This is a genomic window from Neorhizobium galegae, assembly GCF_017877135.1.
Classification (GTDB): domain Bacteria; phylum Pseudomonadota; class Alphaproteobacteria; order Rhizobiales; family Rhizobiaceae; genus Neorhizobium; species Neorhizobium galegae_A.
In genome coordinates, this window is sequence record NZ_JAGIPH010000001.1 from 788679 (window position 1) to 1247285 (window position 458607).

At 62.5% G+C, this 458607-nt stretch carries 426 protein-coding genes, 7 tRNA genes, 1 pseudogene and 1 riboswitch (1 of these 435 cut by a window edge); of the genes and pseudogenes, 195 read left to right on the forward strand and 239 right to left on the reverse strand.

What is annotated here, in order from left to right; translation table 11 throughout:
- Positions 1-70 precede the first annotated feature (70 nt).
- The 5 genes from J2858_RS03960 (at position 71) to J2858_RS03980 (ending at position 5584) form a co-directional block, all read left to right on the forward strand.
- Positions 71-538 carry an NUDIX hydrolase gene (locus J2858_RS03960; RefSeq protein WP_210104130.1) on the forward strand — a complete coding sequence of 156 codons (468 nt, stop codon included), beginning with the start codon at positions 71-73 and terminating at the stop codon, positions 536-538.
- A gap of 179 nt (positions 539-717) precedes the next feature.
- Positions 718-2268: an inorganic phosphate transporter gene (locus J2858_RS03965; protein WP_432443244.1), complete on the forward strand. Its 1551-nt coding sequence runs from the start codon at positions 718-720 to the stop codon at positions 2266-2268.
- Positions 2269-2312: 44 nt separating this feature from the next.
- Positions 2313-3050 (forward strand): 16S rRNA (uracil(1498)-N(3))-methyltransferase, encoded by a 738-nt coding sequence (locus tag J2858_RS03970; protein WP_210103421.1) that lies wholly within the window; start codon positions 2313-2315, stop codon positions 3048-3050.
- A 152-nt stretch (positions 3051-3202) separates the two neighbouring features.
- On the forward strand, positions 3203-4576 hold the full coding sequence (locus J2858_RS03975; RefSeq protein WP_210103422.1) for a glutamate--cysteine ligase: 1374 nt from the start codon (positions 3203-3205) through the stop codon (positions 4574-4576).
- Positions 4577-4690: 114 nt separating this feature from the next.
- Positions 4691-5584, forward strand: a complete 894-nt coding sequence (locus J2858_RS03980; protein WP_210103423.1) for a DUF937 domain-containing protein — start codon at positions 4691-4693, stop codon at positions 5582-5584.
- Positions 5585-5691: 107 nt separating this feature from the next.
- On the opposite strand, the gene J2858_RS03985 is transcribed toward J2858_RS03980, so the two are convergent.
- Positions 5692-6003 carry a DUF1127 domain-containing protein gene (locus J2858_RS03985; protein ID WP_210103424.1) on the reverse strand — a complete coding sequence of 104 codons (312 nt, stop codon included), beginning with the start codon at positions 6001-6003 and terminating at the stop codon, positions 5692-5694.
- 214 nt (positions 6004-6217) lie between these two features.
- On the opposite strand from J2858_RS03985, the gene J2858_RS03990 reads away from it, so the two are divergent.
- Positions 6218-7171 (forward strand): LysR substrate-binding domain-containing protein, encoded by a 954-nt coding sequence (locus J2858_RS03990; protein ID WP_210103425.1) that lies wholly within the window; start codon positions 6218-6220, stop codon positions 7169-7171.
- Between the two features lie 534 nt (positions 7172-7705).
- Entirely contained in the window at positions 7706-10348 is a 2643-nt protein-coding gene (locus J2858_RS03995; RefSeq protein WP_210103426.1) for an autotransporter outer membrane beta-barrel domain-containing protein, read from the forward strand.
- A 55-nt stretch (positions 10349-10403) separates the two neighbouring features.
- Here the strand turns inward: J2858_RS03995 and J2858_RS04000 are convergent, their stop codons facing one another.
- The 7 genes from J2858_RS04000 to J2858_RS04030 all read right to left on the reverse strand — a co-directional run bounded on the left by J2858_RS04000 (position 10404) and on the right by J2858_RS04030 (position 18126).
- Entirely contained in the window at positions 10404-11282 is an 879-nt protein-coding gene (locus J2858_RS04000; RefSeq protein WP_210103427.1) for a dienelactone hydrolase family protein, read from the reverse strand.
- 153 nt (positions 11283-11435) lie between these two features.
- Positions 11436-12218 (reverse strand): 3-hydroxybutyrate dehydrogenase, encoded by a 783-nt coding sequence (locus tag J2858_RS04005; protein ID WP_210103428.1) that lies wholly within the window; start codon positions 12216-12218, stop codon positions 11436-11438.
- 68 nt (positions 12219-12286) lie between these two features.
- Positions 12287-13399, reverse strand: coding sequence for a DUF3734 domain-containing protein (locus J2858_RS04010; protein ID WP_210103429.1), 1113 nt, complete (start codon positions 13397-13399; stop codon positions 12287-12289).
- 401 nt (positions 13400-13800) lie between these two features.
- A complete protein-coding gene (gene adhP / locus J2858_RS04015) occupies positions 13801-14829 on the reverse strand; it encodes an alcohol dehydrogenase AdhP (RefSeq protein WP_210103430.1) in 1029 nt (342 codons plus the stop codon).
- 134 nt (positions 14830-14963) lie between these two features.
- Positions 14964-15383 (reverse strand): MAPEG family protein, encoded by a 420-nt coding sequence (locus J2858_RS04020; RefSeq protein WP_245365535.1) that lies wholly within the window; start codon positions 15381-15383, stop codon positions 14964-14966.
- A gap of 174 nt (positions 15384-15557) precedes the next feature.
- Positions 15558-17048: an IMP dehydrogenase gene (guaB, locus tag J2858_RS04025; RefSeq protein WP_210103431.1), complete on the reverse strand. Its 1491-nt coding sequence runs from the start codon at positions 17046-17048 to the stop codon at positions 15558-15560.
- 226 nt (positions 17049-17274) lie between these two features.
- The gene (locus J2858_RS04030) at positions 17275-18126 is read right to left on the reverse strand and encodes a helix-turn-helix transcriptional regulator (protein WP_210103432.1); all 852 of its coding nucleotides are present in this window, start codon (positions 18124-18126) and stop codon (positions 17275-17277) included.
- A gap of 98 nt (positions 18127-18224) precedes the next feature.
- Here J2858_RS04030 and J2858_RS04035 point away from each other — a divergent pair, with 98 nt between their 5' ends.
- Positions 18225-19112 (forward strand): SDR family oxidoreductase, encoded by an 888-nt coding sequence (locus J2858_RS04035; protein ID WP_210103433.1) that lies wholly within the window; start codon positions 18225-18227, stop codon positions 19110-19112.
- A gap of 60 nt (positions 19113-19172) precedes the next feature.
- On the opposite strand, the gene J2858_RS04040 is transcribed toward J2858_RS04035, so the two are convergent.
- The gene (locus J2858_RS04040) at positions 19173-20177 is read right to left on the reverse strand and encodes an MBL fold metallo-hydrolase (protein WP_210103434.1); all 1005 of its coding nucleotides are present in this window, start codon (positions 20175-20177) and stop codon (positions 19173-19175) included.
- A gap of 197 nt (positions 20178-20374) precedes the next feature.
- Here J2858_RS04040 and J2858_RS04045 point away from each other — a divergent pair, with 197 nt between their 5' ends.
- The gene (locus tag J2858_RS04045) at positions 20375-21784 is read left to right on the forward strand and encodes a DHA2 family efflux MFS transporter permease subunit (protein WP_210103435.1); all 1410 of its coding nucleotides are present in this window, start codon (positions 20375-20377) and stop codon (positions 21782-21784) included.
- Between the two features lie 21 nt (positions 21785-21805).
- Here J2858_RS04045 and J2858_RS04050 read toward each other — a convergent pair whose 3' ends face one another.
- Entirely contained in the window at positions 21806-22594 is a 789-nt protein-coding gene (locus tag J2858_RS04050) for an RlmE family RNA methyltransferase (protein WP_245365536.1), read from the reverse strand.
- Positions 22591-24141, reverse strand: a complete 1551-nt coding sequence (locus tag J2858_RS04055) for a Ppx/GppA phosphatase family protein (protein WP_210104133.1) — start codon at positions 24139-24141, stop codon at positions 22591-22593. The genes J2858_RS04050 and J2858_RS04055 overlap by 4 nt, the downstream gene beginning before the upstream one ends.
- On the opposite strand from J2858_RS04055, the gene J2858_RS04060 reads away from it, so the two are divergent.
- The 4 genes from J2858_RS04060 (at position 24043) to J2858_RS04075 (ending at position 27497) form a co-directional block, all read left to right on the forward strand.
- On the forward strand, positions 24043-24363 hold the full coding sequence (locus J2858_RS04060; protein ID WP_210104178.1) for a hypothetical protein: 321 nt from the start codon (positions 24043-24045) through the stop codon (positions 24361-24363). The two genes, J2858_RS04055 and J2858_RS04060, sit on opposite strands and share 99 nt — an antisense overlap.
- Positions 24364-24456: 93 nt before the next feature.
- Positions 24457-24714, forward strand: coding sequence for a hypothetical protein (locus J2858_RS04065; protein WP_210104179.1), 258 nt, complete (start codon positions 24457-24459; stop codon positions 24712-24714).
- 461 nt (positions 24715-25175) lie between these two features.
- A tRNA-Gln gene (locus J2858_RS04070) sits at positions 25176-25249 on the forward strand.
- Positions 25250-25406: 157 nt separating this feature from the next.
- Entirely contained in the window at positions 25407-27497 is a 2091-nt protein-coding gene (locus tag J2858_RS04075) for a DUF6538 domain-containing protein (protein WP_210103436.1), read from the forward strand.
- 206 nt (positions 27498-27703) lie between these two features.
- Here J2858_RS04075 and J2858_RS04080 read toward each other — a convergent pair whose 3' ends face one another.
- From J2858_RS04080 to J2858_RS04130, 11 genes are all read right to left on the reverse strand, one after another.
- A complete protein-coding gene (locus J2858_RS04080; RefSeq protein WP_210103437.1) occupies positions 27704-28018 on the reverse strand; it encodes a hypothetical protein in 315 nt (104 codons plus the stop codon).
- Positions 28019-28382: 364 nt separating this feature from the next.
- The gene (locus tag J2858_RS04085; RefSeq protein WP_210103438.1) at positions 28383-29321 is read right to left on the reverse strand and encodes a DUF429 domain-containing protein; all 939 of its coding nucleotides are present in this window, start codon (positions 29319-29321) and stop codon (positions 28383-28385) included.
- 31 nt (positions 29322-29352) lie between these two features.
- Entirely contained in the window at positions 29353-30126 is a 774-nt protein-coding gene (locus tag J2858_RS04090) for an ATP-dependent Zn protease (protein ID WP_210103439.1), read from the reverse strand.
- Positions 30123-32018, reverse strand: a complete 1896-nt coding sequence (locus J2858_RS04095) for an ATP-binding protein (protein ID WP_210103440.1) — start codon at positions 32016-32018, stop codon at positions 30123-30125. The genes J2858_RS04090 and J2858_RS04095 overlap by 4 nt, the downstream gene beginning before the upstream one ends.
- On the reverse strand, positions 32011-32565 hold the full coding sequence (locus J2858_RS04100) for a hypothetical protein (RefSeq protein ID WP_210103441.1): 555 nt from the start codon (positions 32563-32565) through the stop codon (positions 32011-32013). Before J2858_RS04100 ends, J2858_RS04095 begins: the two co-directional genes overlap by 8 nt.
- A gap of 206 nt (positions 32566-32771) precedes the next feature.
- Positions 32772-33512, reverse strand: coding sequence for a hypothetical protein (locus J2858_RS04105; protein ID WP_245365537.1), 741 nt, complete (start codon positions 33510-33512; stop codon positions 32772-32774).
- Positions 33513-33851: 339 nt separating this feature from the next.
- Positions 33852-34655 carry an inositol monophosphatase family protein gene (locus J2858_RS04110; RefSeq protein WP_210103442.1) on the reverse strand — a complete coding sequence of 268 codons (804 nt, stop codon included), beginning with the start codon at positions 34653-34655 and terminating at the stop codon, positions 33852-33854.
- Between the two features lie 30 nt (positions 34656-34685).
- The gene (locus J2858_RS04115; protein ID WP_210103443.1) at positions 34686-35744 is read right to left on the reverse strand and encodes an ABC transporter ATP-binding protein; all 1059 of its coding nucleotides are present in this window, start codon (positions 35742-35744) and stop codon (positions 34686-34688) included.
- Complete coding sequence (locus J2858_RS04120; RefSeq protein ID WP_210103444.1) at positions 35741-37972, reverse strand: ABC transporter permease; 2232 nt, start codon at positions 37970-37972, stop codon at positions 35741-35743. Before J2858_RS04120 ends, J2858_RS04115 begins: the two co-directional genes overlap by 4 nt.
- 77 nt (positions 37973-38049) lie before the next feature.
- The gene (locus J2858_RS04125) at positions 38050-39075 is read right to left on the reverse strand and encodes an ABC transporter substrate-binding protein (RefSeq protein WP_210103445.1); all 1026 of its coding nucleotides are present in this window, start codon (positions 39073-39075) and stop codon (positions 38050-38052) included.
- Positions 39076-39182: 107 nt separating this feature from the next.
- Entirely contained in the window at positions 39183-40205 is a 1023-nt protein-coding gene (locus J2858_RS04130; RefSeq protein WP_432443246.1) for an ABC transporter substrate-binding protein, read from the reverse strand.
- 214 nt (positions 40206-40419) lie between these two features.
- Between J2858_RS04130 and J2858_RS04135 the strand changes: the two genes are divergently transcribed.
- Positions 40420-41160, forward strand: coding sequence for a response regulator transcription factor (locus J2858_RS04135; RefSeq protein WP_210103446.1), 741 nt, complete (start codon positions 40420-40422; stop codon positions 41158-41160).
- Positions 41157-43301, forward strand: a complete 2145-nt coding sequence (locus tag J2858_RS04140; protein WP_210103447.1) for a sensor histidine kinase — start codon at positions 41157-41159, stop codon at positions 43299-43301. The genes J2858_RS04135 and J2858_RS04140 overlap by 4 nt, the downstream gene beginning before the upstream one ends.
- A gap of 491 nt (positions 43302-43792) precedes the next feature.
- On the opposite strand, the gene J2858_RS04145 is transcribed toward J2858_RS04140, so the two are convergent.
- From J2858_RS04145 to J2858_RS04160, 4 genes are all read right to left on the reverse strand, one after another.
- Positions 43793-44506, reverse strand: coding sequence for an SDR family oxidoreductase (locus tag J2858_RS04145; protein WP_210103448.1), 714 nt, complete (start codon positions 44504-44506; stop codon positions 43793-43795).
- Between the two features lie 70 nt (positions 44507-44576).
- On the reverse strand, positions 44577-45254 hold the full coding sequence (locus tag J2858_RS04150; RefSeq protein ID WP_210103449.1) for a peroxiredoxin-like family protein: 678 nt from the start codon (positions 45252-45254) through the stop codon (positions 44577-44579).
- Between the two features lie 74 nt (positions 45255-45328).
- Complete coding sequence (locus J2858_RS04155; protein WP_210103450.1) at positions 45329-46099, reverse strand: enoyl-CoA hydratase/isomerase family protein; 771 nt, start codon at positions 46097-46099, stop codon at positions 45329-45331.
- A gap of 44 nt (positions 46100-46143) precedes the next feature.
- Positions 46144-46764: a glutathione S-transferase family protein gene (locus tag J2858_RS04160; protein ID WP_210103451.1), complete on the reverse strand. Its 621-nt coding sequence runs from the start codon at positions 46762-46764 to the stop codon at positions 46144-46146.
- A gap of 107 nt (positions 46765-46871) precedes the next feature.
- On the opposite strand from J2858_RS04160, the gene J2858_RS04165 reads away from it, so the two are divergent.
- Both J2858_RS04165 and J2858_RS04170 read left to right on the forward strand, forming a co-directional pair.
- Positions 46872-47747 carry a LysR family transcriptional regulator gene (locus tag J2858_RS04165; RefSeq protein WP_210103452.1) on the forward strand — a complete coding sequence of 292 codons (876 nt, stop codon included), beginning with the start codon at positions 46872-46874 and terminating at the stop codon, positions 47745-47747.
- 214 nt (positions 47748-47961) lie between these two features.
- Positions 47962-48753 carry an SDR family NAD(P)-dependent oxidoreductase gene (locus tag J2858_RS04170; protein ID WP_210103453.1) on the forward strand — a complete coding sequence of 264 codons (792 nt, stop codon included), beginning with the start codon at positions 47962-47964 and terminating at the stop codon, positions 48751-48753.
- On the opposite strand, the gene J2858_RS04175 is transcribed toward J2858_RS04170, so the two are convergent.
- Positions 48734-51400 carry a winged helix-turn-helix domain-containing protein gene (locus tag J2858_RS04175; protein WP_210103454.1) on the reverse strand — a complete coding sequence of 889 codons (2667 nt, stop codon included), beginning with the start codon at positions 51398-51400 and terminating at the stop codon, positions 48734-48736. The genes J2858_RS04170 and J2858_RS04175 overlap by 20 nt on opposite strands.
- Before the next feature lie 188 nt (positions 51401-51588).
- Between J2858_RS04175 and J2858_RS04180 the strand changes: the two genes are divergently transcribed.
- From J2858_RS04180 to J2858_RS04190, 3 genes are all read left to right on the forward strand, one after another.
- Positions 51589-52509, forward strand: a complete 921-nt coding sequence (locus J2858_RS04180; RefSeq protein WP_210103455.1) for an alpha/beta fold hydrolase — start codon at positions 51589-51591, stop codon at positions 52507-52509.
- A gap of 77 nt (positions 52510-52586) precedes the next feature.
- On the forward strand, positions 52587-53198 hold the full coding sequence (locus tag J2858_RS04185) for a hydrolase (RefSeq protein ID WP_210103456.1): 612 nt from the start codon (positions 52587-52589) through the stop codon (positions 53196-53198).
- A gap of 40 nt (positions 53199-53238) precedes the next feature.
- Positions 53239-53748, forward strand: a complete 510-nt coding sequence (locus tag J2858_RS04190) for a hypothetical protein (RefSeq protein ID WP_210103457.1) — start codon at positions 53239-53241, stop codon at positions 53746-53748.
- A gap of 65 nt (positions 53749-53813) precedes the next feature.
- On the opposite strand, the gene J2858_RS04195 is transcribed toward J2858_RS04190, so the two are convergent.
- Complete coding sequence (locus tag J2858_RS04195) at positions 53814-54578, reverse strand: SDR family oxidoreductase (protein ID WP_210103458.1); 765 nt, start codon at positions 54576-54578, stop codon at positions 53814-53816.
- A gap of 123 nt (positions 54579-54701) precedes the next feature.
- Between J2858_RS04195 and J2858_RS04200 the strand changes: the two genes are divergently transcribed.
- The 3 genes from J2858_RS04200 (at position 54702) to J2858_RS04210 (ending at position 57495) form a co-directional block, all read left to right on the forward strand.
- Positions 54702-55613 carry a LysR family transcriptional regulator gene (locus J2858_RS04200; RefSeq protein ID WP_210104135.1) on the forward strand — a complete coding sequence of 304 codons (912 nt, stop codon included), beginning with the start codon at positions 54702-54704 and terminating at the stop codon, positions 55611-55613.
- Between the two features lie 16 nt (positions 55614-55629).
- Positions 55630-56541 carry a LysR family transcriptional regulator gene (locus J2858_RS04205; RefSeq protein ID WP_210103459.1) on the forward strand — a complete coding sequence of 304 codons (912 nt, stop codon included), beginning with the start codon at positions 55630-55632 and terminating at the stop codon, positions 56539-56541.
- 198 nt (positions 56542-56739) lie between these two features.
- Positions 56740-57495 carry an SDR family NAD(P)-dependent oxidoreductase gene (locus J2858_RS04210; RefSeq protein WP_210103460.1) on the forward strand — a complete coding sequence of 252 codons (756 nt, stop codon included), beginning with the start codon at positions 56740-56742 and terminating at the stop codon, positions 57493-57495.
- Positions 57496-57591: 96 nt separating this feature from the next.
- Here J2858_RS04210 and J2858_RS04215 read toward each other — a convergent pair whose 3' ends face one another.
- Together J2858_RS04215 and J2858_RS04220 are read right to left on the reverse strand one after the other, a co-directional pair.
- Positions 57592-57735 (reverse strand): hypothetical protein, encoded by a 144-nt coding sequence (locus tag J2858_RS04215; RefSeq protein WP_210103461.1) that lies wholly within the window; start codon positions 57733-57735, stop codon positions 57592-57594.
- A 156-nt stretch (positions 57736-57891) separates the two neighbouring features.
- Positions 57892-58833: a GlxA family transcriptional regulator gene (locus tag J2858_RS04220; protein WP_210103462.1), complete on the reverse strand. Its 942-nt coding sequence runs from the start codon at positions 58831-58833 to the stop codon at positions 57892-57894.
- 122 nt (positions 58834-58955) lie between these two features.
- Between J2858_RS04220 and J2858_RS04225 the strand changes: the two genes are divergently transcribed.
- The 13 genes from J2858_RS04225 to J2858_RS04285 all read left to right on the forward strand — a co-directional run bounded on the left by J2858_RS04225 (position 58956) and on the right by J2858_RS04285 (position 72864).
- Positions 58956-59750 carry an SDR family NAD(P)-dependent oxidoreductase gene (locus J2858_RS04225; protein WP_210103463.1) on the forward strand — a complete coding sequence of 265 codons (795 nt, stop codon included), beginning with the start codon at positions 58956-58958 and terminating at the stop codon, positions 59748-59750.
- A 38-nt stretch (positions 59751-59788) separates the two neighbouring features.
- A complete protein-coding gene (locus J2858_RS04230) occupies positions 59789-60553 on the forward strand; it encodes an SDR family oxidoreductase (RefSeq protein ID WP_210103464.1) in 765 nt (254 codons plus the stop codon).
- A 90-nt stretch (positions 60554-60643) separates the two neighbouring features.
- Positions 60644-61171: a carboxymuconolactone decarboxylase family protein gene (locus J2858_RS04235; protein WP_210103465.1), complete on the forward strand. Its 528-nt coding sequence runs from the start codon at positions 60644-60646 to the stop codon at positions 61169-61171.
- 171 nt (positions 61172-61342) lie between these two features.
- Positions 61343-61711: a response regulator gene (locus J2858_RS04240; protein ID WP_210103466.1), complete on the forward strand. Its 369-nt coding sequence runs from the start codon at positions 61343-61345 to the stop codon at positions 61709-61711.
- Positions 61712-61836: 125 nt separating this feature from the next.
- Entirely contained in the window at positions 61837-63777 is a 1941-nt protein-coding gene (locus tag J2858_RS04245; RefSeq protein ID WP_210103467.1) for a methyl-accepting chemotaxis protein, read from the forward strand.
- Positions 63778-63781: 4 nt separating this feature from the next.
- Positions 63782-65203 carry a chemotaxis protein CheW gene (locus J2858_RS04250; RefSeq protein WP_210103468.1) on the forward strand — a complete coding sequence of 474 codons (1422 nt, stop codon included), beginning with the start codon at positions 63782-63784 and terminating at the stop codon, positions 65201-65203.
- Positions 65200-66285, forward strand: a complete 1086-nt coding sequence (gene cheB, locus J2858_RS04255; protein WP_210103469.1) for a chemotaxis-specific protein-glutamate methyltransferase CheB — start codon at positions 65200-65202, stop codon at positions 66283-66285. The genes J2858_RS04250 and cheB (J2858_RS04255) overlap by 4 nt, the downstream gene beginning before the upstream one ends.
- On the forward strand, positions 66285-67151 hold the full coding sequence (locus J2858_RS04260; RefSeq protein ID WP_210103470.1) for a CheR family methyltransferase: 867 nt from the start codon (positions 66285-66287) through the stop codon (positions 67149-67151). The genes cheB (J2858_RS04255) and J2858_RS04260 overlap by 1 nt, the downstream gene beginning before the upstream one ends.
- A complete protein-coding gene (locus tag J2858_RS04265) occupies positions 67152-69122 on the forward strand; it encodes a chemotaxis protein CheA (RefSeq protein WP_210103471.1) in 1971 nt (656 codons plus the stop codon).
- The gene (locus tag J2858_RS04270) at positions 69119-69373 is read left to right on the forward strand and encodes a hypothetical protein (RefSeq protein ID WP_210103472.1); all 255 of its coding nucleotides are present in this window, start codon (positions 69119-69121) and stop codon (positions 69371-69373) included. The genes J2858_RS04265 and J2858_RS04270 overlap by 4 nt, the downstream gene beginning before the upstream one ends.
- Positions 69374-69466: 93 nt before the next feature.
- Complete coding sequence (locus tag J2858_RS04275) at positions 69467-69850, forward strand: response regulator transcription factor (protein ID WP_210103473.1); 384 nt, start codon at positions 69467-69469, stop codon at positions 69848-69850.
- Positions 69847-70485, forward strand: coding sequence for a chemotaxis protein CheX (locus J2858_RS04280; RefSeq protein ID WP_210103474.1), 639 nt, complete (start codon positions 69847-69849; stop codon positions 70483-70485). The genes J2858_RS04275 and J2858_RS04280 overlap by 4 nt, the downstream gene beginning before the upstream one ends.
- Before the next feature lie 18 nt (positions 70486-70503).
- The gene (locus J2858_RS04285) at positions 70504-72864 is read left to right on the forward strand and encodes a PAS domain-containing protein (protein WP_210103475.1); all 2361 of its coding nucleotides are present in this window, start codon (positions 70504-70506) and stop codon (positions 72862-72864) included.
- 52 nt (positions 72865-72916) lie between these two features.
- Here the strand turns inward: J2858_RS04285 and J2858_RS04290 are convergent, their stop codons facing one another.
- The 9 genes from J2858_RS04290 to J2858_RS04330 form a co-directional block, all read right to left on the reverse strand.
- On the reverse strand, positions 72917-73150 hold the full coding sequence (locus J2858_RS04290; RefSeq protein ID WP_210103476.1) for a hypothetical protein: 234 nt from the start codon (positions 73148-73150) through the stop codon (positions 72917-72919).
- Positions 73151-73345: 195 nt separating this feature from the next.
- Complete coding sequence (ligM, locus tag J2858_RS04295; RefSeq protein WP_210103477.1) at positions 73346-74758, reverse strand: vanillate/3-O-methylgallate O-demethylase; 1413 nt, start codon at positions 74756-74758, stop codon at positions 73346-73348.
- A 215-nt stretch (positions 74759-74973) separates the two neighbouring features.
- Complete coding sequence (locus J2858_RS04300) at positions 74974-75714, reverse strand: GntR family transcriptional regulator (RefSeq protein WP_210103478.1); 741 nt, start codon at positions 75712-75714, stop codon at positions 74974-74976.
- A 176-nt stretch (positions 75715-75890) separates the two neighbouring features.
- A complete protein-coding gene (locus tag J2858_RS04305; protein WP_210103479.1) occupies positions 75891-76751 on the reverse strand; it encodes an NAD(P)-dependent oxidoreductase in 861 nt (286 codons plus the stop codon).
- A 10-nt stretch (positions 76752-76761) separates the two neighbouring features.
- A complete protein-coding gene (gene purU, locus J2858_RS04310; protein ID WP_210103480.1) occupies positions 76762-77610 on the reverse strand; it encodes a formyltetrahydrofolate deformylase in 849 nt (282 codons plus the stop codon).
- A 39-nt stretch (positions 77611-77649) separates the two neighbouring features.
- Positions 77650-78729 (reverse strand): 4-oxalomesaconate tautomerase, encoded by a 1080-nt coding sequence (locus J2858_RS04315; RefSeq protein ID WP_210104136.1) that lies wholly within the window; start codon positions 78727-78729, stop codon positions 77650-77652.
- Between the two features lie 10 nt (positions 78730-78739).
- The gene (locus tag J2858_RS04320) at positions 78740-79411 is read right to left on the reverse strand and encodes a 4-carboxy-4-hydroxy-2-oxoadipate aldolase/oxaloacetate decarboxylase (protein ID WP_210103481.1); all 672 of its coding nucleotides are present in this window, start codon (positions 79409-79411) and stop codon (positions 78740-78742) included.
- On the reverse strand, positions 79411-80139 hold the full coding sequence (locus J2858_RS04325) for a PIG-L deacetylase family protein (RefSeq protein WP_210103482.1): 729 nt from the start codon (positions 80137-80139) through the stop codon (positions 79411-79413). Before J2858_RS04325 ends, J2858_RS04320 begins: the two co-directional genes overlap by 1 nt.
- 4 nt (positions 80140-80143) lie before the next feature.
- Positions 80144-81115, reverse strand: a complete 972-nt coding sequence (locus J2858_RS04330) for a VOC family protein (RefSeq protein ID WP_210103483.1) — start codon at positions 81113-81115, stop codon at positions 80144-80146.
- A 358-nt stretch (positions 81116-81473) separates the two neighbouring features.
- On the opposite strand from J2858_RS04330, the gene J2858_RS04335 reads away from it, so the two are divergent.
- Positions 81474-82373, forward strand: a complete 900-nt coding sequence (locus J2858_RS04335; protein WP_245365538.1) for a methylenetetrahydrofolate reductase — start codon at positions 81474-81476, stop codon at positions 82371-82373.
- A gap of 126 nt (positions 82374-82499) precedes the next feature.
- Here the strand turns inward: J2858_RS04335 and J2858_RS04340 are convergent, their stop codons facing one another.
- Complete coding sequence (locus J2858_RS04340) at positions 82500-83030, reverse strand: DUF992 domain-containing protein (RefSeq protein WP_210103484.1); 531 nt, start codon at positions 83028-83030, stop codon at positions 82500-82502.
- Positions 83031-83426: 396 nt separating this feature from the next.
- On the opposite strand from J2858_RS04340, the gene J2858_RS04345 reads away from it, so the two are divergent.
- The 3 genes from J2858_RS04345 to J2858_RS04355 all read left to right on the forward strand — a co-directional run bounded on the left by J2858_RS04345 (position 83427) and on the right by J2858_RS04355 (position 87332).
- Positions 83427-84206, forward strand: a complete 780-nt coding sequence (locus tag J2858_RS04345; RefSeq protein WP_245365539.1) for a sugar transferase — start codon at positions 83427-83429, stop codon at positions 84204-84206.
- A gap of 267 nt (positions 84207-84473) precedes the next feature.
- The gene (locus J2858_RS04350) at positions 84474-85898 is read left to right on the forward strand and encodes a mannose-1-phosphate guanylyltransferase/mannose-6-phosphate isomerase (RefSeq protein ID WP_210103485.1); all 1425 of its coding nucleotides are present in this window, start codon (positions 84474-84476) and stop codon (positions 85896-85898) included.
- 129 nt (positions 85899-86027) lie between these two features.
- The gene (locus tag J2858_RS04355; protein WP_210103486.1) at positions 86028-87332 is read left to right on the forward strand and encodes a UDP-glucose dehydrogenase family protein; all 1305 of its coding nucleotides are present in this window, start codon (positions 86028-86030) and stop codon (positions 87330-87332) included.
- A gap of 90 nt (positions 87333-87422) precedes the next feature.
- Here J2858_RS04355 and J2858_RS04360 read toward each other — a convergent pair whose 3' ends face one another.
- The 3 genes from J2858_RS04360 to J2858_RS04370 all read right to left on the reverse strand — a co-directional run bounded on the left by J2858_RS04360 (position 87423) and on the right by J2858_RS04370 (position 90002).
- Positions 87423-88190 carry a metallophosphoesterase family protein gene (locus J2858_RS04360; protein WP_245365540.1) on the reverse strand — a complete coding sequence of 256 codons (768 nt, stop codon included), beginning with the start codon at positions 88188-88190 and terminating at the stop codon, positions 87423-87425.
- A 199-nt stretch (positions 88191-88389) separates the two neighbouring features.
- Complete coding sequence (locus J2858_RS04365; protein ID WP_210103487.1) at positions 88390-89205, reverse strand: DUF6030 family protein; 816 nt, start codon at positions 89203-89205, stop codon at positions 88390-88392.
- Positions 89206-89405: 200 nt separating this feature from the next.
- Positions 89406-90002 (reverse strand): transglutaminase-like cysteine peptidase, encoded by a 597-nt coding sequence (locus J2858_RS04370; RefSeq protein WP_210103488.1) that lies wholly within the window; start codon positions 90000-90002, stop codon positions 89406-89408.
- Between the two features lie 350 nt (positions 90003-90352).
- On the opposite strand from J2858_RS04370, the gene J2858_RS24290 reads away from it, so the two are divergent.
- From J2858_RS24290 to J2858_RS04390, 4 genes are all read left to right on the forward strand, one after another.
- Positions 90353-91753: an O-antigen ligase family protein gene (locus J2858_RS24290; RefSeq protein ID WP_210103489.1), complete on the forward strand. Its 1401-nt coding sequence runs from the start codon at positions 90353-90355 to the stop codon at positions 91751-91753.
- Between the two features lie 140 nt (positions 91754-91893).
- A complete protein-coding gene (locus tag J2858_RS04380) occupies positions 91894-93072 on the forward strand; it encodes a polysaccharide biosynthesis/export family protein (protein WP_210103490.1) in 1179 nt (392 codons plus the stop codon).
- Positions 93073-93996: 924 nt separating this feature from the next.
- A complete protein-coding gene (locus tag J2858_RS04385; protein WP_432443248.1) occupies positions 93997-96270 on the forward strand; it encodes a polysaccharide biosynthesis tyrosine autokinase in 2274 nt (757 codons plus the stop codon).
- Complete coding sequence (locus tag J2858_RS04390; protein ID WP_210103491.1) at positions 96251-96970, forward strand: hypothetical protein; 720 nt, start codon at positions 96251-96253, stop codon at positions 96968-96970. Before J2858_RS04385 ends, J2858_RS04390 begins: the two co-directional genes overlap by 20 nt.
- Positions 96971-97115: 145 nt before the next feature.
- Here J2858_RS04390 and J2858_RS04395 read toward each other — a convergent pair whose 3' ends face one another.
- Positions 97116-97937 (reverse strand): bifunctional allantoicase/(S)-ureidoglycine aminohydrolase, encoded by an 822-nt coding sequence (locus tag J2858_RS04395; protein WP_210103492.1) that lies wholly within the window; start codon positions 97935-97937, stop codon positions 97116-97118.
- A gap of 544 nt (positions 97938-98481) precedes the next feature.
- On the opposite strand from J2858_RS04395, the gene J2858_RS04400 reads away from it, so the two are divergent.
- Entirely contained in the window at positions 98482-100275 is a 1794-nt protein-coding gene (locus J2858_RS04400; protein WP_432443249.1) for an MFS transporter, read from the forward strand.
- Between the two features lie 291 nt (positions 100276-100566).
- Here J2858_RS04400 and J2858_RS04405 read toward each other — a convergent pair whose 3' ends face one another.
- Both J2858_RS04405 and J2858_RS04410 read right to left on the reverse strand, forming a co-directional pair.
- The gene (locus J2858_RS04405) at positions 100567-100845 is read right to left on the reverse strand and encodes a hypothetical protein (RefSeq protein ID WP_210103493.1); all 279 of its coding nucleotides are present in this window, start codon (positions 100843-100845) and stop codon (positions 100567-100569) included.
- 141 nt (positions 100846-100986) lie between these two features.
- Positions 100987-102420 carry an aldehyde dehydrogenase family protein gene (locus J2858_RS04410; RefSeq protein WP_210103494.1) on the reverse strand — a complete coding sequence of 478 codons (1434 nt, stop codon included), beginning with the start codon at positions 102418-102420 and terminating at the stop codon, positions 100987-100989.
- Positions 102421-103000: 580 nt separating this feature from the next.
- Between J2858_RS04410 and J2858_RS04415 the strand changes: the two genes are divergently transcribed.
- The 4 genes from J2858_RS04415 to J2858_RS04430 all read left to right on the forward strand — a co-directional run bounded on the left by J2858_RS04415 (position 103001) and on the right by J2858_RS04430 (position 104178).
- On the forward strand, positions 103001-103210 hold the full coding sequence (locus J2858_RS04415; RefSeq protein ID WP_210103495.1) for a cold-shock protein: 210 nt from the start codon (positions 103001-103003) through the stop codon (positions 103208-103210).
- A 119-nt stretch (positions 103211-103329) separates the two neighbouring features.
- A complete protein-coding gene (locus J2858_RS04420; RefSeq protein WP_210103496.1) occupies positions 103330-103614 on the forward strand; it encodes a cold-shock protein in 285 nt (94 codons plus the stop codon).
- A 51-nt stretch (positions 103615-103665) separates the two neighbouring features.
- Positions 103666-103908 carry a 30S ribosomal protein S21 gene (rpsU, locus tag J2858_RS04425; RefSeq protein WP_210103497.1) on the forward strand — a complete coding sequence of 81 codons (243 nt, stop codon included), beginning with the start codon at positions 103666-103668 and terminating at the stop codon, positions 103906-103908.
- A gap of 45 nt (positions 103909-103953) precedes the next feature.
- On the forward strand, positions 103954-104178 hold the full coding sequence (locus J2858_RS04430) for a hypothetical protein (RefSeq protein ID WP_210103498.1): 225 nt from the start codon (positions 103954-103956) through the stop codon (positions 104176-104178).
- A 195-nt stretch (positions 104179-104373) separates the two neighbouring features.
- On the opposite strand, the gene J2858_RS04435 is transcribed toward J2858_RS04430, so the two are convergent.
- Both J2858_RS04435 and J2858_RS04440 read right to left on the reverse strand, forming a co-directional pair.
- Complete coding sequence (locus J2858_RS04435) at positions 104374-104709, reverse strand: hypothetical protein (RefSeq protein ID WP_210103499.1); 336 nt, start codon at positions 104707-104709, stop codon at positions 104374-104376.
- Between the two features lie 130 nt (positions 104710-104839).
- Positions 104840-105841, reverse strand: coding sequence for a LacI family DNA-binding transcriptional regulator (locus J2858_RS04440; RefSeq protein ID WP_210103500.1), 1002 nt, complete (start codon positions 105839-105841; stop codon positions 104840-104842).
- Positions 105842-106127: 286 nt separating this feature from the next.
- On the opposite strand from J2858_RS04440, the gene J2858_RS04445 reads away from it, so the two are divergent.
- A complete protein-coding gene (locus J2858_RS04445; RefSeq protein ID WP_210103501.1) occupies positions 106128-106679 on the forward strand; it encodes a sigma-70 family RNA polymerase sigma factor in 552 nt (183 codons plus the stop codon).
- Between the two features lie 341 nt (positions 106680-107020).
- Here the strand turns inward: J2858_RS04445 and J2858_RS04450 are convergent.
- Together J2858_RS04450 and glf are read right to left on the reverse strand one after the other, a co-directional pair.
- Positions 107021-107329: pseudogene (locus tag J2858_RS04450) on the reverse strand (manganese catalase family protein); the annotation flags it as partial.
- A 110-nt stretch (positions 107330-107439) separates the two neighbouring features.
- Entirely contained in the window at positions 107440-108612 is a 1173-nt protein-coding gene (gene glf, locus J2858_RS04455; RefSeq protein ID WP_348635444.1) for a UDP-galactopyranose mutase, read from the reverse strand.
- 188 nt (positions 108613-108800) lie between these two features.
- Here glf and J2858_RS04460 point away from each other — a divergent pair, with 188 nt between their 5' ends.
- Both J2858_RS04460 and J2858_RS04465 read left to right on the forward strand, forming a co-directional pair.
- Positions 108801-110048: an NAD(P)/FAD-dependent oxidoreductase gene (locus J2858_RS04460; RefSeq protein WP_210103503.1), complete on the forward strand. Its 1248-nt coding sequence runs from the start codon at positions 108801-108803 to the stop codon at positions 110046-110048.
- 12 nt (positions 110049-110060) lie between these two features.
- Positions 110061-111368 carry an NAD(P)/FAD-dependent oxidoreductase gene (locus J2858_RS04465; protein WP_210103504.1) on the forward strand — a complete coding sequence of 436 codons (1308 nt, stop codon included), beginning with the start codon at positions 110061-110063 and terminating at the stop codon, positions 111366-111368.
- Positions 111369-111649: 281 nt separating this feature from the next.
- On the opposite strand, the gene J2858_RS04470 is transcribed toward J2858_RS04465, so the two are convergent.
- The 4 genes from J2858_RS04470 to J2858_RS04485 form a co-directional block, all read right to left on the reverse strand.
- Complete coding sequence (locus J2858_RS04470; protein ID WP_210103505.1) at positions 111650-112303, reverse strand: TetR family transcriptional regulator; 654 nt, start codon at positions 112301-112303, stop codon at positions 111650-111652.
- Between the two features lie 670 nt (positions 112304-112973).
- Positions 112974-114005, reverse strand: coding sequence for an AbrB family transcriptional regulator (locus J2858_RS04475; RefSeq protein ID WP_210103506.1), 1032 nt, complete (start codon positions 114003-114005; stop codon positions 112974-112976).
- A 136-nt stretch (positions 114006-114141) separates the two neighbouring features.
- Positions 114142-114615 (reverse strand): iron-responsive transcriptional regulator RirA, encoded by a 474-nt coding sequence (gene rirA, locus J2858_RS04480; protein WP_210103507.1) that lies wholly within the window; start codon positions 114613-114615, stop codon positions 114142-114144.
- 213 nt (positions 114616-114828) lie between these two features.
- Positions 114829-116325, reverse strand: a complete 1497-nt coding sequence (locus J2858_RS04485) for a CoA-acylating methylmalonate-semialdehyde dehydrogenase (protein ID WP_210103508.1) — start codon at positions 116323-116325, stop codon at positions 114829-114831.
- Between the two features lie 175 nt (positions 116326-116500).
- Between J2858_RS04485 and J2858_RS04490 the strand changes: the two genes are divergently transcribed.
- Complete coding sequence (locus J2858_RS04490) at positions 116501-117382, forward strand: LysR family transcriptional regulator (protein ID WP_210103509.1); 882 nt, start codon at positions 116501-116503, stop codon at positions 117380-117382.
- A gap of 67 nt (positions 117383-117449) precedes the next feature.
- Here the strand turns inward: J2858_RS04490 and J2858_RS04495 are convergent.
- Positions 117450-117526: transfer RNA gene (locus J2858_RS04495), tRNA-His, on the reverse strand.
- A gap of 140 nt (positions 117527-117666) precedes the next feature.
- A complete protein-coding gene (locus J2858_RS04500; protein ID WP_210103510.1) occupies positions 117667-118113 on the reverse strand; it encodes a phasin in 447 nt (148 codons plus the stop codon).
- 235 nt (positions 118114-118348) lie between these two features.
- Here J2858_RS04500 and J2858_RS04505 point away from each other — a divergent pair, with 235 nt between their 5' ends.
- Complete coding sequence (locus J2858_RS04505) at positions 118349-122338, forward strand: ATP-binding protein (RefSeq protein ID WP_210103511.1); 3990 nt, start codon at positions 118349-118351, stop codon at positions 122336-122338.
- Positions 122339-122564: 226 nt separating this feature from the next.
- On the opposite strand, the gene J2858_RS04510 is transcribed toward J2858_RS04505, so the two are convergent.
- The gene (locus tag J2858_RS04510; RefSeq protein ID WP_210103512.1) at positions 122565-124517 is read right to left on the reverse strand and encodes an acetoacetate--CoA ligase; all 1953 of its coding nucleotides are present in this window, start codon (positions 124515-124517) and stop codon (positions 122565-122567) included.
- A gap of 237 nt (positions 124518-124754) precedes the next feature.
- On the opposite strand from J2858_RS04510, the gene J2858_RS04515 reads away from it, so the two are divergent.
- Both J2858_RS04515 and J2858_RS04520 read left to right on the forward strand, forming a co-directional pair.
- Positions 124755-126593, forward strand: a complete 1839-nt coding sequence (locus J2858_RS04515) for an AsmA family protein (RefSeq protein WP_210103513.1) — start codon at positions 124755-124757, stop codon at positions 126591-126593.
- 101 nt (positions 126594-126694) lie between these two features.
- Complete coding sequence (locus tag J2858_RS04520) at positions 126695-126931, forward strand: DUF378 domain-containing protein (protein ID WP_210103514.1); 237 nt, start codon at positions 126695-126697, stop codon at positions 126929-126931.
- A 76-nt stretch (positions 126932-127007) separates the two neighbouring features.
- Here the strand turns inward: J2858_RS04520 and J2858_RS04525 are convergent, their stop codons facing one another.
- From J2858_RS04525 to J2858_RS04545, 5 genes are all read right to left on the reverse strand, one after another.
- Positions 127008-127826, reverse strand: coding sequence for an ABC transporter permease (locus J2858_RS04525; RefSeq protein ID WP_210103515.1), 819 nt, complete (start codon positions 127824-127826; stop codon positions 127008-127010).
- Positions 127827-127829: 3 nt separating this feature from the next.
- On the reverse strand, positions 127830-128738 hold the full coding sequence (locus J2858_RS04530) for an ABC transporter permease subunit (protein ID WP_210103516.1): 909 nt from the start codon (positions 128736-128738) through the stop codon (positions 127830-127832).
- A 15-nt stretch (positions 128739-128753) separates the two neighbouring features.
- Complete coding sequence (locus tag J2858_RS04535; protein ID WP_210103517.1) at positions 128754-129920, reverse strand: ABC transporter ATP-binding protein; 1167 nt, start codon at positions 129918-129920, stop codon at positions 128754-128756.
- A 92-nt stretch (positions 129921-130012) separates the two neighbouring features.
- Entirely contained in the window at positions 130013-131107 is a 1095-nt protein-coding gene (locus J2858_RS04540; protein WP_210103518.1) for a polyamine ABC transporter substrate-binding protein, read from the reverse strand.
- 155 nt (positions 131108-131262) lie between these two features.
- The gene (locus tag J2858_RS04545) at positions 131263-132681 is read right to left on the reverse strand and encodes a helix-turn-helix domain-containing protein (RefSeq protein WP_210103519.1); all 1419 of its coding nucleotides are present in this window, start codon (positions 132679-132681) and stop codon (positions 131263-131265) included.
- Positions 132682-132897: 216 nt separating this feature from the next.
- On the opposite strand from J2858_RS04545, the gene aceA reads away from it, so the two are divergent.
- Positions 132898-134187 (forward strand): isocitrate lyase, encoded by a 1290-nt coding sequence (gene aceA / locus J2858_RS04550; protein ID WP_210103520.1) that lies wholly within the window; start codon positions 132898-132900, stop codon positions 134185-134187.
- 231 nt (positions 134188-134418) lie between these two features.
- Entirely contained in the window at positions 134419-134655 is a 237-nt protein-coding gene (locus J2858_RS04555; RefSeq protein ID WP_210103521.1) for an SMc00767 family acetate metabolism repressor, read from the forward strand.
- Positions 134656-134703: 48 nt separating this feature from the next.
- On the opposite strand, the gene J2858_RS04560 is transcribed toward J2858_RS04555, so the two are convergent.
- From J2858_RS04560 to J2858_RS04575, 5 genes are all read right to left on the reverse strand, one after another.
- The gene (locus J2858_RS04560) at positions 134704-135573 is read right to left on the reverse strand and encodes a LysR family transcriptional regulator (protein ID WP_210103522.1); all 870 of its coding nucleotides are present in this window, start codon (positions 135571-135573) and stop codon (positions 134704-134706) included.
- A 243-nt stretch (positions 135574-135816) separates the two neighbouring features.
- Positions 135817-137646, reverse strand: coding sequence for a methyl-accepting chemotaxis protein (locus J2858_RS04565; protein ID WP_210103523.1), 1830 nt, complete (start codon positions 137644-137646; stop codon positions 135817-135819).
- A gap of 208 nt (positions 137647-137854) precedes the next feature.
- Positions 137855-137983: a hypothetical protein gene (locus J2858_RS24225; protein WP_281067713.1), complete on the reverse strand. Its 129-nt coding sequence runs from the start codon at positions 137981-137983 to the stop codon at positions 137855-137857.
- Between the two features lie 331 nt (positions 137984-138314).
- Positions 138315-140849, reverse strand: a complete 2535-nt coding sequence (locus J2858_RS04570; RefSeq protein ID WP_210103524.1) for a methyl-accepting chemotaxis protein — start codon at positions 140847-140849, stop codon at positions 138315-138317.
- A gap of 182 nt (positions 140850-141031) precedes the next feature.
- A complete protein-coding gene (locus tag J2858_RS04575; protein ID WP_210103525.1) occupies positions 141032-142264 on the reverse strand; it encodes an NAD(P)/FAD-dependent oxidoreductase in 1233 nt (410 codons plus the stop codon).
- 98 nt (positions 142265-142362) lie between these two features.
- On the opposite strand from J2858_RS04575, the gene J2858_RS04580 reads away from it, so the two are divergent.
- The 6 genes from J2858_RS04580 (at position 142363) to J2858_RS04605 (ending at position 149940) form a co-directional block, all read left to right on the forward strand.
- Complete coding sequence (locus J2858_RS04580; protein ID WP_210103526.1) at positions 142363-143802, forward strand: glutamine synthetase family protein; 1440 nt, start codon at positions 142363-142365, stop codon at positions 143800-143802.
- Positions 143803-143811: 9 nt separating this feature from the next.
- Positions 143812-145125: an NAD(P)/FAD-dependent oxidoreductase gene (locus J2858_RS04585; RefSeq protein ID WP_210103527.1), complete on the forward strand. Its 1314-nt coding sequence runs from the start codon at positions 143812-143814 to the stop codon at positions 145123-145125.
- 207 nt (positions 145126-145332) lie between these two features.
- A complete protein-coding gene (zwf, locus tag J2858_RS04590) occupies positions 145333-146805 on the forward strand; it encodes a glucose-6-phosphate dehydrogenase (RefSeq protein ID WP_210103528.1) in 1473 nt (490 codons plus the stop codon).
- Positions 146806-146810: 5 nt separating this feature from the next.
- Positions 146811-147509 carry a 6-phosphogluconolactonase gene (pgl, locus tag J2858_RS04595; protein ID WP_210103529.1) on the forward strand — a complete coding sequence of 233 codons (699 nt, stop codon included), beginning with the start codon at positions 146811-146813 and terminating at the stop codon, positions 147507-147509.
- A gap of 104 nt (positions 147510-147613) precedes the next feature.
- Positions 147614-149434 carry a phosphogluconate dehydratase gene (gene edd, locus J2858_RS04600; RefSeq protein WP_210103530.1) on the forward strand — a complete coding sequence of 607 codons (1821 nt, stop codon included), beginning with the start codon at positions 147614-147616 and terminating at the stop codon, positions 149432-149434.
- A 131-nt stretch (positions 149435-149565) separates the two neighbouring features.
- Entirely contained in the window at positions 149566-149940 is a 375-nt protein-coding gene (locus J2858_RS04605) for a VOC family protein (protein ID WP_210103531.1), read from the forward strand.
- A 168-nt stretch (positions 149941-150108) separates the two neighbouring features.
- Here J2858_RS04605 and J2858_RS04610 read toward each other — a convergent pair whose 3' ends face one another.
- From J2858_RS04610 to J2858_RS04635, 6 genes are all read right to left on the reverse strand, one after another.
- Positions 150109-150465, reverse strand: a complete 357-nt coding sequence (locus J2858_RS04610) for a hypothetical protein (protein WP_210104142.1) — start codon at positions 150463-150465, stop codon at positions 150109-150111.
- Positions 150466-150721: 256 nt separating this feature from the next.
- Positions 150722-151810 (reverse strand): ABC transporter ATP-binding protein, encoded by a 1089-nt coding sequence (locus J2858_RS04615; RefSeq protein WP_210103532.1) that lies wholly within the window; start codon positions 151808-151810, stop codon positions 150722-150724.
- Between the two features lie 24 nt (positions 151811-151834).
- Positions 151835-153490, reverse strand: a complete 1656-nt coding sequence (locus J2858_RS04620) for an alpha-glucosidase family protein (RefSeq protein ID WP_210103533.1) — start codon at positions 153488-153490, stop codon at positions 151835-151837.
- A gap of 27 nt (positions 153491-153517) precedes the next feature.
- Positions 153518-154681 (reverse strand): carbohydrate ABC transporter permease, encoded by a 1164-nt coding sequence (locus tag J2858_RS04625; RefSeq protein ID WP_210103534.1) that lies wholly within the window; start codon positions 154679-154681, stop codon positions 153518-153520.
- Position 154682: 1 nt separating this feature from the next.
- Positions 154683-155696, reverse strand: a complete 1014-nt coding sequence (locus tag J2858_RS04630) for a carbohydrate ABC transporter permease (protein ID WP_210103535.1) — start codon at positions 155694-155696, stop codon at positions 154683-154685.
- Positions 155697-155802: 106 nt separating this feature from the next.
- Complete coding sequence (locus tag J2858_RS04635; protein ID WP_210103536.1) at positions 155803-157164, reverse strand: ABC transporter substrate-binding protein; 1362 nt, start codon at positions 157162-157164, stop codon at positions 155803-155805.
- A gap of 275 nt (positions 157165-157439) precedes the next feature.
- Here J2858_RS04635 and J2858_RS04640 point away from each other — a divergent pair, with 275 nt between their 5' ends.
- Both J2858_RS04640 and J2858_RS04645 read left to right on the forward strand, forming a co-directional pair.
- Positions 157440-158465, forward strand: coding sequence for a LacI family DNA-binding transcriptional regulator (locus J2858_RS04640; RefSeq protein ID WP_210103537.1), 1026 nt, complete (start codon positions 157440-157442; stop codon positions 158463-158465).
- Between the two features lie 100 nt (positions 158466-158565).
- A complete protein-coding gene (locus J2858_RS04645) occupies positions 158566-159330 on the forward strand; it encodes a hypothetical protein (protein ID WP_210103538.1) in 765 nt (254 codons plus the stop codon).
- Between the two features lie 152 nt (positions 159331-159482).
- Here the strand turns inward: J2858_RS04645 and folD are convergent, their stop codons facing one another.
- The 24 genes from folD to J2858_RS04765 form a co-directional block, all read right to left on the reverse strand.
- Positions 159483-160382 (reverse strand): bifunctional methylenetetrahydrofolate dehydrogenase/methenyltetrahydrofolate cyclohydrolase FolD, encoded by a 900-nt coding sequence (gene folD, locus J2858_RS04650; protein ID WP_210103539.1) that lies wholly within the window; start codon positions 160380-160382, stop codon positions 159483-159485.
- A gap of 241 nt (positions 160383-160623) precedes the next feature.
- Complete coding sequence (locus J2858_RS04655; RefSeq protein ID WP_210103540.1) at positions 160624-161325, reverse strand: hypothetical protein; 702 nt, start codon at positions 161323-161325, stop codon at positions 160624-160626.
- A 151-nt stretch (positions 161326-161476) separates the two neighbouring features.
- Entirely contained in the window at positions 161477-162016 is a 540-nt protein-coding gene (locus tag J2858_RS04660) for a hypothetical protein (protein WP_210103541.1), read from the reverse strand.
- Positions 162016-162381, reverse strand: coding sequence for a hypothetical protein (locus J2858_RS04665; RefSeq protein ID WP_210104143.1), 366 nt, complete (start codon positions 162379-162381; stop codon positions 162016-162018). Before J2858_RS04665 ends, J2858_RS04660 begins: the two co-directional genes overlap by 1 nt.
- 26 nt (positions 162382-162407) lie before the next feature.
- The gene (locus J2858_RS04670) at positions 162408-162965 is read right to left on the reverse strand and encodes a rod-binding protein (protein ID WP_210103542.1); all 558 of its coding nucleotides are present in this window, start codon (positions 162963-162965) and stop codon (positions 162408-162410) included.
- 264 nt (positions 162966-163229) lie between these two features.
- Complete coding sequence (locus J2858_RS04675; RefSeq protein ID WP_210103543.1) at positions 163230-163640, reverse strand: hypothetical protein; 411 nt, start codon at positions 163638-163640, stop codon at positions 163230-163232.
- Between the two features lie 7 nt (positions 163641-163647).
- Positions 163648-164400 (reverse strand): flagellar biosynthetic protein FliR, encoded by a 753-nt coding sequence (gene fliR, locus J2858_RS04680; protein WP_210103544.1) that lies wholly within the window; start codon positions 164398-164400, stop codon positions 163648-163650.
- A complete protein-coding gene (flhA, locus tag J2858_RS04685) occupies positions 164397-166484 on the reverse strand; it encodes a flagellar biosynthesis protein FlhA (protein ID WP_210103545.1) in 2088 nt (695 codons plus the stop codon). Before flhA ends, fliR begins: the two co-directional genes overlap by 4 nt.
- Positions 166485-166619: 135 nt before the next feature.
- A complete protein-coding gene (gene fliQ / locus J2858_RS04690) occupies positions 166620-166886 on the reverse strand; it encodes a flagellar biosynthesis protein FliQ (protein WP_210103546.1) in 267 nt (88 codons plus the stop codon).
- 53 nt (positions 166887-166939) lie between these two features.
- Positions 166940-167431, reverse strand: coding sequence for a flagellar hook assembly protein FlgD (gene flgD, locus J2858_RS04695; protein ID WP_210103547.1), 492 nt, complete (start codon positions 167429-167431; stop codon positions 166940-166942).
- On the reverse strand, positions 167422-167871 hold the full coding sequence (flbT, locus tag J2858_RS04700; protein WP_210103548.1) for a flagellar biosynthesis repressor FlbT: 450 nt from the start codon (positions 167869-167871) through the stop codon (positions 167422-167424). Before flbT ends, flgD begins: the two co-directional genes overlap by 10 nt.
- Positions 167868-168215: a flagellar biosynthesis regulator FlaF gene (flaF, locus tag J2858_RS04705; RefSeq protein ID WP_210103549.1), complete on the reverse strand. Its 348-nt coding sequence runs from the start codon at positions 168213-168215 to the stop codon at positions 167868-167870. The genes flbT and flaF overlap by 4 nt, the downstream gene beginning before the upstream one ends.
- Positions 168216-168252: 37 nt before the next feature.
- Positions 168253-169338, reverse strand: coding sequence for a flagellar hook-associated family protein (locus tag J2858_RS04710; protein ID WP_210103550.1), 1086 nt, complete (start codon positions 169336-169338; stop codon positions 168253-168255).
- Between the two features lie 2 nt (positions 169339-169340).
- On the reverse strand, positions 169341-170789 hold the full coding sequence (flgK, locus tag J2858_RS04715; protein ID WP_210103551.1) for a flagellar hook-associated protein FlgK: 1449 nt from the start codon (positions 170787-170789) through the stop codon (positions 169341-169343).
- A gap of 31 nt (positions 170790-170820) precedes the next feature.
- The gene (locus J2858_RS04720; protein ID WP_348635446.1) at positions 170821-172365 is read right to left on the reverse strand and encodes a flagellar hook protein FlgE; all 1545 of its coding nucleotides are present in this window, start codon (positions 172363-172365) and stop codon (positions 170821-170823) included.
- Between the two features lie 225 nt (positions 172366-172590).
- Entirely contained in the window at positions 172591-173262 is a 672-nt protein-coding gene (rem, locus tag J2858_RS04725) for a transcriptional activator Rem (protein WP_210103553.1), read from the reverse strand.
- Positions 173263-173544: 282 nt separating this feature from the next.
- Positions 173545-174108, reverse strand: a complete 564-nt coding sequence (locus tag J2858_RS04730; protein WP_210103554.1) for a transglycosylase SLT domain-containing protein — start codon at positions 174106-174108, stop codon at positions 173545-173547.
- Entirely contained in the window at positions 174050-175495 is a 1446-nt protein-coding gene (locus J2858_RS04735; protein WP_210103555.1) for a flagellar hook-length control protein FliK, read from the reverse strand. The genes J2858_RS04730 and J2858_RS04735 overlap by 59 nt, the downstream gene beginning before the upstream one ends.
- Before the next feature lie 3 nt (positions 175496-175498).
- Positions 175499-176752: a chemotaxis protein MotC gene (gene motC / locus J2858_RS04740; protein ID WP_210103556.1), complete on the reverse strand. Its 1254-nt coding sequence runs from the start codon at positions 176750-176752 to the stop codon at positions 175499-175501.
- Between the two features lie 23 nt (positions 176753-176775).
- On the reverse strand, positions 176776-178125 hold the full coding sequence (locus tag J2858_RS04745; RefSeq protein WP_210103557.1) for a MotB family protein: 1350 nt from the start codon (positions 178123-178125) through the stop codon (positions 176776-176778).
- The gene (locus J2858_RS04750; protein WP_210103558.1) at positions 178122-178760 is read right to left on the reverse strand and encodes a hypothetical protein; all 639 of its coding nucleotides are present in this window, start codon (positions 178758-178760) and stop codon (positions 178122-178124) included. The genes J2858_RS04745 and J2858_RS04750 overlap by 4 nt, the downstream gene beginning before the upstream one ends.
- A 241-nt stretch (positions 178761-179001) precedes the next feature.
- On the reverse strand, positions 179002-179970 hold the full coding sequence (locus tag J2858_RS04755; RefSeq protein WP_210103559.1) for a flagellin: 969 nt from the start codon (positions 179968-179970) through the stop codon (positions 179002-179004).
- A gap of 290 nt (positions 179971-180260) precedes the next feature.
- Entirely contained in the window at positions 180261-181196 is a 936-nt protein-coding gene (locus J2858_RS04760; RefSeq protein ID WP_210103560.1) for a flagellin, read from the reverse strand.
- A 314-nt stretch (positions 181197-181510) separates the two neighbouring features.
- Positions 181511-182446 carry a flagellin gene (locus J2858_RS04765; protein WP_210103561.1) on the reverse strand — a complete coding sequence of 312 codons (936 nt, stop codon included), beginning with the start codon at positions 182444-182446 and terminating at the stop codon, positions 181511-181513.
- Positions 182447-182764: 318 nt separating this feature from the next.
- Here J2858_RS04765 and J2858_RS04770 point away from each other — a divergent pair, with 318 nt between their 5' ends.
- Positions 182765-184684, forward strand: coding sequence for a glycosyl transferase (locus J2858_RS04770; protein ID WP_210103562.1), 1920 nt, complete (start codon positions 182765-182767; stop codon positions 184682-184684).
- 205 nt (positions 184685-184889) lie between these two features.
- On the opposite strand, the gene J2858_RS04775 is transcribed toward J2858_RS04770, so the two are convergent.
- A complete protein-coding gene (locus tag J2858_RS04775; RefSeq protein WP_210103563.1) occupies positions 184890-186092 on the reverse strand; it encodes a glycosyltransferase family 2 protein in 1203 nt (400 codons plus the stop codon).
- A 331-nt stretch (positions 186093-186423) separates the two neighbouring features.
- On the opposite strand from J2858_RS04775, the gene J2858_RS04780 reads away from it, so the two are divergent.
- Complete coding sequence (locus J2858_RS04780; protein ID WP_210103564.1) at positions 186424-187539, forward strand: hypothetical protein; 1116 nt, start codon at positions 186424-186426, stop codon at positions 187537-187539.
- A gap of 152 nt (positions 187540-187691) precedes the next feature.
- On the opposite strand, the gene J2858_RS04785 is transcribed toward J2858_RS04780, so the two are convergent.
- Genes J2858_RS04785 through J2858_RS04795 form a run of 3 tightly spaced genes read right to left on the reverse strand, consistent with a single transcriptional unit; the run spans position 187692 to position 190763 of the window.
- A complete protein-coding gene (locus tag J2858_RS04785) occupies positions 187692-188438 on the reverse strand; it encodes a hypothetical protein (RefSeq protein ID WP_210103565.1) in 747 nt (248 codons plus the stop codon).
- Positions 188439-188456: 18 nt separating this feature from the next.
- Entirely contained in the window at positions 188457-189143 is a 687-nt protein-coding gene (locus J2858_RS04790; protein WP_210103566.1) for a hypothetical protein, read from the reverse strand.
- A gap of 33 nt (positions 189144-189176) precedes the next feature.
- Entirely contained in the window at positions 189177-190763 is a 1587-nt protein-coding gene (locus J2858_RS04795; RefSeq protein ID WP_210103567.1) for a hypothetical protein, read from the reverse strand.
- A gap of 286 nt (positions 190764-191049) precedes the next feature.
- Here J2858_RS04795 and J2858_RS04800 point away from each other — a divergent pair, with 286 nt between their 5' ends.
- Positions 191050-192834 (forward strand): glycosyltransferase, encoded by a 1785-nt coding sequence (locus J2858_RS04800; RefSeq protein ID WP_210103568.1) that lies wholly within the window; start codon positions 191050-191052, stop codon positions 192832-192834.
- A gap of 170 nt (positions 192835-193004) precedes the next feature.
- Here the strand turns inward: J2858_RS04800 and J2858_RS04805 are convergent, their stop codons facing one another.
- Positions 193005-194258: a hypothetical protein gene (locus J2858_RS04805; protein ID WP_210103569.1), complete on the reverse strand. Its 1254-nt coding sequence runs from the start codon at positions 194256-194258 to the stop codon at positions 193005-193007.
- A gap of 180 nt (positions 194259-194438) precedes the next feature.
- Here J2858_RS04805 and J2858_RS04810 point away from each other — a divergent pair, with 180 nt between their 5' ends.
- A complete protein-coding gene (locus J2858_RS04810) occupies positions 194439-195434 on the forward strand; it encodes a glycosyltransferase family 2 protein (protein WP_210103570.1) in 996 nt (331 codons plus the stop codon).
- 17 nt (positions 195435-195451) lie between these two features.
- Positions 195452-195634 (forward strand): hypothetical protein, encoded by a 183-nt coding sequence (locus J2858_RS04815; RefSeq protein ID WP_210103571.1) that lies wholly within the window; start codon positions 195452-195454, stop codon positions 195632-195634.
- Between the two features lie 11 nt (positions 195635-195645).
- Here J2858_RS04815 and fliP read toward each other — a convergent pair whose 3' ends face one another.
- The 13 genes from fliP to flgF all read right to left on the reverse strand — a co-directional run bounded on the left by fliP (position 195646) and on the right by flgF (position 204610).
- Positions 195646-196383, reverse strand: a complete 738-nt coding sequence (fliP, locus tag J2858_RS04820; RefSeq protein WP_210103572.1) for a flagellar type III secretion system pore protein FliP — start codon at positions 196381-196383, stop codon at positions 195646-195648.
- Positions 196380-196898 (reverse strand): flagellar basal body-associated FliL family protein, encoded by a 519-nt coding sequence (locus J2858_RS04825; RefSeq protein ID WP_210103573.1) that lies wholly within the window; start codon positions 196896-196898, stop codon positions 196380-196382. Before J2858_RS04825 ends, fliP begins: the two co-directional genes overlap by 4 nt.
- Positions 196899-196967: 69 nt before the next feature.
- A complete protein-coding gene (flgH, locus tag J2858_RS04830; RefSeq protein ID WP_210103574.1) occupies positions 196968-197678 on the reverse strand; it encodes a flagellar basal body L-ring protein FlgH in 711 nt (236 codons plus the stop codon).
- Positions 197675-198229 carry a MotE family protein gene (locus J2858_RS04835; protein WP_210104144.1) on the reverse strand — a complete coding sequence of 185 codons (555 nt, stop codon included), beginning with the start codon at positions 198227-198229 and terminating at the stop codon, positions 197675-197677. The genes flgH and J2858_RS04835 overlap by 4 nt, the downstream gene beginning before the upstream one ends.
- Before the next feature lie 14 nt (positions 198230-198243).
- Positions 198244-199359 carry a flagellar basal body P-ring protein FlgI gene (locus J2858_RS04840; protein ID WP_245365622.1) on the reverse strand — a complete coding sequence of 372 codons (1116 nt, stop codon included), beginning with the start codon at positions 199357-199359 and terminating at the stop codon, positions 198244-198246.
- A 2-nt stretch (positions 199360-199361) separates the two neighbouring features.
- Positions 199362-199844, reverse strand: a complete 483-nt coding sequence (gene flgA, locus J2858_RS04845; RefSeq protein ID WP_210103575.1) for a flagellar basal body P-ring formation chaperone FlgA — start codon at positions 199842-199844, stop codon at positions 199362-199364.
- A 24-nt stretch (positions 199845-199868) separates the two neighbouring features.
- Positions 199869-200657, reverse strand: coding sequence for a flagellar basal-body rod protein FlgG (gene flgG / locus J2858_RS04850; RefSeq protein WP_210103576.1), 789 nt, complete (start codon positions 200655-200657; stop codon positions 199869-199871).
- Between the two features lie 16 nt (positions 200658-200673).
- A complete protein-coding gene (locus tag J2858_RS04855) occupies positions 200674-201015 on the reverse strand; it encodes a flagellar hook-basal body complex protein FliE (protein ID WP_210103577.1) in 342 nt (113 codons plus the stop codon).
- Positions 201012-201431 (reverse strand): flagellar basal body rod protein FlgC, encoded by a 420-nt coding sequence (flgC, locus tag J2858_RS04860; protein WP_210103578.1) that lies wholly within the window; start codon positions 201429-201431, stop codon positions 201012-201014. The genes J2858_RS04855 and flgC overlap by 4 nt, the downstream gene beginning before the upstream one ends.
- 7 nt (positions 201432-201438) lie before the next feature.
- Positions 201439-201831 (reverse strand): flagellar basal body rod protein FlgB, encoded by a 393-nt coding sequence (flgB, locus tag J2858_RS04865; RefSeq protein ID WP_210103579.1) that lies wholly within the window; start codon positions 201829-201831, stop codon positions 201439-201441.
- Positions 201832-201884: 53 nt separating this feature from the next.
- Positions 201885-202463 (reverse strand): flagellar protein, encoded by a 579-nt coding sequence (locus J2858_RS04870; protein ID WP_210103580.1) that lies wholly within the window; start codon positions 202461-202463, stop codon positions 201885-201887.
- 6 nt (positions 202464-202469) lie between these two features.
- On the reverse strand, positions 202470-203846 hold the full coding sequence (fliI, locus tag J2858_RS04875) for a flagellar protein export ATPase FliI (protein ID WP_245365543.1): 1377 nt from the start codon (positions 203844-203846) through the stop codon (positions 202470-202472).
- Positions 203847-203875: 29 nt separating this feature from the next.
- Positions 203876-204610 (reverse strand): flagellar basal-body rod protein FlgF, encoded by a 735-nt coding sequence (gene flgF / locus J2858_RS04880; protein WP_210103582.1) that lies wholly within the window; start codon positions 204608-204610, stop codon positions 203876-203878.
- A gap of 227 nt (positions 204611-204837) precedes the next feature.
- Between flgF and motA the strand changes: the two genes are divergently transcribed.
- From motA to J2858_RS04910, 6 genes are all read left to right on the forward strand, one after another.
- The gene (gene motA, locus J2858_RS04885; protein WP_210103583.1) at positions 204838-205716 is read left to right on the forward strand and encodes a flagellar motor stator protein MotA; all 879 of its coding nucleotides are present in this window, start codon (positions 204838-204840) and stop codon (positions 205714-205716) included.
- Positions 205717-205721: 5 nt separating this feature from the next.
- Positions 205722-206669 (forward strand): FliM/FliN family flagellar motor switch protein, encoded by a 948-nt coding sequence (locus J2858_RS04890; protein WP_210103584.1) that lies wholly within the window; start codon positions 205722-205724, stop codon positions 206667-206669.
- 91 nt (positions 206670-206760) lie between these two features.
- A complete protein-coding gene (gene fliN, locus J2858_RS04895; protein WP_210103585.1) occupies positions 206761-207390 on the forward strand; it encodes a flagellar motor switch protein FliN in 630 nt (209 codons plus the stop codon).
- Positions 207391-207417: 27 nt separating this feature from the next.
- Entirely contained in the window at positions 207418-208467 is a 1050-nt protein-coding gene (gene fliG, locus J2858_RS04900) for a flagellar motor switch protein FliG (protein WP_210103586.1), read from the forward strand.
- A gap of 127 nt (positions 208468-208594) precedes the next feature.
- Entirely contained in the window at positions 208595-209683 is a 1089-nt protein-coding gene (gene flhB, locus J2858_RS04905) for a flagellar biosynthesis protein FlhB (protein ID WP_210103587.1), read from the forward strand.
- The gene (locus J2858_RS04910; protein WP_210103588.1) at positions 209680-210117 is read left to right on the forward strand and encodes a hypothetical protein; all 438 of its coding nucleotides are present in this window, start codon (positions 209680-209682) and stop codon (positions 210115-210117) included. The genes flhB and J2858_RS04910 overlap by 4 nt, the downstream gene beginning before the upstream one ends.
- A 55-nt stretch (positions 210118-210172) precedes the next feature.
- Here J2858_RS04910 and visR read toward each other — a convergent pair whose 3' ends face one another.
- From visR to J2858_RS04975, 13 genes are all read right to left on the reverse strand, one after another.
- The gene (gene visR, locus J2858_RS04915) at positions 210173-210925 is read right to left on the reverse strand and encodes a transcriptional regulator VisR (protein WP_210103589.1); all 753 of its coding nucleotides are present in this window, start codon (positions 210923-210925) and stop codon (positions 210173-210175) included.
- Positions 210926-210935: 10 nt separating this feature from the next.
- The gene (gene visN, locus J2858_RS04920; protein ID WP_210103590.1) at positions 210936-211673 is read right to left on the reverse strand and encodes a transcriptional regulator VisN; all 738 of its coding nucleotides are present in this window, start codon (positions 211671-211673) and stop codon (positions 210936-210938) included.
- A gap of 298 nt (positions 211674-211971) precedes the next feature.
- Positions 211972-213651, reverse strand: a complete 1680-nt coding sequence (fliF, locus tag J2858_RS04925; protein WP_210103591.1) for a flagellar basal-body MS-ring/collar protein FliF — start codon at positions 213649-213651, stop codon at positions 211972-211974.
- 135 nt (positions 213652-213786) lie between these two features.
- Complete coding sequence (gene cheT, locus J2858_RS04930) at positions 213787-214176, reverse strand: chemotaxis protein CheT (RefSeq protein ID WP_210103592.1); 390 nt, start codon at positions 214174-214176, stop codon at positions 213787-213789.
- 11 nt (positions 214177-214187) lie between these two features.
- Entirely contained in the window at positions 214188-214745 is a 558-nt protein-coding gene (gene cheD / locus J2858_RS04935) for a chemoreceptor glutamine deamidase CheD (RefSeq protein WP_210103593.1), read from the reverse strand.
- Positions 214742-215131, reverse strand: coding sequence for a response regulator (locus tag J2858_RS04940; RefSeq protein WP_210103594.1), 390 nt, complete (start codon positions 215129-215131; stop codon positions 214742-214744). The genes cheD and J2858_RS04940 overlap by 4 nt, the downstream gene beginning before the upstream one ends.
- Complete coding sequence (gene cheB, locus J2858_RS04945) at positions 215132-216172, reverse strand: protein-glutamate O-methylesterase CheB (protein ID WP_210103595.1); 1041 nt, start codon at positions 216170-216172, stop codon at positions 215132-215134.
- Positions 216169-217077, reverse strand: coding sequence for a protein-glutamate O-methyltransferase CheR (cheR, locus tag J2858_RS04950; protein WP_210103596.1), 909 nt, complete (start codon positions 217075-217077; stop codon positions 216169-216171). Before cheR ends, cheB (J2858_RS04945) begins: the two co-directional genes overlap by 4 nt.
- Positions 217074-217541 carry a chemotaxis protein CheW gene (locus tag J2858_RS04955; RefSeq protein ID WP_210103597.1) on the reverse strand — a complete coding sequence of 156 codons (468 nt, stop codon included), beginning with the start codon at positions 217539-217541 and terminating at the stop codon, positions 217074-217076. The genes cheR and J2858_RS04955 overlap by 4 nt, the downstream gene beginning before the upstream one ends.
- A 17-nt stretch (positions 217542-217558) precedes the next feature.
- A complete protein-coding gene (locus J2858_RS04960; RefSeq protein WP_210103598.1) occupies positions 217559-219853 on the reverse strand; it encodes a chemotaxis protein CheA in 2295 nt (764 codons plus the stop codon).
- 20 nt (positions 219854-219873) lie between these two features.
- Complete coding sequence (gene cheY1 / locus J2858_RS04965) at positions 219874-220239, reverse strand: chemotaxis response regulator CheY1 (RefSeq protein WP_210103599.1); 366 nt, start codon at positions 220237-220239, stop codon at positions 219874-219876.
- Positions 220236-220535, reverse strand: a complete 300-nt coding sequence (locus J2858_RS04970) for an STAS domain-containing protein (protein ID WP_210103600.1) — start codon at positions 220533-220535, stop codon at positions 220236-220238. The genes cheY1 and J2858_RS04970 overlap by 4 nt, the downstream gene beginning before the upstream one ends.
- A 95-nt stretch (positions 220536-220630) precedes the next feature.
- A complete protein-coding gene (locus J2858_RS04975; protein ID WP_210103601.1) occupies positions 220631-222262 on the reverse strand; it encodes a globin-coupled sensor protein in 1632 nt (543 codons plus the stop codon).
- Between the two features lie 1051 nt (positions 222263-223313).
- Here J2858_RS04975 and mprF point away from each other — a divergent pair.
- From mprF to J2858_RS04995, 4 genes are all read left to right on the forward strand, one after another.
- Positions 223314-225917 (forward strand): bifunctional lysylphosphatidylglycerol flippase/synthetase MprF, encoded by a 2604-nt coding sequence (gene mprF, locus J2858_RS04980; RefSeq protein ID WP_210103602.1) that lies wholly within the window; start codon positions 223314-223316, stop codon positions 225915-225917.
- Positions 225914-227284 (forward strand): virulence factor family protein, encoded by a 1371-nt coding sequence (locus tag J2858_RS04985; RefSeq protein ID WP_210103603.1) that lies wholly within the window; start codon positions 225914-225916, stop codon positions 227282-227284. Before mprF ends, J2858_RS04985 begins: the two co-directional genes overlap by 4 nt.
- Positions 227285-227520: 236 nt before the next feature.
- Positions 227521-228153, forward strand: a complete 633-nt coding sequence (locus tag J2858_RS04990; RefSeq protein WP_210103604.1) for a TerC family protein — start codon at positions 227521-227523, stop codon at positions 228151-228153.
- Between the two features lie 112 nt (positions 228154-228265).
- Positions 228266-229474 (forward strand): TIGR03862 family flavoprotein, encoded by a 1209-nt coding sequence (locus J2858_RS04995; RefSeq protein ID WP_210103605.1) that lies wholly within the window; start codon positions 228266-228268, stop codon positions 229472-229474.
- 58 nt (positions 229475-229532) lie between these two features.
- Here the strand turns inward: J2858_RS04995 and J2858_RS05000 are convergent.
- Positions 229533-229607 (reverse strand) — tRNA-Thr (locus J2858_RS05000).
- 188 nt (positions 229608-229795) lie between these two features.
- On the opposite strand from J2858_RS05000, the gene J2858_RS05005 reads away from it, so the two are divergent.
- From J2858_RS05005 to J2858_RS05060, 12 genes are all read left to right on the forward strand, one after another.
- Entirely contained in the window at positions 229796-229996 is a 201-nt protein-coding gene (locus J2858_RS05005) for a hypothetical protein (protein WP_210103606.1), read from the forward strand.
- A 165-nt stretch (positions 229997-230161) separates the two neighbouring features.
- Positions 230162-231454 carry a UDP-N-acetylglucosamine 1-carboxyvinyltransferase gene (gene murA / locus J2858_RS05010; RefSeq protein ID WP_210103607.1) on the forward strand — a complete coding sequence of 431 codons (1293 nt, stop codon included), beginning with the start codon at positions 230162-230164 and terminating at the stop codon, positions 231452-231454.
- Between the two features lie 112 nt (positions 231455-231566).
- Entirely contained in the window at positions 231567-231998 is a 432-nt protein-coding gene (locus J2858_RS05015) for a DUF2948 family protein (RefSeq protein WP_210103608.1), read from the forward strand.
- Between the two features lie 166 nt (positions 231999-232164).
- Positions 232165-233463 carry a histidinol dehydrogenase gene (hisD, locus tag J2858_RS05020; RefSeq protein WP_210103609.1) on the forward strand — a complete coding sequence of 433 codons (1299 nt, stop codon included), beginning with the start codon at positions 232165-232167 and terminating at the stop codon, positions 233461-233463.
- 3 nt (positions 233464-233466) lie between these two features.
- Positions 233467-233940, forward strand: coding sequence for a UPF0262 family protein (locus J2858_RS05025; RefSeq protein ID WP_210103610.1), 474 nt, complete (start codon positions 233467-233469; stop codon positions 233938-233940).
- A 2-nt stretch (positions 233941-233942) separates the two neighbouring features.
- Positions 233943-234443 carry a low molecular weight phosphatase family protein gene (locus tag J2858_RS05030; RefSeq protein ID WP_210103611.1) on the forward strand — a complete coding sequence of 167 codons (501 nt, stop codon included), beginning with the start codon at positions 233943-233945 and terminating at the stop codon, positions 234441-234443.
- Positions 234444-234661: 218 nt separating this feature from the next.
- On the forward strand, positions 234662-234880 hold the full coding sequence (gene infA / locus J2858_RS05035; RefSeq protein ID WP_007759621.1) for a translation initiation factor IF-1: 219 nt from the start codon (positions 234662-234664) through the stop codon (positions 234878-234880).
- A 41-nt stretch (positions 234881-234921) separates the two neighbouring features.
- Positions 234922-235542, forward strand: a complete 621-nt coding sequence (locus J2858_RS05040; RefSeq protein ID WP_210103612.1) for a Maf-like protein — start codon at positions 234922-234924, stop codon at positions 235540-235542.
- A gap of 9 nt (positions 235543-235551) precedes the next feature.
- The gene (gene yacG, locus J2858_RS05045) at positions 235552-235761 is read left to right on the forward strand and encodes a DNA gyrase inhibitor YacG (protein ID WP_210103613.1); all 210 of its coding nucleotides are present in this window, start codon (positions 235552-235554) and stop codon (positions 235759-235761) included.
- A 203-nt stretch (positions 235762-235964) separates the two neighbouring features.
- Positions 235965-236040, forward strand: a tRNA-Phe gene (locus J2858_RS05050).
- A gap of 234 nt (positions 236041-236274) precedes the next feature.
- The gene (locus tag J2858_RS05055; RefSeq protein WP_210103614.1) at positions 236275-236871 is read left to right on the forward strand and encodes an alpha-ketoglutarate-dependent dioxygenase AlkB; all 597 of its coding nucleotides are present in this window, start codon (positions 236275-236277) and stop codon (positions 236869-236871) included.
- Positions 236872-237055: 184 nt separating this feature from the next.
- Entirely contained in the window at positions 237056-237883 is an 828-nt protein-coding gene (locus J2858_RS05060) for an inositol monophosphatase family protein (protein WP_210103615.1), read from the forward strand.
- A 120-nt stretch (positions 237884-238003) separates the two neighbouring features.
- Here the strand turns inward: J2858_RS05060 and J2858_RS05065 are convergent, their stop codons facing one another.
- From J2858_RS05065 to J2858_RS05080, 4 genes are read right to left on the reverse strand one after another with little or no spacing between them, the layout of a single operon-like run.
- Complete coding sequence (locus J2858_RS05065) at positions 238004-239092, reverse strand: ABC transporter ATP-binding protein (protein ID WP_210103616.1); 1089 nt, start codon at positions 239090-239092, stop codon at positions 238004-238006.
- A gap of 29 nt (positions 239093-239121) precedes the next feature.
- The gene (locus J2858_RS05070) at positions 239122-239958 is read right to left on the reverse strand and encodes an ABC transporter permease (protein ID WP_210103617.1); all 837 of its coding nucleotides are present in this window, start codon (positions 239956-239958) and stop codon (positions 239122-239124) included.
- Positions 239955-240848, reverse strand: coding sequence for an ABC transporter permease (locus J2858_RS05075; protein WP_432443274.1), 894 nt, complete (start codon positions 240846-240848; stop codon positions 239955-239957). Before J2858_RS05075 ends, J2858_RS05070 begins: the two co-directional genes overlap by 4 nt.
- Positions 240848-241993: an extracellular solute-binding protein gene (locus tag J2858_RS05080; protein WP_210103619.1), complete on the reverse strand. Its 1146-nt coding sequence runs from the start codon at positions 241991-241993 to the stop codon at positions 240848-240850. The genes J2858_RS05075 and J2858_RS05080 overlap by 1 nt, the downstream gene beginning before the upstream one ends.
- 421 nt (positions 241994-242414) lie before the next feature.
- On the opposite strand from J2858_RS05080, the gene J2858_RS05085 reads away from it, so the two are divergent.
- Positions 242415-242888, forward strand: coding sequence for a chemotaxis protein CheW (locus J2858_RS05085; protein ID WP_210103620.1), 474 nt, complete (start codon positions 242415-242417; stop codon positions 242886-242888).
- A gap of 96 nt (positions 242889-242984) precedes the next feature.
- Here the strand turns inward: J2858_RS05085 and galE are convergent, their stop codons facing one another.
- The 3 genes from galE to mscL all read right to left on the reverse strand — a co-directional run bounded on the left by galE (position 242985) and on the right by mscL (position 245864).
- The gene (gene galE, locus J2858_RS05090) at positions 242985-244016 is read right to left on the reverse strand and encodes a UDP-glucose 4-epimerase GalE (RefSeq protein ID WP_210103621.1); all 1032 of its coding nucleotides are present in this window, start codon (positions 244014-244016) and stop codon (positions 242985-242987) included.
- 156 nt (positions 244017-244172) lie between these two features.
- Positions 244173-245339, reverse strand: a complete 1167-nt coding sequence (locus J2858_RS05095; RefSeq protein ID WP_210103622.1) for a pyridoxal phosphate-dependent aminotransferase — start codon at positions 245337-245339, stop codon at positions 244173-244175.
- Between the two features lie 102 nt (positions 245340-245441).
- Entirely contained in the window at positions 245442-245864 is a 423-nt protein-coding gene (gene mscL / locus J2858_RS05100; protein WP_210104146.1) for a large conductance mechanosensitive channel protein MscL, read from the reverse strand.
- A 218-nt stretch (positions 245865-246082) separates the two neighbouring features.
- On the opposite strand from mscL, the gene J2858_RS05105 reads away from it, so the two are divergent.
- Both J2858_RS05105 and J2858_RS05110 read left to right on the forward strand, forming a co-directional pair.
- Complete coding sequence (locus J2858_RS05105) at positions 246083-249586, forward strand: PAS domain-containing hybrid sensor histidine kinase/response regulator (protein WP_210103623.1); 3504 nt, start codon at positions 246083-246085, stop codon at positions 249584-249586.
- 205 nt (positions 249587-249791) lie between these two features.
- The gene (locus tag J2858_RS05110; RefSeq protein ID WP_210103624.1) at positions 249792-251069 is read left to right on the forward strand and encodes an OpgC family protein; all 1278 of its coding nucleotides are present in this window, start codon (positions 249792-249794) and stop codon (positions 251067-251069) included.
- 120 nt (positions 251070-251189) lie between these two features.
- Here J2858_RS05110 and J2858_RS05115 read toward each other — a convergent pair whose 3' ends face one another.
- The gene (locus tag J2858_RS05115) at positions 251190-252302 is read right to left on the reverse strand and encodes a sensor histidine kinase (protein WP_210103625.1); all 1113 of its coding nucleotides are present in this window, start codon (positions 252300-252302) and stop codon (positions 251190-251192) included.
- A 256-nt stretch (positions 252303-252558) separates the two neighbouring features.
- Here J2858_RS05115 and J2858_RS05120 point away from each other — a divergent pair, with 256 nt between their 5' ends.
- Positions 252559-252927, forward strand: coding sequence for a CidA/LrgA family protein (locus tag J2858_RS05120; RefSeq protein WP_210103626.1), 369 nt, complete (start codon positions 252559-252561; stop codon positions 252925-252927).
- Positions 252927-253649 carry an LrgB family protein gene (locus tag J2858_RS05125; RefSeq protein ID WP_210103627.1) on the forward strand — a complete coding sequence of 241 codons (723 nt, stop codon included), beginning with the start codon at positions 252927-252929 and terminating at the stop codon, positions 253647-253649. Before J2858_RS05120 ends, J2858_RS05125 begins: the two co-directional genes overlap by 1 nt.
- 55 nt (positions 253650-253704) lie before the next feature.
- On the opposite strand, the gene J2858_RS05130 is transcribed toward J2858_RS05125, so the two are convergent.
- The 6 genes from J2858_RS05130 to J2858_RS05155 form a co-directional block, all read right to left on the reverse strand.
- Positions 253705-254112, reverse strand: coding sequence for a hypothetical protein (locus tag J2858_RS05130; RefSeq protein ID WP_210103628.1), 408 nt, complete (start codon positions 254110-254112; stop codon positions 253705-253707).
- A gap of 808 nt (positions 254113-254920) precedes the next feature.
- The gene (locus tag J2858_RS05135; protein ID WP_210103629.1) at positions 254921-257134 is read right to left on the reverse strand and encodes a 3-hydroxyacyl-CoA dehydrogenase NAD-binding domain-containing protein; all 2214 of its coding nucleotides are present in this window, start codon (positions 257132-257134) and stop codon (positions 254921-254923) included.
- Positions 257135-257312: 178 nt separating this feature from the next.
- Positions 257313-258521 (reverse strand): acetyl-CoA C-acetyltransferase, encoded by a 1209-nt coding sequence (locus J2858_RS05140; RefSeq protein ID WP_210103630.1) that lies wholly within the window; start codon positions 258519-258521, stop codon positions 257313-257315.
- Positions 258522-258568: 47 nt separating this feature from the next.
- Complete coding sequence (locus tag J2858_RS05145) at positions 258569-258898, reverse strand: type II toxin-antitoxin system PemK/MazF family toxin (RefSeq protein ID WP_210103631.1); 330 nt, start codon at positions 258896-258898, stop codon at positions 258569-258571.
- On the reverse strand, positions 258898-259155 hold the full coding sequence (locus tag J2858_RS05150; protein ID WP_210103632.1) for an AbrB/MazE/SpoVT family DNA-binding domain-containing protein: 258 nt from the start codon (positions 259153-259155) through the stop codon (positions 258898-258900). The genes J2858_RS05145 and J2858_RS05150 overlap by 1 nt, the downstream gene beginning before the upstream one ends.
- A gap of 53 nt (positions 259156-259208) precedes the next feature.
- Positions 259209-261002: an acyl-CoA dehydrogenase C-terminal domain-containing protein gene (locus tag J2858_RS05155; RefSeq protein WP_210103633.1), complete on the reverse strand. Its 1794-nt coding sequence runs from the start codon at positions 261000-261002 to the stop codon at positions 259209-259211.
- 413 nt (positions 261003-261415) lie between these two features.
- Here J2858_RS05155 and J2858_RS05160 point away from each other — a divergent pair, with 413 nt between their 5' ends.
- From J2858_RS05160 to J2858_RS05170, 3 genes are all read left to right on the forward strand, one after another.
- Positions 261416-265204: a peptidoglycan-binding protein gene (locus J2858_RS05160; protein WP_210103634.1), complete on the forward strand. Its 3789-nt coding sequence runs from the start codon at positions 261416-261418 to the stop codon at positions 265202-265204.
- Between the two features lie 216 nt (positions 265205-265420).
- Entirely contained in the window at positions 265421-266350 is a 930-nt protein-coding gene (locus tag J2858_RS05165) for a sulfite exporter TauE/SafE family protein (protein WP_210103635.1), read from the forward strand.
- Entirely contained in the window at positions 266347-267147 is an 801-nt protein-coding gene (locus J2858_RS05170; RefSeq protein WP_210103636.1) for a TIGR02186 family protein, read from the forward strand. Before J2858_RS05165 ends, J2858_RS05170 begins: the two co-directional genes overlap by 4 nt.
- Positions 267148-267194: 47 nt before the next feature.
- Here J2858_RS05170 and J2858_RS05175 read toward each other — a convergent pair whose 3' ends face one another.
- The gene (locus J2858_RS05175; protein WP_210103637.1) at positions 267195-267983 is read right to left on the reverse strand and encodes a DUF4394 domain-containing protein; all 789 of its coding nucleotides are present in this window, start codon (positions 267981-267983) and stop codon (positions 267195-267197) included.
- Between the two features lie 215 nt (positions 267984-268198).
- Here J2858_RS05175 and J2858_RS05180 point away from each other — a divergent pair, with 215 nt between their 5' ends.
- Together J2858_RS05180 and J2858_RS05185 are read left to right on the forward strand one after the other, a co-directional pair.
- The gene (locus J2858_RS05180) at positions 268199-268744 is read left to right on the forward strand and encodes a sigma-70 family RNA polymerase sigma factor (protein ID WP_210104147.1); all 546 of its coding nucleotides are present in this window, start codon (positions 268199-268201) and stop codon (positions 268742-268744) included.
- Positions 268741-269475, forward strand: a complete 735-nt coding sequence (locus J2858_RS05185) for an anti-sigma factor (RefSeq protein ID WP_210103638.1) — start codon at positions 268741-268743, stop codon at positions 269473-269475. Before J2858_RS05180 ends, J2858_RS05185 begins: the two co-directional genes overlap by 4 nt.
- 160 nt (positions 269476-269635) lie before the next feature.
- Here J2858_RS05185 and pdeM read toward each other — a convergent pair whose 3' ends face one another.
- From pdeM to J2858_RS05215, 6 genes are all read right to left on the reverse strand, one after another.
- Positions 269636-270364, reverse strand: coding sequence for a ligase-associated DNA damage response endonuclease PdeM (gene pdeM / locus J2858_RS05190; protein WP_432443255.1), 729 nt, complete (start codon positions 270362-270364; stop codon positions 269636-269638).
- 55 nt (positions 270365-270419) lie between these two features.
- Complete coding sequence (locus J2858_RS05195) at positions 270420-273029, reverse strand: ligase-associated DNA damage response DEXH box helicase (protein ID WP_210103639.1); 2610 nt, start codon at positions 273027-273029, stop codon at positions 270420-270422.
- Positions 273030-273049: 20 nt separating this feature from the next.
- Positions 273050-273460 carry a hypothetical protein gene (locus J2858_RS05200; RefSeq protein ID WP_210103640.1) on the reverse strand — a complete coding sequence of 137 codons (411 nt, stop codon included), beginning with the start codon at positions 273458-273460 and terminating at the stop codon, positions 273050-273052.
- Between the two features lie 219 nt (positions 273461-273679).
- Positions 273680-274336: a YitT family protein gene (locus J2858_RS05205; RefSeq protein ID WP_210103641.1), complete on the reverse strand. Its 657-nt coding sequence runs from the start codon at positions 274334-274336 to the stop codon at positions 273680-273682.
- Entirely contained in the window at positions 274336-274992 is a 657-nt protein-coding gene (locus J2858_RS05210) for a YitT family protein (RefSeq protein WP_210103642.1), read from the reverse strand. Before J2858_RS05210 ends, J2858_RS05205 begins: the two co-directional genes overlap by 1 nt.
- 100 nt (positions 274993-275092) lie before the next feature.
- Positions 275093-276046, reverse strand: coding sequence for a class I SAM-dependent DNA methyltransferase (locus J2858_RS05215; RefSeq protein WP_210103643.1), 954 nt, complete (start codon positions 276044-276046; stop codon positions 275093-275095).
- A 176-nt stretch (positions 276047-276222) separates the two neighbouring features.
- Here J2858_RS05215 and J2858_RS05220 point away from each other — a divergent pair, with 176 nt between their 5' ends.
- Both J2858_RS05220 and J2858_RS05225 read left to right on the forward strand, forming a co-directional pair.
- Positions 276223-276492 carry a DUF6460 domain-containing protein gene (locus tag J2858_RS05220; RefSeq protein WP_210103644.1) on the forward strand — a complete coding sequence of 90 codons (270 nt, stop codon included), beginning with the start codon at positions 276223-276225 and terminating at the stop codon, positions 276490-276492.
- On the forward strand, positions 276489-276983 hold the full coding sequence (locus J2858_RS05225; protein ID WP_210103645.1) for a CAP domain-containing protein: 495 nt from the start codon (positions 276489-276491) through the stop codon (positions 276981-276983). Before J2858_RS05220 ends, J2858_RS05225 begins: the two co-directional genes overlap by 4 nt.
- 308 nt (positions 276984-277291) lie before the next feature.
- On the opposite strand, the gene J2858_RS05230 is transcribed toward J2858_RS05225, so the two are convergent.
- Positions 277292-278380, reverse strand: a complete 1089-nt coding sequence (locus J2858_RS05230) for a quinone-dependent dihydroorotate dehydrogenase (RefSeq protein WP_210103646.1) — start codon at positions 278378-278380, stop codon at positions 277292-277294.
- Positions 278367-278723, reverse strand: a complete 357-nt coding sequence (locus J2858_RS05235) for a DUF952 domain-containing protein (protein ID WP_210103647.1) — start codon at positions 278721-278723, stop codon at positions 278367-278369. The genes J2858_RS05230 and J2858_RS05235 overlap by 14 nt, the downstream gene beginning before the upstream one ends.
- A gap of 123 nt (positions 278724-278846) precedes the next feature.
- Between J2858_RS05235 and J2858_RS05240 the strand changes: the two genes are divergently transcribed.
- The 3 genes from J2858_RS05240 (at position 278847) to J2858_RS05250 (ending at position 281066) form a co-directional block, all read left to right on the forward strand.
- On the forward strand, positions 278847-279260 hold the full coding sequence (locus tag J2858_RS05240; protein WP_210103648.1) for a hypothetical protein: 414 nt from the start codon (positions 278847-278849) through the stop codon (positions 279258-279260).
- Between the two features lie 164 nt (positions 279261-279424).
- Positions 279425-280072, forward strand: a complete 648-nt coding sequence (locus J2858_RS05245) for a response regulator transcription factor (protein WP_210103649.1) — start codon at positions 279425-279427, stop codon at positions 280070-280072.
- 328 nt (positions 280073-280400) lie between these two features.
- Positions 280401-281066 carry a S24 family peptidase gene (locus J2858_RS05250; RefSeq protein WP_210103650.1) on the forward strand — a complete coding sequence of 222 codons (666 nt, stop codon included), beginning with the start codon at positions 280401-280403 and terminating at the stop codon, positions 281064-281066.
- 9 nt (positions 281067-281075) lie between these two features.
- On the opposite strand, the gene J2858_RS05255 is transcribed toward J2858_RS05250, so the two are convergent.
- Entirely contained in the window at positions 281076-281951 is an 876-nt protein-coding gene (locus J2858_RS05255) for a transporter substrate-binding domain-containing protein (protein ID WP_210103651.1), read from the reverse strand.
- Positions 281952-282046: 95 nt separating this feature from the next.
- On the opposite strand from J2858_RS05255, the gene J2858_RS05260 reads away from it, so the two are divergent.
- Complete coding sequence (locus J2858_RS05260) at positions 282047-283918, forward strand: glycosyltransferase family 2 protein (protein ID WP_210103652.1); 1872 nt, start codon at positions 282047-282049, stop codon at positions 283916-283918.
- A gap of 28 nt (positions 283919-283946) precedes the next feature.
- On the opposite strand, the gene J2858_RS05265 is transcribed toward J2858_RS05260, so the two are convergent.
- From J2858_RS05265 to J2858_RS05275, 3 genes are all read right to left on the reverse strand, one after another.
- Positions 283947-284924 carry a glycosyltransferase family 10 domain-containing protein gene (locus tag J2858_RS05265; RefSeq protein WP_210103653.1) on the reverse strand — a complete coding sequence of 326 codons (978 nt, stop codon included), beginning with the start codon at positions 284922-284924 and terminating at the stop codon, positions 283947-283949.
- Between the two features lie 134 nt (positions 284925-285058).
- A tRNA-Gly gene (locus tag J2858_RS05270) sits at positions 285059-285132 on the reverse strand.
- An 84-nt stretch (positions 285133-285216) separates the two neighbouring features.
- On the reverse strand, positions 285217-286311 hold the full coding sequence (locus tag J2858_RS05275; protein ID WP_210103654.1) for a 2'-deoxycytidine 5'-triphosphate deaminase: 1095 nt from the start codon (positions 286309-286311) through the stop codon (positions 285217-285219).
- A gap of 73 nt (positions 286312-286384) precedes the next feature.
- Positions 286385-286463: riboswitch (SAM riboswitch) on the forward strand.
- A gap of 42 nt (positions 286464-286505) precedes the next feature.
- On the opposite strand from J2858_RS05275, the gene J2858_RS05280 reads away from it, so the two are divergent.
- Positions 286506-287690 (forward strand): O-succinylhomoserine sulfhydrylase, encoded by a 1185-nt coding sequence (locus J2858_RS05280; protein ID WP_210103655.1) that lies wholly within the window; start codon positions 286506-286508, stop codon positions 287688-287690.
- Positions 287691-287826: 136 nt separating this feature from the next.
- The gene (gene apaG, locus J2858_RS05285; protein WP_210103656.1) at positions 287827-288219 is read left to right on the forward strand and encodes a Co2+/Mg2+ efflux protein ApaG; all 393 of its coding nucleotides are present in this window, start codon (positions 287827-287829) and stop codon (positions 288217-288219) included.
- A gap of 19 nt (positions 288220-288238) precedes the next feature.
- Here the strand turns inward: apaG and J2858_RS05290 are convergent, their stop codons facing one another.
- The 3 genes from J2858_RS05290 to J2858_RS05300 all read right to left on the reverse strand — a co-directional run bounded on the left by J2858_RS05290 (position 288239) and on the right by J2858_RS05300 (position 291578).
- Positions 288239-289228, reverse strand: coding sequence for an Hsp33 family molecular chaperone (locus J2858_RS05290; protein ID WP_210103657.1), 990 nt, complete (start codon positions 289226-289228; stop codon positions 288239-288241).
- 181 nt (positions 289229-289409) lie between these two features.
- Positions 289410-290327 (reverse strand): ornithine carbamoyltransferase, encoded by a 918-nt coding sequence (gene argF / locus J2858_RS05295; RefSeq protein ID WP_210103658.1) that lies wholly within the window; start codon positions 290325-290327, stop codon positions 289410-289412.
- Positions 290328-290381: 54 nt separating this feature from the next.
- Positions 290382-291578: an aspartate aminotransferase family protein gene (locus J2858_RS05300; RefSeq protein ID WP_210103659.1), complete on the reverse strand. Its 1197-nt coding sequence runs from the start codon at positions 291576-291578 to the stop codon at positions 290382-290384.
- Between the two features lie 429 nt (positions 291579-292007).
- Here J2858_RS05300 and J2858_RS05305 point away from each other — a divergent pair, with 429 nt between their 5' ends.
- Positions 292008-292571, forward strand: coding sequence for a GcrA family cell cycle regulator (locus J2858_RS05305; RefSeq protein WP_210103660.1), 564 nt, complete (start codon positions 292008-292010; stop codon positions 292569-292571).
- A gap of 166 nt (positions 292572-292737) precedes the next feature.
- On the opposite strand, the gene phoB is transcribed toward J2858_RS05305, so the two are convergent.
- The 7 genes from phoB to phoR form a co-directional block, all read right to left on the reverse strand.
- Complete coding sequence (phoB, locus tag J2858_RS05310) at positions 292738-293421, reverse strand: phosphate regulon transcriptional regulator PhoB (RefSeq protein ID WP_210103661.1); 684 nt, start codon at positions 293419-293421, stop codon at positions 292738-292740.
- A 26-nt stretch (positions 293422-293447) separates the two neighbouring features.
- Complete coding sequence (gene phoU / locus J2858_RS05315) at positions 293448-294158, reverse strand: phosphate signaling complex protein PhoU (protein ID WP_210103662.1); 711 nt, start codon at positions 294156-294158, stop codon at positions 293448-293450.
- Positions 294159-294209: 51 nt separating this feature from the next.
- A complete protein-coding gene (gene pstB / locus J2858_RS05320; RefSeq protein WP_210103663.1) occupies positions 294210-295025 on the reverse strand; it encodes a phosphate ABC transporter ATP-binding protein PstB in 816 nt (271 codons plus the stop codon).
- A 13-nt stretch (positions 295026-295038) separates the two neighbouring features.
- Positions 295039-296361, reverse strand: coding sequence for a phosphate ABC transporter permease PstA (pstA, locus tag J2858_RS05325; protein WP_210103664.1), 1323 nt, complete (start codon positions 296359-296361; stop codon positions 295039-295041).
- Entirely contained in the window at positions 296358-297842 is a 1485-nt protein-coding gene (pstC, locus tag J2858_RS05330; protein ID WP_210103665.1) for a phosphate ABC transporter permease subunit PstC, read from the reverse strand. Before pstC ends, pstA begins: the two co-directional genes overlap by 4 nt.
- 187 nt (positions 297843-298029) lie before the next feature.
- On the reverse strand, positions 298030-299064 hold the full coding sequence (locus J2858_RS05335; protein ID WP_210103666.1) for a substrate-binding domain-containing protein: 1035 nt from the start codon (positions 299062-299064) through the stop codon (positions 298030-298032).
- Positions 299065-299257: 193 nt separating this feature from the next.
- Positions 299258-300505 carry a phosphate regulon sensor histidine kinase PhoR gene (gene phoR, locus J2858_RS05340; RefSeq protein ID WP_210103667.1) on the reverse strand — a complete coding sequence of 416 codons (1248 nt, stop codon included), beginning with the start codon at positions 300503-300505 and terminating at the stop codon, positions 299258-299260.
- Between the two features lie 212 nt (positions 300506-300717).
- Between phoR and ppk2 the strand changes: the two genes are divergently transcribed.
- Positions 300718-301614: a polyphosphate kinase 2 gene (gene ppk2, locus J2858_RS05345; protein WP_210103668.1), complete on the forward strand. Its 897-nt coding sequence runs from the start codon at positions 300718-300720 to the stop codon at positions 301612-301614.
- Between the two features lie 36 nt (positions 301615-301650).
- Here the strand turns inward: ppk2 and J2858_RS05350 are convergent, their stop codons facing one another.
- Positions 301651-303120, reverse strand: coding sequence for a hypothetical protein (locus J2858_RS05350; protein ID WP_210103669.1), 1470 nt, complete (start codon positions 303118-303120; stop codon positions 301651-301653).
- Between the two features lie 294 nt (positions 303121-303414).
- Here J2858_RS05350 and J2858_RS05355 point away from each other — a divergent pair.
- Together J2858_RS05355 and J2858_RS05360 are read left to right on the forward strand one after the other, a co-directional pair.
- A tRNA-Thr gene (locus tag J2858_RS05355) sits at positions 303415-303490 on the forward strand.
- A 170-nt stretch (positions 303491-303660) separates the two neighbouring features.
- Complete coding sequence (locus J2858_RS05360) at positions 303661-304023, forward strand: hypothetical protein (RefSeq protein WP_210103670.1); 363 nt, start codon at positions 303661-303663, stop codon at positions 304021-304023.
- 176 nt (positions 304024-304199) lie between these two features.
- Here the strand turns inward: J2858_RS05360 and J2858_RS05365 are convergent, their stop codons facing one another.
- Complete coding sequence (locus J2858_RS05365; protein WP_210103671.1) at positions 304200-304592, reverse strand: PRC-barrel domain-containing protein; 393 nt, start codon at positions 304590-304592, stop codon at positions 304200-304202.
- Between the two features lie 257 nt (positions 304593-304849).
- Here J2858_RS05365 and J2858_RS05370 point away from each other — a divergent pair, with 257 nt between their 5' ends.
- The 6 genes from J2858_RS05370 to J2858_RS05395 all read left to right on the forward strand — a co-directional run bounded on the left by J2858_RS05370 (position 304850) and on the right by J2858_RS05395 (position 314256).
- Positions 304850-306553: a long-chain-fatty-acid--CoA ligase gene (locus J2858_RS05370; RefSeq protein ID WP_210103672.1), complete on the forward strand. Its 1704-nt coding sequence runs from the start codon at positions 304850-304852 to the stop codon at positions 306551-306553.
- 131 nt (positions 306554-306684) lie between these two features.
- A complete protein-coding gene (locus J2858_RS05375) occupies positions 306685-307950 on the forward strand; it encodes an alpha/beta hydrolase (RefSeq protein WP_210103673.1) in 1266 nt (421 codons plus the stop codon).
- 96 nt (positions 307951-308046) lie between these two features.
- Positions 308047-309663, forward strand: a complete 1617-nt coding sequence (gene pgi / locus J2858_RS05380) for a glucose-6-phosphate isomerase (RefSeq protein ID WP_210103674.1) — start codon at positions 308047-308049, stop codon at positions 309661-309663.
- Between the two features lie 10 nt (positions 309664-309673).
- Positions 309674-310522 carry a class I SAM-dependent methyltransferase gene (locus J2858_RS05385; protein ID WP_210103675.1) on the forward strand — a complete coding sequence of 283 codons (849 nt, stop codon included), beginning with the start codon at positions 309674-309676 and terminating at the stop codon, positions 310520-310522.
- A gap of 642 nt (positions 310523-311164) precedes the next feature.
- The gene (locus J2858_RS05390) at positions 311165-312898 is read left to right on the forward strand and encodes an ABC transporter permease (protein ID WP_210103676.1); all 1734 of its coding nucleotides are present in this window, start codon (positions 311165-311167) and stop codon (positions 312896-312898) included.
- Positions 312899-312954: 56 nt separating this feature from the next.
- The gene (locus tag J2858_RS05395) at positions 312955-314256 is read left to right on the forward strand and encodes an ABC transporter ATP-binding protein (RefSeq protein WP_210103677.1); all 1302 of its coding nucleotides are present in this window, start codon (positions 312955-312957) and stop codon (positions 314254-314256) included.
- A gap of 157 nt (positions 314257-314413) precedes the next feature.
- Here the strand turns inward: J2858_RS05395 and J2858_RS05400 are convergent, their stop codons facing one another.
- The 4 genes from J2858_RS05400 to pyrC all read right to left on the reverse strand — a co-directional run bounded on the left by J2858_RS05400 (position 314414) and on the right by pyrC (position 318732).
- Entirely contained in the window at positions 314414-315340 is a 927-nt protein-coding gene (locus J2858_RS05400) for a carbohydrate kinase family protein (RefSeq protein ID WP_210103678.1), read from the reverse strand.
- 67 nt (positions 315341-315407) lie between these two features.
- Entirely contained in the window at positions 315408-316106 is a 699-nt protein-coding gene (locus J2858_RS05405; RefSeq protein WP_210103679.1) for an orotate phosphoribosyltransferase, read from the reverse strand.
- Positions 316107-316244: 138 nt separating this feature from the next.
- Positions 316245-317411, reverse strand: a complete 1167-nt coding sequence (locus tag J2858_RS05410) for a GGDEF domain-containing protein (protein WP_210103680.1) — start codon at positions 317409-317411, stop codon at positions 316245-316247.
- Positions 317412-317694: 283 nt separating this feature from the next.
- The gene (gene pyrC / locus J2858_RS05415; RefSeq protein ID WP_210103681.1) at positions 317695-318732 is read right to left on the reverse strand and encodes a dihydroorotase; all 1038 of its coding nucleotides are present in this window, start codon (positions 318730-318732) and stop codon (positions 317695-317697) included.
- Between the two features lie 207 nt (positions 318733-318939).
- On the opposite strand from pyrC, the gene J2858_RS05420 reads away from it, so the two are divergent.
- Entirely contained in the window at positions 318940-319881 is a 942-nt protein-coding gene (locus J2858_RS05420) for a tetratricopeptide repeat protein (RefSeq protein ID WP_210103682.1), read from the forward strand.
- Between the two features lie 3 nt (positions 319882-319884).
- On the opposite strand, the gene J2858_RS05425 is transcribed toward J2858_RS05420, so the two are convergent.
- Positions 319885-320925, reverse strand: coding sequence for a proline racemase family protein (locus J2858_RS05425; RefSeq protein ID WP_210103683.1), 1041 nt, complete (start codon positions 320923-320925; stop codon positions 319885-319887).
- Between the two features lie 152 nt (positions 320926-321077).
- Between J2858_RS05425 and cysQ the strand changes: the two genes are divergently transcribed.
- Positions 321078-321854, forward strand: a complete 777-nt coding sequence (gene cysQ, locus J2858_RS05430; RefSeq protein ID WP_210103684.1) for a 3'(2'),5'-bisphosphate nucleotidase CysQ — start codon at positions 321078-321080, stop codon at positions 321852-321854.
- A gap of 16 nt (positions 321855-321870) precedes the next feature.
- Here the strand turns inward: cysQ and hemN are convergent, their stop codons facing one another.
- Positions 321871-323220: an oxygen-independent coproporphyrinogen III oxidase gene (gene hemN, locus J2858_RS05435; protein ID WP_210103685.1), complete on the reverse strand. Its 1350-nt coding sequence runs from the start codon at positions 323218-323220 to the stop codon at positions 321871-321873.
- Between the two features lie 113 nt (positions 323221-323333).
- Between hemN and J2858_RS05440 the strand changes: the two genes are divergently transcribed.
- The 6 genes from J2858_RS05440 (at position 323334) to J2858_RS05465 (ending at position 328176) form a co-directional block, all read left to right on the forward strand.
- Positions 323334-324050 (forward strand): Crp/Fnr family transcriptional regulator, encoded by a 717-nt coding sequence (locus J2858_RS05440; protein WP_281067714.1) that lies wholly within the window; start codon positions 323334-323336, stop codon positions 324048-324050.
- Positions 324051-324316: 266 nt separating this feature from the next.
- A complete protein-coding gene (gene rutA, locus J2858_RS05445; RefSeq protein WP_210103686.1) occupies positions 324317-325408 on the forward strand; it encodes a pyrimidine utilization protein A in 1092 nt (363 codons plus the stop codon).
- Positions 325405-326151, forward strand: coding sequence for a pyrimidine utilization protein B (gene rutB / locus J2858_RS05450; RefSeq protein ID WP_210103687.1), 747 nt, complete (start codon positions 325405-325407; stop codon positions 326149-326151). The genes rutA and rutB overlap by 4 nt, the downstream gene beginning before the upstream one ends.
- Positions 326152-326180: 29 nt before the next feature.
- Positions 326181-326570 carry a pyrimidine utilization protein C gene (gene rutC, locus J2858_RS05455; protein WP_210103688.1) on the forward strand — a complete coding sequence of 130 codons (390 nt, stop codon included), beginning with the start codon at positions 326181-326183 and terminating at the stop codon, positions 326568-326570.
- A gap of 183 nt (positions 326571-326753) precedes the next feature.
- Positions 326754-327527 (forward strand): pyrimidine utilization protein D, encoded by a 774-nt coding sequence (gene rutD, locus J2858_RS05460; protein ID WP_210103689.1) that lies wholly within the window; start codon positions 326754-326756, stop codon positions 327525-327527.
- A gap of 127 nt (positions 327528-327654) precedes the next feature.
- Complete coding sequence (locus J2858_RS05465; protein WP_210103690.1) at positions 327655-328176, forward strand: flavin reductase; 522 nt, start codon at positions 327655-327657, stop codon at positions 328174-328176.
- A gap of 168 nt (positions 328177-328344) precedes the next feature.
- On the opposite strand, the gene J2858_RS05470 is transcribed toward J2858_RS05465, so the two are convergent.
- The 3 genes from J2858_RS05470 to J2858_RS05480 all read right to left on the reverse strand — a co-directional run bounded on the left by J2858_RS05470 (position 328345) and on the right by J2858_RS05480 (position 332278).
- Positions 328345-328421 (reverse strand) — tRNA-Arg (locus J2858_RS05470).
- A gap of 132 nt (positions 328422-328553) precedes the next feature.
- A complete protein-coding gene (locus tag J2858_RS05475) occupies positions 328554-330059 on the reverse strand; it encodes an ATP-binding protein (protein ID WP_432443256.1) in 1506 nt (501 codons plus the stop codon).
- 152 nt (positions 330060-330211) lie between these two features.
- Positions 330212-332278 carry a methyl-accepting chemotaxis protein gene (locus J2858_RS05480; RefSeq protein ID WP_210103691.1) on the reverse strand — a complete coding sequence of 689 codons (2067 nt, stop codon included), beginning with the start codon at positions 332276-332278 and terminating at the stop codon, positions 330212-330214.
- A gap of 344 nt (positions 332279-332622) precedes the next feature.
- Here J2858_RS05480 and rpmH point away from each other — a divergent pair, with 344 nt between their 5' ends.
- The 4 genes from rpmH to yihA all read left to right on the forward strand — a co-directional run bounded on the left by rpmH (position 332623) and on the right by yihA (position 335783).
- Entirely contained in the window at positions 332623-332757 is a 135-nt protein-coding gene (gene rpmH / locus J2858_RS05485; RefSeq protein ID WP_137129837.1) for a 50S ribosomal protein L34, read from the forward strand.
- A gap of 29 nt (positions 332758-332786) precedes the next feature.
- Complete coding sequence (gene rnpA, locus J2858_RS05490) at positions 332787-333179, forward strand: ribonuclease P protein component (RefSeq protein WP_210103692.1); 393 nt, start codon at positions 332787-332789, stop codon at positions 333177-333179.
- Positions 333179-334981, forward strand: a complete 1803-nt coding sequence (gene yidC, locus J2858_RS05495) for a membrane protein insertase YidC (protein WP_210104151.1) — start codon at positions 333179-333181, stop codon at positions 334979-334981. Before rnpA ends, yidC begins: the two co-directional genes overlap by 1 nt.
- 142 nt (positions 334982-335123) lie before the next feature.
- Positions 335124-335783, forward strand: a complete 660-nt coding sequence (gene yihA, locus J2858_RS05500) for a ribosome biogenesis GTP-binding protein YihA/YsxC (RefSeq protein WP_210103693.1) — start codon at positions 335124-335126, stop codon at positions 335781-335783.
- A gap of 124 nt (positions 335784-335907) precedes the next feature.
- On the opposite strand, the gene J2858_RS05505 is transcribed toward yihA, so the two are convergent.
- From J2858_RS05505 to J2858_RS05515, 3 genes are all read right to left on the reverse strand, one after another.
- Complete coding sequence (locus tag J2858_RS05505) at positions 335908-336465, reverse strand: fasciclin domain-containing protein (protein WP_210103694.1); 558 nt, start codon at positions 336463-336465, stop codon at positions 335908-335910.
- Between the two features lie 248 nt (positions 336466-336713).
- Complete coding sequence (locus J2858_RS05510) at positions 336714-337478, reverse strand: anti-sigma factor (protein WP_210103695.1); 765 nt, start codon at positions 337476-337478, stop codon at positions 336714-336716.
- Positions 337475-338023: a sigma-70 family RNA polymerase sigma factor gene (locus J2858_RS05515; protein ID WP_210103696.1), complete on the reverse strand. Its 549-nt coding sequence runs from the start codon at positions 338021-338023 to the stop codon at positions 337475-337477. The genes J2858_RS05510 and J2858_RS05515 overlap by 4 nt, the downstream gene beginning before the upstream one ends.
- A 137-nt stretch (positions 338024-338160) precedes the next feature.
- Between J2858_RS05515 and argB the strand changes: the two genes are divergently transcribed.
- Positions 338161-339048, forward strand: coding sequence for an acetylglutamate kinase (argB, locus tag J2858_RS05520; protein WP_210103697.1), 888 nt, complete (start codon positions 338161-338163; stop codon positions 339046-339048).
- Between the two features lie 9 nt (positions 339049-339057).
- Here the strand turns inward: argB and J2858_RS05525 are convergent, their stop codons facing one another.
- Positions 339058-339960, reverse strand: coding sequence for a DMT family transporter (locus J2858_RS05525; RefSeq protein ID WP_210103698.1), 903 nt, complete (start codon positions 339958-339960; stop codon positions 339058-339060).
- A 113-nt stretch (positions 339961-340073) separates the two neighbouring features.
- Between J2858_RS05525 and J2858_RS05530 the strand changes: the two genes are divergently transcribed.
- Both J2858_RS05530 and J2858_RS05535 read left to right on the forward strand, forming a co-directional pair.
- Entirely contained in the window at positions 340074-340784 is a 711-nt protein-coding gene (locus J2858_RS05530) for a pyrimidine 5'-nucleotidase (RefSeq protein WP_210103699.1), read from the forward strand.
- A gap of 109 nt (positions 340785-340893) precedes the next feature.
- Positions 340894-341601 (forward strand): EF-hand domain-containing protein, encoded by a 708-nt coding sequence (locus tag J2858_RS05535; protein ID WP_210103700.1) that lies wholly within the window; start codon positions 340894-340896, stop codon positions 341599-341601.
- A gap of 41 nt (positions 341602-341642) precedes the next feature.
- Here the strand turns inward: J2858_RS05535 and J2858_RS05540 are convergent, their stop codons facing one another.
- Positions 341643-342524, reverse strand: a complete 882-nt coding sequence (locus J2858_RS05540; protein WP_210103701.1) for an LOG family protein — start codon at positions 342522-342524, stop codon at positions 341643-341645.
- A 240-nt stretch (positions 342525-342764) separates the two neighbouring features.
- Between J2858_RS05540 and dapD the strand changes: the two genes are divergently transcribed.
- Genes dapD through J2858_RS05560 form a run of 4 tightly spaced genes read left to right on the forward strand, consistent with a single transcriptional unit; the run spans position 342765 to position 346087 of the window.
- Positions 342765-343634 carry a 2,3,4,5-tetrahydropyridine-2,6-dicarboxylate N-succinyltransferase gene (gene dapD, locus J2858_RS05545; RefSeq protein ID WP_210103702.1) on the forward strand — a complete coding sequence of 290 codons (870 nt, stop codon included), beginning with the start codon at positions 342765-342767 and terminating at the stop codon, positions 343632-343634.
- A gap of 15 nt (positions 343635-343649) precedes the next feature.
- The gene (gene dapE, locus J2858_RS05550; protein ID WP_210103703.1) at positions 343650-344843 is read left to right on the forward strand and encodes a succinyl-diaminopimelate desuccinylase; all 1194 of its coding nucleotides are present in this window, start codon (positions 343650-343652) and stop codon (positions 344841-344843) included.
- Positions 344830-345450 carry a hypothetical protein gene (locus J2858_RS05555; protein ID WP_210103704.1) on the forward strand — a complete coding sequence of 207 codons (621 nt, stop codon included), beginning with the start codon at positions 344830-344832 and terminating at the stop codon, positions 345448-345450. The genes dapE and J2858_RS05555 overlap by 14 nt, the downstream gene beginning before the upstream one ends.
- Positions 345451-345490: 40 nt before the next feature.
- Positions 345491-346087: a hypothetical protein gene (locus J2858_RS05560; RefSeq protein WP_210103705.1), complete on the forward strand. Its 597-nt coding sequence runs from the start codon at positions 345491-345493 to the stop codon at positions 346085-346087.
- Here the strand turns inward: J2858_RS05560 and truA are convergent.
- The 5 genes from truA to def form a co-directional block, all read right to left on the reverse strand.
- Positions 346034-346843, reverse strand: coding sequence for a tRNA pseudouridine(38-40) synthase TruA (gene truA / locus J2858_RS05565; RefSeq protein ID WP_210103706.1), 810 nt, complete (start codon positions 346841-346843; stop codon positions 346034-346036). The genes J2858_RS05560 and truA overlap by 54 nt on opposite strands.
- Entirely contained in the window at positions 346843-347778 is a 936-nt protein-coding gene (gene fmt / locus J2858_RS05570; protein ID WP_210103707.1) for a methionyl-tRNA formyltransferase, read from the reverse strand. Before fmt ends, truA begins: the two co-directional genes overlap by 1 nt.
- A 17-nt stretch (positions 347779-347795) precedes the next feature.
- Complete coding sequence (locus tag J2858_RS05575; RefSeq protein WP_210103708.1) at positions 347796-348215, reverse strand: type II toxin-antitoxin system VapC family toxin; 420 nt, start codon at positions 348213-348215, stop codon at positions 347796-347798.
- Entirely contained in the window at positions 348212-348481 is a 270-nt protein-coding gene (locus tag J2858_RS05580) for a FitA-like ribbon-helix-helix domain-containing protein (protein ID WP_210103709.1), read from the reverse strand. Before J2858_RS05580 ends, J2858_RS05575 begins: the two co-directional genes overlap by 4 nt.
- A gap of 75 nt (positions 348482-348556) precedes the next feature.
- Entirely contained in the window at positions 348557-349072 is a 516-nt protein-coding gene (def, locus tag J2858_RS05585; RefSeq protein ID WP_245365547.1) for a peptide deformylase, read from the reverse strand.
- Between the two features lie 123 nt (positions 349073-349195).
- Between def and J2858_RS05590 the strand changes: the two genes are divergently transcribed.
- The 4 genes from J2858_RS05590 to J2858_RS05605 all read left to right on the forward strand — a co-directional run bounded on the left by J2858_RS05590 (position 349196) and on the right by J2858_RS05605 (position 352223).
- The gene (locus tag J2858_RS05590; RefSeq protein WP_210103711.1) at positions 349196-350389 is read left to right on the forward strand and encodes a DNA recombination protein RmuC; all 1194 of its coding nucleotides are present in this window, start codon (positions 349196-349198) and stop codon (positions 350387-350389) included.
- A gap of 75 nt (positions 350390-350464) precedes the next feature.
- A complete protein-coding gene (locus J2858_RS05595) occupies positions 350465-351364 on the forward strand; it encodes a ribokinase (RefSeq protein WP_210103712.1) in 900 nt (299 codons plus the stop codon).
- 130 nt (positions 351365-351494) lie between these two features.
- Positions 351495-351923 (forward strand): Hsp20 family protein, encoded by a 429-nt coding sequence (locus tag J2858_RS05600; protein ID WP_210103713.1) that lies wholly within the window; start codon positions 351495-351497, stop codon positions 351921-351923.
- Positions 351924-351965: 42 nt separating this feature from the next.
- Complete coding sequence (locus tag J2858_RS05605) at positions 351966-352223, forward strand: DUF1150 family protein (protein ID WP_210103714.1); 258 nt, start codon at positions 351966-351968, stop codon at positions 352221-352223.
- 75 nt (positions 352224-352298) lie between these two features.
- On the opposite strand, the gene trmB is transcribed toward J2858_RS05605, so the two are convergent.
- The 20 genes from trmB to J2858_RS05705 all read right to left on the reverse strand — a co-directional run bounded on the left by trmB (position 352299) and on the right by J2858_RS05705 (position 371874).
- Entirely contained in the window at positions 352299-352997 is a 699-nt protein-coding gene (trmB, locus tag J2858_RS05610; RefSeq protein WP_210103715.1) for a tRNA (guanosine(46)-N7)-methyltransferase TrmB, read from the reverse strand.
- 13 nt (positions 352998-353010) lie between these two features.
- The gene (gene metK, locus J2858_RS05615) at positions 353011-354249 is read right to left on the reverse strand and encodes a methionine adenosyltransferase (RefSeq protein WP_210103716.1); all 1239 of its coding nucleotides are present in this window, start codon (positions 354247-354249) and stop codon (positions 353011-353013) included.
- Positions 354250-354438: 189 nt separating this feature from the next.
- A complete protein-coding gene (locus J2858_RS05620; RefSeq protein WP_210103717.1) occupies positions 354439-354858 on the reverse strand; it encodes a helix-turn-helix domain-containing protein in 420 nt (139 codons plus the stop codon).
- A gap of 149 nt (positions 354859-355007) precedes the next feature.
- Positions 355008-356603, reverse strand: coding sequence for an apolipoprotein N-acyltransferase (lnt, locus tag J2858_RS05625; RefSeq protein WP_210103718.1), 1596 nt, complete (start codon positions 356601-356603; stop codon positions 355008-355010).
- A gap of 259 nt (positions 356604-356862) precedes the next feature.
- Positions 356863-358065: a hemolysin family protein gene (locus J2858_RS05630; protein WP_210103719.1), complete on the reverse strand. Its 1203-nt coding sequence runs from the start codon at positions 358063-358065 to the stop codon at positions 356863-356865.
- A gap of 10 nt (positions 358066-358075) precedes the next feature.
- Positions 358076-358585, reverse strand: a complete 510-nt coding sequence (ybeY, locus tag J2858_RS05635) for an rRNA maturation RNase YbeY (RefSeq protein ID WP_210103720.1) — start codon at positions 358583-358585, stop codon at positions 358076-358078.
- 17 nt (positions 358586-358602) lie between these two features.
- Entirely contained in the window at positions 358603-359658 is a 1056-nt protein-coding gene (locus J2858_RS05640) for a PhoH family protein (RefSeq protein WP_210103721.1), read from the reverse strand.
- A 33-nt stretch (positions 359659-359691) separates the two neighbouring features.
- Entirely contained in the window at positions 359692-361119 is a 1428-nt protein-coding gene (gene miaB / locus J2858_RS05645) for a tRNA (N6-isopentenyl adenosine(37)-C2)-methylthiotransferase MiaB (protein WP_210103722.1), read from the reverse strand.
- A gap of 47 nt (positions 361120-361166) precedes the next feature.
- The gene (locus tag J2858_RS05650) at positions 361167-361961 is read right to left on the reverse strand and encodes a lysophospholipid acyltransferase family protein (protein WP_210103723.1); all 795 of its coding nucleotides are present in this window, start codon (positions 361959-361961) and stop codon (positions 361167-361169) included.
- Entirely contained in the window at positions 361958-362386 is a 429-nt protein-coding gene (locus tag J2858_RS05655; RefSeq protein WP_210103724.1) for a Fur family transcriptional regulator, read from the reverse strand. Before J2858_RS05655 ends, J2858_RS05650 begins: the two co-directional genes overlap by 4 nt.
- 40 nt (positions 362387-362426) lie before the next feature.
- Complete coding sequence (locus J2858_RS05660) at positions 362427-362921, reverse strand: GNAT family N-acetyltransferase (protein ID WP_210103725.1); 495 nt, start codon at positions 362919-362921, stop codon at positions 362427-362429.
- 9 nt (positions 362922-362930) lie between these two features.
- A complete protein-coding gene (gene tsaB, locus J2858_RS05665; protein ID WP_210103726.1) occupies positions 362931-363590 on the reverse strand; it encodes a tRNA (adenosine(37)-N6)-threonylcarbamoyltransferase complex dimerization subunit type 1 TsaB in 660 nt (219 codons plus the stop codon).
- A gap of 6 nt (positions 363591-363596) precedes the next feature.
- The gene (locus tag J2858_RS05670; protein WP_210103727.1) at positions 363597-364163 is read right to left on the reverse strand and encodes a NifU family protein; all 567 of its coding nucleotides are present in this window, start codon (positions 364161-364163) and stop codon (positions 363597-363599) included.
- A 114-nt stretch (positions 364164-364277) separates the two neighbouring features.
- Positions 364278-364772, reverse strand: a complete 495-nt coding sequence (locus J2858_RS05675) for a universal stress protein (RefSeq protein ID WP_210103728.1) — start codon at positions 364770-364772, stop codon at positions 364278-364280.
- Between the two features lie 122 nt (positions 364773-364894).
- Positions 364895-365959, reverse strand: coding sequence for a tryptophan--tRNA ligase (gene trpS, locus J2858_RS05680; protein ID WP_210103729.1), 1065 nt, complete (start codon positions 365957-365959; stop codon positions 364895-364897).
- 137 nt (positions 365960-366096) lie between these two features.
- On the reverse strand, positions 366097-366501 hold the full coding sequence (locus J2858_RS05685) for a VOC family protein (protein ID WP_210103730.1): 405 nt from the start codon (positions 366499-366501) through the stop codon (positions 366097-366099).
- Between the two features lie 56 nt (positions 366502-366557).
- Entirely contained in the window at positions 366558-368165 is a 1608-nt protein-coding gene (locus J2858_RS05690) for an ABC transporter ATP-binding protein (RefSeq protein ID WP_210103731.1), read from the reverse strand.
- A gap of 2 nt (positions 368166-368167) precedes the next feature.
- A complete protein-coding gene (locus J2858_RS05695; RefSeq protein WP_210103732.1) occupies positions 368168-369298 on the reverse strand; it encodes an ABC transporter permease in 1131 nt (376 codons plus the stop codon).
- Complete coding sequence (oppB, locus tag J2858_RS05700) at positions 369291-370214, reverse strand: oligopeptide ABC transporter permease OppB (protein ID WP_210103733.1); 924 nt, start codon at positions 370212-370214, stop codon at positions 369291-369293. Before oppB ends, J2858_RS05695 begins: the two co-directional genes overlap by 8 nt.
- A 61-nt stretch (positions 370215-370275) precedes the next feature.
- A complete protein-coding gene (locus J2858_RS05705; RefSeq protein ID WP_210103734.1) occupies positions 370276-371874 on the reverse strand; it encodes a peptide ABC transporter substrate-binding protein in 1599 nt (532 codons plus the stop codon).
- 364 nt (positions 371875-372238) lie between these two features.
- Here J2858_RS05705 and J2858_RS05710 point away from each other — a divergent pair, with 364 nt between their 5' ends.
- On the forward strand, positions 372239-372670 hold the full coding sequence (locus J2858_RS05710; protein ID WP_210103735.1) for a YcbK family protein: 432 nt from the start codon (positions 372239-372241) through the stop codon (positions 372668-372670).
- Between the two features lie 34 nt (positions 372671-372704).
- Here the strand turns inward: J2858_RS05710 and murJ are convergent, their stop codons facing one another.
- The 3 genes from murJ to mutS all read right to left on the reverse strand — a co-directional run bounded on the left by murJ (position 372705) and on the right by mutS (position 379943).
- Positions 372705-374273 carry a murein biosynthesis integral membrane protein MurJ gene (gene murJ / locus J2858_RS05715; RefSeq protein ID WP_210103736.1) on the reverse strand — a complete coding sequence of 523 codons (1569 nt, stop codon included), beginning with the start codon at positions 374271-374273 and terminating at the stop codon, positions 372705-372707.
- Positions 374270-377107, reverse strand: coding sequence for a [protein-PII] uridylyltransferase (locus J2858_RS05720; protein WP_210103737.1), 2838 nt, complete (start codon positions 377105-377107; stop codon positions 374270-374272). Before J2858_RS05720 ends, murJ begins: the two co-directional genes overlap by 4 nt.
- Positions 377108-377294: 187 nt before the next feature.
- Positions 377295-379943 carry a DNA mismatch repair protein MutS gene (gene mutS / locus J2858_RS05725; RefSeq protein ID WP_210104152.1) on the reverse strand — a complete coding sequence of 883 codons (2649 nt, stop codon included), beginning with the start codon at positions 379941-379943 and terminating at the stop codon, positions 377295-377297.
- A 197-nt stretch (positions 379944-380140) separates the two neighbouring features.
- Here mutS and J2858_RS05730 point away from each other — a divergent pair, with 197 nt between their 5' ends.
- Positions 380141-382441 carry an NADP-dependent malic enzyme gene (locus tag J2858_RS05730; RefSeq protein WP_210103738.1) on the forward strand — a complete coding sequence of 767 codons (2301 nt, stop codon included), beginning with the start codon at positions 380141-380143 and terminating at the stop codon, positions 382439-382441.
- A 66-nt stretch (positions 382442-382507) separates the two neighbouring features.
- Entirely contained in the window at positions 382508-382747 is a 240-nt protein-coding gene (locus J2858_RS05735; protein ID WP_210103739.1) for a type II toxin-antitoxin system Phd/YefM family antitoxin, read from the forward strand.
- A gap of 429 nt (positions 382748-383176) precedes the next feature.
- On the opposite strand, the gene J2858_RS05740 is transcribed toward J2858_RS05735, so the two are convergent.
- The 5 genes from J2858_RS05740 to J2858_RS05760 form a co-directional block, all read right to left on the reverse strand.
- On the reverse strand, positions 383177-384049 hold the full coding sequence (locus tag J2858_RS05740; RefSeq protein ID WP_210103740.1) for a GNAT family N-acetyltransferase: 873 nt from the start codon (positions 384047-384049) through the stop codon (positions 383177-383179).
- 109 nt (positions 384050-384158) lie between these two features.
- Complete coding sequence (locus tag J2858_RS05745) at positions 384159-386111, reverse strand: hybrid sensor histidine kinase/response regulator (RefSeq protein ID WP_210103741.1); 1953 nt, start codon at positions 386109-386111, stop codon at positions 384159-384161.
- Positions 386112-386284: 173 nt separating this feature from the next.
- Positions 386285-386785, reverse strand: a complete 501-nt coding sequence (gene lspA, locus J2858_RS05750; protein ID WP_210103742.1) for a signal peptidase II — start codon at positions 386783-386785, stop codon at positions 386285-386287.
- The gene (locus tag J2858_RS05755) at positions 386782-387639 is read right to left on the reverse strand and encodes a TrmH family RNA methyltransferase (RefSeq protein WP_210103743.1); all 858 of its coding nucleotides are present in this window, start codon (positions 387637-387639) and stop codon (positions 386782-386784) included. The genes lspA and J2858_RS05755 overlap by 4 nt, the downstream gene beginning before the upstream one ends.
- Positions 387636-388784, reverse strand: coding sequence for a class I SAM-dependent methyltransferase (locus J2858_RS05760; RefSeq protein WP_432443258.1), 1149 nt, complete (start codon positions 388782-388784; stop codon positions 387636-387638). Before J2858_RS05760 ends, J2858_RS05755 begins: the two co-directional genes overlap by 4 nt.
- A 186-nt stretch (positions 388785-388970) precedes the next feature.
- Here J2858_RS05760 and J2858_RS05765 point away from each other — a divergent pair, with 186 nt between their 5' ends.
- A complete protein-coding gene (locus tag J2858_RS05765; RefSeq protein WP_210103744.1) occupies positions 388971-389426 on the forward strand; it encodes an SRPBCC family protein in 456 nt (151 codons plus the stop codon).
- Positions 389427-389448: 22 nt separating this feature from the next.
- Here J2858_RS05765 and J2858_RS05770 read toward each other — a convergent pair whose 3' ends face one another.
- The 3 genes from J2858_RS05770 to sppA form a co-directional block, all read right to left on the reverse strand.
- The gene (locus J2858_RS05770) at positions 389449-389805 is read right to left on the reverse strand and encodes a DUF1049 domain-containing protein (RefSeq protein WP_245365548.1); all 357 of its coding nucleotides are present in this window, start codon (positions 389803-389805) and stop codon (positions 389449-389451) included.
- Positions 389806-389933: 128 nt separating this feature from the next.
- Positions 389934-390245 carry an integration host factor subunit beta gene (locus J2858_RS05775; protein WP_210103745.1) on the reverse strand — a complete coding sequence of 104 codons (312 nt, stop codon included), beginning with the start codon at positions 390243-390245 and terminating at the stop codon, positions 389934-389936.
- Positions 390246-390271: 26 nt separating this feature from the next.
- Positions 390272-391222 (reverse strand): signal peptide peptidase SppA, encoded by a 951-nt coding sequence (gene sppA / locus J2858_RS05780; RefSeq protein WP_210103746.1) that lies wholly within the window; start codon positions 391220-391222, stop codon positions 390272-390274.
- Between the two features lie 309 nt (positions 391223-391531).
- Between sppA and lptC the strand changes: the two genes are divergently transcribed.
- From lptC to ptsN, 6 genes are all read left to right on the forward strand, one after another.
- Positions 391532-392212, forward strand: a complete 681-nt coding sequence (gene lptC, locus J2858_RS05785; protein WP_210103747.1) for an LPS export ABC transporter periplasmic protein LptC — start codon at positions 391532-391534, stop codon at positions 392210-392212.
- Entirely contained in the window at positions 392209-392778 is a 570-nt protein-coding gene (locus J2858_RS05790) for an LptA/OstA family protein (RefSeq protein WP_210103748.1), read from the forward strand. Before lptC ends, J2858_RS05790 begins: the two co-directional genes overlap by 4 nt.
- Positions 392779-392795: 17 nt before the next feature.
- Positions 392796-393590 (forward strand): LPS export ABC transporter ATP-binding protein, encoded by a 795-nt coding sequence (lptB, locus tag J2858_RS05795; protein ID WP_210103749.1) that lies wholly within the window; start codon positions 392796-392798, stop codon positions 393588-393590.
- A 153-nt stretch (positions 393591-393743) separates the two neighbouring features.
- Positions 393744-395306, forward strand: a complete 1563-nt coding sequence (gene rpoN, locus J2858_RS05800) for an RNA polymerase factor sigma-54 (protein ID WP_210103750.1) — start codon at positions 393744-393746, stop codon at positions 395304-395306.
- A 299-nt stretch (positions 395307-395605) separates the two neighbouring features.
- Positions 395606-396178: a ribosome hibernation-promoting factor, HPF/YfiA family gene (gene hpf / locus J2858_RS05805; RefSeq protein ID WP_210104154.1), complete on the forward strand. Its 573-nt coding sequence runs from the start codon at positions 395606-395608 to the stop codon at positions 396176-396178.
- A 59-nt stretch (positions 396179-396237) separates the two neighbouring features.
- Complete coding sequence (ptsN, locus tag J2858_RS05810) at positions 396238-396702, forward strand: PTS IIA-like nitrogen regulatory protein PtsN (protein WP_210103751.1); 465 nt, start codon at positions 396238-396240, stop codon at positions 396700-396702.
- A gap of 118 nt (positions 396703-396820) precedes the next feature.
- Here ptsN and grpE read toward each other — a convergent pair whose 3' ends face one another.
- Positions 396821-397459 (reverse strand): nucleotide exchange factor GrpE, encoded by a 639-nt coding sequence (grpE, locus tag J2858_RS05815; protein ID WP_210103752.1) that lies wholly within the window; start codon positions 397457-397459, stop codon positions 396821-396823.
- A gap of 116 nt (positions 397460-397575) precedes the next feature.
- Entirely contained in the window at positions 397576-398667 is a 1092-nt protein-coding gene (gene hrcA / locus J2858_RS05820) for a heat-inducible transcriptional repressor HrcA (protein WP_210103753.1), read from the reverse strand.
- Positions 398668-398844: 177 nt separating this feature from the next.
- On the opposite strand from hrcA, the gene rph reads away from it, so the two are divergent.
- From rph to hemW, 4 genes are read left to right on the forward strand one after another with little or no spacing between them, the layout of a single operon-like run.
- A complete protein-coding gene (gene rph / locus J2858_RS05825; protein WP_210103754.1) occupies positions 398845-399561 on the forward strand; it encodes a ribonuclease PH in 717 nt (238 codons plus the stop codon).
- A 16-nt stretch (positions 399562-399577) separates the two neighbouring features.
- Entirely contained in the window at positions 399578-399985 is a 408-nt protein-coding gene (locus tag J2858_RS05830; protein ID WP_210103755.1) for a VOC family protein, read from the forward strand.
- Between the two features lie 10 nt (positions 399986-399995).
- Complete coding sequence (rdgB, locus tag J2858_RS05835; RefSeq protein WP_210103756.1) at positions 399996-400640, forward strand: RdgB/HAM1 family non-canonical purine NTP pyrophosphatase; 645 nt, start codon at positions 399996-399998, stop codon at positions 400638-400640.
- Positions 400641-400647: 7 nt separating this feature from the next.
- Complete coding sequence (gene hemW, locus J2858_RS05840; RefSeq protein WP_348635447.1) at positions 400648-401826, forward strand: radical SAM family heme chaperone HemW; 1179 nt, start codon at positions 400648-400650, stop codon at positions 401824-401826.
- Between the two features lie 19 nt (positions 401827-401845).
- On the opposite strand, the gene J2858_RS05845 is transcribed toward hemW, so the two are convergent.
- Positions 401846-402766 (reverse strand): DMT family transporter, encoded by a 921-nt coding sequence (locus J2858_RS05845; RefSeq protein ID WP_245365549.1) that lies wholly within the window; start codon positions 402764-402766, stop codon positions 401846-401848.
- 168 nt (positions 402767-402934) lie between these two features.
- Between J2858_RS05845 and J2858_RS05850 the strand changes: the two genes are divergently transcribed.
- Positions 402935-403822 (forward strand): LysR substrate-binding domain-containing protein, encoded by an 888-nt coding sequence (locus J2858_RS05850; protein ID WP_210103758.1) that lies wholly within the window; start codon positions 402935-402937, stop codon positions 403820-403822.
- A 31-nt stretch (positions 403823-403853) separates the two neighbouring features.
- Here J2858_RS05850 and J2858_RS05855 read toward each other — a convergent pair whose 3' ends face one another.
- The 4 genes from J2858_RS05855 to mutM all read right to left on the reverse strand — a co-directional run bounded on the left by J2858_RS05855 (position 403854) and on the right by mutM (position 408244).
- A complete protein-coding gene (locus J2858_RS05855) occupies positions 403854-404453 on the reverse strand; it encodes a class I SAM-dependent methyltransferase (RefSeq protein WP_210103759.1) in 600 nt (199 codons plus the stop codon).
- Between the two features lie 17 nt (positions 404454-404470).
- Positions 404471-406048: a chromosomal replication initiator protein DnaA gene (dnaA, locus tag J2858_RS05860; RefSeq protein ID WP_210103760.1), complete on the reverse strand. Its 1578-nt coding sequence runs from the start codon at positions 406046-406048 to the stop codon at positions 404471-404473.
- A gap of 831 nt (positions 406049-406879) precedes the next feature.
- Entirely contained in the window at positions 406880-407146 is a 267-nt protein-coding gene (gene rpsT / locus J2858_RS05865; protein WP_210103761.1) for a 30S ribosomal protein S20, read from the reverse strand.
- A 207-nt stretch (positions 407147-407353) separates the two neighbouring features.
- Entirely contained in the window at positions 407354-408244 is an 891-nt protein-coding gene (gene mutM, locus J2858_RS05870; RefSeq protein WP_210103762.1) for a bifunctional DNA-formamidopyrimidine glycosylase/DNA-(apurinic or apyrimidinic site) lyase, read from the reverse strand.
- A 140-nt stretch (positions 408245-408384) separates the two neighbouring features.
- Between mutM and ubiE the strand changes: the two genes are divergently transcribed.
- The 8 genes from ubiE (at position 408385) to coaBC (ending at position 417443) form a co-directional block, all read left to right on the forward strand.
- Entirely contained in the window at positions 408385-409161 is a 777-nt protein-coding gene (gene ubiE, locus J2858_RS05875; protein ID WP_210103763.1) for a bifunctional demethylmenaquinone methyltransferase/2-methoxy-6-polyprenyl-1,4-benzoquinol methylase UbiE, read from the forward strand.
- 40 nt (positions 409162-409201) lie between these two features.
- Positions 409202-410776, forward strand: coding sequence for a 2-polyprenylphenol 6-hydroxylase (gene ubiB, locus J2858_RS05880; protein ID WP_210103764.1), 1575 nt, complete (start codon positions 409202-409204; stop codon positions 410774-410776).
- A 90-nt stretch (positions 410777-410866) separates the two neighbouring features.
- Positions 410867-412255 carry a hypothetical protein gene (locus tag J2858_RS05885; protein ID WP_210103765.1) on the forward strand — a complete coding sequence of 463 codons (1389 nt, stop codon included), beginning with the start codon at positions 410867-410869 and terminating at the stop codon, positions 412253-412255.
- Positions 412252-413067, forward strand: coding sequence for a hypothetical protein (locus J2858_RS05890; protein WP_210103766.1), 816 nt, complete (start codon positions 412252-412254; stop codon positions 413065-413067). Before J2858_RS05885 ends, J2858_RS05890 begins: the two co-directional genes overlap by 4 nt.
- A gap of 229 nt (positions 413068-413296) precedes the next feature.
- Positions 413297-414328, forward strand: coding sequence for a TRAP transporter substrate-binding protein (locus tag J2858_RS05895; protein WP_210103767.1), 1032 nt, complete (start codon positions 413297-413299; stop codon positions 414326-414328).
- The gene (locus J2858_RS05900; protein ID WP_210103768.1) at positions 414325-414816 is read left to right on the forward strand and encodes a TRAP transporter small permease; all 492 of its coding nucleotides are present in this window, start codon (positions 414325-414327) and stop codon (positions 414814-414816) included. The genes J2858_RS05895 and J2858_RS05900 overlap by 4 nt, the downstream gene beginning before the upstream one ends.
- Before the next feature lie 15 nt (positions 414817-414831).
- On the forward strand, positions 414832-416115 hold the full coding sequence (locus J2858_RS05905; protein WP_210103769.1) for a TRAP transporter large permease: 1284 nt from the start codon (positions 414832-414834) through the stop codon (positions 416113-416115).
- Positions 416116-416231: 116 nt separating this feature from the next.
- Positions 416232-417443: a bifunctional phosphopantothenoylcysteine decarboxylase/phosphopantothenate--cysteine ligase CoaBC gene (gene coaBC / locus J2858_RS05910; protein ID WP_210103770.1), complete on the forward strand. Its 1212-nt coding sequence runs from the start codon at positions 416232-416234 to the stop codon at positions 417441-417443.
- A 6-nt stretch (positions 417444-417449) separates the two neighbouring features.
- Here the strand turns inward: coaBC and J2858_RS05915 are convergent, their stop codons facing one another.
- Both J2858_RS05915 and J2858_RS05920 read right to left on the reverse strand, forming a co-directional pair.
- A complete protein-coding gene (locus J2858_RS05915) occupies positions 417450-417977 on the reverse strand; it encodes a chromate transporter (protein WP_210103771.1) in 528 nt (175 codons plus the stop codon).
- Positions 417974-418537 (reverse strand): chromate transporter, encoded by a 564-nt coding sequence (locus tag J2858_RS05920; RefSeq protein WP_210103772.1) that lies wholly within the window; start codon positions 418535-418537, stop codon positions 417974-417976. The genes J2858_RS05915 and J2858_RS05920 overlap by 4 nt, the downstream gene beginning before the upstream one ends.
- 98 nt (positions 418538-418635) lie before the next feature.
- On the opposite strand from J2858_RS05920, the gene J2858_RS05925 reads away from it, so the two are divergent.
- A complete protein-coding gene (locus tag J2858_RS05925) occupies positions 418636-419568 on the forward strand; it encodes a LysR family transcriptional regulator (protein WP_210103773.1) in 933 nt (310 codons plus the stop codon).
- Between the two features lie 2 nt (positions 419569-419570).
- Here the strand turns inward: J2858_RS05925 and J2858_RS05930 are convergent, their stop codons facing one another.
- Positions 419571-420365, reverse strand: coding sequence for a class II glutamine amidotransferase (locus J2858_RS05930; protein ID WP_210103774.1), 795 nt, complete (start codon positions 420363-420365; stop codon positions 419571-419573).
- A 270-nt stretch (positions 420366-420635) separates the two neighbouring features.
- Between J2858_RS05930 and otsB the strand changes: the two genes are divergently transcribed.
- Positions 420636-421388 (forward strand): trehalose-phosphatase, encoded by a 753-nt coding sequence (otsB, locus tag J2858_RS05935; protein ID WP_245365550.1) that lies wholly within the window; start codon positions 420636-420638, stop codon positions 421386-421388.
- 39 nt (positions 421389-421427) lie between these two features.
- Complete coding sequence (gene otsA / locus J2858_RS05940; RefSeq protein WP_210103776.1) at positions 421428-422879, forward strand: alpha,alpha-trehalose-phosphate synthase (UDP-forming); 1452 nt, start codon at positions 421428-421430, stop codon at positions 422877-422879.
- Here the strand turns inward: otsA and J2858_RS05945 are convergent.
- Positions 422801-423739, reverse strand: coding sequence for a choline sulfate utilization transcriptional regulator (locus tag J2858_RS05945; RefSeq protein ID WP_210103777.1), 939 nt, complete (start codon positions 423737-423739; stop codon positions 422801-422803). The genes otsA and J2858_RS05945 overlap by 79 nt on opposite strands.
- 94 nt (positions 423740-423833) lie before the next feature.
- Here J2858_RS05945 and J2858_RS05950 point away from each other — a divergent pair, with 94 nt between their 5' ends.
- Entirely contained in the window at positions 423834-424784 is a 951-nt protein-coding gene (locus J2858_RS05950; protein ID WP_210103778.1) for a choline ABC transporter substrate-binding protein, read from the forward strand.
- Positions 424785-424815: 31 nt separating this feature from the next.
- Positions 424816-426330: a choline-sulfatase gene (betC, locus tag J2858_RS05955; RefSeq protein WP_210103779.1), complete on the forward strand. Its 1515-nt coding sequence runs from the start codon at positions 424816-424818 to the stop codon at positions 426328-426330.
- Positions 426331-426495: 165 nt separating this feature from the next.
- Here betC and J2858_RS05960 read toward each other — a convergent pair whose 3' ends face one another.
- Positions 426496-428079, reverse strand: a complete 1584-nt coding sequence (locus tag J2858_RS05960) for a peptide chain release factor 3 (protein WP_210103780.1) — start codon at positions 428077-428079, stop codon at positions 426496-426498.
- A gap of 104 nt (positions 428080-428183) precedes the next feature.
- Between J2858_RS05960 and dut the strand changes: the two genes are divergently transcribed.
- From dut to J2858_RS05975, 3 genes are all read left to right on the forward strand, one after another.
- On the forward strand, positions 428184-428678 hold the full coding sequence (dut, locus tag J2858_RS05965; RefSeq protein ID WP_210103781.1) for a dUTP diphosphatase: 495 nt from the start codon (positions 428184-428186) through the stop codon (positions 428676-428678).
- 2 nt (positions 428679-428680) lie between these two features.
- A complete protein-coding gene (locus tag J2858_RS05970; RefSeq protein WP_210103782.1) occupies positions 428681-429607 on the forward strand; it encodes a GNAT family N-acetyltransferase in 927 nt (308 codons plus the stop codon).
- 114 nt (positions 429608-429721) lie between these two features.
- The gene (locus J2858_RS05975; protein ID WP_210103783.1) at positions 429722-430333 is read left to right on the forward strand and encodes a LysE family translocator; all 612 of its coding nucleotides are present in this window, start codon (positions 429722-429724) and stop codon (positions 430331-430333) included.
- 110 nt (positions 430334-430443) lie between these two features.
- On the opposite strand, the gene J2858_RS05980 is transcribed toward J2858_RS05975, so the two are convergent.
- From J2858_RS05980 to rsmI, 4 genes are all read right to left on the reverse strand, one after another.
- Complete coding sequence (locus J2858_RS05980) at positions 430444-431976, reverse strand: YifB family Mg chelatase-like AAA ATPase (RefSeq protein WP_210103784.1); 1533 nt, start codon at positions 431974-431976, stop codon at positions 430444-430446.
- 197 nt (positions 431977-432173) lie between these two features.
- Positions 432174-433124 (reverse strand): glutathione synthase, encoded by a 951-nt coding sequence (gshB, locus tag J2858_RS05985; protein WP_210103785.1) that lies wholly within the window; start codon positions 433122-433124, stop codon positions 432174-432176.
- A gap of 71 nt (positions 433125-433195) precedes the next feature.
- Positions 433196-433567, reverse strand: a complete 372-nt coding sequence (locus tag J2858_RS05990) for a YraN family protein (protein WP_210103786.1) — start codon at positions 433565-433567, stop codon at positions 433196-433198.
- On the reverse strand, positions 433557-434468 hold the full coding sequence (gene rsmI / locus J2858_RS05995; protein ID WP_210103787.1) for a 16S rRNA (cytidine(1402)-2'-O)-methyltransferase: 912 nt from the start codon (positions 434466-434468) through the stop codon (positions 433557-433559). The genes J2858_RS05990 and rsmI overlap by 11 nt, the downstream gene beginning before the upstream one ends.
- A gap of 258 nt (positions 434469-434726) precedes the next feature.
- On the opposite strand from rsmI, the gene dnaN reads away from it, so the two are divergent.
- From dnaN to J2858_RS06030, 7 genes are all read left to right on the forward strand, one after another.
- Positions 434727-435845: a DNA polymerase III subunit beta gene (gene dnaN / locus J2858_RS06000; RefSeq protein ID WP_210103788.1), complete on the forward strand. Its 1119-nt coding sequence runs from the start codon at positions 434727-434729 to the stop codon at positions 435843-435845.
- 120 nt (positions 435846-435965) lie between these two features.
- On the forward strand, positions 435966-436559 hold the full coding sequence (pmtA, locus tag J2858_RS06005) for a phospholipid N-methyltransferase PmtA (protein WP_210103789.1): 594 nt from the start codon (positions 435966-435968) through the stop codon (positions 436557-436559).
- Positions 436560-436584: 25 nt separating this feature from the next.
- The gene (locus tag J2858_RS06010; RefSeq protein ID WP_210103790.1) at positions 436585-437187 is read left to right on the forward strand and encodes a histidine phosphatase family protein; all 603 of its coding nucleotides are present in this window, start codon (positions 436585-436587) and stop codon (positions 437185-437187) included.
- On the forward strand, positions 437184-437876 hold the full coding sequence (gene pyrF / locus J2858_RS06015) for an orotidine-5'-phosphate decarboxylase (RefSeq protein WP_210103791.1): 693 nt from the start codon (positions 437184-437186) through the stop codon (positions 437874-437876). The genes J2858_RS06010 and pyrF overlap by 4 nt, the downstream gene beginning before the upstream one ends.
- Before the next feature lie 42 nt (positions 437877-437918).
- Positions 437919-438206, forward strand: coding sequence for a DUF1330 domain-containing protein (locus J2858_RS06020; protein ID WP_210103792.1), 288 nt, complete (start codon positions 437919-437921; stop codon positions 438204-438206).
- A gap of 157 nt (positions 438207-438363) precedes the next feature.
- On the forward strand, positions 438364-439344 hold the full coding sequence (locus J2858_RS06025) for a complex I NDUFA9 subunit family protein (RefSeq protein WP_210103793.1): 981 nt from the start codon (positions 438364-438366) through the stop codon (positions 439342-439344).
- A 237-nt stretch (positions 439345-439581) separates the two neighbouring features.
- Positions 439582-439737, forward strand: a complete 156-nt coding sequence (locus tag J2858_RS06030; protein WP_210103794.1) for a hypothetical protein — start codon at positions 439582-439584, stop codon at positions 439735-439737.
- 128 nt (positions 439738-439865) lie between these two features.
- Here J2858_RS06030 and J2858_RS06035 read toward each other — a convergent pair whose 3' ends face one another.
- On the reverse strand, positions 439866-440672 hold the full coding sequence (locus J2858_RS06035; protein ID WP_210103795.1) for an undecaprenyl-diphosphate phosphatase: 807 nt from the start codon (positions 440670-440672) through the stop codon (positions 439866-439868).
- A gap of 155 nt (positions 440673-440827) precedes the next feature.
- Here J2858_RS06035 and J2858_RS06040 point away from each other — a divergent pair, with 155 nt between their 5' ends.
- From J2858_RS06040 to guaA, 13 genes are all read left to right on the forward strand, one after another.
- Positions 440828-441520, forward strand: a complete 693-nt coding sequence (locus J2858_RS06040) for a glutathione S-transferase family protein (RefSeq protein WP_210103796.1) — start codon at positions 440828-440830, stop codon at positions 441518-441520.
- Positions 441501-442676, forward strand: a complete 1176-nt coding sequence (queG, locus tag J2858_RS06045; protein WP_210103797.1) for a tRNA epoxyqueuosine(34) reductase QueG — start codon at positions 441501-441503, stop codon at positions 442674-442676. The genes J2858_RS06040 and queG overlap by 20 nt, the downstream gene beginning before the upstream one ends.
- A gap of 3 nt (positions 442677-442679) precedes the next feature.
- Complete coding sequence (locus J2858_RS06050) at positions 442680-443552, forward strand: NAD-dependent epimerase/dehydratase family protein (protein WP_210103798.1); 873 nt, start codon at positions 442680-442682, stop codon at positions 443550-443552.
- A 434-nt stretch (positions 443553-443986) separates the two neighbouring features.
- Positions 443987-444310 carry a septal ring lytic transglycosylase RlpA family protein gene (locus J2858_RS06055; protein ID WP_348635457.1) on the forward strand — a complete coding sequence of 108 codons (324 nt, stop codon included), beginning with the start codon at positions 443987-443989 and terminating at the stop codon, positions 444308-444310.
- An 89-nt stretch (positions 444311-444399) separates the two neighbouring features.
- The gene (locus tag J2858_RS06060) at positions 444400-445683 is read left to right on the forward strand and encodes an RsmB/NOP family class I SAM-dependent RNA methyltransferase (protein WP_210103800.1); all 1284 of its coding nucleotides are present in this window, start codon (positions 444400-444402) and stop codon (positions 445681-445683) included.
- A 157-nt stretch (positions 445684-445840) separates the two neighbouring features.
- Positions 445841-447115, forward strand: coding sequence for an imelysin family protein (locus J2858_RS06065; protein WP_210103801.1), 1275 nt, complete (start codon positions 445841-445843; stop codon positions 447113-447115).
- A gap of 47 nt (positions 447116-447162) precedes the next feature.
- Complete coding sequence (locus J2858_RS06070; protein WP_210103802.1) at positions 447163-448698, forward strand: di-heme oxidoredictase family protein; 1536 nt, start codon at positions 447163-447165, stop codon at positions 448696-448698.
- Positions 448698-449807 carry an imelysin family protein gene (locus J2858_RS06075; RefSeq protein WP_210103803.1) on the forward strand — a complete coding sequence of 370 codons (1110 nt, stop codon included), beginning with the start codon at positions 448698-448700 and terminating at the stop codon, positions 449805-449807. Before J2858_RS06070 ends, J2858_RS06075 begins: the two co-directional genes overlap by 1 nt.
- A 1-nt stretch (position 449808) precedes the next feature.
- The gene (locus J2858_RS06080) at positions 449809-450891 is read left to right on the forward strand and encodes a DUF1513 domain-containing protein (RefSeq protein WP_210103804.1); all 1083 of its coding nucleotides are present in this window, start codon (positions 449809-449811) and stop codon (positions 450889-450891) included.
- 70 nt (positions 450892-450961) lie between these two features.
- Positions 450962-451414 carry a TspO/MBR family protein gene (locus J2858_RS06085; protein WP_210103805.1) on the forward strand — a complete coding sequence of 151 codons (453 nt, stop codon included), beginning with the start codon at positions 450962-450964 and terminating at the stop codon, positions 451412-451414.
- Positions 451415-451477: 63 nt separating this feature from the next.
- Positions 451478-451927: a PaaI family thioesterase gene (locus J2858_RS06090; RefSeq protein WP_210104156.1), complete on the forward strand. Its 450-nt coding sequence runs from the start codon at positions 451478-451480 to the stop codon at positions 451925-451927.
- Positions 451924-452562: a 5'-methylthioadenosine/S-adenosylhomocysteine nucleosidase gene (locus J2858_RS06095; protein WP_210103806.1), complete on the forward strand. Its 639-nt coding sequence runs from the start codon at positions 451924-451926 to the stop codon at positions 452560-452562. Before J2858_RS06090 ends, J2858_RS06095 begins: the two co-directional genes overlap by 4 nt.
- 40 nt (positions 452563-452602) lie before the next feature.
- Complete coding sequence (gene guaA / locus J2858_RS06100) at positions 452603-454180, forward strand: glutamine-hydrolyzing GMP synthase (protein ID WP_210103807.1); 1578 nt, start codon at positions 452603-452605, stop codon at positions 454178-454180.
- 129 nt (positions 454181-454309) lie between these two features.
- Here guaA and J2858_RS06105 read toward each other — a convergent pair whose 3' ends face one another.
- The 4 genes from J2858_RS06105 to J2858_RS06120 form a co-directional block, all read right to left on the reverse strand.
- Positions 454310-455236, reverse strand: coding sequence for a LysR family transcriptional regulator (locus tag J2858_RS06105; protein ID WP_210103808.1), 927 nt, complete (start codon positions 455234-455236; stop codon positions 454310-454312).
- 320 nt (positions 455237-455556) lie between these two features.
- A complete protein-coding gene (locus tag J2858_RS06110) occupies positions 455557-457164 on the reverse strand; it encodes a glycoside hydrolase family 43 protein (protein WP_210103809.1) in 1608 nt (535 codons plus the stop codon).
- An 80-nt stretch (positions 457165-457244) separates the two neighbouring features.
- Entirely contained in the window at positions 457245-458378 is a 1134-nt protein-coding gene (locus J2858_RS06115; protein ID WP_210103810.1) for a Gfo/Idh/MocA family protein, read from the reverse strand.
- A 128-nt stretch (positions 458379-458506) separates the two neighbouring features.
- Positions 458507-458607 carry the final stretch of a sugar phosphate isomerase/epimerase family protein gene (locus J2858_RS06120; RefSeq protein WP_210103811.1) on the reverse strand. It continues 661 nt past the right edge of the window, so only the last 101 of its 762 coding nucleotides appear in the window; its start codon lies beyond the right edge, outside the window — the gene reads right to left on this strand; its stop codon occupies positions 458507-458509.

The following is a 458607-nucleotide window of genomic DNA, read 5'->3' on the forward strand; positions in this document are numbered from 1 at the left end:
CAATTCAGCATATCCGGAGTGAACCAGGACCGTGAACCTTCTAAACCAACTCGTCTCGAACCTTTCCCTGATGCTGCGGCGTCCACCGCGCCAGCAGTATGCCGCGCTGTGCTATCGGTTCGATGCGGCGCTGGGGCTTCAGGTCCTGCTGCTGACCAGCCGTGAAACCCGCCGCTGGGTCATTCCGAAGGGTTGGCCGATGAAGGGCAAGAAGGCCCATGCGGTCGCCGAACGCGAAGCCTATGAAGAGGCCGGCGTGCGCGGCAAGGCGGAAAAGGAGCCCTTCGGCTATTTCGCCTATATGAAGAAGCGCAAGAGCGGCGTGGAAGTGCCGGTGCGGGTGCAGGTCCATGCGCTGCGCGTCGACGAGATGCTGACGGACTTCCCCGAAAAGGACAGCCGGACACTGGACTGGACATCCTGCGCCGAGGCGGCATTGCGGGTGAACGAGCCGGAACTGCGCGCCCTGTTCATGGCCTTTGATAAGCGGATGGCTTCGCCGGCACCGGTGAAACTGAGGGCGGCTGCCGGTCGCTGACGCAGGCCGCACGGCAAAATGACGTTGCGCCGCAGCCCTTGCGGCCAGGATATTCATAAACATCGACCGGCGCAGGCGAGATTGTCGCACAGTGCGTCCATATTGTCTGACATCCCGGCGCTGCCGCGCATCGGCGATGATTGACCTCAAGAAAATTTTGCGAAGGCGGCATTTAATCCGTGAATACAGGCTCCGACATCGGCAGTGACCGACCGCAGAAGGCGCGCACCCCAAAGGCCCGCACGGCGACGCTCGACAAGGATCTCGACAAGATCAGCTCGGTCGAGGATGCCTCCAAGCACCTCGGCCGGCGGCTTGCGGGATCGGGTGCCGGCTTTCTGTTTCTGCTGGCGGTGATGATCTTCACGCTCGCCTCCACCGCCGGCCATCCGGATACGCTGGTGGCGATTGCAGCGGCCGTTCTTGCCGGCTACATGGCCATGAACATCGGCGCCAATGACGTGGCCAACAATATTGGCGCTGCCGTCGGCTCCAAGGCCCTCAGCCTCGGGCTCGGCCTTGCCCTTGCTGCCGTCTGCGAAGTTGCCGGCGCGCTCATTGCCGGAAACAAGGTCGCGGGCACCATCGCCAACGGCATTCTCTATGCGGACCGCGTGGCAAACCCGGATCTCTTCGTCTGGGCGATGATGGCAGCACTGCTTGCCGCCGCGATCTGGATCAACATTGCCACCTGGATCAGCGCGCCGGTATCGACCACCCATGCCATTGTCGGCGGCGTCATGGGGGCCGGCATTGCCGCCGCCGGTGTCAGTGCCGTCAACTGGACGGTGCTGGCCGGCATCGCCACCAGCTGGGTCGTCTCCCCGCTTCTCGGGGCCGCGGTGGCGGTTGCCATGCTCGCCTTCATCAAGACCTTCATCATCTATACGCCCGACAAGATTGCCGCCGCCCGCCGCTGGGTGCCGGTGCTGATCGGCGTCATGGCCGGCTCCTTTGCCGCCTATCTGATGCTGATGCTGCCGATAGAAATCCTGAGCGTTGCCCTGCCGCAGGCGCTTTTGGTCGGCCTTGCCTTCGGCGCAACAGTGACCCTCATGTCCCGCCCGCTGGTCAGGCGCCAGTCGGAGGGTCTGGACAACCGCAACCAGTCGCTGCGCAAGCTCTTCCAGCTGCCGCTGATCTTTTCGGCCGCCCTTCTCTCCTTTGCCCATGGCGCCAATGACGTGGCCAACGCCATCGGACCGCTGGCCGCCATCATCGGCACGCTGAACGACGGCCCGCTGGTGGCCGATGCCCCGCTGCCGCTCTGGGAACTGCTGATCGGCGGCCTTGGCATTTCCATGGGCCTGCTGCTGTTCGGACCAAAGCTGATCCTGCTGGTCGGCAAGGAAATCACCAAACTCAACCCGATGCGGGCCTATTGCGTGGCGCTGTCTTCGGCCGTCACCGTCATCCTTGCCTCCTCCATCGGCGCCCCGGTCAGCTCCACCCATATCGCGGTGGGCGCCGTCTTCGGCGTCGGACTGTTTCGCGAATGGCACCACCGGCATTCGAACCAGCGCAAGGCCTATCTCGCCCAGATCGCGCCGGGCGGCGGTGAGGGTTTGGAAAAGCCGGTCGGCGAGGTCAACACGGCCGAATTGCGAAGGCGTTACCTGGTGCGCCGGTCGCATCTGCTCACCATTGTCGGCGCCTGGACGATTACCGTTCCCGTGTCCGGAGCCCTTGCGGCGCTCATTGCGATGCTTATGTTCCGCCTGTTCGTGTAACCGCACGGCTTTGAATAAAACGACACCTGAACGGGGCATTCCGGATGCGCGCCAATTTCCGCATGCAGCGGCTTTTCATCGACACGCCGCTCTCGGCCGGTCTGGCCCTGGAGGCAACGAGCGACCACTTCAACTATCTCGTCAACGTGCTGCGCATGGCCGAAGGCGACGAGGTTCTTGTGTTCAACGGCCATGACGGCGAATGGCGGGCACGACTTCTTCTTCCGACCCGCAAGAAGTTGCTGCTTCAGCCGTTCGAGCAGACGCGGCCGCAATCGCCCCTTTCCGACCTGCATTATCTGTTCGCGCCGCTGAAGGTCGGCCGGCTGGATTATCTCGTGCAGAAGGCGGTGGAGATGGGGACCGGCCTGTTGCAGCCGGTGATGACCCAGCATGTGCAGGGCAAGATCACCAGCCTGGAGCGGCTTCAGGCCAATGTGGTGGAGGCGGCCGAGCAATGCGGCGTGCTGGCCGTGCCGCAGGTGACGGCACCGGTGAAGCTCAAAGATCTCTTCGACACCTGGCCCGCCGACCGGCGCATCATCTTTTGCGACGAGGGCGAGGAAAGCCAGAACCCGCTGCCGATCCTCAACGAGATCAGGGAGCGCAAGCTGGCGCTGCTGATCGGCCCGGAAGGCGGGTTTTCTGAAGAAGAGCGGACACTGCTGCGCAGCCTGGCCTTCGTGACCGCCATTCCGCTCGGGCCGCGCATCCTCAGGGCCGATACCGCAGCGGTGGCAGCCCTTGCACTCGTGCAGGCCACAATCGGCGACTGGCGATGACGGGGCGAGAACGAAGACGCGTGCCGACACACTTCAGAGAAATTCACTTGCGCCGCCGCTAGATCCGGTACAAGCAGCATTCCCGAAGGCGATTGCCGCCTTCGGACCGTGCCCCACTTTCAAGAGCCCGTATCCCAGACAAGGTCGACTTCATGGCCCGCGACACCACCGATCACACCCCCCTTACCTCCGTCTCGGAGATGGCCGACTATCTGGCCGGGGGCTGCAAGCCGGAAAACAGCTTCCGCATCGGCACAGAGCACGAGAAATTCGCCTTTTTCCAGAAGGACCACACGCCGGTTCCCTATTTCGGCGAGGCCAGCATTTCAGCGCTCCTGAAGGGCATGCAGCAGAAGCTCGGCTGGGAGCCGATCATGGATGGCGACAACATCATCGGGCTCGGCGAGACCGGCGGCATGGGGGCAATCTCCATCGAGCCGGGTGGCCAGTTCGAGCTGTCGGGCGCCCCGCTTGAAACGCTGCATGAGACCTGTCGCGAATCCAACCAGCATCTGGCCGTGCTGCGCGAAGTGGCCGAGCCCATGGGCATCCGCTTCCTCGGCATCGGCGGCAGCCCGAAATGGACGCTTGCCGAAACGCCGGTCATGCCGAAATCCCGCTACAAGATCATGACCCGCTACATGCCGAAGGTCGGCCGCCACGGGCTGGACATGATGTACCGCACCTGCACCATCCAGGTGAACCTCGACTTTGCCTCCGAAGCCGACATGGCGCGCAAGATGCAGCTGTCGCTCAAGCTGCAGCCGCTGTCGACGGCACTGTTTGCCGCCTCGCCCTTTACCGAGGGAAAGCCGAACGGGCTTCTGTCCTGGCGCGGCGAGATCTGGCGCGATACGGACAATGCTCGCGGCGGGCTGATGCCGAAGGCGTTCGAGCCCGGCTTCGGTTTCGAGACCTATGTGGAATGGGCGCTCGACGTGCCGATGTATTTCATCGTGCGCGACGGCAAATATCATGACTGCACCCACATCACCTTCCGCCAGTTCATGGCCGGCGGGCTGAAGGGCGAGGTTGCCGACTGGCAGCCGACGCTCGGCGACTGGACGAACCATCTGGGCACGCTGTTTCCGGATGTGCGGCTGAAGCGCTACCTCGAAATGCGCGGCGCAGACGGTGGCCCGTGGCGGCGCATCTGCGCGCTTCCGGCCTTCTGGGTGGGTCTTCTGTACGACGATGCGGCGATGAGTGCCGCCGAAGAGGTCACCCGCGACTGGACCTATCAGGATGTGCTGGCGCTGCGCGATGCGGTGCCGGCCGGCGGCCTTGCCGCAACGATTGCCGGCCGCCCGCTGATGGAGGTCGCCCGCGACATCGTCGCCATCTCCCGGCAGGGCCTGAAGGCCCGCAACCGCCTGAACGGCGACGGCGCCGACGAAACGCTGTTCCTCCAGCCTCTGGAAGAAATCCTCGCCAAGAAGAAGGTGCTGGCGCAAGAACTTCTGTCGCTCTACGAGGGCCGCTGGAACGGCTCCGTCGAGCCGGTTTTCGAGGAATACCAGTATTGAGCGTCACGCCTTCCCGGCGCGGGACAGTTTAAAGCTGAACAAACCGGTTCCGTCCCGGATTTTTCCAGTTATAGTGGCTGGACAAAAGGGGATTCCAGAAAGGAGCCGGTGACGATGCTGCCGCTGTTCGACATGATGCTGAAGGCGCAGAACGGCGCCGCAATGGACACTCTGGCCAAGCAGTTCAATCTGGCACAGGAGCAGGCGGCACAGGCGATGGCGGCGCTCCTGCCGGCCTTCTCCTCCGGCCTTAAGCGCTCCAGCAGCAATCCGTATGATTTCAGCGCGCTGATGAGCGGCATGTTTTCCGGCGCCTATGGCAAATATTTCGAAGACATCAACAAGGCGTTCACGCCGCAGGGCATGGCCGACGGCAATGCGGTTCTGGAACGCCTGTTCGGCTCCAAGGACGTTTCGCGCGCGATTGCGGCGCAGGCCGCACAACTCACCGGCATCGGCCAGGACGTGCTGAAGCAGATGATGCCGGCCATGGCCGACACGATCATGGGCGGCCTCTTCAAGCAGATGACCGGACAGGTCGGCACGAACCCGTTTTCGCCGGAAGCCTTGGGCCAGGCAACGCAGCAATGGCTGCAGGCGATCGGTTTCCAGGCCAAGCCCAAGCCGCAGCCGGCGACCATCCCGTTCGACAACCCGATGTTCCAGGCCATGCGCAGCCTGTGGGGGCTGGAAAAGCCCGCAGACGCGCCAGCGCCGAGCAACCCTTTCACCGACAATCCGTTTGCCAAGGCCTTCCAGGACATGATGAGCGGCAGTTTCTCCACGCCCGAGGCGGCCCCTCAACCGGCCAAGGCCGCAGCGCCGAAGGCCGGGGCACCCTCAGCCCCCACCGGCAAGCCGGAGATCGAAAAGTTTCAAGCCGTTCTCTCCAGCATGTTCGACAGCGGCGTCGAGGTGCAGAAAGCCTACCAGAAGAACATGGAAGCGATCTTCGAGGGTTATGTGCGCGCGCAACAGGCCGGCGAGGCTCCCAAGGCCTCTGTCTGATCTCTTCAGTCGACGGTCGCAAATGTGGACATAAAAAAGCCCGGCGCGGATAAACCGGCCGGGCAAGTATGCAGGGCGATTGGCGTTTACCCTGCGGGGAAAACAGGTCAGGGGCGGCTTTGCCCCCAAGGCGCGCGCCGGCCGCGCAGGCGGGCATGCGGCGGCAGAAGCGCATGCGGATCCTGCAACAGGCCGGACTGGCTCATGGCGCGTTCGACCTCCAGCCGCGTCAGGCCGATGTCGAACAGCTGGTGATCTTCAAGCTCGCAGATATGCGTCAGCGCCCGGCGGTTGCGAAGCGCACGAAGAACGGTTTTGCTCCAGTCCGCGGCAGAGGCGATCACATCGGCAAAAAGGCGCACATTGCCTTTCCGGGTGACGGAAAGAGTGCGGGTCATGGTCCGTTCAGTCGTGCTCATGGGAACTTCCTTTCTTCAGGCACGAAAATTCATTCCTTAAACAGTGTCAGGCCGCCCGCATCGGGCTGCCGTATCCGAAAAGGAAGGCAGGGACGACGCTTTTCAAAAGCGCCCTCTGTTTGGCTTTGCCCTTGCGTTATGCGAATTCTCCATTGATCAGTCCAACGAATGTTTCTAATGATTAGCATCAACCTCACTGATGGATGTGTCGCCGATGTCTGCTCCCCTTGATACTGACCAGTTGCAAACCTTCGTCGCCATCGTGGACAGCGGCAGCTTCACCAAGGCCGCCGACCGCGTGTTCAAGACGCAAAGCGCCGTTTCCATGCAGATGCGAAGGCTTGAGGAACGGGTGGGCAAGCAGCTGTTTACCAAGGACGGGCGCGGCAACCGGCTGACGCTGGAGGGTGAAAAGCTCTTGAACTATGCCCGCCGCATTATCCGGCTGAACAACGAGGCCATTGCCGCCTTCGACGACAACCGGCTGGAGGGGACGCTGCGCATCGGCACGCCCGACGATTATGCCGACCGCTACATGCCTGAGATCATCGGGCGTTTTGCAAAAACCCATCCGAATGTCGAGCTGTTCATTGTCTGCGAACCCTCGGTGGATCTGGCGGAAAAGATGGCGCGGGGCGAGCTGGACATCGCGCTTGTGACGCATAATCCGCGCGCGCGCCAGTCGGACGTGGTGCGCACCGAGCCGCTCTGCTGGGTGGCCTCTGCCAATCACCCGCTGCGCGACGACGCACCGGTGCCGCTGGCCGTTGGCCGGCGCGATTGCAACTGGCGCCAGCTTGCCTGTTCGGCGCTCGATGCCGATGGACGCGAATACCAGATCCTGTTTACCAGCTGGTCGTCGATGGTGGTGGCCTCGGCGGTTCTGGCCGGCATGGCCGTCTCCATCCTGCCCGAATCGGCCCTTCGTCCCGGCATGAAGGTGCTGTCGCAGTCGGACGGTTTTCCGCCGCTTCCGCCGGTGCAGATCGGCCTGATGAAGCGGCCGGGCCTGTCGCCCTCGCTGATGACGGCGATCACCGACCATATCACCGCCTGCCTCGACAACATTTCGCCGGCCGTTGCCCCCGACGACCTCGACGGCGACATGAAGGCCTTTGGCCGGGCTGCCGCCCGCCTGCGCACCGCCCAGATGATGCCGGGCTGGTAATCGCCGACCCCCTGCCGTTCGGGACAAGCCGGCCTTCGCAAAAGCGTTTCCGGCTTAAGCGCCCTGTCGCCTTCCGGTGACCCACGAGCGGACATAAAACCGCACCCACGCATGTTCCGGGCCGATCCCAAGCGATGGACGGCACGCAAGCAGTGCTTGTAACGTCGTGTCTGAAGGCACCCTCGCCTGACGCGACCGCCGCTCCGCCGAGCTCGGCGCCCCATCACTGTGCCCCTTCCGCACACTCTGCAACGCCATACCGCAAATCGCACCCAGGCCATTTACAGCGGATTATTCAGCGTATTATCTAGAATAAAACTTCAACGATTCCCCCAATTTGCACGAATACTAAATATCAAACCCGGAAAATCTCCGAAATATATTTATATTCGAATAATTTGAGCTCATCGTTGATCAAAAACGAGGGAGGAAGCTATGCATTCATTTTTATATTCGCAGCGTCGCGGACACGATCCTTTATATACGGGATCATATAATTCCTGTGGTAGGCTCGCCCTGCGCCATGCGCTCCTGATGACGACGGTTTGCGTGCCGCTTTCGCTTCTCGCGCTGGCGGCAGCCGGCGTGCGGACCGCGTCTGCGCAGTCCATCACGGCAACCGGCGATATCAGCCCGACACTACCCGGCCCAACCGGCTCCTGGTCGCCGTCCGGCCGGCTCGAAGTGGGTGCAACGAGCACGGGGGCGCTCAGCGTCACGGATGGCGCGACCCTGAACTCGATCGATTCCGCACTTGGCCTGGCCGCCGGCAGCAACGGAAGCATCACCATCAGCGGACAGGGCTCCACCTGGATCAACCAGGGCGGCATCCTGATGAACGATGTCGGTACCAGTTCGCTCACCATCTCGGACGGCGCGCGGATGGAGACCGTCAACGGCAGCCTCGCTATGGGCCCGAATTCAAGCCTCACCATCACCGGCGCCGGCACATCGGTCGATCTTGGAACCCTGACCGCAACGGATCCGCCAGACTGGACGAGTGCGGCGGGTTATCTCAGTCTCAACGAGGGAACGGCGACGCTGTCCAATGGTGCAACCCTGCATGACGATGGTGGTTATGTCGGTGGCGCGGGAGCAAGCTGGGCCGAAATGACCGTGACAGGCCGGGGCACGCATTGGACGAACAGCCTCAACGTCTATGTCGGCGGCAACGGAAACGGCACTGTCGGTTATGGGCGCCTCACTGTCTCCGACGGCGCCGTGGTATCGGCCCATACCGGCGCGGTCGGCACCGATACCGGCTCCTTCGGCGAGATGACGCTGACGGGTGCAGGCACGCGGTTTGAAACCCTGGCGAATGCGCATTTTTCTGGAAACATGCGCGTCGGCTTCAACGGCAACGGCATCGTGACCGTGACGGATGGCGCAGAACTGCTGGTCAGCAACCAGCTCGATATCGCCACCTATGCCGGCAGCACCGGCACGCTGAACATCGGCGCGGCGCAAGGGTCGGCGGCGACCGCAGCCGGCACGATCTCGGTAACCAACGGCATCTATTTCGGCGACGGCACGGCCAAACTGGTGTTCAACCACACCAGCGACGCCTATGAATTTGACCAGAAACTGTTCGGAAATGGCGGCGATATCCTGCAGATCGCGGGTACAACCATCTACACCGGCGATGGATCGGGCTTTACTGGCACAACGCATGTGGAAGGCGGAACGTTCGTGCTGAATAGCACGCTCGGCGGGACGATCGAAATCGGAACAGGCGGCACGCTGAAAGGGTCAGGCTCCATCGGCGCGATCGAGATTGCCACCGGCTCCACCGTGGCACCGGGCAATTCCATCGGAACGCTCAACACCTCGGGCACCTATGTCCAGCAGGCGGGCGCACTTTATGAAGTGGAACTCGACCCCACCTCGACGGCCTCGGACCTGATCAATGCGGGCGGCACCGCCACGCTGCAGCCCGGAGCGCTGATCTCCTGGTCCCGCGGTGCCGCCGGCAGCTTCGTGCCCGGCGCGCAATACACCATCCTGACGGCAGCCGGCGGTCTCACCGGAACCTTCGACTGGTCCGGCTCTCCCGCCGTTTCAGCCTTCTACGATCTGGTCGATTCCTACGACGCCAACAATGCCTACCTGACTGTCACCCAGACGACGGCGTTTACCGATGCCGCCCAGACACCAAACCAGATTGCCACGGGCACGGTTCTGCAATCGCTTGCCAGCACCAACAGCCTGCGGGCAGCCGTCGGTATGACGGCCGATTTCGATGCGGCGCGGGCTGCTTTCGATCTGGTTTCGGGCGATGTCTTTGCCTCCCTGCGGTCGCAGATGCTGGATCACGCCCGCGTTTCCAGCCAGGCTGCCTTTGCGCGACTTGCCGATGACGAAGAGGGTTTTTGGGCCACCACCCATGGCGGGCGTCTTTCCCTGTCCAGCGACGGCAATGGCGGCGCAATGGCCGCCAACAGTTTTGACATGATCGCCGGCATGGATCGCAGCCTCGGCGACTGGCGCCTTGGCGTGTTGATCTTCGGCGCCACGCAGCATATTTCTGCCGGAGACCGGGACATGACCGGCACGCTGAACACCGGCGGACTCGGCGCCTATGCCGGCGCCGACTGGGGTGCAACGGCCTTCGATCTGGCGGCGAGCTTCGGCTACAGCGGCATCGACACCACCCGCAACGTGACCATCGGCAGCTTTTCCGATCACCTGACGGGCGATTATGGCGGGCTTTCCGGCCAGGTGTCTGCCCGCCTGTCGCAGCGCATCAGCACGCCGCAGTTTGACATCGTGCCTTTCGGCGAGGCCATCTACCTGACGGCCTCCACGCGCGACCTGCGTGAAAGCGGCGGCCTTGCCGCCCTGTCTGTCGATGGCGACACCGATCATGCGCTGATCGCAACGATCGGCACGACGGTTGAAAAGGGCCTGACGCTGGAGGACGGGCGAAAGGCGGATCTGAAGCTGGGGCTGGGCTGGCAGCATGCCGATGCCGACACGCCCCAATCGCGCAATGCCTTCTCCACCGGCAATGCCTTCACCGTGTCAGGGGTTGCCTTGCCGGAGAATGCGCTGGCGCTCAATGCAAGCTTCGGTGTTGCCGTCAGCGAGAAGGCAGCGCTCGGGGTGAGCTACAATGGGCTGCTGAGCGGCGACGGCGATGCCCATGCCGTGAAGATCAACTTTAACAGCCGCTTCTGACGATAAGGGCGGTGCGCGGCAATCCTGCGCGCACCGCCGGTATTTGCAGCGTGGGTCAGCCGAGATATTTCCGGAAGAACGCCACCGTTCGGCTCCAGGCGAGATCTGCTGCTGCCTTGTCGTAGCGGGCGGCCGAGGTATCGTTGTTGAAGGCGTGGTTGGCGCCGTCATAGATGAAGATCTCGAAGGTCTTGCCGCCCGCCTGGAGCGCCTTGCGATAGGCGTCGATGCCGGCATTGATGCGCTCGTCGAGCCCGGCATAGTGCAGCATCAGCGGCGCCTTGATCTTGGCAACGTCGGCGGCCGGCGGCTGGGCGCCGTAATAGGCGACGCCGGCATTGAGGTCCGGCGCGGCGACCGCCAGACGGTTCACCAAGCCGCCGCCCCAGCAGAAGCCGATGGCGCCGACCTTGCCGTTTGCCCCTTCGCGCTTCGACAGGAATGCCCGCGTCGCCTCGCCATTGGCAACGGTTGCGCCCATGTCGAGGGTGGAAAACATCTGGCGGGCCTGATCCTCGTCGGTCGGCGTGCCGCCATTGGGCGAGAGGAAATCCGGGGCGAGCGCCACAAAGCCCTCGAGCGCCACGCGGCGCGCCACATCGCGGATATGGTCGTTGAGGCCGCGATTCTCGTGGATGACGATGACCGAGCCGAGCGGACCGGCCGGATTTTTGGGCGCGACCAGATAGCCCTTCATCTCGCCGCCGGCGCCGGGATAGGTGATATCGGCACCGGTCAGGCGGGCATCATCTGCCGGCACGAGCGCTGCCTGCGCATGGCTTGCTGCCAGCATCGGGGCAATGGCGGCAGCCGCCGCACCGGAGCCCGCAAGCAGGGTCAACCGCTCCATGAACTTTCGCCGGTCAAGGCTCAGATGGGTATATTCATCATAGGCATCGATCATCGCCTGCGTGATCTTCGGCGTCTCGGTCATGGCATGTCCTCCCTGGAAAGACCCTCTGGCTCGCATTGTGGTGGGCACAGGACGACATGTCGGACGCAATCCGGCAACAGCACCCGTCACACATGTACGTGATGAGTGCGGCACCGGATCAAGCCCTGCGGGCGTATGGGCCCGGCAAAACGGTCAGCCCATGTGCCAGCCGTGGCTGACGGTGATCGACTGGCCCGACAGCGCATTGGTCTTGAATGCGGCGAGGAAGAGGGCGACGTCTGCCACATCCTCCACCGTGGTGAACTCACCATCGACGGTTTCGCCGAGCATCACCCGCTTCACCACCTCGTCCTCGGAAATGCCGAGCGTTTTTGCCTGTTCGGGGATCTGCTTGTCGACCAGCGGCGTTCGCACGAAACCGGGGCAGATGACATTGGTGCGGATGCCGAACTCGCCGCCTTCCTTGGCGAGCACCCGGGCCAGGCCGAGCAGCCCGTGCTTTGCCGTGACATAGGCGGATTTGAGTGGCGAGGCTTCATGCGAGTGGACGGAGCCCATGTAGATGACCGCGCCGCCGCCGTTTGCCTTCATGTGCGGCACGCAGGCCTTGGTGGTCAAAAAGGCGCCGTCGAGATGGATGGCGAGCATCTTTTTCCAGTCGGCAAAGGGGAAATCCTCGATGCGGTGGACGATCTGGATGCCGGCATTGGAGACGAGGATATCGACGCGGCCGAAGGTTTCGACGGTCTTTGCAACGCCGGCATTCACCGCCGCCTCGTCCGTTACGTCCATGGCAATGCCGATGGCCCGGCCGGGACCGATGGCGGTGAGTTCCTTGGCTTTTGCTTCCGCCGCATCGAGCCTCAGATCGGCGATGACGACATGGGCGCCCTGTTCGACATAGCGCCTGGCGATCTCGGCGCCGATGCCGCTTGCCGATCCGGTGACGATGGCGATTTTTCCGTTGAGTGTCATGGTGCGGTCTCCTTCAAATCATTCGGGCCGCCCCGTCGGCGTGTCTTTTACCGGCTGAGGGTCCGTCGTTATTCGTCTCGCTGCCTGTCCTGGGCGAGATCGAAGATCTGGATGCCGTCCTTCGGGCGGCCGCGTCTTGTCCATTTGGGGTGTTTGAGCGTGTGCATCACATCGTCATAGCCAGCCTTCCAGTTGGCCTCGACGCTGGCGCGGGAAAACTCGGCATCCATGGCGTGCGAATCGTAGGCGGCGCTGCGGTGAATGAGATGGACGAGCGTCACGTCATATTCGATGCCGACCGAGCGCAGCAGTTTTACATCTTCGTCGTCGTGAAGCTCCGGCGGCAGTTTTTCGAGAAGGCGGCGGGCGGCGCGGCGAAATATCTGCTTGCGGGCAAACTCGTCGGTATTCATGCGTGTGCGGCTGGAATAGCGGATTTCCTTGACGCGCGCGTCCACCTCCATGAGGTCGCGGGGCATCTCGCCGCGGGCGGGAAACAGGTCCACCTGGAAGATGCACAGATCCGCGTCGAACCCATCCTCCGCCAGCACATATTGCAGCGGCGTGTTGGAGACGAGGCCGCCATCCCAGTAGAACTCGCCCTCGATTTCCACCGGCGCAAAGCCCGGCGGAAGCGCCCCGGAGGCTGCCACATGGCGGGATGTCAGCCGAATGTCGCGATTGTCGAAATAGGCGAAATTGCCGCTTTTGACATTGACGGCGCCAAGGCTGAGGCGAATGTCGCCACGGTTGATGCGATCGAAATCGACGAGCCTGTCGAGCGTCTTCACCAGCGGTTCCGTATCGTAATGGCTGATCATCACGTCGCGGTTGAACAGAAGCTGGTAGGGGGTTTGCAGGCGCGGCGAGAAGAAGCCGGGAATGCCGGTCACGGCGCCGGCGAGCACCGACCAGTCCTTCAGAAACCGCCTGGCATCGTCCTGAACCACCGGTCCGAAGTCGAGGCCGGAAGACACCATCTCCCAGAACTGCCTCAGATTATCCACCCGCCGCTCTTCCGGGCTTCCGGCTATGATGGCGGAATTGATGGCGCCGATGGAAATGCCGGCCAGCCAATCCGGCTTGATGCCCTGATTGTGCAGCGCCTCGAACGTGCCCGCCTGATAGGCGCCGAGCGCACCGCCGCCCTGGAAGACAAGAATATTTTCGATAGACCGCATGCTAGATAACTCCCGATGCTTTCTGCTCTTCGCACATGCAGCATCTTCATCTTCACATGGGGCGGCACAAGGCGATTGTCATGGCCTTGAACATTAAACTTCGTTCATGGGGGGGAAGCTTAGCCGAACTTGCCGCCCCCGTGCGGAGGGCTATTGCATATGCAGAAAGTCCCCTCCCAAACCCTCCCCACAAGGGGGAGGGCTTAACCCGGCCGCACCTTCTGATGGGGGAACGGGACGCTTGCCGGATCGAATCTCCCCCCTTGTGGGGGGTCCGAAGGACGGGGCGAGACCCGTGGCTCGACCACGGTCGGCCCGGCAGGGCAGAGAGGGTCTTATTTCAAATGCGATAGCCGTACCCCCGTGCGGGGCGGCAATCGGGATAGAGGCTGAAAATCAGCTCAGCCGGCAAGATCCAGCACGATGCGGCCGTCGATCTTGCCTTCCTCCATGCGGTGGAAGATGGCGTTGATATTCTCGATCTTGTCCCAGGAGAAATGCGAGGCGACCTTGCCTTCGCCGGCAAATTGCAGGCTTTCCTCGAGATCCTGACGGGTGCCGACGATGGAGCCGCGCACGGTGATGCGCTTCAGCACCGTCTCGAACACCGGCAGCGAGATAAAACCCGGCGGCAGGCCGACCAGCGCCATCGTGCCCTTGGAGCGCAGGAAGCCATAGGCCTGTTCCATGGCCTTTGGCGAAACGGCCGTCACCAGCGCACCGTGGGCGCCACCGGTTGCCTTCTGCACCTGTGCGATGGCATCGGCGTAGCGACCATTGACCACCACGTCGGCGCCAAGTTTCTTGGCAAGCTCCAGCTTGTCGTCAAAAATGTCTGCGGCCACCACATGCATGCCCATGGCCTTGGCATATTGCACGGCCATATGGCCAAGCCCGCCAATGCCCGAAATGACCACCCATTCGCCGGGACGCACTTCGGTTTCCTTCAACCCCTTGTAGACGGTGACACCGGCGCAGAGGATGGGGGCGGCGGCGCCGAATTCGAGATTGTCCGGCAGGCGCCCGACGAAATCAGGATCGGCGAGGCCATATTGGGCAAAGGTGCCATTGACCGAATAGCCGGTGTTCTGCTGGCTGCCGCAGAGCGTTTCCCAGCCGGTGCGGCAGGGATTGCAGCAGCCGCAGGCCGTGTGCAGCCACGGCACGCCGACACGGTCGCCTTCCTTGATGCGGGTGACGCCTGCCCCGAGCTTGGTGACGTAGCCGACGCCCTCATGGCCCGGAATGAACGGCGGATTGGGCTTGACCGGCCAGTCGCCGTTTGCCGCATGCAGATCGGTATGGCAGACGCCGGTCGCCTCGTATTTGACGAGGATCTGGCCGGGGCCGGGTTCCGGGATCGGCATTTCCTCGATGGTGAGCGGCTTGCCGAACGTGCGCACCACTGCGGCCTTCATCATTGCTGCCATGGATCTTCTCCTCGAACCGATGGCGGCACCGCCCGGGTGCCGCGCGTTTATCCTGCAAGCGTTTTTCCGCCTGCAACGGTTCTAGAGGACCGGACCGTGTGACAGTTTGATCTGCCGCAAAACCCGTCAATCTCTCAGGTCAGCGCCAGCCAGACGATCAGCCAGCCCCAGATGCCAAGGAGGCTTGCCACGCCCAGCATGAAAAGATTGCGGCGCAGGAACACGCGGTTGCTCGTCACATGCACGTAGGAATGGGCATAGCGGGAGGCGACGAACAGCCAGGCCAGGATGACCGTGCCGAGATTGTCGCCATCCACGGCAAACAGCGTCAGGCAGCCGATGTGGAAGAACATCGGCAGTTCGAACTGGTTCTTGAGGTTGTTGTGGACGTAAAGACTGTCTGCCGGCTCCTGCAGATTGTCCCGAAACTGCTCCACGGTGGCACGCCCCGCCTTCACCGCCGCCACGCGCCGCCTGGACAAGAGGATATAGAGCACAAGGACGAGCGCCGCATGTGCGACCATTGGCCAGATCATGGCCTCATTGGAAATCATCAGTCATCCTCGCGGTTTGGCGTAATCGTCGGCGCGTCTTAGCCGAAGGATACCCGGAAGGGAAAGCCTCGCGGCGGTTTAATCACGCCAAGATCAGACGGCGCACCGCGAGGAAAGACTGGGCGGCCGGCAGACATTGCCAACCGCGTTGCTGTCGGACGGATGGTGGAACCCTCAGGCACCGCCCGGATAGTTGGGGCTTTCGCGCGTGATCGTCACGCCATGCGGATGGCTTTCGCGAAGGCCGGCGCCGGAAATGCGCACAAAGGTGGCCTTTTCCTGGAAATCGACGATGTCCTTGCCGCCGACATAGCCCATGGCGGCCTTGAGGCCACCGGCCAGCTGATGCAGCACGGCCGAGACCGGGCCCTTGTAGGGCACCTGGCCTTCAATACCTTCAGGCACCAGCTTCAGCGTGTCGCGCACTTCCGCCTGGAAGTAGCGGTCGGCCGAGCCCCGCGCCATGGCGCCGACAGAGCCCATGCCGCGATAGGCCTTGAACGAGCGGCCCTGGTAGAGATAGACCTCGCCCGGGCTTTCATCGGTGCCGGCGAGCAGCGAGCCGACCATGACGGCCGAGGCGCCGGCGGCAATCGCCTTGGCGACGTCGCCGGAAAACTTGATGCCGCCATCGGCGATGACGGGAATGTTATGCTTGCTGGCTTCGCCAACGGCGGCCATGACGGCGGCGAGCTGCGGCACGCCGACGCCGGCGACGATCCGCGTGGTGCAGATCGACCCCGGACCGATGCCGACCTTGATGCAGTCTGCGCCGGCATCGATGAGGGCGCGGGTGCCGTCACCGGTTGCCACGTTGCCGGCGATGATGCGAACGGCGTTCGTCATCTTCTTCACCTGCGCCACCGCATCGAGAACCTTCTGGGAATGGCCGTGGGCGGTATCGACCACGATCACATCGACGCCGGCCTCGATCAGGCGCTCGGCACGCTCGCGCCCGTCATCGCCGGTGGAGATGGCGGCGGCGACGCGCAGGCGGCCCTGCACATCCTTGGAGGCATGCGGGTTGAGCTGCGACTTCTCGATGTCCTTGACCGTGATGAGGCCGACGCAACGGCCTTCATTGTCGACCACCAGCAGCTTTTCGATGCGGTGGCTGTGCAGGAGCCGCTTGGCCTCCTGCTGTTCGACGCCGTCCTTGACGGTCACGAGGTTTTCGCGCGTCATCAGCTCGTAGATCTTCTGGGACGGATCGGAGGCAAAGCGCACGTCGCGGTTGGTGAGGATGCCGACGAGGCGGCCGGGGCGGCTGGCGCCCTCGACAACCGGGATGCCGGAAATGCCATGCGCGCTCATCAGCGCCTTGGCTTCGGCAAGGGTTGCTTCCGGGCCGATGGTGACGGGGTTCACCACCATGCCGCTTTCGAATTTCTTGACCTGGCGCACCTGCTCGGCCTGCTCGACGGGCGTCAGGTTGCGGTGGATGACGCCGATGCCGCCGGCCTGCGCCATGGCAATGGCAAGGCGCCCTTCCGTGACCGTATCCATGGCGGACGACAGGATCGGCAGGTTCAGCTCAATATCATGGGCAATGCGGGTAGCGATATTCGTCTGGCCCGGCATGACCTCCGAATGTCCCGGCTGCAACAGCACGTCGTCGAAGGTAAGCGCGTCCGCGCCGGTTGCTGATTCTACAATGCGAGCCATGGCCAATTTCCTTTAATGAATGGAAGTTCGGTCCGGCGGGAGGTTAACCGGAGGCGATCTTCAGGAATGGGAAGTTGGCGAGGGCAGGTAACACGGTTATGACGGGAAGGGAATAGGAAAAACCGTGGACCGGGATCTGGTTACGGCCTTCACTCCCCCCGCCCCTTCAAGGCAGCCGCGACAGGAGCGTCGCTCCCCAAGCATCCCGAGCGTCGCGGATCGCGCTTTAGCCGGCGACCTCCCCGGCCGCGGCGGCCTGCCGCTTCCGGACGAGCCCGCGAATACGCTCGGCATCCTGGCTGCGCACCGGATTGTAGACGACGAGGCCGAGATCGGGACGGCCATCCACGGCAAAACCAGAATATTCAAGCTCGATCGGCCCGAGGATCGCATGGTTGAGCCGCTTGGTGCCTTCCCCATGCAGGCCGACATCGTTGTCGTTCCACAGGCGCTCGAAATCCGGGCTACGGGCGCTGAGCTCGCTGACCAGATCGGTGATCTCGGCACTGGCACCGGCACGCGCCGCATCGGTCCGGAAGGCGGCCACCACAAAGCGGGCAATACCGTCGAAATCCTGTTGCGCGGCGCGGACACGGGGATTGCAGAACACCAGACGCAGGATATTGCGCTCCATCGGCGGCAGGGTCGCGTAATCGGTCATCACCACGCAGGCGGCCCCGTTCCAGGCCACGACATCCCAGGTGGCGGTGCGCACGATGGCAGGCGTCGTGTCCATGGCATCGAGCAGGCGTTGCAGGCGGGGTGAAATGCCCTCGACCGGCCGATAGCGGGCCTCGGGCGGATGGCCGAGCCCCAGCATGAACAGGTGCTGGCGCTCCGGTTCCGTCAGCATCAGGCCATTGGCGATGCGGTTCAGAACGTCTGCCGAAGGCGCGCCGCCGCGCCCCTGCTCCAGCCAGGTGTACCAGGTGGGGCTGATATTGGCGCGCTGCGCCACCTCCTCGCGGCGCAGGCCGGGCGTGCGTCTGCGGCTGCCGGAAAAACCGAAGCTTGCCGGATCGAGCCGCAGGCGGCGGTCGCGCAGATAGGTGCCGAGCGTATCGGGGGCTTTGGTCATCGCGAACCTGTTAGGTCTTATACCATGATAAAGTCACTACTTTAACAGGATGAAGTCTAGGTGCATCAGGCTCTCCAGACAAGACAGGAGACGAACCCATGCGGATCTTTCTAACCGGCGCAACCGGCTTCATCGGCTCGGAAGTGGCACGCAATCTCATTGAGGCAGGACATCAGGTGCTCGGGGTCACCCGCTCAAGGACCGGCGCAGAGGCACTCGCGGCGCTGGGTACGGAGGTTTTTCATGGCGACCTCAGCGACCCCGATGGTTTGGCCAAGGGTGCCGCCAGCTGCGACGCCGTCATCCACACAGCCTTCGATCATGATTTTTCGAACTTTGCCGCCAATTGCGAGAAGGATGCGCGGGTGATCGGAGCACTTGGCGCCGCCCTCAACGGCTCTGATCGCCCCTTCGTGATCACCTCGGTCACGGGCCTTGGCATGGTGGCGCCGGGACAGCCGGCCATCGAGGATCATTTTGACACCCACAATCGAAACCCGCGGATTGCCTCGGAACGGGCCGGCCGCACGCTTCTGGATCGCGGTCTCAACGTATCCTTCGTGCGTCTGTCGCAGATTCACGACACCCGCAAGCAGGGCCTTGTGACGGCCCTGATCGATCTTGCCCGGCGCACCGGGGTCTCTGCAATGCTGGGCGATGGGGCCGGCCGATGGTCAGCGGCTCCCCTTGAGAGCACGGCCCTGCTCTATCGTCTGGCGCTTGAAGAGAAAAAGCCCGGCGGGTGTTACCATGCGGTGGCCGAGGAGGGTGTTCCCCTTAACGCGATTGCCACAGCCATCGGCGAGCGCCTCAATCTTCCCGTCGTGTCTCTGGAGCATGAGGCGGCGGCCCATTTCGGCTGGCTGTCGCATTTCCTGGAAAGCGACTTCGTCGCATCGAGTGCGGCGACGCAAAAGCTGCTGGGCTGGCATCCGCAGGGGCCAAGCCTGCTGGACGACATCCGCAACCTGGATGATGGCGCCTGATCTGCCCAATCGTCTTCACCTGACCCCGCGGACAAGGACCGCAGGGTCAGGTGCAGGCCATCAGATGTCGAACTGGTAGGACTTGGGCACGAAACGGTATCCCGTCTCATGCTTTTCCGCATAGCCTACGGCCGGGAACGGCATGTGATAGCCGAGGAAGGCAATCCGATCGTTCGCGATCATGTCGAACACCGTCTTGCGGCTTGCGGCGGCCGCCTTCTTGTCCATGTCGAACTTTACTTCCCAGTCCGGCCGCTGCAGCGACAGCACGAAGTGGTTTGCCGTATCGGCCGTCAGAACCAGGCAACGCCCGCCCGATTCGATATTGTAGATCATGTGGCCGGGCGAATGGCCGAAGGCTTCCAGACTGGTAATGCCGCTGACCACGGTTGCGCTCTTGCCGATGAAAGTGGCCTTTTCGGCGAGCGGCTTGACATTGGCAAGCACCGCCTTGTGGCCGCCTTCCGCTGCCGTTCCCTGGCGCGCCGAGCTGCTCCAGAAATCATATTCCACCTGGCCGATGATGTAGCGCGCATTCGGAAAGGCCGGCTTGCCGCCTTCCATCAGGCCGCCGATGTGATCGCCGTGCAGATGCGTCAGCACCACCACGGTCACATCTTCCGGGCGATAGCCGGCAGCCTCAAGGCCCTCCAGCAGACGGCCATTGCCGGCGGCTCGGCCGTTTTCACCAAAGCCGGTATCAAACAGCACCCGGTCGCTTCCGGTATTGACCAGTGTCGGCGAGAAGGAATTGACGAAATTGTCCTTAGGCAGGAAATTCTGCTCCAGAAGCGCAGAAACCGTCTGCTCCTTCTGGTTGGTGCCGAAGGTTTCGCCGGGCTTTCCGGAGGCGCGCGCGCCGTCCTTCACCACGAGCACCTCAAATTCTCCAAGCTTGAAACTGTGCGTATCTGCCGGCAGGACTTTTGTCATGTGTCTATCCGTCGAGGTTTGTGTGCTGCTGGCTTGCGCCAGGGCGCGTCCGGACAGAACCGCCGGTGCAGCAAGAAAGCCCACCCCCGCCGTGCCCAGAAGCGCGCGCCGCCCCATTTGAAACTGCGTCATTGCCACCTCCCATGCGCAGACCGAATGCGCGTGTGCCGTCGTGACCGGTCGCAGCAACAGATATGGCAAAGACATGCAAAGGAGAACGCCTGTCACGTAGTCGTGATAGCCATGCCAGAGCCCCCGAAATCCAGTAGCCGGACGCCCAAACGAGGCGTAGGAAGACGCCAGCCGAAGTTTCGCAAAGCATGCCCGCCATGAACCGGATTGTCCCCCTCATTCTTGCCGTCGCTCTTTTCATGGAGCAGATGGATTCCACCGTCATCGCCACCGCCCTTCCCGCCATCGCGACCGACCTTGGCGTCGGGCCGATCACGCTGAAGCTGGCGCTTACCTCCTACATGGTGGCGCTTGCCGTGTTCATTCCCATCAGCGGCTGGATGGCCGACAAATTCGGCGCAAAAAGCATTTTCCGCGTGGCGATCCTCGTCTTCGTGGTGGGTTCCATCTGCTGTGCGGTTTCCTCGTCGGTCGTGGAATTCGTCCTGGCGCGCTTCCTGCAGGGCATGGGCGGGGCGATGATGACGCCTGTCGGGCGGCTTGTTCTGTTGCGGACGACGGAGAAGAAGGATCTGGTCTCGGCCATGGCGCTTCTGACCATTCCAGCCCTTGTCGGCCCGCTGACAGGGCCGCCGGTCGGCGGCTTCATCACCACCTATTTCACCTGGCACTGGATCTTTCTCATCAACGTGCCGGTGGGTCTTGCCGGCGTCTGGCTTTCCACCATCTACCTGCCCGACATCGAACGGCGCGCCGCGCCGCCGATCGACCTTTACGGTTTCCTGCTGATTTCGCTGACGGCCGCCGGCACCGTGTTCGGGCTTTCCGTCGTCAGCCTTCCGGCGCTGCCGCCGATCGTGGGGATCGTCACCACCATGATTGGCCTTGTCTGCGGTGGGCTTTACCTGCGCCACGCCCGCACGCACCCGGCCCCGATCCTCAAGCTGACGCTGTTTCGCAATCAGGCCTTTCGCGCCGCCATCACCGGCGGCACGCTGTTTCGCATCGCAACCGGCGCCGTGCCCTTCCTGATGCCGCTGATGCTGCAGCTATCCTTCGGCATGACGCCGTTCCAGTCGGGCCTCACCACCTTTGCCGGCGCACTTGGGGCGCTGACAGTGAAATTCGTTGCCAAGCGGCTGTTTGCCTCGACGGGCTTCAAGATGACGCTCATCGGCGCAAGCGTTGCCGGTGCGGCAACGACTGCGGTGAACGGCTTCTTTACAGCCCAGACGCCGCAGGGCGTGATCATTCTCTTCCTGTTTGCCTCCGGCCTTGCCCGCTCGATGTTCTTTACCGGCACCAATGCGCTCAGCTACTCCGAAATCGAGGATGACGAGGCAAGCCAGGCGACCTCGATCAGTTCGGTGCTGCAGCAGGTGAGCCTTGCGCTCGGCGTGGCCTTTGCCGCCTTCGTGCTGGAAGCCTCGTCCTATCTGTCGGGCTCGCACCTGCAGCTGGCGGATTTCCACCTTGCCTTCTTCCTGGTGTCGGTGGTGTCGCTCGCCTCGCTTCTACCGCTTCTGCCGCTCGATGCCGGCGCCGGTGCCGGCGTTTCCGGCCATCGCCGCTATGCGGCGCGGCCGGCCGAAGCGCCGGGCGAATAGACCTGAAACCCGCCCGAAAGCTCAGGCCTCGTCGTCCTCGTCCGGATAAGGCCGGCGAGGATCGCCGGCGTCTTCCAGAAGACCGTTTTCGCGGTGCATCTCGTCGCGGTAGCGGCCCATGACGCTGCCGTCCTTGCGGCCCTTGAACCCCTTGGCGAGCAGGAACATTTCCACCGATTCCTGGCGCGACGAAGCCGGCTTGATATGCAGCACCTGGCGGAAATTCTGCTTCAGCATATTGAGCAGGTCCTTTTCCGTGCCGCCCTGGAAGGTCTTTGCGAGGAAATGCCCGCCTTCGGCCAGCACTTCCACGGCAAAATAGGCTGCGACTTCGCACAGATGCATGGTGCGCAGATGGTCTGTCTTCTGGTGGCCGGTGGTGGGGGCCGCCATGTCGGAAATGACGAGATCCGGCGTGCCGCCGACGGCCTCCATCAGAAGCGCCGGGGCATTCTCATCCAGAAAGTCGAGCTGCAGGATTTTCACCCCCGGCAGCGGCGCCATTTCGAGAAAATCGATCGCGGCGACACGGATATCGCTATCGGTGGAGCCGGTGACCTTGGCGGCGATCTGCGACCAGCTGCCGGGGGCGGCCCCCAGATCGATGATGCGGCGCGCGCCCTTCAGCACCTGATTCTTCTCGTCGATTTCGAGAAGCTTGAAGGCGGCGCGGGCACGATAGCCCTCGATCTTGGCGCGCTGCACGTAAGGATCGTTGATATGCCGCTCGAGCCAGCGGCGCGAGGACGCCTTCAGCTTGCCCTTGTGGACCTTCTGGCCGAGCTTGCGGCCGATGGGAGCCTTGGTCATCGATGGTTCTCCGTGGCACCGCGTGCCGCATTATCGCCGGGGCGGCGGCCGCGAAAGCGCCGCCAGACGCCGTCATCCGCCATCATATCGGTCAGAAGGCCTTCGCGCAGGCCGCGATCGGCAACCCGCATGCGCTGGCTTGGCCAGCGTCGGCGGATCGCTTCCAGAATGGCGCAGCCGGCAAGCACCAGATCAGCGCGATCCGGCCCGATGCAGGGGTTGGCCGCGCGACCCTCGAAATCCCAGGACAGGAGCTTTTCCTGCATGGCGCTGACTTCCGCATCCGAAAGCCACAGGCCATCCACCTTGCGCCGGTCATAGCGTGGCAGATCGAGATGCACGCCGGCAAGCGTCGTGACCGTGCCAGATGTGCCGATCAGGTGGAAATCTTCCTCCGGACGCGCACTTTCCCCGCCAAGCGCCGGGCATTCGAAGCCGGCGAGCATGCCTTCGACCTCTTCGACCATGGCCGAAAACACTGCGGGCGTGACATTCTGCCCGCCATGGCGTTCCGACAATGTCACGACGCCGACCGGCAGCGAGGTCCAGTGGGTGATGTGGTTCGCAAGCCGCGAGGAGCGGTTGGCGCGGATGCGGATGACGGCGATTTCTGAGGATCCACCGCCGATATCGAAGAGCACGACGGAGCGCGCCTCGCGCCCGACCAGCGACGAGCAGCCGGACACGGCAAGCCGCGCCTCGGTTTCCCGGTCAATGATTTCCAGCTCCAGCCCGGTTTCGCGGGTGACGCGCGCCAAAAACTCCTCGCCATTGGCGGCAGCCCGGCAGGCCTCCGTCGCAATCAGCCGCATCTTGCGGATCGGCCGGTTGGCAAGTTTTAGCGCGCAGATGCGCAGCGCTTCCACGGCCCGGTCCATCGCCTCGGTGGAAAGGCGTCCCGTCGCGGCAAGCCCTTCCCCCAGCCGGACGATGCGCGAAAACGCATCGACGACGCGAAACTGCCCCGGCCGCGTCGGCTGGGCAATCAGAAGGCGGCAATTGTTCGTGCCAAGATCAAGCGCTGCATAAAGATCATCCGGAGCACCGCGATCGGCGGCGGTTCGGCCCGAAACGCCGTGCGGCACCGACAGCCCCGGATGCGCGCCTTGATGGCCTCCATGATGGCCCCCCTGATGCGCCCCGGCACCGCCATGTCCGTTGCGCCCGCGGGCGTCGTGCGGGCCCCCATGGGCGGGCTTTGACGGCAACCCCTTGCCCGAAGCCGCATGGGCATGCCCACCGTGGGCGCCATGAGACGGACCACCCGCCCGGCCGCCGTGGCTACCCTGCCCTGCTTTTCCGGAGGAACCTTGGCCGCCTGCAGCCTGCACTCCACCCCTATGAGCCGATCCATGCGGACCACCGCGCTCAAAGGCGCCACCCGGCTGAGAGCCGTGCCTGTTTCCACCGGAGGGTTGTGACTCTGCGTGAGAAAGGTGCGACGCGTCATGATGGTGTGCCGCAGACCCTGGCGCCTGCCCGTGAACCGCGGCATGCGTTCGGCCCTGGTCCGGCGCACCGCCGTGACCGCCCGCCGCAAGGTCCACGTCCTGCCCGCCACCCTGGCCAGCATTCCCCTGGCCGGCATGACCACCATGACTAGGACCGCCGTGACCGCCCAGCCCTTGTCCACCGTGCCCCTGTCCACCGTGCCCCTGTCCACCATGACCGTGCCCGGACCGCCCACCGCGCCCGGAGGCGGCAAGCGGACGTCCCTGCAGGCTGCGCGCTTCGCTTTTGCCCCGGCCACGCCGGCGCTTGCGCCCTGACGGTGCGCCCCGGTCGTCCGATGTCTGCGTGTCTACCTTTGATCCTGAGGCCACACCCGATGTCATGCCCGCGGCGAGGGCCGATACGGTCGAATGAAGACGGTGCGGTTGCGTCACCACCGGTTCACCGTCCGCCGCTACGGTTTGCGCCTTGCCGGCCATATCCTTCGGCGCGCGCGCGCGACGGCGCTTTCGCTTGCGCGGTGGTGCACTGTCCGTGCTTTGCGGGCGTCGGGCATCCGGGCGCTCGCCCTGGTCGATGCCATGCGCAACTGCTGCGGACGGCGGCTTGCCGCTCCGCTTGGCCTTTCGGCGACGTCCGGCCTTCTTGTCCGGTCGTCCTGCTGCTGACGCCCCGCCTTCGGGCGGCTTGCCGCCGCTGTCGGGGTTCATCACTGATCTATCCATCGTGCCGCGCAAGAGCCGTTCGGCCCGCTGCGGCGTTAATCGTTTCGTTGGCAAGAGGATAACAGCCGCAGACGATTTCGCCAATGGCTTTGTCAAAGCCGCTGCGCGCCGTCTCGCCCGCCCCCCGCGCCTGCGCCAATGGCCCGCTCCCCGCGCCAGCGCGAATGGCATGCAGGTGGGGACCTCAAAGCACCAGGGACACACGACCCGCCACCGTCCCCGGCCGTCAACCGACCCTCGACCTCGTCCTCACGACCTTTGCGCACACGAGCGAAAAAGTCGGAAATCGCCCCTTGATCGACCCGGAAAATCTGTTACAAGGCGCCCACCGACACGGTTCGGCCTTCGGCACCCACCCGAAAGCCATCAACCGCACAGTCCGAAACGCTCGCGTTTCGACGGACTGGGGAATAGTTCAATGGTAGAACGACGGACTCTGACTCCGTTAATCTTGGTTCGAATCCAGGTTCCCCAGCCAATTCTCCCAAATTCCTGTTATCCTTGATTTTTCCAGCCGCGCCGGATCCCGTTTTGGCATCATTGGCGACCTGATGCCCAGAACTGATGCCCAAAGGTGATGCCCAGCCGAATTCGGCGCGGTCGAACCTTCGGTCTCGATACAGGGTCTGTTCGTCATGGCTGTGCGCCACGAGGTCGAGAATCTCACCCGCCGCGGAAACATCTTCTACTGGCGCCCCCGGGTTCCGGCCGCTTTTACTCACTGCCAGCCCGGCAGCCGGCTTTCACTTAGCCTTCATTGTTCCGACCATAAAAAGGCTCAGATCATTGGCCGAAAGCTCAATACGCGGCTGGCCGAATTGAAGACGCATTCGAAGGAAGCGATGTCCAAGCAGCAGCTCCAGAAACCGTTCGAGCATGAGCGCGACAAGGAACTCGAACGGCTGGACGACATCAACATGATGGCCCGCCGCAACGGGCGCGGCGGCGACGTCGTCGAGATGGAACTCGATCTCGAGGCTGGCTGGGCCTGCCAGCTCGTCGCGAAGTTCGGAAGCCGGGTGGAGCTGACCCTGGAGGCGGGCTGCGCTGGTCTCACCTATCTGCTGAACAAGGACGTCCCGCAAACGCATGTCGATGCCATCAGGGCGAACTACAGGGCGGAACTCGCCATCGCCCGCAGCCCCGGCTTCGAAGACGGCATCCGACGGCTGATCTACAATTTTGAAATCGACGACACCGTCGCCAATCGTCAGCGCGCCATGCCGAAGGTCTTCGAAGGGCGCGCCGCGGCCCTTCTCGACATCACAGAGCGTCATGAACTGGTGGACAAAGGCCAGAGCGAATTCACGGGCAGCGGAAGAGCCCTGGCACCAACGACCGAAGTAAAGGCGGCCGACCCCCGACCCCAGGGATCTGATCCTGCGCCAACGCCTCGGGCGGCTGAACCACAAACTGCATCAGCTCTGACTGCCGCGCCAAAAGATCCGGTAACCGCCTGTCTCGATCTGGCCCCGCGCTCAGCCGCGCGCAAACAGGCGACCTCAAACGCTTCGGATGCCGAGCAACGCGTGGTCGCCGTTTCGGACTTCGAACAGGAGTGTGACAAGCTTATCGCCAACATGGGCAAGGAGTGGACGGCGGAGACTGCCCGTGATGCCAAGGCTCTTGTACGCATGTTCCAGTTCGTGCTTGCTGAACATGGCGTCAAGCATTCCGGGCAGATCGAGCAATATCACATCGGCCTGTTGCGCAAGCACTTCAACGACATTCCCATCGACTGGGGCCGCAGCAGCCGGATGCGGGTGATGTCGGCGCCGGAACTGCGCGCCAAGGGCCAGGAGATGCGCCGCGCGGCGGAGGCGTCCGGCACCAAACCCAAGGTCGGGCTGGCCGCCGCGACGATCCGCAAGCACCTTGGGAACCTCAGCCATTTCCTCAAACATCTGAAAGGCCACGGCTTCGAAATTGAGAGTTGGACCTTCGAAGGGATCCGGCCGAGAAAGCCCAAGGCTGGAGACATTCGTCAGCAGCAATACAAGCCGAAGCCGCAGGATATCGTTCCGATTTTCTCAAGCCCCATCTACTGCGGTTCGCGTGACCATCTACGCGGAAAACGGCGGCAACCCGGCAGGTATGTCTTTCATGATTCGCTCTACTTTCTGCCCATTCTCTTCACCTACCTGGGACCGAGACGCAGGGAGTTCGCCGGGCTTCATGTGAACGATATTGCCAAAGACGATGATGGCTATGTCATCCTTCTACGCACGAACAGCATCCGTCGATTGAAGACCACGCAGTCGCAACGCTTGCTGCCTCTGCCGGATGAACTGGTGCGACTTGGGTTCATCGACTACGTCCAGGCCATCAGGCGATTGGGATACGAGGCCCTCTTCCCGGACCTTTTCTCGGACAAGACGGACAACGATCCGGGCAATCGGTTCTACGACACCTTCGTTCCTGTCATGCAGGGAGCGCTTGGCGAGAAAATGTGGGGGCGCGCCATTCACGCGCTTCGGCATGGCATGGCCGATACGTTGAAGCAGGCGGGTGTTCCGACTGAGGTGATCGACGACATTTCCGGACGCCTGAGCGAAGGCAGCGAAACCAATACGCGGTACACCAATCCGGCCGGCCTTCCGCTGATGCGGGACGCCTTGAAGCACTATCCTGTCATCACGTCGGACATCGAACGGAAGCCTCTGCAACTCCTTCCCTGGATCGAAAACAAGCAACCACCTCCGTGGGCACGCGAAGGCAAGAAGTGAATGATCGAGGCGGAAATGATTTCCGGGCTCACGGCATCGAAGGCGTCGCGCAACAGCTAGCCAAACCGCGTGGCACTCTGGAATTCCGATTCAGAATCAAACGGCGTTTTACGAAGTAATGGGGGGAGAACGCATCCGAACAGCGTACGCCGTGACGCGGGGCACTTGGCAGAGGCCACGGCCCTGAGGGTTGCGGACACCGACGCTCAGGCGTCGTCTTCGACCGCGTCCGGAAACAGCAGATGGGTCTTCCTGCGGAACGGCAGGCCGCCGGAGCTGTATTTCGCGACGAGGTCATCGAACACGGCATCGCTCTCGCCTTCGTCGAAGCCTTGTTGGGCCAGCATGGCGACGATGACGTCCTGGAATTTTTCGAGCTCGGCCGTCTCGCCCTTCTCGACGGCCCTGCGGATCAGCCAGTACAACGCCACCCTTGCGACGTCGTCCCGATCCGGACGCCGGGCTTTCCGATTGGCATCGCGAAGGGCCTTCTGCCGCTGCCGTGCCGCCTTCATGCTCATGATCTCTTCCCTCACCGTGTCGGCCTCATCTGGTCGGCCTGCCGTTATGGGGCCTCCTGTTGTCTGGCCCCCTTCCATGGTCGAGGCGCCGGGCGAGCGGCGCAAGCGCCGATTGGCGGAATCGGATTTACAGGGTCTGGAATCGGTCGCCCGCAGGTCTGAATCAAAATTCCCCAATTTGTTTCACGTTGCCGCACGTCATCTCGCGTCGAGACGCGTTGCGCCGGGGCAAACGCCGTTGCGGAATCACGGACTTCGCGTTCTGAATCAAAAATCTGGACGTCGGAATCACATGAGCGCAATTTGTCTCAGGTCGACAAGACGTGAGATGCGTTGCAGGCAACCTCTCCAACGGCGTGACAGATCAGGGTAAGTTGTCCCTCTGGTGCCCCAGGATCCAGCCCTCCCAGCGCTGGACGGCGTCGGAGGCGGGCGTGCCTTCCTCGCGCCTGCCGTCGACGACGTCGAGCATGCCGAGAAGGCCGACGGCGGCATCGAAGCGATCCTCGCCGGCCGTGTCAGCACCGAAGCCGTCGTCGATGATCGGCAGCAGACTGGTGGCGTCGATGGTCTCGCGGTTGGCAAGCCAGGATCGCAAGGCCAGACCCTTGCTCTGGCGATCGGCTTGCCGCCGCTTGCTCCAGCCGCCCCGGGGCATGCCGAGCTGGCGGTAGACGTCGCCGGGATAGGTTTCCGTGATGACGCAAGGGGTTCGCGCGACGAGATCGGCAAGGCGGCCGTCGAAGGGCCACAGGCCGATGACGTCGAGGTTCGGCACGATGATCTCCCGCCACCCGGTGATGGCACCCTTGCCGACCTGGTTTCCGCCGAGCGTCCAGAATAGCATGCAGGCCGCCTGCCGATCGGTCGTGGCCCGCTCACACTGTCGCAGCAGTGATCTGGGATCGCCGACGTCGAGCGCCTCGAAGAGATGCGCCCGCTGTGTGCCGCCCGGCCTTGCCGGATAGAAGGGACGATGGAGCGAGATCCGGTTTCGATGATCCGCCACGCTGTACCAGTCCGACCAGACGCCCGATCCGAATAGGGACAGCGCCTCGCGGAACGACCCGATGCCGGCCGCACGGGCATAGGCCTCGGGCAGGCCGATGGGGAAGTCGAAGCCGAGCAGCAGGGCGCCGTCTCTGTTGGACCTTGCCCGCAGTCGTTCGATCAGCGTGGCGGTGTCGCCCACCAGCTCAGGTGCTGCGATCTGCCAGCGGGTACCGTCGCGAATGGCGACGGTCATCCAGCGCTTCTTTCGGTCCATGCTCCAGTCGCAATGCGCGACGACGGCGACAGTCATGCGTCAGGCTCCTCCCGGTTATGGCAGGAACCTAACCGCTTCCCGCCGTGAGATCACGCCGTTTGAGGAGCTGCTTCACGGCATCTTCGTCCAGAGCCTGCGCATCGAACAGCGCCTGCGTGAGCCTGTCGAGGGTGCCGCAATGGTCCTGGAGGATGTCGACCGCCCGCGCCTGCGCCCTTTCCAGCAGACCATGAACGCGTGTCTCTAGTCCGGGATGGGCGTCGAGAACGGCGGTGGGGTCCTTGTCGTCACGGTAGAGCAGCGGATGCACGCCGCCAAAGCCGAGGGTGCGCTCCATGGCAAGCGCCAGACGGGTGGCGCGGGCGAGATCGCTGTCATCCGTCCCGCCAGAGCCTGCCGAGACGGAGCCGACGACAATCTGCTCGGCAGCCCGTCCTGCCATCAGCATGGCCAGTACGTCCTCGCGGTAACCGAGCGTATCGCTCCCGGATGCGGTGAAGCCGAGCAGGCTGTGGCCACCGCCACCTAGCGTGTCGATGGTGAGACCATGGATGGGACCGAGGCGGAGAGCGTGGTGGACGACCGCATGGCCCGCTTCGTGGACGGCGAAGTGCCAGCGCAGGTCATGGGGCAAGTCAGGCCGATCCATGCGGATGCCCGCTTCGAGATCCTCGTAGCGGATCGAGCGCTTCTCTCGCCGCGCTTTCAGCCGCGCCTGACGGACGATGCGTTCGACGTCGGCTCCGGTCAGGCCCATCGCGCAGGTCGCCAGTCGCCTCAGGAGCGCGTGGGCCGCCTCTGGAACTGGCGTCTCGATCTTGGTGTCAGTAGGTGTCATCATGTCCTTGCTCCCTTCTCGGTGTCGTTTCCTTCGATGTACGCATCAGCCTGCCCCTCCGCACTCGCACCCGCCAGCAGCACGGCAATGTCATCACCGAGATGATGCGCAAAAATCTCCGCGAGTGCGGCGACATCCGGCTTCGGGATGTCGATATGGGTTTCGAGCCGCCCGGAGCGCTTGAGGGCCCCGTCGATATCGTCGGGCCTGTTGGTGGCGCCGACGATCACCAGACCTTCCGATCGCACGGCGCCGTCCAGGAGCTCGAGCGCCTTGTTGACGACGGCATTCCAGTAGTCCGCGTATTCCCGCTCGGCGGGCTGCCGTTTGCCGATGCCGTCGATCTCGTCGATGAACAGGATGGCGGGCGCAAGCGCCAGCGCCTCGGCAAAGGTCCGCGCCATCCGGGCGATGACGTCGCTCAGATGCCCACCCTGTAACCAGGTGGAAACGGAGGTGACGACCAGCGGGACCTGCAGGCTGTTGCAGAGCGCCCGGGCAAAGGTCGTCTTGCCGGTCCCCGGCTGGCCGGAGAGCAGGAGCTTGCTGCTCATCTGCGACCAGGCCAGTGTGCCTGCCCGGTGGTCGGCGAGATCAGCCTTCAGGTCGAGCGCCCAGGTCTTGGCTTTCCCATAGCCGGAGAGCGTCTCGACCGTAAGGATTGGGCGGCCTCTGGTGTCGGTGCGGTCGACTGCCTCCGGCTGGATGACCTCGGCGCCGGAGGGCTTGTCACGCCTCCCGCCACTGCTGTCCTTTGCCGCCGATGTCCCGGACGTCCGCCCTTCCGGCTTCGGCTTGACCGGCTTGCTGGTCCCTCGGCTCTCGGCTTCGTCTCCGTCCTCACCATCGTGTGCAGCAATGTGGTTGCGTTCGGTCAGCGAAGCCAGGACGTCGATTATATCAGGTGCACTGCGGCCGGGACGGAAGGCCAGGACGACATCGTCGAGCGTCAGGTAATGCGCGTCATAGGCATTGCTCCAACGGGTCAGCGCACCAAGGCCGGCGTCGCCATGGATGGCTTCCAGCATCATGCTGATGAAGGCATAGTCCAGCCAGCCGCCGACAAGGGAGACGTCAGCGGCAAGGCTGATCTCGGAGGGGATATGCCCGGCCGTCTCAGAGATGGCGACCACGGGGTAATCCCGTGTCAGGGCATTCACGAGCCTTCGCTGCAGCGACGCCCCCGTCAGACGATGGACGGACGCGCCGATGAACTGGATATAGGCGCGTCCTGTGCCATCTGCGACCACGAAGCTGTCGTCGTCATAGACATAGTCGCCGTCGATGCCGCTCGGGGTGGCGCCGGGCAGGAACCCCGGCAGTTCGATCAGCCGCCGCATGGCGCGTTCGAAACCGGACACGGGTGCATGCAGCGAGACCACGGGCGCCGCCATGGCGATGGCCCGGACGATCCTGTCGAATGGAACGCCCGTGCTCTCGATCGCGCGGGCCAGCACCAGGGCGGCGACGATGTTGCTGACCAGAGCGGGCCTGCCCGCCCGACCGACAAGACCGACAGCGTAGGCGCGCAGATCATGATGGTTGGCATGACCGGCGGCACTGTCCACTGACGTTTCAAGATCAGCCGACGTCCGTTGCCGATCCCGTGGCGGCGGCATCGCGGCAAGCGGCTTGTCGTCGGCCGCCGCGAAGTCCGACGGCTTGGATGGTGGCAGCAGATAGGCTGCGAAGGTGCGCCGCATCCATGCGCGGTCGCGATCCGGATTGCCACTCAGCTTGCCGAGATCAAAGGCTGGTGCGTAGCGGCGGATGAGATGACCATCGACGTCGACAATCTTCATGGTCAGCAGTCCGTTGGCATGCGAATAGCGCTGTGCCTGCCGACGCGCGACATGATCGAGGCGGCGGAGCAGAAGGCGGGCGAGCTTATTCATCGACCCAGCCCTCCATGGTTCTGGCAATCATTGCCAGGTTCCGATCGGCTTGCTCCGGCATCGATCTCACCGGGTTCGGCATGCGGCCAGGCTTTGTTCGCGGACGTGAGCGGACCAGGTGACGCTTGCCGATCGGCGTGCTACCGGACGTCAGAGCCACCGGACGCGCGAGACTGGAACGAGACGCGAGCGACGGCGCCGATGGCGGAGAGGATGACGACGTCTCCAGCAGATCGCTATTGCGACGACCGAGCCAGTCGAGCAACAGGCGGCAGGCTGGATTGCCATGATCGGCATGCGCTTGCAGCCGGGACGTGACGACGTCCGGAACCGTGCCGGTCAGACCCTTCCCCTGCCGGACATGCGCAATCGCAAGTCCGATCAGGATTGCCGGATCGTCAGCGAGCGGATCGGCGCGGCCGGATCCGGGATGATGCAGGATGGTGCCATGCGAACGATGGCAGGGTTCAGTCTGTGCGATCGAGGACGACGCGATCGCTTCGCAACGGATGTGCAGCGGCGCATCCGGGGTGATGTCGGAAGACATGGGGACTCCTTGGCCGAACCGTCATCGGTCCAGCGCGCATGAGAATGGGGGGAAGGAGAAGCCGCAGCCTGGGAACCGGATGCTGTGCGGCAATCGCGCCCGACGTCCGGCGGCTGACGTAAGGCGCAGGGCGGCAAACGTCAGGCCCGGGTTCAGGCGGCTAGGCAGCACGCATCAAAGGCAGTGGGCTGAAGCTCGTGGCTCGATCAATGCGGCCGACGTCGGGCAAAGCCGACGCGCACGAAGACGGGCGCAGGCTCGTCGTCGCCGCACGTCGCGTTAGACGCTTCGTCGGAACCCGCCGCGTCGTGATCGGCATCATCATCCCAGGCGCGGGCAGCCCGGTCTTCCTCGAAGGTCCGGCTCGGACCGTTGAGATTGATCCGCGAACGGATGGGCGCCGTCACGTCAGACGTCATGTCTACCATGCCTGCCATCGCCAGCCTGTCGAGGCCAAGCGCCTTCAGCGCCTCCGCTTCGAGAAGCTGCTGGACCCGCTGACCGAAGCGACGGCGCAGTTCCGCCATGCAGGCCGCCACGCCATCGATCTCCAGGAGGTCGTCGATTTCCGAGAGCGCCCAGACCCCGCTGGCATGATCGCTCGGACGGCTGGCGCCATCGACGATCGCCACTTCCACCGCATCGACCATCAGCCGCTTCTGCGTCTTGTAGAGCCAGTCCGGCAGAACCATGGCCGCGGCCATCATCTTCACCTTCAGTTCCTCGAGCCGGCTCGTGTCGCCATAAGACGCAAGCGAGCGCTTGAGGTCGAGGATGTAGGCGGTGTGCCGGGCCCTGTTCACCACGATCAGGTCCGGCGTGTAGCTCCCCTTTGCCGGTGCTTCGCAATCGAGCTTTACACCTTCGAGGCAGCCCCAGTCGTTCCCGGCGACGGCTTCCATGGCAGCCTTGACCAGCGGCAGCTTCAGCGACTGCGTCAGGACCATAGGCTTGACGGCCTATCTATCCCATTGCTGCCCGAAGTCGATGCTGTGTCTCCGCCGGCGCGTCTGCCTTTGCCAGCGGGGCGAGATGACCTCCATGACCGAAAAATTGGAAACGCAAATGCCGGATTCTCCCTAGCTCCGGCACCGCAACTGGAGGTTCGAAGCGGAAATAATTGCCGCTCCAACCGGCTAACACGACGACTTCGACTTGTGCTACAACGTCCGCGTTTATGCAGAAGAGCCCGCCATCATTTCGGATGGCTTTGGCCCCCAATTTACAACGCAACGGTCAATTGTCGGCATAGTTGGCCGGAAATCGTCATCGTGACATTGTTCGCGTTAAAGATTGTTCAGGTGAAGCTGAAGTAGCTCATCGTAGCAGGACTGGTTTGCGGCAAGAACCGGATGCCCATTCAGGAACTCGGGACCACTTCCGGGGAACTGAAGGGTCTTGCCGCCGGCTTCGCGGACGAGGCAGAAACCGGCCATGCAATCCCAGGCCCGCATGTGAGGTTCATAATAGCCGACGAGGCGACCCGCTGCGACATAGGCGAGCATCAGTGCACCTGACCCGTTGCGTATGAAATTTCCGCCCTGCGCCATAAGGCCGGCGATGATCGCACCGACGCGTTCGGGGGTGACGTAGTTGTTGCAGCCTATCCCCGTCATCGCATTCTGCAGATTGCGGGTAGGATCGAGGCGCAGGGGCTTGTCGTTCAGCGTCGCACCAAAACCGAGGGCCGAGGCGTACAGCTCATCTGAGCAGGGTACATGGATCACGCCCACGACCGGCTCACCATCCCGCACGATTGCAACTGCTACACACCAGGTCGGCATGCCGTTAACAAAAGGAGCCGTGCCATCGATCGGATCCACGACCCAGGTAAAGCCGGAGCTACCCTCGTCATGGCCGAACTCCTCTCCCAAGAAGCCGTCACTCGCATAGATTTCGGCTACGCGGTCCTTGAGGAAGGTTTCAACATTGCGGTCGGCGACCGACACCACGTCCTGGAGGTCGCGCTTCGTTTCGATCACCAGCGTATCGCGCCGATTGAAGTAGTCGAGCGCCATAGCCCCCGCTTCGGCTGCCAGCGCTTTGGCCAGGGCAAAACGCGCTGCGAGCGCCGCATCATTCACTGTCATTCTTTTATTCCTTGATCTCTGGAAAACTCATCAGCCGCTGATGACGGCAATGCCACGGTTCTTGAACGCCAATGTAACGTCGCTTGCGGCGGCATGGGCATGATCGGCATCGTGGTCGATGACGAAGAGCGTCCCGACATCGGTCTCGACTTCATATTCGACATGGCCGCCGAGATAGGCGGAATGAAGGACGCGCCCCTTCAACCCTTCAGCGCTAGCAGAACCTATGCGGATGGAACCGGGTCGGACCGCGAGTTTGGCTGGGCCCCGGCCGGCTCTGGACTGCAGGCGATGCTCGATATTGCTGACCCGTACGAGCACCTCCGTGCCATTGGAGTGGAGGATTTCACAGGGGAGCACATTCGCCTCACCCATAAAGTCGGCGATGAAGGGCGAGGCAGGGGCTTCGTAGAGTTCCCGCGGTGCGCCGGACTGGGCGATCTCGCCGTCTTTCATCACGATGATCCGGTCGGAGACCGCCAGCGCCTCGTCCTGATCATGGGTGACATAGACGGCGGTGAAACCAAGCCGCTGCTGGAGGTCGCGGATTTCCGTGCGGACCCGGCGGCGAAGCCTTGCATCGAGGTTGGAGAGCGGCTCGTCGAGCAGCAACACCTGCGGTTCCAGAACGAGCGCACGGGCGACGGCGACACGCTGCTGCTGGCCGCCCGAAAGTTCGGCCGGCAGGCGATGGCCCATGCCGGCGAGGCCGACGAGCTTCAGGCCTTCTTCGGCCTTCTCGCGCGCTTCCTTCTTGCCTATGCCCGACGATTGGAGGCCATAGGCGACGTTTTCCAGCGATGTCATATGCGGAAAGAGCGCATAGGACTGGAAGACCATGGAGACGTCGCGCTCATTGGCCGGCAGCATGGTGACATCCTTGCCGCCGATCAGGATCTTCCCGGAGGTCGGATGCTCCAGGCCCGCCAGCATGCGCAGCGTCGTGGTCTTGCCGCAGCCGGAGGGGCCGAGCAGTGTTACCAGCGTGCCCGGTTCGATGGTGAGCGATAGATCGTGGATGGCAGTGAAGGCACCAAAGGTCTTGCGGACGTTCTGGAAGGTGACGGATCCGGCTTTGACGGTGATCATGCGGTTTTCTCCTGACCAAGAGGAACGAGACTTTTGTTGGCGAGGCCGGCGACACGATTTTCACGGCGGAGCCTGCGTTCGCCGACGAGGAGTTGGAAGCCGGCAATAATGGCAATCATCACGACGATCAGCATTGAGGAGTAAGCGATTGCCACACCGTATTCGCCGTTTTCGACAAGGCCGACGATATAAGAGGTCGCCATGTTGTGTTCGGCGCTGACGAGGAAAATCACGGCGCTGATCGAGGTGATGGCGCGGACGAAGGAGTATACGAGCGCTGCCGTAATTGCCGGGCGGAGCAGCGGCAGGATGATCTTTCGCACCGTGCGGAAGCTGTTCGCCCGAAGCGTCAGCGAAGCCTCGTCCAGGCTCTTGTCGAGCTGGCTCATCGCCGCAATCCCGCCGCGCACGCCGACCGGCATGTTGCGGAAGACGAAGCAGGCGATCAGGATCAGCGCCGAGCCGGTCATTTCGAGCGGCGGCAGGTTGAAGGCCAGGATGTAGCTGACGCCGATGACCGTGCCGGGGATGGCGAAGCTCATCATCAGGGCGAATTCGAAGAGGTTCCGGCCGGCGAATTTCTGCCGGACGATGATGTAGGCAGTCAGCAGACCAACAGCTGCGGTCAGCGGCGCGGAGATGAGCGCAATCTCCATAGTTGTCCAGAAGGAATTCCAGGCAACGCCCGTCCAGGCGATCGAGCCGTTCTCGATGTTCACGGAGAAGGCGCGGGCGTAGTGGCTGATCGTCAGCGTGCTATCGAGGCCCCAGGTGGTGACGAAGCCGCCAACGAGGATCATGCCATAGACGACGACGGTGAAGATCATCCAGGGGATGACAATGGCATGGACGCCGATCGACAGCCCGCGTGGCAGCGCGATATGCGCCCCACTGTCACCCTTGCCCGTGACGGTTGCGAAGTTCTTGCCTGACAGCCAGAGGCGCTGGGCAAGGAAGGCCGAGAGCGTGAAAAAGAGCAGGACAAGGGCCAGGACGGCAGCCCGTGAGGGATCGTTTTGAGAGCCGACCACGGCAAAGAAGATTTCTGTCGAGAGCACGCCATTGCTGCCGCCGAGCACGAGCGGATTGCCGAAATCAGCCATGCTTTCGATGAAGCCGATCAGGAAGGCATTGGCGAGGCCCGGTTTCATGAGTGGCAGCGATACGCGCCAGAAGGTGCGCCAGCGGTTGGCGCGCAGCGTCTGCGACGCCTCTTCCATCGACGGGCTGACACCCTCGACGACACCGATCAGCACAAGGAAGGAGATCGGGGTGAAGGACAGGACCTGAGCAATCCAGATGCCGGTCAATCCATAAAGCCAACGACCGGGTTCGATGCCGAAGAGGCTGGACAGCGTCTGGGTGACCACGCCGGCACGACCAAAGAGCAGCACGAGCGCGAGACCGATGACGAAGGGCGGCGTGATGATCGGCAGTACGGTGAGCAGTCGCAGACCCTTCTTGAAGGGGAAGCGGGTGCGGGTGGCGACGAGCGCGAAGGCAAGCCCCAGCAGGGTGGAGGCGGACGCCGTCATGATGGCAAGCGTGAAGGTCCGCCAGGCGACGCCGCAACGTCCGTCGCCGATCGCGCAACTCAGGCTCCAGATGCCGGGATCCTGCAGATTTTTGATAAACCCGTCCGGCTTGAAGGAGCCATCGAAATCCTGAACGGCAGCCACCAGCATGCTGCCGATAGGATAAAAGACAAAGACGAAGACGAGGAAGACAAGCAGCGAGATCGATCCGACGACGAAGGCATCCCCCTTCATCACGCCGCGTTGGACCAGTCCGAAGGCGAACATGAGAACGAAGACAATTGCCATGGAGACGGCGCCGGCTCCCATGGAGGCTTGCCCGTCAGACAGGGGTCCGAAAAGGGCTTCGCTGATCGCCCAGGTCCAGCCGGAGAAGCCCACCGCCAACCCCTGCAGGCAGAGATAGACGAGCCCTGCGGCACCGGCAGCCGCGAAGAATGCGCCTCGCCGCATTGGATCGGCGATGAAACGGGCCGCGAGCCCGAGCCCGAAGAAGAGGACGACACCAAGAAGCCAGAGGCGGCCGTAACTGACAAGCTGCAAAATGCCTGGCGCGGCTTGCGCCGAAAACGGGAAGTCACGGAGCCAGTTCAGGCCGAAAAAGCCGGTCTCCTGCCTGTACCAGGGAAGCAGAAGGAAGGACGCGGCGCCAAGGGCCAGCAACAGGTCCAGTCTGCGGTTACCATGTCTCATGGTCGACCTCATTTGAAGGGATGCAAGAATAGGAGGTGGCCGGCAATTGTCAGACTGCCGGCCGGAACGAGGTCGCATCAGTTGGCGACGGCGCCGATTTCGCGATCCCAGCGCTCAAGCAGCGCCTTGCGCCTGTCGGAATCCCCGTAGGTCTTGAAGTCGTAATCGATCAGCTTGATGTCTTCGAAGCGCGGCGCTTCCTTGGGGATCTCCGCGCTCTTGTTCGACGGGAGCTGGAAAGACTTGGCATCCTTCATGCGCGACTGAACGTCAGGCTCCAGAGACCAGTCGTACCAGGTCTTGGCGTTTGCCATGTTGCGGGCACCCTTGACGATCGACATGGAGCCGATTTCGTAGCCCGTGCCTTCGCAGGGTGCGATGGTCTTGACGGGGAAGCCTTCGGCGGTCTGGGCGACGGCGTCATGCATGAAGACGATGCCGAGACCAGTCTCGCCGCGGGCGGCCGCCTTCACCGGCGCGGAGCCTGACTTTGTGTATTGCGAGATATTGGCATTCAGCGACTTCAAATATTCGAAGGCCTTGTCTTCCCCCATGATCTGCACGAGCGAGGCAAGCGCCGTATAGGCGGTCCCCGACGAGTTCGGGTTGGCGATCTGGATCTCGCCCTTCAGTTCGGGTGCCAGAAGATCCGCCCAGCAGGTGGGCTCCTTGTACCCCTTCCGCTTGAAGATCTCGGTGTTGTAGCCCCAGCCGAGCGCACCGGCATAGACGCCGACGGTCCTGAAGCCCGAGCTTTCGGCCTGCTTCCTGGCCCAATCCTGCAACTGGTCCAGCATCGGCGACTTGTATTCCGCGCTCAGCCCTTCGGACGCGGCCTGGAGGTGGGGATCGCCGGTACCCGCCCACCAGAGGTCGGTCTTCGGATTGCGCGCTTCGGCGCGGATCTTGGCGTAGGCCTCGCCCGAGGACATGCGGACCATGTTGACCTTGATGTCATGAGCCTTTTCGAAATCGCCCTTCATCTGTTCGCAGATGACGACATCGGCGGCACAAATGAGGTTGAGCTCGCCGGCAGCCATGGCCGAACCGGCAGCCAGGCTCGCGCCGGCAAAGAGAAGAGTTGAAAGAAGTTTCAGTCGCATGGGTATCCTCCTGTTGCTTGTGTCTGATGGAAGTCGCAGAAAAGGGACAAGCCTTCGGCGGCGGCGCCGAGAAAGCACCGTGTCCGGGATGGTCCGGTCGTAGGAAATCAGTTGGTTGGATTGATCTCGCGATCGAAGCGGCCCAAGAGCCGATCTCGCTGTTCGGGCGAACCGAAGGTGGCGAAATCATAGTCCACCATCTTGATCATCGAAATGTCCGGAGCGGCAGGCGGAAGCTTTGCCCTAGCATTGGATGGCACCTGGTTCTGTCCAGCGGCAGCACCGGTTGCCTGTCCTTCGGGGCTCAGCGCAAAATCGACGAAACGGCGTGCCTCTTCCAGATTTCGGCTGCCCTTGACGATGCTGACCGCTCCGATTTCGTAGCCGGTGCCTTCGCAGGGCGCGACGATCACAAGGGGAGCGCCTGCCTCCTTCTGGGTGACTGCATCGTGCATGAAGGCGATGCCGATCGCGATCTTTCCCCTGCCCGCCGCCTTGACTGGCTCTGAACCGGCCTTGGTGTATTCGGCGATATTGCGGCCAAGCTCGCGCATATAGGCGAAAGCCTCGTCCTCTCCGAGGAGCTGCACCAGCGTGACGAGGGTTGTAAAGGCCGTGCCCGACGAGTGCGGATTGCCGGACAGGATATGGCCGCGATAGATCGGCTTGGCGAGATCCTTCCAGCAGTTTGGCGCCGGCAATCCTTCAGCCGAGAGAAGATCCGCATTGTAGGCAAAGCCGAGCGCACCAGCATACAGGCCGACGGATGTGCCGCCCGACAAAGAGTAGAAGTTCCGTGCCCAGGGCAGAAGATCTGCTTCCTGTCGAGGCCGATGGCGTTCAAGGAGGCCTTCATAGGCGGCCTGCAGATGTGTGACCCCCGTGCCGCCCCACCAGACATCGACGGTCGGTGCATCCTTCTCGGCCCGGACACGATCAAGGATCTCGCCGGTGCTCATCCGCGCCATGGTGACATGAAGGCCAGTCTTCGCCTCATAGGTCTTTTCCATGACGGCGCACCACGCCTCATCGACACCGCAGAGGATGTTCAGCGTGCCGGCAGACCGGGAACCCGTAGCCGTGGCGAGTGTCAAAAGGACGCCGGCACCGATGGCGGTCAATAATCTCACGTCTTCCTCCCTTGGAACCTCCCCGTTCCAATGAATGAAGCATGATCATATCAGTCCCGGCTGGCAACCCGCAGAATGGTTACTGATCTTTCAAGCCGGGAGCGTCACGCATTGCAGAGATTGCAAATATTACAATTGTGACACTCGCCGATAACCAGCAAGTCTTTGGCGTTTTTCCACCGTGCGGTTATGATGACGGTGGGAGGACTGCAACGTGTTGAACCAGAAGGTAAAAATTCTGATCGTCGAGGACGATCCGGATATGGCGGAGCTTATTTGTGATCTTGTGGAGGCTGAAGGCTGGATACCATTGACGGCACCCTCCGCCGAGGCTGCGCAGGAGCGATTGCAGCATGAGGCGGTTCAACTGGTTCTCGTTGACCATAATCTGCCAGGTCTCTCGGGCCGTGCCTTCGCGCAGCGTTTGAGGGCGCAGACCGACGTCGGCATCGTCATGGTCACGGCAGCGGGGAGCGCGACGGATCGGGTTCTGGGCCTCGAGACGGCGGCGGACGATTATGTCGTGAAGCCGTTCGAACCGAACGAGCTTACAGCACGGATCAAGGCAGTTCTCCGTCGCACGCATCCACAATTGCGCTACGATAGAGAGGGCGACCGCGACCATGCCGCCGCGACGCTCAGGCTCGGCGATTGGGCCGTCGATCTTGCTCAGCGCCGTGCCGTTTGCCTGGCCGATCCCACCAAGACGTTGACGTCAGCAGAGTTCGCCCTGCTCGAGATCCTCGCCGAGATGCCGAATACGCCCGTCAGCCGTGCACAGATTCTCGATCGCATGGGCGCCGACTCTGATCGTTTCGTCGATCGTAACGTCGATGTTCTGGTGCTGCGTCTGAGGCGCAAGATCGAACGGAATCCCGACCTTCCACGCCATATCCAGACCCGGCGCGGCAAGGGTTATGTCCTGCACACCGGCGATGCTGGATTGTTGCCTTGATCAACCGCGCCTTCGTCTCCTCGATCGCCTTCCGGTTGCCATTTGCAATCGCCTTCATCTGCGTCTCGGTTCTCCTCCTGTCGACCGTTGCCATCTATGGCCTGCAGAGGGCACGCAGTGAAATGTCGGCCTACAGCGTGCAGGCCTTTTCGAGCCTCGCCAAGGCCTCGCTGGTGTCGAGGCAAGTGTCCGATCTGGTATCGAGTGCGCCATTCCTGATGAATGCCACGTCTCCCTATCGTGTCTCAAGCGAGAGTCGCGCGGTGGTGGCGCAGGTTGAGACGCTCCTCAAGACAATGGCGCCGGAGCAACCGGGTGTGACCAGCCAGGGCGGCGGTGCGCGCCGGATCATCGAACTCCTCGAAGATATCGAAACGCAGACACTGGCACTTGCGACCAATGCCGATGCCGCGCAAGAATATAGGGCTGAAGCGGCGGTGGCGCTCGGAGAGATCGCAACGGCTCGGGCCATCCAGGATCGGGATCTGCGTCAGCGTCTGAACGGCATCGCACAATCCGCATCGACATCGGATAGCCTCTTTCAGCTTGGCGAACTTCAACGACGCTTCGTGGCCGAGACGACGGTCCCCATACTGGCCGCGGGAACCGACTTGCAGATCTCGCCTGAACAGCTCGAACCGTATCGAAGGATCTTCGAGGCGCAGACACGCTACCTCCTCGAGATGTTCACCATCCGCGCATCCGTCTCACGTCTGCATACCGTGTCGCGCGACCTCTCACATGCAACCGAAACCCAGAGCACATTCGTTGCCAATGCGCTGAACCAGAACCTCGAAGCCACTTCAAGCGCGTTGCGTCAGTTGCTTGGCATGACGGTGATCGCATCCTTTGCAGTCGTGATCCTGGCCATTGTCTCCATCCGCTCGGTCATGCGCGTGTCCCATGGGATCGGCGATCTCTCGCGCGGCATGAATGCGCTGGCACGCGGAGAGGAAAATGTCGGACCACCCGTTTATGCGGGGACGGAAACGGAACTGATCCGCCTGCTCGACGCCTTCCGCGCCTTCAAGGAGAGCGTCGACCGCGTGTCGCGCCTCAGACGTACGGCCGAAGCGGCTGCACGCACTATCCGATCGACGTTCCGGACGATGAACGAAGGCATCGCCCTCTTCGATCCTGGCGGTCGACCGATCACCATGAACCGGCGCATTATCGAACTGATGCGGCAAACAGGATCCTCGCGGAAAATGTCACTGCGCCGGTTCGTTGCAACCGTACCGGAGATTGATCCTGTGCTGCTGCCTGCCGAAAATGAGCGTGGCACACTTGTTGAGCGTCAGGTTCTTCGGCACCGTTTTGTCGATGACCAGGTGGTGGAGATTTCCGCGTCAAGGCAGCCGGACGGAGGGGTTGTTCTGCTCGCCCGCGACGTGACGGCCATGGACCGCCAGGAGATGGAAGCGGCCCGTGCCCAACGCCTGGACGTGGTAATGCGGATGACGCACCAGGTCAGCCATGAGGTCGGCAACATGATCGGCATTATTACCGGCAGCCTTGGCCTGCTCGAACGGGAACCCGATTTTACGGAACGGCAGAAGCGGCACCTGGGGCGCATCCGCAAAGCCGCCGAGCGCGGGCGAGCCCTCGCCTCCAGCATGTTGTCCATCGGCAGTCAGCAGCAGATCCGTCCGGCCTCGATCGAGATTGCAACGATCCTTCAAGGGATGGCCGATGTCTTGGAGATGGCGATAGGCACCCGCAATCGACTGGAGCTGGACCTTGCAGCCAGTCTACCAACAGTCTGCCTCGATCCTGCGCTGCTTGAGCAATCGATACTCAACCTTTGCCTGAACGCATCGGCTGCCATGCCGGATGGCGGAACGGTCAGAGTGGAAGCATCTGGAACCATTGAAGCCGTCATCATCGCAGTCATCGACGAAGGTGTTGGCATGTCGCCCGAAGTCCTCGACCAAGCGATGGAACCTTACTTCACCACGAGGTCAAGAACCGGAGGGTCTGGCCTCGGGCTCGCTATGGTCTATGGGTTCGTCCGCCAGTCTGGTGGTGAAGTGAGAATCACCTCTCGCTTAGGGGAAGGTACACGGGTGGAGCTTTGTTTCCTTCCGTCGAAGTCCACGCCATGTCAGGCAGGACACGAACGGGTCCAAGCCCCCCTTTGAAGGCTGTGGCCCTCATCATGTTTGAGCACGAGAGAAACCTGGATAACCAAAAATCGGAAATAATTACCGCTCAACGGGCCCGGTTGACTGATGCCCAAAGCCAGGGCACAAAGGTGACATCCACGGTCGCTCGCGATGGGAAAACAGAGGGGATTTCAAGACTTTTCCGATAAGTCATTGAAATAATGTGAGAATCCAGGTTCTCCAGGCGGACCAATTTAAGTCGGTTTCCGCAGAAAATCAGCGCCTATTTCTCACAGGAAAAAGCGGCGCCTTCTCAACAACTTGAGCAATCGTGGCTGCTGTTCTTCCAGGCCATCCGCCGTGCTTAAAAGGTCTCGCGAAAATGGCTGGGGACCCGCAAGCAACGACCGCAACGGGCCCGGAATCTGACTGTCGGATATTGCGTTGGTAGAAAAGATAACACTGACATTGAAGCATATGTTGCTGTAGTTCGCTTTCGGCGGTGGATTTTGGGCCGCCTGCGGACCTCAAATCGATGCCTTGCCAATCGAAGCGCCGCCATCGACGTGAAGCACCTGTCCGGTCATGAAGGCGGCATCATCGGAGAGTAGGAAGGCGATCGCGGCAGCGATCTCCTCCGGCCGGCCGAAACGGCGCATGGGGATGCCGGCGAGATAGCGGGCCTCACCTTCACTGCCGGGTGCATTGTTGGCCCGGAACAGCTCTGTCTCCGTGGGGCCGGGCGCAACCGCATTGACCGTGATGCCGCTTGCCGCCAGTTCAAGCGCCCAGTTGCGCGTAAAGCTTTCAAGCCCGGCCTTGGCCGCCGCATAGCTCGTGCGCTCGACACTCCCGAGCACCGTCAGGCTGGAAATATTGACGATCCTGCCCCATCCGCGCACCGTCATTCCAACAAGAGCCGCCTGCGCCGCGACGAGCGCCGGATGCAGGTTGAGCCGCAACACCTCGTCGAGCGTATCGACGGCAATGCTGCCCAGCGGCGCGGCACGCACGAGGCCGACATTGTTGACGATGCCGTCGACGTCGCTGTCGCGGACGATATCGGCAAACCTGTCCAGCGCATCGCGGTTGCCGAGATCCAGCCGATGCAGGATGCCGGGAAAGTCTTTGACGTCATGACGGGCAATGCCGATTACCGTATCTCCCCCGGCTAAAAGCCGGTTCGCAAGCGCCAACCCGATGCCCTTGCTGGCACCCGTAATCAGAAATGTCTTCTTCATCGCATATCCTTTCGGCCCCGCTTCGGCGCGAAGCAGGGCCTTGTCTCGATTGGGTTCGATGGGGATGGGATCAGGCGGCGGTGCGGGTTGCCGCTTTCCGAAGCGCGGGCAGCATGTCTTCCGGTTCGGGGCGTCGGGTATAGTCCGGGTTCACCTCGGCATAGAGGATTATGCCATCCTGCCCGACGACATAACGGGCCGGCATCGGCAGCGTCCAACTCGGATCGCCGTTGAAGGCGGGAAGGTCGTTCTTCAGCGACTTGTAGAGCTCGATCAGGTAATCCTGCATCTCGAACCGCAAACCGAAGGCGGCCGCGACATCGTTATGCGTGTCAGACAGGATCGGGAAAGTCAGGTTGTTCTGGCGCACCGACTTGCGGCTGTTGACCGGGTTCTGCGGCGAGATGGCGACGAGCCTTGCGCCGAGCGCCTCAAACTGCGGCAGGATTTCCTGCAGGGCCTTGAGTTCCATGTTGCAATAGGGGCACCAGACGCCACGATAGAAGCTGATGACGAGCGGGCCATGGGCGAGAAGATCCGCCGACGAAACCGGATTGCCGTCGGGATCGGAGAGGGTGAATTCCGGCAAGCTGTCGCCGGCCTTCAGCGCCATCTGGGCAGCACCCGAAGCGATCAGCTCTGCGGTCGCGCGGTGCATCGTCTCGATCACCGAAGAGGGGACGTTATAGGGCGGCTTGCCTGCCTCGAAATCAGCCTTGAAGGCATCGAGCTTGGACTGCAGTGTCATGGTCATTCTCCTGAGGTTCTGGATCCTTGGTGGCCGGACCTCGGCATGCCGAAGTCCGCAATCGATTGGATTGATCAGCCGTTGACGGCCATCGAACGAGCGACGTCCGCAGCACTGATGCCTTCGAGCGCCAGGCCGTAGCCGCCGTCCTGGTCGATGATCCGGCGCAGCTTCTGGGTGAGCGCGATGCGAGTGTAGCGTGACGTCAGCGGCGGCAGGGCCGCAATGCCCTCGGCTATCTCATGGGCACGGGCGAGAAGTCTGTCGGCCGGCACGATTTCATTGACCACGCCCCAGTCCCTGGCGGTTGCCGCATCGAGCACCTGGCGGGTCAGGATGAAGTAGCGGCCGCGGATGCTGCCGATCACTTCCGGCCAGAGAAGGTTGACGCCATCGCCGGGCACGATGCCGAAATCGAAATGCGGCTTGTCCTGAAAAACCGTTTCCGGTGTCGCGAGGATGATGTCGGTAAGCAGCGCATATTCCGAGTGAAGCAGGACCGGCCCGTTGAGCGCGGTGATCATCGGCACCTCGATGTCGAGGATGTTCATCAGGACCTTGCGGCCTTCGCGAAAGATCTTGTCGTAGCCGCGGGGCGAGAAGAAATCGAAGCCATCGGGGCTGATCGCGTCCATGAAGGCGTCGCCCGAACCAGTGAGGATGACCACGCGGTTGTCGGTGTCCTCGCCAATCTGATGGAAGAGTTCGACGAACTGCTCATGGGTGTGTCCGTTGAAGACGAGCTTGCCGCCGTCTGTATGCAGCGCGACTTCGAGGACGCCGCTCGGCGTGCGGGTCAGGCGGGCGTTCGGGAAGGAATTTTTGTAGGTTACGAACTTGGACATGGTGGTTCTCCTGCGTGTCTCAGTGGAATTGCTCTTTGGGAGGATCAGGCGGCGGGGACGATTGCTTCGACGCGAGCGATGGCCAGCTCTACGGCCGGGCGTGCAGCCACGGTGTCAAACCAGCGGGAAAGGTTGGGGCGGCCATCAAGGCTCAGGCCCGGAAAAGCGATGCGCCACATCCACCCGAAATGGGCGATGTCGGCGATGGTGAATTCCTCGCCGGTGACAAAGGACTGCGAGGCGAGCTTCCTGTCGAGCAGGCCAAGGAGCCGATCGCCTTCGGTCGTGAACCGCGCCTCTGCGATCGGCTGCGGCTCGGGCGAGGCGCGCTTGAAGAAGCCGGCATTTCCGAAGGCCGGGCTCAACCCCGAGGCATGGAAGAAGAGCTGTTCGAAGACGCGGGCGCGGCCGACACCGTGCTGCGGCAGGAGCTTACCGGTCTTTTCGGCAAGATGGACGAGAATGGCGGCACTCTCGGTCAGGACGAAACCATCATCGACGAGCACCGGCACCTTGCCGTTCGAATTGAGTGCCAGGAAAGCCTCGGCCTTCTGCTCGCCCCTTCGCACGTTTACCGGCTTCAATTCGTAGGGCAGCCGCAGTTCTTCAAGGGCGATCAGCACCTTGACGCTGTTCGGTGTGGCGAAGGCGTGGACTTCGATCATCATTATCTCCATCGGATCGTGTTCCGGTGACGACTGTTATGACCATTCCTGAAAACTTGCGGCAGGCAGCTTGAGGCGATAATGCTTATTCCTAAGGAGAATAGGCGATGGACAGACTTCAGGCCATGACCGCCTTCGTGCGGGTGGTGGAAACCGGGTCGTTTTCCCAGGCGGCGCGGCAGATCGGCGTCGGCCAGCCGGCGATCTCGAAAACGATAGCGCAGCTGGAAGAGCGGCTTCAGGTCCGGCTGCTCCTGCGATCCACACACGGCCTGACACCCACTGACGCTGGCGTCCGTTTCTATGAGCGGGCGAAAACTGCGATCCAGGAGGCAGACGAGGCCGAGCTTGAGGCGAAGGGCGCGGGCGCGGGCTTGTCCGGCCGCCTCCGCGTGAGTGCGGCAACGACGTTTGCGAGGCTGATGGTCATCCCGCGCCTGCCGGAATTCCTGGCCGCTCATCTCGGCCTTGAAATCGATGTCGTTCTCGACGATCGCGTGATCGACCTTGTGTCGGAAGGTATCGACATCGCACTGCGCATGGGCGAACTCGCCGACAGCGCCGTGGTGGCGCGCAGGATCGCGACAGGTCGCCGTTCCGTGGTCGCAACACCCGCCTATCTTGAGACGCATGGCATGCCGCAGGTACCTGCGGACATCGCCACGCATCAGGCCGTCGTCTACACACAACTCGGCAACAGCTGGACTTTCCGCCGGCATGGCACCGAGGTATCGGTCGTGGTCTCCGGACGGGTGCGCTTTACCGCAGCCGAAGGCATCCGCGCTGCCGTCAAAGCCGATATGGGGCTGGCCGTAACATCGGACTGGATGTTCTGGCCGGAACTGCAGAGCGGCGAAGTTCTGCGCGTGCTGGAGGATTGGGCGCTTCCGGACATCGACCTGTGGGCGGTCTTTCCAACAGGGCGGCTGGCCAGCGCCAAGGCAAGGGCCTTCGCCGATTTCGTGGAGACGATCGTCGGCTGACGCCTCAAGCTGCCTTTGCCGGCACGGATAGCGTCCTTTGGAACAGCAGCGCCGTCCCAACCTCCCATTTTTCAGGAATATTTCAGCCTGGCCTCAGGACTTTGTCCGGCCCAGTTGCGAGGATCGCTACGGTCGATCGCCGGACGCAACAGAAAATCGGTATCGACTGCCGAAGACCTTCGATCTTCCCGCCTTTGAAACTGGATGACACAGCATGGACCTGAAACTTCAAGGAAAGACCGTCGTCGTGACGGGCGCCACCGGCGGCATCGGACTGGAGATTGCCCGGACGTTCTCAAAGGAAGGTGCGCTGGTCACCATTCCGGGCCGCTCGCAGCAGAAACTTGATGCGGCGATTGCCGATATCCTGGCATCCGGGGGAGCCAGCGTCAGCGGCGTGCTGGCCGATCCGGCGACAGAAGCGGGTGCCGCAGCCCTGGTGGCCGCCGTACCGCAAATCGATGTGCTGGTGAACAATCTCGGCATTTACGAGCCGAAGTCGTTCCAGGACATCAGCGACGCCGAATGGCGTCATATGTTCGAGGTGAATGTGATGAGCGGCGTCAGGCTGTCGCGCGCCTATATGCCCGGCATGCTTGCGCGCAATTGGGGTCGCGTCATCTTCATTTCCAGTGAATCCGGCCTGATGACGCCGGGCGAAATGGTCCATTACGGCATGACGAAGACGGCGCAGCTTGCCGTCGCCCGTGGTCTCGCCATCACGGCGAAGGGAACGGGCGTCACGGTCAATTCCGTCATGCCCGGCCCGACCCGCTCAGACGGCATTTTCGATTTCCTGCGCGGCCTTTCGACGGATCCGAATGCCACGGCTGACGAACTCGAAGCGGACTTCTTTCAACATCATCGCCCAAGCTCGCTGCTGCAAAGGCTGATCCATCCTGAAGAGATCGCCAGTCTCGTGGCTTATGTCGCAAGCCCGCTTGCATCCGCCACGAATGGTGCAGCGCTTCGCGCCGATGGGGGTGTCACGCCGACGATTGTCTGAGAGTTGCCTGCAACCGCTCCCGCCAGAGGGTAGCCCCCTGCCGCTCTGACAGCGTCCTTGCCTCCTCAAAGGTGTTCAAAACTGTCGAAGCAACGTCGGCGCCTTGCCCTGACAAGGCCAGGCCCTTTAAACGCATGAGGTCCGGGAGACACCAAACTTCCTTCGTTCGCGCCGCCCGCGCGATGGCGGCGTCGAGGGTCGCCAAACTCGCCGCGTAATCTTTGCCGGCCAGTTGCCCTGCGGCAAGCTCGCTCATCAGGCCACAGTGATACATGGAAAAGGGCATCGCGCGACTGTCGGAGAGAACAGACTGCAGCCGGCCGATGCCTGACTTCAGCGATCCCGTCCGAATGTCGAGGCAGGCCTGATAGGCGTGCGACCAGTTGAGCCATACCGACAGCCTGCTCGCCTGCGAGACGTCGGCGAGTTCCTGGATATAGAGCGCTGCGGCCTCATGATGGCCCTGGTCGAGAGCCAGCGGGATCGACGCCTGGGCCAGCGCATGGCAGATCGAATAGGTATGGTCGAGTTCAACAGCGCGTTCGAGCGCCTGTCTGGCAACATCAAGCGCGCGGGCAGTGTCGTTTCGCAGCCATAGAACGCGCGCGTAGAAAGCAAGGCCGGCAACCCGCTGATCAAAATGGTAGCGGCTGGTCGGCGAATTGCTGACCGGCTCTTCATAGCCGTCGAAGAATTCCTCCAGCTCGGCCTGCGCCCGTGTCTGTTCGCCAACCACATGGTGCACGGCGCCGCGCGCCCGGCAGGCGATGAGCCTGTCCGTACTGCTGCCTGATCCATCGGCAACGCGCGTCAATTCCTCCGCGTAACGGAGCGCGTCCTCATTCAGTCCCGCGTTGACACTCGCGACAGCCAGCGCCCAAAGGGCTCTGACCTGCGCGACACCATCGGAGAAGTGTTTCGACTGAGCCAAACCTTGCGCCAAGGCCTCGCGGGTGGTTTGCGTCGAGCCGCGGACATAGAGAAGTGCACAGCCCCGCGCCACATTCAGCTTCATTGCATAGGGAAAGAGGTCCGGGTCAGGCCGGATACGCAGAGCTGCGGTCTCGGTGACATCCAGAAACTCTCTGACCAACGACAGATGCAGCCAGAGCGGTTCGGCGGCAACGACCAGTCTGACGCCCGTGTAAGGATCATTGCCCTCCCCAAAGGACCATTCCAAAGCCTGTCGGAGACCCGGCAGGTAAGGCTTGTATCGCTCGATCCATTCCGCCGTCAGGAGCTTATCAAGCTCGGCATCCGCCCGCTGGAAGATACCGAGCATGAGACCGGCATGCCGGGCTGCGACAGTGGCATATTCGCCAGCTTCATCGAGACGCGCCCGCGCATACTGGCGCATGGGCTCGAGCTGGTGAAACACGGTGCCCTGTTCTGTCGTGGCGACGGTCAGCAGAGATTTCGACACCAAAGAGGACAGGATGTTCACGAGCTTGGCCCGGGGCATGGCTGCGATTGCCACGGCCGCCTCCGTCGCAAACCCACCCGACAATAGACTGAGCGACCTGAAAACCAACTGTTCCGGCGGGGACAATAGCCGGTAGCTCCACTCGATCGTGGCCTCCATCGTCTGCTGCCTGGGTTCAGTGGAGCGGCGGGAAACGCCGAGAATGGAAAGCGATGTGCGAAGTTCGTTGAGAACCTGCGTCACGCCCAGCGTTCGCGCGGCCGCCGCTGCCATTTCGATCGCCAGCGGAATGCCGTCGACCTGCCGGCAAATCTCGACCAGCGGCGACAGATCCCTTTGAAGCGCCAAGGAGCCGCTCCCGGTCACGAATCGTTGCGTGAAAAGCTGCACCGCCGGTGATGTCAGGATCTCCTGGAAAGGCTGGTCGTTCCGCGGAAGGGCCAGGGCCGGTATGCGAATGATGCGCTCCCCATCGATCTGCAATGCCTCCCTGCTCGTGGCCAGAATTCGCACCCCAGGACACCCCGAGAGTAGATCAAGCGCTGTTGCTGCCACCGCATCCAGCAGATGCTCGCAATTGTCGAGCACGAGGAGGCACGTCTTGCCGGAGATGGCCTGCATCAGAGACCGCAGGTCGCCCGGATCGCTTGAATTGATGCCGAGAGCACCGGCAATCGCCGGCGAGACAAACCTTTCGTTATCGACCGGTGCCAGTTCGACCATCCAGATCCCATCCGGAAAGCCATCACGCAAGGCTGCGGCAGCAACCCGGGAAAGACGCGATTTTCCAATGCCGCCCGGGCCGATCAGCGTCACGAGCCGATGCTGGCTGAGCGCCGTGCAGATGTCCGCCTGCAGGTCATCCCTGGCCACGAGGCTCGACAGATCGGACTTGAGATTGGACGGCGGCGGCAGGCGCGGCGCCTCCACCTCCACAAGACAGTACCCTTTTCCGGCAACGGTCTTGATCAGGTTCCGGTCGCTGCCGAGAGAGCGCCTCAGCGCATGGATTTGAGCTTCGATGGCATTGTCATTGACAATGCGCCCCTCCCAGACGCGATCGATCAACGCATCCTTCGTGACAATCGCACCTTTCGCCTCGACCAGGGCCACGAGAACATCGAAAGCCCTTCCGCCCAGGGAAATGACGTCGTGCCCGTTGACCAGGCAACGGCGTTCCCGGTCAATCAGGTAGCGGCCAAACATCAGAACGACCATCTCCATCGGTTGTCGCCGCTTGTTCCCTTAAGGGCTTGCTTTTCAGAAGTTTTAAGATCGCCATAAGGACTTCAACCTCCCCCCTCGTCAAGATGCAACCACGTCCTGAAGATGAACGGCTTCGGGGCCGCGGTGCCTTGCCGATCACGGCCAGCCAGTCCGCCGAGCACAATCCGACCTCCAGGAGTTGCCCCATGAAATTGCTTTCCGCTGTCGCCATCGGCGCCCTGCTCATTGCGGGCTCGGCCTTCGCAGACGTCCAGCCTTTTCCGAAAGACTTCGAAACGAAAATGATCAAGGTGAAGGACGCAGAGCTTTACGTGCGTGTGGGCGGCCACGGGCCAGCGGTCGTCCTTCTGCACGGATACGGCGAGACCGGAGACATGTGGGCGCCACTCGCGGCACGCCTTGCCGGCAAGCATACGGTAATCGCGCCGGACCTGCGCGGCATGGGTCTCTCGTCGCATCCGGCGGGCGGCTTTGACAAAGCCAATCAGGGTCATGACATTTCGGCGGTCCTCGACGCACTTCATGTCGAAAAATTCGATCTCGTCACCCATGACATCGGTAACATGGTAGGCTTTGCACTTGCCACGCAAAATCCCGGGCGCGTGACAAGCTTTACGCTGATGGATGCGCCGGTGCCAGGGGTCGGCCCCTGGGAAGACGTACTCAAGAACCCGCTGCTCTGGCATTTCCGCTTTGGCGGCCCCGACATGGAGCGGCTGGTCTCAGGACGCGAGCGGATTTACCTCGACCGGTTCTGGAACGAATTCTCCGCGGATCCGAAGCGCTTCGACGAGGCCTCGCGAAAGCACTATGCAAAACTCTACGCGCGGCCCGGCGCGATGCATTCCGGCTTCGCACAATTCGCAGCCTTCGACCAGGATGCCATCGATAACCGAGCCTGGCTGGCAAAGGGGGAAAAGCTCACCATGCCCGTGCTCGCCGTCGGTGGCGAGAAATCCTTCGGCACGATGATGGCAACGGTCATGCAGCCGGCCGCCGTCAATGTTCAAGGCGCGGTGATCAAGGCATCCGGCCACTGGCTGATGGAGGAGCAACCCGAGGCGACCGTCGATGTCATCGAGACATTCATCGACGGCAAGAAGTAGCAGCGGCTTCGGTCAGCGCGGTTCCGGCCGCCTGACGGTGCGCCATCCAATTTCCTCAAGGCCCAAGGTTTTCACCCATGACTTCCCCTGCCACAATCCGCAATCCGGTTGAGGATCACATGCTGACCCCGGACAACGCAGCCCTCGTCATCATCGATTTCCAGCCGGTACAGGTCGCCTCTATTGTCACGATGGAACGCCGCCAGTTGGTCGCCAACGTGGTGGCGGTCGCCAGAACCGCACAACTCTATGGACTGCCGATCGTCCTTTCGACGGTCAACGTAAAAACCGGTCGCAACCAGCCGACAATTCATCAGATCACCGAGGTCATTCCCGATGCCGTGCCGATCGACAGGACATCGATCAATGCCTGGGAGGATGCCGACTTTGCCAGTGCCGTGCGGGCGACCGGGCGCCGCAAGCTGATCATGGTGGCGCTCTGGACCGAAGTCTGTCTGGTTTTTCCGGCTCTTGATGCACTGAAAGAAGGATTCGAGGTCTATCCCGTTGTCGATGCGGTTGCAGGAACCTCTCAATGCGCGCATGCTGCAGGTCTTGATCGGATCATGCAGGCGGGGGCCACACCGATCACCTGGATACAACTCGCTTGCGAACTGCAACGGGATTGGGCGCGGGAAGCAACCGTGCCCGGATTTGCCGAAATCGTCTTTGCCGCAATCCATCCGTAAATACTGACGGGTCATCACGTCATAGCTCAAGGGGGTTCACATGTCTGCAATCCTGGTCCTGACGCTTTTCCATGTACTGGTAAGTCTTGTTGCAATCGTCGCCGGAGCCGGCCTCATCCGCCGACTGATCGCAAACGGTCGCGAGCGCATCTTCGCCCAGTGGTTCCTGGTCACGATGGCGATCACGCTCGTCACCGGTTTCCTGTTTCCCTTCAACGGCATCACACCGGCGATCAATGTCGGGGTCCTGTGCACCATCATCCTGCTGGTAACGCTTTATGCGCGCTACCGGGCAAAACTGGCGGGCTTCTGGCGCCCCGTCTATGTGGCGGGTGTCACGCTCCTGATGTTCTTCAACACGCTGGTGCTGATCATCCAGTCGTTTCAGAAGATCGGACCTCTGCACGCGCTGGCGCCGCTCGGCAACGAACCCGCAATCCTTGCCTGTCAGGTCATCCTTCTGCTCGCCTCTCTGGCGGCCGGCATTTTGGGAGTGCTGAGGTTCCGGCCGTCCCTGTCGGTCCCCGGTGCGTCCTTGCCGTCTGCCTGATGGAGTTTGCCGTCTGAGCGCAGGCGGACGATGGTTTTACGTCCGCCTTCAACGGCCTCACATATTCAGGTGCGGGTAATCGATGTGCCGCCATCCACCAGCGATGCCGTGCCGGTCACGAAACTTGCGTCATCGGATGCCAGATAAAGCACGGATTTCGCAATTTCATCGGCCGTCGCAACCCGCTTCAGCGCATGCAGCGCGGTGATGAAGGCCTGCTTTTCCGGCGTGTCATTCATTTCGCGGTACATGTCCGTGTCGACCGCACCGGGCAGGATCGCATTGACGCGAATATGTCTCGACCCGAATTCAGCAGCCAGCGCCTGCGTGAGCCCGATCAGGCCGGACTTGCTGGCGGAATAGGCCGCAACACCCGGAAACGAATAACTGTAGCCGACAAAGGTCGATGTGAAGATCATCGAGCCCGCGCCGTTCTTTTCCATGGCAGCCGCCTGGTGCTTGGCCGCAAGGAACGACGCCGTCAGGTTGATGGCCAGCGTATCGGCAAAACCCTGTTCCGAAACACCGGTCGTCGGCCCGGCTTCACCCAGCGTGCCGGCATTGTTGAAGGCGATGTCGAGCTTGCCGTAGCGCTCCAGTGCCGTCGCCACCAGGCGCTGGTGATAATCTTCCGCCCGCACATCGCCTGCGACCGCAATCGCCTCGCCGCCTTCAGCCGCGATCTCGGCAACGAGGCTGTCGAGTTCCGCCTGCCGGCGGGCGCCCACGATGACCTTCGCACCTTCTGCGGCAAAGAGCTTTGCCGTTGCCCTGCCAATGCCGGAACTTGCGCCGGTCACGATGGCAACCTTGTTATTCAGCCGTGTCATGTTCTGATCTCCATCCGGGAGCAGCACCCTGCCGCTCCTTTGCATGGACTGAAGATGGCATCTTGCGATTGTTCGGATTAGTCGGCAGATTTGGGAACTGAAATCCGGAGATACCGAACGATGCTGATGCGAACGGAAGGGATCGTGACCTTTGTGGCCGTCGTCGAAAGCGGCTCCATCAGCGAAGCGGCACGGCGGCTGCGACTATCCAAATCCGTGGTCAGCGAGCGGCTTGCCGAGCTGGAAAAAACACTCGGCGGGCTGCTTCTGCAGCGAACCACGCGGAAGCTCACATTGACGGAAAACGGGCTCGCCTTTCTGGAGCGGGCCCGCCGCATCACCCGGGAGATAGAGGCGGCAGCAGAAGAGATGTCGGAGCGGCGGGGCGAGATTGCCGGGCCCTTGCGCATCGCCGCCCCTGTCACCTTCGGCCGCATGCATCTTGGCCCCGCGCTCTATCCGTTTCTGGTTCAGCACCCCAATCTCGAACTCACCCTTGACATCGATGACCGAAGGGTGGATCCCGCCGCTGACGGTTACGACGCCATCATCCGCCATGGCCCTCTCTCCGAGTCGCGGCTGATCGCCTGGAAACTGGCCCCGAGCCGCCGGATGCTGACGGCCTCGAGCGACTATCTCGCGCGCTGCGGTACGCCCCGCACGCTGCAGGATCTGGAACAGCACAAGGGTATTTTCTACACAAACCGCGGGATTGCCGACTGGCGATTTCAGACGAGCACCGGCAATGTCATTGTCCGGGCAAAGCTCGGCCTTGCGATCAACAATGGCGACATGATGCGCGATGCGGCCATTGCGGGCCTCGGCCTGGCGCTCCTGCCGGCCTTCATCGCAGGCCCCGCGATCCGCGACGGTCTGCTGCAGGAAGTGGAGGTCGATCACAAGCCGGAACCGGAATTCATCTTCATGGCCCATCCTCAGGGGCGCAAGCCGCCTGCAAAGCTGCGCGCCATCGCCGATCATCTGAAGACTGTCTTTGGTCATCCGCCATATTGGGATCCAGGCACCGCCGGTTAGAGAAAGGGATGCTTCCATGGATCAACTCCTCGCCATCAGAACCTTTGTCCGCGTTGCCGAAGCCGGCTCCTTTGCCAAGGCGGCAGATCAGATGAACCTGCCGCGTTCCTCCGTCAGCAAGCTGGTGCAGGATCTGGAAGCGCATCTGGGAGCCAAGCTGGTCGAGCGCACCACGCGCTCCGTGACGATCACAGCGGAGGGTTTTGCCTATCATGAGCGGGCCCTTCGCCTGATTGCCGATCTCGACGAGATGGATGGTACGGTGGCGGGCGGGCGCAGCACGCCGAAGGGCCGGCTGCGTGTGGACATCGGGTCCGTCATGGCCAACCAGATCCTGATCCCGCGCCTTCCGGAGTTCCAGGCTCTGTATCCCGACATCGACCTCCTGCTCGGCGTGAGCGACCGCTCGGTGGATCTTGTTGGCGAGGGCATCGATTGCGTCATCCGCGGCGGCGTGCTTGCGGACTCCGCCCTGAAGGCACGCAAGCTTTGCGAACTGGACTTCGTCGTCTGCGCGGCTCCTTCCTATCTCGCAGGCAGGCTCAAACCCGAGCATCCGGACGACCTTCGAGAACACCGGATCGCTAGCTATTTCTCGGCGCTCTCCGGAAAGCCTTTTCCGCTGCTTCTGCAGCGGGGCGACGAACGATACGACTATCTGCCTGCCGTGCCCGGCATGTCCGTCAACGAGAGTACGGCGCATCTGAACTCAATGCTCGCAGGACTTGGCATAGGCCAGACATTCGGTTTCCTGGCCAGACCGCACTTCAAAACCGGTGCCCTGGTCGAACTTCTGCCTGACTGGAAGCCGGAACTGCGGCCGCTGCATCTCGTCTATCCTGCCGACCGGTTTCCCAATGCAAGGCTGCGCGCATTTTCGGACTGGGTTGCGAACCTGTTCAGAGACATCGATTCCCGACGCGGATAGCCACCATTATCCATGAGCATGGACAATCTCTCCAGAAGCGAGCGCTTCTGCACACCCGCCTGACCGCCTAGATCTTGAACATCGGACGGCGACGAAGGGCTTTGAGCCAACGCCTCCTTCCCGAAACACGCACAACTTCAACAGGCCGGCCGCGCTCGGGCTGAACCCTTTTGCACGGCCAGCGCCAGGAGACCTAAGATGACCAACAGACTTCAGCACAAGATTGCGGTCGTGACCGGTGCCACCAGCGGCATCGGTCTTGCAACGGCCAAGCTGTTTGCGGCGGAAGGCGCCCGCGTCTACATCACCGGACGCCGCCGGGACGCACTCGATCGGGCGATTGCCGAGATCGGACATGATGCGGTCGGCGTTCAGGCGGATTCCGGCAGCAATGCAGACCTCGACCGGCTGTTTGCGCAGGTGAAGGCGCAAGAGGGCCGGCTGGATGTTCTCGTCGTCAATGCCGGTGGCGGCAGCATGCTTGCCCTCGGCGAAATCACCGAGGAGCAGATCGACGATGCCTTCGGCCGCAACGTCAAGGCGGTCATCTTCACGGTCCAGAAGGCCCTGCCGCTTATGGGGAAAGGCTCGTCCATCGTCCTCACCGGTTCGACCGCCGGCACCGAAGGGACGGCCGCCTTCTCGGTCTACTCCGCATCCAAGGCAGCGGTGCGCAATCTTGCTCGCTCCTGGGCGCTGGATCTTAAAGGAACGGGGATCCGGGTGAACGTCGTCTCACCCGGCGCCACCCACACGCCCGGCCTCGTAGAACTTGCCGGCGACGACAAGGCGCAACAGCAGGGTCTCCTCGACTTTCTGGCTACCCGCATCCCGCTCGGCCGCATCGGAAATCCCGACGAGATTGCCAAGGCGAGCCTCTTCCTCGCCTCAGACGATGCGAGCTTCGTGAACGGTGCCGAACTGTTTGCCGACGGCGGCCAGGCACAGGTCTGACCCGGCAAGGGGGAGTGGCCGATGGCCGCTCTCCGTCAACAATCATCGGGCTCACTGGCGATGATCTCCGCAAGCGTCCCCTGAACTCGCGGCCGCTTACACGTGGGAAGAAGATGGGCGGCTCAGGCGTGGATTGGTCAGGGATGCTGCGCTTTCCAGCCATGCCGCCTGAACCTTGGCACCGATTGCGTTGATAGCAGCACCGATCTTGGCAATGGGCCGGCCACCGGTCATGTCCATGGCAAAGGACGTCGTTCAAACCGGTGCCATCGATGCCCTGTTTCAGGGCACTCCTTCCACGCAACTTCAATCCGAGATGGCAGGGACAATGCCTTGTCGCGTGATCTCTCCGACATCCAGCTTGCGTGACGCCGCCTGACGCTTGCCGGGGCGGCGCTATGACGCCCGTGCCAGCCGTCGCAGAGCCTGGGGCGGCTGGCCGTATTGGCGCATGAACGCCTCGCGCATCCGCCGCAGATCGATGAAGCCCGCCTGCTGCGCGATCTGGTCGAAGGAGTGCCGTGTTTCCTCGATCATCAGACGCGCCGCATCGAGCCTGATCTGCTCCACAGCTTTCGCAGGCGTCTGCCCGGTTTCGGCGCGGAAGGCGCGGCTGAACTGGCGGGGCGAGAGGGCGGCCACGTCTGCCAGTTCATCCACAGTCAGAGGATTGGAAAGATGCGCTTTCGCATGAATCAAGGCCTTCTGGATCCGGTCGCTGCTTGGCGCAAGTTCGAGCAGTTCCGAATGCTGGGATTGGCCGCCCGCGCGGCGATGATGCATCACCAGGCGCCGGGCAATCGCACTCGCCACGTCTCGGCCAAGATCCTTCTCGATCAAGGCGACGGCAAGATCGAGGCCGGCCGTCAGTCCTGCCGAGGTCCACACGGCACCCTCGTTGATGAAAATGCGATCCTCCTCGACCCGCACATTGGGAAAGGTCTCGCGCATCTGCCGGGCATAGGACCAGTGGGTGGTGGCTCGTCGCCCGTCGAGAAGTCCCATTTGCCCGAGCAGGAAGGAGCCGGTGCACAGACCGGCAACGCGCCGCGCCTGCCGTGCCGTCGCGCGGAGAGTATCAAGCGTTGCCTCATCCTGCTGCGGAGGCGGAACCAGTCCCGCCAGAAGCAGCAGCGTATCGACCGTCTCCAGATCGGAAAGTTTCGTGGTCGGCACGGCAAAGCCGCTCGAGGAGACAACGGGGCCACCGCCGACCGAGGCAATGGACAGGGTGTAATAGCTGTCCTTCCTCAACGCATTCACCAGTTCGAAGGCCGCCTGCACGCCAAGCGCCAGGAACTGAAAACCGGGTGTGAGCACCATGGAAACATGCGGCATGCCGTCTCTGCCTTCGTGTCCTGAAAACGTAGTTTATACGTCATATCGGACGCGAAGCTCTTCGTCCATAACATTCGTGTCGGGAGCAATTGACGCTCTCCTTCTTCAAAAGGATCAAACGCATGGCCACTTTGGGAACTGCCCTTATCACTGGCGCCTCGACCGGCATCGGCGCGATCTATGCCGATCGCCTTGCCGCCCGCGGCTACGATCTCACGCTCGTTGCCCGCAACACGGACAAGCTTCAGGCACTCGCCTCCGCGATTTCGGACAAGACCGGACGCGCCGTGGACGTGCTTGCCGCCGACCTCGGCAATCCGGTCGATCTGGCCCGCGTGGAGAAGACACTGCGCGAGGATGCGAGCATCACCATGCTCGTCAACAATGCCGGCATCGGCACCCATACGACCTTGCTCGAAAGCGATGTCGAGCGGATGGATGCGATGGTGCGCCTCAACGTGACCGCCGTGATGCGGCTCACCTATGCGGCGGTGCCGGGTTTCGTCGCGCGCGGCGGCGGCACCATCATCAATATCTCATCGATCGTGGCGGTTGCTCCGGAATTGCTGAATGGCGTCTATGGCGGCACGAAAGCCTTCGTCCAGGCCTTCACAACCTCGCTGAACCATGAACTCGCCGACAAGGGCATCCGCGCGCAGGCCGTTCTGCCCGGCGCCACCCGCACCGACTTCTGGGCGCTTGGCGGCCTGCCGGTCGAGCATTTGCCCTCCGAGATCGTGATGCAGGCGGACGACATGGTCGATGCCGCCCTTGCAGGACTGGATCAGGGCGAAACCACCACGATCCCCGCGCTGAGGGATGTGGAGCTGTGGCAGGCCTTTGAAGCCGCGCGGCGTGCGCTGGGCCCGCAACTGTCTGCAACGCAGGCAGCGCCTCGCTTCAAGACCGCGATCTGAATTTCCTGCTCCTCCCATTTCGTAAAAGGACAATTGCCATGAAACTCACGGGTAACACCATCTTCATCACCGGCGGCACCAGCGGCATCGGCCGCGGCATGGCTGAAGCATTTCACAAGCTTGGAAACCAGGTCATCATTGCAGGCCGACGGACCGCCTTGCTGAAGGAGGTCACGGAAGCCAATCCCGGCATGGCATCGGTAGAGCTCGACGTGACCGATCCGGACAGCATCCAGGCGGCTGCGCGCCACCTGATCGATACCTATCCAGCTCTCAACGTGGTGTTCAACAATGCCGGTTTCATGCCCTTCGACGATGTCTCCGGCCCGATCGACGACGCTGCGGCACAAGACCTGATCACGACGAACCTGCTCGGTCCGCTTCGTGTCACGTCTGCCTTCATCGAACATCTGAAGTCGCAGCCGGAAGCGACCATTCTTTACACGAGCAGCGTTCTGGCTTTCGTGCCGATTGCCGGCAACGCGATCTATTCCGCCACCAAGGCAGCCCTTCATTCCTACGCCCTGTCGCAGCGCTTCCAGCTGCGCGACACCAGCGTCAGGGTGCAGGAAATCGCCCCGCCCTGGGTGGATACGGATCTCATCTACAAGAGCGGCGATCCGCGCGCTATGCCGCTGCCGCAGTTCATCGAACAGACGCTCGCGGCACTTGCGACCGATGATCCGGAGGTGATCGTCGATGCCATCCGGCCGCTGCGCGATAATCCCGGCGCCCAGGAACACGCGCTGTTCCAGGCGTTCAACCAGAGCATCGTCGACAACCCGATCCCCGTCGGCGCCTGACACAAGGGTGCCGCCGCAAGCGGCGGCACCCTGCCCCGGCATCCCCGTCATAGAAACAATTCCTGTAACCGAAACCCGAAAGGAAAGACCATGTCACGCATTTCCACTCCCGAGCCTCAGCTGGCTCCCGAGGCATCCCAGCCGACACTCAACGCGATCAAGGCAAAGCTCGGCAGTGTCCCGAACTTTTTCCGTGTGCTGTCGAACAGTCCCGCCGTCATCGGTGCGCATGCCGGCCTGAACCAGGGGCTGAGCAAGGCGCTTGACGTCAAGACCCGCGAACGGATCGCGCTCGCAGTTGCCGCGGTCAACGGCTGCGAATACTGCAATGCCGCCCACACATTTACCGGCTACACGTTCTCCAAGCTCAGCCGGGAAGAGATCGAACGGGCAAGGCAGGGCACGTCGGAAGAGCCGAAAGCCGCAGCAGCTGTGGCTTTTGCCAGAAAGGTCGCAGAAACACGCGGCAAGGTTTCAAACGCCGATATCGATACCGTTCGCGCCGTAGGCTTTACCGATGCCCAGGTCATCGAGATCGTCGCTGTCGTGGCGGAAAACTTCTTCACCAACCTGATCAACAACGTTGCCGCAACAGACGTCGATTTCCCCGACATCTGAAAGGCACCACTGCCCGCCGAATGACCCGTGTGAACGATGCGGCAATGCATGCCGCATTACCGATGGGCGAAGAAACCCGCACCAAAAAATTCTTTTCTCCGACGGAACCATCGCGGCGTCTGCACGTTTATGTGCGCTGCGGCCGGCAACCTGCGATCGGATATCGTTTCAATGACCTCAAAACCCCTGTTCGTTCTCGTCGTAGAGGATGAGGCGATCATACGTCTGAGCCTCGTGGACGAATTGGAAGATGCAGGCTTCCGTGTGGCTGAAGCCGGCACTGCGGACGAAGCCTTGACCGTGCTGGAAGCGCATCCGGAGATCACGGCGATTTTTACCGATATCGACATGCCCGGTTCGATGGACGGCTTGAAGCTTGCGCATCGGGTGCACCGCGCCCATCCCCATGTCGCCCTTCTCCTGACGTCCGGTTACCTGAAAATCCCGAAGAACGACTTGCCGGTCAAAGTCCCTTTCCTGCCAAAGCCCTATGAAGTTGGCCATGTCGTGAACCATTTGCGCGATCTCGTCCTGCAATGAGGTCCCGCGACAATTGTCTCGCGCTGAAGCTTGGGCCATAACCGTGAGACACATTCCAAGCCTTGCACCTGCCAAGCGCTGCCTTGCGTGCTTTCCTTTCGGCCCATCGAGATAATGGACATTCCATGGCACTGGTAAAGACCTCCCAACTGGGCGCAAAGGCGGCCATTGCCAAAGGCGAAGCTGCCACCACCCCGCCCGCTCCGGCCGGTGCAGACAAGGCGGCGGCCTTGCGCCGGTCGAGGGATCGGTCGCGTATGCGCCAGCAGAAGGCGGCCGAACGCATCGGCGCTGCCACCGAGGAGCTGGCAACAGGCGTTGCGGAGGCGGCATCTGCGGCCGAACAGCTTCGCCGGGCCCTGGAGCAGATCGCAAGCGGGGCGGAGGAGGCGGCCGGCGCCGCACACGAATCCCTTTCGGCAACCACCCATCTTGCCGCCCGCTTTTCCGAAACGCGCATACAGGCCGACATCGCACGAAACCAGACGGGTCAGGTGCAGACAGGCATGCTGGAAGCGGCCGCCCAGATCGACGGTGCGATCCTCGCCATCGAAACGAACGCATCGCGGCAGATCGCTTCGGTGTCCCTCATCGAAAAGCTGCAGGTGCAGGCCGAAACGATTGGCGCAACGACCGTGGCTGTCGCCGACATTTCCGATCGCACCAATCTTCTGGCGCTCAATGCCGCCATCGAGGCCGCCCGTGCCGGCGACGAGGGGCGCGGCTTTGCCGTGGTGGCCGACGAGGTGCGGGCGCTCGCCGAGACTGCCGAGCGCAGCTCGCGCGACGTCAACCGGCATGCCGAAACCATTGTCGAGGGCGTCGGCCGGATTGCCGAACGGATCCGGTCGGCAGCGCAGGCCGCGCGGGAGCAGACAGCTCTCGGCCGCAACATGGTCGCGGATCTGGAGGCCATCCGTCTCGGCCTTTCAGACCTCTCGCAGGATAGCCAGACAATCCTGATTGCCGCGGTTGAAGCGGATGTGGCGACGCGCGAGGCGCAAAAGGGTGCAGAAACAGTCGCTGCCGCCGCCGAGCAGCAGTCTGCCGCAGCCGCGCAGGCGCAACGGGCCGTCGAACAGCAGAGCGTGGCGCTGGAGGAAAGCCAGCAGACCGCGCAGGCGCTTGCCGCCATGGCTGACGAGCTGTTGAATGATGACGCCCATGCGGCGCGTTCGCAGGAGATGAGTGCGGCCGCAGAAGAGCTCTCCGCCACCGTTCAGGAGCTCTCCGGCGCTGCCGGCGAAATTCTGATTGCAGTCGAGCAGATCAGCCGCGGCGCCGAGGCGCAGGCGTCTGCCACCGAGCAGGCAAATGCTGCCATGACGCAGATCAAGGCCAGTGCTTCCCGCACCGAGGTGAGTGCGCAGCAGGCAAGCCGGCGCGGGGCAGAGATCAAGCTGCTGCTTTCCCGCAACAAAGCCGGCCTCTCCAGCCTTGCTACCGGCATTTCCGGGGCCACGGCAGAGATGCGCCAGGCTCTTGCCGACCTTAATGCGCTGGGCGACATCGGCTTCAGGATCGAACGCACCGTCGACCGCATCGTGCTGGTCGCCGTTCAGACCAACATGCTGGCAGTCAGCGGCTCGGTGGAGGCGGCGCGGGCCGGCACGGCCGGACGCGGCTTTGCCATCGTGTCCACCGATATCCGCAAGCTTGCCCAGGATGCGGCCGACAATATCGACGGCATCAAGGACATCGTCCGGCTGATCCAGCTGCAGATCGTCACCGTGCAGCGCGAACTGGAAGCCATTATTGCAGCGTCCGACGCCGAACAGGCCAAAAGCCAGCTCATCGCGGATCGGCTTGCATCGGCCGAAGACGATGTCGGTGGCATGGCGGATGGCTTTGCCACCATTCTGGAGGCGGCGCAATCCATTCTGATCTCCGCAAGAGAAGTCCAGGGCGGCACCGAGCAGATCGCATCGGTCGCGCTTCAGGCGAGTGCAGCCGCAAGGCAGGCGGCCACAGCCGCGCTGCAACAGTCGCGCGGGGCAGAAGATCTTGCCGCAGCCGTCGAGGAAATCGCCTCGCTGGCAGACGAACTCCAGATGGCGGGAAGCTGACGCCATGGATGGCACATCCGCCGAGGCGGGCGGGCAAAGGCGGCTTGTCTTTCAGGTTTCAGGGCAAGGCCACGCGATCGATGCCGGCCGGGTGCTGGAAGTCATTCGCGTGCCGCCTGTCACCCGGGTACCGCATGGCCCGGCGGCTCTTTTGGGGATCATCAACCTGCGCGGCCGGCCGGTTCCTCTCCTGTCGATGAACCGGCTGTTGCACGGCAGTGACGGCACGACGGGGGCGGATGCCCGGATCATCGTCTATGACCATGGTGGGCCGGTTGGCCTTCTTGTCGAGACCGTGCGACAGCTGTCGACGGATGTCACGGCCGAACCCCTCGAGAACCTGGACTTGCTTGTCGAAGCCGCCTTCAAGGTGGAGCGCCGTGCCCCAGTCAAGCGCTCGTCGGGGCGGCAAGCCGGTGAGGACGGGCAGACACGCGCGGCGTTGAAGACTTTTCTGTCGTTCCGGGTCGCTGGCCAGCGTCTCGGCCTGCCCCTTGCCTGCATTCGAGAAGTCTTGACCTTCGACGGCGACGTAACCGTCGTGCCGGATGCGGCGGAGGCTCTCATCGGCGTGATCCGGCTGCGTGACAGCGTTCTGCCGCTGGTGGCGCTCTCGGTCCTCATGGGGCTTGATCGGGTGACGTCCGATGATGAGCGCAGGCACATCGTCGTGGTCGAGTATGAGGCCACGCTGGTCGGTCTTGTCGTGGATGAGATAGACGCCATTCACCGCCTGCCCGAACAGGCCATCGATCCTGTTCCGGCCGTACTGCAAAGAGGCGACGGCGACGCCCGGATCGATGCCATCGGCCGGCTGGCGGGCGATGCAGGGCTGATGTCCATCCTGTCGCCGGACAAGCTCTTCGGTCACCACGCGGTGGCAGACGCCGTCAGCCGGACTGCAGCAGAAAAACCGATGGAGGCGGTGCCTCAGGCCGAACGCGCTGCCGAGCCGTTCCTGATTTTCCAGCTCGGCACCGAAAACTACGGAGTTCCCGTGGCCGCGGTCGACGAAGTGATCGGCGTGCCGGACGAGATGACGCGCATCCCCGGCGCCCCCGCCTTTCTCATGGGGGTGATCAGCCTGCACGGAAAGGCGGTCCCGCTGATCGACCAGCGCACGCGCTTTGTGACACCGGCTTCCGCAGCCTCTGCAAAGGCCCGCGCCCTCGTCGCCACCGTGGGTGCCTTGCAGGCGGGGCTTGTCGTCGATGGCGTGTCCGAGGTGAAAGCCATTGCGGCCGATGCGCTGTGGACGGCGCCCGGCTTTGCTCCGGATGACACGGAAGTCTTCGATCGCATCGCCACCATGAAGGATGAAGGCCGGATGATCCTGCTGGTCGATCCGCAGGAACTGCTGACGAGAACCGAGCACGACATTGTTGCCGCTGTCGCTGCGGATAACCGGGTGGTGGTCAGCCCGTGATCCGGCTTCTCATCGTTGACGATTCCGCCCTGATGCGCAAACTTCTCGGCCAGATTTTCGCCGCAGAGGACGATTTCGAGATCGCGCTTGCCCGCGACGGCGCCGAGGCGCTGAAAATCATGCCGAGCTTCAGGCCCGATGTGGTGACACTCGATATCCACATGCCGCAGATGGACGGATTGACCTGTCTCGACCGGATCATGATCGAGCATCCCTGCCCGGTCGTGATGGTCTCGTCGCTGACGGAGGACGGTGCGCGGGAAACGCTCGCCGCTCTCGAAATGGGCGCCATCGACTTCATTGCAAAGCCCGCGGGTGCAATTTCGCTGGGGATCGAAGAACTTGCGCCGCCGCTGGTGGAAAAGGTTCGCCAGGCGGCCCGGTCGCGCATCCGCCGAAGCCTGCGGCTGACCGAGCGCCTGCGCCTGGCGCGCACCGGCTCCTCCGGTCGGGCAGCGGCACCCGCACGCCCTGTGGCCGCAGCCCCCAGCCGCCGCCGCGATGCCCTGCGGCAAGGCCTGGTCCTGATCGGCACCTCGACGGGCGGCCCGCCGGCGCTCGATGCGGTGCTGAGCCCCCTGCCCGCCGATTTCGACCTGCCGATCATTGTCGCCCAGCACATGCCGGCCTCCTTCACCGGTCCGCTGGCACGGCGCCTCGACACGATCTGTGCCCTGACGGTCCGTGAAGTGACGCAGCCGACAAGGCTTGAGCGCGGCCATGTCTATATCGCCAGGGGAGATGCCGATATCCTGATCTCGACCCAGGCCGGCACGCTGGTTGCGATGCCGGCCCCCACAGACCCGGCGCATCTGTGGCATCCAAGCGTCGAGCGGATGGTGCGCTCGGCCATGAAGCATGTGCCCGCCTCGAACCTCATTGGCGTGTTGATGACAGGCATGGGCAATGACGGCGCCCCAGCCATGGCGGACCTCCATGCCGCCGGCGGCCATACGATTGCCGAAGCGCAGGAGACCGCTGTCGTCTGGGGCATGCCCGGCGATCTGGTGGCACGGGAGGGTGCGACCGACATCAAGCCGCTCGATCAGATCAGCCAATGCCTGATGGACAGGGTGTCCTGATGGGAAGCGCATCCACCGACCCGACGGACGATCGCACGGAACCGCTTCTGGCGGCCGATCTCGAAGAGATCTGCGCCATCGTCTACAGCAGAAGCGGCATGGTTTTCGGCGAAACCAAGCGCTACTATATCGAGCGCCGGATTGCCGACCTGATGCGTCAGCGGCAGATCCAGTCGGTCAGCAGCTATCTTTCGATCCTGCGCAGCGATCCAGCCGAGATGGAGCGGCTGATCAACAGTTTTACGGTGAACGAGACCTATTTCTATAGGGAACTGCATCAGCTTTCCTGTCTCAGCAACTCCATCCTGCCGGACATCATCCGCTTGAAGCAGCCCGGCGACCGTATCCGCATCTGGTCGATGCCCTGCGCGAGCGGGGAAGAACCGTATTCGATTGCGATCTGGCTGCTCGAAAACTGGCCGCTTGTGGATGCCTATCACATTGAAATCGTGGGCTCGGACATCGATACCGCCGTCCTTCGCCAGGCGGTTGAGGGCTATTTCGGGCCAAGGTCGCTCTCCAGGCTGCCGCCTGATCTCCTCGCGCGCTATTTCGAGCCGGAGCAGGACCAGCAGCAGCGCCTCATCCAGGACCTGCGGGAATCGGTCATCTTCCTGAAGGGCAATATCGTGGATCGACAGAGCCTGACGGCGCTTGGCCGTTTCGACGTGATCTTCTGCCGCAACCTGCTTATCTATTTCGACGAGGCCGCGCGCGAGGCCGCAGCCCGCAATCTGCATGCGCTTCTCAACCCCGGCGGCTATATCTGCCTCGGGCACACGGAATCGATGACCCGCATTTCGCAAAGCTTTGAGCCTGTGCGTTTTCCCGACGCCATTGTCTACCGGGAGGCGAAGGACACCTGAATGGATGAACTGATCGAACAATTCGCCGTGGAGGCGCGCGAACTGGTTGAGCAGGCCTCGGGCGATCTGCTGGCGCTGGAGGCCGATCCCGGCAATCGCGAGCGGCTGGAAAGTGCGTTCCGCGCCATGCATACGCTGAAGGGCTCGGTCGGCCTGTTCGAGCTTGGTCCCATGCAGGACGTTCTGCACCAGGCCGAAGACCTGCTATCGAAGGCCCGCGCCGGCGATATAGCCGTGGACGTGGCGCTGATCGACCCGCTTCTGGCGGTGATCGAATGGGTGGAGGAGTGTATCGACGGCATTGTAGAAACGGGGCGGCTGTCCGATGTGCAGGAGAAACAGGCCTCGCGCCTCTTCGGCCTCCTGACCCGCGACGTCTCCGACCGGCCGCGGGATGAGCCCGACGGCGGGGAACCCGCCGCCGCCTCGGCCATCGCGTCGGATTGGGCGCTCCGGCTCCTTGCGCAGATGCCCCCGAACGACCGCGGCGGATCGCTCGTCGCCATCCGCTACGAGCCGCATCCCGAATGCTTCTTCAACGGTGACGATCCTCTCGCAACCATCTCCCGGCTGCCGGACCTGCGGCACGTCGAGTTGTCGCTGAAAACCCCGCCGCCAGAGACCGGGCATTACGATCCGTTCCGCTGCAATCTGGTTATCGAGGCGCTCTGCGGCGGGCCGCTTGCTGCGGTGGAGGCGGCCTTGCGGCTCATTCCGGATCAGGTGACGCTGGTGACACTGGCAGACCCTGCCGCAGAAGCGTCCGCATCCGACACGACGCCGGCGCGCCTGCCGGAGCGGGCCTCCACCACGATGCGGGTGGAATCGAGCCGCATCGACACGCTGATCGAAATTGCGGGTGAACTGGTCACGGCGAAAAACAGCCTCGTGCCGCTGGCGCAGGATGCCCGCGAGAGCGGCAATGCAAGCCTTGCCCGGCGCATCCATGCCAGCCACCAGGAGATCGAACGGCTTGTCGGCGCACTCTATGGTGCCGTCACCCAGGCCCGCATGATCCCGCTCGAACACAGCTTTCGCCGCTTCCCGAAGCTCGTGCGCGAGACATCGGCGAAACTCGGCAAGGCGATCGACCTCGTCATCGAAGGGGAGACCGTCGAGGCGGACCGTGACATCGTGGAAAGCCTGTTCGAGCCGCTGCTGCACATCGTCCGCAACAGTCTCGACCATGGCATCGAGCCCGAAGACGTGCGCAAGCAGGCCTCTAAGCCGCCCCGGGGACGCATCCATCTTCAGGCGCGCCAGCGCGGCGACCGGATCGAGATCGACATCGCCGACGATGGCCGCGGCATGGATGCAGCACGGGTGCGCCAGGCGGCGGTCGAGCGCGGCCTGATCACCGCACAGGACGCGCCTGCCCTTTCGCACCGGGACGCGCTGCAGTTCGTCTTTGCGCCGGGCTTTTCGACGGCCTCCGCCGTCTCGGATCTCTCCGGCCGCGGCGTCGGGCTGGATGTCGTTCGCCGCTCCATCGAGAGGCTCGGCGGGACGGTCGAGATGCAAAGCACGCAAGGGGCAGGAACGATTTTCACCCTGAAACTGCCCGTGAGCTTTGCCATGACGCCGCTCCTGGTGATCGAGGTGGGCGGCGAGCGCTTCGGCATTTCCATGGCGGATGTTATCGAGACCCACAAGCTTGCCGCCAATTCCATCCAGCCGGTTCGGGCCGGCAAGGCCTTCGTGCTGCGCGACCGCACGATACCGCTGCTGTTTCTGGCCGACCTGTTGCGGCTGCCGGCGCGCGACACGGATGCTGAGGATTTGAAGGTGCTGATCGTGCGGTCGGGAGACGATGACGTGGGCATTGCCGTTGATGCGATCGCCGAGCGCGCGCAAACGCTGACGCGTCCCCTCACCGGCCTGCTTCAGGCGGTCCCGGGGATCGCCGGCACGACGCTTTTGGGAGACGGCAAGGTTCTCCTGGTACTCGATCTGGAGGAGTTGATCGGATGACGGTAACCCTCAAGCAAAAAACCGTGAGGCTTTCCGGATCCTGTGGCGTCGAAGAAGCCGATACGCTTGTCGAGTACCTGACGAGCCGGCCGGACCTAGAGGTGGACCTTCGGGCGGCCACCTCCATTCACACGGCGCTCTGGCAGGCATTGATGATGTTCCGGCCGCCGATCACGGGGCCGGCCCCACCGCCCCTGCTGCCGGATGCGGTCATTTCGGCGGTCACCAGGTTCTTGACACGCCCTTTATAATAAGAGGCATTCCGTGATGGAACATCCGTCACCGAAAAATGTATGGTATGAATTTCACGAGGGACCCTTCGCAATGAAGAATCGGGGCAGAGAATGAGCGTTACAGTCCTGGTCGTGGACGACAGCAAGCTGGCACGCATCGTGACCGGAAAGGCGATCACTGCGCTTCAGCCGGACTGGGTCCGGGTCGAGGCGGCCAGTGCCGCCGATGCCCTGTCCATGGTCGGCAGCCAGAAGATCGATGTGGCGATCCTTGACTTCAACATGCCCGAAAAGGATGGCCTGCAGCTGGCATCAGAGCTTCGTGCAGAGCATCCGCACATGCCGATTGCGGTGATCACCGCCAATGTGCAGGACGAGATCATCGCGCGGGTGCGCGCGCTGAACGCCACGTTCGTCGCCAAGCCCGTCACCCAGGAGGCGCTGAGCGGCTTCATTTCCGGCGCCGCCCTCCGGCTGAAAAAGGCCGGAGCATGACGACGAACAGCATGGACCTCGACGAGCTTGAGCGCGATGCGCTGACGGAACTCGTCAATATCGGCGTCAGCCGCGCGGCGGCCAGCCTGCGCAAGATGGTCAACCGCGAAGTCGTCCTGTCGGTGCCGGCGGTCGAGATCGTCACCCGCCGGTCGGCCGCATCGCTGATCGGTCAAAGGGAAAGCGAGTCCCTGATCGCCGTGCAGCAGCAGTTCGAAGGTCCGTTTTCCGGCCGTGCGCTGCTGATTTTTCCCCAGAGCAACGGCCTGTCCCTCGTTCGCGCCATTGTCGGCGAGGACATGGGCGAAAACGACCTTCTGGACATGGAAGACGAGGCGCTGGCCGAAACCGGCAATGTCATCCTGAACGGCTGCCTGGGCTCGATGGCGAACATGCTGCAGCATACCCTGCAGATGTCGCTTCCGGACGTGCGCCGGGGCGACAGTGCGCATCTGTTCGACGCTCTTGCCACGAGCAGCGAGGAAAGCTTCGTGCTTTTCCTCTACATCAATTTTACCGTGCGCGACCGTGACATCCGTGGCTATGTCGCCATGATCATGGACCTGCCGTCGCTGGAAAAGCTCAAGCGCCTCATCGCCGATTTCATCGACCGCGTGATGACGGAAACCGAATGACGAGGCTCGATGTCGCAGATGACTGAACCAGCCAATGACCTTGCGGGCGATCTGGCCAGGGTTCGTGCGGAACTGGAGGTCGCGCAACGGCGGCTTCAGTTGACGCTCGACGCGGCGGGGGCGACCTGCGGATGGGAATGGGATATCGCTGCCAGGCGTCTGGTTGCCGATGCACGGTTTGCAGCGATCACCAACCAGGATCCGCTGGCGCTTGCTAAGGGTGTGCCCACGGCGCAGTTCTTTGCCTCGGTTCATCCGGACGACCTGCGCCGCCTGAAGGTGGCGGTTGCCGGCATTCTTGCGGGCTCGGAAGTGTTTTCCAAGGATTACAGGCTACTTCGCAGCGATGGCGGATACCGCTGGGTACACGCCACGGGCCGCGCGATCCGCAATGCCGAGGACGAGCCGGTCAAGTTCGTCGGCATGCTGGTCGACATTACCGAGCAGAAGCGGATCGATGAGCAGTTGCGCATTGCCCAGTCCGCAGGCGGCATCGGCACGTTCGAGCATATTGTCGGTTACGGCACCATCAGCGTGTCGGAGCAGTTCTGCCGGCTGTTCGGCCTGCACCCGACGAAGGCGCTGCCGGTGCGCACCCTCAACGGTCTCATTCATCCGCAAGACGAGCCGATGATCGACCTCAGCGATCCCGACGGTCCGCAAAACGAGCAGGAAATCGAGTTCCGCGTCCGTCGCGCCGATGACGGGGAGGAACGCTGGCTGGCGCGGCGGGGCGAATATGTCGATGATATCGATTCCAGCGGCCGCCGTTATGTCGGCGTGATCTTCGACATTACCGAAGCCAAGCAGACGCAGGAGAGCCTGCGCAAGGCCAATGAAGAACTCGCGGAGATCGCGCGCGAAAGCCTGCGCGAACGCAACCGCGTCTGGAAGAATTCCCGCGACCTTCTGGTCGTCATCGACATCAACGGCGTGTTTCGCGATGTGAGCCCCGCCTGGCGCGATATTCTCGGCCATGCACCCGAGGATGTCGTGGGCACACGGGTGCTCGACGTGGTCTGGCCGGAGGATCGCGAGGCCGTCAGGGCCGATTTCCGCCGGGCCGCCGAGACCACGCATACGGCGCTTGAGGTGAGGCTGACCCATCAGGACGGCTCGCCGAGGATCGTCTCCTGGATGACCTCGCGGGAAGAGGACCGGGTCTATGCCTACGGCCGCGACGTGACGGTGGAAAAACAGCAGCAGGCCATTCTGGAGGCGACCGAGGCGCAGTTGCGGCAGGCCCAGAAGATGGAAGCCGTCGGCCAGCTCACCGGTGGCATCGCGCATGATTTCAACAATATGCTGACTGGCGTCATCGGCGCACTTGCCCTCATCAAGCGCCGCATTGCCGCCGGGCGGACGGATGATCTCGACAAGTTCATCGATGCGGCAACCTCCTCTGCGCAACGGGCCGCCGGACTCACGCACCGGCTTCTGGCCTTTTCCCGCCGCCAGTCACTGGATCGCCAGCCTGTCGACATCATGCAGCTGTTGGGCTCGATGGAAGACCTGTTCCGCCGCACGCTGGGAGAACAGGTCGAACTAGTAATCAATCCTAATGCGGCAACCTGGAAAGCGGTGACCGACGCCAACCAGCTCGAAAGCGCGATCCTTAACCTCGTGATCAATGCACGCGACGCCATGCCCAATGGCGGCCAGCTGACCATCGAGACCGCCAATGTCGTGCTTTCGGAAACCGATCTTGCCCGCGGCGAGACGCTGCAGCCGGGAAGCTACGTGGTGGTTGCGGTGAGCGATACCGGCATCGGCATGTCGCAGGCAACCATCAGCAAAGCCTTCGATCCCTTCTTCACGACCAAACCGATCGGCCAGGGCACCGGTCTTGGCCTGTCGATGATCTACGGTTTCGCCCAGCAGTCGGGCGGCCATGTGCGGATCTACAGCCAAGTCGGCCTCGGCACGACGGTCAAGCTCTATCTGCCGGGCAGCACCGAAGGCGCCGTTGACCGCACGAGCGCCATCACGGCGGACTTCGTGCCGCCACGCGGCGAAGGCCAGACGGTGCTTGTCGTCGAAGACGATGATTCCGTCCGCATGCTTGTCGTCAATGTGCTGAAGGAACTCAGCTACCGGGTGATCGAGGCAACGGATGGCTTGATGGCGCTTCCCGCCATCGAGGGGAAGAGCCAGATCGACCTGATGGTGTCGGATGTCGGACTTCCCGGCATCAACGGGCGGCAGCTCGCCGAAATGGCGATTGCCGCCCGCCCGGGCCTCAAGGTGCTGTTCATTACGGGATATGCGGCAACCGCTGCCTCGCGCGCCGATTTTCTGGCGCCCGGCATGGAGATGATCACCAAACCCTTTGCCATCGATGACCTTGCCCAGAAGGTCAACGACCTGTTGACCGGATGAGACCGGTTGCGGCGGCGGGAACCGTAGATCCCGTCAGCCGCCGCAGAAGGCATTACGGATCGGAAAATGTCACCGTGACGCCGCGCTGACGAAAATAGGCCTGCATCCGCTTGCGCCCGGACCGGTTGTTCTGGACCAGCCGTGCCGGATCAAACGTTGCTTCTTTCAACCCTTCCCGCGCGAGCGCTGCCTTGAGAACGGCGATGTGGGTGTCGATATCGGCATTGTCCGCCTGGAGCGATTCATAAATGCGGTTCGTGGCGTCTGCTACGGACGGTTCGGTCATTGATCCACTCCTGTCATGTCGGCCTGACCCTATCGGGAGGAACAAAGCGCCTGTCAATGGGGGACGGTCACTTCTCGGCAAGCGGATGGCCGGGCAGTGTGACCGGCAGGGTGCGATGCCCAGCAAGGCAGAAGGGTCCGAAACGCGAAAACGGCGCCGCGTGGGCGCCGTCTGTCGATGCGGTTCGGCTGCCGATCAGATGGCGCGCTTGGTGCGCCAGCTGTCGGCATAGCTTTCGCGGGCCTGCGCGGCGTAAGGCGTGGGCGAAACGCGCACGCGGATCTGCGCCTGCTTGTGCGGCTCGGTCGAGGTTTTTGCGGTGCCGCCATCGGGTTCGCCCCAGACGAGCGTCAGGATTTCGCCTTCCTTCACATCGGCATCGACCACGCCGAGCGAGAGCATGCAGCGCTCGTTGTAGGAATAGCCGTTGAACATCGACATACCCACTCGCTTGCCGTCGCGCAGGATGAGATCTGCGCTGGAAGAAGCGTAGTTTGGCTGCGGGAAATCGATCCACTTGTAGTGGTCCTCGCCCGGCCGGAAAGCCGAGGCAATCACCTCCACCACGTCTTCGGCGTTCCACTCGAAGGTCACCTTCTTGCGGTTGTTGGCGCCCTTCATCTTTTCCAGCGCGGCCTTGCCGATGAAGTCGTCCTTCTTCCAGCCGATGTAGAAGTCGTAGCCAAGCTCGAACGGGTTGACGTAATAGTCCTCGATATTGTCGGAGACGAAGCTGCCGCCAATCGAGCCCATGGCCTCATAGCTGTCGGCGCCCAGCCAGTCGCGATAGGCGGCCAGCATGCCGTCGCCGGTATAGATGCCCGGCAGCGGCGACGGGATCCAGCCGCTTTCCAGCGTGTTGGTGGAATAGGCGCGGCTGCCGCAGCGCACGAGATCGACGCCGGCATCCTTGGCCGCCTCCAGAATGCAGGACAGGATATAGGCCTTATCCTCGTAAGGCCCCCAGATTTCGAGACCCGGCGCGCCGGACATGCCATGGCGCAGCGCCTGCACCTTCTTGGAGCCGACATTGATCCAGTCGACATGGAAGAACTTGATCTCCTGGACCGGGCCGCCATTCATCTTCTCGAAGATCTTCGGCGCATCCGGGCCCTGGATCTGGTAGCGGTAATGGGTGCGCAGAACCCGCTCACCCTCCGGGCGCGACGGCGAACGCGGATCGTGCTTGATGCGCACGTTCCATTGCCCGTAGGCGGCGCAGAACATCAGCCAGTTGGATGTCGGCGCGCGACCGACGAGGATGAACTTGTCCTCGCGCTCGCGAAAGATGATGTGGTCGCCGATGACATGGCCGTTCGGGGTGACCGGCACGAAATGCTTGGCACGGTTGAGGCCGAAATTCGAAAAGGCATTGATGCCGTGATAGCTCAGAAACTTCTCCGCATCCGGCCCTTCGACGATCAGCTCGTCCATGTGGTGCGACTGATCAAACAGCACGGCGGAATTGCGCCAGGCAGCCTGCTCGCTGCGCCAGTTGGAAAATTCCGGCGTCACCACCGGGTATACATACATGCCGGTTCTTGAATTGCGCAGCAGGTCTACTGCATTGCGCGAACCCGCCAGCACAGTGCTCAAGCTCGATGTCATATCAGGGTCTCCTCCCATTGCCACGACGTCTATGTATACACAGAACGACGCCTGCCGGAAATTTGCAAGCCCAAACTTCAGGGAGAAGCAAGTTTTGCCGGCGCGCACCGGCGCCCTTCCCGCCGGGGCCAGATCAGGGCACGCGGACGGTTTTGAAGAAAATCTGCGGTAAAGCGAAGATCCGGGGACAGGCGGAAAGCGGGCGCCGGCACGCCTCAGTTCTGGACGAGCGCCAGCACCTTCACCTTGTCGAACAGCGAGGGATCTTCATGGAGGATGTATTCCAGATTGTTGCGGGCGGTGCGGGCATGCTCGCGGGCAATGGCATCGGCGCGCGCACCTTCGCGCTGCTCGACGGCACGGATCAGCGCGCGGTGCTGCTCCTGCGCGGTGCGCAGCGAACGGCGGAAGGCCGCGATGTCCGAGCGGTTGGGCAGAAAGGCCGATGGCGAGGCAAAGGGCAGCGCGCTTGCCCGCTCCACCTCGCGGCGGATGACGTCGCTGCCGGCGAGAGAGGCCATCTGGCGGTGAAAAACCGCATTGAGATCGGCATAGGCGTCGAAGTTCACATCGTCGATCCGCTCGCCGAAACAGGCATCCAGTTGGGCCAGCGTCTCCTTGATTTCGGCGAGCAGGTGGGGCGCCACGCCCCGTTCGGCCGCAAGGCGCGCCGCCATGCCTTCGATGACGCCGCGCACCTCAATGGAATCCACCACGTCGGCAAGGCCAAAACGGCGCACGATGAAGCCGCCGCTCGGCAACCGGTCGAGCAGTCCTTCTTCGGCCAGCCGAGACAGCGCCTCGCGCACCGGCGTGCGGGAGATTTCCAGAAGCTCGGCAAGCGGCACTTCAAACAGGCGCGTGCCACCGGCAATCTCGCCGCTCAGGATGCGCTCGCGCAGCTCGATCACCGCGCGCCGGCCATGCGTTGCCGCTTCCACCTGTTTCGTGCCCATGTCTCTTGCCCCCGACGCAGCGCCCTGCAGACGCTGCCGCCTGTATTCATACCACGGGTAAAAATGCAAAGACAACCAGACGACGCCGTGCGCATGATGCCGCGCTTCGTGGCAGCCGTAGCGACTGCTGCGGGCAAGGATGTATACACGGACGAACCCGCCACGGGCGCTGCCGCCTAGACACCGCGACGAGCGAGCACCGCCTTCAGCGTGGCGCGAAGATCCTCCCCCTGCTGCTGCGGCCCGCACTCTCCCATCTGCCGCTGCACGTCGGCAATCGCCTTGGCGAGACCGCCTGCGAGGTGAAGTTGAAACAGGGTCGCTGCACTTTCCTCCATTTCGGCAGCGCGACGATGTCCGTGGCGCAGCGTGCGTTCCAGCTGGTAGTGGGCAAATTCCGGCCAGCCGAGACCGGGAAAGGAAGCGGACAGCGAGGCGTAGACCGCCTCGCAACAGCCCGACGCCTCGGCAGCCAGAAGCGCCTCGACGGTGATTGCCTCCAGCCCCTTGACGAACAGCGAGCGCACCATCTTGATGGCGGTGGCAGCCCCGACGGCCTCGCCGGCAATCTCGACCGAAAAGCCGAGCGCCGTGAGCGGCTCCAGAAGGGCGGCGGCCATCGGCCCGGCAATCAGCACCGGCGTTGCATGCTTCTTGGGGTAGACGGGCGCCATCACCGCCATGTCGAGATACTCGGCGCTCTTTGCCATCACCAGCGCTGCCGTCTGCTGCTTGCGCTCCGGCGATACCGAATTGATGTCGATCACCACCTGCCCCTGGCGCAAGGCAGGCGCAAGCGCCTCAACGGCGGCAAAACTCTGGTCGGCCGTCACCGCGCTGAAGATCCAGTCGCAGGAGGCGAGCTCCGCCACGGTTTCGGCAATCTCTGCGCCCTGCCGGCGCATGGTGGCGCGCATGGCGTCCCCCGCCTCGCCACAAAGCAGCCGGTCATGGGCGCAAACGGCAAGGCCCGGACGCGCAAGGCCCTCGTGAAAGGCGCAGGCCGCCTCGCCATAGCCGAGAAATCCGATCCGCATGGCCCTCCTCCTATTTCGCAAATACCACCGTCTTGTGCCGGTTGATCAGCACGCGATCCTCCAGATGGAAGGTGACGGCGCGGGCCAGCACGCGCCGCTCGATGTCGCGGCCCTTGCGCACGAGGTCGTCCGGCGTGTCGGCATGGCTGACGGGCTCGACATCCTGGCAGATGATCGGCCCTTCATCGAGATCGCCGGTGACATAATGGGCCGTGGCGCCGATCATCTTCACCCCGCGCGCATGCGCCTGATGATAAGGTTTTGCGCCCTTGAAACCCGGCAGGAAACTGTGGTGGATATTGATGCAGCGGCCGGCAAGCCAGGTGGAAAACTCGTCCGACAGGATCTGCATGTAGCGCGCGAGAACCACAAGCTCCGCCCCGGTTTCCTCCACCAGATCGCGGATGGCGGCCTCCTGCTGTGGCTTGTTGTCCCGCGTGACCGGCAGATGGTGATAGGGAATGGCGCCGATCAGCGTCAGGTTCAGCGCCTCGCGCGGATGATTGCCGACAATGGCGACCGGCTCCAGCGGCAGTTCCCCGATGCGCGCCCGGTAGAGCAGGTCGCCGAGGCAATGATCGAATTTCGAGACGAGCAGCAGCACCTTGCGCTTCTGCCCGGCCGGTCGCAGCGTGATCTCCAGGCCAAAGCGCTCGATCTCTTCGGCCAAGGCTGAGCGCACCACATCCGGCCCCGCCTCCAGCCGGAACGCTACCCGCATGAAGAACAGCCCGGTTTCCGGATCATCGAACTGATGCGCTTCTGTGATATCGCCGCCATGGCTGGCAAGCCTTGCCGCCACGGCGGCCACGATGCCGCTGCGGTTATCGCAGCGCAAGGTCAGGATATAGGCGCTCATTGATCTCCCCGTCGCACAGCCGGCGTTTGCCGCCGTGCCTCATGCAAAAATCCACCCGTCGAACAGTTTTCGCGCCGTGCGCAGCACGGCCGCATCCCGCACCAGGCCGTTTTCAAGCGTCACCAGCACACTCATCTCACCGGTTGGATGCTCCACCGAGATGAGCTTTGCCTCCCCTTCGGGCAGATGGGCGAGCGCCTGGGCCGGACCGTCGGGCAGAAGGCAGGCCGTCGCGACACTGACGGCTCCGAGCACGCCGATGGCATCATGGCAGCGATGCGGGATGAAGGTGCGCGTCGAAATCGCCCCGCCGTTTTTCGCGGCAGAGACCATCGTCATCTTCGGCACCGATTTTCTGGCCACATCCCCGAGGTTCATCAGCGGCCCGGCCTTCAGGCGGATCGCCTCGAGCCGTGCCCGCAGGCCCGCATCCACTTCCAGAGCATCGGGGGTTTCCGCGCCCGACAGACCGAGATCGGCGGCGTTCATGACCACGCAGGGCATGCCGTTGTCGATCAGCGTGCAGGCAATGCCCTCGATCACATCCACCGCGTGGCCGGTGGGCAGAAGGGCGCCGCAGCTGGAGCCGGCCGTATCGGCAAAGGTGATGGGAATGGCAGCAGCGGTACCCGGCACGCCATCGATGCGCGCCTCGCCGCGATAGGTGACGCGACCACCCGGCGTGGGGACACGCGCAATGGCAATCTGGCCGGTGTTTTCCATGAAGATCCGCACCGGGGTTTCCCCCTCCTCGGCCGCCACCAGTCCGCGCTCGATCGCAAACGGCCCGACACCCGCTAAAATATTGCCGCAGTTCTGGCCGTCGCTGACGATCGGCTGATCGACGAAGACCTGCAGGAACAGATAGTCGACATCCGCATCCGGCCGCTGCGAGCGCCTGACGACCGCGACCTTGGAAGTGAGCGGATCGGCGCCGCCCATGCCGTCGATCTGGCGCGGATCGGGAGAGCCAAAGGCCCGCAGCAGAAAACCGTCGCGGTCTGCCGGAAGGTCTTCGGCCAGAAAATAACCGCCCTTGGAGGTTCCGCCGCGCATCCAGAGGCAGCGCACGCCGCCTGCCGGTGCCCCTGCCCTCTCGGTTGCAGCGACCGGTGGCATGCCTGCGGGCTCAGACATATTTGAGCCCCTTCTCCGCCAGCCGCTCACGCATGTCATAGATGTCGAGGCCGAGTTCGCCGGCGGCAAGGCGCACCCGCTTGGCCTCTTCGAGCGCAATGCGGGCGTCCGCCTTGTCGGCCACCTCGGCCGCCTTTGCCGAGGGGACGACACAGATCCCGTCATCATCGGCGACGATCACATCGCCTGCCTCGATCCGCGCGCCGCCACAGACGATCGGCACATTGACCGATCCCAGCGTCTCCTTCACCGTACCTTGCGCAAAGACAGCCTTTGACCAGACGTAAAAACCCATGGCGCGCAGATCCGCCACATCACGCACGCCGGCTTCGATGACAAGACCCCGGCAGCCGCGGGCCTGCGCGGAGGTGGCCAGCAGATCGCCGAAATAGCCGTCCTCGCAGGGACTGGTCGGCGACAGCACGAGAATGTCGCCCGGCCGCACCTGCTCAATGGCCACATGCAGCATCCAGTTATCGCCGGGCGGCGCGGAAATCGTAACCGCGCTGCCGGCAATGCGGGCACCCTGCTGGATGGGCCGCAGATGGCTTTGCAGCAAGCCGGTTCGCCCTTGCGCCTCATGCACCGTGGCCACGCCGGCACCGGCAAGCCTTTCGATGACCGCGGGATCGGCGCGGAAAATATTCTGGACGACGACGGCCATCAGAGTTCGTCCACCGTGCGCGGAAAGACCGACTGGAAGCCTTCCGCATGGCTTGCCTTGCGCCCGCCCGACTGACCGCCGGAATTGCGCATGAAATGGTTGGCGCGGTTTTCCGCGACGTTCTTATAATAATGCCAGAGGTGTTCCTGCCCCTCCATGCACTGGATGGCCGCCCATTTCTTCTCCCAGACCGGCGAAATATCGAGGAAGACGTCGGGCTTCCATTCCATCTGCTCGGTCTGATGCGGTTCAAACAGATAGAGTTGCGGTGCGCCCAGCACCTTTTCGCCCGGCTTGTGGCCCCAGGCCTGCGCAATCATGCGGGCTTCCAGCGCCACCTGCGTCGCATACATGTGGTCGGTATTGTAGGGGTCCCATTTCGAGTGGGAGAGCATGAAGTCCGGCTCTACGGCGCGGATCACGTCCACCAGCCGGTCGCGCGCGTCCCGATCCACGACCAGCGGATAATCGCCGAGATCGAAGAACTGGATGTCGTGGACATCGAGCGCCCGGGCGGCATTTTCAGCCTCGGTGCGACGCGCGGCCTTCACCTTTTGCAGGTCCATATCCGGCAGCTTCCAGAGTTTCGCGCTTTCGCCGCGTTCGCCATAGGACAGGCAGACGACGGTGACGGCATAGCCTTTCTGCGCATGCAGCGCGATCGCGCCGCCGCAGCGCCAGACGAAATCGGCCGAATGGGCACTGATGACCAAAGCGGTTTTCGTCATGGATCTACTCCTTGGCTTTCTGAACAGGCGCAACGGGCGGCGTCCCGTGCGTATGAAAGGTTTCGATGGTCTTCAGGCCCCAGGCCTGCCCCTTCTTGCGCTCGGTCTCCGTCCAGGTGACGGTCGGCCAGTCCGGCCGCAGGATGAGGCGCGCCCCGGCATTGGCCAGTTCGACCCGGTTGCCGGCGGGCTCCCAGACATAGAGAAAGAAGGTGCCCTGGATGGCGTGCTTGTGCGGCCCGGTTTCGATGTGGACGCCGTTTTCCAGAAAGATGTCTGCGGCGCGCAAAATGTCCTCGCGCTGGTCGACGGCATAGGTGACGTGGTGGAAGCGGCCGGTCGCGCCGGTATGGTCTTCCGAATAGGCAATGTCATAGGTCTTGTTGTTGACGGTGAACCAGCAGCCGCCCAACCGGCCATTGTCGAGAAGGATCTGCTCCGTCACCCGGCTGCCGAGCGCCTCCACCATGAAATCCCGGATCTGGCGGACATCGCTTGCCAGGAGGTTGAGGTGATCGAGCCGGCGCGGCGAGGCGCCGCGGCCGTGATAACGCTGGGCGATATTCTTCAGCGCCGGTTTTTCGGCAGGCGGCGCCTCATAGACGCGCGTATCCCAGTAAAGCTCGAAGATATGGTTGTCCGGATCGCGGAACCGGTAGGCGCGGCCATGGCCCTCGTCGCCCTCGACCCAGCCGATACCGCACCCCATGGCCTCGATCACCTTGACGCGCCGATCGAGTGCTTCCCTGGACGTCGTGCGATAGGCGACATGACCGATGCCGGTGGTGTGGTGGCGGGTAAGCTTCAGCGTGTGAAACTCGTAATCGTCGAAGGCCCTGAGATAGGCGGTGTCTTCATCCGAAAATGTCGCCGTCAGGCCATAGACCTGGGTGAAAAAGGCGAGGCTTTCCTCGAAACGATCGCTATAAAGCTCGACATGACCCAGATGCGCGACATCGAAACAAGGCTCGCTCATGGGAAAACCCCGCAGGCGGCCTCTCGCCTCACGATACGCAGCGGCGCACAGCGCCTCCCAAACGCATTCATAAACGTCCCTCCCAAGACACTATGCATGCACAGCGGCACACCCTTTTCGGGGAGCCGACCTTTCGAAAACGGATGCCTCAGCACCCTTCCTCCAAGGCTGAGACTGACAGAAGCCGGCAGAGACCGCAAGTCATGAATACATCACTTTCCTCATCGGCAGCAGAGAACTACGTGCGAACGTCGAAATGGACCGCAGGATCGGCCATTTTAGGCAATGGCACGAGATCCGGATTTACCACCTTCGAATTTCATGTATACATTTTGTCCGGGAGCCATGGAGGATGAGGATGGATATGCACATCAACCAGCAGGACGGTGCCGGGTCGGAGGGGCAGAGCCGGGCGCCGCAGCTCCTGGATCACTGGTCGATCGAGGTCATGCCGCGCACGGCCGCCAAGATCGCCGATTTTCGCGCGCTTCTGCCGCACGGCACCCGCATCTACATCGCGCATATCGATGGCACGCCGGCAGAGGACATGGTGGCAACCGCCCGGAGGCTGAACCGCGAAGGCTTTCCGGTGATGCCGCACATCCCGGCCCGCTCGCTGTCGAACCGGGCGGAATTGGAAGACCTCCTCCTGCGCTATCGCCACGAGGCCGATGTCCGCCAGGCCCTGCTTCTGGCCGGCGGCAATTCCAGCCCACGGGGCAACCTGACCAGTTCGCTCGACCTGATCGAAACCAGTCTCTTCGACGCGATGGGGTTTACCGACCTGCATGTGGCCGGGCATCCGGAGGGCAATCGCGACATCGACAGCGACGGCTCGACCGCCGGCATCGATGCAGCCCTGCTTGCCAAGCAGGCCTATGGCGAGCGCACCGATGCGCGCATCGCGATCACCACGCAATTTGCCTTCGATGCGGCAAGCGTGATCGCATGGGCTGAACGCATTGCAGCGCTTGGCGTGACGCTGCCGATCCATGTCGGGATCGCAGGACCCGCCAAGATCCAGACGCTGATCAAATATGCGATCTCCTGTGGCGTCGGGCCTTCGCTGAAAATCCTGCAGAAACGCGCGCTGGACGTCACCCGCCTGCTCGTGCCCTACGAGCCGACCGACCTGGTAGCCGCCCTCGACCGCTACAAGCGGGACAACCCTCAGAGCCTGATCGAGCGCATCCACATGTTTCCGCTCGGCGGCATCGAACAAGCGGCCAACTGGTGTAGGCGGGAAAGCCGGAGCTGAAGAGCGGCCTCTTCAAACTGCTTCAAGCGACACGCAGCAGGCAGCGGATACGAAAAACGGCAGGCCATGCTCTGCCTGCCGTTTATATCTCTTATTATATAAAGTGAGGTTGCTGCGCGTCCCCGCTCAGGAGGCCGGGGTCAGCGTCACCGAAGTGCCGGTTGCAGCGACGTTCAGGCCGAGCTGGCCGGTCACGCTCACTGTTTGCAGGTGGATCGAGCCGGACGTGCCACCGACCAGAACATTGGCGCCGACGCCAGCGACGATGGTCGCTTCCGCGGTGATCCCCTGGTAAAGGCCGGCAAGCGAGCCGGGATGATAGCCGGCCGTCGGCGCGAACACGGCCCAGATCAGGCGGCTCTTGGTGGTGAAGCCGAGATCGACGCCCATTTTGCGGATCGTGCCGGTATACTGCTCGACCGGCTCTCCGCCCATCGTCGAGGTAAACGAGCACGTCGCGGCCTTGGCAGAGCCGAGCACATAACCGACACCGCCTTCGATGGCGCAATCGAGATAACCGATCCGAACGCCACCGCGCTCGCCTTCGCTATACTCCGGCGCGCGATCGCGGTAGCGGATGGCGTCAGCAGCGAACGCGGCTCCTGCCCCCTGCATGATGGTGACGGCAGCCAATGCTACGGCAACAGTATTTTTCATCCCTGTACTCCAATTCCTTTGTTCTTGGCCCCCGGATGGTTCATGAACCTCCGACGGCATCGGTCCTTCAACGCATAGGGTCCACGATTGATCCAGCCCCGTGGCAAAAAGAGGGCCGGCCCTGTCTCTTCATCCGCCAGCCCGCGGCTTTCTCCCGCACCGCCCGTTGGCACAGCACATTACGCTTCACCGCCCCCTGCCTGATCCTTGCGCAGATCCTGGGTGAAACTCAAGATTCGTTGCAACCTTCCCGCCCCCGGCTTTTATTTCGCTGCACCGCACATCCCATGTAAATCGCTGTACCGAATTTGCCACACATATCCTCTTGCTGGAAAACATGTTTTACGAGACCTTAAATTAATTGGTGACACTGAATAGGATCCGGAATATGAAGTATTGAAATCCGAAGTTTATTTCCTTTTCAATATTGAGTGGGGTGTTTCAGTGGCGGCGACTGATATGCACAAGGACGATGCTCTTGTGGGCTTTGATCACGTGCCTTCGCTCTGGTCTCTGCCGGGGGATACGGCCTTCGAAGGTCGCTTCGAAAGCAGGTCGCCCGCCAATCGGGCGCTTCATTTGGCTATGAAAAGAGGGCTGGATATTTCAGCGTCTCTGGCGGCCCTCATTGTCTTGGCTCCGCTGCTGCTCTTGGTAGCGCTGATTATTCGCATTGAGAGCAAGGGGCCGGTCCTCTTTACCCAGAAGCGCTGGGGTCAGGGCTGCAAGCCGATCCGCGTGTACAAGTTTCGCTCCATGTATACCGATCGCGGCGACCCGACCGGCATTGCTCAAACGGTAAAAGACGATCCGCGCGTCACGCGGATCGGGCGGATTATTCGGCGCACGAACATTGACGAGCTCCCGCAATTGCTGAACGTGCTGAAGGGCGAAATGTCGCTTGTGGGCCCTCGTTGCCATGCCATCGGCATGCTGGCGGCCGGTATGCCCTATGAGGAACTGGTGCGCGAATATCATCGCCGCCATCTCATGAAGCCCGGCATCACAGGCCTTGCACAGATGCGCGGCCTGCGGGGTCCGACCGATCGCCCCTCCAAGGCGCGAGCCCGCATTGCCTGCGACCTTTATTACGTCGAAAATTTTTCCATGTGGCTCGACCTCAAGATCATTATCGGCACCATGCGCTCGGAATTGACCGGCGGCCAAGGTTTCTGAAGCGCACAAGGCGTCGGCCATGTCCCACGCTGATGGTGCAAATCCCCCCGACATGATGGTTGGGGATCGATATCGCGCACGCAAACGATATTGTCGCCTCCAGGCGGGGCCGCGCGTGCGCACAAGCGCCGGGCGCTGGCGTCAATTTCCAATTTCAAGGCGGCGACTAGGGCTTGCAGTGTCTACCCCGATAGGCCAATTTTGCCGCCTCCCGCGATCTGGCCGTCCGGCCGGGTCAACTTTCCCCTCGCATGGCCGGAGACTTAAATGAGCCAGAAAATCATTCCCGTCATCATGGCTGGCGGAAAGGGCACGCGGCTGTGGCCCCTGTCGCGCTCCAGCGCTCCGAAGCAGTTCATCAAGGTGACCGGGGAGCGTACGCTTTTCCAGCTGACGCTGGAGCGTGTGGCCGACCGCACGATCTACGAAGCACCGGTGGTCATCACCAATCAGGATTTTCGTTTTCTGGTCGCCGAACAAGCGCGTGAAGTGGGGCTTGACCTGTCCGGCATCCTCTTGGAGCCGGTGGCGCGCAATACGGCGCCCGCCATTGCCGCAGCCTGCGCGTTTCTCGGCGAACGGTTCGGCACGGAAGCCGTCCTGCAACTGCTGGCCTCCGACCACGAGATCGACGCGGGCGAGGCCTACCTGGAAGCCATTCGCTTGGCACATCGCACGGCCCTCTCCGGCAAGGTCGTCACCTTCGGTATTACGCCGACGGAGCCTGCCACCGGATACGGCTATATCGAGGCTGGGGAACCTCTGGAAACGGGTGCCCGTGCCGTCAAGCGTTTCGTGGAAAAGCCGCCCCTGGATAAGGCCGAGCAGATGCTTGCCGCCGGCGGTTTCTACTGGAATTCCGGCATCTTCATGTGCCGTGTCGATCTTCTCCTGGGCGAGTTGCAGGAATTTGCGCCCGGCGTTCTGGAGCAGGCGCTCGCCGCTGTCGAGAAGGCGCATCGCGACCTGGATTTTATCCGCCTCGATCCGAAAAGCTTTGCCGCAAGCCCGGACATCTCCATCGACTATGCCGTCATGGAAAAAACCACCAATGCGGCCGTCGTGCCGTCAAGCTTTGAATGGTCGGATCTTGGAAGCTGGGACGCTGTCTGGAAGCTTGGCGAGAAGGACGAAGGCGGCAATGTGGTGCTCGGCAATGCGACGGTGATCAACACGGAAAATTCGCTGGTGATCTCGCGCTCCAGCCATCTCGCGGTCCAGGGCCTGAAAGATGTTGCCATCATTGCCAGCGAAGATGCGGTTTATGTCGGCCGTCTGGAAGACAGCCAGGAGGTCGGCAAGCTGGTCAAGCATCTGGCGGCCGCCGCGGCAACCAGCAGCTTGACGGAAACCCATCCGACATCCTACCGTCCCTGGGGGGGCTATACGTCCCTGCTCCAGGGCGACCGCTTTCAGGTGAAGCGCCTGTTCGTCTTGCCGGGCAAGAAACTGTCGCTGCAACGTCATCATCATCGGGCAGAACATTGGGTGTGCGTTAAGGGCGTCGCCGAAGTGACCGTGGGCAGCGAGGTCAAGCTTTTGCGCGAAAACGAATCCATCTATATACCGCAAGGAGAGCTGCACCGGCTCCACAATCCCGGCAAGATCCTCCTCGAAATGGTAGAGGTCCAGAGCGGCTCCTATCTTGGCGAGGATGACATTGTGCGGATCGAGGATGAATTCGGACGCTAAACGATAAGTCTGGTAATCGTGAACGAAGACTGCATCGGCAATCACTTGCTATCGAACCTGAATGTCGGACAACGGCCTGAGGGATGGCCGCGACAGTTTGGGAAAATCCGTCTTGATGAGGAATAGTATATGCGAATAGTCATGGTTGGTTCCGGTTACGTGGGCCTTGTTTCGGGCGCCTGTTTTGCGGACTTCGGCCATGAGGTTGTCTGTGTCGACAAGGCCGAGGAGAAGATCACCGCACTGAACAAGGGTGTGATGCCGATCTATGAGCCGGGCCTTGATCTCCTCGTCGGCAACAACAAGGCCGCGGGACGGCTGTCCTTCACCACCGATCTTGGTCCGGCTGTCGAAGCCGCCGACGTCGTATTCATTGCGGTTGGAACACCCTCGCGGCGTGGCGACGGCCATGCCGACGTGAGCTATGTCTATGCGGCAGCCGCTGAAATTGCCCAGTCTATCAAGGGTTTTACGGTTGTCGTGACCAAGTCCACCGTTCCGGTTGGGACCGGTGACGAGGTGGAGCGCATCATTCGCGAAACCAATCCGGACGCGGATTTTGCCGTGGTCTCCAACCCGGAATTCCTGCGCGAAGGTGCCGCCATCGACGACTTCAAGCGTCCTGACCGGATCGTGATCGGCCTGTCGGACGATCGTGCCCGCGCGGTGATGACGGAAGTCTATCGCCCGCTTTATCTCAACCAGTCGCCCCTGGTCTTTACCGGCCGGCGCACGTCCGAGCTGATCAAGTATGCGGCAAACGCCTTCCTTGCCATGAAGATCACCTTCATCAACGAGATCGCCGATCTTTGCGAAAGGGTGGGCGCCGATGTGCAGGATGTGTCGCGCGGCATCGGTCTGGATGGGCGCATCGGCGCAAAGTTCCTGCATGCGGGCCCGGGCTATGGCGGCTCCTGCTTCCCGAAGGACACCCTGGCGCTCGTCAAAACGGCGCAGGACCATGACAGCCCCGTTCGCCTGATCGAAACCACGATTGCCATCAACGACAATCGCAAGCGCGCCATGGGCCGGCGTGTCATCGCCGCGCTGGGCGGCGATGTGCGCGGCAAGAAGATCGCGCTCCTCGGCCTCACCTTCAAGCCGAACACGGACGACATGCGCGACAGTCCGGCCATTGCCATTGCCCAGACCCTGCAGGATTCCGGTGCAATCGTCTCGGGTTTTGATCCCGAAGGCATGGAAAACGCCCGCCAGCTGATCAATATCGAGTTTGCCTCGGGACCCTATCAGGCCGCAGAAGGCGCCTCCGCCGTCGTGCTGGTCACGGAATGGAACCAATTCCGCGCGCTTGATCTTTCCCGCCTGAAATCGTCCATGGCAGCTCCGGTCTTCGTCGACCTGCGCAATGTCTACCGGGCGCCGGAAGTGGAAGCCCACGGTTTTACCTACCATGGTGTCGGCAAAGCCGATTGATGCTTCGGCGGCGTCGCGCTTGCAAGCGCGGCGCCGCAACGCCCTCACACGTTGGACGATCCGGGTCACATCGACACTGGCCCGAAAAAGCTAGCAGATCAGGCTTGTTTCACCTTGGAACAGCTTGAGAACCGTCAGCCGACCTGTTGCATAGGCGCAGGTATCAATGCCGATGCGGCCAGGGCCGATATCGGGCTCTTGTACGGGCGTGTGACCGTGCACCACGATCATCGGCAACTGCGGTCCGCGCGAAATAAACGGCTCCCGGATCCACAGCAGATCCTCCTCGCTTTGCTCCTCGAGGGGAAGACCGGGCCTGACGCCCGCATGCACGAACAGATGTTCGCCAAGCCGAAGCGCACTTGGCATATTGCGCAGAAAGTCGATATGTGCAGCCGGGACGGTCTCGTCCAGGAGCCTCTTCAGCGCCACCACATCGACCTTGTCGCGCTTCTGGAGATTCTCGATATCGATGCCATAGGACATCAGCGTTTCACGTCCGCCGAAATCAAGCCAGGTCAGCACGGAACGTGGATCCTCGATGAATTTCAAGAACATGTCATCATGGTTGCCGCAAAGGGCCAGCCGGCGCAGCCCGGCTGCGCTGGGCTTGGCCAGATGGCTCAAAACCGCCGAGGAATCCGGGCCGCGGTCGACATAGTCGCCGAGCAACACGACAAGCCCCGGCAGGTTGCTGGCCGCCATATCGGCCGCAATGCGCGCTTCCGCCTCCAGCAATTCCTTCAGGCAGCCGTGCACGTCGCCAATTGCGTAAATCGCGTAACCCGGTGACTTTTGCCCGAGATCAATGCGAGGACGCAGATCGGCCGGCCGTGCCGCTTCTCCGCGCCCATTCATCCAGTCCACCATTTTACGAACGAAATTCAAACGCCACCTGCTGTTCGATCCAAAATCATTCCTGTCTTGCGGCTTCTCTGCCTGCCCAGTTTGGCAGCATTATGCTTGGCTTTGGCAAGCCGGACATGTCATTTTTGCACAGCCGTCCCCAAAGGGCGGCGCACAACTTCTCCCGAAGACTAGGGCGTCTCTCGTGCCATCAAGGGCGTGGCCCTTTTACGCTTTTCTCCGGATCAACTGCGCCCCGCAATCTGTCGCCCTGGCCCTGCCGGTGGCGGACGTCCGAGGGAGGCATTGGGACGAAATCAGGCAATCTTCGCCGTTGCGCCAGAAGATTGAAGCGCCTCGGATCACTGAACTCCGGGCGGAAGCTCAGTCGCTGGTTTCCCATGTAATAATAGAACTCCTGCCAGCCGTTGATTTTCGCTTCCAGCATGGACAAAAGTTCTTCGCTCAAGCCGAGGGGCTGCAGGGCTTTCTTCAGGATCTCCAGACTCTGATGCGCCATGACTGTACCGTCCGACTGCCCCTTGCTGAACTTGGCCCGCCACGCCGTGATCTCGCCCTGATCATTGCCGCGAATCTGGATGAATACCGAGGGCGCATCTTCCTCCCGTGACATCACCCAGAACATTACGCATTGCCATGTACCTCCGCTTTCAGTCGAAAACGTCGGCGGGTCTTGATCTGCGACAGCAAGGCTCAGGCACCGTTGTTCGGGCAGGCGAAAATCGATGATCGGGTCGGGCCTTTCATCGGCGGGCACAGCCAGGGGCCATGATCTCGAAGGTGCCCGCGGGACCTGCTGAACCTCTTGCCCGGGGGGATCAGACGATCGGATCCAGAAATCGATCCCGATTCGATGCATCACCAGTTTGAGGTTTCGCCCGTCATTGGCAAGCAGAACAACAGCCATCGTGACACTGGTAACCAGACCCAGCCAGAGCGCAACACCCAGCCGTTTGGGCGGCCGCGGCGGAGATCCCGAAGCTTCTTGGACACGGCCATCAGACATATCAACTGGTCATTCGCTCGGAGACACTATCGGTACTCTTCACGTGTATCAGCATTCACCGATGGTCAAGTCAAACCTTCATCACAAACCGCCTAGCGGCCCTCTTCAGAATCTACTAATTGGCACTCTACATCCGGTCGGCCAACCACGTTTGGCGTCCGTTCGAGTGCGTCTGAAAAGCGAATACCACGACCGCTTGCTCATTTTGTCCGTTGCAGATCATTCCAGAAGAGTGGATTGGTGTCAGACTGGATTTTCAGCCAGACGAAATCCGTATCGCGCCAGTTGCGGATCTCGTTCGTGCGGTTGTCCAGCACAAGATCGCCTGATTCTGCGCTAACCACGAGTACCGCATGCCCAACTCTGTTCGGCGTCAGGACGACGGCCATGCGCAGCTTGTTAACAGGCCATCCGAGCTTCGCCAACCTGCTGCGCTTGGTCAGCGCGTAATCTTCGCAGTCACCACGAGACACGTCGATGTTCCAATCATCGTGCCCAGGCGCGTCGTTTTGAGGTGTGATCTCCCGATTAACCTGAAGATTGACGGTGAACAGTTCCCGCATCAAGAGAGGTGTGAGGACCAGCTTGCGAGATGCTGTTTCCTCCTGGCATTCTTCCCCGTGGGCAACACAGAAGGTGACAAATGCATAGGGTGCAAGCGTCGGCTTAGCCGATTCAAGATGCGCATTTTTCCTCGGTGCGGGGGCTGCCAAACCGGCAGGCCCCACGGCAAAAGAGGGGGAAACATTGCTGACAAACATGACGGCAGCAAAGGCTGCAAGCATAAAATTCTTCATTGCCCGATCCCGTTGCACGTGGACGAAGCCGCTGGCGCCACGTCCTGTGCCTCCGTTCTAGCGGGTGGAAAATGATGGGCGCTTAAGTCGATCCCTCAAATTTTAAAGGCCTGCATTTTTGTCGTGGGCGGGTGGGAACAGCCTCATGGAGCGTCGTCCCCAGAAACAAGCGTTCTGCGCAGTTTCCATCTTTTTACAAGTAATGTGTTGTGTTACCAGACTTATGGACGCCGCCTTGAGTAGGGACTGGCCTGCCACGAACAACGGAGGCGGTTTTGACTGCTCGGCAAAACGCGCATGCCCCACATAATCTTGCCCCACCCTCTCCCATGGACCGTGAAGACGGCATAGTGGCCAAATGGTTGCGACTTATCGCGATCTGGTTTTTTGTGACTGCGCTTTGTGTCGTCTATCTCTCTCATGGCGCTGTCTATCCGGAAGCAATAAGTATCAGCACATTGCTGATGTCTATCTCGCTGATGCTTGGCTATTTTGCGCTTGGCGCTCCACAGGCCACGCGCAATATCTTTATCGGCATCCTGTGCATTTGGCTTTTTGTTGTGGCCTGGACAATCATGCAGGCAATGCCGTTGCCAGCTGGCATGACCGGCGACGCGGCCTGGCGCGTTCTCCAAGATATCGGCATGACCTCGCCGGAATTCATTTCGCCCGCACCGGCCGACACATTAGCCGCCCTCGGCCCCATCAGCCTGCCGGCCATCACCCTCCTCACTGTCCTGATACTCTTCCGCCGGGACACGGAAATTGAACGCGCCCTGCGCGTGTTCTGCCTAGCCGGAGGGCTGATGGCCGCCGTGGCCATCATACAGTTCATTGCTTTCCCCCAAGCTTTGATGCTGACAGAAAAACAATACTATTTCGGCTCCCTGACGGCACCGTTTGTAAACCGAAACACGGCGGCCACGTTTTACGGCGTAACGCTGATTGCAATAATTTCCCAGCTCAGGGGCGTGCGCGTTCGCATTATTCCCGGGAGTGATCTGTTTTATCGTCGGGATGGCTGGACGCCGCTTGAAGCTGGCGGCTGGCTTCTCCTTACTCTTATCACTCTCGCAGCGGTTGTTCTGACACAGTCGCGCGGAGGCGTCCTTGCAACAGCTGTAGCAGTGATGTGTCAGATCGCCTTCGGCGTCCTCTTCTCTTCCGATAGCGGCCAGCCCAACGGCATGTCAAAGGCGTGGAAAGGCGTGTCTCTAGGACAACTGCTTAGGGCGGCAGCTCTTGCAGTTCTCGCCATTCTTGTTGTCAGCTTCCTTGCCGGCCGCGCAATGCTTCGTGCGCAAGTTCAGGGACTGGATGACGGCCGTCTATGCGTCATGCCCGGTATCCTAGCAGCCATCAGAGATCACCTGATGATTGGCGCTGGAGCCGGTTCCTTTCCGGCCATCTTCCCAGCTTACAGAGACGCGGCATGCGGACTGACCGGCTATTGGCCGATGGCCCACAACTTCTACCTCGATGGGCTTCTGGCCATGGGCTTGCCTTTCATTGCAACAACGGGCGCCTTCATTGCATTGACAGCAACAGCAGTCGGAGCTGGACTCCGTCGTCGCCGGAAAAAGCGGTCTATAGTTGTTGCCGCAGCCTGCGTCACCATTCTTGTCTTGATCCATTCAGCAACTGACTTCTCGATCCAGATCCCTGGCTTTTCGACATGGTGGGTTTTATTTCTAGGTCTTTGCCTGACGGTCGCTTATGGGCGTCGCACCATGGTAAGAATAAAAAATTAACCAAATTTTGTGGTTTATTTGCTACAACCGTATTCAAGTTTTCTATAAAATAGTGCGTCGCAATAAAAAAATCTGGCGCTCAAGGGTTATCCGATATTCAGTATGAACAACCTTTCAATGATGTGGCGGGACGATTGGGGATGATGACAAATCGAATTTTAGCAATCGCGATAGCGGGTCTGCTGGCAGGATGCACCTCCCTGCCCCGGTCCGGACCGGATCAGCATGTTGTCGATTCTGGCGCCGCCGTGACGGTGGGCACCGGCGACCAGAAGGTTGGCATTGATTATGCACTTGTTGACATCAACAGTGCAGTTCTGAGCCACATATCTGGTGCGACCGAAGGTAGCTTGAGCAGGGGATTTGGCGCAAGGCGTGATGGCATCCCGGACATCGTTCTGGGTGTGGGCGACGTCGTGCAGGTGTCCGTGTTTGAAGCACAATCTGGCGGGTTGTTCATCCCTGCAGACGCAGGGGCTCGTCCCGGCAACTATATAACGTTGCCGAACCAGACCGTCGACCGACAGGGCAACATCTCGGTCCCGTATGCAGGATCGGTGAGCGCCGTCGGCAAAACGGTCAGTGATCTGCAGATCGAAATTGCCAGTCGCCTGGCCAACCGGGCGATCGAGCCACAGGTGGTGGTCTCGGTGATCGAAAGCCATTCGATGGAAGCCGCCGTTCTGGGCGATGTAAATAACCCGAAAAAGATTACCCTTAGCCCCTCTGGCGAGCGTATTCTTGACATCATCTCCGAGGCCGGTGGCCTCAGTGCTGCCGCAGCGGAAACCTCGATCACGCTTCAGCGTCGGGGAAAACAGGCAACCGCCGCCTATAATACATTGGCGCGAAACTCGGCAGAAAACATCTATGTTCAGCCAGGTGACACCATTATTGTCCGGCGGGACAAAAGAACCTATCTCGCCTTCGGCGTGACGGGCCAAAGCGGCAGTTTTGATTTTGAAGATACCGATTTGACGCTCGGAGATGCTCTGGCGAAAGCAGGCGGCCTTCTGGATGACAAGGCAGAGCCGAAGGCAGTTCTTCTGTATCGCAACGAAAGCAAACACTTTCTTGCAAGCCTCGGCGTTGACACTTCTCGCTTCAAGTCTGACACTGTACCCGTGATATTTCGTGCAAACCTGAGGGATCCGTCCGGTTTCTTCTCAGTGCAGAAATTCCCCATGCAGAACAAAGATGTGCTATACGTATCCACATCTGATGCCGTTGAGTTGACCAAGTTCCTGACAATCTTGAATTCGGCGACATCTTCAGTCAATAACGTGGCAAATACCCGCGACACCATTCGCAACCAGTAATGAGGAAGCTCGGTTTCGGCCGAAAAACATAATTCGGTCAATATCGACCAACCAGATTTGCTGATGCGCATACCGTCAGCAGGCTGGACGTTTGAAGAGGATCGCTCCTATGGGCACTATGCTTACAAAATCGCAGATCATCGTTTCCGGGCTGGCATTGCTGTTGGCCGGGGAGGTGGCAGCTCAAACGCCTAGCGCCACTCCAGCCGCGTCGGGGCAAGAGGCCGGGAATGCAGGGCCGCCGCCGCCGGCTGCTCCTTCCCGCGCGTCGTCTGAGCAGCTTGCTGCCTTTCTTGCTAATGCGCAGAGCATTCTGAATACGCCTGAAGATCAACTTGCCGATTTGGTCGCCTCGCTTCTGCTTGCGGCAACGGCTGAGGGAAAATTGACTGAGGCTATGACGGCCCTCCAGGCTGCGGCAATTGCTGCAAGCCCGACCCAAGCACAGGCATTGGTTATTGGCGCCGATATTGCTGCAACAAGTCTGACCGCCAGCCAAAATCAAGTGGCTGCGGCGCAGATCCAGGTTGGCGTTACTTCTAACGCTAGGCTCGCAGCCGCTGTATTGAGAGTGGAAAGTACCCGGCCACTAAGCTTCACGGCCGCACTTCCAGCGCCGGGTGCCGAGACGGCGGGGGCCGTTGGCATCGGTGAGGCGAATGGCGGGGTTGCTCCAGGGACAACCGGTGAACTCCCGGGCACAACAGGTCAGGCGGGCGGCACGGGGACGGCCACTGGAACAGGTGGTGGCGGTGGTACAACTGCATCCAGTTCGGGAACCAGTAGCGGATCTGGTACTTTCAGCGGTTCCACCGGAGGAAATTCATCTTCGGGGAGTGGCAATAACAACAATGGAGGGGGCACCTCTGTTAGCCCTACCGCAAACGGCTGATATCTCAACGACTCTACGATTAGGATGAACCGGTGAACCAACACCCTGTCTTTGTCACCAACCCAGATGCAGGCCAGGGTGAACCGGTTGCGCATGAGATCAATATTGACCAACTTTTGGCGATTGCCCGACGACAATGGATCATTGTTGCTGCGGCAATCGTTTTGGCCTTGCTAATTGGAATCTCTTATCTAATCACGGCGGTGCCCCTCTATACAGCTTCGACCAGCGTTCTCATCGACCGGGGGAACAGCGAGGTTGTCCAGCAACTTTCAACGATCGGCGGCGTCTTAGATGACGAGGCATCCGTACTCAGCCAGGTCGAGCTTTTGAAATCCGACACGATTGGACTCGCCACGGTCGATCGTTTGAAGCTGCAGAATAACCCGGAGTTCATGGCTTCCGGCGGCTCATTTGTCGCCACCATCAACTCCAGTATCAGAAGTTTACTAGCCTCTATTGGCCTGACATCAAGAGCAACTGGTGAACTCATTGACCCTGAAGAGGCGCTTCGCCGTTCGGCTCTTGGACGCCTTAAGGGTGGGCTGGCCATCCAACGTGTTGGCCGAGCCTACGTTCTTGAAATCGACTTCACATCGCCGTCGCCCGGCATGGCCGCAGCGGTCGCCAATGCTGTTGCAGAGTCTTACATCAGCGATAAGCTCGATGCAAAATATCAGGCGACCCGACGCGCCGGTGAATGGCTTCAGGATAGAATAGAAGAATTGCGTCAGCAGTCGCTCGCTTCCGACCTCGCCGTTCAAAAATTCAGAGCGGCTAATGGGCTGGTGACGGCAGGCAATGGACTTGTTTCGGATCAGCAACTGACCGAGCTGAACAGCGCGCTGATTGTTGCCCGTGCAGATACTGCGCGCGCACAGGCACGCTACGACCGTATTCAGGAGATATTGGCAAGCGGTCAGACGGATGCAATCGTCACTGATGCCCTTGACAGTTCCGTCATCAATACGCTGCGCCAAAAATTTCTGAACGCATCCAAACTCGAATCCGAGATCTCAAAGCGTCTAGGACCGGATCATGTGCAGGCCGTTCGTCTTCGCCAGGAAATGTCGGAATACAACCGACTGATGTTCGACGAGTTGAAGCGGATTGCGGAAAGCTATCAAAGTGAGCTGGAAGTCGCCCGCTCCCGTGAGCGCAATATCACCGAAGGCGTTCGCAAGGCGACTGGCGTCAGCGTCGCAGCCAGCGAAACACAGGTTCAGTTGCGCGAGCTGGAGCGCTCCGCCGAGGCCTATAAGAATCTTTACCAGACCTTCCTTCAGCGCTATCAGGAAGCGGTACAACAGCAGTCATTCCCTGTCACGGAAGCACGCGTTATTTCAAATGCTGTCGGACCCAGCACCCCGAGCAGTCCTCGCACTTCTATCGTCTTGGCAATATCCGTTGTAGTTGGGTTGATGTCCGGATGCGGCATCGCAGCCTTTCGGGAATTTCGTGATCGTTTCTTCCGCACAGGCGACCAAATTCGCGATGTCCTGGGTGTCGAGTATCTTGGAGCGACACCAGAGATTGCCAAAAAGACTGATAACGCAGTCGCAGCGCCCGGTGAAAAGGACATTCACTTCCGCAGCAGTGTATCGAACTTCTCGATCAATTTTCCGCTGTCTTCCTTTTCGGAAACCCTGCGTAGCTGCAAGATTGCAATCGACCTGAACATCAGCAAGTCGAGCAAGGTGGTCGGTGTTGTGTCCACCCTGCCTGGTGAAGGCAAGTCGACGATCGCCCTTAATCTGGCGCAGGTTCTGGCAAAGAGCGGTCGCACCCTGCTCATCGATGCCGATCTGCGCAATCCGGGCGCTACCCGCGCGATCGGTCAACACGCGCAGGCCGGCCTTATCCAGGTTCTGACGGAAGGCGTGCCTTACACCTCGCTTTTGCTGCATGATGCGGCGTCAGGTCTCGATTTCCTTCCAGTGGTCGTGAAGCGTCGCATCACACACTCCTCCGAACTGCTGGCATCTCCCCAGATGCACCAACTGCTCACCCGTGTTTCGGCTGAATATGATTACGTCGTCCTTGACTTGCCACCGCTTGCACCGGTTGTTGACGCTCGTTCGATCGCTGGCCGCGTGGATGGCTTCATCATGGTGGTGGAATGGGGTGCGGTTTCTCGCAAGGTCGTCAAGCAGACACTGGTGACGGAACACCAGATTGCTGAACGGACGCTCGGCGTTGTCCTCAACAAGGTCGACGTGCAGAAGCTCAAGCTGTACCGCGAATACGGCTCGTCCGATTATTACAGCTCGCGTTACAGCTCCTACTATGTCGATCATGAAACGTGAGCCAGTCATCGCCGCGGCTTTGCTCGCGGCATTGGCGGCGGTGAACTATTCGCAGATGCGATTTTTGCCGATGGCAGCAGAATATCGGGATCTGCTGCAACTGAGAAGGCTCGCTTATGCGGGGGAACCCCTGTTGGCCCCCGCTGTTGATGACGCTCTGAGGAGATCTGACGCAATCGTTGCGTCGTGTAATCACGATGGCATCACGGCTCTTGTCGATCTTTTGACCTGGCAGGCTGACAAGATTACCCCGAGCGAGAACCGCGAGGCTTGGCTCGAGAAGCTGCGGCGGATCGATGACGTCTCGGTCAAGGGTCTGCAATGCGAGCCGACGAACGGGTTTTTCTGGGCCCGTCTGGCATTTGCCCGCTGGTTTCTCGGGCATCCGGCAACCGAGCAGGCGATGCTTCTCGGATATTCACAGAGCTATGCGCCGGCAGAAATGCCCTCTCTCATCGCACGTATGACGCAGTGGAAGCGCGTTTCCAGCGCCGTCCGTGATCTGGCGCATGATCATATCGAGGCTGATATCCGGACCATCCTCAATTATGCGCCGCCCCGCGATGCCTTTGCGCAGCTTTCCGACCTGCCACCGGCCCTTGCGGACATGTTGAAGACGCAGTTGCCCCTGGTTTCACCGGAACGCCTGGAAGCTCTCTTGAAGGTTTCTGGTGCCGACAAGATTTTCACCGCCGAATAACGCCTCGTCGCGTCGAGTACCAGAAGGCGGCTGCGTCTCCGGACAATGGGACGATACACGTCCGATCAGGTAAGGGCCGGACATTCCTGATATCCTGCCCCTGAAAATCCTGTCTTCGGCCATGCCGCCGGCTTTCAATTGCCTCTTACCAAAGATCCACGTGGCGGTTGACGTCCTTGTAGAGGAGGTAGCGGAAGCGGCCCGGCCCACTGGCATAGCAGGCCTGCGGGCAGAAGGCGCGAAGCCACATGAAGTCGCCGGCTTCCACTTCCACCCAGTCGGAGTTGAGGCGGTAGACGGCCTTACCTTCCAGCACATAGAGGCCGTGCTCCATCACATGGGTTTCCATGAAGGGAATGGTGCCGCCGGGTTCGAATGTGACAATATTCAGATGCATGTCGTAGCGGATATCGGACGGATCGATGAAGCGGGTCGTGCCCCAGGCGCCATTGGTATCCGGCATATGGGCAATCTCATGCTCGCTCTCATGGGAAAAGATTGCCGGCGGCCGTTCCAGGCCTTCAACCGCCTGGAATGCCTTGCGCACCCAGTGGAATTTTGCCGGCGCCTGCGAGCCATTTTTGATCGTCCATGCAGAGCCTGCCGGCAGATAGGCAAAGGAGCCTTCCCGCAACGCATGCGGCGTCCCGTCAAGGGTTATGGTGATTTCACCGTCGACAACGAAAATGGCCGCCTGCGCCTTGGCATTGGGCTCCGGCTGGGCGCTGCCGCCGCCCGGCGCCACTTCCACGATATACTGCGCGAATGTCTCGGAAAAACCGGTCATCGGGCGGGCAATGATCCAGGCGCGGCTGTCGGTCCAGTGCGGCAGGAGGCTGGTGACGATATCGGTCATCACGCGGCGGGGAATGACGGCATAGGCCGTCGTGAACACGGCCTTGCTGGACAAAAGCTCGGTCTGTCCCGGCAGGCCACCCATGTTTGCATAATATCGTCTGTTATCCATCAACCTGTTCCCGTCACTCATGCTCTTTTGCCACCGGGACGCACACATCGAACCGGCGCCCGATACAGTCATATCGCCAAGCGGTGACAAGGCCAAGCGCAGGGTCTCCCGCGGGCCGCGAAGGATCGCCATGTTTCCGTTTACAGACCGCAGGACGCCCGCCCTGCCCTTCCACGCTTAGTACCGGCCGTTCAACGCCGGCAGCAGGCTGCATCGCTGCGCCTTCGCAAGGCGTCTGTGGATAAGGCGGCGCCCCGATCACCCCTTAGACCAAAGTCGTTCTGATCGGCATATTTGGGTTGTGTTAAATAGGATGTCTTCCTGTCCGTCCTCTTCGTCGGGGACAGATGCGAAAGAGCCGCCGCCGACCTTCCTGTCGGCGGGGCCAAGGAGGGGCGGATCGCTTGGGCGATACCGTTTTGCATCTTTCGCCCGGGTGAGGACCGGAACGGGAGCCGCCAGCGGCCTGAGAGGTGGCCGTCCGCGGGGGAAATTTGAGTGGATTTGGCCAGCCGGGAGGCTGGAAAGCCAGGAGGAGGCATACATGGCAGCAGTAGAAATGAGTGCCCGCGACCGTTCGCGGCCCATGACAGGCGAGGAGAAGAAGGTCATCATGGCCTCTTCCGCCGGCACCATCTTTGAATGGTACGACTTCTATCTTTACGGCTCGCTTGCCGCCATTATCGGCGCGCAGTATTTCACCGCCTTCCCGGAAGCCACTCGTAACGTCTTTGCCCTTCTTGCCTTTGCGGCAGGATTTATCGTGCGCCCGTTCGGCGCCCTCGTCTTCGGCGCGCTGGGCGATGTGGTCGGACGCAAATACACCTTCCTGATGACCATTCTCATCATGGGCCTGTCGACCTTCCTGGTCGGCCTGCTGCCTGGCTATAACAGCTGGGGTGCCGCCGCACCGATCATCCTGATTGCGCTTCGCATGCTGCAGGGCCTGGCGCTCGGCGGGGAATATGGCGGTGCCGCGGTCTACGTGGCCGAGCACGCCCCGGCCAACCAGCGCGGCTATTTCACCGCCTTCATCCAGACCACGGCAACGCTTGGGCTTCTGCTGTCGCTGATCGTCATCCTCGGCGTCCAGAGCTATGTGAACGCCAACTGGGCCCCGACCGCCGTCCTCGATGCCGCCGGTGCCGCCGTGATGAACCCGGACGGAACGGCCAAGATGATCAAGGCCTTCGACCTCTGGGGCTGGCGCGTTCCCTTCCTGGGCTCGATCCTTCTTCTGCTGGTCTCGCTCTACATCCGCATGCAGATGAATGAATCGCCCGCCTTCAAGAAGATGAAGGAAGAGGGTGCCGCCTCCAAGGCGCCGCTGCGCGAAGCCTTCGGCACCTGGAAGAACGGCAAGTTCGCCCTCATCGCGCTCTTCGGGCTTGTCGCAGGCCAGGCGGTCGTCTGGTATTCCGGCCAGTTCTACGCCCTGTTCTTCCTGCAGAACGTCATCAAGGTCGACAGCTTCACCGCCAACGTCATGGTGGCCTGGTCGCTGATCCTCGGCACCGGCGGCTTCCTGTTCTTCGGGTCGCTGTCGGACAAGATCGGCCGCAAGCCGATCATCCTCGCGGGCTGCCTGATTGCCGCGCTCACCTACAAGTTCGTCTTCCCGCTCCTGACGGAGACGGCGAACCCGGCGCTGCATGCGGCCCAGCAGACGGCCATCACCGTTACCTCGGCTCCTGGCGATTGCTCGTTCCAGTTCAACCCGGTCGGCACCGCCAAGTTCACCTCGTCCTGCGACATCGCCAAGTCCACCCTTGCGCGCTCTTCGGTGAACTATACCTCCGTTCAGGATCCGGCTGTCACGACGGCACAGATCAAGATCGGCGAGACGGTCATCCCGTCCTATGACGCGAGCAAACTGGCCGGCGATGCCGCCAAGGCAACGCCTGCCGCCTTCACCAAGTCGGTGAATGACGCGCTGACAGCTGCCGGCTATCCACTGGTGGCGGACAAGAACACGACGGTCATCCGCGCCTCGAACTTCTTCGACATCTTCACCGGCCAGAAACTCGGGGTCGTGCTGATCCTCACCTACCTCATCCTGCTGGTGACGATGGTCTATGCGCCCATTGCCGCCATGCTGGTGGAACTCTTCCCCACCCGCATCCGCTATTCGGGCCTGTCGCTGCCGTATCACATCGGCAATGGCTGGTTCGGCGGCCTGATGCCGGCAACCGCCTTCGCCATCTCGGCCCAGACGGGCAACGTCTATGGCGGCCTGTGGTATCCGATCATCATCGCCGGCGCGACCGTTGTGATCGGCGCGCTGCTGGTGCCGGGCAATACCCACAAGAAGGACATCTTTGCGGACGACGTGAAATGATCCACAGCGAAGCCGGTCCCTCGACCGGCTTCCTATGACATTGCGCAGAACAGACAGGCTGGCCCCCCGCCAGCCTGTTTCCGTTTGGCAAGCGTGCGACCTCGCGCGCCCAAAATCCTGCTGATACTTATTTCACGGATTCACGGAAGAAGGTCCGGGCCAACGGAGCAACCGGTCCGGTCAAGGAAGCGTACGTTACAGAAGAGCGCGATGCTGCAACGCCGCCTTGGAGCATTTTGTTTTAACGCATTTCCGGACGGAAAACCGTTTCACACTTTTCCTGGAAATGCTCTAGCGGCTGCGCCGTTCCCAAAGGGTCCAGCCGGCCAGAAAGACGGCAAGGATGACGGCATTGGCGAGGATGCCCGACAGCACCGCCGAAAGCCGAGTGGCGCCAACAGCGCCGGCTTCCGTGGTGAGCGGCAGCAGAATGGCAACGAAGACCACCCCCATGGCAAGCGGTGCGCGCATGCCCATGCTGTGGCGTGTTCGCACGGCCGTGACGAGCAGAAAGAAAATCAATCCGATCCGGAATGGATCCGTAAGCTGAGTACCAAGCAGTTCGATCATGCGGGACATTTCCTCCTCACCCCGCCTGCAAGGTTTCACAGGCGGGCGGAGCGGGCAAGCGCTGACACACGATAAGCCCAAACAAAAAGCCGGCGGAGAGAGGATCCCCGCCGGCCCGCATTCTCTCTGATGTCGTGGCGATCAGGCCAGCGTATAGGCCGTCTTCACCACGGTGAAGAATTCGGCGGCATACTTGCCCTGTTCGCGCGAGCCGAAGGACGAGGCCTTGCGACCACCGAAGGGCACGTGGAAATCGACGCCCGCCGTCGGCAGGTTGACCATGACCATGCCAGCTTCCGAATTGCGCTTGAAGTGGGTGGCGTGCTTCAGGCTGGTGGTCGCGATACCGGCAGACAGGCCGAAGGGCGTGTCATTGGCCGTGGCAAGCGCCTCTTCATAATCCTTGACACGGATGACGGCGGCAACAGGTCCGAAGATTTCCTCGCGCGAAATACGCATCTGGTTGGTGGCTTCGGTAAACAGCGCCGGCTGAAGATAGAAGCCGGGGGTTTCGCGCTCCAGGATCTTGCCGCCGAAGGCAAGCTTTGCGCCTTCCTGCTGGCCGATCTCGATGTAATCGGTATCCTGCTTGAGCTGCTTTTCATCCACGACCGGGCCGATATGCGTGCCGGCCTTCAGGGCGTTGTCGATGGTGAGCGACTGCAGCTTTTCCGTCAGCGCTGCCACGAAGCGATCATGGATGCCTTCCGTGACGATCAGGCGCGACGATGCCGTGCAACGCTGGCCGGTGGAGAAGAAGCCGGAATTGGCCGCGGCTTCGACGGCAACCGTCAGGTCGGCGTCATCGAGCACCACCATCGGGTTCTTGCCGCCCATTTCCAACTGGAACTTGCGGTTATGCTCGACGGAGGCGAGCGCCACACGCTTGCCGGTACCGGTGGAGCCGGTGAAGGTAATGCCGTTGACCTTCGGGCTGTCGAGGATCACCTGGCCAACGACGGAGCCACGGCCCATCACGAGGTTCAGCACGCCCTTCGGCAGACCGGCGCGGTGCAGGATATCGACGATGGCCCATGAGCAGCCCGGCACCAGATCGGCCGGCTTGAACACCACCGTATTGCCGTAGCAGAGCGCCGGGGCGATCTTCCAGGCGGGAATGGCGATCGGAAAATTCCACGGCGTGATGATGCCGATGACGCCGAGCGGTTCGCGGGTGATTTCGACGCCGATATTGGGACGGGCGGAGGGCACCATTTCGCCGGTCAGGCGCAGCGCTTCGCCGGCAAAGAAATCAAAGATCTGCGCAGCGCGGATGGTCTCGCCGATGCCTTCAGCGAGCGTCTTGCCCTCTTCGCGGGCCAAGAGACGGCCAAGCTCGTCCTTGCGCGCCAGGATTTCGTCCGCCGTCTTCTTGAGGATGGCGTGGCGCTCCAGAATGCCCGAACGCGACCAGGCCGGGAACGCCGCCTGCGCCGCCTCGATGGCGGCCTTGGCATCCTCGGCCGTCGCCTGTGCATAAAGGCCGACAACATCCTTGGTGTCGGACGGGTTGATGTTTTCCGATGCCTCACTGCCGACCCACTCGCCGGCAATCAGGTTCTGGTGAATGGTCATGGAGCCTCCTTCGGCGTTTTCGCCGTGATATTTAACTGATCGACAGACAGGGCCGCCGGATGATGGAACAATGGCCTGCCGGCTGCCCTGCATGCAAGGGCTGATTGTCGCGATTCGGTTCTGGCAACGCGCGACGCACGCACCACCCACAAGCTCTGGGCATAAAGGGGCATGGAGCATCCGGCGTCAAGATTATCTATCATACATTCCGCCAAAGTTATATGACAAGCTTCGTTGATGGCGAAATTGCCTCTCTGGACCCTTGCCTTATTAACGCTCAGGTTGTAGTCCGCACCCAATCCGGCAGGGTGCGACCTTTTGGGGCCGCACCCGAAAACGCGCTGCAAAACCTCGAATTTCAAAGGGATAGGCGGCCGCGGCAACGCGATCTTTTGCACCGCAAGAAATTTTATTTCGCGAAATCTGTTGCCATTTCCGGAAATTAGCATACATTGTCGTCATCGAACTTGGTTGTGACTTTGTCCGAGAGCTAAGGCGCTCTGTCGATTTCCTTTCAAAATATCGATCAGCCCGGCGGGTTTCGCGTCGGGATAACTTACGATTGACAAAGGAGATCGTCATGAACACTGGTACCGTAAAGTGGTTTAACAGCACCAAGGGCTTCGGCTTCATTCAGCCTGACAACGGCGGCGCGGACGTTTTCGTCCACATCTCTGCCGTTGAGCGCTCTGGCCTGCGCGGCCTGGCCGATGGCCAGAAGATCCGTTACGACATCGTCCAGGACAAGCGCTCGGGCAAGAGCTCGGCCGACAACCTGCAGGCGGCTTGATATTGTCATTCGCCCTAGCCGACCACGGATGTACTGGCGGTTAATCGGCTGAGTGACTTGAGGAGGTCGGGTTAACGCCCGGCCTTTTTGTTTTACGCGAGCACGTCGGGAGATGCGCGATGAGCAGACCGACTTATTCCGTCGGAGACATGATTGTCTTGAAGGCGGCAGCAGGCTCGAGGCAGGAGCGGACGGACATTTGCCGCATATCGGCTGTCATGCCCTCTGCCTATGGACATGCGCAATACCGGATCCGGTTCGAGAACGAAACGTTCGACCGTCGGATCATCGAGAGCGATATCGATCCTGAAAAGTCGACACGCTCTGCAATGCAAGAGAAGGCCGTCTCGCCCGCAAAGGGCAATTCGTGGCTCAATCCCGCCTCGATGAAGATCGGCAAGTAACCACCACAAGATGCACATAATGGCCCTTGCGGCCGTGCAAAAGGAGATGTTTTGCAGGTTCTGGTAAGAGACAACAACGTAGACCAGGCACTTCGGGTGCTGAAGAAGAAGTTGCAGCGCGAAGGTGTCTTTCGCGAAATGAAGGCGCGCAGCGCCTATGAAAAGCCGTCGGAAAAGCGCGCCCGCGAAAAGTCGGAAGCCATTCGTCGGCAGCGCAAGCTGGCGCGCAAGAAGATGCAGCGCGAAGGCCTGCTGCCCATGCCCAAGAAGGTTGCCGTCCGCGGCCGTCGCTAAATTTCGCTCCGTACCGTCCCTCACCCCTTTGCGAGAGGAGCCAAGATGACTGCCACGAAAGACGTTTTCTTCAAGCCCGGCAAGGTCTCTGCCCGTGAAAAGGCCGAAACCACCGACCACACCGCCCGCGCGATCATCGACGCGGAATCGGTCGCACGCGACAAGAAGACCGAACGCCTGAAGCAGGCACGCCTCGCCAAGGAAGCGGAAGAGACGGTGGAAGACGCGCCGAAGGCCGCAAAGCCCCGCAAGGCTGCTTCCAAGAAGTAGGCTCACGCGTTCTGCTGCTTTCCAGAAAAAGGCCGCGCCCTATCGGGCGGCGGCCTTTTTGGTTTGGCGCCGACACCCGCCCGCTACGGGATCGGCATGTTTCTCCCAGTCGAAGCCAGGGCTGATCCGCCCCGCCCCTGTCCTGTGGGCGTACCTCCTTGCGCGCGTCGCCAAAATCCTGCGGGCAGCGCCGGATCAGCCGCCGGAGCCTGCGTTCGGCGCCTGTGGTGTGCCCGGCAGATCGCCAGGCCGGATCACCGGCGTTTCGCCGACCGACGGGGCTGGTTCGACAAGCCCCTGGTCCCCAACGGGCGGCGCCTTCAGGACGCCGTTGCAATCGGCAAGATCAGGTGCCCTGCCCTGCCCGCTGCGCCCGGTCTTTGCGGATGGCTGACCCTGCTGTGCCGGCGGCAAGGTGCATTTTTCGGCAGACGCGGCCGGACTGCCCTCCTGGGCAAGAGCCCGTCCGGTGGCCGATGCGCCGGCAGACAGGCCAAGGCTTACGACTGTGGTGAGGATCAAGCGGTGCATGGGATGTCTCCTTCCATCCCCTCAACACCGGCGAGCGTCGGCCGTTCCCGCAAAACCGTTCAAATCTCCGATGGGTAGCGATCAAGCCGCGGATCCGCCCTGCCGGTCGAGCCACGGTCCATATCCGGCATCACATCTTGCCGCGAAAGCTGTCGCGATAGACGATGAGGGGGATGACCCGCTCCACATCCGGTTCTGCGTCGGGGTTTGCCAGCCGCCGCTCGAGCAGTTCGACCGCCCGTCTCGCCATGACATCCGGATCCTGACGAAAGGTGGTGAGGCGGTAGTTGAGCCAGGCGGCCTCCGGCACATCGTCAAAGCCGATCACCGCCAGATCATCGGGCACGGCAAGGCCTGCCTCCAGCCGCATCACATCCATCAGTCCAAAGGCGATGAGATCGTTGGCGCAGAACACCGCATCCGGCAGGTCCTCTCTATCCGCCATCAGCTGGCGTGCCGCCACCACGCCGCTGTCGTAATCGGAATCGCGACCGCGCGCGACGCGCACCGTAAATCCGGCCGCTTCGACCGCGGCAACGAAGGCGGTTTCCCGCTCCAGAATAGCCGGCGTTGCGGAATGGGAGCCGGCAAAGGCGAAACGCCGCCGCCCGGCCGCAAGGAAGGCAAGGGCTGCCTGCTGCGACGCCTCGGAATTTCCCGCTCGCACATGGTCAGCATCGGGCTCCGAGCGGCCGATCATCACCACCGGCTGGCCATTACGCCGGGCAAGCTCGAAGAAGCTGGCCGGCGGCGATCCCGAGAGAATGATGGTGGCTTCGGCGCGGTGACCGATCAGCATTTTCTGCGCGGCCACCAGTTCCTCTTCCGTCTGCCCGGTATTGATGAGGATCGGCACATTGCCGCGCTTTATCAGCACCTTGGACAGTGCTGCCGTGAGATGGGCACGAAAACCCACTTCCGGGCGCGTCGCAACGATGCCCACCAGCCGGCTCTGGTTGTTGAGGACGCCGCGCGCCAGATCGTTGACATGGTAGCCGAGTTCCTGGGCCGCGTGCATCACCTTTTCGCGCGTCGCAGGCGACACGCTGGCGCCGGGCGTGAAGGTGCGCGAAACGGCCGAACGCGACACACCGGCCCGCCTCGCCACTTGCTCGGCACTGACGAAACGCATGCGGGGGCCTCTGCCGTTTTTCATTCCGTTCACTCGTCCCAGTGGAGGCCGCCAGCATCATGGATGCCGGTCAACCGAAGACTTCCCGCACAGGCGTGCAACACCTGGTCAAATGTCTTAGAACCTCTGTCTGACAGTCGAATGACAGGGTTTCCCGCAAAGGCACCGGCCCGGCCATGCAGTTTCACCCGGCATTTTGCTGATAAATTATCAGTTTGACGGAAAGGGAAGGAACCAAGACGCAAGCCTCGGATTGTCCTCGATTGAGGGTAGAAGGAAGCCGCATATGTTCATCGATCCTGCACTGGCCCATCTTGGTGCTGCGCGCCTGTCTTCAAACGACGTGGACTACGCAGAAGCCGCACAGGCCCGCATCCGCGCCGAAATGATCGAGCTGATCCCGGCGCTGAAGGCATTTGCTCGACGCCTTGACCGGAGCCCGACCAATGTCGATGACCTTGTGCAGGAGACCCTGATGCGGGCGCTTGCCAATCTTGACAAGTTCCAGGAGGGCACCAGCCTCAAATCCTGGCTCTTCACCATCCTGCGCAATACGTTCTGCACGAAGTTCGGCCTTGCCAAGCGTGAGGTGATCGGCATGGATGATTGCGCCTCTGCCCGCCCGACCGTCAATGCGCCGCAGGAATGGGCCGTGCGCGCGCGCGAATTTCACCGCGCCCTGCTCGACCTTCCGCAGCACTATCGCGATGCGGTAGACATCATCCTGATCCAGGGCGAGAGCTATGAGGTAGCGGCCGAACGCTGCGGCTGCCCGGTCGGCACGATCAAGAGCCGCGTCAACCGCGCCCGCGCGCATCTTGCCGAGCAGCTCGGCTGATCGGCGTTCAAGCCCTCCTGAGTCTTCCTGAAAAATAAGACGATCCGGATGCCCCCCGCCTTTACTGCGTAATGGCGTGCGGGCTCGGTTGTCCCGGCTCATCGCCGCTTTGGGTAAACGGGCGGGAGGTGAGAAAAAACAGGGCGACAAGAGCGACCACCGCCACCAAGATAATCCAGCTTCTTTTCATGGGATTACCTCAACGAGAATAGAATAAAGAAGCCGAAGCCGGATGTGTCGGGGCACGTCCGGCTTCGGCGCATCTGCGATCGCGTCCGCCGTTACATCTGTTCGGACTGAGCACCGCTGTTGGGCTTGGCCGTGCCAAGGTTCGGCTTCTCGCCAAGCGCCATGCTGGAGACCGGATCCTGCGCCACGGCTTCCTTCTCTGACAGCGGTGCGCCTTCCAGATTGAGCGCAACAGCCGTTGCCAGCATTTCGATATGGCCAAGCTCTTCGGTTGCCGTGTTCATCAGCATGTCGCGGAATTTGGGATTGCCGCGCGCGCCGCAGGCTTGGAAGAAATACTGCATTGCCACGCGGATTTCCCCTTCCACGCCGCCGATAGCCTGCTGAAGCGCACGCGCAAACAGGGGATCGGGCTTGTCGACGCGGACCGGATACTGCAGCTTGCCGTCGGTATAAAACATGTCTCTCCTTCAGGTTGGTTCGTCAGCCCAAAAAGACGGATGTGGAGATGTTCCCTGCCAACTTGGCGCCGCCGGCCGATCCGGAAAAGCGCCGGCGCCAGCCGATGCGGTCAGCCGGCGATCGCTGCCCGTTCCGACGCAAAGAAGCGCGGCAGGATGTCAGCCTCGAAGCTCTTGAGGGCCGCCCCGATCGCCTGGTGCATGTCGAGATAGCGATAGGTGCCAAGCCGGCCACCGAAGACCACATCCTTTTCCTGTTCGGCGAGGTTGCGGTAGGCAAGGTAGGTCAGCTTGTCCTGCATGGTATCGATCGGATAATAGGGCTCGTCGGCGCGGGTGGCGGAGCGCGAATATTCGCGCACGATCACCGATTTTTCGCTCTGATAGGCCCGCTCCGGGTTGAAATGGCGAAACTCCAGAATGCGCGTGAACGGCAGGTCCTCATCGGCATAGTTCATCACGGCCGTGCCCTGGAAATCGCCGGTGCTGACCACCTCTTCCTCGAAATCGATGGTGCGCCATTTGAGTTCGCCGGCGCGGTAGTCGAAATAGCGGTCGATCGGGCCGGTATAGACCACCGGCTTGCCCTTGGGGATTTCGCCCTTCACGGCAAAATAATCGGTGTTGAGGCGGATATCGATCAGCGGATTGGACAGCATGCGCTCAAAGATCGCCGTATAGCCATCGACCGGCAGGCCTTCGTAAGCGTCGTTGAAATAGCGGTTGTCGAAATTGTAGCGCACCGGAAGCCGGGTGATGATGGATTCGGGCAGATCGCGCGGGTCGGTCTGCCACTGCTTGGCGGTATAGCCGCGGATGAAGGCCTCGTAGAGCGGCCGACCGATCAGCGAGATCGCCTTTTCCTCGAGATTCTGCGGCGCCCGGTCGCCAAGCTCGGCGGCCTGCTCGGCAATCAGCGCCCGCGCCTCCGCCGGATCAAGATGCCGGCCGAAGAACTGGCAGATCGTGCCGAGATTGATCGGCATCGAATAGATCTGGTTCTTGTGCGAGGTGAACACGCGGTGGCGATAATCGGTGAAGCGGGTGAAACGGTTGAGATAATCCCACACGGTCTTGTTGGGTGTATGGAACAGGTGGGCACCATACTTGTGCACCTCGATCCCGGTTTCACGATGGTTTTCGCTATAGGCATTGCCACCAATATGGTGGCGGCGGTCGATGATCAGCACCCGCTTGCCCAGTTCGCTTGCCGTGCGCTCGGCGATGGTGGCACCGAAAAAGCCGGCACCGACGATTATCAGGTCATAGTCACGAAAGCTCACGGGCGTCTCCCCAGGACGGATGGATGCGCGCGGCGCGGCGGCCGCAATCTCAACCGCATAGCGGCGCAGGCTTTCGCAGCGCTTGCGAGAGCGCTTGAGAGAATGTGTACAGCTTGTACTTTTCATTTGCGCCGCTTGCGCACGAGGGGCATGTTCGGTCGAATTCAGGCACACAGTGAAGGCAAGTCATGGCAGCGGATGCAATCGTTCTGGGCGCGGGGATCATCGGGGTTTCGACAGCGCTCCATCTGGCACAACGGGGCAAATCCGTGGTGCTGGTCGACAGGCGCGGCCCCGGCGAGGAAACCTCCTTCGGCAATGCCGGGCTGATCCAGCGCGAGGGCGTCGTGCCCTACGCCTTCCCCCAGCAGCTCGGCATGATCCTGAAGGTGGCGCTCAACAACCGCATCGACGTGCGCTACGATCTGTCCGCCCTTCCAGCCGTTGCAAAGTTTCTCGGCCGGTACTGGTGGCATTCCAATCTGAGCCGCCATCAGGTGATCGCGCGCGCCTATGCGCCGCTGATCGAGCATTCCGTTTCAGAGCATGACGCGCTGATCGAAGCCTCCGGCGCGCAGCACCTCATCCGCAAGAACGGCTGGACGCAGGCCTTTCGCACGCGCGCCAAGCAGGATGGCGAGGTTGCCGAGGCCGAGCGGCTGAAGCGCGAATACAATCTCGACTTCAAGGTGCTGGATGCCGCGGAACTCGCCGCCAAGGAACCGCATCTAAGTTCGGATTTCGTCGGCGCGCTGACCTGGGTCGATCCCTGGTCGGTCACCGATCCGCACGCCTTGACGCTGGCCTATGTCAAGCTGTTCGAAAGTCTCGGCGGCCGCTTCGTCAAGGGTGATGCCACAAGCCTTGCCCAGACCGCCACGGGCTGGAAGGTTTCAACCGATGACGGTTCCGTCGAAGGCAAGGACGTGGTGATTGCACTCGGCCCCTGGTCCGACACCGTGACAAAGCCGCTCGGCTATCAGTTCCTCGTCGGCGTGAAGCGTGGCTATCACATGCATTACGGCACCACCGACAACAAGGTGCTGAACGGCTGGACCATGGATGCCGAGCGCGGCTATTTCCTCGCTCCCATGGACAAGGGTATCCGCCTGACCACAGGGGCTGAATTTGCGCTGCGCGACGCCCCGAAGACGCCGGTGCAGCTTGGCCGCGCCGAAGCTGTCGCCCGCACCATCTTTCCGCTTGGCGAGCGGCTGGACAAGGAGCCCTGGATGGGCGCCCGCCCCTGCACGCCCGACATGATGCCGGTGATCGGCAAGGCGCCGCGTCACAAGGGGCTGTGGTTTGCCTTCGGCCACGCCCATCACGGCCTGACGCTTGGCCCGGTGACGGGACGGGTGATTGCCGAACAGATCTGCGGCGAGACGCCGTTCCTGGATACCCGCCCCTACCGGCCGGAACGATTTGCGATCTGAGGAGAGAAGTCCATGCCTGAGGCAGTGCGGGGCTTAACGGACAATCCCGGCCATGCGCCCTCCTGGTATGCGGCAAGCGCCCGCGACAGGCGGGTGCGCCCGATGCTTCAGGGTGAGACGGAGGCCGATGTCTGCGTCATCGGCGCGGGCTTTTCCGGCATCTCGGCAGCGCTTGAACTGGCCGAGCGCGGCTATAGCGTGGTCGTGCTGGAGGCCGAACGCATCGGTTTTGGCGCCTCCGGGCGCAATGGCGGCCAGATCGTCAACGGCTACAGCCGCGACCTGCAGACGATTGCCGCCCGCTACGGCAAGGAAAAGGCGACACGGCTTGGCGAGATGTCGCTGGAAGGTGCCGCCATCATCCGCGCCCGCGTGGAGAAATACGCCATCGACTGCGACCTCGTGGATGGCGGCTTCTTTGCCGCCTTTACCGACAAGCAGATGCGCGCCATGGAAGCGCACAAGGCCGACTGGGAGCGTCATGGCCATCCGGGCCTCGAAATGGTGTCCGCCCAGGAGGTTGGCCGCTATGCGAAGACCGGCCGCTATGCCGGCGGCATGATCGACCGGCTCGGCGGCCATATCCATCCGCTCAACCTGGTGCTCGGAGAGGCTGGCGCCGTGGAACGTCTGGGCGGGCAGATTTTCGAGCGCTCGCGCGTGATCCGGCTGGAGGAAGGCACACCCTATCGGGTCGTGACGGAGAAGGGCGCGGTCCGGGCCCGCTATGTGCTGGTCTGCGGCAATGCCTATCTTCCGCCGCAGCTGCCGGAGATCAGCGGCCGCATGATGCCGGTCTCCAGCCAGGTGCTGACGACCGAGCCGCTGGAGGCGGGTCTGGCGCAAGCGCTGCTTCCGGCAAACTACTGCGTGGAAGATGCCAATTACATTCTCGACTACTATCGCCGCACGGCCGACAACCGCATTCTCTATGGCGGCGGCATCGGCTATGGCGGACGCGATCCGAAGGACATCACCGCCGTCATCCGGCCGAACATGTTGAAAACCTTTCCGGAGTTGGCGGGCGTGCGCATCGACTATGCCTGGAGCGGCAATTTCGCGCTGACGCTGACACGCATTCCCCATATCGGACAGCTGCGCCCCAACCTCTACTTCTCCCATGGCGACAGCGGCCATGGGGTGACGACGACGCATCTTCTGGGAAAGATCCTCGGCGAAGCGGTGGCCGGCCATGCCGAGCGCTACGATGTGTGGAGTTCGCTGCCCAACCTCCCCTTCCCTGGCGGGCTGCGGTTCCGCGTGCCGCTCACCGTGCTCGGGGCCTGGTGGTATGAAATGCGCGACCGGCTGGGGTGGTAGCCGGTCGCGCATGAGGCTTGACGGCCGTCCGCCGCGGCGACCGTCAATTCCGGGAGGAATTCTTTTGTCTGCATCAGGCACCGGCACGGGTGCGACTGTGCACCGGCCGGGCAAGGGATTGCGCGGCCGGCCGGGGTTCTGCCGGCCGCGCATCAGGCTTGACGGTCGTCCGCCGCGGCGACCATCAATTCCTGGATTTTTATGTGGTGAGCCTTATCGGCGACCACGCTCTCGCGATGCCTAGCTTCGGGCCTCACGATGCATCGACCGCATAAAGTGCCTCAATGCGAGGCGTAGCTGCCGTCAAGGAAGAGGCTGACCTGCGCCCGGGTCGACAGCTTGAAGGCTGCGATGATTTCCTTGGCCTCTTCCGGCTGCGCCTTCAGCGCCATGCGCACGGCGCTTACCGTCAGGTTGCACATCATGAATGTGGTGCGACGATACTGCGCCCGCAGCGCCTCGGGGATGTACTGGTCGGTCGCATCGGCAAACAGGTCCGCAAGCCTGCGGGATTCGGTCAGATCCATATCGCCGAGCATCTTGTCGGCCTGGATGGCATTGATCAGGTCCTGGATCTGCGGATTGCCCTGCACATAGAGATTGTACAGATCGATCATGGCATCGGTGGCGCGACAGATGTCGTCCGGGCCGCGCACATCGCTCAGCCCCAGCGTCATGAACTGCGTCACATTAGCGATGTAGCGATCGTAAAGCATCGCAATGATCGCCGACTTGTTGGGGAAATACTGATAGACGGAGGCAATCGGACCGCCGGAAAGGGCGGCGATTTCCTTCATCGTCACGGCATCGATGCCCTTCTGGCCGATGAGATCCATAGCCACCTTCAGGATTTCATCGATGCGGTCCCGGCTGCGCTCCTGCTTTGGAATCCGGCGCAAGACCGGACGAACGGAAGCCTGCTTGGCATCTGGCATATCAAACCTCAAACCGTCCATGCGTATTTCCCCCTAATTCAGCGCGGACCTTCCGGCAGTCTGTGCCGTGCGCGCCCTGTTGCTTCGGGACCATCCGGCCTTCCTCAGCCGATGATCTGCCTGGCTTGTCTTTCTTCAAACGAGACAGTTTTTTATCTCTACTGTTCGTTGGCCCCTTTATTGATCGGTTTGCTGAACGCAACCTGAAGGGTTTTAATTTTATAGTGCACCCTTCCTGCATGTCCCGATCTAGTCTCTGCTCTACCCGGAAGCGGCGCGATAAAGGCGATCTTTTGCCTGCCCAAACAAGGCGGCATGGACCACCGGCATCGACTGCCATTCCGGATCAAAAGAGGAAACGGTTCACTTCGGGCAGCGCAGACCCTCGACAAAGGATCTGGACGTAGATGTTCGCCCACCCAAAAACATGATGAAACAACACATCTTAGATGAAGCAACCCACAGAAAACAACGCCGCCACAAAGAAACGATATAAACCGCATCCAGATTGGAGACAGAACAGCATTGTTTATATAAACTCTGCTATAGAATCTCAATCCTTGTTTCTTCTCTCCGAGACATTAACTAATTACTTCATGACCTAATTTAGATCAATCGAAATAAGCGGAAAATCGGGGCAAACGCCCTCCGCAATATCAGGGGTGATAATTTATAGTGATCTGAACCTGGACAGCATGAAGGGCATCAGCACCGAGAGAAACAGCAGTCTGAGGATATGATGCGTGCCGACATAGGCCGGATCGGCATGCATGATCACCGCCATGGCGGCCATGGTTTCCAGGCCGCCCGGCGCAAAGGCGATCAGGGCTGCGCCGAGAGGCACATCGAGGAGATGCGCTATGCCGGCAGCGGTGACCGCCGAGATCAGGCCGACGACCACGGTGACCGACAGGCCCGCCACGAAGGCGGTCTTCAACTCCGCCAGGCGGACGCCGGAAAAGCGCGTGCCGATCATGCTGCCGAGAAGCACATAGACCGGGATCTGCAGCCATTGCGGGATCGTGCCGGTCACCAGGCCTGAAAGATGCGCAAGGATCGACACGGCCATGCCGCCGACCAGAAGCGCCGCCGGCACCTTCAGCCTCAGAAAAATCAGGCCGCAGACGCCGGCGAGAACGCCAAGGACGACAAGGGGCGCAAGCCCCATGGCCTGCGGCAGAACGACCGCGCCCGCGCCCGAGGCGCCCGACAACTCGACGATCAGCGGCACTAAAAGCGTCAGCGCCAGCACGCGCACGCTCTGGATGATGCCGATGCTGGCCAGATCCCCGCGCGTATCGGCCGCAAGGCTCAGCACGTAACTCAGATGACCCGGGCAGGCCGCCAGAAGCGCCGTCATGCGGTCATAGTGAAAGACCCGGCGCAGCAGCGCCTGCGCCGACAGGAGCAGCACGATGGAGATGACGATGACCATGGCGAAACTGGCCGGCCATGCGGCCGCCGCCGTCACGACCTCCGGCGTTACCCCCGCCCCCATCGACATGCCGACCACGACAAAACAGGCATTGCGCAGCGCAAGCGGCACCAACAACCTTCGGCCGCTCAGGCTTCCGATCGTCACGAACAGCGCCGGGCCGATGAGAAAGGGGGCCGGAAGACCAAGTGTGCCGGCAACAATGGCGCCAAGCGCGCCAAGTACCAGCGTCCAGGCAAAGGGAATAAAATCGTCAGAAGATATCATAAGCAAAAAAGGGCTTTACGAGAAACGGCCGGTCGATCGGACGGTGCCTTTTACCAAGAAAGTTCCGCCTTGCCAGAAAACCCTGGCATCGGCCCAAAAAAAAGCGCCCCCTCGGAGCGCTTTGACCGGTGCCGGATCAGGCGGCGGGAGCCACCGCCGCGCCGACGGGCGGCGCAAGATCCAGACCCAGCAGGAAGTTGATCTGCGGGCGCGCCTTCACAAGATCATCGATCGAATAACCGGCAAGCACGTCGAAGAAGGCATTGAGTGCCTTGCGCAGCGCCGCGTTCAGGCCGCAACTGTCGACAAGCGGACATTCGACCGCGCCATCTTCAAAACATTCGGCCATGGCAAAGCTGTCTTCCGTGACCTTCACCACGTCGAACAGGCTGATCTTGTCGGCCGGGCGGCCGAGGCGCACACCGCCATTGCGGCCGCGCAGGGTTTCGACAAGGCCTGCTTTGGTGAGCGGCTGAAGGATCTTGAACAGGAACAGTTCAGAGACGCCATAGGCGCGGGCGATCTCGGGGATGCGGCTCAAATGACCGTCATTGGCTGCGCAATACATCAACATGCGCACTGCATAATTGGTCTGTTTCGTCAAACGCATGCCGTTCTCCTTGGTGCCTTAAGCCAATATATAAGGCCTTCGCCACTTTTGAACAATTCCAAATTCGCAAATTTTACCCAGTCTATCCACTTTTCCCGAAGGGGGGAATGAACGGTCTGCGAAATCCCGGATTCGACCGTCGGGATAGGGCCTGCAGCAGAAAGGGCGCCTCGACGGGCGCCCTTTCTCATTCGGCAAGTGGCTTTAAAAAATTCACTTCATCGTCGGCATGACGAATTCGGCGCCGTCCTTGATTCCCGACGGCCAGCGCGAGGTGACCGTTTTCGTGCGCGTCCAGAACTTGATGGAATCGGTGCCATGCTGGTTGAGATCGCCGAAGGACGACGACTTCCAGCCGCCGAAGGAGTGGTAGGCGAGCGGAACCGGAATCGGCACGTTGACACCGACCATGCCGATATTGATGCGGCTTGCGAAATCGCGGGCGGCATCGCCGTCGCGGGTGTAGATCGCAACGCCATTGCCATATTCGTGCTTCATCGGCAGTTCGAGGGCTTCTTCATAATTCTTAGCCCGCACGACGGAGAGGACAGGGCCGAAAATTTCGGTCTTGTAGATGTCCATGTCCGGCGTCACGTGGTCGAACAGGCAGCCGCCGACGAAATAGCCGTTCTCATAGCCCTGCAGCTTGAAATCGCGGCCATCGACGACGAGCTTTGCGCCGGCTTCGACGCCCGAATCGATGAGCGCCTTGATGCGCGCCTGGGCTTCCTTGGTGACGACCGGGCCCATGTCTGCCTTGTCATCGGTGTAGGGACCGATGCGCAAGCTCTCCACCATGGGGGTGAGCTTTTCGATAAGGCGGTTTGCGGTTTCCTCGCCGACCGGAACGGCAACCGAGATCGCCATGCAGCGTTCGCCGGCAGACCCGTAGCCGGCGCCCATCAGCGCCTGGGCGGCCTGGTCGAGATCGGCATCGGGCATGATGATCATGTGGTTCTTGGCACCGCCGAAGCACTGGGCGCGCTTGCCGTTCATGGCAGCCGTGCCATAAACATAACGGGCAATCGGGGTCGAGCCGACGAAGGAAACGGCGGAAATATCCGGATGCGTCAGGATACCGTCGACGGCCGCCTTGTCGCCGTTGATGACGTTGAGAATGCCGGCCGGAAGCCCTGCCTCGATCATCAGTTCGGCAAGACGGATCGGAACGGACGGATCGCGCTCGGACGGCTTCAGGATGAAGGCATTGCCGCAGGCAATCGCCGGCGCAAACATCCACATCGGGATCATGCCCGGGAAATTGAACGGCGTGATGCCCGCGCCAATGCCGACCGGCTGGCGGATCGAATACATGTCGATATTGGGGCCGGCGCCTTCGGTGAACTCGCTCTTCGACAGATGCGGGATGCCGATGACGAATTCGCAGACTTCCAGACCGCGCACGATATCGCCCTTGGCGTCTTCGATGGTCTTGCCATGCTCGCGCGAGAGGATTTCCGCCAGGCTGTCCATGTTGTCGTTCAAAAGCGCCACGAACTTCATGAAGACGCGGGCGCGGCGCTGCGGATTGGTGGCCGCCCACTTGGCCTGCGCCGCCTTGGCGTTTTCAACGGCGGCATTCAGCTCCTCGGCGCTTGCCAGCGACACTTCCCCCTGAACCTCGCCGGTTGCCGGGTTATAGATCGGCTGGCTGCGGCCGGACGTGCCGGGCACATGCTTGCCGCCAATGAAATGGCCTACCTGATACATGGATGATCCTCCGTCTGTGTTATGGCACCAGTATGCGCTTTAATTTGCACAATTCAACGCGATGATTTACGCATCCATTGTGCAGAAATTGATGCACCTGACCTCATCCGCCTGCCGCCCCTCTTCCGCGGGCGAAAAAGGGTGAGGGGCAGATGCCACTCGCAAGGACAGCCTGATGGACTGGGACAATGTGCGCATCTTTCTGGCGGTCGCGCGCGAGGGCCAGCTCCTGTCGGCGTCCCGTCGGCTAGGCCTCAACCACGCAACGCTTGGACGGCGCATCAATGCACTGGAGGATGCGCTGCGCACGCGGCTTCTGATCCGCCGGCCGAGCGGCTGCGAACTGACGGCGGAAGGCCATGCCTTTCTCGCATCCGCCGAACGCATCGAGGCGGAAATGCTGGCGGCGCAGGCGCGCACCGGCGAAGTGAATGCGCCCATTGAAGGCACCGTTCGTATTGGCGCACCGGATGGCTTTGGCGTTTCGTTTCTGGCGCCGCGTCTCGGCACGCTGATCAGGCGCCACCCGAACCTGCGCATCCAGCTGGTGCCGGTGCCGCGCTCGTTTTCGCTGTCGCAGCGCGAGGCCGATATTGCCATTACCGTGGAGCGGCCAAGCCAAGGGCGGCTCGTTTCCTCAAAACTCACCGATTACACGCTCGGCCTTTACGCCTCGCGCCAGTACCTCGCCCAGAACGGCGAACCAAAAAGCCTGGATCAACTGCGGCTTCACCCGCGCATCGGCTATGTCGACGACCTGATCTTTTCGCCGCAGCTGAATTTTACCGGAGAAGTGATGCGCGACTGGGATGCCGGCTTTGAAATTTCAAGCGCCATCGGCCAGACAGAAGCGGTGCGCACCGGCGCCGGCATCGGCATCCTGCACGATTACATCGCCCGCCCCGTGCCGGAACTTGCCCGCATCCTGCCCGACATCCGCATCCGCCGCGCCTATTGGACGTGCACCCACGAAAGCCTGCGCGACATCGCAAGGATCCGCACCGTGATCGCATTTCTGCAGGAGGCGGTGGGCGCGGAACGACAGATTTTTGTGTGAGATATTTTTCCGGCCTGAACGAAAGGAAGTAACGCCAGCGAAGAAACGAAAACACTTTGTGGAAAAATGGTACGGTTGGGGGGTCTCGAACCTCCGACCTCAGGTGCCACAAACCTGCGCTCTAACCAACTGAGCTACAACCGCACGCCACGCTGCCAACCTTGGTCGGCCGTGTCTGGGGCGTGACATAGAAGCATTGCATTTTTTTTGCAAGCCCCGAGTTTCACCCCGATACGAAAAAGGCCGGGATGACCCGACCTTTCCGAAAGAAATGCCAAGGAAAATCAGGCAGCCTTGAAGCTGGACAGCGCCTTTTCGGCGGCGTCCTTGCCGGGCTTGGTGACGTCTTCGGCGATCTTGCGGGCGGTTTCCTGCAGGGCTTTTGCCTGTTCAACCGTCACTTCAGCCTGCTTGCGCACGAAGCCGGTCTGCAGTTCGATGAGTTCGGCAACCGACTTGACGCCGATCAGCGCTTCCAGATGCGTCAGCGACAGTTCGGCATTGGTGCGAATGGCATCGATGGCCTTCAGGCCAAGCTCGACGGAACCGGCCTGGGCCGTGTGCAGCGTCGTTTCCACCGTCTTGGTGGCTTCTTCGGCGGCGGCCTTCAGCTTGGTGAAGGCTTCGCGCGACTGCGTGGTGCCCTTCTCGGCGAAGTCGCGCAGGTTTTCCGTCAACCGCGTCGGGTCGAAGGCGGCGAAGGAAAATACATCATCAGTCTTGTATGCCATGTCCAACGTCCTTGTTCCATCCCGGTACCCGCTATGGGCGACCTCATGACTGTCAATATAGCGAAGGTTATGGTGCGTTGCAATATGTTTGTGCGATGCAACATGAACTTTTCCTGATTAACCGTGTTCGGCGTTTCCTGGCCAAGAATGTGGACCCGGCGGGGCTTCGAAGTTACTAACAATGTGTTAACGTAGCGCCGGCTTGATGAAGACGGCACCGAGTGCAAGGCCCGCCATGTCTGCTGTGCAATATCCCTTCATAGACATCGCCGCGCATCCAAGGGTGCGCGATCACTTCGCCGCGGGCAAGGCTGTGGTGCTGTTCACGCGCGACATGAAAGACGTGCTGTGGGCCAATGGCCGCGGGGCGCAGCTGTTTGGCAAGGACGTCATCTACGACCTCATCGACCAGGGGCCGCCGCGGCTGGACCTGACACTGCGTCAGGCGCAGGCAACCGCGCGCCAGCTGCATGCCACCGGCGATCAGCGCAGCTTCATGATGCGCATGACGACAGGTTTCGAACGTCTGGCGGTGCAGGCGCTGTGCGAACTGATTGCGCTGGCCGACGGGGAAACCGCCGTTCTTCTTGCCGTCCCGGCCGCGGCCGAGGCGCCGCAGCCGGCCGAATGCGCGCGCCAGATGCTGGAAGGCTTTGACGAGCCCAACACGCATGTGGCGGTGCTGGACGGCGATGGCCATGTGATCTCCTCCTCGCCCGATTTCGGCACGGTGAACCTTACCCCCCATACTGCGCGCATGCTGGTGACGCTTGCCGCGCACGATCGCGACCGGCTGGTCAAGCGTCCGGTGCCGACCGGCGCCGGCTATCTTCCCGCAGCCATCGCGCGGCTCTCCGACGATCCGGTGCTGAACCTGCTGCTGATCGTGGAGGCTGACGCGCCGGAGCCGGCGATTGCCTTCGAGGAACGGCCGCCGGCGCCTCTACCGGAAGAACGCGTCATCGATCCGCTTGCCTCTGGCGAGACAGCCGAACTGCCGCTGCCCGACGAGACGGCCGGGACGGTTGTGGCCGATCCTGTCGAGGAGGGCGAAGACGCCGTGCCGGCACAGGAAGAGGAGGCCCTGGCCGAGGCCCCTGCCACCTCCACCGTCGCCATCGAGATTCCGGCCCTTGAGACGTCTACCCCCGAGACATCGGCTCTTGTCACGCCACCGGAAGACGCAGCCCCTGCCCAGGCTGCCGTCGAGCCAGAAGATGAACAGCCGGCCGCGGCCGCGGCGGCTGAACCGCCCGTCTCCGGCTTCCGTTTTCCGCACGAGGCGCGTGCCACGCGTTTTGTCTGGAAGATTGATGCGCAGGGAATTTTCTGCGAGATCTCGCCGGAACTTGCCGCAACCGTCGGCCCCCATGCGGCCGAAGTGGTGGGGCTGGCCTTTACCGATGTCGCCGCCCTGTTCAACCTCGATCCGGAAGGCAAGATCGGCGAGCTTCTGCAGCGCCGCGACACCTGGTCCGGCAAGACGATCTTTTGGCCGGTGGAGGGCACGTCGCTCTGCGTGCCGATCGATCTTGCCGCCCTGCCGACCTATACCCGCACCCGCGAATTCGACGGTTTCCGCGGTTTCGGCATCGTGCGCATTTCCGATGTCGAGGAAGATCCGTTGGCGCTCGGCCTGACGCTCGCGCCGGACGATACGGACCTGACAGACGTTGTCGAGGATGATGCCGAGATCGCGGAAGGCGCCGAAGCCGAAACCTATGCCGCGGATGATGCGGGCATCGCAGACGCAGAAGACACCGCCGCAAAGACCGGCATGGCAGACGCCCTGACCGCTGCCGCACCGGCCGATGCTGATGCGGCGCCCGCCGAAGGCATTGATGACACCGCAGGCGCGGAAACCGCAAAGCCGAACGCGCCGGACGCTGACACACCGGACCAGCCCCTCGCCCCCGAAACCCTTAAAGAGGCAGGCGACACCGCGTCCTCCGAAGAGCAAGAGCCCGCCTCGATGCCGCTTCTGTGGCCGACGCATGAAAAGCCGGCGCTTCGGCTGGTGGAAAACACCCCGCGCTATTCCGAAAAGGTCATTCGTCTCGAAGAGCGCCGCCCCGGCGCCCGCGAGGGCCTGACGCCCGTCGAACAGGCCGCCTTCCGCGAGATCGCCCGCCGCCTGGAAGTGTTTCGCCAGAACGAGGAACCGGCGGGAGAGCCGCAGCCTGCTGCCGCAACCGCAACGGAGGACGATGCCGCCCCCTTTGGCGAACCGGACGATCACGGCACGAACGCCGCCGAAGACGCGACCCCGGCGCAGTCCGCCGCAGACCCGTCCACCGAAGCAGATTCAGCCACCGATCTGCCCGCAGACGATGACACGGCTGAGCCGGTCCTGAGCGAGCCCGCCGACGAGACGGATGCACTCTTTGACGACGCCTTGTCTGCCGAGCTGACGACCGAGCCGGTCGCCGAAGACGCAGATCCGGTTGAAACGCGGCAGGAAGCCACTCTGCCGGACGCCCCGCAGGACGATCAGGACGCCTTCGCGCAGACGCCGGACGACGCGGTGTCGCAGGACGCCCTTCCGGAGGAAAGCGACGCGGAAGACCACGAAGCGCCGCCCGCTGCTGCCGATGTGGATGACGCTGCCCGCGATACCCATGACGCAGAAAATGCCCGCGACGTTGAGGGTGAGGAGCGTATTTCGCTTGCCGAAGCCTATGCGCAGGCCATGCCGCTTCGCCAGCGTCCGGAACTCTCACCCGACGTCGTTGACCAGATGCCGGTCGCCCTTCTCGTCCACAGCGGCGAGCGGCTGATCCACGCCAATCCGGAGTTTCTGCGCCTCACCGGCTATGAAACGCTCGGTGCGCTTGCGGAGGTTGGCGGGCTCGATGCCCTGCTGCAGACGCAGGAACTGGAAGACAAGACCTCGGATGCCGGCGGCATGGTGGTGGTGCGCGCCGATGACAGCATCGTGCCGGTCACCGCACGCCTGCAATCGGTGCGCTGGGATGGCGCAACGGCGCTCATCCTTGCACTAATGCCGGTCAACGACCCTGCCGCGGCACCGGATACGGCAGCGGCTGACGAAGAAGCGCCTGCCGAACCGGACGAGCACGCACGCCAGGCTGAAAAACTGTCGCGCATGGCAGTCGAGGTGGACGAATTGCGCGCCATTCTCGATACGGCAACCGATGGCGTGGTCCTCCTTGGCAGCGAAGGCGATATCCGCTCGATGAACCGGGCGGCAAGCGCCCTCTTCAACTATGACAATGAGGAAACGGCGGGCAAACCCTTCGTCATGCTGTTTGCCCATGAAAGCCAGAAATCCGTGCTGGATTACCTGGCAGGCCTTGCCGGCCATGGCGTGGCAAGCCTTCTCAACGACGGGCGCGAGGTCATCGGCCGGGAAGCCTCCGGCGGTTTCCTGCCGTTGTTCATGACCATTGGCCACCTCACCTCGTCCAACGGCTACTGCGCCGTCATCCGCGACATCACCCAGTGGAAGCGCACCGAGGAAGAACTGCGCAACGCCAAGCGCGCCGCCGAAACGGCCAATGCCCACAAGAGCGATTTTCTGGCGCATGTCAGCCACGAGATCCGCACGCCGCTTAACGCCATCATCGGTTTTGCCGACATGATGGCGACCGAGCGGCTGGGACCGATCGGCCACCAGCGCTATGTCGAATATGCCAATGATATCGGCCGGTCGGGCCGGCATGTGCTGGATATCGTCAACGATCTCCTCGACATTTCCAAGATCGAAGCCGGCGAGATGGAGCTGGATTTCGCTGCCGTCGGGCTCAATGAAACGGTGGCGGAAGCGGTATCCCTGGTGCAGCCGCAGGCAAACGGCCAGCGCGTCATCATCCGCACGGCACTGTCGCATGCGGTGCCGCCGGTGGTCGCCGACCTGCGCTCGATCAAGCAGATCGTGCTCAACATCCTGGCCAACGCCATCCGCTTTACCCCGTCCGGCGGCCAGATCGTCGTGTCGACCGCCTATGAGGCGAACGGCAATGTGGTGCTGCGCATCCGCGATACCGGCATCGGCATGACGCGTGCGGAACTCGAACTGGCGATGAAGCCCTTCCGGCAGGTCGCCGGAGCGGCACGCAAGCGCGGCGATGGCACGGGCCTTGGACTGCCGCTGACCAAGGCCATGGTGGACGCCAACCGCGCCGCCTTCGCCATCCACTCGGCACCGAACGAAGGCACGCTGGTTGAGGTCACCTTCCCCTCGCCGCGGGTGCTCGCCAACTGAATTTCGACGGCCTCATGGCTTATGGTTGACGCGCGACGGAACGGGCCGTCGAAAAAGAGAGGCAGCCAACGCTGCCTCCGGTTTGAGGACAAGCTGTCTCCTGTCCCGACGTCATCCTCAGCCTTGTGCCGAGGATCTACAAATACCAATAAAATCAGAAGGCTGTAGATGCTCGGGACAAGCCCGAGCATGACGGAAAAAAGCTGGATCCGCGTCTGGAGCCACCTCAAGCCTGCAGTTCGGCAAGCCCGGCAAAGAGTTCCAGCGCTTCCGGATTGGCGAGCGCCTCGCGGTTCTTCACCGGCCGGCCGTGCACCACTTCGCGCACGGCAAGCTCAACGATCTTGCCGGATTTCGTGCGCGGAATGTCCGTAACGGCCAGAACCTTTGCCGGGACATGGCGCGGCGTGCATCCGGTGCGGATGCGGGTCTTGATGGCGCTCACCAGCGCATCATCGAGCACGACGCCGTCTGCCAGCCGCACAAACAGCACGACGCGCACGTCATCATCCCAATCCTGGCCGATGCACAGGGCTTCCAGCACCTGCGGCATCTGCTCCACCTGATTGTAGATTTCCGCCGTGCCGATGCGCACGCCGCCGGGGTTTAGTGTCGCATCCGAACGGCCATGGATGATGAGCCCGCCATGCGGCGTCCATTCGGCAAAATCGCCGTGGCACCAGATATTGTCGAAACGCTCGAAATAGGCCGCCTTGTACTTCTTCTGGTCGGGATCATTCCAGAACATGATCGGCATCGAGGGAAAGGCCTTGGTGCAGACGAGCTCGCCCTTTTCGCCGCGCACCGGCTGGCCATCATCGTTCCACACATCGACCGCAAGGCCGAGCCCCGGACCCTGGATCTCGCCGCGCCAGACCGGCTTCAGCGGATTGCCGAGCACGAAGCAGGAGACGATATCCGTGCCGCCGGAAATGGAAGCGAGATGTACGTCCGCCTTGATGCCCTCGTAGACGAAGGAGAAGCCTTCCGGCGACAGCGGCGAGCCGGTGGAGGTGATGAGCCGCAGCGACGACAGGTCATGCGTTTTCTTAGGCTCAATGTCTGCCTTGCGCACGGCATCGATGAACTTGGCCGACGTGCCGAAGACCGCGAATTTTTCGGCCTCGGCATAATCGAACAGCACCTTGCCACCCGGCGCAAAGGGCGAACCGTCGAAAAGGCAGAGCGTGGCGCCCGCGGCAAGCCCGGACGCAAGCCAGTTCCACATCATCCAGCCGCAGGTGGTGAAATAGAACAGCCGGTCGCCCGGTGTCACGCCGCAATGCAGGACGATTTCCTTCAGGTGCTGCAACAGCGTGCCGCCGGCCGAATGCACGATGCATTTGGGCACACCGGTCGTGCCGGAGGAAAACAGGATATAGAGCGGATGCGAAAACGGCAGCGGCGTGTAGACAATGGGGGCCGGCGCATGAGGCGCCATCAGTTCGGCAAACGTCCGGCCGTCGCCAAGCGAAGCCGCAAGGGCCGCCGCATCGCCGGCATAAGGCACGATGACCACCGGCACCTTCAATTCGCCCGCCACATCGCGCACCTTGTCGGCGACATCCTGGCGCTTGCCGTTGTACCAGTAGCCGTCGCAGGCGATGAACAGCTTCGGCTCGATCTGGCCAAAGCGATCAAGCACGCCCTGCCGGCCGAAATCGGGCGAGCACGAGGACCAGATCGCACCAATGGAGGCGGCGGCCAGCATGCAGGCAATAGTTTCCGGAAGGTTCGGCATCATCGCCGCGATGCGGTCGCCCGGCTTGATGCCCAGCGCAAGATAGGCCTGCTGCAGGCGCGATACAGTCGCTGCAAGCTCATCCCAGCTCCAGCGATAGGCCACCTTGTCTTCGCCACGAAAGATCAGCGCATCGTCCGTGCCGCTACGGGTCAACAGGTTCTCGGCAAAATTCAGCCTCGCCTCCGGAAAAAAGCGGGCGGCCAGCATGTCGTCGCCATGGATGAGGCTCGTTGCGCCGCGCTCGCCCTTCACCCCGCAGAAATCCCAGACCGCCGTCCAGAAATCGCCGCGCTCTTCGATCGACCAGGCGTGAAGCGCATCGGTATCGGAAAACGTCCGCCGATACGGCTTTGCACACCAGGCCATGAATTTGGAAAGCGGTGCCTCTGCTTTGCGCGCCTCCGAAGGCGTCCACAAGGGCATTTCATGTGTCATGTCGTCTGAACCTCCATCCCGGTGCGCAAGGTATATCATGTTGCATTGCAGGATAAAGAGCCGCCATGGCTGGTTTGAGGCGGTTTCACCGGTGCCCTCGAGCACCCCTTGAGCGCCGGTTTGCATGGCGCGGGCATTTCCGCTAACGAAGCGGCATGCCGGCCGGTCAGGACAGGATGACCGGCCGCTTCCCTGTCTGTTGTCTGCAGCCACGATCGCGAAATTCGCATGAGAAGAATGACGCCGCGCAAAAAACTGGCCCGCATGGCGCTTTATACCAGCGCCGGCCTTCTGGCGCTTACCATGCTGTTCCGGCTTGCAGCCCCCATCCTGGTTTCCTCGACGCTTGTGCGCGAAAGCATGGAAGACGCCGTGGAAAACTGGCTCGGCCATGACGTGACGATCGAAGGCACGCCGGAGCTTGAATTCTTTCCCCGCCCGGTCGTGACGCTCACCGGCCTCACCATCCGGCAGGAGAGCCGGCCGGACGCACCGGTCCTTGGTCGCATCGCTAGGCTTTCGGCCGGTTTCAGCGTTCTGCAGGCCCTGCGTGGTCAGCCGGTGTTTCAGGACTTCAATCTGACCGCGCCGGATATCACCATGACCGCCGATGCCTCGGGCAAGCTCGACTGGAGCAGCGACGGCATTCTGAGCACGGCGGTGCGCCAGGCAATCGACCCGCAGCAAGCCGCGGCTACCGACACCGCGCTTGCCGATGCCGGCGACACCGTGATGGGTGACGTGACGATTACCGCTGGCCGATTGTCGATCAACGGTCCCGAGGGCAAGCATCTCTCGATCGAGGACATCAACGGCACGATCGACTGGCCAAAACTGTCATCGGCGGCGGAGATGCAGATGGCCGCAACCATCCGCGGCAAGGCGCTCGAGCTGCATCTGTCCTCCTCGCAGCCGCTGCTGCTGCTCGGCGGGCGCGGAACCGATATCGATGCCACCATCAAGTCGACGCTTTTCTCCGGCCGGTTTGCCGGGCGGGCGGACCTCACACGCTACGCCTTCTTTTCCGGCGATCTGGAGCTGTCGATCCCGAGCGTCAGCGATGTCGTCACCTGGGCAAACCTGCCCGTGCACACCGCCGATGGGCTGCGCGACCTGACGCTCTCGGCAAGGCTGGTGACGCTGAACCAGGTGCTACGCTTCGATCGCCTGTCGATCGAGGCAAATGGCACCTGGGGAACCGGCGTCATGGACCTCAGCATGCAAGGCGCCACAGCCGCCCCGCGCGTGACGGGCACGCTTGCCTTCGATACCGTCGATCTGGGTGCCCTCGTCCAGGCAATCTCCGACGACCGCGAGGCAGGCGGCAGACAGGTGACGCAGAAGGAGCTGCCGTTTGAACGGCAGCTTGGCTTTGACGTGCGCTTTTCGGCAAAGACGGCCAGACTCGGCAGCCTGACCTTGGCCAACAGCGCCGTCAGCATCCTGTCGGATACGGGACGCGCCGAGATTGAAATTCTCGACAGCGACCTCCTGAACGGCAGCCTGACAGGCCAGATCCGCATGCAGGTGCAACCCCAGCCCTCGACGCGCATCCTCATGTCCGCCCGCAAGGTCGATTTCGAGGCGCTGGCGCACAGCCTTTCACTCACCGGACCCGTCCTTGCCGCGACAGGGTCCGTCGATCTGGACCTGCAGCTCGGAAAGCCGTTGGCACAAGCGCGGCCGGCAGATCTGACCGGCACCGTTCGGCTCTCCACCGGCGCCGGCCAGGTCACGGGGCTTGATCTCGCAACGCTTCGCCGGCTTGCCACCGGCTCCAGCTATTTTGCGCTGAACCGCACCACGGGGGGATCGACCAGCTTCGACAGCCTGGTGCTTTCGGCCGAGCTTGCCTCCGGCAGCGCCGAACTGCAGGAGGCGGTGCTATCCGGCACCCCCTATTCGCTGCGCCTGTCGGGCGTCGTGCCCTATGAGACGAAAAGCCTGTCTCTGGTGGCCACCATTCTCGATGCGACTGAGCCCGATGAGCCACGCACCGTGTTCATCGGCGGCGCTTGGCCAAATCCGGTCCTCTGGCCGGCGCCGAGCGCACCAAAGCCGGCCATCGGCCCCTGATCGGCACCACAAAGAGTATAAATTCAGCCGCCGCACAACTTCTGCGGAACAAAGCCCTGCACCGCCTGTTCGATCACCAGCCCAGCCCTGAAGGAGATCCCATGCGCGCGCTCAATATCATCACCCTGCTTCTCATCATCGTCGGCGGCATCAACTGGTTGCTGGTCGGCATTGCCGATATCGATCTGGTGGCCACGATTTTCGGCGGCCAGGACACGACGCTTGCCACCATCGTCTATGTTCTCGTCGGCCTGTCGGCGCTCTGGCAGTTGGTGCCGCTCACCCGTGCAATGCAGGTGGGCGAAACGGCAGCGGAAGCCGATCTTCGCCGTCACTGACCCGATTGGAACTTGTCCCTGAAGACGCCGGCCTCCTTATCGGGGCCGGCGTTTTGCCGTGCGGTGAGACCAGCGGTCAACTGATGCCGCGAATGGCCACGTGCTCGTCGCGAATGCGGCGCATCTCGGCGCGCTTGGTGGTGATCGACGTGATGATGACGCCGAATGTGACCAGCCCGATCAGAATGGTGCAGATGGCATTGATTTCGGGCGTTACCCCAAGACGCACCTGGCTGTAGATCTTGATCGGCAGCGTCGTCGCCCCCGGTCCCGTGGTGAAGCTTGCGATCACAAGATCATCCAGCGACAGGGTAAAGGCCAGCATCCAGCCGGAGACGATGGCGGGCAGGATGAGCGGCAGCGTGATGGCAAAGAAGGTTTTGACCGGCGGGCAGCCGAGATCCTGGGCTGCCTCTTCCAGGCTACGATCGAAGGTGATGAGCCGCGACTGCACGACGATCGCCACATAACACATGGTAAAGGTCGTGTGGGCAATGGTCACGGTCCAGAAGCCGCGGTCGATGTTCATCGCCACGAACAAAAGCAGCATCGAAAGACCGGTGATCACTTCCGGCATCACAAGCGGCGCATAGACCATGCCGGTAAAGGCGACACGGCCGGGAAACCGTGGAAAGCGGGTCAGCGTCAGCGCCGCAAGCGTGCCGAGGATCGTGCCGAAGGTGGCGCTCAGCACGCCGACGCGCGCCGTCACCCAGGCCGCATCCATCAGCCCCTCGTTCGACCACATCACCTGATACCAGTGCAGCGAGAAGCCGCCCCAGACGGTCACCAGCCGCGAGGCATTGAAGGAATAGACGACGAGAATGATGATCGGGATATAGAGAAAGGCAAAGCAGAGGGTGAGGATGGTGGCGTCGAAGCGTTGCGGTTTCATGGCTCAGCCCACCTTCTGCTGCTGGTTCTGGAAGATGACGATGGGAACGACGAGCGCCAGCAGCAGCAGCACCGCAACCGCCGAGGCAAGCGGCCAGTCCCGATTGCCGAAGAATTCCGTCCAGAGCGTCTTGCCGATCATCAGCGTTTCGGCACCGCCGAGAAGATCGGGGATGACGAATTCGCCGGTGATCGGGATGAAGCAGATGAGGGCGCCGGCAATGACGCCCGGCAGCGACAGTGGAAAGGTGATCTTCCAGAAGGCTTTCCACGGCGGGCAGCCGAGATCGCTTGCCGCCTCCAAGAGCGTGCCGTCCATCTTTTCTAGCGCCGCATAGAGCGGCAGCACCATGAAGGGCAGGTAGGAATAGACGATGCCGATGAAGACCGCATAATCGGTGCGGAAGATGGTCACCTGATCGTCCGGCCCCATCAATCCGATGGTCTGGAACAGAAGCGTCAGCAACCCCTCCGGCTTCAGGATGCCGATCCAGGCATAGACGCGGATGAGGAAGGAGGTCCAGAACGGCAGGATCACCATCATCATCAGCGTCGGGCGAATGCTGGCCTGCGCCCGCGCCATGGCCAGCGCCATCGGATAGCCAACCAGAAGCAGAAGAAGCGTCGAGATGAGCGCGATGCGCAGCGACGACAGATAGGCGTCAATATAGAGCGGATCCTCGCCAAGGAAGCCGTAGTTTTCGAAATCCAGCTGCGAGAAGAAATCCCCGATGGCGCCGAACCCCTCGAAGGTCGGCGTATAGGGCGGCATGGCGATTGCCGTGTCGGACAGCGAGATCTTGAAGATGATGAAGAAGGGTGCGGCAAAGAACAGGAAGAGCCACAGATAGGGAATTGCAACCACCAGCCAGCGCAGCGGATTGGTGTGCGCGGTTGCTCCGGTCTCGGCCATGTCGCTCCCTCCCCGCTACCGCGTCAGCACCAAGCCCGCATCGAGCGGCCAGGTGAGCCACACACTGTCTCCAAAGGTGATCGGCCGATCGACCAGACGCGACACGTTCGCCTGCGCCGCGCGCAAGATCCGGCCATCCTCGAGCTTGACCAGGAAGATGGAGAAATCCCCAAGGTAACCGATGTCCCAGACCTCGCCATGGGCCGTGTTGACCGTTGTGTCGGCAGGCTTGTCGAGCGAGATGCGCACCTTTTCCGGCCGCATGGCAAAGCCCACCTTGTCGCCGGCCGTCACCGGGCATTCCTGCTCCACCGCGATGTCGAGGCCGTTGCTCACCAGCCGCACGACCGGCGGATGGCCGTCGCGCAGGCAGTCGCCGGCATTCCCGGTCACCGCACATTCCAGAATATTGATGTCGCCGATGAAATCGGCCACATAGCGGCTGTTCGGCGCCTCGTAGATTTCCGCCGGCGTTGCCACCTGCATGATGACGCCCTTGTCCATGACCGCAATGCGGTCCGACACGGTCATGGCCTCTTCCTGATCATGCGTCACGATGAGGAAGGTCAGCCCCAGCGTGTGCTGGATGTCCATCAGCTCGAACTGTGTTTCCTCGCGCAGCTTGCGATCGAGCGCGCCCAGAGGTTCATCCAGCAGCAGCACCTTGGGGCGCTTGGCGAGCGAGCGGGCGAGCGCCACGCGCTGGCGCTGGCCGCCCGACAGCTGCGCGGGCTTGCGCCGTGCAAAGCTTTCGAGCTTCACCAGCTTCAGCATTTCCTCGACGCGGGCTGCAATATCCGGTTTCGAAAGGCCATCCTGCTGGAGCCCGAAGGCGATGTTCTTCTCCACCGTCATGTGCGGGAAAAGCGCATAGCTCTGGAACATCATGTTGGTCGGGCGCCGATAGGGCGGCACGCCGGACATATCCTTGCCCTGCAGCAGGATGCGTCCCTCGCTCGGCTCCTCGAAGCCCGCCAGCATGCGCATCAGCGTGGTCTTGCCACAGCCGGAAGGCCCCAGCAGGGAGAAGAATTCCCGCTCATAGATGTCGAGCGTCAGGTTGTTGACGGCGACGAAATCGCCGTAGCGCTTGGTGATGTTTTCGAACCGGATGAAGGGCACGGCGCCCGGATCGGTCCAGGGCGAGAATTTGCGTTTTACCGGTCCGAGAGATTTTGCCATGCCCACCCCACTCCGTTCACCGAGCCGTCTCGTCAAGACCCGGTGGCGCAACCGCCACCGGCAGGTATCAAGCTATCAGCGGCGCGCCGGGCTTATTTGCCGGTCTTGATCGCAGTCCATTCGCGGTTGATGACGCGCTGGGCCTTGGGGTCGTAGGGCGAGATGGTGAACAGCTTGGCAAGCGTCGCCTCGTCCGGATAGACAGACGGGTTCTTCACCACCTCTTCATCCATCAGCTTCTGGGCGGGCAGATTGCCATTGGCATACTGGACGAAGTTGGAGGCCTTGGCGATGACCTCCGGCTTCATCAGGTAGTTGATGAAGGCATGGGCTTCATCGACATTCTTGGCATCCGCCGGGATCGCCAGATTGTCGAACCACATATAGGTGCCTTCCTTGGGGATGACATACTTGATCTCGACGCCATTGTTGGCGTCTTTCGCGCGCTTCTTCGCCTGCAGGATATCGCCGGACCAGCCGATGGTGATGCAGCTGTCGCCATTGGCCAATTCCTCGATATAGGCGGAGGAATTGAAGGTCTTCACGCTCGGGCGGATGTCCTTGTAGACCTTGGCGCCCGCCTGCAGGTCGGCGGTGGCCTTGCTGTCCGGGTTCTTGCCGAGATAGTTCATGGCAATGGCAAAGGTTTCGTCGGACGCATCGAGAATGTTGATGCCGCAGCTTTTCAGCTTCTTGGCATTTTCCGGCTTGAACAGCACATCCCAGCTGTCGATCGGCACATCGCCGAGCGCCGCCTTCACCTTGGCGACGTTATAGCCGATGCCGGTCGTGCCCCACATGTAGTTGACGGCGAACTGGTTGCCGGGATCGTATTTCGCCAGCCGCTCCGATACCAGCGGCCAGAGATTGACAAGGTTCGGCAGCTTCGACTTGTCGAGTTTCTGGAAGACGCCGGCCTGAATCTGGCGGGCGAGGAACGGCCCGGTCGGCACCACGACATCATAGCCGGAGCCCCCGGCCAAAAGCTTGGTTTCCACCAGCTCATTGCTGTCGAACACGTCGTAGACCACCTTGATTCCGGTTTCCTTGGTGAAATCGGTGAGGATGGTGTCGTCGATGTAATCGGACCAGTTGTACACATGCACCACGCGCTCCTGCGAAAGAGCGGAGGTCGCGGCAAGCGCGACGGTGGCGAAGGCAACGAGCGACATCGTGTTCAAGCGCATGAGATTCTCCTGTTCCCGCTCCATCCCGATGCACGCGCGTGAAGCCCGTCACCCGGAGATGATTATGTGTTTTGTTGCGAGAGTAGGAAGGAAACGAACGGCCGACAAGCGGAAATGTGCGGCGCTGCACAAAAGAGCGCCAACCGTGTGGCACCTCATTGAAAATCAAAGGCGCTGAGGCCGGTGACCATCTCGTCGAGGCCGAGCGGGCGGGTGACCGGCGGCTCGGCGCGCGACAGACAGCCCTGCCGCTCGCAGAGCCTGCAGGCCGTGCCGGCCGCCACCAGGGCGGCCGGAAGCTCTGCCGCCGGGCCATAGACGGTATCACCGGCAAAAGCCATCTCGCAGCCGATGAGCAGGGCCGTCCGGCGCAACCTTTCGCCAAACCCGCCCTGCGGCCCCTCGATGGTGCGGCAGACCGTGAAGAAGGCATGGCCGTCGGGCATCTCGACGCGCTCCACCAGCACCTGCCCCGGCTGCGAGAAGGCGGCATGCAGGCCAAGCTTCGGACAGAGGCCGCCGAAGCGCGCCTTCGGAAATCCTTGCGCGCCCGCGCGGCGCAGAACGTTGCCAGCGTGGTCGGCCTCCATCAGGAAGAAGGCCGGCACCGCATGCCCCATCCGGTGCAGGGTGACCAGCCGGTGCGCCGCCTGCTCGAAGGAAACATCGAAACGCGCGGCCAGAAGCTCGATATCGTAGCGGCAACGTTCGGCGGTGGCGAGAAAGGTCGAAAACGGCATCATCAGCGCATGGGCGCCGTAGCGCGCCAGCTCGAAGCGGGCGATCCGCCGCGCCTCCCCGCTCGACAGGGGAAGATCCTCAAGCTCCAGCGCAATCTCGTCCTTCAACGCAAGAAGCGCCACTTCCTGGGCGATCTCGCGAGTCCGGTCAAACACCGACAGCCGCTCGGAGAGAAACAGCCGCATCGAATGGCGGTCATAGCGGCGGCGCAAGGTCGGCATCACATGGACGGGAAGCTGGCGCACCACGATACCGTGGGTGGCGCGCAGATACGTCTTCAGCGCGCCGGTGAGATCGTCGCCGCTCTCAAGCGTCGCCATGAAGGCTTCGGCGGCCTGATCGATGCGGGCAAAGACGAAGGGCCGCGTCTCCAGCATCTGGCGCACCTCGTCCATCGGCAGATGGGTGCGGCCAAGCGAGGTCTCATGCCCCTCGCGCGCCAGAAGATCGGCCAGATCCGACAGGCGCCCCGCCTGCTCCTTGTAGGCGCGAAACAGCTTGATGACGCCGAGAGCCGCATTCGGCGCCCCTTCCGACATCTCGATCAGCTCCTGGTCACCGGGGATTTCTCCCGACAGCAGCGGATCGGCAAACACCTCGCGCAACTGCCCGGCCAGACCGCCGCCATCGCCCTGCAACTGGTCAAGATCCACCTTGTAGACGGCGGCCAGCCGCAGCAGCAGCTGAACGGTGAGCGGCCGCTGGTTTCGCTCGATGAGGTTCAGATAGGAAGGCGAGATGCCGAGCCCATCGGCCATGGCCGTCTGGGTGAGCCCGAGGGTCAGCCGCACCCGCCGCACGCGCGGCCCGGCAAAGATCTTGCGTTCGGCCATGTGACATCCTTTGACAAAGGCTCGCCCGGAGCGGCTGTGACAACTTTTACATCTTCACAGAGATCGTCGTCAAAAGCAAGACAACCTAACCTCTTTCCCGGAGCGGGAAATGCTTATCTTCTGGCGACTTACCGCAGTGCAGGGTAAATTCTGTCTCAGGCATCAAGGCCGGATCGCTGATTGCAAGCGCGGCCGCCAGTTCAGGGAGAGAGCATCATGACAGAATTTTACAATCTCGTTCCGTCCGCCCCCAAGGGTCGCTACGACGGCATTGCCCGTCCCTATATGCCGGCCGATGTGACGCGCCTGCGCGGCTCGGTGGCGATCAAACACACGCTGGCGGAGATGGGGGCGAACCGGCTCTGGCAACTGCTCGAGAGCGAGGATTTCGTCAATGCGCTCGGCGCTCTCTCCGGCAACCAGGCCATGCAGATGGTCCGCGCCGGGCTGAAAGCCATCTACCTTTCCGGCTGGCAGGTGGCCGCAGACTCCAATACGGCGTCCGCCATGTATCCCGACCAGTCGCTCTATCCGGCCAATGCCGCGCCGGAACTGGCCAAGCGCATCAACAAGACGCTGCAGCGCGCCGACCAGATCGAGACCTCGGAAGGCGGAGGTCTTTCCGTCGACACCTGGTTTGCGCCGATCGTGGCCGATGCCGAGGCCGGTTTCGGCGGGCCCCTCAATGCCTTCGAGATCATGAAGGCCTTCATCGAGGCGGGGGCGGCTGGCGTGCACTACGAGGACCAGCTGGCATCGGAAAAGAAATGCGGCCATCTCGGCGGCAAGGTGCTGATCCCGACGGCGGCGCATATCCGCAACCTGACGGCCGCCCGTCTCGCCGCCGATGTCATGGGCACGCCGACGCTCGTCATTGCTCGCACCGATGCGGAAGCGGCAAAGCTCCTGACCTCGGACATCGACGAGCGCGACCAGCCGTTTGTCGATTATGACAAGGGCCGCACGGTCGAGGGCTTCTATCAGGTGAAGAACGGGCTGGAACCCTGCATTGCCCGCGCGGTCGCCTATGCGCCCTATTGCGATCTCATCTGGTGCGAGACCTCCAAGCCCGACCTGGAACAGGCGCGCAAGTTTGCCGAGGGCGTCCACAAGGTGCATCCCGGCAAGAAGCTTGCCTATAACTGCTCGCCCTCGTTCAACTGGAAGAAGAACCTGGACGATGCGACCATCGCCAAGTTCCAGCGCGAACTCGGCACCATGGGCTACAAGTTCCAGTTCATCACGCTTGCCGGCTTCCACCAGCTGAACTTTGGCATGTTCGAACTGGCGCGCGGCTACAAGGACCGCCAGATGGCCGCCTATTCGGAGCTGCAGGAAGCCGAATTTGCCGCCGAGATCAACGGCTATACGGCAACCAAGCACCAGCGCGAGGTCGGCACCGGCTATTTCGATGCCGTGTCGGTCGCCATTTCCGGCGGCCTCTCCTCCACCACGGCGATGGGGGAATCGACCGAGCACGACCAGTTCCGCCCCGCGGCGGAATGAGGTCGAGACCTCAGAAAGACCCCTCCCAACCCCTCCCCACAAGGGGGAGGGCTTAGCCCGGCCGCGCTCGCTTTGCAGAATGGACGCTTGCCGCGTCGTTTCTCCCCCCTCGTGGGGGAGATGCCTGGCAGGGCAGAGAGGGCCTTGTTTCAACTGCAATAGCCCTACCCCACGGGCAGTTACCCCAGTCTGCACCCATCAAGAACCCCTGAAACCAAGAGGAGAAATGCCATGAACGTCCAGACCCGCGTCAAGGAACGCGCCGAAGAACAATCGACCACCATGACCAGCGAACAGCAGTCGGCCATCCGCATGCTGGCCAATGACCTGCACCGGCTGAACCATGCCGTGATGAAGGCGGTCGAGGCGGGCGTTTCCGTCGAACTCGTCCGCTCCGCCCGCCACCACGGCGGCGAGGGCAACTGGGGCGACCTGATGATCCCGGTCATCGTGGCGTCGCCACGGTGAGGTCGAGCGCCAGCCGCGGCGGATCGCAGGTCCCCGACCCGCCGCGGCCTAAGGTTGCGCCAGCATTCCGCTGAACAGCTTTTCCCCGTCTCTCACAAGCGCGGTCATCCGGTCGACGACCAGGCGGATGTCGCGCCGGTGGCGGTCGTCATTGTTCATGACGATCCACTGGCCCTGGCGAAGCGCGTCGATCGGCTCGCCGACCCGAACAAGGTCCGGCACCTGATCGCCGACAAAGCAGGGCAACACCGCAATTCCCGCGCCGGCGCTGGCCAGATCCAGCAAGGAGCGCGGTCGGTTGACCAGAACGGCGATCCGCTTCGCATGCCGCTCATGCGGATACAGCAGATAGGCCGAAATCGCGTCGTCCTGCCCGACGGCAATCCATCCTTCGTCGGCAGATGGCGCGACATGGCGCGCGCGGTATGCGGCATAGGCGACATGCCCGAGCCTTGCCGTTGCAAGATAGGTCTCTTCAGGTTCGAACGATCGCAGGCCGATATCGCTTTCCCGGTAGGCGAGGCTGGCGCGTCGTTCCGCGATGAAGATATCCAGACGAAACCGGTCGAGCGGGCCACAGAGCCGGCCCCAGTGACGCATCAGATGCCACGCCATCCAGGTGCCGCATGCAAGGCGGATGAGTGGCTTGCCGGTGTCGTCCGCGCTCCACCCGGCAATGCGCCGCGCGGTTCCCTCCATCTCCTGGCACTGGGAGAGCAGCATTTCGCCATCCGCCGTCAAGCGGTATCCCGTACGACTACGGATGAAAAGCGCACGGCCAATCTCTGCTTCCAGATCCAGCATGCGACGGCCAAGTGTCGCCGGGCTGAGACCCGTTGCGGCAGAAGCTCCCGACAGGCCACCGCCGCGTGCGACATGCAGAAAAAGTGCGTAACTATCCCAGCTGATGTTTTTCATGGGTGAAAAGCATAGCCGTTTTCCGCAGGTTCGGAAACCACTGCGTGACCGCTAGAAAGGGATCACTTTTCAGGAAGGAGTGATCCATGCACGACCTCATCGGTCTCCTTAGCCTTGCCAAGGTGGCTTCTGCCCGCCCCCAGACGGAGGACGAGTTCTACCGACGCCATGCGCATCCGTGGCGCAGATGGAAAAAGGGTGGCACGGCGGATGCCACCCTTCATCAACAGTCATGCGATGATCTCACGCCGCCCGCCGCGCGCCCTGCCCCATATCGATGCGGAACTGTTCGACGAGTTGCATCAGCACCTCTGCCTCGGTGGCAAGTCTGGCGCTGGCCTGGCTGGTTTCAGCCACCATCGCACCGTTCTGCTGGGTCAGCTGATCCATCTTGTTGACGGTGCCGTTGATTTCCTTCAGCGCCAAGGACTGGTCCTGGCTTGCGGTGGCAATCGATTCCACATGGCGGCTGGCGCCGGAAATCTGTTCGCTGATGGCAGCCAGTACCTTGCCGGCCTGCTGCACCAGTTCGGACCCGTTGCGCACCTCGTCGCTCGACTGGTTGATCAGATCCTTGATTTCGCGGGCAGCACTTGCCGAACGTTGCGCAAGTTCGCGCACTTCCTGCGCCACCACCGCAAAGCCCTTGCCGGCCTCACCGGCGCGGGCCGCCTCGATGCCTGCATTGAGCGCCAGAAGATTGGTCTGGAAGGCGATGTCGTCGATCACCTCGATGATCAGCTCGATCTTCTGCGAGGCCTCCTCGATGCGGCCCATGGCATCTACGGCGCTGGAGACAACGGTGGAGGAACTGTCGGCGGTCTTGCGCGTGGTGGAAACCGCCTGGTCTGCCTCACGGGCACGGGCGGCCGAATTGGTGACCGTCACCGTGATTTCATCGACGGCCGCTGCGGTTTCCTCCAGCGAGGCGGCCTGCGTCTCCGTCCGGCGCGCCAGATCGTCGGACGAGGCGCTGAGTTCCGCCGTGCCCTTCTGGATCGACAGCGTGCTGTGGCGGATGCGGCTCATCGTGTCGCGAAGATTGGCGATGGAGCTGTTGAAATCCAAACGCAACTGTTCGAGACGCCCGGAAAACGGCGTGTCGATGAGGCGCGACAGATCGCCCTGCGACAGGCGCGTAAGCGCAACGGCGAGTTCCGAGACAGCCAGATCGATCTGCTGGTCCGTTTCCTGCTTTTCCTTGTCGTTGCGGCGGCGATCCTGATCGGCTGCGGCGCGCTCGCGCGCGGCGCGTTCCTCCGTCGCCTGCTTTTCGCGGGCATTGCTGCGGAAGATATCGAGCGCGCGGGCAATATTGCCGAATTCATTGGGCCGGTCGGCATAGGGAACCGCAACATCCTCGCCGGCGGCGATCTTCAGCACCGTGCCGGTGAGCACCGTCAGCGGCTGAACCAGCCGGCGGATCATCAGCAGGCCCACCAGACCGACCACCGCAATCGCAATCAGACCCGTCACCACCATCACTTCGCCGGATGAGGCGATCTGCGCAAAATAGACTTCAAGCGGAATGCCGATGAAAAGCACGCCGGTGACGGCGCCCGCCGCATCCTTCACCGGGAAATAGCCGGTGATGAAGTTGCGGCCAAACAGCACGGCGGGTCCGTAATAGGCCTCGCCGCGCGCCAGATAGGCCTGCGCCGGATGGTCTGCCGCAAGCTTCGTGCCGATCGCGCGCTCGCCCTTCTCGTTCTTCACATTGGTGGAAATGCGGGTGAAATCACTGCCCTGTTTCTGGAAGACGGTGGCGACACCGGAAATGGTCTGGGCAGTGCGGTCGACCAGCGTGTGATCCGGCAATTGCAGAGGACCCTGCTGGCGCACACCCGTCACCGTTCCATCGGTCAGCTGGATCTCGGATCCTTCCACCGACACGTCATAGAGAGTGGCCATGGCGCGCATCGCCGCGCGGGCATCGACTGCCGTCTTCTGCAGGATGTCGGAGCGCAAATAGGCATAGGTCATGCCGGCGACGGCAGCAACGGCCACCACCACGAGCGAAAGACACAGAACGAGAATGCGCGACGTGACAGACGCGGGGAAAAATTTGGACATAAGGCGGGCCCCTTCGTGAAACCGACCGATAACTCGGTTCAGGAAGAATAACCCGTTTAAGTAAAGGAGAACTGAATTTGCGCTTCGTCAAATATAACGGGAAAGACCAGGCTCCATCCCACCCCAGGTCGCAATCTCATGCGCGCGCATGCTGTTGCGGCAAACGCTTGCGAAACCCGATGGCCCCCTGAAGGGAGACGCCGGCGGATCAGAAGATGCCGGGCAGCGACAGGAAGGCTGCCGTGGCGCAAACGGCAAGTGCAAACAGGCTCAGCGCAAGGCTGGCCTTGTTGCGGGCTTCGGCAATGGCAATGGCACGCGCGCGGTTCTTATGCATGGTACGATCCCCAAAAACAGGTTTTCCATCGCGAAACGACAGACAGGCGCGACGGTCTTTCATCCGCCAGAACTGTGGACGCATTGCGGCACGGCCGGCAGAAAGACACGCCATGGCTGCGACAACATCCCGTCACCCGCACCGGCTCTTCCACCTTAAGGGCTTCGAGAACCGGTTCGTTGTTTCAAAGGATGCGGCAGGTCACTTAAGAAGTCTTGAATAAAACACTCGATCCTTGCATGAAACTGAAAGCACGGTCGCGTCGTGGTAAAGGAGCCGGCAACGCGACCGGTTTCATGGCACACGTCATACCAAGTGTCGGTGGGGCCGCTCAGGCGGCGCTCAGCACCGGCTGCATGGCCGCTGCTTCCGGCCGATCGACCTGGAACTCTTCAAGCAGAGTGACCAGCTGGTCTGCTTCTTCGGCCAGCTGGCGGCTTGCGGCGCTGGTTTCCTCCACCATGGCGGCATTCTGCTGGGTCAGCTGGTCCATCTGGCCAACGGCACCGTTCACCTCGTGAAGCGCCGAGGACTGGTCGCGCGACGCCGTGGCGATATCCTCGACATGGCGGCTGATGCTGGAAATCTGCTGCCCCATGGCCGCCAGCGCCTCACCGGTCTGTTTCACCAGGCGCGAACCGGTGGCGACCTCTTCGGCCGAAACGGTGATCAGGCTCTTGATCTCCTTGGCGGCACTTGCGCAGCGCTGGGCAAGCTCGCGCACTTCCTGGGCAACCACCGCAAAGCCCTTGCCGGCATCGCCGGCTCGGGCGGCCTCGACGCCGGCATTCAGCGCCAGAAGATTGGTCTGGAAGGCGATGGAATCGATCACCTCGGTGATCTGGGAGATCTTCTGCGAGGCCCCTTCGATGCGCTGCATGGCCGAAACGGCATTGCCGACCACCACCAGCGATCCATCGGCGCTGCGGCGGGTTTCGCCAACGATGGTGTTGGCTTCACGCGCCTTGTCGGCCGCCGCACGCACATTCACCGTCACCTCGCTCACGGCCGCAGCCGTCTCTTCGAGCGATGCCGCCTGGGTTTCGGTGCGCCGCGACAGGTCGTCGGTCGATTGCGCCATCTGGCGAACATTGCTCTGGATGGCCACCACATTGCCCTTGATCAGCGAAATCGTGTCCTGGAGATGCGTCATCGACCGGTTGAAATCGGTCCGCAGCTGTTCGAGGCGCCCGACAAAGGGTGTGTCGATGGTGGTCGAGACATCGCCGGCGGCCAATCGCTCGAGACCCTGGGCAAGCGTTGAGACGGCAAACTGGATCTGCCGGTCGATCGCCTGCTTCTCCTCCTCGTTGCGCACCCGCTCGGCCTCGGCGGCGCCACGCTCCTCTTCCGCCTGCGCCTCGATGCGCACCTTCTCGCGGGCATTTTCCTTGAAGATGCCGAGCGCGCGCGCCATGTCGCCGATCTCGTCATGGCGGGCTTCGCCGGCGATATCGGTGTCGAGATCGCCGGACGCCAGCCGGCGCATGGCCGCGGCAATCTGCAGGATCGGCCCCTTGAAGGTCAGGACAAGGCCGATGCCGGCAAAGATTGCCACCAGGATGCCGAGTGCCATGGCGCCCGCGGAAATCTGGTTGGCCTTTTCGCGCTCGGCACCGGCCGCATCGCGCTGGTGAGCGGCAAACTGCGTCAGGTTGTTCCAGATCCGGTCGATATCCTGCTCGGCGGCGGAAAATGCGTCGAGCCGCTTCTTCGACAGATCGAGAAGCGCGGTGGACCGGTTTTCGAGCGTGACGATGATCGGCAGGATAGCGGCAGCACGGCTGCGGGCCTCCTGCGGAAAGCTCTTGTCCGCCTCCATTGTGCCGGCCGAGACATCGAGCGACATCAGCGCGCCCTGAAGCTCGTTCAGCCTGCCGGCGTCCGGTGCCGCCACATAGCGGATCGTCTTCAGTTCCAGCACCTTGACGGCATCCAGAACCTGGCGGGCGGCATTCAGAAAATTCGTTGCCGCAGCAATCGGCTGATCGAGCGCACCGAACACTTCCGTTGCCTGACGAGACTTCACGGTTGCCGCACCCTGCAGGCGGATGGAAGCCGGCCGCATCAGATTGATCGCGCGCTCCACGGCCGTGATCGTCGTGTCGTCGACGACACCGGTTTCCAGCTGCTGCGCCAACTGCTGCACACCACCGGTGAGATCATCGGCCAGCACCTTCTGCTCGAGCGGAAGGACGGCGGTGATCTGCGAGACGGCAGCCGTCAGTGCGCCGATCTGGGCCTTGACGACCGCCATTTTCCGCTCCGGCGTGACCTCGGCGTTCAGATCGGCAACCAGTTTGGCCAGCACGCCTGCCCCGCGCACCAGCTTTTCCGCATCACGCAGCAGGGCCTTGGCCTTCGTTTCGTCCTGCGCCAGATTATCGCGGGTGCCGATCGCATAGGTCAGGATATCCGCCTGGTGCTTGGCGATCGCCTCCAGGTCCTGGTCGATGCCGGCGCGCACGGCCACTTCCTCCTGGTAGCGCGACCATGACTGATCGATCTCAGCGCTGATGGCATCCGTGCCGCTGATGGCCCCGTCGATCTCGCTGCTGCCATCGTCGCTTTGGGCGCTGCTGCGCACCGCCTTCAGAAGATCCGCCTGGGCCGAGATCTGCGTGGTGAGCGCCACGCGGCTCTCCTCGCTCGGGCGCTTCAGAAAGGTGCTCATGCCGGAATAGACTTGCTTGAAGCCACTCAGCGACTGCATGACCGTGTTCGACATGTCCATGCGCGTCTGCAGAAGACTGGACGCATAGAGGCCCGACAGCCCCACCGCCGAGATACTGAGCACAAAGGGGACGATGAACGCGACAACCTTTGTCTGGATCTTGAAGCGCGCAAGCAGCCGATCGACGACCATGGGAAAACCTCTGAAATATTAGGATCAGAATACGGAATGCCCTCAAATCCGAGGGTCTGTCCTGTTTTGCCAGTGGCGATTAAACAATTGCTGAAGAATGGTGTTCAAATCTTAGGGTTGTATTTTCGACTATATGCATATGATGCGTCCGACACGCGCAAAACCGTGTTCGGGCCGGGTCATCAGACCCCGCCCAGTGCCTCGCCGCAGACATGACCGGACGCCCAGGCCCACTGGAAATTATAGCCGCCGAGCCAGCCGGTGACATCGACGCATTCGCCGATAAAATAAAGGCCGGGAACGGCCTTTGCCTGCATGGTGCGCGAATCAAGCGCCGCCGTATCGATACCGCCGATCGTGACTTCGGCCGTGCGATAGCCCTCCGACCCGGCCGGCTTCAACACCCAGGCCTGCACGGCTGCGGCAACCGCCGACAGCTGGCGATCCGACTGGTCGGCCATGGCGCCGGAAAGGTTCATCTCGTCTGCAAAAAACTGCGCCAGACGTCGCGGCAGGATTTCGCCGAGCGCCGTCTGCAAGGCCTGGCGGCCATTGGCCTTGCGCGCCGCCTTCAGCCGCTCCAGCACGTCGATGTCGGGCTCCAGCCGCAACTGCACCTCCTCGCCTTCGCGCCAGTAGGAGGAGATCTGCAGGATCGCGGGACCGCTGAGGCCCCGATGGGTAAAGAGCAGCGATTCGCGAAAGGCAGTCTTGCCGTGGCGGACCTCCGCCTCCACCGAGACACCGGAGAGCGTGGACAGCTTCTGCAACAGCAGCGGATCAAGCGTCAGCGGCACAAGCCCCGGCCGTGTCTCGACAAGCGGCAGGTCGAATTGCTCGGCGATGCGATAGGCAAGGCCGGTCGCCCCCATTTTCGGGATGGATTTCCCGCCGGTCGCCACCACCAGTGCCGCCGCCTCCACCGTTGAGCCATCGACAAGGATGCGAAAGCCGCTTTCGGTCTTTTCAACCCCGCCAAGCGTCTGCTGCAGCTCCAGTGTCACGTTTGCCGCGCGCATTTCATCGAGCAGAAGGCGCACGATGTCGCGGGCGCTGTCATCGCAGAACAACTGGCCGAGCGTCTTTTCGTGCCAGGAAATGCGGTGCTTTTCGACAAGCGCCAGGAAATCGCGCGGCGTATAGCGGGCAAGGGCCGATTTAGCGAAATGCCGGTTGGCGGAAATGTAATTGGCAGGGCCTGCATGCAGGTTGGTGAAATTGCAGCGGCCGCCGCCGGAGATGCGGATCTTTTCGCCCGGCGCCTTGGCATGGTCGAGCACGAGCACGGAGCGGCCAAGGCCACCGGCGCGCAGCGCGCACATCATGCCGGCCGCACCAGCGCCGAGCACCACCACATCATATTTGCGTTTCACCGCGCCTGCCCCTGCCTGACAATCCCCCTTCCTCTTTGGCATCGGGGCGGCAATGTCAATTGGTGCCGCGTGCTATCCCCCCTCGCCAATTGGCGTGTTCCCGCTATGATAGGGGTATCGTCAACGAGAAACGGTGACCTATGCCGCCCAAGAAAAAGCCGTCTGCCCCAGCACCCGGAAGCGTGCGCAAGGCTGCCGCAGCCCATCCCACCCTCACCTCGCTGCGTGGCGTGGAGAACTGGCGAGAGGCCGCCGCATGGCTGAAGGCACGCGGTATCGAGGACGTCGAATGCATCACGCCGGATCTGGCAGGCGTTCCGCGCGGCAAGATGATGCCGACCTCGAAATTCACCTCCAACACCTCGCTCGCCCTGCCGTCGGCGCTCTATCGCCACACGATCTCCGGCGAATATCCGGACGAGACGGCAAACTTCCGCTATGATTCCCGCGACAGCGACATCAAGCTCGTGCCGGATCTGTCCACCCTTTCGGTCGTGCCCTGGGAAAGCGATCCGACAGCGCAGGTGATCTGCGATATCGTCGGCACCGAGGGCGAGGCAGTACCCTATACCCCGCGCAATGTGCTGAAAAACGTCATGCAGCTTTACGCCGACAGGGGCTGGAAGGCGGTCGTCGCACCCGAGATCGAATTCTATCTCGTCGCGATCAACGAGGATCCGGATTATCCGCTGCATCCGCCGAAAGGCCGTTCCGGCCGGGCGATCTCGGGCGGTCAGGGCTATTCGATTGCTGGCATCAACGAGTTCGACGAACTGATCGACGACATCTATCATTTTTCGGAAAAGCAGGGTCTGGAGATCGACACGCTGATCCACGAGGAAGGCCCGGCGCAGCTGGAAATCAACCTGCGCCACGGCGATCCGGTGCAGCTGGCCGATCAGGTCTTCCTGTTCAAGCGCACCATTCGCGAGGCAGCCCTGAAGCACGGCATCTATGCCACCTTCATGGCAAAGCCGATGCAGGGCCAGCCGGGTTCTGCCATGCACATCCACCAGTCGGTGGTGGACACCAAGACGGGCCGCAACATCTTCTCCAACGAGGATGGCTCTCCCTCGCGCGCCTTCTTCCACTTCATCGGCGGCATGCAGAAATATGTGCCGAGCGCGCTGGCAATGCTGGCACCCTACGTCAATTCCTACCGGCGGCTGACGCCGGACATGGCCTGCCCGGTCAACAATGCCTGGGGCTATGACAACCGCACCACGGCGTTTCGCGTGCCGATTTCGGACGCGGCGGCGCGGCGCGTCGAAAACCGCCTGCCCAGTTCCGATGCCAACCCCTATCTGGCGCTTGCCGCCTCGCTCGGCTGCGGCCTGCTCGGCATCATGCGCGAGATCGAGCCGACCGAGCCGACCTATGATACGGCCAACGAAGGCTCCATCGAACTGCCGCGCGGACTTCTGGAAGCCGTCGCCCTTCTGGAGGGGGAGCCGGCCTTCGAAGAGGTCTTCGGGCGCGAGTTCATCGGCATCTATGCGGGCGTCAAGCGCGGGGAGTTTGAAACCTTCATGCAGGTGATCAGCCCCTGGGAGCGTGAATTCCTGCTGCTCAACGTGTAAGGTGGCCGCATGAACGGCACTGAGAACAGCATGCGCGACACATGGCAAAGCCCGATCGCACCCGGCCTCTCCTGGTATCAGGACACGATTGTCGAACGCCCGGCCTATGCGGCGCTCGACGGTTCGACCCGCACGGATGTCGCCATCATCGGAGGCGGCTTCACCGGCCTGCAGGCGGCCTATAACCTTGCCAAGCGCGGCGTCGACGTTCTCCTCATCGAAGGGGGCCGCTTCGGCGACGGCGCCTCCGGGCGCAATGGCGGGCAGCTCGGAAGCGGGCAACGCGCCTGGCCGGACGAGCTTGAGCCGGAACTGGGCTATGAACGCTCCCGCGCCTTGTTCGATCTGGCGGAGAATGCCAAGCGCTATCTTCTCGATTTTGCCGAAACCCATGGCATCGACATGGATTTTCAGCCGGGCCAGATGAACGTGTCGCACAAGAAAGGCCATGAGGATGCCTACCGGCGCTCCGCCGAACTCCTGGCGACCCGCTATGATTATCCGCATGTGACATTCATGGACCGCGAGGAAACGGCGGCCCGGCTTGGCTCCTCGGCCTATCACTACGGCGTGCGCGATACCGGCACGGGCCATATCCACCCGCTGAAACTGCTGGTGGGGCTTGCCCGCGCGGCAGCGCAGGCCGGCGCGCGGATCTGCGAGATGACGCGGGCCTCGAGCATCACGCAAAGCGGCGGCAAGACGCTGATCGAGACGCCGGCCGGGCGCATCACCGCCGACCGGGTGCTGATTGCCACCAACGCCTATATCGGCAATCTGGAGCGCGAGACGGCAGCCCATGTCATGCCGATCCGCTCCTTTATCGGCGCCACCGTGCCGCTTGACGATTTTCCGCACGTCATTCCCGGCAACGAGGCCGTCGCCGACAGCCGCTTCGTCGTGCGCTATTTCCGCAAGAGCATTGACGGGCGCCTGCTGTTTGGCGGCCGCGAAGCCTATACCGCCGACAGCCCCCGCGACATTTCGCGCCATATCCGCAAGCAGATCGCCGAGCTTTACCCGGAGCTGAAGAACATCGACATGACCCATGCCTGGGGCGGCTCGGTCGGCATCACGCTGACGCGAAAGCCGTTTGCGCGCGAGGTCATGCCGGGCGTGACCTCGGTCGCCGGATATTCCGGCCACGGCGTCATGCTGTCAAACTATGCCGGTAAGATGTATGCTGACCTGGTGGCCGGCAATTCCAGCGAACTGGATCTCCTGACCGACCTTCAGGTTCCGCCCTTTCCAGGCGGTGCACGTTTTCGTGGGCCGCTTCTGTTTCTGGCGCTGACCTGGTTTGCGCTGCGGGACAGATTTTAAAGGCCGTCCCGTAGAAGGGCCGGCACTAGGAACAGACGGAATGCAGGCCGATATTATCGAGTGGCAGCCCCCTCCTCACCATGAGGGGGTGCCACGCAACGAAAGCAGAAACGGCGTCGCCCGTGACAAAATCGTCGAACCGGGCTGGCATTTTTAAATCGATTAGATTATGAAATCGACAACCTCGAGACTTAGAAAGTGCAAGGCATGAGCAGCCAGATCATCCCCGTGGAACCCTTTGACTATGTCGTCTTCGGCGGCACCGGCGACCTTGCTGAGCGCAAGCTGCTTCCGGCCCTCTACCACCGCCAGATCGAAGGCCAGTTTACCGAACCGACCCGCATCATCGGCGCCTCGCGCAGCGCGCTGACCCATGAGGAATTTCGCACCTTCGCCCGCGACGCCCTGAAGGAATTCCTGAAGGAAGGCGAATATGACGATGCCGAAGTGGCAAAGTTCCTGGCCCGCCTGTTCTATGTGTCGGTGGATGCCAAGTCCGATACCGGCTGGGATGTGCTGAAAAAGCTGCTGGATGATGGCAAGGATCGCGTTCGCGCCTTTTATCTGGCCGTCTCGCCGGCTATTTTCGGGGCGATTTCCGAAAAGATCCGCGACCACAAGCTGATCACCAAATCGACCCGCATCGTCGTGGAAAAGCCGATCGGCCGCGACCTTGCCTCGGCACTCGACCTCAACGACAATATCGGCAAGGCGTTCAAGGAAGAGCAGATCTTCCGCATCGACCATTATCTCGGCAAGGAAACCGTTCAGAACCTGATGGCGCTGCGCTTTGCCAATGCGCTCTACGAGCCCCTGTGGAATGCCCAGTATATCGACCACGTGCAGATCACGGTGGCCGAATCCGTCGGCCTTGAGGGCCGCGCCGGCTATTACGATACCGCCGGCGCCCTGCGTGACATGGTGCAGAACCACATCCTTCAGCTTCTCTGCCTTGTTGCCATGGAAGTGCCGTCCTCGATGGATTCGGAGGCCGTGCGCGACGAAAAGCTGAAGGTGCTGCGCGCGCTGAAGCCGATCACCGCGGCCAATGCCGAACTGATGACGGTGCGCGGCCAGTACCGCGCCGGTGCGTCTGCCGGCGGCCCGGTCAAGGGCTATCTGGAAGAGCTGGAAGGCGGCGTCTCCAACACGGAGACCTTTGTCGCCATCAAGGCGGAGATCAACAACTGGCGCTGGGCGGGCGTTCCCTTCTACATCCGCACCGGCAAGCGGCTGGCAAGCCGCATGTCGGAAATCGTCATCACCTTCAAGCCGATCCCGCACAACATCTTCGATCCGGCCGCCGGCCGCATTTCGGCCAACCAGCTGATCATCCGGCTGCAGCCGGACGAAGGCGTCAAGCAGTCGCTGATGATCAAGGACCCCGGCCCGGGCGGCATGCGCCTGCGCAACGTTTCGCTCGACATGAGCTTTGCCGCGGCCTTCAACGTGCGCAATCCCGATGCCTACGAGCGCCTTCTGATGGACGTCATCCGCTCCAACCAGACGCTGTTCATGCGCCGCGACGAAGTGGAAGCGGCGTGGAAATGGGTGGATCCGATCCTCAAAGCCTGGGAAGCCACCGGCCAGCTGGCGCAGGGCTATACTGCCGGCACCTGGGGTCCGAGCCAGGCGATTGCGCTCATCGAGCGTGACGGCCGCACCTGGCACGAGGGTTGATGCCGATGAGCGCACATCTTCATAGCTTCGCCGATGCCGAGGCGCTGGCAGCGCAACTGGCGATCGACGTCTCGATGGCCTTGTCGCAGGCGATTGCCGCGCGCGGCTCCGCCTCGCTGGCCGTCTCCGGTGGCTCCACGCCCAAGCGCTTCTTTGAGGCGCTGTCTTCGCGCGATATCGCCTGGGACCGGGTGACGGTAACGCTGGTGGACGAGCGTTTCGTGCCGGCGGACAATCCGCGGTCCAACCATCTGCTGGTTACGACCCACCTTCTGAAGGACAAGGCGGCAGCGGCGATCTTCCTGCCGCTCTATGCTGACGTGGCGTCTGCCCTCCAGGCCGCCGCCATTGCCACGGACCGCACGGCCGATATCGGCAATCCCTTCGATGTGGCAATCCTCGGCATGGGAACCGATGGGCACACCGCCTCGTTCTTCCCAGGCGGCAACCATCTGGAACGTGCCATTGCGGCAGACACGCCGCGCGGCGTGATGACCATGGATGCCGATGGTGCCGGCGAAGAACGCCTGACCTTTACCTTCACAAGCCTTTCCAATGCGCGCCTTCTCATTCTGCATATCGAAGGCGAGCAGAAGAAGGAGGTTCTGGCGCGTGCGCAAAGTGGTTCAGACGAGCTGGACATGCCGATCCGCGCCGTGCTGAACCGGGCGCAATCCGACCTCGAAATCTACTGGGCCCCCTGAGCGGAGCCCGCACCGGCGCTGCAGCCTGCGGCGCCGGTTGCAACGCAAACCTTTAAAACCGGCGGGCACTCCCGGCCCGCCGCGTCGATTTATGGAGATTGGCCATGGCTGCCCATTCGAGCATCGAAGCGATCACCGCCCGCATAGTCGAGCGATCAAAGCCGCACCGCGAGGCCTATCTCGGCCGCGTGCAGAAGGCGATTTCGAAGGGCGTTCACCGCTCCACGCTCTCCTGCGGCAACCTCGCCCATGGCTTTGCCGTCTGTTCCCCCGCCGAGAAGGACGCGCTGGCCGGCGACGTCGTTCCCAATCTCGGCATCATCACCGCCTATAACGACATGCTGTCCGCCCACCAGCCCTATGAGCTCTTTCCGCAGATCATCCGCGATGCTGCGCGCGAGGCGGGCGGCGTGGCGCAGGTGGCAGGCGGCGTGCCGGCCATGTGCGATGGCGTGACGCAAGGCCAGCCGGGCATGGAGCTGTCGCTGTTCTCGCGCGATGCGATTGCCATGGCCGCCGGCATCGGCCTTTCCCACAACATGTTCGATTCCGCCGTCTATCTCGGCATCTGCGACAAGATCGTGCCCGGCCTCGTCATTGCAGCGCTGACGTTCGGCCACCTGCCGGCGATCTTCATTCCGGCCGGCCCGATGACCTCCGGCCTGCCCAACGACGAAAAATCCCGCATCCGCCAGCTCTACGCCGAAGGCAAGGTCGGCCGCGCCGAACTGCTGGAAGCTGAATCCAAATCCTACCACGGCCCCGGCACCTGCACATTCTACGGCACGGCCAATTCCAACCAGATGCTGATGGAGATCATGGGCTTCCACATGCCCGGCGCCTCCTTCGTCAATCCCGGCACGCCGCTTCGCGAGGCGCTGACCAAGGAAGCCGTGAAGCGGGCGCTCGCCATCACCGCGCTCGGCAACGAGTTCACGCCGGCCGGCGAAATGATCGACGAGCGCTCCATCGTCAACGGCGTCGTTGGCCTGCATGCGACCGGCGGCTCGACCAATCACACGCTGCATCTCGTTGCCATGGCGCGCGCGGCCGGCATCCACCTGACCTGGCAGGATATTTCCGAACTGTCGGACGTGGTGCCGCTGCTCGCGCGTGTCTATCCGAACGGCCTTGCCGACGTGAACCATTTTCACGCGGCCGGCGGCATGGGCTTTTTGATCAAGCAGCTCTTGAAGACCGGCCTTGTGCATGACGATGTGCGCACCGTGTTCGGGCAAGGGCTGGAAGCCTATACGGTCGAGGCCAAGCTCGATGAAAAGGGCGCCGTAGTGCGCGAAAAAAGCCCGGAAGTCAGCGGCGATCCAAAAGTGCTCTCCACCATCGACACGCCGTTCCAGTCGAATGGCGGGCTAAAAATGCTGCACGGCAATCTCGGCAAGGCGGTGATCAAGATTTCCGCCGTCAAGCCGGAGCGCCACGTCATCGAGGCCCCGGCGATCGTCTTCAACGGCCAGCAGGAGCTGCAGGACGCCTTCAAGCGCGGCGAGCTGAACCGGGATTTCGTCGCCGTCGTGCGCTTCCAGGGTCCGAAGGCAAACGGCATGCCGGAACTTCACCGCCTCACGCCGCCGCTCGGCGTGCTGCAGGATCGCGGCTTCAAGGTGGCCCTCGTCACCGACGGGCGCATGTCCGGCGCGTCGGGCAAGGTGCCGGCCGCCATCCATGTGACGCCGGAAGCCTCAGACGGCGGCGCGATCGCAAAGATCAAGGACGGTGACATCGTGCGCCTCGACGCCGTGAACGGCACGCTGGAAATTCTGGCCGATGCCACCGAATTCGCCGCCCGCCCGCTGGCCGACGTCAATCTGGACGACAACGAGTTTGGAATGGGCCGCGAACTCTTCGCCCCCTTCCGCCGCCATGTGGGACCGGCAGACGCTGGCGCGAGCGTGTTTTTCGGGTGATCCTCGAGGAACGACAGGACGCGTGACGGGTCGCAAGACCAACCGGCACGAGGCTGCAGCGACCGGCTGTCGATGACGGCCGGTCGAGTTCCGTCGAAACGGCACCACCGGTGTCGACAAGGAGATGACGCATGTTCACCCATGTCATGATCGGCAGCAACGACCTGGAAAAATCCAGGGCCTTCTACGACGCCACCTTCGTGGCCTTGGGCGGCAAGCCCGGCGAGATGGATGCCCGCGGCAGGCTGATCTATCTCCACGAGGGCGGCCGCCTGATGATCACCAAGCCAATCGACGGCAAGCCGGCGACGGCGGCAAACGGCGGAACGATCGGTATCGCCGCGCAAAGTCCGGCCTATGTCCTTGCCTGGCACGACGCCGGCGTCATGCATGGCGGCACCTCGATCGAGAGCCCGCCCAGGGAGCGTCCCAACGGCGCATTCGTCGCCTATCTTCGTGATCCTGACGGCAACAAACTTTCCGCGCGTTCGCAACCGACGAAATGAACCGGCCGGGCGGGGCCTGCATCCCCGGCGAGGCGGTGTTAGGCTCCAAAGCCTTCAGGCAGAATGGTGACGGTGAGGCTGGCAACAGGATTAGCCCTGGCTGCGCATGAACTCGGAGAAATGCGCTGCCCTGAAATCCAGCTGCAGCCACGTCAACCGGTCAGCCCCTCACCAGCTCCTCACATCCAGCTTCTTGTCACGATGCGCCGGATGCGTCGAGAAGATAAAGATGCGGTCGAGTTCCTTCTGCGTCAGCAGGCGCAGGAAACGGACGTCGATCGTGTTGTTGGTGTTGGTGCGCATGAGGATGCAGCCCACTTTCATGATGCGGGCGTCGGGGATATCCAGCACGAACTCGTTGGGCAAATTGTACTGCGTCAGAAGCGCCAGCACGGCGCCGCTCATGGAGATGCGCACCACGTCGCAGCGGCGCGACGCCATGTGCATGACGTGCTTTTCGGTATATTCGATGCGTGCGGCGTTCATCGTGTCTTCCATGCGAAACCGCGTCTCGCGATCATACATGAAGGACTCTTCCCGTTTGAGGTAGTTTTTCGGGTGAACGGTCATCGCGGCCTCGGACATGAACTTTCTGGACGCGATGAGCTTAGAACTGGAAGCTTAATAGAGCGTATGAAGAATAGCTTCAGAATCCGCGGCCCTGTCAGATACGATCGATCTGATAGTCCTCACAGCCAGAGCGCAGCCTCTCCGGACGTCAGCACCGGAAGCGGAGAAAGCGCCATTTGCAGCCCGCCGAAGGAGATTATCGGACAGGCTGTCAGCGGCGATAGGTCTGGCCGTCGGCATCGAAGAGATGCATCTTGTCCTCTGTCGCGGTAAAGCGCAGCACGGAACCTTTCTCCGCCTTGAAGATGCCGGGGATCTTGGCAATGATCGGCTCTTCGTCCGAAAGACCGTCGATGTAGAGCAGCGTCACTTCGCCGAGCGCTTCCACGATCGCAACTTTTCCTTCGAAGAGATAGGCATCGCCCGTCGTCACCGTCAGGTCTTCCGGGCGGATGCCGAAACTTGCGGCCTTGCCCTTTTCCGATGAGGCCGTTGCCACCGGCACCGAGACGGTGGTGCCGCCACGAAGCTCGATGCCGGTCTTTTCGCCGGTCTCCTTGATGGTCGCCGGGATGATGTTCATGGCCGGCGAGCCGATGAATTTTGCAACGAAGAGGTTCTTCGGCCGCTCATAAAGTTCAAGCGGAGCACCGACCTGTTCGATGCGGCCGGCAGACAGAACCACGATCCGGTCCGCCAGCGTCATCGCCTCCACCTGGTCATGCGTGACATAGATCATCGTCGTGTCGGGCATGCTCTCGTTAAGCTTGGCGATCTCGATGCGGGTGGCGACGCGCAGCGCCGCATCAAGGTTGGACAGCGGCTCGTCGAACAGGAACACCTTCGGATCGCGGCAGATGGCGCGCCCGATGGCCACGCGCTGGCGCTGGCCGCCCGACAGCGCCTTCGGCAGGCGCTCCAGATATTGCGTGAGCTGCAGGATTTCGGCGGCGGCGCGCACGCGCCGGTCGATCTCCTTGCTGCTTTCCTTGGCGATGCGCATGCCGAACGCCATGTTGTCGTAGACCGTCATGTGCGGATAGAGCGCATAGGACTGGAAGACCATGGCGATGCCGCGCTTGGAGGGCGGCACCTCGTTGACCTTCTGGCCATCGATCAGCATGTCGCCGGAGGTGATCTCCTCAAGGCCGGCGATCATGCGCAGCAGCGTGGATTTTCCACAGCCGGACGGTCCGACAAAGACGATGAATTCGCCCTGGGCGATGGTGAGATCGATGCCATGCAGCACCTTCACCTGCCCATAGGCCTTGCGAACATCCTTCAGAACCAGTCCGGCCATGTGTCTCTCCCCTTTTTCTTGGTGTCAGCCGCGGCGGGCGAAGAAGGCGCCCCAGGCCGGCAGGTTTATGGTGTTGGCCTCGGCCACGCTGTCGAAGCCATGGCCCTCCAGCACGGTCCAGTCGCCCTCCGGAAGGTCGGCCGCGACAGGCTCGGCGCTCATGTTGAAGAGGCAGAGCACCGTCTCGTTGCCGAGGCTTCGCTCATAGCCGAGCAGATTGCCATGGACTGGCAGGAAGCGGATCTCGCCCTTGGCGAAGGCCGGGTGCTGGCGGCGGAAGGCGAGGAAGCGGCGATACTGTTCCAGAACCGAGGACTGATCGCCCTGCTGCACGTTGACCGCGCGGATCTGGTGCTCGACCGGGATCGGCAGCCACGGCTTTTCGGCGCTGGAAAAGCCGGCCAGCACCGCATGATCGTCCCACACCATCGGCGTGCGGCAGCCATCGCGGCCCTTGAATTCCGGCCAGAACTGGATGCCATAGGGATCCTGCAGGTCGCCATAGGCGATATCGGCCTCGGTAAGACCCAGTTCCTCGCCCTGATAGATGCAGACGGAACCGCGCTGAGTCAGAAGAATGGCGGCAAGCAGCTTGGCAAAGGCATCGCGGTCATGCACGTCGGCGCCCCAGCGGCTGACATGGCGCACGACGTCATGGTTCGAAAAGGCCCAGCAGGCCCAGCCCTCGGGTGCCGCGGCGGCAAAGGCATGCTGCACTTCGGCCACCCGTTCGGCCGTCAGCATGTCGGGGGCGAGGAATTCGAAGGCATAGCACATCTGCATCTTGTCGCCGCCGGACGTGTATTCGCCGACGATTTCCAGCCCGCGCTGGCTGTCGCCCACTTCGCCGACGGCGGCAATCGCCGGAAACTCGTTCAGCACGGCACGGAAGCGCTTGAGGAATTCGAGGTTTTCCGGACGGTTCTTGTCGTAGATGTGTTCCTGGAAATTATACGGATTGACGGCCGGCGCGGTGGACGCATTGCGCCGTTCCGGCGCCAGCGCCGGGTTGTCGCGCAGCTCCTTGTCGTGGAAGTAAAAGTTGATCGTGTCGAGGCGGAAACCATCAACGCCGCGCTTCAGCCAGAAGCGCACCACATCCAGCAGCGCGTCCTGCACCTCGGCATTGTGCAGGTTCATGTCCGGCTGCGAGGTCAGGAAGTTGTGCAGGTAATACTGCATGCGGGTCGGATCCCAGGCCCAGGCCGACCCGCCGAAAATCGACAGCCAGTTGTTCGGCGGCGTGCCATCCGGCTTGGCGTCTGCCCACACATACCAGTCAGCCTTCGGATTGAAGCGGCTGGAGCGGCTTTCGATGAACCAGGCATGCTGGTCGGAACTGTGGGAGATGACGAGATCGATCATCACCTTGATCTTCAGGCGATGGGCCTCGGCAATCAGCGCGTCGAATTCCGACAGCGTGCCGAACATGGGATCGACGTCGGCATAATTGGAGACGTCATAGCCAAAGTCCTTCATCGGCGACGGGAAGAAGGGCGAGATCCAGATCGCATCGGCACCGAGCGCTGCAATATGCGGCAGGCGCGCGGTAATCCCCTTCAGGTCGCCGACGCCATCGCCGTTGGAATCCTGGTAGGAGCGCGGATAGATCTGGTAGATGACCGCGCCGCGCCACCAATCGGCATCCGGCGTTTCGATCGTCTGGGAAAGTGCAGTCATTGCAATATAACCTTGAAAGAGAAGTGCTCAGCCGCCCTTGACGGAACCCGCCAGAAGACCGCGCACCAGATAGCGTTGAAGAGCGAAAAACACCAAAAGCGGCACGATAATGGTGATGAAGGCCGATGCCGTGAGGATTTCCCAGTTGCCGCCGCGCGAGCCCAGGAGGGCATTCAGGCTGCCCGTCAGCACCAGCTGGTCGCGCCCGGTCCCTAAGAACACGATGGCGATCAGAAGGTCGTTCCACACCCAGAGAAACTGGAAGATGGCAAAGGAAGCCAGCGCCGGAAAAGACAGCGGTAGCACGATCTTCACAAAAATCTCGAAATCCGACGCGCCGTCGACGCGGGCGCTTTCGATGATTTCCTTCGGCAGGCCGGCGATGTAATTGCGCAGCAGATAGACGGCGAGCGGCATGCCGAAGGCCGTATGGGCAAGCCAGATGCCGGCATAGGTCTTCGAGGAGGTGCCGAAGAAACTGCCGACCTCGTTATAGAGCCGCAGCAGCGGAATGAGCGACATCTGCAGCGGCACGACGATGAGGCCGACGACCAGCGCAATGATCAGCGTGCGGCCGGGAAAATGCATCCAGGAGAGCGCGTAAGCGGCAAAGGCGGCAATCAGGATCGGGATGATCGTCGCCGGGATCGTCACCGTCAGCGAGTTGATGAAGGACTGGCCAAGGCCTTCCGCATTCACCACCGTGCGATAATTGTCGAAGGTAAAGGCCGGCGGTGTCGCAACCGAGAGATAGATGCGCTTGCCGCGCGATCCCTCGAACGGCGCGTTCTTCGAGTAGACATAACTGCCATCGGGCTTGACGGTGAGCGTCTCGCCATCGCCGAGGTCGGCCGGCTTATCAGCCGGAAAGGCGGAAGGCTCCTGCACGCGCACGCCGAAAGCTCTGACCGTTCCCCCCTGCCCGCCTTCGAAGACGGAGCCGGTGATGACGTAATTGGCCCCTTCCTGGCGTGCGGTCGACGGATCGCCGAGCCGCCCGGCGCTGGTCTGCGTCGAACTGCTGAAGGCCGTCCACCAGCCGGACGTGGTGATCTGGTCCTTCTGGCGCACGGAGGTAACCAGGATGCCGAGCGTCGGCACCAGCCAGAGGATGGCGATCAGAAGAACGGACAGATGCACGATGAGGCGCGGAAGGCCGACGCGACGGATGCGGCTTGCAATGCTTGCCATCTCAGTGACCTCCCTGCTCGCGGTTGGCCTGGCGGATGTTCCACACCATGATCGGCGTGACGGCTGCCATGATGATGAGGGCGATGACGGCACTTCGGCCGCTGTCGCCACCGCCGCGGAACATCCAGTCGAACATCAGGTTGGCAAGCACCATCGTGTTCCACTGGCCATTGGTCATGGTCAGCACGATGTCGAAGACCTTGAGGACGAGAATGGTGATGGTGGTCCAGACGACGGCGATCGTGCCCCAGATCTGCGGCACCATGATCTTCCAGAAGATCTGCCAGCCATTGGCGCCATCGATGACGGCGGCCTCGATGGTTTCCTCCGGAATGCCGCGCAGCGCCGCCGACAGGATCACCATGGCAAAACCGGTCTGGATCCAGATGAGGATCACCATCAGGAAGAAATTGTTCCAGAAGGGCATGGCGATCCACACTTCCGGATCGCCGCCGAAAAAGGTGACGATGGCGTTCAGCAGCCCGATCTGCGTCTGCCCAGCACCGCGATATTCATAGATGAATTTCCAGATGACGGAGGCGCCGACGAAGGAAATCGCCATCGGCATGAAGACGATGCTTTTGGCGATATTGCCCCACCAGATGCGGTCCGTCAGCACCGCGATGACAAGGCCGAAGAAGGTGCAGGCGGCCGGCACAACGGCAAGCCAGAGGATGTTGTTGAAGATCGACTGGCGGAAACCGTCATCGAAGAAGGCCCAGCGGTAATTGGCAAAGCCGACAAAATTGACGCCGGAGCGGTCGTAAAAGGACAGGATGAAGGTGGCGATCACCGGATAGACGAGATAGACGGCCAGCAGCAGCAGCGCCGGGCCGAGAAACAGCCAGGGGCGCACCGTGGCGCGGCGGTTCAGATTGCGTGAGGCCGCGATCACATCGCCATCGCGCACCGGCAGGGCAAGGTTCAACAGCTTGTCGGACAGCCAGTAATAGAATGCGCAGGCAAAGACGCCGACGATCATTACGCCGACAGCCGAGACGATCTGCGATGCCATGTTCCCTCCTCGACGGTCCTGCCCTGGACCCGGCTTGATGCCGCTTGATTGTTTTCAGGCAAGGCACGCCGCCGTTCCTTTCGAACGGCGGCGCCTTTGATGGCGATTACTTCAGGCCGTCCCAGGCCTTCTGGATGTCGGTGCCCACCTGCTCGCCGGACTTGCCGCCGACGAAATCGACCATGCCGGTCCAGAAGGCGCCGGCACCGATCTTGCCGGGCATCAGGTCGGATCCGTCGAAGCGGAAGGTGGTGGCGGTGGAGAGGATCTCGCCCTGCTTCTTCAGCGCATCATTGGCATAGGCCTCGACATTCACGCCCTTGTAAGGGGTGAGGAAGCCGGACTGGGCCATCCACACTTCATGGGCGATCGGCGTCTTCAGGAATTCGACAAAGGCCTGGGCGGCCGGAGAATCCTTGGTAATGGCGACCAGCGTGCCGGCACCCAGAACCGGCGTGCCAAGCTCAGGCTTGGAGGCATAGGTCGGCATGTAGAAGAAATCGGCATCTGTGCCGAGCTTGGTGCCTTCGGGGAAGAAGGTCGGGATGAAGGAGGCCTGGTGGTGCAGGTAGCATTTCGGCGGAATGCCGAAGAGGCCCTTCGGGCTGTCGCGGAAGTCGGTCGAGGCAACCGCGGCCACGCCGCCCGACACGTACTTCTCGTTCTTGGCAAACTTGCCGAATTCCTCGATGACGCTCACGACCTTCGGGTCGTTGAACTTCAGCTCGTTCGAGACCCATTTGTCATAGGTGTCGCCGGTGTTCATGCGCAGCATCAGGTCTTCCACCCAGTCAGTGGCCGGCCAGCCGGTGGCACCGCCCGAACCGAGCCCGATGCACCAGGGCGTGCCGCCATCCTTGACGATCTGGTCGGAGAGCTTGAACAGGTCCTCCATCGTCTTCGGCACCTTGTAGCCGGCTTCCTCGAAGTTTTCCGGCACGTACCAGACCAGCGACTTCAAGTCGGCCTTGTAGGGGAAGGCGAAGAAGGCGTCCTTGCCGTCCTTGCCCTTGTAGGTGCCAAGCTTCACCCAGCTGTCGCCGGCGCCGTAGTTGGTCTTCACCCAGTCGGCCGTGCCGGCCTTCAGCGGCGCAAGGAGACCCTTGGAGGCCAGATCCTGCAGGAGGCCCGGCTGCGGCAGGATGGCGATATTGGGCGCCGATCCGGCCTGCGTGTCGATGACGATCTGCTGCTCGTAGTTTTCCGAGGAGGAATACTGTGCATTGGCGCCGGTCACATCGTTGAAATAGGCCAGCACGCTCTTGAACAGGATTTCGTCGTCGCCGCGCCAGGGACCGAAGATGGTCAGTGCCTGCCCCTTGATGTCGGCATGGGCGGCCTTAAAATCTTCATAGCTTTTCCAGTTGAACTTCGCGTCCTTACCCGGCGCAAACTTCAAGTCTGCAGCGACAGCGGATGTAAAAGCCAGCGAAAATACAGCAACGCCTGCCAGTAATATTGATTTCACGTCGGAATCCTCCCTTTTCGATTGAATCGTCTTCCTGCCCGGATCCTTCCAAACGCCTCCAAAGCGCTTTGAGTGGCAGGAAGCCATGGCCACAGCCCCGAAGTCAAGGGGGTTTTTCAAATGTCTATCAGATACGCAAATTGTGTATTGAGTTGGCGCAAAGGTGAGAAAAGTCCAGTTTTGCGTTTCCGCCAAATAGATGCACTGATACAGTCCGAAGCGCTTTGAGCGCGGCTTGCGGGAGACAGCCGCCTGGGACGGAGAATTAAAGGGTCGTGAACCTCAAACAATTGTCTGAATTGCTCGGCCTGTCGCAGACGACGATCAGCCGTGCCCTCAACGGATATCCGGAGGTGAATGCCCAGACACGGCTTCGCGTGCTGAAGGCGGCTCAGGAGACCGGTTACCGGCCCAACCGCGCCGCGCGACGGCTTGCCACCGGCAAGGCCGGCTCCATCGGCCTCATCATGCCGATTGCGTCGGAACAGTCGGCCGACATCCATTTTGCTGAATTCCAGCGCGGCCTTGCGGATGAATGCCTGGCGCACGAATTTCATTTCGTCATCATGCCCTCCCAGCCGGACGAGGAGGAGCAGGCGATTCGCGGCCTCGTCTCGAGCGGCAGCGTGGATGCCTATTATCTGGCCTATATGCGCCCGCGCGACAGCCGCATCGCCATGGCGAAATCGCTGCCGACACCGTTCATCGTCCATGGCCGCTCGCTCGGCCTTGCCGAAGATTACCCTTACGTGGATGTGGACAACGAGCGGGCCTTTCGCGAGGCAACCGAGCTTCTGCTGGATCTCGGCCATCGCCGCTTTGCGCTGATCAACGGGCCGGCGGATCTGGATTTTGCCATCCGCCGCCAGATCGGAGTGGAAAAGGCGCTGGCCGCGCGCGGATTGAGGCTTGCGCCGGCCGCCATCAGCAACACGCTGATGACCGATGCCAGCGGCTACCGGCAGATGGAGACGATCCTGCGCGGCGAGGTGCGCCCGACGGCGGTGCTCTGTGCCAGCACCGTTCTGGCGCTCGGGGCCGTGCGCGCCATCAACCAGGCGGGACTGGTGCTCGGGCGCGACATTTCCCTGATCGCCCATGACGACGACCTGATGCTGCTGAAGCCGGAAAATTTCATCGTGCCGCTCACCACGACCGGCTCATCGCTGCGCGACGCCGGCCGGCGCATTGCCGAGCGGCTGATCACGGCGGTGGCAAATCCGGATGCCGACATGCCGATTGCCGAATTGTGGACGGCGGAACTGGTGGTGCGCGCCTCGACGGGCCGCGCACCGGGGTGAACCTCATACCCAGCAGAGCTTCCTTCACTTGACATCCCCACATGTTGCTTGTTGCTTCTCGGGATGACGAGAACTGGGTGGCGAGCACAACAGAAAAGCTATGAAAAACGAACTATTTCGTTCCTTCGGTTGGGGCATGTCTTTGGGCATGTTAGTCGGCGCAGGAATCTGCATAACCGGCCTTGTCATAGCGACAGATTTTTGGACGATGGCGTCTGCAACTTTGTGTTCAACGGAAGAGAAAAACTGCCTTCGGGACTGGATATCCGCGTCGAGCGGCTGGGTAGCTGGCGTAGTTACACTCATTGCACTTGGACCAGTCATTCTTCAACTTCGCGAACTCAAGCGACAGACGATGTTTTCAATTGGCGACGAGCGGCCAGAAATCGAAATATGGACCAATAATAACTATGGAGTGTACAGATTTAGAATCGTTAATTGGAACCGGCGCGCCTTTATCATCCAGAAGGTGAAGTGGACAAGCGAAGTTGATTTCCAAGCGATGCCTGAGCTTTTGGTTGGTAAAGAGATTGTGGGCGGTGACGCGCAGGCGGAAAGTCATATTCCGATAGACCAAGACGGCAGATTGGCTCAGTGGGTAGCGATCGATGGATGGGAAAATCGAGGTCTTCCGCCAAATGTAAAACGCTTCTGGCAGATAGCGCGAACGGATCCTCAACAGCTAAACCTTCCGCCCGGATCTAACACGCGTGCGAAGATTGAGGTTTCCGGGGTGCTTGGTGGGGGTCACAACAAGCCGGTTGCAATAACGGCAGAGGTGCCTACTCTGATTGATTTGATACCAAATAGAGGCGGTCCTGGGGCGCAAGGTACTTTGCCAGCCAAAAGAAGTCGCAAAACCTGACAGAAGGATCAAGCATCTAGAGGGCGACGCGCATCTGAAAAATCGCGATACCTTCTGAAGCCCACAGCAATCTTTCGATAGCCGCTGCCGCGCTCCAACCCTTGGGGTCAACGCATATTTTCTTGCACCAAACTAAAAACGCAGGGCTGCAATCACAAAGTCGGGACCGGACGGCCAAGCGCGCGGCAGGCGGCAATCACGGTATTGGCCATCAGCATGGCGATCGTCATCGGCCCGACACCGCCCGGCACAGGCGTGATGGCACCGGCAACATCGAGGGCTTCGTCAAAGGCGACATCGCCGACAAGGCGTGTCTTGCCCTCGCCCTTTTCCGGCGCATCGACGCGGTTGATGCCGACATCGATGACGGTGGCGCCGGGCTTCACCCAATCGGCCCTCACCATCCGGGCACGTCCAACGGCCGCCACCAGAATATCGGCGTTCCGGCAGACGGCGGCGAGATCCTTCGTGCGCGAATGGGCCATGGTAACGGTGGCATTGGCGGCGAGCAGCAGCAGGCCCATCGGCTTGCCGAAGAGGTTGGAGCGGCCGATCACGACGGCGTTGAGGCCGGACAGATCGTCGCCGTGCTGGTTGCGCACCAGAACCATGGCGCCGGCCGGGGTGCAGGAAATCAGCCCGCTTGAGAGATCGCCGCTCGCCACCTTGCCGGCATTGACGACGTTCAGGCCATCGACATCCTTTTCCGGGCGGATGGACTGGATGACCGGCTCTGATTTGAGGTGGGCCGGCAGAGGTAGCTGCACCAGAATGCCATGCACGGCAGGATCTGCATTGAGCTTGGCCACAAGCTGCTCGAGCTCCTCCTGCGTGGTGTCCTCGTTGAGCGTGAACTGCATGGAATGGAAACCGCACTGCTTTGCCATGCGCCCCTTGGCGCCGACATAGGCGTGGCTTGCCGGATCATCGCCGACGATGACGACGGCAAGACCGGGCTTCACGCCCACCTCCGCCTCAAGCTTTGCCGCCGCCTGGGTCACGAGATCGGTGACGGCTGCTGCCGACTGTTTTCCATCGATGATCTTCGCCACGCGCATGTCTCCTCAAAGGGTCCGGGTCGACGCCTGCCGCAGCCCCCACGGCCATAGCCGGCAGGCCGAGCCCGGCCGGCTCGTTCGCCAAACGCCCTATGCTGTCAAAACGGCGATTGCAAGGGCATGGACCCGTCTTTTGGCCGACAGGAGGAGATGGTGCCTGGCGCCGTTTCAGGCGCTGGTCCGCAGCGGCGGGAAGAAGAGGAAGGGGAGCGGCCGGTCGGCTGGCCGGCGCCGGCTATCGCCGGGCGCAGGCGCCAAACAGATCGCTGCACAGAAGAATGAGCCCGTGGGGGCGCAGGTCCGGATTGCGCGCCATCTGGCGTTCGGCCCCATAGCCCGCACCGTCGATGAGAAGAAGATCGGCACCGGTTGCCTGATCCGGCGAACCGAAAGCGGTCTCAGGGCGCCAGCCGGCAAGCTCCTTCGTCCGGGCCATGCTGACCTCATGCCACGGCGCATGGGCACGGATAAAGCGACGCGTCGCCTCCAGCCGCCGCGGGTTTGCGCCGGCAAGCAGGATGCGGCGGGGTTCCATGAAGGTCAGGAGCGAGGAGACGACCTCGGCCGGCCCGAAGGTATCGACCGGGCGGCGCGTGGCAAGCGACAGCATCGCGGCCACCGTGCCATCGGCCGGCAGAAGCATGCGCGCCGACCCGGCGTCGCGGGCGGCAGGATCGATCATCGCGCGGCAAAGACCTGCAAGCGTGAGGAAGCCGACGGTGCGGCTATTGCCGCGGGCGCGGGCTGCCGCATCGAGCACCAGAAGCGTTTCGCCCCACGACTGGGCCGCAAAGGCAAGCCCCAGGAGGTGGGGGGAATGCGGCAGGCGCTCGCGGGCAAGGCCGCTTGTCCGGACGCTGGAACTATCTTTTCGAGTTTGCGTGGACTCGAAAGGCAGACCGGAGAGATGGTCCCAGGCATGAAGTTGACGCGGCATGAAGCACCTGACATTCGTTGCTGACTGGCAGCAGCAATATCAGGCGGCACTAAAACTGCATTTAAGCAAACACGTCGAATCCGAACGGTCGGATTCGACTTTCGTTAAGACGAGGCTGAGCGCAGGATCTTCACCCGCAACGCGCCAAAAATCAGTGGCCGCTTTTGGGCGCTGCAACCGGTGCCACGCCTTCGACGATCTTCGTCGGCGCCACCTGCTTGCCCTGCGGGCGATCGGCATTGGCGCGGATATCGTCCTTGGAGAGGTAATCGATCTGCTCGACCAGCGGCTCCAGCACATACTCCTCCCCCAGCTTCTTGTTGAGGTTGGTCTTGATGCTGGTCTTGAAGCTTTCCAGATCAAATGCCTTGGTGTCCGACAGGTCCACCATGCGATTGCCGACCAGAAGCGTGAACAGCTCGTCGGTCATCATTTCGGTCATGGGCAGATGCAGGCCCTTCACCTTCGCCTTGTCCATGAGAAAGGAGATGCGAGTGATGAAATAGCCCTGCACGGCGCCGTTGGCGAGGACGGGCACGTTGATCACCTCGCCCTTCACCAGTTCGGACTTGTCCTTCATCAATTGCTGCTCATCCACCGGCGGCGGCGGGGCCGACATTTTCACGGAGAAATAGACGGCGCCCAGCGACACGGCACAGACCCACAGACCGGTGATAACGAGCTTAATCATCAGGTTTCGCTGTAGTAGAATTGTTCTTGGGTATAGGTGCCGTCGCCATCGGCGTCGCGCACGGCGTTCTTCAGAAGGTCGGCGACGGTGCGCACGGCGTTCAGATGGGCTTCCACCCGCCGGGCATTCAGCGCCAGCTTCACCTTCAACGCATGCATCTGCTCGATATGGTTGACGGCCAGCTCCTGCGGGCTCGTGCTGCGAAACAGCATCGTCAGCTCATAGAGGCAGCGGCTCTTGTGCGCGTTCGAGACCTTGAGGTCGAACTGCGGATCCTTGCCGATCCGTTCATTCTCGTTGTCGACGATCATCTCCAGCCGGCCAAGCACCGTCTTGATACGATAATCGTTGGAGATCACTTCCATGTTTTCGCTTCCGCTATGCTGCATTGTCACGCCTCGCCCCGTTCTGCCGGTGCAAGGTCGAATACCTTACGTTCAAAGTCGTTGATCATGGAGAGCGTCCGGCTGCGATCATTCTCATCGGTCTTGGCATTGACCTGACCTTCGCTGCGGGCCTTCTGCAGCGCCTGCGAATAGACCTGTTCGGCAATGCCGACGCCGCCACTCTTGGAGATCTGGTTGGCGATCTGCTCCGACATCATGCTTTTCCAGAAATCGCCTGCCGAGCCCTTGCCGTAGACCTGTTCGCTGTCGCTCGGCATCATCGAGTTGACGAAGGTCTGCAGGACCGAGGCCTCGAACTTGCGATATTCCTCGGGCATTTCGGCGGACTTCGCCTTCACATCGGCGCGATGGACATTCGCCTTGCTTTCCGGTCCGTCAAGCAGATCCATGGCAAGGCCAAAGCCTGGCACGGCAGAGGCAACGCTTTTGGCGGCAAAGGCCGCGCGGCTTGCCATCAATTTCGCCTGGGCCGCCTGAACATCGCTCGGGTCTGCGGCGCGCAGCACGTCGAGCACGAGGTCACTGGGAGGAGAGATCGCCACGTGAGCTTCCTTTCATCTGAATGGCGCCACTATGCGGATCGAAGCTTGCTGCAGGCTGGCGTGGCGGCACCTTCGCAAAAAGCCGCGGCCCCAATCGACAGCCCTGGCTTGAGCCGGGCATTATCCCTTGATTTCAATAGATATTTTCAGCCGCAGCGCAGACATCGCCTTTACAGTCCCGGTGGCCCGGCGCGCAAAAATGCCCGCAGAAGTTCGGCCAGGGTGACGCTTGCCAGCCAACGGCCGCGCGAATCGGACACAATGTCAGAACGGCTTTGCCTTGCCGGGCAACAGGGTCATTTCCAGAAGATCGTAGATGGCGTTGTCGTCGCGCTCCCGGTCTTCGTCCATGCGCGCATCCTTCATGTGCTCCTCCAGCCGGTCGCCCTTGGTGCGCTCGCGGATGACGCGCGCCTCCAGCACCTGCTGCACGCCGGCAAGCTGCTTGTCCTTGATCATCAGCCGGCCGAAGCGTTCGGAATAATTGCGAGAGAACTGCATGTGCAGCGGCGTCATCGAGCCGATGGCCTCGATGACCAGATCCATCTGCTGGCCGACTTCGACGCGCTGCACGCTGGTTGCGGCCAGTTCGCCTTCGGCCATCTTTTCAAGATGCCGCTGCACGGCAACGAGCCGTTTGAGCTTCCTGGATCTTGGTTGTCCGCCGCCTGCCATGCCTGCCTCAGAAGGAGTTGAAGACCGCGGGGAAACCGTCGGAAAACTGCCGCATCATCGCGGCGATGGCCAGATACAGCATGAAAATGCCGCCGGTGATCAGATAGGGCGTCGAGATGAAGTAGACCGGGATCTGCGGCGCAAGCTTATTGACGAGGCCGATCGCCACGTTGAACAGCAGGCCGTAGATCAGGAAGGGGCTGACAAGGCGCAGCATGATCGAGGTCGAGGCCCGCAGCGTGTCGGTGAGCGTGATCAGCATCTTCTGCGGCTCCACCAGCGCGCCGACCGGCGTCGCCTTGTAGGAATCGATCAGCGCGTGAAACACCATGTGGTGGAAATCCATGATGAACAGCAGCATCAGCCCGGAAAAGGTGAGAAGGCTGGTAACCGACGATTCCGACGTATCCTCAAGGATGTCATGGCCGCCGGGTGCGGTAAAACCGATCGACATGCCGAGAATCGCACCGGCATATTGCAGGCCCAGCACATAGACGCGCGCGATCATGCCATACATCACGCCGACCAGCGTTTCAGACGCGATGAGGCCGATATAGGTGGCGGGCGGTGCCGAGGCATTCGGATAGACGCTGTCCCAGATGACGGGAAGGATGGCCATCGACACGGCAATCGCCACCATCAGGCGGATATTGGTCGGCAGGCGGGCGCTCGAAAAACCCGGCAGGGTCAGAATGCAGCCGCCCATCCGGCAGAAAGCCAGGAAAAGCGCCAGCATGATCCCCTGCGGGTCTGTAATCATGAAATCGAGCCCAATATCTTGATGTCGAGCCCCTTGGCGAGTTCCACATGCGACAGCACGGGAAGCGTCGAGAACAGGCGTTCGATGATCATGCGCACATAGGACCGTGTTTCGGGAGAGGTGACAAGCACGAAAGGCAGGCCGCGGTCCATGAATTCACGGATAACCTTGGCGGCCTGCTCGCTGAACTCCTCGAGCGCACGCGGATCGATGTCGAATTCCACCACCTCGCCCTTGGGATCGCGCTTCAGCGCCTGGTGGAACAGAAGGTCCCACTTGCTGCCGAGACGCAGCACGCGCAGCACGCCGTTGTCGGCCAGGTCGCCGCAGAGCTGCTGGGCCATGCGCACCCGCACATGCTCGACGATCTGTTCGGTCTTTCTGACATGCGGGGCCAGTTCGGCCACGGCTTCCAGGATGAGATGCAGGTTGCGAATGGAGACACGCTCGGCCAGCAGCAGTTTCAGCACCGCCTGCAGGCCCGAGTAGGACATGTGCGAGGAGCAGATCTCGTCCGCCAGCTTCTTGTATTCCGGGTCCATCCGGTCGATCAGCACCTTGACGTCCTTGTAGGACAGAAGCTGCGGCAGGTTGTTGCGGATGACTTCCGAAAGATGCGTGAGCACGACGGAGACATTGTCGATTGGGTGGAAACCCTCGCGCTTCAGGTCGTCGGCAAAGGCTTCGAGGATGGAGACTGCCGGCATGCCGAAGGCGGGTTCGCGGATCTCGTCGCCGGGAATGCTCGGCTTGCGACCGGAACCGGTCACGACAAGCACATCGCCGACGCGCAGCGAATTGGAGGCGATCGTCGTGCCGTGGATGCGGATCTGGTAGGATTTCTCCGGGATCGAGATATCGTCGGCAACCTTGATCTCGGGCACGACGAAACCATACTGCGTGGCAAACTTCTTGCGCATCTTGCCCACGCGGAAGGCCAGTTCCTGGTGCGCGCCGAGAAGCCGCGTCGAGACCTGCTTGCCGAGCGCCAGCTCGATCTCGGCGGTCTTCAGCATCGACTTGACGGAATCCTTCTCGGCTTCCTTCGTCTGGATGACCTTCTTTTCTTCCGTGTCGCGGCGCTGCTTGTTTTCCGCCTCGAGGCGACGCGGCACGATCCAGGCGCCAAATGCCATGATGCCGCCGAGCGTGACGAAGGGCAGGAACGGCAGGCCGGGAACGAGCGCCAGGATGCCCATCAGAGAGGCCGCAAGCGAGAGCGCGCGCGGATAGCCGCCGAGCTGGTCGATGACGGCCTTGTCGGCGGTGCCCGCCGTGCCGCCGCGCGAGACGAGGAGACCGGCCGCAAGCGAGACGACAAGGGCGGGGATCTGCGAGACGATACCATCGCCGACCGACAGCTTGACGAAGACGTCAGCGGCCTGGCCGATCTCCATGCCATGGCGGAAATAGCCGATGATGATGCCGCCAAACACGTTGATGGCGGTGATGAGGAGGCCGGCGATGGCATCGCCGCGCACGAACTTGGAGGCACCGTCCATGGCGCCGAAGAACATGCTTTCCTCTTCCAGCTCGCGGCGGCGGCGCTGCGCCTCCTTCTCGTCGATGATGCCGGCCGACAGGTCCGCATCGATCGACATCTGCTTGCCGGGAATGCCATCGAGGGTAAAGCGCGCGCCAACTTCGGCAATACGCGTCGCACCCTTGGTAATGACGATGAAGTTGACCGTCACCAGGATCATGAAGACGATGACCCCGATCAGGAAGTCGCCGGACATCACCAGCGAGGCAAAGCCCGAAATCACGCCGCCGGCGGCATTGTGACCCTCATGTCCATGGCTGAGGATGACGCGGGTCGTCGCGATATTGAGCGACAGGCGGATCATCGTTGAAATCAGAAGAATGGTCGGGAAGGACGAGAAATCCAGCGGCCGCTCGATCCACAGCGCCACCATCAGGATCAGCACCGAAAAGGCGATGGAGAACGCCAGTCCCATGTCGATGAGGAAGGTCGGGATCGGCAGGAACAGGATGCACAGGATGGCAATGATGCCAAGGGCAAAGCCGATATCCCGGCCGTTCGGGGCGACCTTGGGAATGGAGAGTGAGGGTGGTTGCGCCATGGGTTCCGTCTCTTCATGAGAAGGCGGCGCAACGAGGGTCACGCCAGTTCATCGCAACCCTAGAGAACGAAGCTTGCGCGAGGATGGCTGATCACGCAGGAGACGGCATGGCGCCAGAGAAGCGAGGGCGCCGGGTCAGAAACCCGATTGCACGCGGGAAAAGACGAGCTGCGAGAACAGATAGATCTGGCTGCCAATGAACGGCGCCGACAGGCCGACGGCGAGGAGAATGGCAACGATCTTCGGCACGAAGGTGAGGGTCATTTCCTGGATCTGGGTCAGCGCCTGAAGAAAGGCGATGGCGACGCCGACGACCATGGCCGCCAGAACCGCGGGGCCGGAGGCGATGAGGACCGTCCTCATCGCCGCCTGCATGATTTCCAGCGCATCGGCTTCATTCATTGAGCCATTCCTTCCCTGACTGATTCAGGCCCGATGGAATCGGGGACGAGTGATCACTTGCTTGTATCGCTCGAACCGCCCGACGTCGAGGATTCCGTGTCGGTGATCGGACCGTTCGACAAGATGACGCCGGCCTGCATGAGCACCTTGTCGCCGCTTTCGGTGACGGCGATGAGGCCGTCCGAATAGACCTGCGCTTCCTTGATCTTGCCGGTCACGGTGTCGTCGGCGCTCTTGACATACTTGCCGACCAGATCGCCGGCGCGGGTGAGCGCCTCGGCCTGCAGCATGCTCTTCAGATGCGTGTTCGTCTGAATGCTCTGCTCCACCTGCGAAAACGACGCCAGCTGCGAGATCTGCTGGGACGCATCCATCGGGCTGGTGGGGTCCTGGTTCTTCATCTGGGCAATGAGCAGCTTCAGGAAGCTGTCATAGTTGAGGTCCGCCTTGTTCTTGTCACTCGAAGACGCGCCGGCATTGGACCAGGGGTTGGAGGCCGCAGTCGTCGTCGTGGTGGTGTTGGTGGTGACTGCGTCTACCGCCATGGTGCGATCTCCCGGCGGATCTGCTCGACCGTCGCCGGCGTCATTTCCTGGCTGTTGAGGATGCGGTCTTCGATGGCATAGAGGCCGCGGATGGCCTTCAGGGCATCGAAGGCGCGGCCGCTGGCGACCATGGCATCGACGCGCTTCAGTTCGGCCAGAACCTCGTCATCGTGGAAGCAGGAGATCAGCATGGTGATCGACTTGCGGAACATCGCCAGCGACTGTTCCTTGCCTTCCGGGTTGATCAGCATCATCTGCGCGATGAAGTAAAGCTGACGCAGCGGCGTGGTGGCGTCTTCGAGCTGGAGAACGTGGTTTTCCAGCAGGAAGGTGACGTCGTTGAGAAACTCCAGCGCGACCTTGCGGTCCACCCGCAGAACAGCGCCGTTGATGAAGATTCGTTCGCCGGATTTCAGCGAGATGCGCAGTGTACTTTTCATTTAAGTCCATCCCTGATGATGGTTGTCACGTCGATGATGCCCTGGAAGTTGTCGGACTGGCGGCGCCTGATGCGTTCGCATTCCTTGAGGATCCAGAGGGCAATGGAGATCAGATTGGCCCGGAGTTCGACATTCAGTTCGTTCTCCGGCTGGCGCAGGTCCTCGATGAACCTGATCCAGACGCGCCGCGTATAGAAAAGCGCCTCGATCGTCTGGCGTCCGTGCGGCGGCGCATCACGCGCCGCTTTCATCAGGTCGATCGACCTTTCGAGGGCCTGCCGCTCACGGGACTTGGCGTCGGCGACGTCGTCCTCCATGACCTCGGCATATGAAAACTGGTACATTCATGTATCCTTCATTTTCACCAACCTCCCCCATTCATCAGAGGAAGTTCACAAGGCTCAATTTCTGAATTCGCGAGGTCAGCGTGTAGGCGGCTTCGAGAAGCGCCTGCAGCGAGGTCACGCGGGTGGATGCTTCATAGGCATCGATGCCCTGAAGCGAGTTCAGATGCGTTTCGATGATGGTTTTCTGTGCTTCGAGCGTATCGTCCGCCTGCTTGACGCGCTGGGAGGACAGACCGATGTCGGAGCGCTGGCTGTTGATGCCGGAAATCGCCTTGCCGATGGCGGCGGTGGATTTCTCCACCACGACGCTGCGCACGTTTTCCGGCATTTGCTCCGTCAGGAACTTGCTGGACACGACGGAGGCAAACATGAAGTTGCGGAAACCGGTGCTGTTGGCATTGGTCGAGGTGGCCACCACTTCCGTCGAGCTGATGCGCGTCGTCATGTTGGTGTCGCTCGCATCCGACACGAAGCTCGACCAGAAGTCCTGACCGCCCATGCCCGTATGGGGTGGATCGGTCAGTGTCGTGGTGCCGTCGAACTTACCCTGCAAATCGGTGAGGAAACCTTGCATCTGCGCCGGCGTCATGGTGTTGACTGACGCAATGCCGTTGCTGGACATGTAGAAGTTCAGCTCCGTATCCACCGCCGCCTGGAAGGGCGAGCCGGCCGCGGTATAGGAGGTGAGCGGCTTCACATCGGTATTGGTGCCGGAAAACAGGTATTCACCGGTCACCGACGTGTTGGCCATATCAGTGAATGTGTCCATGGCGCTGGTGATCGTGGCGCGCGCGTCACCGAGCGTTGAGGTGCTGTTGGTGAGTGCGGCCAGCGAGTCGAGCACTTTCTGGCTGACATCGGCCATCTTCGACAGCGCTTCCTCCGACGAGTTCAGGCGCTGCTCGGCAATCGAGTTCGTCGTGAGCTGACCTTCGATGCGCATCACGTCGCGGCTGAGATCGATGCTGCGGGAGGTGCTTCCGCCGAGCGCCACGCCCATGTCGGCATGCACGCCGGTCGTGACCTCTTCGTTGGCCTTGACCAGATCGGATTGCGCCTTGGACATGGCCTGGCGAAGGCTTGTCTGGATGGAAACGCTTGAGCTGAAAGACGTCTTCATGATTAGCCTCCCACCGCCAGAAGGGCTTTCATCATCTCGTCAATGGTGCTGACGAGCTTGGTGGCGGCCTTGTAGGATTGTTCGATATCGAGCAGCAGCGACAGTTCCTCGTCGAGGCTGACGGCCGTTTCGCTGGAATAGGCCTGCAGGGCGCGCGTCTTCATGGCGCTCTTGCTTTCGTCGGCCGAGGATGCGCTGCTGCGCAGGCTTTCGAGCCAGCCGGTGGAATCCGAGGCAAAGGACATGACGTCGAGACTGCCGTCGAGACCGCTTGCGGGGTCGAAGGGCTGCGGCGTCTGCAGCGCCTGGGAATAGCTGTCAAGCAGCGTCGAGAAGCCGGCGGCCCCTTGCGTGTTGACCACATAGCTTGCGCCATTCATGCCGCCATCGCGCAAAAGCTGCGGGCTGGCCTTGACGGCGGCATTGATGGAAATGCTGCCGGCAAGCCCCGGAACCAGGGTGCCGGAGGCCGGCACGCTGTCATCGACGCCATTGGTGAACAGGCCGGCCTTGGCGGCCAGCGACCCGGTCGGGCCGGTTTCGGCAAAGGCAACGATCAGGCCGCGCGCCACTTCATCGAGCTGGCTCTGGAAGGTCGGCGCGATGTCGTCGCGAATCTGCAACAGCGCCTGCAGCGAACCGTCTGCATCCGTATCGGAGCCGGTGCCGGCCTTCATCGCGACGCCATCGATATAGATCGCGTTGCCTGTGGTGGCTGCGGTATAAGTGGCCGTGGCCGCGAAGGAAACCGTGCGCGGGACCTTCTCGAAGAGCGTCGTGCCGTCGGTGGTATAGATGGCCACATCGCCGCCGGGACGCGACACGGTGGAGATGCCGACGATTTCTGAAATCTGCTTCAGCAGGGTTTCGCGTGTGTCGAGCGCGTTGCTGGGATCGGCGTTCGATACGGTTGCCCGCATCACATCGGTATTGGCGGACTCGAACTGCTTGAGCAGGCCGTTCAGCGTGTCGACCTGGCTCTTGATCTGCGAGTCCGCACGGGTGCGGATCGCCTGTACTTCCTTGGAGGCATTGTTCAGCGTGTCGGCCACATCCTGCGCGGACGAGACGGCCGTCGAGGCAAGCGTTGCCTCGTTCGGCTTTGCCGAATAGGCATCGAGGTTGGACAGAAGCTTGGAAAGCCTGGCGCTCGGCGAGGTGTCATAGTCGTTGTTGCCGAGCAGGCCGCGAATTTCCTGAAGGCCCGACAGCAGCGTCGACTGACCGCTCGCAAGCGAGGTGCTTGCGATGGTCTGGCGCAGCAGCGTCTGGTTCTGCGACCGCTCGGTGCCGGCCACGAGCGCGCCATTGCCGGCAGTAACCAACACTGCAGAACGCCGGACATAATTGGCGTTCTGCGCATTGGAAATGTTCGTCGACGTCACCGAGGTTTGCGTCCCGGTGTTGTTGAAGATCGACTGCGCGGTGGACAGTGCGGTGGAAAGCGACATGTGACTAACCTTTTTCGGACGTTACGCGCGATTACCTCTTGAGGTTGACCAGCGTTTCCAGAAGTTCGGAACCGGTCTGGAAGACCTTCGAATTGGCCGTGTAGTTACGCTGGGCCTGGATCATCTCGGTCAGTTCCTCGCCGATATCGACGTTGGAATCTTCCAGTGCCCCCGACAGGATCTCGCCGTAGCCGCTGCTGCCGGCATAGCCCATGACGATCACGCCGGAATCATTGCTCTGCGTGTAGACATTGCCGGCTGCCGGATTGAGGTTGTTGGGGCTCTGCACCATGGCCATGGCAATGCGGTAGGAGGGAATGGACTGCCCGTTCTTGTAGAGAATGGAGACGATGCCATCCTTGCCGATCTCGATCTTGTCGACCGAGCTTGCGCCCTGGCCGTTGATATTGCCGGTGATCGAGTAGTCGGCGCCCTTCTGCGAAATGTTTGCCACATCGATGGTGAGGCCACTCAGCGTTGCGCCGGCGATCGACTGGCTCGTCGTGGTGACGGTGGTCGGGCTCAGCAACTGCCCGGTGCTATTGAACGAAAGCTCGTAGCCGGTGCCGTTGCCGTTGGAGGAGCCGATGACGGAGGAGACACCGGTGCCGCTCGCCAGACCGCTCAGGCTGACGGTGAGCGCACCGAGCAGGCCGTTTGCCGTCGTCGTCATGGTGGCGGCGCTGGTCAGCACGCCGGCGGCGTCGAAGGTGAGCGACGAGGTGCCGATCGACGTCGTGCCGTCAAGCACTTCCAGGTCCCAGCCGGCCGCCGTCTTGGTGTAGTTGTAGTTCAGCGTATGGGCAGCGCCCGCGCTGTCATAGGCGACCGACTTGGTGGAATAGGTCGCACCCGTGGCAGCCGCGGCATAGAGATTGCCGGTAACGGCCGCCGTCGTCGATCCGGATGGCACCTGGCCGGTGACCGAGATGCCGTTATACTGGATGTCGAGCGTCCAGGAGTTTTCCGAGGCCTTGGTGTAGACGAGGTCGAGGGTTCTGGAATTGCCCTGCGAGTCATAGGCGACGAGCGAGGATTTCTTCGTGTAGCCGACCGCTTCATTGCCCGGCAGGTTGCCGGAGACGGAGCCTGCGCTCGAGGGGGTGGACTTCAGTCCGCCGGCAGCGACATTGATCTCGGTCAGGCCTTCGAAGCCGTTGATGACGATCGTCGGATCTTCGGTCGAGGAATAGGGATAGCCCATCAGCGTGAAGCCGGCCGCGTTCTGCAGCGAGCCGTTGTCCTGGATCTCGAAATTGCCGGCGCGCGTCAGGTAGTCTGCGCCATCGCTGCCCTTGACGATGAAGAAGCCCTCGCCATTGATGGCAAGATCGGTCGAGGAGGTCGTGTAGGAGAACGATCCCTGATCGTTGATCGAGTAGCGAACCGTGGTGTTCACGCCGCCCGAATTGTAGGAGCCGTTCGACGACGGCAGGATCATCGATGAAAACTGCGTCGACGACTTCTTGTAGCCGACCGTGCTCGAATTGGCGATGTTGTCGGATACGGTCCCCAGGAGGTTCGCCTGGGCGTTCATTCCCGACACCCCGGTCCGCATCGTTCCGTAAAGACTCATATCAAAATCCCCGTATTGCCTATGGTGTGGACACTAGATGACGGGCCTTGCGTGAAGCTGTCTGTTCTCACCTTTTGAGCGGCAGCTCGTCGCGCGGCCTGCCGGAGTGTTGCTGAGGGCTTTCATAAGCCAGACAAAATACAACCCCGGAAACCGACGTCGATTTCCGGGGTCATATATGGCTAATCACGGATGAAGAGGGGCCGGCGTGCCGGTGGAACTGTCTCAGTTCCAGTCGATGCAGTAGCCGAGGAAGCGTTTGGAATCGACCGGGTCGAAACCGAGCTTCTTGCGCAGTTTCTTGCGCAGCTTGCTGATGTGGCTTTCCACGACGTTTTCTTCGACTTCCTCGTCGAAGATGCCATAGATCGCGTTGAAGATCTGGGTCTTGGAAACGCGACGGCCACGGTTGGCGACCAGATATTCCAGGATGCGGCGCTCGCGGCGCGGCAAGGGGAAGATGTCGCCTTCGATTTCCGGATCGCGACCATCGGAAAACACCCGGATGGGGCCGATGTCGGTGAAATTGGAGATCGCCTTCAGGCGGCGGCGGATGGCCGCTGCCCGTGCCAGGATCTCGCGTGGGTGAACCGGCTTGCGCACCACATCGTCGACGCCGCTGTCAAAGAGGGCAAGCGTTGCTTCCAGCGAATGCTGATCGCTGACCGCAATCACCGGCGCCATCGAACGATCGCGGATGGCCCGCGGCAGTTCGAGCGAGCGCCCGGTCTGGCCGATCAGGAAAGCTTCCACGGCGTCAAGATCCGTGTCTGCCGCCGTTGCGACCCATTCCCCGAATTCCTTCGGATCAAACCCTGTCGAGGGAACTCCCTCGCGTCCAAACAGTGAGGTGTAACCCTCTTTAACAAGCTCACGCTCATCAACCACTACGATCATTCGTCCGCCTCCGAATCAGTGTGGTGCCTCGATGGAGTATGGGTACGAATCGTACGAATCTTGGACAACTACACGAAGTTAACTATGGTAATTAATAGTTGCTTAACCCTTATGTCGCGATTTGACCCATATTTAGTGGTTTGCCGTGTGGAAAAACACAATTCGCCGGTGGAAAAGTTAACGTCACATAAAGTTGCGCTTGCCCTGCCTCGTTTTGGTCCAACTCACGGCAGGAATCGGCCAGCGTTCTTTTTGATCGGCGATATCAATTCAAGGTTGTACTCAACCGCAAAATTGCGACGCCGTCGGCGTCCATTTTCCGTAGCCGGTGGCCACCAGATTGGCGATGACACGGCAGACATATTGCTTCTGGGCCGGATCATTGTTGGGGCCGGCATGGTAGCGGGCTACCGCCATGGTCCAGGTCTCGTGCCGGTCATGGAGATTGCGCAGGAATTTTGCCGCATATTCCACGTTGGTTTTCGGGTCGAACATGGCCCGCATGGAGGCAAAATTCTCGCCGTGGAAGTGATGGTTGATCTGCATGCAGCCGATGTCGATGAGCACCTTGCCCTCGCCGCGCGCCGCCTTGAAGGCTTCAAAGGCGGCCATCGGCGTTTCTGGAAACAGCGCCTTGCCCTCGATATTCAGCGCCCAGGGGTAAAGGCTGCCCTTGCGGCCGGTCTCGGTGAGACCGACCGAATAGAGGATGCCCTCGGGAATGCCGTATTTGGCTGCAGCCGCCTGGATTTCCGTCTCACAGGCGCCAGGAGAGACGGCAAGCGCCTCAGAGGTAAAGAAGGTCAGGCCGAGCGCGGTCAGCGCCAGTATCCGTCTGAGGGTCATTCTCGATCATTCCTGAAGTGCTGCTGCCCGGCTGGCCGGACGACTGGGCCTGCTGGTCACGGCCTGAGCCGCCTTCGCGGCCGGGGCCGGAACCGGCCGCCTGCTGGCCAAGATCCTGGGGCTGTGCCGATACGTCCGTCGCGGCGGCCGGCGCCACCGTGACCGTCACCTGGTCGACGGAGAAGCCCTGGGCGCGCAGCGCGTCGAGGATGCCGCTCGTATCCTGCGTCAGCTGTTTGTGGGCTGCCCGGTTCTCCACCGTCAGCTGGACATTCAGCGTGTCGCCGACGAGCTTCAGCGTCGCCGTGACGGTGCCGAGATCGATCGGCGTCATCTGCAGCTTCAGCGTATTGACGACATTGCCGGTGCTCGTCTGGGAGGCCGCGTTGGAGAGTGCCGATCCGGGCTGCATGGCGCTTGCCCATTCCGGATCACCCGACATTGCTGCCGTGAGCGCTGCACCGTTGATCGACTGGCCAAAGCCGAGGAACCGGCGGGAATCGAGTACCGAGATGGTTTCGGCAGCGCCATTGGAGGCGGCCTTCGTCTCGAACGTGGCAGTGCCGTCCCGGCCCGTGCCGATCACCATGTCCATGCTGGCGCCCTTGCCGCGCGCCGAGGCAAAGCGGAAGGTCCGCTCGTCCATGGCAGCGCCGGAGGCACCGTCATCGTTCGGCAGGACAACCTTCTGGCCTTCGCCGGAAAGGGCCGACAGCGCATCCGACTTTGCCGTGGCAGCCGCCACGCGCTCGCCTTTGCCGTCGTCGCCCGCCCGCGTGCCCTTCACCGCGGCACCGGCCTGGCGAAGCGCTGTCAGAGCTTCGCCTGCGCCACCAGTCGTGCCGGGGCCCGCCAGAAGCGTCAGCATCGAGGCAAGCGTGTCGCCGGTCGAGGCTTTGGCCTCGCCTTGCGTCTCTTGCGCCCCCGCTGCGTCGTCACGCGCGTCGCTCGCCGTTTTCTCAAGATCCTTCAGGCTCTTTCCGCCACGGGCCGCCTTGCCGGAAGCTGTCGCTTCGACGGTTGCCTTGCCCTGCGTCTCACCGGTGTCGGCGGATGCCTTTTCGGCGTCGATCGACGTGCGCAGTCTGGACTGCAGGGTTTCGCCGGCGCCCGCCGGCAGGCGCGAGCGGGCAAGCGCTGCGGGGCTGAGGTCCAGTCGCGATTTGGCCGCCCCCTGCTCCTCGCCCGCGGTCTCGCCGTCCGCAGGATGTGCGGAATTTTCCTCCCCGCCGGCGCGCGCGCTTGGCTGGCGCCCACCCTGATCCAGACTGTCCAGCGCCGAGCCGAAGCCGCCTTCGGCGCCCTCCCCCCGGCCGCTGCCGGACATTTTGGACGCAGATGCGGCATCGACGGCCGGAGCCCTCGCAGAAACGTCAACAGCAACCATGCTTCAATTCTCCCCCTTCAACAGGTCGTCGATGGCATCAAGCGTCGAACGGCCCCTGTCGACATAGGTCTGAAAAGCTGGATCGAGCTTCGGAGCGCTGCCACCCGGCGTCTTGCCCGGTGCTGCGGCCTTTCCGGCCCGTTCATCGCCGGAGACGGCGGAAACGGTCTCCCCGCTGATGTCGTTTTGAATATTAGCGTCTTCGTCTTGTCTGAAGCTTTCGGCAACAGGCGGGCGCAGAACCTCTTCGGCCACCCGCTGGGCGGCAGCGCGCAGCGCCTTGTCCTGAGGGCTCAGCCTGGCGTCCGGAATATCGGCAAGCGCCTTGGAGGCATCCTCCACCTTGCCGTTCGGAAGCTTGGCAGCGCCGCTGTAGAGACCGGCCACGGCGCGGTCTCCCTCGGAAATGGCGACGCCACGCGCGCCCGCCTCGCCGGACGCGAACTGCGCAAGCTTTGCCTTGCCATCGATGGTCGCCTGGCGCGCAATGCGCAGGTAGATCTCGCGGGCCCGGTCGTCATCCATCCGCTCCAGCGCATTGCGGACATCCTCGTCCGACAGCGCGCCGTAATGGGACACGACGAGGCGCACGAAAAGATCGGCGAACTGGCTGGCATAGGGTGAAAAGACGAACCGGCGCGCATACTGGCGCGAATAGGTCAGCGCCTTGTCCACCATGCCCAGTTCGACGGTAATGGCGATGGAGCGGCGCAAAGCCGCCTCCTCGATAATCGTTCCCGGCGCCGTCAGCCGCGCCCAGTCGTAGAAGGCGAGCGCGTTTTGCGGGGTCTTCGTCACCGTGACATTGCCGGCAATCAGCGCCAGATAAGGACCGATCCGCTGGCCGCGATATTCCGGCACCATCTTTTCCATGCCGCCGGCAATCATCGAGCCCTTGCCGGCCAGATATTTGCGCAGCGCATCGGCCACGCGCGTATCGAAATTGCCCCCCACATCCTTGGAGACCAGAAATTCGAGCGTCGCCGGATTGCCGCCGCTCATGGCATAGATCAGCACGGCATCGACATTGCGCGGGTCGTCAAAGACCGTTGGATCGGCGGTGCGCAGGGCACGATCGATGGTCGACAGCATGAAGCGCTGCATCTCGGCGGCCGAATGGTCGCCCATCACCACCGTATCCTGCAGGAACTGCAGGGAGCGCAGCATCTGGTAGGGCTGAAGGCCATCGACCGCCTGCTGCGCCAGAGCGCCATGCGGCAGGCCTGCCAGAAGGAAGGCTGCCGCCAGACGTCTCATCGATGCCCCGTGCTTGCCCATGATCAGCCCTTGCCGTCCTGAAGCAGGATCTCGATGCGCCGGTTCTGGTCGGCCATCGGATCGTCAGGCACCTGCGGGCGCCGGTCTGCGAAGCCGGAAATCTGCTTGACGCGCGTCTCTTCAAGCCCACCCTTGACCAACATGAAATAGGCGCTGTGGGCGCGCGCCGACGACAGGCGCCAGTTGTCGTTCTGCGGATCGCGGAAGGGCCGCGCGTCGGTATGGCCGCGGATCACCACCTCACCCGGCCGGCCTTTCAGCAGCCCACCGATCTTTTCCATCGCCAGCACCATTTCGCGGCGCGGCACGGCAGAGCCGAGATTGAACATCGGCGTCTGGCTCTGGTCCGACAGCGTCACCAGAACGCCGCCTTCGGCCGGTGTGACGATCAGTCCCTCGGCAAGCTTGCCGGAGACGCCTGCGATCTGGTTCTCGATGGCCTGGCGCAGCTCGTCGGCCTGCTTCTGCCGGTTGGCAGCGGTCGGCGCTTCGGTGCCCTTCTGATCCGGCTGGAGCGTCGACGGATCGGGCCGCGGCTGGGGAATGGCCGCGGCAAGCTGCGCTTCGGTGAGCTGCTGGGCTGTATCCGCACCGGCCTTCTGGGACGCGGCGGCGGATGATTTTGCCACCTGCGGCAGATCGTCGGGCACGGCCATGTCCGAGACGGTGGCAGTGGATGCGGCAGGCGGCGGCGTCGACGGGGTCTCCTGCGGGGCGGCTTTCGCCTCCACGGTCGGCGCCTTTTCGGCCGGCGCCTTCTGCTGGCCGTCGGCGCGCGTCACCTGGATCTGCTTGGTCCAGAAATCCGGATCGAAGGGATCGCGGAAGGCCTCGCCGCCATCTGCGCCGGTGGCGGGACCGGAATTGCTCGCGCCGCCCTCGCCCTTGGCGCTGACATTGGCCTGCTGGCCGACTTCCTGGGCGATTTCGGCCAGAACCGAATAGGGGTTTTCGAAGAAATCGGCTTCCGAATAATTCGCCTCGTCGCCGGAGCGGGAGGTCTGGTCGTCGCCGGTTGCCGCAGCCGAACCGATCTTGTCGGCGTCCGCCTTCACCTTCGAGCGCTCCTTCTTTTCCTGGCCCTCCGAGGTCTCGACCGGTTTCGACAGGCCCTTCTTGGCCGGCGTCTCGTCCGACAGCTTGATCGGGTTGAAATAGCTTGCGACCGACGCCTTGGTTTCCTCGTTGGAGGCATTGACCAGCCACATCACCAGGAAGAAGGCCATCATTGCGGTCATGAAGTCGGCATAGGCGATCTTCCAGGCGCCGCCATGGGCACCGCCATGACCGCCGCCATGCTTCTTGACGATGATGATTTCGTTCTTGCCGTGGTGGTGGTTCTGTTCACTCATCCCAACACCTTCTTCAGGCTGGCCGCCCAGGCGGACATACGCGTCACGAGAACAGCCTCATCAATATCAACGGAAATATCGAGATCCGGCGCCTCGACATGGCGAAGCTGCGGAGCATCTTCGCCGAGCGCCTGTTTCAAAAGATTAAACATCGGCTCCGGGCCGTGGACGGAGAGGCTTGCGGCCGCATTTGCGCCAAGCGCCTGACGGATCATCAGCGCCAGGTCCTCGACGGCCTTTTGCGTAAGCACCTCGGTCATCACTGGCGCAAGCACCTGCGCCACCTGGTCACAAAGGCCAAGCGACAGGGTTTCGACCGTGGTGCGGAAACTTGTTTCGATACGGGCTGCCGCCTGTTCTTCAAGCTGAAGGCGAAGCGCGGCAATCTCGTCTGCATGGCGTGCGGCGCTTTCTGCGCGCTCGCTCTCCCAGAGCGCCATGATCTCGGCTCGGCCGGCCTCCTCGCCCTCGGCGCGTGCGATAGCCCTTTCCGCCTCCACGTCGACGGCAGGTTCGCTTGGGGCAGGATCGAAGGAAAACGGGCTGTCGTCCTCCTCTTCGATCAGGCTTGGCATCACCGGCACGCTCACCGGCGCGCCGAAATCCTTGAGATAGCGTGCAAGCGGCGCCGTCATGCGCGCGTCTCCGCGTGTCTGTGGAAGGATCGAAAATTCGCCAAGGCGATCATGACACTGTCCCGATTGAGTCCCGATGCACGAGGCCTGTCATAAGACAAAGAACGTGAATATATTGGGCGCGTGAATATACGGAAACTTTAGGCCGCCAAACTTGCGCGAGGATGAAGATGCCGGGCAACGACAGGCGGTCGCAACCCGGCACGGTGTTTTGACAAAGGCTGTTGCCGCGCCGGAACGCTTACTGCTTGAACAGCTGGAGAATGTTCTGGGCGTTGGTATTGGCAATCGACAGCGCCTGGATGCCGAGCTGCTGCTGCGTCTGCAACGCCTTGAGGCGGGTCGATTCCTCGTTCATGTCGGCATCTACCAGGCGCCCGACACCCTTGTCGATCACGTCGAGAAGGGTCGACACGAACTCATCCTGCATGTTGATGCGGCTGGTGATGGCGCCGAGGGTGGCGGCCGAATCCGTCAGCTCCTGCATCATCGCCTCGACGGCCTTCAGCATGCCGGCCAGATCATCGCTCGTGGTCGTGTTGTCGAGCGAGATTTCAGCACCGGTGCCCATCAGGGTGGAACCGGCGTTCAGCAGGTAGTAATTGGCGACCGTCGTGCCAGCCGTGCCGTTCGGCTGGGTGACCGACCAGTCCTTGGTCAGCACGCCGCGACCGGCGCTGTGGGTATCGATCATCACCGAGCCGGCTGCGTCATAGGCAAGCGTCGTCAGAGACACGGCGCCGTCGGCCGCGCGGTTGAACGAGGCAACGATGTTTTTCACCGATGCACCGGTGGTCGCGGTGTTGTACAGCCAGTTTTCGCCGGAGAACGAGGCCGATTCCGCAATCGAGGCCAGCTGGTTCTTCAGCTCGGTCAGTTCCTTGTTGATCTTCGTCTTGTCGACGCCGGGCTCGGATGCGGCGACGATCTTGCTCTTGATCTCGTCGACGACGGAGATCGCCGATTCAAGACCCGTATAGGCCGTGTCGGTCTTTGCAGCGCCAAGGCCCAAGGCGTCCTGAACGGTGCCGAGCGCCTTGTTGTCGGAACGCATGGTGGTGGCAATCGACCAGTAGGCGGCATTGTCTGCTGCCGTTTCCACGCGGTAGCCGGATGAAATCCGGTTCTGCACCGTTTCCATGTCTTTGTTGATCGAACGAAGCGTCTGGAGCGCAGCCATTGCGCCGGTGTTGGTGATGATGCTGGTCATGGAGGAGTGCCCCTGGCGTTTCTAAAGGGACATACCGGAGGCTTGGCCGGTAACGCGCGATCAGCATCATGCTCGCTGCCTGGGCTTGCGGCCACAGTCAGCTCGGCGTTCTTGAAGCGGGAGCGCTGGTGCGGGAAAGGCACGCAACGCCCGTGTCTTGACGCCTATTAGAGATGTCGAAACCTGTGCGAGGCTGGATTGGGCGGCCCAGAACGCAAAAAGGCCGCGAGAGGGGCGCGGCCTTGATGAAAGCTTTGAAAGGATCCGGAAGGCTCCTTTGACGTCCGGTCTTACTTGAAGAGCGACAGGATGTTCTGCGAGCTAGAGTTGGCGATCGAAAGCGCCTGGATGCCGAGCTGCTGCTGCGTCTGGAGTGCCTTGAGGCGGGTCGACTCTTCGTTCATGTCAGCGTCGACCAGCTTGCCGATGCCCTTGTCGAACGAGTCTCGCAGATCGGCGACGAAGGTGGTCTGCATGTCGATGCGGCTGTTCAGAGCGCCGACGTCAGCGGCCGCATCCGTCATGCCCTGGAGAACCTTGTCGACAGCCTTCAGGGCTTCCGTGAGGTCGTCGGTGGTAACGTCGAGCGTCAGAACCGAGAAGCTCGTCGTTGCGGTCGAGCCGGAGGCGTTCGTGTACTCGATGTTGGAGGACAGGAGGCCCTTGCCGACGGAGGTGACGTAGGAGCCGGAGGAGTCGACTTCGATCAGCGAGGAGTTGGACGTGTCGTACTGCAGCGTCGTCAGGCTGACATTGCCGGAATTGTCGCGGTTGAACGAACCGACGATCGACTGCGTGCCGGTGCCGGCAGACGCGGTGTGGTAGACCCAGTTTTCGCCGGAGAACGAAGCCGACTTGGAGATCGACAGGAGCTGGTCCTGCAGCTGGTCGATTTCCTTCTGGATCTTGGCCTTGTCAACGCCAGGCTCCGAAGCCGCGGTGATCTTCGCCTTGATTTCATCGACGACCTTGATCGAGGATTCAAGCGCCGTATAGGCGACATCGGTGGTGGCAGCGCCAAGGCCAAGCGCATCCTGAACGGTGCCGAGAGCCTTGTTGTCGGAGCGCATCGTGGTCGCAATCGACCAGTAGGCGGCGTTGTCGGCAGCGTTTTCGATCTTGTAACCCGAGGAGATACGGTTCTGCGTCGTATCCATGTCGCTGTTGATCGAACGGAGAGTGGAGAGAGCTGCAAGTGCAGCTGTGTTGGTCAGAATGCTCGTCATTTGAAAGTGCCCCTATGTGCGGACGAAAAAATCAGGGACATTCCGGTTTCTCTCCGGCAAGGGGTGATACGCTTCATGCTCGTCTCAGCTTTTCCGTGAAAGCGTGACGCACCGCTTGAGTGACTTCAGTTAACCTTACTGTGGTTAACGAAGCGTAAAGCGGATCGGTTAAATCCATTAATCCGTCAGCACATTAGCAACCATAGCCGCAAGGCGGAGATTTTTTGAAGGGGACGGGCGCCGGTTTAAAACGCAAATCGCGCCCCTTGCGGGGCGCGATCCGGTTTCGACGATCCTTGTTAAACGACGAGCGATTAACGGAAGAGCGACAGGATGTTCTGCGAGCTGGAATTGGCGATCGAAAGCGCCTGGATGCCGAGCTGCTGCTGCGTCTGGAGTGCCTTGAGGCGGGTCGACTCTTCGTTCATGTCGGCGTCAACCAGCTTGCCAACGCCCTTGTCGAAGGAGTCCTTCAGGTCGGCGACGAAGGTGGTCTGCATGTCGATGCGGCTGTTCAGAGCGCCGACGTCTGCTGCTGCATCCGTCATGTTCTGGAGAACCTTGTCGACAGCCTTCAGGGCTTCCGTCAGGTCAGCGCTGCTGACGTCGAGGGAGAGGACCGAGAAGCTCGTCGTTGCGGTCGAGCCGGATGCGTTCGTGTACTCGATGTTCGAGGACAGAAGGCCCTTGCCGACGGAGGTGACGTAGGAGCCGGAGGAGTCGACTTCGATCAGCGAGGAGTTGGACGTGTCGTACTGCAGCGTCGTCAGGCTGACATTGCCGGAATTGTCGCGGTTGAACGAACCGACGATCGACTGCGTGCCGGTGCCGGCAGACGCGGTGTGGTAGACCCAGTTCTGGCCGGAGAACGAAGCCGACTTGGAGATCGAAACCAGCTGGTCCTGCAGCTGCTTGATTTCCTTCTGGATCTTTGCCTTGTCAACGCCAGGCTCGGAAGCCGCCGTGACCTTTGCCTTGATTTCGTCCACGACCTTGATCGAGGATTCAAGCGCCGTATAGGCGACATCGGTGGTGGCAGCGCCAAGGCCAAGAGCATCCTGAACGGTGCCGAGGGCCTTCGTGTCCGAACGCATCGTGGTCGCAATCGACCAGTAGGCAGCGTTGTCGGCAGCGGTTTCGACCTTGTAGCCCGACGAGATGCGGTTCTGCGTGGATTCCATGTCGCTGTTGATCGAGCGCAGGGTCGCCAGTGCAGCTGTTGCACCGTTATTCGTGAGAATGCTGGTCATGGTTAAATCTAGTCCCTTGTTTGACGGAATACTGTTGGGGGACATACCGGGCTATGAGTACCGGTGATGACGTCTGGCTTCATGCCCACTCGGTTCCGGATCTTCTGGAAAACCAAACCCGTCATGTGAGGATGACAGTCGCAGACAATCATTGCAGATGTCTTAAGTGGCTATGGACAATTGCAGCTATCGCGGCATTGATTCGTCAACTGTGAGCCCCCACCGGTTTCAGGCAAGCTTGGCTCTTTAGGAACGGTAAACCGAGCGTGGATCCTTCGCGTCCGCGATCAATGATCGGCAACCCAATCCGGAGCCTGGATGTTGAGCCCGCAGACCCTGTTTTCCGATGCTTCCAAGAGCTTTCACCGTGGCCACTTCACCGAGGCGCTGACCTCGCTGAACAAGCTTCTGGACCACTCCAAGGATGCCAAGACCTATTCGCTTCTGGCCCGCACGCTTGTCGCGCTCGGCTTTCGCGAGGACGCCGCGCGCACCTATGTGCTGGCCGCAGAACTCGGTGGCTCGCGCGCCGAGGACCATTATGCCGAGGCCATGAAGATCTATTTCGATCTCGGCCACGACGACCTTGCCTTGAGCCTTGGCCGCCCGCTCCTGCAGCGTGCCCAGAAGGACCCGGAGCTTGCCTTCATCATCACCTCGCTGTTCATGAAGCGCGGTGAAAAGGACATGGTGCGGGTCTTCCTGCCCGCCCTGTCGATGAGCGAGAATTCGCAGCACAACAGCCTCGCCTTCCTGCTTCTGACCGGGACGCCGGAAAACGACCGCGACCGCGAGTCGGTCGCCAATCTCCTGTCGCGCATGCCCAACAGCCTGATCCTGATCATGGCGCATCTGGTGGCCCAGCGCGAGGTCAACAACTATGTCGAAATGGAGCGCCTGCAGCCGCGGCTGGAGCGCATCGCCAGCAATGATCGCCGGCTTCTGGGCGTGGAGACGCCCTTCTACAACCTGCATTGGCTGACCGACGAGGCGATGAACAAGCTCGTCAGCCACAAGGCGGACGCCTTTCCGGCAAGCCACCCGCAGGAGCGGCTGACCATGCCCCATATCTGGGGCCAGAAGATCCGCATCGGCTACCTGTCGTCGGACTTCTGGAGCCAGCATGCGACGATGAAGCTGTTTCGCGCCGTTCTTGCCGCCCATGATCCGGACCGCTTCGAGGTGACGCTGTTCTGCTACACCGACCCCATCCACCTGGAGCACGACACCGGCCGCGAAAACTGGGGCCGTATCGTCAATGTGCGGGACCTGAGCTATCCGGCGACCGCCCAGGTCATCCGCGACCACAATATCGATATCCTCGTCGAGATGAAGGGCCACACCCGCGGCGGCCGGCCGGGCATCCTGAACTTCAAGGCAGCGCCGGTGCAGGTCGCCTGGCTCGGCTTTCCCGGCACGACGGTCAATATCGACCTCGACTACATCATCGGCGACCATTACGTGCTGCCGGATGCCTCCAAGCCGCATTACTGGGAAAAGTTCTGCCGCCTGCCGGAAACCTACCAGCCGAACGATCCCTATGAGCGGCCGCGCCGCGACCTGTTTACCCGCGCCGATGCCAATCTGCCGGACGATGCCTTCGTCTTCGGCTCGTTCAACGCGACGCGCAAGATCTCGCTTGCCAATATCAACCTGTGGATCAAGCTCCTCAAGGCGACGCCGAAGAGCGTGTTGTGGATCATGTGCAAGTCGAACGACAGCCGCGACAACATCCTGCGCAAGCTGACGACGGCCGGCATCGAGACCAGGCGCATCGTCTTCACCAAGGTCGTTTCCTACGAGGAACATCTGGCGCGCCTGTCGCTCGCCGATGTCGGCCTCGACACCTATCCCTATAACGGCCACACCACCACCTCCGAGCAGCTGTGGGCCGGGCTTCCGGTGCTGACGATGAAGGGCCAGCACTTTGCCTCGCGCGTCTCGGAAAGCCTGCTCAACGCCATCGGCGTGCCGGAACTGATCGCCAAGGATGAAGCCGATTACCTGAAGCGGGCCGTTGAACTTTACGAAAACCCGCAGGAGGTGAAGGCACTGCGGGCACGGCTGGAGGAGAACCGGCTGGTGAAGCCGCTCTTCGATGCCGAACGCTTCTGCCGTCACCTCGAAACCGCCTATGAGATGATGGCCGATCGCGCCCGCCAGAAGCTTGCGCCGGACCATCTGGACGTGCCGGCCCTTCCGCCCCGCACCGCACCTTTCCTCATCGAGGGGGCATGAGACTGTAACCGGGCGGGCCTGCCACCGCCCTTCCCTCGTTGAAAAGCTCTCCGGCCCGCGCCGGGGAGCTTTTTTCGTTGCGGCTCCCTCATCCGTTTTGACAGGCAAGGAACCGTCGGGCCCCAAAAAAAATGGCACCGCCGGCGGGCGATGCCATGTGTCATGTCCTGGGAGAAGAGGACGCTCGACTGCGGCCCCAAAAATGTCAGGCAAACTGCGCCATGTAGTGGCGCAGTTCGAACACGCCGTCACCGGCCGGCGCCTGGGCTGCAAATTCCGGCTGCATCACCAGCCAGGATTGCGGGCCCTGATGGCTTGGCGACGGCTGACGCACGATGTTCGGCTTCAGCGCGTCGGGGATCATCTGCAGCGCCTCGTTGGTGATGATCGGATCGACCACGACGGGCCCGCCGCTGTAGCCGGAGGCTTCCGTCAGTGCCGTGACGATCGCCGCCAGCGTGCAGATCTGGTCATAGGCTTCCTTCGTGGCCGGCGACGGATGATAGGCCGACATGCGGTGATACATGATGTAAGCTTCCGGCCAGTTGCGGAACACCATGTGCAGGCGCAGCGCCACCGATTTGCGCACCAGCATGAACTGCACGAAGCGCTCGTGGAAGTTCAGGCGTTCGGCATTGCTGAGGCGGCTGGAGATCTTGGCATGGGAGGCGAGATATTCGAGCCCGCCGAGATAGGTATCCCACTGGAACATGCATTCCTTCTTGCCCTGCTGCACGTCACCATCGGCGGCAACCCCCGTCACGCGCGCAAAGGGCGCCGGCAGGAACAGCACGTCCGCCTTGCCGAGCGCGCGCGTCGTAAAAAGGAAGGCCCAGAAGATGAAGGGCGCAAGGCTCGAGATCGTCTGGTCAAGGATCTCGCGGCGGATGATGAGGAATTCCGGGAAGACATGGTGCGTCAACAGGAAATCCAGCATCTGCTGGTGCTGGTCCTTGGCGAAGCGCGTCGGGCCTGGAATGTAATAGAAGGGCTGCATGTCGGTGCCGCCGGTCTTTTCGTTGACCAGCATCCACGGCGCCTGGATCATGCCGAGCGCCGGATCGGCCTCCAGCATGGCGAGATATTCGGCCACCTTTTCCGGGATCAGCAGGTCGTCATCGCCGAGGAACAGCGCGTATTTTCCGCGCGCCCGCTGCATGGCGAAGGCATAGTTGCTGAGAAAGCCGGAATTCTTCACCCGCCGGTGGTGGGAAATTTCCGGGATGCCGGCAAGCTGTTCCAGATATTCGTTCGTCCCGTCGGTGGAGCGGTCATCGACGATAACCATTTCGAACGGAATGCCCATCCGGCGGAAGGCCTCCAGGTGGAATTTGACATTGCGTTCCAGCATCGGCCGGCGGTTGTAGGTGGGAACGCAGATCGACAGAAGCGGGTTGTGCTTGAGCATGAACATCTCCTCGTAACCGTGGCGGACGTCTCGGCACGGTATTCTGAACACCAGCCCTTACGCCCTGTTGCTTTCGCGAGGCTGATGATGCGCCGGCATTTGCCGATCCCTTGACCGGTCCAGCCCTGGGCAAGCTTGAAGGCGCAGGATCGTCTTCTGATCTGCGGCCTCTCGTGCCGCAAGCCATCCGTGACCTCTTCCAGGGATGATTGGGGGCGGCAGGGCTGGAACAGCCTCAAGGCAGGGCCGGCATCTTCCGGGCACGGCGCCCGGATACCGGTTCTCCCGTACAACACGCCACGGCGGCACGGCCGGGCCAGAAGGAGACACCATGACCATAGCCGCCGGCCCGCTCGCCACCGCTTCGGCATCCGACAACTGGGGCAAGGCGCCCGCTTTTTCCGAAGAGGGACTGACCGGCAGCTTCTGGCGCCTGAGCAGCCTCGACACCGGCGATATCAACCCCTTCCTGGTGCTGGCGCCGGAGGGCCGCGTCGGCAATTTCTTCGATCCGGCGGTGGAATACTGGCACGTCTTCGATGGCCATCTGTGCTTCGTCAACGCGGACGGGCAACCGTCGGCCATCTTCACCGCCGCCCAGACCGAGGACGGCCGGATCGTGGCGCTTGGCGGGCGCGGCACCATCGGCAACACCAATGCGCTGTTCATCCTGACGGCAACGGAGCATCCGCAGCACCCGATCAACGCCACGCCGAAGGGCATGCCGCGCCGGGCGCAGTTCCTGGTCGCAGCCCCGAAGCCCCGCCGGCCGAACCTGGTGGTCGTACCCGCAGGCTCGGGCTCGCTGCACGGCCAGTGGCAGGAAGGCATCGCCGACAACAAGCGCAACTGGGATATCTGCGTCGGTTATTACGGCACCGAGCGTCCCTTCCTGCCGGCTGCCGTCGAGTATCTCGCGCATCTGCCGCAGAAGCGGAAGTTCAAGCTGATCTACGATCTGTTCTACGAGGACAGCCCGCTCTGGGGCTATGACCGCATCTGGCTGCCGGACGACGACCTGCTGATCAGCGGCGAGGACATCAACCGCATGTTCCATCTCAGCCGCCGGCACGAGCTGGATCTGTGCCAGCCGGCGCTGTCGACCGGCGAAGGAAGCCACCCCACCCATCCGATCACCTTCCAGAAGCCCGGCGGCGGCGTGCGCCACGAGCCCTTCATCGAGATCATGTGCCCGCTGTTTTCCCGCCGGGCGCTGAAGATCTGCATCGAAAGCTTCCGCGATTCCGAAAGTGGCTATGGTCTCGATCATCTCTGGCCGAGCTTCCTCGGGCGCCCGGAAAGCCGCATGGCAATCCTCGACCAGTTCGGCGTCAAGCACACCCGCCCGATCGCCACCAATTACAATCTCGGTGTTGCCCTTGCCGAACAGCAGGCCGTCTTTGCCACCTACGGCTTCCGGCTGAGCCCCATCCCGGGCGTGCTCTGAACGGTCGGGACAGGCCCGGGGCCGAAGGCTCCGGGTCCATCCTCAAGGCGGGCATTCTCCTCAAGCGACACATTGAAACATCAAAGGGGCGGCCCGATGTGCCGCCCCTTTGATGTTTTGACGCGATGGTCAGAGAATTGCTGCCCGGCTTGTCAGCTCGCCTCGCGCAAAAGCACGCTCTCGACCAGATGGCCGCCAAAGCCGAGATGGCGGGTGAAGGCGCGGATTTCCTCCGTCGTGCCGTGGCGAAAGAAGAAGTGTTCGGCGCTCATGTCGAGCGGCCGGCGACGGCCGTGGGGCAAGGGTGAAAGCACAAGGTTCATGCCGCGCGCGGCAACCGCGCACTTCACCTCGGGGCTCAGCGACTTGTCGCCGGCGGCAATCCGGCAATAGGCGGCGATGAAATCGGGAATGACCGCACTGCGGAAGATCATGATGCCGGTCTGCAGCGGCTGGGGCGTGCCGCGCCCGTCCGGCGCGATGATATCGGCATCGGGAAAGGCTGCGATCTGCCGCTCGATGATATCGCGGCCGTAAAACAGCGATCCCTGCTCGATGAGCACCGTATAGTCCGAGCCATTGGCAAAGCCATACATCAGGCCGGACAGAAGCGCCTTCGACCAGCCGCTGAGATGGCTCACCCCCTGCACCGCATGGCCGAAATTCTGCTTGAGCCGCATGATGCTGATGCGCGGATCGTCCGGAATGGCGGGCATGACGGGCGAGGCGGAATCGATGATCAGGATGCTTTCCGGCGCGGTAAACGCCTTTATGCAGTGGTACCAGAGGTCAAAGCATTCCGCCGAGCGGACGAATTCGTCGCCGCGCGTGGCATAGGTGCGGGTCTTGTGGTCGGCATACCAGCCGGTGACGACGCTATAGGACAATCCGTTCATCATCGCAGGGGCTCCCAAGGCTCAGGCCTTCTTCTGGATCGCAACCATCTTCGTCTGCCAGCTGTCGATGCCGCCGCGATTGTTGCGGTGGATGAAGACATGCTGGATCTGGCTCGCGACGGCGGCAAGGTAATCGGGATGGGCAAAGGGAATGTCGAAACGGCCGGTCTCGACGAAATCCTCGAATACCTTCGCGCTTTTGTGGCACGGCGGCAGATCCGTCTCAAAGGGCGGCTGCCAGTGGAAATCCTCGATGACGTAAAAGCCGCCGGGCTTGACCTTGTGGAACAGCTTCAGGAAGGCGAACTGCTGGTGGAAGGAGGCATGCGAACCATCGTCGATCAGCAGCTTCAGGTCCGGCAGGTTGCCGGCAAGCCGGTCGAGATCCTCGCCACGGCCGAGATCCCCCCGGAAGAAGCGGAAACGGTCGAGATGGATATGGCTGAAGTCGGAGAGGTCGAAGCCGAAAATCTCGGCTTTCGGGAAATAATCGAGCCAGGTGCGGATCGAGGGCACGTCGGAACCGACGCGATCCTTGGAGGCACCGGCTTCGACGCCACCGCGCTGCAGACCGATTTCCAGCATGGAAAAAGCCTCGTGGCGAAAGCTTTCGAACAGGAAGGAATAGAAGACCGCGTAATTGTGCGCATGCCCCGTGCGCGTTCCCTTGTCGGTCTGGAAATGATCGGCGAGCTCCACCAGTTCCATCGGACGTTTCTCCTTGTAATGAGCGTCTAACATTCAGTTGCAGCCGATCTGGGCGCGCACGCGCACTTCCTCGTCCATGTGGCCCTTGCCGTAGAGGTCCCGCAGGGATTGCTGGCGCGACAGGCTCTGGTAGAGCGCCAGCGCCACCGCCGAAATGGAGGCCTGATCGAGCTGCAGCACGTGATTGAGATCGAAATTCTCCATCAGCGAGACGGCGAGCGCAAAGGTCTCCTTCTGCGCCTTGACGGCTGCATGGTCGCGCGGCCCGCGCTCGTCATCGGCAAGTACCGGCACGGCAAAGCCGTCGATCATGCGCACATCGCGTACCATGCCGTGGTCGGAATAATTCGACATTTCCAGGATCGTGTTGAACACGTCCGGCGCGTCCGCGCGGATCAGCGCGTGGAAGGCGCAAGCATCCGGCGTCCGCGACAGCTCTTCGTAAGCCTTTGCCGACGGAAGCTTGTGCAGGAAGAAGACCGGCACCTTGGATAGACCGAGCCGCTCGGCCAGATGCGACAGCGACCAGCCGGTGCCGCAGAGATCGACGACGATGCTATCCTCGCCGATACGGTCGCGCGCATAAGAGAGATAGCTTTCCGAGGGCTGCATCTTGGCAAGCCGGCTCGTGTAGAAATACTCCGCCTTGCAGGTCACGCCCATGCGGCGCGCGACCTCTTCGAAGAGCGGCACCCACATGTCGCAGTCACGGCTGGAAAACAGCACCCGCCGGCAGCCGCGCTGGCGCACGAGATTGGCAAGCTCGATGCTCGCCATCAGCATCAGCGGAAAATTGAGATTGGCCTGGATCATCTGGACCATCCGGATGGACTTGTCGTCGGACCAGGTGCGCAGGCGCGCTTCGCGGCAGAGTTCGGCAAGCTGGCGCAGGCCGAGATTGATCAGCACGCCTTCGACCGCCGTCGGCTTGTCGAGACGCGTCAGCCGGGCGGCGATCTGGAAGGAGGCCGGCATCTTCACGTCGGAATGTTCGTTATCGCCGAGATGCTCCTCGACCCGCAGGTTTTGCGCAATCTGCGGCCAGATGCGGCCGGTCTTCTTGCCGTCATTGCTGACCACCAGCCCAACCCGGGCGGACAGACCGGCGCGATCAAGCAGGCTGCGGATATGGGTTGCGCCCAGATACATGTCGGAAATCAGCACGTCGCCATGGCGCACGCGCGCCATGTTTTCGGCAATCGGGATCACCTGCTCCTTCTCGACATCCACTTCCAGCGCCTTGACGGCAGAAAGCTTGAGCGGTTCGACACAAAGAAGGTTCGCCAGTTCGGCGTAAATGACGTCGAGATCGTGCGGGCCTGCCAGCACATTAGCCTCCGCCTTGCGGCGCGCGGCCGCAAAGCCCTTGAGGCCGGAGCGTTCCTCAATGAGGGCGAAAATGCCGGCGGGCTCGATGCAGCGCCTGGCAATCAGGGTGTCGAACACATCGAAGGTACGCACCAGCGGGCGTGTCTCGGCGGGCGCTGCAGGTTCGTGAGGCCCGGCGGAGGGTGCCGCGCCGGCCTTTTCAAGCAGCGACGCGCCCGGCGTCGCTGTCTCGCCATGGGCACCGATCAGATAAAGCGTGTCATCGGTCTGCGGGCGCGGTTGAAATGTCACGGCAAGTCTCCGGGATTACGGCAGGGATCCGTGGAGCGGCCCTTCCGGGCGATCAAAGCTCCACCAACATCGGCCCGGCATAGCCCCTCCAGCTTGTGCCAGGCTGGCAGGGAGACAAGCAGGGGCAGGCCCCGAACGGCCCGCCCCTGCCGCCTGCGCTCCAGCCTGGCGAAAGCTAGAAACCCTAGAACCGGTTGAGATAACGGACCGTGCTGCCCTGGCCCCAAGGCCAGCCGCCACCGTCTCCAGACACGATTTCTCCAACCGCACCGATAGTGGACGCTTCATGATCCAGAAAAAGAAATTGGGCATTCTGATCGAGGTCGACAGCTTCATCGGCGATATTGCCCGACACCTGTCAGATACCTACGAGATCATGGCCGTGAGCCCCCGCAACATGCAGGACATCGACAAGGTCGTGCAATGGGCGGATGTCGTGTGGTTCGAATTCTGCAACGAGCTTTTCCTGCAGGCGCTGAACCAGAACATTCGCGCCATGGGCAAGCGGGTGATCGTGCGCTGGCACCGGTTCGAAATCGTCGAATCGTCCTTCCCGCAGCGGCTGCGCTTCGACTATATCGATGACCTGATCCTCGTCTCGCACGACATGCTGCGCGTTCTGAAGAACCGCGTGCCGACGCTTGAAACGAAGACGCGCACCCATGTTCTGTGGAACGGCCTGAACCTTGACAAGTTCAAGCCGATCGCCACGCTGGACCGCACCAAGATCGCCTGGGTGGCAAAACCCTTCCTGCGCAAGAACCAGCCGATGTTCCTGCAGATCATGCATGAACTGGTGAAGGCCGATCCCTCCTACACGCTGCATGTGGCCGGCGCGCAGGAGGAATTCGTCACGATGCCCTATCTGAAGCGCACCACCGAAAAGCTGGGCCTGACTCAGCACGTGCATTTTTACGGCTGGCAGCAGAACATGCCCGCCTTCCTGGCCGACAAGGGCGTCATCCTCTCCACCTCGATCCATGAAAGCTTCGGCTACAATATCGCAGAAGCCATGGCGGTCGGCGCGCTGCCGGTGGTGCACGATTATCCCGGCGCCGAGGAATTCTGGCCGGACGCAATCCGCTTCTCGTCGATTGCCGAGGCCGTACAGCTGATCCGCAGCGGCAGGACGCATCAGTGGATCGATTACGTCACGGAAAAATTCCCGCTGTCCAAGCAGTTGCAGGAACTGGATGCGATCCTGTCGCCGCCGGTTAAGGTGGTGGAAAGCGTGCCGCTTGCGCCGCAGCAGCCCTGGGAAACGTCAGCGTCTCCTTACCTTATCGGACCGGATGCGGGCCTGCCGGCACCGGTTGCGGCAAAGCCCGTGCAGCATGCACCGCTTGCGATCACGGCGCCCACCGTGGAAACGCCACGGCCCGCCCAGCAGCCCGCGCAAGCGCCGCTGGTGTTCGATTCCTCCCGTTACTGGGAGGAACGGTATCGCAGCGGCGGTAATTCCGGGCCCGGCTCCTATGACATCCTGGCCCGCTACAAGGCGGTGGTGCTCAACTTCTTCACCCGTCAGCGCAAGCTGAAATCCATTGCGGAAATGGGCTCCGGCGACGGCAACCAGCTACAGTATTTCGATTTCCCGCTCTACACCGGTTTTGACGTATCGCGCACCGCCATCGAGCGCACCAAGGGGATGTATGCCTCAAAGCCCGGCTATGATTTCATCTGGATGGATGACCCGTCGCTCGACTGGGAACTGCACGAAGACAATTACGATTGCGCGCTCTCGCTCGATGTCCTCTACCATCTGGTCGATGACCGGGTGTTCGAGGCCTATCTGGACCGGCTGTTTACCCTGTCCAGCCGCTATGTGGTGATCTATGCGTCCAATTTCGATGCGGCCGACAAGCGGGGGGCAAGCCATGTGCGCCACCGCAAGTTCACCGATTTCATCGACCGCCGCTACCCGCAATGGACCTTGAAGAAGGTCATCGAGAACCCCTACAAGTTCAAGCTGCAGACGGAAGCCGATTTCTTCGTCTATGCGCAGGACGAGGCCGAAGATATGAGCTTCCTCGATGCGATCCGGCAGGCGGAGCTGATGGCTCAGCGCTGAAATGCAACCGCCGATAGACATCCAGAGAGGGGGATGGCAGCCTTGCCATCCCCCCTCTTTCGTTTGTCCGCTGGTGGCTCGTCAAACGGCGCACCGCAGACGACCAGGCGCCCGCACACCGGTCCCCTCAAAGGCAAAGCGGTGACGGCACGACGATCGGAAAGGGGTGGTCAGAAGCGGTAGAGGGCGGCGGCGAGCCGTGTCCAGCCGGCGCCGGCGTCAGGGGCAACAGGACCTGACGCGGCCCTTGCGCCGGCCACGAAGGCGCAAAGCGCGTCCCGCAGCCCTTGCGGCGCTCGCGCGTCATAGGCAAGCCCCGACACCTCTGCGGGAGCATGACCGTGCGGGGCCAGAATGGGCGTGGCGAAACTTGCCGCCAGCGCCAGATCGGCGGAGGAAAATGTTGCGCGCGGCGGAATGAGAACTGCGTCGGCGGCCTTCAGCAGCCACTGGTGGTGTGCGCTATCGCCAAGCGGCATGACAAGCGGTGACAGGGAGGGGGCCACATCATCGGCCTTCAGCGACACCGGCAGAAGCCGAACCAGCAGGCCGGATGCAGCAACCTCGCGCACGGCGCCAGTGACCGCATGCCACCCGCTCTCGTCCACGCCATCGGCCAGCATCAGGACAAGCCGTATCTCTGCCTCGAGGCCGAGCTTGCGACGGGCGGTTTCGCTCGTCACATGGCTGGGGACAAGCCCCGCATGGCCAGGATGCGCGACGACGGCCACCTTGCCGGCGGCCATCGGAAACCGGGCTTCGAGTTCAAGGCGATGGGCATCGGCATGCACATGGATGCGATCGACGCCATTGGTGATCAACCCTTTTGCCATTTCGTGAGCGAGACCGGTAAACGGCCCCTTTGCTCCAGGCAGGGATGCGACGGTCCAGACGACATGGCCGCCGAGCTGGCGAAAGATTTTCAGTTTATGGATGAGGCCATCCGCCATGGCTTCCGCGTGGCGCAGGTCGGCAGCCTGGCGCAAACAAGCCTCGGCGTCGCAGAGATGCACGACCAGGCTTTGACCCGGTGAACGCTGCTTTACCCGTGCAAGCGCATCCTCCATCGTTCCGGCACAAAAGGCGCCGGGCTCGGCAAACACCCCCTCCAGCATGGCTGCGTCATGCGGATGGGCACCGACCAGCACCACCTTTATTCCATCGAGCGCCGGAAGCGGCGCCTGACCTGCGGCAGCTTGGTTGGGGAGAGGCAGCGTTCGGTCGGACAAGGCGTGAGGCAGCAAGTCCAGAAGCTGGATCTGCTGCTGGCGCAGAACCTGCAGCGCCCGCACCGTTTCCACCTGAAACTCGCTCAGCATCTGCTGCTGCTCGGCGACATCCTCGACGCGCCGGCGCAGCTGTTCGGCAAGCGGCATCCGGCCTGCGGCGAACGATCCGGACCGATGATCCTGCTGCTGCTGCATGTTCGCTTCTCCTGCCAAGCTCTTTGTAAGGGTCGCGTGCGTGCGCATGGCCCTTTCAAACCTTATCGGTATTCAGCCTTGCCCCGGCCTTTCGGCCGGCGGCCCCTGTGACAGCCCTGCGCAAGTTTTGCAGGCTAGCAATGACCGCTGGAAGCAAGCGCCATCATCTGCGGAGGCTGAATGTCGGTAACAAGCGTGATCATCCCGGCCTACAATGCCTGCCAGAAGCTCGATCGTGCACTGCAATCGGTGCTGTCGAACGACAGCGTGCTGGAGGTCATTGTCGTCGATGATTGCTCCACCGACGCAACCTCCGACGTGGTCTCGGCATGGACGATGCGCACGCCGCGCGTGCGGCTCGTGCGCCAGCCGATGAACGGCGGCGCGGGTGCTGCGCGCACCGCCGGCCTGCAGGCGTCGCGCGGTCGATATCTCTATTTTCTCGACGCGGACGACCTGCTGTTGCCGGGCGCCATCGACACGGCAACCGAGGCCATTGCGCAAACGGGTGCCGATGTGGTCGCCTTCCGCTACGGGCTGGTGGAAGACGCGATGTCGCCCGTGCACCCGATGCAGCCGATCGATACCAATATCTGGTCCGCACTGTGCGGCGCATCGCCCTTGCGCGTCCTGGGCCTCGATGAGGGCGGGCGCATCCTCACCACCGTCAACTATCCGTGGAACAAGATCATCGATGCCGCGCACTACAAGGCAAACGGCCTCTATTTCTCAAACACCCGCGTGCATAACGATGTCTACGCGCACTGGCACATCTATCTCAATGCCCGCAGGATCGGCCTCCTGAACCGCCATCTGATCAATCATGTGGGCGCGCCGGGCAATGCGCAACTCTCCAACAATTTCACCCGCCAGCGTTTCGACATTTTCCAAGCGCTCGACGAGGTGGAAGCGCTGTTTGCCGCGCGCCCGGACGTGCGGGCACGCCATTACGTCTGGTTCCTCGCCTTCAAGCTCGACATTCTCAACTGGATCTCGTGGAACCTGCAGCCGGAACTCCACCCGGAGTTCATCCGGCGGATCGAACAGAACCTCGCAGGATATGGCGATCAGGATTATCTCGCCGCTTATCTGCAGGACAAGCAGACGGCTGTCCTTTCGCTCTACCTGCGCCATAACGCAGGCAGTGTCCTTGCCCCGCCGCGCCAGGCGGCCTGACCGGAGATTTTGAGGATATGACACAACAGGAAGACGCTCACGCCCGCGAGATGGAGCCTGCCCTGCGAAAGGCCATCGCGGATCTGGACGAGATCGCGGCCGGGCAGCAGACGCTGATCGACATCCATGTCGAAACCACCCGTTTGCTGCAGAACATGATGGACGTCCAGCGACAGGCGCTTGCCCGGCTCACCCGCTGAAGGCCGCGCGCTCAGTTGAACGAGCGCACCAGGCTTCCGACCAGGAGGTTCCAGCCGTCGATCAGCACGAAGAACAGGATCTTGAAGGGCAGCGAGATGGAGGTGGGCGGCAGCATCATCATGCCCATGGCCATGGTGATGGCGGCAACGACCATGTCGATGACGAGGAAGGGCAGCACGATCAGGAAACCGATCTCGAAGCCGCGGCGGATTTCCGACAGCATGAAGGCCGGCACCAGCACGCGATAATCGATGAGATCCGCCGTGCCGACCGACTGGCCGCGCTCGCGGGCGATATCGACGAAGAGCGACAGATCCTTGTCGCGCGTATTGGCGCTCATGAAGGTGCGGAAGGGCTCGGCAATCCGCTGGACCGCTTCCGCCTCGTTGATCTGGTTCTGCAGAAGCGGCTGCACGCCCTCGCTCCAGGCCCGATCGAAGGTCGGCGACATGACGTAGAAGGTCATGAACAGCGACATCGAGATCAGGACGAGGTTGGAGGGAGCCGTGGCAAGCCCCATGCCGGTGCGCAGGATCGAAAAGGCGATGATGAAGCGCGGAAAGCTCGTCACCATCACGAGAATGCCCGGCGCGATGGAGAGCACCGTCAGGAGGCCGAAGGTGCGGATGATCCACGCAGCCGCAGACCCGTCGATCGGCAGGTTCAGGAGGTCGGTCGGCGATTGCTGGGCCAGCGCAAGGCCCGGTATCGCCAGGAAGGCGATCAGCAGCGAGATCAGTCGAATCATTCGATCACGAAGGTCCTAAACATCACTCTGGATACTTTGCCTTGCGAACGCAGGTCAACACGTTCCTGAATGTCGTCCTTAAGATATTGAAAGCCGCGCGGCCCCTCGATCTGCTGCAGCGAAACGGTGCGCATGAAGGCCAGAATATCCTGGTGAATGTCTTCCGCCATGGCCAGTTCGGGCGGGCCGTTGAAGGCAAGCGCCACCTCCAGCCGGATCCAGCTGTCGGAAGGATAGGCAAGGTTGGTGGTGATCGGCTCGAGCTGTACGACGCCGGCCGCCGGTGTCGCGATATGCGGCAGTCCCGCGTCCTTCTTCTCGCCATGGCCGCCGGCCGCCGGGGCGGCAGCTGCGGCCGCCGCGGGCTTTTCGGCCACCGGCGCTTTCGGCGCAATGAGGCCGCCCAGCACCCAGCCACCGCCGGCACCGACCAGCGTCACGATGGCGACGCCGGCGATGGTCATTACCATCGAGCCCTTCTTTTTCTCCGGGGCGCCTTCGACTGCCTCTTCCATGGTCTTTGTCCTTTTGCGTGCCCCCGCAGGCGATGTGCCTTGACGGGGCCACCAGTTCCTCGAAACGGCTCAGAAGGGCGAGAACAGATCGACGACCTGCTGGCCGACCGGCGGCTGCTGCATTTCCATCAGGCGGCCACGGCCACCGTAGGAAATGCGGGCCTCGGCGATCTTGTCATAGGAGATGGTGTTCTTGGCGTTGACATCCTGCGGCCGCACGATGCCGGCGACGTTGAGGATGCGGATCTCGTGGTTGACGCGCACTTCCTGCGAGCCGGAAATCAGCAGGTTGCCGTTTTCGAGAACGCCGGTGACGACCGCGGCCACCAGCAGGTTCAGCTTTTCGGAGCGCTTGGTCGAGCCCTTGCCCTTGCTGGACGAATCGGAATCGCTGCTCATGTCGCCATCGGTGGAGGGCGTGAAGCCCAGAATATTGGCGGCAACGCCCCATTTGAGGCTCGTTCCATTGGTGCGGCTGCGGTCGGTTTCGTTGTCGAAATCGGCCTTGTCGTTGATCTGGATGTCGACCGTCATGATGTCGCCGACATTGAGCGCGCGCGCATCCTTGAAGAGCGCCGCCTGGCTGTCGCTCCACAGCGAATAGCCGCTTGCCCGCTGGTGCGGCTGCTTGGGATAGAGCGACATCTGCGGCGTCTGGGCATAGTTAAGGCCACTGCCGATCGGGCTCATGGACGGCGCATTGCCGATTTCCTTGACGGTCTGGCTCTGGCAGCCGGCAAGCAGGAGAACGGCCAGCAGGGCGGGTGCGCGCTTGGTCATGAACGGTCCTTCGAAGTATTGGGGTCTGACGCGCTGGACAGGATGGAGGAAATCAGGCCGGCCTTCTTCGGATCCATTTCGCTGAGGATCAGGCCCGACTGGCGCGCCGGCAGTTTCATGATGATGGCGGCGGCAACGCCCGGCTCCATCGCCTCGAGCCGCGGCGCGGCGGCATCGGCCTTCATCGTCTTGTAGATGTCGACCAGACCGGCCTGGGCGCTGGCGAGGAAATCGTTGCGGCGCTTCAGCCAATCCTCGTATTCCGCCTTGCGGGTTTCCAGGACGACGATGCGTTCGTCGACACCCGATTTCAGCTTGTCCAGCTCCTGCTTCTGCAGGAGATAGCGCTGGTCGCGGGCGCTGTCGGCGATATTGGTGCAGAACTTTTCGATGTCCTGGCCGGTGGTCGTCGGAAACTGTGCGCCATTTTGCGGCGCTGCCGCCTGCTGCGCATTCACCGGCGGAACCAAAAGCAACAGGGCGCAGGCCGCCAGAAGCTTGGGTACGAGCCCGAGGGGCCGGACGTGGAGGGGAAACACGGATAGCGTCATCTGCTTGCCCTTGATCATTGGATCACCAGCTCCGCCTGCAGCGCGCCGGCCGACTTGATGCCCTGCAGGATGGCGATGATGCCGTCCGGCTTGACGCCGATGCTGTTCAGTCCGGCAACCAGACTGCGCAGGTCCGGACCGTTGAGGATGGCGACATTGCTGCCGCTCTTCGACACACTGATATCCGTCTGCGGCTGCACGGCCGTCACGCCCTTGGAAAAGGCTTCCGGCTGGATGATCTGCGGCGTCTCGTTGACCTGGACGGTGAGCGTTCCATAGCTGACGGCAACCCGCGACACCTTCACGTCGGCACCAATCACGATGGTGCCGGTGCGCTCGTTGACGACGACCTTGGCCGGCGTATCGGTATCCACGACGAGGTTTTCGATCTCGGCCATCAGGCGCGTGAGATCGGCCGTCTTCGGCTTCTGCACGATGACTTCCTGGGAATCGCGCGGCTCGGCAATCGGCGCGCCATAGCGCTGGGCGGCGTAATTGTTGACGATATCGGCAATGCGCACGGCCGTGGAAAAATCCGGGTTGCGCAGCTGCAGAACGAGATTGACCGCATCCTTGAACTTCGACGGCAGTTCGCGCTCGATGATGGCGCCGTTCGGCACGCGGCCGGCCGTCGTGATGCCTTCGGTGACGGAGGCGGCCTGGCCTTGCGCGGAAAAGCCCGACACGATGACGGAGCCCTGCGCTACGGCATAGATCTGTCCGTCCGCACCGGTGAGCGAGGTCATGATCAGCGTGCCGCCGCGAAGCGACGTGGCATCGCCGAGCGAGCTGACGGTCACGTCGAGCCGGCTGCCGGGGCTTGCGAAAGGCGGCAGGTTGGCCGTCACCATCACGGCGGCCGTATTCTTGGCACTCGACTGGCCGCCTTGCGTGGAAATGCCGAGGTTCTGCAGCATGGCGCGCATCGACTGCTCGGTAAACGGCGAGGACCGCAGGCCGTCGCCCGTGCCCTGAAGGCCGACGATCAGGCCGTAGCCGATCAGCTGGTTGTCGCGCCCCGCCTGCAGCGAGGCGATGTCCTTGATGCGTGCCGCATCCGACAGCGCCGGATCGGCAAAGGACAGCATGGAGAGGATGGAGAGGCCGGCGGCGAGGAGAAGACGCTTCATCATCATTTTGCCATGACCTGTACGGAGCCGTCACCCATCACGGTGCCTGACACGGTGACGCCGGAATCGAGATTGCGCACGTGGATCACGTCGCCGACGGCTGCGTTTTCAAGCGGCGTGCCGGAGGCGGAAATCATCATGTTGCCGACGGCAAAGGTCAGCCGGACGGAGGCGCCGCGCTTGACCGCAAAGGGCGCGCGAAGCGAGCCCACCTGGATGGTGCGCCCGGGCAGAAGAGTGCGCGTGCTGATCATGCCGGCGACCTCGTCGATTGAAGAGGCATAGCCGCCGGCGATATTCGGGTTGGTCACCTCGACCTCCTTCAGCGCGGACGCAGAGATTTCCTGTCCGGGATAGATGATCTGGGTGGGCACGATGGCGACGCCCATATCGGCATGGGCAGCGGTTGCGGCCGTGCCTGCGCAAAGGCTGAGAAATGCCACCTGTGCGAGATGCTTCATGCTGCGTGTCCGGCGGAACATCATGTCTGCCACCCTCTTTCAGTCCGGTTACTTCAGGTTCTTGGAAACGATGGAGGCCATTTCGTCGGCGGTGGTGATCACCTTCGAATTCATCTCATAGGCGCGCTGGGCCGAGATGAGGTCGGTGATTTCCTTGACGGCATCGACGTTGGAGGCTTCCAGATAGCCCTGTTTCAGATAGCCGAAACCGGGGTCTTCGGGGGCTGCCACCGTGGCGGTGCCCGATGCGGCCGTCTCCTGGAACAGGTTGTCGCCCAGCGGCTTCAGGCCGGCTTCGTTGGCGAAGTTGGCGATGGTCAGCTGGCCGACCTGGGTAAAGGTCGAGGCATTGCCGATGCGCACGCTGACCTGGCCAGTGCGGCTGATCACGGTTTCGGTGACATTGGCCGGAAAGGTGATGTTGGGAACCACGGCATAGCCGTCGATCGTCACCAGCTCTCCATTGGCATTGGTGTTGAAGGCGCCGGCGCGGCTGTAGAGCGTGGTGCCGTCCGGCGACTGGATCTGGAACCAGCCACGGCCGACGACGGCCAGATCGAGATCGTTGGAGGTCTGGGTCAGCTGGCCCTGCGTGTGGATGTTGCGCACGGCGGACGTCTGCACGCCAAGGCCGATATTGGCGCCTTCCGGCACGATGGCCTGGTTTGCCCGGTTCGGCACGCCTGCGGCGCGTTCCGTCTGGTAGAGCAGGTCGGCAAACTCGGCGCGGGCGCGCTTGTAGCCGGTGGTGTTGATGTTGGCGATATTGTTCGCAATGACTTCAAGATTGGTCTGCTGGGCATCCATGCCCGTTGCAGCGACAGAAAGCGCTCTCATGTCTTCGTCCTAACCGTTACATCTGCATCTTTGTGATTTCGAGATAGGCGTTGACGATCTTGTCGCGGAAGGCGATCGCCGTCTGGAGCGACTGCTCCGCCTGCATCACGGCATCCACCACCTCGCGGGTATTGGCCGTGCCCTTGATGCCTTCGAAAGACATGGCTTCGGCCGTCTTGAGGTTACCCGCCGCCTCGCTTGCCATGTTGCCGAGCACGTTTGCAAAGCTCATGGCGGAATTTTCCGCCTGGGCCGCCGAACCGGCGATCGATGTGGAGGAGCCGGAGGTTTCGGTGGCGCTGGCGCCAAGACCACGGGTCAGCGAAAGGGAACTTACGTTCTGGAGTTGGTCGATCATTGCGAAGCCTTCAGGAGGTCGATCGTCGCGGCCATAAGTTCGCGCGTCTGCTTGATGGTCTGGAGATTGGCGTCATAGGTGCGGTTGGCCTCGCGAAGGTCGGCCATCTCGATCAGCATGTTGACGTTCGGCATCTTGACCATGCCCTTGTCGTCGGCGGCCGGATTGCCCGGATCGTATTCCTCGACGAAATCCGACTGGTCGGTGCCAAGCTTCTTGACGTTGACCACCTGCGCGCCGGACGCCTTGTCCAGCTCGTTCCCGAAGGTGATCGTCTTGCGGCGATAGGGATCGGCGCCCGGCGTATCGCCGGTGGAGCGGGCATTGGCGATGTTTTCGGATACGATGCGCAGGCGCGTGGCCTGCGCTTCGAGGCCGGAGCCGGCAATTTTCGAAGCGGCGGAAAGCGGGTCCATGATGGGTCTACCTCTTGACTGTCATCAGCATCATGCGATGGAAGGATTTGACGAGGTTGGTGCTCAGCTCGTACTGACGCTTGATCTCGCCCGTCTTGGTCAGTTCTCCGGCAAGCGCGACCGTATTGCCGGATTCCTGGATACCGATTTCGTTGTTGAGCTTTTCCTCTTCCACATCCACGTTGATCCGGCTGTTGACGTCGGTGCCGGACAGGTGGCCCGGCTGCGTGCGGGCCATGCTCATGCCCGTGGAGTTGAGGACGGCCGAAAAGGGCGTGACGTCCTTGGCCTTGTATTGCGGTGTGTTGGCATTGGCGATGTTGCCGGCAACAACCTCCTGGCGAATGGACAGCCATTCCGCTTGACGCGAAGCCAGATCGAACAGTTGAATGGGTTGCATGGGCGTGTCTCCATTTTGTAAGGAGACCCTAGGCGCTTAATCTTGCGTCAGACTTACGGACCGGGCGTTGCGCCGTCCTTGTAGACCTCGCCGTTCGAGGTGACGATCACCCATTTGCCGTTGCGCATCTCGATCGTGGCAAGCCGGCTGTTATCGGGAAGGATCGATCCCACCCGCACCATGTACATGCCCTTGTTGTCCTGGATCAGCGCCCGCCCGTTGGCGACATGCATCAGGCGAAAGCCGTTTCCGCCGGGAAAGGGCTGGTCCTGCGGGGGCGCACCGTCGGCCTGGGGGCCGCGCCCGGGGGTGGCAACGGTTGCCGTGGTCAGCGCATCGATGGCGTCCGGCCGGATTTCGGCCGGCGTCGTCTTGTCGTCATTGTCGATGAGCGCCAGCGGCGAGACGCTGAAGACCGGCCGCGGCGGGCCTTCCGGCAGGTCGCGCGTCAGCGCCATCGGCGTCACCCGTATGCCGAACTTGTCCTCGTTGAAGAAGACGTACCAGGGAAAGGCGGCCGAGGCGACGGCCAGCAGGATGCCGGCACCGGCGAGCATCCGGTCACCCGACAGGCGCTGCCCCGGCAGCTGCTTGCGGGGCACGCCCGCGTCGTCACTCACATCACTGCGCATGGGCGCTCATCCTCTTTGTCTTCCAGGGCCTGGAGCCGGAGCCGCGCCGGCGCGAAGCGCCGTTGCCAGATCCGCATAGGCGTCGGTCACCGGTCCGTCGCCGGGTGACTGTTTGAGCACGTCGTAGATGATCGGCACCTGCTTGATCGCCATGTCGAGATCCGGATCGCTGCCGGTGCGGTAGCCGCCGATCAGGCGCAGGTCGCGCGTCTCCTCGAACCGGTGGATCAGTGCCTTCAGCCGCGACACCAGCTTTTCCTGGTCGCCGGTCCAGGCCTTGCGGGCAAGACGCGAGATCGACGACAGCGGATTGATCGGCGGATAGCGCCCCTCCTCCGCCAGGCTGCGTTCCAGAACGATATGGCCGTCGAGAATGCCGCGGGCCGAATCGGCGATCGGGTCGTTGTGGTTGTCGCCATCGACGAGGATGGAGATGATCGCGGTGATCGTGCCCTGCCCCTCCGCACCCGGGCCGGAGCGTTCCAGAAGCCGCGGCAGCTCGGTAAAGACGGAGGCCGGATAGCCGCGCGCGATCGGCGGCTCGCCGGAGGCAACCGCTACCTCGCGGATGGCATGGGCAAAGCGAGTTACGCTGTCGGCGATGAACAGGACATTCTCGCCCTGGTCGCGAAAATGCTCGGCAATGGTGATGCCGACGAGCGGCGCCATCTTGCGCAGCATCGGGCTCTCGTCGCTGGTCGCGACAATGGCGATGGATTTCGCCATGTTGTCGCCGAGAGTATCCTCGATGAATTCGCGCACTTCACGGCCGCGTTCGCCGACGAGCGCGATCACGACGCGGTCAAAAGCTTCGGCACGCGCCATCATCGACAGAAGCGTCGACTTGCCGACGCCGGAGCCGGCAAAGATGCCGAGGCGCTGGCCAAGGCAGAGCGGCGAAAAGATGTCGATGGCGCGAACACCGGTGCGAAATCCGGTTTCGACGCGCTTTCTTGTCATCGAGGGCGGGGCGGTGTTGGAAATCGAGCGCTTCACCGGGCCGTTCTGCAACGGCCCCTTGCCGTCGATGGGTTCGCCGAGCGCACTGATCGTGCGGCCGCACCAGCTTTGGTCCGGGGCAACGCGAAAGGCCCCCTTGCGGATGACGACATCGCCGATGCCGATCGGCTCGCCCGGCTCGATCGGGCAGACATAGATGATATCGGGTTCGACGCGCACGACCTCACCGAGATGAATGCCGGTTGCGCTGCGATGGGCGACGAATTCGCCGAGCCGGACATGGCGCGACAGGCCGGCGACCGTATAGTGACCGGCTGCAATGGTGCGCACGCGGCCTCCCGGCGCCACCGCCACCGACGGATCGGCAAAGCGGCGCACAAGTTCGGCCATATTCTGCAGTTTTGCGCCCGGGGGTTCGGCCATTCTCGTATCCATGTCCTATTCCCTGCCCGTCAGCGCGTGCCGCCCAGCGTCTTGATCGCTTCGCCGAACTGCTGTTCGGTGTCGCGCATCAGCGCCGAGATACCCTCGAAGGCACGGTTGACCTGGATCAGCTCGGTCATCTGGCCGATCGCATTGACGTTGGACTGTTCGAGATAGCCTTGGCTCACGCCGACATTGAAGGCGTCGACCACCGGTTGCGGCGGATCCACCGGAATGACGCCGGCATTCTCGTAGCGCAGGTAGCCCTTGGAAATATCAGAGCTGAACACGCCGAGCGTCGCGACCGGATTGCCATCCTGGCTGATGCGGCCATCGGCACCGACGCTGGGCGGGCCGCCGGCCCGGTTGAGCTGGATCGGCGCGCCGCCGGCATCGAGCACCGGATAGCCCCTGCTGGACACAAGCTCGCCGGTTTCTTTCATGGTAAACCGTCCGTCACGGGTCAGCACCTGGCCGCCCGGCGTGCTGATGGCGAACCAGGCATCGCCCTTTATGGCGAAATCCAGCGGATTTCCGGTCTGTTCCAGTGCACCGCTGCGCGTCGAGAGGTAATCGTTGCCCTGGCTGACGAAAGCCACCTTGGCGTTCAGCTCGTTGCGGGTCTTGCTCAGCACCTCGTCGAACTTGACTTCGGTCGCGCGAAAGCCGACCGTATTCATGTTGGCCATGTTGTCGGCAATGGTGTTCAGCCGGCGCTCCAGCGCGATCTGCGACGAAATACCGACATATAATCCGGACTGCATATCATCTGCCTCCGTGTCTCAACTGCAGGGAACGGGGGCAAGGCCCATGATGGGCACCCCTCCGCACGGGTGGAGGGGGCGTTACCCCCCTGATGCGTCCGACACTAGGAAGACAGACTTGCGCGAGGCTGTTTCGCTGGGCTTAGCCCCAAGCGGGCGGTTTCCACAGCCTCACGCAAGCCACGCCCCTTATCCAAAACCTGATACAACCACGGTACAGGCACGCGATGACCATCATAATCGGATTTGTGATCACACTTGGCTGCATCCTCGGCGGCTTCATGGCGATGGGCGGTCACGTCGACGCGCTTATCCAGCCGTTCGAGCTGATGATCATCGGGGGTGCGGGGCTTGGCGGCTTCATCATGGCCAACCCGATGAAGACGGTGAAGGACGCCGGCAAGGCCATGGGCGAGGCGTTCAAATACGCCGTGCCCAAGGAACGCAACTATCTCGACGTGCTCGGCGTGCTCTATTCGCTGATGCGCGACCTGCGCACCAAGTCACGCAACGAGATCGAGGCGCATATCGACAACCCGGACGAATCCACCATCTTCCAGTCGGCGCCGACCGTGCTGAAGAACAAGGAACTGACTGCCTTCATCTGCGACTACGTGCGCCTGATCATCATCGGCAATGCGCGCAGCCACGAGATCGAGGCGCTGATGGACGAGGAACTCGACACCATCCTGCACGACAAGATGAAGGCCTATGACGCCATGGTGACCATGGGCGATGCCTTTCCGGCGATCGGTATCGTCGCCGCCGTTCTCGGCGTCATCAAGGCCATGAGCAAGATCAACGAATCGCCGGAAGTGCTCGGCGGCCTCATCGGCGCCGCCCTCGTCGGCACCATGCTCGGCATCTTCTTGTCCTACTGCCTGGTGAGCCCGCTCTGCTCGCAGATCAAGATCGTGCGCAACAAGCAGCACCGCCTCTACATCGTCGTCAAGCAGACGCTGATTGCCTACATGAACGGCTCGGTTCCGCAGGTGGCGCTGGAATACGGCCGCAAGACGATCTCCGGCTATGAGCGTCCTTCGATCGACGCCGTTGAGCAGGAGATGATGAACCCTGGCGGCGGCGGCGAAAGCAAGGCGGCGTGACACCCATGAGCAATGACGTGCAAAAATCCGCGCCCCGCCTCGATCACGCGCTGCTCGCCAAGCTGACCAATGGCCTTGGCGACCGTCAGACCATCGAAAAGATCTGCGGCGACTTCGGCCAGCTCTATTCGGTCTTCCTGCCCGACGTCTTCCACAGCGAGACGGGCATTTCCATCGAGGTCTCCTATGTCGGCTTCCAGTCGGGGCTGATGCCGGACCTGATTGCCGAGCTTGGCGAAACCGTCTGCCTCAGCAACGGTTCCTTACGCAACTGGTGCCCGAATTTCGTGCTCGCCTGCGGCAACAGCTTCATCATCGGGCTGATGGAGCGCATGCTGGGCGCCGATCCCTCGATGGTCGAGCAGCCGCCGGAACGCCCTCTCTCGGATATCGAGATGGATCTCGGCACGATGGTGTTCGAGCGCACGGCCAATGTGCTGCGCTCGGGCGTCAATACGCAGGGCGGGTTCGAAGCGCTGCTGGAGCGCCCGCACAATGCCGCAGACCGCCCCCCGGCCGATCCGGACGCCCCGGTGGAATATGGCGCCGCCATCCGTTTGGCCGTCGATCTTGGCAAGGTCACCTCGGAGATCGCCCTGGTCATCCCCCAGCGCGCGCTCCTGAAGACGAAGGTGGAAGTGCCGAAGCCAAAAGGCCAGGCCTCGCGCAACCGCAAGGAATGGCATGACAAGATTGCCGAACAGGTGCGCCGTTCGCCCGTGACGCTCGAGGCCCGCATCCGGCTGCAGAGCCTGACGCTGAACGCCATCTCCAGGCTGGTCCCCGGCGACGTCATTGCCTTTGAGGACAAGACCGACGTGCAGGCGCAAGTGAGCGCCAACGGCAAGGACATGTACAATTGCGAATTCGGCCGGTCCGGCGAACGCTACACGGTGCGCGTCAAGGAGAACATCAGCACCGAGCAGGAGCTGCTGCGCCACCTCATAGGATAATCGGAGCAAGGCTCATGCTGCAGCGCGAAAAACAGGCCGCAGTGCAAGGGATGGGCAGCTTCACGCAAGTTTCAACAGGAATAGTGTTTTCATGGCTACGAAGAAAACCCCCGCATCGGATGACGATATTTTCCCTTCAGTCGGCAATGAAGCCGAACTGGATCAGGCCATCGATGACCTGCGCGGCGTCCTGAAGGCGGACGGCGATGCACCGGCCGGCGATTTCGGTGCCGAATTCGGCGCTGAATTCGGGGCCGACACGTCCGCCGCACCGTCTGACTTCGGTGGCTCCGACTTCGGCGGGCCGGATCTGGGCGGATCGGATTTCGGCGGGTCGGATTTCGGCGGCGCCGATCTTGGCGGGCCGGATCTTTCAGGCTTCGGCGGCGCGGATCTGGGCGGTGCAAGCTTTGGCGGCAATGATTTCGCCGCGGCCCCGCCCGCAAGCGAACCCGGCAGCGGCCTCCACGCCAATCTCGACCTGATCATGGATATCCCGATCACGGTCGAAATCGTGCTCGGCACAAGCCGCATGCAAGTTTCGGGGCTTATGGGTCTTGAAGAGGGCGCCATCATAGCGCTCGACAAGAGGATCGGCGAGCCGGTCGAGATTACGGTGAATGGACGGCGGATCGCCAAGGGTGAGATCACCGTCCTGGAAAATGACGATACGCGCTTCGGCGTGAAGCTGACGGAAGTCCTGAGCACAAAGAAAGCCTGATCCTTAACGGGACAGTGAGGGAAGACCATGATGGACTTTGACGATTTCGGAGGCGCAGTCTCCACGAAACCGTTATCCCAAGCTGAGAAAGCCGCTGCCGTCCTTCTTGCGATGGGCAAGGGGGTGGCCGGAAAGCTGTTGAAATATTTTACCCAGAGCGAGCTGCAGACGATCATCGCCTCGGCCCAGACCCTGCGTGAGATCCCGCCGGACGAGCTCTTGCAGCTCGTCAACGAGTTCGAGGACCTGTTTACCGAAGGGGCGGGTCTCATGGACAATGCACGCGCCATCGAAAGCATTCTCGAAGAGGGGCTGACGCCGGAGGAAGTGGATGGGCTGCTTGGCCGCCGCACCGCCTTCCAGGCGTTCGAAACCTCCATCTGGGACCGCCTGCAGGATGCCGATCCGGAATTCGTCGGCAAGTTCCTGCAGCGCGAACATCCCCAGACCATCGCCTATATCCTGTCCATGCTGCCCTCGTCCTTCGGTGCCAAGCTGCTCATCCAGCTGCCCGACAGCCGCCGCGCCGACATCATGAACCGCACCGTCAACATGAAGGACGTCAGCCCCAAGGCTGCCCAGATCATCGAGAACCGCGTGATGGAACTCATCCAGATGATCGAGGCCGAGCGCAACTCCAACGGCTCCAACAAGGTGGCCGAGCTGATGAACGAGCTGGAAAAGCCCCAGGTCGACACGCTGCTCAGCTCGCTGGAAACGATCAGCAAGGAATCGGTCAACAAGGTCCGTCCAAAAATCTTCCTGTTCGAAGACCTCATGGCCATGCCGCAGCGCAGCCGCGTGCTCTTGCTCAACGATATCGCCGCCGATATCCTCACCATGGCGCTTCGCGGTGCCCCCGGCGATATCAAGGAAAGCGTCCTGTCGGCAATCAGCCCGCGCCAGCGCCGCATGATCGAATCGGATCTCGGGGCCACCAATGTCGCAATCAACCCGCGCGAAGTGGCAATCGCACGGCGCGCGGTTGCCCAGGAGGCGATCCGCCTTGCCAATGCAGGCCAGATCCAGCTGAAGGAGCCGAAGCCCGAAGGGGAACAGGCAACCCAGGCGGCCTGATCGCCCGCATGAACGGCCGTCAAGCGCGGCCAACATGGGCGGCAACAATGCCGCCCGACCGGGACCATGACGGTCCCGACCTCTGGAACCGACGACGGCAGCGGCCGTCCAAAGCAAGGATGAAGCCTTGTCGGACGAAGATAAAGACAGCAAAACAGAAGCCCCTACCGGCAAAAAACTGCGGGATGCGGCAGAAAAGGGCAATGTGGCCCATTCGAAAGAGGCGACGCTTTTTGCGTCGTCTTTGGCGTTTTACTGCTACCTTCTGTTTTACCTTCCCGGCAACACCGCAGCGCTTGGCGAGACGCTGAAGGACCTCATCGACAAGCCCGACCAGTGGCGGCTGGAAAACGCCACCGACGTCGTCTCCCTTTCTGTGCATCTCGGCTGGGCCGCCGCCGCCTTCCTGTCGCCCGCCATGCTGATGTTCTGCCTCTTCGGCCTCTCCTCCTCGCTCATGCAGAACATGCCCTCCTTCGTTCTGGAGCGCGTGCGCCCGCAGGCCTCGCGCGTCTCGCTTGCCAAGGGGTTCGCGCGGATCTTCAGCGTGCCGGGCCTCGTCGAATTCGGCAAATCGCTCTTCAAGGTGGCCGTGGTCGGCATCTGCATGTTCTTGGCCATGCGCAGCGACTTCCTGCATTCGCTGGACGCCATGTTCTCCGACCCGACGCTCATTCCGACCACGCTCTATGGCTCGGCCAAGAAGATGATGGTGATCATTCTCCTGGCCACCGCCACGCTTGCCGTGATCGACTTCTTCTGGACCAGGCACCATTGGTTCACCCAGCTGAAGATGACCAAGCAGGAGGTGAAGGACGAAAACAAGCAGGCCCAGGGCGATCCGATCGTCAAGGCTCGCCAGCGCTCGCTGATGCGCAGCCGCGCCCGCAACCGGATGATGAGCAACGTGCCGCGCGCCACGCTCGTCATCGCAAACCCGACCCATTACGCCGTGGCGCTTCGCTATGTGCGCGAGGAAAGCGACGCGCCGATCGTCGTTGCCAAGGGCACCGATCTCGTCGCGCTCAAGATTCGTGAAATTGCCGAGGAGAGCGGGATCCCCGTTTTCGAAGATCCGCCCCTGGCGCGCTCCATGTTTGCGCAAGTCTCGGTCGATAGTGTCATCCCTGCCGCCTTCTACAAGGCCGTGGCAGAACTGATCCACCGGGTCTACGCTACCCGGTCGCCCCAGAAACGGATGCACCAGACACGATGAAAAAATGCGACTATTCGTTGGACAGAGAAAAGATCCTTGCCCAGGCGATCAACCCGGTGGCGACCGAATTGCGGCTTCTGGACGCCGGCGACCTCATCTCGCTGCTGCGCCTTGAGCGCTATGGCAGCATTGCCGACCTCGTCTCGTCGGCGGCCGAGCTTTATTTTCACCCCGGCACCGTCAATTTCGGCTCCGGCGGCGAATACCGGCTGGAATGGGACGGCCCGCCGCAGATCGTGCTCGATCTGGAAATCAAGCCGCGCGGCGTCTCGGTCTATGCACGCCTGATGCTGAGCGACCAGATGGCCGGCATCGAGATCGACCACATTACCTTCCAGGAGCCCTCGCCGGACCCGCAGGAAAACACCGCCTTCCTGTCCCGCAGCCTTCACGAAGCGCGTTTTGCCACCACGCCCATGGACATGGCCGGCTGACGGGAGATTCTGAAGGCAGGGCCGGTCGACGGCGAAGGGGCCGGCCTTTCTCCGATCAGTGAATATAGCCTAGGCGAATCGCCTTTGCGATCGCCTGGATACGATTGACCGAATCGAGCTTGATCGTCGCCGATCCGAGATAGGCGTTCACGGTGTGGACGGAGAGGCCGAGCTTTTCGGCAATTTCTTCGCTGATCTGGCCATCGCCGGCCAGCTGAAGACAGGAAATCTCGCGTTCGCTGAGCGTTTCGGAGGGCACCGCCTTGCGTTCGTCCAGCGCCAGGAGATCCATCATGATCTGGCAGCTGCGCACATGCTGGTCGATGACGGCATCACTCGACACATCGATGGCTGTGCCGCAAAACAGCACATAGCCGTTGCCGACGGCCCCGAGGCGCACCGGAAAGGCGATGCCGGCATAGGGCATGCCGCCTTCGTCCAGCCGTCGGATCAGCGGCGCCGGATCGACAACGGAATCGGCGTCTCCGGGCTCTCCATCGGGTCCCGGCCAGATCATCGGCAGAAGCGAAACGTCGATGTGGTGAATGAGGATGTCGCCATAGGCGCCAATCAGGGCTGCAGTGTTTTCGGTGGCGGACGCGCCCCAGTTGTCGAGCTCGCAGATCAGCTTGCGCTTGTTGGGCAGGCCCGCGCCGCTGACGCGAAACACGGCAAAGCTTGCAGCGCGCATGCTCTTCTGCATGGCGACGAGTTTTGGATAAATATCCGAACGGCTGCTGGCTCGCTGAACACGAAGGTATTGCATTCCCGCTTCCGGCTCTCCCCCCGTTGTCCGCGAGTACCCCATTCAGCCTTTCCTATACAAGATTGTTGCGCACGGCATAGGCGATGGCCTCCGACCGCGTCTTGGTTGCCGTCTTGCGCATGACGCTGGTGATGTAGTTGTTGATCGTGTTGCGCGAGATGCCGAGAATGACGGCGATCTCGTCGCTGGTCTTGCCTTCCGCGATCCAGAACAGGCATTCCAGCTCGCGGTCGGTCAGTTCGAAATCGCGCTCCACCCGCACGTCGCGGGTTTCCCCAAGGCTCATGGCATAGCCGGCCAGAAGCCCCACTTCGCGCAGGCGATCCTGCGACAGGATGATGCCTTCGTTAAAGAGAAGCATGATTGAAAACCGCGTGCGGCCCGTGCAGAAGGTCAGCGAACAGTATTGGCGGCTCACCTCCTCCGGCAGGCTGAGGTCATCGGGCAGAAGCGCAAACTGCGGCGTCAGAAGCGCCAGGCATTTTTCGATTTCCGTGGAGCGGGAATAGCCCTTGGCGAGATCGGCGCCCAGCCGGCGCACCAGATCGAAAGGCCAGTTGGAGGCAACGATGAAATCCAGCCCCTGGTCCTGGATCAGGTCGTAACGGGCAAGCAGGTAATGGGACGCACCGACATAATCGGACAGGATGCGCATGGCCGACTGGATATTGCCGGAGGCTCCGGCCAGAGACAGGCGGCGAAGAACTTGCTCACGCAACAACGCCTTTGGGTGAGCCGGCTCGATGAAATGCCGACCTTCCAGCGTCTGTTCTGCGTTGCGCAACTCCATTTCGTTTCATCTCCCTTTCAGGGAAAACACCTCAAACGCCTGTCATTACCCCCGGATCACGCAACTCATGGTCATCGGCAAATCAATCCGGTTCCCTTGCCTCGTCATGCGCCTCAGCGAATCATGGCCATTTTAGGAAGCCGACACGGAAATGCCACACCCTCGTTCCGATTTCCCGCAAAGCTTTTGGCCACAAGTCGTTCAAAGCTGTGGACCAACCTACGGTATCAGAGGGCGATAAGCAAAAGGCCGGCTAAGCCGGCCCTTACTATCACGACAACGTGATGACTTTTGTGGGTCAAGCCGCGCGGTCGACGGCCCATTTGCGCAGGATCTTGGCGGCGCGTTCCTCGCTGATTTCCACCATGCGGGCAAGGCGCTTTTCCGGGCCTTCCTTGACGCGGCGGTTGAAGCCGCCGTTCGGATCCTCGCCGCCGCCGAACACGTCGTCCGCGTTGTCGAAGCCGAAGTCGGAGCCGAAGCCATCCATGAGGGAGGGACTTCCGCCGCCAGGTGAGAAGTCGGGCAGTTCAAGGCCCGCCGCCTCGGTTGCCGCTTCGCCGGCGACCACCGTGCCGGTGACGCTGCGAACCACGGGGCGCACGCCGAGCCAGACCACCAGGAAGGCGACGGCGACAAAGGCGAGCGAATTGATGATGCCGCCGAGATTGCGCATCAGCATTTCGGAAATGCCGGGGCCGGCCACCGCCTCGTCGAGCAGCTGCGTTTCGAGGAAGTCCATGGCCGTGACGGTCACCACGTCGCCGCGATCGACATTGACGCCCGCCGCCGTTGTGACGATCTTCTGCATCTCGGCCAGATAGGCATCGATCTTCTGCTGGTCGGCCGGCTCGCCCACCATCTTGGCAATGCGACCCTTGTTGACGACGACGGCGATCGAGAGCTTTTCCACGACATAGCTGTTGCGGGTGGTGGCGGTCGTCTTCGAATTGATCTCGTAATTGGTCTGCTCTTCCTTCTTGTCGCTCTGGTCGGAGGATTCCGGTCCCGAATTGCCGCCGCTCTGCGGCGCGGCCTGGGGAACGTTCTGCTCGACGGTTGCGGCACTGTCGGACTGGCGCTGCTGCGACTTCTGGGCTTCCTTGGTCACCTTGACCGAACGCTCGACGCGCGATTCCGGATCAAACACCGTTTCCTGGATCTGCTGGCTGTCGGTATTGAGGGAGGCCGTCGCGCTGGAGCGGAAGTTGTCCATGCCGAGGAAGGGGGCAAGCGCCTTGTCGATATTGCTTTCGATTTCCTGCTGCACGCTCTGCACGACATTCATGGAGCGGGTGAGCGCATTGTTGCCGTATTCATCGCCCGAGGCGAGAAGCTGGCCCGTGGAATCGAGAATGGTCACATCATCGACTTCAAGTGCGGGGACGGCGGCGGCGACGAGGTGACGGATGGAGGCGGCAGCCTTGCGGCCGGTGTCGCTGGAGGCGCGGATCATCACGGAGGCCGTCGGCTTCTGCCCGACACGGCGGAAACTGCCGACATCCGGCATGACGATGTGGACGCGCGCGGCCGCAATGCCGCTGATCTGCTGGATGGACCGGCCGATTTCGCCTTCGAGCGCCCGCACGCGGGTCACTTCCTGCATGAAGGAGGTGAGGCCGAGCGATCCGACATTGTCAAACAGCTCGTAGCCGGCATTGGTGCTGTTGGGCAGGCCGCGCTCGGCCAGCATCAGTCGCGCCTTGCTGGTCATGCCGGCCGCCACCTGGATGCTCTTGCCGTCGGAGCCGGCCTTGAAATCGATCCCGGCCTCGGCGAGCGCCATGCTGACCTGGTTGAGGTCGGCCGTTTCCAGTCCGACATACAGGGCCTCATAGGACGGCTTGTTGACGTAGAACGCCGCCGCAATGACGATTGCCATCGACACCAGGCCGACACCGGCCATGGTCAACAGCTTGGTCTGCCCGAGCGAGCCGAGATTTTTAAGGATTTGTGTGAATTGAGCTAACAGATTCATTCTGTTCCCGCACCGTCAAAAAGGAAAAAAGAGCCCTTTGCCCAACCGCAAGCTAACGCGCGAAGCTTGTGCGAGCGTTTCGCCGGATGCGGTGTGCGAGACGGTGACGGTGGCGGTGGAAAACCGCAAGCGTCGTCAGAAGAAGTCGAAATCTCCCGCAGCCTTGGAGAGCGGCTGCGAGTGGCCGTGGCGCATGCCCTTGGTCAGCGCCTTGTGCATGTCGGCAAGCTTGACGAGGCTGAGCGCGGTCGAGACATCCACCTCCCATTCGTCCGGAATGGTGCCGGTGATCGTATCGATGAATTCTGCGAGCCCGCGGGTTTTCTGCACGGCAAGATCGATGCCCTGCAGCACCTTCATGCTGTCGGGCGCATGCAGGATGGCAGCGCCCCCGACTTCGAGAAGCTGCGGCTCGACGCGCTCGATGAGATAGGCCACGTCGTAGAGTTCCGAGACGATCCGCATGAGGACCTCCGGCAGTTTCTCGTCCATGGAAGCAGATGGCTGCGAATGGATATCGGTCATTGCTTCCTCGGTTAAAAGAACTCGATCGAACTTTCGACAGGTTTTGCCGGCTTGGCAGGACGCTGCTGCTCCAGTGCCACCGTCTTCTGCGTTTCAGCGCCGGTCAGCGGATAGGCCCGGGCACGACCGCTGGCGGGCCAGTATTCCAGCTTGCGGCCGAACTCCCCGCCGGTGGAAGAGCCGACGACATTGATGCCTTCGTCGCGCAGGAACTGCAGCGCGAAGGCTGCATTCTGCTCTCCCACGTTGGAGAAGCTCGCAATGGTCTTGGCACCGCCGAAGATCTTTGCTTCCAGTCGCTCGCGCCGCCCGCCGCGTTTGAGGATGCCGTTGATCAAAAGCTCCATCAGGTGCACGCCATAGCGGGACATGTCCCCGCCCGACATGCCGCCGGGGCCATTGCCGGGCAGGAGGAAGTGGTTCATTCCCCCCACGCCTGTCACCGGATCCCTGAGGCACGCAGCCACGCAGGAGCCCAGGATCGTCGTGATGACCGCATTGGGTTCGTCCGTTACCTTGTATTCGCCCTGGATGATGTTCATCCGTTTGGCTGCGGCCATTGGATTCATTTAAGTGCTCCGAACACCGCCTCGATGGCAGCTTTCATCTTTTCGATCGTAAAGGGCTTTGCCAGCACGTTGTTGGCACCGAGCTGTGCGGCCTTCTGCACCAGCGCGCGGTCGCCCTGCGCCGTGAGGATGATAAAGGCCGCCTTCTTGGTGGTCGGGTTCGTCCGCACCGCCTGGAGCAGACCCAACCCGTCCATCTTGGGCATGTTGAAATCCGAGATCACCAGGTGATGCGGCTGCTCGGCCATGATCTTCATGCCCTGCTCGCCATCGCCTGCAGCCGTGATCTGCTTGAAGCCGAGTTGTGTCAGGGCGTCGCTGAGCAGCAACCGGCTCGTCACCTGATCATCCACGATCAGAACTTTGATTTTTTCAGCGAGAGACATTTATTCGGTACCTTCTTTTCGGGCAGCGGTTAATTTCAAGATTTCTTCACCGATCGAACCCAGAGGCATCTGCTGTTCGACCGCTCCTATTTCATGCGCAACCCGTGGCATGCCGTAGACGACACATGTTTTCTCGTTCTGCCCAATCGTGCGCGCGCCCGCACCACGCATCTTGAGCAGACCCGATGCACCGTCCCGCCCCATGCCGGTCAGGATGACGCCGACGGCGTTGCGGCCGGCAAGATCCGCCACCGAGTCGAACAGGACATCCACCGAGGGGCGGTGACCATTGACCGGATCGCGCTCGACGAGCCGGCAGCAGGGCGCGGAAGCATTGGAGACTTGCAGGTGACGCTCCCCGCCGGGCGCGAGATAAATCTTGCCGATCTCGAGCCTTGCGCCATCGGTTGCCTCATGCACCACGGGAGCACAGATACGATTAAGCCTTTCAGCAAAACTTTTCGTAAACGTCGGCGGCATGTGCTGCGTAATGACCGTCGGCGGGCAGTTCTTGGGGAATTTCTGCAACACCGCAATCAGCGCCTCGACACCGCCCGTGGACGATCCGATGGCGACAATCTTGCGGCCCACACGGTAATCCGCCGTGGGTGCAAGCATGGGCTGCGAGGCGGCAACGCTGCGGCCCCGTTTGGAGCGGGCCGCCGCCTTCACCTTTTCCGCCAGATCGCTGAACGGGCGCGAATCGCCCGGCACCGGCTTGCTGACGCAATCGAAGGCGCCGATTTCCAGGGCCGCAAGCGTGGCGTTCGCCCCATGGTGGGTCATGGTCGAGACCATGATCACCGGCATCGGCCGCAGCCGCATGATCTTTTCCAGAAACTCCAGCCCGTTCATGTTGGGCATCTCGATGTCGAGCGTCACCACGTCGGGGTTGAGCTGCTTGATCGCCGCCCGCGCCTCGTGGGCATCGCCCGCCTGGCCAATGACATTGACCTCCGGATCCGAATTCAGGACAGCCGTGATGAGACCACGCATGGTCGGTGAATCATCGACGACAAGGACTCGCGCCGGCATGGTCATGTGCTCCTCCCGGCGTTCTTGCCTGTATAGCGGTAGGTGGTTATCCCGATATTGTCGAAGAGGTTCTTGGCATCCCCGGTCACCCGCTCGGAATGGCCGATATAGAGATGGCCTCCGACCGGCAGCAGCCCGGCAAAACGTCCCCAGATCTTCGTCTGCGTCGGCTCGTCGAAATAGATGACGACGTTGCGGCAGAAGATCACGTCGAAATTGCCCTTGAAGGGCCATTGCGCCATCAGGTTCAGCTCGTTGTAGGTGATCAGCTTCTTCACCTTGTCGTCGATCTGGAACTTGCGCCGCCCGTCGATCTGCACTTCGCGGAAATACTGCTTGCGCATGGCCGGCGAGACGGTTTCCAGAGAATTTTCGTCATAGGCGCCGGCCCTCGCAAGCGCCAGGATCTTCGGATCGATGTCGGTGGCGAGGATCCGGAAATCGTAATCAACGGCGTTCGGCAGCAGCGACATGACGGTGAGCGCGATCGAATAGGGTTCCTGGCCATCGGACGAGGCCGCCGACCAGATGCGCACGCGCCCGCCATTCTTGGCGCGCGTGATCAGTCCCGGCAGCACCTCGTCGCGCAGATGGTCGAAATGGTGGTTCTCGCGAAAGAAGCGGGTGAAGTTGGTGGTGAGGTGCGACAGCATCTCGCGGCGGGGTCCCGCCCCTTCCGGCGAAGAGACCAGCGCGCAATATTCCCGAAAGCCGCGAAGGCCCAGATTGCGAATATGCTTCGACAGCCGCGAATAGACCAGCGAGGCCTTCGTGTCGTTCAGATAAATGCCCGCATCGCTATAGATCATGGCGGCGATTTCGGTGAGATCCCGCCGGGTCAGTGGATATTCCCCGCTGGCCAGGACCTCGTCCGGCGACTGCTTGCTATCGAGAAGACCAAGGGACTTCATGCGGCTTCGCTTTCGGTGTCGGGGATGAGGGCATCCAGTTCGATCAGGCAGATCATCCGCTTGTCGATGGCCAGGATGCCTCTTGCATACTGTTTCTCGAGCTCGGATGAGACTTCCGGCACGGGCTGGATGTTCTCGTCGGTCACGGTGAGGATGTCGGACACGGCTTCCACCAGGAGCCCGACGACCCGTTTCTTGACCTGCGCCACGATGAAGACGTGGCGCTGGGTCGGTTCGGCCTTGCGCATGCCGAGGCGTGCGGAAAGATCAATGATCGGCAGCACGGCGCCGCGCAGATTGATGACGCCCATCACGTAGGAGGGCGAGTGGGGAAGCGCCGTGGCCTTTGTCCAGCCGCGAATTTCCCGCACCGACATGATGTTCACGCAAAACTCCTGGTCACCGATGCGGAAGGCGATCAGCTCCCGGCTTCCCTGAACAAGATTTTTTCCCGCGTACGACATGACCTACAACCCGCCTGTTAGCCCGTTGCCTGAAGCGACATGTCGGACTTCATGCCGCTGTCCTGGCGCAGTGACTGGCCACGCGAGGCGGCGACCACTGCATCGACGTCGAGGATGAGCGCCACGCGCCCGTCACCCAGAATGGTGGCGGCGGCAATGCCCGGAACATGGGTGTAATTGGCCTCGAGCGACTTGATGACGACCTGGCGCTGGCCCTGGATGGCGTCCACCATCAGCGCACGCTGGCCACCGCCTTCCGATTCCACCAGAAGCGCCACGCCCTCCACCGGATTGGCCTGCGTGCCGCGGAAATTCAGGATCCGGCCGACATCGACGAGCGGGCAGAAGGAGTTGCGGATCGAGATCAGCCGCTGGTTGGCGCCGAAGGAATGGATGGCCGAGGCTTCCGGCTGCAGCGTCTCGACGATGGCGGTGAGCGGCACGACGAGCGTCTGGCCGGCAACCGTCACCACCATGCCGTCGAGGACGGCGAGCGTCAGCGGCAGGCTCATGGTGAAGGTCGAGCCCTGGCCGGGCCGCGAGCTGATCGAGATGCGTCCGCCAAGGGCCTGGATCGAGCGCTTGACCACGTCCATGCCGACACCACGGCCGGAAATGTCGGAGATCTTGTCGGCGGTCGAGAAGCCCGGCATGAAGATGAGGTTGTCGATTTCCTCGTCCGTCAGGTTGGAATCGGCGGCGATCAGGTCGTTGTCAATCGCCTTCTGGCGCACGCGTTCGCGGTTGATGCCGGCGCCGTCGTCCTGGAGCTCGATGACGATGCGTCCCGAACGATGCTTTGCCGTCAGCTTGACCGTGCCTTCCGGATTCTTGCCGGAGGCCTCGCGCTTTTCGGGGCTTTCGATGCCGTGGTCGACGGCGTTGCGGATCATGTGGGTCAGCGGCTCGGCGAGCTTGTCGATGACCGTCTTGTCCACTTCGGTGTTTTCACCTTCCGTGACGAGGCGGATCGACTTGCCGACCATGTCCGCCACTTCGCGCACGATACGCGACATGCGCTGGAAGACGGGCTTCACCGGCTGGGCGCGGATGGCCATGACCGAATCCTGGATCTCTCGGGTGAGCTGCTGCAGCTCTTCGAGGCCCATGTTGATGGCGGATGTGCCGGTCGTGTCGTTTTCGATGACGCTCTGCGACAGCATGGCCTGGTTGATGACCAGCTCGCCGACGAGGTTGATCAGGCGGTCGACGCGATCGAGATCGACGCGGATGGTCTGGCCGGCGCTGTTTGCGGCATTGGCCGCGTTGGCGGCGGCAGCGGCGGCGGCTGCAGACTGGCTTTCCTTCTTTTCGACGCGGGCCGCCGCAGCGGCAAGCTTGGTGACATTGCTTGCGGTTTCGGCAGCGCTGACGGCATTGGCCACCGTCTGGTCTTCTGCGCCGTCATTGCCGTCGTCCGCGCCGGCATCGTCATCCAGGGCGGACAGGTCGAAGGGCACCGGCACCATCGGCAGGTCTTCGGCGACAGTCTGGGCCACCTTGACGTCGAGGTCGCAATCCCATTCGGCAAATTCGAAGACCGAGCGGATATCCTGCTCGTTCTTGTTCGTCTTGACCGCAATCGTCCAGCTGAAATAGGCCTCTTCCGGGTCGAGCTTGTCGAAGGCCGGCAGGGCGGATGTATCGCAGTTGATGCTCATTTCGCCGACGCGCGACAGGTCGCGCAGCAGAAGGGCCGCTTCGTTGCCCTTGGCATAGAGTTCGCGGCGGGGCTTGAACTGCACCTCGAATGTCGTCGGCGCCATCACCGCTTCTTCTTCGCCGCCAAATCCGTCGAAGGTGAACGGGATCGGCTGGAAGCCGCTATCGTCGGTCGGGGCGACAGCGGGTGCCGGGGCGGCCTTGGCCGCGGCAGGTTTGGCCGCGGCAGGCTTTGCCGGTTCGGCAGAGGCGCCACCGGAGGGCATTTCACCCCGGGCAAGCGCCTCCAGTTCCTTGACCAGCCCGCGGCTTCTGCCCTCGTCGACACCGCCGCCATCGCGCGATGCCGTCACGAGGTCGGCGAGCACGTCCGCCGACTTCAGCATCACCTTGAGGACGTCCTGGTTGGGCTCCAGCTTGTTGGAGCGCACGCAGTCGAGGGTTGTCTCGAAGACGTGGGCGAACGAAACCAGGTCATCAAGTCCGAATGCGCCTGCGCCCCCCTTGATCGAGTGGACCGCACGGAAAACGGCATTCACCGTTTCCGGGTCACGGTCGCCATCATTCAGCTTGAGAAGACCAGATTCCAGTTCTGCGAGCTGCTCTTCGCACTCCTGGAAGAAGATCTCTTTGATTTCGTTCATATCCATCGCAGGAATTCCCGGTTGGTTCAGGCGGTTACACGCTCAATCGCATCAATCAGCTTGACCGGATCGAAAGGTTTGACGATCCAGCCGGTCGCCCCGGCCTGGCGGGCGCGGTTCTTCTTTTCCGCGTCGCTTTCCGTGGTCAGCACGAGGATCGGAACGGCGCGGTAACGTTCGTTGCGGCGCACGCCCTCGATGAAGCCGAAGCCGTCGAGACGCGGCATGTTGATATCGGTCACGATGACGTCCGGATTGCAGTCCTCGAGAACCTCGAGGCCTTCCACGCCGTCTTCGGCCTGGATCGTTTCGAAGCCGGCATTGTTCAAGGTCACCAGAAGCATGTTCCGGATCGTCCTTGAATCATCCACTGTAAGTACTTTCTTCTTCACTGCCTGATCTCCTTCGCGAGCAGATTTTCTATATTGATGCCGATGAGCTGCATGGTCTTGCGGAACGCATCGGAGACTTGTTCGAAGACGAACGCCTTCTTGTCCTCCTCCCAGACGCGTGCGGCAGCCACGAGAACCTGTACGCACTGGACACCGAGCCGCTCGACGCCGGACGCGTCGATGGCAACATCGCTGCCACGCATGTTGGTCAGCTGACCGTGCAGAACCGACGCCTCGTTGAGATCCAGCACCGACACCAGTTTCAGACTGCCCTTCACTGCCTTCTTGCCTGCCATTCCTTCGTCCTCATCGTTCGTCGTCACACTCGCGTGGCGTAATGCCATCGCTGGTCTTTGAGGGTCCGGCCGAAGAGGGCCGGACCAATCGGTCATTACCGGCCAAAGCCGGCGATCTGGGCCGGCAGAAACAGGGCGGCGGACGGCATCATGTCGTCGTCCATGCCGGCCTGCCGGCCGTTGATGTCACCATCGGCATCCTGCGGCCGTTCGGACCAGACGCGCTGGCCGGTCCCGCTTTCGCGCGCAATGCGGAATTCCCGCACCGTGCGGCCAAGCTCCAGGATGACGGTCTGCAGCGTATCGGCACCCTCGCCGGTGCGCGCTGCAAGCTCTGCGCTGGCTGCCATCCGGCCATCGATCGCACGGATCTCGCCGGCCACGCGCTGCAGGCCGTCGGCCTGTTCGCCGGTTGCCCGCGCGATGCCGGCCATGGCGGCGTTGATGTCGGTCACCTGGTGAACGATGCCGCCGATGGCTTCCTGCGTGCGATGAACCATCTTCACGCCGGCATCGACCTGCGATTTCGTGCCTGTCACCAGCTGCTTGATTTCCCGGGCCGCTTCCGCCGAGCGCTGGGCAAGGGCTCGGACTTCCTGGGCAACGACGGCAAATCCGCGCCCGGAATCGCCGGCACGCGCCGCTTCGATGCCGGCATTCAGCGCCAGAAGATTGGTCTGGAAGGCGATCTCGTCGATGACGCCGATGATCTGGCCGATCTTTTCGGCCGACTGCTCGATGTCGGACATGGCAGAAATCGCCCGGCCGACCACCGCGCCGCTTTCTTCTGCCGAGCGCCGCGTTTCCGCTACCGCCTTTTCGGCCGCTGCCGTCTCGTCCGCACTGAGCCGTACCTGTTCGGCAAGGCCCGCCACGTCGCGCGCGGCTGAACCCAGATCCTCGCAGGCCTGCCGCGCCGCCGATGCCGCCTCGCGCCCGGCTTCGGCAACCGATGCGGCCAGCGTCTCGGCCGCCTGAACCTTGTCGGCAAGACGGGCAAAGCAATCGGCCATCGCCTCTACGGCCTGGTCGAGCAGCGCCGACAGTTCGCCATAGACCTCGGGTCGCTCCTTTGCCACGCGCACCGTCAGGTCACGGTTGGCAAGGTGGGCCGCAAAGGGCCCGAACAGGTTGTTGGCGTCCGCCTGATCTTTTTCGCGCTGCGCCTTCAGCGCCCGCTGGTGTTTCTGGCGCAGGTCGTTGATCCGCAGCGATACGGCAATCTCCACATCGACCATGACGAGGCGAATGACCGCCTTGATCGCATCGGCAACGTCGCGTTCGCGCTTGCGGCCTGCCGGCAACAGCGCTTTGGCCGAAAGCTCGCCAATCAGACAGCCCACGAGATGCTCCAGCATGACCGCATGACCGGCGACATGCCAGCGGGGATCGAGCCCCATGCGGCCTTCGGCATCGGAAAGCACCTTCACCCGCTCCGCATACAGCGCATCGAAGCGGGCATCCGTCAGCACGCTCCAGTGCGAGGATTGCAGATCGTTGAGGCGCTGAAGCTGCTGGTCGTCGTCGAAATGGCGCATGGCCTCGGGCGAGGATTGCAGGCGCAGGAAGAAATCGCGCAATCCCGTCTTCAGGCAGGTTTCGAGCGTCGGGCGGAACCGGCGCAGCAGGTCGCAGGCCTCGGCATCAAGGCCGGCGAACGAAAGCCGCTCGCGCAGGCTGCCGGCCTGTGCCTTCCGTGCTTGATCCGATGGCGATTCGTGAGCCAATGCCCGTCCCCAAGTGAAACCGATCCCGTCAAGGACCGGCGTTGAACCCCTCGATTGCGGCCACGGGGTTTGCCCGCGTCGCCGCTCATGCCATTGCCGGCCTTGCCGGGCAGCGCTGCGGCTGTGACAGCCGCCGGCCATGCCCCCGCGCGGCCGGACGCCGCCGAAATCCGGTGGCCGTGCCTTCCCGTGCAGACAGAGCGCAGAAACGCGCCAGGCCCGGAGCGGACAGGTCAAAGCCGTGCGGCTTTCTGGAATTTCATGGAAAGAGATACCGGGTCAAAACCGGTACGGCGTGGCGGCATCATGCCTGGAGGGGATCTACCGAAGTCGTCCCATTTCGCCGTGTCGGACCATTTGTATGGTTAATTCCTTGCGCGAAAGTTAATGTCGGCCAACAAGCGTGAGGAATTCCTCATCAACGTGTTTTAAGGCGCGCGGGAAGTCAAGCCGCAAGCCACGGGCAAGTCTAGTCGCAGACAATCGGCGTCATCTTGAACATGAAGTCTTGAGAGGCGAGCAATGATTGTTCTACACTTTGGATCCGCCGTGATTGCAGGCCTGATTTTCTTGGGCATGCTGGTGATGGCCGCGCGCGATCCGCATCGCGCGGCGATCGCGCTGCGCGTGCTCTGATCTGCCAGGCGAAGGCCGCCGAAAGCGAGAGTTGAGGCGCCGGTAACGGTGACAGAAGGTTGCGCCCGGCTGTTCCAGATCGGTGCAGCGGGCGGCGGACGAATGGGATGGCTGTGCCGCGCCACATCCTTGCGAAGACGGCGAAGTCAATCCTCGTCCTGCGTGTCCGGCGCCGGCTCACACCACGCCGGATTGAAGTCCGACGTGCGGTGAGATGGGCCGTCATGGTTCATGAACCGGAAAAACATGGTGCATGGCCTTCGGACAAGGGCATTTGCAAGCCCGGAGAGGCCGCAAGAATGGGCAAACGGCCCTATTTTTGTCCAAGTCGAAGCGAGAGGACTAGCGCGCCGCCGCATTGACGAATAACCGTCATGCCCAAAGGCTAGAAGCTAGCCACCGCATCAGGTGCCCGATGACACAACCGCATTCCCAGGCCGTTCAGACGGAAACGCCCCGTCACCCGATCATTGCCCTCATCGCCCGTTTCAGGCTGTACCTGACCTCGGCTGCGATGCTGGTCGTGTGCGTCATGATGGCGGTCGCCATCTATCGGCTGACCAACGAGGTGCGCTACGACGAGGTGGTGGATGCGTTGAAGGATACCAGCTGGCGCGCCATTGCACTTGCGATGCTCTTTACGGCGCTCAGTTTTGCGTCGTTGATCTACTATGATCTAAATGCTCTGGAGTATATCGGCCGCAAGCTGCCGACGCTGCCCGTCGCCGTCACCGCCTTCAGCGCCTATGCGATCGGCAACACGGCGGGCTTCGGCGCCCTGAGTGGCGGCGCCATCCGCTTTCGCGCCTATAGCCGGCTTGGGCTGTCGCCGGAAGACGTGGCGCGCGTCATTGCCTTCGTCACCTTCGCCTTCGGCCTTGGGCTTCTGGCAGTCAGCGCCATTGCAGCACTCGTCACCGCCCCACGGCTTGCCGACATCACCGGCCTTGATCCCTTCTATCTCCGCACCGGTGCCGTCGTCGTGCTGGTGGTGCTGGCCGGCCTGCTGTTTGCCGGGCGCAACGGGCGCACCATCCATGTGATGCGCATTCGCCTGCGCCTGCCCGACACGCTCACCTCCTCGCGCCAGTTCCTGATCACCGCGCTCGATCTGGCCGTCTCGGCATCGGCGCTGTACGTGCTTTTGCCGGAAACACATATCGGCTGGCCCTCCTTCTTTGCCGTCTATGCGACAGCCGTGGGCCTTGGCGTGCTCAGCCACGTGCCGGCCGGCCTTGGCGTGTTCGAAGCCGTCATTCTCGGCGCGCTCGGTGGCACGGTCAGTCTCGACCAGCTGCTTGGCAGCATCGTGCTGTACCGCATGGTCTATCACGTGCTGCCCCTCACCATTGCCATCATCAGCATCGTGGTGTCGGAAGCACGCGCGCTCGCGCGCCATCCGCTGGCGGGCGATATCGGCAATGTGGCGGTGCGCATCTCGCCCCCGCTCCTGTCGGCCTTTGCCCTCATGCTCGGTGCCATGCTGATCTTTTCGAGCGTGACGCCGACGCCGGACGGCGATCTCGACATCGTGTCCAGCTTCCTGCCGCTGCCGGTCGTGGAAAGCGCGCATTTCCTCTCGAGCCTTCTCGGGCTTGCCCTTGTTATTTCCTCGCGCGGCCTTGCACAGCGTCTGGACGGCGCCTGGTGGGTGGCGCTGGTTTCGGCAAGCCTTGCCTTTGCCTTTGCCTTCATGCGCGCGCTGGCGCTCGGCGAGGCGACCTTCCTCGGCATCTTCGTGGTCGCGCTTCTGCTGAATGCCGGGCGCTTTCGCCGTCCGGCCTCGCTCTTCGGGCAGGTGCTGAGCCTGCCCTGGGTGATGGCGATGCTGGTCATTCTGGCCGGGGCCACCACGATCCTTCTCTTCGTCTACCGCGACGTGGATTACAGCCGCCAGCTCTGGTGGCAGTTCGAGTTCTTCGGCGAAGCGCCGCGCGGCCTGCGCGCGCTGCTGGGCGTCAGCATCCTGTCCTTCGCCATCGCCGCCTTCAGCCTGCTGCGTCCGGCCTTCCACCATCCCGAGCCGCTGACGCCGGAAGATCTGGAAAAGGCTGTCGCCATTCTGGAAGGCCAGGACAATGCCGACGCAAACCTCGTGCGCATGGGCGACAAGCGGGTGATGTTTTCCGATAGCGGCCGCAGCTTCCTGATGTTCGGCATTCAGGGCCGCTCGTGGATCTCGCTGGCCGACCCCGTTGGAGACCCGGACGAGCGGGCCGAAATGATCTGGCGATTCGTCGAGCGGGCGCGTGGTGCCGGCGGGCGTGCGGTGCTCTATCAGGTCTCGCCCGATCTCTTGTCCTTCTGTGCCGATGCGGGCCTTCGTGCCTTCAAGCTCGGAGAAATGGCGCTGGTCGATCTTGAAAATTTCGATCTGAAGGGTGGCAAGCTTGCCGGTCTTCGCCAGGCGCTCAACAAGGGACGCCGTGACGGTCTGGAGTTTTCCGTGCTGGAACCGTCAGACGTGGCAAGCGTCATGCCGGAACTCAAGGCCGTTTCGGATGGCTGGCTTGCCCATCACGAGACGCGCGAAAAGGGCTTTTCCCTCGGCGCCTTCGAGGAAGACTATGTGTCGTCCCTGCCCGTCGCCGTCCTGCGCAAGGAAGGCCGCATCGTTGCCTTCGCGACCGTATTCGTCACCGCAAAGCGCAGCGAAGGCAGCGTCGATATCATGCGCTTTGCCCCCGATGCGCCCCGCGGCGCCATGGACTTTCTGTTCGTGAGCCTGCTCGAGCACCTGAAAAATGCCGGATATACCAGCTTCAATCTTGGAATGGCCCCCCTTTCGGGCATGTCGAAGCGGGAAATGGCACCCGTGTGGGATCGCATTGGAGGCACCTTGTACGAACACGGCGAACGGTTTTACAACTTCAAGGGTCTGAGGGCCTTCAAGTCCAAGTTTCATCCGCAATGGCAATCCCGCTACATGGCGGTGGCCGGCGGAACCGGTGTCGTGCTGGCATTGATGGATGTCACGCTTTTGATCAGCGGCGGCGTCCGCGGAGTGGTGGGTAAATGAACAGAGGTTTTCGTCCTTTCGCAGCAGCGGCCCTGCTTGCCGCTGCGGTGCCCTTCACAGCCCTTGCCCAGAGCCCGGCGCCGACGTTCGATACCGGCATGATCCCGGCGCCGCACATCTACAAGCCCGACGGCGACATGAAGGCAAACATCTTCCTGCTCTCCGATGCCGATGGCTGGAACGCCTCGGAAGAGACCCAGGCAAAGGCACTGGCTGCCAAGGGGGCGCTTGTCATCGGCATCGATCTGCCGTCCTATCTGGTCGGACTGGGCAAGGATGAAGACGATTGCATCTACATGATTTCCGACGTCGAATCGCTGGCCCAGCAGGTTCAGCGCTCGTTCGGAAACGGCAGTTATCGCTCGCCGGTCATTGCCGGCATCGGCGCCGGGGCCGCTGTCGTGCTCGGCATGGCGTCACAGAGCCCGCCCGCCACCATCGGTGACGCGATCGCCGTGGATCCGGAAGCCGGCATCGCCCTGCCGAAGGTTCTGTGTACGCCGGCGCAAAAGCGCGTCGATGGCGACCGCACCATCTATGGCCTCACCGACGGCCCACTTCCGATGCCCGTCAGCATCTACCTGTCCAAGACGGCAGATCCGGCCGGCAGCGCCCATGCCAAGGAACTGCTGACCGCCCACGAAGACATCGATCTCGAAGACACCGACAAGCCGGCCGCCGACATGCTGATGCAGGCGCTGTCCGACAGCATCGATGCGGCGAGCACCGACGACGAACCGCTCGGCCTGCCGCTGACCATTCTCGACGCCAAGCCGAAGCTCGACACTTTGGCGATCATCTATTCGGGGGATGGCGGCTGGCGCGACATCGACAGCGATCTGGGCGACGTGCTGCAGGCCGATGGCATTCCGGTCGTCGGCGTCGATGCGCTGCGCTATTTCTGGTCGAAGAAGACGCCGGAACAGACCGGCGCGGATTTGAGCCGCATCATCCGGGCCTATCGCAAGCAATGGAATGTCGGCCACGTGCTGCTGATCGGCTATTCCTTCGGCGCCGACATCCTGCCTGCGACCTTCAACAAACTGCCGGAAAGCGATCGCGCCAAGGTGATCCAGATGAGCCTGCTGGCGCTTTCGCACAATTCCAATTTCGAGATTTCCGTCTCGGGCTGGCTGGGCGGCAAGGGCAGCGGCGGCGGCGGCGATCCGACGAAACAGCTGCAAACCATCGATCCGAAACTCGTCCAGTGCGTTTATGGCACCGAAGACGAGGACGACGCCTGCAAGAGCCTTCAGCCGCGCGGCATCGAAACCCTTGGCATCGATGGCGGCCATCATTTCGATGAGGACTATGAGAAGCTTGCCCGGCATATTCTCGATGCCCTGAAAAGGCGCCTTGGCAAATGATCTGCCGCGTGCGGTGACATCGCGTCACCCCGTGTGCGGATTAGGCGAAGGCCCGTCTTTCGAGCCGGTCCTGGCGCGAAAAGCAGAAGAGACGGCACCCACTCACAATTTCCGCTTGCCAACCCGGTCAAAATATTCTGTAGCCAGTCACGAGGACGTGATCCGTGCGGTGCAGAGACATCTGGATCTGCGAAAGACCGCAGGGACAGCCGCGGGCAATCAGGGATGGAGCTATCATGGAAATTCTGACGGCTGCGGGTCTTGCCGCACTTTTTCAGGTCATCGCAATCGATCTGGTGCTGGCTGGCGACAATGCCATCGTGATTGGCCTTGCCGCGGCGGGGCTTCCCGCCCATCAGCGCAAGAAGGCGATCCTCGTCGGCATCATTGCCGCAACCGTGCTGCGCATCGGCTTTGCCACGGTGACCGCCTATCTGCTCGGCCTTGTCGGCCTGCAGCTGCTCGGCGGCCTGCTGCTCGGCTGGGTGTGCTGGAAAATGTGGAGCGAGCTTCGCGCCGCGGATCACGACGCCCACATGGCGCTCACGGATGCTGACGCAGAGATGCCGAAGGTGAACAAGACCTTCCTGCAGGCTGCCATGCAGATCGTCATTGCCGATGTCTCGATGTCGCTCGACAATGTGCTGGCCGTTGCCGGTGCAGCCCAAGAGCACACGAGCGTCCTGATCATCGGCCTTGTCATTTCGATTGCCCTGATGGGGCTTGCCGCCAATCTGGTGGCCCGCCTGCTGCAGCGCTTCCGCTGGATTGCCTATCTCGGGCTTGCCGTCATCGTCTACGTCACCTTCAACATGGTCTATCATGGCCTGGTCGAGGTGATCCCCTATGTGCAGCAATGGCTTGCCTGATCCCGTCCTTTCAGGTGTAACGCTCCTCCCAGGCTTGGGGTAAAGCGACGGGCCTGCCTCGCCCGCATGAAGCCGCAGGCAGGCGCCGGAGAGACGACATGAGAGGGGCGACATGAGGGAAAAGCGCGTCGCGATCATCGGCGGCGGACCGTCCGGGCTGATGGCCGCCGAGGTGCTGATCGGCTGCGGCCATGCCGTGACGGTCTATGACGCGATGCCAACCTTCGGACGCAAGTTTCTGCTGGCCGGAAAATCCGGCCTCAACATCACCCATTCGGAAGATTTTTCACGCTTTCGCACGCGCTTCGGCACAGCCAATGACCGGCTTCAGGCCTCGCTTGACGCCTTTACCCCGCAGGATGTGCGCGCCTGGGCAGGGACGATGGGCACGGAAACCTTTGTCGGTTCGTCCGGCCGCGTCTTCCCGGTGGCCATGAAAGCCTCGCCGCTCCTGCGCGCCTGGCTGAAGCGGCTCGGCGAAGCCGGTGTTGCATTTGCGCCCCGCCACAGGCTGCAAACGCTCGTCGACGGCGCGCCCGTCTTCTCGACACCGGACGGCGAGGTCCGCGTAGCAGCCGACGCCGTGCTTCTGGCTCTTGGCGGCGCAAGCTGGCCGCGCCTCGGCTCCGATGCCGCCTGGGTAACGATGCTGCGGGAAAAAGGCGTTGAGATCGCCGATTTTCGCCCGGCCAATTGCGGCTTCGATGTCGCCTGGAGCGCGCCCTTTGCAAGCCGCTTTGCCGGTGCGCCGATCAAATCCGTGACCGCGACCTCCGATGCCGGCACCCTTCAGGGCGAGTTCGTGATAAGCCGCACCGGCATCGAGGGAAGCCTCGTCTACGCGCATGCAAGCGCCCTGCGCGACCGGCTGGAACAGGGCGGCCGCACCTGCCTCACCCTTGATCTTGCGCCGGGCCGGAGCCTTGAAAAACTCACCGCCGCCCTTGCCCGCCAACCCGCCGGCAGCAGCCTTTCCAACCGGCTGCGCAAGGCGGCCGGCCTTGAAGGGGCAAAGGCCGCGCTGCTGCGCGAATGCGCCAATCTGCAGCACCTGGCCGATGCAGCAGCACTTGCCGGAGCCATCAAGTCGCTCCCCATCCCGCTCCTTGCGCCCCGCCCGATCGAGGAAGCGATATCCTCGGCCGGCGGCATCCGGTTTGACGCGCTCGACGACAGCTTCATGCTCACCGCCCTCCCCGGCATTTTCGCCGCCGGCGAAATGATCGACTGGGAAGCACCTACCGGCGGCTACCTGCTCACCGCCTGCATGGCCACCGCCCGCCACGCCGCCTACGGCATGGACGCCTGGCTGAGGGGATAGCGGGACGCGTGTCGACCGAGTGAATTACGGATATTTTCGGGAATTTTCTGAAGAAAAATGGTGCTGCTAGAGAGATTTGAACTCTCGGCCTCTCCCTTACCAAGGGAGTGCTCTACCCCTGAGCTATAGCAGCATCTGCAACGTCTGTTTGGTCAGCCGTTCGGTGAGCGGGCTATTGCCATAGCTTTTGCGGGAGTGCAAGCCGCAATTTTACTTCCGGGCCAAAAGCTTTGGGCAAAAGCCTGGAAGTGCCTGTGTGTCCACGGCCGGCGTGCATGCGGGGACTTTGGGATTTTCACGCTTTCGGCTATCTAGGCCTTCATGAGCACACAGGACGAATCGGGCAGCGATGATCGCGGGCAGCGCCCGCCAAGCGAGGCGGAGCGGCGCAAGGCACGCGCGGCGCTGAAGCTGCGCGAGAACCTTGCGCGGCGCAAGCAGCAGGCGCGGGCGCGACGGGCGGGCGAGGCCGATATGACGGAGGGCCTTCCGGCCGCAGGCGAGCAGGAGCCCGAGGCGTGAGGCGAGGCGAGGCGAGGCGAGGCGAGGCGAGAGCCTTGCAGGGGAGAGCCCCGCGCAAGCAGAGCGTGTGTAATCGTTTCATTGAAGACCGGGCGGATTTCGTCTAAGGACGCCATCTTTCGCGCCACTACCAGGAAAGGCGGGTTGAGACCCGTTGTCAGTCACATGGATCGCATCAGAATCACCGGCGGCAATGCGCTGCGTGGCATCATCCCCATCTCCGGCGCCAAGAATGCAGCCCTGCCCCTGATGATCGCATCGCTTCTGACGAGCGACACGCTGACGCTCGAAAACGTGCCGCATCTGGCCGATGTGGAAGGCCTGATGCGGATTCTGGGCAATCACGGAGTCGATATTGCCGTCAACGGACGGCGCGAGCGCCAGGAAAACGACTATTCGCGCACCATCCATTTCACCTGCCGCACCATTGCCGATACGACGGCGCCCTATGAGCTTGTGTCGAAGATGCGCGCCAGCTTCTGGGTCATCGGGCCGCTTCTGGCGCGCGAGGGCCGTGCCCGCGTGTCGCTGCCGGGCGGCTGCGCCATCGGAACGCGTCCGGTCGATCTGTTTCTCGAGGCGCTGACAGCGCTCGGCGCCGATATCGAGATCGACGGCGGCTATGTGAATGCCACCGCGCCGAAGGGCGGCCTTCTCGGCGCGCGCTACCGCTTTCCAAAAGTGTCCGTCGGCGCAACCCATGTGATGATGATGGCAGCCACGCTTGCCAATGGCACGACGGTGATCGAAAACGCCGCCCGCGAGCCGGAAGCGCTGGATCTTGCCAATTGTCTGAACGCCATGGGCGCGAAAATTTCCGGCGCCGGCACCAAGACCATCACTGTCGAGGGCGTGGCCTCGCTCTCCGGCGCCCGCCACCGGGTGCTGCCCGACCGCATCGAGACCGGCACCTATGCCATGGCCGTTGCCATGACCGGCGGCGACGTGACGCTGGAAGGCACCGATGCCGCGCTTCTGGAAACCGCGCTCGATACGCTGCGCCAGACCGGCGCAGAGATCACCGCGACGGAGACGGGCCTGCGCATCGTGCGTACCGGCGACCGTATCATGCCGGTCGATGTCGTCACCGAACCCTTCCCGGGTTTCCCGACAGACCTGCAGGCGCAGTTCATGGCGCTGATGACGCGCTCGTCCGGCGTGTCGCACATCACCGAGACCATTTTCGAAAACCGCTTCATGCATGTGCAGGAACTGGCGCGGCTTGGCGCGCGCATCTCGCTGTCTGGCCAGATGGCCCGCGTCGAGGGCGTCTCGCGCCTCAAAGGTGCGCCGGTCATGGCAACGGATCTGCGCGCGTCCGTGTCGCTGGTCATTGCGGGGCTCGCGGCCGAAGGCGAAACCGTGGTCAACCGCGTCTACCATCTGGATCGCGGCTTCGAGCGGCTCGAGGAAAAGCTCACCCGCTGCGGCGCGCTTGTCGAGCGCGTCAGCGAATAAGGCTGCAACTCCGCCTGTTGCTTATCGGGCGCGCCCATCCTATCTCCAGTGCCTGACAGGCAAGGCCGCCGCACGCATCGTGCGCGCGGCCGGTGGAGATGGGATGGCACGCATGACCGAGCTGAAGCTGCTGGCGCTGGACGCGGACGACCTGAAGATCGTCTCCGCCCATATGCAGGACAGCGTTTTCAAGGCAACCGACATCGAGTGGAGCCCGAAGCGCGGGCATTTTTCGCTGGTGGTCAACCGGTTCGTCTGGGAAGCCGCCGCGCGCGGCGCCAAGGGTTTTGAGCGACGCCGCGCCGCAATCACCTTCAAGCGCGTCACGGCCGTCAGGGCGCTCGGCGTTGCCCGCCACCGCGAGGACCTGGTTTATTCGCTTCTCGCCATGCGGTTCGACCAGAAGGACGAGGGGCCGGACGGCACGATCGAGCTCACGCTTGCCGCCGGTGCCGCCATCAGTCTCGACGTCGAATGCATCGAAGCGCAGCTTGCCGATACCGGCGGCGCCTGGGGCACCGAAAACCTGCCGCAGCACGAGTGAGCCGGCTTTTGCCCGCGATGACATGCGGAAGTGACGGCCAGCCTCTTGACAGGCCGTGGCTATTCTGGGGACAGGCGCTGCAGACTTGCCATAAAAGGCAGTGATGATGATGGACAGGCGGCAGGCTTTGCGGCTTCCTGTCCTTGTGTATGAGGGGTGAGTAGAAGTGGCAATCTGGCTTGATCAGGCATCGGACAATTTCGAGGCTGAGTTTTCCGCCTTCCTGACGACGAAGCGTGAAGTCTCGGAAGATGTGAACACCGTGGTGCGGGCCATCATCGAGGATGTGCGCGCTGATGGCGATCAAGCGCTGATCGATTATTCCAGACGCTTCGACCGGGTCGATCTCGCCGAAATTGGTCTTCGCGTGAGCGAGGCCGAAATCGAGGCCGCCCATGCCAAGGTCGATCCCGAGGTGATCGCCGCGCTTCAGCTGGCTGCCGAGCGCATCGAACGCCACCATGCCCGCCAGATGCCGAAGGACGACATCTATGAAGATGCCATCGGCGTCGGCCTCGGCTCGCGCTGGACGGCAATCGAAGCGGTTGGCCTTTATGTGCCGGGCGGTACGGCAAGCTATCCAAGTTCGGTGCTGATGAATGCCGTGCCGGCGCGCGTCGCCGGCGTCGAGCGTGTGGTCATGGTCTGCCCGGCCTCCGGCGGCGAAATCAACCCGGCCGTGCTGGTGGCAGCAAAAATCGCCGGTGTTACGGAAATCTACCGCATCGGTGGGGCACAGGCCGTGGCAGCGCTTGCCTATGGAACCGAGACGATCGCGCCGGTCTACAAGATCGTCGGCCCCGGCAATGCCTATGTGGCGGCCGCCAAGCGCCATGTCTTCGGCACCGTCGGCATCGACATGATCGCCGGTCCGTCGGAAGTGCTGGTGATCGCCGATGGCGAAAACGATCCGGACTGGCTGGCGGCCGATCTTCTGGCCCAGGCCGAGCACGATGCCGGCGCTCAATCCATCCTGATCACGACCGATGCGTCCCTTGGCAAGGCGGTGGAGGCGGCCGTCGAACGCCAGCTGAAGACGCTGTCGCGCTCCGAGACGGCGGCCGCCAGCTGGCGCGATTTCGGCGCCGTCATCCTGGTCCAGGATCTCGCCGACGCGCTGCCGCTTGCCAACCGCATTGCCGCCGAACACCTGGAACTGGCTGTCGCCGATCCGGATGCGCTGCTTTCCGGCATCCGCAATGCCGGCGCCATCTTCATCGGCCGCCATACGCCGGAAGTGATCGGCGATTATGTCGGCGGCTCCAACCATGTGCTGCCGACGGCACGCTCGGCGCGCTTCTCCTCCGGCCTTTCGGTCCTGGAATTCGTCAAGCGCACATCGATCCTCAGGCTCGGGCCGGACCAGCTGCGGGCGCTCGGGCCGGCGGCCATCACGCTTGCCCATTCCGAAGGGCTCGACGCCCATGCCCGCTCGGTTGCCATCCGCCTCAATCGAGAAGGATGAGCCATGGCCGACCATGACTTCCGGCTGTTCGACGTGGTGCTGGACGACAGCATCGGCCGGTCGACGCCGGATGTCGAGCATGAGCGGGCGGTTGCGATCTTCGACCTGATCGAGGAGAACCGTTTCGAGCCGGTCGGCCATGCGGGCGGGCCTTACCGCCTCAACATCTCTCTGGTGGAACAGAAGCTCGTCTTCACCATCACCACGAAAGAGGGCGAGGCGGTCGCGACCCACATCCTGTCGCTGACCCCCTTCCGGCGGATCATCAAGGATTACTTCATGATCTGCGAGAGCTATTACGAGGCGATCCGCACCTCCACCCCCTCGCAGATCGAGGCCATCGACATGGGACGGCGCGGCCTCCACAATGATGGCTCCGAAACGCTGCAGGACCGCCTGAAGGGCAAGATCGATCTGGATTTCGACACCGCGCGCCGGCTGTTCACGCTGGTCTGCGTGCTCTACTGGCGGGGGTGAGCATGGCGGACGTGCCGGAGCCCCCGGATGAAACGCCGGCCTTCGAAACGCGTGTGGCAAAGCCCGGCGCCGTTCTGTTCATGTGCGGCATGAATTCCATCCGCTCGCCGATGGCCGAGGTGATTGCAAAACGGCTGCTGCCACCCGATATCTATGTGCAGTCGGCCGGCGTGCGGGCCGGCGATCCGGATGCCTTTGTCGATGGGGTTCTTCAGGAAATCGGTCTTGCGCTCCCCCGCCACCAGCCGCGCCGGCTGGAGGAGCTGGAAGACGATTTTTTCGACGTAATCGTCACGCTCTCGCCCGAGGCCCATCACCGGGCGCTGGAACTCACCCGCTCGCAGCCGGTGGAGGTCGTCTACTGGCCGATGCCGGATCCGACGGTGGAGACCGGCACGCGCGATCAGCGGCTGGAGGCCTATCGCAGCCTGCGCGATGCCCTGTGGGAGAGGATTGAGGCGCGTTTCGTGCGCCCTTCCGTGCATGGGCCGCAGATGGTGTGAGACGTCAGGGACTGCCTGTTTTCTTCCGCCACGCCCGGTGGTAAAGGCAGGTTTCGGGGAAGCGGGGAATGCGCGGCACAGGCGCGCTCTGCGGCTCTGGAGATAAGCGCAGATGCGAGGTTCACAAACGTGCGGGGAACGTGTAGTTTCCGCGCAATTTTCAAGCTGCGGCCATTTTCCGGCCCCAAGCACTTCAACGACAGGAAGACAAGCTCTAGATGGCTAAAGAAGAAGTCCTCGAATTCCCGGGCATCGTAACGGAACTGCTGCCCAATGCAACATTCCGCGTAAAGCTCGAAAACGAACACGAAATCATCGCCCATACGGCAGGCCGCATGCGCAAGAACCGCATCCGGGTTCTGGCTGGCGACAAGGTTCTGGTGGAAATGACCCCTTACGACCTGACCAAGGGCCGTATCACCTACCGCTTCAAGTAAAGCGTTCCGCGGCATGCGGCGCGCCCTGCGCAGGAAACCCCATGGTTCTGGACCAAAAGCTCATCCTGGCCTCCGGCTCGCCGCGACGCCTTGATCTTCTCAACCAGGTGGGGATCAAGCCGGCGCGCCTGATGCCGATGGATATCGACGAGACGCCGAAGAAATCCGAACATCCCCGGTCGCTTGCGCGCCGCCTGTCGAGCGAAAAGGCGCAGGCCGCCTTGTCGGCGATCCGCGCGGACGTTTCGCTTGCCCACAGCTACATTCTCTCGGCCGATACGGTGGTGGCGGTTGGAAGGCGCATCCTGCCTAAGACCGAATATATGGACGAGGCGTCTTCGGCCCTGCATCTCCTGTCGGGCCGTGGCCACCATGTCTATACCGGCATCTGCCTCGTCACCCCCGGCGGCCAGTTCCGCCAGAAGGTGGTGGAAACGAAAGTCCGCTTCAAGCGGCTGTCGATGCGCGAGATCGAGGCCTATCTCGCCTCCGACCAGTGGCGCGGCAAGGCCGGCGCCTATGCCATCCAGGGCATTGCGGCCAGTTTCGTGCAAAAGCTCGTGGGCTCCTACACCAATGTCGTCGGATTGCCGCTTTACGAGACGACCCTGCTCCTGAATGGCGAAGGCTTTGACGTCGCCACCCACTGGGCAGAAGGCTAAAAGGAAACGATGACCTCCGAACCGATCCCCCCGGGCGCAAAGGTTGCGCCCTTGCGCAAGACGCGGCCCTGCCCGGAATGCGGCAAGCCATCCAACCGCGACCACTACCCGTTCTGCTCGGATCGCTGCCGTACGCTCGACCTGTCGCGCTGGCTGAACGGCTCCTACGCCATCCCCGTCAGCGAGGACGAGACCAAGGCAGAACCCTTCGACGACTGATCGAAAAACCGGCAGGCGCCCGCTTGAGCGCCGCCATTTATCCAGCTTTTTCAATGGCTTCGCAATGTTTTTCACGAAGCCGTCAAAAAAGTGCAAAACGGCGCTTGCCATGCCCGAACAAGATGTTATAACCCCGCTCGCTCCCGGAGGACAGCTCCTCCGGCGGTTTCGAAAGAGACCGGCAGGCTTTTAAAAGCCGAGATGCCCGGATAGCTCAGTTGGTAGAGCAGCGGATTGAAAATCCGCGTGTCGGTGGTTCAAATCCGCCTCCGGGCACCATTCCATTCCCTATAGCGCATGGTTTTCCATAACTGTCTCTTTCGAGCGCACGCCACCTGTTGTCCGGTCCCGCCGCGCGCAACGATGACGCCTTTCCTGTTGCCAATCCGTCCCGCTTTCCGGAATATGCGGGTTATTCTCATGTGAAGACGAAGGTGACGACGTTGGAGCCATAGGCGACAGCGCCAAATTTGTAACCTTTGTGTTTCGGTCCAAGAGGAGGGTTGGCCACAGATGGATCGCATCTTGACTGCGGCGGGCCTGCCTCCGGGCGTCCTTTATGTTCGCGATCTCCTTTCCGGGGAGGAAGAGGAGCACATCAGGGATCGGCTCGATGCCGCAGAGTGGAGCACTACGCTGAAACGCCGCGTGCAGCATTTTGGCTATCTCTATGACTACAGGGCGCGCGCCGTTACAGCAGACGCTTATCTGGGCAAACTGCCTGAATGGCTTGAAGCGCTCGCCAGCCGATTGGTGATGTACGGCTATTTCGCAGACCTGCCGGACCAGGTGATCGCAAATGAATACTTGCCGGGTCAAGGCATAAGCGCCCACGTCGACTGCGTGCCGTGTTTTGATGACACAATCGTTTCGATCAGCCTTTTATCCCCATGCGAGATGATATTTCGAGAGCGATCCAGTTCCAGATCCCTTGCGGTGCTCCTCCATCCACGGTCAGGCGTCGTGCTGAAGGGCGCTGGCCGGTATGATTGGACGCACGAAATTCCAGCCCGAAAATCAGATGTCGTGGGCGCCACGAAACTGGATCGTGGCAGAAGGATATCTCTGACGTTTCGAAAGGTTGTTAGAGCGACGGGCACACCTTCCTGAAGCAACCATCGGATGAGCCTCCGGCACCATTTTCCCCGCACCTTAACGGCTTGATTTTCGCTGTCTTTTCCGTCGCAATCCGTCCAACGGTCACATATCTGTCGCAGGAATCGGCGAGTGTGCGGGGCTTATCATCAGCCCCTCCGGCCACCTTTTCTGGTGCCCGCTCATGCAAAGACATGCCATGCTTTCCCCCGATCTTTCCCCGCGCCTTCCCGACAATGCCTCCGCACGCCAGACGCTTCTGTCACAAACGGCTCTTGAAGCGGGGGAACTTGCCCGCCGCAGCCTGAAGCGACGCTATACCGATGAAATGGTGGCGAAGGCGGCGCGTGATTACCAGACCGAGATCGACGTGGCGGTCGAAAACATCATCGTCAGGCGCATGCGCGAATACTTTCCCGATCATGCCATTACCGGTGAAGAGGCCGTGGGCAATCATGAGGCGGGCGAAGGTGCGCCGCGCATCTACATCGACCCGATCGACGGCACGACCAATTATGCCTGGGGCATTCCGCATTTCGGCATGACCATTGCCATCGTCGAGGGCGGCGTGCTGACCTGCGGCGTGGTGTTCGATGCCATGCAGAACGAGCTGTTCTGCGCAGAGCTCGGCCGCGGCGCCTATCTGAACGGCGAGCGGCTGTCGGTCCGCCCGCTTGTCCGCCCGGAGGATGCGCTGATCGGCGCCGGCCTGCCGATCCCCGGCCAGGTGAAGAGCACGGGCGAGGAGACCTATCACGCGGCGCTGCGGCGCCTGATGGCGCATACGTCCGGCGTGCGCCGGCTGGGCTCGGCGGCCCTGTCGCTCGCCTATGTCGCCTGCGGCCGTCTGGACGGATTTTTCGAGGATGGCCTGTCGCTGCACGATTACGGCGCCTCGAAGCTCCTGATCGAGGAGGCCGGTGGGCGTGTGACCGGCTTTACCGGTGCCCCCATCGGCGCCCATGGCGATATTCTGGCTTCCAACGGCGCGCTGCATGCGTGGCTGATGGACGGTTTTTCCGCCTGAACCCGAACGATCCTGCGAAACGTAAAACGCCCGCGCATCCGGAGAAGGATGCGCGGGCGCTGCTTTATCTGGATGGGCACGACGGATTGTCAGTCGGAACGCGTCCCTCGAAAAAGACGCTCAGGCCGTTTCCACCGCATGGTGAGCCCGACCCGTGACCGGCAAGGCAGTCAGGCGACCGGAGGCGATCAGCCGGTTGTCGCGGTAGACGCCATAGGTGGTCGGAGACAGTCTGGCGCGGGCGCCCTTCTCGAAGCGGGTGGCGGGGCTCGTCATCGCCTTCACCCGCGTGGCGCCCTCGCTCTCGAGCTCCACCATGATATGGCTGCCGAAATCGGTCGAGCGCAGCACGATGGCCCCCGTCTCGCCCTCTGCTTGCGCAAGGCCGAGATCCTCCGGGCGGATGGCAAGCACGGCCGGACCATCGGCGACATCGAGCGCGATGGAGAGATCGCCGTGGCGGAACGTGCCACCCTCCACATTGGCGCGCAAAAAGTTCATGGAGCCGATGAAGCCCGCGACAAATTCCGTCTGCGGCTGGCGATAGACCACGTCGGGCGCATCCACCTGCTCGCACTGGCCGTTGCGCAGCACCACGATGCGGTCCGCCATGGCAAGCGCCTCGTCCTGGCCGTGGGTGACAAACAGCGTGGTGATGCCAAGCCGCTGCTGGATCTCGCGCACCTCTTCGCGCAGCCGTTCGCGCAGGTGCTGGTCAAGGCTTGCAAAGGGCTCGTCGAGCAGCAGGATCTTTGGCGCCAGCACCAGCGAGCGGGCAAGCGCCACGCGCTGCTGCTGGCCGCCGGAGAGCTGAAACGTCTGGCGCGGGCCATAGCCGGCAAGGCCGACCAGTTCGAGCGCCTCCTCCACCTTGCGGCGGATTTCAGCGCGCGGCAGGCGGCGAAGTTTCAGCCCGAAGGCGATATTGTTGAAGACGTTCATGTGGCTCCACAGCGCATGGCTCTGGAACATCATGCCGGTCGGGCGCCGTTCCGGCGGCAGCCGCGTCACGTCCTGTCCGTCGATGGCAAGGGTGCCGGAGGTCGGCTGCTCGAAGCCGCCGATCATGCGCAGGATGGTGGACTTTCCCGATCCCGAAGGACCAAGCAGGCATACGAGCTCTCCATCCTCCACCGTCAGGGAAAAATCGTCGACGGCGGCGGTCACTCCAAAGCTCTTGCGCAGGTGCTCGATGGTCAATCTGGCCATGTGTCTCTCTTTCCGTATCTGTCGCGCGCTTAAGCGCCAAAACCCTTGGCGAAGCCGCCATTGCTCACCACGCGGCGGGCAAACATCAGGGCGATGAAGGAGGGCACCCAGAGGATGACCGACAGCACCGCGCCATACTGCACGACGATCTGGTTGTTGATGTAGCTGATCATCAGCACCGGCATGGTGCGAATCTGCGGCGCGCCGATCAGCCAGGCGCCTTCGGTTTCGTAAAAGGTGGAGACGAAGGTCAAAAGCACGGCGGCAAAGATGGTCGGGCCCGCCTGCGGCAGCGTGATCGACCAGAACACGCGAAGCGGGCTTGCGCCGACATCGCGCGCCGCCTCTTCCATGCGCCGGTCCACCGCCTGGAAGGCCGCAACCGGGATCCAGATCATCAGCATCAGCGTGCCGACCAGCTGGATCAGCACGACACCCCAGAAGGTGGCGATGAGATTGAGCTTCAGGAAGATCGCGGCAATCGCCACCAGAAGGCCGAATTTCGGAAAGGCATGCGAGGCGAGAAACGACAGGAAAAAGATGTCGCGGCCCGGAAATTTCATGCGCGCGAAGGCATAGGCCGCCGGCAGGCAGATCACGGCCGAGAGCAGCGTGACGGTGGCTGAGAGCCGGATGCTGATCCACAACGCCTCCCACACATCGGCGCGCGAGAGTGTCTGATGCCAGAAGCGCAGGCCGAACTGTTGCGGAATGACCGAAGGATAGCGCCAGACCTCGGTAAAGGCCCAGGTGACGACGACCAGCAGCGGCACGGCAATCACGATAGTGAGGAAAAGGGCGAAAAACAGCCCCGTCCAGTCGAACCGGCCCGGCCGGAGGGCGCTCAGAGCGGAACGGCTGGTCATCGGCTGCGCCTTTCCTGGTTGCGGGCGATCGACCAGACATAGAACAGGCCGAAGACGAGGCAGATGCCGAAGGAAACGACGGCCTGCGTCTTGGCGTTCAGCGGATCATAGAGATCGTTGAAGGTGCGCAGCATGAAGGGGCCCATCATCTCCGGCGAGGCGGGGCCCAGCACATAAGGCAGCGTGAAGGCGGAAAAGATGCCGAGCACCGCGAAGGACACGGTGACGAGGATGGAATTGCCCATGCGCGGCAGGATGATGTGGACAAAGACGCGGATGGGCCCGGCACCGACATCGCGGGCGGCCTCCACGGCGCTCGTCGAAATGCCGCCAAGCCCTGCCGTCAGCATCAGCACCGTCAGCGGAAGATTATCCCACACAAGCCCGATCACCGGCCCCCAGGGAGTAAGGTACGGGCTTGGCAGTTTCGGCAGGCCAACGGCATTCAGCAGAAGATCCACAGTGCCGTTCGGGCCGATCGTGCGGATCAGCGCATAGGAAAGGATGATCGAGGGCACGAACATCGGAAAGATCGCCAGCCCCTGCACATAGGCGGCAAAGCGGCTGGTGGAAAAGCGCAGGTAGAGTGCAATCGGCAGGCCGAACACCAGAAGCAGCACGGCGCAGACGGCCGTCGTCCAGAGCGTCAGCGACAGATTGGCAAGGCTGTAGCCATCGGAAAAGAAAAACCGGTAGGAGCCGGTGCTGAAACTCGTTCCCTGCGGTGTCTCGATCCAGAGCGTCGAGACAATGGCGGCCAGGATCGGGTAGATGATCAGCCAGCCGACGAGCAGGACGGGAATGGCAACGAGGAGAAGGCCGAAAAGCCCCCTCCCTTGTGCCGGCTGCGATCCGCCATGGGCGGCGTGTGGTGCCGTCTGCGCCATGATCAGCCGCGGACAAGGCCCGTTGCGACATTGCGATACCAGCCGTCGTTGACCGCCGAGTTCCAGTCGCCGCCCGGGAAGGTCGGGATGGAATTGGGCACGACGTCCTTGTATTTCTCGCGCAGGTCCGCCGAAATATTGTCCCAGCTGACGCCCGGGAAACCGCCGATTTCGGTGATGATGGCCGACTGCATTTCCGACGACAGCAGGAAATTGGCAAGCTTCAGGCCCGCATCCTTATTGGCGCCATTGGTAAAAATGGTCATGCGCGAGAAATCGCCGCACAGCGCCAGATCCGTCAGCTGCACGAGACCGGTGGTCTCCGGCAGCACGCCCTGGGCCATCGCCTGCAGCACCTGGTCGGACCAGACCGGAACCATGGTGACGACGCCCTGCGACAGAAGCTGGATGGACTGCGTGTTGCCCGAAGTATAGGCGCCCTTTTCGTAAAGCGAGGGTGCGAGATCCTTCAGCAGCGCCCAGGCCGGCGTCAGCGACTTTTCCGCATAGTCGGCGGAGAAATTGGCCACGGTGAATTTCGAAGGATCGCGGCCGTTCACCTCATGGATGGCGCGGCGCACGAAATTGCCGCCGGAGCCGCCCTTGTCAGGACGGTTGTAAATGAACTGGCCGGGGTTCTTCTTGATCCAGGCGATCAGCTGTTCGAAGGTCTTTGGCGCATCCTTCGGGTCGAGCTTGCTCTTGTCATAGGCCAGCAGAACCTGCGAGCCGCGATAGGGCAGACGCTGCGGGATATCCATGGCGCGCGGATTGATCTTGCCGAAATTCGGCACGTTGTCGGCCGAGAAGGTGACCCACAGACCGGCATCGATGCCACCGGCCGGCAGACGGGCGTCAAAGCTTTCGAACACGTCCGCCTGCGGATCCGTTTTCGATTTCAGCGCAGCGAGCGCCCGGTCGGCGATGGCGCGAAGGCCGTTGTCGTCGCCGGCATCGATCACCTTCAGCTTCAGGCCCGGATGGGCCTTCTCGAAAGCAGGGCGGACGATGTTGTTCCAGAAATCGATGATGTTGTTGTCGGAACCGCTGAAGACGTTGATCGTCGTGTCGGCGGCAAGGGCGATCGAATTGAGCGCCGGAAGGGCTGCAACAGCCGAGCCGGCCGCCAGAAATTCGCGTCTGTTCATGGGTCTGTCTCCGAAAGGACCGGCGCGGCCCCCTCTGGGCCGGCGCCAATGACAGAGCGACCCTAGAAAGCCCACATGACAGCTGGATGATCATTCCATGACAGTTCGATATATTTGCACAGCTGTGCGATCTTTTTTGCGCCGCCGGTTCCCGTTAGTTGGTTACCCACAAATTGCGCCTCTTGCTCAACACTTCATTAGCAAACAGGAATTATCCTGTGCTGATCGAGTGGCATCGATGGCATGGCATCAGAATGGCGGCGACATGATAGCGCGGCCCTTAGAGATTTGATCCCGAAGACGCCTGGAACGATCTGCGCGCGGCGGTGCCGGCACAGATCCAGTTCGGCGCATGGTCTAGCCCTTATTCTGTCAGGCAATCGATCGACGCACCGCAACCCCAGCTGGGAGACCTATCTCAATGAACGTGCAACAGACGACCAGTGACGAACTCCTCGAGATCATCGCCTTCCGGCTGCATGCGCAGGAATTTTGCGTGCGCACCACCTCGATCCGGGAAATCCGTGGCTGGGCGCCGGTGACGCCGCTGCCGCATGCACCTTACGAAGTCATCGGCGTGATGAACCTGCGCGGCACGGTAATCCCGATCGTTGATCTCGCCGTCAAGCTCGGCATGGACAATACCGAGGTCAACGAGCGCAGCGCCATCGTCGTCACCGACATCAAGGGAATGACGATCGGCATGCTGGTCGATCGTGTGTCCGACATCATGACCGTTCCGGCAAGTCGCCTGCAGCCGGTGCCGATGGCCGCGGGCTCCAGCTCCGCCTTTTCCGATGGCATCATCGCCCATGACAGCGGCATGATCTGCTTCCTCAACCTGGAACGCATGTTTGCAGCCGACGACGCAGACGACTGGGGCATGGTGGCCTGAGCCATTCGGCCGCGATATCTTCTCTTCTCAAACGACAAGGGCGCCGGATCTTTCTCCGGCGCCCTTGTCGTTTTCATCGTCCAGATCGTGCGTCCTTCAGAAACTGGCAGCCAGTCGCCGGCGCATGACCTGCACATCGGCATGGGCCGGTGCATCAAGGCCGCGCTCCCAGGCAAGGGCGGTCGTGATGATGTGGTCGAGGTCGTCATGGGCCGGCGTCCAGCCGAGCAGCGTGCGGGCAAGCGTGGAATCGGCAATCACCGCTCCCGCATCGCCAGCCCGGCGCGGGCCGTAATGCACCTTAAATTCATGCGTTGCCGCCCGTTTGACGGCCGACAGCACCTCCAGCACCGAATAGCCCCGGCCATAGCCGCAGTTGGCCGTGAGCGACGCCCCGCCCGCGCGCAGATGGCCAAGCGCCTTCAGATGTGCGGCAACGAGATCGCTCACATGGATATAGTCGCGAATACCGGTTCCATCCGGCGTCGGATAATCGGTGCCGAAAACCTCGACCGAGCGGCGCCTTCCAAGCGCTGCCTCGCAGGCAATCTTGATGAGATGCGTTGCGCCTTCCGTGGAAAGCCCGGTGCGTCCCTGCGGGTCGGCACCCGCCACGTTGAAGTAACGCAACGCCACGTAGCGAAACGGATGGGCGGCGCTGGCATCGCGCAGCATCATCTCGGCCATCAGCTTGGACTGGCCATAGGGGTTCTTCGGCCGTGTCGGGGCCGTTTCCTTGACCGGCGCATCATCCGGCTGGTCGCCATAGACGGCAGCCGTCGAGGAAAATACGAAATGCTGGATGCCCGCCGCAATGGCGGCCGCCGCGAGCTGGCCGGTCTTTGCGGTATTGTTGTCGTAATAATCGAGGGGATGCGCCACCGATTGCGGCACGATGATGGAGCCGGCAAAATGCAGGATGGCGTTGATGGGGTTTTCCGAAAAGATGCGGTCCAGCACGCTGCGGTCTGCGACATCGCCGAGATAGAACCGCGCCTTGTCCGGCACCGCCCAGCGGAAGCCGGTGGACAGCCGGTCGAGCACAACCACCTCTTCGCCGGTCTCCAGAAGGGCCAGCACCATATGGCTTCCGATATAGCCTGCGCCGCCTGTTACGAGAACTGTCATGGTTCGATGCTCCTGCCTTGCTCAATCGGCGCATCGAACCACGGCAGAGTTCATCAACACTTACCCGGCAGGGATCTGCCAGGTCATTGTTTCTCATAGAGAAAACAGGATATTTTCGAAACCTCTAAAGTTTTACCCAAAGGCCGGAATCACGCCTCAGAGTTTGAGGATATACTCCGCCAGCCGCCCGGCGGCATCTTTCACCTGGGCGGGATCCCGCAGGAAGCAGGCGCGCAGGAAGGCGCCGCCGCCCGGCCCGAAGGCGGTTCCGGGTGCCAAGCCCACCAGCGTCTTGTCGACGATGTCGAAGGCGGCGGCACGCGGATCCTCGATGCCGTCGACCTTCAGGAAGGCATAGAGCGCGCCGTCCGGCTTCAGCGTCTGCACGCGGTTGGTGGCAATCAGCGTGTCGCAGAGGATATCGCGCGAGGTGCGGGCCCGCTCGATATTGGAGCGCAGGAAATCATCGCCGTGATCGAGCGCTGCGATCGCCCCGCGCTGCATGAAGGGGGTGAGGCCCGAACTGGAATACTGGATGAGGTTTTCCAGCACCTGGCCGATCGCCGGCGGCGCCACGATCCAGCCGACACGCCAGCCGGTCATCGACCAGTTCTTGGAAAACGAATTGGCATAGAGGATCAGGTCGTCCGGCGTCTGCACATCCAGGAAGGAGGGTGCGCGCGGGCCATTGTAATAGTAAAGCGCATAGATCTCGTCGGCGATGATCCACAGGCCATGGCGGCGGGCGAGCGACAGGATGGCCTTCAGGTCGTCCTCGGTCGCGGTCCAGCCGGTCGGGTTCGACGGCGTGTTGATGAACAGCGCCCGCGTGCGAGACGTGATCGCCGCCTCCAGCTTGCCGATATCGAGCGACCAGCCGCCGCCGACGAAATCAACCGGCACCGGCACCGGCTTTGCGCCGGCAATGCCGACGGCTGCCACGATATTGGGCCAGCTCGGCGTCAGATAGATGATCTCGTCTCCCGGCGCCGTCAGTGCCTGGACACACAGGTTGATCGCATGCATGCCGGAGCTTGTCGCAAAAAAATGCTCCAACGGCAGCGAAACGGAAAAGTGCCGCTCATAGTAGCGCGACAGCGCCTGGCGTAGTTCCGGCAGGCCGCGCTGCCAGGTGTAAAAGGTCTCGCCGGCATCCAGCGAATCTTTGGTCGCCTGGTTGATGAAGGCCGGGCTCGGCAGGTCGCCCTCGCCGGCCCAGAGCGGAATGAGGCCCTGGCGGCCGCGGGCATAGTTGACCAGTTCGACAATACCGCTCTGGGGGGCGGCAAGCGCACGCGCGCTCAGGCTTTCCATCTGTTTCATGCACAAGGTCTCCATCTCTTTCCGTCATAGCGCAGGCTCTCGCCGAAATCCCATGAGTTTCGGTGAGACCCTGATCGAATCTGGTGATGGGTGGCGTGCGGGTCAGCGCGTCTTCAAAAGATCACGGATCTCGGTCAGCAACTGAACATCGGCCGGCGGCGGGGCGGGTGCGGCTTGCGGCGGCGTCTTTTCGTCATGGATGCGGATGCGGTTCACCGCCTTCACCATGAGGAAGATGATCCAGGCCAGGATGAGGAAATTGATCAGCACGGTCAGGAACTTGCCATAGGCGAAGACGGCGCCCTGCTGCTTTGCCGCCTCAAGCGTTGCCGCCGTGATGGAGGAGTTGAGCGGCAGGAAATAGTTGGAAAAATCGATGCCGCCGACCACGACGCTGACGACCGGCATCACCACGTCGTTGACCAGCGAATTGACGATGCCGGTAAAGGCACCCCCGATGATGATACCGACCGCCAGATCGACGACATTGCCCTTGGCTATGAAGGAACGGAATTCTGAGATCATCGACATGGCTGCCCTTTCGCTGTCACTTTTGTTGGATGCGGGTGAATATATTGCACGGATTGCCGCGGGAAAGGTGCAGCTGGAACGACCGTGTCCAACGGTCCCGTTTCTTGTCGCCCTTCGACTTTTTGCCAAGGCACAGCTTGATTTCCAAGCCGCCCGCTTTGGCGTAGATTGGAAAGGGCCAATCGCCCCCGGTTGGCCGTGTGGGAGGGGTCATGCTGCCTGGCTGGGTGATTTTGCTGTCGGCCTGCGCCTATATCCTGCTGCTGTTTGCCGTCGCCAGCTACGGCGACCGCAGGAGCAGGCGGCTCGGCGTGCCGAAAAAAGGCCGTCCGGTCGTCTATGCGCTGAGCCTTGCCGTCTACTGCACGTCCTGGACCTATTTCGGCGGCGTCGGCCTCGCCTCGGAACGCGGACTGGAATTCACCGGCATCTATATCGGCCCCATCCTGGCATTTACCCTTGGCATGCCGCTGATCCGGCGCATCGTGGAGCTGGCAAAGGCTGAAAAGCTCACCTCGGTCGCCGATTTCATTGCCGCCCGCTACGGCAAAAACTCCACCGTTGCCCTCATTGTCGCGGTCATCTCGCTGGTCGGCGCCATTCCCTATATCGCGCTGCAACTGCGCGCAGTCTCCGATTCGGTTGCCGCGATCGTGGATCCCGGCCAGTACGGGATCGGCAGCGGCAATCTCTATTTCCTTGACCTTGCTCTCATCGTGACGCTGCTGATGGCGTGTTTCGCCGTGATGTTCGGCACACGCCACACCGATGCGACCGAACACCAGGATGGACTGATTCTTGCCGTCGCCATGGAATCGGTGGTCAAGCTCGTCGCCTTCTGCACCATCGGGCTGTCGGTGATCTTCCTGATTTTCGACGGTCCGCAGGACCTTTGGGCAAAAGCCTCCGAAAATTCGCTGGTGGATGCCTCGCTTGCCTATCGGACACCGCTTGCGCGCTGGCTTATGCTGATCGGCCTGTCGGGCTTTGCCATCCTGATGCTGCCGCGCCAGTTCCATGTGACGGTGGTGGAAAATCGCACCGCGGCCGAACTGAAAATGGCCGGCTGGCTTTTGCCGCTCTACCTCGTGGCGATCAATCTCTTCGTGGTGCCGGTTGCCATTGGCGGGCTCATCGAATTCGGCGGCACCGGCAATGCCGATCTTTACGTTCTGCAACTGCCGCTGTCACAGGAAATGGCCTTCGTCACGCTGATTGCCTTCATCGGCGGTTTTTCGGCCGCCACCGCCATGGTCATCGTCGCCTCGGTTGCGCTCTCCATCATGATATCGAACGATATCGTCATGCCGATTTTCCTGCGCCGCAAGCTGATGACCTCCAGCGGCCAGCGGGCGGATTTTGCAAAACACCTGCTGCGCATCCGCCGCACGGCGATCCTTGTGGTGCTTATGCTGGGCTATGGCTATTACCGCGCAGCCGATGCCGATACCGGCCTTGCCTCGATTGGGCTTCTGGCCTTTGCCGCCATTGCGCAGATGGCGCCGGCGCTGTTCGGCGGCCTGTTCTGGCGGCGCGCCAATGCGCGTGGCGCCATTGTCGGCATGTGCCTGGGCTTCATTGCCTGGGCCTATCTGCTGTTCGTGCCCAGTCTCGGCGGGCCGGACAATTCGGCCCTTGCCGCTACGGTTCTCGATTTCCTCGTGCCCGGCACGACGCTGTTTTCCGGCCCCGGCGCCGATCCGCTGGTCAATGCCGTCCTGCTCAGCCTCATTGCCAACAGCGCGGCCTTCGTCATCGGCTCCTTGTCACGAAACCCGCGCCCCATGGAGCGCATCCAGGCGGGCATTTTCGTTAAGCGCCACCTGCGTTCGCAATTTGCCACGCGCGGCTGGAAGACCCGCGTCAGCGTCGGCGACCTCAAGGCGGCAATCGCCCGCTATCTCGGCGAGGAGCGCATGCTGCGCTCCTTTGCCCATTACGAGCGCACCGCAGGCCGCCGCATTGCCGACAAGGAGGCCGCCGACATGGCCTTCATCCATTTTTCCGAACAATTGCTCGGCAGCGCCATCGGCTCCTCGTCGGCACGGCTCGTGCTGTCGCTGATCCTGCAAAAGGCGGAGGATACAAGCGCCGACACCGCCTGGCTGCTCGATCAGGCAAGCGAAGCGCTGCAATACAATCAGGACATGCTGCAGACGGCGCTCTCGCAGATGGACCAGGGCGTGGCCGTGTTCGACAGTTCCGACCGGCTGGCGATCTGGAACCGACGCTTCCGCACGCTGCTCGACCTGCCCGAACAGGTCGGCCAGGTCGGCTATCCGCTTGGCGATATCGTCGGCATCCTCACCGACCGGGCCGATATCTCGGCAGAGCAAGGGGTCACTGTGATGGGGCGCATCAAGGCGCTCGACACACCCTTCTCTCTGGCGCTGCGCGGCGGCGAGCGCATCATCGAAGTGCGCTCCAACGCCATGCCCGATGACGGCATCGTGGCGACCTTTACCGACATGACCGACCGCGTTGCCGCCGCCCAGGCGCTGAGGCAAGCCAACGAGACCCTGGAACAGCGGGTGGAGGAGCGCACCGCCGAACTGACGCGCGTCAACCGGGAACTGGCCGAAGCGCGCGCAGCCGCCGAGGAGGCGAACCTCGGCAAGACGCGCTTCTTCGCCGCCGCCGGTCACGATATCCTGCAGCCGCTGAATGCGGCGCGCCTTTATTCCTCCTCGCTTGTCGAGCGGCTTGGCCAGTCGGACAACAGCGCGCTTGTCCGCAATATCGATTCGGCGCTGGAATCGGTCGAGAGCATCCTGGGCGCGGTGCTCGATATCTCGCGGCTCGATACCGGCGCCATGAAGCCGCGCGTCACCTCCGTGCCGCTCGATGACCTGATGCGGCGCATCGAGACCGATTTTGCGCCGATTGCCCGCGAGAAACGGCTGAAATTCCGCGTCATGCCAACCTCGCTCAGCGTGCGCACCGACCCCAATCTGTTGCGCCGGCTCGTTCAGAACCTCGTCTCCAACGCCATCAAATACACCCTGAGCGGCAAGGTCCTGGTGGGCGTGCGCCGGCGTGGGCGCGAGGTGGTGATTGAGGTGGTCGATTCCGGCATCGGCATCCCCTCCTCCAAGTTCAAGACGGTGTTCAAGGAGTTTGCCCGCCTCGATGAAGGTGCGCGCACGGCCGCCGGCCTGGGCCTTGGGCTCTCCATCGTCGACCGCATCTCACGCGTCCTGTCGCATCCCGTAGAGCTTGCCTCGACGCCCGGGCGGGGCACGATTTTCCGGGTGCGGGTGCCGCGCGATCTCGGCCGCCCGCGAAGCCTTGCCGTTTCGGAGGGTCCCCAGCCGCTGCCGCAACCGCTGTCGGGGCTGAGGGTCCTGTGCATCGACAACGAGCCGAAGATCGTCGAGGGCATGACGCTGCTGCTGAGCGGCTGGGGATGCACCGTTTCCACCGCCGGGTCGCTTGCCGCCATCGATCGCCTCCTGGAACAGGACACGGCCAGTCCGGACGTGGTGATTGCCGATTATCATCTGGATGACGGCACCGGCATCGAGGCGATCCTGAAGCTTCGGGCACACACGGGTACTGCCCTGCCCGGCCTGCTGCTCACCGCCGACCGCAGCCAGGAAGTGCGCATGCAGGCGGATCAATACGGCCTTGGCCTGCAGCACAAGCCGGTAAAGCCGGCAGCCCTTCGCGCCTACATCACCCAGGCCGCCGCCATTCGCCGCGCGGCTGCCGAATAGACGCGCCGCCTTTCCGGATTTGGCTTCCCCCGGCATCGATTTGCGGTTAATGCCGCAATTGTGACAATCGCTTCGCTACAACAAGTGTTGCGCTGCGGGAACCGCCCCGCTTAAGCCGCGTTAAATGGCCAAACTTCCTGCCCGTAGAGGCATCACGGACCGACCGGCGCGAGCCTTCGGACGCTACGAGACGGAGACGCGACCGATGAAACGCTATGACCTTATAGACGGTATGCGGGGTTACTTCCTCGTTTTCATGTTGATCAACCACCTGATCTTTGCCGGTGGCTACTGGCTGGTGAACATCAACCACAACCAGCTGGCCTTCGTGGAAGACGCCCAGGGCTTCGTCTTTCTGTCCGGCCTGCTGATCGGCATGGTCTATGTGCGCAAGATGGCCAAAAACGGCTATGCCGCCGGGCGCCAGGCGATCTATTCGCGCGCCTTCGAACTGTACCGCTATGCCATGGGCATCGTGATCTGCGTGCTTGCCGCCCAGATGGTGCTGCCCGGCGCCTATTACATCTGGTACAACTGGCTGGGCTACACGACCTTTGACGATCCCTGGCGTCTGGCCGCCATTGCCGGCTTCGTCTTCCAGCCGACCTTCATGGACATCCTGCCGCAATACATCATCTACATGCTGTTTGCGCCGATCCTCGTCAAACTGGTGATCGACGGCAAGTGGGCGCATGTCATGGCGGGCTCGCTGATCCTGTGGATGGCCGGCCAGCTCGGCCTGCAGAAAATCGTCACCGATCCGATCAACAGCATCTTCATGCGGCCGGACGACCAGGGCATCCGCGCCTCGTTCAACCTGCTCGGCTGGCAGATCGTGTTCTATTCCGGCCTAGTGCTGGGCGCGCTGACCTCGCTCAACCGCATCAACTGGGGCAAGATATTTTCGCCGGAAAACAGCTTCATCCCGACGATCTGCGTGCTGATCTGCGGCTTCTTCCTGCCGCTGCGCATCCTGACGGCCCACGGCATGATGCCGGCGGAACTGGCCGGAAAATTCGCCACGATGGAAATCCGTGCCGATTTCGGCCCGGTCTACCTCATCAACTTCGTGGCCGCCGCCACCCTGTTGACCTGGATGGTGATCGCCGGTCCGAAGCACAAGTCGGAGTGGGTGCGCCGTATTGCCAATGCCATCATCTGGGTGCTGTCGCTGAAATTCCTGCAGCTTCTCGGCCGACACTCCCTCTATGTCTATGTCTGGCATGTCGGCATCGTCTATGCGGTCTACTATTTCGACGGCCGCACGCCGGAGCTGTCGCAGCTGACCAAGACGATGATCGCCGTGAGCTGCATCGGCCTCCTCGCCATCCCGGCTCTGTGGCGCGAGCGCGACAAGTGGCTGGTGCTGGATGGCAGTGGCGCAGGCGGACCGCAGACGGCCAAGGTCGGCGTGACCTCCAGCAGCAAGGGTCTTACGTCGAAGGCCTCGCTCACAGCCAAAGGCGTTGCAAAAACGGCCTGAGCGAACGCAACCGCGACACTCTCCCCTCCCATGGCGGCACCGGCAACGGTGTCGCCATTTTTCTGTGCGGTCCCAGGCGCAGACGGTAGCAGAGCCCGCCGGCCCTTCGGCCAGCCCGCCTCAGGCCAGCACATTTTGCGCCCGCATGTCGAAATGCACGACAAGGCCGGATGGCGCATAAGTGAGGCTGCAGCCGCCGCCAAGGCTTGCCGACATGCGCCGCACGAGGTCCGTCCCAAAACCCTGGCGACTGGGCGCGGCAACCTGCGGACCGTTCTGTTCGCGCCAGACGAGATCGATCAGATCGCCGGGTTCAGCGGCATCCTGGCCCTCGGCCGGACGGCGCTCCCAGGAGACGGCAATCTGACCGGTGTCTTCCGAGAGAGCGCCGTATTTCAAGGCATTGGTGCCAAGCTCGTGAATGATGAGGCTGAGCGAGATGATGGTGGCGCCATTGAGGTTCAGCCTTGGTCCGCTAAACACCAGCCGGTCGCCTTCCGACAGGCCAAGCGGTTCCAGCGCGGCAAGGATTGCCTCGCGCATATCGGCGCTGCCGCCATGCAGCGAGCCGCGCAGAAGCGTGATCGAATGGCCCATGGCCTGCACCCGCTGACGCAGTTGCGTGCCCAGTTGCTGCGGTGTGGTAGCGTGGCGCTGCGACAGCGCGATCAGGCCGCTCGTGGTGGCGAGCAGGTTCTTCAGCCGGTGATCCACCTCTTCCGACACCAGCTGCTGCAGTTGCAGGTTATAGGCCAGATCATCGCGCACCCGCACCTGCGATCCGTAAGCGGCGAGCAGCAGTTGCAGCAGGCCGAGGTCGATCGCGACGACGAAGAAATAAAACGCAAGTGCGGTGACCGACGGGACGGTCAGGTTGAACGAATGCGCCGGCGGGATGAACCAGTACCAGGCCACCAACCCGCAGATGATCGTGTTCATGATCGCCGGGTAAATGCCGAAACAGAAACCGGTGAGGATGACGGCCGGGAAAAAGGTGAGGTAGGGAAAGCCCGGCGGCAGATAGTCATCCACGAGGAAGCGCAAGGCGACCGCGACGGCGGCAATGATCAGCGAGATGACATAGGCCACCGCCTGCTGCCGGAGCGTCGGGCGCTGCGTTGTGGAACGGAAGGCCGGCAGCCGCGACAGCAATTCCACCACGCGATTGTCACGCGCGGCAAGCCGGCTAAAAGCCAAGGCTGCGCGCGACGGCGCCTCGCCCTTGCGTACCATCAACACTTTCCCCCTCGGCCCGAATTCGCCAGAGCATAAATTGTATGCGACTGTTTTTATATAGAAATGCCGCATGCACCAATACCGCAGGCATGCGGCGAACCGCAACTGCAAAACATGCGGGGCAAGCGGCCCTGTCTCCTCCTCTTCACGAAGCTGTGGCAGCGCTGCTGCACCGGGCTTGCCGTGCGGCATGGCCCGATGCCTCTGTCGGGTGTAGGGATAGCCTTGACCACTCACCACGCCGGAGAACACCATGCTACGCGGCATTGCGGCCCTTCTTCTTTTCCAACTCTTAGGCGAAAGTCTCGTCTTCCTCACCAAGCTGCCGGTTCCCGGACCCGTCATCGGCCTGGTGCTTTTGTTTGTGGCCCTGCACATGGGGCGCCGCGCGGGCCGAGCGCCGTTTCCGCAGGTGGAAACGGCCGCCAGCGCGCTTCTGTCCAATCTCGGCCTGCTGTTCGTGCCGGCCGGCGTCGGCATCGTCTCGCTCTGGGGCGTTCTGGAAGCGCAGCTTCCGGCCATTGCCGTGGTTCTGGTGGTATCGGCGGCCGTCACCCTTGCCGTGACGGTGTGGACCTTCATTGCCGCCCGCCGGTTCTTTGATGGAAAATGGGGGGCCTGATGCGCAGTCCTGTCGATCTCTGGGTCTATCTCTCCACCTCGCCGCTGATCTGGCTGACGCTCACCGTCTGCACCTGGATTGCCATGTCCGAACTCTCGGTCCGCCTGAAGCGCAATCCGCTGGCAAACCCGGTCCTGACCTCGATCATCGTGCTTTCGGCGGTGATGACGGTATTTCACATCCCTTACGAAAAATTCTTCGCCGGCGCACAGTTCGTGCATTTCCTGCTCGGACCGGCAACGGTTGCCATCGCCATTCCGCTTTATCTGCAATGGGATGAGGTGAAGCGCGTGCTGATGCCGATCGCCGTGGCCCTCCTCGTCGGCTCCGTTGCGGCGGTGCTGTCGGTGGTGGCGCTCGGCATGCTGGTTGGGCTTCCGCGCGAGATGATGCTGTCCTTCCTGCCGAAATCGGCAACGGCCGGCGTTGCCATGGCGATATCCTCCTCGCTCGGCGGCAATCCCTCGCTCACGGCGGTTCTGGTGATCCTTACCGGCATTATCGGCGCCCTCATCGTCACGCCTATGATGAACCGCATGGGCATCCGCGATTACGCCGCGCGCGGCTTTGCCGTCGGCCTTACCTCCCACGGCATCGGCACCGCCCGCGCCTATGACGTCCATGCTACGGCCGGCCTGTTTGCCGGCATTGCCATGGCGCTCAATGCGATTGCCACCTCGCTGATCGTGCCTCTGGCGGCAAGGCTGCTGATTGGTATCTGACCGCTTACCGATCAAGCCAAAGCGGCCGACTTGCCGGAAGCATGGGCGAACAGGCTCAGGCACCGGACTTGCGACCGAAACTGCGCTGTGCCCCGGAGGGGCCCGCCATGGGGCGCAGGTTCGCATCGAAAAGATGGTCACAGTGGTCGAGAGCCGCCAGCATTTCCGGCTGGCGGCGCCCGCGAAGGCCGGCGCAGGGCGGATAGGAGCGGTGATACTGGCCCGATTCCCGCTGCGCCCGCGACAGAAAACCCCGGCATTGCCGGGCACGGCGGCAGGCGGACAGATCACAGGTCTTCCAGTAACCGAGGACGGTCGCCGGAACCTGCATCATGATCTGGCAATGCCGCTCCCGCTGCTCTTCCGGCAGGTCATCGAACTGGCTGCGGGTGAGCCCGTTCATATGGGGCTCGTTTTCGTAGCGCCAGTTTTCGCGTTCACGCTCTTCTCTGCTCATGGCCACGGGCTTTTCTCCTTATCCTCTGCGCCATGCCAAAACCCCGCCGGACCTTCAAAAGGCCTGCAGTTGCAAGGAGAAGCCACGCAAGGGCGAATGCCCAAGAAGTATACGTAAGAATGGCTCCGCCCTCGCGTGGCCTTCGGTGTCTTGTCGGGGCATCCCTGCCCCTACAGATGACCGCCTCATCCCACTGCACACCGGTTTCCCGATGCTTGCACGGCTTGACCGAACCGGGCATGGCTGCCCGGGGAGGACTTGATAGGCCGGCATTGGCGCCGCCATGGCTTTCACCTCCCCACAAGGCCGCCGCACGTTACGACAACCCCATGAGGCACCGGCCCCGCCTGCCCGCGACCGTCTCGCGAAACACTCCGGCAGCAGAGGCACGGGCATTATGCGCCAGGTTTGGCAGGTGGGGATAAGGAAGGCGTCAAGGCGCTGGATTTGCAGGGAAAGCGGTTGGATTTGTCCCCGTGAGGACTGCACGCTCTGGGCGGCGGGCGGTGGATCCTCGGGTCAAGGCCCGAGGATGACGAGGGTTTGCGTGGGGACTTCACTGGAGTGAAGCCGGCCGCCCCTCCCAAACCCTCCCCACAAGGGGGAGGGCTTAACCCGGCCGCGCCTTCTGATGCGAGACCGGGCTGATGCGGGAACGGGACGCTTGCCGCATCGTATCTCCCCGTTGTGGGGGGGCCGAAGGACGGGGCGAGACCCGTGGCTCGACCACGGTCGGCCCGGCAGGGCAGAGAGGGCCTTATTTCAAATGCGATCACCCTCCCCTGGAACAGGGGAAGGTGATTGCAAGACGTCATCACGCCGCCTTCTGCGCGGCGCCATAGGGATCAAAGCGCGTGTAGAACGTGTCGCCCTTTTCCGCCATGTCGAGAAGCAGCGGGGTCGGCTTGAAGTGGTCGCCATATTCCGCCGCCAGCTTTTCGCAGAGCGCCACGAAGGTTTTAACCCCCATGCCGTCGATGTAGGACAGCGTGCCGCCCGTATAGGGCGCAAAGCCGAAGCCGAGGATGGAGCCGACATCGGCCTCACGCGGGTCCGTCACAATGCCCTCTTCCATGGTGCGGGCAGCTTCCAGCGCAATGGTGACGAGAAGGCGCTGCTTCAGGACGGTGACATCCACCTCGGCGGCCGGCTTCTGCGGATAAAAATCCTTGAGGCCGGGCCAGAGCGACTTTTTCTGAGGCTTTGGCGGATAATCGTAGAAACCGCGGGTGTTCTTGCGGCCGCGACGATCGAGATCGTTCACGAGCTTGTCCACCAGCGCCATGTGCTCCGGCTTCACCGAGGCTTGCCCGAGATCTGCAATCGACGCCTTCATGATCTTCTGGGAAAGATCGACGGCCACCTCGTCGTTCAAGGACAGCGGGCCTACCGGCATGCCGGCCATCTTGGCGGCATTTTCGATCATGGTGGCCGGCACGCCTTCGATCAGCATGTCATAGGCTTCGTTGATGTAGCGGAAGACGCAGCGGTTGACATAGAAGCCGCGCGTATCGTTGACGACGATGGGCGTCTTCTTGATCTGGGCGACGTAATCCAGTGCCACGGCCAGCGCCTCGTCGCCGGTTTCCTCGCCGAGGATGACTTCCGTCAGCATCATCTTTTCGACCGGCGAGAAGAAATGCACGCCGATGAACTGTTTTGGACGCTTTGAATTCTGCGCGAGACCGGTGATCGGCAGTGTCGAGGTGTTGGAGGCGAAGATCGCACCTTCCGGCAGCACGGCCTCGACCTTTTCGATGACGTCCTTCTTGACCTGACGGTCTTCAAACACGGCTTCGACGACGAGCGAGACATCCGACAGCGTCGAATAATCGGCGGTGGGGGTGATGAGGGAGAGCAGCTTCTCGCCGTCTTCCTTTGTCATGCGGCCCTTGCCGATCTGGTCTGCCACCAGCTTTTCCGAATGGGCCTTGCCCTTGGCGGCGGCCTCTTCGTCGCGGTCGATCAGCGAGACGGCAATGCCGGCGGCGGCCGTCACATAGGCGATCGAGGCGCCCATGAAGCCGGCGCCGACGACGCCGATCTTCGTCAGTTTCTTCTTCTCGATGCCGGCCGGGCGTCGCGCGCCCTTGCCCAGTTCCTGCATGGAGATGAACAGCGAGCGGATCATCGAAAAGGCTTCGGTGGTGCGCAGGATCTGCGTGAAATAGCGCTGCTCGACTTTGAGCGCGGTATCGAACGGCAGCTGCAGGCCTTCATAGACGCATTTCAGGATGGCAAGCGCGCCGGGATAATTGCCTGATGTTTCGCGGCGCAGGATCGCAGGCGCTGCCGGCCAGAGCTGGGCAGCGGCCGGTGTCCAGATGCCGCCGCCGGGGACTTTAAAACCCTTTTCGTCCCAGGGAGCGACGGGCTTCAGGCCATCCTTGATCATCTGCTTTGCGGCCGGCACCAACTGGTCGGGCTCGACCACCTGATGGACGAGGTTCATCGCCTTTGCCCGTTGCGGGGTAAGCGTTTGGCCGGTCGTCATCATCTGCAGGGCATCCTGCGTGTTGGCAAGGCGCGACACACGCTGCGTGCCGCCGGCGCCCGGAAAGATGCCGACCTTGACTTCCGGCAGCGCCAGCTTGACCGACTTGGCGTTCGAGACCACGCGGCCATGGCACGACAGCGACAGTTCCAGCGCGCCGCCCATGCACACGCCGTTGATGGCGGCCACCCACGGCTTGCCGTTGGTTTCGATCTTGCGCCACAGCCAGGTCATCCGCCCGGCTTCCTCGAACAGTTTTTGCATGGCGGTTTCCGGGTTCTTCGCCTGCTCTTCCTGCAGAAGCGTGAACATGCCGCGGATCATGGTTAGGTCCGCGCCGCCGGAAAAGGCGTTCTTGCCGGAGGTGAAGACGACGCCCTTGACGGCCGCATCCGCCACCGTCTGGTCCAGGATTGCGTCGATCTCGTTCATCACCTCGACGGTGAAGACGTTCATCGACTTGTCCGGCATGTCCCAGGTAACGAGCGCAATGCCGTCTGCGTCAGTCTCGACGGTGAAATTCTTGTAGGTCATGTTGGGGTACCTCTTCCCTTGAATTTTTGCCGATGTCGCCACCGCTCCACATCCGGTGCGATCTGGCGCGGGTTAAGCCCCTCCCCCTTGTGGGGAGGGGTTGGGGAGGGGAAATTGCCGAGAAAACCCCTCCCGCCTGCCGGCCACCCTCCCCACAAGGGGGAGGGTTGGAACCCCATCACACCCTCTCGATCACGGTCGCCGTGCCCATGCCGGCGCCGATGCAGAGGGTGACCAGCGCGGTGTTCAGATCACGCCGCTCCAACTCGTCCAGAACGGTGCCGAGGATCATTGCGCCGGTTGCGCCAAGCGGATGGCCCATGGCGATGGCGCCGCCATTGACGTTCATCTTGTCGTGGGAGATGTCGAAAGCCTGCATATAACGCAGCACGACGGCGGCAAACGCTTCGTTCAGCTCGAAGAGGTCGATATCGGCAATCGACATGCCGGTGCGCTTCAGGAGCTTTTCGGTGACGTCGACCGGGCCGGTCAGCATCAGGGCCGGATCGGAGCCGATATTGGTGAAGGATCTGATACGGGCGCGGGGCTTGAGCCCCATGCTTTCGCCACCCGCCTTCGAGCCGACGAGGACGGCGGCGGCGCCATCGACGATGCCCGACGAATTGCCGGCATGATGCACGTAAGCGATGCGCTCCACCTCCGGATGCGCCTGAATGCCGACGGCTTCGAAACCGCCCATTTCGCCCGGCATCTGGAAGGACGGGTTGAGCGCCGCCAGCGACTGCATGTTCGTTTCGGGCCGCATATGCTCGTCGCGGTCGAGGATCACGAGGCCGTTCTGGTCTTTGACGGGAATGACGGACTTGGAGAAATAGCCTTTTTCCCAGGCATTCGCCGCGCGCCTCTGGCTTTCGACGGCGTAGGCATCGACGTCATCGCGCGAAAAGCCATATTTTGTCGCGATCAGATCGGCAGACACGCCCTGCGGCATGAAATAGCCCGGGAAATTGACGGAGGGGTCCATGTACCAGGCGCCGCCGGACATGCCCATGCCGACGCGCGACATCGATTCCACGCCGCCGGCAATGACGATATCGTCCGAGCCGGCCATGACCTTGCCCGCCGCGAAGTTGACCGCATCGAGCCCGGAGGCGCAGAAGCGCGAGATCTGCATGCCGGGTGCGCGGTTGGAATAGCCGGCCTCGAAGGCGGCGGCCTTGGGGATCACGGCGCCCGCATCCATGACCGGATCGACACAGCCCATGATGATGTCATCGACGGTGGACGTGTCGAGCCCGTTGCGGTCGCGGATGGCCTCCAGCGTCTTGGCGGCAAGGCGCACGGACGGCACCTCATGCAGCGCCCCGTCCTTCTTGCCGCGACCGCGCGGCGTGCGCACGTGGTCGTAGATATAGACTTCGGTCATCTCTTGTCTCTCCCTTGGGCGCGGGGCACGCGCCTCTTTCTCTTGTCTTAATCGAAGAACGTGCTGATCCGCGCCAGAACCTCGTCCACGATGAAATCAGGCACGCGCTCCACGAAACGTCCACCGCGCACCTTCAGATCGATGGCCCGCAGCTGGTTGCACAGGATGACGCCGGCGCTTCGGGTGCCTGCACCCGACAGCGAAACGGCAAACCCTCGAAAGCGCGCGAACTCGCCACCAGTCGTGACCGGCACGACGACCGGCGTGCCAAGCTTGTTAAATGCCTTCTGCGTGACGATGAGCACGTAGCGCGATCCGGCCTGCTCGCGCCCCTTGATGGGCTCAAGATCGACGTGCCAGATCTCGCCGCGCTCCATTACAGGATCTCCCGGCCGGCGGGTGGATCGTTCATCCACTCACTATCCTCTTGCGTCTGCGGCGCATCCGGATCGCACTGCGCAACAAGCTCCTCAAGCGTGTATTTGGGACGCGTCTGGGCGACGGCGACCAACCGCCCGCCTTCAGCAGACACCTCGAGTTTGTTGTTTGCCGAAAGGCCGAGCTCTTCGAGCACGGACTTCGGAATAGTCATCATCACGGAACCACCGACATTGCGCAAAGTTGACGTCGCCATTTCCATCTCCAAGAAAGTTATACAAATATATAACTTCTGCCGGCTCGCTGCAATCAGAACGCCTCTGCGGCCAGTTCCATCAGCGTCTCGCTGCCCGCTTCGATGCGGGTCTTGCGAAGCGCGGTTTCAGGCATGATCTTCTCCATGTAGAAGCGCGCCGTGACAAGCTTGGTTTTCAAGAAATCCTCGCGCGCGTCGCCGGCGGCGAGGAGGTCCTGGGCGGATTTGGCCATTTTTGCCCACATGTAGCCGAGCATGACGAGGCCGAAGAGGTGCATGTAATCGGTGGAGCCGGCGCCGGCATTGTCGGGCTTGGCCATGGCATTCTGCATGAACCACATGGTGGAGGCCTGCAGGTCGTTCAGGCCCTTCTTCAGGGCCTTGGTGAAGGGCGCCATCTGTTCGTTCGAGCGGTTCTCCTCGCAGAAATCGCCGATTTCCTTGAAGGCGGCCATGACGGCACGGCCGCCGTTCAGCGCCAGTTTTCGGCCGACGAGGTCGAGAGCCTGGATGCCGTTGGCGCCCTCGTAGATCATGGCGATGCGGGCGTCGCGGACATACTGGCTCATGCCCCATTCCTCGATATAGCCATGGCCGCCATAGACCTGCTGGGCCATCACCGCATGGTCAAAGCCCTTGTCGGTCATGACGCCTTTCAGGATCGGGGTGGCAAGGCCGAGCAGGTCGTCCGCCGCCTGACGTTCGGCGGCGTCCGAGGAGCGGTGGGCGATGTCGGATTTCAGCGCCGTCCACAGCATGAAGGCGCGGCCGGCCTCGTTGAAGGCCTTGATCGTCATCAGCGCGCGGCGGATGTCGGGATGGACGATGATCGGATCGGCCGCCTTGTCCGGTGCCTTGGCGCCGGAGAGCGCGCGGCCCTGCAGACGGTCCTTCGCGTAAGACACCGCGTTCTGATAGGCCACTTCGGAGATGGCGAGCCCCTGCAGGCCGACGCCGAGGCGTGCCTCGTTCATCATCACGAACATGGCGTTGAGGCCCCGGTTCTCTTCTCCGATCAGATAGCCCGTCGCCTCGTCATAGTTCATCACGCAGGTGGCATTGCCGTGAATGCCCATCTTGTGCTCGATGGCGCCGCAGACGACGCCGTTGCGGGCGCCCGTCGAGCCGTCTTCGTTGACCAGGAATTTCGGCACGATGAACAGCGAAATGCCCTTGGTGCCGGCCGGTGCGCCTTCGATGCGGGCAAGCACCAGATGGACGATATTGTCCGTCATGTCGTGTTCGCCGGCCGAGATGAAGATCTTCTGGCCCGACAGCTTGTAGGAGCCATCGCCCTGCGGCACCGCCTTCGTGCGCAACAGGCCAAGATCGGTGCCGCAATGCGGTTCGGTGAGGTTCATCGTGCCGGACCAGGTGCCGGCGACCATGTTCGGGAGATAAGTCTTCTTCTGCGCGTCGCTGCCGTGGACGAGGATCGCGGCAATGGCGCCCTGGGTGAGACCCGGATACATCATCAGCGACATGTTGGCGGCAGAGGTATATTCGCCGACGGCGGCATGCAGCGTGTAGGGCAGGCCCTGGCCACCGAATTCTTCCGGCACGGCGAGACCGATCCAGCCGCCCTCGCAATAGGCGTCATAGGCCTGCTTGAAGCCTTTCGGCGTGGTGACCGACCCGTCTTCTGCGCGCACACAGCCTTCCTGGTCACCGGAATAATTGAGCGGAAAGAGCACTTCTTCGGACAGGCGCCCGGCTTCGGAAGCGATCGCCTCGATCATGTCCGGTGTCGCATCGGCAAAACCCGGCAGGTTGTTGTAGCGCTCGATGCCGAGCACGTCCTTCAGGATAAACAGCGTGTCTGTGACCGGGGCCTTGTAGACGGGCATGGCGCGAACTCCTCCAAATCAGCGGCCGGATCAACCGGCATTCATGACCCTATAAAATATTGACGTGCGCGTAAACGTCAATCGATAAATACCGTGCCCTGCGCGATGAAATTCCCGTCATCGAGGCCCGTCCAACCGCTGTTTCCTGCGGTGCGGCGAAACTTCGTTAAAACTTTGCCCTGTCTTAACACGGTATTAACTACGTTTCGCGAAATGATGGGCAACGCCGCAGCAGCCAGTGCTTCGGCCACTGGGCAGGGGACGTTGAAAGACGCGGGGACAGGATCGGCCCGGAGGGGCGATCCCGAAGCGACGCAACGGCCGGCGCAGAGCCTTCAGGCGCTGCAATGACAGTGGCTGGACCAATGTTAGCCCGATGCACACGCGACGTGCGCAGCCGAAACGAGTACAAGATGAACGGATCACGCCTCACCATCAACGCCCGCGGAGAACGCTCTTCTCTCGATGCGCTGAACCGTACCATCGAAGGGCTCGAGGCACGCATCGAGGGCCTGTTGAAGGCCTCTGCCCCGCGCGAGCCGCAAAAACCCGCGCCAGCGCCCTCTCCGACGCCGATCCCGACCATGGCGCCGAGGGAGCCCGTTTTGCGCGCCCCAGTGGGCGAGCCGCCTCACCGTCCGCATGCCGATGCGCTGGCGGAAATCCGCGAGCGCCAGCGCATGCTGGATGCCGCACGCGAGCGGCGCACGGCAGCGGGCGACGCTGCGCCCCGCCTTGGCGCCGCGCAGGCTCGGCCGGGCGAAGGCCCAGGCATCATCGCGCCGCGTCGCCCGGCACCTGGCCGCGCCCTGGATGCCTTGAGCCCGCGCGACAGCGAGCCCACCGGCAATGCCGGCACCGGCACCATCGCTGAGGCGCTGCATGAGCTGCGGCGCGAGCTGCGGCAGGATATCTCCGACAACATTGCCCGTGAAATGCAGTCGCTGCGCGACGACGTGCAGTCGATGCGCGGCTTTGCCGATGGCCGGGATCTCGGAAGCGACCTGCGCGACGAGCTGGCACGGCTGGCCGACGGCATCGACATGCTGTCAAGCCGCACCCCGTCGGCGGCCACCGATCTGCGCGCCGAACTGGATGACCTGCGGGCGCAGATCGACGGCCTTGCCCGCCAGGACAGCCTGCACAGCATGGAGACACGCTGGAGTGCGGTGGAAGAACGGCTGGAGGAACTCGACGCAGGCAGCATCCAGAAGGAGCTGGTGGCGCTTGCCTATCGCATCGACGGCGTGAAGGCGGAGCTTGCCACCATGGCCGACAGCCCGGCGATCCGCACGCTCGAAGACAAGGTGCTGATGCTGGCCGCCGTGGTGGAAGACCTTGCCCAGCGACCGCTGGAAAGCGAGCATGTGTCCGGCCAGTTTTCCCATATCGACCACCGGCTGGACGAACTGAGCCGCGCGGTTGCCGCCAACAACAGCCGGCCGCGCAACGAAGCGGCCGAACACGAGGCCCTGCGGCGCCTGGAGGAGAGGCTGATTGCCCTCAACGACAGGATCGAGAGCCTCGCCCATGTGCAGGACGCCTACCGGCTGGAAGAACGGCTGGAGGAGCTGGCCGAATTTTTCGCCCGTGGCCCGCAGCAGGAGATTGCAAGCTCCCTGTCGGATCTGACCGCCCGGATCGAGACGCTGGCAAGCGACCACACGAGCGATGACCTTGCCCGCCGGCTGGAAGATCTGACCCGCCGCATCGATGGTCTGGGCACGGCTGCAGCCGGATCCCCGGCAGGGCTCGGGCGGCTGGAAATCCGGCTCGATGAAATTGCCGCGCGCCTGGAAGAGGCAACGCTTGCACCGCAGGGCGACAACCTGTCGCTGCTTGGCCTGGAAAAGCAGATTGCGCATCTTTCCAGCCTGATGAGCGAGCCGCGGCGTGAAACGACGAGCCTTCCCGAGGATTTCGACCAGCGCATGGCCGCCATCGAAGGCTATATGGCGACCAGCGACGAATATGTGCTGGAGGCGGCCCGCCAGGCCGCCGAAACCGTGATCGAGGCCTATTCGCGTAATGGCGCGCGCGGCAGCGGAAACGAGACATCAAAGGAGACGGAAACGCTTCTGGCGCTGGCGCAGGACCTGCGCCAGCTCGAGGATCTGGCGCGCGGCTCGGAAGAGCGCACGCAGCAGACATTCAGCAGCCTGCAGCGCACGCTGCTGGAGATTTCCGGGCGGCTGGACCGCATGGAAGACCGGATGAGCGAGCGCCCGACCGCCCTGTTCGGCGGTGCTCCACTGGCGCCGGCGCGTGCGGAAACTGAAAGTACGCTGCGGCCGCCGATGGCGCAGCCGGCCGCTCCCATGCGCTCGCCGGTGGACGCCGGCGAACCGCGCGGCATGCTGGCCCGCGCCAGCGAACAGCTGATGACAGAAACCGCGGCAAGCCCCGCCCTTAAGGCACAGGACGCCGAGCCTGCTCCGATGACCGACGAGGACGAGGCCAGGCGGCCCGGCCTGCTGGCAAGCCTGTCGAAGCGTCTTCGCGCCCGTCGTGGATCAGCCGGCAAGACCGGGCGGACACGGGTGGAACCGGCGCCATCGCTTGACCCGGGCTCAGCCGTTGCCGCCGATGAAGACGAGGGCAACCACGACAACGACCTTCTGGAGCCGGGCTCCGGCGCGCCGGACGTGCGCAAGATACTGGAACGCGTGCGCGCCACCCAGGCTGCCGCCGAGGCCGAGCGCAGCTCGACGCAGCCGGCAAGCGGCGACGGCGATGGCGAGCGCGTGGATTACATCGCTGCGGCCCGCCGGGCGGCCAAGGCGGCAGCCCTTGAAATGGGACAGGCCCCGACCGATGGCTCCAGAGCCTATGCCGGTTCCGGCGCCTCCGGCGGGCGCGCCACCTTTGCCCGCCACCGCCGCCCGATCCTGATCGCCGTCGGTGCCGTGCTTCTGGCCCTGATGGCCATGCCGCTGTTTACCGCGTTGACGAAGAACGCGCCGTCACCCGCCCCCTCGGTGACGACTGGCGAGGCAACCCGTCCGGCAAAGACCTCCGCACCGACGCAAGGTATCGCAGCCACCGCTCCTCAAAAGCCGGCAATTCCGGCTGCGGCCGAAACCAGCGCTGCCGCATCGCCGGCTCCTTCCGGTGCGGCACCGGGGACAGCCAGCGTGCAAGCTGCCGCGCCGCAGGTTATCAATGCGGCAGAGGCCCCTGCGCTCGAGCAGGCTCCAGTTCAAGCAACGGCCCAATTAACGGCCCCGGCAACGACCGAACTGCCCGCCCTGGAGCCGGCACCGCAGGCGCCGGTGGCCCGCCACCTCCTGCCGACAGAACCGGCCGCCGCCATGGACAGCACGACGGAGGCCGCGATCATCGTGCCGGCAGGTCTTGCTCCGCAATCGCTGGCCGACGCAGCCGCGGGCGGCAATCGCCAGGCGCTGTTTGAAATCGCCGTGCGCCTCGGCGACGGTGATGGCGTCGCGCCCAATCCGGCAGAAGCGGCGCGCTTTTATGGTCTTGCCGCTCAGCGCGGCTATGCCCCGGCGCAGTATCGGCTGGCAAGCCTGTATGAAAAGGGAACCGGCGTGCCGCGCGATCCCGCCCGGGCCGTTTCCCTCTACGAACAGGCGGCAAACGCCGGCAATGCCGGCGCCATGCATAATCTGGCCGTGCTTTACGCCTCCGGCGCCACCGGAAGCGCCGATTACAAGGCCGCGGTGGAATGGTTTGGCCGGGCCGCCGATCTCGGCGTGACCGACAGCCAGTTCAACCTGGCCATCCTGTTTGCGCGCGGCAACGGCACGGTGCAGAATCTCGAAGAATCCTACAAATGGTTTGCCATTGCCGCCAATGGCGGCGACCGCGATGCGGCCGCCAAGCGCGACGACGTGGCCTCTGCGATGAAGCCGGCGCAACTGGAAAGCGCCCGCCAGAAGGTGGCAAGCTGGAAGCAGCAGCCGCTCGATGCCGAGGCGAACGGCACGCAGCCCCCCGCCGACTGGGCCGCCAGGGCCGAGGCTTCGGCTCCCGTCGACATGGAGAAGGCGGTCCGCAACATCCAGGCCATCCTCAACCGCAACGGCTTTGACGCCGGTCAGCCGGACGGGCGCATGGGCAGGAAGACCGTTTCGGCCATCCGGGCCTTCCAGCGCAGCAACGGGCTTGCCGAGGACGGCACGATTTCCGAGGCGCTGGTGCGCAAGCTTCTGGAGAAGAACAAGGTGCAGGGCGCCTGAAACAGGCGCCCGACCGAGGCGCCACAGATGCCGCAAATCAAGGCTTTCAACGGCTTTGCAATTGACAGGCAGGGGTGGCGGGCGCATGACGGAAGCCTGCATCCGACCTGGGAAACCAGGGTGGTTGCGCCAAGGATTTTTTTAAGGCGCCGCACGGGCGGAACCCATCGCGAAACCGCCCGCGACGGCGAAGCTATTTCTGGTTAAGGAACGCCCGTGACTGTCTATCTGCCCATTGCAGAGCTGTCGGTGAATATCTTCATCATTCTCGGCATGGGCGCGGCCGTTGGTTTCCTGTCCGGCATGTTCGGCGTCGGTGGCGGCTTTCTGATCACGCCGCTGCTGATCTTCTACAACATTCCCCCGGTCGTGGCGGTGGCAACCGGCGCAAACCAGGTGGTGGCCTCCTCGGTGTCAGGGTCGATCAGCCATTTCCGGCGCGGCACGCTGGATGTGAAGCTGGGCAGCGTGCTGCTGGCGGGTGGTCTCGCCGGCGCGACGGTCGGCGTGTGGATCTTTTCCTGGCTGCGTCGTCTGGGCCAGCTGGACCTCATCATCTCGCTTCTCTACGTCGTCTTTCTCGGCACGATCGGCAGCCTGATGCTGACTGAAAGCCTGCGCGCGATGCGCCGCGCGGCCCGCAACGAGCCGCTGCCGCTGAAGCGCCCCGGCCACCACAACTGGGTGCACCGGCTGCCGCTGAAAATGCGCTTCAAGAAGTCGAAGCTTTATCTTTCCGCCATTCCGGTGGTGACGCTCGGCTTCGGCATCGGCATCCTCACCTCCGTCATGGGTGTCGGCGGCGGCTTCATCATGGTGCCGGCGATGATCTATCTCCTGCGCATCCCGACCAATGTCGTGGTGGGCACCTCGCTGTTCCAGATCATTTTCGTCACCGCCTACACGACCATCGTCCAGGCCACGACGAATTACTCCGTCGACATCGTGCTGGCGACGATCCTGATGGTGGCCGGCGTCATCGGCGCGCAATACGGCGTGCGCGTCGGGCAGAAGCTGCGCGGCGAACAGCTGCGGGCACTTCTCGGCCTGCTGGTGCTGGCCGTGGGCGTGCGCCTTGCGATCGATCTCGTCGTGACGCCGGCCGATCTCTATTCGATCGCGGTCGGAGGCTTCGGCAACCGATGATGCGCGCGCTCCTTCTCCTGCTGCCGCTCATTCTTCTGGCCGGGACGGCAAGGGCCCAGGTGCCGCTCGGCCAGGGACCATCGACGGTGCGCGAGGGGCTGGAGATCGGCACCTCGACCAGTGAAATCGCCATCACCTCGGATTTTCGCGGCGCCGATCTCACCGTGTTCGGGGCGCTCAACAATGCCGACGAACTGTTTCTCGCCATCGGCCAGTATGATGTCGTGGTGACGCTGTCCGGCCCGATCGATTATGCCACCGTGCGGCGCAAACAGCGCATCTTCGGCATCTGGATGAACACCGATTCGATGACCTTCGAGCAGGTACCGGAATCCTATTCCATTGCCAGCACGCGCCAGCTCGAGGACATCCAGCCTGCCCCTTCGCTCAACCGTCTGGGTCTCGGCATCGACCACCTGACGCTTTCGCCGACCGGCTTCGTCGGCAATGCGACGCAGGTCGGCGCCTTTCGCGAGGCCTATCGGCGCCTGAAACTGTCGAACGGGCTTTACCAGCGCGACACGCGCGGCGTGCGCTTCGTCAGCCCGAGCCTGTTTCGCGCCACGCTTCGCCTGCCGGCCAATGTGCCGGATGGCGTTCATCTGGTGCATGCCTATCTGTTCAAGAGCGGCGAACTCATTCAAAGCCGCGACCTGCCGCTGCGGGTGGTCAAGACAGGTCTTGAACAGACCATCACCGATGCCGCCCACCAGCAGCCGCTGGCCTATGGCCTGTTCAGCGTGCTGGTGGCGCTCGTCACCGGCTGGGGCGCCAGCATCATGTTCCGCAAGGACTGAGCGCCGGGTGCGGGCACCCGGCGCCCTGGTTGTCTCCTGTTCGGCGCTTACATCGCCGGCAGAACGGCAATGTCGCGGACGGCACCGCTGGTACCGGTGATGTCCGCCATTCTCGTCGCCTTGCCGGTTTCAAGATCGACGGTGTGCACGACATTGTCCGCGACGAGCCAGGCGGTATTGGACCCATCCGCCGTCGTCTGGATGTCGAAGGCATAGGTGGCGGGCTTTGCTGCAAGGCCGAGCTTGCCGATTGCCTTCAGCGTGCCGTCATTCGGCTTGGTCTGCTGGATCAGCCCGCCGATCGTGGCATCGATGTTGAACATGGCCGTCTTCTCGGGCTTGCCATGCGAATTGGTGTAGGCGGCGGCAACGATGGCCGGGGTCTCGCCCTTGTGCATGTCACCTTCCTCGAAGGCGAGGCTACCATCCACCGTGACGGCGCCCGTATCGGGGTGGACGCGGTGGTTGGTTGTGCCGGTCATGAAGCGCAGGCGGTCGGCTGCCGGATTGAAGTCAACCACGATGGGCGCATCCCCGATGGCAAGCGGCTTGTCCATGCGGGCGAGTTCCGCCGCGCGGCCGGTTTTGAGATCAATGGTGACGATGACACCGTCCGGCGTGACACCGACCAGCGTGCCGTTGGAGGGGCGCAGGTCGATGCCGACAAGGCGCTGAACGCCCTCGACCTCCAGGGTTTTGCTCACCACAGGCTTCTGCGTGTCGAACATCACCAGCGTCTTTTCACCGACAAGCCCGACGGCGGGGGCCGCCCATGCGAAAGAAGCGGAGGCGGCAAGCACGGTGGATGCGACAAGCACGGTTTTGGTCAATTTCATCATCGGTCTCCTGTTGTTAAAAGAACGGCAGAGCACGCTCCGGCGGGGTTTTCCCGAACGCACTCTCCACCCCTTCGACACATGGGAGGCGCCTGCTGGATGCAGCAGCCCGAAATAATTCTCATTTTTTCCGCGCGGCCTGCATCCCGGGGCGGCGTTCACGCGTAATGGGAGCGTAGGAACACGAGGGAGGACAGGCCTTGGCGGCTGCGGAGATGACATCGGATGGGCTGGATCGGGATCTCTTTGCCTGTGCGCGCGGCGATGCCAAGGCGCTGAAACGGATCTTCGACCGCGAGGCGGGGCGGCTGACAGCCGTTGCCGAGCGGATCGTCAAGCGACGCGACCTGGCCGAGGAGGTGGTGCAGGAGGCCTTCATCAACATCTGGACGAAGGCCCACCAGTACAGTCCCGAGCGCGGTTCGGCGCGGGGATGGATCCATGCCATCGTGCGCAACCGGGCGCTGAACCTCCTGCGCGACGGACGGCGCGAGGAGCTTGTAGATGCCGAGCGGCTGGAGGCGATGCGCGAGGCCGAACAGATCGACCATGTTCTCGCAGCCTTTGCGGCGCTGGACCGGGACAGCCGGCTGCGCGCCTGCCTCGACACGCTCGATGAAACCCGCCGCCGTGGTATTCTGATGGCCTATGTCGGCGGCTACAGCCATGGCGAGATTGCCGGGCGGTTGTGCCTGCCGCTCGGGACCGCAAAGAGCTGGATCCGCCGCGGCCTTGCCGCCCTTCGGGAGTGCATGGCATGAGAGTAGACGACGTTCACACCCTCGCCGACGACTATGTGCTGGGACTGCTGGAACAGGCCGATGAAATGGCCGTGGAGGCCGAGCTGCCACACAACATCGACCTGCAGCGCGCCGTGGCCTCGGCCCGCGACCGTTTCCTGCCGCTCGACATGACGGTCACCCCGGTAGCGGTCAGCGCCACGCTCTGGGCGCAGATCGAGCCCCGCCTTGGAGGAGAACAAGCGACCGTCGCAGACGGGACCAGGGCAACGTCCGGCGCGCAGGCCTCCCCGATCGGCCACCAGACGGCAAACGACAATGCGGCGACGCGCTGGCGCCGTGCCGCGTTTGGGGGAATGGCGGCAACCCTTCTTCTGGCCGCCGGCCTTGGCTTCAGCCTGACCCGCACGCCGGAGCCGGTGGTGGTCGCCGTGCTGGTGAATGAGAATGGTACCGCGCAGGCCGTGGTCGAGGACTTTGGCTCCAATCGGGCCGTGGTGCGCCTGCTCGAGGATCTCGCCGTTCCAGCCGGTCGCACGATGCAGGTCTGGACGCTGCCATCCCGCGAGATGGGGCCGGTTTCGCTCGGTCTGCTTGACGAGGCCCGCTCGGCGCGCCTCAATCCCCCTTCCCTGCCACGCCCGCAGAATGCGCAATTGTATGAAATCACGCTCGAGCCGGAAGGCGGCTCCCCGACCGGTCGCCCGACCGGCCCGATCCTGGCCAAGGGACTGGCGAGGCTGCCGCGCTAGAGTATTTCAGTGTTTCATGGCAACACCGAAATACTCTAACGCTTTGTTTCAAAGCATTTCCGGACGGAAAACCGTTTCACACTTTTCCTGGAAATGCTCTAAGTCTGCCGCGCTCGTCCGGGGGCAGACAGTCGGGATCAAGGCATCAGCGACGGCTGGCCTAGCCGATCAGGCTGTCGAACCGCACGGAATAGATCCGGTCGCGGCCGAGAAGATGGGCAATGAGGGCGGCACGGTCGAAGAGGCCGTGCATGGCCTTGTGCTTCAAATCGAGCCCGCCGGTGAGCACGCCGAAGGCGGGCATGACGAGGCGGGTGCCGTCCGTTGCAAAGCAGGGGCGGCGCACATATTTGCCGCGCCGGCCAACGGTTGCCGAGGGGTGCAGGTGGCCCGCCACCTCCCCCTTGCCGGCGACAAGGCTCGGCTCGTGGCGGAAGACGAGGCCGCCATAGACCAGTTCATCGGCAGACTGGCCCGGCAGGTCGACCGTGCCGTCCGGATCATGGTTGCCGTTGATCCAGATCCAGTCACGACCGCGCGCCAGGGCATTGATCGTGTCGCGAAAGGCCTGCGGCATCAGCTGCGAGCCGCGCCGGTCATGAAAATTGTCACCCAGCGAAATGACGATCCTCGGATCGTAGCGGGCAATGACAGCAGAGAGGATGTTGAGCGTCGCCAGCGTATCATAGGGCGGCAGCATCATGCCGCGCCGGGCAAAGGCTGCACCTTTTTCCAGATGCAGGTCCGAAACGACGAGCACGCCGTGATCGGGCAGGTAAAACCCGCCGAGCGGATCGCAGACGCCGGCCACGCCGTTGACGAGGATCTCGGCACCGGGTGCAAGGCTCGTGATGTCTGCGGCGGCAACCGCCAGTCTCTGGTTCATCATCGTCGTTATCTGTGGCGAGCCCGTTCCCGCCGTCCCCGTCCTTGAGCGCTGACGCTCAGCCCATCGCCTCGGCAATCAGGTCCTCTGCCGCCTCGGCCAGCACCGCATCCTGCGCTTCGCCGGCGACCGGTTCCCTGCCGATTTCCAGCATGACCGGCACGGCAAGCGGCGAGACGCGGTCGAGCGGACGATGCACCACATGGCCCTTGATTCGCGAAAGCATAGCGCCAAGCCGGCCAATGTCCAAAAGCCCTGACGCCGCATCCCGCCGCGTGGCCTCCAGCAGGACATGATCCGGCTCGTGGCTGCGCAGCACGTCATAGATCAGATCGGTGGACACCGTCACCTGCCGGCCGGTCTTTTCCTTGCCCGGATGGCGCCGTTCGATGAGGCCGGAAATGACGGCGCAGTTGCGGAACGTGCGCTTCAGCATGAAGCTTTCATCGAGCCACGCTTCCAGATCGTCGCCCAGCATGTCCTCGTCAAAGAGGTCGGCAAGGCTCAATGCCCCGCGCGCGATCATCTCGCCGATATCGTTCAATCCCCAGATGGCGAGCGAATAATCGGTGGCGACGAAGCCGAGCGGACGCGCGCCCGCCCGCTCCAGCCGGCGCGTCAGAAGCATGCCGAGCGTCTGGTGCGCCAGCCGGCCCTCGAAACAATAGGCGATGAAAAAGAAGCGCTGGCCGCGGGGAAAGGTTTCGACCAGCAGTTCGTCACGCGCCGGCAGCATGGATTTTTCGCGCTGAAGCGCCAGCCAGTCACGCACCTGTTCGGGCAGCACGGGCCAGCGGGCGGGATCGGCGAGCATGGCGCGCACCTGGTCCGCGAGATAGGTGGAGAGCGGAAAACGGCCGCCGGCATAGGCTGGAATTTTCGGATCGAGCGAAAAGGCGTTGGAGACGAGGCATTCGTTTTCGCGGATGCCTTCAAAGCGCAGCACCTTGCCGGAAAACAGGAAGGTGTCGCCCTGCACCAGCTGTTCGAGAAAATATTCCTCCACCTTGCCGAGGACCATGCCGCCGCGCCCGACGCTGCCGCCCTTGGCATTGTGCTTGACGAGGCGGACATTCAGCTCCGCCGCCTCGACGATCGTGCCGAGGTTCATGCGGTATTGCTGGGCGACCTGCGGATTGGAGACGCGGAAGCGGCCCTCCTTCGTCTTGCGGATCTTGGCATAGCGCTCGTAAGCGCGCAGCGCATAGCCGCCGGTTGCGACGAAATCGACGATACGCTCGAACATCTCCCAGGAGAGGTCGGCATAGGGCGAGGCGCTGGTGATCTCGCTGAAAAGCTCCAGCGGATCGAAGGGTTCGGCGCAGGCCATGCCGAGCACATGCTGGGCAAGCACATCAAGCGCCCCTTCCCCGACCGGCGGCGTATCCTGCGCGCCGAGATAATTGGCATCGAGCGCTGCCTGGCACTCCATCACCTCGAAGCGGTTGGCTGGCACGAGGATCGCCTTGGACGGCTCGTCCATGCGGTGGTTGGAGCGGCCGATGCGCTGGGCAAGGCGCGAGGCGCCCTTCGGCGCGCCGACATGCACGACGAGATCGACATCGCCCCAGTCGAGCCCCATGTCGAGCGTCGAGGTGGCAACGACGGCGCGCAGCCGGTTGGCCGACATCGCCGCCTCCACCTTGCGCCTGAGGCCCGCATCGAGCGAGCCGTGATGGAGCGCGATCGGCAGATTGTCCTCGTTGATCGTCCACAGTTCCTGGAACAGGAGTTCGGCCTGGAAGCGCGTGTTGACGAAGATCAGCGTCGTCTTGTGCTTGCGGATTTCCTCGTAGACCGCCGGAATGGCATAGGTCGCGACATGGCCGGACCAGGGGATGCGGTCCTGCGTGGTCATGATCGAGATATTTGGTGCGGCACCGCCCGTGACATGCACGAGGCCGGCCGGCGGCGCTGGCCCATCCTCCGCATCTCCATTCTGCGGCACCAGCCAGCGCTGCAGATCCATCGGGTCGGCGACGGTGGCCGACAGGCCGATGGTGGTGAGGCCGGGCGCCAGGCGGCGAAGACGCGCCAGCCCGAGCGACAGGAGATGGCCGCGCTTCGACGTGACGAGCGAATGCAGCTCGTCCAGCACGACATATTTCAGATCCTTGAAAAAGCGTGTCGCATCCTTGTTCGCAATCAGGAGCGCCACCTGCTCGGGCGTCGTCAACAGAATGTCCGGCGGGCTGAGCTTCTGGCGCTGGCGCTTGGATTGCGGCGTATCGCCGGTGCGGTTCTCGATGGAGACGGGCAGGCGCATTTCCTCGACCGGCTTCATCAGGTTGCGCTCGATATCGACGGCCAGCGCCTTCAAGGGCGAGATGTAGAGCGTGTGGACACCGGTAAACGGCGCGCCCGGCGGCAGTTTTCCACGTCTCGTCAGATCCGTCAGCGACGGCAGGAAGCCAGCCAGCGTCTTGCCGGCACCGGTCGGGGCAATCAGCAACATGTTCTCGCCGCCGCTAGCGCGCGCGAGAAGCTCCATCTGGTGGGCGCGCGGGCTCCAGCCCTTTTGCGCAAACCAGGTGGTAAACGCAGGCGGCAGGAGATCGGGCAGGCTGTTCGGGTTATCGGCGAGGGTCGTATCCACGTCCCTCAAAGTAATGGGTCCGACGGGAATGAGAAGGGGCACGGCGACAAGATATACCGCCGTGCGCCGCATGAAGCAGCACGGTGCCCCGGTTACTTCAGGACGTCCACCCGCATCACATTGTCACCGATCCGGCCATCCATGGACGACAGGCGGAATTTCGCCTCGTCCTTGCCGGCATAGCCGGGATCCGACGTGTAATAGCCGACCAGCATATCCGCCTTGGTGTCGCGGCATTTGGCATAGGGCCCCTTGGCCATTGCCGGAAAGCGTTTTTCCCGGACAAAGACCAGCTTGCCATGCTTGGGCGGCGACAGGATATAGGCCTGCGGAACCCCGTCAGCCGTGCAGTCACGGTTAAGCTTCCAGGCATTTCCGACCCATGTTCTTTCGCCCGCCACCACCTTCTTCGTCCAGACGCGGGTTTCCACCCCGTCGGTACCGGCGGTCGCACACCCCGCGAGACTTGTCAAAACCAACAGCACGACCGCGCTCCGTTTCATGCGCATTGCTCCTCCACCGGATTGGACGCCAGACACTGCAGAACGTCGGAAACGGCAGACTGCCGAGCCGGGGCTGCCGGCCCATGAGGCAGAAGCAAAGGGCAATCTTCAAAGCAAAACTGCGTGAGAAGATGGCATGAACTTACATTATTCGCTCCTCTTGCGACCGCTCGTCTCTCCCTGCCCGAGACTGCCATTTGCGGCTGCAGGAAACGACGGTCACCGCACGATGTAGCGGTCGGTGCGATGGTTGATCGCAAGGGTGAGGTTGAGGGTCAGCGCGGCGAGGATCGAGAGGAGGATCACCAGGGGCGTGGCGACGAGGAAGGAGAGCGCCAGAACGACGCCATCCAGCCCCAGCTGCACCAGGCCCGCGCGCCAGCCGAACTTGTCCTGCAGATAAAGCGCCACGATGCCGAAGCCGCCAAGGCTTGCGCGGTGACGAAAGAGCGCCAGCATGCCGGTGCCGATCAGAAGGCCGCCGAAGAGGGCGGCTGCCAGCGGGTGGATGTCTTCGATGCGCATGAGGCCCGGCAGCACTTCAGTGAGCGCAGAGGTGAGCGCGACCGCCGAAAAGGTTTTGAGCGTGAAGGCAAGACCGAGGCGCTTGTAGGCAATCACATAGAACGGCAGGTTGAGGAGGAAGAACACCACGCCGAAACTGAGGCCGCTTGCATAGCGCAGGAGGAAGCCGAGGCCCGCCGTGCCGCCGATCAAGAGATGCGCCGAGGACAGAAGCGTCACCCCAAGCGCTGCCAGCATCGAGCCGGCGGCGATGCCCTGAATATCCTCCACCAGCGAGTGGCGCTCGGTGCTGGAGGCCCAAAGGCCGATCGGCGTTCTTGCCGTCGACCGCTTGTCGCCGCTTTCTGCCATCAGCGCACCACGATGTAGCGGTCGGAGCGATGGTTGACCGCCAGGAACAGGTTGAGGATGGCCGCGCCCAGGATGGACCAGGCGACCACATCCGGCTGCAGCACCAGAAAGGCGGCCGCCATGACGCCGGTATCGAAGGCAAGCTGGATGAGGCCCGCTTGGATGCCGAACCGCTCCTGGATATAGATGGCGAGAATGCCGACGCCGCCAAGGCTTGCCCGATGCCGGTAAAGCGCCAGCAGCCCGTAGCCGAGCAGCAGCCCCCCCATCAGCGCACCCCAGAAGGGATGCAGATAATCGATGACGAGGAAACGCCCCTCGATTTCGGTGATGACGGAGACAAGGCCGATGGCCAGAAAGGTTTTTGCCGAAAAGGCAAGACCGAGCCGACGGAAGGAGAGGTAATAGAAAGGCAGGTTGACGATGAAGAACAGGAGGCCGAAGGAGATGTGGAAGGCATAATGGACAAGGAAGGCCACACCCGCCGTGCCGCCCGTCAACAGCCCGACGCGGTTTAAAAAATAAAAGCCGAGGCCGGAGACCAGCGCGCCGGTGAGCAGGCCCTGGCTATCCTCCAGGAGCGTGTGCTGCGACGGATCGGCACTGTAGAAGCCGAGTGTTTTCTTCTGCGAGACCGGTGTCTTCTTGTCCGTCAAGACTGCTTTCCCCTTGGTTTTTTAAGCGATTGTGCACCGCAAAACCCGCCCCTTCAAGATGGCGAAGGGGCAGCCTGCCAAAAGGAAAGAATGCGTGCGTTCAGCCCTTGAGCCTCGCAAGAAACAGAATGCCGAACACTGCTTTTCCGGCATCCATGCGAATGTCGGTCTTCAAGGTGTCGATGATCGTGAAGCCGGCATCGGCAAGACCTTGCCCGACATAGGCCTCGCCATGCGCATAGCGCAGCGAGGGCTGCAGGAAAAAGCCGGCCTTCGCATCGCCGCCCTCCTCCACCGTTGCTGCATCCTCGACGGAAAAGGCAAACAGCCCCTGCGGCTTCAGGAGGTCGCGGGCGAGCGAAAAGGCCCCCTCAAGACTGCCGAGATACATCATCACATCGGCGGCCGAGACGAGATCGGCGCGGTGCTTCGGAAGATCTGCGCAGAAGAGGCCGGAGCTTTCGGCGGGTTCTGACAAATCGGCCTGGCCAAGATGCTGGTAGAGCCCCTTTTCGGCGGCCTTTGCCAGCATGTTGGCGGAGAGATCAAAGCCTTCCAGACGGCTGCTTGCCGCCGCAACCTCGACGCCGAACAGGCCGGTGCCGCAACCGAGATCGACGGTGAGCGCAAAGGGCGCATGCGGGCGCACGAGGCGAAACAGCTTTTTCGGCACGCTGTAGTTCAGCTTCTCGATGAGCGCGGCCTCAAACCGGTCGGCATAATCGTCAAACAGGCCCTCGACATAGGCGGAGGGCGGAGTTTCGGGCGTGGGTTCGGCCCCGAGCAGCGCAAGCTTCAGGGGCGCGCCGAAGAGGCCGGGTTCATCGCGCTCTGCGGCGCGCCGATAGGCCTCAACGGCCTCGTCTTTCAGGCCGGCCTTTTCGAAGAACTCCCCCAGCTGGAACCAGCCGGCCGCCCAGCCGGGCGCAAGCTCCAGCGCCTGCGCCATCAGGTCGGCGGCGGCTGCGGCATCACCGGCTTCCATGAGCATGCGGGCATAATCGGCGCGGCGATCGGCGATCACGTCGCCGGACGAGAATTGGATGGGTGTCATGGACCTGTGCGTTCAAAAAGACGACGCATGCGGGGCTCTGCGCCTCTTGGACATCTGCGCATCTGGCCGAAGCCACAAAAAAATACAAGTTCTATCGCAGGACGAGACCGGGCTGCTTGCGGCGGCCGGGCAGCGGACCTATGTCATCAGCGCACAACCACAGAGGAACGAAGGGCATGGCCGATCAGGTAAGCAGGGTTCTGGGAGACAGTCCGGGCCGTACCATCGTCAAACTCATCGTCGTGTCGCTCATCGTCGGCTTCGTCATGGCCATTTTCGACGTGCGCCCCTGGGATGTCTACTACGGCATCCGGCATTTCGTGATCGATCTGTGGCATCGCGGCTTCAGCGCGCTCGGCGCCGTCGGCGATTATCTGATCCTCGGAGCCACCATCGTCATCCCCGCCTTCATCATTCTTCGCATTTTAAGCTACAGGCGTTCATGACCCTTTCTTCGCAGCTCGTTGCCCGCCGCGGTTTTTTGCTTGTCTCAGGGGCGGCGTTTGCAACGCTTGCCGGCTGCACGCCGAAGCAGACCTCCGTTCCCATCGACGGCGCGACGGATGATACGCGCGCCGCACTGCCGCTCGTCAATGCGCTGCGCCAGAAGCACGGCCTCTCTTCGCTCGCCGCCAGCGGCCCGACGGGGCGAGCCGCCGCCGAGCAGGCGGTGCGCATGGCACGGGCCGGCGAAATGAAGCACCTGATCGGGCTCGGCGACGATTTCGGCGACCGCATGAAGCGCAACGGCGTGCCCCTGCCGGCGGCGGAAAATATTGCGAGCGGCCAATCTAATGTGACGGATGCGGTGCAGGCCTGGATCGATTCGCCCAAGCATCTCACCAACATGCTCGGCGCCTACCGCTTTGTCGGCGTTGCCGTTGCGCGCGCGCCTGTCGGCATGCGCACCTATTGGGCCATGGTGCTCTCGGCCTGAAGCGGATCGCCCTTGCGAGAGGCAACCATCGCGCGTCATCGCGCGCGATGTCTTTCACCACAAAACACTCTTAGATATTTCGAATATTATCAGAATTAGTTGAGGAAAAACTCAATAATTCTGAGTTTGGATCCAATATCGATCCATACCAGAAGGCGCAGAACAATTATAAATACGATAAGACCTGAAATTACGGCCAAAGGTTGCTTTTCGGTCAAAGTCATGACGCGCTCTATCCGTGAATACCCCTGTATTGTCGTAGATTTTTTGCTTCATCAAGACTTTTGTTGATTGCGCTACCAATAATTTCAAATTGAGAGCGTGTATGCCGCCCATGTCTCCAGACGGGAAGATTTATACTCGCCAATGGATTGCACGCCGCTGCGTTGCATTTCCGCTGACAGCCCCCGGATTATCTCAGCGGCAAGACCGGGTCCACGATAGACCATGCAACTATAGACCTGAACCAGATCGGCGCCGGCCCGGATCTTCTCAAGCGCCGTTTCGGCCGAAGACACACCGCCGGCGGCAATGATCGGCAGGCCTTCGCCGATGCGCTTGCGCATGCGGGCAAGCACGGCCGTCGAGCGCGCAAACAGCGGCGTGCCGGAAAGCCCCCCCGCCTCGCCCGCCAGGGCAACCGTTTTCAGGCCCGTGCGGGCAAGCGTCGTGTTGGAGACGATGAGGCCATCAAGCGCATGGGAGAGAACTTCATCCGCAATATCGTCCATGCCCTCTTCGGTAAGATCCGGGGCGATCTTCAGGAAGACCGGCACGCTGCGGCCGATGCGGACGGTCTCTTCGTCGCGCGCGGCAAGCACGGCTGTCAGCAGCGCCGCCAGGCTCTCGCGTGCCTGCAGGTCGCGCAGTCCGGGCGTATTGGGGGAGGAAATATTGACGGTGAAATAGGCGGCAAGAGCCGCAAAGCGGTGGATGCCGGCGACGTAATCGGCAATGCGATCGGCACTGTCCTTGTTGGCGCCGATATTGACGCCGACAATGCCGCCTGTTTTTAGCGCAGACAGCCGCGCATGGGCCGCCGCATGGCCCTCGTTGTTGAAGCCGAGGCGATTGATGATGCCCTCATCCTCGACGAGGCGGAAGATGCGCGGGCGTGGATTGCCGGCCTGCGGTTTCGGCGTCAGCGTGCCGACTTCGGTAAAGCCGAAGCCGAGCCTCAGGATCGCCGCCGGCACTTCGGCATTCTTGTCATAGCCGGCGGCAAGCCCGACCGGATTGGGAAAGGAGAGCCCCGCCACCTTGACCTGCAGCCGCGGATCCGGCGCAAGGTGGCAGGCAGGCACGAGACCCGATTTCAACACGGCGATCGACAGGCCGTGGGCGGTTTCGGGATCGAGCGCAAACAGCGCGTTGCGGGCAAGATCAAACAGCGGCATCGGACAACTCCGGAAACTGGTGGGTGCCATCGGCAAGAAGCGGCAGCGGTGCCTCCCAAAGGACGGCAGAGAGCGGCAGGCGGGCGTAAAGATGCGGGAAGAGCGCGCCACCGCGCGAGACCTCGTAGACCAGGTCGTCGCCGAGCAGGCCGCCATCCACCGCCACCAGAAGCAGATCCGGCTCACCGGCAAAATGGCGGGCGGCGGTTTCACGAAGCTGCGATGCGGTGGAGAAATGAATGAAGCCATCGGCATGATCGACGGGCGCGCCATCGAAAACACCGGCGAGCCTGGCTTTTTGCCACACATCCTCCGGCACGATCTTATATAGGATACCGCTCATGCTTTGCCCCTTTGCGCAGGTAGACTGCTGAGCCTTTGCCGCAAAGCCTTGCCATTGTCCATGCGGGAACGGCCCCGCCCAAGCAATCACCGCCCGAAACGGGCACGAGACCAGGAGCACGACATGCAGATAGGATTATATACCTCGGCGATGCTCATGATCCTTGCCGCCACGCCGGTTTTGGCTGAGGCGCCTCCGACGGATGCGGGACGCTACCGTCTGGAAAAGACCGAGACGGGCTTCATCCGGCTTGACCGGCAGACGGGGGCGATCACGTTTTGCCGCGAAAAGGACGGCGAATTGATCTGCCGCATGGCAGCCGATGAACGGGCCGCCTATGATCAGGAACTCGACATGCTCGCACGGCGTGTAACGGCGCTGGAGGCACGGCTCGACCGCCTTGCCGCCGGCGACCGACGACCAAGCGAGGCCGAGATCGAACAGTCGCTGTCGATCATGGAGCGCGTCATGCGCCGTTTCATGGCGCTGATCGAGGAGTTCCGCCAAAACGATACCGTTCAGCCGAACCGTGGCTGACGGTTTCGGGCTGCCCATTCGGGCGGTTCATGAGGGTGGTCGGGCAGATGCCGAGGCGACTGGCATTCCTGACCCGCTGAAACTTAGACTTGTCTGCCCATGGCTTGCGGGCTAAGACTATCATGGGATGGCAGCAGACTATGCTTTTGGGAGGAAGCGTGGACATGCAACAGCTTAAAATCATCATCGCAGACGATCACCCGTTGTTTCGCGGCGCGCTGCGCCAGGCGCTGAACGACATTGCCGATGGCCCGGCCATCCTCGAAGCGGGCACGTTCGAGGCCGCACGCGAGGCAACGCTTGCCCATCCGGATGCCGACCTCATGCTGCTTGACCTCTCCATGCCGGGCGTCAGCGGCTTTTCCGGCCTGATGTCGCTGCGCAGCGAGATCAGCAGCCTGCCGATCATCATCGTCTCGGCGAGCGACGACACCGCCACCGTGCGGCGGGCGCTGGAACTGGGCGCCTCCGGCTTCATCTCGAAATCGTCGGGGCTCGACGATATCCGCGCCGCCATCCGCACCGTGCTCGAAGGGGGCATCTGGGTGCCGAAGGATATGGCCGCCTGCCCGGACCAGGATCCCGCCATGGCCGAACTGATGGAACGGCTGAAGACACTGACCCCGCAGCAGAACCGCGTTCTGTCGATGCTGGCCGAAGGCCTTCTCAACAAGCAGATCGCCTATGAACTCGGCGTCTCGGAGGCAACGATCAAGGCGCATGTCTCCGCCATTCTCCTGAAGCTCGATGTCGACAGCCGCACCCAGGCGGTGATCAAGCTTGGCAAGGTCAACATGGCGCTGGTGGCCTGAACGCGCCTTTCAGGCACGAGGACAGGATTTTATTCCTTTTCCGCTTTACTCGGGAACCCGCATTCATTAGATATAGCGCGGCAAGCGGCTTCGCGCCGCTTCACCTGTTTTACCAGGTGACAGGCAGAGATGGCAGGCTGAAGCGACAGGCAGGGGCCTGCGGATGACACCCCGGGGTGATATCCGTGCGGCAGGCGCGTGATGTCGCTGCGTCGAGGGCAGGTGTCGTCTTGTGGCGCGTCAGGATCGGGCAGGCGCTTGCGCTTCAGGTCCGGACCTGCGGCCGTCGCGGCATAAGGCGCGGAAAAGGCGCGGAGCAGGAACGGTGATGTTGTCGCACGAAACGATCTGGAACGCGATCGACAGGCTGGCCGAGCGTCACCGGATGACCGCGTCCGGCCTTGCCCGCCGCGCCGGCCTTGATCCGACCTCCTTCAACAAATCCAAACGCTTAGGCCCCGATGGCCGGCTGCGCTGGCCCTCGACGGAATCGATTGCCAAGGTGCTGGAGGCCACTGGCGCCTCGCTCGACCAGTTCCTGAGCTACCTGCCCCCGGAGATGGAGCGGACGGGCCTGCCGGAAGGCGCCTTTCCGCCCCAGCGCGGCGCAATCCCGCTTTTGGGCTTTGCCCAGGCCGGCGCCGGCGGCTTTTTCGATGATGGCGGCTTTCCCGCCGGCCAGGGCTGGGATGTGGTGGATTTTCCGACGGACCCCACCCACAAGGCAGGCGTTTACGCGCTGGAGGTGCAGGGCGATTCCATGCTGCCGCTCTACCGCGACGGCGACCGGCTGATTGTCGAGCCGGGCGCACAAATCCGCCGCGGCGACCGCATCGTGCTGAAGACGCGCGAGGGCGAGGTGATGGCCAAGGTTCTGCTGCGCCAGAGCGCGCGCAGCATCGAGATCATGTCGCTCAATCCCGATCATCCCAACCGGACCTTCGACATGGCCGAGGTGGAATGGATTGCCCGCATCATCTGGGCAAGCCAGTAAGCGCGGCCCTCAGTAGAACCCGTTGGGGAAATAGCGCAGGTAGATCTCCTGCAGCCGGCCCTTGCGGGCAAGCTGGGCCAGCGCATAGTCGAAGCCTGCGACCACCTGCGGCGCATTGGGGCGCGCCATCAGCATCAGGCCCTCGCCCAGAAAGCGCTCCGACAGATAGGGCCCGCCAAACAGGGTACAGCAATCGCCGGACGCCGGACTGGCCACCCAGAAGGGAAGCCTCAGCGCATCGGAAAACACCGCATCGACGGCGCGGGTCTTCACCGCCTCCAGCATGGCGTCCTGCGTGTCGAAGGAGACGGGGCGGATGCGGGGGAAGAAGGCCTTGAGCATTCTTTCGTGGGCGGTGCCCGCCACCACGCCCACCGGGCGACCATCGAGCGCTGCGCCGGTCTCGCCGGTCAGCACCACCGCCCGATGTTTCGCAAAGCGCGCCGGGATCGTCATATAGGGGCGCGAAAAGGCAAATTTTTCCCGCAAGGCCGGTGTGACCGTGATGCCGGCGGCCACCGCCTCCCCGTCTCCTGCAAGAAGTGCGGCCTCCAGATCGCCAAACGGCATGGCCTGGATCTGGCATTTCGCCTCGATGCCCAGTTCCGCGCAGATGTCGCGCACCAGATCCACATGGAAGCCGGAGAGCCGCCCCGTCTGGTCGACGAAGCTGAAGGGCGGGAAATCCACCGTCATCAACACGCGAAGACGCGGCACGGTTGAAAGATCCGGTTTCGCCAGACGCTCGTTGCCATCGAAGAATACCGGCATGTCGGAGCTCTGCGCCTTTGCGCTGACCGGCGAACAGAGGGCCAGTATCGTCAATAATGTGACATACAGACCGTTCTTTCGCAGAGACCCCTGATTTTTGATAGGTGAAACCATGGCGTGTATGTCTATGATCCGAATGGGGAAAAGTCAGCGAAGATCTCACTCGACGGTGTATCAGTTTGACGAAGATGGGGGAATATCCGCCCACGATGGCGGATTTGCGAAATGTTGTCCTGACGCATGGGCAATGGCCGGCAATCTTTCGGGCAAGGACCGAGGCAGACGTGCTGGTGGCGCTCGGCTTTGCCACATCGACCATCGCCAGAATGGCCGAGACCGCAAGGCGCCATGGCACGACGATCGAGACGGAGTTGCTGCACGGCGGTGAGGTGCAGGAGGAGAGCTATTACCGCAGGATTGCCGATTACTTCGGCCTGCCCTTCCTCGATGCGATCGATCCGGCCCATCTTGTCGACATGGACAGCATCGACACGCAGCTTGTGTGTCCCCTCCAGGTCCGGCTGACCTATCCCAACCGCATGCCGCAGATCGCCATGGTGCCGCGCGCGGAAAAGCTGTCGGAATTCGCGCAGCTGCTGGCACGACTGCCGGACCTTACCCGCAGTCTGGTGATGACGACGCCGAGCGCCCTGCGCCGCGCCGTCTGGGAGGCCGGATCGGCAAGGCGGGTGCGAAGGGCAGCCACCGCACTGTTTGACCTGCAGCCGGACCATTCGGCGCGGATCGTGGCGACGGGCCGGCAGGGACTGGTTTTCGGCACCACCATCACGGCAGCCCTCTTTGGCTGCATGATGCGCCCCGACATCCTGCTTCCCCTGGTGCATGCAGTCGTGTCGTGTGCCTATCTCGCCTCGCTTTCGTTGCGCTTCGTCGCCCTGTTTGACCAGAAATTTCGCAAGCGATCGCCAAAATCCGCAGAGGCCCCTTCCGGCCCGCTTCCCGTCTATACGGTGATGGTGGCGATCTATCGCGAGGCCGGCATGGTTTCCCAGCTGGTGTCCAGCCTGGAGCGGCTGGAATGGCCCCGCTCGCGGCTGGATATCAAGCTGGTCTGCGAAGAGGATGATACCGAGACGCTGGCAGCCCTGGCCGCACTCGACCTGCCCGCCCATATCGAGATCGTCCACGTTCCCCCCTACCATCCGCGCACCAAGCCGAAGGCGCTTGCCTATGCGCTTCCCGCCGCACGCGGTGAATTCCTGGCGATCTTCGACGCGGAAGACAGGCCGCATCCGCATCAGCTGATGGAAGCCTATGAGCGGTTTCGGGCAAGCGGCCCCGAACTTGCCTGCCTGCAGGCGCCGCTGATCATCGCCAATGTCGACGAGAGCTATGTGAGCACGCTGTTTGCCGTGGAATATGCCGCGCTGTTTCGCGGCCTCCTGCCGATGCTGGCGCGCTACCGCATGCCGCTGCCGCTTGGCGGCACCTCCAACCATTTCCGCACCGCCGTGCTGCGCAAGGTCGGCGGCTGGGATCCGTTCAACGTGACGGAGGATGCCGACCTCGGCTTGCGGCTCTACCGGCTGGGGTATCGATCCGAGACGCTGCGCTGCCAGACGCTCGAGGATGCGCCGGTCTCGCTGCCGGTGTGGACTGGCCAGCGCATCCGCTGGTTCAAGGGCTGGCTGCAGACCTGGCTGGTGCTGACTCGCAACCCGATCCTGACGGCACGCGAGATGGGCATGAAGGCCAGCATCGTCTTTCACCTGATGATCGGCGGCATGCTGTTGTCGGCGCTCCTGCACCCGCTCATCCTGCTGTTCATGACCAATGCCGGGCTGACGCTCATCTCGACGCCGCTTTCGCAGATCCCCGGCACGGTTCTCGGCCTCATGCTGCTCGATGCGACCAACCTCTTCGGCAGCTATGCGACATTCCTCGGCCTCGGGGTCGGCTCGATGATCGGCCTGGAGAAACTGAAGGTCGGCCACCGCTGGCTTGCGGTTCCGCTGCACTGGATGATGACATCCTATGCCGCCTGGCGGGCGCTGAACGAGCTGCGCACCAACCCGTTCTTCTGGAAGAAGACCCCGCACCGGCCAAGCCGGAAGACATGACGCCAAAACCGATACGCCCAACCGGGCGTCAGCGGTGGCGCCAGGCCTTGCGCTTGGCATTCAGCCTGCTCAGCCACGAGCGCTGGGACGGCGCATTGCGGCGCACGAAGATCGGCGCATAGCCGTAGCGCGTCCGGCGCCGCGCCGCTTCGGGCTCCTGCCCGAAAATGAAGTTGAGGAAGGCGGCAAGCTCGCCACGCCGACGCTGCGGATCATTGCCCGTCGCAAACACCGGCTCGTTCAGCATGGCAACCATACGGTCCGGATCCTCCGCCAGCGCCATCACAGAGTCGATGCAGGCGTCGTCGTCCTCAAAATCATGCCGGTTGATGAAGGCGCGCGGGTTGAAATCGAGATCGACCTTCGGGTTGCCCCAGTAGATGGGAATGCAGCGGGCCGCAAAGGCATGAAACAGCTTTTCGGTCGTGTAGCCGGGGGTGCTGGAATTTTCAAAGGCGATGGCAAAATTGAAATCGCTCATCACCTTAACCTTGGCACTGACCGGATCGAGCCCCGTGACGCGGTCGAAGCGATCATCGTTGCGCAGGTGGCGGCCAAGCGACGTGACCGGGCGGCGGGCCGACAGACGATGGAAGAAACCGTCGCGCACCGGATCGGCCCGGCCGTTCGAATAGATGAAGGTGCAGAAGCCGCGGCCCTCCAGCAGCGTCACATCCACCGGTGGACGATGATGGGCTGCCTCGGCACGCTCCGGCTCGCAGAAATAGAGCGGATAGCGCAGGTGCCGGTCTTCGAGCGTCAGGTGATCAAAGCCGATGGCGTAATCGCAGATGTTGAAATCCGGGCGCACGTTCTCGCCGGTGAAAAACACCCGCAGGCAGTCATAGGTGCGATGGACGGTGCCGAAGCAGGAATAGAACAGGATGTCCGGATCTTTCTCATCGAGCACGATGCGAAACTCCGGCGAGACGACATCCATGAGAAACAGGCTATGCGGATCGAAATTGGACCAGAAGTCGGTGTACCAGATCTTGATTGTCTTCATCACCGCTCCGCCTGCGGGCCTCAAAGTCCCGTGTTTAATCCGGCCGCGGTGATAATGCTTTTAAAGGCCAGCTGACAAGAGGTTCACGGCACGATCCGCACTAGGCGGAAAGACAAAAAGGGAGGCGAGAAAGCTGGAGCGGGTGAAGGGAATCGAACCCTCGTATTCAGCTTGGGAAGCTGCTGCTCTACCATTGAGCTACACCCGCCCACTCTTTAGGCTTGAGCGGCCAAGCTCTAGCATCAAGCGGCTTTGCCGTTCAAGACAAAAGCGTGAAAAAAGCAAGCCGCCGTCAGCTGCGGAAATGCTTGGACAGTTTCAGCCCCTGCGCCTGGTAGTTGGAGCCGAGGCCCGAGCCGTAGAGGCCTTGCGGGCGCTCCAGCATGTGTTCGTAGACGAGGCGGCCGACGATCTGGCCGTGCTCCAGGATGAAGGGCACTTCGTGGCTTCGGACTTCCAGAACGGCCCGCGCGCCCGCCCCGCCAACGGCGGCATGGCCGAAGCCCGGATCGAAGAAGCCGGCATAATGCACGCGGAATTCGCCGACCAGCGGATCATAGGGCGTCATTTCGGCCGCATAGAGCGGCGGCACGTGGACGGCCTCGCGCGAGACGAGAATATAGAACTCGTCCGGGTCAAGGATCAGTTCGTCGCGGCCGCGGCTGTAGAGCGGTTCCCAGAAATCGAGCACGTCATGGGCGCTCTTCTGGTCGACATCGATGACCGAGGTGTGGTGCTTGCCGCGGTAGCCGATCAGGCCGTCAGGACCGGTGCCCTTCAGATCGATGGAGAGCGCGATACCGCCGCCGGATACGTTCGGGGTTTCGCTCGCCACCAGCGTTTCCGCCTCATGCAGTGCCAGAACTTCCGGTTCGGTCAGAAGCGCGTGGCCGGTGCGGAAGCGGATCTGCGACAGGCGCGAGCCGCGCCGCACGATGACGGGGAAGGTGCGCGGGGAGATTTCGAGATAGAGGGGTCCGGTATAGCCGGCCGGGATCTTGTCGAATTCCTGCGCACGGTCCACCATCACGCGGGTAAAGATGTCCAGACGGCCGGTCGAGCTTTTCGGATTGGTGGAGGCCGAAAGATCGGCCGGAAGGTCAAGGCTTTCCATCAGCGGCACGATATAGACGCAGCCGGTTTCCAGCACGGCGCCGTTTTCAAGATCGATCTCGTGCAGCGTCAGCCGCTCGATCTTGTCGGCCACCGTGTGGTTGGGGCCGGGCATGAAACTTGCGCGCACGCGCAGCGCCTTGGAGCCGAGGCGCAGGTCGAGGCTTGCCGGCTGGATCTGGTCGCCATCCAGCGGCGCCGTGCTTTTCAGCCGGCCGGCCTCGAAAAGGGCGCCGATGGCGCTGTCCGCCAGAATGCCTGATGTACGTGTCATAAACCCTATCCTTCAATCGTCGGACAAAAGCAAAAGCGGGCAATTGACGCAAGCTCCAGAGAGGCGTAAGGCAGGCTTATCCCGTGGTGATTTGGCCGGTCGGCTTGCAGCCACGTTAAATAAGTGGCTAAAAAGACCGGGTGCGAAACCGGTCTGCATATGCGACCGGTTTTTTTGTTACGAAGGTGACACGCATGAGCAAGACCTGGCGCCCCGCAACCCGATTGGTTCACGAAGGCACGCTGCGCTCGCAGTATGGCGAAACGTCCGAAGCGATCTACCTGACGCAAGGGTTCGTCTACGAGAATTCCGCCGCCGCCGAAGCCCGCTTCAAGGGCGAGACGGACGGTTTCATCTACGCCCGCTACGGCAGCCCCACCAATGACATGTTCGAAAAGCGCATGATTGCGCTGGAAGGTGCGGAAGATGCACGCGCCACGGCATCCGGCATGGCAGCGGTTGCTGCGGCAATCCTGTGCCAGGTAAAGGCCGGCGACCATATCGTCGCTGCACGCGCGCTCTTCGGCTCCTGCCGCTACATCGTCGAGACGCTGGCGCCGAAATATGGCGTCGAGTGTACGCTGGTCGATGGACGCGACCTTGCCAACTGGGAAGCCGCGATCCGCCCCAACACCAAGGTGATGTTCCTCGAAAGCCCCACCAACCCGACGCTGGAAGTGGTCGACATCGCAGGCGTTGCCAAGCTCGCCAACCAGATCGGCGCCAAGGTGGTGGTCGACAATGTGTTTGCCACCCCGCTCTTCCAGAAGCCGCTGGAACTGGGTGCGCATATCGTCGTCTACTCCGCGACGAAGCATATCGACGGTCAGGGCCGCTGCCTCGGCGGCGTGATCCTCTCCGACAAGCAGTGGATCGACGAGAACCTGCACGACTATTTCCGCCACACGGGCCCGGCCATGTCGCCGTTCAATGCCTGGACGCTGCTGAAGGGGCTGGAGACGCTGCCGCTTCGCGTGCGTCAGCAGACGGCAAGTGCCGCCCGCATCGCCGATTTCCTCGCCGACCAGCCGAAGGTGGCCAAGGTCATCTATCCCGGCCGCAAGGACCATCCGCAGGCCGACATCATTGCCAAGCAGATGACCGGCGGCTCGACGCTGATCTGCATCGAGCTGAAGGGTGGCAAGGAAGCCGCCTTTGCCGTGCAGGACGCGCTGGAGGTCATCAAGATTTCCAACAATCTCGGCGATTCCAAGAGCCTGATCACCCATCCGGCGACGACGACGCACAAGAACCTCACCGACGAGGCCCGCGCCGAGCTTGGCATTTCCGGCGGCACGCTGCGCCTCTCCTGCGGCATCGAAGACACCGACGACCTGGTGGACGATCTGACGCGGGCGCTTGCGACCGTCTCCGCCTGAAAACACCGGGACATCTGCAAAGCACGCAGTTGAACGCGGTTAATTGACAGTTCGTGACTGTCCCGATGGGCGCATTTCTTGACCTTGCGCCCATCCTGTACGATATCCCTCTGTGTACAGAGTAAAGGTATCGCGCATGTACCGGGCCCGGACGAAGGATATCGAAGTCGAGGTGGAACCCTATTATCTGGAGGAGCAATCCGATCCGGACGACAGCCGCTATGTCTGGGGCTACCGCATCGTCATCGCCAATCACTCGGATCTCACCGTCCGCCTCATTCACCGCTACTGGCACATTACCGACCAGAACGGCCTCGTGGACGAAGTGGAGGGGCCGGGCGTCGTCGGCGAGCAGCCGCGGCTGAAGCCGGGCGATACCTATGAATATTCGTCGGGCTGCCCGCTCGATACGCCATCAGGCCTGATGTTCGGCCATTACCAGATGGAAACCGACGAAGGCGAGATTTTTACCGTCGACATCCCCGCCTTCTCGCTGGATAGCCCGGGTCTTGCGCGGGTTCTGAACTGAGGTCCCGCGCAAGGGTTGATCAGGCCGGCTCGAATTCCGACGGATCGTAGCGGTAGGTTGTCGAGCAGAATTCGCAGGTGACCGCGATTTCGCCCTCTTCGATGCTGGCGGTGATTTCCTCGGCGGTAAAGCCGGCCAGCACGCCCTTGATCTTGTCGCGCGAGCAGCTGCACCGGTCAAGAACCGCCTGCGGTTCGAAAATGCGCACGCCGCGCTCATGGAAGAGGCGAAACAGCAGCCGCTCGATCCCGACCAGCGGATCCGTCAGTTCGTCGGTATCCACCGTCTGCACCAGCGTGCTGGCCTCCGTCCAGGCATCGTCGGAGACATGGTCGAGCTCGCGCTCATCCCCGTCACCGCCATGCAGGTCCTGCTGGCGCATGCGCTCCGGCGCCTGCGGCAGAAACTGCGCCAGCACGCCGCCGGCGCGCCAGTTGTGGCGCGGCTTTCCCGCTTCATCCCGGTCGATCAGTTCGGCCACCCCAAGGCGCACCTTGGTCGGGATCTGTTCCGACTGGCGGAAATAAACGCCGGCGATTTCCTCAAGCGAGGAGCCATCGAGCGGCACGATGCCCTGATAGGGGGTCATGCCATGGCCCTGGTCGATGGTGAAGGCGAGAAACCCTTCGCCCAGAAGCTCGGGCGGCGAAACGCGCCCGGCTTTGACGGCATCCGCCAGCGCCTCCTCGTCGAAACGGGCATAGGCGCGCATGCTTTCGGGGCTCGAAAAATCCGCCACCAGCAGGTCGACCGGACCGTTCCCCTTGGTCTGAACGGTAAACCGCCCCTCGAACTTCAGGGAGGTGCCGATGAGCGCCGTCAGAACGATGGCTTCGGCCAGCAGGCGCGCCACCGGCGCCGGATAGTCGTGACGCCCCAGAATGGTATTCAAAAGCGGCCCGAGCTGCACGGCACGGCCGCGCACATCCAGCCCCTCGACCTGGAACGGGATGACGCGGTCATCGCCCGCCAGATCAAGTTCACTCAGGTCCACTACAGCTTCTGCCATGACTTACTCCTTCACGCCGGAGCACCCATTTCGCACAAAAGGCGGCCGAGCGGAACCGCTGACCGGGCAAAGAGGCCGACGATGTGTCTTGAAACGCCCGAACCGGCAGATTGCGGACGCGATTGGAAAGCCGACAGATGGGGTGGCCCGGCGGTTAAATCAAGCCGGGCGCCCAACACGCTTAGACGGCGCCAAAGCACCAGGCCAGGATCGACTTCTGCGCATGCAGGCGGTTTTCCGCCTCGTCGAAGACCACCGACTGCGGACCATCGATCACCTCGTCGGTGACTTCCTCGCCGCGATGGGCCGGCAGGCAGTGCATGAACAGCGCATCGGAACCTGCCCGCTGCATCAGCTGGCTGTTGACCTGGAAGGGCTGGAAGACATTGTGGCCGCGCGCCTTGTGCTCCTGGTTCATCGAGACCCAGGTATCGGTGACGACCATGTCGACGCCTTCGACGGCCCGCTCGGCATCATGGAACAGCTTGACGTCGCCGCCATTGTTGCGCGCCCAGTTGAGATATTTGTCGGAGGGCTCCGACCCGAGCGGCACGGCCATGTTCATGCGGTAGCCGAAACGGGCAGCGCCCTCGACGAAGGAATGCAGCACGTTGTTGCCGTCACCCGTCCAGGCAAAGGTCTTTCCCGCCACCGGTCCGCGATGCTCCTCGAAGGTGAGGAGGTCGGCCATGATCTGGCAGGGATGCGTTTCGTCGGTCAGGCCGTTGATGACGGGCACTGTCGCATGTTCGGCAAGCTCCAGCAGGCGCTTGTGATCCGTGGTGCGGATCATGATGGCATCGACATAGCGCGACAGGACCTTGGCCGTGTCGCCGATGGTTTCGGCGCGGCCGAGCTGCATTTCGGTGCCGGAGAGAAACAGCGTCTCGCCGCCGAGCTGGCGCATGCCGACATCGAAGGACACGCGGGTGCGCGTCGACGGCTTTTCGAAGATCATCGCCAGCATCTTGCCGGCCAGCGGCTTGTCTGCCGTGCCGGCCTTGGTGGCCTGCTTGCGGGTGCGGGCGTCATCGAGAATGCTGCGCAGTTCCCCGGACGAAACCGCCGAGAGATCGAGAAAATGCTTAGGTGATGCCATGGTCCAATCCATCGGGGCGCCGTCCGGCGGCCCTTTGCGTTACGAAAGAGCCCGTCAGGCCGTTTTCTTCAACTGTTCGCGGCTGAGCTTTTCGGCAGCCCGTTCGATGCGCGCGATCCCTTCACGGGCCTCGTCGGCCGTGACCACCAGAGGCGGCAGCAGGCGGATGACGTTGTCCCCGGCGGGAACGCCGAGCAGGTGTTCCTCGCGCATGGCAAGCGCCAGATCGCCGGCCGGCACGCGCGCCTTGATGCCGAGCATCAGGCCTTCGCCGCGGATCTCCTCGATCACGTCGGGAAAACGGTCTTTTAGCGAAGCAAGGCCCTGACGGAAGACGAGCGCCACGTCACGCACATTTTCCAGAAAGCCATCAGCAAGCACGACGTCAAGCACGGCATTGCCGACGGCCATGGCGAGCGGATTGCCGCCATAGGTCGTGCCGTGGATGCCGGGCTTCATGCCGGAGGCGGCTTCGGCCGTGGCAAGGCAGGCGCCGAAGGGAAAGCCGCCGCCGATGCCCTTGGCAACGGCCATGATATCGGGCGCGATGCCGGTTGCCTCATAGGCGAAGAATTTTCCGGTACGGCCAACGCCGGACTGCACCTCGTCAAACATCAGGAGAATGCCGCGGTCGTCGCAGATCTGGCGCAGCTCGCGCAGGAATTCCTTGGCGACCACGCGGATACCGCCTTCGCCCTGGATCGGCTCGATCAGCAGAGCCGCTGTGTTTTCCGTGATGGCGGCCTTCAGCGCGTCGAGATCGCCGAAGGGGACCTGGTCAAAGCCTTGCGCCTTCGGGCCGAACCCTTCCATGTATTTTTCCTGGCCGCCGGCAGCGATCGTCGCGATCGTACGGCCATGGAAGGCGCCTTCGAAGGTGATGATGTGGAATTTTTCCGGGTGACCCTTGGAAAAATGGTAGCGGCGGGCGGTCTTGATGGCGCATTCCAGCGCTTCCGCGCCCGAATTGGTGAAGAACACCTTGTCGGCAAAGGTCGCCTCGACAAGACGACGGGCCAGCCGCTCCTGATCGGGGATCTCGTAGAGGTTGGACAGGTGCCAGACCTTTTCGGCCTGATCCTTCAGGGCCTGAACCAGATGCGGATTGGAATGGCCGCAGGAGGTGACGGCAACGCCTGCACCGAAATCGAGATATCGCTCGCCCGTTTCCGTCACGAGCCAGACCCCCTCGCCACGCGTAAAACGCAGCGGGGCCCGTGCAAAGGTGTCGAAAAGCGCGGCTTCAGCCATGGCGACATCACTCCTTGGGCAATCATCCGTCCAGGCGCCCGCGGGCTGCCCGAACGCAAACCAGAAATCAAAAATGCCGCCTTGAGCGGCGGCAGGCGCACTATCTGCATTTCAGGATCAACTGTCAACAAATCGCTTGAATTCCGGGGGATTTCCGCTGCGTGAGGCTGGCTTGCGCCAGGCTTTCGCGCTGTGACAAAAAAGACTCGCCTTAAAAGCAAGTTGGGGAAAACCCGGAAATCGATTCGCGGCGATTCCACCGACTCTTGTCAGCGAGTCCCCGGGCCGATAGGTTAAAGATCAATTACTAGACTGCATGCGGCGGAACTAGTCACCAAACGTATAGATATGGTATGTCCGGCAGGAAATCCTCCCGCCGGAGGGTGAACGATTCTGTCTCGCACAGATGCTCTAAGGCGGAGAGACAGCATGAACTGGACGGACGAGCGCGTCGAGAGACTAAAGCGGCTTTGGGCCGAAGGCCTGAGCGCAAGCCAGATCGCCACACAGCTGGGCGGCGTCAGCCGCAACGCTGTGATCGGCAAGGTGCATCGCCTCAACCTGCCGGGCCGCGCAAAGGCCGGCGGCACGCAGGCGACGGCGCGTACCGCGCCCGCCAAGCGCACCACTTCTGCGCCGCGCGCACCGAACTTTGCCGCCCGCACCCCGGCCGGCGCCCCCACCCGCACCGTTACCCGTCCGCTCGGCGCCACGCTGGTGACGGAAGAGGTCGAGGTCGAAGCGGCCGAACCGGCAGAATTCAAGGCACCGAGCAATGTCGTCGTGCCGATGTCGCGCAAGCTTTCGCTGACGGATCTCACCGAGCGCACCTGCAAGTGGCCGATGGGCGACCCGCTGAAGGACGATTTCCACTTCTGCGGTTCGGAATCTGCCGATACCTCGCCCTATTGCAAGTATCACGCGCGCCTCGCCTACCAGCCGGTGAACGAGCGCCGCAAGGCCGCCAACATCTCGGCCGCCGCCCGCGCCTGATCCTTAAGGGATCCTCAGCCGATGCGAAGGAAAAACGGGCCCCGCGCCCGTTTTTTTATGCGTGATCGGCAGCGCCCGGTAACGGGCCACAAGACAAACGCCCGGCAGCAGGGCCACCGAGCGTTGAAAGTGTCAGGTCTGGCAAATCCGCCGTGCGGGGAAAGCCTCAGGCTTCCATCGAATAGCCGGCGCCGCGCACGGTGCGGATGACGTCCTGCATGTTGGAAAAGTTGAGCGCCTTGCGCAGGCGCCCGACATGCACGTCGACGGTGCGCTCGTCCACGTAGATATCGTGACCCCAGACGCCATCGAGAAGCTGCGAGCGCGAATAGACGCGGCCGGGCGATGTCATCAGGAATTCCAGCAGGCGAAACTCGGTGGGCCCAAGCCGCACTTCGCGGCTCTTGCGGTGAACGCGATGCGTTTCGCGGTCGAGCTCGATGTCGCCGCAGCGCAGCACACTCGACAGAACCTCCGGCCGGGCGCGGCGCAGCATGGCTTTCACGCGCGCCATCAGTTCCGGCGTCGAGAAGGGCTTTACCACATAATCGTCGGCACCGGTCGCCAGACCGCGCACACGCTCGCTTTCCTCGCCGCGTGCCGTCAGCATGATGATCGGCAGGCGTTCGGTATCCGGACGCATGCGCAGGCGCCGGCAAAGCTCGATGCCGGAGACGCCCGGCAGCATCCAGTCGAGGATCAAGAGATCCGGCAACCGCTCCTGCAGGCGGATTTCCGCCTCGTCGCCGCGCAGGATGGTCTCGACCTCGTAGCCTTCGGCCTCGAGGTTATAGCGCAGGAGGACGCTGAGAGCTTCCTCGTCCTCCACAACCGCAATTTTGGGCAGCATGGTTCAGGCACTCCGTCAGTATGGCCTCACTCGGCCACGGCACCAAGCGTGTTGGACGTATCGTCCTTGGGGCGCTCGCCTTCCGGCTGGGCACCGGTTGCGATGTAATAGATCGTCTCGGCGATATTGGTGGCATGGTCGCCGATGCGCTCGATGTTCTTGGCGCAGAACAGGAGATGCGTGCACGACGTGATGTTGCGCGGGTCTTCCATCATGTAGGTCAACAGCTCGCGGAACAGCGAGGTGTACATGGCGTCGATTTCCTCGTCGCGCTGGCGGATGGCTTCCGCCTTCTGCACCGAGCGGCTGGAAAACACGTCGAGCACTTCCTTCAGCTGCACGAGCGCCAGCTCGGACAGATGCTCGAGGCCACGGGCAAGCTTGCGCGGAACGCCGGTGCCCTGGACCGCGATGACGCGCTTGGCGGTGTTCTTGCCCAGATCGCCGACGCGCTCGAGATCGGCTGCAATGCGCAGCGTGCCGATGATTTCGCGCAGGTCCGCCGCCATCGGCTGGCGCTTGGCAATCGTCACGATCGCCTTTTCCTGGATCTCGCGCTCGGCGTGATCGAGGATCACGTCGTCGGAGATGACCTTCTGGGCAAGCGCGCCATCGGAATTGACGAGCGCGCGCACGGCATCGCCGCACATCTGCTCGGCAAGGCCGCCCATTTCGGAAATCCGGCGGTTCAGGTATTTCAGGTCTTCGTCATAGGCCGAAAGGATGTGCGAAGGCATTTTGGCGTCCTCGGATAGGGGTGTCAGCGCAACAGGCGGGTCTAACGGCAATCAGCCAAAGCGGCCCATGATGTAGTCCTGCGTGCGCTGATCATCCGGGTTGGTGAACATCTTGTCCGTATCGTTCTCCTCGACCAGCTGGCCGAGGTGGAACATGGCGGTGCGCTGCGAAACGCGGGCCGCCTGCTGCATCGAGTGGGTGACGATGACGATGGTGTAATTGCTGCGCAGTTCGTGGATCAGTTCTTCCACCTTGGCCGTCGCAATCGGATCGAGAGCCGAGCAGGGCTCGTCCATCAGGATGACTTCCGGCGACACGGCAATGGCGCGGGCAATGCACAGGCGCTGCTGCTGGCCGCCCGAGAGGCCGGTGCCGGATTCCTGCAGGCGGTCCTTTGCTTCGTTCCAGAGACCGGCGCGCTGCAGGCTTGCCTCGACGATCTGGTCCATGTCCGCCTTGTTGCGGGCAAGACCGTGGATGCGCGGACCGTAGGCGATGTTTTCATAGATCGACTTCGGGAACGGGTTCGGCTTCTGGAACACCATGCCGACGCGGGCGCGCAGTTCCACCACGTCGATCGACGGATCGTAGATATCGTCCGTATCGAGCGTGATGCGGCCGGTGACGCGGCAGCTTTCGATCGTATCGTTCATGCGGTTGAGGCAGCGCAGGAAGGTCGACTTGCCGCAGCCCGAAGGGCCGATCAGCGCCGTCACCGTATTTTCGCGGACATTGAGATTCACGTCGAAGAGGGCCCGTTTCTCGCCGTAATAGACGGAAACATCCTTGCCCACCATCTTGTAGGAAACGTCATTCATTTTCTGATCCAGAGCCTTTTCAACTGCTGCTTCCGACATCATGTTCATTGGCCGTATCCTTCTACCAACGCCGTTCGAAGCGACGACGCAAGAGGATCGCGCCGACATTCATGACAATGAGGAACAGGAGCAGGATGATGATTGCTCCGGAGGTGCGCTCGACAAAGGCGCGTTCCGCCTCGTTTGCCCACATGTAGATCTGCACCGGCAAGGCCGTCGACGGGTCGAGCGGCGTCGTCGGGTAATTGGCGACGAAGGCGACCATGCCAATGAGAAGAAGCGGTGCGGTTTCGCCCAGCGCATGGGCAAGACCGATAATGGTGCCGGTGAGGATGCCGGGCATGGCAAGCGGCAGGACGTGGTGGAAGATCGTCTGCATCTTGGAGGCGCCGAGCCCGAGCGCTGCGGCGCGAATCGACGGCGGCACAGCCTTCAGCGCCGCACGCGTGGCAATGATGATCGTCGGCAGGGTCATCAGCGTCAGCACCAGGCCGCCGATCAGCGAGGCCGAGCGCGGCAGGCCCATGAAGTTGATGAAGACGGCAAGCCCGAGCAGGCCGTAGACGATCGAGGGCACGGCGGCCAGATTGTTGATGTTGACCTCGATGAGATCAGTAAAGCGGTTCTTCGGGGCAAACTCTTCCAGATAGATCGAGGCCGCGACACCAATGGGCAGCGCCAGCACCAGCACGATCAGCATCATGTAGAAGGAGCCGATGAGCGCCACGCCGACGCCGGCGGCTTCCGGACGGCTGGAAGCGCCGTTGAAGAAAATGCCAGTGTTGAAGTGCTTGGCGAGCACGCCCTTCTCGGAGAGCTGGTTCATCCAGCCGACCTGGCGATCGGAAATCTTGCGATTGTTTTCCGACACCGACAGGTTGATCTGGCCCTTGAAGGCCGAATCCAGATCCCCCGAGGCAAGTAGCCGAACGGGCTGTGTCTTGCCGATGATCGACGGATCGGCAACGACGAGGTCACGCAGCTGCGAGCGCACGCTGTCAGACAGCATAAGGCCCACATCGCGCATGGCCGTGCGGTCGGTTTCGGCAACGCCCAGAACCTTGGCCACCGCATTGCGGGCGAGGACCGGATAATTGGCGGTCAAAAGCTTCTGCGGATTGCTTGCCCGCTCATTCTTAGGATCGATCAGCTGCTCGGAAAACTCGATCGGCACCGTGATCATCGTCTGCTGAAAGGCCGTATAGCCCTTGGAGACGACCGACCAAAGAAGGATGAACAGGAAGACGAGGCCGAACAGGATCGCGGCAATGCCATAGGCGCGGAAACGACGTTCGGCAGCATAGCGGCGCTTGATCCCGATATCGCGGCGCGGGCGGCCAAGAGCGGCGGCCGGTGCGGCCGAAGGCGTGATGACCTGGCTCATTCGTACTGCTCCCGGTATTTGCGCACGATGTAGAGCGCGTAGATGTTCAGGCAAAGCGTGATGGCAAAGAGCGTGATGCCGAGCGCAAAGGCGACAAGCGTCTGCGGCGAGGTGAACTCGAGGTCACCCGTCAGCTGGTTGACGATTTTTACCGTCACTGTGGTCATCGGCTCGAACGGGTTGATCTGCATGCGGGCGGCAACGCCGGCGGCCAGCACCACGATCATGGTTTCGCCGATGGCACGCGAGGCGGTCATCAGGATGGCGCCGACGATGCCGGGAAGTGCTGCCGGCAGGATGACGCGCTTGACCGTTTCCGACCGCGTCGCGCCAAGGCCGAGCGAGCCGTCCCGCATGGCGCGGGGCACCGCCGTGATGATGTCGTCCGACAGCGAGGAGACGTAAGGAATCAGCATGATGCCCATGACGAAGCCGGCCGTCAGAACGCTCTGTGCCTGGATGAAGCTCGTATAGTTGCCGGTGGTGAGGCCCGCGATCTGCGCCGAGATATCGCGCAGGAACGGCCCGACCGTGGTCAGTGCAAAGAAGCCGTAGACGATGGTCGGGATACCGGCCAGCACTTCGAGAAGCGGCTTGACCACCGAGCGCAGGCGCGGCGAGGCATATTCGGCCATGTAGATGGCCGAGAAGAGGCCGACCGGCACGGCAAACAGCATGGCGACGAAGCCGATATAGAGCGTGCCGAGCAGAAGCGGAACGAGGCCGAACTGGCCTTCCGAGCCGCCGGAACCGGCCGCCGCAAAGCGCGGATCCCAGACCGTGCCGAAGAAGAATTCCCAGGCGGGGATCGCGTGGAAGAACTGGGTTGCTTCCGTCAGCATCGAGGCAACGATGCCGACGGTGGTCAGGATGGCGATCGAGGAGGCAAGGATCAGGCTGCCGAGAATGACATGTTCGACCCGGTTGCGGGCGCGAAACCGCGGCGCGATCAGCCGGTAGGAAATGAGGGCGCCGAGCACCGCGACGATGAGGACGCCGACCGTCGAGCCCCAGGAATTGAGCATACGCATGCGGTTAAGGTCGATGGCGGCCTTGACCATATAGGGTTCCGGATCGCCGGCAATGGCGACACCGCGGCCGCCCATCAGGGCGCGAAGGTCGCCGGGATTGCGCTCGGCCTGCGCCGTCTCGTCGGGCGAGAGCGCATTGAGGCCGCGGGCGATGCCTTCGATCATGCCGAAATTGAGGCTCTGGGTTGCCGACGACTGGGCAAGCGCCTCTGCGGGGAAATCACTGCGCACGACATTGTTGATGACCGCCGGAGAAATGATCAGCCAGGCGGCAAGCACCAGAAGGGCAGGAAGCGCGGTCCAGACGGCGACGAAGGAGCCGTAATAGCCCGGGCGCGAATGCATGGTGGACGACCGGCCGCCCGACAGGGCAAGGGCCCGCCGCGTCCCGGCCAGATAGCCCAGAATGGCTATCACCGCCGTCGTCAGAAGGAGCATTGATGTACTCATGAAATCCCCCGGCTACCGCCTGTCCGGCCACCATGGTGCATGGCCGTTCGGCTTCATTCATTGAAGCAGACTAAATTTTGGTAAAAACAGGTGTTAGCAAATGTCTTTTGGTCGCCCGGTCGATCCAGGCATGCCGTGGCGGCCATCGACCGGCGGGACCAAGCCCCGCCGGTCGATCGTTTTGCAATTACATGGTCTTGCCGGCAGCGAATGCCTTGCGGACAGCGTCGCGCTGGTCATCGGGGGCAGCAACCAGGCCGTACTGGGCCAGCGGCGAGTCGGGGCCGACCATATCGTCAGAGATGAAGAACTCGACGTATTCCTTCAGGCCCGGGATCACGCCGAGGTGCGCCTTCTTCACGTAGAAGAACAGCGGACGCGAAACCGGATACTTGCCGGACGAGATGGTTTCCGTCGACGGAACAACGTCCTTGACGGTTGCAACCTTCAGCTTGTCCTTGTTGTTTTCGTAGAAGGCCAAGCCGAACACGCCAAGGCCGGTCTTGTTGGCCGAGATGCGGGCCAGCGTTTCGGTGTAGTCACCGTCGATGTCGACGGCAGCGCCGTCCTTGCGGACAGCAACGCACTTGGCGGCAGCCTGCTTGGCATCGGTGATGGCAGCCTTGATCACGTCAGAAGCGCCTGCTTCCTTGCAGCCTTCCGTCATGATCTTCTCTTCGAAGACTTCGCGGGTGCCGTGCTTGGAGCCCGGGATATAGGCAGCGATCGGGCCCTTCGGCAGCGTCGGGTTGATCTCCGACCAGTTCTTGTAGGGGTTGGAAACGAGCTTGCCATCGACGACGACTTCAGCAGCCAGCGCCTTGTAGAGGTCCTTCGGCTCCAGCTTCATGTCGCCATTGCCGGAATCGGTGGCGAAAACGATGCCGTCATAACCGATGCGGACTTCCTGGACGTCCGTGACGCCGGCAGCCTTGCAGGCTTCCAGTTCAGACTTGTTGATCGGGCGCGAGGCATTGGCGACGTCGATCGTGGCTTCGCCGACGCCCTTGCAGAATTCCTTCAGGCCAGCGCCGGTGCCGCCGGATTCAACAACCGGGGTCTTGAAGTTCGGGAAAGTTTCGCCGAACGTTTCAGCAACAATCTTGGCATAGGGCAGAACGGTGGACGAGCCGGCAACCTGGATCTGGTCGCGCGCGGCAGCTGCGCCTGCGAATGCGACAGATGCCACCAGGGCAGCTGCGGAAAGTTTCAGGATGGTCATTGTAGTCTCCCGTCATGGGCTGGTGTGAATTCTGGCTGCAACCGGCTGTCGCTCTCGCCGATCATCAGGCAGCCTGTCTTAGCCGCCCGAGCCTCACCCTTTTATGTCATTTCGGTGAAACATTTGTGACAGCACAAGATATTGATTTTAATCGGAAATAATCATCGCCCCACAGATCGCCGGGCGCTTTGTGTCAGAACCGGACGGTAAAGTCCGTGCCCTTGCCCAGTTCGGATTTGACGATCAGCCGTGCGCGATGGCGCGTGAGGATATGCTTGACGATGGCAAGGCCAAGACCTGTGCCTTTCTTCGACCGGCTGTCGGCCACGCTCACCCGGTAAAACCGCTCGGTGAGACGCGGCACATGCTCGGCCGGAATGCCTGCACCCCGGTCGACGACGCTGAATTCCACCGGCTGCTGCGGCTCGCGGCGCAGGTGGACATCGACGATCTTGCCCTCCTGGCCATATTTGCAGGCGTTCTCGATGAGGTTTTCGATGACCTGCACCAGTTCGTCGCGGTCACCGGTCACCTCCACCTTACCCTCGGGCAGGTGCATGCGGATTTCCACCCCCAGTTCATGGGCAAGCGGCACAAGGGAATCGCGCACGCTGCCGACGAGCGGCACGAGATCCACGGTCTGGTTCGGCGCGATATGCGCCTTGGATTCCAGCCGCGACAGGGACAGGAGATCGTCCACCAGCCGGCTCATGCGGGTCGCCTGGTCCAGCATGATCGCCAGGAAGCGCTCATGCGCGCCGGGATCGGATTTCGCCGGCCCCTGCAGCGTCTCGATGAAACCGCGCAGCGAGGCAAGCGGCGTGCGCAGCTCATGGCTGGCATTGGCGACGAAATCGGAGCGCATGCGGTCGATGCGGCGCAGCTCGGAAATATCGCGAAAGGACAGCGCGAAGTAACGCTTGGCGGAGCGGCTGCCCTCCTCCTCTATGGGCGCCACGCGCAAGATATAGACCCGTTCGGAGGGAAGGCGTTCGGAATGCTCGATCTGGTTCGGCTCGCCGGTGGCGATGGTTTCGCGCACCATGTCGAGAATGCCGGGCGTGCGCAGCCGCGCCGACAGATGGGCGCCCGGCGTCATTTCGCCGAAGGCCCTGGTGGCTGCCGGGTTCTGGAAGAGCACATTGGCATCGGTGCCGAGAACGATTACCGGCATATCGAGCGCGCCATAGGCATCGGCAACGTCCTTCAGCGGATCGCGCGGCGCGGGCGCGGGTGCCGCCACCGGCGCTGACGGCTCATCGTCGATCGGAAGCGAGGGCCCAAGAGCCAGGGACAGGAGGATCAGCAGGAAGCCCGCGCCGACGAAGACCGGGTTGACATCGGCTGCAAGCGCAAGGACCGACAGCAGGCTTGCCGCCGCAACGACCAGCCAGCCGCGCCGCAACTGCTCGACACGCCCTGCCTTTACCTCACGCGCCATGCACGCCCTCCCCGCAAAATCCCTGATGAAACGCCAGCCTGACGGATGGTGATAATCGTCTCGCATGACAGATATACATCGGCACGGCGCGGCATTTCACAAAATTGGAACCCTTGCAGCTTTCTCAACAGCAAAACATTTTTTTGGATCGTCTCCCTGACGGCGCGCATTCCTGCTTTAGATAGATAAGCGCACAGGATGAGGACACACGGATGGACGCATATGACAGAACGGGCGAGATCGGCAGCCGCATCGCGCACCTGACGATCGACGGCAAGAGCCGAAGCTTCGATATCGACGATCCGCATCTGCCCAAGTGGGTGTCCGAAAACGCGCTGGGTTCCGACAACTATCCCTACGACAAGAAGCTCGATAACGACCGCTATCACGAGGATCTGGAAAAGCTGCAGATCGAACTGGTGAAGGCGCAGATCTATCTGCAGAAGACCGGCAAGCGCGTGATGGCACTGTTTGAAGGCCGCGACGCCGCCGGCAAGGGCGGCTCGATCTTTGCCATCCATGCCTGCCTCAACCCGCGATCCGCGCGCGTGGTGGCGCTGACCAAGCCCACCGAAACGGAAGCGGGGCAATGGTATTTCCAGCGTTACGTGACGCATTTTCCGACGGCGGGCGAGCTCGTGCTGTTTGACCGCTCCTGGTATAACCGCGCCGTGGTGGAGCCCGTGATGGGTTTCTGCACGCCCGAGCAGCACCGGCACTTCCTCAAGATGACGCCCTCCTTCGAGCAGCTGATCGTCGACGAGGGCATTCATTTCTTCAAGTTCTGGCTGAATATCGGCCGGGAAATGCAGATGAAGCGCTTTCACGACCGGCGTCATGATCCGCTCAAAATCTGGAAACTGTCGCCGATGGATATCGCCGCCTTGTCCAAATGGGACGATTATAGCGAAAAGCGCGACCTGATGCTGGACAAGACCCATACCAAGGCAGCGCCCTGGACGATTGTGCGCGCCAATGACAAGCGGCGCGCGCGGCTCAACATCATCCGGCACATCCTGACGACGCTCGATTACGATGGCCGCGACGACAGGGCGATCGGCAAGATCGATGACGACATCCTGGGCTTTGGCCCGGATGCCTTCTCCTGAGGCTCGCTTCTCACCCGACGGCAAGAAGCGCCCGGTTCACTGGCCGGGCAGCACCCGCACCGAAAACAGGTAGATCGACGACCGGCCGCCGAGGATATCGCTGTTGATATAGATGCGGCCCGGCTGGGTCGGCGCCAGCGTGCGATCGAAGGTGACGCGGAACAGGCTGTCGGCGCGTTCCTGCGAGGCGGCAATGCGGTGGCGCGCGCAATCGCCAAGGCTTGAGAAATCGCAGCGTACCGCCACCTGCACCGAACTGTCGGCCGCCGATTGCAGGGTGAGCGCAATGGTCGAGGTCTTGCCGGAGAGTTCCCGCAGGACATCGACCGGAACCTCGATGGCGACATCGCCGCTCTGGCTGGGCGAGGTGGACGTGATGCGCAGCGCCGGACCATCGGCCATGGCAACCGTTTCCACGGTGGCGGACGCTCCCGCCGCAGCCGCCGCCTTGCGGTTCGGCCCATAGACCTCCAGCCAATCGGAGGAAAAACCGTGCTGCGGGTCAAAGCCCGAGGGCGTGCCGGGAGCCGCGCCGGAAAAATCTTCCTCGCTGACGGTGGCCGGCGGATTGGGAACGCTCGTATCGCGCTGGGCGGCCGTGAGGAACAGGCCGGACGTCCAGGCCCACCAGCCGCCCATCACGATAAAGGTCAGCATGGTCAGCCAGATGAACAGGCGCGAAAAAACGCCACGCCGGCGGCGCTTGCGCTTTTCGCCGGGAATGCCGGGGGCAAAATCACCGCTCTCTGCCGCCGTCTGAGCTTGGCCTTTGCGGCCACGCGACGCTTTTGCCTTGCCGGCGCGCCCCTTGCGGTCGCCCGCAGGCGCCGCACCCAGCCGCTCGTTTCGACGTTCGCCGGACATGGCGCCGAGATCGGCAAGACCGTCACCTGCCGTAAGCGGCGACGCTTCCGGCTCGCCGGCTCCAAGGCGCGTGGCGCCGTCGAGACGCGGCTCCGCATGGACCGCAGCCTGGGCCCCATCAGGTCGTGCGGCATCAGTGCGCACATCCACCTTCGGCGCTTCGGCGCGGCGAACCTCATGGAGCGGCGCGGACACACCTTCGCCCGTCGGCTCCGGATCGATGGCGGGAGACAGAACCGGATCGATCCGCATCGGGCGCGAACCGGACGGGGCTTGGCTGGAAATCGGAGCGGCCGCAGGAGCAGGCTTTGCGGCCACAGGCGCCGGTGAAGACGGCTGCGGTGCGGACGCAGGGGGCACCTCAACTGGGAGCACCGAGGTAGGGGGCACCGAAGCGGGAGCCGGCGATGCCGGTGCCGGGCGTTCGGCGTCGCGCGCCTTTTCCTCGCTCTCGATCTCGCGGATTTTTGCTTCCAGGCGCTGGCGTTCGGCCTCGATCACGGCGGGATCGGTCACGGCCTGACGGGTGAGGCCGGCGTCCAGCGCCTGGCGGGCCGTCTGGTAGATACGGGCGCGCGTTGCGGCATCGCCGCGCTCGGAGCGTGACAGCGCGTTCCTGATTGCCGTTTCCAATCCACTCACTGCGTCGCCTTCACTTTCGCTGTCCGTCCTGTCCGTTCGCCGTCGGTTCGGTCATCCGGGTGCTGCCTCGGCGCCCATCTGCCCTGCACCCTGCGGCGCTGTCGTTCTTTCGGTAAACGCTCGCAGGACGAACTGCAAGCACCGGCGCTTCTCTGTTCCTTTTGGCGCCATAGAAGGCCCTTCCAAGGCAGTTTGGCAAAAGAGATCCACAGGATGTGAAAATCCCCGCTTGAAATCTCTGCGCATTGCCTGTATCAGCCCCGTCACACAGCAAGACCAACCGGTTTTGCCGGCGCCGCTTTAGCTCAGGTGGTAGAGCACATCATTCGTAATGATGGGGTCGCAGGTTCGAGTCCTGCAAGCGGCACCACTTTCTTCTCCCCGACATCGATCACGCCAAACCGCCTGTCGACCCGCTCGATGGCACATCTCCGCGCCCTCCTTTTCCTCCTGGTTGTTTTTTCCGAAACAATTCCGTGTTGGGCCTGTTGGACACCTGAAGGCCGGCAAATCATTGTCCGCCACGGAGGAAATACCATCATGAAAAAGCTGATCACGGTTGCCATCCTGTCGCTCGGTCTTGCAGGCACTGCCTTTGCACAATCCGGTTCGGGTTCGGGCGGCGCAGGCGGTGGTGCCGGCAGCACGAGCGGTTCCGGCACCAGCGGTTCGGGCACATCCGGCAGCGGCACTTCGGGCAGCACCTCCGGTTCGGGTTCAACCGGCACCTCGGGAACATCCGGCCAGAGCGGCACGGGGAGCATGGGCGGCAGCACCGATACCAACAATACGGCAACCGGCGCCGGCGGCACCGCGGGCACCAATTGCGCTCCGGACACCTCAACGCCGAATTCGAAGACGCAGGGCACATCTGCCCAGACCACGCCGAACCAGCATTGCTGATGGGCGTCTGATCGACCGAAAGGCCCGGGGCAGAGCGCTCCGGGCCTTTTTTTTTCTGTCCGGCAACGGATGGAGGGCGACGCAAGGCCCCTCTCCCGATACTCTGCCCGCGTACGCAAAAAGGCCCCGCATCGGGTAAGATGCGGGGCCTTCTGTCGGAACGGACTTGGTTTACCTTACATCCAGTAGGGCGGCACGCCGTAGTAGTCGTAAATGGTGCGATCGTTTTCGCGGTAGTACCGGTCGTCGTCACGATCCTGATAGCGGGGCGCGCCGATGATCTGGTCCTTGGTCAGATCGATGCGGTAGCCGTCGAGCGTTTCGTCATAACGCAGCTTTTCCCACGGCAGCGGAAAGTAGTCGTCGCCGATGCCGAGAAAGCCACCGAAGCTCAGGACGGCGTAAGCCACCTTGCCGCCACGCTTTTCCAGCAGCAGCCGCTCGACCGAGCCGATCCGCTTGCCATCGGCGCCATAGACGCTGGTGCCTTCGACCTTGTCGCTGGCAATCAGCGCATAGGTGTCCTTTACATAAGGGTCCTGGCCGGCTCTTGGTTCCTGGTGCAACATCGCTTTTCCTCCGTGTTGTTTCGGATAAAAGGAAAACGGGGCTCGCCGCGGAAGGTTCCTCTGCAAGGCGCAACCGCTCCTTGCCTCCTGCCCGCAGATGCCGGCCTCCTGTCGCGCAGCCGATTGACGTTTACGTCAAAGTTATCTAGCTTCCCGCCATGGCTGGTTTCGCAAGAGCCGGCAGGGCCAAGGGGTCAGGCAACTGGAGTGGAGGCCAGTTGCCTGACCCTTCGATAACCGAGGAGGAATACGCCGCCATGACACCCGTCCCCCCCGCAGCTCAGGCTCAGACGCCGAAGAAGATCTGGCTTGCATCCTATCCGCCGACCGTTCCCGCCGACCTTCCGCCGCTTGCCCATCGCTCGCTCGCCCAGCTGTTTGAGGAAAGCTGCACGCGCTATGCCGACCGCATCGCCTTTTCCAGCATGGGACGGAGCATGACCTTTCGCGCGCTGGAAGAGGAAAGCCGCAAGATCGGCATCTGGCTGCAGGGGCTCGGCCTCGTCAAGGGCGACCGCGTGGCGGTAATGATGCCGAACGTGCTGCAGAACCCGGTCGTGGTCTACGGTATCCTTCGCGCCGGCCTCGTCGTCGTCAACGTCAACCCGCTCTACACGCCGCGCGAGCTGGAACACCAGCTGAATGATTCCGGCGCGCGCGCCATCTTCGTTCTGGAAAACTTTGCCCATACGGTGCAGCAGGTCGTCGCCAGAACCGATGTGAAACATGTGGTGGTGACAGCGCTGGGCGACATGCTGGGCCTCAAGGGCCACGTGGTCAACCTCGTCGTGCGGCGCGTGAAGAAGCTGGTGCCTGCCTGGTCCATGCCGATGGCAACCTCTTTCCGGCAGGTTCTGTCGGCCGGCGGCCGTGGCACGCTGCGGCCGATCGAGGTGGCGCTCGATGACCTGGCCTTCCTGCAATATACCGGCGGCACGACCGGCATATCCAAGGGCGCCATGCTCACCCATCGCAACCTTCTCTGCAACAAGGACCAGATGGGCTACTGGCTGGAAAGCGCCTTCCTGAAACGCCAGCGGCCGGAGGTTCTGGTGTTTCTCTGCGCGCTGCCGCTCTACCATATCTTTGCGCTGACGGTGAATTCGCTGATGGGCATTGCGACCGGCAGCCACAATGTGCTGATCGCCAACCCGCGCGACCTGCCGGCCCTGGTCGGCGAAATCCGCAAGCACCGGATTCACATCTTTCCCGGCCTCAACACGCTGTTCAACGCGCTTTTGAACAATGCCGAATTCCAGAAGCTCGATCATTCGTCGCTGACGCTGGTGTTCGGCGGCGGCATGGCGGTGCAGCGCCCGGTGGCCGAGCGCTGGTACGAGATGACCGGTTGCCCGATCACCGAAGGCTACGGGCTTTCCGAAACCGCCCCGGTCGCCACCGCAAACCGCGTCGACACGACCGAATTCACCGGCACGATCGGCCTTCCGGTGTCTTCCACCGAGGTCAGCATCCGCGACGAGGACGGCCATGACTTGACCCATGGCGAGGTGGGCGAGATCTGCATCCGCGGCCCGCAGGTGATGGCCGGCTACTGGAACCGACCGGATGAAACGGCAAAGGCAATGACGGCGGACGGCTATTTCCGCTCCGGCGACATGGGTTTCATGGACCAGCGCGGCTATGTGAAGATCGTCGACCGCAAGAAGGACATGATCCTCGTCTCCGGCTTCAACGTCTATCCGAACGAGGTGGAGGAGGTCGCCGCCATGCATCCCGGCGTGCTCGAATGCGCCGCGATCGGCGTGCCGGACGGCAATTCCGGCGAAGCGGTGAAGCTTTTCGTCGTCAAGAAGGATCAGACCTTGACGGAAGCGGCGCTGAAGGCACACTGCGCCGAAAACCTGACCAATTACAAGCGGCCGAAACTGATCGAGTTTCGAACGGAACTGCCGAAATCGCCCGTCGGCAAGATCCTGCGGCGCGAATTGCGGCCGAAGTGACGATCCGTGAAGATCGTCACGATTTGTGACGCATCCGGGATGGACGCCCTGCCGCACGGCGTCTATGGAAAAGCATCAAGAGGGGCCGCCGGCCCGCTACACACGGATGTCGCAACAGAATGGTCACGCTCATGTCCTTGCCCCGCATCCGCGTGTCGTCCTGCCCGAAGCCTCCGGCCTTGGCCTTTGCCCTCCTTGCGCTTCTGTCGCTCGTGTCGGGTTGCGCGAGCCGCGCGGAAGGCGTTCTGGTGCCGACCACGGTTGAGGCGCGCGGCACGTCCAAGGTGGATGTGCTGGTGGCCACCACCCGCAAGGCCTCAGACAATCCCGGCATTCTGTTTTCCGGTGAACGCGGCAAGGAACCGCAGGTAACCGAGATTGCCGTCTCCATCCCGCCCGAAGCGGCGCGCAAGGTCGGCCAGGTTCAGTGGCCCAAGCGCTTGCCGGCCGATCCGGCGCGCGAATTCGCCACCCTTTCGGTCAACGAACTGTCGCTCGCGCAGGCGCGCCACTGGGTGCATGGCCACCTGCCGAAAAGCCGGCGCGTGCTCGTCTTCGTCCACGGCTTCAACAACCGCTACGAGGATGCCGTCTACCGCTTTGCGCAGATCGTGCATGACAGCGGCGCCGATGTGGCGCCCGTCCTCTTCACCTGGCCATCGCGCGGCAGCATCTTTGCCTATAACTACGACAAGGAAAGCACCAATTATTCGCGCGACGCGCTGGAGACCATGCTGCGCCGGGCCTCGGAAGATCCAAGCGTCGGCGAGGTCACGGTGATGGCCCATTCCATGGGCTCGTGGCTGACGATGGAGGCGCTGCGCCAGATGGCGATCCGCGACGGCCGGGTATCGCCCAAGATCCAGAACGTCATTCTGGCCTCGCCCGATCTCGACGTCGACGTGTTCGGCCGCCAGCTGGCCGAGATGGGTAAGAAAAGGCCCAATATTACCCTGTTCGTCTCGCAGGATGACCGGGCGCTGCAATTGTCGCGGCGTATTTCCGGCAATGTCGACCGCCTCGGCCAGATCGATCCGCGCCAGGAGCCCTACCGGTCCGAGCTGGAAAAATCCGGCATCACCGTGCTGGACCTCACCGCGCTTCAGAGCAATGACCAGCTCAACCACGGCAAATTTGCCGAAAGCCCCTATGTGGTAAAACTTCTCGGCAACCGGCTGATTGCCGGCCAGACGGTGACCGATTCCTCCGTCGGCCTGGGCGAGAGCATCGGGGCGATCGCGCTTGGCACGGCCCAGACGGTGGGGGGTGCGGCAAGCGTTGCCGTCAGCGCCCCGATTGCCGTCTTCGATTCCCGCACGCGCCGCACGTATGTGGAACAGGTCGATCGACTTGGCCAGACGATCGGCGGAACCGTGCAGACGGCTGTCGGCCAGTAAGGACGATCTGCCAAGACGGGCTGTCGTCAGCCTTGATTTGACATTAAAACCGAATAGGTTCCCTCCTCTATCATTGATGACCCAAGAGGTAATGCCATGCAGGCAATCGTTGAACAGCTGAAGTCTACCGCCGCCGCCACGAAGGCTACGGATCTGCGCGCCGCCTTTGCCGCCGATCCGACGCGCTTTGAACAGTTCAGCGCTCGCCTCGATGACCTGTTGATGGATTATTCGAAATGCGCCGTGAACGACAAGATCATGGACCTGCTCGAAACCCTGTTTGCCGAAGGCGGCGTGGCGGAAAAGCGCGCAGCCATGTTTGCCGGCGAAGCGATCAATTTCACCGAAAACCGTGCCGTGCTGCATACGGCGCTGCGCAACCGCTCCAACACGCCCGTTCTCGTCGATGGTCGTGACGTGATGCCGGATGTGAACGCCGTGCTTTCCGCCATGGGCGCCTTTGCCGACGGCATCCGCTCCGGCGCGCTGAAGGGTGCGACCGGCAAGGCGATCACCGACGTCGTCAATATCGGCATCGGCGGCTCCGACCTTGGCCCGGTCATGGCGACGCTCGCGCTCGCCCCCTTCCATGACGGCCCGCGCGCCCATTTCGTCTCCAATGTCGACGGCGCCCATATTGCCGATACGCTGAAGCTTCTGGACGCGGAAACCACGCTGTTCATCATCGCCTCCAAAACCTTCACCACCATCGAGACGATGACGAATGCCGCCTCTGCGCGCGCCTTCATTGCCGATACGCTGGGCGAAGAGGCGGTCAAGCATCACTTCTGCGCCGTCTCCACCGCGCTCGACAAGGTCGCCGCCTTTGGCATCGACAGCGACCGTATCTTTGGCTTCTGGGACTGGGTCGGCGGACGCTATTCCATCTGGTCGGCCATCGGCCTGCCGCTGATGCTGGCGATCGGGCCGGGGAACTTTGGCAAATTCCTCGATGGCGCCCATGCCATGGACACGCATTTCCTGAAGGCGCCGGTGCGCGAAAACCTGCCGGCGCTCCTCGGCCTCATCGGCTATTACCATCGCAACGTGCTGGATTACCCTTCGCGCGCGATCCTGCCCTATGACCAGCGCCTGACGCGTTTCCCGGCCTATCTCCAGCAGCTCGACATGGAATCGAACGGCAAGGGTGTCACCATCGACGGTTCGCCCGTGAAGGGCAATTCCGGCCCGGTGGTCTGGGGCGAGCCCGGCACCAATGGCCAGCACGCCTTCTACCAGCTGATCCACCAGGGCACGACGGTGATCCCGGCCGAATTCATGATCGCACGGACGGGCTTCGAGCCGAACCTTCGCCACCAGCACGAGCTGCTGATTGCCAATTGCCTCGCCCAATCGGCAGCCCTGATGAAGGGCCGCACCCTGGACGAAGCAAAGGCCCAGCTGCAGAAGGCCGGCATGGATGCCACAAAGATCGACCATATCGCGCCGCACCGCGTCTTTACCGGCAACCGGCCTTCGATCACCTTCGTCCATGACCAGCTGACGCCGTTCGCGCTCGGCCGCCTGATTGCGCTTTACGAGCACCGCGTCTTCGTCGAGGGCGTGCTGTTCAAGATCAACTCCTTCGACCAGTGGGGCGTGGAGCTTGGCAAGGAACTGGCAACCGGCCTTCTGCCGGTCATCCAGGGCAAGGCCGGCACCGACGGGCAGGATGCCTCGACGGCAGGTCTGGTCAAGGCGCTGGTGGGCTGAGGCTCAACCGATGCGCCTTCCCGGTCCCAGCAAGACGGCACGGGGAGCCGCGGGCTATCGTGCCGCGCACCAGACGATCGATGGGGCAACGGTGTTCCGCGACCCCTTTGCTCGTCTCATTCTGGAACCGGAGGCGCTGGCGGAGGCCGATGAGCGGGCGAGCGATCCTGCGTCACGCGGCATGCGGCTGTTCATGGCAGCAAGAAGCCGTTTTGCGGAAGATTGCCTCGCTGCTGCCGTGGCGGAAGGGCTGCGGCAGGTGGTGGTGCTCGGTGCCGGCCTCGATACCTTCGGCCTGCGCAATCCCTATCGCGAACTCGGCCTGACGGTTTTCGAGGTGGATCAACCGCCGACACAGGCGTGGAAACGGGCACGGCTGTCTGCAGCGAAACTGCGCGAACCGTCCGAACTGGTCTGGGTGCCGGTCGATTTCGAGACCGACGATCTGGCGGACAGGCTGCGGGAGGCGGGTTTTAGGGCAGATCAGCCCGCCTTCTACATCTGGCTCGGTGTCACGCCTTATCTTGAACGTGACACGGTTCTGTCACTGCTGCAGCTGGTGGCACGCACGCCGGACGCCAGCATCGTCTTCGATTATTCCGAGCCGCTCGACAATTACCCGCCGGAGCGGCGGCCGGCGATGGCTGCGATGGCGGAGCGGGTGGCCAGAGCCGGTGAGCCCTGGATCACGTTGCTCGATCCGCACGAGATCCGAGCGGCGCTTGCGGCGATGGGCTATGCCGGCATCGAGGATCTGGGACCCGGGGATGTTGCGGCCCGCTACTATGGTCCCGAGCATGCGCAAAGTCGGGGCGGTACCGGCCCGCATCTCGTTCATGCGCGGATGCGGCCGGCTTGACGCTTCGCTCCACGACCATGACGGTAACCACCTTACCCCATGGTTCGCGCGGCGATTGAGGGCGTTCGACGCGCCTCGCTCGGCCACCATTGGACTTGCCTGGCCTTCACGAAACTGTGTGCAGCGCAGCAAAGCGCCGCTGCCTTTTTTGGCATCCGCACCAGTTCCGGGCGCTTGACGAAGCCATCAGACAGGCGCAAGAGCACCAACGAAGGGCGCTTTCCGGATGAAGCCGGACGGACCTTCAAACCAGGGAGCTGGCGTATCGTTTCGGAAATGGGTTCCGCCACGGTCGTTGGCAGATGAAAGCTTATGGACAGTTCCAGTCGATCTAGAACCTCTATCATTCGGCCCGTGACCGGCTGAGCTTTCCGCTCGTCCGCCGGTCTTCGGTGACCGGGAAAGGATGAGCCGCAATGCATGCTCTCAATCTGACTTTATTGCCTGTTTTTCCACCTCGCCTGCGGGCTGAAGGTGCGCCGCAGGTCATGCTGATGCCATCGCATTCCCCTTGGGCGACTGCGCTTTTGCCTTGTTTGCGGGCGAGGATCGCGGCCACGTGACGGCCTGAGATCACGCCCGGCTGGCCGGATCCAAAATCTCACCAATCTCCCCGCAAATTCCGATTTTCGGAGCGTTCTCATGCTCTTTCCGAAACACGCACCGCTTGCGCTGCGCCGCTCTGCCCTGCCGACCTTTTGGGATGTCGTTGCCCTGCTTCTGGTGATCGGCCTGATCGTGGCCGTTGCCTATGCGGCAGAAGCCACCAACGAGCCGCTTTCCGCACTCGATGCCGCGCCCCTGTCGCTCGATCCATCGAACCTGCCGCTTTATGCGCTGCGCACCATGCTGCGCATGCTGGCGGCCATCATCTGTTCGCTGATCTTCACCTTCATTTACGCAACCTTTGCCGCCCGCAGCCGCCGGGCGGAAATGGTGATGGTCCCCGTGCTGGACATTCTCCAGTCCGTTCCCATCCTCGGCTTCCTGACCTTTACCGTCACCTTCTTCATGAACCTGTTTCCCGGCAGGGTGCTGGGTGCGGAACTGGCGAGCGTCTTTGCCATCTTCACCAGTCAGGCCTGGAACATGACCTTCAGCATGTACCAGTCCATGCGCAACCAGCCGAAGGATCTGGAAGAGGCCAGCGCCAGCTTTCACCTCAGCGCCTGGCAGCGCTTCTGGCGGCTGGACGTGCCCTTTGCCATGCCGGGTCTGGTATGGAATGCCATGATGTCAATGTCCGGCGGCTGGTTCTTCGTGGTCGCCTCCGAAGCCATCACTGTGGGCGACACGACGGTGACGCTGCCAGGCGTCGGTTCCTATGTGGCGCTTGCCATCAGGCAACAGAACATCGCGGCTATCGGTTATGCCATCGCCGCCATGCTGGCCGTGATCATCCTGTACGACCAGTTCCTGTTCCGCCCCCTGGTCGCCTGGGCCGACAAATTCCGTTTCGAGACCACCGCCTCCACCGAGGAGCCGACCTCCTGGATGCTGGACCTGATGCGCCGTTCGCGTCTCATCGCCATGCTGACGGCGCCGCTGGCCTGGCTTGCGCGGCAGGTCTGGTCGCTGCGCCTGCCTGAATTTCGTCCGAAGGCGCAAAAGGCCGGCACCCGTGCGGTCCAGTCGCGGCTTTTCGACTGGCTCTGGCTGGCGGTCATCCTGGCGGCCGGCCTCTATGCCGCCCTTCAGAGCATCGTCTATCTTCGCGATACGATCGGCTGGGGGGATGTGGCGACCGCCGTGCTCGACGGCTGCATCACCCTTCTCCGCGTGGTGGTGCTGATGGCGATTGCGACGGCCGTCTGGGTGCCGGTCGGCGTGTGGATCGGGCTTCGCCCGGCCATTGCCGAAAAGGTGCAGCCGCTGGCGCAGTTCCTCGCAGCCTTTCCGGCCAATCTCGCCTTTCCGGTCTTCGTCGTGGTCATCGTCCGCTACGACCTCAACCAGCATATCTGGCTGAGCCCGCTGATGATCCTCGGCACGCAGTGGTACATTCTCTTCAACGTCATCGCAGGCGCCTCCGCCTATCCGAGCGAGTTGAAGGAAGCCGCCCGCAGCTTCGGAATCAGGGGCTGGCGCTGGTGGGCGAAGGTCATCCTGCCCGGCATTTTTCCCTATTACGTCACCGGCGCGATTACCGCATCCGGCGGCTCGTGGAATGCCAGCATCGTGGCGGAAGTCGCCACTTGGGGCAATGAGCAGCTCTCCACCCCCGGCCTCGGCTCCTACATCGCCGATGCGACCACGAAGGGCGATTTCCAGCGCGTCGTGCTCGGCATCATCGTCATGTGCGCCTTCGTCACGCTCTTCAACCGGCTGGTCTGGCGGCCTCTCTACACGCTCGGCGAACGACGCCTGAGACTGTAACCGCCGACCGTACCTCCACCCATGTGCCGCTTTACTTCTGACCGGAGGGTCATTCCATGCTCGATATCACCAACAAGGCTCCGCTCATCGACATTCAACAGGCCTGCCGCTCCTTTCCCAAGGGCAGCGGCCACGACGTGATGGTGCTGGAAAATGTCGATCTCACCATTCGCGAAGGCGAGATCGTCGGTCTGCTCGGCCGTTCAGGCTCCGGCAAGTCCACGCTGCTGCGCATCATCGCGGGTCTGATCGCGCCCTCTGCCGGCCGGGCGCTGTGCCGGGGCGAAGTCATCGACGGCCCGCCGCCGGGCATTGCCATGGTATTCCAGTCGTTTGCCCTCTTTCCCTGGCTGACGGTTCTGCAGAATGTGGAACTCGGCCTCGAAGCACAGGGCGTGGAGCGCGGGGAGCGCCGCAAGCGGGCGGAAGCCGCCATCGACCTGATCGGCCTTGGCGGTTTCGAAAGCGCCTATCCGAAGGAGCTTTCCGGCGGCATGCGCCAGCGTGTCGGCTTTGCCCGTGCGCTTGTCGTCCATCCGGACCTGATGCTGATGGACGAGCCTTTTTCCGCGCTCGACGTTCTGACGGCAGAAACGCTGCGCACCGACATGATCGACCTGTGGATGGAAGGCCGGCTGCCGATCAAATCCGTGCTGATCGTCACCCACAACATCGAGGAAGCGGTGCTGATGTGCGACCGCATCCTGGTGTTTTCCTCCAATCCGGGGCGCGTGGCCTCGGAAATCAAGGTGGACCTGCCGCATCCGCGCAACCGTCTCGACCCCATGTTCCGCCAGCTCGTGGACAGCATCTATGCCCGCATGACGCAGCGCCCGGAACCGAGAGTGCCGAGCGTCGAAGGTATTCCCGGCACGGGCGTCGGCATGATCCTGGAGCCGGTTTCCACCAATGTCATGGCCGGTCTGCTGGAGGCCTTGGCACGCGAGCCCTATCACGGCCGCGCCGACCTGCCGGTTCTGGCAGGCGTTCTGCAGCTAGCGGCGGACGAACTGTTCCATCTGGCCGAAGCCCTGCAGCTGCTGCGCTTTGCCCAGTTGAGCGAAGGCGATGTCGTGCTGACGGACGAGGGCCGGCGCTTTGCCGATCTGGATACGGAAAGCCGCAAGCAGCTGTTTGCCAGCCACCTGACGGCCTATGTGCCTCTGGCGGCCCTGATGCGCCGCGTGCTGGAAGAACGTCCAACACACACGGCGCCGGCGGCGCGCTTCCTCACCGAACTCGAGGACCATATGTCGGAAGCCTATGCGGAAGACACGCTGAAGACGATCATCTCCTGGGGGCGCTACGCCGAACTCTTCGCCTATGACGAACATACGGAAATGTTCATCCTGGAATAGCTGCCACACAGACAGAACCAGGACGGCTTCTCCCACAGATGACAACCGCCTGATCATCTGAAACGGTCAGGACATCGTCCTTCGACCCAGGCGACAGGCAACAAAAAGCCGGGGCAGATCCTGCCCCGGCCGCAAAGATGTGAAAGAGCAAAAGCCCTCAGAGGCCGATTTCGTGGGCATAAGGCGGGTTTGCGCCGGCGCGCGACACGGTGACAGCCGCCGCCTTGGCACCGAGGAAAAGCGCATCCTTCACCGCCTGTTCGGAGAGGTTTGCGACCTTTTCCTTCGACAGCAGGTTCTGGCGCTTCAGCGAGGCAAGGATGCCCGCATCGAACGTATCGCCGGCACCGACGGTATCGACCACCGTAACCCGCTCGGCCGGCACAGCCACCTTGAAGCCCGCCGTATAGCCGACGGCGCCTTCGGCACCGCGGGTGATGACGACGAGCTTGGCGCCCTGCCCCAGCCAGTATTTGGCCAGTGTGTCATGGTCGCCTTCCATGCCGAACCAGTCGAGATCCTCATCGGAAAACTTGATGATGTCGGACATGGCGGCCATGCGGGCGACGCGGCCATGATGCTTTTCGCGATCCTTGATGAAGCCCGGACGGATGTTCGGATCAAACGAGATGACGCGGCTCTGGTATTCGCGCGCCATCAGCGTCTCGTAGGTTTCACCGCAGGGTTCCGGGATCAGGCTGATCGCGCCAAAATGCATGGCCTCGATTTCGGGTCCAAGCTCCGGCAGGTCCTCGCGCGACAGCATGCGGCCGGCGGTGCCCTCGTCGTAGAAGGCATACGTGGCCTGGCCGTTCACCAGCTTGACGAAGGCAATCGTCGTCGGGCGCGACGAGACGGCGCAGAAACGCGCATCCACATGGCTTTTCTTCAGCGTCTCGCGCAGGATGTCGCCCATCATGTCGTCGGAAAGGCCGGTGAAGAAACCCGTCGGTTGTCCAAGACGGCCAAGCGCAATGGCCGTGTTGAAGATGGCGCCGCCGGCATAGGGCGCAAAGCCGTTTTCGCCGAGCGTGGTTTCACGCGGCAACATGTCGATGAGGGCCTCACCGCAGCACAAGATCATTTGCATCTCCTCGAAGACGGACCGGATTGTTCAATCGATTAAATCAGCTTTCGGCAAAAGGCCAGCCTCAAGCCTCGGGCAATTCGGCAACGCCGCCGTGACGCGCCGACCAGGCAAGCGGCGCATCGAGGAAGCTTTCCACCTCGCCAAGCGTTGCGTCATCGAACAGCTTTTGCGCACGGGCAACTGCCAGCACTTCGCGCCAGGTGGCGATATGGTGCAGCGTGACGCGGCCATTGGCAAAGCGGGCCTCGGCCTGCGGGAAAAAGCCGTAGTAGAACAGCGCGATCGCGTGATCGACGACACCGCCGGCGGCCCGCACGGCATCAATGAACTGGAACATGCTGCCGCCGACCGTCGTCAGGTCCTCGATGACGAGCACGCGCGCTCCCTCCGGCATATGGCCCTCGATCTGGGCGGCGCGGCCATGGCCTTTTGGCTTCTTGCGCACGTAGATCATCGGCAGCGCCAGCCGGTCGGCCAGGAGTGCGGCAAAGGGAATGCCCGCCGTCTCGCCGCCGGCAATGCAGTCGAACCGTTCAAAGCCGGCATCGCGGGTGACGGTTGAGGCGGCGAAATCCATGATGGCGGAGCGGATCCGCGGATAGGAGAGAAGCTTGCGGCAGTCGATATAGACCGGGCTCGCCATGCCGGAAGCCAGCTTGTAGGGCTCCTCAGGGCGGAAATGCACCGCGCCGATTTCCCAGAGCATTTTTGCCATCAATTCGGCCATCACGCCGCGCTCGGGATAGATCAACCGGACCATGCTCATCTCCATCTTTTTTGCCCTGCGCGCAGATAGCAGCAACGCGCCGCAGTGACCAGCGGGAGAGGCGGTTTATCCGATCGAGGGCCTGCAGAAATTGCGGTTTTGCCGGGCGGGCGCCCCCTAAGGGCGTGTCCCTCAGGCGCTGGTGCGTGATCCCTGCCGGGGATGATCGGCGGCGCGCTGCACGCGGTTTCGGCCGTTCCGCTTGGCCTCGTAGAGCGCCGCATCGGCCGCGTTCAGGATTCCGTCGAAATCCCGCCCCTCGCTGAAGCCATAGGCGATGCCGGCGCTGACGGTGACGCGGAAGCGGGCGTCGCCCGCCGACAGCTCCCGCTCGGCGAAATTGCGCCGGATGCGCTCGGCAAGCCACTCGGCATAGCCGGGGGCGGCCGTGCGAAGCACCGCAGCGAATTCCTCGCCGCCGAGCCTTGCGGTTGTGCTCAAGCCCGAGGCGTCCTTCAGATCCTCGGCAAGGCAGCGGATGACCTCGTCCCCCACCGCATGGCCATACTGGTCGTTCACCGCCTTGAAGCGGTCGATGTCGAAGACGATCACCGCCATATCGTCGGTGAACAGATCGCGCGCATGCAGTTCAAACAGCGCACGGCGATTGTAGAGCCCGGTCAGCGCATCCGTAATGGCCTCGCGGCGGTGGCGGGCGGTGATGCGCGCCTGATGCACCATCAGGGACATGGCGCCGATGCCGGTCATGCCGGCGATGCTCATGCTGGTATTGAAGGTTTCCGCCCAGTTTTCCGGCGCCGAGCCCATCACCCAGCGACCGTCGGCCGCAATGACCACCGCACAGACAGCAAACGAAAACCCGGTCAGGGCATAGAGGAGCGACATGCCGAGAAGCGCACCCGGAGCCTCCCGGCAGCCACGCGCATATTCGATGGCCGTGCCGAACAGCATCACGGCGCAACACAGGTTGAGCATGATGAAGCCGATGCCGTCATAACCGACGATGATCGGCACAAGCGTGAGGGGCAGCGACACGAGGCCGGCAACAGCCACATGGCGGACAGGCGAGCGATCCGTGCGAAACTGAAAGGCGGCCGCATAAATGATGGCAAAGCCCACCAGCATCGGGCTGAAGCTGGCGGCAAGCGCTGCTGCCGAGGGAAATTCCGTATAGTAGCTATAGCAGAATATGGCCGCGACCAGGAAGGCAAGGCCCAGAACCCAGGTCAACAGAAACCCGTCACCACGCCGCGCAAGCCAGGTTGCGAACAAGGTGACCAGCAGGCAAAGCGTCGAAACGCCGAGCGAAATCAGCAAGGTCCTGTAATCAAGCATCATGCCCGCCAGATTTCGAAGCACTGTCGGATTTTTTAAAGCGACAGGCTGTCACTTTGTTCCCCATCCGATCTGAACTCAGAATACTAATGCACCTATAACAAAAACGTTAAAACGTATAGCTATCCTTCGCAGTCTGAACGGCAAGGCGCGCCGGGCATACTTGTGCAGTCTTGCATTGAGCCCCTCTACCCCATGTCTTCCCTCACAAGCCGTCACACCACGCAAAGGCCGATGCATGGCGCAGCAATACTCAACGGGCGGCTTGGCCAACGAACTGGGCCGACTAGACGACAGTCCAGTGCAGCGGGAACATCGGGTCAAACACGGTGACCGGTCCTGCCTCGGTGTCGCGTTTTGCCGGATAGGCCACCGGCTGTTCCTGCTTCTCAAGCAGAATGGTGTCCTCGTTGGCGGCAAGTCCGTACCAGGCCGGGCCGTTCAGCGATGCGAAAGCCTCCAGCCGCTCGAGCGCGCCTTCCTCCTCGAACACATGGGCAAGGCAGCTCATGGTGTTGATCGAGGTGTAGATGCCGGCGCAGCCGCAGGCGCATTCCTTCAACGGATCGACATGCGGCGCCGAATCGGTGCCGAGGAAAAAGCGGGCGTCGCCGGAGGTCGCCGCCTTGCGCAGCGCCTGTCGGTGATGTTCACGCTTGGCAACCGGCAGGCAGTAATAATGCGGCCGGATGCCGCCGACGAGCAGCGCATTGCGGTTGATGATGAGGTGATGGGTGGTGATCGAGCCGGCAAGGTTGCGGTCGGCGCCCAGAATGTAATCGACGCCGTCCTTCGTCGTCACATGCTCCATGGTGATGCGCAGATCCGGCAGGCGGCGACGGATTACATCGAGATTCTCGTCGATAAAGACCGCCTCGCGATCGAAAATATCGACCTCCGGCGTCGTGACCTCGCCATGCACGCACAGCGGCATGCCGATCTTGGCCATGCGCTCCAGCGTCGGCATGGCCTTGTCGAGATCGCGCACGCCGCCATGGGAATTGGTGGTGGCGCCGGCCGGATAAAGTTTGACGGCGGTGATGAGGCCGCTCTTCAGCCCCTCCTCGACATCGTCCGGATCGGTCTGCTCGGTCAGATAGAGCGTCATCAGCGGCTGGAAGCGGTCACCGGCCGGCAGGACATCCAGGATGCGCTGCCGGTAAGCCTTGGCATCTGCCGTGGTGACGACCGGCGGCACAAGGTTCGGCATGATGATGGCGCGGGCAAAATGCCGACTGGTATCGCCAATCACGGCCGCCATCACCGCGCCGTCACGCAGATGCAGGTGCCAGTCGTCGGGGCGGTGGATGCGAATGCTGTTCATGGCGTCTTCTTCCGTATGGTCGCTCTTTACCCTTGGCCATAGCACCCGTTGGCAAAGCCCGACAACCGAGCGACCCCTAGTTTTTTACCGCAGACCTTGAAGGGAACGCTCGCCGATCATCAAGACGTGATCGGCAAAGTGATGCGGAACCGGCTGTCAAGTCCCGCGTTCATTAATCAAATATAAAGTTTTGAACCGGAGAGAAGAATGAACGCCCGTTCTTCACATGTCAGAATCATCGCAAAGCTCTGTGCCGGAACCGCCGTCGCGCTTGCCGCGCTGACGGTCGCACCCAATGCACGCGAACCCGCTCCGGTGGTGCTCGCAAGCGTCATGCAGGACCAGTGCGACCGCATGGCCGGCAGCCCCTATGACCAGAACCGCAACACTGCCTATGCGCCGGTCGGCATCGAAGAGATCGACACGGAGGCGGTGACCGCCTGCCGAATCGCCTTCGAGGCGACCCACAATCCGCGGTTTGCCTATCAGCTTGGCCGGGCGCTCAACCGCACGCAGGAAGCCGATCAGGCGATGACCGCCTATGAGACGGCCGTCAACGCCGATTATTCCGCCGCGAAGGTGAATTTCGGCATGCTGATGGGTCGTATGGGCGACACTTCGACCGAGTTCAAGATGTATAGCGAGGCCGCAGCGACCGGCAATGTTCTGGCCGCCTATAATCTCGGCGTCGCCTATCGCGACGGGCTCGGCACCGACAAGAACGGCGAAAAGGCCTTGTCCTGGTTCGAGAAGGCAGCCGCCGGCGGCGATAGCACCGCAGCCTTCAACATCGGCGCCATGTATGACGAAGGCGACCTCGTTGCCGAAGACAACCAGCTGGCGATTGCCTGGTATGACATTGCCGCCAAGCGCGGCAATGCGGACGCCATGATCAATCTCGGCCTGATGTATCAGGCAGGCGAAGGCATTGCGGCCAATCCGCAGGCGGCGGCCGAAATGTATGCTGAGGCGGCAGCTGCCGGCGACAGTTTCGGCGCACTGAAGCTGAAGGAAATGCAGGATGCAGGCGTCGTGCCGGCTCCGGCACCCGATGTTGCCACCACGGACCACACCCCCAAGGGCGGCATCGACATGCTGGTTCTGCAGGAAGGCGACGTGGAAATTCCCTCGACGCTCTTGTCTATCTAGCAATCAGCCGGGAATATCGCCGGCCGAGGGGCCCCAGACATCCGTCATGGCAAAACCCGCAGCCAGCGGATCGAACGGGTCAAGCGCCACCGTCTGCTGACCGAAGGTGAAGCCGCGTCCACTGATCGTCGGAATGACGGCCGGACGCCCGGCAATCTCGGTGACGCCGGAGAGGCCGACGCGGAATTCGGACCCGATGATGGAGCGCGAGGTAAACACGTCGCCTTCCCTCACCTTTCCGCGGGCAAACAGCGTCGCAAGGTTGGCGGAATTTCCCGTACCGCAGGGCGACCGGTCGGCGCGGCCGGGCCACATCGTGGTGCAGGTGCGCACGGCACCATCCGGATCGACATCGCGGAACATCACATAGGCGACGCCGGAAACGGCCGGGATTTCCGGATGAACGACCGGGAATTTCTCGTTGACCAGCGCCTTCAGTTCCATGCCGGCGGCAACGAGGGCGGCGGCATTGTGCTTTTCGATGGTGAGCCCGATCTGGCCCACATAGACCAGCGCGTAAAACACGCCGCCATAGGCGAGATCGAGGCTGATCGTGCCCCACCTTGTCTCCAGCGCTACATCCAGCGCATGGACGAAGGACGGCACCATGGTCAGTTCCACGCGCTCGCAGCGGCCGTCATGGCATGTCGCGCGCGCCCGCACGAGGCCCGCAGCCGTTTCCAGCACCACGATGGTTTCCGGCTCCTGCATCTCCACCATGCCGCTTTCGAGAAGCGCCGTCGTCACGCAGATGGAGTTGGACCCGGAACTGGCATGCGCCTGATCCGGCTGGAGAATGACAAAGGCCGCATCGGCTGACGGATCGCTCGGCGGCAGGAGGAGGTTTACCGAACCGATCGGGTTTCCACGCGGCTCAAGGCAGAGGAAACGGCGCAGCGCCTGGCCCTTCGGGTCGCTGTTCAGCCAGGCGAGCTTGTCGGCGGTAGTCACCCCTGGGATTTTCGGCACGCCGCCGATGGCCACCTTGCCGATCTCCCCTTCGGCATGGACGTCCAGCAATTGCATCGTCCGTTTCCATCTCATGGTGCCCGCCCTCTCATGCTGATCTGTCGCCACCTGCTTCGTCCGGCGGCAGCGGACCATAGGGCGGGTGCCGGGCTGCGGGCAAGGCGGTTGATTTGCTTTTTCGCAACCGATGGCGCATCACCGAAACGATAGGCTCAATGGAATGGCGAATGCTGACGATTTTTGAACAGGCGGCTCTCAAGGCTGGACGGGTTATTCTGGAGATCTATGCCGAGGGTTGCGCAGTGGACGTGAAGGCCGATGCGACCCCGGTGACGGAGGCCGATATCCGCGCCGAAGAGATCATCCTGTCGATCCTGCGCCCGGCCTTTCCGGACCTGCCGATCATCGCCGAAGAAGAGGTCGCCGCCGGCATCGTGCCGGATATTTCCGGCGGCCGATTCCTGCTCATCGATCCGCTGGATGGCACCCGCGAATTCATCAGCCGCAATGGCGAATTCACCGTCAACATCGCGCTCATCAATGAGGGCGTGCCGGTGGCCGGCATCGTCTATGCACCCGTGCTTGCCACCGCCTATCTCGGCGGGCCGGACGGCGCCGTCAAGCTGACGCTCGACGCCGACCAGACGGTTGTCGCGCGCCAGGCCATTCGCGCCCGCCCGGTTGCCACGCCGCCGATTGCCATGGCCAGCCGCTCGCATCAGGATGCCGAAACCGCCGCCTGCCTGCAACAGATGCAGGTGGAAGAATGTCGCCATATCGGCTCGTCGCTGAAATTCGGCCTTCTGGCGGAAGGGCTTGCGGATGTCTATCCGCGCTTTGGCCGCACCATGGAGTGGGACACAGCTGCCGGCGATGCGGTGCTGCGAGCCGCCGGCGGCGCCACCGTTCTCACCGACGGGACGCCGCTTTCCTATGGCAAGCGGCGCCGGCCGGATATGGCCGATTTTGCCAACCCCGCCTTCATTGCCTGGGGCCGGCGCTGATCCCATGCGTTGATCTTCAGACCGCGACCGAGTGGCGCGCCTTGCCAGCACCGAAATAGCGGTCGAAGCGGGCCGCAATGGTGCGCACGAAGAGCCGTCCCTGCGGCAGGACCTCGAAACGGTCACCGTCGAAGCGGATGAAGCCATCCGTATCCTCTTCTTCGATGCGGGCGGCATCCGCCCGCACGCTTTCGGCCGCCGCGCCATGGCATGCCTTCAGGGCATCGACGGAAAATGCGTAAGAGCACATAAGCCCCTCGATAGCATCCCCCACCGCCTTGTCGAGGGGAGAGAGCGCAAACCCCTTGGCAACCGGCAGGTACCCTTGCGCCACGGTGCGGATATACTCGCCGGTCGCAACGATATTTTGCACATAACCGCCCTCGACCCGCCCGATGGACGAGGCGCCGAGACCGATCAGGCTTGGCGCGCGATCGGTCGTATAGCCCTGGAAATTGCGCTTCACCTCGCCGCGCTCCAGCGCCTGGGCGAGACTGTCGCCGGGACGGGCGAAATGATCGATGCCGACGGCGACATAACCGGCCGCACGCAACTCTTCGCCGATGAGGCGCTGCATCTCGAGGCGCTCCTCGACACCGGCAAGCGCTGCCTCGTCGATCAGCGTCTGGTGCTTCTTCATCCAGGGCACATGCGCATAGCCGAAAATCGCAAAACGGTCCGGCTGCATGGAGAGCGAAAGCCTCAGCGTTTCCTTCAGGCTCTCCTTCGTCTGGTGCGGCAGGCCATAGACGACATCGAGATTGACGCCGCCGATGCCCAGTTCCCGCAGCAGACCAACGACACGCTGCGTCTGCTGAAGGCTCTGCGGTCGGTTGATCGCCGCCTGCACGGCCGGATCGAAATCCTGCACGCCGACGCTTGCCCGCGTCATGCCGAACTGGCGCCAGGCGGCAAGCCTGACCGCATCCACATAGCCGGGATCGATCTCGACGCTGACTTCGGCTGCGGGGTCCACGTCGAAATGCGCATCCAGCACCTGGCGAAGCCGGGTGAGATCTGCCGGCGACAGGATGGTGGGCGAACCGCCACCGAAATGGATCGTGCCGACCTGCCGGCGTTTGGGAAGGTGGGACGCCACCAGCGCGATTTCCGCCACCAGAGCGTCCACATAGGCAGCCACCGGATCATAGCGCCGCACCTGCTTGGTGTGACAGCCGCAGTACCAGCACAGCCGGTCGCAGAAGGGAACGTGCAGGTAAAGCGACAGCGGCGCGTCGCCCTCCTCGGCCCTCAGCCACCGCGCATAGGTCTCTGCCCCCACGCCCGGATGGAAATGCGGTGCAGTGGGATAGCTCGTATAGCGCGGCACGGGCGCCGAATATCGGGCAAGAAGATCTGGCTGCATGGTCCCTTCCTTTCTGAGCTTGGAATACAAAGGGAAAAACCGCGCTGCCTTGATCAAGATCAAGCCGGATGGTGCGGCAGCACCGGACGGGCTATATCTTGCGGGCCATGGACATGACCCGCCGCGACATCCACTCCCTCGACATCCCCGTACTCTGCAAAAGCTGCGAAGTGCGGCACAAGGGCATGTGCGGGGCGCTGCCCCCGGAAGACCTGCAGTATCTGTCGCGACAGACCCGCCAGATCGAGCAGCCGGCCGGCACCGAGCTTGTCGGGGAAAGCACCGATGTCGGTGCCTATGACAATGTGATGTGCGGCGTGGTCAAACTGTCGAAGACGCTGGAAGATGGCCGCCAGCAGATCATCGGGCTGCAGTTCGCGCCCGATCTGGTCGGCCGGCTCTATGCCAGCGAAAGCCCGATGACGGCCGAAGCGGCCTCAGACGTCACCGTCTGCCGCGTGCCGAAGGCGACGCTGGAACGGCTGATCGAGCGCAATCCATCCTTGCGCAAGCGCCTGATGGACCAGGCTCTGCGCGAACTGGACGAAGCGCGCGACTGGATGGTGACGCTCGGGCGCAAGACGGCGGCGGAAAAGGTGGCAAGCCTCCTGCTGCTGATCGCCACCCATCTTGATCCGGATGCGCCGGGCGAGGCGCGCGTCTTCGACCTGCCGATCTCGCGGCTCGATATCGCCGACTATCTGGGGCTGACCATCGAGACCGTATCCCGGCAGTTCTCGCGGCTGAAATCGGACGGCATCATCACCATTACGGCTAACCGGCATATCGAGATCGTCAATCTCGAGCGCCTGGCCAAGCGCTGCGGCTGACGCACCGCCCTCCCCGCGTACCGTGGGAAACCCGCTGCGACCCAATCTGACAAAGATCAAAAAACAGACAGGCGCCTGCCTAATGGCCGGGCAAGCCGCACGAATTTTATTGATCAGCCGGTAAATTTTTGACCAATTGATAAATTTTTCTTGCCTCAATTTTCCAACCGATTGAAATATAAACATTATTCAAGTCTGGCATGCGGATTGCTTTTCCTTTTGTCATATCGGGGCCGCTCGTGCCTCGCGACAGAGGGAGCATGAACATGGAAATTGGTGTCTTCATTCCGATCGGCAACAATGGCTGGCTGATTTCGGAAAACGCGCCGCAATACAAGCCGAGCTTCGAGCTGAACAAGGCGATCACGCTCAAGGCCGAGGAATACGGCTTCGACTTTGCGCTCTCGATGATCAAGCTGCGCGGCTTTGGCGGCAAGACGGAATTCTGGGACTACAACCTGGAGAGCTTCACGCTGATGGCAGGCCTTGCCGCCGTCACCTCCAAGATCAAGCTGTTCGGCACCGCCGCCACCCTCATCATGCCGCCGGCGATCGTGGCGCGCATGGCCACCACGATCGATTCGATCTCCGGCGGCCGTTTCGGCGTCAACCTCGTCACCGGCTGGCAGCGCCCGGAATACAGCCAGATGGGCCTGTGGCCCGGCGACGACTATTTCTCCGACCGCTACGAATATCTGAGCGAATACACCACCGTTTTGAAGGACCTGCTGACCACCGGCCAGTCGGACCTGAAGGGCAAGCATTTCCAGATGGATGATTGCCGCATGAAGCCGATCCCGGAAGGCGACGTGAAGCTGATCTGCGCCGGCTCGTCCAATGCCGGCATGGATTTTTCCGCAAAGTTTGCCGATTACAGCTTTTGCTTCGGCGTCGGCGTCAACACGCCAAAGGCCTTTGCCCCCACCAATGACCGCCTGCTGGCGGCGACCGCCAAGACAGGCCGCGACGTGCGCTCCTTCGTGCTGACCATGGTTCTGGCCGAGGAAACCACGGAGGAAGCCTTCGCCAAATGGGAGCACTACAAGGCCGGCGCCGACGAGGAGGCCATCAAGTGGCTTGGCCTCCAAAGCGCTGCCGACACCAAGTCCGGCGCCGACACCAATGTGCGCCACATGTCGAACCCGGTCTCGGCCGTCAACATCAACATGGGCACGCTGATCGGCTCCTATGCGGAAGTGGCCGCCATGCTGGACGAGATGAGCGAGGTGCCCGGCACCGGCGGGGTGATGCTGACCTTTGACGATTTCCTCGAAGGCATCGAGAAATTCGGCAAGTATGTGCAGCCGCTGATGAAAAGCCGCCGCCACGTGACCGAAATGCTGGAGGCTGCCGAATGAGCGAGACTATCGTTGCAGGCTACCAGCCGCGCCCGGAGCGGACGAAAAGCGTCACGCTTCCGGCCCGTCCCGAGCCGATAAGCCTGAAGCCGTCGGAAACCGCCGTCGTCGTCGTCGACATGCAGAACGCCTATTCCACCGAAGGCGGTTATGTGGATCTTGCCGGTTTCGACATTTCCGGCGCCAAGGGCACGATTGCCAATATCAAGAAGACGGTCGAGGCGGCGCGCGCCGCCGGCGTGCTGGTCGTCTATTTCCAGAACGGCTGGGACAAGGACTATGTCGAGGCCGGCGGCCCGGGCTCGCCCAACTGGCACAAGTCGAATGCGCTCAAAACCATGCGCACACGGCCCGAACTGCAGGGCCAGCTGCTGGCCAAGGGCACCTGGGATTATGCGATCGTTGATGAGCTGCAGCCGCAACCGGGCGACATCCTGGTGCCGAAGACGCGCTATTCCGGCTTCTTCAACACCAATATGGACAGCGTGCTGCGCGCCCGCGGCATCCGCAACCTCGTCTTTGTCGGCATCGCCACCAATGTCTGCGTCGAAAGCTCGCTGCGCGACGCCTTCCACCTCGAATATTTCGGCGTGATGCTGGAGGATGCGACGCATCACCTGGGGCCGGAGTTCATCCAGCAGGCGACGGTCTACAATGTCGAAAAATTCTTCGGCTGGGTTTCCACCGTCAATGACTTCTGTGGCGCGATCGGCCAGGCTGCCCCTGCCGAAGCCGCCGAATAACCACCCGCAAAGCAACGGAGAGAATGAGAATGCCGAAGACTATCGTCGTTCCCGAAGGCACGCAGAAGCCCATCGCCCCCTATTCGCCCGGCGCACTGGCCGATGGCGTGCTCTACGTGTCGGGGACCCTTCCCTTCGACAAGAACAATGACGTTGTGCATGTGGGTGATGCGGCCGCACAGACCCGCCATGTGCTGGAGACGATCAAATCCGTCATCGAGACAGCCGGCGGCACGATGGAGGATGTCACCATGAACCACATTTTCGTCACCGACTGGGCCAACTATCAGGCGGTCAACAAGGTCTATGCGGAGTATTTCCCAGGCGACAAGCCGGCCCGCTACTGCGTGCAATGCGGCCTGGTAAAGCCTGACGCCCTGGTGGAAATCGCAACGGTCGCGCATATCGGCAAGACCTGAATGGGTAACGCCCCTCATCCGCCTGCCGGCACCTTCTCCCCGCAAGCGGGGCGAAGGGCAGAAGCCGCAACAGCCTGCCCCAAAGGTTGATCTTGCACGGGGCCGCCGTCCCCTCTCCCCGCCCGCGGGGAGAGGGTTAGGGTGAGGGGCAATCAAGACACACGCGCTGAAGGTAAGTTCGCAATGCATTACGACATCCACGGCCTGACCGCGCCCGACGCGCCCACCATCCTCCTCTCCTCCGGGCTTGGCGGATCGGGCGCCTATTGGGCGCCGCAGATCGCAGCCCTTGGCGAAACTTTTCGGCTCGTCACCTACGACCATCGCGGTTGCGGCCGCACCGGCGGCGAGGTGCCCGAAGTCGGTGGCATCGCAGCCATGGCCGATGACGTGCTGGAGATCGTGGAAACGCTGAAGCTCAAGAGTTTCCACTTCATCGGCCATGCGCTCGGCGGCCTGATCGGCCTCGACATCGCGCTTCGCCGCCCGGACCTCATTGAAAAGCTCGTGCTGATCAATGCCTGGAGCAAGGCGGATCCGCATTCCGGCCGCTGCTTCGACATTCGCCTGGAACTGTTGGCGAAATCCGGCGTGGAAGCCTTTGTGAAGGCGCAGCCACTGTTTCTCTATCCCGCCTGGTGGATGAGCGAGAATGCCGCGCGGCTTGCCGACGACGACAGACACGGCGTGTCGCATTTTCAGGGCAGCACCAATGTCACCCGCCGGATTGCGGCGCTGCGCGCCTTCGATGTCGATGCACGCCTTGGCGAGATCACGACGCCGACGCTGGTGATGGCAACACGCGACGACCTTCTGGTGCCCTATACGCGCTCGAACCGGCTGGCGGACGGCCTGCCAAACGCCACGCTGGCGCTCAGCGACAGCGGCGCGCATGCCATGAACATCGTCTTTCCGCAGGTATTCAACCAGACCGTCCTCGAATTCCTGAAAGCCTGAGACCGGGCGCGGCTTTTCAAAGTAACGCCGCGCCAAAAAACTGCCCCGACGGAATTCCTTGCCGGTGATTGAACTCCCGGCGCGAAAATGCCGTAGAGTGCCCCGTAGCTGCCTTCTGGAGATCTGCATGCCCGCTGCCACCGCCACCCCGGCCACCGCCCCGGCCCTCACCGATGAAGCCCGCCGCCTTGCCTTTCGCGATGCGATGGCACGGCTTGCCGCCGCCGTCACGATCGTGACCACCGACGGGCCGGGAGGGCGCGCAGGCTTTGCGGCCACCGCCGTCTGCAGCGTCTCCGACAACCCGCCGACGCTGATCGTCTGCCTCAACCGCGGTTCGTCAGCCTATGCGGCGGTGAAGACCAATGCGGTCGTTTGCGTCAACGTTCTGTCCGCCGATCATATCGAGGTGAGCCGCCTCTTCGGCGGAAAGACGCCCGTCGACGAACGCTTTGCCGCCGCCAGCTGGTCCACCGGCGACACCGGCTGCCCCCGCCTCGACGACGCCCTTGCATCCTTCGACTGCCGCATCCGCTCGGTGGCTGACGGCAGCACCCATGACGTCCTGTTCTGCGAGGTGGAGGCGATCCACTCCAGAACCGAGGGCCAGGCGCTCATCTATTTCAACCGGGATTATCGCACCGTCTGAGCGCGGGCACACAGGGGGATCGGGGGCGGCAAAGCAAGGCTTTGCCGCCTTTTTGCTGTACGCTCATCCGGCAACGTCGAACCGCATCGGCAAGTCGAGCACGCAACATCCGGCGCAGCTGAAGCTGAACCGGAGCGCAGATCGACGAAAATGTCATGAAGAGAAGAGTGGCGCACCCGAAGAGATTCGAACTCCTGACCCCCAGATTCGTAGTCTGGTGCTCTATCCAGCTGAGCTACGGGTGCTTGCCTCACCGACTGTCCGTCGGCGTTGGCGATCCTCTAAAGCCTCCTTGCGGGGATTGCAAGCGATTTTGCCGAACCACTTGTCATTTTGTTGAAACAACTTTTCAAACCATTGAAAAAACTAGGTAAATTTCAGGCACGGACGCGATAGGCGTCCAGCGCCACCGGGCGATCGGGAATTTCGATGCGGAAAAGCGTGCCCGGACCGGGCTTTTCGACCAGCGCAATCGTGCCGCCATGGGCCAGCACCAGTTCGCGGGCAATGGCAAGGCCGAGACCGGTGCCACCGGAGCGGGCGGAGCCCCGGAAGGCGGCAAACAGGTTCTCACGGGCCTTGCGCGGCATGCCGGGGCCGTTGTCGTCCACGGTGATGCTGACGACGCTGCCGACACGCTGGGCAGACAGGAAGATGCGATGCGGCTGCCCGTCCTCCGGCAGCGGCGCCTGCATCAGCGCCTGAACCGCATTGCGGCAGAGATTGTGGATGACCCGGAACAGCTGCTCGCTGTCGGCATCAACTTCCAGCGTCTCGTCGATCTGCTCGACGAATTCGATGCCGGCATCCGGATCGAGCGCCAGAATCTCCCGCACATCCTGGCACAGCCCGGCAAGGCGCAGCAGCCGGCGTCGCGGGGCGGCTTCCGAGGCCTGTCCATAGGCCAGCACCTCGTTGGTGTAGCCGACGGCCCGGTCGATGGTGCGCAGGAGCTTCGGCGCGAAGCTGCGCACCATCGGATCCTCCACATCCACGAGCCGGTCCGACATCAGCTGCGCCGAGGCCAGGATGTTGCGCATGTCGTGGTTGATCTTGGAGACGGCAAGGCCAAGGTCGGCGAGGTTCTTCTGCTGCTTCAGCGTGCGCTGCAGCTGGCGCTGCATGGCGGCCAGATGGTGGCCCGCGACCTCAAGCTCTCCCTTGGCGCGGCCAGGCACGAAGACGCGGGCCGGATCCTCCGGATGCTGCGAAAACACCTGCATGCCATGGGTCAGGCGCCGGATGGGCCCGATCATCATGCGATTGATGGCGAGATAGATCAGAAAGGCGGTGACCAGCGAAATCAGCAGCGAAATGACGAACATCAGCCGCGAGAAGGCGATCATCGCCTTGCGCAGCGTGTCGTCGTTCATCACCAGTTCGATGATCATGTCGGTATCATTGATCGGGCCATAGACCCGCATGGCGCGCCCGCCGCCGAAAATCAGCGTGTCGAGCGCATTGGTCATGGCACTAAGCGGCGTCTCGTGGGCAAGGTCCACCTGCACATCCACCTGCGGGGGAACATCAATGGCGGCGAGAAGACGCGAGGTGCCGTCCTTGCGCAGCGCCAGAACCTTCGTGCCGGTGGCAAGCAGCGTGTCCTGCTGCACTTCCCGTGGCAGCTCGGCCGGCTGCAGCCCGTCGATGACGATGCCGGCCGCAGCGGCGGTGTCCAGCCGGTCACGCAGCCAGGTAGTGCGCATCACCGAAATCGAGGGCACGAAGATCAGGATTTCGGCAAACATGACGAACATGACGGTCAGCCAGAGAAGCCGTCCCGACAGGCCGCGAAAGCGCCGGGGCATTGGCTGAAGAGGCATATCCAACCCCTCTGCCGGGTGCGTCCCCAGCGGGGCGGAGCCCTCCGCCTCGTTCATCATGCGGATCTCCGTTCCGTCCATGCGCCAGCGCGGCAGGTTCCTGCAGCGCCTGTTATCATCCGTATAATAAAGATGCCCGAGCGCTTTTTCCAGCCCTCGGGCATGTCCGTCGTTTCAGAGGGGCGCAACGGGCGTTCTGAGCCGCTGCGGCATCAGAATTCCTCCCAGTTTTCCCCACGCGGAGAAGCGGCGGCGGCGGCCGCAGGTGCGGCGCCAATGGCGCGCGCAAGGTTGCCCATGATGCGGCGGGCCGGCGAGGCCTTGGGCGCTGCGCGCTCGTCTGCCACGTGGATGGCGGGAGCACGGGCGGGTGCCGGGCGGGCGGGGCCGGCGTCAAAGCTTCGGCGCGCGGCATCGCCGCCTTCGCCGATGTTGAAATGCGACAAAAGCGAGAACAGCCCATCGGCTTCCTGGGACAGCTTGTGGGTGGCCGCCGAGGTTTCCTCCACCATGGCCGCGTTCCTCTGCGTCACCTGGTCCATCTGGTTGACGGCGGTATTGACCTCGTGCAGGCCGGTTGCCTGCTCGCGGGCGGCCGTTGCGATCGAGTGGATATGGTCGTTGATGCCGAGAACGCGGCTTTCGATCTCGTGCAGCGATTCGCCCGTCTTCTGGACAAGCTTGACGCCGCCGGCCACTTCCTCGCCGGATTTGGTGATCAGCGCCTTGATATCCTTGGCGGCATTGGCCGAGCGCTGGGCAAGCTCGCGCACTTCCTGCGCGACCACGGCAAAGCCCTTGCCGGCTTCACCGGCGCGGGCGGCTTCCACACCGGCGTTGAGCGCGAGCAGGTTGGTCTGGAAGGCGATCTCATCGATGACGTTGATGATCTGCGAAATCTCGCGCGAGGCCTGTTCGATGCGGCCCATGGCGGCAACCGCATCGCGCACGACGACGGCCGACTGGGCCGCGCTTTCCTTGGCTTCGCCCACCATGCTGCTGGCCTCCTGGGCCCGCTCCGTGGAGGACTTGACGACGGCGGTGATCTCGTCGAGCGCAGCAGACGTCTGCTCGAGGGCCGCCGCCTGCTGTTCGGTGCGCTTCGAGAGGTCGTCGGCGGCCGCGCGCAATTCGCCGGCATTGCCGTTGATCGTGCCTGCGGCATTGCGGATTTCGCTCATCGTGTTGCGCAGGTTGAGGATCGCCTCGTTGACATTGCGCTGCAGCTCGGCAAAGGCGCCGCGGAAGCTGCCATGCATGGTGTCGGTGAGGTCGCCGGCGGCAAGGCGCTTCAGGATCTGGCCGGTCTGGGTGAGGCCGCCATCGACGGTTGCCAGCAGCTGGTCGACATTGCGGGCAAATCGATCGAGGCCCTCGTCGCCGAACTGCTTGTCGATCCGGGCGGTAAAATCGCCCTCGGCAGCAGCAGCCATCACGGCTGCCATGCGCGTCTGCAGGTCGTCGGAGCGGGCGCGCGACACGCCTTCCTCGGCGTTCATGCGCTGCACAGCAATACCGTTCTGCTTGAACACCTCGACGGCCGAGGCCATTTCGCCGATCTCGTCCTTCTGCCCGGCCCCGGGGACGGCCGTGGCAAAATCACCAGACGCAATGCGCTTCATCGCATCGGTCAGCGCAAGGATCGGCGCAATCAGCGAACGGCGGCTGATGATGGCGGCAAGGCTGGTGCCCAGTGCCACGCCCGTGCCCGTAATGATGGCAATCAACAGGAACAGCGTGTCTCCGAACTGATCGATGCCCTTGCTCACCTCGTCCAGTTCTGCGCGGTCCTGACCGACAATGGTGTCGATTTCCTGCTGGAAGGCCTTGCGGTTGTTCCGGTTGGCTTCGTTATTGCCCTGCTTGTTGGCTGCCTCAGGTCCCTCGGTCTTGCCAAGCCGGACGGTCTCGGAACGGAATGCCTTGAATTCCTCCGCCCGCTTTGCCATCGCCTCAAAGGATGCTTGCTGCGCGGCCGGCACCATCGGACGCCATTTTGCCAGGAGCGCATCGATCTGCGAGAGGTTCTTTGTCAGCCCCTCACCAAATTTGACGGTTTCGTCCGGCGTGTTGGCCGCATAGATCCCGCGGGATTCCATCACCACGCTGGTGACGAGCCGGTTGAGGTTTTCGCCCATGTAGGCTCGGTCCGCAGCCGAGTGAAACGCCGCAATGCGCCGTCCATACTCGGAAATCGCAAACAGCGACATCGCCCCCACCACGAGCGCTACCAGCCCCATCATGGCCACCAGCAGATTGATTTTGCCCCTGATTTTCATAGATCACCCTTCATACCCGGCACTGGACCCTTGAGGCATTCCGCCTTTCCAGCTTCCGAATATTCGCATAGAGGAATTAAAGAAGGCTTGAAGTTGCGCCACTTGGGAACACGGGGCGCATCCACCGGTGGGACGGGCGATTTCGCCGCCGACAAAGGCCTGCAGCGGCGCGCGGAAAAGCCCGGCGCCAATTGACTTTTGCGATGGCTTGCTCTTATAAGCCGCCCACGTCCGGCTTTCGCAGGCGCGCGCGAGCGTGTTCCTGTGCCGATACGTTATCCAGCAACGCTCTTGTCCTCTAGAAGGACAAACCCAAGAAGGGCCGCACACCGCGGTATTAAAAAATGAAGCGTACCTACCAACCGTCCAAGCTTGTTCGCAAGCGTCGCCACGGCTTCCGCGCCCGCATGGCAACCAAGGGTGGCCGCAAGGTCCTGTCCGCCCGTCGCGCACGCGGCCGTCAGAGCCTGTCGGCCTAAGGCCGGCATGCCCGGCGACCGTGCCGGAAATGACGACTGAAGACCAGAAGACGAAAACTGTCGGGCGGCTGAAAAGCCGGCCGCAGTTTCTTGCTGTCCGGGATGGCGAAAAACGCCGCGGGCGCCTCTTCCTCATGGAAGTGCTCGACCGCAAGGAACCGGAAGGCGGTCCCCGTGTCGGTTTCACGGTGACCAAGAAGCAGGGCAATGCCGTCGAGCGCAATCGTATGCGGCGACGGTTGCGCGAGGCAGTGCGGCTTTCCGGCGGCGCTGCAATGAAAGACGGTCATGACTATGTCATTGTCGCCCGACGCGAGATGCTGAACGCATCCTTCGCCGATATCACGGCGGCGCTTTCCGAACGCCTGGGAAGCCGACCGAAACACAAGCGGTCCGAGGAGACCCGTTCCAGGAAAGCATGATGGAAAAGAACCGCAATTACTTCATCGCGATCGCGCTCTCGGTGCTGATCGTTCTTGCCTGGCAGTTCCTCTACATGAACCCGAGGATGCAAGCGCAGCAGCGCGCCGAAGAGGCGCAGCGCGCACAGCTTGCACAGCAGCAGGCCGCAAACCCGCAGCCGGCCAATCCGACCGTGGGCGGCACCGCCAATGGCACGCTGCCCGGCTCCACCCAGGCCCCGGCAGCCGCCACCCGCGAACAGGCGCTTGCCCGCTCGGCCCGCGTTGCCATCGATACGCCCGCCCTTGCCGGCTCGATCAACCTGACCGGCGCCCGCTTCGATGACCTGAAGCTGCGCGACTATACCGAGACCGTCGACCCGAAGAGCCCGACGATCACGCTGCTGTCGCCCGCCGACACCAAGGACGGCTATTTCACCGAAGTGGGCTATATCGCCGGCGACACCTCCGGCACCGTGCCCGGGCCCGGCACCGTCTGGACGCTGGCCTCCGGCGACAAGCTGACGACGACGACCCCGGTGACGCTCTCCTTCACCAACGACAAGGGCGTGGTGTTCAACCGCACCATCTCCGTCGACGACCATTACATGCTGACGATCACCGACAAGATCGACAACCCGACGGGCGATGCCATCAGTCTTGCAAGCTATGGCCGCGTGACGCGCTACAACAAGCCGGCCACGCCCTCCGTCTACGTCATCCACGAAGGCTTCCTCGGCGTCCTCGGCGCCCAGAGCGGCCTTTCGGAGCACAGCTACAGCAGCATCGAGAAGGAGGCCTCGGTCAATGCCAAGGCCACCGGCGGCTGGCTCGGCATCACCGACAAATACTGGGCCTCGACGATCGTTCCGCCGCAGCAGCTGCCGTATGAATCGCGCTTCACGCATTTCACCGACGGCCAGCCGCGCTACCAGGCCGACTACAAGACCGATGCGATCACCATCGCGCCCGGCCAGTCGACGCAGCTGAAGAACCTCGTCTTTGCCGGCGCCAAGGAAGTACCGCTGGTCGATGGCTACGAACAGAGCTATTCGATCCCGCGCTTCGACCTGCTGATCGATTGGGGATGGTTCTACTTCATCACCAAGCCGATGTTCAAACTGATGGACTTCTTCTTCCGCTACTTCGGCAATTTTGGCGTGGCGATCCTGTGCACCACCATCGTCGTGAAGGCGCTGTTCTTCCCGCTGGCCAGCAAGCAATATGCCTCGATGGCCGCCATGAAGCGCGTCCAGCCGAAAATGGCCGAGCTGAAGGAGAAGCATGGCGACGACCGCATGGCGCTGCAGCAGTCGATGATGCAGCTTTACAAGGAAGAAAAGATCAACCCGATTGCCGGCTGCTGGCCGGTGGTCCTGCAGATCCCGATCTTCTTCTCGCTCTACAAGGTGATCTACGTCACCATCGAAATGCGCCACGCGCCTTTCTTCGGCTGGATCCAGGACCTTTCGGCTCCGGACCCGACCTCGCTGTTCAACCTGTTCGGGCTTCTGCCCTATGACGTGCCGCATGCGCTGATGATTGGCGTCTGGCCGATCATCATGGGCATCACCATGTTCCTGCAGATGCGCATGAACCCGACGCCGCCCGACCCGACCCAGGCGATGATCTTCACCTGGATGCCGCTGGTCTTCACCTTCATGCTGTCGTCCTTCCCGGCCGGTCTGGTCATTTACTGGGCCTGGAACAATACGCTGTCGATCACGCAGCAGGCGCTGATCATGAAGCGCCACGGCGCCAAGGTGGAACTCATTGACAACATCAAGGGCCTGTTCAAGCGAAAACCGGCCGAGACGAAATAGCCGAAATCGTTCGAGACCCCGGCCTTGCCGGGGTCTTGTCGTTTCAGGATACGGTCAATCGGCGCCTGGCGCTTCAAGCTTGACATTACCGGCCAAAAGCATGAAGCCGGACCTTCAAAACAGACAAATGGCGATAAACGACATGGCGACAGATCAGAATTTCGAGGAAAGACCGCTTTTCGGCCGGCCGTGGGTTTTCATCCGCGGCGTTCCCGCGATGAAATTCCTGCCGCCGGAAGGACCGCTGGAAGTGGCTTTTGCGGGCCGTTCCAATGTCGGAAAATCCTCGCTGATCAATGCGCTGGTCGGCCAGAAGGGTCTGGCGCGCACTTCCAATACGCCGGGTCGCACGCAGGAGCTCAACTATTTCGTGCCCGACGGCTATTCCGGCGCCGGTGACGACCTGCCGCCGATGGCACTCGTCGACATGCCCGGCTACGGCTATGCGCAGGCGCCGAAGGACATGGTCGACAACTGGACGAAACTGGTCTTCGATTACCTGCGCGGGCGGGCCACGCTGAAGCGCGTCTATGTGCTGATCGACAGCCGCCACGGCATCAAGAAGAACGATGACGAAGTGCTCGACCTTCTCGACAAGGCCGCCGTGTCCTACCAGATCGTGCTGACCAAGACCGACAAGATCAAGCCGCCGGCGGTCGTGCGGCTGCTGGCTGAAACGCAGGAAAAGATCCGCAAGCATCCGGCAGCCTATCCGGAAGTCCTGTCGACATCCTCCGAAAAGTTCGAGGGGCTGGACGAGCTGCGGCAGGCCATTGGGCTGACCGTCGGAAAACCGGCCTGACGGACTTCAGGGGACGACAAGGAAAGCCGCCAGACCGGCAGCGGCGCCACGAACGTCAGAGCTGACGGGTCTCGCGGCGCCGTTTCTCAAGGCCTCACCCGGGCGGTGATGGCCGATTTATTCGTTACATCTTCGGCAGCAGCACGTGGTCGATCACATGGATCACGCCGTTCGACTGCTTGACATCGGCGATCGTGACATGGGCGACACCGCCGGCTTCGTCGGTCAGCGTGATCTTGCCCTTGGCTTCCTTGGCCTTCAGTACGCAGCCGCCGACCGTCTTGACGTCATGCTCGCCGCCGTCGTCCTTGATCATCTTTTCGATGGCCTTCGACATGGCATCGGCCGCCACCACGTGGCAGGTGAGGATCTTGGTGAGCTGAGCCTTGTTCTCCGGCTTCAGCAGGGTATCGACCGTGCCCTTCGGCAGCTTGGCGAAGGCTTCATTGGTCGGCGCAAACACCGTGAACGGCCCCTTGCCTTCCAGCGTCTCGACAAGACCCGCCGCCTTCACAGCCGCCACCAGCGTGGTGTGGTCCTTCGAATTCATGGCATTTTCGACGATGTTCTTGTTTTCATACATCGCTGCGCCGCCAACCTTCGGATTGGCGGCCTGGGTGGCGACGGCACTTGCGGACAGAAGGGCAACGATTGCGACGCTGCGCAGGGCAGTCTTCAACATGGGGCTTTCCTCTTCCTCTAACCTTGAGACGGCCGGGCTTTTTGCCGCAGCCGCCGTCCCCGTCATCGGGGACATCAGCAAGGACGAGGGGAAAGACGAAAGAGTTTCAGCAACGCCGGCAAAAAGGTGATGCTGCATTCGACTGCCCAGTTGACATGCGACCCGTCTGGCAGGCAACCTTGCGAACCGGCCGGCCGGCTCACGCTTCCACCGGCCCGGACAGTCGTCGGGGCCGGCGGGAGGGGGAATCAGGGCATCTGCGCCTTGCCAAGCGCGAGAACCGGGCCGGTCGGTGCGCCGCTCGGCGAGCCGCCATAGGGTTCGAGGCTGACAGCCAGTGTCACGCCATCCTTCAGCTTCGGTCGAAGGGCCTGCGGCACGGCAAGCTCTCCCTCGCCCGATTGCGGCAGGATGCCGAGCGAGACGGCCTTATCGTTGCCGTCGATCACCCAGAGTTCCAGCGAATGCGGCTGGTCGCCGGCAGTGGCGACAGGTGTGAGGCGCAAAATACCGTCGCCGGCACTGTAGCGCGCAATCAGGCTCACCGCATTGTTCTGGCCGGCGAGTTCTGCAAGCGGGCGAAGCGGGGCCGGTTGCCGCTGACCGGACCGGCCAGCGTCCGGTGCGCCGGGCAGCGGCGCCACGAACGTAAAGAACATCGTGCCGGCAAACAGGAAGATGGAGGCAAGCGCAAGCGTGCGCCAGAAGGCAAGCGAGCCCCAAAGTCCGGCAAACGTGCTGGTTCTCGATGCCAGCGCGCGACGGCGGGTGGCAAGCACCCGGCGCTCCACCATCGGCAGGATGAAGTCGGGCGGTGCGATCGCCTCATATTCGTCGTTGAGCGGCGAAAGATTCTCTTCCCAGCGGGCGACGATGGCGGCAAAGGGGCGGTCGCGACGGATGCGCGCCTCCACCCGTGCGCGGCTTTCTGCCGACAGCACGCCCAGCACATATTCACCGGCAAGAACCTCGTCGCGGGCGCGGTCGCCTTCGCTCTGGTCAGGATTGCTCATCGCTCCATGCACTCTCTCAACGACAACAGGCTTCGCCTCAGCCAGGTGCGCATGGTGTTCAGGGGAACAGCATGACGCTTTGCCAGTTCCTGGTAGCTCAGCCCCTCCACATAGGCACTTTTCACAGCCTCGGCGCGCTGAGGATCCAACTCTTGCATGCACCTGTCAATGCGCCTTCCCTCGCCTTTGATGACGGCAGTGCTTTCCGGGTCCGGCGCATCATCTGGAAACTGCTGCGCCCCCTCCTCCAGGCTGTCGGAGGCGGGACGGCGGGCGCGCAACACGTCGATGGCATGGTTGCGCGCGATCGCACACAGCCAGGGCATCGGCCCGACATTGGAGCCGGCAAAGCGCTGGGCATTGCGCCAGATTTTCACATAAACCTCCTGCAGCGCATCCTGCGCATCCTCGCGATCCTTGAGGATACGAAGGCAGACGCCGAAAAGTTTTGGCGAGGTTCGTTCATAGACCGCCCGGAAGGCGTCACCATCCTTCAGCGCAATCTGCGCCACCAGGTGGGAAAGCTCCGCATCACTGCTTTTCACGTGGTCGGCCTCCCGGCATTGCAGCCTGCCTTTTTTGACGTCATCGTGACACTTACGCTCATTTGTTGGCGCCGGATTATTTCCTCTGTCAAAAACATGCGTTACAAGGCCGCACCTGAGGTTCCAGAGGTAATTCGATGTCCCTTTCCGAAAGTGAGATGCAGGCGCAGCTGCTCGCGCAGGCGCTGCCCTTCATGCAGCGTTACGAGAACAAGACCATCGTCGTGAAATATGGCGGCCATGCCATGGGCGATGCGGCGCTTGGCAAGGCCTTTGCCGAAGACATCGCGCTTTTGAAGCAGTCGGGCGTCAACCCGATCGTGGTTCATGGCGGCGGCCCGCAGATCGGCGCCATGCTGTCGAAAATGGGCATCGAGTCGAAATTCGAGGGTGGCCTGCGCGTGACGGACCAGAAGACGGTCGAGATCGTCGAAATGGTGCTTGCCGGTTCCATCAACAAGGAAATCGTCGCCCTCATCAACCAGACCGGCGAATGGGCGATCGGGCTGTGCGGCAAGGACGGCAACATGGTGTTTGCCGAAAAGGCCCGCAAGACCGTCATCGACCCGGATTCCAATATCGAACGTGTGCTCGATCTCGGTTTCGTCGGCGAAGTGGTGGAAGTCGACCGCACGCTGCTTGATCTTCTGGCCAAGTCCGAAATGATCCCGGTGATTGCCCCCGTCGCTCCCGGCCGTGACGGCGCGACCTATAATATCAATGCCGATACCTTTGCCGGCGCGATTGCCGGCGCGCTGCGCGCCGACCGCCTGCTGTTCCTGACCGACGTTCCGGGCGTGCTCGACCGCGACAAGAACCTGATCAAGGAACTGTCGGTTGCCCAGGCGCAGGCTCTCATCAAGGACGGCACGATTTCCGGCGGCATGATCCCCAAGGTCGAAACCTGCATCGACGCCATCCGCGCCGGCGTGCAGGGTGTCGTCATCCTGAACGGCAAGACGTCCCATTCGGTGCTGCTCGAAATCTTCACCGAAGGTGGTGCCGGAACGCTGATCGTTCCCTGACCTCAGACGTCAGAGAAACAGAAGACCGAGGATGCCTGCAACGATCAGCAGGCATCCCAGAACCTCCAGCCGGTTGATCTTCTCATGGAAGAGGAAGACCGAGGCCATGAAGGTGAAGACCAGTTCGATCTGGCCGAGCGCCCGCACATAGGCCACCTGTTGCAGGGTCATCGCCGTGAACCACCCGGCAGAGCCCACCACGCCCGCAAGCCCCACCAAAGCCGACGTTCTCCATGAGCGGATGACCTTGCCGATTTCGCTTCGGTCCGTCGCCAGCATCCAGAAGAGCATGAACAGCGTCTGGAAGCCGGTGACGAAAGCCAGCGTGAAGCCTGCCTGCATCACGGCGTTCGGCCCATCGAGCGACAGCGACGCCGAACGATAGGCCACCGCCGAAATGCCGAACACGGCCCCGGATGCAATGCCGATCAAGGCCGTGCGGGTGGCGAGCGAACGGAACAGGCCGGAAAAGGTCAGAGGCGAGCGCGCCACCGAAATCGTCATCACGCCGACAATGCCGATGAGGATCGCAACCAGCGTGCCAAGGCTCAAGCGTTCGCCCAGGATGACGAGGCCGAAGAGCGCCGCCTGCATCGGTTCGGTCTTGGAATAGGCCGTCCCGACGGTAAAATTGCGCAGCGAAAACAGGTAGACCAGCATGATGGTCGCATAGATCTGCGCAAGCCCGCCAATGATCGACCAGACGGCAAAGCCGAGTGTCGGCTGCGGCAGGCGGAAGCCGCCGAAGAGATGCAGGCCTGCGACATAGAGCACTGCGACCGGAAACCCGTAACCGAAGCGCACAAAACTTGCGCCCCGCGTGCCGAGCGAGCCCTGCAGATGCTTTTGCAAGGCCGAGCGCAAATTCTGCAAAAAGGCGGCGGCAATGGTGATGGGGATCCAGAGTTCCATTGAGTGGCGCTAGCATGAGGCCCGTGCACCCGCCAAGGCCACCTCGGGCCGGAACGGTTCGGCTTACGGCCGGATGGCTTTTCTTTCCGTGGCGAGCGGTGCATAAAGCGGCCATGCCACAGCTCAACGCCACGCCCGACCCCGCCGATTTCGCCAATGTCCGTGACTGGGTGTTTGATCTCGAGAACACGCTTTATCCGCACCACGTCAATCTGTTTGCGCAGATCGACCGCAACATGACGGCCTTCGTGGCCGAACTCCTGCAGATGGAGCCGCAGGAGGCACGGGTTCTCCAGAAGCGCTATTATCACGAGCACGGAACGACCCTGAAGGGCCTGATGGTGCATCACGGCATCGATCCGAACGGGTTCCTCGAGCGCGCGCATGCCATCGACTATTCCGCGCTTCTGCCGCATCCGGAACTGGGCGAGGCAATCAAGGCGCTGCCGGGGCGCAAGTTCGTCTTTACCAACGGCACCGTTTCGCATGCGCAGGCAGCGGCCCGGGCACTCGGCATTCTCGATCAGTTCGACGATATCTTCGACATCGTGGCGGCCGATTACGTGCCGAAACCCGCCGGCGCCACCTATGACAAGTTCGCCAGCCTCAACCGCGTCGATACGCGCCATGCGGCGATGTTCGAGGATCTGCCGCGCAATCTCGAAGTGCCCCGTGCGCTCGGCATGAAGACCGTGCTGATGGTGCCGCGCAATCTCGGCGATTTCATCATCGAACGCTGGGAACAGGCGCAGGACGAGGACCCCAACGTCGATTACATGACCGACGACCTGGTGGCCTTCCTCGGCGCCATCCTTCAACGCTGACGGCAAAACATTACCAAAGCTTCACTAGAGATTACCGATGTTTAAGTGGTGAAGGCGGGCAAGCAGCCCTAGCTTGGTGTCAAGACAACAAGCAGAAGGATGCATGTCTATGACGATCAAGAAACTTGCTCTCGCAGCCCTTGGCGCGACATTCCTCGTCGGGGCAGCCGCGCCAAGCTTTGCAGCACCCGAGGGGCGGCCCCATCACGGTCCCGGCCGGCCCGGCCCCGAGCGCGCCATGATGCGGGACATGATGTTCATTCGTCTGCTGAAGGAAGCCGACACCAACAAGGATGGCAAGATCACCCGCGAAGAAGTGGCGGCCTGGGGTGATCGCCTGTTTGCGGCAGCCGACGAAAACAAGGACGGCGTGCTGACGCCGGGCGAACTGCGCAAGTACCACGAGGCGCGCATGGAAGAGTGGCGTGAAAAGCGCCGCGCCGAACGCGCCGCCGAGCCGAAGGGCCCAGGCGCCGAGCCGGACGAAATGGCCGATGACGAAGGCGGCCCGCCACCACCGCCGGAAGCCGGTGGCTCGCGCGGCCCCGGTGGACCCGATGCCATGAAGCATGACGGCGGCCCCCGCGGCGAAGGTCCCCGTGGCGAAGGTCCCCGCGGCCCGCATGGACGGCATCACGGCATGGGTCCGCGCGGCATGATGCCGATGATGGCCCTCATTCACATGGCCGACACCGACGAGAACGGCCAGATCAGCAAGGCCGAGGCAACGGCGGCCATCGACAAGCTGTTTGACCGCATGGATCGCAACAAGGACGGTGTCATCACCATCGACGACCTGCCGGACCGCCCGTTCTGATCCTCGCCCTCACGCTCTGACGAAGAGAAACGGCCCGCCCCTCACCGCGAGGGAGCGGGCTTTTCCATGTCGTAGAAATCGGCCATCACCTGCCACGCCTCCTCGGCGGTTTCGACGAAATTCAACAGCTCGATGTCTTCCGGCGCAATGGTGCCGAAATCGGCCAACGCCTGGAAATCGATGATCTTGTGCCAGAATTTCTCCCCGAACAGGATGAGCGGGATGCGCGCCATGCGCCGCGTCTGGATGAGCGTGACGGCCTCGAACAGCTCGTCCAGCGTGCCAAAGCCGCCCGGAAACACCGCAATCGCCCGCGCCCGCATGAGGAAATGCATCTTGCGGATGGCGAAATAGTGGAAGTTGAAACTGAGCGCCGGCGTGACATAGGGATTGGGCGCCTGCTCGTGCGGCAGAAGAATGTTGAGCCCGATCGTCGGGGCCCCCGCTTCCGAAGCGCCGCGATTGCCGGCCTCCATCACGCCGGGGCCACCGCCGGTCACCACGACATATTCCTGATGGCCGTGAAGGGCCGACTCCTGCGCACAGAGCGCGGCAAACTTGCGCGCTTCCTCATAATAGGTCGAGGCCGCGGTCAGGTTCTTGCGCTGCACCTCGTTGCGGGCAGCCCAGGGCTCGGTGCCGGGGGCCGGGATGCGCGCGCCGCCGAAGAGAACGACGGTGGACTTGATGCCCATTTCGGTAAGCGTCATTTCCGGCTTCAGCAGCTCCAGCTGCAGGCGCACGGGGCGCAACTCGTCACGGCAGAGAAAATCCTCGTCCACATAGGCCAGCCGATAGGAGGGCGATTCCGACTGCGGCGTCCTGGGAATGGCGCGGGCACGCAGCTTGTCGACGGAGCTGTCCTTCAGCGGATCGAAGACACCACCCTTGCGTCTCTTCGCGTCGTTCTTTCCTGCGGCCATCTGTCGTGTCCTTCGCAATCCTGATGTCACTGTCTCGTTCTATCCGCAATGGATTGAGGAAGTGTGCGGTTCCCCATTCACATGCGATGCATTGCTGCGTTTCGCCGGGCGGGTCTTCGTGCCGGCACGCCAAACCACATTGACGCTTAAGTGGCGGTCGCTTAGAGCAAAAGGCAAGAATTTGCCAGCCGGCAGCGCGCTTGCCCTCATCACGATCCGTGTGACATCCAAGGACCCCCCATGACCAGCCCCGAGCCCAAGGACTTCTCCTCCCTCGAAGCGACCATCGAACAGGCCTTCGACAACCGCGATAGCGTCAACCTTGGCACCAAAGGCGAGATCCGCGACGCCGTCGAGGAAGCCCTGAACCTTCTCGACGCCGGCACGCTGCGGGTTGCCGCGCGTGGCGCAGACGGCCAGTGGACGGTTCACCAATGGCTGAAGAAGGCGGTTCTTCTCTCCTTCCGCCTCAACGACATGGAAGTGGTGAAGGGCGGCCCCGGCGCCTCCACCTGGTGGGACAAGGTGCCGTCGAAATTCGAAGGCTGGGGCGAGAACCAGTTCCGCGCCGCCGGCTTCCGCGCCGTGCCGAATGCCGTCGTGCGCCGCTCGGCCTATGTCTCGAAGGGCGTCGTATTGATGCCGTCCTTCGTCAATCTCGGCGCCTATGTCGGTGAAAACACCATGGTCGACACCTGGGCGACCGTCGGCTCCTGCGCGCAGATCGGCTCCAACGTTCACCTGTCCGGCGGCGTCGGCATCGGCGGCGTTCTGGAGCCCCTGCAGGCCGGCCCCACGATCATCGAGGACAATTGCTTCATCGGCGCCCGCTCGGAAGTGGTCGAAGGCTGCATCATCCGCGAGGGTTCGGTTCTGGGCATGGGCGTCTATATCGGCAAGTCGACCAAGATCGTCGATCGCGCCACGGGCGAGGTCATGTATGGCGAAGTGCCGCCCTATTCGGTCGTCGTTGCCGGCTCCATGCCGTCTGCCAACGCCACGATGGGCAACGGCCTTCCCGCCCCGCATCTCTACTGCGCCGTCATCGTCAAGCGCGTCGATGAAAAGACCCGCTCGAAGACCGGCATCAACGAGCTGCTGCGCGACTGACCGAAAGCCTATCCGATGTCTGCCACCGATCCCGTCGAAAACCTCGGCACTCTCATCCGCTGCCCGTCGGTCACACCGGCGGAAGGCGGCGCGCTGTCGGCGCTTCAGGCCATGCTGGAACCACTCGGCTTTTCAGTCGAGCGGGTGACGGCCACGGAGGCGGGAACGCCGGACATCGAGAACCTCTATGCACGACTGGGAACGGCCGGACCGCACCTGATGTTTGCCGGCCATACCGACGTCGTGCCGGTCGGCGATGCGGGTGCCTGGAGCCATCCGCCCTTTGCCGCCGAAATCGCCGGCGGCGAACTGTTCGGCCGTGGTGCCGTCGACATGAAGGGCGGCATCGCCTGCTTCATCGCAGCCGTTGCCCGCCATATCGAAAAGCATGGGGCGCCTGAGGGCTCCATCTCCTTCCTCATCACCGGCGACGAGGAAGGCCCGGCGATCAACGGCACGGTGAAACTCCTGGAATGGGCCGCCGCAAAGGGCGAGCGCTGGGATGCCTGCCTGGTTGGCGAACCGACCAATCCGGACCGCCTCGGCGACATGATCAAGATCGGCCGCCGCGGCTCGATCTCCGGCTTCGTCACCGTGCATGGCGTGCAGGGCCATGTGGCCTATCCGCACCTCGCCGACAATCCGCTGCGGACGGCAACGGCCATGATGCAAGCGCTGATGAACCCGCCGCTCGATGCGGGCACCGAGAATTTTCCGCCGTCGAACCTTGAAGTCACCGCCATCGATACGGGCAATACAGCCACCAATGTCATTCCGGCAAAGGTCAAATTTGCCTTCAACGTGCGCTTCAACGATCTGTGGAGCGTGGAGAGCCTGCAGGCGGAATTGCTTGCCCGTCTCGACAAGGCCTGCGCCGACGAGAGCCTGAGGCCCGGTCGCCCGGCGATGCGCTATGACATCACCTGGTCGGAGCGCCCGAGCCATGTTTTTCTCACCCGCAACGATGCGCTCGTCTCCTCGCTTTCCGGCGCCGTCGAAAGCGTGACCGGCCAGACGCCCAAACTGTCGACCACCGGCGGCACCTCGGATGCGCGCTTCATCAAGGATTATTGCCCGGTGGTGGAATTCGGCCTTGTCGGCCAGACCATGCACATGGTGGACGAGCGCGTGGCCGTGGCGGATCTCGAAACACTGACCGGGATCTACGGCGTGTTCATCGAGCGCTGGTTCGCGCATGCTGCCCTTTAGCCAGCCGAAGCGGCATCTGGCCGGCCTGCTGCTGCTGGTGCGGGGCGATGCCCGTGGCCTGTCGGTGTTTGATATTTCAGACGAAGGGCTCGCACGCTCCTTCAGCGCCTATCTCTGGACGCTTCCGGTCATCGCTTTCTATGGCATCGGCAGCTGGCTGGTGGAACGTGGCGGGACGCCGGGTCTTGGCCACCCTGCGGCGGCCATGGGCGGCAGCCTTTCCTTTGCCTTCAAATTCCTGCTCAACGAGGCAGCCGGCATTGTTTTGCCGATCCTCCTGTTGTCGCTTGCCTCGCCGCTTCTCACCGTCCGAGTACTCCTGCGCACGCTGATCGTGACGTGGAACTGGTCGGCACTCGTCTATCTGCCGCTCGTCCATCTGGTGGCCGCACCCTTCTTTCTCATGAACCTGCAGACCTGGAACCTTGCAAGCCTGGCGGTCGTCGTGCTGGCGCTGATCGGCGCGGGCGTCGCCTTGTTCGCGCTTCAATGGCACCTTCTGACAACCGTCGTTGGCGGCGACAGCCGGATCCGGCTGCTGATCCTGCTGATCCTTTTGCTATCGCCTCTGGCCATGTTGCCGCTTCGCACCCATTTGTCGTCCTGACATCCCCCGCCTCCCCGTCTCAACCGATACGAGATCCCCCTTGCCTCCCTTCCATGAAATCAAGCTCTACCTCTTCGGTCTCTGGCTGCTGATCAAGGGCAACCGAGCGGGCTTCAAGTATCTCGACCTGAGCGACCGCGGCATGATGCGCTCCTTCTGGGCCATCGTCTGGTGCCTGCCGGCCATCGGCCTGTCATGGTTCTGGTGGCGTCTTGCCTATCAGCAGGGGCTTCCACCCAGCCAATCGATCGGCGGCATCTTCTTCCTGCGCATGGCCATGCTGGAGGCGGCCAACTGGCTGTTTCCGCTGGTTCTGGCCGGCATTCTTGCGCTGATGCTCGGCATCGGCCGCTACTTTCCGGCCATCGTCTTCGTCACCAACTGGCTGTCGGTGCCGTTTTCCTATCTGTATGGCGTGCTGAGCCTGCTGCTGATTGCCGTGCCCGGCCTGACTGGCCTGATTGCGCTGGTCTGGCTTGGCGCCATCATCGCGCTCATCGTATCGCTCAGCCGGATCTTCCGCATGCTGCTCGGCGATCAGCGGCTGATGATCGCCACCCTCACCATGGTGCTGATCGTGCCCTCACTCCTCCTCTCGGACGTTCTGGAGCGATTTCTCGACGTCTATCCGGGCTGAACCGGCCCCGTCCGGGTAATCCACCTGCATGAAATAAAGCCCGTCCGGCGGGGCAACCGGCCCGCAGGCCGCGCGGTTGCGGGCTTCGAGCGCCGCGCGCACATCCGCAACCGTCATCTTGCCCTCGCCCGCCATTTTCAGCGTGCCGGCAAAGGAGCGGATCTGGTTGTGCAGGAAACTCTGCGCAGACGCCCGGATCTCGATGAGATCGCCGGAGCGCGTCACGTCCAGCCGGTCGAGCGTGCGCACCGGACTGGCCGCCTGGCAGTGGACGGACCGGAACGTCGTGAAATCATGGTGGCCGACCAGCGTCTGGGCCGCCGCGTGCATGAGCGTATGATCGAGATCCTTCGACACCCACCAGGCGCGTTTCGCCTCCACCGCCAGCGGCGCGCGGCGCGAAATGATGCGGTAGAGGTAATGCCGGCGCAGCGCTGAAAAGCGCGCGTCAAAGCCGTCTTCCACCCGTTCGACGTCAATGACCGCCACCTTTTCGCCTGCCATCATCAGATGGGCATTGAGCGCATTGCGCAGCTTGTAAGGCTGCCAGTCGCGCGACAGATCGGTGTGGACGACCTGGCCGAGCGCATGGACGCCGGAATCGGTGCGGCCGGCGCCGCGCACCACGACGGTCTCCTGTGTCAGCGACAGAACCGCCTTTTCGAGCGCCGCCTGCACCGAATGGCCATTCTCCTGGCGCTGCCAGCCGACATAGGGCGTGCCGTCATATTCGACGGTCATCTTGAAGCGCGGCATCAGGCGATCCTTGAGCCGGCGGGAAGCGGCGTGCCGCGCAGGAAATCCACCGCGGCAAGTGGCTTGCTGCCGGCCTTCTGCAGCCGCGTCAGACGCACCGCGCCGTCCCCGCAGGCGACCGTCAGGGCGTCATCCAGCAGAACGCCCGGCTCGCCCTGCCCGTCGGCCCTCTCGCTGGAAAGCACCTTCACCCGCTCCGTCCGTCCATGGATCTCCACCTCGAACCAGGCACCGGGAAACGGCGACAGACCGCGGATATGGTCATGAACCTCACGGGCGCTCCGTGAGAAATCGATGCGCGTCTCGCCCTTGTCGATCTTTGCGGCGTAAAGCACGCCGTCGTCTGCCTGCGGCACCAGCGGCAGGTTGCCGGCCTCCAGCCGCGCCATGGCCTCGACCATGGCTTCCGCACCGACCTGCATCAGCTGGTCATGCAATTCGCCGGCCGTGGTATTCTCGCCGATCTCCACTTCGTGCGTGAGGGCGACGGGCCCGGTATCGAGCCCCTTTTCCATCTGCATCACCATCATGCCGGTCTTCTGGTCGCCCGCCATGATCGCCCGCTGGATCGGGGCAGCCCCGCGCCAGCGCGGCAGAAGCGAGGCGTGACCGTTATAGCAGCCGAGCCGCGTGCCCTCTAGCACCGCCACCGGCAACAGCAACCCATAGGCGACAACGACAGCGACATCCGCGCCAAAGGCGGCAAATCGGTCACGCTCGTCCTGCTCCTTGAAATTGAGCGGCGTCAGAACCGGAATACCGAGCTCTTCCGCGGCCTGATGCACCGGCGATTTCTGCACATCGAGCCCGCGCCGGCCGCCCGGCCGTGGCGGCTGCGTGTAGACCACCACGATCTCGTGACCCGCCTCTGCCAGCGCCTTGAGCGTGGCCACGGAAAATTCGGGCGTTCCCATGAAGATGATGCGAAGTGCCATTTGCGCTGTCCTGTTCGTCAGGCCCCTTCAAACGGGTTCACGAGACGAAGATCAAGCCCTTCGAAGTCTTTTGTGTTGCGCGTGGCAAGGCTTGCCCCGTGAACGAGACAGATGGCGGCGATCATGGCGTCCTTCGTTTCGATGGGATGTCCCGTGCGGTGACGGTGTGCGCAGATTTCGCCGTAACGATGGGCAGCGGCGGCTGAGAACGCCAGGGTCCTTGGCTCGAACTCCTCTTCAAGCACCCTGTAGGTGTGCGTGAGTTGCTCCTTGCGGGCACCTTCCGGCAGAAGACCAAGGCCATAGCGCGTTTCGGCAAGCGTGATGGTGGTGAGGAAGACCTCCGATATCAGGAAGCCGTCCAGCCACAGGATCAGCCGCTCGCTATGCTTGCGCCCCTTCAACTCGGAAAAGACATTCGTATCCAGAACGATCATTCGTCAAATCGCGGCGGTTCGCGCATTGGTGCATGCCGTGACGCTTCGAGAAAGGCCAATTCCTCCGGCGTCCAACACGCGTCACTTCCCAACAGGGTGCGAATGCGCTGTCCGGCGGAAGCGGGATTTCCCTCCTGAAGCGTGCGCAGCGACCGCCGCAAATGCAGGGCCGCCTCTTCCGAGAGGCTCCGACCGCTTTGACGCGCCTGCCGTTGCAATTCCTGCTTCAGGGTCTCATCCAGATTGCGGATCAACAGATCGCCCATTGCGGCCCCTCCATGATATCAGTGATATCATGAACGAAGGCCGCACGAATTTCAAGAAGACCGCTTTCAAGCGCCTCAGACAGCCTTGCCTTTCGCCGCCTTGGTGAATTTCTTGATCACCATCTCGCGCTTCAGCCGGGAGATATGGTCGATGAACAGCACGCCGTTCAGGTGGTCGATCTCGTGCTGGAGGCAGGTGGCAAGCAGGCCGTCGGCTTCCAGAACATGCTCCTTGCCGTCACGGCCGACATGGGTGACGGTGACCGCGGCAGGGCGCTCCACTTCCGCATAATAGTCCGGGATCGACAGGCAGCCTTCCTCGTAGACCGAGGCGTCATCGGAGGATTTGACGATCTGCGGGTTGATGATGACGAGCGGCGTCTTCTCCTCGCCTTCGCGGGCAAGATCGATCACCAGGATGCGGCGGGCCACGCCGATCTGGATGCCGGCAAGGCCGATGCCCGGCGCTTCGTACATGGTCTCCAGCATGTCGTCGGCAAGCTTCAGCACATCGGCGTCCACGCGCTCGATCGGCTGCGAAACCTGACGCAGGAGGGGGTCGGGAAGGATGATGAGGGGCTTGATCGTCATGAAATCCCCATAGCCCATCTTTTGGATCGATGAAACAGCCCAAACCACCGGTTTTTGCGCTGAGCTCACAAATGTTCCCGTTTTGATCTTCCCGAAATCATGGATCTCCGGTAGGCTTGCCCCATGCAGAACCGGAATTTTCCCCTTTTCGACCAGATCCTCCTTTCGCTTCAGGGAACCGGCGGCCTTGTCGTGGTCGCGGGTCTTGTGCTTGCGCTGCTGCTGGTGCTTGTGATGCGCCGCTCGTCCCGCCACGACGCGGAACAGGCCGAGGAGCGGTTTGCCGATCTGATGCGCGCGCAGATGGAGATGCAGGGCCGCGTTTCGGCCATGGCCGAGGCTCTCGCCAGCCGGCAGGCAGAGCTGAACCGGGGGATCAACCAGCGGCTGGATGGCATGACGCACCGGCTGGGCTCGACGATTGCCGAGCAGACGAAATCCACCCATGACAACCTGCGCAAGCTGCAGGAGCGGCTGGCAGTGATCGATGCGGCGCAAAACAACATCCAGACGCTGGCCAAGGACGTCGTTGGCCTGCAGGCAATCCTCTCCAACAAGCAGACGCGCGGTGCCTTTGGGCAGGGCCGCATGGAGGCGATTATTGCCGATGCCCTGCCGCAAGGGGCCTATGCCTTCCAGCCGACGCTTTCCAACGGCATGCGCCCCGATTGTACCATCGCGATGCCGAACGGTGCACCGCCCCTCGTCGTCGACGCCAAATTTCCGCTGGAAGCCTGGCACGCCTTTCGCGATTCGACCCAGCCGGAGGCGCGCAAGCAGGCAGGCGCGCAGTTTCGCCGCGATCTCGAAACCCATATCCGCGATATCTCGGAAAAGTATCTGATCGCGGGCGAAACGCAGGATACGGCCTTCCTCTTCGTGCCGTCCGAATCGATCTTTGCGGAAATCCACGAGCATTTTGAGGCGGTGGTGCAAAAGGCGCAGCGCGCTCGCCTCGTCATCGTCTCGCCGTCGCTGCTGATGCTCTCCATCCAGGTCATCCAGGCGGTGCTGAAGGACCAGCGCATGCGCGAACAGGCGCATCTGATCCAGGGCGAGGTGGCGCTTCTGATGGAAGATCTTCTGCGGCTGGATGAACGGACGCGCAAACTGCAGAGCCATTTCCTTGCGGCCCAGAAGGATGTCGAGCAGATTCTTACCTCGTCCGACAAGCTGACGCGGCGGGGTGCCCGTATCGGCGCGCTTGATCTGGAACCGCCGCCTGCAAGTCTCCCGCCATCGGAAACGCCGGCACGGGAGCGGAGTGTCGACAGCCGGACAGGCTTGTTGAAGCTGAGGGTGGTTGACGAGGATTGATCTCGTCGGGCAGTGTCCGGCGCGCATCTTTCGCACATCGCTTATCGGACACCTCAACAGCATAGGCCGCCTGTCATGATCACCGTCTTCGGCTCCGTCAACATGGACCTCATCGCCACCACGGCGCGTCTGCCAGAGCCGGGGGAAACGGTTGCCGGCACAAGCTTTGCAACGGCCGCCGGCGGCAAGGGCGCAAACCAGGCGCTGGCGGCCGCACGCGCCGGAAGTTCCGTGCGCATGGTGTCGGCCGTCGGCCAGGATGAATTTGCCGCACCGGCCCTTGCCCTGCTGAAGGACGCCGGCACCGACCTCTCCGCCGTAAGCCCGGTCCCCGGCCCGACCGGTACGGCGCTGATTCTGGTCGGCGGCGACGGCGAAAACATGATTGCCGTCGTACCCGGCGCCAATGGTACGCTCGATGCGGACGATGGTGCTGCCGCCGTCGCCAACATGGCAGACGGCGACATCCTGATGCTGCAGATGGAAATTCCCGCCGACGCGGTCGAAAAGGCCATGGTCGAGGCAAAGAGCCGCGCGATCCGCACGCTGTTCAACACCGCGCCGCTGACGCCCGATGCCATCCGGCTGGCGGGCCTTGCCACGATTGTCGTTGCCAATGAAACCGAGTTCGAACTGCTGATCGGCAAGAGCGGCCTTGACGCGGAAAGCCGCCTTGCGGAAATGCAGGCGCTGCATGCCAAGACCGGGCAGACGCTGGTGGTGACGCTCGGCGGCGACGGTGTCGTCGCCCTGCATGATGGACAGGTTCTGCGCGCCAAGGGCCTCGTCATCGACCCTGTCGATACGGTGGGCGCCGGCGACACGTTCTGCGGCTATCTGGCGGCAAGCCTCGACCAGGGACTTTCCTTCGAGGCGGCGCTTCGCCGCGCGGCCGTTGCCGGTTCGCTTGCCTGCCTGAAGCCCGGCGCGCAGCCGGCCATTCCGCTGTTTTCCGACGTGGATGCCAGGGTCTGACAGGCAACCAGCCGCGCTGTCTGTCAGGGGCGGCGCGGCTTGCGCTCAAGCGCAAGACTTCCCATATGAGGGCCATCAGACGCATGCCTTTCAGGGTGCGCAAAAGTCGCTTGATCCCAAGGACTGGACAATGAGCCGCATGACACCGTTCACCAGCCCGCTGCTGCTGGGCTTCGACACCATGGAAAAGACCTTGGAACGCCTGGCCAAGGCGAATGACGGTTATCCTCCCTACAATATCGAGCGCATGGCGCCGGATGCGGCGGGAGAGCCGGAGCGGCTGCGCATCACGCTTGCCGTCGCCGGGTTCTCGCAGGATGATCTCGACGTCAGTGTCGAGGAAAACCAGCTCGTCATCCGCGGCCGCCAGAGCGAAACGGGCGAACGCGATTACCTTTATCGCGGCATTGCCGCACGCCAGTTCCAGCGCATGTTCGTGCTGGCCGATGGCATGCAGGTGTCCGGCGCACGGCTGACCAACGGGCTCCTGAGCGTCGATCTCATTCGTCCCGAGCCGGAACGCATGGTGCGAAAAATTAACATTTCCGTCTCAAAGTAAAGTCGTGGCAGCAATGCCTGACATTTCGAGACGGAGGCTCACATGCTCCTCAAAAACGCGACTGCAAGCCTGACAGAATCCGAACTGGCCCACCTCGGTTCCGGGGAAGTCGGCTATATCCGCAAGATCCGCTCGGAAGATGTCTCCCGCTGCTTTCCCGAAGCGCCGCAGATTGACCCGACGCTCGATCTCTGGGCGCTGTTCGGCGCCGACGGCACGCCGATCCTGCTCACCGACAACCGCTCCAGCACCTTTTTCAAGGCTGCCGAAGACGATCTGAAGACCGTAAGCCTCCACTGAGGGTCTTTCGCTTCCCGCCGCGCACCACGCCGGAGCGACAACAGACGCCCGGCACGCGACAGCTCAAAAATTCAATCAGACACGGGTGAAGGTGAGATAGGCGGATGACCGACCTTCGCGGCGGGCCTTTGCCTCGTAACGCGTGCTCGGCCAGTTGGCGTAAGGCGTCAGCCAGTCCGCCGGCTCCTCGGCTGTCCACTGAAAGCCACCATGGGCGGCGCAATGGGACAGCGTCCAGTTGACATAGGTATCGATGTCGGAGGCAAAGCAGAACACGCCGCCGGGCTTCAGCACCCGGTGAAAGCGCGCCAGATTGACGGCCGATACGAACCGCCGCTTCCAGTGCTTCTTCTTCGGCCAGGGATCAGGATAGAGAAGATCGATATGGTCGATCGAGGCCTCCGGCAGCCAGTCCAGCAGCGCCGTCGCATCATCCTCATAGACCCGGATATTTTTCAGGCCCAGCTCTTCCACGCGTGCCAAAAGCTTGGCCATGGAATTGACGAAGGGCTCGACGCCGAAAAAGCCGACATCGGGATTTTCAACGGCCCGGTGGACGAGATGCTCGCCGCCGCCGAAGCCGATTTCCAGACGAATGGATGTGACCGGCTGCGGAAACAGCGAGGCGATGGTCTCTGGCGCAGGCTGCGCCAGATCCACTTTCAGCGCCGGCAGGACCGAGGCCATCAGGTCGGCCTGGCGTTCCCGCAATGGTTTTCCCTTGCGCCGCCCGAAAAAGGCCTCGGTGGCTCGCGAACGGCGCTCGGATTCCATCAGTCTGACGTCCTCAGTTCTTCAAGGCTTCCTTCAGCGGCTTGACGAGATCGAGCTTCTCCCAGGAGAAGGACCCGTCGCGACCGGCCTTGCGGCCGAAATGACCGTAGGAAGAGGTCTTGGCATAAATCGGCTTGTTGAGGTCGAGGTGACGGCGGATGCCGGAGGGTGACAGGTCCATCACCTTGCGGATTGCCGCCTCGACCTGATCCTCGGTTACCTTGCCGGTGCCATGCAGGTCAACATAGATCGACAGCGGCTGGGCAATGCCGATGGCGTAGGAGATCTGGATCGTGCACTTTTCCGCCAGACCGGCGGCGACGACGTTCTTGGCGAGATAACGCGCCGCATAGGCGGCCGAGCGGTCCACCTTCGTCGTGTCCTTGCCGGAAAACGCGCCGCCGCCATGGGGCGCTGCGCCACCATAGGTGTCCACGATGATCTTGCGGCCGGTGAGGCCCGCATCGCCATCCGGGCCGCCGATGACGAACTTGCCGGTTGGGTTGATGTACCAGGCGCAGTCCTCGGCGATCTTCAGATCGCCAAGCGCTTCGCGGATATAGGGCTCGACAACGGAGCGCACCTTCTTGCTGTCCCAGCTTTCGTCGAGATGCTGGGTGGAGAGCACGATGGAGACGGCCTCATAGGGCTTGCCATCGACATAACGCACCGTCACCTGGCTCTTGGCGTCCGGTCCGAGCTTGCCGACATCGCCTTCACCCGTCTTGCGGGCTGCCGAAAGCAGCTGCAGGATGCGGTGCGAATAATAGATCGGGGCCGGCATCAGGTCCGGCGTCTCGTTGCAGGCGTAACCGAACATGATGCCCTGGTCGCCGGCGCCTTCATTGCCCTGCTGGTCGGCGGCATTGTCGACGCCCTGCGCGATATGCGCCGACTGCGAGTGCAGCAGCACGTCGATCTTGGCCGTCTTCCAGTGGAAGCCGTCCTGTTCGTAGCCGATGTCCTTGATGGCGCGGCGCGCCGCCGTCTTGAACTTGGCCGGGTTGATCACCTCGTTGCCGTTCTTGTCGGTCTTCATCAGGCTCGGCGGCAGACGGACTTCGCCGGCAATCACCACGCGGTTGGTGGTGGCAAGCGTCTCGCAGGCGATGCGAACCGTCCACGGGTCAACGCCCGTCTTGGCGGCTTCCCGGTAGACCAGATCGACGATTTCATCGGAAATGCGATCGCATACCTTGTCGGGGTGACCTTCGGCAACGGATTCGCTGGTGAACAGATAATTGGCGCGCATGCTGGGATTCCCCTCAAGAACAAACCGCTGAATGTCGTAGTCAGTTCGCCATTCAAAAACAAGGACAGAACCACATAAATATATCTTTATACGACAACGAAAGGTTTATGCCGGGGCCTTTGGAGCAATTTTGGACTAAAAAAAGCGGCCGATCAGGCCGCTTTTCCGGGGATATGCGATGGGAAGCGCTTATTCGACGTCAGCCTCGGCGGCCAGCGCCTTGACCAGATCGACCAGCTTGCGGCGAACCTTGGGGTCGGAAATCTTCACGAAGGCGCGGTTGAGCTGCAGGCCTTCGGAGGACGACAGGAAGTCGACGACGTAATTGGAGCTGGATGCCTCGGCCATGCCGGATGGGCCGGTCGCATGGTCGCCAGGTGCGTCCTCGAAGAAGAACGAGACCGGCACATTCAGAATGCTGGAAATGTTCTGCAGCCGGCTGGCGCCGACACGGTTGGTACCCTTTTCGTACTTCTGGATCTGCTGGAAGGTGATGCCCAGGCTCTCGCCCAGCTTTTCCTGGCTCATGCCCAGCATGGTACGGCGAAGCCTGATTCGGCTCCCGACATGGATATCAATCGGGTTCGGCTTCTTCTTGTTTTCAATCATCGTCAATGTCCTAGGTTGCTCTTCAATCCCCATAACCCGCATTACGTGCAAACTTATGTTTCTACTAAAACAATCGCTGCCCAGGCGATACACGGAAACATAGGATCCAACGAAAGGCTGCAACACTATGCAATTTTAGGGGTTTCTGGTCAATTGAGATGGTTTTTTAAACCCATGCGCGAAACAGCTGCAATCAACGCCATAGAGAGGATCAACAACCAGAAGTGCGTTTCCCGCGTGTAGTTGTCCCAAGCAGGGACGGAAGCACCACTCAAAGTGGAGTCGATCACGCCTTTTTGATCAAAGTCAAGCGCATTTCCTACCTCACCAGTGGCATTTATGATTGCGGAAATGCCGTTATTGGCTCCGCGAATCAGTGGAAGCCCCGTTTCCACCGCCCGCAAGCGCGCCTGCAGGAAGTGCTGGTAGGGTCCGGGTGTATTGCCGAACCAGGCATCATTTGTAATGTTCAAAAGGGCGGATGCGCGGGTGACGTCTGCGCCGATTTCCGCGGGGAAGATCGCTTCATAGCAGATGAGCGGATAGAAGGACCGCCCGCTCGGCAGCGTGATCAGCGACCGGCTGGCGCCGGCGGTAAAGCCGCCCGGCATCTCGACGATATTGCTGATGCCGAGCCTGTCCCAGAAACTCTGGAACGGCAGATATTCACCAAACGGCGTCAGGTGCACCTTGTCGGAGGCGGCAATGATCTCGCCCTGGCTGTCGATGGCATAAACGGAATTGTAGTAGCGCGTCGGCTCGCCGGGAGCTGCCTCTTCGGCCCGCACAACGCCCGCCAGCAGCACCTGCCCGTCCTGCAGCATGCCGGCAATGCGGGTGAGAGCCCCCGGATTCTGGGTCAGGATGAAGGGGACCGAGGTTTCCGGCCAGACGATGACATCCGGTCTGCGGGCGCCCGGCTTCGGCGGCAGCGCCGACAGCACAAGATGTTCCTCGAACACCGCCAGACGGTCGGTATTGTCCATCTTGCGGGCCTGGTCGATCACCGGCTGGACGATCCGCACGGAAAGAGGCGGCTGGCTCGACGGAATGGCGGCGACGACATGCATGCGATAGACGCCGTATCCGACATGGGCCGCAATCAGGGCCGCCGCGATGACAAGGCCGCCGGCCGCACCCTTGCGCGTTGCAATGAGCGCCGGCGCGCCGGCCACGAACACGGCCAGCAGCGTGACGCCAAAAATGCCGATCGCCTGCGCCGACTGCATCATGACCGGCACCGGCATCACGCCATACCCGATCGCATTCCAGGGAAAACCGGTAAACAGAAAGCTGCGTAGCCATTCGGCAAGGGCAAAGCCCACGCCGAGAGCCGCCAGACGCCCGAACCCGTCCGACCACAGAAGGCTCGCGATCAGCGTCGCGCATCCGTAAAACACCGCAAGCACCGCCGGCAGGCCGAAAATCGCCAGCGGCAGCGCCCAGGCAAATTCGTCCGCATCCACCAGCAGCGCATTGCCGAGCCACCAGAGGCCGGCGACGAAATAGCCGAAGCCGAACAGCCAGCCGAGAGAAAACGCCGTGCGAAAACGCCCGAGCCGCCCCGCTTCCGGGACGGTTGCGGTGCCATCCATCAGCCAGACAAGCAGGGTGAAGGAAACAAAGAGCGAGGCGACAAAGGAGACGGGTGGCATGGAAAGTGCCGCAACAGCGCCGGCCAAGATCGCAAGACCCGCTCGACGCCACCCCCATAGAAGCATGACCCTGCCGGCGAAACGCTCCATGGACATCCTTTCCGATCTCTTAAGGACGCGCAGGCAACCGGCTGTGCGGGGCCACGCTGACGGGCTTGATACGCATGTGACTGAAGCAACGCCTACAACATCACGGCCGAAACCGGAAACGCTTTGCAGGAAAACTGAGGCGGATCAAAGGAAGGCGCGGCTGGCCGTGGAAGGAAGCGACGGGCGGCCGCCTGGGCCTGACTTGCCGCAGGCGCGCCGCACGCGACGGCGCCCTCGGCACAGCACCCCTTTCACCGGATCAGCCTTCGGGTCGCTCGACACCATCCTGCGGCGGGTTGGGGGCTGTCGACACAGGTGCTGAATCCACCGGCGTCTCGGCCGCGCCCAGTGCTGCCTCGGATGCGGAGGCATCCCCCTTCAGCTGGCGGCGGCGCGCGACCACATGGCGCTTGCGCATGATGCGTACGCGCTTGATGCGGCGCGGATCGGCATCGAGAATCTGAAACTCGAAGCCCGGCACCGCCTGCACCAGCTCGCCGCGCACCGGAATGCGGCCAAGCGCCGAAAAGATCAGGCCGCCCAGCGTATCGACATCTTCCAGCTGATCGCGCACGTCGAAATCCGGGCCGATGGCCTCGGCAATTTCTTCCAGTTCCACGCGAGCATCGGCGATGAATACATCCTCGCTGGTGCGCGAGAACAAAGCCTCGTCGTCATCGTGCTCGTCCTCGACATCGCCGATCACCATTTCGACGATGTCCTCGTGGCTGACGAGACCGTCGGTGCCGCCGTATTCGTCGATGACAAGCGCCATCTGCGTGCGCGCCGCCTGCATGCTCTGCAACAGGTCGGACGCCAGCATGGAGGGGGGCACGAAGAGGATCTGGCGGATGAGGCCCGCATCGGCGACGGTCTTCATCAGGTCGACGCGGCCAAGATCAAAGGCGGGACGCGGGGTGCGCACCGTCTTTTCCTTCAGCACGGCACCGGAGGCACCGTCCACCTGCACCGCCTTTTGCGGCGCGCTGCGGCGCTTGTTGCGCGCTTGCTTGGCGAGATAAGACAGAAGGTCGCGAATGTGCACGAAGCCGCGCGGATCATCCAGCGTATCGCTATAGACGGGCATGCGCGAGCGGCCGGTTTCCTCGAAATGGATCATCAGCTCGCCGAGCGTCATGGTCATGTCGACGGCCTCGATATCGGCGCGCGGCACCATGATGTCTTCGACACGCACTTCCCGGAATCGCAGGATATTGTGCAGCATCGCCCGTTCTTCGGGCGAAAAGGCACTGCTGACGGAGGTATCGGTCATCAGGGCGTCGGCGAGGTCTTCGCGCAACCTTTCGCCCTGGGCTGGCCGCAGCAGGCGGATCGCCCGCGCCCAGAAGGTGCTGTGCGAGCGGCCGTGGTGTTCGCGTCGTAACGGACTGCCACCCTCTTCGGAGGAAGACTGCTCGGATTCGGTGCCGCCGCGGGCGGTCTGTGTCGAAATCTCGTTCATGGTTCCAGTTTTATACCAGCGGATCCTGTCCCGCATAGGGATCAGATAGGCCAAGGGTGGCCAAAATACGAGTCTCCAGCGCTTCCATTTTTTCCGCCTCGTCCACCTTGATGTGGTCGTAGCCGAAAAGATGCAGGAAACCGTGCACCATCAGATGCGTCAGATGATCGTCGAAGGACTTGTCCAGATCAACCGCCTCGCGCTCGACAGTTTCGCGCGCAATGACGATATCGCCCAGCATAGGGCCGGGCATCTTGCCGGGCGCCACCGGAAAGGCGGGGAAGGACAAGACATTGGTCGGCTTGTCCTGGTCGCGCCACTGCGCATTGATCTCGCGGATCGCCGCATCGTCGGTAAACACCAGCGAAAGCTCGGCCGGATGCGGCTGGAAAGGCTGCTTTTCTTCGCGTGCCAAGTAATCGGCGGCCGCGTGGATCACCCGCTCGGCCATCGTGGCGAGCGTCTCTTCGTCGGGCCAGCGTTCGTCCTCGACGCTGATCTGTATGTCTAGCTCTGGCATGGGATTGAAGGCCGACTTCAGCGGCTCTCGTGCTCGCTTTCTTCATGAACGGCGTATTGCGCGTCATAGGCCTGGACGATGCGACCGACCAGCGGGTGGCGCACGATGTCGGTATCCTTGAAGCGCACGACGGAGATGCCCTCGACGCCGCTCAAGAGCTGCAGCGCTTCCACAAGGCCCGATTTGACGCCGCGCGGCAAATCCACCTGGCTCGGGTCGCCGGTCACGATCATGCGGGCATTTTCGCCAAGACGGGTCAGAAACATCTTCATCTGCATCGATGTCGTGTTTTGCGCTTCGTCGAGGATGACGGCGGCATTGGCGAGCGTACGCCCGCGCATGAAGGCCAGAGGCGCAATTTCAATGACGCCGGCGGTGATTGCCCGCTCCACCTTGTCACCGGGGATCATGTCGTACAGCGCGTCATAAAGCGGGCGCAGATAGGGATCGACCTTTTCCTTCATGTCACCGGGCAGGAAGCCGAGCCGTTCGCCCGCTTCCACCGCCGGACGCGACAGGATGATCCGGTCGACGGCGCCGCGCTCCAGAAGCTGGGCGGCATGCGCCACCGCGAGATAGGTCTTGCCGGTGCCGGCCGGGCCGACGCCGAAGACCAGTTCCGACCGTTCCAGCGCCCGCATATAGGCATCCTGCGTCGGGGTGCGGGCCGCCACCGTCTTCTTGCGGGTGGAGATCTGCGCCATCGACAGCTTGGCCTTGCGTTCGAGCGTCGGCAGGATCAGCTGGTCGTCTGCGGCAACTGCCATGCGGATTGCACCTTCCACGTCGGAGGTTTCGACAGAAGCACCCTTCTGCAGGCGCTCGTAGAGGAAATCGAGGGCGCGGCGCGCCTGATTGGTCGCCAGAAGCTCGCCTGAAATGCTGACCGAGTTGCCGCGCGCCCGCGCATCGATATGCAGGCGCTCCTCAAGGAGCTTCAGGTTCTGGTCGAATTGGCCGAAGAGTTCGCTGGCCAGCCTGTTGTTCTCGAACGTCAAGACGAAGTGATTGGCATCGATCGCGGCGGTGCGGGTGTTGCGCGAGGGTGAGGAAACCAATTCCTGTCTGTTCAAGTAGCAAGGCTCCTATAAGCGGCTTTGAACCATTTAACGCTCGATCCTCTCGGCAAACAAGCTGTTTGGTCCCGTGCCCGTGATTCGTACCTGGATAATGTCACCGATTTGCGATGTTTTTGCATCAACATTCACGGACTGGAGCCAGGGAGAACGACCGATCAGCTGACCGGGCATCCGGCCTGGCTTTTCCAGCAGAAGATCGATGGTCTTGCCCACGCAGCTTTCAGCAAATGCGTGCTGCTGCTTGAGAAGCAGCGCCTGCAACCGTTCGAGCCGTTCGGCCTTCACCGCATCGTCCACCTGAGAACCGAGATCGGCACCCGGAGTTCCCGGCCGCGTCGAATATTTGAACGAGAAGGCCTGCGCATATTCGACGGTTTCGACCAGCCGAAGTGTATCCTCGAAATCCGCATCCGTTTCGCCGGGAAAACCGACGATAAAATCGCCCGACAGCGCGATGTCGGGACGTGCGGTGCGGATGCGCTCGATGAGGCGCAGGTAATCGGCGGCCGTATGGCGCCGGTTCATCGCCTTCAGGATCCGGTCGGATCCCGCCTGCACCGGCAGATGCAGATAGGGCATCAGGGCGCGCAGGTTACGATGCGCCTCGATCAGCCGGTCGTCCATGTCGCGCGGATGGCTCGTCGTATAGCGAAGCCGCGCAAGACCGGGAATCTCGGCCAGCCGATAGAGAAGATCGCCAAGGCTCCAGGCATCGCCGGAGGGACCGGCCCCATGCCAGGCGTTGACGTTCTGGCCAAGCAGCGTCACCTCGCGCACGCCGGCATCCACCAGGCGCTGTGCTTCGTCGAGGATCTGGGACAGCGGCCGCGACACTTCCGAGCCGCGCGTATAGGGCACCACGCAGAAGGTACAGAACTTGTCGCAGCCTTCCTGCACGGTCAAAAAGGCGGTCACGCCGCGCGAACGGATCGCGGCGCGCTCGGCGCCCGGCAGATGCTCGAACTTGTCTTCGACCGCATAATCCGTCTCGATGACGCGTTCGCCGGCGCGCGCGCGCTTCAGCGCCTGCGGCAGCCGGTGATAGGTCTGCGGACCGATCACCACATCGACGGCAGGCGCCCGGCGTAGGATTTCCTCGCCTTCCGCCTGCGCGACGCAACCGGCCACGCCGATCATCATCTCGCGGCCGTTGGCATTGCGCTCTTTCTTCATGTCGCGCAGCCGGCCAAGCGCCGAATAGACCTTGTCGGCGGCCTTTTCGCGGATGTGGCAGGTGTTCAAGAGAACGAGATCGGCCTCTTCCACCGCCTCGGTCGTCACATAGCCTTCGCTTGCCAGCGCATCGCCCATGCGCATGGAATCGTAGACGTTCATCTGGCACCCGTAGGTCTTGATGAACACTTTTCGCGTGTTGGCAGCAGGGCTTGCCTGCGCAATGGCACTGTCGCCGCCATGCAGTGCTGCGGCTGGAAGGGTGGCTGTAAGGTCGCTCATGGCCGCCTCTTTACTGCAAGACGGCCTGAATTAGAAGGGCTTCGTGCTCAGCGGCTGCGTGGATAAAGCCTGTCGCGCAGCATGGCGCGCAACCGGTCCACCACGGTAGCACCTGCCACCTTGCGATTGGTCTCGGCGCGAAACTCCACCACCTCGCCGAAATCCACATCCACTTCCATGGCTTCCGCCTTCAGGACGCCCATCAGATGCGGCACAAGTTCGACATCGCCGGGCCAGGCGGCAATCGGGCGATGATAGCGGCCCATCGGCATGCCATAGATGCCGGTATAGGCGATCGACACCGGCTGCACATAAACGACACCACCGGGTGCGGATGAGACGGCAGCAGAGGCTGCGCCGAACAGCGAGGATTTCACCTCCATCAACCGGTTGCCATCCGATGTCGTGCCTTCGGGAAACAGCACGATGATTTCCGATGCGGCAAGACGGGCGGCAATCTCGTTCACCTGCTCGCCGGCCTTCCGTTTCTGTTCGCGCACCACGAAGACCGATTTCTGCAGCTTTGCCAGCCAACCGAACACCGGCCAATCCGCCACCTCGGCCTTGGCGACGAAGACGACATCGGCAATCGCGCCGAGCACGAGAATGTCCTTCCAGGACGCGTGATTGGCGGCCAGCATCAGCGGCCGGCGGCTTTCAAGTGTGCCATGCTGGCGAATGCGGATGCCGAGCAGGTAACAGGCCGCGCGATGCCAGACGCGCGGCAGGCGGCGGCGCAGCATCCAGTCGAATCGCAGGGCCAGAAGCTGCACCGGCAAAAGAACAAGCGTCAGCACCGAGAGGAGCAGGAAGACCAGCCCGATCCGCAGCCAGTTGATCACGGATCGTCCTTGTCGAGCGGAATGCCGTATAGCTCAAGCCGGTGGCCGACAAGGCGAAAGCCGTGTTCACGGGCAATGCGCTCCTGCAGCGCCTCGATCTCGGCGGAGCGGAACTCCACCACCTCGCCGGTCTTCACGTCGATCATGTGGTCGTGATGTTCTTCCGGCACGGTTTCATAGCGCGAGCGGCCATCGCGAAAATCGTGCTTCTCGATGATGCCGGCATCCTCGAACAGTTTGACCGTGCGATAGACCGTGGAAATGGAGATGCGCGAATCGACCTTGGTGGCGCGGCGGTAAAGCTCCTCCACATCGGGATGGTCATCGCTGTCCTGCAGGATGCGCGCAATCACGCGGCGCTGATCGGTCATGCGCATGCCACGCTCGGCGCACAGCTCCTCCAGGGATTTGGAAAGGTCTGTCATGTCGTCACGGCCTTGCATCGCAGATGGGATCTGTATCGGACTAGCGAAGATCGCGCCGCATGACAAGCGCTGCGGTCCGCGTGCCATCGGCGCTGGCATAGTAGGCGGGCCGGCGCGCCACCTGCAAAAAGCCGAGACGCCGGTAAAGACCGACGGCGGCGGCATTGTTTTCCTCGACTTCCAGAAACATGGTTTCAGCACCGCGGACGGCCGCTTCGCGAAGCGCCGCCTGCATCAGGCGCCAGCCAAGGCCGGTGCGCGCAAGCTTTTCGCCAACGGCAATGGTGAGGATTTCCGCTTCGCCCGCCACCTCGCGCGACAGCACGAAGCCGCCGAGCGGCCGGCTGAAAAAGGCATTGGATTGCAATGCGCAAAAGCCAAAGACGCCGTCCTGCCCGAGAAGATCCAGGACTTCACCCTCGCTCCACTGCCGCGCAAAGCGCTGCCCGTGCAGTTCCGATGCGGGGCGGCAATCGCTGTCCTTCATCGGCACGATATCGAAAAAGGGCTTCCAGGTCAGGTAATCGTCGAACATGAAGAATCGTCAGGCGCGGGAAAGGGCAAATCCGTCCTGCGGTTTAGCATCAGGCCCGCGAAGGTAAAGCGGTTTCGGCCGCGCTACATGCGCCTCAACCTCCGCGCCGAGGCGCGCGACAATGCCAATGTCGAAGCGATCGGGTTCGGACGCTGCCCCTTCGCCGGACAGAAGGGATGCTGCCGAGCCGGTAACGGCTGCGCCCTGGATTTCCGCTAAATGGCGTAGATCCTCAAGAGACACGGCGGCAGCCTCGGTTATTGGCGCACCATCAGTGCCAAAAACCTGCGCATAAATCTCGTCACGCTTGGCATCCATGGCCGCGATCACCGGACGAGACGCATCGTTTGCAAGGTGGGCGCGGGCGAGAGCGGAAAGCGTGGTGACGCCCACGGCATCGGCCGGAAGCGCCAGCGCCAGACCCCGTGCGGCCGCCACGCCGACGCGAATGCCGGTAAACGAGCCAGGCCCGATGGTGACAGCAACCCGGGTGATGTCGGACAGCGCCACGCCGGCCGTTTCCAGCACCTCATCGATCATCGCCATCAGCCGTTCCGCATGGCCCTTGCCGATGCGGTCCGTCACCTCGGCCAGGATTTTGCCTTGGGAAGCGTCATAGACCGCGGCGGAACAATCCACCCCGGCCGTATCGATGGCGAGAAGCATCATGAAGGATCAGAGCGCCTCGACCGACTGCACTTCCGGCACGAAATGCTTGAGGAGGTTCTGCACGCCGTGCTTCAGCGTTGCCGTCGACGACGGGCAGCCGGAGCAGGCGCCCTTCATGTTGAGATAGACGGTGCCATCGCGAAAACCCTTGAAGGTGATGTCGCCGCCGTCCTGGGCAACGGCCGGGCGCACGCGGGTTTCCAGCAGTTCCTTGATGGTGGCAACGATCGTCTCGTCACCATCCTCAAAGAATTCGCCTTCCTCGTCGGTCGCTTCCGCCATGCTGGCCGATCGGCCCATCACGGGCTGGCCGGACATGAAATGCTCCATGATGGAGCCCAGAATGGCCGGCTTCAGGTGCTGCCATTCCTGGCGCTCCTTCGTCACGGTAACGAAGTCATAGCCGAAATAGACGGCAGTCACGCCATTGATGGCAAACAGGCGCGCTGCGAGCGGCGAAGCCTCGGCTTCTTCGGCGTTGCGGAAATCCGCCGTGCCCTTTTCCATCACCACCTTGCCGGGCAGGAACTTCAGCGTCGCCGGGTTCGGCGTAGATTCGGTCTGGATGAACATCTGGGGATCTCCTCGGCAGCCACCGGGGCGCCAGTTTAGAATTCTTCAAAAGAAGATAATCGGGTTCATGTTTATATTCAAGTGCGTATTTCCAAAACCCCGATCAAGACCCTATCAGCAGAGCGCGTCGATCTCGTCATCCGTCAGCGTATCGGGAAGCACGGTGACGGGGATGGGGAAGGCCGCGCCGCGGGCGGCAAGCGAGGTGACAAGCGGTCCCGGCCCTTCCTTGGAGGAGGAACCGGCGGCCAGAACGAGAATGGCGATATCGCGATCCTCCTCGATCACCGCATTGATTTCGTCCGACGCACTGCCTTCGCGAATCACCACTTCCGGATCGATGCCGATCGTCTCGCGCACCCTCTGGGCAGCCTTTGCCATGGCGGCTTCCGCTTCCTCGCGCGCTTCGGCGCGCATGATCTGCTCGACACCCAGCCACTGCTGGAAATCGCCTTCCGGAATGACGAAGAGGAGGATCAGCCCGCCATTGGAATTCTTGGCGCGGCGCCCGGCATAATGCACGGCGCGTTCACATTCCGGCGTGCCGTCGATGACGGCCAGGAACTTGCGGCGATGCCCCTCAAGCCGTGAAAGACGCTTTGAAACCATGGACGCTCCCCCTCATCTCGACCGGATGTATCGCGTTTGAGAACTTATACCAATCGGCGAAAATGAAAACCCGCCGGCCTGTACAGCCCGGCGGGTGTCTGTCTCTCGGCGCGGCTATCGGTTCAGCGCAGGAAGCCCACGATGTCGAACACCTCGTTCATCACCTTTTCAGCGCGGGCGCCGGCGCGCTCGCCGCCATCGCGCAGGATGGCGTCGATATGGCTGGTATCGTCCATCAGGCGGCGCATTTCGCCCGTGATCGGCGACAGAACATGCACGGCAAGATCGGCAAGCGCCGGCTTGAACACGGAAAACTGCTGGCCGCCAAATTCGGCAATCACGTCTTCCTTGGTCTTGTCCGAGAGCGCCGCATAGATGCCGACAAGGTTTTCCGCCTCCGGACGACCTTTCAGGCCTTCCAGTTCGGACGGCAGGCCGTCCGGATCGGTCTTGGCCTTGCGGATCTTTTTCAGGATCTCGTCGGCATCGTCCATCAGGTTGATGCGCGACAGGTCCGACGGATCGGATTTCGACATTTTCTTCGTGCCGTCGCGAAGCGACATGACACGCGGCGCAGGGCCATCGATCAGCGGCTCGACCAGCGGGAAATAGCCATGGATCGGCTCTTCGCCGACGACCATATCAACGCCGGTGCCGGTGGCGCGGATTTTCTCCTGAAAGTCGATGTTGAATTTTTGCGCGATATCGCGGGCCAGTTCCAGATGCTGCTTCTGGTCGTCGCCGACAGGCACATGGGTGGCGCGGTAGACCAGAATGTCGGCCGCCATCAGGCTCGGATAGGCAAGCAGGCCGAGCGAGGCATTTTCGCGGTCCTTGCCGGCCTTGTCCTTGAACTGCGTCATGCGGTTCATCCAGCCGATGCGGGCAACGCAGTTGAAGATCCAGGCCAGTTCCGCATGCTGCGGCACGGCCGACTGGTTAAAGACGATATGCTTCTTCGGATCGATGCCAGAGGCGATGAAGGCGGCTGCAATCGAGCGGATCTGGCCGCGCAGATCGTCATGCACGAGCTGGGCCGTGATCGCATGCAGGTCTACGACGCAATAGATGCAATCATTGTTTTCCTGCAGCGCAACGAACTTGCGGATCGCGCCGAGATAATTGCCGAGATGCAGATTGCCCGTCGGCTGGACACCGGAAAAAACGAGCGGCTGGAAGGTATTCATATCGTCCTCATTCAGGCTGGTGGAGGGCCACAGGCTTTTGGAAACGGATCATCGGAAAGGGTGAAGATCTTTCCGCGTTCCGCCCCTGACGGCCATGGTGCTAACGGCGCGCTTGAAGCACGGCTTGGGCCTTGCGATCAAGGGGCTGCATCGGTGTTGTGCTGGATCAGATCCCAAAGATTGCCGTAGAGGTCGGAAAACACCGCAACCGTGCCGTAAGGCTCGTGGCGCGGCTCTTCGATGAAGCGCACGCCCTTCTCCCGGAAAGCCGCATGATCGCGGGCAAAATCATCCGTCGACAGGAAGAAGCTGACGCGGCCGGCCGTCTGGTTTCCGATCGCCGCCTGCTCGGTCGCACTATCGGCGCGGGCGAGAAGCAGGGATGCCCCCTCGCCACCCTTCGGCCGGATGACCACCCAGCGCTTGCCCTCCTCCGGCAGGGGCGCGTCGAACACGGGTTCGAAGCCGAGTACCCCACAATAAAAATCTTTCGCGCGGTCATAGTCATCGACAACAAGGGTCACGAGAAACAGGCTCGGCATGTGTCCTCTCCTTAAAACAGTTACGCCCGGCAGAACCGGGCGTAACACGAGAGATGTCAGTGCGTGAAGGCGGCTGCAATCAGCGCCTTGGTATAATCCTGGGCGGGGCTGTCGAAAATCTCTTCCGTCGGCCCCTCCTCCACGATGCGGCCGTTCTTCATGACAACCACATGGTCGGACATGGCGCGCACCACCGAAAGATCGTGGCTGATGAAGACATAGGACAGATCGTGTTTTGCCTGCAGGTCGCGCAGAAGCTCGATCACCTGGCGCTGCACGGACCGGTCGAGCGCCGACGTCGGCTCGTCGAGGATGACCACCTTGGGTTTGAGGATCATCGAGCGGGCAATCGCGATGCGCTGGCGCTGGCCGCCGGAAAACTCGTGCGGATAGCGGTTGCGCGCGGCCGGATCGAGCCCGACCTCGTTCAGCGCCTCGATGGCCCGCTTGTCCCGGTCGGCCTTGGAAAGCGCCGGCTCGTGGACATAAAGCCCTTCGGTGATGATCTCGCCCACCGTCTGGCGCGGCGAGAGCGACCCGTAAGGGTCCTGGAACACCAGCTGCAACTGGCGCCGGTAGGGCTGCATCTGCTTGCGGTCGAGGCTCGAGACATCGGTCGTCTCGAAGCGATAACGCCCGTCCGATTCGAGCAGCCGCAGGAGCGCGCGCCCGAGCGTCGATTTGCCCGAACCGGATTCGCCGACGATGCCGATGGTCTGGCCCTTGCGGAGCCTCACGGTCACATTGTCCACGGCGCGAAACGTCTGGCTGCCCTTGAAGAGCAGGCCCGAGCCGATATCGAAATCAACAACGACATTGCGGCCTTCCAGAATGACCGGAGCCTCCGCAGGCGGCGCAGGCTTGATGCCGGCGGGCTCGGAGGCGAGCAGCATCTTGGTATAGTCATGCTGGGCATTGCCAAAGATCTCGTCGCGCGTGCCCTGTTCGACAATTTCGCCGCGCCGCATCACCACGACGCGGTCGGCGACATGCTTCACCACACCCAGATCATGGGTGATCAGCACGATGGCCATGCCGAAGCGCTTTTGTAGATCGGCGAGAAGATCGAGAATCTGCGCCTGGATCGTCACGTCGAGCGCCGTTGTCGGTTCATCGGCAATCAAGAGGTCCGGTTCGTTCGCCAAGGCCATGGCGATCATCACGCGCTGGCGCTGGCCGCCGGACATTTCATGAGGATAGCTGTCGATGCGCCGCTCCGGGTCCGGGATGCCGACGAGTTTCATCAGTTCCAGCACGCGGGAGCGCGCCTCACGCTTGCCCATGCCGCGATGGTGGATGAGCGGTTCGGCGATCTGCCTGCCGATCGTGTAGAGCGGATCGAGCGAGGTCATCGGCTCCTGGAAGATCATGGTGATCTTGGAGCCGCGCACGCTATTCAGCGTCGAAAGGCTTGCGCCGACCAGTTCCGTCTCACCGTATCGGGCCGAGCCGGACACGCGGCCATTGCTGGCCAGAAGCCCCATGACGGCCATCATCGTCTGGCTCTTGCCCGAGCCGGATTCGCCGACGATGGCGAGCGTTTCGCCCTTTTTCACCGAAAAGCCGGTGCCCTTGACCGCATTCACCTCGCCGTCCGGCGTGGTGAAATCGACCTTCAGATTGGCAACCGTCAGCACGGTCTCGCTTGTGTTGTTCGTATCCATGCTCAGCGGTCCTTCGGATCGAGCGCGTCGCGCAGGCCGTCGCCGACGAAATTCAGCGAAAACAGCGTGATGACGAAGAAGATCGACGGGAAGATCAAAAGCCAGGGCGCGTTCTGCATGTTCTTGGCCCCTTCCGAGATCAGCGTGCCCCAGCTGGCAAGCGGCGCCTGGACGCCAAGGCCGAGGAAGGACAGGAAACTTTCCGTCAGGATCACCTGCGGCACCACGACCGTCACGAAGACGATGACCGGGCCGATGGTGTTGGGGATGATGTGGCGGCGGATGATCTGCCAATCCGAGAGGCCGAGCGCCTGCGCTGCGCCGACGAATTCGCGCCGTTTCAGCGACAGCGTCTGGCCGCGCACGATGCGCGCCATTTCCAGCCATTGCACGGCACCGATCACCGCAAAGATCAGCACCACCGAACGGCCGAAGAAGACCACCAGCACCACGACGAGAAAGACGAAGGGCAGCGAATAGAGGATTTCGACGAAGCGCATCATGATATTGTCGACGCGCCCGCCGAGATAGCCGGAGGTTGCGCCGTAGACGACACCGATGCCGAGCGACACCAGCGAGGCGGCAAGTCCGACGGCAATGGAAATCTGACCGCCGAGCATGACGCGCACCATCAGGTCACGGCCGTTGCTGTCGGTGCCGAAGAAGAAATATTTCTGGTCCACCGTGCCGGTCAGCACCATGGAAAGCTGGTCGGGGGCGGTTTCCTTGACCTCCGTCGACTTGAACTCGTTCACCCGGTCGAAATAGCGCACAGAGCGCAGATCGATGGGGCTTGAGGAGGTCACTCTGGCTGTAAAGACGCCGTTGTCGATCTCGAAGCTTTCGAGCGTCAGGCGGGCGCGTTTTGCCGCCGAGGCGGCGACATCTTCCAGCGTCTTCGGGTCCGGCCGGGGCGAAAGGCTCGGCGGAATGGTGACGTAGGAGGCAAACACCTGGTCATAGGCATGCGGCACGAAGAGCGGACCGGCAAAGGAGAAGAGGCCGATCAGCAGCAGCACGAGGCAGGAGACCATGGCCGCCGTGTTGCGGCGAAAGCGCAGGAGCGCCAGCTGCCCGAGGCTTCGGCCCTTCATTTCGGGTGCTGTCGCGGAAAGAGTGGTCATGTCAGTCATGGCGAACCCTCGGGTCGAGCAGGCCATAGGCGATATCGACCAGGAGATTGAAGAGGATCACGAAGATCGCGACGAGGATGACGGTGCCCATCACCAGCGGATAATCGCGGTTCAGCGCCCCCAGCACGAAATAGCGGCCAACGCCTGGAATGGTGAAAATGCTTTCCACCACAGCCGAACCGGTAAGCAGCGCTGCGGCACAGGGCGCCAGATAGGAAACGACCGGCAGCATCGCCCCGCGCAGCGCATGGGTGACGACCACGACCCGCGATGGCAGACCATAGGCGCGGGCCGTGCGGATATGGTCGGTGTGCAGCGCCTCGATCATCGCGCCGCGCGTGAGGCGGGCAAAGACGGCCAACTGCGGCAGCGCGAGAGCAATCATCGGCAGGATGAGATATTGCGCCGAGCCATCGCCCCAGCCGCCGGCGGGCAGCCAGGACAGAAGCACGGCAAAGACCAGCGTCAGCACCGGGCCGACGACGAAATTGGGAACGGTGACGCCCACCGTCGCAAACGCCATCAGACCGAAATCAAGGGCGCTGTTTTGGCGCAGCGCCGCAATCGTGCCGAGCAGCACGCCGCCAACGAGCGCGATCAGGATGGCCATGGAGCCCAGCTGCATCGAATACGGCAGCGCCTTGCCGATGAGTTCGGCAACGGTATTGTCCTTGTAGATGAAGCTCGGGCCGAAATCGCCGGTCAGCGCATTGCCGATATAGGTGAGGTATTGCCGCCAGATCGGCTGATCGAGATGGTAGGTCGCCATCAGATTGGCCATGGTCTGGGGCGGCAGCGGACGTTCCAGGTTGAACGGGCCGCCGGGCGCAAAGCGCATCAGGAAAAACGAAATGGTCACGACGACGAACACCGTGGGAATGGCGCTCATCAGCCGGCGCAGGACGAAGCTGATCATGGGTCAAAAAGCATGACGCGCGAGACCCTTTGGGTTTCGCGCGTCATTCTCCCTTTAAGGGTTATTCGGAGACGTTCAAATACTTGGACAGATGCTCGTTCACCGCATTGTCGCTCCAGCCGGAGACACGCGACGCCACGAGCCACAGGTTGGCCGTGTTCATGAACGGCGCGATCGGCTGGTCACGGCTGAGAATGGCTTCCGCGTTCTTCAGAATTTCCATGCGCTTTGCCACATCCCGCTCCTCGTTCGACTGCTGCATCAGCGCATCGAACTCGTCATTCTTGTATTTGGCGTAGTTGAAGGTGACGTTGGAGCCGACATTCAGCGTCAGGAAGTTTTCCGGATCGGCGTAATCGGCCGTCCAGCCGGCGCGGGCGACATTGAACTTGCCGCCTTCCTGCAGGTAGGCATAGTGCGAGGCGACATCGAGATTGACCAGCGACACATTGGCGCCGAACGTGTTCTTCCACATGTCGGCGACCGCGGTTGCCACACGCTCATGGTTGGCATTGGTGTTATAGCGGATCTCGATATTGAGCGGCTTTGCGCCTTCGCCGTAGCCGGCCTCCTTCATCAGCGCGACGGCCTTGTCCTCGCGGTCGATCTGCGACAGCGCGGCCCAGTCCGGCACGGCGCCTTCGCCATAGCCTTCCATGCCCGGCGGCACGAGATGGTAGGCCGGAAGCTGCGCGCCGGAATAGATCTCGGCTGCCAGGAAATCGCGGTCGACAGCCATCGAGAGCGCGTTGCGCACCCGAACGTCGCTATAGGGCGCCTCGCGCGTGTCGAAGGTGTAGTAATAGGTGGCAAGCGAGGGGTTCACATGCACCTGATCGCCATAGCTTTCCCGCAGGCGTTTGATCTGGTCGGCGGAGAAATTATAGACGAGGTCCATTTCCTTGGCCTCGAAACGACGCACGGACGCCGCATCGTCATCGATCGGGTAGAAGATCACTTTGTCGAGCTTGACGTTGGCGACATCCCAGTACTGGTCGTTCTTCACCACGGTCAGCGTATCGTTGGGCACATGGCTCTCAAGCTTGAAGGCGCCGTTGGAGACCATGTTGCCGGGCTTGACGAACTGATCGCCGAACTTTTCGAAATTGGCCTTCGAGATCGGCAGTGCCGTCTGATGCGCCAGAAGCTGCAGGAAGAACGGCGTCGGACGCTCGAGCGTGATTTCCACTGTCTTGGCATCCACCGCCTTCACACCCAGCTGGTCGACGGGGAGTTCGCCCTTGTTGACCTTCTGCGCATTCTTGATCGGGTAGAGAATATTGGCATAGCCGGCCGCCGTCTTCGGATCTTCGACGCGGCGCAGGGAGAACAGGAAATCCTCGGCCGTCACGGCAGAGCCGTCCGACCATTTGGCATTGTCGCGCAGCTTGAAGGTATAGACCGTGCCGTCGTCGGACACGGTCCAGCTTTCGGCGGCACCGGGCACGATCTCGCCCTTGGCATCATAGATCGTCAGGCCCTCGAACAGGTCCTTGACCACGAAGCTTTCGATGTCGATGGAGATGTGGGCGTAGTCGAGCGTCTGCGGCTCGCCACTGTTGCCGCGATGCAGAACGGCTTCGGCCAGCGCATTGCTCGCGCCAAACAGAAGCGATCCCACGAGGATCGAAGTCGCCAATCTGGTTTTCATGAACGTCATTCTTTGTTTCCCTTCCCCCAATGTGATCCTGGGTGTGAGGCGCAGAGCAAATGCGAATCCTGATCACAATACAAGTAGAACGTTAGTGCATTCGACATTATGCAGGCATATTTGCGACATCTTTGCGCCGTTGCGACCGCCTTTTGGCGCACGGATGCGTGATCATGAACCACCGTTTTCTCCGTGATGAGCGCTCCGTCTGGAGCGGGTGCAGCGGAAAATGGTTAATGGAATTTAACATCAAAGGCAGACAGATCTAAAATTTGAGCAATTTTGCCCTTACTGAGGTCACTTTCAGGAAGGAAATGCTCCGCCAGTTAAAAGTTAGCCCTTTCTTATGGGCCTTGAACCGGACGGAGACTTCATGCGCAAACTGTTGTGCGTCGCGCTCGCAAGCGTCATCAGCCTTTCATCGGCCATGGCTGCGGAAAAGGAACCTGTGAAAATCCGACGCGGCAATCTGTTCACCCACGATTACAGCGCCGCCTATACGGTGCAGCGGGTGAGCGTCAAGACCGAGTGTTTCCCGGAAAGGCTGGAAGCCATCCTGGCCCATATCGCGATCGAGACCGGGCGAAAGCCGGTCGTCACCTCGGGCCACCGGCCCCGTGCGGGGCGCTCCCAGCACAGCAGTTGCCTGGCCGCCGATATCCGGGTGCCCGGCGTGTCCGACCGCGCGGTGATTGCGGCCGCCTCGACTGCCCCCGGCATTGGCGGCATCGGGCGCTATTGCAACGGCATCATCCATGTGGATGTGGGGCCCAAGCGCCGCTGGGCCTATTGCGGCAAGTCGTAAGAGCCTCACAACACCGGCTTTTGCGCCTGCCGCGTCAGCTGCGCGGCTTGCGCTTGAGGTTGCGGCGGATCATGCCGAGATCGGCACCGCCAATGGCGAAGGCCGCGGCGAAATAGACCAGCATCGCCACGCCGATCAGGGCAAAGAGCGCCAGAACCTTTTCGATGAGCCGGGTTCCCGGCGCAAGCCACGGAGCGGCATGGCCAAGCGCATAGCTCAAGGCCACACACATGATGCCGGTTGCGACCAGAAGCAAGGCAGCACGCCGGGCAAGCGCCCATTCCCAGACCAGATGGCCGCGCCTCAGCAGCATGGAAAACAGAAGCGCCGTATTCAGCCAGCCGGCGGCCGCTTCTGCCGTGGCGATGCCGCGCTCCGCAATCAGCGGGAAAAGCGTGATGGCAAGACCGGAGTTGATGACCACCGAGGCCATGGTAAAGCGCATCGGCGTCTTGGTGTCCTCGCGGGCGTAAAAGCCCGGCTGCAGGGCCTTGATGAGCACGAAGCCCGGCAGGCCGAGCCCGTAAATGGCAAGGATGGAGGCGACCACCGTGGTGTTTTCCGCCGAAAACGCGCCGCGCTCGTAAAGCACGCGGATGATGGCATCCGACAGCATCCAGAGCCCACCGGCGGCCGGCAGCGTCAGGAACAGCACGAATTCCAGCGACCGGTTCTGGATATTGCCGGCCTCCTTCATGTGCCCGGATTTGAGCGCGCGCGACAGTTCCGGCAAAAGCACGACGCCGACGGCAACGCCGACGACGCCGAGCGGCAGCTGGTAGATGCGGTCGGCATATTGGAGAGCGGCAATCGCACCTTCCTTGCTCGACGCAATCGCCTGGCCGATGATCTGGTTGATCTGCGTCACGCCGCCGGTGACAGCCGCCGGCACGGCCAGCACCAGCAGCCGCTTCACATTGGGCGTGATGCGCGGCATACGAAAGCCGATGCTGACACCCGCATGGCGTACGCCGAAATAGACGACGGCAAGCTGCAGAAGGCCTGCGGCGAGAACGCTCCAGGAGAGATACCATGCCGTCGACAGCGGATCGGCCCCGCTCCACAGCGCATAGAACAGCGCGCCGATCATCACGACGTTGAGGAAAACCGGCGCGATGGCGGCGGCAAAGAAATGATGCAGCGAATTCAGCATGCCGCTCATCATCGCCGTCAGCGACATGCACATCAGATAGGGAAACATCACCGCCGCAAGGCGGATGGTGATCGACATCTTTTCCGCATCGTCGGCAAAGCCGGGCGCGATCACGAAATGCACCAGAAGCGGCATGGACAATTCCATGACGATGGTGATCAGAAGCAAAACGGAAAAGAGAACGCCGAACACTTCCTCGGAAAAGCGTTTGGCGCCCTCGATGCCGTTCGCCTCGATTTCCTTGGAAAACAGGGGCACGAAGGCGGCATTGAAGGCGCCTTCGGCAAACAGGCGGCGAAACAGGTTCGGAAAGCGGAAGGCCGCATAGAACACGTCGGCCATGGGTCCGGTGCCGAGTGCTGCCGCCATCAGGGTTTCGCGGGCAAAGCCGAACAGGCGACTGCCGAGCGTGGCGCCACCGACGGTCGCAAACTTCTTGACGAGGCTCATGCTTGTGTCCATGATTTTGTCGCCGCAGCGCTGGAGACGGCGGCCGGATCAGGCGCGATAATGCCCGACGGCATGCCGCGGCGCAGTTCGTCCTCCTGTTCGGAGATGACCGTTTTCAGCCGCGTGACGATGGTGCCCTGGCGGTTCTCGTTGGTCACCTTCTGGCCGACGAGATCCGTCACGTAGAAGGTGTCGATGACCTTTTCACCGAACGTGGTGATGCGCGCCGAGTGGATGTCGAGCGAAAGATCGGCAAGCACCACCGTCATGTCGGCCAGCAGGCCGGTGCGGTCGAGCCCCTCCACCTCGATGACGGTGAACTTGTTCGACAGTGTGTTGGAGAGCGTCACCGAGGGGTGAACGGTAAAGGTCTTGTTACGCTTCTTGGCCCGCGCCCGGGTGGCGATCACCTCCGGCAGGCGCTTCTTGCCCGACAGCACGTCCTCGATCATGCGCCCGATCGTGCCAGCGCGGCGCATCTCGTCCTCGTCGTTCTGGAATTCGCGGCTGATGAGGATGGTGTCGAGCGCGCGCCCGTCGGTCGTCGTGTAGATCTGCGCATCGGCAATGTTGGCGCCGGCGGCCGCACAGGCGCCTGCAATGATCGACAAGAGGCGCGGATGGTCGGGCGCCAGAACGGTGATCTCAGTAATGGCGCGAAAACTGTCGGTGCGCACCATCGTGGCCAGCGCATGGCCCGCCTTGTCGGTTTCGCGGATGAAGCCGACATGGCGCAGCTGGTCTTCGAGAGGGACGGATAGGAGATAAGGCTGGTAATGCAGCCGCGAATAGGTCTTGCGGTCCTTCTGGCTCCAGTTGGAGAGCGCCTTGGCCAGCGCCTCCTCGGCAGCACTCGCCCGCTCCTTGCGCGAGACTTCCGAAAAACCGCCCGACAGCAGCAATTCCGTCTCATAGTAGAGCGTGCGCAAGAGCTGACCTTTCCAGCCGTTCCAAACGCCGGGGCCAACGGCGCGGATATCGCAGATCGTCAGGATCAGCAGCATTTTCAGCCGGTCGAGGGACTGCACCTTGTCGGCGAAATCGGTGATCGTCTTGCGGTCATGCAGGTCGCGGGTCTGCGCCACCATCGACATCAGCAAATGCTGGTCGATGAGCCAGGCGACGAGTTCCGTCTGCTTCGGCTTCAGCCCGAAGCGCGGGCACAGCTTGCGCGCCACGCGGGCGCCGGCCACCGAATGATCCTCCTGACGGCCCTTGGCGATATCGTGCAGCAGCACCGCCACATAGAGCGCCTGGCGCTCCTCGATGCCGGGCATCAGCTTGTTGGCCAGCGGATGCTCGTCGGCAAAGCGGCCCTTGTCGATGTTGGAGAGGCCTTCCACGGCGCGGATCAGATGCTCGTCCACCGTATAGTGGTGGTACATGCTGAACTGCATCATGGCGACGATCTTGCCGAATTCGGGAATGAACCGGCCAAGCACGCCCGCCTCGTTCATGCGACGCAACGTCAGCGCCGGCTCCAGCCGCGAGGTGAGAATGGAGAGGAACAGCCGGTTCGCCTCGGAGTTTTCCCGCAGCTCGTCATCGATCAGGTGCAGGCCGCGGGTGATCGCCTTCAGGGCATCCGGGTGATATTCCAGCCCGTGCAGGTCGGCCACATGAAACAGCCGGATGATGCTGACCGGATCGCGCTTGAAGACGTCCGGATCGGCAAGCGCAATGCGGCCCTGGTCCTCGACGAATTCGGCGCTGCCGGGGATTTTTCGCGTGCGCTTGCGAAAGCGCGAAATGACGCCCGTCAGGCCCGGCGCCGGCTTTGCCTGCTCTTCTTCCAGGGCCGCACAGAGAATGCGGGTGAGATCGCCGACATCCTTGGTCACGAGGAAATAGTGCTTCATGAAGCGCTCGACCGCCGAAAGGTTCGGCCGGTTATGATAGCCGAGGCTTTCGGCAATCTCGCGCTGGATATCGAAGGACAGACGCTCTTCCGCCTTGCCCGTCAGGAAATGCATCTGACAGCGCACCGCCCAGAGAAAATCCTCCGCCTTCTGGAACAGCCGCCATTCCTGGCGCGACAGCACGCCGAGCTTCACCAGTTCGGCGGGATCGCGCACCCGGTAATGGTATTTGGTGATCCAGAACAGCGTCTGGATATCGCGCAGGCCGCCCTTGCCTTCCTTGACGTTCGGCTCCACCAGATAACGGGTATCGCCAGCCTTCTGGTGGCGCTGGTCGCGCTCGGCAAGCTTGGCCACGATGAAATCCGGGCCGCTGTGATTGACGATTTCGGCCGCAAAACGCGCCTGAAGCTCGTCCGCCAGAGCTTCCTTTCCGCACAGAAGCCGCATTTCCAGAATGGTCGTGCGGATCGTCATGTCCTGACGCGACAGCGCAATGCATTCTTCCACCGTGCGGGTGGCATGGCCCACCTTGAAGCCGAGATCCCAGAGCACGTAGAGCAGGAATTCCACCGCCTTGCGCACTTCCTCGGAATTCTTCACCGGCAACAGGAACAGAAGGTCGATGTCGGATCCGGGCGCAAGCGTTCCGCGCCCATAGCCGCCGACGGCCGTGACGGCCATACGCGCGCCCGATTTCGGATAGACGTGACGCGAAATCAGCCCGTGGACAATGCAGATCAGCTGGTCCTGAACCCAGGAGATGCGCTCGGCGCAATTCAGTCCGCTGCCATCCTCGGACAGCTTCTGGCGGGCTTTTTCGCGGGCCTCGACACTGGCGCGGCGCAGGATCGGCAGGATGGCCGACCGGATCTCCAGCATGCTGTCGTTTCCGGCGCGCGCGACCGCCTCGCATTCGTCTCTGAGGCGGTTCACATCCAGAAGTTCTGAAAATTCAATCTCGTGTCTTGCCATCTTGCCCTGCCGGTGCCGCTCCCGCCATGCGCTATAGCGTTTCCGGACCGCTTTCACAATGAAATCGCAAGCCGGCGCCAGCGCCACGGCACAATGAACGGCAGATCTTGCCAAGCGGTTTCGATGCCGTCGCGATGCTGTAAGGGCGGCGCCAAAAGCGCCGGCCCGGAGGGTGACAGTCGCCCGATTATTTTGCCTCGAGCTGCTTCTTCAACGCATAAAGCGCATCCAGCGCCTCGCGCGGGGTCATGTCATCGGGGTTGATGGCCTTCAGTGCTTCTTCGACCTTGGAGGGTCCGCGCTTCTCCTGCTCCTTGCGCACCGCCACCTGGAAGAGCGGCAGATCGTCGATCAACTGGCTTGCCGGGTTCTTGCGGTCGGCATCCTCAAGCTTGTTCAGCACATCGCGGGCGCGCGACACGACCGCCTCCGGCAGGCCGGCAAGCTTTGCCACCTGGATACCGTAGGAGCGGTCGGCAGCCCCGGGTCCCACCTCATGCAGGAAGATGACGTCGCCATCCCATTCCTTCACCCGCATTGTGGCATTCGACAGCCGTCCGAGCTTTTCAGACAGCGCCGTCAGTTCATGGAAATGCGTGGCAAACAGGCCCCGGCAGCGGTTGGCCTCGTGCAGATGCTCAACGGCGGCCCAGGCAATCGACAGACCGTCGAAGGTGGCGGTTCCCCGGCCGATTTCGTCGAGGATGACCAGCGAGCGGTCGGTCGCCTGATTGAGGATGGCGGCGGTTTCCACCATTTCCACCATGAAGGTGGAGCGGCCACGCGCCAGATCGTCAGACGCGCCGACGCGGGAAAACAGCCGGTCGACCACGCCGATCTGGGCCGACGCTGCTGGCACGAAAGAGCCCATCTGGGCAAGGATCGCAATCAGCGCATTCTGGCGCAGAAAGGTCGATTTACCGCCCATGTTCGGGCCGGTGAGCAGCCACAACGCCCCGAACCCGCCATCGCTGTTGGGCGAGAGGTCGCAATCATTGGCGATGAAGGCGCTCGCCGACTGGCGCCTGAGCGCCTGCTCCACCACCGGATGGCGGCCGCCCTCGATGTTGAACTGGCGCGAACCATCCACCTGCGGACGGCAATAGTTCCATTCGTCAGCCAGCAGCGAAAGCCCGGCGGCGACATCGATGACGGCAAGCGCGCGGGCGCCGGCCTTGATTGCCTCGGCACTGGCCAGCACCGCCTTCGTCATCGTCTCGAAGGCGGCAAGCTCGATGGTCAGCGCCTGGTTTGCGGCGTTTGCGATGCGGCTTTCCAGATCGGCAAGCTCGGTCGTGGTAAAGCGCATGGCATTCGCCATGCTCTGGCGGTGAATGAAGCGGGCCTTTGCCTCCGGTGTATCGATCATCGGCCCGGCATTGCCGGCGGTCACTTCGATGAAATAGCCCAGCACGTTGTTGTGCTTGATCTTCAGTGACTTGATGCCGGTTTCCTCGGCATATTGCAGCTGAAGGCCGGCAATCACTCGACGCGACTGGTCGCGCAGCGCCCGTACCTCGTCCAGTTCGCCATCGGCGCCATCACGCACGAAGCCGCCGTCACGTTTAAGGAGCGGCAGATCCTCGGCAAGCGTGGCACCCAGTTGCTGCTCCAGCGCAAAGGGCAGCGCCTGCAGGTCGGTGAGGGCCGCCGACAGTTCCTCTGGCAAGAGCGCGCCGGAAAACCGCTCGACCACCTGTCGGGCCGCGGACAGTCCCTGGCGGATGCCGCCGAGATCGCGCGGGCCGCCCCGGTCGAGCGCAAGACGGGACAGCGCACGCGGCATGTCCGGCACATGCTTCAGCGCCGCCCGCAGATCCGAGCACAGCGACGGCTCGTCGATGAGGAAGGCGACACTATCCAACCGGCCGTTGATGACGACGGGATCGGTCAGCGGCGACATCAGCCGCTCGGCCAGCAGCCGTGCGCCGCTGCCGGTCACGGTACGATCGATCGCCTTCAACAGCGATCCGTCTCGGTCGCCCGACAGCGTGCGCGTCAGTTCAAGGTTTGCCCGGGTGGCGGGATCGATGAAGAGGGTCGAGGCGCCGCTTTCGCGCTCGGGCGCGCTGAGCGGCGGCCGTTCGGCAATCTGCGTCTTTTCCACATAGGCGACGGCAGCGGCGGCAGCGGCGAGTTCACTGCGCGAAAACGTGCCGAACCCGTCCAGCGTGCCGACACCGAAATAGCGCGTGATGCGCCCTTCCGCCGTCGCGCTGTCAAACAGCACGCCCGGCTGCGGCACCGCAACGCGTCCCAGGATATCGAATGTCGCCTTGAGGTCCGGATCGTGAAAGACGGTGTCGGGCACGATCAGTTCGCGCGGCTCGATGCGCAGGATATCGGCAAGCAGGCGCAGCGGCGTGGTTTCGGCAACCCGGAAAATGCCGGTCGAGATGTCGATCCAGGCAAGCGCCATCTGCGTCTCGGTGCCACCGCGAATGCGGGCGAGCGCCATCAGGTAATTGGATTCCGACGGCGAAAGCAGCTTCTCTTCGGTGAGCGTGCCCGGTGTTACCAGTCGCACCACATCGCGCTTCACGACCGACTTGGAGCCGCGCTTGCGCGCTTCAGCCGGATCTTCCACCTGCTCGCAGACGGCGACGCGATAGCCGAGCCCGATCAGCTTCTGCAGGTAATCGTCGGCCGCATGGATTGGCACGCCGCACATCTGGATATCCTGCCCCATGTGCTGGCCGCGGCGGGTGAGCGTGATGCCGAGCGCCCGCGAGGCTTCCACGGCATCCTCGAAGAAAAGCTCGTAGAAATCGCCCATGCGATAGAACAGCAGCGAGTCGGGGTTATTCGCCTTGATCTCGATGAACTGTTCCATCATCGGCGTGGCCGAAGCGCGGCTTTCGGCCGTGATCAGTTCGGCTGTATTCCAGACATCTGAAGTAAGGCGTTCCAAAGGTTTCCCGGCCGTTTTCTGTTGCGTGGCGTGACCTGCGACACTATCGGTTATGCCCCCGACAATACAACAGAGCGCGCCTGAAACTTGGGCGATGCCCACAACATGCTGGAGGAGGAGACATGTCTGCCAAGGAAACCCGCCCGACCTCGGGCGAGCCCCGCAAGCGCGCTTCGGTGACGGAACAGGAGGCGCTCGATTTCCACAGTAGCGGCCGTCCCGGCAAGCTGGAGATCACGCCGACCAAGCCGATGGCGACCCAGCGCGACCTGTCGCTCGCCTATTCGCCGGGCGTCGCCGTGCCGGTCAAGGCGATCGCTGCCGATCCGGCCACCGCCTATGACTACACCACGCGCGGCAACATGGTGGCGGTCATCTCCAATGGCACCGCCATTCTCGGGCTTGGCAATCTGGGGGCGCTTGCCTCAAAGCCCGTCATGGAAGGCAAGTCCGTTCTCTTCAAGCGTTTTGCCGATGTCGATTCCATCGACCTTGAGGTCGACACGGAAAATGTCGACGAGTTCGTCAACTGCGTGCGCTATCTCGGTCCTTCCTTCGGCGGCATCAACCTGGAAGACATCAAGGCGCCGGAATGCTTCATCATCGAAAGCCGCTTGCGCGAACTGATGGACATCCCGGTCTTTCACGATGACCAGCACGGCACCGCCATCATTGCCGCTGCCGGCCTCATCAACGCGCTGGAACTGACCGGACGTGACCTCAAGACGACGAAGCTCGTCTGCAACGGCGCCGGCGCTGCCGCCATCGCCTGCATCGAGCTGATCAAGGCCATGGGCTTTGCGCCCGAAAACATCATCCTCTGCGACACCAAGGGCGTCATCTACCAGGGCCGCACCGAAGGCATGAACCAGTGGAAGAGCGCGCATGCGGTGAAAACCGACCGGCGCACGCTGGAAGAGGCCATGAACGGCGCAGACGTCGTGCTCGGCCTGTCGCAGAAGGGCGCCTTCAGCGAAGACATGATCCGCTCGATGGCGGACAAGCCGATCATCTTTGCCATGGCCAACCCCGATCCGGAAATCACGCCGGAGGAAGTGGCGCGCATCCGTGACGACGCGATCATGGCAACCGGGCGTTCGGACTATCCGAACCAGGTGAACAACGTCCTCTGCTTCCCCTATATGTTCCGTGGCGCGCTCGACGTCAGGGCAAGCCAGATCAACGACGCGATGAAGATTGCCGCCGCCAATGCGCTGGCAGACCTCGCCCGCCAGGACGTGCCGGATGATGTGGCCGCGGCCTATCAGGGCGTGCGCCCGCGCTTCGGGCCGCAATACATCATTCCGGTGCCGTTCGATCCGCGCCTGATCTCCGCCATTCCGGTGGCCGTCGCCAAGGCCGCCATCGACAGCGGCGTGGCCCGCAAGGTGATCGCAGACCTCGACGGCTACGGCCGGGAACTTTCGGCCCGGCGCGATCCGATTGCGGCAACCACGCAGGGCATCTACCAGCAGGTGCGCCGCAGCCCCAAGCGCGTGGTGTTTGCGGAGGCCGAAGAAGAGCAGGTCATGCGCGCCGCCGTCTCCTTCATCGCGCAAGGGCTCGGCACCGCCATCCTGCTTGGACGTGACGACGTGATCCGCTCCACGGCCGAACGCGCCGGCATCGAACTGGACCGCCCCGGCATCGAGATCGTCAATGCCCGCCTTTCGACCCGCGTCGAGGCCTATATCGACTATCTCTATGCACGGCTTCAGCGCGAGGGGTACCTGCTGCGTGACGTGCAGCGCCTCATCCATAACGACCGCAACCACTTTGCCGCCTGCATGGTGGCGCTGGGGGATGCGGATGCGATGGTAACCGGCACGACCCGCAATTACGCCACGGCGCTGTCTGACGTGCGCCGCTGCATCGATGCCAAACCCGGCCACAAGGTCATCGGCGTTTCGCTCGTCGTCTCGCGCGGCCGCACCGTCTTCGTGACGGATACAGCGGTGCATGACATGCCGACGGCCGAGGATCTCGCCGATATCGCCGTGGAAGCCGCGCGCATGGCGCGGCGCATGGGATACGAGCCGCGCGTTGCGCTGCTTGCCTATTCCACCTTCGGCCAGCCGCGCGGCGAACGGTCGGAGCGGGTGCGCGAGGCAGTGAAAATCCTCGACCAGCGCCGTCTCGATTTCGAATATGACGGCGAAATGGGGGCCGATATTGCGCTCAATGCCACCCGCATGGAGCAGTATCCGTTCACGCGTCTCTCCGGCACCGCCAATGTGCTCGTCATGCCCGCCATCCATTCGGCTGCCATTTCCACCCGCATGCTGGAGGAGCTCGGCGGCTCGACACTGATCGGCCCACTGCTCGTCGGTCTCGACAAGTCGGTGCAGATCACCTCGATGGGCGCCAAGGACAGCGATATCGTGAACATGGCAGCGATCGCCGCCTATAACGCCGGGTCCTGATCTTTCTTGCCGGACATCCCCCGTGTGGGCTACACTCGGCCCCACGGCCCATACGGGGGAACACCCATGAAGACGGTCAGCCTGCAGGAAGCCCGCTCACAGCTGTCCAGCCTCGTCGACGAGGCGGCAAACGGCGAAGCCTTCATCATTGAAAAGGATGGCAAGCCTGTGGTCAAGGTGGTGCCAGTGGAAGATGCTCCGAAGAAGAAGCGCCGCGCGGGCTTCCTCAAAGGCCAGGCATCATTGCCTGACGATTTTGACAGCATCTATGCCAAAGAAATCGAAGACATGTTCTATGGCAAATGAGAGTTCTCGCTGACACACACATTCTGGCATGGTTTGCCGAGGATGCAGCGGAATTGACCGCGGAGACGCGCAGCATTCTCGAAGATGACCGAAACATGCTGTTCTTCAGCTCAGCCAGCATCTGGGAGTTGACGATCAAGAAGGCACTCAAGAAGGTCGACTTCCGGCTTGAACCGCCTGTTCTCCATCGAGCGCTCTTGGACAACGGCTTTATGGAGCTTCCTGTATCAGCGCTCCACGCGCTCGCCCTCAGTTCGTTGCCCCCCCATCCACAAGGACCCGTTCGACCGGATCCTGATTGCCCAGAGCGCTCATGAAGGCATGACGCTTCTGACTGCGGATCGAACGATCGCGCAGTATGGCGGGGCAATCCGGCTGGTTTGAAGCGTAGACTGGCGACGTGCCACCCGGGTCTCTGCCAGCCAGGGATCAGCTGGCAAACCGGCCGGCATCGGCACCGTAATAGTTGATATAGCGTCCGGAAATGGCTTCGATCGGCAGGATGACCAGCACGTCGGTGGTGTTGAACGCCTGGTCGACGACGGCGCCGTGGCCAACCATGGCGCCCAGCCGCAGATAGCCCTTCACCAGCGGCGGCATCGACATCAACGCCCGCTTCGGGTTGATCGCTTCGGCCGGCATCAGGTCCATTTCACAAAACAGATCGGACTTGGCAGAGGCTGCCCAGTCGCCCTTGGCACAGACGGTGTGATGCAGGAAGGACAGCGCCAGCGCATGTTCCTCCGGCCGCACGCCCGGAAACGAAGCGCAACCGAACATGGCATGGATATTGTGTTTGAGCGCATAGGCCCAGTTGCCCTGCCACAGCAGTTCCACCGTGCGCTTGGTGCGATAATGCGGCAGCACGCAGGAGCGGCCAAGCTCCATGAAGCGCTTGTCCGGATGGCGTGCCAGAAGCGGATCGATATCAAACTCGCATGCCGAATAGAAACCGCCATGGTTGATCGCCACATCCTGGCGCAAGAGCCGGTAGGTTCCGACGATCTGGTCTTCCGGATCGCCGTCCAGCGCTGTGTCGACCACCAGAAGATGGTCGCAGATATCGTCGAAACTGTCGACATCGCGGGCGCGGCGCATGGCCTCGGGCGGCAGTTGCGCCTGCATTTCCTCGACGAACACCCGGTAGCGCAGCGCCTGGGCCGCATCCACCTCACGGGGGTTGCGGGCAAGCCGCGTTTCCAGGCTGCCGATCCGGCCGAGCACATCCGTGCGCGCCGGCGCACGCGACGGGCTCTGCTCGGCGCCAAACGCGATGTCGCGATCAAGCAATTCGATAGTCATGACGCTTCGTCCGTCTCTGATGAATGTCTTCATAGAACATCAAAGTGCAACAGCAACGTGACAAACCGAATTCCGGCAAAAGAAAGGCTGAAACAGATTTATCACCGCATCAGGCGGACGCGGCCATAACCAGCTCCACCTCGCGCAGGAGCTCCTGCGGATCGATGGGCTTCTGCAGCACGCGCCGCGCGCCCTGTGCCAGCATCTTGTTCTGCAGCACGGCATCCATCTCGCCGCTGAGGACGAGGACCGGGGCCGTCGCGCGCGAACCAGTCTTGCGGCCATTGGCCAGGAGCGGCAGCACCTGAGCCAGATCGCCGCCGGGCATATGAATGTCGGAAATGATGAGATCGGGATGCCGCTCGCTGAGCGCTGCGTCGCGAAGCGCTGCCAGATCCGATACATGATGCACGACGCAACCGGCCCTCTTCAGGATCGAACCGACCATCATGGCGCTGACCGGATCATCCTCGGCGAGCAGCACGGAGAGCTGCCGGCGCGCCAGGATCGTGGTCTGCGGGGAGGCTTGCGTGCGCATGGCTGACGGTGAACGCCCCTCGCCTCCGCCCAGTCTGCCGCGCAGCACGTCGACCAGCGACTGTTCACGCAGCGGCCGGATCAGCCAGGCATCGTAACTGTCCCAGGGCTGCGCGGCGCGCTCCTCCGGGCTCACCAGCAGGATGCGGCGCATGCCCTGCATATGCGCAAGCGAGGCAACTGTCCCCACGGTGCGGTGATCGACGATCATGTCGGTAAAGGCCATGCCCTGCCGCGCTAGCTGGCCGATCGTGTGCTCCGCTTCGGCAAGCGTACGGACATGGCGGCAACGACCGCCGAGCGTTTCGATCGTGGCAATGGTTGCCGCGGCCGCCGGACCGGTCGGCGCAATCAGGAGCACGCGTGACGAGCGCAGCAGCAGCATGCGGTCATTGCCTTCGTTGCCCGCCTTGACGAAGCTTGCCGGGAAGCGAATGGTAAAGGTGGTGCCCTTGCCCTTTTCGCTCGCCACCGACAGTGATCCGCCGAATTCATTGAGGATGCGGGTGGCGATGGAAAGGCCGAGGCCCGTTCCGCCGCTGCGCTCCACCGCTTCGCCCACCTGCTCGAACTCGGCAAAGATATTCTGCTGCGCTTCCGTCGTCATGCCGGGCCCGGTATCGGCCACGGTGATCACCACCTGTGCGCCGTCCATGCCGACGCGTGTCAACACGCCGCCCTTCTGGGTGAACTTCACGGCATTGCCGATGACGTTGAACAGCACCTGGCGCAGGCGTGCGGGATCAAAGTCCATCAGGGTCGGCACGTCAAAGGCAACCGTCGAGCCGATCTCGATGGATTTTTCATGGGCGCGTGGCGCCAGCATTTCCACCACGCTTTCCAGCAGCTGGCGCAGATTTTCAGCGCGGCTGTTCAGCCGGAAGCGACCGGCCTGCAGCGTGGCGAAGTCGAGAAGATCATCGACGAGCTGCGCCATGGCAAGACCGGCCTGATGCACGGCGCCGATATAGTTCTTCTGCTCCAGCGTCAGGCTGGTCTGCTCCAGAAGATGGCTCATGCCTAAAATGCCGGTGAGCGGGGTGCGCAATTCGTGGACGACCGTCGCCATCTGCCGGGTTTTCGCGGCACTTTCCTCTTCCGCATGCAGACGCGCTTCCTCGCGCTGATGGGCCGCATCGCGCTCGGCCGTCACATCCCGGCCGCTGCCATAGACGAGAATCGCCTGCGAGACTGGATCCTGCAGCACGACATCCCGCCAAGAAAATATGCGCAGCCCCTCGACGGTCGGGATTTCGATGTCCTTGGGATGCAGAAGCGGTTCGGGCGCAAGCGCAATGCCCAGTTCGTCCAGCAAATGCCCTTCAGGCGATCTAAAGCCCGTCAAAAGCCGGAAGGTCCGATTGGAGCCCTTCACGACACCGTCTTCGGTGCGCACCAGCGCGGGGTTGGAAAACAGATCCTGACTGGACAGGAACGCAAGAGGAGCAATGCCGGCCGAAGCCTCCGGCGCATGTACCGACCCGTCTTCAAGATAATCCCCGGCCTCTGTCAGGAAACGGCTCATTGCGCTCATTCACTCCGCAGGATCTACTTCACGATCCATCCTGCCAGTTCGGTCTGCCAGTTCGGTCGGATAAAGAAAGCGCTTCCAAACCAGCCATGATGATCTGCGCATAGGCGCAGGCCTCATGGTTAGCACAAGTTCCTTCCAAACGCTTACCACTTCAACCGTAAAGTTTATGTGCGTTTGCGTCTAGACCCCAAAAGTTCGTCAAGAATGACGCACCCCGCCCCCACCGTTATAAAGCTGTCGGCAAGATTGAACACAGCAAAAGACCAGGTCTGCGTGTGAAAGAGAATATAATCTACAACATGCCCATAAAATAGGCGGTCGAGAATATTACCGAGTGCTCCGGAAATGATCAGTGCAAATCCCAGATGCGCAAAGACCCGGTCCTTCGGCGTGCGGCGCCACAGCCAGAGAACGAAGACGACGATGGCAAGGCGCATCGAGACGATGAACCATCCCTCCATCTCCGACAGCATGGAAAAGGCGACGCCGAGATTATAGGTCCGGTACAGCGCAAGCACCGGCAGAAGCGGCACGGCCTCCTGCAGAGGCAGCCAGGCCTCCACCGCAAGCTTGATCAGCTGGTCGAGAAGAACGGCAAGGCCGATGAAGAGGGCAATCGGCAGGGGCCGCGACAGGAGTGTGCGGTGGGCGGCGGGCTCGGTCATCGGGCCTCCAGGCTGAGCAGGTGACGGCGGGCCTCAAACAGCATGACGGCTGTGGCAACCGCCAGATTGAGCGAATCGGCAAGCCCCTGCTGGGGAATGCGCGCCAGCCGGTCGGCCGCCTTCGCCAGATCGTCCGGCAGGCCCGACTGCTCGTTGCCCATCAGGAGAATGGTCGGTTTTCGCTTGTAATCGATGGTGCGATAATCCACCGCCCCCGCTAGATGCGTGGCAACCACCTGCGCGCCGGATTTTCCGGCAAAGCCGATGAATTCGGCTGGGGATGCGCGGTAAAGCGGCATGGCAAAGATCGATCCCATCGTGGCGCGCACGGTTTCCAGCGAATAGGGATCCGTGCATTCGCCGACGAGGATGACGCCCGAGGCGCCGGCGGCATCGGCGGTGCGGATGATCGTGCCGAGATTGCCGGGATCGCGCACCCGGTCCAGCGCCACGAAGGTCTGGCCGAGGTCCGGCCGCAGGTCGGACAGGCGCTTCCACTGCTGTTCGAAAATGCCGACGACCATTTGCGGATTGTCGCGCCGCGTGACGGAGGACAGGACTTTCTCGCTGACCTCCAGCACAAGTCCGCCGCGCGCCACGGTCTTGGAGGCCACCTGCTCGACAAGCGGCTTGCCCTTCGCCGCCTTGGCATAGACGAGCGTGCGGATCTCGAACCCCAGTTCCAGCGCGTCGATGACGAGCTTCAGGCCCTCCGCCATGAAGGTGCCGGTTTCCTCGCGGTCCTTCTTGTTGGACAGCGCCTTGATGTCCTTGATGATCGGATTGGCAAGGCTGGTGACTTCCTTCACCTGCCCTACCCGGCCCGTTCCCGGCCGGCGGTCGTCATATGTCATGTGCGTACCCAGCGGCTGAAGAGGGAGGTGGAAAGCGTGCGCCCGGCCGTCTGGCCGTCAAGCCCCGCCTCGCGGATGACCAGCTCGCCGGATTCGACCACGCCGCCTGCCCCGCGCATCGTCTCGCGCATCAGTTCATGGATCGAATAGAAGCTGGCGCGGATCGAATAGGCCGTCAGCACCAGGCCGATGGCGTTCGGCGACAGGATTTCGCGGCACACGTCGAGCATCAGCGGCAGTTGTTCGAAGAGATGGAACACTTCGCCATTCGGGCCGCGTCCGAATTTCGGCGGATCGGCAAGGATGATGTCGTAGCGATTGCCCCGGCGCTCCTCGCGCAGGATGAACTTCATCGCATCCTCGCAGATCCAGCGGATCGGCGCCTTGTCGAGCCGCGACAGCGCCTGGTTTTCGCGCGCCCAGCCGATCGCCTTCTTCGAGGCATCGACATGGGTGACTTCGGCGCCTGCCGAGGCGGCCACCAGCGAGGCGACCCCGGTATAGCCAAAAAGGTTCAGGACCTTGATCGGCCGCCCGGCCTTTTCCGCCTGTTCCTTCACGAAGGCCCAGTGGACGATCTGCTCGGGAAACACGCCGACATGGCGAAAGGCGGTGAAGCGGCCGAGAAAATCGACGCCGCAAAGCGCCATCGGCCAGGTTTCGCCGAGCGCCTGCCGCGGGAACCGCCAGCGGCCCATGCCGTCTTCATCCGTATCGCCGGTAAAGATCGCATCGGCATTGTCCCAGACGGAGGCGTCCAGCGACGGCTGCCAGAGCGCCTGCGCTTCCGGGCGCACGATGCGGTAGGGGCCATATTGCTCGAGCTTCAGGCCCGCGCCACTGTCGATCAGGTGAAAATCGCCGGCCGCCTGCGAGGCAAGAATGACAGGCACGCGCTCGGGCGGGCGCTCGCCCGTCCGCAAGATCAGCGGACGGGTTTCCGCCGGCGCTGCGACCTCCGCATCCGGCCGTGCTGGTCTTGCCTGCTGTTTTGCAAGGGGTTTAGCGAGCGGCTTTGACGCTGCCGTTCCAGACGACGGGGCAAAACCCTTTGCCAGCGCCCGGCCGTCGCTGCGCCCGCGGCCTTGCGGCTCGCCGGATTTTTTCGGGGAACGCGGCTCGCGCCGCTCAAATTTCTTCTTCAACGCATCGTGTCCGTTGGTCTTTGGGCTGATGCGAGCAAATAGCACTGGCAGCCCCCTTGGCAAAGCGCTTTCCCGTCTGCGATACAGGAAGGTGAACGGCCGTCAGGGAGCAAGGTCGAACGGACACCGCGTTTCTGCGCGCACCGGCTCCCTCTTGCGGACGCACGGCACTTTGGGAGGAGAGCCATGGATATTGTTGGAGAAGAACGCATTGCCGCGCCGCGCGCCATCGTCTGGGCCGCGCTGAACAACCCGGACATCCTGCGCCAGTGCATTCCGGGCTGCCAGACGCTGGAGCAGACATCGCCGACCGAGCTTGCAGCGACCGTAAAGGTGAAGATCGGACCGGTTTCGGCCAGTTTCAGCGGCGAGGTGACGCTGCTCGACATCATCCCGCCGGAGAGTTATCGCATTTCGGGCGAAGGCAAGGGTGGCATTGCCGGCTTTGCCAAGGGTTATGCCGATGTGGTCCTGCACGAGGACGGCGACGGCACCATTCTGAGCTATAAGGCGGATGCGCAGGTGGGCGGCAAGCTCGCGCAGCTCGGCTCGCGCCTTATCGGCTCCACGTCGCAGAAGCTCGCCCAGCAGTTCTTCGCCAATTTCAATGCGGCGGTTGGCGAGCGCGAGAGCGATCTTTGAAAGACACCGCCCGCCCGGCGCTTCAGCCCTTGGCGGGCGGAAGCGTCAGGGAAGAGGACGTGCGGGCGCTGGCCTGCGCCGGACTGCCGGCCGGCATGCCCTGATGGCGCTTCAGCGCCTCGCGCGCCTCGATGCGGGCCTGGCGGCGGTATTTCCCTTGCGCGATCCAGGTGGCGATCGAGCCCAGCAGCATGCCGAAGATCACCGCCAGAAACAGGAAGACGAAGAACGGGCCGCTCAGCGCCAGAACCGTGTCCTGCGGTTCGAACGGGTTGAGCGCCAGCGTCACCACCTGCCGGTTGGCCACGCACAGCACGATCAACACGATGGCCAGCGGCACGAAAACCACCAGACTGACGATTTTCTTGACGCGGTTCATCGATGGCTCCTGGCAAATATCATGCAGAATGCACCGCAGGCTGCGGTGCCGTGATGGAAGACGATGATAGAGCCCGACCCGGCGCTTTCAAGGCAGGCCTAAAAAAGTCGGGCCGCAGGAGACCGCGATCAATCGCCGTCTTCGTCTTCCTCGTCCGCCAGATCAGGGTTCAGCCGCTCGCGCAGTTCCTTGCCGGTCTTGAAGAAGGGCACCCACTTCTCCTCGACAAACACCGTCTCGCCGGTGCGCGGATTGCGGCCGGAGCGCGACGGGCGGTTTTTCACGGAAAACGCGCCGAAGCCGCGCAGCTCGACACGATTGCCGGCCGCCAGCGCATCGGTGATCTCGTCCAGAACCGCATTCACGATATTCTCGACGTCGCGGTGATAGAGGTGCGGATTTCGTGCCGCGACGATCTGCACCAGTTCTGACTTGATCACGATTTCCCCCTGAAAGGATTAGACTTTCACTGGCGCCCAACCTGCCAAACCGAGACAAGACCGTCAAGGAACAAGTTTCCCGCGCCCCATCTGCGAAGGGTGTCAGACACCGCGCCGGCATCGAGACGCGTCAATCCGGCAAGGCCTGCGGCAGAGGCGAGCGACAGGAAGGAGGAATCGTCCGTCTTCTTCCATTCAACGATCGGCAGCGTCTCATCCACGCCGCGCGAGGCAAGGTAGCGACGGATCTCGGGGGTCCCGCCAAGCTGGTCGACCAGCTTCACCTTCAGCGCCTGGCGACCGGTGAAGATGGTGCCGTCGGCAAGTTTGAGAACTTCGTCGCGGCTCATGCCGCGCCGGCTGGCCACCAGATCGACGAACCAGTCATAGCTGTCCATCACCATGGCGCGGATCATTGCCTTTGCGTCGTCGCTGGCCGGATGGAAGGGCGAAGGCTCGGCCTTCAGCGGCGCCGACTTGATCTCGTCGAGCGACACGCCGAGCTTTTCCAGGAGCGGCTGTACCTGCGGATACTGGAAGATGACGCCGATCGAGCCGGTGATCGAGCTTTCGCCGGCCACGATATTGTCGCCGGCAGATGCGATCATGTAGCCGGCAGAGGCGGCAAGCGTGCGGATATCGGAGACGACGGGCTTTTCGGCCGCCACGGCGCGCAGTGCCTTGAAGATGCGCTCGCCGCCATAGGTCGTGCCGCCCGGCGAGGAAATGGAGACCACCAGCGCCTTGGCCTGGCTGTTCTTGGCGATCTTCTCCAGCCGCTCCACCAGCTCGTCGTCATCGGTGATCATGCCGGAGATCTCGACGCGCGCCACATGGGGGGCAACCGTGCTGCTGCCGCCTGCCGCATAGCGGTAGACGGAAAAACCGATGGCAACGACGAGCAGGGCAGCCGCCACCCGCCAGAAGGTAAGCTTGCGTCGCAGCATCCGCCGATCGGCAATGGCCAGTTGGTCCATAAGGTCCTCGCTTGTTTCACTCTGTCGCGCCTGCCATCCAGACAAGGACGGCACCGGTCCGCTCCGACCGGGATTGCTCATAGCATGGCAGGGCGGCCGCATAAATCCTCGTTGCGGAAAGCACGTCTACCGTGTCCTTGAAGCCGCATACAGACAAGAATGGCACGCAACCGGGCCGGCGCTACACGAAATTGTGTCGGCCTTTATTGTTTCTTGATGGAGAAAAGCCATATTGGAGTTGGAGGAAGTCCACCCAATTTCGCCTCCCCCTGGCGCAGACGTCCTGCACCGGGAGGCCCAAAGGTTTCAATGCTGCAGAAAACGACGACACAGCCCAGCTCCACGGTCACCGATCTGCGCGCCAATGCCTACCAGGCAGCGATGGCGCATTCCAGACGCGTGCGCAGGCTCCGGGTACTGCTGCCCGTCGCAGCAACCGTGATTTCGGCGATCTTCATCGCCGTGTCGGTCGTGCGCACCTACCTGCCTGAAAATCTCACCATCCAGAGCGCCACGATCGAGGACGGCAAGATCGTCATGGAGAGCCCGGCGATTGCCGGACGCAATGAAAAGGGCATCAGCTACTCGCTGACGGCGACGCGAGCCTTGCAGGATCTGGCCGACCAGAACATGATCACGCTCGAAAACGTCAAGGCGGCGATGCCGATGAATGCCGACGTGATTGCCCGCGTCACGGCGCAGGGCGGCATCTTCGACCGCTCGAAGGATCGGCTCAACATGACCAAGCCCTTCCAGGTGAACCTCAGCAACGGCATCACCGCCGATTTCCAGACCGCCTTCCTCGACGTGCCGCAGAGCACCATGGAAAGCAAGGATCCCGTCAAGATTACAACCGACAAGGCCTCCATTGTTGCACAGTCGATGAAGATGTCGGATAAGGGACGTACCATCACCTTCGCGGGTCAGGTCCAGGTCAATCTGGCGGGCGCCGCTCTCACCAACCAAGGCAACCAGAGCCCGGCCCCATGACCCTTTGCCGCCAAACCGCACATCCCTTTGCCGCCCGGCTGATCGCCGGCCTGGCGCTCGCCTGTCTTGCCACAACGGCATCGGCGCAGACGACGACGAAAAAGATGGACGGCATGAAGCTGTCCAAGGATCAGCCGATCCAGATCCAGAGCGATCAGCTCGAGATCAAGGACGAGGAAAAGAAAGCCTACTTCACCGGCAACGTGCAGGTTGTGCAGGGCGCGACCACCATGCATTCCGGCTCCATGATCGTGCTGTACAAGGGTGAAGGCAGCACCGTTTCGTCCGGCCAGACCGATATCGACAAGATCTTCATCGACAACAAGGTTTTGCTGACCTCGGGCACGCAGCAGGCGACCGCCGACAATGGCGTCTTCGACATGGCGAGCCAGACCTTCGTGCTGACCGGCAAGCAGGTCGTGCTGTCGGATGGCCCCAACGTGTTCAAGGGCTGCAAGCTGACGGTTCTCATGAACACCGGCGAAGCCAAGCTCGACAGCTGCGGCGGTCGCGTCGAGATCATGCTCGACCCGAAGTCCCGCCCGCAGCAGCAGCCGAAGCCGTAAAGAAACCGAACATCACGATGTCCCTGTTTTCAAGGCGTCCCAAGGCGGACGCGACCGAAGCTTTCGACCCGCGCGACAAGGCGCGGTACGAAGGCACGTTGATTGCGCACAGCCTGTCGAAGACCTACGATACGCGCCGTGTCGTGAACGGCGTCTCGATGATCGTGCGCCGGGGCGAGGCCGTGGGCCTGCTTGGACCGAACGGGGCCGGCAAGACCACCTGTTTCTACATGATCACCGGGCTCGTCGGAGTGGACGAGGGCATGATTGCCATCAACGGCAATGACGTCACCCGCATGCCGATGTACCGGCGCGCGCGCCTCGGCGTCGGTTACCTGCCGCAGGAAGCCTCGATCTTTCGCGGCCTGACGGTTGAGGAAAACATTCGCGCCGTCCTGGAAGTGCACGAGCGCGACCGACAGAAGCGCGAGCGCAAGCTTGATGAACTGCTTGAGGAATTCCACATCGAACGCCTGCGCAAGTCGCCGGCGGTGGCGCTTTCGGGCGGCGAGCGCCGGCGCCTGGAAATTGCCCGCGCACTTGCGACCGACCCTGCCTTCATGCTGCTCGACGAACCCTTTGCCGGCGTCGACCCGATTTCGGTCTCCGACATCCAGAATCTCGTCCGTCACTTGACGGCGCGCGGTATTGGCGTTCTGATAACCGACCATAATGTGCGCGAGACATTGGGTTTGATCGATCGCGCCTACATCATCCATGCCGGTGAAGTGCTCACGCATGGACGCGCTGAAGATATTGTCAACAATGCCGATGTCCGCCGCCTCTATCTGGGCGACAATTTCAGTCTCTGACATAGAGCTGACAAGAAATTTACTTTCCCGTCACCTCTGCGCTTGACCAAATCTATTAAAAAAGCAATTTTTGGGCCAAGTGCTCTGTGTGATCCTGCGTGTCGATGACAAAGGGCGCGAAAGGGGGATTTGTACGGGAGTTCAGCGTCCGCCATGGCATTATCCGCCAGCCTTTTCCTGCGTCAAAGCCAATCGCTCGTCATGACGCCGCAGCTGATGCAGTCCATCCAGCTGCTGCAGATGACCCATATCGAGCTCAATCACTTCATCGCGCAGGAAGTGGAAAAGAACCCCCTGCTGGAAATTGCGCCAAATGATGGCGCAACAGGCAGCGACTATGCCGAACCTGCCGAAACCTATGGCGACGGCGCACCCTCTCTCAGCGAGATGCAGAGCGAGGCTTCCGACAGCGGCAGCGATGCCGACTGGTTCGACAACGGCTCGGCGCGCCACGAACAGCTGAGCGAGCGGCTGGACGCCAATTTCGAAAACGTCTTCCAGGATGACGTCGCCCCGCGCGGCGCCGACGCCCCCGAACTGATCAGCCAGTGGAAATCCATGCCGGGCGCCGATGCCGGCGAAAGCTACGATCTCGATGATTTCGTCGCCGGTGTGGTCACGCTGAAAGACCACCTGATGCAGCAGGCGCCGTTTCTCCTGTCGCGGCCGGCCGACATGCTGATCGTCCAGCATCTCATCGACCAGTTGGACGAGAACGGCTATTTCCATGGCGACATGGCCGACATGGCCGCCCGGCTCGGCACGACGTCTGCGGCCGTCGACGCCGTCCTGTCGGCTGCCCAGACGCTTGATCCGCCCGGTGTCTTTGCCCGCTCGCTGAGTGAATGCCTGGCCATCCAGCTGCGCCAGAAGGACCGTTTCGATCCGGCTATGGCGGCGCTGGTGGCGCATCTCGACCTCCTCGCCAAGCGCGATTTTGCAAGCCTGCGCAAGATCTGCGGTGTCGATGACGAGGACCTGATGGACATGCTGGCGGAAATCCGTGCGCTAAACCCGCGTCCCGGCGCCAGCTTCCAGACGGGAATTTCCGAGGCGATCGTGCCCGATATCGTCGTGCGCGCAAGCACCGACGGCAGCTGGCTGGTGGAACTGAACCCGGACACGCTGCCCAAGGTTCTCGTCAACCAGGCCTATTTCCAGACGGTGTCGAAAAAGGCGACGCGGCCCGGGGAGGACCAGAACTTTCTCTCCGAATGCATGCAGACGGCCAACTGGCTGACCCGCAGCCTCGACCAGCGCGCAAAGACGATCATGAAGGTGGCAACCGAGATCGTGCGCCAGCAGGATGCCTTCCTGCTTCATGGCGTCGATCACCTGCGCCCGCTCAACCTGAAGACGGTTGCCGATGCCATCAAGATGCATGAATCGACCGTGAGCCGCGTCACCTCCAACAAATACATGCTGACGCCGCGCGGCCTGTTCGAACTGAAATATTTCTTCACCGTCTCGATCAGCTCGGCCGAAGGCGGCGACAGCCACTCGGCCGAAGCGGTGCGTCACCGCATCCGGCTGCTCATCGAAAAGGAAAGCCCGGACGCCGTTCTGTCCGACGACGACATTGTCGTCAGCCTGAAAAGCACCGGCGTCGAACTGGCGAGGCGGACGGTCGCCAAGTATCGGGAAGCCATGAACATTCCCTCCTCCGTGCAGCGCAGGCGCGAAAAGCGCGCCCGCGCAAAACTTGCCGCCTGCTGATCACGTCCGTTCACGATTCGACCGCCGCCCCGAAGGCAGAGCGGCCACCCCGACCCCTTTGTTGTCCGGCCCCGGTTTCGTGCGCGAGCGCACAAGTGGTGCCCGAAGCGTTGACTTTCAGGGCGTGCGCCGCTAGAAGCGCGCCGCACCGGCAATTCAGCACAGGGTCGCCCCAAGGGTAACACTTGATAAAGGGCAATCGAGATTGAAATCGGCTTAGCCATGCGAGAGACGCTTGGATGAGTGGACCGCTTGACGTAGACTGGCACCGCAAGTCACGACAAGAAGGAAAGAATTCCATGAGTGTGCGTGTATCCGGAAAGCATATGGAAATCGGCGAATCGTTCAGAAAACGGATCGAAGACCATATCGGGGAGGCGGTTACAAAGTACTATGACGGAGGCTATTCGGGGCAGGTGATCGTTGAGAAATCCGGCTCCCGATTTGCAACGGACTGCAAGCTTCATCTCGACACCGGGATCGTGCTGCATGCCGCAGGCGAGGCCAATGATCCGCAGGTGAGCTTCGACGCAGCGGCTGTGCGCATTGAGAAGCGCATCCGCCGCTACAAGCGCAAGCTGCGCGACCACCATGCTGGCGAAAGCCAGAATGGCTACGCCGAAATCGCCTATACGGTGATGGACAGCGTGCCTGACGAAGCAGACGAAGTGCCGGAGGACTTTGCGCCCACGATCGTGGCGGAAAGCTCCAAGCCTTTGAGGACCATGACCGTCGCAAGCGCCGTGATGGCGCTCGACATGACTGACGAACCCGTTCTGTTTTTCCGGAATCCGGGCAAGCAGTTGAACATTGTTTATCGCCGCAACGACGGCAATATTGGCTGGATCGACGCCGCCAGTATCAAGGGATAGCCTGACGGGAGTGCCTTCGGGCACTCCCAATCCCCTTCGGGGGCAGAAGGATGAAAAGAATGGCGTTGGCAGACCTGTTGCAGCAAGATGCGATCCTCCCGGCCCTCAAGGTGAATTCCAAGAAGCAATTGCTGCAGGAACTGGCAGCAAGAGCGTCCAAACTCACCGGCGTGCCGGAGCGGGAGATCTTCGACGTCATCTTGCAGCGCGAGCGGCTGGGCTCCACCGGCGTCGGCCATGGCATCGCCATTCCCCACGGCAAGCTCGGCACGATCGGCTCGATCAAGGGCCTGTTTGCACGGCTTGAAACACCCGTCGATTTCGAGGCGCTGGACGACGAACCGGTCGATCTGGTGTTTCTGCTGCTCGCCCCGGAAGGCGCCGGCGCCGACCACCTGAAGGCCTTGTCACGCATTGCCCGCGTGCTTCGCGACCAGGAGCTGGTGGCGAAACTGCGTGCGACCGATTCGGCCTCGGCCATCTACGCCTTCCTCAATGAAGAACAGGCGTCGAACGCCGCCTGATCCTTCTCACCCGCCTGCGTGCAGGCCGGGGTGCACACCGCACGACAAGACCCGCTCATGAAAAAGGCCCGCATCCTTGTCGGAAACGGGCCTCTTGTCGTTCTGGGGTATCGTCGGCTCAGTTGCTGTCGCTGGAGGCCGCCGTTGCCTCTGCAATGTCGGCGGCCTTCGGGCCACCCTTCGACACACCGACCATGGCCGGGCGCAGCACGCGCTCGCCGATCACGTAGCCGGCCTGCACCACCTGCATCACGGTGTTGTTGGCAACCGTCGTGTTGGGGATCTCGAACATGGCCTGATGGAAGTTCGGATCGAACTTCTGGCCTTCCGGCTCGATCTTCTTGACGCCGTGGCGCTCAAGCGCCGAGAGCATGGAGCGTTCCGTCATGTCGACGCCTTCGATCAGCGCCTTGAGGCCCGCATCGCCGGCATCCTTCGTCTCCTGCGGGATCGAATCGAGCGCCCGGCGCAGATTGTCGGACACGGCCAGCATGTCGCGGGCAAAGGCTGTCACGGCATAGGACTTGGCATCCTTGATCTCGCGATCGGTGCGGCGGCGCAGGTTGTCCATTTCGGCGGCAAGCCGCAGGAAGCGGTCGCGCAGTTCGGCATTTTCCGTCTTAAGGACTTCGATCGGATCGGGCGCTGGCGTCTCGGCGGTCTCGGTCGCGCTCTCGTTCAGCGCTGCGGCCACGGCTTCCGCCGTGTTCTCGTTCGCTGTGGCGTCAGGTCCGTTTTTGGTCGTCTCGTCGGTCATGACGTTCTCCGGTAGAGGGTTGGAATTTTGTGCCCGATATCGAGGTTTGTCCCCCAAAAATCAAGACTCCAGGCCGATTAAGCTTGGGTCGTTTCGGTCACGGGGTGTTTGAAGGCTCAGAGCGGCTTGCGGCTCAGCCGGGCCAGAAGCTGGGCCGTATAATCCACCATCGGCACGATGCGCGAGTAATTGAGCCGCGTCGGTCCGATGACGCCGACGGCGCCGACGATCCGGTCCTCCTCGTCGCGGTAGGGCGCGACGATCAGCGAGGAGCCCGACAGCGAGAAAAGCTTGTTTTCGGACCCGATAAAGATGCGAACCCCCGGCCCGCTTTCGGCAAGTTCGAGGATTTCGATCAGGCTGTCCTTCTTTTCCAGATCGTCGAACAGAAGCCGCAGGCGATCAAGGTCCTCGGCGCCGCCCAGGCCCTCCAGCAAATTTGCCCGGCCGCGCACGATGAGGCGGGCAGGTTTGCCCTCCTCGCTATCGCCCGACCAGATGGCAAGACCACGCTTGACGAGATCCTGCGACAGCGCATCGAGCTCCGTCAGCACCTCGTCCTTCAAGGTCTTCAGCTGCGTGCGCAGTTCCGGCAGCGTCTGGCCGGCAAGATGCGCATTGAGGAAATTGGCCGCCTCCGTCAGCTGCGAGGAGGTAACACCCGCCGGCAGCTCGATGATACGGTTTTCGATCTGGTTGTGTTCGCCCACAAGGATCGCCAGCGCCTTGGTGGGCTCCAGCCGGATGAATTCGACATGCTTCAGCACGGAATCGCTCTTGGCCGTAATGACGATGCCCGCACCGCGCGACACGCCCGACAGCATGCGGGTCGCCTCCGTCATCAGGCTTTCCATCGGCTGGGCGCGGTCGGCGGCGCGGATCTGCCGCTCGATCTCGGCCTGCTCCTCGATCGAAAGATCGCCCACCTGCATGAAGGCATCGACAAAGAAGCGAAGCCCCGTCTGGGTCGGAAGCCGACCGGCGCTGACATGCGGCGCATAGATGAGGCCAAGCTCTTCCAGATCGCTCATGACATTGCGCACGGAGGCCGGTGACAGCGACATCGGCAGCAACCGCGACAGGCTGCGCGAGCCGAGCGGCTCTCCGGTATCCAGATAGCTTTCGACGATACGCCGGAAGATTTCGCGTGAACGGTCGTCGAGCATGGCTGAACCGCCCTGCCTTCCCCCCGGTGTGTGAACGCCCATCTGCCGCATAGCTTCCGATCAATGACTTTTCCATGACAAATATAATGTCTCTCCCGCCTTTGGCAAAACGGAATTCGCAGGCACTGCAGCAAAGAACCCGCCAGTACCGGGTTTTTCTTTGCAAAAGCCCGGTGAGCCCCTTAAGACGCCCTTCAGACATCCTTTCAGGAGAACGATATGCGACCCTCAGGCAGAAAAACCGACCAGATGCGCAAGGTCAGTTTCGAGCGCAATGTCTCGAAGCACGCGGAAGGCTCCTGTCTGGTGAAGTTCGGCGATACGCATGTTCTGTGCACCGCAAGCCTTGAGGAAAAGACGCCGCCATGGCTGCGCAATTCTGGCAAGGGCTGGGTCACGGCCGAATACGGCATGCTGCCGCGCGCCACCGGCGACCGCATGAAGCGCGAGGCCGCAACCGGCAAGCAGGGCGGCCGCACCCAGGAAATCCAGCGCCTGATCGGCCGCTCGCTGCGCGCCGTAATCGATCTGGAAGCGCTTGGCGAAAAGCAGATCACGGTGGATTGCGACGTCATCCAGGCCGATGGCGGCACCCGCACCGCTGCCATTACCGGTGGCTTCATCGCGCTTTATGATTGCCTGAAGTGGATGGAAACGCGCCAGATGATCAAGCTCGATCGGGTGCTGAAGGATCATGTCGCGGCCATTTCCTGCGGCATCTTTGCCGGCCAGCCGGTGATCGATCTCGATTACCTGGAAGATTCGGCCGCCGAAACCGATGCCAATTTCGTCATGACCGGCGCCGGCGGCATTGTCGAAGTGCAGGGCACGGCGGAAGGCAAGCCGTTTTCCCGCGAGGAACTGTTGAAGCTTCTGGATCTGGCTGCCGCCGGCACCGCCGAACTGGTGGCGCTGCAGAAGCAGGCGATCGCCTGAGGCGGAGAACGGCGCGATGATCGACGGCATTCTGGAGACGGCGCTTTACGTGGATGATCTCGACGCGGTCGAGGCGTTTTACGGCGGCGTGCTCGGGCTCGAAAAAATCACGCGCGCCGACAATCGGCATTTGTTTTACCGGTGCGGCAAAGGCGTGCTTTTGCTGTTCAATGCGGCCGAAACGATCAAGCCTGCGCCGGAAGGTGCCCTGCCGGTTCCCGCCCATGGCACGACCGGTGCGGGACATGCCTGTTTTCGCGTCGAAGAACGGGCGCTCGATCAGGTTGTCGAGCATCTTATTGCCTCAGGCATTGCCATCGAGTCCGAGGTGACCTGGCCGCAGGGTGCCCGCTCGATCTATTTCCGCGATCCGGCCGGCAACAGCCTGGAATGCGCAAGCCCCGCGCTCTGGAACATTGAATAGGACATTTGCGATGCGCAAGCTCGAGACCCGCACCATCGTCGTTGCCAGCCACAATGCGGGAAAAATCCGCGAGATTGCCGACCTGATCGGCCCCTTCGGCTTTTCGGCAAAATCGGCCGCAGAGCTGAATTTTGTCGAGCCGGACGAGACGGGCACGACATTTGAGGAAAACGCCGCCATCAAGGCACTTGCTTCGGCCAAGGCTTCCGGTCTTCCGGCGCTGTCCGACGACAGCGGCCTTGTCGTCGATGCGCTGGATGGCGCACCCGGCGTCTACACCGCCAACTGGGCCGAAACCGAGGATGGCACGCGCGATTTCGCCATGGCCATGCAGAAGGTGGAAACCGCGCTTGCCGAAAAGGGCGCTGTCACACCGGCTGAGCGCACCGCCCGCTTCGTCAGCGTGCTCTGCCTTGCCTGGCCGGATGGCCACACGGAAATGTTCCGCGGCGAAGTGGAGGGCACGGTCGCCTGGCCGCCCCGCGGCACGGCCGGTTTTGGCTATGATCCCCTCTTTCAACCGGAGGGTTTCGACACCACATTCGGCGAAATGAGCGCAGACGAAAAGCATGGCTGGAAGCCGGGTGACGACCACGCCCTCTCCCACCGCGCCCGCGCCTTCAAGATCTTTGTCGAAACCTGCCTGGAAGGCTGACACACAAGTGCTGACCGACGCCCCCCTGCTGCCCGATACCGGCGAACCGGGCTTTGGTCTTTACGTCCACTGGCCGTTTTGCGCGGCCAAGTGTCCTTACTGCGATTTCAACAGCCATGTGCGCCATCAGCCGGTGGACCAGCCGCGCTTTGCCGCAGCCTTCCTGAAAGAAATGGACGCGATGCGGGCCTTGAGCGGCCCGAAAACCGTGACCAGCATTTTCATGGGCGGTGGCACGCCCTCGCTGATGGACCCTCAGACGGTGGAGGCCATTCTCGATGGCATTGCCGCACGCTGGCATGTGCCGGCCGGCATTGAAGTCACCATGGAAGCCAATCCCTCGAGCGTCGAGGCAGAGCGGTTTCGCGGCTATCGGGCAGCCGGCGTCAACCGCGTGTCGCTCGGCGTGCAGGCGCTGAACGACCGCGACCTGAAATTCCTTGGCCGTCTGCATGACGTTGCCGATGCGCTGAAGGCCATCCGGCTGGCGCGCGACATCTTTCCCCGCATGAGTTTCGACCTCATCTATGCCCGCCCCGGCCAGACGGTGGAGGCGTGGGAGCGCGAGCTGAACGAGGCGGTCTCCTATGCGGTCGATCACCTGTCGCTCTACCAGCTGACCATCGAGGAAGGCACGCCCTTTTACGGCCTGCACAAGGCCGGCAAGCTGATCGTACCGGATGGCGACCAGTCGGCCGAGCTTTATGAGGCGACGCAGCAGATCACCGAGGGCTTCGGCATGCCGGCCTATGAGGTTTCGAACCACGCAAAACCCGGCGCCGAAAGTCGCCACAACCTCACCTATTGGCGCTACGGCGATTATGCCGGCATCGGCCCCGGCGCCCATGGTCGCCTGACGACAGGCGGCTCCAAGCTTGCAACGGCAACCGAGCGCAAGCCGGAAGCCTGGCTCGATCTGGTCGAGGCAAACGGTCACGGCATGGTGGACGAGGAAATGCTCGACCGGGAGGCGCAATCGGACGAGCTTCTGCTGATGGGCCTTCGCCTGCGCGAGGGCATCGATCTTGCGCGGTGGAGCGCGCTGTCGGGCCGCGAGCTGGATCCGGCGCGGGAAGAATTTTTACTGGGACACGGGTTTCTCGAACGGCTCGGCAATTCCCGCATCCGCTGCACGCCGTCGGGCATGCTGATCCTTGATTCGGTCGTGGCCGATCTCGCCAGCTGATTATTTTCGACAGAAAACCCTACGCGGTGCGCCGCGCGCCCGCAAAGCGGCGCCAGAGCCTGCCATCGATGGCCGCAAGACCGATCCCGATCAGCACGAGGCCGACGAGATGGCGCAGCGCCAGCTGCTCGCCGAGCACCAGTGCGCTGAGGAGAATAGCGCTGGGCGGAATGAGGATCGTCACCAGCATCAGGTTGGTGGCGCCGGCGGTTGCCAGAATGCGGAAGAACAGCAGATAGGCAACGGCGGTGGAAAGAAGCGCAAGCCCGAACAGCGCAGCCCAGGTGTCAAAGCCTGAAAGCGGCAAGCTCCAGGGGTGATCGATGAAGAGCGCAAAGGGCAGGAGAAGAATGGCAGACGCCGTCACCTGCCCTGCCGCCGGCATGATGGGGGCAAGGCCCATGCGCTTGAAACGCCGGCCAAAGATGCCGGCAAAGGCATAGGAGATGGCGGCGGCCAGCACCGCAAGCTCACCGGCCAGATCGCCGCCGACGTGCCCGAGCACCGAGGGACCGATCATGGCGACGACGCCAGCAATGCCGATCACCACGCCGGCGATGCGGTTGGCCGTCAGCTTTTCATCCGCCGTCAGCCAATGGGCGACCAGCACGCCGAAAAGCGGTGTCGTGGCATTCAGAATGGCGGCAAGCCCGCTGGCGATCTGCGTCTGGCCCCAGACGATCAGCGTGAACGGGATGACATTGTTCAAAAGCCCCATGCCGAAGAAGGACAGCCACACCGCCCGCCCGCGCGGCACGGCAAGGCCGGACAGTTTGACGACCAGCCAGAGGGCCACGGCTGCCAGAAACACCCGCGCCGTGACGATGGTGAGCGGCGGCCACGCCTTCACCAGAATGCCGTTGAACAGGAAAGAACCGCCCCACAGCAGCGACAGGGCCACGAGCATCAGCCATTCGGTCGCGTTCATCTGTCTCTGCATGGCATGATCCCCTGTTTCTGGCCTGATTATAAGCCCGGTGACGGTGAAGGCGCCACCCGATTCCAGAAGCGACCCGCCGTTTCCCGGCTTGAATTTTTCTTTTATATTGTGCCCGAAATTCCTGCGCAAACGAGCCTTTCTGACCTTATGGGCGAGAAAAACTAAAGCATGAACGATGACCTCCCGTCGCTGTCGGGCTTGCGCGCGTTTGAGGCGAGCGCCCGCCACCTCAGCATGAAACGCGCAAGCGAGGAATTGCACGTCACACCCGGCGCCATCAGCCTGCAGGTCCGCGAGTTGGAAGCGACGCTCGACGTAAAGCTTTTCGAGCGGCATCCGCGCCAGCTCTCCCTCACAGCCGCAGGAACGGAGTATTTCCTGTCGCTGCGCACCGCCTTTGGCCTGATGCGGGAGGCGACGCAGGCCGTGCGCCACCGTCGCGGGCCGCATATCGTCACGATGAGCTGCACCACCGGCTTTGCCACCCAATGGCTGATGCCGAAGCTCGACGGGCTTCAGGATGCGCATCCGGAGATCGACCTGCGCATCGGAACGACCGCGCGGCTGGTCGATTTCATGAAGGACGACATCGATATCGCCGTGAGGCATGGGCTGGGCGGTTATGCCGGGCTTATCAGCGAAAAGCTGCTCGACGACGACATGATCGTCGTGACCAATCCCGCGCGGGCAAAAATGCTGGGTCCGCAACCGGATCCGAACCGGCTGGACGGCCGGCTGCTGATCCATGATGTGGAACGCGAGCACTGGCGGCTATGGCTTGCGGGCGTCAATGCGCTCTCCGTCGACTGGCGCTCTGGCATCATGATCGCGCCCGATAGCAACGGTGCGCTGGATGCGGCCCGTGCGGGCCTGGGGTTTGCCCTGGTGCGGCGCTCCTTCGTTGCGCAGGATCTTGCCGAACAGCGGCTGTGCGCACCGTTTTCGCAAAGTCTGACCAGCCGATACGCCTATTACCTGGTTTATCCGCCAACGGCCCTTGAGCGGCCGGCGGTGCGGCGCCTGCGCGACTGGCTTTGCCAGTGCGCCGGCCGCTGAGGCCGGATGCGTCAGCCAGAACGATGGCGGATCAGCGTCCGGAACGCGCCGTCACATGCAGCCAGCGGGTCGGCTTGCGATCATAGCCGGAGCCCGAAACTTCCTCGATGGCGATAGACGACCAGGCTTTGCCATAGGCGGCCATCAGCCATTGACGGTCGGGATAATTGTAATAGCGGCCGAGATCGTCAAAGCCTTCCGCCTCGCCCGCCTTGTAGCTTGCGTAAAACAGGCCATCCGGGCGAAGGGCATGCGCGATAGCTTGCAGAATGCCAGGCAGATCCTTGCGCGGCACATGCAAAAGGCAGGCATTGGCCCAGACCGCCTCATAGGCTGAGACGGCGGCGATTTCGGCAAAGGGCAGAACCGAAACCGGGACGCCGAGGCGTCGTTCGGCTTCGGCCGCCATTTCGGGCGTCCCATCGGTCGGCGTCACGGCAAAGCCGTGCGACAACAGCACGGCACTGTCGCGCCCGCTGCCGCAGCCAAGCTCCAGCACGCAAGCGCCCGCGGGCAAGGCTGCCATGAAGGCATCGAGATGGCGCGAGGGCGGGCTATCGCCCGTATCGGCGGCATAGCGCGCGGAATTTTGCGCATAAAAGTCGAGAGTGGCCTTCGGTTGATCGACCATGGCCACCCCCGTCCGAATCAGGCGTTGTTTTCGTTGATCAGCCGCTTCAGAAGCTCCACCTCGTGGGAGAGCTTGCTATCGCCGGAGATCAGGTCCTCGATCTTGCGCACGGCATGCAGCACCGTGGTGTGATCGCGCCCGCCAAAACGGCGGCCGATTTCCGGGAAGGAGCGCGGCGTCAGGGTCTTCGACAGATACATGGCGATCTGGCGCGGCTTGACGATGACGCGGGTGCGCCGGTTGGACACCAGTTCCTGGCGCGACACGTTGTAATGGCGCGCCACAATGCGCTGGATGTCCTCGATGCGCACGCGCTTGGCTTCACCGGCGCCGACCAGATGGGCAAGCAACTCGTCCACCCGTTCCAGCGACAGTTCCGGCTCGAACGACCGGCGGAAGATCAGCTGGTTGAAGGCGCCTTCAAGGTCACGCCCGCTATTGGCGACATTGCGCGCGACATGGGAGAGGATTGCATCGGGAATATCGAGCGCCGGATCGTCGCTGCGGGCGATTTCCAGACGGCGCTTCAGCATTTCGAAGCGCATCTCGTAATCGGGAATTTCCATCTCGATGGCAACGCCGCCCTGCAGGCGCGAGCGCACCCGCGGATCGAGCGATTCCAGCTCCCAGGGCGCCCGGTCGGCGGCCACGACCACCTGCTTGGCGCTGTCGAGCAGCATGTTGAGCAGATGGCAGAACTCATTCTGGATCATCTTGCCCTGCAGGAACTGCATGTCGTCGATGATCAGAAGGTCGATATTGCGCAGGGTTTCCTTGAGCGTCAGGGCGTCATTGTCACGGATGGCGGTGGCAAAGCGCCACATGAAATATTCCGCCGTCAGATAGACCACGCGCGGATTGCGCGAGGAGGATACGGCCGCATTGGCAATGGCCTGCAGAAGATGCGTCTTGCCAAGGCCGACGCCCGAATGGATGAACAGCGGGTTGAAGCGCACGGCGCTCGCGCCGGCTTCGGCAATGGTCTTGGCAGCCGCCAGCGCCACACGGTTTGCCGGTCCTTCGACATAGGTGTCGAACGTGTAGCGGCCGTCGAGCGGCGAGCCGAACAGGGGGGCAGCGGCAGTTGCCGGGCGGGTCGGCGAGGGCTGCTGCTGCGCCGGAAAGGCGGCAATCTGGCCGATCTCGCGCGGGGCGCTGACGCTTGCGCGGCGCGGTGCAGGCGCCGGGGCGGCCTCGCTGGCTGGCACCATGCGCTGCTCGTCGCTTGCCGGACGGGCGGCGCGGCTTGCCGTGCGCACCAGGATTTCCACCTTGAGGATTTCGCTGTCTTCCGCCTGGAAGATGGTGGTGATGAGATCGAGGTAACGGTTGTTGATCCAGGACTTCAGGAAGGTCGTCGGCACCGTCAGGCGCACGACGCTCTTGGAGACCGAATGGAGCTTCAGGCGACCAAACCAGCTTGCGTAAACTTCCGGGCCAACCTGCGCCTTCAGACGTGCGCTGAACCGCTCGAAGAGCGCATCTGGCTTCATTTCGGATTTTTCCCCCGCCGCCTTGGCGCAAACTGAATCGAGAGGCTCGGACGTCTGGTTCCCGCTGTCCAGCGTCCGGGCTGATACCGTATTCATCTGCATTCTTTGCCGCCTTCTCATGTTTCATCCGCCGCTCGGCGCATGCCGAACGTCAGGTTATTTTTTTCTGTTATCGCCGTTGAAGCCAGTTCTCCTCGTCAGAACCCGCTGCAGCCGCCTTTGTTCGTTTCCCCGCGCCATGCGCGGGCCGACACGCCGCAAGAGCGGATTGCCGGTCTGGCGCTCCCCGTGCGCCCAATCCGGTTTGCCACCCTCGCAAGGGCAAACCGACCATGCTCCTTCGTCTGTCACCGCCCCACGCCATGAGACGGCACAAAGAGACTGGCCCGGAATCTGGTCTGATTACCGGCACACAACCTCAAGTTACGTGAAAGAACGGGAAGTTTCCTTGACCCGTCGCAAGAGCCGAAAGATGGACGACCGGTGGTCCGGCTGGCATCCTATGCTTTCTGGAGAGTTCTCCGCGCCTCTTGCTGGATCGTATTAAGGCAGGATCACGGGGGGAGATCAACGATGAATTTTACGCAAAATTAATGGCGCGGCGTTGACTCTGGAGGCCCGATTTGACTCGGAATGGGCCTTCCGGAAAGAATCTCAATCGAATCAAAGAGATTCAAAAATGCCACAGTCGAGAGGGGCGTGTGAACGGTCCAAAATAAATTTCGCTTGACTCGCAGGCGGCGTGAACGGGCTCGTCACAAACTTTGGCGCCAACCAACATCCTCGCGCAAGCCATTGAAAATAAATGATATTTTCTGTCACGGCAGTGTCATCGGGGACAATTGGCCACAGACAACAAGTTCTTACGGGTAAGAATCACAAAAAGCCCGGTCAGGGACCGGGCTTCAATTATGACAGTCATTTTTGACGAAATTAAGCCGTCAGAGACTTCACGCGCTGGGCCAAACGCGACACCTTGCGCGATGCCGTGTTGCGATGCATGACGCCCTTGGTGGCGGCGCGCTGGATTTCCGGCTGCGCGACCTTCAGGGCCTCGGCAGCGAGCGCGATGTCGCCGGTGGCGATTGCTTCTTCGACCTTGCGGATGAAGCCACGAACGCGCGAGCGGCGTGCCTTGTTGACTGCAGTGCGGCGTGCGATCTTGCGGGTCGCCTTTTTCGCCGAAGTTGTATTGGCCATCTCTGCCTCTCTTCGAATTCGAACAAAAACTCCGCCGTCGCCGCGCCGGGTCCTGCGACCTGTCTTCCAGCAATTCGGGAGCAATGGAGGAAGCCGTCAATGGCTTTCCCAACTGTGGGCGGCGATATAACCGGAATACGAAGGGCAGTCAACGCGCAATTTGCGGCCCCGACATGAACCTTTCACCGTAAGCTGCTGATCGCCGATTCATTTCTGGCAAACGGCACAGAAGAAGGACGAGCGGCCGGACTGGACGATGCGCCCGATCGTGCCATGGCAGCCTGCCCGCCGGCAGGCCTTGCCCTCCTGGTCATAGACCGAGAAGCTGTGCTGGAAATAGCCGAGCGAGCCATCCGTCTGGATATGATCACGCAGCGACGAGCCGCCGGCCGCAATCGCATCGGCAATGACCGCACGAATGGATTCGGTGAGCAAAATCAGCGGGGCCGTCGGCTTGCCGGCTTTTGTGACGAGTGTTCCGGCTTTGCGCTCGGGCGAAAGCCCGGCCCGCCACAGCGCCTCGCAGACATAGATATTGCCAAGGCCCGCAATCACCGTCTGGTCGAGCAGGACCGATTTCAGCGGGGCGGCACGACCGGCAAAGCGGGATGCCAGATGCGCCGCATCGAGCGTGTTGCCGGTGGGCTCCGGCCCAAGCCCTGCAAAGGCCGGATAAAGATCGAGATCGGCGCGCGCCCACAAATGCATGAAGCCGAACCGGCGCGGATCATTGTAGATGACGCGGATCGCCACACCCTCGCGCTCCAGATGAAACAGCACGTGGTCGTGTTTCCCATCCTTGGAGCGGGCATGGTGAAACTCGCCGGGCATCGTCTCGGCCCGCTGTTCCTCGATGCGGAAGGAGCCGGACATGCCCAGATGCGCAATGATCGTCATGCCGTCATCAAGGTCGATCAGCAGGTATTTCGCCCGCCGCCCAAGCCCCAAGATGCGCCGGCCCGCCACCCGCTCGGCAAAGGCCTCCGGAAACGGAAAGCGCAGATCGGCGCGGCGCGTCTCCAGCTCCAGGATGACGGCGCCTTGCATGCTGGGGGCAAGGCCGCGTCTCACCGTTTCCACCTCTGGCAATTCCGGCATGGGCTCCCTAACTTCCTGTTTCCAACAGTGTACGCTGTGCTCTATAGACCAGCGGCAGAGTGCCGCAAGCACGCCAAGACATAGTATCGCCCCGCCGACTTCGCTATGGTCGGCGAAAACTGACAGGATGGAGTATCCCCATGGCCGAAAGCCGAACCTCTGCGAATGGCGGCATGGAAACCTCCTATGGATTTCGCGATGTGGCCGAGGGCGAGAAGCAGGCGCTCGTCAACGACGTGTTCCACAAGGTGGCCAAGCGCTACGATATCATGAACGACGTGATGTCGGCGGGCCTGCACCGGGTGTGGAAGGATGCGATGATCGCCGCGCTCAACCCGCGCAAGGATCCGTCCTATTCCGTGCTCGACGTGGCCGGCGGCACCGGCGACATCGCCTTTCGCATCGTGGAAGCCTCCGGCCGCCAGGCGCAGGCCACCGTGCTCGACATCAACGGATCGATGCTGGCCGTTGGCGCCGAACGGGCCGCCAAGCGCAAGCTTTCCGACAACCTCACCTTCGTGGAGGCCAATGCCGAGGAACTGCCCTTCGAGGCGGGCACGTTTGATGCCTATACGATCGCGTTTGGCATCCGCAACGTGCCGCGCATCGATGTCGCGCTATCGGAAGCCTTTCGTGTGCTGAAACGCGGCGGGCGCCTGCTGGTGCTCGAATTTTCCGAGGTGGACATGCCGCTGCTCGACCGGGTCTATGACGAATGGTCGTTCAAGGCCATTCCGCGCTTCGGCAAGATGATCACCGGCGATTCCGAGCCCTACCAGTATCTGGTCGAATCCATCCGCAAATTCCCCAACCAGGAGGATTTTGCCAAGATGATCCGCGCCGCCGGCTTCTCGCGCGTCACCTATACCAATTACACCGGCGGTATCGCGGCCCTGCACTCCGGCTGGAAGCTTTGAGCGGCATGGCAAAGACCGCTGAGAGAGCCGAGGGCATGGCATGAGCACGCTTGGCGCCTATTTTCGCCTGGCCCGCGTCGGCTGGGTTCTGGTGCGCGAGGGCGTGGTGGCGGCGCTGCCGACGGAGGGCCTGCCGGCCGTCGTCGGTCTTGCAAAGCGCGCCGCCCAGCTCTTCACCCGCCCGACCTCGATCCAGGAAAGCCGCAGCGTCCGCCTGACGAACGCCGTGGATCGACTCGGACCGTCCTATGTGAAGATCGGCCAGTTTCTGGCAACCCGGCCGGATGTCGTCGGCGTCGACTGGGCGCTCGATCTCTCCATGCTGCAGGACCGCATGGCGTTTTTCCCGACGGACAAGGCAAAGACGGCCATCGAGACTTCGCTCGGTCGCTCGATGGACGATCTCTACGTCCGCTTCGATGAGCCGCTGGCAGCCGCCTCCATCGCGCAGGTTCATCAGGCCAGCGTGCGCTATCCGGACGGCGAGCGCACTGTGGCGGTAAAGGTGGTGCGCCCCGGCGTTCGCCAGCGCTTTGCCCATGATATCGAGAGTATGTACCTGATTGCGCGCATGCAGGAGCGGCTGATGCCCTCCTCGCGGCGCCTGCGCCCGGTCGAGGTGACGCGCACGCTGGAGCAGACCACCAAGCTCGAGATGGATTTGCGGCTTGAGGCAGCCGCCCTGTCGGAAATCGGCGAAAACACCAAGGACGATCCCGGCTTTCGCGTACCCCAGGTGGATTGGGAACGCACCGGGCGCGACGTCATCACCATGGAGTGGATCGACGGCGTCAAGATGTCGGATATCGAGGGCCTGCGCGTCGCCGGCCACGATCTCGAAAAACTTGCCGAAACGCTGATCCAGTCCTTCCTGCGCCACACGCTGCGCGACGGCTTTTTCCATGCCGACATGCATCCGGGCAATCTCTTTGTCGATCCGGACGGCATGATCGTCGCCGTCGACATGGGCATTGTCGGGCGGCTCGGCAAGAAGGAACGCCGGTTCCTGGCCGAAATCCTCTATGGCTTCATCACGCGCGATTACCAGCGCGTGGCAGAGGTGCATTTCGAGGCGGGTTACGTGCCCTCCCACCATGATGTCGCAAGTTTTGCTCAGGCGATCCGCGCCATCGGCGAACCGATCCATGGCCAACCGGCCGAAACCATTTCCATGGCCCGCCTGCTGGCCCTTCTGTTCGAGGTCACCGACCTCTTCGAAATGCAGACGCGGCCGGAACTCATCATGCTGCAGAAGACCATGGTCGTGGTCGAAGGCGTGTCGCGCATGCTCGATCCCCGCTTCAACATGTGGAAGGCGGCAGAACCCGTCGTCGGCAGCTGGATCCGCGACAATCTGGGCCCGAAGCGCATCGTCACCGATCTGCGCGACGGGTTGAAGGCCGCCGTGAAACTTGCCGAAGCGGCCCCGGAAATCGCTGCCAAGACGGAAAAATTCCACCAGCAGCTTTTGCACATGACCGAGCACGGCGTGCGCTTCGACGACGCCACGGCGGAAGCCATCGGCAAATCGGAAGCCAAGCACAGTCGCGGCGGCCGCGCGGCGCTCTGGGTGATTGCGGCAAGCCTCGTCTATATCGCCATTCAGCTGAGCTGAGGGGGGCTGCGCGCAAAACGCGAGCAGGCCTTCATTTTGCCCGTTTCTTCATGGTTTGTTAAGAAAACATTCCTCGGAGAACGACGATCCATGGCGCTTGGCGCTTCGCACCGGCTGCATGACGGGGTTGCCGCCGTCGAAACGATGACACGCTTTGCGCTGGCCGTTCTGGCGCTTGCCTCCGGCGTCTACACCTATCTCGGCGTGCGCAGCATCCTGGATGGATCCGCAACCGCCGTCTTCTTTGCCGCCATCATCTATTCCGGCTCCGTCTCGGTCGCGATCTATGCTTTCTGGTCCTATATGGCGCGGTTTTTTCCGCATGTGACGGGTCCGGCCGCCCGTGGCGCCATGCTCGGCGTGATGGCACTCGGCTGCGCGATGATCATTGCCATGTCGAGCTGGCTCAACGCGGCAGCGCTTGCCGGTTCGGCCGCGCTTGAACAGCATCTGGCCGAAACCGTCGAAGGCTATACCGGCGATCTCGACCGGGCGCACCAGAATGCGCTGGCCGCCCAGAGCCTGCTTCCCGATATCCAGCGCGCCTCCGAACGCTTTGCGCAGCTTGCAGATGCCGAGCGCCAGTCCGGGGCGCTCACCGGCACCACCGGCGCCGGCAGCGTCGTGCAGCTGCTTTCCCAGATGTCGGCGCAACTGAAGGAGCTCGGAACCGGCATTGTTGCCTCGCGCGAGCAGGTGGCAAACCTTTTCGAACAAGGCCAGAAGCGGCTGGAGACCATGCGCACGCTCGTTTCCGCCCCCGGCGCCGTCGCCCCGCGCGCCGATCAGTTTTCCGCAGAGGTCGTGGCGCTGACCGGCGTCATCACCTCGCTCAACCAGACCTCGATTGCCCCCTCCATCCGCCGCGCCGCCGACGACCTGTCGCTCGGCTTCATCGCGCCCGTCGCCGATGGGCAGGCGCCGGATCTCGCCAATCGCCAGGATCAGGTCATGGAAACCATCCGGGCTTCCGTCACCGCGCAATCGAAGGTGCTCTCCCAGGCCGCCGACGAAATCCTCGCCCGCCCGCCGGTGGCCGAGCGCCGCTTCGTGCCGCTCTCGTCAGCGGAGGCCGTGCTGCGTTACGCCTCCGATTTCATTCCCGCCTGGGCCGGCGCCATCTCGATCGATCTTCTGCCCGCCGTCCTCGTCTTCATTCTGGCAACCGTGCATGGCGCAATCCGCCGGCAGGAGGAAAACCTGCCCTTCTCGCACCGCATCACGGCAGCCGAGCTTCTGGAGGCGCTGGAGGTGCAGAAGGCGCTCGCTGCCCATGGCATCGATGTCGAGGAAGCTGTTGCCCGCGCCGACCGGCGCAACAGCCACCGGGAGACGCAGGCGGTAGATCTGGCAGACGATCCGGATCGGCAAGCACCGGAAGAGGCGGCGCCCGACGCCCGCGCCAGCGACAAGATCACCAGCCTTGACCGCAGCGCGCTTGCCCGCAAGGGACCACCCGCATCGGGCCTGCCGGCATGAGGCCGGGAGACGCCTTATCCGGCGCCTGGCGAGCCCTTGCCCGCGCCGATGACGGCGTGCTGATGCGTTCTGCCTTCTACGCACTCCTCGTAACGGCCGCCATTTTCCTCGTCGTCGATATCCGCGAATTTGCAAACGAAGCGGCGGGATCGGGTGACGAATATGGTCCCGCCCGCGAACCAATGACCGATCAGCCGCTGCTGCCGCCGGCCGTCACCGATGGCAAGCCGCAGGATGCCCCCGTCGCGCCCAAAACCGATGCGACGGCGCTGCGCCAGCCAATCCGCTTCGAGCTTACCGCAGGCGGCGTTCTGGAGGCGCGCGGCACCATCGATCCGGGCTCGGCGGATCGTTTCAGGACAGAAATCGAGGCGCGCGGCGAATATGTGAAGATCGTGTCGCTGGATTCGCCGGGGGGCGCGGTAAACGATGCTTTGGCCATATCCGCCCTCATCCGCGAAAAGAAGCTGACGACGCGCGTCCGCACCGGTGCGCTCTGCGCCTCCTCCTGCCCGCTCGTCATGGCGGGCGGCATTGTGCGGGAGGCGGAAAAGGACGCCGTCATCGGCGTCCACCAGGTGTTCAATGGCGGCACCACGCGCCCGACGGCCGAGGAAGCCATGGCCGGCGCGCAGGCCACCACCGCCCGCCTCGCCCGCCATCTCGATGCCATGGGCATCGCCCCCGGCCTCTGGTTCCATGCGCTGGAAACCCCGCCGGACCGGCTCTACTATTTGTCCGAGGCTGAGCTGAAGGAATTCAGGCTGGTGACGGCACCCCCACCCCCGGCCGTGGCGCGCAAGAAAACGTAAAACTCAGGGCGGCACGCTTTCCTGTGCCTCGCCCTCCCAACGATGCCCGACGTCAGGGCCGGCTCTGCTTTGCGCGACACAGCCCTCGATTTTTTATCGTGCAACGCAAACGTGATCACCCTTGCAGTTTCTCCTCTTTTCGGTTCAACTGCGCCGCAGTGCCAAAAAATTTGAGGCTTCAACAAAGAAGCCCGGGAACAGCTGAACCGAACGCGGAGCCAGTGAAACCATGCGCATCTCTCCTCATGTCATTCGCCTAGCCTTTGCCGCCTCTGCCGCGCTTCTCTCTGCCACGGCATCCATGGCGCAGACGACACTCAACATGGCCAACTGGCTGCCACCGACCCATCCGCTCGTCACCGAGGTGATGAAGCCTTATGCGGAGGCCGTGAAGACGGCGACCGAGGGCCGCGTGACGGTCAACATCATGCAGGCGCCGCTCGGGCCGCCGGCCGCCCATTTCGATTTTGCCGTCAACGGCGTCGCCGACATCACCTATGGCGTGCAGGGCTATAATCCGGGCCGCTTCAAGACGACCAACATCGCCGAAATCCCTTTCCTCGGCGACACGGCCGAATCCATCTCCGTCGGCTACTGGCGCGTCTTCGACAAGACGCTGCGCAAGGCCGGCGAATATGACAAGGTCCATGTGCTTGGCGTCTTCACCCACGGCCCCGGCCAGATCTTCCTGAAGGGCCGCGACGTTTCCGGGACCGAGCCGCTGAAGGGCGCCAAGATGCGCGTCGGCGGCGGCATCGTCGCCGATCTCGTGAAGGCGCTGGGCGGCGTGCCGGTGGAAGGCCCCTCTTCCAAGACCTATGAGATCATGTCGAGCGGCGTGGCCGACGGCATTACCTTTCCGTTCGAATCGGTTGCCTTCTTCAAGCTGATCCCGATGCTGGATACGGCGCTTGTCGTGCCCGGCGGCCTTTACAACACCTCCTTCTACGTGGCGATGAACAAGGCCAAGTGGGACGCCCTCTCGGACGCCGACAAGAAGGCGATCGACAGCGTGTCGGGTGAAGCGCTGGCGCGTCTCGCCGGCAAGGCCTGGGATGCCGCCGACACCGCCGGCAAGGCGGCCATGGAGGGCAAGATCAAGTTCGTTCCCGCAACGCCCGAGCAGGTGAAGGCAATCGAGACGAGCCTGAAGCCCATCGTTGATGCCAAGCTTGCCGAAACCGCCTCCACCGGCATCGATGCGGCAGCCGCCGTTTCGGCCATGCGGGACGAAATCGCAAAGGCGGCCAAGGGCCAATGAGCGGCACGTCCAAGCCTGCGGGCGCAGGTGGAAAACGGCTGACGGCAACGCATGCGGCCCTTTCGGTAATCTGCGGGCTGATGCTTCTTTCCATGATGTTCGTGACGCTGATTGATGTCGTCGGTCGCTACCTGTTCGGCAGTCCGCTGCAGGGGGCGACGGAACTCACCGCGCTGCTTCTCGTCTCCACGATCTTCATCGGCCTGCCGGCCGTCTGCCTGGACGAGGAAAACGTCACCGTCGACCTCCTCACCGACCACCTGCCCGCCTTCATCCATCCGGCGCGGCGGCTTGTCGTCCGGCTGCTGTCGGCCGTGGTGCTGATGGCCGCCGCCTGGCGCATCTTTGCCCACGGGCAGGCGCTCTCCTCCTATGGCGAAACCACCGTCAGCCTGCATCTGCCGGTGGCGCCCTTTGCCTATCTCTGTGCGGCAGCAACTGCTGTTGCCGCGCTCATCACGCTGCGGCACGCCATTTCCCGTTCCTGACCTGAAAGACACGCCATGAGCTGGCCGATCGGATGCCTTCTCTTCCTGGTGCTGATGTTTGCCGGCCTGCCCATTGCCTTTGCCATGGCGCTGATCGGCTTTATCGGCACCCTGTCGATCATCGGTGTGCAGCCGGCGCTCTCCCTGCTCGGCCAGACCTTTTTCGACAATGGCCGCGAATATTCGCTCTCGGTCCTGCCGCTCTTCCTGATGATGGGCAATTTCGTCGTGCAGTCGGGCGTGGCGGATGATCTTTACAAGGCAGCCCATGCCTGGCTGCGCCACCGCAAGGGCGGCCTTGCCATTGCCACCATTCTGGCCTGCGGCGGCTTTTCCTCGGTCTGCGGCTCCTCGCTTGCCACGGCCGCCACCATGGCCAAGATCGCGCTGCCCTCCATGCGCCGCTACAATTACCCCGACGCCCTGTCCACCGCCTCGATTGCGGCCGGCGGCACGCTCGGCATTCTCATCCCGCCCTCGGTGATCTTCGTTTTCTACGGCATCATTGCCCAGCAGGATATCGGCAAGCTGTTTCTGGCCGGCATCATTCCCGGCATCATAGGCATGGTCGGTTATACGATAGCGGTTATGATTTCGGTGCGCGCCCGTGGCCTTGACCTGCCGACCGAGGAAAAACTGCCGCTGCGCGACCGTCTTCTTGCCACGCGCGGCGTCTCCGGCGCCCTCCTGCTCTTTGCCTTCGTCATGGGCGGCATCTATCTCGGCGTGTTTACCGCAACCGAATCCGCCGGCATGGGCGCGGCCGGCGCCATGGCGCTCACCGTGCTCAAGGGCCGCTTCCGCCTCAAGGAAACCTTTCGCACGCTCTATGACACGGCCAAGAACACCGCCATGATGTTCTTCATCCTGTTCGGTGCGCTCACCTTCACCAATTACGTCAACCTGTCGGGCATGACAGGAGACCTGCAGGCGGCGCTTTCGGGCTTCGACAACCCTTGGGCCATCATCTTCATCATTCTGGCCATCTATCTCGTGCTCGGCTGCCTGCTGGAAAGCCTGTCGATGATCACGCTGACCGTGCCGATCTTCTATCCGGTTGTGGCGGCGGCCGGCTTCGATCTCATCTGGTTCGGCGTCTTCGTGGTGGTGGTGACCGAGATCAGCTACATCACGCCGCCGGTCGGCATGAATGCCTTCGTGCTGCGCTCGGTGGTGAAGGATGTGCCGCTGTCGACCATCTTCCGCGGCCTCGTCCCCTTTGTCGCGCTGGACCTCGTGCGCATCCTTCTCCTGATCTTCATCCCCGCCATGGCGCTCTTCATTCCCTCGCGGATGTGAGCGCCGCGGACGCGATTGCTTCTTTGCCGTCAACCGCTTAGGGTCTGGGGCAAAGAGATGGGTGCGGCCTTTGGCGTTATGACCAGCCGCTCCCTCACCCGCGACGGGAGAGGCTGATGGAGCTTCACGACAAACGCATCCTGCTGATCATTTCCGGCGGGATTGCCGCCTATAAGAGCCTCGACCTGATCCGCCGGCTGCGCGAACGCGGGGCAGCCGTGCGCCCGGTGATGACGCGCTCGGCGCAGGAATTCATCACGCCGCTTGCCGTCGGCGCGCTCTCTGCCTCCCATGTCTACACCGATCTTTTTTCCCGCGAGGATGAGCAGGATGTCGGCCATATCCGGCTGGCGCGTGAATGTGACCTCGTTCTCGTCGCGCCGGCAACCGCCAGCCGGATGGCGAAGATGGCGCACGGCCTTGCCGATGATCTGGCCGGCGCCGTGCTTCTCGCCACAGACCGTCCGGTGCTGATGGCGCCCGCCATGAACCCGAAAATGTGGGATGCGCCCGCCACGCGCCGTAACCTTCAGACCCTGCAGAGCGACGGCATTCACCTCGTTGGCCCAAAGAGCGGCGAAATGGCCGAAAGCGGCGAGGCCGGCACCGGGCGCATGGCCGAGCCGCTGGAGATTGTCGCCGCTGTCGTGGCACTTCTGGCGCCCGGCGAAAAGCCGCTGGCCGGCAAGACGGCCATCGTCACCTCCGGGCCGACGCATGAACCCATTGACCCGGTGCGCTACATCGCCAACCGCTCCTCCGGCAAGCAGGGCCACGCGATTGCCGCTGCCCTTGCAAAACTTGGCGCCGAGGTGACGCTGGTCTCCGGCCCGGTGACGATCCCCGATCCGGCAGGCTTAAGGACCATCCATGTGGAAACGGCAGCCGAGATGCTGTCGGCGGTCACCTCCCATCTGCCCACCGACATTGCGGTGATGGTGGCAGCCGTCGCCGATTGGCGTGTTGCCTCATCCTCCGGCCAGAAGATCAAGAAGCAGCCGGGCGAAGCGCCGCCGCCGCTTAAGCTCACCGAAAATCCGGACATTCTGAAAACCGTCGGCCACCACGAACAGCGCCCGCGCTTCGTCGTCGGTTTTGCGGCCGAAACGCAGAATGTCGAGGAAAACGGCCGCCGGAAACTTGCCGCCAAGGGCGCCGACCTCATCGTCGCCAATGACGTCTCGCCGCAGACCGGCGTGATGGGCGGCGAGCGCAACCGGGTCATGCTGATTGCCGAAAACGGCATCGAAACCTGGCCGGACCTCGACAAGGTTGAGGTGGCGGAAAGACTGGCGGCGACGATTGCGAAACGGCTGAACGCGCTCTGAGCGCGCTCAGAAGCCGCCGAAGGCGAGCCCGACGAGCGCGCCGAGCCCCAGCAGAGCCACCGGGTGCGCGCGGGTGAAGGCTGCAAGGCCACCCGTCACACCCGTAATGGCCGCCAGCAGCCAGGAATGCACCGAGGCCACAGTAATGACGGCGGCACTCGCCGCCACCAGCCCTGCCGTGACCGGCACCAGCCCAGCCTGGACCACGGCCCGCCACGGCCGGTCGCGAAAGCGGTCCCACAGCGTCACGGCAAAGCAGGCAATCAGCGAGGACGGCAGGAATTTTGCCACCGAACTGACGAGAAGGCCGGAAAAGCCCGCCACATGCCAGCCGATCAGCGGCACGATCATCATGTTCGGGCCGGGGGCGGCCTGCGCCAGCGCAAAGAGCGCGCTGAATTCATCGGCCGTGACCCAATGCTGCACCTCCACCACGCGCCTTTGCATTTCCGGCAGCACGGAATTGCCGCCGCCAAAGGCAATCAGCGAGAGTTCGGTAAAGATCACCGCCAGTGCAATCAGGGTCCCACTCATCGTGAAAGCCTCCACGACAGGAAAATGGAAATGGGCGCCATCACCAGCATGGTGGCAAGCAGCGGCAGACGCAGCACGGCAATTGCCACGAACAGCACGACCACTATGGCAAGTGCCAGCGGCCTGTTGAGGAGCGGCTTCATCACCTTCCATGCGAGAGACACGAGCAGGCCGGCCGCGGCCGCCGCAAGTCCGGCAAACAGATGCTCGACAGACGGATCCTGCCGATAGCGGTCGTAGATGGCGCCGAGACAGATGACGATGGCCGTGGGGGCCGCGATAAGGCCCAGGATGGAGGCAAGCGCCCCGCGCCAGCCCTGAAACTTCATGCCGACCGCCACCGACATGTTGATGATATTGCCGCCCGGCAGAAACTGGCAGAGACCGAGCAGATCGGTGAACTCCTCCGCCGTCAGCCAGCGCCGGTCATCCACCATCATCCGCCGGGCCATCGGCAGCACCCCGCCGAACCCCATCAGCCCCAGTCCGAGAAATCCCGAAAACAGCTGGCCGTTTCCCGGTCTTTCTATGGCCTCGCCATCCATGTTGATCGTCGTCATTGCCCATGCCTTGTTGTCTTGCATCCAACTGCTATCCCGGCGCTTTCCCAATGTCCAATATATGGATAGGGTCATCTTCATATTCTGGAGATATGAACATGCTGGAAATCCGCCACCTGCGCTACGCCATTGCCGTTGCCGAAGAGGGCCACATGACGCGGGCGGCCGAGCGGCTGGGGCTCCAGCAGCCGCCGCTCAGCCAGCAGATCAAGGCGCTGGAGACGCTGGTGGGCGCACCGCTCTTTCGCCGCCTGCCGCGCGGCATGGAGATGACCGAGGCCGGGCGTGCCTTCGTGGAACGGGCGCGTCAGGTGCTGTTGGATCTCGATGCGACCGTGGATGCCGCCCGCCGCGCCGCGCGTGGCGAAACGGGGGCGCTTGCCGTCGGCTTTACCAGTTCGGCAGCGTTTCATCCGCTCGTCTCCTCCATTTTTCGCGGGCTGCGGCAGGCCCTGCCGGACCTTGCGCTGCGGCTGGAGGAAGGCGCGACAGACGAACTGACCGGCGATCTTCTGGCCGGCCGGCTGGATGCCGCCTTCATCCGCTCGGCAAGCGACACCCAGTCATCGCTGGTGATAAACCATGTCGACACGGAGGAAATGCTGCTCGCCATTCCCGACGTCCATCCGCTGGCGCATCCATCGCAGAAGAAGCGGCGGATCGAGCTTGCCGATCTCTGCGAAGATGTGTTCATCCTCTACCGGCGCCCAAGCGGCCAGGGACTCTACGACCGCATCATCGCCGCCTGCCAGAGGGCAGGGTTCAGCCCGCGCGTTGCCCAGGAAGCGCCGAAAATGGTGTCCACCTTAAGCCTTGTGGCCGCCGGCCTCGGCGCCTCGATCATTCCGGAATCCATGGCGCGGCTTGAAACCTTCGGTGTCGTCTACCGCCGCTTCACCCAGAGCTCCGGCCTCGTCGCGCCGCTTTATCTCGCGCTGCGTCGGGATGAACAGACAGGCGCTCTTGCCCGCTTTGTCGAGGAAGTGCGCCGCAACGTCAAAGGCGCCGGCAACCCGCCCGACGCATCCTGAGATCAGGCTGCTTCGAGCGCCGTCTGCGGCTGAAACGCAGTGCGCGAAAGACCGCTTGCCGACACGGTGACGGCGCTGCCGTCGGGGATCTCCTCCCAGGCGTCCACATCGTCATTCAGCGGTTCGGAGACAAGACAGTGGCCGGCAGTGCCGCCCATCGGGGCGGCATAGAGGGTCGGCGGACGGTGATCGGTGGCATAACGCACCGCATAAAGGCTTGCGCCATCGGAGAAGGCCGCCGTAAAGCGCACCAGCGGGCTGACATCGTGAGCGCGCGACAGATCCTCGACCGTCGCAATGGCGCGCGCCATGGCGCCGAGCGGATCCCCAGCCATTCCCATTTCAAGCGCCAGCAGGAACAGAAGTTCCGAATCCGTCGTGCCGTTGCGCGCCTCGAACAGTTCGTCCGACAGAAGTGCTTCCATGCGCCGGCGGATACGGTCGAAACCGGCGATCTGGCCATTGTGCATGAAGGACCAGTTGCGGTGGACGAAGGGATGGCAATTGTCGCGCCGGGTTGCCCCGTGCGTTGCAGCGCGCACATGCGCCAGAAACAGCGGCGAGCGGATCTGCCGCGACAGGCTGCGCAGATTGCAGTCGGACCAGGCCGGCAGGATATCGCGGTAGCGGCCCGGTTCCGGATGATCGCCATACCAGGCAATTCCAAAACCATCGCCGTTCGTCGCGGTCTTGGCACGGCTGGCGCAATGGCTCTGCTCGATGAGCGAATGGGCGGGCGAGGAGACAAGCTCCTCCAGATACAAAGGATTGCCGCGATAGGCAGCCCAACGGCACATGATCTCGTCCTGTTGCCAAACGTGCCACCGGAACGGCGGCTCTCACTGTTAAAAAGATCGACCTAAAAACTTAAGCGAGGGTTACCACGCATGCGCCCGGTTTCAACCCCTCGGCAATGGCGTTCGACCGGCAAGATGTCGATTTGATGACCACGACCCATCCCTCTCGAAAGCTCCTGCGTCCACCGCCGGCCTTGCCTTTTGTTCCAGCCGTCCTACCTCCCCCTCATGTTACCGACCGATACATCACGTGAAGACGGGGCGAGCGCCTTGCAACCGGATGGACAGGCACTCGAGGTCCTTTCGAGCGAGCCTCACGGCTGGGCGGTGTTTCTCGACATCGATGGCACGCTGATCGATCTGGCGGAGACGCCCGAAGGAATTGTCGTGCCGCCGGATCTGGCGGGCCATCTCGAGGCCCTGTCGAAACGGCTGGGAGGGGCGCTTGTACTGGTGACCGGCCGTGCCCTGCCCTTTGCCGATGCGTTGTTTTCGCCCCTCGTTCTGCCGATTGCCGGCTTGCACGGCGCCGAGCGCCGGCGCGCCGACGGCAGCATCGACAAGGTGGACGACACTCCGGCCTTTGCCACCCTCAAGCGCTCGCTGGAGCGCGTCACGGCCGACTGGCCGGGTGTCCTCATCGAGGACAAGGGGGCAGCCGTTGCCGCCCATTATCGGCAGGCGCCGGAACGGCAGGAGACGCTCCTTTCCGTCATGACCTCGGCTCTGGAAGAGGCCGGCCCCGATTACGCCCTGCAGCGCGGCAAGATGGTGATCGAGATCCGGCCCGCCCGCGCCAGCAAGGGGGCTGCCCTGCGCGCCTTCCTGTCCGAACCCGCCTTTGCCGGCAGAAAGCCCATCGCCATCGGCGACGACCTGACGGACGAGGCCATGTTCAAGGTCGCAAACGAGTTGGGCGGCCTCTCCATCCGCATCGGCGAGGGCGGTGAAACGGCAGCCCGTCTCAGCCTTCCCTCGGCCGAAGCCCTGCGACAGATCCTGAAGCGACTGGCCTCTGCCTGAGAAAACCCGCGTCCAAAGCCTCAAAAAGGAGTATGTCCCTTGAGCCGTCTCGTCGTCATTTCCAACCGCGTTCCCATGCCGGAGAAAAACGGCGATGCGCCTGCCGGCGGCCTTGCCGTGGCGCTGGAGGCTGCGCTGGAAGAGCGCGGCGGCGTCTGGATGGGCTGGTCGGGCAAATCCAGCGGCAGCAAGGAGCCCGCGCCGCTGAAGCTTACCGAGCGCGGCAACATCACCTATGCGCTGACCGATCTCACCCAGACGGATGTCGAGGAATATTACCACGGCTTTGCCAACCGCGTGCTCTGGCCGATCTGCCATTACCGGCTGGATCTCGCCGAATATGCGCGCAAGGAAATGGCCGGCTATTTCCGCGTCAACCGCTTCTTTGCCCATCGTGTCGCACCGCTGATCCAGCCCGACGACGTGCTGTGGGTGCATGATTATCATCTGATCCCGCTGGCTGCCGAACTGCGCCAGATGGGCTTTAAAAACAAGATCGGCTTTTTCCTGCACATTCCCTGGCCGCCGGCCGATGTGCTGTTTGCCATGCCGGTGCATGAGGAAATCATGCGCGGGCTTTCCCATTACGATCTCGTCGGCTTCCAGACCGATCATGATCTTGAAAACTTTCGCGGCGGCCTGGTGCGCGAAGGCTTTGGCAACGCCATCGGCGATGGCCTGTTCACCTCCAACGGGCGCACCTTCAAGGGCGATTTCTATTCGATCGGCATCGAGACGGCCGCCTTTGCCGAATATGCCCGCAAGGCCGCCAACAGCGTGATGGTGCGCAAGGCGCGCCAGAGCATGGAAAACCGCGATCTCATCATCGGCGTCGACCGGCTGGATTATTCCAAGGGCATCACCCAGCGCATCGATGCGTTCGAATCTTTCGTGCAGCGCAACCCGGCCCATCAGGGCAAGGTCACCTATCTGCAGATCACGCCGAAATCCCGCTCCGAAGTGCCGGAATACGAGCAAATGCAGCGCACCGTGGCCGAGCAGGCCGGTCGCGCCAACGGTGCGCTCGGTGCCGTCGACTGGGTGCCGATCCGCTATATCAACCGCTCCATCGGTCGCCCGGTTCTCGCCGGTCTTTACCGGCTGGCGAAGGTTGGCCTCGTCACGCCGCTGCGCGACGGCATGAACCTTGTCGCCAAGGAGTTCGTGGCAGCGCAGGATCCAGAAGATCCGGGCGTTCTCGTTCTATCCCGCTTTGCAGGCGCCGCGCGCGAACTGAAGGGCGGCCTTCTGGTCAACCCCTATGACATCGAAGGCACCGGCAATGCGATTGCGCGCGCGCTCACCATGGGGCTGGACGAACGCAAGCAGCGCTGGCGCGGCATGATGGATCATCTCCTGGAAAACGACGTCAAACGTTGGTGCGACGATTTTCTCGCCGACCTCACCAGCGATCAGCCGGCAGACACATCTGAACCAGCGGAAACGGCTGCAACAGATGCAAAGCCGGAGACGAGCCAGGCGCAGAGTTGATCGGTTTCCGCCGTTGCCTCTTCCGGCGGCAGGATCCAGTATCCCCGCTCCGGCGCCTGAAGTACCGGCCCGGTCTTGATGAGCAGCCCGGCCTCCAGCAGCGGATCGACAAGTCCGAGCCAGCCGAGCGCCAGCCCCTCGCCGGCAATCGCTGCCTGTACCACAAGCGCATAGGTGTTGAAGCACAAGACGCCCCGCCCGTCCGGAAGATCATGGCTGGTGCCAAGGTCGCGCAGATAGGCCTGCCAGTCATACCAGGGCGAGGGCCCTTGCGTATCGAGATGCAGCAGGATCGCCCGTGCGATGGCATCGGGACTGTCGAGCGGGCCGTTCTGTTTCAGGAAGCCCGGCGCGCAGACGGGCACCACCCGCTCGGGCAGGATGAGCGTTCCGACCCGCCCCAATTCGTCCCGCGTACCGAACACCACCGCCACCTCGCTCTCGGCCGGGCGCGCCCGTTCCTCCCGATGGGTGGCGACCAGCTGGATATCGACATCCGGATAAAGCGCGCGATAGGCATGCATGCGCGGCATCAGCCACAGCGCGGAAAAGGCATAGTCGGTGGAAAGCCTGAGCGCCGGGCGGCGTGGACTGCGCCGAAAACCCTGCACCACGCCATCCACATCCTCCACCGCCCGCCGCACCGCCTCGAATAGCCGCCGCCCCTCCGGCGTCAGCGCAACGCCCCGATGGCGCCGCTCCAGGAGGGCGACCTGCAAATGCGCCTCGATGCGGCGGATCTGGTAGCTCACCGCGGGTTGGCTCAGCCCCAGTCGCTCGGCGGCGACCGTGAAATTGCCGCTGCGCCCGACTTCGAAGAAGATCCGCATCCACCCCAGGTCAATCGGGCGCGCTGGCATAGAAAATCCTTTTGGCAAGCATTGAAACAAGCCCTCTTCACAGGCGTTCAGGCCTTTGTGATCAATAAACTGCTCGAAGAGAAGGGGAACTGCAATGAAAACCGTTTCGTGCCTTGCCCGGCTGATCGCCGGCCTCACCATCTCCGTCTGTGCTGCCGGTGCCGCTAATGCCGCAGACGACGCCGCCTGCAAGACCATCCGCCTGTCCGATCCCGGCTGGACGGACATTACCGCCACCAATGCGGTTGCCTCCGTCGTTCTGGACGGCCTCGGCTACACGGCGGATGTGAAGACGCTCTCGGTGCCGATCGGCTACCAATCGATGAAGAACGGCGAGATCGATGTCTTCCTCGGCAACTGGATGCCGGCCCAGAAGGCCTTTATCGACGACCTGACGAAGGCCAAGGCCATCGAGCAGATGGGCACCAATCTTGAAGGCGCGAAATTCACGCTTGCCGTCCCGACCTATGTCGCGGACAAGGGCATCAAGGATTTCGCCGACCTGCAGAAACAGGCTGACGGTTTCGGCAGGAAGATCTATGGCATCGAGCCCGGCGCGCCGGCGAACGCCAATATCCAGAAGATGATCGACGCCAATGATTTTGGCCTCAAGGGCTGGGAACTGGTGGAATCGGGTGAACAGGCCATGCTGGCGCAGGTGGAGCGCGCCGGTCGCGACAAGGGTGATATCGTCTTCCTCGCCTGGGCACCGCACCCGATGAACACGAAGTTTTCGCTGACCTACCTTTCCGGCGGCGATGCCTATTTCGGCCCCAACTTCGGCGGTGCCGAGGTTCATACGCTGGCGCGCACCGGCTGGCCGGCCAAATGCCCGAACGCGGCCATGCTGTTTAAGAACATGCGCTTTGAGATCGGCATGGAAAACGAGTTGATGGGCGCTATCCTTGGCGGCGAGGAGCCGAAGGCCGCGGCCAAGACCTGGCTGAAGGCCAATCCGAAAACCATCGAGCCTTGGCTTTCCGGCGTTTCGACGCTTGATGGCAAGCCTGGCCTTGCAGCCGTTACCAAAAGCCTCGGCCTCTGATCCCAAAACACGATCGCAGCAGGATATCCGCATGACCCGGCCAAACATTCTCATTCTGATGGTGGACCAGCTGAACGGCACGCTGTTTCCCGACGGGCCGGCGGATTTCCTCCATGCACCGCATCTGAAAGCGCTGGCAAAGCGGTCCGTCCGCTTTGCCAACACCTATACGGCAAGCCCTCTCTGCGCGCCGGCGCGGGCAAGCTTCATGTCCGGCCAACTGCCGAGCCGCACCCGCGTCTACGACAATGCCGCCGAATTTGCCTCCGATATCCCGACCTATGCCCATCACCTGCGCGCCAGCGGCTATTATACGGCGCTGTCTGGAAAGATGCATTTCGTCGGACCCGACCAGATGCACGGTTTCGAGGAACGCCTGACCACCGACATCTACCCTGCCGATTTCGGCTGGACGCCGGATTATACCAAGCCCGGCGAGCGAATCGACTGGTGGTATCATAACCTGGGCTCCGTCACCGGCGCCGGCATTGCCGAAATCACCAACCAGATGGAATATGACGACGAGGTGGCCTTCCATGCCTCCGCCAAGCTCTACGACCTTTCCCGCCGCGCCGACGAGCGCCCGTGGTGCCTGACCGTCAGCTTCACCCATCCGCACGATCCTTATGTCGCGCGCAAAAAATACTGGGACCTTTACGACGATTGCGCCGCGCTCGACCCGCCGGGCGACATCCCCGCCTTCGAGGATCTCGACCCGCATTCGAAACGCCTGCTGGAGGCCTGCGATTTTCGCGCCTTCGACATCACGCGGGAACAGGTGCGCCGCGCCCGCCAGGGTTATTTCGCCAATATATCCTATGTCGATGACAAGATCGGCGAGCTTCTGGATGTGCTGAACCGCACCAGGATGGCGGAGAATACCGTGATCCTCTTTGTCTCCGACCATGGCGACATGCTGGGGGAAAAGGGCCTGTGGTTCAAGATGTGCTTCTTCGAGGGATCTGCCCGCGTACCGCTGATGATCGCAGCGCCCGGCTGGCAACCGGCGTTGGTCGAACAGCCGGTCTCGACGCTCGACGTGACGCCGACGCTTGCGGGCCTTGCCGGCATCGATATGGCCTCGCTTGCCCGCTGGACCGATGGCGAGAACCTTTCGGCACTGGCCAGGGGAACCGGCTCACGCAATCCCGTTCCGATGGAATATGCCGCTGAAGGCTCGATTGCGCCGCTGGTGGCGCTTCGCGACGGCCGCTTCAAGCTGACGCTCTGCGAGGCCGATCCGCCGCTGCTGTTTGATCTCAAAACCGATCCGCACGAGTGCGAAAACCTTGCCGGCAATCCGGACCATGCCGCAACCATGATCCGCATGACCGGCGCCATGCTTGCGCGCTGGGATCTTTCCCGCTTTGATGAGGCCGTGCGCGAAAGTCAGGCGCGGCGCTGGGTGGTTTATCCCGCACTGCGCAACGGCGCTTATTTTCCCTGGGATTACCAGCCGCTGCAAAAAGCATCCGAGCGCTACATGCGCAACCACATGGACTTGAACGTGCTGGAAGAGAGCAAGCGTTTTCCGCGGGGGGAGTGAACTCGCAGATTCAACCCGTTCTCGATTCCAGTCCCCCTCTGGCTGCCGCCATCTCCCCCACAAGGGGGGAGAACCCGTGTGGTAAACACCCCGGTTTGAATCGCCGGCAGAACGACTGGGTTAAGCCCTCCCCCTTGTGGGGAGGGTGGGGAGGGGAAGCCCCCCTCACGCCGCCTTGGCGACGTGGTATTCCTTGATGGCGACCATCTTGATCGCCGGATAGCGCTCCGCCTCGTAACGCAGCGAAAACTGGTCCTGCGCCAGAAACACCGGATCGCCATCGAGGTCGCGGGCGATATCGCCGCGCTTGACGGTGAGGAATTTTTCCAGCTCCGCCGGCTGGTCCGACGAAATCCAGCGGCAGACCGAAAAGCGCGACATTTCGAACGACACCGGCAGCGTATATTCCGCCGACAGCCGCTCCTTCAGCACGTCGAGCTGCAGCGCGCCGACGACGCCGACGATGGCGGGCGAACCGTCTTCCGGCGAAAACAGCTGCACGACGCCTTCTTCGGCCATCTGCTGCAGCGCTTCCTTCAGCTTTTTCGCCTTCATCGCATCCTCCAGCCGCACGCGGCGCAGGATTTCCGGCGAGAAGTTCGGCACGCCCTGGAAGACGAGGTTTTCGCCTTCCGTCAGCGTGTCGCCGATGCGCAGCGTGCCGTGGTTGGGGATCCCGACCACGTCGCCGGCATAGGCCGTATCGGCGAGCTGCCGCTGCGAAGCAAAGAAGAACTGCGGTGCCGTCAGGCCCATCAGTTTTCCCGTGCGGGCAAGCTTTGCCTTCATGCCGCGCTCCAGCTTTCCCGAGCAGATGCGGGCAAAGGCGATGCGGTCGCGGTGGTTGGGGTCCATATTGGCCTGGATCTTGAAGACGAAGGCCGTCATCTTGTCTTCAGCCGCATGCACCTTGCGCACATCCGCCACCTGGTCGCGCGGCGGAGGGGCAAAATCGCCAAGCGCGTTGATAAGATCGCGCACACCAAAATTCCTGAGCGCCGAGCCGAAGAAGACCGGCGTCATATGGCCTTCGAGAAAGGCCTGGCGGTCAAACGGGCGACAGGCCTCGCGCGCCAGTTCCAGCTCGTCGATAAAGGCATCGCGTTCGTTTTCCGGCAGATGCTCGGCCACGCTCTGCGGACCGTTCACCGGCGTCGGCTCCACCTGCGTATCGGAGCCGCGATAGGTGTTTTGCGCCAGATTGTAGGAACCGCAGAAATTCTTCGAACGCCCGACGGGCCAGGTCACCGGGGCCGTATCGAGCGCCAGCTTTTCCTCGACCTCGTCCAGGATCTCAAACGTGTCGCGCGCTTCGCGGTCCATCTTGTTGACGAAGGTGATGATCGGGATGTCGCGCATCCGGCACACTTCAAACAGTTTTAGCGTGCGCGGTTCGATGCCTTTGGCGCCATCGATCACCATGACGGCGGCATCCACCGCCGTCAGCGTGCGATAGGTATCGTCGGCAAAGTCCTCGTGGCCGGGCGTATCGAGAATGTTGAAGACATTGCCATCAAATTCGAAGGTCATGACCGAGGTCACGACCGAAATGCCGCGTTCGCGCTCGATCTTCATCCAGTCGGAGCGCGTCTGGATGCGGTCTTTCTTCGCCTTCACCTCACCGGCCAACTGGATGGCGCCGCCGAACAGCAGCAGCTTTTCCGTCAGTGTCGTCTTGCCGGCGTCCGGGTGCGCGATGATCGCGAAGGTGCGGCGGCGGGAAACCGCCTCTGCAATGCTTTCGGCCATTGGTCAAAAATCCTTTGAGTTGCCGCGTATCTAGCGATTTAAGGCCGAGTATGCAATTGACCTCGACAACAGGAATGGCCCGCGCCGCAGAAGGAGAGCCCGACATGTCCGACACGCGCCCTGACCCGAACGCGGATCCCGGCATTAGCCGAAGCGGCCCGATGCTCAACCTCGTGCGCCTTGCCCATGGCGAAGGCCTGGAGCTTCCCGCCTATGAGACGGCCGGCGCCGCCGGCATGGACATCCGCGCCGCCGTCTCCGACCCGATGACCCTTGCGCCGGGCGCCCGCGCACTCGTGCCGACCGGCTTCATCTTCGAGATCCCGCACGGCTTTGAAATGCAGGTGCGCCCGCGCTCCGGCCTTGCCTTCAAGCACGGCGTGACCTGCCTCAACACGCCCGGCACCATCGACAGCGATTACCGCGGCGAAGTGAAAGTGCTGCTGATCAACCTCGGCGATGCCGATTTCATCATCGAGCGCGGCATGCGCGTGGCCCAGCTCGTCATTGCTCCCGTGGTGCAGGCGGGCGTCACGGAAACCGATACGACGAGCGAAACCGCCCGCGGTGCCGGCGGCTTCGGCTCGACAGGCGTCTGATCATGCCCCGGGCCGCCGACACGTCCCGGCTTGTTCTGCGGTCGGATTATTTTGACGATCCCCGGGCCTGGCATGCCTTCTGCGACCTTCTGAAGGATATCTTCGGCATCGATGTGACGCCGCTGGAAGGCCTCGGCGGCCCGGACCCGACCTGCAGTCCCACGGGCTTTTTCGACCAGGACGGCTGCTGCATCGCCAATCTCAGCGCTTTCTCAATGCCGCTCATGATCGCGGGAAGGATCGTGCGCGCCGCCGGCTGGCAGTCCGGCGCGGTACGCCCCGCATGGCGTGGCCGCGGCCTGTTCCGGCAGCTCATGGACATCACCTTCGACCGCTGCCGCGCCGCCGGTTATGAGGCCATGGTGCTGACGACCCGGCATCCCGGCCTCTACGAGCCCTACGGCTTCAAAACCCTGCCGCAGGCGCGCTTTTTTTGCCCCACTCCGTCACGGCCAGTCTCTGCACGGGTTGCGTCGACTACAGTTTCACGCGCACGCCGGCTCGATATCCGCGATGCCTCAGATCTTGCCCTCCTCCGCAAAGCCCTTGCGGACCGCACGCCGGTCTCAAAAAATTTCGCCGTGCTCGATCAGTCCCACATGTTCCTGCTCAACGCTTGGCTTTCTCCCTCCGTTTCCCTGCACTGGCTCGAACACGCAAACTGCATCGTGGCTACGGATGTATCATCGCCCGACCGCCTGTCGCTCCTCGATGTCATCGCAAGCGAGATGCCGACGCTGAGCCAGCTTCAAGCCGCCCTCGCCCCGACGGCCGTTGAGGTGGATGTCCATTTCCCGCCGGATCTCCTTTCGATCTCCGACGGCTTTGCAACAACAGCTGCCGACGACGGGCTTGCACTGATGATGTGGCACCGCGACGGCGAGTTCCCCGCAGGCCCGGTGCGGCTTTCACCCATGGCGGATTTCTGATCGGCTTCTCCTTCGCCGCCGGCTGGCCTCCCCGAAATTGATGGCGCCTTCCGGCCAGAAGCCGGTTTTCCGATGCGCGATGTTGGAGTATTGGCTTTTCCAGAGGAGGAACCCATGACCATCACCACACTCATTGCCTATGCTGCTGCCCTCTTCATTGCCGCCGCCATTCCCGGGCCCGGCATGACGGCGATCGTCGCGCGGGCATTGGGATCCGGCTTTCGCCCGACCTTCTTCATGGGACTCGGCCTCATTCTCGGCGATCTCGTCTATCTCACCGCTGTCGTTCTGGGTCTTGCCATCGTCGCGCAGAATTTCACGACGCCCTTCCTCATCATCAAATATGCAGGCGCCGCCTACCTCATCTACATTGCCTTCAAGCTCTGGACCGCCGGCCTCCTGCCGCAGGAGATCGAGGCAAGACGCGCCCCGAGCATCGGCCTTTCCTTCCTCTCCGGCCTGCTCGTGACACTCGGCAATCCGAAAACCATGCTGTTCTACGTGGCGCTGGTGCCGACGCTCATTCCGCTGCAGTCGATCGGCCCGAAAGATTATGCAGCGCTGGTCGGGCTGACCTTCGTCGTGCTGATGGCCGTGCTCATTCCCTATATCCTGCTTGCCTCCCGCGCCCGCCTCCTCCTCAAGAGACCGGCGGCGCTGACGGTTCTCAACCGGTCTGCCGCGAGCATCTTGGCAGGCACCGCCGCCTATATCGCTGCCCGCTGACGCCGCTCCGCCTCTGGCCGAGGCTTCCCGCCGGTTCCCATACGCCCGCGGCGGCCTCCTCCTTGCATGTCACACGAGCGCATCGGGCGCGATGAGAGCAGCCGCGCCGCCTACGCCGCAGCCGTCAGCCGCTCGCCGGCAATCCGGTAGGAAATCGCTTCGGCCAGATGAATGCGCCCCACCCGCTCATGCCCGTCGAGATCGGCCAGGGTTCGGGCAACCTTCAGCACCCGGTGATAGCCGCGCGCCGAAAATTTGAGCTTTTCCGCCGCATCGCGCAGAAGCTGCAGTCCCCCGGCATCCGGTTCGGCAAAGCCCTCGATCAGCGCTGTCGAGCAGCGGGCATTGGTGCCGATGGCTGGAAAGCCGGCCTTTGCAAAACGCTCGCGCTGGCGGTCTCTTGCTGCAGCAACCCTTGCCGCAACCGTTGCGCTGCTTTCCGCCGGGCGCGGCCGGATGAGGTCGGTGGCCGAAACCGAAGGCACATCGATGCGGATATCGATGCGATCCATCAGCGGCCCGGAAATCCGGCTCTGGTAATCGCTGACGCAGCGCGGGCCGCGCGCGCAAGCATGCCCCGGTTCTCCCGCCATGCCACAGCGGCACGGGTTCATCGCCGCCACCAGTTGGATGGCGGCGGGATAGGTGATGCGGTGATTGGCGCGAGCAATGACGCATTCGGCCGTTTCCAGCGGTTGGCGAAGCGCATCGAGCACCTGCGGCGAAAATTCGGGAAATTCGTCGAGAAACAGCACGCCATGATGGGCAAGCGAGGCCTCACCGGGCTTTGCCCTGAGGCCACCACCGACAAGCGCTGCCATGGTGGCGGAGTGATGCGGCGTGCGAAACGGCCGCCGGTCCGAAAGCTTGCCGCCCGACAGCTGGCCGGCAATCGAATGGATCATCGAAACCTCCAGCAGTTCCGCCGCCGAAAGCGGCGGGAGGATGGAGGGAAGCCGCGCCGCCAGCATGGATTTACCCGAGCCGGGAGGCCCCACCATCAGGAGATTGTGGCCACCGGCCGCGGCCACTTCCAGCGCCCGCTTGGCGCTTTCCTGCCCCTTGATGTCGGCGAGATCCGGCAGGTTGGCGGGCGCTGCCCGCACCGCCGGCTGTGGCCGCGACAGAACCTGCGTGCCGCGAAAATGGTTGGCCAGCGCAATCAGGCTGCGCGGCGCCAGGATGTCGATGGCGCTGCCGGCCCAGGCGGCTTCCGCGCCGCTGTCGAAGGGGCAGATCAGGCCCTTATCCTGCGCATTGGCGCCGATGGCGGCCGGCAGCGCGCCGGCAACGGCCGCAAGCGTGCCATCCAGATTAAGCTCGCCCAGCACCACATAGCCGCCGAGCGCATCGGCCGGGATGGCGCCGAGAACCGCCATCAGGCCGAGCGCGATCGGCAGGTCGAAATGCGAACCTTCCTTCGGCAGGTCGGCCGGGGCAAGATTGATGGTGATCTTCTTCGGCGGCAGCGCAAGGCCGGACGCATGAAGCGCTGCCTGCACCCGCTCCCGGCTTTCGGCCACGGCCTTGTCCGGCAGGCCGACGATATGCATTCCCAGCTTGCCGGGGCCGACCATGACCTGCACATCCACAGGCACGCCCTCTATGCCCTGGAACGCCACCGTGCTGACGCGCGCCACCATGCCCCTGCCCCTTTTTGCGCCCGCGTTCCACTCACTGAAGTTGTTGTGGCGCCTAAATACAATCAAACACAATCACGGGACTAAAACAAGAACATTCGCGGAACAATTTTATCCAGTTACTGTATTAGATTTTTCTGTATTTCCATAAACGGAACAAAGGAGAACAGGGGTGACGAGCACACGGGCGCGACGCAGCATCAGCCCCGCTTTTCTTCGATAGCGTCCCACAACAGAGCTGCAACATCGGCACCGCCGAACTTCTTGACCTCGCGAATGCCGGTGGGCGAAGTAACGTTGATCTCCGTCATGAAGTCGCCGATCACGTCGATGCCGACGAAGAGAAAACCGCGTTCGCGAAGGGCAGGCCCGATGCGGGCGCAGATCTCTTCTTCGCGCGCCGTCAATTCAGTCGCCTCGGCGCGCCCGCCCACATGCATGTTCGAGCGCGCGTCGTGCTCGGCCGGCACCCGGTTGATGGCGCCAACGGGCTTGCCGTCGACCAGCAGAATGCGCTTGTCGCCCTTGCGCACCGCCGGCAGATAACCTTGCGCAATAAAGGGTTCGCCGCGATACATCTGGGAAAACATTTCGAGCAGCGAGGTGAAATTGCGGTCGTCGCGGGTGGAGTGAAACACGCCGGCGCCACCATTGCCATAAAGCGGCTTCAGGATGATATCGCCGATCTCGTCGCGGAAGCGTGTGATTTCGCCGACATCGCGCGAGATCAGCGTCGGCGGCATGAGGTCGGCAAATTCGGTGACAAAGATCTTTTCCGGCGAATTGCGCACCCAGGCCGGATCGTTCACCACCAGCGTCTTCGGATGCAGCCGCTCCAGCAGATGGGTCGAGGTGATATAGCCCATGTCGAAGGGCGGATCCTGGCGCAGATGAATGACATCCATCGTCGACAGATCGACGCGTTCGCGTTCGCCCAGCGTGAAATGATTGCCCTTTTCGTCGCGCAGCGCCATCGGTTCGATGGCGGCGAAGATGCGGCCGTCGCGCATGGTCAGCCGGTCGGGCGTGTAGTGGAAAAGCTCATAGCCGCGCGCCTGCGCCTCGAGAGCGATGGCGAAGGTGGAATCACCCGCGATGTTGATGCTGGACACATGGTCCATCTGGAACGCGACTTTGCGGATCTTGGCCATACCCTGCCCCTTGTCAAATTGCCCGCCAGATGTAGGACGGCGGCTCCTGGATGGCAACGGGCTTGGCCTTGTCAAAACGCATCCGGGAAATGGCGCGGCAACCGCCACGGCCTGATGGCAATGATATCATAGCGTTGCGACAGGCGGGCCGCATCGCTACGGCGCGAAAGCCAAAGGTCGCTGGCCGCCCTGATGCGCTGTTGCGACAGCGAACCGACGGCATCCACGGCCGCCGTCTCCAGCCGCCTCGCCTTCACCTCGACGAACGCCACAAGGTCACCCTTGCGCGCCACGATGTCGATTTCGCCCAAGGGCGTGCGCACCCGAAGGGCAAGGATGCGGTATCCCTTGGCCACCAGGAACAGGGCGGCGAGATATTCCGAAAAGCGGCCGCGGCGCTCGGCTTTTCGGCGCCTCCCCTGCGTGCCGCTCTTAGCCGCCATCTGCACCCTTCAGCTCGATCAGGCGCTGGTAGAGATCCTTGCGCGACAGGCCGGTGAGGCGCGCTGCTTCCGCAGCGGCCTTTGTGGCGGGCATGGAGAGCGCCAGTTCCTTCAGCATCACGTCGACATCGACGGCGGCTGGAATATCGTCATAGGCCGGCGGGCCGATGACGAGCACGATCTCGCCCTTTACCGTGCGCTCTTCGTCGTAATAGGCCGAGAGTTCGCCAAGCGTGCCGCGACGAAACTCTTCAAATGTCTTGGTGAGTTCCCGGCACACGCAGGCCGCTCGCGTCGGCCCCAGCACGTCGGCGGCAATCGCCAGCGTATCGCCGATCCGGTGCGGCGATTCAAAGAAGATCAGCGTGGATGGAATTTTCGACAGTTCCGCCAGCCGGTCGCGCCGCCCCTTGTCCTTCACCGGCAAAAACCCCGCAAACAGGAAGGCATCGGACGGCAGGCCGGAACCGACAAGGGCTGCGAGCGGGGCCGAAGGTCCGGGGATCGGCACCACGCGGTAGCCCGCCTCAATCGCCATCTGCCCAAGCCGGTAGCCGGGATCGGAGACGAGTGGCGTGCCGGCATCCGAGACCAGCGCCACGGATTTGCCCGCCTCCAGCGCCGCGAGAAGCCGCGGTCCCGCCTCATTGGCATTGTGCTCGTGATAGGCATACGGGCGGTTGACGATGCCGAAGCGGTCGAGCAGCACGCGGGTGACGCGCGTATCCTCGCAGGCCAGCACATCGGCCCCGGCCAGCGTCTCCAGCGCCCGAAGCGTGATGTCGCCGAGATTGCCGATGGGGGTCGCCACCAGATAGAGCGCCGGCTCCAGCGGCCGTGCCGGTACTGCCACATTGGCCACCCGATAGGTGCGCCCCGAGGTATTTTCGTCTTCCGTCACGGTCTCATCAGGCCTTTCATTTTCAGGATGCCTTTATGCGGGACGCGCCTTCATTCAGCAAGCGCGCGCCGCATCCTGCGGAAAGCTGTGAGCCGATGAGCCCGTGGCAGGAAATAAACCCCGCCGGACCCGGCCACCTCTTGCCTTTTCGTTAAAAACTCTGCCATTTTGCCCGTCCACATCGTCCGACCAGACTGCGGACAGAAATAACATGCCGGCTCCCCTTACGAACCGGCACGGTCGAAAGCGGTAGCGTCCATGCGTATAACTCTTGAGCGGTCCAACCTCCTGAAGTCGCTGAACCATGTCCACCGGGTGGTGGAGCGGCGCAACACGATCCCGATCCTGTCAAACGTGCTGCTGAAGGCTTCCGGCAATGATCTGGCCCTGAAGGCGACCGACCTTGATCTGGAGATCACCGAGGAAGTGCCGGCCATGGTCGAACAGGCAGGCGCCACCACGGTGCCGGCGCATCTTCTCTATGAAATCGTGCGCAAGCTGCCGGATGGCGCCGAAGTCCGGCTTGCCACCAATCCGGATGGCGCCAGCATGACTGTGCAGTCCGGCCGCTCAAAATTTTCGCTGCAATGCCTGCCGGAATCGGATTTTCCGGATCTGACGGCCGGCACATTCAGCCACGGCTTCAAGATCAAGGCGACCGATCTGAAGATGCTGATCGACCGCACGCAGTTTGCCATCTCGACCGAAGAGACGCGCTATTACCTCAACGGCATCTTCTTCCACACGATCGAGGCCGGCGGCGAACTGAAGCTGCGGGCTGTCGCCACCGACGGCCATCGCCTCGCCCGCGCCGATATCATCGCGCCCTCGGGCTCGGAAGGCATGCCGGGCATCATCATTCCGCGCAAGACCGTCGGCGAGCTGCAGAAGCTCGTGGACAACCCCGAGACAATCGTCACCGTCGAAGTGTCGGACGCAAAAATCCGCCTCACCATCGGCCAGGTGGTGATGACCTCAAAGCTGATCGACGGCACCTTCCCCGATTACCAGCGCGTCATCCCGACCGGCAACGACAAGGAAATGCGCGTCGATTGCCAGAGCTTTACCCGCGCCGTAGACCGCGTCTCGACGATTTCCTCCGAGCGCGGCCGCGCCGTGAAACTGGCGCTCAGCGAAGGCCAGCTGCTGCTCACCGTCAACAATCCGGATTCGGGCAGTGCGACGGAAGAAGTCGCCGTCGGCTATGACAACGACGCGATGGAGATCGGCTTCAACGCCAAGTATCTTCTTGATATTACTGCACAGCTTTCCGGCGAGGATGCCATCTTCATGCTGGCCGACGCCGGCTCGCCGACGCTGGTGCGCGACACCGCAGGCGACGATGCGCTCTATGTTCTGATGCCCATGCGGGTATGATTTTGAAAGGGACCGGTTCGCCGGTCCCTTTTTTTGCCGCATTTTGGATGCGACATTTTTTCATGAATTTGCGTCATCACGACGCGATCACGTGAGGCTTTGATGGCCGGGAGATCATGCATGGAGTTGCGCCTGAAAGAGCGGCTTGGCCGCAAATTCGATGAGGAAATTCGCTTCTTCAAGGGCTGGATGGACGGGCCGAAAAGCGTCGGCGCGATCCTTCCGACTTCCGGCGTCACGGCGCGGCGCATGGCAAGCGTCATTAACCCGCAATCGGGCCTTCCCGTGCTGGAGCTTGGACCCGGCACCGGCATCATCACCAAGGCCATCCTGCAAAAGGGCATTGCGCCGGAAAATCTCGTTTCGATCGAATTCTCGACGGATTTCTACCAGCACCTCACCCGGACGTTCCCGCGCGTCAACTTCATCAATGGCGATGCCTTCGATCTGGACAGAACGCTGGGGGATTTCCGCAACCGCCAGTTCGACGCTGTGATTTCCGCCATTCCGATGCTGAGCTTTCCGATGGAGCGGCGCATTGCGCTTCTGGAAGATCTGCTTGACCGCATGCCCCGCGGCCGCCCGGTGATCCAGATCACCTATGGTCCGGTCTCGCCCATCGTCGCCCGGCCTGACCGCTACCAGATCAAGCACTACGATTTCGTCGTGCGTAACATTCCCCCGGCGCAGCTGTGGACCTATACAAGGCCCTGACGGTTTCAACGGGGACGCGCCTTCGATGTTTGCCCTTTACATCACCCATCCGCAGGTGAAGATTTCGGCCGACGTGCCGGTGCCGCAATGGGGCCTGTCCGAGATCGGGATCGAGCGCACGCGCAAGGCCGCGGCCTTGCCCTGGGTGAAGCGCCTGTCGCGCATCGTCTCAAGCGGCGAGACGAAGGCCATCGAGACGGCGGCGATCCTTGCCGAGGCGGCCTCGGTGATACCCGAGATCGATGAGGCCATGCACGAAAACGACCGTTCGGCGACCGGCTTCCTGCCGCCGCCGGCCTTCGAGGCGGCCGCCGACTGGTTCTTTGCCCACCCGCAGGAGAGTTTCAAGGGCTGGGAGCGGGCGGTGGATGCGCAGGCGCGGATCGTTTCTGCCGTCGCCCGCGTGCTTGCCGATCACGATCCGGCGCGGCCCATCGCCTTTGTCGGCCATGGCGGCGTCGGCACCCTGCTCAAATGCCATCTCGCCAGCAAGGCGATTGCGCGGGACGGCGACCAGCCGGGCGGCGGCGGCAATCTTTTTGCCTTCACGGCCGCCCGCTCCCTTGTCGATTGCCGCCTCACATGCGACTGGACGCCGATGGAATTCTGGCAAGGAGACAGAGGATGACCCCACGCGACCGCCTGATCGTCGGGCTCGACGTTCCAACCGTTGCAGAGGCGGAAAGCCTTGTCACAACGCTCGGTTCGGACGTCTCCTTCTACAAGATCGGCTATCAGCTGGTCTTTGCCGGCGGTCTGGAGCTGGCGCGTGATCTGGTGGCCGATGGCAAACAGGTGTTTCTCGACATGAAGCTGCTCGACATCGACAATACGGTGGCCAAGGGCGTCGAAAACATCGTCAAGATGGGCGTGACCATGCTGACGCTGCACGCCTATCCGAAAGCCATGCGCGCGGCCGTGGACGCCGCAAAGGGTTCGAACCTCTGCCTGCTTGGCGTTACCGTTCTCACCTCCATGGACGATGCCGATCTGCGCGAGGCCGGCTATGAATACGACCCGCACACGCTGGTGCTGACACGCGCCGAGCAGGCACGCGCAGCCGGTATGGGCGGCATCGTCTGCTCGGCGGAAGAATCGGCCGCCGTGCGAAAGATCATCGGTCCTGACATGGCGCTCGTCACTCCCGGCATCCGACCGACAGGGGCTGACGCCGGCGACCAGAAGCGCGTCGTCACTCCCTACGACGCCCTGAAGGCCGGCTCCAGCCATCTCGTCGTCGGCCGCCCGATCGTCAAGGCTGCGGATCCGCAGGCAGCGGCCCGTGCCATCCTTGCCGAGATGGCGACGGCGCTTTAAGCCTTCGGTTCTGGAAAAATCATGCACAAGGAGAGGCAAGACATGGCCAAGGGATACTGGATCGCCCGCATCGATATCAAGGAGCCGGAGCGCTACAAGGATTATGTCGCGGCCGCCAAGCCGGCGTTTGAAAAATACGGCGCGGTGTTTCTGGCCCGCGGCGGCGAGGCCGTGGCGCTGGAGGGCACCGGCCGGGCCCGCAATGTCGTCATCGAATTTCCCTCCGCACAGGCCGCCATCGACTGCTTCCATTCGCCCGAATACCAGATCGCCGCAAAGATCCGCCAGGAAGTGGCAGACGGCGAACTTCTGGTCGTCGAAGGCGTCTGATCCTGCCGAAGGCCGGCCATGCGGCCGGCATTCAAACCGGCCTGCGGTTTTTGGCCGCCTGCACGCGCCTGGACCTTGAAGGACACTTCACCTTGCCGGGCGGATCGGCTAGAGACAGAGGAAGATAGATCTCTCCCAAGGCTTCCGGAGCACTGCCATGACCATGTCCAATCTTCCGCCGCTCGTCACCGTGTTCGGAGGCTCTGGCTTTGTCGGCCGGCATGTGGTGCGCGCGCTCGCCAAGCGTGGCTATCGCATCCGGGTTGCGGTGCGCCGTCCCGATCTGGCGGGCTTCCTGCGTCCGGCCGGCTATGCGGGCCAGATCCAGCTGGTGCAGGCGAACCTGCGCTACCGCGCCTCGATCGATCAGGCCGTTGCCGGTTCGAGCCATGTGGTCAACTGCGTCGGCATCCTGTTTGAAAGCGGCAAGAACTCGTTCGATGCCGTGCAGGAATTCGGCGCCAAGGCCGTGGCTGAGGCTGCCCGCGCCGCCGGCGCCGGCCTGACGCATGTCTCGGCCATCGGTGCCGACGCCAAGTCGGCCTCCTCCTATGCCCGCTCCAAGGGCCGCGCCGAAGAGGCGATCCGCTCGATCCTGCCGGGTGCGGTGATCCTGCGCCCCTCGATCGTGTTCGGTCAGGAGGACAATTTCTTCAACAAGTTCGCCGACATGGCCCGCACCATGCCCTTCCTGCCACTGATCGGCGGCGGCAAGACGAAGTTCCAGCCGGTCTTCGTGGAAGATCTGGCTGAAGCCGTGGCGCTCTCGGTGGACGGCAAGGCCGTGCCCGGCGCCACCTACGAACTTGGCGGCCCGGAAGTGCTGAGCTTCAGGCAGTGTCTCGAGGAAGTGCTGCGCGTCACCTATCGCAAGCGCAGCTTCGTCGGCCTGCCGTTTGGCGTCGCCAGCTTCATCGGCAACATCGCCTCCAAGATCCCGCTCATCACGCCGCCGCTCACCGGCGACCAGGTGACGCTGCTGAAGACGGACAATGTGGTCTCGAGCGCCGCCGAAAAGGAAGGGCGCACGCTGAAAGGCCTCGGCATTGCCCCGACGCTTCTGGCGAGCGTCCTGCCGAGCTATCTCGTGCAGTATCGCATCCACGGCCAGTTTACCGGCACCGGCAAGGCCGCCTGAGGCGCTTGCCTGTTAATTGATCCAGGATGCAACACAAACAGGCAAGCCGAGCGTCTGCCTGTTTTCGTATTTCCTGATGTGACACAAAAGTCGCAAGGCTTCACCGCATGCCGTTAACCGCTGGTTCATCAACATGGCCTATTGAAGTCTTGAGGCTCGGCCCGTAAACCGCAGCCTCTCTCAATGACGACTCGTATGGCCGTGACACAGATTCCATCCTCCGAAAGGCACTTCTCCATGGGCAAGTCCATCGCACTGTTTTTTGCGTGTGCGGCACTGGTCATTCTTGCCGGCTCCTTCCTGGCGCCGGGCACGGTTGCGGCCAACAAGGGCGCCTGCGCCCCGGCCTATGGCGTCGATCCGTGCAGCACCACAAGCTCGATCCGTCGCTGATCACGTAAGCGCCTGCCCGCCCCGCTCCCAAGGGGTCTGAGGCACCGATCGCGAACCGAACCGATCCCATCAAAAAAGCCGGGCCGCTTCTGCGACCCGGCTTTGTTTTTGGTCCCGGCAACGGTGAATCAGGCGATCATGCCGAAGGAGGCAAAGCCGAGGAGCAGGACGCCGAGGATGATGCGATAAACGGCAAACACGGTGAAACGGTTGGTCTGGATATAGGAGAGCAGCCATTTGACCGCGATGAAGGCAACCACCGTCGAGGTGACGAAGGCGATGCCGAGCGATGTCCAGTCTTCACCGGCCACACCCTGGTCTTTCAGCGTCTTCAAAAGCTGATAGGCGCTCGCCGCATACATGGTCGGAATGCCGACGAGAAAGGCAAATTCCGTGGCAGCGGCGCGGTTGCCCGTGCCGGCCAGCATGGCGACGAAGATCGTGGCGCCCGAGCGCGACGTGCCCGGAAACACCCCGGCCACCACCTGCGCAATACCGACCAGAATGGCGGCAAGCCAGGTGATGCGCGTGCTCTGCGGCCGTTTGGCAGCCGCCCATTCGGCAAAGATCATCCAGAACCCGCCGATGATCAGCGCCCAGGCAATCGGGCTTGCATCTTCCGGCAGTTCAAAGCCCAGCTTCTTGACGAGGAGGCCGAGCACGGCGGTGATCAGGAAGGCCACGATGAGCTTCAGCGCATAATCGCGGTTTTCCGGTTCGCGCCAGCCGAGAACGAGGTTCAGAAGCCGGCGCCAGTAGATGATGGTGACGGCGATGATCGCGCCGGCCTGGATCACGATGTTGAACGTGTCGGACCGGCTGCCCAGCCACTGCTCGGCAATGATGAGATGGCCGGTGCTGGAAATGGGCAAAAATTCGGTGATCCCCTCGACCACCCCAAGAATGAACGCGCTAAGTATGCTCTGGTCCGCCATTCTTAATCCTTTATTGAGTAGATGACGACAGTTTGAAGGAGTTGGGTCGGCATTGCTTGTGCTGGGCTTACCAAACCCATATAGCTGCATTACGTCAGGCCTGTGCAAGATGCGAGCCATCCTCCCTGTCGAATCATCATAAAGTTCATGTGTCCATGCCCACCCTCTATCATCACCCGATGTCTTCCGCGTCGCGTTTCGTCCGTCTGATCCTGGCGGAATACGGCTTTCAGACGGATCTGGTCGAAGAGCAGCCCTGGGAGAAGCGGCGCGAATTTCTGGCGCTCAATCCGGCAGCGACGCTTCCCGTCTATGTGGACGACAGCATGCGGGTTCTGTGCGGCCCCAATGTTCTTCTCGAATTCCTCGATGAGACGCACGGCGTCCTGAAACGCGATCGCCGGCTTCTGGCGGAAGATCCGTTCCAACGTGCCGAGATCCGTCGGCTCACCGAATGGTTTCTGCTGAAGATGGAGCAGGACGTCACGCGGCCCCTGACGCGCGAGCGCGTCTACAAGCTGCAGATGACGCCGGCCCAGGGCGGCGGCGCGCCGGACAGCAAGGTCTTGCGCATGGCGCGCGCCAATATCCGCCAGCATATGAAATACCTCTCCTGGCTGGCCGGTTCGCGCACCTGGCTTGCCGGCGGGCGCTTGAGCTACGCGGATCTGGCCGCCGCCGCCTCGATCTCGGTGCTCGATTATCTCGGCGAAATCGATTGGCAGGAGACACCGGTTGCCAAGGAATGGTATCAGAGGCTGAAATCGCGGCCCTCGTTCCGCCCCATGCTGGCGGAACGCATCCGCGGCATCACGCCGGTATCTCATTATGCGGATCTCGACTTCTGAGGCGAATAAGCCCGCCGATCCAGACAAGCAGGCCCTGCGAAGCCGCAAGCTTTCCGCCTTCATCCGGCAGGAGGCCGAAGCGCAGGGCTTCGATCTCTGTCGCATCACCCGCCCGGACGCGATCCCCGAGGCACCTGCCCGGCTTGCCAGTTTTATTAAGGCCGGTCGCCACGGCACGATGGAGTGGATGGAAGAGACCTATGCCCGTCGTGCCGATCCGCGCACATTGTGGAGCGAGGTGCGCTCCATCGTCATGTTCGGCCTCAACTACGGCCCGGACGAAGACCCGCGCGGCCTTCAGGCCAAGCCCGATCGCGCCGCCATTTCCGTCTATGCCCGCAACCGCGACTATCACGACGTCATCAAGGGCCGGCTGAAGGAGATCGCCACCCGCTTTGCCGCCCGCGCCGGCGAGGATGTGAAAGTCTTCGTCGACACCGCGCCGGTGATGGAAAAGCCGCTGGCTGCGGCCGCCGGCCTCGGCTGGCAGGGCAAGCATACCAATCTCGTCTCGCGCAGCCACGGCTCCTGGCTCTTTCTCGGCAGCCTGTTCACCACCGCGGAGCTGGAATTCGATGTCGGCGAGCGCGACCATTGCGGCTCCTGCCGCGCCTGCCTCGATGCCTGCCCGACCAATGCCTTCCCCGCCCCCTACCAGATCGATGCGCGCCGCTGCATTTCCTATCTCACCATCGAGCATAAGGGCCCGATCGATGCGGAATTTCGCCCGCTCATCGGCAACCGCATCTATGGCTGCGACGATTGTCTGGCCGCCTGTCCGTGGAACAAGTTTGCCGCCAGCGCGTCTGAAATGAAGTTTTCCGCACGCGAGGACCTCAAGGAACCGGAGATCGCCTTTCTGCTCGGCCTTGACGACAAAGCCTTTCGCGCCTTCTTCTCCGGCTCGCCGGTGAAGCGCATCGGCCGCGACCGGTTCGTGCGCAATGTGCTGATCGCGGCGGGCAATTCGGGCGAGGCGTCCCTGATCGAGCCCTGTCTTGCCCTTCTGACGGACGCAGCGCCGGTGGTGCGCGCCATGGCTGTCTGGGCGCTGTCGCGGCTCATGCCGGCATCCTCCTTCTCCGGCCTTTGCGCCGGACGCGGCAAGGACGACGACCCGCTGGTGGAAGCGGAATGGCAGATGGCAGGAGCGTGACCCATGCAGATGATGATCTTTGGCGCCGGCTATTCCGGTCAGGCGATTGCCGCAGAGGCCCGCGCGGCAGGGGCGACCGTCTCCGGCACCACCCGCAGCGCCGAGCGGCTGCAGGCTCTGGCCGACCAGGATATTGCGCCCTTCCTGTTTGATGGCGAACGGCTGTCGGACGCGCTTGTCGCCGAGATGGCGCGCACCACCCATCTCGTCCAGTCGATTGCCCCCGGCCGAACCGGCGATCCGCTGCTGATGCTGACCGGCGGCGATCTCAAGGCATTCTTTCCGAACCTTGCCTGGGCCGCCTACCTCTCCACCGTCGGCGTCTATGGCGATCACGGCGGTCAATGGGTGACGGAGGAGACGCCATGCCGGCCGGTGTCGCAGCGTTCCGTGGAACGGGTGGCGGCCGAAGAGGCCTGGGCGGAGGCGGCGATGCAGGCGGGCATCCCGATGGCGGTGCTGAGGCTCTCCGGCATTTACGGCCCGGGCCGCAACGGCTTCGTCAACCTGTCACAGGGCACGGCGCGCCGGCTGGTGAAGCCCGGACAGGTGTTCAACCGCATCCGCGTCGAAGATATCGGTGCCGCCACGCGGTTTCTCGCCGCAAAAAATCTCGGCGGCATCTTCAACATCACCGATGACGAGCCCGCTCCGCCGCAGGATGTGGTGAGCGAAGCCGCCCGACTGATGGGCATGGCGCCTCCCCCGGAACAGGCCTTCGAGACGGCCGATCTCAGCCCCATGGCGCGCTCCTTCTATGGCGAGAACAAGCGCGTCTCCAATGCCAGGATCTGCAACCTAGGATTTCAATTTCGCTATCCCGAATATCGCATGTCGTTGGCGCAGCTTTGGGCGGACGGACGCTGGAAGCCTTGATCTGCGGGGTTACGAGTCCCGGAATGAAACAGGTCGTTCCGGGTGAAAATTCCATCCTTCCGGCCTTTTTCGGTCATTATTTCTTAATCTAATGGGCACGGCGCCACAAATTCTGTCCAAATATGGCGTTTCGACCCCTCGCACGATAAAAAAATTTCGGCCGATTTCGTGAGCCGGTACAGGCCCTGAATCGGGTCGGAACAGTTTTCCAGTTGATGACTGATTCGGTTAAACTTTTTTCAATTTTAGCGCAAATTTCCTTAGCCGGCTTAAGTTCACGAATGTTACAGCCATTAACATTGCGTGATAGCAAACCTCACGTTTTCGCCTTTTTTGGCCGTCCCTAAGCCTCCCACACGCCAATTCCTGGCGCTGGTCTCAGGGGATACTGAAATTTGACGCTCGTTAAACGCACGACTTTCGTAACGGTTGCCATTGCCACCTTAAGCCTTCTCGGCCCCATCAACGCCCATGCAGCACCCGGTTGTGGTCACGCCTCCTGGTATGCGCTGAATTCCAAGACAGCCTCGGGCGAACGCATGAATGCTTCGACGCTGACTGCCGCGCACAAGTCGCTGGGCTTCGGCACGAAGGTAAAGGTCACCAACAAGCGCAATGGCAAGACGGTCGTCGTGCGGATCAACGATCGCGGTCCGTTCATCAAGGGTCGCGTCATCGATCTCTCCAAGGCTGCCGCCCAGAACATCGGCATGGTGGCCGCCGGCACTGCCCAGGTCTGCTACGAAGTCATCGGCTGACCGGCGCCCGCCGCCCGCCTCTGACGCCCGCCCTTGCTCTTGCCATGGATCGCGGCTAAACGCGCTGATACACCGTAGGAGAGCAAAAGATGCGTTTGGGCGGACGAATGGCGGCGGCCATCGAGGTATTGGCCGATATCGAGGCGCGCAAGCGGCCCGTCGCCGATGCCCTCAAGGACTGGGGCCTTGCGCATCGCTTCGCCGGCTCCGGCGATCGCGCCGCCATCGGCAATATTGTCTATGACGCGCTGCGCATGCGGCTGTCGCATGCCTATCTGATGCAGGACGATGGCAAAGCCGCCCTCGTCTACGCGGTGCTGCTGCGCCAATGGGGCTTTACGCCGGACACGCTCGGCGCAGAACTCGCCGACGACAAGTTCGCCCCCGCCGCACCGGACCTGACGGCCTTCCTCGCCCGCGATCTGGGGCAGGCGCCGGCTCACGTGCAGGGCGACATTCCCGAATGGCTGGTTGACGCCTTCCAGGCCGCCTTCGGCGCCGACCGCTGGCTCGCCGAGGCGAAGGCCATGGCCGAGCGCCCCTCCCTCGATCTGCGCGCCAATACGCTGAAATCCTCCCGCGACAAGGTGGTGAAGGCGCTGGATCGCTCTGGCGCGAAACCCACCCGCATTGCCCGCCACGGCATTCGCATCGAGAGCGGCACCGGCGCCTCGCGTCTTCCCAATGTCACGGCCGAACTGTCCTTCCAGAAAGGCTGGTTCGAGGTGCAGGACGAGGGGTCGCAGATCGTTGCCGATCTCGTTCAGCCGTCCGAGGGCCAGCAGGTGCTGGATTACTGCGCCGGCGGTGGCGGCAAGACGCTGGCGCTTTCGGCAGCCCTCAACAACAAGGGCCAGGTCCATGCCTATGATGCCGACCGCAAGCGCCTTGCCCCGATCATCGAGCGCCTGCGCCGCGCCGGCACCCGCAATGTGCAGGTGCATGACGATGTGGCCCAGATGAAGGCCTTCGAGGGACGCCTCGATACGGTTCTGGTCGATGCGCCCTGCACCGGCACCGGCACCTGGCGCCGCCGGCCGGACACGAAATGGAAGCTGACGCAGAAGAATATCGAGGAGCGGCTGGACCAGCAGCGCGACGCGCTTGCCTCCGCATCCGCCTATGTGAAGCCGGGCGGCGCGCTCATCTACGTCACCTGCTCGGTGCTGCCGGAAGAAAACGCCCGCCAGGTCGAACGCTTCGTGGCGGAAAATCCTTCATTTCAGCCGGTGGCGAGCCTCCCGTCTTACGAAAAGCTGTTTGGCGCAGACGCACCAAAGCCCTATTCCACCGATGGATCGGGCCTGACGCTGACGCCGGCAAGTACCGGTACGGACGGGTTCTTCTTCTGCCGGCTGCAGCGCAACGCATAACGACAGTTGCGGTCGGACTTGCGCTTCGTCAAATCAGGCGTATTCCAGCGCCCCTGGCCCGACCGCCCCTTCAAATCGTTCTAATCTAGATTATTTGACACTGGTTTTTGTTTGCGTCATGACACGGCAATCGAGATCCGCCGACGCAGGAGAAACCATGATCCGTAGAACGCTATTGAACGTGAGCCTTGGAGTGCTGGCCGCCTCCGCCGCTTTCATCGTGACGCCGGCCGGCGCTGCAGAACCGGCAGCGGTTCTTACCCACTACGCCGATCTCGCCCATGCCAAGTATGAGGATGCGCTGACGACGGCAAAGGCGCTCGACGGCGCCATCGACGCGCTTCTCGCAAAGCCCTCCGAGGCAACGCTTGTCGCAGCGCGCAAGGCCTGGATTGCCGCGCGCGTTCCCTATCAGCAGTCGGAAGTCTACCGCTTCGGCAATCCGATCGTCGATGAGTGGGAAGGCAAGGTGAACGCCTGGCCGCTGGACGAGGGTCTCATCGATTACGTCGATGCTTCCTATGGCACCGAAAGCGATGCCAATGCCTTCTACACCGCCAACATCATCGCCAATCCGAAGCTGAAGGTGAATGGCGAGGAAATCGACGCTTCGAAGATCACGCCGGAACTGATCCGCAGCCTGCATGAGGCGGGCGAAGTGGAAGCCAATGTGACGACCGGCTACCACGCCATCGAATTCCTGCTCTGGGGCCAGGACCTGCACGGCACCGGGCCCGGCGCCGGCGAGCGTCCCTATACCGATTACGACAAGGCCCATTGCACCAATGGAAATTGTGACCGTCGCGGCGATTACCTGAAGGCCGCCTCCACCGCGCTGGTCGAAGACCTGCAGGAAATGGTCACCGCCTGGGCGCCCGAGGGCGAAGCCGCAAAGGCGGTCGAAGCCGATCCGAAGGCCGGCCTTACCGCCATCCTCACCGGCATGGGCTCGCTCTCCTACGGGGAACTGGCCGGCGAGCGCATGAAACTAGGCCTTCTGTTGCACGATCCGGAAGAAGAGCACGACTGCTTCTCCGACAATACGTTCAACTCGCATCTGAACGACGCCATCGGCATCGCGTCGGCCTATAACGGCACCTATACGCGCATCGACGGCACGAAGATGACCGGCCCGTCGCTGTCGGAAATCGTCAAGGCGAAGGATCCGGCGCTCGATGCCGAAATGACCGCCAAGCTCGACAAGACGCTTGCCGCCATGCATGCCATGGCCAAGCGCGGCGAAACCGTCGAAGCCTATGACCAGATGATCGGTGAGGGCAATAAGGAAGGCAATGCCGTGGTGCAGGCCGCCATCGACGGGCTGATCGACCAGACCAAGACTGTCGAGCGCATCGTCACCGCTCTTGATCTCGGCACGGTCAAGCTGGAAGGATCCGACAGCCTCGACAATCCGAACGCCGTGTTCAAGTAAGAAGATCGGAGGGCCGGCCGTTGAACCACGGCCGGCCCGCACCTCCTATGACCCAGCGCCCGGCATTTCTCGCCCTCGTCATTGCCCTGTCCGGCGCAGCCTGCCTTGCTCCTGCTGCAGCCCTTGGCGCAGCGCCTGGCGCAGAGCAGCGCACCGATCTTTCGCCAAAGGACCGCCAGCGCGTCGACGCCGTCACGGCCGTCACCACCGACTTTTCAAAGCCGGAACCCTTCGAGGCCATGGCCGGCGGGGCCGCCACGTCGACAGCACCTGTCGATGCAAACGCCTTCTCGCAATTCTCCGCCAATCTGGATTTTTCCGCGCGCGAACAATTTTCGCTCGGCAATGCGCTGTTTTCCAAGCTCTGGGTCGCCGCCCCCTCCTCCACGCAGGCCTCCGACGGGCTCGGGCCGCTTTACAATGCCCGCTCCTGCCTCAGCTGCCATATCCGCGATGGCCGCGGTCATCCGCCGGAGGGATCTGGCGACGCGACCTCGATGCTTTTGCGGCTTGCGCGACCGGCCCGCACGCCCGCCGAACAGGCGATGATCGACCGCCACGATCTCCTCAATTTTCCCGATCCGACCTATGGCGAACAACTGCAGGATCTGGCGGTGCCTGGTCTTGCCGCCGAAGGCGAAATCGACATCCGCTACGAGGAACAGCCCGTCACGCTAGCCGACGGCACCGTGGTCACGCTGCGCAAACCCCGGTATGACGTGTCCAAACGCGCCTATGGCCCGCTTGCCCAAGACACCACGCTCTCCCCGCGCATTGCCCCGCCCATGCCCGGCATGGGACTGATCGAAGCCATCGCCGAGGCTGATATTCTTGCCAATGTCGATCCGGGCGACCGCAATCATGACGGCGTCTTTGGCAAGGCGGCTGTGGTGAGGGACCACCGCACCGGTCGGCTGACCCTCGGCCGCTTCGGCTGGAAGGCGCAGAATGCCAGCGTGCGCGATCAGGTGGCGGCTGCCTTTTCCGGCGACATGGGAATTTCAACGCCCGACCGGCTCGACCCCTATGGCGACTGCACGGTTGCCCAAACCGCCTGCCATGCGCTGGCCAATGGCGTTCAGCCCCGTCTTGGCGACAGCGAGGCGCCCGATCCGGTGATGGATCTCGTCACCTTCTATTCGGAAAACCTCGCAGTCCCCATGCGCCGGGATGTCGATGCGCCGGAGGTTCTGGCCGGCAAGGCGCTGTTTTACACCTCGGGCTGCGCGTCATGCCACAGGCCGAAATATGTCACCCGACGCAACGCCGACGATAAGGCGCTCGCCTTCCAGCTGATCTGGCCCTATTCGGATTTTCTGCTGCACGACATGGGCGAAGGCCTGGCGGACGGCCAGACCGTCGGCACGGCCGGTGGCCGCGACTGGCGCACCCCGCCGCTCTGGGGCATCGGGCTCACGAAGACCGTCAGCGGCCACAGTTTTTTCCTGCATGACGGCCGCGCCCGCTCCCTCACCGAAGCCATTCTGTGGCATGGTGGCGAGGCGGAACGCGCCCGTACCGCATTTTCCGCACTTACCCGGCACGACCGGGATCTGCTTTTGAAATTCCTGGAGACGCTCTGATGTCGAGATGGCTGTCTGCTCTCGCGCTCACCCTGTTCCTTGCCACGCCGGGCCTTGCCGAGGAGGTGGATGCGACGGCCCCGTCAAAAACCTTGAGCGAGGAGGCGACGAAACAGGTGATGGCAAAGGTGGTGGATGACTTCATCCGCCCAGGCTATCGCGCATTTGCCGGAGAGAGCGCCATGCTGACCGATGCCATGGCAGGTCTCTGCGCGGCTCCTTCGCAAAAGAGCTACGAGGCGGCCCAATCGGCCTTCGAACATGCGGCCAGAAGCTGGTCGCGCATCGAGATCGTCCGGGTCGGACCGGTGCTGGATGCCTACCGCTTCGAGCGCATCCTGTTTTATCCCGATCGCAAGGGTACCGGCCTTCGCCAAGTGCAGGCCGTGCTGGCAGGCGCCGATGACGGGGCGACATCGCCGGCCGGTCTTGCGCAGAAAAGCGTTGCCGTGCAGGGGCTCGGCGCCCTGGAATTCGTGCTTTACGGCACCGGCAAGGACGTCCTCCTCAGCGAGAAAGACAGTTTTCGCTGCCGCTATGGCCTGTCCATTGCCGGCAATGTGCAGCGCATCGCCACCGAACTCACCCAGCTCTGGGACGAGCCGGACGGCATCCAGGAGGACTGGAAGAACCCCGGCGCGGACAGCGCAGTCTTCCGCGACGGCCATGAAGGTGTCACCGAGGCGCTCGGCATCCTCGTGCATTCGGCAGAGGCCGCGCGCGACCAGCGCATCGAAACCTTCTACAAGGGCGAGGCCAACAACACCTTTCCCCGCCAGGCGCTGTTCTGGCGCTCGAAGCTCACCTTCTCCATGCTCGCGGGCAATCTCGAGGGCATTCACCGGCTGCTGGATACTTCCGGCTTTCGCGATCTTCTCGCTCCGGACCAGCAGCCGATTGTCGGCTCCATCGATGATCTGCTGATATCGCTGACAAAGCTGGCAAACGAGATGGAGCCCGATGTGGAAGTGGCCGTTGCCGACCAGGCACAGCGCCAGAAGCTCGATGTTCTGCTGAAAGACAGCCGTGACCTCATTCTACGTCTCAGCGACGGGCTGGGGGGCGGCCTGGGGCTCGGTGCCGGCTTCTCCTTCTCGGATGGGGACTGACATGGTGCGCACCGGCGAGATCGACCGGCGCCAGTTCATGCGCGCCGCCGGCATCGGCTTCCTGGCCGCCCTTGCGCCGCAGAACCTTTATGCGCTGGAGCGGGCGGATGCCGTCTTTGCCGCGGGCTTCAGAAGCCCTGATGGCACCTATGGCATTGCCACGACCACTGCCGAGGGCCGGATCATCGACCGTATTGCGCTTCCTGCCCGCGCCCACGGCCTTGCCTATTGCAAGGTCACCGGACGCGGCGTTGCCTTTGCCCGCCGCCCCGGCACCTTCGCGATGATTTTCGATCCGAAGGGGGGTGAACAACCGGTGCTGATCCACGCGCCGGAGGGCCGCCATTACTATGGTCACGGCTATTTTTCCCCCGACGGGCGCCTGCTCTATGCCAGCGAAAACGACTTCGATGGCAATCGCGGCATGATCGGGCTTTACGATGCAACAAACGGCTTTGCCCGCATCGGCGAGTTCGAGGCCGCCGGCATCGGCACCCACGACATGACCGTCTCCGATGACGGGCGCCACCTGATTGTCGCCAATGGCGGCATCGAAACCCATCCGGATTTCGGCCGCACCAAGCTTAATCTCGACCGCATGCAGCCGTCGCTCGTCCTTCTGGATGCCGCGAGCGGCCATGTGGTGCAGCGTCACGCGCTGCCGGCCCATCTCAGCCAGCTCTCCACCCGGCATCTGGATGTGGATGAGGGCGGGCGCATCTGGTTTGCCTGCCAGTATGAAGGGCCCCGCAGCGACCTGCCGCCGCTTGCCGGCTCGTTTGCGCTGGGGGAAGACCTGCGTTTCGTGTCGCTTCCGGACGAAACCACCCAGCGGCTGGGAAATTATGTCGGCGCCATCGCCGTCAACCGCAAGGAGCGGTTGGTCGGCCTGGCCTCCCCCAAGGTTGGGGCTGCTGTCATCCTTGATACCCGGAGCGGCCGGGTGATTACCGAACAGGCGATTGCCGATGCGGCAGGCATTGCCGGTGCGCCGCAGGGTCTTGCCGTTTCCTCCTATGACGGGCGCCTCGCCGTAACCCGCTCGGAGGTTGCCTGGGACCAGCATCTCGTGCACCTTGCCTAAGGGCACACATCCGTCGCGACGCTTCGCCTCAACCCATGGTTATCGGCGCAAACTGCCCTAGTTAGGCCGCATGAAAAAGCTTCTCGTCCATCTCCTGTTCATTCTCGTCGTGGTCGGCCTTGGGGCTTTGATCGGCGTCTCAAACGTGCCGGGCCACTGGTACCAGTCCTTGCAGAAGCCCCCTTTCAATCCGCCGAACTGGATTTTCGGGCCGGTCTGGACTGCGCTTTACGTGCTGATCGGCATCGCCGGGGCTCGTCTCTGGCTTCAGGCGCCGGCCTCCAGCCGCACGCAGCTGTGGTTTGGCCAGATGGCGCTGAATTTTCTCTGGACGCCGGCCTTCTTCGGCATGGAAAGCACCGCCCTCGGCCTCGTCGTCATCATCCCGCTCTTTGCCTCTATCCTCGTCTTCATCGGCAAGAACTGGCAGCCGGACCGCGTGAGCGCCCTCCTCTTTGTGCCCTATGCCGTCTGGGTGGGATTTGCGAGCCTGCTCAACCTTTCGCTTTTCCTTCTGAATTAGCCTTAGGCTTGCGGCCCGGCGCCGGCCATGCCACTTTCGCGGCCGCACAAGGAATGGCAGGGCATGGACGATATCGATCCGGGAGATTTTCGCGCACGTGTGAGGCGCAGTTTCGATCGCCAGCAGGCGATGGTGACCATCGGGGCGAAACTGACCCGCGTCGAACAGGCCATGGTCGAGATCGAAATGCCCTTCGATGCAAAACTCACCCAGCAGCACGGCTTTCTGCATGCCGGCGTCATTGCCACCGGCCTCGATGCCGCCTGCGGGTATGCCGCCTATACGGTGATCGAGCCGGAAGCTTCGATCCTGACCATCGAGTTCAAGGTCAACCTGATGTCGCCGGGACGCGGAGAGCGCTTTCTCTTTCGCGGCGAAATCACCAAACCCGGCTCCACCATCATCGTGGCCGATGGTCGCGCCTATGCCTTGAGCGACGGCCCGGCAAAACTGATTGCCTCGATGAGCGGCAGCATGATGGTGATCCGCGGCAGGCAGGATATTTCCGGATGAGTTTTGAACTTTTGACCATCGCCGACCGATCCGTCCTCTTCGTCATGGCCGTGGATGCCGAATATGGCACGCACCTGAGGGCGCGCATCCGCCCGCTGATGACCGGCGTCGGACCGGTGGAGGCCGCCATTGCCGTGACAGGCACGCTGACAAGGCTTCAGGCGCAGGACAATCTTCCCGATCTCGTTGTCTGCCTCGGATCTGCCGGATCGCGGAGCCTCAAACAGACAGGCGTCTATCAGGTCTCCTCCGTCGGCTACCGCGATATGGATGCCTCGCCGCTTGGTTTCGAAAAGGGCCGCACCCCCTTTCTCGATCTGCCGGCCGCAGTTGTTCTGCCGCATGCCATTCCCGGCATCCCCGCAGCCTCGCTCTCCACCGGCGGCCACATCATTTCGGGCCCGGCCTATGATGCGATTGAGGCAGAGATGGTCGACATGGAAACCTTTGCGGTGCTGCGCGCAGCGCAAGGTTTTGGCGTGCCGCTGATCGGGCTTCGCGGTATTTCCGACGGCAAGGCGGAACTTGCCCATGTGGGAGACTGGACCGAGTATCTGCATGTGATTGACGAAAAACTCGCAGATGCCGTCGATCGTCTCGCACAGGCCCTGATTTCCGGCGATTTGGCGCTCTGACCCGGTTGCGAAAAGCGGAAGTTTTCATTAAAGGCTCGCCATGACCCAGACAGCCCATCCCGACAGCATCCTCATCATCGATTTCGGCAGCCAGGTGACGCAGCTGATCGCCCGTCGCATCCGCGAGGCCGGCGTCTATTGCGAAATCCACCCCTTCCAGAATGCGCGCGACGCCTTCCTGAAGCTTTCGCCGAAAGGCGTCATCTTCTCCGGCGGCCCGGCTTCGGTCACCACCGAAGGCAGCCCGCGCGCGCCGGAAGAAGTCTTCGAGACGGGCGTGCCGATCCTTGGCATCTGCTACGGCCAGCAGACGCTCTGCACCCAGCTCGGGGGCACCGTCGAGGGTGGCCATGCCGCCGAATTCGGCCGTGCCGATGTCGAGATCCGGAAGGACAGTCCGCTGTTCGAGGGCTTCTGGACCGCCGGTGGCCGTTATCCCGTCTGGATGAGCCATGGCGACCGCGTGACCGAATTGCCCGAGGGCTTCGAGGTCATCGCCACCTCCGAAAATGCGCCCTTTGCCATCGCAGCCGATGAGAAGCGCCGCTACTACACCACCATGTTCCACCCGGAAGTGGTGCACACGCCTGACGGTGCAAAGCTTCTCTCCAACTTCGTCCACAAGATCGTCGGCCTGAAATCCGACTGGACCATGGCCGCCTACCGCGCCGAAATGATCCGCAAGATCCGCGAGCAGGTCGGCACCGGCCGCGTACTCTGCGGTCTCTCCGGCGGTGTCGATTCCTCCGTGGCCGCCATTCTCATCCACGAGGCGATCGGCGACCAGCTGACCTGCGTCTATGTCGATCACGGCATGATGCGCATGGGCGAGAGCGAGCAGGTGGTCGGCATGTTCCGCGACCATTACAACATCCCGCTTGTTCATGTGGATGCGTCCGACCTCTTCCTCACCGAGCTTGCCGGCGTCACCGACCCGGAAGTGAAGCGCAAGACGATCGGCCGCCTGTTCATAGAGGTCTTCGAAGCCGAGGCCGGCAAGATCGCCAATGACGGCAAGGGTGCGCCAAAGTTCCTCGCCCAGGGCACGCTCTATCCGGACGTCATCGAAAGCGTCTCCTTCTCGGGCGGTCCGTCCGTCACGATCAAGAGCCACCACAATGTCGGCGGCCTGCCTGAGCGCATGAACATGGCTCTGGTGGAGCCGCTTCGCGAACTGTTTAAGGACGAAGTGCGCGCGCTTGGCCGCGAACTTGGCCTTCCCGACAGCTTTATCGGCCGCCACCCCTTCCCGGGCCCGGGCCTCGCCATCCGCTGCCCCGGCGCCGTCACCCGCGAAAAGCTCGACATCCTGCGCAAGGCCGATGCCATCTATCTCGACGAGATCCGCAAGGCCGGCCTCTACGACACCATCTGGCAGGCCTTTGCCGTGCTGCTGCCGGTCCAGACCGTTGGCGTCATGGGCGATTACCGCACCTATGATTTCGTCTGCGCCCTGCGCGCCGTCACCTCCGTCGACGGCATGACCGCCGATTTCTACCCTTACGACATGAACTTTCTCGGCCGCACCGCCACCCGCATCATCAACGAAGTGCGCGGCATCAACCGGGTCGTCTACGACGTAACCTCGAAGCCCCCGGGCACGATCGAGTGGGAATAATTTGAACCGGCGGCCGTGAGCAATCACGGCCGTTTTTACGGCCGATCCGGCCCATTCCTCGCAGCGCGCGCCATCGGCACAAGGCCGCGTCCATCGGAACGGGCGTCTGCCGGCCTGCCCGCCCCCGTCTCACGCCACCGTGTCACTCCGACAGGCTGCCGCAAGCTGCGCGCGCAGCCATTTCTGCGCCGGAGAATAATCGCAGCGTTCATCCCAGATCTGGTAGAAATGCGAGTGTAGAAACGGGACCGGACACATGATGACCGCAAGCGGCAGCATGCTGGCGTAATGAACGGCGACGCTGCGGGTGACAGTTGCCACGAGATCCGTTCCAACCAGAAGATAAGGCGATGTCAATTCGTCGGTTGCCGTGATCGTGCGCTCTCGCGTCACCTGCAGTGAGAGGCTGCGCTTCTCCAGGCCGAATGCACCGGTCTCGGCACAATCCTGCGTCACCACATGGCGGGCATTGGCGTAATCGACAAAGGTCGGAGTTGCGCGCGTGAAGGCATGGTCGCGGTCGACGAGACAGACGAAGTCCTCCTCGAACAGCAGAGCCCTGTTGAGGTGAGCCGGCGGGTCGATCCAGGATCCGACGGCCAGATCGGCCACGCCGGCAACCAGCAGGTTCGCGACCTCGTTGACGTCCGTCACCTTTCGCATCAAGAGCTTCACGCCCGGTGCCTGCCGCGTCACCTCGCGAACAAAACGGGCAAGCAGCGATGGCGACAGGTTTCCACACAGCACCAGTGAAAAGGTCTGGCGCAAGCTCTGCGGATCGAAATCATCCGGGTGGACAATCAGTTCGTTGAGGTCGGCAAGCGCACGGATTGCGGCGTCGCGCAGCATCAGCGCGCGCTCCGTCGGCACCATGCGCCCGTCGCCGCGTAAGAGAAGCGGATCGCCGAATATTTCCCGCAGCTGCTTTAAAACCAGACTGGTGGCAGGCTGTGACAATTGCAGCTTGTTGGCCGCCTGTGTCACATTCCTCTCTTCCAGAAGAGTACAAAGCACCTTGAGATTAAACGCAGTCAGCGGATTATCCAGTACGCGCAATCCGACCCCCTTCCGCTCACGGAACCCGATCAGATCCTTTGGCCAGAGGGTGGCAAGGACACCTCCCCTAGGCATTGTCAGAGCCACCAGACCTTGCATACGATCAGGAACAGTTGAAATTCGCACCCGATCGCATTTCTAATTGAATACCATCAATAATGTCGAGTTGTATTTCGGAAATCACAAAATTTCTTTATGTAACGTTTTCGTACTTTATAATATAATTCCCCATGAATAGTTTTTATATCATAAACATCAATGACTTCCAGACACCTCTACAAGGGAAAGCCTTCTCGGCAAAATTAACGATCGGGCGATTTTCAAAGCGGCTCATAGGCAAAGAGCGAAAAATCCGCCGCAACGGCTCGGCCGGTGATATCGAAGGCGAACATGCCGGCAAAGGCACCGGTGAAGGAACCGTGTTCGCCGCGTCCGCCTTCGTCGGAAATCACGCCGGCATCGAGCACTGGACCGAAGGGCTGCCAGTTGCCGCCGGACGAGGTGCGATGGAAGAACTGCAGGTCATTGTCGTTGACCTCCAGCGCCAGATGTACCGGGCCATCCGCCAGTGACTCGCCGCTGCCGACGGGAAAGATCATCCGCGAATGCGGGTAATCGCCGGGGCAGGAGTACAGCGTGATGACGCGGCCGAGCTGTTCATGCAGGGTGACCGCCACAGCATGGAACTTGTGGCGGTTATAATAATGCGTCAGCCCCGCCGCCTGCTGATAGGTGTCGGGCGAAAAATCCAGCACGGTTTCCGTCCGGAAGGCGTGATGCTCCTGCCGGCGCGCCACAAGCGCCTGCTCGAACCATGATCCGATGCTTTCGCGCCCGTAAAGCCGCAGAGCACCCGGCCGGACGGTCAGGCTGAAGATGCGCTCCGGCTCCGGCGTGCGCAGCCACTGGAAATCCGCAGGAAGCTCCGGGCCCTCGAAGGTCGTTTCGATGCGGGCATTTTTCGGATGCGTCTCGGCGCCGTTCGGAGCTTCCACCTCGACTGCCGGCACGGTGCCGCCGTCGGCGAGATACAGCCAGTCGTCCCGCCAGACGCATTTTTGCAGCGCCGTCTCGCGCCCGAGCGTGCAGCGGCGTTTCGGCGCAAGCGGCCGGCCGCAGAGATGGCTGTGATAGGCCTCGCCGTCCGGCGTTTCTACATATTGCCCGTGGCCGGCGCGCTGCAGCGGCGCCTCCGGGTGATCCTTGGACGTGATGAGATGCGTGTGCGGATGCATCTCGTAAGGTCCGTCTATGGTTTTCGCGCGCGCCATCGTCACCGCATGATCATAGCCGGTGCCGCCTTCAGCCGTCGTCAGATAGTACCAGCCGTTGCGCTTGAAGAGATGCGGGCCTTCCACCAGCCCGAGCGTGCTGCCGGCAAAGATGTTCTTGACCGGGCCGACGAGGCGGCCGGCCTTGGCATCCCATTCCTGCAGCAGGATACCGTCGAAGGCCGGCGTTTTCGGCGCGCCGCCATAGCTTTCGGTGCGGTGGTTCCACTGCATGTTGACGAACCACTTTTTCCCGTCATCGTCGTGAAACAGAGACGGGTCGAAGCCGGAAGAGTTCACATAGACAGGATCGGACCATTCGTCCTCGATATTTCTGGCCGTCACGATGTAGTTGTGGGCATCCTTGAAGTTGCCATCCAACCGCTTCACTTCCGTGTAAACCAGGTAGAACAGGCCATCCGCATAGGAGAGGCACGGCGCCCAGATGCCGCAGCTGTCGGGATTGCCGCGCATGTCGAGCTGGCTGCGGCGTTCCAGCGGCCGGCGCACCAGCGTCCAGTTGGCAAGATCCTTCGAATGGTGGATCTGCACGCCCGGATACCATTCGAAGGTGGAGGTGGCGATGTAATAATCCTCGCCGACGCGGCAGATCGAGGGATCGGGGTTGAAGCCCGGCAGAATGGGATTGCGGATCATGGTTGCTCTATCTCCGGTGCAGCGTCGTTCAGGTTACGGCCGACCGCGCCCTGTCCCGAAGGCGCGGCCGGCGTCCGCTCTCAGCGCAGCAAGGCCTGGGCCTCGTCGATGCCCAGTGCCGCCGGCTGTGTGCAGGTCGTGGTCATGTCAATGAACCGGCCCTCCTCGCCCGATTTGAGGATAGAGGTCATCACGTCGATGCCATGCAGCGCGCGCTCCAGCGAGCAGCGCGGATCACGCCCGTCGATCAGCGCGATCGCCATGTCGGCAAGGCCGGCCGTGCGGTAATTGGCGCGCGGACCGTTCGGGCTCTCTTGGTTGACCTTGCCGAAGGGATGATCCCAAGCCTCCAGCGGCTTGATATCCTTGTTGCGGCCGGAAGCTTCCACGGTGCCACCGAAGAAGTTCGGGTCCGGCACGTAGAGCGAGCCTTCGGTGCCATAAAGCTCCATATTGGCGTGGCGGTGCGACCAGACATCCCAGCTCGCCGACAACGTGATCGTCGCGCCGCTTACAAATTCCAGGAGCGCGTGAATGTTCGTCGGGGTTTCCACCGGGATCGTCTGGCCTGCCAGCGGCTGGCTGGAGATCGTACGCGTCGGATTTGCCATAGAGGTGAGCGCCCCCACCCGCTTCACCGGCCCGATGAGGTTGATGAGGTTGGCGATGTAATAGGGCCCGAGATCGAGGATCGGCCCGCCGCCGGCCAAGAAGAAGAAGCCGGGGTTCGGATGCCACATTTCCATGCCGGGGCTCATCACATGGCAGGTGCCCGACGTGATGCGGCCAACACCGCCCTCGTCGATATATTGACGGGCCAGCTGATGCGAACCGCCGAGAAAGGTATCAGGCGCACAGCCGACCGCCAGCCCCTTCGCCTTCGCCATCGCCTGCAGCTCCTCGCCCTCTTCAAGGGACAGAACCAGCGGCTTTTCTGAATAGACGTGCTTTCCCGCCTGAAGGATCGACTTCGACACGGCAAAATGCGTGGCGGGAATGGTGAGGTTGACGATGACGTCCAGCTCGTCATTGGCCAGAAGCTCGTCGACGGATTGCGCCGCCACGCCATACTCTTCGGCGCGCAGTTCGGCGGCGCTGCGGTTGATATCGGCGCAGGCGCGGATGTTCAGGCCCTTGAACAGCGGGGCCAGCGAAAAATAGGTGGTGGAGATATTGCCGCATCCGATGATGCCGACACCGAGTTCCTTGGCCATGGGGCGCTCCGGGAAGATGACATGTGTGGGAAATAGCGTCTGCCGGCGTGCATATCGAATGGCGGGGCCGGCAGTGTTGCAGACGATAAGAAGGGGCAGCCGTCACCGCCCACCCCTTCCAAAAGCGGTCAGTAGCCCTCGAAAGCCGCGATCGAGCGCGTGATCAGCCGGTCGAGATCGTTTGGATTGTCGTGCTCGACGACGTAATATTCGACGGCCGTCGAGGAAA

Bases quoted from the DNA above. Each gene is read 5' to 3' on its own strand.
- J2858_RS03960 (WP_210104130.1), top strand. From the start codon at position 71: ATGCTGCGGCGTCCACCGCGCCAGCAGTATGCCGCGCTGTGCTATCGG.
- J2858_RS03970 (WP_210103421.1), top strand. From the start codon at position 2,313: ATGCGCGCCAATTTCCGCATGCAGCGGCTTTTCATCGACACGCCGCTC.
- J2858_RS03975 (WP_210103422.1), top strand. From the start codon at position 3,203: ATGGCCCGCGACACCACCGATCACACCCCCCTTACCTCCGTCTCGGAG.
- J2858_RS03980 (WP_210103423.1), top strand. From the start codon at position 4,691: ATGCTGCCGCTGTTCGACATGATGCTGAAGGCGCAGAACGGCGCCGCA.
- J2858_RS03985 (WP_210103424.1), bottom strand. From the start codon at position 6,003: ATGAGCACGACTGAACGGACCATGACCCGCACTCTTTCCGTCACCCGG.
- J2858_RS03990 (WP_210103425.1), top strand. From the start codon at position 6,218: ATGTCTGCTCCCCTTGATACTGACCAGTTGCAAACCTTCGTCGCCATC.
- J2858_RS03995 (WP_210103426.1), top strand. From the start codon at position 7,706: ATGACGACGGTTTGCGTGCCGCTTTCGCTTCTCGCGCTGGCGGCAGCC.
- J2858_RS04000 (WP_210103427.1), bottom strand. From the start codon at position 11,282: ATGACCGAGACGCCGAAGATCACGCAGGCGATGATCGATGCCTATGAT.
- J2858_RS04005 (WP_210103428.1), bottom strand. From the start codon at position 12,218: ATGACACTCAACGGAAAAATCGCCATCGTCACCGGATCGGCAAGCGGC.
- J2858_RS04010 (WP_210103429.1), bottom strand. From the start codon at position 13,399: ATGCGGTCTATCGAAAATATTCTTGTCTTCCAGGGCGGCGGTGCGCTC.
- adhP (WP_210103430.1), bottom strand. From the start codon at position 14,829: ATGGCAGCAATGATGAAGGCCGCAGTGGTGCGCACGTTCGGCAAGCCG.
- J2858_RS04020 (WP_245365535.1), bottom strand. From the start codon at position 15,383: ATGATTTCCAATGAGGCCATGATCTGGCCAATGGTCGCACATGCGGCG.
- guaB (WP_210103431.1), bottom strand. From the start codon at position 17,048: ATGGCTCGCATTGTAGAATCAGCAACCGGCGCGGACGCGCTTACCTTC.
- J2858_RS04030 (WP_210103432.1), bottom strand. From the start codon at position 18,126: ATGACCAAAGCCCCCGATACGCTCGGCACCTATCTGCGCGACCGCCGC.
- J2858_RS04035 (WP_210103433.1), top strand. From the start codon at position 18,225: ATGCGGATCTTTCTAACCGGCGCAACCGGCTTCATCGGCTCGGAAGTG.
- J2858_RS04040 (WP_210103434.1), bottom strand. From the start codon at position 20,177: ATGACGCAGTTTCAAATGGGGCGGCGCGCGCTTCTGGGCACGGCGGGG.
- J2858_RS04045 (WP_210103435.1), top strand. From the start codon at position 20,375: ATGAACCGGATTGTCCCCCTCATTCTTGCCGTCGCTCTTTTCATGGAG.
- J2858_RS04050 (WP_245365536.1), bottom strand. From the start codon at position 22,594: ATGACCAAGGCTCCCATCGGCCGCAAGCTCGGCCAGAAGGTCCACAAG.
- J2858_RS04060 (WP_210104178.1), top strand. From the start codon at position 24,043: ATGATGGTGTGCCGCAGACCCTGGCGCCTGCCCGTGAACCGCGGCATG.
- J2858_RS04065 (WP_210104179.1), top strand. From the start codon at position 24,457: ATGAAGACGGTGCGGTTGCGTCACCACCGGTTCACCGTCCGCCGCTAC.
- J2858_RS04075 (WP_210103436.1), top strand. From the start codon at position 25,407: ATGGCTGTGCGCCACGAGGTCGAGAATCTCACCCGCCGCGGAAACATC.
- J2858_RS04080 (WP_210103437.1), bottom strand. From the start codon at position 28,018: ATGAGCATGAAGGCGGCACGGCAGCGGCAGAAGGCCCTTCGCGATGCC.
- J2858_RS04085 (WP_210103438.1), bottom strand. From the start codon at position 29,321: ATGACTGTCGCCGTCGTCGCGCATTGCGACTGGAGCATGGACCGAAAG.
- J2858_RS04090 (WP_210103439.1), bottom strand. From the start codon at position 30,126: ATGATGACACCTACTGACACCAAGATCGAGACGCCAGTTCCAGAGGCG.
- J2858_RS04095 (WP_210103440.1), bottom strand. From the start codon at position 32,018: ATGAATAAGCTCGCCCGCCTTCTGCTCCGCCGCCTCGATCATGTCGCG.
- J2858_RS04100 (WP_210103441.1), bottom strand. From the start codon at position 32,565: ATGTCTTCCGACATCACCCCGGATGCGCCGCTGCACATCCGTTGCGAA.
- J2858_RS04105 (WP_245365537.1), bottom strand. From the start codon at position 33,512: ATGGTCCTGACGCAGTCGCTGAAGCTGCCGCTGGTCAAGGCTGCCATG.
- J2858_RS04110 (WP_210103442.1), bottom strand. From the start codon at position 34,655: ATGACAGTGAATGATGCGGCGCTCGCAGCGCGTTTTGCCCTGGCCAAA.
- J2858_RS04115 (WP_210103443.1), bottom strand. From the start codon at position 35,744: ATGATCACCGTCAAAGCCGGATCCGTCACCTTCCAGAACGTCCGCAAG.
- J2858_RS04120 (WP_210103444.1), bottom strand. From the start codon at position 37,972: ATGAGACATGGTAACCGCAGACTGGACCTGTTGCTGGCCCTTGGCGCC.
- J2858_RS04125 (WP_210103445.1), bottom strand. From the start codon at position 39,075: ATGCGACTGAAACTTCTTTCAACTCTTCTCTTTGCCGGCGCGAGCCTG.
- J2858_RS04145 (WP_210103448.1), bottom strand. From the start codon at position 44,506: ATGAAGAAGACATTTCTGATTACGGGTGCCAGCAAGGGCATCGGGTTG.
- J2858_RS04150 (WP_210103449.1), bottom strand. From the start codon at position 45,254: ATGACACTGCAGTCCAAGCTCGATGCCTTCAAGGCTGATTTCGAGGCA.
- J2858_RS04155 (WP_210103450.1), bottom strand. From the start codon at position 46,099: ATGTCCAAGTTCGTAACCTACAAAAATTCCTTCCCGAACGCCCGCCTG.
- J2858_RS04160 (WP_210103451.1), bottom strand. From the start codon at position 46,764: ATGATCGAAGTCCACGCCTTCGCCACACCGAACAGCGTCAAGGTGCTG.
- J2858_RS04165 (WP_210103452.1), top strand. From the start codon at position 46,872: ATGGACAGACTTCAGGCCATGACCGCCTTCGTGCGGGTGGTGGAAACC.
- J2858_RS04170 (WP_210103453.1), top strand. From the start codon at position 47,962: ATGGACCTGAAACTTCAAGGAAAGACCGTCGTCGTGACGGGCGCCACC.
- J2858_RS04175 (WP_210103454.1), bottom strand. From the start codon at position 51,400: ATGGAGATGGTCGTTCTGATGTTTGGCCGCTACCTGATTGACCGGGAA.
- J2858_RS04180 (WP_210103455.1), top strand. From the start codon at position 51,589: ATGAAATTGCTTTCCGCTGTCGCCATCGGCGCCCTGCTCATTGCGGGC.
- J2858_RS04185 (WP_210103456.1), top strand. From the start codon at position 52,587: ATGACTTCCCCTGCCACAATCCGCAATCCGGTTGAGGATCACATGCTG.
- J2858_RS04190 (WP_210103457.1), top strand. From the start codon at position 53,239: ATGTCTGCAATCCTGGTCCTGACGCTTTTCCATGTACTGGTAAGTCTT.
- J2858_RS04195 (WP_210103458.1), bottom strand. From the start codon at position 54,578: ATGACACGGCTGAATAACAAGGTTGCCATCGTGACCGGCGCAAGTTCC.
- J2858_RS04205 (WP_210103459.1), top strand. From the start codon at position 55,630: ATGGATCAACTCCTCGCCATCAGAACCTTTGTCCGCGTTGCCGAAGCC.
- J2858_RS04210 (WP_210103460.1), top strand. From the start codon at position 56,740: ATGACCAACAGACTTCAGCACAAGATTGCGGTCGTGACCGGTGCCACC.
- J2858_RS04215 (WP_210103461.1), bottom strand. From the start codon at position 57,735: ATGGACATGACCGGTGGCCGGCCCATTGCCAAGATCGGTGCTGCTATC.
- J2858_RS04220 (WP_210103462.1), bottom strand. From the start codon at position 58,833: ATGCCGCATGTTTCCATGGTGCTCACACCCGGTTTTCAGTTCCTGGCG.
- J2858_RS04225 (WP_210103463.1), top strand. From the start codon at position 58,956: ATGGCCACTTTGGGAACTGCCCTTATCACTGGCGCCTCGACCGGCATC.
- J2858_RS04230 (WP_210103464.1), top strand. From the start codon at position 59,789: ATGAAACTCACGGGTAACACCATCTTCATCACCGGCGGCACCAGCGGC.
- J2858_RS04235 (WP_210103465.1), top strand. From the start codon at position 60,644: ATGTCACGCATTTCCACTCCCGAGCCTCAGCTGGCTCCCGAGGCATCC.
- J2858_RS04240 (WP_210103466.1), top strand. From the start codon at position 61,343: ATGACCTCAAAACCCCTGTTCGTTCTCGTCGTAGAGGATGAGGCGATC.
- J2858_RS04245 (WP_210103467.1), top strand. From the start codon at position 61,837: ATGGCACTGGTAAAGACCTCCCAACTGGGCGCAAAGGCGGCCATTGCC.
- J2858_RS04250 (WP_210103468.1), top strand. From the start codon at position 63,782: ATGGATGGCACATCCGCCGAGGCGGGCGGGCAAAGGCGGCTTGTCTTT.
- J2858_RS04260 (WP_210103470.1), top strand. From the start codon at position 66,285: ATGGGAAGCGCATCCACCGACCCGACGGACGATCGCACGGAACCGCTT.
- J2858_RS04265 (WP_210103471.1), top strand. From the start codon at position 67,152: ATGGATGAACTGATCGAACAATTCGCCGTGGAGGCGCGCGAACTGGTT.
- J2858_RS04270 (WP_210103472.1), top strand. From the start codon at position 69,119: ATGACGGTAACCCTCAAGCAAAAAACCGTGAGGCTTTCCGGATCCTGT.
- J2858_RS04275 (WP_210103473.1), top strand. From the start codon at position 69,467: ATGAGCGTTACAGTCCTGGTCGTGGACGACAGCAAGCTGGCACGCATC.
- J2858_RS04280 (WP_210103474.1), top strand. From the start codon at position 69,847: ATGACGACGAACAGCATGGACCTCGACGAGCTTGAGCGCGATGCGCTG.
- J2858_RS04285 (WP_210103475.1), top strand. From the start codon at position 70,504: ATGACTGAACCAGCCAATGACCTTGCGGGCGATCTGGCCAGGGTTCGT.
- J2858_RS04290 (WP_210103476.1), bottom strand. From the start codon at position 73,150: ATGACCGAACCGTCCGTAGCAGACGCCACGAACCGCATTTATGAATCG.
- ligM (WP_210103477.1), bottom strand. From the start codon at position 74,758: ATGACATCGAGCTTGAGCACTGTGCTGGCGGGTTCGCGCAATGCAGTA.
- J2858_RS04300 (WP_210103478.1), bottom strand. From the start codon at position 75,714: ATGGGCACGAAACAGGTGGAAGCGGCAACGCATGGCCGGCGCGCGGTG.
- J2858_RS04305 (WP_210103479.1), bottom strand. From the start codon at position 76,751: ATGCGGATCGGATTTCTCGGCTATGGCGAGGCGGCCTGCGCCTTTCAC.
- purU (WP_210103480.1), bottom strand. From the start codon at position 77,610: ATGAGCGCCTATATCCTGACCTTGCGCTGCGATAACCGCAGCGGCATC.
- J2858_RS04315 (WP_210104136.1), bottom strand. From the start codon at position 78,729: ATGCCACCGGTCGCTGCAACCGAGAGGGCAGGGGCACCGGCAGGCGGC.
- J2858_RS04320 (WP_210103481.1), bottom strand. From the start codon at position 79,411: ATGGCCGTCGTCGTCCAGAATATTTTCCGCGCCGATCCCGCGGTCATC.
- J2858_RS04325 (WP_210103482.1), bottom strand. From the start codon at position 80,139: ATGACGAAAACCGCTTTGGTCATCAGTGCCCATTCGGCCGATTTCGTC.
- J2858_RS04330 (WP_210103483.1), bottom strand. From the start codon at position 81,115: ATGAGCGAGCCTTGTTTCGATGTCGCGCATCTGGGTCATGTCGAGCTT.
- J2858_RS04335 (WP_245365538.1), top strand. From the start codon at position 81,474: ATGGATATGCACATCAACCAGCAGGACGGTGCCGGGTCGGAGGGGCAG.
- J2858_RS04340 (WP_210103484.1), bottom strand. From the start codon at position 83,030: ATGAAAAATACTGTTGCCGTAGCATTGGCTGCCGTCACCATCATGCAG.
- J2858_RS04350 (WP_210103485.1), top strand. From the start codon at position 84,474: ATGAGCCAGAAAATCATTCCCGTCATCATGGCTGGCGGAAAGGGCACG.
- J2858_RS04355 (WP_210103486.1), top strand. From the start codon at position 86,028: ATGCGAATAGTCATGGTTGGTTCCGGTTACGTGGGCCTTGTTTCGGGC.
- J2858_RS04360 (WP_245365540.1), bottom strand. From the start codon at position 88,190: ATGAATGGGCGCGGAGAAGCGGCACGGCCGGCCGATCTGCGTCCTCGC.
- J2858_RS04365 (WP_210103487.1), bottom strand. From the start codon at position 89,205: ATGTCTGATGGCCGTGTCCAAGAAGCTTCGGGATCTCCGCCGCGGCCG.
- J2858_RS04370 (WP_210103488.1), bottom strand. From the start codon at position 90,002: ATGAAGAATTTTATGCTTGCAGCCTTTGCTGCCGTCATGTTTGTCAGC.
- J2858_RS04380 (WP_210103490.1), top strand. From the start codon at position 91,894: ATGATGACAAATCGAATTTTAGCAATCGCGATAGCGGGTCTGCTGGCA.
- J2858_RS04390 (WP_210103491.1), top strand. From the start codon at position 96,251: ATGTCGATCATGAAACGTGAGCCAGTCATCGCCGCGGCTTTGCTCGCG.
- J2858_RS04395 (WP_210103492.1), bottom strand. From the start codon at position 97,937: ATGGATAACAGACGATATTATGCAAACATGGGTGGCCTGCCGGGACAG.
- J2858_RS04400 (WP_432443249.1), top strand. From the start codon at position 98,482: ATGGCAGCAGTAGAAATGAGTGCCCGCGACCGTTCGCGGCCCATGACA.
- J2858_RS04405 (WP_210103493.1), bottom strand. From the start codon at position 100,845: ATGATCGAACTGCTTGGTACTCAGCTTACGGATCCATTCCGGATCGGA.
- J2858_RS04410 (WP_210103494.1), bottom strand. From the start codon at position 102,420: ATGACCATTCACCAGAACCTGATTGCCGGCGAGTGGGTCGGCAGTGAG.
- J2858_RS04415 (WP_210103495.1), top strand. From the start codon at position 103,001: ATGAACACTGGTACCGTAAAGTGGTTTAACAGCACCAAGGGCTTCGGC.
- J2858_RS04420 (WP_210103496.1), top strand. From the start codon at position 103,330: ATGAGCAGACCGACTTATTCCGTCGGAGACATGATTGTCTTGAAGGCG.
- J2858_RS04430 (WP_210103498.1), top strand. From the start codon at position 103,954: ATGACTGCCACGAAAGACGTTTTCTTCAAGCCCGGCAAGGTCTCTGCC.
- J2858_RS04435 (WP_210103499.1), bottom strand. From the start codon at position 104,709: ATGCACCGCTTGATCCTCACCACAGTCGTAAGCCTTGGCCTGTCTGCC.
- J2858_RS04440 (WP_210103500.1), bottom strand. From the start codon at position 105,841: ATGCGTTTCGTCAGTGCCGAGCAAGTGGCGAGGCGGGCCGGTGTGTCG.
- J2858_RS04445 (WP_210103501.1), top strand. From the start codon at position 106,128: ATGTTCATCGATCCTGCACTGGCCCATCTTGGTGCTGCGCGCCTGTCT.
- J2858_RS04460 (WP_210103503.1), top strand. From the start codon at position 108,801: ATGGCAGCGGATGCAATCGTTCTGGGCGCGGGGATCATCGGGGTTTCG.
- J2858_RS04465 (WP_210103504.1), top strand. From the start codon at position 110,061: ATGCCTGAGGCAGTGCGGGGCTTAACGGACAATCCCGGCCATGCGCCC.
- J2858_RS04470 (WP_210103505.1), bottom strand. From the start codon at position 112,303: ATGCCAGATGCCAAGCAGGCTTCCGTTCGTCCGGTCTTGCGCCGGATT.
- J2858_RS04475 (WP_210103506.1), bottom strand. From the start codon at position 114,005: ATGATATCTTCTGACGATTTTATTCCCTTTGCCTGGACGCTGGTACTT.
- rirA (WP_210103507.1), bottom strand. From the start codon at position 114,615: ATGCGTTTGACGAAACAGACCAATTATGCAGTGCGCATGTTGATGTAT.
- J2858_RS04485 (WP_210103508.1), bottom strand. From the start codon at position 116,325: ATGTATCAGGTAGGCCATTTCATTGGCGGCAAGCATGTGCCCGGCACG.
- J2858_RS04490 (WP_210103509.1), top strand. From the start codon at position 116,501: ATGGACTGGGACAATGTGCGCATCTTTCTGGCGGTCGCGCGCGAGGGC.
- J2858_RS04500 (WP_210103510.1), bottom strand. From the start codon at position 118,113: ATGGCATACAAGACTGATGATGTATTTTCCTTCGCCGCCTTCGACCCG.
- J2858_RS04505 (WP_210103511.1), top strand. From the start codon at position 118,349: ATGTCTGCTGTGCAATATCCCTTCATAGACATCGCCGCGCATCCAAGG.
- J2858_RS04510 (WP_210103512.1), bottom strand. From the start codon at position 124,517: ATGACACATGAAATGCCCTTGTGGACGCCTTCGGAGGCGCGCAAAGCA.
- J2858_RS04515 (WP_210103513.1), top strand. From the start codon at position 124,755: ATGACGCCGCGCAAAAAACTGGCCCGCATGGCGCTTTATACCAGCGCC.
- J2858_RS04520 (WP_210103514.1), top strand. From the start codon at position 126,695: ATGCGCGCGCTCAATATCATCACCCTGCTTCTCATCATCGTCGGCGGC.
- J2858_RS04525 (WP_210103515.1), bottom strand. From the start codon at position 127,826: ATGAAACCGCAACGCTTCGACGCCACCATCCTCACCCTCTGCTTTGCC.
- J2858_RS04530 (WP_210103516.1), bottom strand. From the start codon at position 128,738: ATGGCCGAGACCGGAGCAACCGCGCACACCAATCCGCTGCGCTGGCTG.
- J2858_RS04535 (WP_210103517.1), bottom strand. From the start codon at position 129,920: ATGGCAAAATCTCTCGGACCGGTAAAACGCAAATTCTCGCCCTGGACC.
- J2858_RS04540 (WP_210103518.1), bottom strand. From the start codon at position 131,107: ATGCGCTTGAACACGATGTCGCTCGTTGCCTTCGCCACCGTCGCGCTT.
- J2858_RS04545 (WP_210103519.1), bottom strand. From the start codon at position 132,681: ATGGCCGAACGCAAGATCTTTGCCGGGCCGCGCGTGCGGCGGGTGCGG.
- aceA (WP_210103520.1), top strand. From the start codon at position 132,898: ATGACAGAATTTTACAATCTCGTTCCGTCCGCCCCCAAGGGTCGCTAC.
- J2858_RS04555 (WP_210103521.1), top strand. From the start codon at position 134,419: ATGAACGTCCAGACCCGCGTCAAGGAACGCGCCGAAGAACAATCGACC.
- J2858_RS04560 (WP_210103522.1), bottom strand. From the start codon at position 135,573: ATGAAAAACATCAGCTGGGATAGTTACGCACTTTTTCTGCATGTCGCA.
- J2858_RS04565 (WP_210103523.1), bottom strand. From the start codon at position 137,646: ATGTCCAAATTTTTCCCCGCGTCTGTCACGTCGCGCATTCTCGTTCTG.
- J2858_RS24225 (WP_281067713.1), bottom strand. From the start codon at position 137,983: ATGCATAAGAACCGCGCGCGTGCCATTGCCATTGCCGAAGCCCGCAAC.
- J2858_RS04570 (WP_210103524.1), bottom strand. From the start codon at position 140,849: ATGGTCGTCGATCGGCTGCTTGCGCGCTTCAAGATCCAGACAAAGGTT.
- J2858_RS04575 (WP_210103525.1), bottom strand. From the start codon at position 142,264: ATGCCAAAGAGGAAGGGGGATTGTCAGGCAGGGGCAGGCGCGGTGAAA.
- J2858_RS04580 (WP_210103526.1), top strand. From the start codon at position 142,363: ATGCCGCCCAAGAAAAAGCCGTCTGCCCCAGCACCCGGAAGCGTGCGC.
- J2858_RS04585 (WP_210103527.1), top strand. From the start codon at position 143,812: ATGAACGGCACTGAGAACAGCATGCGCGACACATGGCAAAGCCCGATC.
- zwf (WP_210103528.1), top strand. From the start codon at position 145,333: ATGAGCAGCCAGATCATCCCCGTGGAACCCTTTGACTATGTCGTCTTC.
- pgl (WP_210103529.1), top strand. From the start codon at position 146,811: ATGAGCGCACATCTTCATAGCTTCGCCGATGCCGAGGCGCTGGCAGCG.
- edd (WP_210103530.1), top strand. From the start codon at position 147,614: ATGGCTGCCCATTCGAGCATCGAAGCGATCACCGCCCGCATAGTCGAG.
- J2858_RS04605 (WP_210103531.1), top strand. From the start codon at position 149,566: ATGTTCACCCATGTCATGATCGGCAGCAACGACCTGGAAAAATCCAGG.
- J2858_RS04610 (WP_210104142.1), bottom strand. From the start codon at position 150,465: ATGTATGATCGCGAGACGCGGTTTCGCATGGAAGACACGATGAACGCC.
- J2858_RS04615 (WP_210103532.1), bottom strand. From the start codon at position 151,810: ATGGCCGGACTGGTTCTGAAGGATGTTCGCAAGGCCTATGGGCAGGTG.
- J2858_RS04620 (WP_210103533.1), bottom strand. From the start codon at position 153,490: ATGACTGCACTTTCCCAGACGATCGAAACGCCGGATGCCGATTGGTGG.
- J2858_RS04625 (WP_210103534.1), bottom strand. From the start codon at position 154,681: ATGGCAAGCATTGCAAGCCGCATCCGTCGCGTCGGCCTTCCGCGCCTC.
- J2858_RS04630 (WP_210103535.1), bottom strand. From the start codon at position 155,696: ATGGCATCGCAGATCGTCTCGGCTGTCGGCGTAATGATCGTCGGCGTC.
- J2858_RS04645 (WP_210103538.1), top strand. From the start codon at position 158,566: ATGAAAAACGAACTATTTCGTTCCTTCGGTTGGGGCATGTCTTTGGGC.
- J2858_RS04655 (WP_210103540.1), bottom strand. From the start codon at position 161,325: ATGCCGCGTCAACTTCATGCCTGGGACCATCTCTCCGGTCTGCCTTTC.
- J2858_RS04660 (WP_210103541.1), bottom strand. From the start codon at position 162,016: ATGATTAAGCTCGTTATCACCGGTCTGTGGGTCTGTGCCGTGTCGCTG.
- J2858_RS04665 (WP_210104143.1), bottom strand. From the start codon at position 162,381: ATGGAAGTGATCTCCAACGATTATCGTATCAAGACGGTGCTTGGCCGG.
- J2858_RS04675 (WP_210103543.1), bottom strand. From the start codon at position 163,640: ATGGCAGGCGGCGGACAACCAAGATCCAGGAAGCTCAAACGGCTCGTT.
- fliR (WP_210103544.1), bottom strand. From the start codon at position 164,400: ATGATTACAGACCCGCAGGGGATCATGCTGGCGCTTTTCCTGGCTTTC.
- flhA (WP_210103545.1), bottom strand. From the start codon at position 166,484: ATGGCGCAACCACCCTCACTCTCCATTCCCAAGGTCGCCCCGAACGGC.
- fliQ (WP_210103546.1), bottom strand. From the start codon at position 166,886: ATGAATGAAGCCGATGCGCTGGAAATCATGCAGGCGGCGATGAGGACG.
- flgD (WP_210103547.1), bottom strand. From the start codon at position 167,431: ATGGCGGTAGACGCAGTCACCACCAACACCACCACGACGACGACTGCG.
- flbT (WP_210103548.1), bottom strand. From the start codon at position 167,871: ATGAAAAGTACACTGCGCATCTCGCTGAAATCCGGCGAACGAATCTTC.
- flaF (WP_210103549.1), bottom strand. From the start codon at position 168,215: ATGTACCAGTTTTCATATGCCGAGGTCATGGAGGACGACGTCGCCGAC.
- J2858_RS04710 (WP_210103550.1), bottom strand. From the start codon at position 169,338: ATGAAGACGTCTTTCAGCTCAAGCGTTTCCATCCAGACAAGCCTTCGC.
- flgK (WP_210103551.1), bottom strand. From the start codon at position 170,789: ATGTCGCTTTCCACCGCACTGTCCACCGCGCAGTCGATCTTCAACAAC.
- J2858_RS04720 (WP_348635446.1), bottom strand. From the start codon at position 172,365: ATGAGTCTTTACGGAACGATGCGGACCGGGGTGTCGGGAATGAACGCC.
- rem (WP_210103553.1), bottom strand. From the start codon at position 173,262: ATGATCGTAGTGGTTGATGAGCGTGAGCTTGTTAAAGAGGGTTACACC.
- J2858_RS04730 (WP_210103554.1), bottom strand. From the start codon at position 174,108: ATGACCCTCAGACGGATACTGGCGCTGACCGCGCTCGGCCTGACCTTC.
- J2858_RS04735 (WP_210103555.1), bottom strand. From the start codon at position 175,495: ATGGTTGCTGTTGACGTTTCTGCGAGGGCTCCGGCCGTCGATGCCGCA.
- motC (WP_210103556.1), bottom strand. From the start codon at position 176,752: ATGAGACGTCTGGCGGCAGCCTTCCTTCTGGCAGGCCTGCCGCATGGC.
- J2858_RS04745 (WP_210103557.1), bottom strand. From the start codon at position 178,125: ATGAGTGAACAGAACCACCACCACGGCAAGAACGAAATCATCATCGTC.
- J2858_RS04750 (WP_210103558.1), bottom strand. From the start codon at position 178,760: ATGACGGCGCCGCTTGCACGCTATCTCAAGGATTTCGGCGCGCCGGTG.
- J2858_RS04755 (WP_210103559.1), bottom strand. From the start codon at position 179,970: ATGACCAGCATCATCACCAACACCGGCGCAATGGCTGCGCTCCAGACG.
- J2858_RS04760 (WP_210103560.1), bottom strand. From the start codon at position 181,196: ATGACGAGCATTCTGACCAACACAGCTGCACTTGCAGCTCTCTCCACT.
- J2858_RS04765 (WP_210103561.1), bottom strand. From the start codon at position 182,446: ATGACCAGCATTCTCACGAATAACGGTGCAACAGCTGCACTGGCGACC.
- J2858_RS04770 (WP_210103562.1), top strand. From the start codon at position 182,765: ATGTTGAGCCCGCAGACCCTGTTTTCCGATGCTTCCAAGAGCTTTCAC.
- J2858_RS04775 (WP_210103563.1), bottom strand. From the start codon at position 186,092: ATGCTCAAGCACAACCCGCTTCTGTCGATCTGCGTTCCCACCTACAAC.
- J2858_RS04780 (WP_210103564.1), top strand. From the start codon at position 186,424: ATGACCATAGCCGCCGGCCCGCTCGCCACCGCTTCGGCATCCGACAAC.
- J2858_RS04785 (WP_210103565.1), bottom strand. From the start codon at position 188,438: ATGATGAACGGATTGTCCTATAGCGTCGTCACCGGCTGGTATGCCGAC.
- J2858_RS04790 (WP_210103566.1), bottom strand. From the start codon at position 189,143: ATGGAACTGGTGGAGCTCGCCGATCATTTCCAGACCGACAAGGGAACG.
- J2858_RS04800 (WP_210103568.1), top strand. From the start codon at position 191,050: ATGATCCAGAAAAAGAAATTGGGCATTCTGATCGAGGTCGACAGCTTC.
- J2858_RS04805 (WP_210103569.1), bottom strand. From the start codon at position 194,258: ATGCAGCAGCAGCAGGATCATCGGTCCGGATCGTTCGCCGCAGGCCGG.
- J2858_RS04810 (WP_210103570.1), top strand. From the start codon at position 194,439: ATGTCGGTAACAAGCGTGATCATCCCGGCCTACAATGCCTGCCAGAAG.
- J2858_RS04815 (WP_210103571.1), top strand. From the start codon at position 195,452: ATGACACAACAGGAAGACGCTCACGCCCGCGAGATGGAGCCTGCCCTG.
- fliP (WP_210103572.1), bottom strand. From the start codon at position 196,383: ATGATTCGACTGATCTCGCTGCTGATCGCCTTCCTGGCGATACCGGGC.
- J2858_RS04825 (WP_210103573.1), bottom strand. From the start codon at position 196,898: ATGGAAGAGGCAGTCGAAGGCGCCCCGGAGAAAAAGAAGGGCTCGATG.
- flgH (WP_210103574.1), bottom strand. From the start codon at position 197,678: ATGACCAAGCGCGCACCCGCCCTGCTGGCCGTTCTCCTGCTTGCCGGC.
- J2858_RS04835 (WP_210104144.1), bottom strand. From the start codon at position 198,229: ATGACGCTATCCGTGTTTCCCCTCCACGTCCGGCCCCTCGGGCTCGTA.
- J2858_RS04840 (WP_245365622.1), bottom strand. From the start codon at position 199,359: ATGAAGCGTCTTCTCCTCGCCGCCGGCCTCTCCATCCTCTCCATGCTG.
- flgA (WP_210103575.1), bottom strand. From the start codon at position 199,844: ATGATGTTCCGCCGGACACGCAGCATGAAGCATCTCGCACAGGTGGCA.
- flgG (WP_210103576.1), bottom strand. From the start codon at position 200,657: ATGAGAGCGCTTTCTGTCGCTGCAACGGGCATGGATGCCCAGCAGACC.
- J2858_RS04855 (WP_210103577.1), bottom strand. From the start codon at position 201,015: ATGATCGACCAACTCCAGAACGTAAGTTCCCTTTCGCTGACCCGTGGT.
- flgC (WP_210103578.1), bottom strand. From the start codon at position 201,431: ATGGACCCGCTTTCCGCCGCTTCGAAAATTGCCGGCTCCGGCCTCGAA.
- flgB (WP_210103579.1), bottom strand. From the start codon at position 201,831: ATGCAACCCATTCAACTGTTCGATCTGGCTTCGCGTCAAGCGGAATGG.
- J2858_RS04870 (WP_210103580.1), bottom strand. From the start codon at position 202,463: ATGCGCAGTGATGTGAGTGACGACGCGGGCGTGCCCCGCAAGCAGCTG.
- fliI (WP_245365543.1), bottom strand. From the start codon at position 203,846: ATGGCCGAACCCCCGGGCGCAAAACTGCAGAATATGGCCGAACTTGTG.
- flgF (WP_210103582.1), bottom strand. From the start codon at position 204,610: ATGCAGTCCGGATTATATGTCGGTATTTCGTCGCAGATCGCGCTGGAG.
- motA (WP_210103583.1), top strand. From the start codon at position 204,838: ATGACCATCATAATCGGATTTGTGATCACACTTGGCTGCATCCTCGGC.
- J2858_RS04890 (WP_210103584.1), top strand. From the start codon at position 205,722: ATGAGCAATGACGTGCAAAAATCCGCGCCCCGCCTCGATCACGCGCTG.
- fliN (WP_210103585.1), top strand. From the start codon at position 206,761: ATGGCTACGAAGAAAACCCCCGCATCGGATGACGATATTTTCCCTTCA.
- fliG (WP_210103586.1), top strand. From the start codon at position 207,418: ATGATGGACTTTGACGATTTCGGAGGCGCAGTCTCCACGAAACCGTTA.
- J2858_RS04910 (WP_210103588.1), top strand. From the start codon at position 209,680: ATGAAAAAATGCGACTATTCGTTGGACAGAGAAAAGATCCTTGCCCAG.
- visR (WP_210103589.1), bottom strand. From the start codon at position 210,925: ATGGGGTACTCGCGGACAACGGGGGGAGAGCCGGAAGCGGGAATGCAA.
- visN (WP_210103590.1), bottom strand. From the start codon at position 211,673: ATGGAGTTGCGCAACGCAGAACAGACGCTGGAAGGTCGGCATTTCATC.
- fliF (WP_210103591.1), bottom strand. From the start codon at position 213,651: ATGAATCTGTTAGCTCAATTCACACAAATCCTTAAAAATCTCGGCTCG.
- cheT (WP_210103592.1), bottom strand. From the start codon at position 214,176: ATGACCGATATCCATTCGCAGCCATCTGCTTCCATGGACGAGAAACTG.
- cheD (WP_210103593.1), bottom strand. From the start codon at position 214,745: ATGAATCCAATGGCCGCAGCCAAACGGATGAACATCATCCAGGGCGAA.
- J2858_RS04940 (WP_210103594.1), bottom strand. From the start codon at position 215,131: ATGTCTCTCGCTGAAAAAATCAAAGTTCTGATCGTGGATGATCAGGTG.
- cheB (WP_210103595.1), bottom strand. From the start codon at position 216,172: ATGACCATGCCGGCGCGAGTCCTTGTCGTCGATGATTCACCGACCATG.
- cheR (WP_210103596.1), bottom strand. From the start codon at position 217,077: ATGAAGTCCCTTGGTCTTCTCGATAGCAAGCAGTCGCCGGACGAGGTC.
- J2858_RS04955 (WP_210103597.1), bottom strand. From the start codon at position 217,541: ATGTCGTACGCGGGAAAAAATCTTGTTCAGGGAAGCCGGGAGCTGATC.
- J2858_RS04960 (WP_210103598.1), bottom strand. From the start codon at position 219,853: ATGGATATGAACGAAATCAAAGAGATCTTCTTCCAGGAGTGCGAAGAG.
- J2858_RS04970 (WP_210103600.1), bottom strand. From the start codon at position 220,535: ATGGCAGGCAAGAAGGCAGTGAAGGGCAGTCTGAAACTGGTGTCGGTG.
- mprF (WP_210103602.1), top strand. From the start codon at position 223,314: ATGACACAACCGCATTCCCAGGCCGTTCAGACGGAAACGCCCCGTCAC.
- J2858_RS04985 (WP_210103603.1), top strand. From the start codon at position 225,914: ATGAACAGAGGTTTTCGTCCTTTCGCAGCAGCGGCCCTGCTTGCCGCT.
- J2858_RS04990 (WP_210103604.1), top strand. From the start codon at position 227,521: ATGGAAATTCTGACGGCTGCGGGTCTTGCCGCACTTTTTCAGGTCATC.
- J2858_RS04995 (WP_210103605.1), top strand. From the start codon at position 228,266: ATGAGGGAAAAGCGCGTCGCGATCATCGGCGGCGGACCGTCCGGGCTG.
- J2858_RS05005 (WP_210103606.1), top strand. From the start codon at position 229,796: ATGAGCACACAGGACGAATCGGGCAGCGATGATCGCGGGCAGCGCCCG.
- murA (WP_210103607.1), top strand. From the start codon at position 230,162: ATGGATCGCATCAGAATCACCGGCGGCAATGCGCTGCGTGGCATCATC.
- J2858_RS05015 (WP_210103608.1), top strand. From the start codon at position 231,567: ATGACCGAGCTGAAGCTGCTGGCGCTGGACGCGGACGACCTGAAGATC.
- J2858_RS05025 (WP_210103610.1), top strand. From the start codon at position 233,467: ATGGCCGACCATGACTTCCGGCTGTTCGACGTGGTGCTGGACGACAGC.
- J2858_RS05030 (WP_210103611.1), top strand. From the start codon at position 233,943: ATGGCGGACGTGCCGGAGCCCCCGGATGAAACGCCGGCCTTCGAAACG.
- infA (WP_007759621.1), top strand. From the start codon at position 234,662: ATGGCTAAAGAAGAAGTCCTCGAATTCCCGGGCATCGTAACGGAACTG.
- J2858_RS05040 (WP_210103612.1), top strand. From the start codon at position 234,922: ATGGTTCTGGACCAAAAGCTCATCCTGGCCTCCGGCTCGCCGCGACGC.
- yacG (WP_210103613.1), top strand. From the start codon at position 235,552: ATGACCTCCGAACCGATCCCCCCGGGCGCAAAGGTTGCGCCCTTGCGC.
- J2858_RS05055 (WP_210103614.1), top strand. From the start codon at position 236,275: ATGGATCGCATCTTGACTGCGGCGGGCCTGCCTCCGGGCGTCCTTTAT.
- J2858_RS05060 (WP_210103615.1), top strand. From the start codon at position 237,056: ATGCTTTCCCCCGATCTTTCCCCGCGCCTTCCCGACAATGCCTCCGCA.
- J2858_RS05065 (WP_210103616.1), bottom strand. From the start codon at position 239,092: ATGGCCAGATTGACCATCGAGCACCTGCGCAAGAGCTTTGGAGTGACC.
- J2858_RS05070 (WP_210103617.1), bottom strand. From the start codon at position 239,958: ATGACCAGCCGTTCCGCTCTGAGCGCCCTCCGGCCGGGCCGGTTCGAC.
- J2858_RS05080 (WP_210103619.1), bottom strand. From the start codon at position 241,993: ATGAACAGACGCGAATTTCTGGCGGCCGGCTCGGCTGTTGCAGCCCTT.
- J2858_RS05085 (WP_210103620.1), top strand. From the start codon at position 242,415: ATGAACGTGCAACAGACGACCAGTGACGAACTCCTCGAGATCATCGCC.
- galE (WP_210103621.1), bottom strand. From the start codon at position 244,016: ATGACAGTTCTCGTAACAGGCGGCGCAGGCTATATCGGAAGCCATATG.
- J2858_RS05095 (WP_210103622.1), bottom strand. From the start codon at position 245,339: ATGAAACAGATGGAAAGCCTGAGCGCGCGTGCGCTTGCCGCCCCCCAG.
- mscL (WP_210104146.1), bottom strand. From the start codon at position 245,864: ATGATCTCAGAATTCCGTTCCTTCATAGCCAAGGGCAATGTCGTCGAT.
- J2858_RS05105 (WP_210103623.1), top strand. From the start codon at position 246,083: ATGCTGCCTGGCTGGGTGATTTTGCTGTCGGCCTGCGCCTATATCCTG.
- J2858_RS05110 (WP_210103624.1), top strand. From the start codon at position 249,792: ATGAAACGCTATGACCTTATAGACGGTATGCGGGGTTACTTCCTCGTT.
- J2858_RS05115 (WP_210103625.1), bottom strand. From the start codon at position 252,302: ATGGTACGCAAGGGCGAGGCGCCGTCGCGCGCAGCCTTGGCTTTTAGC.
- J2858_RS05120 (WP_210103626.1), top strand. From the start codon at position 252,559: ATGCTACGCGGCATTGCGGCCCTTCTTCTTTTCCAACTCTTAGGCGAA.
- J2858_RS05125 (WP_210103627.1), top strand. From the start codon at position 252,927: ATGCGCAGTCCTGTCGATCTCTGGGTCTATCTCTCCACCTCGCCGCTG.
- J2858_RS05135 (WP_210103629.1), bottom strand. From the start codon at position 257,134: ATGACCTACAAGAATTTCACCGTCGAGACTGACGCAGACGGCATTGCG.
- J2858_RS05140 (WP_210103630.1), bottom strand. From the start codon at position 258,521: ATGACCGAAGTCTATATCTACGACCACGTGCGCACGCCGCGCGGTCGC.
- J2858_RS05145 (WP_210103631.1), bottom strand. From the start codon at position 258,898: ATGGAGCGCGGCGAGATCTGGCACGTCGATCTTGAGCCCATCAAGGGG.
- J2858_RS05150 (WP_210103632.1), bottom strand. From the start codon at position 259,155: ATGGCGACGTCAACTTTGCGCAATGTCGGTGGTTCCGTGATGATGACT.
- J2858_RS05155 (WP_210103633.1), bottom strand. From the start codon at position 261,002: ATGCCCGTCTACAAGGCCCCGGTCACAGACACGCTGTTTATCCTGAAG.
- J2858_RS05160 (WP_210103634.1), top strand. From the start codon at position 261,416: ATGAACGGATCACGCCTCACCATCAACGCCCGCGGAGAACGCTCTTCT.
- J2858_RS05170 (WP_210103636.1), top strand. From the start codon at position 266,347: ATGATGCGCGCGCTCCTTCTCCTGCTGCCGCTCATTCTTCTGGCCGGG.
- J2858_RS05175 (WP_210103637.1), bottom strand. From the start codon at position 267,983: ATGAAATTGACCAAAACCGTGCTTGTCGCATCCACCGTGCTTGCCGCC.
- J2858_RS05180 (WP_210104147.1), top strand. From the start codon at position 268,199: ATGACATCGGATGGGCTGGATCGGGATCTCTTTGCCTGTGCGCGCGGC.
- J2858_RS05185 (WP_210103638.1), top strand. From the start codon at position 268,741: ATGAGAGTAGACGACGTTCACACCCTCGCCGACGACTATGTGCTGGGA.
- pdeM (WP_432443255.1), bottom strand. From the start codon at position 270,364: ATGATGAACCAGAGACTGGCGGTTGCCGCCGCAGACATCACGAGCCTT.
- J2858_RS05195 (WP_210103639.1), bottom strand. From the start codon at position 273,029: ATGCGGCGCACGGCGGTATATCTTGTCGCCGTGCCCCTTCTCATTCCC.
- J2858_RS05200 (WP_210103640.1), bottom strand. From the start codon at position 273,460: ATGAAACGGAGCGCGGTCGTGCTGTTGGTTTTGACAAGTCTCGCGGGG.
- J2858_RS05205 (WP_210103641.1), bottom strand. From the start codon at position 274,336: ATGGCAGAAAGCGGCGACAAGCGGTCGACGGCAAGAACGCCGATCGGC.
- J2858_RS05215 (WP_210103643.1), bottom strand. From the start codon at position 276,046: ATGACACCCATCCAATTCTCGTCCGGCGACGTGATCGCCGATCGCCGC.
- J2858_RS05220 (WP_210103644.1), top strand. From the start codon at position 276,223: ATGGCCGATCAGGTAAGCAGGGTTCTGGGAGACAGTCCGGGCCGTACC.
- J2858_RS05225 (WP_210103645.1), top strand. From the start codon at position 276,489: ATGACCCTTTCTTCGCAGCTCGTTGCCCGCCGCGGTTTTTTGCTTGTC.
- J2858_RS05230 (WP_210103646.1), bottom strand. From the start codon at position 278,380: ATGCCGCTGTTTGATCTTGCCCGCAACGCGCTGTTTGCGCTCGATCCC.
- J2858_RS05235 (WP_210103647.1), bottom strand. From the start codon at position 278,723: ATGAGCGGTATCCTATATAAGATCGTGCCGGAGGATGTGTGGCAAAAA.
- J2858_RS05240 (WP_210103648.1), top strand. From the start codon at position 278,847: ATGCAGATAGGATTATATACCTCGGCGATGCTCATGATCCTTGCCGCC.
- J2858_RS05245 (WP_210103649.1), top strand. From the start codon at position 279,425: ATGCAACAGCTTAAAATCATCATCGCAGACGATCACCCGTTGTTTCGC.
- J2858_RS05250 (WP_210103650.1), top strand. From the start codon at position 280,401: ATGTTGTCGCACGAAACGATCTGGAACGCGATCGACAGGCTGGCCGAG.
- J2858_RS05255 (WP_210103651.1), bottom strand. From the start codon at position 281,951: ATGGTTTCACCTATCAAAAATCAGGGGTCTCTGCGAAAGAACGGTCTG.
- J2858_RS05260 (WP_210103652.1), top strand. From the start codon at position 282,047: ATGGCGGATTTGCGAAATGTTGTCCTGACGCATGGGCAATGGCCGGCA.
- J2858_RS05265 (WP_210103653.1), bottom strand. From the start codon at position 284,924: ATGAAGACAATCAAGATCTGGTACACCGACTTCTGGTCCAATTTCGAT.
- J2858_RS05275 (WP_210103654.1), bottom strand. From the start codon at position 286,311: ATGACACGTACATCAGGCATTCTGGCGGACAGCGCCATCGGCGCCCTT.
- J2858_RS05280 (WP_210103655.1), top strand. From the start codon at position 286,506: ATGAGCAAGACCTGGCGCCCCGCAACCCGATTGGTTCACGAAGGCACG.
- apaG (WP_210103656.1), top strand. From the start codon at position 287,827: ATGTACCGGGCCCGGACGAAGGATATCGAAGTCGAGGTGGAACCCTAT.
- J2858_RS05290 (WP_210103657.1), bottom strand. From the start codon at position 289,228: ATGGCAGAAGCTGTAGTGGACCTGAGTGAACTTGATCTGGCGGGCGAT.
- argF (WP_210103658.1), bottom strand. From the start codon at position 290,327: ATGGCATCACCTAAGCATTTTCTCGATCTCTCGGCGGTTTCGTCCGGG.
- J2858_RS05300 (WP_210103659.1), bottom strand. From the start codon at position 291,578: ATGGCTGAAGCCGCGCTTTTCGACACCTTTGCACGGGCCCCGCTGCGT.
- J2858_RS05305 (WP_210103660.1), top strand. From the start codon at position 292,008: ATGAACTGGACGGACGAGCGCGTCGAGAGACTAAAGCGGCTTTGGGCC.
- phoB (WP_210103661.1), bottom strand. From the start codon at position 293,421: ATGCTGCCCAAAATTGCGGTTGTGGAGGACGAGGAAGCTCTCAGCGTC.
- phoU (WP_210103662.1), bottom strand. From the start codon at position 294,158: ATGCCTTCGCACATCCTTTCGGCCTATGACGAAGACCTGAAATACCTG.
- pstB (WP_210103663.1), bottom strand. From the start codon at position 295,025: ATGAACATGATGTCGGAAGCAGCAGTTGAAAAGGCTCTGGATCAGAAA.
- pstA (WP_210103664.1), bottom strand. From the start codon at position 296,361: ATGAGCCAGGTCATCACGCCTTCGGCCGCACCGGCCGCCGCTCTTGGC.
- pstC (WP_210103665.1), bottom strand. From the start codon at position 297,842: ATGAGTACATCAATGCTCCTTCTGACGACGGCGGTGATAGCCATTCTG.
- J2858_RS05335 (WP_210103666.1), bottom strand. From the start codon at position 299,064: ATGACCATCCTGAAACTTTCCGCAGCTGCCCTGGTGGCATCTGTCGCA.
- phoR (WP_210103667.1), bottom strand. From the start codon at position 300,505: ATGGCGCGTGAGGTAAAGGCAGGGCGTGTCGAGCAGTTGCGGCGCGGC.
- ppk2 (WP_210103668.1), top strand. From the start codon at position 300,718: ATGGACGCATATGACAGAACGGGCGAGATCGGCAGCCGCATCGCGCAC.
- J2858_RS05360 (WP_210103670.1), top strand. From the start codon at position 303,661: ATGAAAAAGCTGATCACGGTTGCCATCCTGTCGCTCGGTCTTGCAGGC.
- J2858_RS05365 (WP_210103671.1), bottom strand. From the start codon at position 304,592: ATGTTGCACCAGGAACCAAGAGCCGGCCAGGACCCTTATGTAAAGGAC.
- J2858_RS05370 (WP_210103672.1), top strand. From the start codon at position 304,850: ATGACACCCGTCCCCCCCGCAGCTCAGGCTCAGACGCCGAAGAAGATC.
- J2858_RS05375 (WP_210103673.1), top strand. From the start codon at position 306,685: ATGTCCTTGCCCCGCATCCGCGTGTCGTCCTGCCCGAAGCCTCCGGCC.
- pgi (WP_210103674.1), top strand. From the start codon at position 308,047: ATGCAGGCAATCGTTGAACAGCTGAAGTCTACCGCCGCCGCCACGAAG.
- J2858_RS05385 (WP_210103675.1), top strand. From the start codon at position 309,674: ATGCGCCTTCCCGGTCCCAGCAAGACGGCACGGGGAGCCGCGGGCTAT.
- J2858_RS05390 (WP_210103676.1), top strand. From the start codon at position 311,165: ATGCTCTTTCCGAAACACGCACCGCTTGCGCTGCGCCGCTCTGCCCTG.
- J2858_RS05395 (WP_210103677.1), top strand. From the start codon at position 312,955: ATGCTCGATATCACCAACAAGGCTCCGCTCATCGACATTCAACAGGCC.
- J2858_RS05400 (WP_210103678.1), bottom strand. From the start codon at position 315,340: ATGATCTTGTGCTGCGGTGAGGCCCTCATCGACATGTTGCCGCGTGAA.
- J2858_RS05405 (WP_210103679.1), bottom strand. From the start codon at position 316,106: ATGGTCCGGTTGATCTATCCCGAGCGCGGCGTGATGGCCGAATTGATG.
- J2858_RS05410 (WP_210103680.1), bottom strand. From the start codon at position 317,411: ATGATGCTTGATTACAGGACCTTGCTGATTTCGCTCGGCGTTTCGACG.
- pyrC (WP_210103681.1), bottom strand. From the start codon at position 318,732: ATGAACAGCATTCGCATCCACCGCCCCGACGACTGGCACCTGCATCTG.
- J2858_RS05420 (WP_210103682.1), top strand. From the start codon at position 318,940: ATGAACGCCCGTTCTTCACATGTCAGAATCATCGCAAAGCTCTGTGCC.
- J2858_RS05425 (WP_210103683.1), bottom strand. From the start codon at position 320,925: ATGAGATGGAAACGGACGATGCAATTGCTGGACGTCCATGCCGAAGGG.
- cysQ (WP_210103684.1), top strand. From the start codon at position 321,078: ATGCTGACGATTTTTGAACAGGCGGCTCTCAAGGCTGGACGGGTTATT.
- hemN (WP_210103685.1), bottom strand. From the start codon at position 323,220: ATGCAGCCAGATCTTCTTGCCCGATATTCGGCGCCCGTGCCGCGCTAT.
- J2858_RS05440 (WP_281067714.1), top strand. From the start codon at position 323,334: ATGACCCGCCGCGACATCCACTCCCTCGACATCCCCGTACTCTGCAAA.
- rutA (WP_210103686.1), top strand. From the start codon at position 324,317: ATGGAAATTGGTGTCTTCATTCCGATCGGCAACAATGGCTGGCTGATT.
- rutB (WP_210103687.1), top strand. From the start codon at position 325,405: ATGAGCGAGACTATCGTTGCAGGCTACCAGCCGCGCCCGGAGCGGACG.
- rutC (WP_210103688.1), top strand. From the start codon at position 326,181: ATGCCGAAGACTATCGTCGTTCCCGAAGGCACGCAGAAGCCCATCGCC.
- rutD (WP_210103689.1), top strand. From the start codon at position 326,754: ATGCATTACGACATCCACGGCCTGACCGCGCCCGACGCGCCCACCATC.
- J2858_RS05465 (WP_210103690.1), top strand. From the start codon at position 327,655: ATGCCCGCTGCCACCGCCACCCCGGCCACCGCCCCGGCCCTCACCGAT.
- J2858_RS05475 (WP_432443256.1), bottom strand. From the start codon at position 330,059: ATGATGAACGAGGCGGAGGGCTCCGCCCCGCTGGGGACGCACCCGGCA.
- J2858_RS05480 (WP_210103691.1), bottom strand. From the start codon at position 332,278: ATGAAAATCAGGGGCAAAATCAATCTGCTGGTGGCCATGATGGGGCTG.
- rpmH (WP_137129837.1), top strand. From the start codon at position 332,623: ATGAAGCGTACCTACCAACCGTCCAAGCTTGTTCGCAAGCGTCGCCAC.
- rnpA (WP_210103692.1), top strand. From the start codon at position 332,787: ATGACGACTGAAGACCAGAAGACGAAAACTGTCGGGCGGCTGAAAAGC.
- yidC (WP_210104151.1), top strand. From the start codon at position 333,179: ATGGAAAAGAACCGCAATTACTTCATCGCGATCGCGCTCTCGGTGCTG.
- yihA (WP_210103693.1), top strand. From the start codon at position 335,124: ATGGCGACAGATCAGAATTTCGAGGAAAGACCGCTTTTCGGCCGGCCG.
- J2858_RS05505 (WP_210103694.1), bottom strand. From the start codon at position 336,465: ATGTTGAAGACTGCCCTGCGCAGCGTCGCAATCGTTGCCCTTCTGTCC.
- J2858_RS05510 (WP_210103695.1), bottom strand. From the start codon at position 337,478: ATGAGCAATCCTGACCAGAGCGAAGGCGACCGCGCCCGCGACGAGGTT.
- argB (WP_210103697.1), top strand. From the start codon at position 338,161: ATGTCCCTTTCCGAAAGTGAGATGCAGGCGCAGCTGCTCGCGCAGGCG.
- J2858_RS05525 (WP_210103698.1), bottom strand. From the start codon at position 339,960: ATGGAACTCTGGATCCCCATCACCATTGCCGCCGCCTTTTTGCAGAAT.
- J2858_RS05530 (WP_210103699.1), top strand. From the start codon at position 340,074: ATGCCACAGCTCAACGCCACGCCCGACCCCGCCGATTTCGCCAATGTC.
- J2858_RS05535 (WP_210103700.1), top strand. From the start codon at position 340,894: ATGACGATCAAGAAACTTGCTCTCGCAGCCCTTGGCGCGACATTCCTC.
- J2858_RS05540 (WP_210103701.1), bottom strand. From the start codon at position 342,524: ATGGCCGCAGGAAAGAACGACGCGAAGAGACGCAAGGGTGGTGTCTTC.
- dapD (WP_210103702.1), top strand. From the start codon at position 342,765: ATGACCAGCCCCGAGCCCAAGGACTTCTCCTCCCTCGAAGCGACCATC.
- dapE (WP_210103703.1), top strand. From the start codon at position 343,650: ATGTCTGCCACCGATCCCGTCGAAAACCTCGGCACTCTCATCCGCTGC.
- J2858_RS05555 (WP_210103704.1), top strand. From the start codon at position 344,830: ATGCTGCCCTTTAGCCAGCCGAAGCGGCATCTGGCCGGCCTGCTGCTG.
- truA (WP_210103706.1), bottom strand. From the start codon at position 346,843: ATGCCGCGCTTCAAGATGACCGTCGAATATGACGGCACGCCCTATGTC.
- fmt (WP_210103707.1), bottom strand. From the start codon at position 347,778: ATGGCACTTCGCATCATCTTCATGGGAACGCCCGAATTTTCCGTGGCC.
- J2858_RS05575 (WP_210103708.1), bottom strand. From the start codon at position 348,215: ATGATCGTTCTGGATACGAATGTCTTTTCCGAGTTGAAGGGGCGCAAG.
- J2858_RS05580 (WP_210103709.1), bottom strand. From the start codon at position 348,481: ATGGGCGATCTGTTGATCCGCAATCTGGATGAGACCCTGAAGCAGGAA.
- def (WP_245365547.1), bottom strand. From the start codon at position 349,072: ATGACGATCAAGCCCCTCATCATCCTTCCCGACCCCCTCCTGCGTCAG.
- J2858_RS05590 (WP_210103711.1), top strand. From the start codon at position 349,196: ATGCAGAACCGGAATTTTCCCCTTTTCGACCAGATCCTCCTTTCGCTT.
- J2858_RS05595 (WP_210103712.1), top strand. From the start codon at position 350,465: ATGATCACCGTCTTCGGCTCCGTCAACATGGACCTCATCGCCACCACG.
- J2858_RS05600 (WP_210103713.1), top strand. From the start codon at position 351,495: ATGAGCCGCATGACACCGTTCACCAGCCCGCTGCTGCTGGGCTTCGAC.
- J2858_RS05605 (WP_210103714.1), top strand. From the start codon at position 351,966: ATGCTCCTCAAAAACGCGACTGCAAGCCTGACAGAATCCGAACTGGCC.
- trmB (WP_210103715.1), bottom strand. From the start codon at position 352,997: ATGGAATCCGAGCGCCGTTCGCGAGCCACCGAGGCCTTTTTCGGGCGG.
- metK (WP_210103716.1), bottom strand. From the start codon at position 354,249: ATGCGCGCCAATTATCTGTTCACCAGCGAATCCGTTGCCGAAGGTCAC.
- J2858_RS05620 (WP_210103717.1), bottom strand. From the start codon at position 354,858: ATGATTGAAAACAAGAAGAAGCCGAACCCGATTGATATCCATGTCGGG.
- lnt (WP_210103718.1), bottom strand. From the start codon at position 356,603: ATGGAGCGTTTCGCCGGCAGGGTCATGCTTCTATGGGGGTGGCGTCGA.
- J2858_RS05630 (WP_210103719.1), bottom strand. From the start codon at position 358,065: ATGAACGAGATTTCGACACAGACCGCCCGCGGCGGCACCGAATCCGAG.
- ybeY (WP_210103720.1), bottom strand. From the start codon at position 358,585: ATGCCAGAGCTAGACATACAGATCAGCGTCGAGGACGAACGCTGGCCC.
- miaB (WP_210103722.1), bottom strand. From the start codon at position 361,119: ATGAGCGACCTTACAGCCACCCTTCCAGCCGCAGCACTGCATGGCGGC.
- J2858_RS05655 (WP_210103724.1), bottom strand. From the start codon at position 362,386: ATGACAGACCTTTCCAAATCCCTGGAGGAGCTGTGCGCCGAGCGTGGC.
- J2858_RS05660 (WP_210103725.1), bottom strand. From the start codon at position 362,921: ATGTTCGACGATTACCTGACCTGGAAGCCCTTTTTCGATATCGTGCCG.
- tsaB (WP_210103726.1), bottom strand. From the start codon at position 363,590: ATGATGCTTCTCGCCATCGATACGGCCGGGGTGGATTGTTCCGCCGCG.
- J2858_RS05670 (WP_210103727.1), bottom strand. From the start codon at position 364,163: ATGTTCATCCAGACCGAATCTACGCCGAACCCGGCGACGCTGAAGTTC.
- J2858_RS05675 (WP_210103728.1), bottom strand. From the start codon at position 364,772: ATGGTTTCAAAGCGTCTTTCACGGCTTGAGGGGCATCGCCGCAAGTTC.
- trpS (WP_210103729.1), bottom strand. From the start codon at position 365,959: ATGAATACCTTCCAGCCGCTCGTTTTTTCCGGTGTCCAGCCGACGGGC.
- J2858_RS05685 (WP_210103730.1), bottom strand. From the start codon at position 366,501: ATGCCGAGCCTGTTTCTCGTGACCCTTGTTGTCGATGACTATGACCGC.
- J2858_RS05690 (WP_210103731.1), bottom strand. From the start codon at position 368,165: ATGGATACGAACAACACAAGCGAGACCGTGCTGACGGTTGCCAATCTG.
- J2858_RS05695 (WP_210103732.1), bottom strand. From the start codon at position 369,298: ATGACTGACATGACCACTCTTTCCGCGACAGCACCCGAAATGAAGGGC.
- oppB (WP_210103733.1), bottom strand. From the start codon at position 370,214: ATGATCAGCTTCGTCCTGCGCCGGCTGATGAGCGCCATTCCCACGGTG.
- J2858_RS05705 (WP_210103734.1), bottom strand. From the start codon at position 371,874: ATGACGTTCATGAAAACCAGATTGGCGACTTCGATCCTCGTGGGATCG.
- J2858_RS05710 (WP_210103735.1), top strand. From the start codon at position 372,239: ATGCGCAAACTGTTGTGCGTCGCGCTCGCAAGCGTCATCAGCCTTTCA.
- murJ (WP_210103736.1), bottom strand. From the start codon at position 374,273: ATGAGCCTCGTCAAGAAGTTTGCGACCGTCGGTGGCGCCACGCTCGGC.
- J2858_RS05720 (WP_210103737.1), bottom strand. From the start codon at position 377,107: ATGGCAAGACACGAGATTGAATTTTCAGAACTTCTGGATGTGAACCGC.
- mutS (WP_210104152.1), bottom strand. From the start codon at position 379,943: ATGATGGAACAGTTCATCGAGATCAAGGCGAATAACCCCGACTCGCTG.
- J2858_RS05730 (WP_210103738.1), top strand. From the start codon at position 380,141: ATGTCTGCCAAGGAAACCCGCCCGACCTCGGGCGAGCCCCGCAAGCGC.
- J2858_RS05735 (WP_210103739.1), top strand. From the start codon at position 382,508: ATGAAGACGGTCAGCCTGCAGGAAGCCCGCTCACAGCTGTCCAGCCTC.
- J2858_RS05740 (WP_210103740.1), bottom strand. From the start codon at position 384,049: ATGACTATCGAATTGCTTGATCGCGACATCGCGTTTGGCGCCGAGCAG.
- J2858_RS05745 (WP_210103741.1), bottom strand. From the start codon at position 386,111: ATGAGCCGTTTCCTGACAGAGGCCGGGGATTATCTTGAAGACGGGTCG.
- lspA (WP_210103742.1), bottom strand. From the start codon at position 386,785: ATGACCGAGCCCGCCGCCCACCGCACACTCCTGTCGCGGCCCCTGCCG.
- J2858_RS05755 (WP_210103743.1), bottom strand. From the start codon at position 387,639: ATGACATATGACGACCGCCGGCCGGGAACGGGCCGGGTAGGGCAGGTG.
- J2858_RS05765 (WP_210103744.1), top strand. From the start codon at position 388,971: ATGGATATTGTTGGAGAAGAACGCATTGCCGCGCCGCGCGCCATCGTC.
- J2858_RS05770 (WP_245365548.1), bottom strand. From the start codon at position 389,805: ATGAACCGCGTCAAGAAAATCGTCAGTCTGGTGGTTTTCGTGCCGCTG.
- sppA (WP_210103746.1), bottom strand. From the start codon at position 391,222: ATGGACCAACTGGCCATTGCCGATCGGCGGATGCTGCGACGCAAGCTT.
- lptC (WP_210103747.1), top strand. From the start codon at position 391,532: ATGCTGCAGAAAACGACGACACAGCCCAGCTCCACGGTCACCGATCTG.
- J2858_RS05790 (WP_210103748.1), top strand. From the start codon at position 392,209: ATGACCCTTTGCCGCCAAACCGCACATCCCTTTGCCGCCCGGCTGATC.
- lptB (WP_210103749.1), top strand. From the start codon at position 392,796: ATGTCCCTGTTTTCAAGGCGTCCCAAGGCGGACGCGACCGAAGCTTTC.
- rpoN (WP_210103750.1), top strand. From the start codon at position 393,744: ATGGCATTATCCGCCAGCCTTTTCCTGCGTCAAAGCCAATCGCTCGTC.
- hpf (WP_210104154.1), top strand. From the start codon at position 395,606: ATGAGTGTGCGTGTATCCGGAAAGCATATGGAAATCGGCGAATCGTTC.
- ptsN (WP_210103751.1), top strand. From the start codon at position 396,238: ATGGCGTTGGCAGACCTGTTGCAGCAAGATGCGATCCTCCCGGCCCTC.
- grpE (WP_210103752.1), bottom strand. From the start codon at position 397,459: ATGACCGACGAGACGACCAAAAACGGACCTGACGCCACAGCGAACGAG.
- hrcA (WP_210103753.1), bottom strand. From the start codon at position 398,667: ATGGGCGTTCACACACCGGGGGGAAGGCAGGGCGGTTCAGCCATGCTC.
- rph (WP_210103754.1), top strand. From the start codon at position 398,845: ATGCGACCCTCAGGCAGAAAAACCGACCAGATGCGCAAGGTCAGTTTC.
- J2858_RS05830 (WP_210103755.1), top strand. From the start codon at position 399,578: ATGATCGACGGCATTCTGGAGACGGCGCTTTACGTGGATGATCTCGAC.
- rdgB (WP_210103756.1), top strand. From the start codon at position 399,996: ATGCGCAAGCTCGAGACCCGCACCATCGTCGTTGCCAGCCACAATGCG.
- J2858_RS05845 (WP_245365549.1), bottom strand. From the start codon at position 402,766: ATGCAGAGACAGATGAACGCGACCGAATGGCTGATGCTCGTGGCCCTG.
- J2858_RS05850 (WP_210103758.1), top strand. From the start codon at position 402,935: ATGAACGATGACCTCCCGTCGCTGTCGGGCTTGCGCGCGTTTGAGGCG.
- J2858_RS05855 (WP_210103759.1), bottom strand. From the start codon at position 404,453: ATGGTCGATCAACCGAAGGCCACTCTCGACTTTTATGCGCAAAATTCC.
- dnaA (WP_210103760.1), bottom strand. From the start codon at position 406,048: ATGCAGATGAATACGGTATCAGCCCGGACGCTGGACAGCGGGAACCAG.
- rpsT (WP_210103761.1), bottom strand. From the start codon at position 407,146: ATGGCCAATACAACTTCGGCGAAAAAGGCGACCCGCAAGATCGCACGC.
- mutM (WP_210103762.1), bottom strand. From the start codon at position 408,244: ATGCCGGAATTGCCAGAGGTGGAAACGGTGAGACGCGGCCTTGCCCCC.
- ubiE (WP_210103763.1), top strand. From the start codon at position 408,385: ATGGCCGAAAGCCGAACCTCTGCGAATGGCGGCATGGAAACCTCCTAT.
- ubiB (WP_210103764.1), top strand. From the start codon at position 409,202: ATGAGCACGCTTGGCGCCTATTTTCGCCTGGCCCGCGTCGGCTGGGTT.
- J2858_RS05885 (WP_210103765.1), top strand. From the start codon at position 410,867: ATGGCGCTTGGCGCTTCGCACCGGCTGCATGACGGGGTTGCCGCCGTC.
- J2858_RS05890 (WP_210103766.1), top strand. From the start codon at position 412,252: ATGAGGCCGGGAGACGCCTTATCCGGCGCCTGGCGAGCCCTTGCCCGC.
- J2858_RS05895 (WP_210103767.1), top strand. From the start codon at position 413,297: ATGCGCATCTCTCCTCATGTCATTCGCCTAGCCTTTGCCGCCTCTGCC.
- J2858_RS05900 (WP_210103768.1), top strand. From the start codon at position 414,325: ATGAGCGGCACGTCCAAGCCTGCGGGCGCAGGTGGAAAACGGCTGACG.
- J2858_RS05905 (WP_210103769.1), top strand. From the start codon at position 414,832: ATGAGCTGGCCGATCGGATGCCTTCTCTTCCTGGTGCTGATGTTTGCC.
- coaBC (WP_210103770.1), top strand. From the start codon at position 416,232: ATGGAGCTTCACGACAAACGCATCCTGCTGATCATTTCCGGCGGGATT.
- J2858_RS05915 (WP_210103771.1), bottom strand. From the start codon at position 417,977: ATGAGTGGGACCCTGATTGCACTGGCGGTGATCTTTACCGAACTCTCG.
- J2858_RS05920 (WP_210103772.1), bottom strand. From the start codon at position 418,537: ATGACGACGATCAACATGGATGGCGAGGCCATAGAAAGACCGGGAAAC.
- J2858_RS05925 (WP_210103773.1), top strand. From the start codon at position 418,636: ATGCTGGAAATCCGCCACCTGCGCTACGCCATTGCCGTTGCCGAAGAG.
- J2858_RS05930 (WP_210103774.1), bottom strand. From the start codon at position 420,365: ATGTGCCGTTGGGCTGCCTATCGCGGCAATCCTTTGTATCTGGAGGAG.
- J2858_RS05945 (WP_210103777.1), bottom strand. From the start codon at position 423,739: ATGCCAGCGCGCCCGATTGACCTGGGGTGGATGCGGATCTTCTTCGAA.
- J2858_RS05950 (WP_210103778.1), top strand. From the start codon at position 423,834: ATGAAAACCGTTTCGTGCCTTGCCCGGCTGATCGCCGGCCTCACCATC.
- betC (WP_210103779.1), top strand. From the start codon at position 424,816: ATGACCCGGCCAAACATTCTCATTCTGATGGTGGACCAGCTGAACGGC.
- J2858_RS05960 (WP_210103780.1), bottom strand. From the start codon at position 428,079: ATGGCCGAAAGCATTGCAGAGGCGGTTTCCCGCCGCCGCACCTTCGCG.
- dut (WP_210103781.1), top strand. From the start codon at position 428,184: ATGTCCGACACGCGCCCTGACCCGAACGCGGATCCCGGCATTAGCCGA.
- J2858_RS05970 (WP_210103782.1), top strand. From the start codon at position 428,681: ATGCCCCGGGCCGCCGACACGTCCCGGCTTGTTCTGCGGTCGGATTAT.
- J2858_RS05975 (WP_210103783.1), top strand. From the start codon at position 429,722: ATGACCATCACCACACTCATTGCCTATGCTGCTGCCCTCTTCATTGCC.
- J2858_RS05980 (WP_210103784.1), bottom strand. From the start codon at position 431,976: ATGGTGGCGCGCGTCAGCACGGTGGCGTTCCAGGGCATAGAGGGCGTG.
- gshB (WP_210103785.1), bottom strand. From the start codon at position 433,124: ATGGCCAAGATCCGCAAAGTCGCGTTCCAGATGGACCATGTGTCCAGC.
- J2858_RS05990 (WP_210103786.1), bottom strand. From the start codon at position 433,567: ATGGCGGCTAAGAGCGGCACGCAGGGGAGGCGCCGAAAAGCCGAGCGC.
- dnaN (WP_210103788.1), top strand. From the start codon at position 434,727: ATGCGTATAACTCTTGAGCGGTCCAACCTCCTGAAGTCGCTGAACCAT.
- pmtA (WP_210103789.1), top strand. From the start codon at position 435,966: ATGGAGTTGCGCCTGAAAGAGCGGCTTGGCCGCAAATTCGATGAGGAA.
- J2858_RS06010 (WP_210103790.1), top strand. From the start codon at position 436,585: ATGTTTGCCCTTTACATCACCCATCCGCAGGTGAAGATTTCGGCCGAC.
- pyrF (WP_210103791.1), top strand. From the start codon at position 437,184: ATGACCCCACGCGACCGCCTGATCGTCGGGCTCGACGTTCCAACCGTT.
- J2858_RS06020 (WP_210103792.1), top strand. From the start codon at position 437,919: ATGGCCAAGGGATACTGGATCGCCCGCATCGATATCAAGGAGCCGGAG.
- J2858_RS06025 (WP_210103793.1), top strand. From the start codon at position 438,364: ATGACCATGTCCAATCTTCCGCCGCTCGTCACCGTGTTCGGAGGCTCT.
- J2858_RS06030 (WP_210103794.1), top strand. From the start codon at position 439,582: ATGGGCAAGTCCATCGCACTGTTTTTTGCGTGTGCGGCACTGGTCATT.
- J2858_RS06035 (WP_210103795.1), bottom strand. From the start codon at position 440,672: ATGGCGGACCAGAGCATACTTAGCGCGTTCATTCTTGGGGTGGTCGAG.
- J2858_RS06040 (WP_210103796.1), top strand. From the start codon at position 440,828: ATGCCCACCCTCTATCATCACCCGATGTCTTCCGCGTCGCGTTTCGTC.
- queG (WP_210103797.1), top strand. From the start codon at position 441,501: ATGCGGATCTCGACTTCTGAGGCGAATAAGCCCGCCGATCCAGACAAG.
- J2858_RS06050 (WP_210103798.1), top strand. From the start codon at position 442,680: ATGCAGATGATGATCTTTGGCGCCGGCTATTCCGGTCAGGCGATTGCC.
- J2858_RS06060 (WP_210103800.1), top strand. From the start codon at position 444,400: ATGCGTTTGGGCGGACGAATGGCGGCGGCCATCGAGGTATTGGCCGAT.
- J2858_RS06065 (WP_210103801.1), top strand. From the start codon at position 445,841: ATGATCCGTAGAACGCTATTGAACGTGAGCCTTGGAGTGCTGGCCGCC.
- J2858_RS06070 (WP_210103802.1), top strand. From the start codon at position 447,163: ATGACCCAGCGCCCGGCATTTCTCGCCCTCGTCATTGCCCTGTCCGGC.
- J2858_RS06075 (WP_210103803.1), top strand. From the start codon at position 448,698: ATGTCGAGATGGCTGTCTGCTCTCGCGCTCACCCTGTTCCTTGCCACG.
- J2858_RS06080 (WP_210103804.1), top strand. From the start codon at position 449,809: ATGGTGCGCACCGGCGAGATCGACCGGCGCCAGTTCATGCGCGCCGCC.
- J2858_RS06085 (WP_210103805.1), top strand. From the start codon at position 450,962: ATGAAAAAGCTTCTCGTCCATCTCCTGTTCATTCTCGTCGTGGTCGGC.
- J2858_RS06090 (WP_210104156.1), top strand. From the start codon at position 451,478: ATGGACGATATCGATCCGGGAGATTTTCGCGCACGTGTGAGGCGCAGT.
- J2858_RS06095 (WP_210103806.1), top strand. From the start codon at position 451,924: ATGAGTTTTGAACTTTTGACCATCGCCGACCGATCCGTCCTCTTCGTC.
- guaA (WP_210103807.1), top strand. From the start codon at position 452,603: ATGACCCAGACAGCCCATCCCGACAGCATCCTCATCATCGATTTCGGC.
- J2858_RS06110 (WP_210103809.1), bottom strand. From the start codon at position 457,164: ATGATCCGCAATCCCATTCTGCCGGGCTTCAACCCCGATCCCTCGATC.
- J2858_RS06115 (WP_210103810.1), bottom strand. From the start codon at position 458,378: ATGGCCAAGGAACTCGGTGTCGGCATCATCGGATGCGGCAATATCTCC.